General features: G+C 41.3%; 394 protein-coding genes, 7 tRNA genes, 6 rRNA genes, 4 pseudogenes and 2 riboswitches (2 of these 413 cut by a window edge). Of the genes and pseudogenes, 253 read left to right on the top strand and 158 right to left on the bottom strand.

Features of this window, described 5'->3' with window-relative positions:
- The 3 genes from FH971_RS20185 to rrf (FH971_RS20175) all read left to right on the top strand — a co-directional run.
- A 16S ribosomal RNA gene (locus tag FH971_RS20185) occupies positions 1 to 1326 on the top strand; it begins 217 nt to the left of the window's first position.
- Positions 1327 to 1709: 383 nt separating this feature from the next.
- Positions 1710 to 4614 (top strand): 23S ribosomal RNA (locus tag FH971_RS20180).
- Between the two features lie 151 nt (positions 4615 to 4765).
- A 5S ribosomal RNA gene (rrf, locus tag FH971_RS20175) occupies positions 4766 to 4881 on the top strand.
- Together the 16S, 23S and 5S rRNA genes form the textbook arrangement of a ribosomal RNA operon.
- A 173-nt stretch (positions 4882 to 5054) precedes the next feature.
- Here the strand turns inward: rrf (FH971_RS20175) and gorA are convergent.
- From gorA to FH971_RS20160, 3 genes are all read right to left on the bottom strand, one after another.
- Positions 5055 to 6410, bottom strand: a complete 1356-nt coding sequence (gene gorA, locus FH971_RS20170) for a glutathione-disulfide reductase (RefSeq protein ID WP_140235464.1) — start codon at positions 6408 to 6410, stop codon at positions 5055 to 5057.
- Positions 6411 to 6497: 87 nt separating this feature from the next.
- Entirely contained in the window at positions 6498 to 7004 is a 507-nt protein-coding gene (locus FH971_RS20165; protein ID WP_140235463.1) for a hypothetical protein, read from the bottom strand.
- A gap of 80 nt (positions 7005 to 7084) precedes the next feature.
- Positions 7085 to 7849, bottom strand: a complete 765-nt coding sequence (locus FH971_RS20160; RefSeq protein WP_206194437.1) for a hypothetical protein — start codon at positions 7847 to 7849, stop codon at positions 7085 to 7087.
- Between the two features lie 424 nt (positions 7850 to 8273).
- On the opposite strand from FH971_RS20160, the gene prlC reads away from it, so the two are divergent.
- Together prlC and FH971_RS20150 are read left to right on the top strand one after the other, a co-directional pair.
- A complete protein-coding gene (prlC, locus tag FH971_RS20155; RefSeq protein ID WP_140235462.1) occupies positions 8274 to 10319 on the top strand; it encodes an oligopeptidase A in 2046 nt (681 codons plus the stop codon).
- 216 nt (positions 10320 to 10535) lie between these two features.
- Positions 10536 to 11207: a flagellar brake protein gene (locus tag FH971_RS20150; RefSeq protein WP_140235461.1), complete on the top strand. Its 672-nt coding sequence runs from the start codon at positions 10536 to 10538 to the stop codon at positions 11205 to 11207.
- Between the two features lie 163 nt (positions 11208 to 11370).
- On the opposite strand, the gene FH971_RS20145 is transcribed toward FH971_RS20150, so the two are convergent.
- Both FH971_RS20145 and FH971_RS20140 read right to left on the bottom strand, forming a co-directional pair.
- A complete protein-coding gene (locus FH971_RS20145; RefSeq protein ID WP_140235460.1) occupies positions 11371 to 11748 on the bottom strand; it encodes a carboxymuconolactone decarboxylase family protein in 378 nt (125 codons plus the stop codon).
- 58 nt (positions 11749 to 11806) lie between these two features.
- Positions 11807 to 12163 (bottom strand): MerR family transcriptional regulator, encoded by a 357-nt coding sequence (locus FH971_RS20140; protein ID WP_140235459.1) that lies wholly within the window; start codon positions 12161 to 12163, stop codon positions 11807 to 11809.
- A gap of 338 nt (positions 12164 to 12501) precedes the next feature.
- Here FH971_RS20140 and FH971_RS20135 point away from each other — a divergent pair, with 338 nt between their 5' ends.
- The 3 genes from FH971_RS20135 to FH971_RS20125 are packed head-to-tail and all read left to right on the top strand — an operon-like array spanning position 12502 to position 14165.
- Entirely contained in the window at positions 12502 to 13077 is a 576-nt protein-coding gene (locus FH971_RS20135) for a DUF2975 domain-containing protein (protein WP_240778415.1), read from the top strand.
- Positions 13077 to 13286, top strand: coding sequence for a helix-turn-helix domain-containing protein (locus FH971_RS20130; RefSeq protein ID WP_137224187.1), 210 nt, complete (start codon positions 13077 to 13079; stop codon positions 13284 to 13286). The genes FH971_RS20135 and FH971_RS20130 overlap by 1 nt, the downstream gene beginning before the upstream one ends.
- Before the next feature lie 15 nt (positions 13287 to 13301).
- Positions 13302 to 14165 (top strand): alpha/beta hydrolase, encoded by an 864-nt coding sequence (locus FH971_RS20125; protein WP_140235457.1) that lies wholly within the window; start codon positions 13302 to 13304, stop codon positions 14163 to 14165.
- 63 nt (positions 14166 to 14228) lie between these two features.
- Here FH971_RS20125 and FH971_RS20120 read toward each other — a convergent pair whose 3' ends face one another.
- Positions 14229 to 14615, bottom strand: coding sequence for a VOC family protein (locus tag FH971_RS20120; RefSeq protein ID WP_140235456.1), 387 nt, complete (start codon positions 14613 to 14615; stop codon positions 14229 to 14231).
- Positions 14616 to 14835: 220 nt separating this feature from the next.
- Positions 14836 to 15492, bottom strand: a complete 657-nt coding sequence (ribB, locus tag FH971_RS20115; RefSeq protein ID WP_140235455.1) for a 3,4-dihydroxy-2-butanone-4-phosphate synthase — start codon at positions 15490 to 15492, stop codon at positions 14836 to 14838.
- 96 nt (positions 15493 to 15588) lie between these two features.
- A riboswitch (FMN riboswitch) is annotated at positions 15589 to 15763 on the bottom strand.
- 274 nt (positions 15764 to 16037) lie between these two features.
- On the opposite strand from ribB, the gene FH971_RS20110 reads away from it, so the two are divergent.
- A complete protein-coding gene (locus tag FH971_RS20110; RefSeq protein ID WP_137224199.1) occupies positions 16038 to 16568 on the top strand; it encodes a thioesterase family protein in 531 nt (176 codons plus the stop codon).
- Between the two features lie 115 nt (positions 16569 to 16683).
- A complete protein-coding gene (locus FH971_RS20105; protein ID WP_137224201.1) occupies positions 16684 to 17373 on the top strand; it encodes a DNA-3-methyladenine glycosylase I in 690 nt (229 codons plus the stop codon).
- A gap of 10 nt (positions 17374 to 17383) precedes the next feature.
- On the opposite strand, the gene FH971_RS20100 is transcribed toward FH971_RS20105, so the two are convergent.
- A complete protein-coding gene (locus tag FH971_RS20100; RefSeq protein ID WP_240778414.1) occupies positions 17384 to 17992 on the bottom strand; it encodes a TetR/AcrR family transcriptional regulator in 609 nt (202 codons plus the stop codon).
- Positions 17993 to 18097: 105 nt separating this feature from the next.
- Here FH971_RS20100 and FH971_RS20095 point away from each other — a divergent pair, with 105 nt between their 5' ends.
- The 6 genes from FH971_RS20095 to FH971_RS20070 all read left to right on the top strand — a co-directional run bounded on the left by FH971_RS20095 (position 18098) and on the right by FH971_RS20070 (position 27249).
- Positions 18098 to 19201: an MBL fold metallo-hydrolase gene (locus tag FH971_RS20095; protein ID WP_137224205.1), complete on the top strand. Its 1104-nt coding sequence runs from the start codon at positions 18098 to 18100 to the stop codon at positions 19199 to 19201.
- Positions 19202 to 19526: 325 nt separating this feature from the next.
- Positions 19527 to 20675 (top strand): efflux RND transporter periplasmic adaptor subunit, encoded by a 1149-nt coding sequence (locus FH971_RS20090; RefSeq protein ID WP_137224207.1) that lies wholly within the window; start codon positions 19527 to 19529, stop codon positions 20673 to 20675.
- A 9-nt stretch (positions 20676 to 20684) separates the two neighbouring features.
- Positions 20685 to 23840, top strand: a complete 3156-nt coding sequence (locus FH971_RS20085) for an efflux RND transporter permease subunit (protein ID WP_140235453.1) — start codon at positions 20685 to 20687, stop codon at positions 23838 to 23840.
- A 416-nt stretch (positions 23841 to 24256) separates the two neighbouring features.
- Complete coding sequence (locus FH971_RS20080; protein WP_140235452.1) at positions 24257 to 24796, top strand: hypothetical protein; 540 nt, start codon at positions 24257 to 24259, stop codon at positions 24794 to 24796.
- Positions 24797 to 25115: 319 nt separating this feature from the next.
- On the top strand, positions 25116 to 25796 hold the full coding sequence (locus tag FH971_RS20075) for a lytic transglycosylase domain-containing protein (RefSeq protein ID WP_420853486.1): 681 nt from the start codon (positions 25116 to 25118) through the stop codon (positions 25794 to 25796).
- Between the two features lie 91 nt (positions 25797 to 25887).
- A complete protein-coding gene (locus tag FH971_RS20070) occupies positions 25888 to 27249 on the top strand; it encodes a M28 family peptidase (RefSeq protein ID WP_420853485.1) in 1362 nt (453 codons plus the stop codon).
- A 355-nt stretch (positions 27250 to 27604) separates the two neighbouring features.
- On the opposite strand, the gene FH971_RS20065 is transcribed toward FH971_RS20070, so the two are convergent.
- Positions 27605 to 28450, bottom strand: a complete 846-nt coding sequence (locus FH971_RS20065; protein WP_140235450.1) for a 23S rRNA (adenine(2030)-N(6))-methyltransferase RlmJ — start codon at positions 28448 to 28450, stop codon at positions 27605 to 27607.
- A gap of 128 nt (positions 28451 to 28578) precedes the next feature.
- Between FH971_RS20065 and FH971_RS20060 the strand changes: the two genes are divergently transcribed.
- Entirely contained in the window at positions 28579 to 29355 is a 777-nt protein-coding gene (locus tag FH971_RS20060; RefSeq protein ID WP_167496132.1) for a class I SAM-dependent methyltransferase, read from the top strand.
- Positions 29356 to 30045: 690 nt separating this feature from the next.
- A complete protein-coding gene (locus FH971_RS20055) occupies positions 30046 to 31992 on the top strand; it encodes an alpha/beta hydrolase family protein (protein ID WP_240778413.1) in 1947 nt (648 codons plus the stop codon).
- Positions 31993 to 32824: 832 nt separating this feature from the next.
- Here FH971_RS20055 and FH971_RS20675 read toward each other — a convergent pair.
- Positions 32825 to 33100, bottom strand: coding sequence for a type II secretion system protein (locus FH971_RS20675; protein ID WP_140235449.1), 276 nt, complete (start codon positions 33098 to 33100; stop codon positions 32825 to 32827).
- Between the two features lie 335 nt (positions 33101 to 33435).
- On the opposite strand from FH971_RS20675, the gene mog reads away from it, so the two are divergent.
- Positions 33436 to 33969, top strand: coding sequence for a molybdopterin adenylyltransferase (gene mog, locus FH971_RS20045; protein WP_137224238.1), 534 nt, complete (start codon positions 33436 to 33438; stop codon positions 33967 to 33969).
- Between the two features lie 80 nt (positions 33970 to 34049).
- Here mog and FH971_RS20040 read toward each other — a convergent pair whose 3' ends face one another.
- From FH971_RS20040 to FH971_RS20025, 4 genes are all read right to left on the bottom strand, one after another.
- Positions 34050 to 34274: a hypothetical protein gene (locus tag FH971_RS20040; RefSeq protein WP_140235448.1), complete on the bottom strand. Its 225-nt coding sequence runs from the start codon at positions 34272 to 34274 to the stop codon at positions 34050 to 34052.
- 108 nt (positions 34275 to 34382) lie between these two features.
- On the bottom strand, positions 34383 to 35516 hold the full coding sequence (locus FH971_RS20035; protein ID WP_140235447.1) for an ABC transporter permease: 1134 nt from the start codon (positions 35514 to 35516) through the stop codon (positions 34383 to 34385).
- Positions 35516 to 36250: an ABC transporter ATP-binding protein gene (locus FH971_RS20030; RefSeq protein ID WP_137224244.1), complete on the bottom strand. Its 735-nt coding sequence runs from the start codon at positions 36248 to 36250 to the stop codon at positions 35516 to 35518. Before FH971_RS20030 ends, FH971_RS20035 begins: the two co-directional genes overlap by 1 nt.
- 2 nt (positions 36251 to 36252) lie before the next feature.
- The gene (locus FH971_RS20025) at positions 36253 to 37851 is read right to left on the bottom strand and encodes an alpha/beta hydrolase (RefSeq protein ID WP_140235446.1); all 1599 of its coding nucleotides are present in this window, start codon (positions 37849 to 37851) and stop codon (positions 36253 to 36255) included.
- A 94-nt stretch (positions 37852 to 37945) separates the two neighbouring features.
- Here FH971_RS20025 and FH971_RS20020 point away from each other — a divergent pair, with 94 nt between their 5' ends.
- From FH971_RS20020 to FH971_RS19995, 6 genes are all read left to right on the top strand, one after another.
- Complete coding sequence (locus FH971_RS20020; protein WP_140235445.1) at positions 37946 to 38323, top strand: GntR family transcriptional regulator; 378 nt, start codon at positions 37946 to 37948, stop codon at positions 38321 to 38323.
- 44 nt (positions 38324 to 38367) lie between these two features.
- Positions 38368 to 39237 (top strand): ABC transporter ATP-binding protein, encoded by an 870-nt coding sequence (locus FH971_RS20015; protein WP_137224250.1) that lies wholly within the window; start codon positions 38368 to 38370, stop codon positions 39235 to 39237.
- Positions 39234 to 40526, top strand: coding sequence for an ABC transporter permease (locus FH971_RS20010; protein WP_140235444.1), 1293 nt, complete (start codon positions 39234 to 39236; stop codon positions 40524 to 40526). The genes FH971_RS20015 and FH971_RS20010 overlap by 4 nt, the downstream gene beginning before the upstream one ends.
- Before the next feature lie 163 nt (positions 40527 to 40689).
- On the top strand, positions 40690 to 42483 hold the full coding sequence (locus FH971_RS20005) for an AMP-dependent synthetase/ligase (protein WP_140235443.1): 1794 nt from the start codon (positions 40690 to 40692) through the stop codon (positions 42481 to 42483).
- A gap of 131 nt (positions 42484 to 42614) precedes the next feature.
- On the top strand, positions 42615 to 43403 hold the full coding sequence (locus FH971_RS20000; RefSeq protein ID WP_137224256.1) for a lipase family protein: 789 nt from the start codon (positions 42615 to 42617) through the stop codon (positions 43401 to 43403).
- A 121-nt stretch (positions 43404 to 43524) separates the two neighbouring features.
- On the top strand, positions 43525 to 43911 hold the full coding sequence (locus tag FH971_RS19995) for an acyl-CoA thioesterase (RefSeq protein WP_371833654.1): 387 nt from the start codon (positions 43525 to 43527) through the stop codon (positions 43909 to 43911).
- Positions 43912 to 43914: 3 nt separating this feature from the next.
- Here FH971_RS19995 and FH971_RS19990 read toward each other — a convergent pair whose 3' ends face one another.
- Both FH971_RS19990 and FH971_RS19985 read right to left on the bottom strand, forming a co-directional pair.
- On the bottom strand, positions 43915 to 44172 hold the full coding sequence (locus FH971_RS19990) for a GNAT family N-acetyltransferase (protein ID WP_140235442.1): 258 nt from the start codon (positions 44170 to 44172) through the stop codon (positions 43915 to 43917).
- Positions 44173 to 44224: 52 nt separating this feature from the next.
- Positions 44225 to 44647, bottom strand: coding sequence for an acyl-CoA thioesterase (locus FH971_RS19985; protein ID WP_140235441.1), 423 nt, complete (start codon positions 44645 to 44647; stop codon positions 44225 to 44227).
- Positions 44648 to 44786: 139 nt separating this feature from the next.
- On the opposite strand from FH971_RS19985, the gene FH971_RS19980 reads away from it, so the two are divergent.
- Entirely contained in the window at positions 44787 to 45833 is a 1047-nt protein-coding gene (locus FH971_RS19980; protein ID WP_140235440.1) for a hypothetical protein, read from the top strand.
- 64 nt (positions 45834 to 45897) lie between these two features.
- On the opposite strand, the gene mtnC is transcribed toward FH971_RS19980, so the two are convergent.
- Positions 45898 to 46578, bottom strand: a complete 681-nt coding sequence (mtnC, locus tag FH971_RS19975; protein WP_137224266.1) for an acireductone synthase — start codon at positions 46576 to 46578, stop codon at positions 45898 to 45900.
- 213 nt (positions 46579 to 46791) lie between these two features.
- On the opposite strand from mtnC, the gene FH971_RS19970 reads away from it, so the two are divergent.
- Positions 46792 to 47991 carry an alpha/beta hydrolase-fold protein gene (locus FH971_RS19970; RefSeq protein ID WP_140235439.1) on the top strand — a complete coding sequence of 400 codons (1200 nt, stop codon included), beginning with the start codon at positions 46792 to 46794 and terminating at the stop codon, positions 47989 to 47991.
- 162 nt (positions 47992 to 48153) lie between these two features.
- Here the strand turns inward: FH971_RS19970 and FH971_RS19965 are convergent, their stop codons facing one another.
- Positions 48154 to 50031, bottom strand: a complete 1878-nt coding sequence (locus FH971_RS19965; protein WP_140235438.1) for a DUF885 domain-containing protein — start codon at positions 50029 to 50031, stop codon at positions 48154 to 48156.
- Positions 50032 to 50209: 178 nt separating this feature from the next.
- Between FH971_RS19965 and FH971_RS19960 the strand changes: the two genes are divergently transcribed.
- Both FH971_RS19960 and FH971_RS19955 read left to right on the top strand, forming a co-directional pair.
- Positions 50210 to 50449, top strand: coding sequence for an HP1242/YdcH family protein (locus FH971_RS19960; protein ID WP_137224272.1), 240 nt, complete (start codon positions 50210 to 50212; stop codon positions 50447 to 50449).
- 513 nt (positions 50450 to 50962) lie between these two features.
- Entirely contained in the window at positions 50963 to 51769 is an 807-nt protein-coding gene (locus FH971_RS19955) for a TIR domain-containing protein (protein ID WP_140235437.1), read from the top strand.
- Between the two features lie 255 nt (positions 51770 to 52024).
- On the opposite strand, the gene FH971_RS19950 is transcribed toward FH971_RS19955, so the two are convergent.
- From FH971_RS19950 to hutI, 5 genes are all read right to left on the bottom strand, one after another.
- A complete protein-coding gene (locus tag FH971_RS19950) occupies positions 52025 to 52522 on the bottom strand; it encodes a GNAT family N-acetyltransferase (RefSeq protein ID WP_140235436.1) in 498 nt (165 codons plus the stop codon).
- Positions 52519 to 52791 carry a type II toxin-antitoxin system TacA family antitoxin gene (locus FH971_RS19945; protein ID WP_140235435.1) on the bottom strand — a complete coding sequence of 91 codons (273 nt, stop codon included), beginning with the start codon at positions 52789 to 52791 and terminating at the stop codon, positions 52519 to 52521. Before FH971_RS19945 ends, FH971_RS19950 begins: the two co-directional genes overlap by 4 nt.
- Positions 52792 to 52945: 154 nt before the next feature.
- A complete protein-coding gene (locus tag FH971_RS19940; protein ID WP_140235434.1) occupies positions 52946 to 54607 on the bottom strand; it encodes an amidohydrolase in 1662 nt (553 codons plus the stop codon).
- A gap of 185 nt (positions 54608 to 54792) precedes the next feature.
- Positions 54793 to 55566, bottom strand: coding sequence for a haloacid dehalogenase type II (locus tag FH971_RS19935; protein WP_420853484.1), 774 nt, complete (start codon positions 55564 to 55566; stop codon positions 54793 to 54795).
- A gap of 297 nt (positions 55567 to 55863) precedes the next feature.
- Positions 55864 to 57096 (bottom strand): imidazolonepropionase, encoded by a 1233-nt coding sequence (hutI, locus tag FH971_RS19930; RefSeq protein WP_140235432.1) that lies wholly within the window; start codon positions 57094 to 57096, stop codon positions 55864 to 55866.
- Between the two features lie 416 nt (positions 57097 to 57512).
- Here hutI and FH971_RS19925 point away from each other — a divergent pair, with 416 nt between their 5' ends.
- Entirely contained in the window at positions 57513 to 58796 is a 1284-nt protein-coding gene (locus tag FH971_RS19925) for a mechanosensitive ion channel family protein (protein WP_137224283.1), read from the top strand.
- Positions 58797 to 58946: 150 nt separating this feature from the next.
- On the opposite strand, the gene FH971_RS19920 is transcribed toward FH971_RS19925, so the two are convergent.
- The 5 genes from FH971_RS19920 to FH971_RS19900 form a co-directional block, all read right to left on the bottom strand.
- A complete protein-coding gene (locus tag FH971_RS19920; protein ID WP_140235431.1) occupies positions 58947 to 59519 on the bottom strand; it encodes a lysophospholipid acyltransferase family protein in 573 nt (190 codons plus the stop codon).
- Positions 59520 to 59709: 190 nt separating this feature from the next.
- Positions 59710 to 60177: a DUF2489 domain-containing protein gene (locus FH971_RS19915; RefSeq protein WP_140235430.1), complete on the bottom strand. Its 468-nt coding sequence runs from the start codon at positions 60175 to 60177 to the stop codon at positions 59710 to 59712.
- A gap of 94 nt (positions 60178 to 60271) precedes the next feature.
- Positions 60272 to 60820: a Der GTPase-activating protein YihI gene (gene yihI / locus FH971_RS19910; RefSeq protein ID WP_140235429.1), complete on the bottom strand. Its 549-nt coding sequence runs from the start codon at positions 60818 to 60820 to the stop codon at positions 60272 to 60274.
- Between the two features lie 55 nt (positions 60821 to 60875).
- Positions 60876 to 61538 carry a class I SAM-dependent methyltransferase gene (locus tag FH971_RS19905; protein WP_140235657.1) on the bottom strand — a complete coding sequence of 221 codons (663 nt, stop codon included), beginning with the start codon at positions 61536 to 61538 and terminating at the stop codon, positions 60876 to 60878.
- An 832-nt stretch (positions 61539 to 62370) separates the two neighbouring features.
- A complete protein-coding gene (locus FH971_RS19900; protein ID WP_137224295.1) occupies positions 62371 to 62994 on the bottom strand; it encodes a c-type cytochrome in 624 nt (207 codons plus the stop codon).
- A 263-nt stretch (positions 62995 to 63257) separates the two neighbouring features.
- On the opposite strand from FH971_RS19900, the gene yihA reads away from it, so the two are divergent.
- Positions 63258 to 63920, top strand: coding sequence for a ribosome biogenesis GTP-binding protein YihA/YsxC (gene yihA / locus FH971_RS19895; protein WP_140235428.1), 663 nt, complete (start codon positions 63258 to 63260; stop codon positions 63918 to 63920).
- Between the two features lie 975 nt (positions 63921 to 64895).
- Here the strand turns inward: yihA and polA are convergent.
- Positions 64896 to 67652 carry a DNA polymerase I gene (polA, locus tag FH971_RS19890; RefSeq protein ID WP_140235427.1) on the bottom strand — a complete coding sequence of 919 codons (2757 nt, stop codon included), beginning with the start codon at positions 67650 to 67652 and terminating at the stop codon, positions 64896 to 64898.
- Between the two features lie 531 nt (positions 67653 to 68183).
- On the opposite strand from polA, the gene elbB reads away from it, so the two are divergent.
- Positions 68184 to 68837: an isoprenoid biosynthesis glyoxalase ElbB gene (elbB, locus tag FH971_RS19885; RefSeq protein ID WP_140235426.1), complete on the top strand. Its 654-nt coding sequence runs from the start codon at positions 68184 to 68186 to the stop codon at positions 68835 to 68837.
- A gap of 113 nt (positions 68838 to 68950) precedes the next feature.
- On the opposite strand, the gene glpG is transcribed toward elbB, so the two are convergent.
- The 5 genes from glpG to FH971_RS19860 all read right to left on the bottom strand — a co-directional run bounded on the left by glpG (position 68951) and on the right by FH971_RS19860 (position 73520).
- Positions 68951 to 69802, bottom strand: a complete 852-nt coding sequence (glpG, locus tag FH971_RS19880; protein ID WP_140235425.1) for a rhomboid family intramembrane serine protease GlpG — start codon at positions 69800 to 69802, stop codon at positions 68951 to 68953.
- Positions 69799 to 70107, bottom strand: a complete 309-nt coding sequence (gene glpE / locus FH971_RS19875; protein WP_137224309.1) for a thiosulfate sulfurtransferase GlpE — start codon at positions 70105 to 70107, stop codon at positions 69799 to 69801. The genes glpG and glpE overlap by 4 nt, the downstream gene beginning before the upstream one ends.
- 109 nt (positions 70108 to 70216) lie before the next feature.
- Positions 70217 to 71242 carry an L-threonine 3-dehydrogenase gene (gene tdh / locus FH971_RS19870; RefSeq protein ID WP_140235424.1) on the bottom strand — a complete coding sequence of 342 codons (1026 nt, stop codon included), beginning with the start codon at positions 71240 to 71242 and terminating at the stop codon, positions 70217 to 70219.
- 93 nt (positions 71243 to 71335) lie between these two features.
- Positions 71336 to 72529 (bottom strand): glycine C-acetyltransferase, encoded by a 1194-nt coding sequence (locus FH971_RS19865; RefSeq protein ID WP_140235423.1) that lies wholly within the window; start codon positions 72527 to 72529, stop codon positions 71336 to 71338.
- A 334-nt stretch (positions 72530 to 72863) separates the two neighbouring features.
- Entirely contained in the window at positions 72864 to 73520 is a 657-nt protein-coding gene (locus FH971_RS19860; protein WP_137224315.1) for a TetR/AcrR family transcriptional regulator, read from the bottom strand.
- A gap of 117 nt (positions 73521 to 73637) precedes the next feature.
- Here FH971_RS19860 and waaA point away from each other — a divergent pair, with 117 nt between their 5' ends.
- Complete coding sequence (gene waaA, locus FH971_RS19855; protein WP_140235422.1) at positions 73638 to 74900, top strand: lipid IV(A) 3-deoxy-D-manno-octulosonic acid transferase; 1263 nt, start codon at positions 73638 to 73640, stop codon at positions 74898 to 74900.
- 76 nt (positions 74901 to 74976) lie between these two features.
- Here waaA and FH971_RS19850 read toward each other — a convergent pair whose 3' ends face one another.
- Positions 74977 to 75705, bottom strand: coding sequence for a 3-deoxy-D-manno-octulosonic acid kinase (locus FH971_RS19850; protein WP_140235421.1), 729 nt, complete (start codon positions 75703 to 75705; stop codon positions 74977 to 74979).
- 109 nt (positions 75706 to 75814) lie between these two features.
- Here FH971_RS19850 and FH971_RS19845 point away from each other — a divergent pair, with 109 nt between their 5' ends.
- Positions 75815 to 76849 (top strand): glycosyltransferase family 9 protein, encoded by a 1035-nt coding sequence (locus FH971_RS19845; protein ID WP_140235420.1) that lies wholly within the window; start codon positions 75815 to 75817, stop codon positions 76847 to 76849.
- 77 nt (positions 76850 to 76926) lie between these two features.
- Complete coding sequence (locus tag FH971_RS19840) at positions 76927 to 77919, top strand: glycosyltransferase family 4 protein (RefSeq protein ID WP_140235419.1); 993 nt, start codon at positions 76927 to 76929, stop codon at positions 77917 to 77919.
- A 64-nt stretch (positions 77920 to 77983) separates the two neighbouring features.
- On the opposite strand, the gene FH971_RS19835 is transcribed toward FH971_RS19840, so the two are convergent.
- From FH971_RS19835 to FH971_RS19815, 6 genes are all read right to left on the bottom strand, one after another.
- A complete protein-coding gene (locus tag FH971_RS19835) occupies positions 77984 to 79123 on the bottom strand; it encodes a glycosyltransferase family 9 protein (protein WP_140235418.1) in 1140 nt (379 codons plus the stop codon).
- Between the two features lies 1 nt (position 79124).
- Positions 79125 to 79907 (bottom strand): glycosyltransferase family 25 protein, encoded by a 783-nt coding sequence (locus FH971_RS19830; RefSeq protein WP_140235417.1) that lies wholly within the window; start codon positions 79905 to 79907, stop codon positions 79125 to 79127.
- 91 nt (positions 79908 to 79998) lie between these two features.
- A complete protein-coding gene (locus tag FH971_RS20610; RefSeq protein ID WP_240778412.1) occupies positions 79999 to 80250 on the bottom strand; it encodes a hypothetical protein in 252 nt (83 codons plus the stop codon).
- A gap of 19 nt (positions 80251 to 80269) precedes the next feature.
- The gene (locus FH971_RS19825; protein ID WP_240778411.1) at positions 80270 to 80848 is read right to left on the bottom strand and encodes a glycosyltransferase; all 579 of its coding nucleotides are present in this window, start codon (positions 80846 to 80848) and stop codon (positions 80270 to 80272) included.
- Positions 80849 to 80890: 42 nt separating this feature from the next.
- Complete coding sequence (gene rfaD, locus FH971_RS19820; RefSeq protein WP_140235416.1) at positions 80891 to 81844, bottom strand: ADP-glyceromanno-heptose 6-epimerase; 954 nt, start codon at positions 81842 to 81844, stop codon at positions 80891 to 80893.
- A 52-nt stretch (positions 81845 to 81896) separates the two neighbouring features.
- Positions 81897 to 82898: a glycosyltransferase family 9 protein gene (locus FH971_RS19815; RefSeq protein ID WP_140235415.1), complete on the bottom strand. Its 1002-nt coding sequence runs from the start codon at positions 82896 to 82898 to the stop codon at positions 81897 to 81899.
- Between the two features lie 508 nt (positions 82899 to 83406).
- Here FH971_RS19815 and FH971_RS19810 point away from each other — a divergent pair.
- The 3 genes from FH971_RS19810 to FH971_RS19800 all read left to right on the top strand — a co-directional run bounded on the left by FH971_RS19810 (position 83407) and on the right by FH971_RS19800 (position 86281).
- Positions 83407 to 84159, top strand: coding sequence for a glycosyltransferase family 25 protein (locus tag FH971_RS19810; RefSeq protein ID WP_140235414.1), 753 nt, complete (start codon positions 83407 to 83409; stop codon positions 84157 to 84159).
- A gap of 108 nt (positions 84160 to 84267) precedes the next feature.
- Positions 84268 to 84774, top strand: coding sequence for a pantetheine-phosphate adenylyltransferase (gene coaD, locus FH971_RS19805; RefSeq protein ID WP_140235413.1), 507 nt, complete (start codon positions 84268 to 84270; stop codon positions 84772 to 84774).
- 61 nt (positions 84775 to 84835) lie between these two features.
- Complete coding sequence (locus FH971_RS19800; RefSeq protein WP_371833652.1) at positions 84836 to 86281, top strand: capsule assembly Wzi family protein; 1446 nt, start codon at positions 84836 to 84838, stop codon at positions 86279 to 86281.
- 104 nt (positions 86282 to 86385) lie between these two features.
- Here FH971_RS19800 and mutM read toward each other — a convergent pair whose 3' ends face one another.
- The 8 genes from mutM to FH971_RS19760 all read right to left on the bottom strand — a co-directional run bounded on the left by mutM (position 86386) and on the right by FH971_RS19760 (position 93442).
- On the bottom strand, positions 86386 to 87204 hold the full coding sequence (gene mutM, locus FH971_RS19795) for a bifunctional DNA-formamidopyrimidine glycosylase/DNA-(apurinic or apyrimidinic site) lyase (protein WP_140235411.1): 819 nt from the start codon (positions 87202 to 87204) through the stop codon (positions 86386 to 86388).
- Between the two features lie 8 nt (positions 87205 to 87212).
- Positions 87213 to 87671 carry a hypothetical protein gene (locus tag FH971_RS19790; protein ID WP_140235410.1) on the bottom strand — a complete coding sequence of 153 codons (459 nt, stop codon included), beginning with the start codon at positions 87669 to 87671 and terminating at the stop codon, positions 87213 to 87215.
- A 150-nt stretch (positions 87672 to 87821) separates the two neighbouring features.
- A complete protein-coding gene (moaA, locus tag FH971_RS19785) occupies positions 87822 to 88808 on the bottom strand; it encodes a GTP 3',8-cyclase MoaA (RefSeq protein ID WP_140235409.1) in 987 nt (328 codons plus the stop codon).
- Positions 88809 to 88816: 8 nt separating this feature from the next.
- Positions 88817 to 90631, bottom strand: a complete 1815-nt coding sequence (locus FH971_RS19780) for a bifunctional molybdopterin-guanine dinucleotide biosynthesis adaptor protein MobB/molybdopterin molybdotransferase MoeA (RefSeq protein ID WP_140235408.1) — start codon at positions 90629 to 90631, stop codon at positions 88817 to 88819.
- Positions 90632 to 90648: 17 nt separating this feature from the next.
- On the bottom strand, positions 90649 to 91239 hold the full coding sequence (gene mobA / locus FH971_RS19775; protein WP_137224358.1) for a molybdenum cofactor guanylyltransferase MobA: 591 nt from the start codon (positions 91237 to 91239) through the stop codon (positions 90649 to 90651).
- Complete coding sequence (locus FH971_RS19770; protein ID WP_140235407.1) at positions 91223 to 91972, bottom strand: ABC transporter ATP-binding protein; 750 nt, start codon at positions 91970 to 91972, stop codon at positions 91223 to 91225. Before FH971_RS19770 ends, mobA begins: the two co-directional genes overlap by 17 nt.
- A 1-nt stretch (position 91973) precedes the next feature.
- The gene (locus tag FH971_RS19765) at positions 91974 to 92681 is read right to left on the bottom strand and encodes an ABC transporter permease (protein WP_137224364.1); all 708 of its coding nucleotides are present in this window, start codon (positions 92679 to 92681) and stop codon (positions 91974 to 91976) included.
- A complete protein-coding gene (locus FH971_RS19760) occupies positions 92678 to 93442 on the bottom strand; it encodes an ABC transporter substrate-binding protein (RefSeq protein ID WP_371833651.1) in 765 nt (254 codons plus the stop codon). The genes FH971_RS19765 and FH971_RS19760 overlap by 4 nt, the downstream gene beginning before the upstream one ends.
- Positions 93443 to 93796: 354 nt before the next feature.
- Here FH971_RS19760 and FH971_RS19755 point away from each other — a divergent pair, with 354 nt between their 5' ends.
- Together FH971_RS19755 and FH971_RS19750 are read left to right on the top strand one after the other, a co-directional pair.
- The gene (locus tag FH971_RS19755) at positions 93797 to 95185 is read left to right on the top strand and encodes a sigma-54-dependent transcriptional regulator (RefSeq protein WP_137224369.1); all 1389 of its coding nucleotides are present in this window, start codon (positions 93797 to 93799) and stop codon (positions 95183 to 95185) included.
- A 56-nt stretch (positions 95186 to 95241) separates the two neighbouring features.
- Positions 95242 to 97332 carry a sensor histidine kinase gene (locus FH971_RS19750; protein WP_137227381.1) on the top strand — a complete coding sequence of 697 codons (2091 nt, stop codon included), beginning with the start codon at positions 95242 to 95244 and terminating at the stop codon, positions 97330 to 97332.
- Positions 97333 to 97846: 514 nt separating this feature from the next.
- On the opposite strand, the gene FH971_RS19745 is transcribed toward FH971_RS19750, so the two are convergent.
- Positions 97847 to 98527 carry a 7-cyano-7-deazaguanine/7-aminomethyl-7-deazaguanine transporter gene (locus tag FH971_RS19745; protein WP_137224372.1) on the bottom strand — a complete coding sequence of 227 codons (681 nt, stop codon included), beginning with the start codon at positions 98525 to 98527 and terminating at the stop codon, positions 97847 to 97849.
- Positions 98528 to 98851: 324 nt separating this feature from the next.
- The gene (locus tag FH971_RS19740; protein WP_140235406.1) at positions 98852 to 100210 is read right to left on the bottom strand and encodes an isochorismate synthase; all 1359 of its coding nucleotides are present in this window, start codon (positions 100208 to 100210) and stop codon (positions 98852 to 98854) included.
- A 350-nt stretch (positions 100211 to 100560) separates the two neighbouring features.
- On the opposite strand from FH971_RS19740, the gene FH971_RS19735 reads away from it, so the two are divergent.
- Positions 100561 to 101754: a cyclic di-GMP phosphodiesterase gene (locus tag FH971_RS19735; protein ID WP_140235405.1), complete on the top strand. Its 1194-nt coding sequence runs from the start codon at positions 100561 to 100563 to the stop codon at positions 101752 to 101754.
- 261 nt (positions 101755 to 102015) lie between these two features.
- On the top strand, positions 102016 to 102198 hold the full coding sequence (locus FH971_RS19730) for a hypothetical protein (RefSeq protein WP_140235404.1): 183 nt from the start codon (positions 102016 to 102018) through the stop codon (positions 102196 to 102198).
- A gap of 70 nt (positions 102199 to 102268) precedes the next feature.
- Here the strand turns inward: FH971_RS19730 and FH971_RS19725 are convergent, their stop codons facing one another.
- Together FH971_RS19725 and FH971_RS19720 are read right to left on the bottom strand one after the other, a co-directional pair.
- A complete protein-coding gene (locus FH971_RS19725) occupies positions 102269 to 103207 on the bottom strand; it encodes a YeiH family protein (RefSeq protein WP_140235403.1) in 939 nt (312 codons plus the stop codon).
- A gap of 446 nt (positions 103208 to 103653) precedes the next feature.
- Positions 103654 to 104172, bottom strand: coding sequence for an aldolase/citrate lyase/malate synthase family protein (locus FH971_RS19720; protein WP_240778410.1), 519 nt, complete (start codon positions 104170 to 104172; stop codon positions 103654 to 103656).
- A gap of 147 nt (positions 104173 to 104319) precedes the next feature.
- Here FH971_RS19720 and FH971_RS19715 point away from each other — a divergent pair, with 147 nt between their 5' ends.
- The 4 genes from FH971_RS19715 to FH971_RS19700 all read left to right on the top strand — a co-directional run bounded on the left by FH971_RS19715 (position 104320) and on the right by FH971_RS19700 (position 109842).
- A complete protein-coding gene (locus FH971_RS19715; protein ID WP_140235402.1) occupies positions 104320 to 105849 on the top strand; it encodes a DUF3612 domain-containing protein in 1530 nt (509 codons plus the stop codon).
- Between the two features lie 487 nt (positions 105850 to 106336).
- Positions 106337 to 107857: an acrylate reductase flavoprotein subunit ArdA gene (gene ardA / locus FH971_RS19710; RefSeq protein ID WP_137224390.1), complete on the top strand. Its 1521-nt coding sequence runs from the start codon at positions 106337 to 106339 to the stop codon at positions 107855 to 107857.
- Between the two features lie 28 nt (positions 107858 to 107885).
- Positions 107886 to 108245, top strand: a complete 360-nt coding sequence (locus tag FH971_RS19705; protein ID WP_137224393.1) for a cytochrome c3 family protein — start codon at positions 107886 to 107888, stop codon at positions 108243 to 108245.
- A gap of 295 nt (positions 108246 to 108540) precedes the next feature.
- Positions 108541 to 109842, top strand: coding sequence for an anaerobic C4-dicarboxylate transporter (locus tag FH971_RS19700; protein WP_140235401.1), 1302 nt, complete (start codon positions 108541 to 108543; stop codon positions 109840 to 109842).
- A 33-nt stretch (positions 109843 to 109875) separates the two neighbouring features.
- Here FH971_RS19700 and FH971_RS19695 read toward each other — a convergent pair whose 3' ends face one another.
- Positions 109876 to 110742 carry a LysR family transcriptional regulator gene (locus tag FH971_RS19695; protein WP_137224398.1) on the bottom strand — a complete coding sequence of 289 codons (867 nt, stop codon included), beginning with the start codon at positions 110740 to 110742 and terminating at the stop codon, positions 109876 to 109878.
- 119 nt (positions 110743 to 110861) lie between these two features.
- Here FH971_RS19695 and FH971_RS19690 point away from each other — a divergent pair, with 119 nt between their 5' ends.
- Positions 110862 to 111503: a TetR/AcrR family transcriptional regulator gene (locus tag FH971_RS19690; protein WP_140235400.1), complete on the top strand. Its 642-nt coding sequence runs from the start codon at positions 110862 to 110864 to the stop codon at positions 111501 to 111503.
- Between the two features lie 346 nt (positions 111504 to 111849).
- Here FH971_RS19690 and FH971_RS19685 read toward each other — a convergent pair whose 3' ends face one another.
- The 10 genes from FH971_RS19685 to FH971_RS19640 all read right to left on the bottom strand — a co-directional run bounded on the left by FH971_RS19685 (position 111850) and on the right by FH971_RS19640 (position 125822).
- On the bottom strand, positions 111850 to 113934 hold the full coding sequence (locus tag FH971_RS19685; protein WP_140235399.1) for a two-component system response regulator: 2085 nt from the start codon (positions 113932 to 113934) through the stop codon (positions 111850 to 111852).
- Positions 113934 to 116279: an ATP-binding protein gene (locus tag FH971_RS19680; protein ID WP_140235398.1), complete on the bottom strand. Its 2346-nt coding sequence runs from the start codon at positions 116277 to 116279 to the stop codon at positions 113934 to 113936. The genes FH971_RS19685 and FH971_RS19680 overlap by 1 nt, the downstream gene beginning before the upstream one ends.
- Entirely contained in the window at positions 116276 to 116809 is a 534-nt protein-coding gene (locus tag FH971_RS19675) for a YfiR family protein (protein WP_140235397.1), read from the bottom strand. The genes FH971_RS19680 and FH971_RS19675 overlap by 4 nt, the downstream gene beginning before the upstream one ends.
- A 10-nt stretch (positions 116810 to 116819) precedes the next feature.
- Positions 116820 to 118862 carry a TonB-dependent receptor plug domain-containing protein gene (locus tag FH971_RS19670; protein WP_140235396.1) on the bottom strand — a complete coding sequence of 681 codons (2043 nt, stop codon included), beginning with the start codon at positions 118860 to 118862 and terminating at the stop codon, positions 116820 to 116822.
- 371 nt (positions 118863 to 119233) lie between these two features.
- Positions 119234 to 119770: a YfiR family protein gene (locus FH971_RS19665; protein WP_140235395.1), complete on the bottom strand. Its 537-nt coding sequence runs from the start codon at positions 119768 to 119770 to the stop codon at positions 119234 to 119236.
- A 10-nt stretch (positions 119771 to 119780) separates the two neighbouring features.
- A complete protein-coding gene (locus FH971_RS19660) occupies positions 119781 to 121817 on the bottom strand; it encodes a TonB-dependent receptor plug domain-containing protein (protein ID WP_140235394.1) in 2037 nt (678 codons plus the stop codon).
- 563 nt (positions 121818 to 122380) lie between these two features.
- Positions 122381 to 123562 carry a BaiN/RdsA family NAD(P)/FAD-dependent oxidoreductase gene (locus FH971_RS19655; protein ID WP_140235393.1) on the bottom strand — a complete coding sequence of 394 codons (1182 nt, stop codon included), beginning with the start codon at positions 123560 to 123562 and terminating at the stop codon, positions 122381 to 122383.
- A gap of 125 nt (positions 123563 to 123687) precedes the next feature.
- Positions 123688 to 124704, bottom strand: a complete 1017-nt coding sequence (gene gpsA / locus FH971_RS19650) for an NAD(P)H-dependent glycerol-3-phosphate dehydrogenase (protein WP_137224433.1) — start codon at positions 124702 to 124704, stop codon at positions 123688 to 123690.
- Positions 124705 to 124707: 3 nt separating this feature from the next.
- A complete protein-coding gene (gene secB / locus FH971_RS19645) occupies positions 124708 to 125181 on the bottom strand; it encodes a protein-export chaperone SecB (RefSeq protein ID WP_140235392.1) in 474 nt (157 codons plus the stop codon).
- Between the two features lie 206 nt (positions 125182 to 125387).
- Positions 125388 to 125822 carry a rhodanese-like domain-containing protein gene (locus FH971_RS19640; RefSeq protein ID WP_137224439.1) on the bottom strand — a complete coding sequence of 145 codons (435 nt, stop codon included), beginning with the start codon at positions 125820 to 125822 and terminating at the stop codon, positions 125388 to 125390.
- A gap of 253 nt (positions 125823 to 126075) precedes the next feature.
- On the opposite strand from FH971_RS19640, the gene gpmM reads away from it, so the two are divergent.
- The 3 genes from gpmM (at position 126076) to FH971_RS19625 (ending at position 129695) form a co-directional block, all read left to right on the top strand.
- Positions 126076 to 127617: a 2,3-bisphosphoglycerate-independent phosphoglycerate mutase gene (gpmM, locus tag FH971_RS19635; protein ID WP_137224442.1), complete on the top strand. Its 1542-nt coding sequence runs from the start codon at positions 126076 to 126078 to the stop codon at positions 127615 to 127617.
- Positions 127618 to 127627: 10 nt separating this feature from the next.
- Positions 127628 to 128761: a murein hydrolase activator EnvC family protein gene (locus FH971_RS19630; RefSeq protein WP_140235391.1), complete on the top strand. Its 1134-nt coding sequence runs from the start codon at positions 127628 to 127630 to the stop codon at positions 128759 to 128761.
- Between the two features lie 217 nt (positions 128762 to 128978).
- Positions 128979 to 129695, top strand: coding sequence for a divergent polysaccharide deacetylase family protein (locus FH971_RS19625; protein WP_140235656.1), 717 nt, complete (start codon positions 128979 to 128981; stop codon positions 129693 to 129695).
- Here the strand turns inward: FH971_RS19625 and FH971_RS19620 are convergent.
- The gene (locus tag FH971_RS19620; protein WP_137224448.1) at positions 129670 to 130125 is read right to left on the bottom strand and encodes an Rrf2 family transcriptional regulator; all 456 of its coding nucleotides are present in this window, start codon (positions 130123 to 130125) and stop codon (positions 129670 to 129672) included. The two genes, FH971_RS19625 and FH971_RS19620, sit on opposite strands and share 26 nt — an antisense overlap.
- Positions 130126 to 130160: 35 nt before the next feature.
- Positions 130161 to 130412, bottom strand: coding sequence for a YkgJ family cysteine cluster protein (locus FH971_RS19615; RefSeq protein WP_140235390.1), 252 nt, complete (start codon positions 130410 to 130412; stop codon positions 130161 to 130163).
- A gap of 317 nt (positions 130413 to 130729) precedes the next feature.
- Between FH971_RS19615 and rihA the strand changes: the two genes are divergently transcribed.
- From rihA to FH971_RS19560, 11 genes are all read left to right on the top strand, one after another.
- Complete coding sequence (gene rihA / locus FH971_RS19610; protein ID WP_137224453.1) at positions 130730 to 131671, top strand: pyrimidine-specific ribonucleoside hydrolase RihA; 942 nt, start codon at positions 130730 to 130732, stop codon at positions 131669 to 131671.
- A gap of 327 nt (positions 131672 to 131998) precedes the next feature.
- Positions 131999 to 132907, top strand: a complete 909-nt coding sequence (gene rbsK / locus FH971_RS19605; protein ID WP_140235389.1) for a ribokinase — start codon at positions 131999 to 132001, stop codon at positions 132905 to 132907.
- Between the two features lie 186 nt (positions 132908 to 133093).
- Complete coding sequence (locus FH971_RS19600; protein ID WP_140235388.1) at positions 133094 to 133957, top strand: alpha/beta hydrolase family protein; 864 nt, start codon at positions 133094 to 133096, stop codon at positions 133955 to 133957.
- Between the two features lie 121 nt (positions 133958 to 134078).
- Positions 134079 to 134915: a metalloregulator ArsR/SmtB family transcription factor gene (locus FH971_RS19595; RefSeq protein ID WP_206194436.1), complete on the top strand. Its 837-nt coding sequence runs from the start codon at positions 134079 to 134081 to the stop codon at positions 134913 to 134915.
- 64 nt (positions 134916 to 134979) lie between these two features.
- Complete coding sequence (arsB, locus tag FH971_RS19590) at positions 134980 to 135999, top strand: ACR3 family arsenite efflux transporter (RefSeq protein WP_140235387.1); 1020 nt, start codon at positions 134980 to 134982, stop codon at positions 135997 to 135999.
- Between the two features lie 75 nt (positions 136000 to 136074).
- Positions 136075 to 136569, top strand: coding sequence for a phosphatase domain-containing putative toxin (locus FH971_RS19585; RefSeq protein ID WP_137224482.1), 495 nt, complete (start codon positions 136075 to 136077; stop codon positions 136567 to 136569).
- A gap of 61 nt (positions 136570 to 136630) precedes the next feature.
- Positions 136631 to 137641, top strand: coding sequence for an ArsJ-associated glyceraldehyde-3-phosphate dehydrogenase (locus FH971_RS19580; RefSeq protein WP_137224485.1), 1011 nt, complete (start codon positions 136631 to 136633; stop codon positions 137639 to 137641).
- 5 nt (positions 137642 to 137646) lie between these two features.
- Entirely contained in the window at positions 137647 to 138864 is a 1218-nt protein-coding gene (arsJ, locus tag FH971_RS19575; protein ID WP_140235386.1) for an organoarsenical effux MFS transporter ArsJ, read from the top strand.
- A 327-nt stretch (positions 138865 to 139191) separates the two neighbouring features.
- On the top strand, positions 139192 to 139368 hold the full coding sequence (locus FH971_RS19570) for a DUF1328 family protein (RefSeq protein WP_011639407.1): 177 nt from the start codon (positions 139192 to 139194) through the stop codon (positions 139366 to 139368).
- A 79-nt stretch (positions 139369 to 139447) separates the two neighbouring features.
- Positions 139448 to 139642 (top strand): hypothetical protein, encoded by a 195-nt coding sequence (locus FH971_RS19565; RefSeq protein ID WP_101033394.1) that lies wholly within the window; start codon positions 139448 to 139450, stop codon positions 139640 to 139642.
- A 215-nt stretch (positions 139643 to 139857) separates the two neighbouring features.
- Positions 139858 to 141516, top strand: coding sequence for a diacylglycerol kinase family protein (locus tag FH971_RS19560; protein WP_140235385.1), 1659 nt, complete (start codon positions 139858 to 139860; stop codon positions 141514 to 141516).
- 30 nt (positions 141517 to 141546) lie between these two features.
- On the opposite strand, the gene FH971_RS19555 is transcribed toward FH971_RS19560, so the two are convergent.
- A complete protein-coding gene (locus FH971_RS19555) occupies positions 141547 to 142914 on the bottom strand; it encodes a sigma-54 interaction domain-containing protein (protein WP_140235384.1) in 1368 nt (455 codons plus the stop codon).
- Between the two features lie 270 nt (positions 142915 to 143184).
- On the opposite strand from FH971_RS19555, the gene FH971_RS19550 reads away from it, so the two are divergent.
- The 5 genes from FH971_RS19550 (at position 143185) to FH971_RS19530 (ending at position 146324) form a co-directional block, all read left to right on the top strand.
- Complete coding sequence (locus tag FH971_RS19550; protein WP_167496061.1) at positions 143185 to 143661, top strand: glutamyl-tRNA reductase; 477 nt, start codon at positions 143185 to 143187, stop codon at positions 143659 to 143661.
- Between the two features lie 389 nt (positions 143662 to 144050).
- Complete coding sequence (locus FH971_RS19545) at positions 144051 to 144602, top strand: BON domain-containing protein (protein ID WP_140235382.1); 552 nt, start codon at positions 144051 to 144053, stop codon at positions 144600 to 144602.
- Between the two features lie 72 nt (positions 144603 to 144674).
- On the top strand, positions 144675 to 144929 hold the full coding sequence (locus tag FH971_RS19540) for a hypothetical protein (protein WP_140235381.1): 255 nt from the start codon (positions 144675 to 144677) through the stop codon (positions 144927 to 144929).
- A 129-nt stretch (positions 144930 to 145058) separates the two neighbouring features.
- Positions 145059 to 145643, top strand: a complete 585-nt coding sequence (locus tag FH971_RS19535; RefSeq protein ID WP_167496060.1) for a TetR/AcrR family transcriptional regulator — start codon at positions 145059 to 145061, stop codon at positions 145641 to 145643.
- A gap of 150 nt (positions 145644 to 145793) precedes the next feature.
- Complete coding sequence (locus FH971_RS19530; RefSeq protein ID WP_140235654.1) at positions 145794 to 146324, top strand: C40 family peptidase; 531 nt, start codon at positions 145794 to 145796, stop codon at positions 146322 to 146324.
- A 221-nt stretch (positions 146325 to 146545) separates the two neighbouring features.
- Here the strand turns inward: FH971_RS19530 and FH971_RS19525 are convergent, their stop codons facing one another.
- Both FH971_RS19525 and FH971_RS19520 read right to left on the bottom strand, forming a co-directional pair.
- Positions 146546 to 149707 carry an efflux RND transporter permease subunit gene (locus FH971_RS19525; protein ID WP_140235379.1) on the bottom strand — a complete coding sequence of 1054 codons (3162 nt, stop codon included), beginning with the start codon at positions 149705 to 149707 and terminating at the stop codon, positions 146546 to 146548.
- 12 nt (positions 149708 to 149719) lie between these two features.
- Complete coding sequence (locus tag FH971_RS19520) at positions 149720 to 150955, bottom strand: efflux RND transporter periplasmic adaptor subunit (protein ID WP_137224510.1); 1236 nt, start codon at positions 150953 to 150955, stop codon at positions 149720 to 149722.
- A 410-nt stretch (positions 150956 to 151365) separates the two neighbouring features.
- Here FH971_RS19520 and FH971_RS19515 point away from each other — a divergent pair, with 410 nt between their 5' ends.
- The 3 genes from FH971_RS19515 to birA all read left to right on the top strand — a co-directional run bounded on the left by FH971_RS19515 (position 151366) and on the right by birA (position 154218).
- Entirely contained in the window at positions 151366 to 151986 is a 621-nt protein-coding gene (locus tag FH971_RS19515) for a TetR/AcrR family transcriptional regulator (RefSeq protein WP_137224513.1), read from the top strand.
- A gap of 256 nt (positions 151987 to 152242) precedes the next feature.
- The gene (gene murB, locus FH971_RS19510; RefSeq protein ID WP_140235378.1) at positions 152243 to 153259 is read left to right on the top strand and encodes a UDP-N-acetylmuramate dehydrogenase; all 1017 of its coding nucleotides are present in this window, start codon (positions 152243 to 152245) and stop codon (positions 153257 to 153259) included.
- The gene (birA, locus tag FH971_RS19505; protein ID WP_137224519.1) at positions 153256 to 154218 is read left to right on the top strand and encodes a bifunctional biotin--[acetyl-CoA-carboxylase] ligase/biotin operon repressor BirA; all 963 of its coding nucleotides are present in this window, start codon (positions 153256 to 153258) and stop codon (positions 154216 to 154218) included. The genes murB and birA overlap by 4 nt, the downstream gene beginning before the upstream one ends.
- A 37-nt stretch (positions 154219 to 154255) precedes the next feature.
- Here the strand turns inward: birA and coaA are convergent, their stop codons facing one another.
- Entirely contained in the window at positions 154256 to 155206 is a 951-nt protein-coding gene (coaA, locus tag FH971_RS19500) for a type I pantothenate kinase (protein WP_140235377.1), read from the bottom strand.
- 222 nt (positions 155207 to 155428) lie between these two features.
- Here coaA and FH971_RS19495 point away from each other — a divergent pair.
- The 45 genes and pseudogenes from FH971_RS19495 (at position 155429) to rplQ (ending at position 187834) form a co-directional block, all read left to right on the top strand.
- Positions 155429 to 155504: transfer RNA gene (locus FH971_RS19495), tRNA-Thr, on the top strand.
- 6 nt (positions 155505 to 155510) lie between these two features.
- Positions 155511 to 155595: transfer RNA gene (locus FH971_RS19490), tRNA-Tyr, on the top strand.
- A 34-nt stretch (positions 155596 to 155629) separates the two neighbouring features.
- A tRNA-Gly gene (locus tag FH971_RS19485) sits at positions 155630 to 155703 on the top strand.
- Positions 155704 to 155712: 9 nt separating this feature from the next.
- A tRNA-Thr gene (locus FH971_RS19480) sits at positions 155713 to 155785 on the top strand.
- A gap of 116 nt (positions 155786 to 155901) precedes the next feature.
- Positions 155902 to 157086: an elongation factor Tu gene (gene tuf / locus FH971_RS19475; protein ID WP_137224523.1), complete on the top strand. Its 1185-nt coding sequence runs from the start codon at positions 155902 to 155904 to the stop codon at positions 157084 to 157086.
- Positions 157087 to 157354: 268 nt separating this feature from the next.
- Positions 157355 to 157726 (top strand): preprotein translocase subunit SecE, encoded by a 372-nt coding sequence (secE, locus tag FH971_RS19470; protein WP_137224526.1) that lies wholly within the window; start codon positions 157355 to 157357, stop codon positions 157724 to 157726.
- 10 nt (positions 157727 to 157736) lie between these two features.
- Positions 157737 to 158288: a transcription termination/antitermination protein NusG gene (nusG, locus tag FH971_RS19465; protein WP_137224529.1), complete on the top strand. Its 552-nt coding sequence runs from the start codon at positions 157737 to 157739 to the stop codon at positions 158286 to 158288.
- 128 nt (positions 158289 to 158416) lie between these two features.
- Entirely contained in the window at positions 158417 to 158845 is a 429-nt protein-coding gene (gene rplK, locus FH971_RS19460) for a 50S ribosomal protein L11 (RefSeq protein WP_137224532.1), read from the top strand.
- Between the two features lie 4 nt (positions 158846 to 158849).
- Positions 158850 to 159551 carry a 50S ribosomal protein L1 gene (gene rplA, locus FH971_RS19455; protein ID WP_137224534.1) on the top strand — a complete coding sequence of 234 codons (702 nt, stop codon included), beginning with the start codon at positions 158850 to 158852 and terminating at the stop codon, positions 159549 to 159551.
- A gap of 274 nt (positions 159552 to 159825) precedes the next feature.
- Positions 159826 to 160326 (top strand): 50S ribosomal protein L10, encoded by a 501-nt coding sequence (gene rplJ / locus FH971_RS19450; protein ID WP_137224537.1) that lies wholly within the window; start codon positions 159826 to 159828, stop codon positions 160324 to 160326.
- Positions 160327 to 160380: 54 nt separating this feature from the next.
- The gene (gene rplL / locus FH971_RS19445; protein WP_137224540.1) at positions 160381 to 160746 is read left to right on the top strand and encodes a 50S ribosomal protein L7/L12; all 366 of its coding nucleotides are present in this window, start codon (positions 160381 to 160383) and stop codon (positions 160744 to 160746) included.
- A 234-nt stretch (positions 160747 to 160980) separates the two neighbouring features.
- A complete protein-coding gene (gene rpoB / locus FH971_RS19440) occupies positions 160981 to 165012 on the top strand; it encodes a DNA-directed RNA polymerase subunit beta (protein ID WP_140235376.1) in 4032 nt (1343 codons plus the stop codon).
- A gap of 82 nt (positions 165013 to 165094) precedes the next feature.
- Positions 165095 to 169321 (top strand): DNA-directed RNA polymerase subunit beta', encoded by a 4227-nt coding sequence (rpoC, locus tag FH971_RS19435; RefSeq protein WP_137224545.1) that lies wholly within the window; start codon positions 165095 to 165097, stop codon positions 169319 to 169321.
- 177 nt (positions 169322 to 169498) lie between these two features.
- The gene (rpsL, locus tag FH971_RS19430) at positions 169499 to 169873 is read left to right on the top strand and encodes a 30S ribosomal protein S12 (RefSeq protein ID WP_137224548.1); all 375 of its coding nucleotides are present in this window, start codon (positions 169499 to 169501) and stop codon (positions 169871 to 169873) included.
- An 82-nt stretch (positions 169874 to 169955) separates the two neighbouring features.
- Positions 169956 to 170426: a 30S ribosomal protein S7 gene (gene rpsG, locus FH971_RS19425; RefSeq protein ID WP_124729270.1), complete on the top strand. Its 471-nt coding sequence runs from the start codon at positions 169956 to 169958 to the stop codon at positions 170424 to 170426.
- A 79-nt stretch (positions 170427 to 170505) separates the two neighbouring features.
- The gene (gene fusA / locus FH971_RS19420) at positions 170506 to 172602 is read left to right on the top strand and encodes an elongation factor G (RefSeq protein WP_137224551.1); all 2097 of its coding nucleotides are present in this window, start codon (positions 170506 to 170508) and stop codon (positions 172600 to 172602) included.
- Between the two features lie 69 nt (positions 172603 to 172671).
- Positions 172672 to 173856: an elongation factor Tu gene (tuf, locus tag FH971_RS19415; protein WP_137224523.1), complete on the top strand. Its 1185-nt coding sequence runs from the start codon at positions 172672 to 172674 to the stop codon at positions 173854 to 173856.
- Between the two features lie 354 nt (positions 173857 to 174210).
- Positions 174211 to 174522, top strand: coding sequence for a 30S ribosomal protein S10 (gene rpsJ / locus FH971_RS19410; protein WP_124729273.1), 312 nt, complete (start codon positions 174211 to 174213; stop codon positions 174520 to 174522).
- Positions 174523 to 174549: 27 nt separating this feature from the next.
- Complete coding sequence (gene rplC / locus FH971_RS19405; protein WP_137224555.1) at positions 174550 to 175188, top strand: 50S ribosomal protein L3; 639 nt, start codon at positions 174550 to 174552, stop codon at positions 175186 to 175188.
- Positions 175189 to 175205: 17 nt separating this feature from the next.
- Positions 175206 to 175813 (top strand): annotated as a pseudogene (gene rplD / locus FH971_RS19400) (50S ribosomal protein L4).
- Entirely contained in the window at positions 175810 to 176112 is a 303-nt protein-coding gene (gene rplW / locus FH971_RS19395; protein WP_124729276.1) for a 50S ribosomal protein L23, read from the top strand. The pseudogene rplD and the gene rplW overlap by 4 nt, the downstream one beginning before the upstream one ends.
- Positions 176113 to 176128: 16 nt before the next feature.
- Entirely contained in the window at positions 176129 to 176953 is an 825-nt protein-coding gene (gene rplB / locus FH971_RS19390) for a 50S ribosomal protein L2 (protein ID WP_137224560.1), read from the top strand.
- Positions 176954 to 176967: 14 nt separating this feature from the next.
- Positions 176968 to 177246 (top strand): 30S ribosomal protein S19, encoded by a 279-nt coding sequence (gene rpsS / locus FH971_RS19385; RefSeq protein WP_006083596.1) that lies wholly within the window; start codon positions 176968 to 176970, stop codon positions 177244 to 177246.
- A 15-nt stretch (positions 177247 to 177261) separates the two neighbouring features.
- Positions 177262 to 177594 (top strand): 50S ribosomal protein L22, encoded by a 333-nt coding sequence (rplV, locus tag FH971_RS19380; protein WP_011635644.1) that lies wholly within the window; start codon positions 177262 to 177264, stop codon positions 177592 to 177594.
- Positions 177595 to 177606: 12 nt separating this feature from the next.
- Positions 177607 to 178296, top strand: a complete 690-nt coding sequence (rpsC, locus tag FH971_RS19375) for a 30S ribosomal protein S3 (protein WP_011635645.1) — start codon at positions 177607 to 177609, stop codon at positions 178294 to 178296.
- 11 nt (positions 178297 to 178307) lie between these two features.
- Positions 178308 to 178718: a 50S ribosomal protein L16 gene (gene rplP / locus FH971_RS19370; protein ID WP_137224563.1), complete on the top strand. Its 411-nt coding sequence runs from the start codon at positions 178308 to 178310 to the stop codon at positions 178716 to 178718.
- Positions 178718 to 178909: a 50S ribosomal protein L29 gene (gene rpmC / locus FH971_RS19365; RefSeq protein WP_137224566.1), complete on the top strand. Its 192-nt coding sequence runs from the start codon at positions 178718 to 178720 to the stop codon at positions 178907 to 178909. Before rplP ends, rpmC begins: the two co-directional genes overlap by 1 nt.
- On the top strand, positions 178909 to 179157 hold the full coding sequence (gene rpsQ, locus FH971_RS19360; protein WP_137224568.1) for a 30S ribosomal protein S17: 249 nt from the start codon (positions 178909 to 178911) through the stop codon (positions 179155 to 179157). The genes rpmC and rpsQ overlap by 1 nt, the downstream gene beginning before the upstream one ends.
- A 177-nt stretch (positions 179158 to 179334) precedes the next feature.
- A complete protein-coding gene (rplN, locus tag FH971_RS19355; protein WP_011635649.1) occupies positions 179335 to 179703 on the top strand; it encodes a 50S ribosomal protein L14 in 369 nt (122 codons plus the stop codon).
- 10 nt (positions 179704 to 179713) lie between these two features.
- On the top strand, positions 179714 to 180028 hold the full coding sequence (rplX, locus tag FH971_RS19350; RefSeq protein WP_124729279.1) for a 50S ribosomal protein L24: 315 nt from the start codon (positions 179714 to 179716) through the stop codon (positions 180026 to 180028).
- A 13-nt stretch (positions 180029 to 180041) separates the two neighbouring features.
- Positions 180042 to 180581, top strand: coding sequence for a 50S ribosomal protein L5 (gene rplE / locus FH971_RS19345; RefSeq protein ID WP_137224571.1), 540 nt, complete (start codon positions 180042 to 180044; stop codon positions 180579 to 180581).
- A 10-nt stretch (positions 180582 to 180591) separates the two neighbouring features.
- A complete protein-coding gene (rpsN, locus tag FH971_RS19340; protein WP_137224574.1) occupies positions 180592 to 180897 on the top strand; it encodes a 30S ribosomal protein S14 in 306 nt (101 codons plus the stop codon).
- A 24-nt stretch (positions 180898 to 180921) separates the two neighbouring features.
- A complete protein-coding gene (gene rpsH, locus FH971_RS19335) occupies positions 180922 to 181314 on the top strand; it encodes a 30S ribosomal protein S8 (protein ID WP_137224577.1) in 393 nt (130 codons plus the stop codon).
- 10 nt (positions 181315 to 181324) lie between these two features.
- Positions 181325 to 181858 (top strand): 50S ribosomal protein L6, encoded by a 534-nt coding sequence (rplF, locus tag FH971_RS19330; protein ID WP_137224580.1) that lies wholly within the window; start codon positions 181325 to 181327, stop codon positions 181856 to 181858.
- Positions 181859 to 181868: 10 nt separating this feature from the next.
- Positions 181869 to 182219 carry a 50S ribosomal protein L18 gene (gene rplR, locus FH971_RS19325; RefSeq protein ID WP_011635655.1) on the top strand — a complete coding sequence of 117 codons (351 nt, stop codon included), beginning with the start codon at positions 181869 to 181871 and terminating at the stop codon, positions 182217 to 182219.
- 12 nt (positions 182220 to 182231) lie between these two features.
- Complete coding sequence (rpsE, locus tag FH971_RS19320) at positions 182232 to 182735, top strand: 30S ribosomal protein S5 (protein ID WP_137224583.1); 504 nt, start codon at positions 182232 to 182234, stop codon at positions 182733 to 182735.
- Between the two features lie 6 nt (positions 182736 to 182741).
- Complete coding sequence (rpmD, locus tag FH971_RS19315; RefSeq protein ID WP_137224586.1) at positions 182742 to 182924, top strand: 50S ribosomal protein L30; 183 nt, start codon at positions 182742 to 182744, stop codon at positions 182922 to 182924.
- 4 nt (positions 182925 to 182928) lie between these two features.
- Positions 182929 to 183363: a 50S ribosomal protein L15 gene (gene rplO / locus FH971_RS19310; protein WP_137224589.1), complete on the top strand. Its 435-nt coding sequence runs from the start codon at positions 182929 to 182931 to the stop codon at positions 183361 to 183363.
- A 7-nt stretch (positions 183364 to 183370) separates the two neighbouring features.
- Positions 183371 to 184711 (top strand): preprotein translocase subunit SecY, encoded by a 1341-nt coding sequence (secY, locus tag FH971_RS19305; protein WP_137224592.1) that lies wholly within the window; start codon positions 183371 to 183373, stop codon positions 184709 to 184711.
- Positions 184712 to 184734: 23 nt separating this feature from the next.
- Positions 184735 to 184848 (top strand): 50S ribosomal protein L36, encoded by a 114-nt coding sequence (gene rpmJ, locus FH971_RS19300; RefSeq protein ID WP_011635659.1) that lies wholly within the window; start codon positions 184735 to 184737, stop codon positions 184846 to 184848.
- A 116-nt stretch (positions 184849 to 184964) separates the two neighbouring features.
- Positions 184965 to 185321, top strand: coding sequence for a 30S ribosomal protein S13 (gene rpsM, locus FH971_RS19295; protein WP_011635660.1), 357 nt, complete (start codon positions 184965 to 184967; stop codon positions 185319 to 185321).
- A 17-nt stretch (positions 185322 to 185338) separates the two neighbouring features.
- A complete protein-coding gene (gene rpsK, locus FH971_RS19290) occupies positions 185339 to 185731 on the top strand; it encodes a 30S ribosomal protein S11 (RefSeq protein WP_011635661.1) in 393 nt (130 codons plus the stop codon).
- Positions 185732 to 185763: 32 nt separating this feature from the next.
- On the top strand, positions 185764 to 186384 hold the full coding sequence (gene rpsD, locus FH971_RS19285; protein ID WP_137224595.1) for a 30S ribosomal protein S4: 621 nt from the start codon (positions 185764 to 185766) through the stop codon (positions 186382 to 186384).
- Positions 186385 to 186408: 24 nt separating this feature from the next.
- Complete coding sequence (locus tag FH971_RS19280) at positions 186409 to 187398, top strand: DNA-directed RNA polymerase subunit alpha (RefSeq protein ID WP_101033750.1); 990 nt, start codon at positions 186409 to 186411, stop codon at positions 187396 to 187398.
- 40 nt (positions 187399 to 187438) lie between these two features.
- A complete protein-coding gene (rplQ, locus tag FH971_RS19275) occupies positions 187439 to 187834 on the top strand; it encodes a 50S ribosomal protein L17 (protein ID WP_011635664.1) in 396 nt (131 codons plus the stop codon).
- 728 nt (positions 187835 to 188562) lie between these two features.
- Here rplQ and FH971_RS19270 read toward each other — a convergent pair.
- On the bottom strand, positions 188563 to 190476 hold the full coding sequence (locus tag FH971_RS19270) for a methyl-accepting chemotaxis protein (RefSeq protein ID WP_140235375.1): 1914 nt from the start codon (positions 190474 to 190476) through the stop codon (positions 188563 to 188565).
- 231 nt (positions 190477 to 190707) lie between these two features.
- The gene (locus tag FH971_RS19265) at positions 190708 to 192357 is read right to left on the bottom strand and encodes an electron transfer flavoprotein-ubiquinone oxidoreductase (protein ID WP_140235374.1); all 1650 of its coding nucleotides are present in this window, start codon (positions 192355 to 192357) and stop codon (positions 190708 to 190710) included.
- Positions 192358 to 192589: 232 nt separating this feature from the next.
- Positions 192590 to 192722, top strand: a riboswitch (molybdenum cofactor riboswitch).
- Between FH971_RS19265 and moaA (FH971_RS19260) the strand changes: the two genes are divergently transcribed.
- The 13 genes from moaA (FH971_RS19260) (at position 192710) to FH971_RS19200 (ending at position 201944) form a co-directional block, all read left to right on the top strand.
- Positions 192710 to 193690 (top strand): GTP 3',8-cyclase MoaA, encoded by a 981-nt coding sequence (gene moaA, locus FH971_RS19260; RefSeq protein WP_140235373.1) that lies wholly within the window; start codon positions 192710 to 192712, stop codon positions 193688 to 193690. (Overlaps the previous riboswitch by 13 nt.)
- Positions 193691 to 193781: 91 nt before the next feature.
- Positions 193782 to 194258, top strand: coding sequence for a cyclic pyranopterin monophosphate synthase MoaC (gene moaC, locus FH971_RS19255; RefSeq protein WP_137224605.1), 477 nt, complete (start codon positions 193782 to 193784; stop codon positions 194256 to 194258).
- Between the two features lie 64 nt (positions 194259 to 194322).
- Positions 194323 to 194571, top strand: coding sequence for a molybdopterin synthase sulfur carrier subunit (moaD, locus tag FH971_RS19250; RefSeq protein WP_137224607.1), 249 nt, complete (start codon positions 194323 to 194325; stop codon positions 194569 to 194571).
- Between the two features lies 1 nt (position 194572).
- On the top strand, positions 194573 to 195043 hold the full coding sequence (gene moaE, locus FH971_RS19245; RefSeq protein WP_140235372.1) for a molybdopterin synthase catalytic subunit MoaE: 471 nt from the start codon (positions 194573 to 194575) through the stop codon (positions 195041 to 195043).
- A gap of 39 nt (positions 195044 to 195082) precedes the next feature.
- Complete coding sequence (gene modA, locus FH971_RS19240) at positions 195083 to 195931, top strand: molybdate ABC transporter substrate-binding protein (RefSeq protein WP_240778409.1); 849 nt, start codon at positions 195083 to 195085, stop codon at positions 195929 to 195931.
- Positions 195931 to 196611 (top strand): molybdate ABC transporter permease subunit, encoded by a 681-nt coding sequence (modB, locus tag FH971_RS19235; protein WP_140235371.1) that lies wholly within the window; start codon positions 195931 to 195933, stop codon positions 196609 to 196611. The genes modA and modB overlap by 1 nt, the downstream gene beginning before the upstream one ends.
- Positions 196592 to 197698 (top strand): ABC transporter ATP-binding protein, encoded by a 1107-nt coding sequence (locus FH971_RS19230; protein ID WP_140235370.1) that lies wholly within the window; start codon positions 196592 to 196594, stop codon positions 197696 to 197698. The genes modB and FH971_RS19230 overlap by 20 nt, the downstream gene beginning before the upstream one ends.
- Positions 197699 to 197823: 125 nt before the next feature.
- Positions 197824 to 198345 carry a hypothetical protein gene (locus FH971_RS19225; protein ID WP_137224617.1) on the top strand — a complete coding sequence of 174 codons (522 nt, stop codon included), beginning with the start codon at positions 197824 to 197826 and terminating at the stop codon, positions 198343 to 198345.
- A gap of 13 nt (positions 198346 to 198358) precedes the next feature.
- Positions 198359 to 199036: a response regulator transcription factor gene (locus tag FH971_RS19220; protein ID WP_140235651.1), complete on the top strand. Its 678-nt coding sequence runs from the start codon at positions 198359 to 198361 to the stop codon at positions 199034 to 199036.
- A gap of 67 nt (positions 199037 to 199103) precedes the next feature.
- Positions 199104 to 200345 carry a sensor histidine kinase gene (locus FH971_RS19215; protein ID WP_140235652.1) on the top strand — a complete coding sequence of 414 codons (1242 nt, stop codon included), beginning with the start codon at positions 199104 to 199106 and terminating at the stop codon, positions 200343 to 200345.
- Between the two features lie 38 nt (positions 200346 to 200383).
- Positions 200384 to 201061: a TIGR01621 family pseudouridine synthase gene (locus FH971_RS19210; RefSeq protein WP_140235369.1), complete on the top strand. Its 678-nt coding sequence runs from the start codon at positions 200384 to 200386 to the stop codon at positions 201059 to 201061.
- 452 nt (positions 201062 to 201513) lie between these two features.
- A complete protein-coding gene (locus tag FH971_RS19205) occupies positions 201514 to 201681 on the top strand; it encodes a YqaE/Pmp3 family membrane protein (RefSeq protein ID WP_137224622.1) in 168 nt (55 codons plus the stop codon).
- Positions 201682 to 201788: 107 nt separating this feature from the next.
- Positions 201789 to 201944: a DUF2986 domain-containing protein gene (locus FH971_RS19200; protein ID WP_140235368.1), complete on the top strand. Its 156-nt coding sequence runs from the start codon at positions 201789 to 201791 to the stop codon at positions 201942 to 201944.
- Between the two features lie 85 nt (positions 201945 to 202029).
- Here FH971_RS19200 and moeB read toward each other — a convergent pair whose 3' ends face one another.
- Together moeB and moeA are read right to left on the bottom strand one after the other, a co-directional pair.
- Positions 202030 to 202800, bottom strand: coding sequence for a molybdopterin-synthase adenylyltransferase MoeB (gene moeB, locus FH971_RS19195; protein ID WP_167496059.1), 771 nt, complete (start codon positions 202798 to 202800; stop codon positions 202030 to 202032).
- A 7-nt stretch (positions 202801 to 202807) separates the two neighbouring features.
- On the bottom strand, positions 202808 to 204064 hold the full coding sequence (moeA, locus tag FH971_RS19190) for a molybdopterin molybdotransferase MoeA (RefSeq protein ID WP_140235366.1): 1257 nt from the start codon (positions 204062 to 204064) through the stop codon (positions 202808 to 202810).
- 133 nt (positions 204065 to 204197) lie between these two features.
- Between moeA and FH971_RS19185 the strand changes: the two genes are divergently transcribed.
- On the top strand, positions 204198 to 204494 hold the full coding sequence (locus FH971_RS19185; RefSeq protein WP_140235365.1) for a GIY-YIG nuclease family protein: 297 nt from the start codon (positions 204198 to 204200) through the stop codon (positions 204492 to 204494).
- Positions 204495 to 204591: 97 nt separating this feature from the next.
- On the top strand, positions 204592 to 205482 hold the full coding sequence (locus FH971_RS19180) for an amino acid ABC transporter substrate-binding protein (protein WP_140235364.1): 891 nt from the start codon (positions 204592 to 204594) through the stop codon (positions 205480 to 205482).
- Positions 205483 to 205520: 38 nt separating this feature from the next.
- On the opposite strand, the gene FH971_RS19175 is transcribed toward FH971_RS19180, so the two are convergent.
- From FH971_RS19175 to hslR, 4 genes are all read right to left on the bottom strand, one after another.
- A complete protein-coding gene (locus FH971_RS19175) occupies positions 205521 to 207374 on the bottom strand; it encodes a M14 family metallopeptidase (protein ID WP_140235363.1) in 1854 nt (617 codons plus the stop codon).
- Positions 207375 to 207570: 196 nt separating this feature from the next.
- Positions 207571 to 209112 carry a phosphoenolpyruvate carboxykinase gene (locus FH971_RS19170; RefSeq protein WP_140235362.1) on the bottom strand — a complete coding sequence of 514 codons (1542 nt, stop codon included), beginning with the start codon at positions 209110 to 209112 and terminating at the stop codon, positions 207571 to 207573.
- A gap of 268 nt (positions 209113 to 209380) precedes the next feature.
- Entirely contained in the window at positions 209381 to 210241 is an 861-nt protein-coding gene (gene hslO / locus FH971_RS19165) for an Hsp33 family molecular chaperone HslO (protein ID WP_137224641.1), read from the bottom strand.
- Positions 210242 to 210266: 25 nt separating this feature from the next.
- A complete protein-coding gene (gene hslR / locus FH971_RS19160; RefSeq protein WP_137224643.1) occupies positions 210267 to 210665 on the bottom strand; it encodes a ribosome-associated heat shock protein Hsp15 in 399 nt (132 codons plus the stop codon).
- Positions 210666 to 210927: 262 nt separating this feature from the next.
- On the opposite strand from hslR, the gene gspC reads away from it, so the two are divergent.
- The 12 genes from gspC (at position 210928) to FH971_RS19100 (ending at position 222548) form a co-directional block, all read left to right on the top strand.
- Positions 210928 to 211842, top strand: a complete 915-nt coding sequence (gene gspC / locus FH971_RS19155; protein ID WP_137224645.1) for a type II secretion system protein GspC — start codon at positions 210928 to 210930, stop codon at positions 211840 to 211842.
- 24 nt (positions 211843 to 211866) lie between these two features.
- The gene (gspD, locus tag FH971_RS19150) at positions 211867 to 213999 is read left to right on the top strand and encodes a type II secretion system secretin GspD (protein ID WP_140235361.1); all 2133 of its coding nucleotides are present in this window, start codon (positions 211867 to 211869) and stop codon (positions 213997 to 213999) included.
- 7 nt (positions 214000 to 214006) lie between these two features.
- Positions 214007 to 215551: a type II secretion system ATPase GspE gene (gene gspE / locus FH971_RS19145; protein WP_371833650.1), complete on the top strand. Its 1545-nt coding sequence runs from the start codon at positions 214007 to 214009 to the stop codon at positions 215549 to 215551.
- A 3-nt stretch (positions 215552 to 215554) separates the two neighbouring features.
- Complete coding sequence (gene gspF / locus FH971_RS19140; protein WP_137224651.1) at positions 215555 to 216787, top strand: type II secretion system inner membrane protein GspF; 1233 nt, start codon at positions 215555 to 215557, stop codon at positions 216785 to 216787.
- Between the two features lie 101 nt (positions 216788 to 216888).
- Positions 216889 to 217323 (top strand): type II secretion system major pseudopilin GspG, encoded by a 435-nt coding sequence (gene gspG / locus FH971_RS19135; RefSeq protein WP_137224653.1) that lies wholly within the window; start codon positions 216889 to 216891, stop codon positions 217321 to 217323.
- Position 217324: 1 nt separating this feature from the next.
- Positions 217325 to 217906 (top strand): type II secretion system minor pseudopilin GspH, encoded by a 582-nt coding sequence (gene gspH, locus FH971_RS19130; protein ID WP_140235359.1) that lies wholly within the window; start codon positions 217325 to 217327, stop codon positions 217904 to 217906.
- Positions 217899 to 218351: a type II secretion system minor pseudopilin GspI gene (gene gspI, locus FH971_RS19125; RefSeq protein WP_140235358.1), complete on the top strand. Its 453-nt coding sequence runs from the start codon at positions 217899 to 217901 to the stop codon at positions 218349 to 218351. The genes gspH and gspI overlap by 8 nt, the downstream gene beginning before the upstream one ends.
- Positions 218332 to 219057, top strand: coding sequence for a type II secretion system minor pseudopilin GspJ (gspJ, locus tag FH971_RS19120; protein ID WP_140235357.1), 726 nt, complete (start codon positions 218332 to 218334; stop codon positions 219055 to 219057). Before gspI ends, gspJ begins: the two co-directional genes overlap by 20 nt.
- The gene (gene gspK / locus FH971_RS19115; protein ID WP_137224659.1) at positions 219057 to 220043 is read left to right on the top strand and encodes a type II secretion system minor pseudopilin GspK; all 987 of its coding nucleotides are present in this window, start codon (positions 219057 to 219059) and stop codon (positions 220041 to 220043) included. The genes gspJ and gspK overlap by 1 nt, the downstream gene beginning before the upstream one ends.
- A 50-nt stretch (positions 220044 to 220093) precedes the next feature.
- Positions 220094 to 221299, top strand: coding sequence for a type II secretion system protein GspL (gene gspL, locus FH971_RS19110; protein WP_140235356.1), 1206 nt, complete (start codon positions 220094 to 220096; stop codon positions 221297 to 221299).
- A gap of 1 nt (position 221300) precedes the next feature.
- A complete protein-coding gene (locus FH971_RS19105) occupies positions 221301 to 221777 on the top strand; it encodes a type II secretion system protein M (RefSeq protein ID WP_137224663.1) in 477 nt (158 codons plus the stop codon).
- A 9-nt stretch (positions 221778 to 221786) separates the two neighbouring features.
- Entirely contained in the window at positions 221787 to 222548 is a 762-nt protein-coding gene (locus FH971_RS19100; protein WP_140235355.1) for a type II secretion system protein N, read from the top strand.
- Positions 222549 to 222706: 158 nt separating this feature from the next.
- On the opposite strand, the gene yrfG is transcribed toward FH971_RS19100, so the two are convergent.
- A complete protein-coding gene (yrfG, locus tag FH971_RS19095; protein WP_140235354.1) occupies positions 222707 to 223372 on the bottom strand; it encodes a GMP/IMP nucleotidase in 666 nt (221 codons plus the stop codon).
- Between the two features lie 392 nt (positions 223373 to 223764).
- Here yrfG and FH971_RS19090 point away from each other — a divergent pair, with 392 nt between their 5' ends.
- From FH971_RS19090 to cysQ, 5 genes are all read left to right on the top strand, one after another.
- The gene (locus FH971_RS19090) at positions 223765 to 224115 is read left to right on the top strand and encodes a GNAT family N-acetyltransferase (protein ID WP_140235353.1); all 351 of its coding nucleotides are present in this window, start codon (positions 223765 to 223767) and stop codon (positions 224113 to 224115) included.
- 280 nt (positions 224116 to 224395) lie between these two features.
- Positions 224396 to 225034, top strand: coding sequence for a phage tail protein (locus FH971_RS19085; protein WP_140235352.1), 639 nt, complete (start codon positions 224396 to 224398; stop codon positions 225032 to 225034).
- Positions 225035 to 225165: 131 nt separating this feature from the next.
- Positions 225166 to 231978, top strand: a complete 6813-nt coding sequence (locus FH971_RS19080; protein WP_140235351.1) for an Ig-like domain-containing protein — start codon at positions 225166 to 225168, stop codon at positions 231976 to 231978.
- 229 nt (positions 231979 to 232207) lie between these two features.
- Positions 232208 to 232783 carry an ADP compounds hydrolase NudE gene (gene nudE / locus FH971_RS19075; RefSeq protein ID WP_140235650.1) on the top strand — a complete coding sequence of 192 codons (576 nt, stop codon included), beginning with the start codon at positions 232208 to 232210 and terminating at the stop codon, positions 232781 to 232783.
- Positions 232784 to 232923: 140 nt separating this feature from the next.
- Complete coding sequence (gene cysQ / locus FH971_RS19070; protein WP_137224672.1) at positions 232924 to 233733, top strand: 3'(2'),5'-bisphosphate nucleotidase CysQ; 810 nt, start codon at positions 232924 to 232926, stop codon at positions 233731 to 233733.
- Positions 233734 to 233916: 183 nt separating this feature from the next.
- Here cysQ and mnmH read toward each other — a convergent pair whose 3' ends face one another.
- The 3 genes from mnmH to FH971_RS19055 all read right to left on the bottom strand — a co-directional run bounded on the left by mnmH (position 233917) and on the right by FH971_RS19055 (position 237628).
- Complete coding sequence (mnmH, locus tag FH971_RS19065; RefSeq protein WP_140235350.1) at positions 233917 to 235017, bottom strand: tRNA 2-selenouridine(34) synthase MnmH; 1101 nt, start codon at positions 235015 to 235017, stop codon at positions 233917 to 233919.
- Positions 235017 to 236072 carry a selenide, water dikinase SelD gene (gene selD / locus FH971_RS19060; RefSeq protein WP_137224676.1) on the bottom strand — a complete coding sequence of 352 codons (1056 nt, stop codon included), beginning with the start codon at positions 236070 to 236072 and terminating at the stop codon, positions 235017 to 235019. The genes mnmH and selD overlap by 1 nt, the downstream gene beginning before the upstream one ends.
- Positions 236073 to 236518: 446 nt before the next feature.
- Positions 236519 to 237628, bottom strand: coding sequence for a fatty acid desaturase (locus tag FH971_RS19055; RefSeq protein WP_137224678.1), 1110 nt, complete (start codon positions 237626 to 237628; stop codon positions 236519 to 236521).
- Between the two features lie 158 nt (positions 237629 to 237786).
- Between FH971_RS19055 and fabR the strand changes: the two genes are divergently transcribed.
- Positions 237787 to 238404, top strand: coding sequence for an HTH-type transcriptional repressor FabR (gene fabR / locus FH971_RS19050; protein ID WP_137224680.1), 618 nt, complete (start codon positions 237787 to 237789; stop codon positions 238402 to 238404).
- Positions 238405 to 238469: 65 nt separating this feature from the next.
- Here fabR and trmA read toward each other — a convergent pair whose 3' ends face one another.
- Positions 238470 to 239567 carry a tRNA (uridine(54)-C5)-methyltransferase TrmA gene (gene trmA, locus FH971_RS19045; RefSeq protein WP_140235349.1) on the bottom strand — a complete coding sequence of 366 codons (1098 nt, stop codon included), beginning with the start codon at positions 239565 to 239567 and terminating at the stop codon, positions 238470 to 238472.
- Positions 239568 to 239695: 128 nt separating this feature from the next.
- On the opposite strand from trmA, the gene murI reads away from it, so the two are divergent.
- Positions 239696 to 240475, top strand: coding sequence for a glutamate racemase (murI, locus tag FH971_RS19040; RefSeq protein ID WP_137224684.1), 780 nt, complete (start codon positions 239696 to 239698; stop codon positions 240473 to 240475).
- Positions 240476 to 240523: 48 nt separating this feature from the next.
- Here the strand turns inward: murI and FH971_RS19035 are convergent, their stop codons facing one another.
- On the bottom strand, positions 240524 to 240967 hold the full coding sequence (locus FH971_RS19035) for an RNA recognition motif domain-containing protein (protein WP_140235348.1): 444 nt from the start codon (positions 240965 to 240967) through the stop codon (positions 240524 to 240526).
- A gap of 692 nt (positions 240968 to 241659) precedes the next feature.
- Between FH971_RS19035 and FH971_RS19030 the strand changes: the two genes are divergently transcribed.
- The 5 genes from FH971_RS19030 (at position 241660) to rrf (FH971_RS19010) (ending at position 247355) form a co-directional block, all read left to right on the top strand.
- Positions 241660 to 243202, top strand: a 16S ribosomal RNA gene (locus FH971_RS19030).
- Positions 243203 to 243422: 220 nt separating this feature from the next.
- Positions 243423 to 243499 (top strand) — tRNA-Ile (locus tag FH971_RS19025).
- 117 nt (positions 243500 to 243616) lie between these two features.
- Positions 243617 to 243692 (top strand) — tRNA-Ala (locus tag FH971_RS19020).
- Positions 243693 to 244185: 493 nt separating this feature from the next.
- Positions 244186 to 247088: ribosomal RNA gene (locus tag FH971_RS19015) — 23S ribosomal RNA — on the top strand.
- Between the two features lie 151 nt (positions 247089 to 247239).
- A 5S ribosomal RNA gene (gene rrf, locus FH971_RS19010) occupies positions 247240 to 247355 on the top strand.
- Between the two features lie 285 nt (positions 247356 to 247640).
- Here the strand turns inward: rrf (FH971_RS19010) and mutT are convergent.
- From mutT to nadC, 9 genes are all read right to left on the bottom strand, one after another.
- Positions 247641 to 248039 carry an 8-oxo-dGTP diphosphatase MutT gene (gene mutT, locus FH971_RS19005; protein WP_140235347.1) on the bottom strand — a complete coding sequence of 133 codons (399 nt, stop codon included), beginning with the start codon at positions 248037 to 248039 and terminating at the stop codon, positions 247641 to 247643.
- Between the two features lie 10 nt (positions 248040 to 248049).
- Positions 248050 to 248262, bottom strand: coding sequence for a DNA gyrase inhibitor YacG (gene yacG, locus FH971_RS19000; protein ID WP_140235346.1), 213 nt, complete (start codon positions 248260 to 248262; stop codon positions 248050 to 248052).
- A 42-nt stretch (positions 248263 to 248304) separates the two neighbouring features.
- Positions 248305 to 249039 (bottom strand): cell division protein ZapD, encoded by a 735-nt coding sequence (gene zapD / locus FH971_RS18995; protein ID WP_140235345.1) that lies wholly within the window; start codon positions 249037 to 249039, stop codon positions 248305 to 248307.
- Positions 249032 to 249661: a dephospho-CoA kinase gene (gene coaE / locus FH971_RS18990; RefSeq protein WP_140235344.1), complete on the bottom strand. Its 630-nt coding sequence runs from the start codon at positions 249659 to 249661 to the stop codon at positions 249032 to 249034. Before coaE ends, zapD begins: the two co-directional genes overlap by 8 nt.
- On the bottom strand, positions 249658 to 250584 hold the full coding sequence (locus tag FH971_RS18985; RefSeq protein ID WP_140235343.1) for a prepilin peptidase: 927 nt from the start codon (positions 250582 to 250584) through the stop codon (positions 249658 to 249660). The genes coaE and FH971_RS18985 overlap by 4 nt, the downstream gene beginning before the upstream one ends.
- A gap of 42 nt (positions 250585 to 250626) precedes the next feature.
- On the bottom strand, positions 250627 to 251898 hold the full coding sequence (locus FH971_RS18980) for a type II secretion system F family protein (protein ID WP_140235342.1): 1272 nt from the start codon (positions 251896 to 251898) through the stop codon (positions 250627 to 250629).
- A gap of 107 nt (positions 251899 to 252005) precedes the next feature.
- The gene (gene pilB, locus FH971_RS18975) at positions 252006 to 253712 is read right to left on the bottom strand and encodes a type IV-A pilus assembly ATPase PilB (protein ID WP_140235341.1); all 1707 of its coding nucleotides are present in this window, start codon (positions 253710 to 253712) and stop codon (positions 252006 to 252008) included.
- 560 nt (positions 253713 to 254272) lie between these two features.
- Positions 254273 to 254638: a prepilin-type N-terminal cleavage/methylation domain-containing protein gene (locus tag FH971_RS18970; protein ID WP_140235340.1), complete on the bottom strand. Its 366-nt coding sequence runs from the start codon at positions 254636 to 254638 to the stop codon at positions 254273 to 254275.
- A gap of 780 nt (positions 254639 to 255418) precedes the next feature.
- A complete protein-coding gene (gene nadC / locus FH971_RS18965; protein ID WP_140235339.1) occupies positions 255419 to 256297 on the bottom strand; it encodes a carboxylating nicotinate-nucleotide diphosphorylase in 879 nt (292 codons plus the stop codon).
- 208 nt (positions 256298 to 256505) lie between these two features.
- On the opposite strand from nadC, the gene ampD reads away from it, so the two are divergent.
- The 8 genes from ampD (at position 256506) to FH971_RS18925 (ending at position 272684) form a co-directional block, all read left to right on the top strand.
- A complete protein-coding gene (ampD, locus tag FH971_RS18960) occupies positions 256506 to 257060 on the top strand; it encodes a 1,6-anhydro-N-acetylmuramyl-L-alanine amidase AmpD (RefSeq protein WP_140235338.1) in 555 nt (184 codons plus the stop codon).
- 158 nt (positions 257061 to 257218) lie between these two features.
- Positions 257219 to 258070 (top strand): beta-lactamase regulator AmpE, encoded by an 852-nt coding sequence (ampE, locus tag FH971_RS18955; RefSeq protein ID WP_140235337.1) that lies wholly within the window; start codon positions 257219 to 257221, stop codon positions 258068 to 258070.
- 310 nt (positions 258071 to 258380) lie between these two features.
- Entirely contained in the window at positions 258381 to 259133 is a 753-nt protein-coding gene (pdhR, locus tag FH971_RS18950; protein ID WP_137224710.1) for a pyruvate dehydrogenase complex transcriptional repressor PdhR, read from the top strand.
- A gap of 94 nt (positions 259134 to 259227) precedes the next feature.
- Positions 259228 to 261894: a pyruvate dehydrogenase (acetyl-transferring), homodimeric type gene (gene aceE / locus FH971_RS18945; protein WP_140235336.1), complete on the top strand. Its 2667-nt coding sequence runs from the start codon at positions 259228 to 259230 to the stop codon at positions 261892 to 261894.
- Positions 261895 to 261905: 11 nt separating this feature from the next.
- Positions 261906 to 263915 carry a pyruvate dehydrogenase complex dihydrolipoyllysine-residue acetyltransferase gene (aceF, locus tag FH971_RS18940; protein WP_140235335.1) on the top strand — a complete coding sequence of 670 codons (2010 nt, stop codon included), beginning with the start codon at positions 261906 to 261908 and terminating at the stop codon, positions 263913 to 263915.
- 172 nt (positions 263916 to 264087) lie between these two features.
- A complete protein-coding gene (gene lpdA, locus FH971_RS18935) occupies positions 264088 to 265518 on the top strand; it encodes a dihydrolipoyl dehydrogenase (protein ID WP_137224716.1) in 1431 nt (476 codons plus the stop codon).
- Positions 265519 to 265846: 328 nt separating this feature from the next.
- A complete protein-coding gene (locus FH971_RS18930) occupies positions 265847 to 270322 on the top strand; it encodes an EAL domain-containing protein (RefSeq protein ID WP_140235334.1) in 4476 nt (1491 codons plus the stop codon).
- A gap of 97 nt (positions 270323 to 270419) precedes the next feature.
- Complete coding sequence (locus tag FH971_RS18925) at positions 270420 to 272684, top strand: patatin-like phospholipase family protein (RefSeq protein ID WP_140235333.1); 2265 nt, start codon at positions 270420 to 270422, stop codon at positions 272682 to 272684.
- Positions 272685 to 272835: 151 nt separating this feature from the next.
- On the opposite strand, the gene hxpB is transcribed toward FH971_RS18925, so the two are convergent.
- The gene (gene hxpB, locus FH971_RS18920; RefSeq protein WP_140235649.1) at positions 272836 to 273507 is read right to left on the bottom strand and encodes a hexitol phosphatase HxpB; all 672 of its coding nucleotides are present in this window, start codon (positions 273505 to 273507) and stop codon (positions 272836 to 272838) included.
- Between the two features lie 403 nt (positions 273508 to 273910).
- Between hxpB and acnB the strand changes: the two genes are divergently transcribed.
- Both acnB and FH971_RS18910 read left to right on the top strand, forming a co-directional pair.
- The gene (gene acnB / locus FH971_RS18915; protein ID WP_140235332.1) at positions 273911 to 276508 is read left to right on the top strand and encodes a bifunctional aconitate hydratase 2/2-methylisocitrate dehydratase; all 2598 of its coding nucleotides are present in this window, start codon (positions 273911 to 273913) and stop codon (positions 276506 to 276508) included.
- A gap of 865 nt (positions 276509 to 277373) precedes the next feature.
- Complete coding sequence (locus tag FH971_RS18910) at positions 277374 to 278381, top strand: DUF4238 domain-containing protein (protein WP_140235331.1); 1008 nt, start codon at positions 277374 to 277376, stop codon at positions 278379 to 278381.
- Between the two features lie 565 nt (positions 278382 to 278946).
- On the opposite strand, the gene FH971_RS18905 is transcribed toward FH971_RS18910, so the two are convergent.
- The 7 genes from FH971_RS18905 to priA all read right to left on the bottom strand — a co-directional run bounded on the left by FH971_RS18905 (position 278947) and on the right by priA (position 286569).
- Positions 278947 to 279141 (bottom strand): hypothetical protein, encoded by a 195-nt coding sequence (locus FH971_RS18905; protein WP_140235330.1) that lies wholly within the window; start codon positions 279139 to 279141, stop codon positions 278947 to 278949.
- 126 nt (positions 279142 to 279267) lie between these two features.
- Positions 279268 to 279654 carry a gamma-butyrobetaine hydroxylase family protein gene (locus FH971_RS18900; protein ID WP_137224730.1) on the bottom strand — a complete coding sequence of 129 codons (387 nt, stop codon included), beginning with the start codon at positions 279652 to 279654 and terminating at the stop codon, positions 279268 to 279270.
- 144 nt (positions 279655 to 279798) lie between these two features.
- Entirely contained in the window at positions 279799 to 281124 is a 1326-nt protein-coding gene (gene hslU, locus FH971_RS18895) for an HslU--HslV peptidase ATPase subunit (RefSeq protein ID WP_140235329.1), read from the bottom strand.
- Positions 281125 to 281149: 25 nt separating this feature from the next.
- Positions 281150 to 281674, bottom strand: coding sequence for an ATP-dependent protease subunit HslV (hslV, locus tag FH971_RS18890; protein WP_140235328.1), 525 nt, complete (start codon positions 281672 to 281674; stop codon positions 281150 to 281152).
- A 170-nt stretch (positions 281675 to 281844) separates the two neighbouring features.
- The gene (locus FH971_RS18885) at positions 281845 to 282444 is read right to left on the bottom strand and encodes an SPOR domain-containing protein (RefSeq protein ID WP_140235327.1); all 600 of its coding nucleotides are present in this window, start codon (positions 282442 to 282444) and stop codon (positions 281845 to 281847) included.
- 2 nt (positions 282445 to 282446) lie between these two features.
- Entirely contained in the window at positions 282447 to 284192 is a 1746-nt protein-coding gene (gene argS, locus FH971_RS18880) for an arginine--tRNA ligase (protein ID WP_140235326.1), read from the bottom strand.
- Positions 284193 to 284373: 181 nt separating this feature from the next.
- Complete coding sequence (priA, locus tag FH971_RS18875; protein WP_140235325.1) at positions 284374 to 286569, bottom strand: primosomal protein N'; 2196 nt, start codon at positions 286567 to 286569, stop codon at positions 284374 to 284376.
- 81 nt (positions 286570 to 286650) lie between these two features.
- On the opposite strand from priA, the gene FH971_RS18870 reads away from it, so the two are divergent.
- The 34 genes from FH971_RS18870 (at position 286651) to FH971_RS18700 (ending at position 328118) form a co-directional block, all read left to right on the top strand.
- Positions 286651 to 287460 (top strand): FimV/HubP family polar landmark protein, encoded by an 810-nt coding sequence (locus FH971_RS18870; RefSeq protein WP_140235324.1) that lies wholly within the window; start codon positions 286651 to 286653, stop codon positions 287458 to 287460.
- Positions 287461 to 287747: 287 nt separating this feature from the next.
- On the top strand, positions 287748 to 288974 hold the full coding sequence (locus FH971_RS18865; protein WP_140235323.1) for a FimV/HubP family polar landmark protein: 1227 nt from the start codon (positions 287748 to 287750) through the stop codon (positions 288972 to 288974).
- A gap of 139 nt (positions 288975 to 289113) precedes the next feature.
- The gene (gene rpmE, locus FH971_RS18860; protein WP_137224746.1) at positions 289114 to 289326 is read left to right on the top strand and encodes a 50S ribosomal protein L31; all 213 of its coding nucleotides are present in this window, start codon (positions 289114 to 289116) and stop codon (positions 289324 to 289326) included.
- 577 nt (positions 289327 to 289903) lie between these two features.
- Complete coding sequence (locus tag FH971_RS18855; RefSeq protein WP_140235322.1) at positions 289904 to 291151, top strand: malic enzyme-like NAD(P)-binding protein; 1248 nt, start codon at positions 289904 to 289906, stop codon at positions 291149 to 291151.
- Positions 291152 to 291624: 473 nt separating this feature from the next.
- A complete protein-coding gene (csrD, locus tag FH971_RS18845; protein WP_140235321.1) occupies positions 291625 to 293535 on the top strand; it encodes an RNase E specificity factor CsrD in 1911 nt (636 codons plus the stop codon).
- Positions 293536 to 293824: 289 nt separating this feature from the next.
- Entirely contained in the window at positions 293825 to 294706 is an 882-nt protein-coding gene (locus tag FH971_RS18840; protein WP_167496128.1) for a biogenesis protein MshI, read from the top strand.
- A complete protein-coding gene (locus FH971_RS18835) occupies positions 294703 to 295323 on the top strand; it encodes a fimbrial assembly protein (protein ID WP_140235319.1) in 621 nt (206 codons plus the stop codon). Before FH971_RS18840 ends, FH971_RS18835 begins: the two co-directional genes overlap by 4 nt.
- Positions 295320 to 295976, top strand: a complete 657-nt coding sequence (locus FH971_RS18830; RefSeq protein ID WP_140235318.1) for an MSHA biogenesis protein MshJ — start codon at positions 295320 to 295322, stop codon at positions 295974 to 295976. The genes FH971_RS18835 and FH971_RS18830 overlap by 4 nt, the downstream gene beginning before the upstream one ends.
- Positions 295957 to 296280, top strand: a complete 324-nt coding sequence (locus FH971_RS18825) for an MSHA biogenesis protein MshK (RefSeq protein WP_240778407.1) — start codon at positions 295957 to 295959, stop codon at positions 296278 to 296280. The genes FH971_RS18830 and FH971_RS18825 overlap by 20 nt, the downstream gene beginning before the upstream one ends.
- 17 nt (positions 296281 to 296297) lie before the next feature.
- Entirely contained in the window at positions 296298 to 297968 is a 1671-nt protein-coding gene (gene mshL / locus FH971_RS18820; RefSeq protein WP_140235317.1) for a pilus (MSHA type) biogenesis protein MshL, read from the top strand.
- A gap of 69 nt (positions 297969 to 298037) precedes the next feature.
- Positions 298038 to 298982 carry an ExeA family protein gene (locus FH971_RS18815; RefSeq protein WP_140235316.1) on the top strand — a complete coding sequence of 315 codons (945 nt, stop codon included), beginning with the start codon at positions 298038 to 298040 and terminating at the stop codon, positions 298980 to 298982.
- The gene (locus tag FH971_RS18810) at positions 298979 to 300376 is read left to right on the top strand and encodes a tetratricopeptide repeat protein (protein ID WP_140235315.1); all 1398 of its coding nucleotides are present in this window, start codon (positions 298979 to 298981) and stop codon (positions 300374 to 300376) included. The genes FH971_RS18815 and FH971_RS18810 overlap by 4 nt, the downstream gene beginning before the upstream one ends.
- A complete protein-coding gene (locus FH971_RS18805) occupies positions 300373 to 302133 on the top strand; it encodes a GspE/PulE family protein (protein ID WP_140235314.1) in 1761 nt (586 codons plus the stop codon). Before FH971_RS18810 ends, FH971_RS18805 begins: the two co-directional genes overlap by 4 nt.
- Positions 302134 to 302135: 2 nt before the next feature.
- Complete coding sequence (locus tag FH971_RS18800) at positions 302136 to 303350, top strand: type II secretion system F family protein (protein ID WP_140235313.1); 1215 nt, start codon at positions 302136 to 302138, stop codon at positions 303348 to 303350.
- A 32-nt stretch (positions 303351 to 303382) separates the two neighbouring features.
- The gene (locus FH971_RS18795; protein ID WP_140235312.1) at positions 303383 to 303961 is read left to right on the top strand and encodes a hypothetical protein; all 579 of its coding nucleotides are present in this window, start codon (positions 303383 to 303385) and stop codon (positions 303959 to 303961) included.
- Between the two features lie 111 nt (positions 303962 to 304072).
- Positions 304073 to 304678: a pilin gene (locus FH971_RS18790; RefSeq protein WP_140235311.1), complete on the top strand. Its 606-nt coding sequence runs from the start codon at positions 304073 to 304075 to the stop codon at positions 304676 to 304678.
- A 66-nt stretch (positions 304679 to 304744) separates the two neighbouring features.
- Positions 304745 to 305251 carry a prepilin-type N-terminal cleavage/methylation domain-containing protein gene (locus FH971_RS18785; protein ID WP_140235310.1) on the top strand — a complete coding sequence of 169 codons (507 nt, stop codon included), beginning with the start codon at positions 304745 to 304747 and terminating at the stop codon, positions 305249 to 305251.
- A gap of 311 nt (positions 305252 to 305562) precedes the next feature.
- Complete coding sequence (locus tag FH971_RS18780; protein ID WP_140235309.1) at positions 305563 to 306042, top strand: pilus assembly FimT family protein; 480 nt, start codon at positions 305563 to 305565, stop codon at positions 306040 to 306042.
- On the top strand, positions 306032 to 306571 hold the full coding sequence (locus FH971_RS18775; RefSeq protein WP_140235308.1) for a type IV pilus modification PilV family protein: 540 nt from the start codon (positions 306032 to 306034) through the stop codon (positions 306569 to 306571). Before FH971_RS18780 ends, FH971_RS18775 begins: the two co-directional genes overlap by 11 nt.
- The gene (locus tag FH971_RS18770; protein ID WP_140235307.1) at positions 306571 to 307398 is read left to right on the top strand and encodes a PilW family protein; all 828 of its coding nucleotides are present in this window, start codon (positions 306571 to 306573) and stop codon (positions 307396 to 307398) included. Before FH971_RS18775 ends, FH971_RS18770 begins: the two co-directional genes overlap by 1 nt.
- Positions 307388 to 307849 (top strand): MSHA biogenesis protein MshP, encoded by a 462-nt coding sequence (locus FH971_RS18765; RefSeq protein WP_140235306.1) that lies wholly within the window; start codon positions 307388 to 307390, stop codon positions 307847 to 307849. The genes FH971_RS18770 and FH971_RS18765 overlap by 11 nt, the downstream gene beginning before the upstream one ends.
- 73 nt (positions 307850 to 307922) lie before the next feature.
- A complete protein-coding gene (locus FH971_RS18760) occupies positions 307923 to 311561 on the top strand; it encodes a DUF6701 domain-containing protein (protein ID WP_240778405.1) in 3639 nt (1212 codons plus the stop codon).
- A gap of 192 nt (positions 311562 to 311753) precedes the next feature.
- Entirely contained in the window at positions 311754 to 312803 is a 1050-nt protein-coding gene (locus FH971_RS18755) for a rod shape-determining protein (RefSeq protein WP_137224785.1), read from the top strand.
- Between the two features lie 62 nt (positions 312804 to 312865).
- Positions 312866 to 313783: a rod shape-determining protein MreC gene (gene mreC / locus FH971_RS18750; protein ID WP_140235304.1), complete on the top strand. Its 918-nt coding sequence runs from the start codon at positions 312866 to 312868 to the stop codon at positions 313781 to 313783.
- On the top strand, positions 313780 to 314271 hold the full coding sequence (gene mreD / locus FH971_RS18745) for a rod shape-determining protein MreD (RefSeq protein WP_140235303.1): 492 nt from the start codon (positions 313780 to 313782) through the stop codon (positions 314269 to 314271). Before mreC ends, mreD begins: the two co-directional genes overlap by 4 nt.
- 56 nt (positions 314272 to 314327) lie before the next feature.
- On the top strand, positions 314328 to 314918 hold the full coding sequence (locus FH971_RS18740; RefSeq protein WP_140235302.1) for a Maf family protein: 591 nt from the start codon (positions 314328 to 314330) through the stop codon (positions 314916 to 314918).
- A 72-nt stretch (positions 314919 to 314990) separates the two neighbouring features.
- Complete coding sequence (gene rng, locus FH971_RS18735) at positions 314991 to 316481, top strand: ribonuclease G (RefSeq protein ID WP_137224793.1); 1491 nt, start codon at positions 314991 to 314993, stop codon at positions 316479 to 316481.
- Positions 316481 to 320806, top strand: coding sequence for a YhdP family protein (locus FH971_RS18730; protein WP_140235301.1), 4326 nt, complete (start codon positions 316481 to 316483; stop codon positions 320804 to 320806). Before rng ends, FH971_RS18730 begins: the two co-directional genes overlap by 1 nt.
- Positions 320730 to 321560, top strand: a complete 831-nt coding sequence (locus tag FH971_RS18725; protein WP_137224797.1) for a carbon-nitrogen hydrolase family protein — start codon at positions 320730 to 320732, stop codon at positions 321558 to 321560. The genes FH971_RS18730 and FH971_RS18725 overlap by 77 nt, the downstream gene beginning before the upstream one ends.
- 66 nt (positions 321561 to 321626) lie before the next feature.
- Entirely contained in the window at positions 321627 to 323075 is a 1449-nt protein-coding gene (gene tldD, locus FH971_RS18720; protein ID WP_140235300.1) for a metalloprotease TldD, read from the top strand.
- A gap of 303 nt (positions 323076 to 323378) precedes the next feature.
- Complete coding sequence (locus tag FH971_RS18715) at positions 323379 to 324812, top strand: TolC family protein (RefSeq protein ID WP_140235299.1); 1434 nt, start codon at positions 323379 to 323381, stop codon at positions 324810 to 324812.
- The gene (locus FH971_RS18710) at positions 324802 to 325791 is read left to right on the top strand and encodes an HlyD family secretion protein (protein ID WP_140235298.1); all 990 of its coding nucleotides are present in this window, start codon (positions 324802 to 324804) and stop codon (positions 325789 to 325791) included. Before FH971_RS18715 ends, FH971_RS18710 begins: the two co-directional genes overlap by 11 nt.
- A 12-nt stretch (positions 325792 to 325803) precedes the next feature.
- Entirely contained in the window at positions 325804 to 326976 is a 1173-nt protein-coding gene (locus tag FH971_RS18705) for an ABC transporter permease (protein ID WP_140235297.1), read from the top strand.
- The gene (locus FH971_RS18700; RefSeq protein WP_140235296.1) at positions 326973 to 328118 is read left to right on the top strand and encodes an ABC transporter permease; all 1146 of its coding nucleotides are present in this window, start codon (positions 326973 to 326975) and stop codon (positions 328116 to 328118) included. Before FH971_RS18705 ends, FH971_RS18700 begins: the two co-directional genes overlap by 4 nt.
- A 187-nt stretch (positions 328119 to 328305) precedes the next feature.
- Here FH971_RS18700 and FH971_RS18695 read toward each other — a convergent pair whose 3' ends face one another.
- From FH971_RS18695 to FH971_RS18680, 4 genes are all read right to left on the bottom strand, one after another.
- Positions 328306 to 328818 (bottom strand): tetratricopeptide repeat protein, encoded by a 513-nt coding sequence (locus FH971_RS18695; protein ID WP_137224809.1) that lies wholly within the window; start codon positions 328816 to 328818, stop codon positions 328306 to 328308.
- Positions 328819 to 328947: 129 nt separating this feature from the next.
- Positions 328948 to 332010, bottom strand: a complete 3063-nt coding sequence (locus FH971_RS18690) for an efflux RND transporter permease subunit (protein ID WP_140235295.1) — start codon at positions 332008 to 332010, stop codon at positions 328948 to 328950.
- 11 nt (positions 332011 to 332021) lie between these two features.
- On the bottom strand, positions 332022 to 333116 hold the full coding sequence (locus tag FH971_RS18685; RefSeq protein WP_140235294.1) for an efflux RND transporter periplasmic adaptor subunit: 1095 nt from the start codon (positions 333114 to 333116) through the stop codon (positions 332022 to 332024).
- A 570-nt stretch (positions 333117 to 333686) separates the two neighbouring features.
- Positions 333687 to 334028 carry an ArsR/SmtB family transcription factor gene (locus FH971_RS18680; RefSeq protein WP_137224815.1) on the bottom strand — a complete coding sequence of 114 codons (342 nt, stop codon included), beginning with the start codon at positions 334026 to 334028 and terminating at the stop codon, positions 333687 to 333689.
- Between the two features lie 151 nt (positions 334029 to 334179).
- Between FH971_RS18680 and FH971_RS18675 the strand changes: the two genes are divergently transcribed.
- Positions 334180 to 335163, top strand: coding sequence for an SLAC1 anion channel family protein (locus tag FH971_RS18675; RefSeq protein WP_137224817.1), 984 nt, complete (start codon positions 334180 to 334182; stop codon positions 335161 to 335163).
- A 10-nt stretch (positions 335164 to 335173) separates the two neighbouring features.
- On the opposite strand, the gene FH971_RS18670 is transcribed toward FH971_RS18675, so the two are convergent.
- From FH971_RS18670 to yjgA, 4 genes are all read right to left on the bottom strand, one after another.
- Positions 335174 to 336064, bottom strand: a complete 891-nt coding sequence (locus FH971_RS18670; protein ID WP_206194435.1) for a LysR substrate-binding domain-containing protein — start codon at positions 336062 to 336064, stop codon at positions 335174 to 335176.
- Positions 336065 to 336363: 299 nt separating this feature from the next.
- Positions 336364 to 336765 (bottom strand): YajG family lipoprotein, encoded by a 402-nt coding sequence (locus FH971_RS18665; protein ID WP_137224819.1) that lies wholly within the window; start codon positions 336763 to 336765, stop codon positions 336364 to 336366.
- 286 nt (positions 336766 to 337051) lie between these two features.
- Entirely contained in the window at positions 337052 to 339532 is a 2481-nt protein-coding gene (locus FH971_RS18660; protein WP_140235292.1) for an Ig-like domain-containing protein, read from the bottom strand.
- A 30-nt stretch (positions 339533 to 339562) separates the two neighbouring features.
- Positions 339563 to 340096, bottom strand: a complete 534-nt coding sequence (yjgA, locus tag FH971_RS18655; RefSeq protein ID WP_140235291.1) for a ribosome biogenesis factor YjgA — start codon at positions 340094 to 340096, stop codon at positions 339563 to 339565.
- A 159-nt stretch (positions 340097 to 340255) separates the two neighbouring features.
- Here yjgA and pmbA point away from each other — a divergent pair, with 159 nt between their 5' ends.
- Together pmbA and FH971_RS18645 are read left to right on the top strand one after the other, a co-directional pair.
- Positions 340256 to 341635 carry a metalloprotease PmbA gene (gene pmbA, locus FH971_RS18650; RefSeq protein WP_140235290.1) on the top strand — a complete coding sequence of 460 codons (1380 nt, stop codon included), beginning with the start codon at positions 340256 to 340258 and terminating at the stop codon, positions 341633 to 341635.
- A gap of 206 nt (positions 341636 to 341841) precedes the next feature.
- A complete protein-coding gene (locus tag FH971_RS18645) occupies positions 341842 to 343212 on the top strand; it encodes a hypothetical protein (protein ID WP_140235289.1) in 1371 nt (456 codons plus the stop codon).
- A 192-nt stretch (positions 343213 to 343404) separates the two neighbouring features.
- On the opposite strand, the gene FH971_RS18640 is transcribed toward FH971_RS18645, so the two are convergent.
- Complete coding sequence (locus tag FH971_RS18640) at positions 343405 to 344844, bottom strand: methyl-accepting chemotaxis protein (RefSeq protein WP_140235288.1); 1440 nt, start codon at positions 344842 to 344844, stop codon at positions 343405 to 343407.
- 589 nt (positions 344845 to 345433) lie between these two features.
- Here FH971_RS18640 and exeM point away from each other — a divergent pair.
- Positions 345434 to 347533, top strand: a pseudogene (gene exeM, locus FH971_RS18635) (extracellular exonuclease ExeM); the annotation flags it as partial.
- Positions 347534 to 347665: 132 nt separating this feature from the next.
- Here exeM and FH971_RS18630 read toward each other — a convergent pair.
- A complete protein-coding gene (locus FH971_RS18630) occupies positions 347666 to 349810 on the bottom strand; it encodes a TonB-dependent siderophore receptor (RefSeq protein ID WP_240778403.1) in 2145 nt (714 codons plus the stop codon).
- Positions 349811 to 350158: 348 nt separating this feature from the next.
- Complete coding sequence (locus FH971_RS18625) at positions 350159 to 351262, bottom strand: phosphoribosylaminoimidazolesuccinocarboxamide synthase (RefSeq protein WP_140235285.1); 1104 nt, start codon at positions 351260 to 351262, stop codon at positions 350159 to 350161.
- A 241-nt stretch (positions 351263 to 351503) separates the two neighbouring features.
- Here FH971_RS18625 and FH971_RS18620 point away from each other — a divergent pair, with 241 nt between their 5' ends.
- Positions 351504 to 352439, top strand: coding sequence for a DMT family transporter (locus tag FH971_RS18620; protein ID WP_167496124.1), 936 nt, complete (start codon positions 351504 to 351506; stop codon positions 352437 to 352439).
- 404 nt (positions 352440 to 352843) lie between these two features.
- Here FH971_RS18620 and FH971_RS18615 read toward each other — a convergent pair whose 3' ends face one another.
- The 3 genes from FH971_RS18615 to uvrA all read right to left on the bottom strand — a co-directional run bounded on the left by FH971_RS18615 (position 352844) and on the right by uvrA (position 358833).
- Positions 352844 to 354694, bottom strand: a complete 1851-nt coding sequence (locus tag FH971_RS18615) for a DEAD/DEAH box helicase (protein WP_140235283.1) — start codon at positions 354692 to 354694, stop codon at positions 352844 to 352846.
- Positions 354695 to 354944: 250 nt separating this feature from the next.
- On the bottom strand, positions 354945 to 355883 hold the full coding sequence (locus FH971_RS18610; RefSeq protein ID WP_240778401.1) for a M20/M25/M40 family metallo-hydrolase: 939 nt from the start codon (positions 355881 to 355883) through the stop codon (positions 354945 to 354947).
- Between the two features lie 88 nt (positions 355884 to 355971).
- The gene (gene uvrA, locus FH971_RS18605; RefSeq protein WP_137224845.1) at positions 355972 to 358833 is read right to left on the bottom strand and encodes an excinuclease ABC subunit UvrA; all 2862 of its coding nucleotides are present in this window, start codon (positions 358831 to 358833) and stop codon (positions 355972 to 355974) included.
- A gap of 287 nt (positions 358834 to 359120) precedes the next feature.
- Between uvrA and FH971_RS18600 the strand changes: the two genes are divergently transcribed.
- From FH971_RS18600 to FH971_RS18550, 11 genes are all read left to right on the top strand, one after another.
- Positions 359121 to 360488 carry an MFS transporter gene (locus FH971_RS18600; protein ID WP_137224847.1) on the top strand — a complete coding sequence of 456 codons (1368 nt, stop codon included), beginning with the start codon at positions 359121 to 359123 and terminating at the stop codon, positions 360486 to 360488.
- A 62-nt stretch (positions 360489 to 360550) separates the two neighbouring features.
- On the top strand, positions 360551 to 361246 hold the full coding sequence (locus FH971_RS18595) for a single-stranded DNA-binding protein (protein WP_140235282.1): 696 nt from the start codon (positions 360551 to 360553) through the stop codon (positions 361244 to 361246).
- Between the two features lie 138 nt (positions 361247 to 361384).
- Complete coding sequence (locus tag FH971_RS18590) at positions 361385 to 361603, top strand: DUF6500 family protein (protein ID WP_140235281.1); 219 nt, start codon at positions 361385 to 361387, stop codon at positions 361601 to 361603.
- A gap of 332 nt (positions 361604 to 361935) precedes the next feature.
- Positions 361936 to 362811, top strand: coding sequence for an MlaA family lipoprotein (locus tag FH971_RS18585; RefSeq protein ID WP_140235280.1), 876 nt, complete (start codon positions 361936 to 361938; stop codon positions 362809 to 362811).
- Positions 362812 to 362814: 3 nt separating this feature from the next.
- A complete protein-coding gene (locus FH971_RS18580; RefSeq protein ID WP_137224855.1) occupies positions 362815 to 363216 on the top strand; it encodes an ATP-binding protein in 402 nt (133 codons plus the stop codon).
- 6 nt (positions 363217 to 363222) lie between these two features.
- Positions 363223 to 363552 carry an STAS domain-containing protein gene (locus tag FH971_RS18575; RefSeq protein ID WP_137224857.1) on the top strand — a complete coding sequence of 110 codons (330 nt, stop codon included), beginning with the start codon at positions 363223 to 363225 and terminating at the stop codon, positions 363550 to 363552.
- The gene (locus FH971_RS18570) at positions 363545 to 364342 is read left to right on the top strand and encodes an ABC transporter ATP-binding protein (RefSeq protein WP_137224859.1); all 798 of its coding nucleotides are present in this window, start codon (positions 363545 to 363547) and stop codon (positions 364340 to 364342) included. The genes FH971_RS18575 and FH971_RS18570 overlap by 8 nt, the downstream gene beginning before the upstream one ends.
- A complete protein-coding gene (locus FH971_RS18565; protein ID WP_140235279.1) occupies positions 364342 to 365136 on the top strand; it encodes an MlaE family ABC transporter permease in 795 nt (264 codons plus the stop codon). The genes FH971_RS18570 and FH971_RS18565 overlap by 1 nt, the downstream gene beginning before the upstream one ends.
- Before the next feature lie 12 nt (positions 365137 to 365148).
- Entirely contained in the window at positions 365149 to 365598 is a 450-nt protein-coding gene (mlaD, locus tag FH971_RS18560; protein WP_137224863.1) for an outer membrane lipid asymmetry maintenance protein MlaD, read from the top strand.
- A complete protein-coding gene (locus FH971_RS18555) occupies positions 365598 to 366173 on the top strand; it encodes an MlaC/ttg2D family ABC transporter substrate-binding protein (protein WP_140235278.1) in 576 nt (191 codons plus the stop codon). The genes mlaD and FH971_RS18555 overlap by 1 nt, the downstream gene beginning before the upstream one ends.
- 8 nt (positions 366174 to 366181) lie before the next feature.
- Positions 366182 to 367339: a PP2C family protein-serine/threonine phosphatase gene (locus FH971_RS18550; RefSeq protein ID WP_140235277.1), complete on the top strand. Its 1158-nt coding sequence runs from the start codon at positions 366182 to 366184 to the stop codon at positions 367337 to 367339.
- Between the two features lie 167 nt (positions 367340 to 367506).
- On the opposite strand, the gene hmpA is transcribed toward FH971_RS18550, so the two are convergent.
- Positions 367507 to 368688 (bottom strand): NO-inducible flavohemoprotein, encoded by a 1182-nt coding sequence (hmpA, locus tag FH971_RS18545; protein WP_140235276.1) that lies wholly within the window; start codon positions 368686 to 368688, stop codon positions 367507 to 367509.
- A gap of 187 nt (positions 368689 to 368875) precedes the next feature.
- Between hmpA and norR the strand changes: the two genes are divergently transcribed.
- Both norR and FH971_RS18535 read left to right on the top strand, forming a co-directional pair.
- Positions 368876 to 370456, top strand: a complete 1581-nt coding sequence (gene norR, locus FH971_RS18540) for a nitric oxide reductase transcriptional regulator NorR (protein ID WP_140235275.1) — start codon at positions 368876 to 368878, stop codon at positions 370454 to 370456.
- Between the two features lie 175 nt (positions 370457 to 370631).
- Positions 370632 to 371366, top strand: a complete 735-nt coding sequence (locus FH971_RS18535) for a DUF1499 domain-containing protein (RefSeq protein WP_240778400.1) — start codon at positions 370632 to 370634, stop codon at positions 371364 to 371366.
- 169 nt (positions 371367 to 371535) lie between these two features.
- Here FH971_RS18535 and FH971_RS18530 read toward each other — a convergent pair whose 3' ends face one another.
- The 3 genes from FH971_RS18530 to FH971_RS18520 all read right to left on the bottom strand — a co-directional run bounded on the left by FH971_RS18530 (position 371536) and on the right by FH971_RS18520 (position 376514).
- Entirely contained in the window at positions 371536 to 372936 is a 1401-nt protein-coding gene (locus FH971_RS18530; protein ID WP_140235273.1) for an AcvB/VirJ family lysyl-phosphatidylglycerol hydrolase, read from the bottom strand.
- The gene (gene mprF, locus FH971_RS18525) at positions 372933 to 375488 is read right to left on the bottom strand and encodes a bifunctional lysylphosphatidylglycerol flippase/synthetase MprF (RefSeq protein ID WP_140235272.1); all 2556 of its coding nucleotides are present in this window, start codon (positions 375486 to 375488) and stop codon (positions 372933 to 372935) included. The genes FH971_RS18530 and mprF overlap by 4 nt, the downstream gene beginning before the upstream one ends.
- Positions 375489 to 376106: 618 nt before the next feature.
- The gene (locus FH971_RS18520; RefSeq protein WP_140235271.1) at positions 376107 to 376514 is read right to left on the bottom strand and encodes a VOC family protein; all 408 of its coding nucleotides are present in this window, start codon (positions 376512 to 376514) and stop codon (positions 376107 to 376109) included.
- A 307-nt stretch (positions 376515 to 376821) separates the two neighbouring features.
- Between FH971_RS18520 and FH971_RS18515 the strand changes: the two genes are divergently transcribed.
- The 3 genes and pseudogenes from FH971_RS18515 (at position 376822) to FH971_RS18505 (ending at position 380126) form a co-directional block, all read left to right on the top strand.
- A complete protein-coding gene (locus tag FH971_RS18515) occupies positions 376822 to 377070 on the top strand; it encodes a hypothetical protein (RefSeq protein ID WP_140235270.1) in 249 nt (82 codons plus the stop codon).
- A 59-nt stretch (positions 377071 to 377129) separates the two neighbouring features.
- Positions 377130 to 378596, top strand: a complete 1467-nt coding sequence (locus tag FH971_RS18510) for a DASS family sodium-coupled anion symporter (RefSeq protein ID WP_137224882.1) — start codon at positions 377130 to 377132, stop codon at positions 378594 to 378596.
- A gap of 302 nt (positions 378597 to 378898) precedes the next feature.
- Positions 378899 to 380126 (top strand): annotated as a pseudogene (locus FH971_RS18505) (IS3 family transposase).
- Between the two features lie 113 nt (positions 380127 to 380239).
- Here the strand turns inward: FH971_RS18505 and FH971_RS18500 are convergent.
- Positions 380240 to 382030 carry a flavocytochrome c gene (locus tag FH971_RS18500; RefSeq protein ID WP_140235269.1) on the bottom strand — a complete coding sequence of 597 codons (1791 nt, stop codon included), beginning with the start codon at positions 382028 to 382030 and terminating at the stop codon, positions 380240 to 380242.
- Between the two features lie 405 nt (positions 382031 to 382435).
- Between FH971_RS18500 and FH971_RS18495 the strand changes: the two genes are divergently transcribed.
- The 8 genes from FH971_RS18495 to dauA all read left to right on the top strand — a co-directional run bounded on the left by FH971_RS18495 (position 382436) and on the right by dauA (position 395748).
- Complete coding sequence (locus tag FH971_RS18495; RefSeq protein WP_140235268.1) at positions 382436 to 384397, top strand: ATP-binding protein; 1962 nt, start codon at positions 382436 to 382438, stop codon at positions 384395 to 384397.
- A gap of 8 nt (positions 384398 to 384405) precedes the next feature.
- Positions 384406 to 385785: a sigma-54-dependent transcriptional regulator gene (locus FH971_RS18490; RefSeq protein ID WP_137224888.1), complete on the top strand. Its 1380-nt coding sequence runs from the start codon at positions 384406 to 384408 to the stop codon at positions 385783 to 385785.
- Between the two features lie 257 nt (positions 385786 to 386042).
- The gene (locus FH971_RS18485) at positions 386043 to 387446 is read left to right on the top strand and encodes a TolC family protein (protein WP_140235267.1); all 1404 of its coding nucleotides are present in this window, start codon (positions 386043 to 386045) and stop codon (positions 387444 to 387446) included.
- Positions 387436 to 388644, top strand: coding sequence for an efflux RND transporter periplasmic adaptor subunit (locus FH971_RS18480; protein WP_140235266.1), 1209 nt, complete (start codon positions 387436 to 387438; stop codon positions 388642 to 388644). Before FH971_RS18485 ends, FH971_RS18480 begins: the two co-directional genes overlap by 11 nt.
- A gap of 3 nt (positions 388645 to 388647) precedes the next feature.
- Entirely contained in the window at positions 388648 to 391845 is a 3198-nt protein-coding gene (locus FH971_RS18475; RefSeq protein WP_140235265.1) for an efflux RND transporter permease subunit, read from the top strand.
- A 17-nt stretch (positions 391846 to 391862) separates the two neighbouring features.
- Positions 391863 to 392549, top strand: coding sequence for a response regulator transcription factor (locus FH971_RS18470; protein WP_140235264.1), 687 nt, complete (start codon positions 391863 to 391865; stop codon positions 392547 to 392549).
- The gene (locus FH971_RS18465; RefSeq protein WP_140235263.1) at positions 392549 to 393802 is read left to right on the top strand and encodes a sensor histidine kinase; all 1254 of its coding nucleotides are present in this window, start codon (positions 392549 to 392551) and stop codon (positions 393800 to 393802) included. The genes FH971_RS18470 and FH971_RS18465 overlap by 1 nt, the downstream gene beginning before the upstream one ends.
- Positions 393803 to 394014: 212 nt before the next feature.
- Complete coding sequence (gene dauA, locus FH971_RS18460; RefSeq protein ID WP_140235262.1) at positions 394015 to 395748, top strand: C4-dicarboxylic acid transporter DauA; 1734 nt, start codon at positions 394015 to 394017, stop codon at positions 395746 to 395748.
- Positions 395749 to 395918: 170 nt separating this feature from the next.
- On the opposite strand, the gene FH971_RS18455 is transcribed toward dauA, so the two are convergent.
- The 3 genes from FH971_RS18455 to FH971_RS18445 all read right to left on the bottom strand — a co-directional run bounded on the left by FH971_RS18455 (position 395919) and on the right by FH971_RS18445 (position 399837).
- Positions 395919 to 396425: a DUF6702 family protein gene (locus FH971_RS18455; RefSeq protein ID WP_140235261.1), complete on the bottom strand. Its 507-nt coding sequence runs from the start codon at positions 396423 to 396425 to the stop codon at positions 395919 to 395921.
- The gene (locus FH971_RS18450; RefSeq protein ID WP_140235260.1) at positions 396425 to 398878 is read right to left on the bottom strand and encodes a M1 family metallopeptidase; all 2454 of its coding nucleotides are present in this window, start codon (positions 398876 to 398878) and stop codon (positions 396425 to 396427) included. Before FH971_RS18450 ends, FH971_RS18455 begins: the two co-directional genes overlap by 1 nt.
- Before the next feature lie 167 nt (positions 398879 to 399045).
- The gene (locus tag FH971_RS18445) at positions 399046 to 399837 is read right to left on the bottom strand and encodes a substrate-binding periplasmic protein (RefSeq protein WP_167496058.1); all 792 of its coding nucleotides are present in this window, start codon (positions 399835 to 399837) and stop codon (positions 399046 to 399048) included.
- A 194-nt stretch (positions 399838 to 400031) separates the two neighbouring features.
- On the opposite strand from FH971_RS18445, the gene FH971_RS18440 reads away from it, so the two are divergent.
- Complete coding sequence (locus FH971_RS18440) at positions 400032 to 401036, top strand: NAD(P)H-quinone oxidoreductase (protein WP_140235259.1); 1005 nt, start codon at positions 400032 to 400034, stop codon at positions 401034 to 401036.
- Positions 401037 to 401450: 414 nt separating this feature from the next.
- Positions 401451 to 401888 (top strand): hypothetical protein, encoded by a 438-nt coding sequence (locus FH971_RS18435; RefSeq protein WP_137224908.1) that lies wholly within the window; start codon positions 401451 to 401453, stop codon positions 401886 to 401888.
- A 139-nt stretch (positions 401889 to 402027) separates the two neighbouring features.
- On the opposite strand, the gene FH971_RS18430 is transcribed toward FH971_RS18435, so the two are convergent.
- From FH971_RS18430 to cutA, 6 genes are all read right to left on the bottom strand, one after another.
- The gene (locus FH971_RS18430) at positions 402028 to 402441 is read right to left on the bottom strand and encodes a DUF2391 family protein (protein WP_140235258.1); all 414 of its coding nucleotides are present in this window, start codon (positions 402439 to 402441) and stop codon (positions 402028 to 402030) included.
- Positions 402431 to 403465 carry an aldose epimerase family protein gene (locus FH971_RS18425; RefSeq protein WP_140235257.1) on the bottom strand — a complete coding sequence of 345 codons (1035 nt, stop codon included), beginning with the start codon at positions 403463 to 403465 and terminating at the stop codon, positions 402431 to 402433. Before FH971_RS18425 ends, FH971_RS18430 begins: the two co-directional genes overlap by 11 nt.
- Before the next feature lie 25 nt (positions 403466 to 403490).
- Positions 403491 to 404633, bottom strand: a complete 1143-nt coding sequence (galK, locus tag FH971_RS18420; RefSeq protein WP_137224914.1) for a galactokinase — start codon at positions 404631 to 404633, stop codon at positions 403491 to 403493.
- Between the two features lie 171 nt (positions 404634 to 404804).
- Entirely contained in the window at positions 404805 to 406469 is a 1665-nt protein-coding gene (locus FH971_RS18415) for a cation:proton antiporter family protein (protein WP_240778398.1), read from the bottom strand.
- A 186-nt stretch (positions 406470 to 406655) separates the two neighbouring features.
- Positions 406656 to 408506, bottom strand: coding sequence for a protein-disulfide reductase DsbD (locus FH971_RS18410; protein WP_140235256.1), 1851 nt, complete (start codon positions 408504 to 408506; stop codon positions 406656 to 406658).
- Positions 408503 to 408829 carry a divalent-cation tolerance protein CutA gene (cutA, locus tag FH971_RS18405; RefSeq protein ID WP_137224918.1) on the bottom strand — a complete coding sequence of 109 codons (327 nt, stop codon included), beginning with the start codon at positions 408827 to 408829 and terminating at the stop codon, positions 408503 to 408505. The genes FH971_RS18410 and cutA overlap by 4 nt, the downstream gene beginning before the upstream one ends.
- Before the next feature lie 220 nt (positions 408830 to 409049).
- Here cutA and FH971_RS18400 point away from each other — a divergent pair, with 220 nt between their 5' ends.
- Positions 409050 to 409670, top strand: a complete 621-nt coding sequence (locus tag FH971_RS18400; protein WP_140235255.1) for an FxsA family protein — start codon at positions 409050 to 409052, stop codon at positions 409668 to 409670.
- 101 nt (positions 409671 to 409771) lie between these two features.
- Here FH971_RS18400 and FH971_RS18395 read toward each other — a convergent pair whose 3' ends face one another.
- On the bottom strand, positions 409772 to 410152 hold the full coding sequence (locus FH971_RS18395) for a hypothetical protein (RefSeq protein WP_140235254.1): 381 nt from the start codon (positions 410150 to 410152) through the stop codon (positions 409772 to 409774).
- Positions 410153 to 410242: 90 nt separating this feature from the next.
- Positions 410243 to 411679 carry an MATE family efflux transporter gene (locus FH971_RS18390; protein ID WP_240778396.1) on the bottom strand — a complete coding sequence of 479 codons (1437 nt, stop codon included), beginning with the start codon at positions 411677 to 411679 and terminating at the stop codon, positions 410243 to 410245.
- A 211-nt stretch (positions 411680 to 411890) separates the two neighbouring features.
- Here FH971_RS18390 and FH971_RS18385 point away from each other — a divergent pair, with 211 nt between their 5' ends.
- The 4 genes from FH971_RS18385 to FH971_RS18375 all read left to right on the top strand — a co-directional run bounded on the left by FH971_RS18385 (position 411891) and on the right by FH971_RS18375 (position 415401).
- On the top strand, positions 411891 to 412181 hold the full coding sequence (locus FH971_RS18385; RefSeq protein WP_124015245.1) for a co-chaperone GroES: 291 nt from the start codon (positions 411891 to 411893) through the stop codon (positions 412179 to 412181).
- Positions 412182 to 412238: 57 nt separating this feature from the next.
- Positions 412239 to 413879: a chaperonin GroEL gene (groL, locus tag FH971_RS18380; protein ID WP_140235253.1), complete on the top strand. Its 1641-nt coding sequence runs from the start codon at positions 412239 to 412241 to the stop codon at positions 413877 to 413879.
- A gap of 396 nt (positions 413880 to 414275) precedes the next feature.
- A complete protein-coding gene (locus FH971_RS20445; RefSeq protein ID WP_167496057.1) occupies positions 414276 to 414431 on the top strand; it encodes a hypothetical protein in 156 nt (51 codons plus the stop codon).
- Positions 414432 to 414498: 67 nt separating this feature from the next.
- Positions 414499 to 415401 carry a hypothetical protein gene (locus FH971_RS18375; protein ID WP_137224926.1) on the top strand — a complete coding sequence of 301 codons (903 nt, stop codon included), beginning with the start codon at positions 414499 to 414501 and terminating at the stop codon, positions 415399 to 415401.
- 48 nt (positions 415402 to 415449) lie between these two features.
- On the opposite strand, the gene FH971_RS18370 is transcribed toward FH971_RS18375, so the two are convergent.
- Positions 415450 to 416475 (bottom strand): nuclease-related domain-containing protein, encoded by a 1026-nt coding sequence (locus FH971_RS18370; protein ID WP_140235252.1) that lies wholly within the window; start codon positions 416473 to 416475, stop codon positions 415450 to 415452.
- Positions 416476 to 416694: 219 nt separating this feature from the next.
- Between FH971_RS18370 and FH971_RS18365 the strand changes: the two genes are divergently transcribed.
- On the top strand, positions 416695 to 416931 hold the full coding sequence (locus FH971_RS18365; RefSeq protein WP_140235251.1) for a helix-turn-helix domain-containing protein: 237 nt from the start codon (positions 416695 to 416697) through the stop codon (positions 416929 to 416931).
- A 63-nt stretch (positions 416932 to 416994) separates the two neighbouring features.
- Here FH971_RS18365 and FH971_RS18360 read toward each other — a convergent pair whose 3' ends face one another.
- A complete protein-coding gene (locus FH971_RS18360; RefSeq protein WP_137224934.1) occupies positions 416995 to 417483 on the bottom strand; it encodes a TIGR00645 family protein in 489 nt (162 codons plus the stop codon).
- Between the two features lie 283 nt (positions 417484 to 417766).
- Here FH971_RS18360 and FH971_RS18355 point away from each other — a divergent pair, with 283 nt between their 5' ends.
- Both FH971_RS18355 and FH971_RS18350 read left to right on the top strand, forming a co-directional pair.
- Positions 417767 to 418171 carry a hypothetical protein gene (locus tag FH971_RS18355; protein ID WP_140235250.1) on the top strand — a complete coding sequence of 135 codons (405 nt, stop codon included), beginning with the start codon at positions 417767 to 417769 and terminating at the stop codon, positions 418169 to 418171.
- A 331-nt stretch (positions 418172 to 418502) separates the two neighbouring features.
- A complete protein-coding gene (locus tag FH971_RS18350; RefSeq protein ID WP_140235249.1) occupies positions 418503 to 419255 on the top strand; it encodes a class I SAM-dependent DNA methyltransferase in 753 nt (250 codons plus the stop codon).
- Positions 419256 to 419349: 94 nt separating this feature from the next.
- Here the strand turns inward: FH971_RS18350 and FH971_RS18345 are convergent, their stop codons facing one another.
- The 4 genes from FH971_RS18345 to FH971_RS18330 form a co-directional block, all read right to left on the bottom strand.
- A complete protein-coding gene (locus FH971_RS18345) occupies positions 419350 to 419628 on the bottom strand; it encodes a DNA polymerase III subunit epsilon (RefSeq protein WP_140235248.1) in 279 nt (92 codons plus the stop codon).
- Positions 419629 to 419827: 199 nt separating this feature from the next.
- Positions 419828 to 420898: an alpha/beta hydrolase gene (locus tag FH971_RS18340; RefSeq protein ID WP_140235247.1), complete on the bottom strand. Its 1071-nt coding sequence runs from the start codon at positions 420896 to 420898 to the stop codon at positions 419828 to 419830.
- A 40-nt stretch (positions 420899 to 420938) separates the two neighbouring features.
- Positions 420939 to 421712, bottom strand: a complete 774-nt coding sequence (locus FH971_RS18335; RefSeq protein ID WP_240778394.1) for an SDR family oxidoreductase — start codon at positions 421710 to 421712, stop codon at positions 420939 to 420941.
- Between the two features lie 58 nt (positions 421713 to 421770).
- Entirely contained in the window at positions 421771 to 423237 is a 1467-nt protein-coding gene (locus tag FH971_RS18330) for a flavin-containing monooxygenase (protein ID WP_137224944.1), read from the bottom strand.
- Between the two features lie 118 nt (positions 423238 to 423355).
- On the opposite strand from FH971_RS18330, the gene FH971_RS18325 reads away from it, so the two are divergent.
- Entirely contained in the window at positions 423356 to 424363 is a 1008-nt protein-coding gene (locus tag FH971_RS18325) for an AraC family transcriptional regulator (RefSeq protein ID WP_140235246.1), read from the top strand.
- 133 nt (positions 424364 to 424496) lie between these two features.
- Here the strand turns inward: FH971_RS18325 and FH971_RS18320 are convergent, their stop codons facing one another.
- Positions 424497 to 425084: an excalibur calcium-binding domain-containing protein gene (locus FH971_RS18320; protein ID WP_206194434.1), complete on the bottom strand. Its 588-nt coding sequence runs from the start codon at positions 425082 to 425084 to the stop codon at positions 424497 to 424499.
- A 347-nt stretch (positions 425085 to 425431) separates the two neighbouring features.
- Here FH971_RS18320 and FH971_RS18315 point away from each other — a divergent pair, with 347 nt between their 5' ends.
- Positions 425432 to 425947, top strand: coding sequence for a hypothetical protein (locus FH971_RS18315; protein ID WP_140235245.1), 516 nt, complete (start codon positions 425432 to 425434; stop codon positions 425945 to 425947).
- A 572-nt stretch (positions 425948 to 426519) separates the two neighbouring features.
- Positions 426520 to 427041, top strand: a complete 522-nt coding sequence (locus FH971_RS18305) for a DUF1993 domain-containing protein (protein WP_137224950.1) — start codon at positions 426520 to 426522, stop codon at positions 427039 to 427041.
- A 175-nt stretch (positions 427042 to 427216) separates the two neighbouring features.
- Here FH971_RS18305 and FH971_RS18300 read toward each other — a convergent pair whose 3' ends face one another.
- The gene (locus tag FH971_RS18300; RefSeq protein WP_140235244.1) at positions 427217 to 428116 is read right to left on the bottom strand and encodes a DMT family transporter; all 900 of its coding nucleotides are present in this window, start codon (positions 428114 to 428116) and stop codon (positions 427217 to 427219) included.
- A gap of 209 nt (positions 428117 to 428325) precedes the next feature.
- Positions 428326 to 428577, bottom strand: coding sequence for a DUF2999 family protein (locus FH971_RS18295; protein WP_137224954.1), 252 nt, complete (start codon positions 428575 to 428577; stop codon positions 428326 to 428328).
- Between the two features lie 169 nt (positions 428578 to 428746).
- Here FH971_RS18295 and FH971_RS18290 point away from each other — a divergent pair, with 169 nt between their 5' ends.
- Positions 428747 to 429475, top strand: coding sequence for a hypothetical protein (locus tag FH971_RS18290; protein WP_140235243.1), 729 nt, complete (start codon positions 428747 to 428749; stop codon positions 429473 to 429475).
- A 92-nt stretch (positions 429476 to 429567) separates the two neighbouring features.
- On the opposite strand, the gene FH971_RS18285 is transcribed toward FH971_RS18290, so the two are convergent.
- Both FH971_RS18285 and FH971_RS18280 read right to left on the bottom strand, forming a co-directional pair.
- The gene (locus tag FH971_RS18285; protein WP_140235242.1) at positions 429568 to 429954 is read right to left on the bottom strand and encodes a hypothetical protein; all 387 of its coding nucleotides are present in this window, start codon (positions 429952 to 429954) and stop codon (positions 429568 to 429570) included.
- Positions 429954 to 431531, bottom strand: a complete 1578-nt coding sequence (locus tag FH971_RS18280; RefSeq protein WP_140235241.1) for a S41 family peptidase — start codon at positions 431529 to 431531, stop codon at positions 429954 to 429956. Before FH971_RS18280 ends, FH971_RS18285 begins: the two co-directional genes overlap by 1 nt.
- A gap of 246 nt (positions 431532 to 431777) precedes the next feature.
- On the opposite strand from FH971_RS18280, the gene FH971_RS18275 reads away from it, so the two are divergent.
- Positions 431778 to 432509: an arginine N-succinyltransferase gene (locus FH971_RS18275; protein ID WP_137224962.1), complete on the top strand. Its 732-nt coding sequence runs from the start codon at positions 431778 to 431780 to the stop codon at positions 432507 to 432509.
- Between the two features lie 181 nt (positions 432510 to 432690).
- On the opposite strand, the gene FH971_RS18270 is transcribed toward FH971_RS18275, so the two are convergent.
- The gene (locus tag FH971_RS18270; protein ID WP_140235240.1) at positions 432691 to 432969 is read right to left on the bottom strand and encodes a peptidylprolyl isomerase; all 279 of its coding nucleotides are present in this window, start codon (positions 432967 to 432969) and stop codon (positions 432691 to 432693) included.
- Between the two features lie 76 nt (positions 432970 to 433045).
- Entirely contained in the window at positions 433046 to 434551 is a 1506-nt protein-coding gene (locus tag FH971_RS18265; protein WP_140235239.1) for a BCCT family transporter, read from the bottom strand.
- Between the two features lie 286 nt (positions 434552 to 434837).
- Here FH971_RS18265 and FH971_RS18260 point away from each other — a divergent pair, with 286 nt between their 5' ends.
- Complete coding sequence (locus FH971_RS18260; protein WP_140235238.1) at positions 434838 to 436931, top strand: prolyl oligopeptidase family serine peptidase; 2094 nt, start codon at positions 434838 to 434840, stop codon at positions 436929 to 436931.
- Positions 436932 to 437129: 198 nt separating this feature from the next.
- Here FH971_RS18260 and FH971_RS18255 read toward each other — a convergent pair whose 3' ends face one another.
- Together FH971_RS18255 and FH971_RS18250 are read right to left on the bottom strand one after the other, a co-directional pair.
- On the bottom strand, positions 437130 to 437696 hold the full coding sequence (locus FH971_RS18255; RefSeq protein ID WP_140235237.1) for a hypothetical protein: 567 nt from the start codon (positions 437694 to 437696) through the stop codon (positions 437130 to 437132).
- A gap of 10 nt (positions 437697 to 437706) precedes the next feature.
- Positions 437707 to 438528 carry a cytochrome c3 family protein gene (locus FH971_RS18250; RefSeq protein ID WP_137224969.1) on the bottom strand — a complete coding sequence of 274 codons (822 nt, stop codon included), beginning with the start codon at positions 438526 to 438528 and terminating at the stop codon, positions 437707 to 437709.
- Positions 438529 to 438993: 465 nt separating this feature from the next.
- Here FH971_RS18250 and FH971_RS18245 point away from each other — a divergent pair, with 465 nt between their 5' ends.
- Positions 438994 to 439782 carry a winged helix-turn-helix domain-containing protein gene (locus FH971_RS18245; RefSeq protein WP_140235236.1) on the top strand — a complete coding sequence of 263 codons (789 nt, stop codon included), beginning with the start codon at positions 438994 to 438996 and terminating at the stop codon, positions 439780 to 439782.
- Between the two features lie 7 nt (positions 439783 to 439789).
- Positions 439790 to 440308, top strand: coding sequence for a hypothetical protein (locus FH971_RS18240; protein ID WP_137224973.1), 519 nt, complete (start codon positions 439790 to 439792; stop codon positions 440306 to 440308).
- A 175-nt stretch (positions 440309 to 440483) separates the two neighbouring features.
- Here the strand turns inward: FH971_RS18240 and FH971_RS18235 are convergent, their stop codons facing one another.
- The 5 genes from FH971_RS18235 to FH971_RS18215 all read right to left on the bottom strand — a co-directional run bounded on the left by FH971_RS18235 (position 440484) and on the right by FH971_RS18215 (position 446239).
- Complete coding sequence (locus tag FH971_RS18235) at positions 440484 to 441467, bottom strand: aminoglycoside phosphotransferase family protein (protein ID WP_140235235.1); 984 nt, start codon at positions 441465 to 441467, stop codon at positions 440484 to 440486.
- A gap of 180 nt (positions 441468 to 441647) precedes the next feature.
- Positions 441648 to 442277 (bottom strand): flavin reductase family protein, encoded by a 630-nt coding sequence (locus tag FH971_RS18230; protein ID WP_140235234.1) that lies wholly within the window; start codon positions 442275 to 442277, stop codon positions 441648 to 441650.
- 26 nt (positions 442278 to 442303) lie between these two features.
- Positions 442304 to 443050: a sulfite exporter TauE/SafE family protein gene (locus FH971_RS18225; RefSeq protein WP_140235233.1), complete on the bottom strand. Its 747-nt coding sequence runs from the start codon at positions 443048 to 443050 to the stop codon at positions 442304 to 442306.
- Between the two features lie 195 nt (positions 443051 to 443245).
- A complete protein-coding gene (locus FH971_RS18220) occupies positions 443246 to 445207 on the bottom strand; it encodes a putative bifunctional diguanylate cyclase/phosphodiesterase (RefSeq protein ID WP_167496056.1) in 1962 nt (653 codons plus the stop codon).
- 120 nt (positions 445208 to 445327) lie between these two features.
- Positions 445328 to 446239 (bottom strand): permease, encoded by a 912-nt coding sequence (locus FH971_RS18215; RefSeq protein WP_140235231.1) that lies wholly within the window; start codon positions 446237 to 446239, stop codon positions 445328 to 445330.
- Between the two features lie 105 nt (positions 446240 to 446344).
- Between FH971_RS18215 and FH971_RS18210 the strand changes: the two genes are divergently transcribed.
- From FH971_RS18210 to FH971_RS18195, 4 genes and pseudogenes are all read left to right on the top strand, one after another.
- Positions 446345 to 446647, top strand: coding sequence for an ArsR/SmtB family transcription factor (locus FH971_RS18210; RefSeq protein ID WP_140235230.1), 303 nt, complete (start codon positions 446345 to 446347; stop codon positions 446645 to 446647).
- Positions 446648 to 446679: 32 nt separating this feature from the next.
- Positions 446680 to 447551: pseudogene (locus tag FH971_RS18205) on the top strand (alpha/beta fold hydrolase).
- Between the two features lie 88 nt (positions 447552 to 447639).
- Complete coding sequence (locus FH971_RS18200; RefSeq protein WP_140235229.1) at positions 447640 to 448884, top strand: alkaline phosphatase family protein; 1245 nt, start codon at positions 447640 to 447642, stop codon at positions 448882 to 448884.
- A 293-nt stretch (positions 448885 to 449177) separates the two neighbouring features.
- Entirely contained in the window at positions 449178 to 449774 is a 597-nt protein-coding gene (locus FH971_RS18195; RefSeq protein ID WP_140235228.1) for a 2-hydroxychromene-2-carboxylate isomerase, read from the top strand.
- A gap of 228 nt (positions 449775 to 450002) precedes the next feature.
- On the opposite strand, the gene FH971_RS18190 is transcribed toward FH971_RS18195, so the two are convergent.
- From FH971_RS18190 to FH971_RS18180, 3 genes are all read right to left on the bottom strand, one after another.
- Positions 450003 to 450194, bottom strand: a complete 192-nt coding sequence (locus FH971_RS18190; protein ID WP_137224992.1) for a DUF3185 family protein — start codon at positions 450192 to 450194, stop codon at positions 450003 to 450005.
- A 211-nt stretch (positions 450195 to 450405) separates the two neighbouring features.
- The gene (locus FH971_RS18185; protein ID WP_140235227.1) at positions 450406 to 450864 is read right to left on the bottom strand and encodes a DUF1499 domain-containing protein; all 459 of its coding nucleotides are present in this window, start codon (positions 450862 to 450864) and stop codon (positions 450406 to 450408) included.
- Positions 450865 to 450877: 13 nt separating this feature from the next.
- Positions 450878 to 451336: a nuclear transport factor 2 family protein gene (locus FH971_RS18180; RefSeq protein WP_140235226.1), complete on the bottom strand. Its 459-nt coding sequence runs from the start codon at positions 451334 to 451336 to the stop codon at positions 450878 to 450880.
- A 148-nt stretch (positions 451337 to 451484) separates the two neighbouring features.
- Here FH971_RS18180 and FH971_RS18175 point away from each other — a divergent pair, with 148 nt between their 5' ends.
- Positions 451485 to 452840, top strand: coding sequence for a glycoside hydrolase family 5 protein (locus tag FH971_RS18175; protein WP_140235225.1), 1356 nt, complete (start codon positions 451485 to 451487; stop codon positions 452838 to 452840).
- A gap of 299 nt (positions 452841 to 453139) precedes the next feature.
- Here the strand turns inward: FH971_RS18175 and FH971_RS18170 are convergent.
- Both FH971_RS18170 and FH971_RS18165 read right to left on the bottom strand, forming a co-directional pair.
- A tRNA-Ser gene (locus tag FH971_RS18170) sits at positions 453140 to 453229 on the bottom strand.
- A 212-nt stretch (positions 453230 to 453441) separates the two neighbouring features.
- A complete protein-coding gene (locus FH971_RS18165; RefSeq protein WP_137225002.1) occupies positions 453442 to 455598 on the bottom strand; it encodes a M3 family metallopeptidase in 2157 nt (718 codons plus the stop codon).
- Positions 455599 to 455891: 293 nt separating this feature from the next.
- Between FH971_RS18165 and FH971_RS18160 the strand changes: the two genes are divergently transcribed.
- A complete protein-coding gene (locus tag FH971_RS18160; RefSeq protein WP_137225004.1) occupies positions 455892 to 456152 on the top strand; it encodes a DUF5062 family protein in 261 nt (86 codons plus the stop codon).
- 102 nt (positions 456153 to 456254) lie between these two features.
- On the opposite strand, the gene FH971_RS18155 is transcribed toward FH971_RS18160, so the two are convergent.
- On the bottom strand, positions 456255 to 456941 hold the full coding sequence (locus tag FH971_RS18155; RefSeq protein ID WP_140235224.1) for a DUF3157 family protein: 687 nt from the start codon (positions 456939 to 456941) through the stop codon (positions 456255 to 456257).
- 300 nt (positions 456942 to 457241) lie between these two features.
- Between FH971_RS18155 and hcp the strand changes: the two genes are divergently transcribed.
- Both hcp and FH971_RS18145 read left to right on the top strand, forming a co-directional pair.
- Complete coding sequence (gene hcp, locus FH971_RS18150) at positions 457242 to 458900, top strand: hydroxylamine reductase (protein ID WP_140235223.1); 1659 nt, start codon at positions 457242 to 457244, stop codon at positions 458898 to 458900.
- A gap of 114 nt (positions 458901 to 459014) precedes the next feature.
- Positions 459015 to 460211 (top strand): FAD-binding oxidoreductase, encoded by a 1197-nt coding sequence (locus tag FH971_RS18145; RefSeq protein WP_140235222.1) that lies wholly within the window; start codon positions 459015 to 459017, stop codon positions 460209 to 460211.
- A gap of 110 nt (positions 460212 to 460321) precedes the next feature.
- On the opposite strand, the gene FH971_RS18140 is transcribed toward FH971_RS18145, so the two are convergent.
- On the bottom strand, positions 460322 to 460840 hold the full coding sequence (locus tag FH971_RS18140; protein ID WP_140235221.1) for a GNAT family N-acetyltransferase: 519 nt from the start codon (positions 460838 to 460840) through the stop codon (positions 460322 to 460324).
- A gap of 148 nt (positions 460841 to 460988) precedes the next feature.
- On the opposite strand from FH971_RS18140, the gene FH971_RS18135 reads away from it, so the two are divergent.
- Positions 460989 to 461373 carry the 5' end (the start) of a M20 metallopeptidase family protein gene (locus FH971_RS18135; protein WP_140235220.1) on the top strand. 962 nt of this gene lie beyond the right edge of the window, so only the first 385 of its 1347 coding nucleotides appear in the window; the start codon lies at positions 460989 to 460991; its stop codon lies off the right edge, out of view.

The raw sequence follows: 461373 nt of genomic DNA, 5'->3' as shown, positions 1-461373 counted from the left end.
TCGCGATTGGATGAACCTAGGTGGGATTAGCTAGTTGGTGAGGTAATGGCTCACCAAGGCGACGATCCCTAGCTGTTCTGAGAGGATGATCAGCCACACTGGGACTGAGACACGGCCCAGACTCCTACGGGAGGCAGCAGTGGGGAATATTGCACAATGGGGGAAACCCTGATGCAGCCATGCCGCGTGTGTGAAGAAGGCCTTCGGGTTGTAAAGCACTTTCAGTAGGGAGGAAAGGTAGCGTGTTAATAGCACGCTGCTGTGACGTTACCTACAGAAGAAGGACCGGCTAACTTCGTGCCAGCAGCCGCGGTAATACGAGGGGTCCGAGCGTTAATCGGAATTACTGGGCGTAAAGCGTACGCAGGCGGTTCATTAAGCTAGATGTGAAATCCCCGGGCTCAACCTGGGAATTGCATTTAGAACTGGTGAACTAGAGTCTTGTAGAGGGGGGTAGAATTTCAGGTGTAGCGGTGAAATGCGTAGAGATCTGAAGGAATACCGGTGGCGAAGGCGGCCCCCTGGACAAAGACTGACGCTCATGTACGAAAGCGTGGGGAGCAAACAGGATTAGATACCCTGGTAGTCCACGCCGTAAACGATGTCTACTCGGAGTTTGGTGACTTAGTCACTGGGCTCCCAAGCTAACGCATTAAGTAGACCGCCTGGGGAGTACGGCCGCAAGGTTAAAACTCAAATGAATTGACGGGGGCCCGCACAAGCGGTGGAGCATGTGGTTTAATTCGATGCAACGCGAAGAACCTTACCTACTCTTGACATCCACAGAAGCCGGAAGAGATTCTGGTGTGCCTTCGGGAACTGTGAGACAGGTGCTGCATGGCTGTCGTCAGCTCGTGTTGTGAAATGTTGGGTTAAGTCCCGCAACGAGCGCAACCCCTATCCTTATTTGCCAGCACGTAATGGTGGGAACTCTAGGGAGACTGCCGGTGATAAACCGGAGGAAGGTGGGGACGACGTCAAGTCATCATGGCCCTTACGAGTAGGGCTACACACGTGCTACAATGGCGTATACAGAGGGTTGCAAAGCCGCGAGGTGGAGCTAATCTCACAAAGTACGTCGTAGTCCGGATTGGAGTCTGCAACTCGACTCCATGAAGTCGGAATCGCTAGTAATCGTAGATCAGAATGCTACGGTGAATACGTTCCCGGGCCTTGTACACACCGCCCGTCACACCATGGGAGTGGGCTGCAAAAGAAGTGGGTAGTTTAACCTTCGGGAGAACGCTCACCACTTTGTGGTTCATGACTGGGGTGAAGTCGTAACAAGGTAGCCCTAGGGGAACCTGGGGCTGGATCACCTCCTTACCTATACGACTAACTCAATACCTAAAGTGCAGCAATGCATGTGAGTGTTCACACAGATTACTTGTTAACTTCTTCGGAAGGTAAGTAAAACACACCGCGAGCCGGTTAAGTGTTGTTCTTTAACAATTTGGAAAGCTGATAGTACTAACTAAAGGCGCATAGATGATAATTCGTTGTCGTTTGTGTGATTACGTTAGTGCGAAAAATAATACTGATACGAAAAATATCAGTATCTTGAGTTCTCAAAACACTGTTTAAGTGTCTTGAATATTCTAAAAACTAAGGCGAGTCCACTTCCTACCCTGGAGGTGAGACAAGTAAAAACCAGCTAGTTGCGATATAACGCAGGTGGTTCACGAAAGTGAAACTCATTTGGGTTGTATGGTTAAGTGACTAAGCGTATACGGTGGATGCCTTGGCAGTCAGAGGCGATGAAGGACGTAATAACTTGCGAAAAGCGTTGGCGAGCTAGTAATAAGCATTTGAGCTAACGATATCCGAATGGGGAAACCCAGCAGCATAAGCTGTTATCACTACATGAATACATAGTGTAGTGAGGCAAACCCGGGGAACTGAAACATCTAAGTACCCGGAGGAAAAGAAATCAACCGAGATTCCCCTAGTAGCGGCGAGCGAACGGGGATTAGCCCTTAAGTCTATGGGGTGTTAGTGGAATGTGTTGGAAAGCACAGCGGCACAGGGTGATAGCCCCGTACATGAAAACTAACCATAGATGAAAACGAGTAAGGCGGGACACGTGACATCCTGTTTGAATATGGGGGGACCATCCTCCAAGGCTAAATACTCCTGACTGACCGATAGTGAACCAGTACCGTGAGGGAAAGGCGAAAAGAACCCCTGTGAGGGGAGTGAAATAGAACCTGAAACCGTGTACGTACAAGCAGTGGGAGCGGTTCTTGAGACCGTGACTGCGTACCTTTTGTATAATGGGTCAGCGACTTACGTTTTGTAGCGAGGTTAAGCGAATAGCGGAGCCGTAGGGAAACCGAGTGTTAACTGCGCGTTTAGTTGCAAGGCGTAGACCCGAAACCGAGTGATCTAGCCATGGGCAGGTTGAAGGTTGAGTAACATCAACTGGAGGACCGAACCGACTTATGTTGAAAAATGAGCGGATGACTTGTGGCTGGGGGTGAAAGGCCAATCAAACTCGGAGATATCTGGTTCTCCTCGAAAGCTATTTAGGTAGCGCCTCGAGCGAATACCATTGGGGGTAGAGCACTGTTAAGGCTAGGGGGTCATCCCGACTTACCAACCCTTTGCAAACTCCGAATACCAATGAGTACTACTCGGGAGACAGACAGCGGGTGCTAACGTCCGTTGTCAAAAGGGAAACAACCCAGACCGTCAGCTAAGGTCCCAAAGTGTATGTTAAGTGGGAAACGATGTGGGAAGGCTTAGACAGCTAGGATGTTGGCTTAGAAGCAGCCATCATTTAAAGAAAGCGTAATAGCTCACTAGTCGAGTCGGCCTGCGCGGAAGATTTAACGGGGCTAAACATACCACCGAAGCTACGGGTGCATGCCATTAGGTGTGCGCGGTAGAGGAGCGTTCTGTAAGCGGTTGAAGGTGAAGGGGTAACCCACACTGGACGTATCAGAAGTGCGAATGCTGACATGAGTAACGATAAAGGGAGTGAAAAACTCCCTCGCCGAAAGACCAAGGGTTCCTGTCCAACGTTAATCGGGGCAGGGTGAGTCGACCCCTAAGGTGAGGCCGAAAGGCGTAATCGATGGGAAACAGATTAATATTTCTGTACTTTTGCTAACTGCGATGGAGAGACGGAGAAGGCTAGGCTAGCGCGGCGTTGGTAGTCCGCGTTTAAGGTAGTAGGCTGTATTCTTAGGCAAATCCGGGAATACGTACTTAAATGTACAGGTTGAGAGCTGATGACGAGTCACTAAGGTGATGAAGTAGTTGATGCCATGCTTCCAGGAAAATCTTCTAAGCTTCAGGTTAGTAGAAATCGTACCCCAAACCGACACAGGTGGTCGGGTAGAGAATACCAAGGCGCTTGAGAGAACTCGGCTGAAGGAACTAGGCAAAATGGTACCGTAACTTCGGGAGAAGGTACGCTGCTGTCGGTGATGGGACTTGCTCCCTAAGCTGACGGCAGTCGCAGATACCAGGTGGCTGCAACTGTTTATCAAAAACACAGTACTGTGCAAAATCGCAAGATGACGTATACGGTATGACGCCTGCCCGGTGCCGGAAGGTTAATTGATTGGGTTATCTTCGGAGAAGCTCATGATCGAAGCCCCGGTAAACGGCGGCCGTAACTATAACGGTCCTAAGGTAGCGAAATTCCTTGTCGGGTAAGTTCCGACCTGCACGAATGGCGTAATGATGGCCACGCTGTCTCCAGCCGAGACTCAGTGAAGTTGAAATTGCGGTGAAGATGCCGTATACCCGCGGCTAGACGGAAAGACCCCGTGAACCTTTACTATAGCTTGGCACTGAACATTGAACCTACATGTGTAGGATAGGTGGGAGACTTTGAAGCTTGGACGCTAGTCTGAGTGGAGTCAATCTTGAAATACCACCCTTGTAGTTTTGATGTTCTAACCGCGGCCCCTTATCGGGGTTCGGGACAGTGCCTGGTGGGTAGTTTGACTGGGGCGGTCTCCTCCCAAAGAGTAACGGAGGAGCACGAAGGTTGGCTAAGTACGGTCGGACATCGTACGGTTAGTGCAATGGCATAAGCCAGCTTAACTGCGAGACATACACGTCGAGCAGGTACGAAAGTAGGTCATAGTGATCCGGTGGTTCTGAATGGAAGGGCCATCGCTCAACGGATAAAAGGTACTCCGGGGATAACAGGCTGATACCGCCCAAGAGTTCATATCGACGGCGGTGTTTGGCACCTCGATGTCGGCTCATCACATCCTGGGGCTGAAGTCGGTCCCAAGGGTATGGCTGTTCGCCATTTAAAGTGGTACGCGAGCTGGGTTCAGAACGTCGTGAGACAGTTCGGTCCCTATCTGCCGTGGGCGTTGGATGATTGAAGGAAGCTGCTCCTAGTACGAGAGGACCGGAGTGGACGAACCGCTGGTGTTCGGGTTGTTATGCCAATAGCATTGCCCGGTAGCTACGTTCGGAATCGATAACCGCTGAAAGCATCTAAGCGGGAAGCGAGTCCTAAGATGAGTCATCCCTAGAGCTTTAAGCTCTCTAAAGGGCCGTAGGAGACTACTACGTTGATAGGCAAGGTGTGTAAGCGTTGTGAGGCGTTGAGCTAACTTGTACTAATGACCCGTGAGGCTTAACCATACAACCCAGATGGGTTTTACTGACCTTAGTGTTAGAATAGAGCGCTTAGACAGTGTGAGAGACTCAATACTCTTAATAAGAGTAAAAGCAATCAGCTTTCCGAATTATTATTTAATGCATCAAGAATAATGCGTTAGATAAGCAAAATTTGTCTGGAAACCATAGAGCTGTGGCACCACCTGATCCCATTCCGAACTCAGAAGTGAAACACAGTATCGCCGATGGTAGTGTGGGGTCTCCCCATGTGAGAGTAGGTCATTTCCAGGCGCCTAATTGACTTGAAAGAGTCGTAAAAAAGCCCGCTATTATATAGCGGGCTTTTTTACATCTGTAATTTGTTGTGAAATGGTTAGCGGATAAACAGGAATAAAAAACCGAGAACAACAGTTATAGTCATTCTCGGTTAGTAATATGAGAGTTAATAATTTTAAATATTCACTTTACCTCATGGTAACAAACTCTTCCGCGCCAGTTGGATGTATCGCAACAACTGAGTCAAAGTCAGCTTTGGTTGCGCCCATTTTCATCGCTACGCCAAAACCTTGGAGTATTTCATCCATTCCAAAGCCTATACCGTGTATGCCGACTACAACCTCATTGTCACCTGCACAAACTAGTTTCATTTTACAGGCTTGACGATGCGAGGTTATCGCAGAGTACATAGAGGTGAATGTTGAGGTATACACTTTAATGTTTTCTTTACCGTGTTTTTCAGTAGCTTCTGGCTCTGTTAAACCCATAGTGCCGATAGGAGGATGGCTAAATACTACGGTTGGAATTAAGCTGTAATCCATTTTGGCATCTGGCATGTTACCAAATAACCGCTCAGACAATAACCGACCAGCTTTAACTGCTACAGGGGTTAATTCAACTCCTCCAGCCATAATGTCACCAACACAGTAAATACCTTTAGCCGTAGTATTTTGCTGTTCGTCTGTAATGACGTAGCCTTTTGCATCTAGCTTCACATCAGTATGTTCTAAGCCGATGTTGCCAGTTGATGGTGAACGGCCAATGGCCCAAATTAGACAATCAACAGTTAATATTTCTCCATTTTCAAGAGCTAAAGTTAGGCTGCCATCGTTATTTTTACTGACCGATTTGGGCACACTATTAGTGTGCAGTGTTGGGCCGTCAGTTGCCATTGCTTCAACTAAAGCGTCAGTTAAAATAGGGTCAAAGTTACGTAATGGAGCGTGCTTACGTACTAATAGATGAGTTTCGCTACCTAGCGCATGTAATACGCCAGCAACTTCTACTGCAATATAACCAGCACCTATAACGGCAACACGTTTAGGTTGTTCGCGTAAGGCGAAAAAACCGTCAGAATCGATACCATATTCAGCACCAGGAATATTTGGAATGCTTGGTGCTCCACCTGTTGCAACAACGATATGATCCGCTGTGTAATGTTCGCCATCGACTTCAATGGTGTTGTTATTGATGAAGCGACCATATCCATTTAATAAGGTGACTTTATTACTTGCAAACCCACGACCGTAAGCATCATGAATACGGCTAATATAAGCTTCACGATTGTCGACTAGAGTATTCCAATTGAATTTATTGACGGTAACATCAAAGCCATAGTCTTTAGCGTACAAATTCAGTGCTTCGGCGACGTGAGCACCATACCACATGACTTTTTTAGGTACACAGCCAACGTTAACGCAAGTTCCGCCAACTTGTTTTGCTTCAATAATTAATACTTTCGCGCCACGCATTGCTGCACGGTTTGCTGAGGCTATGCCGCCACTGCCTGCGCCAAGCGCGATATAGTCAAAATGTTGAGCCATGATGATCTCCATTACGGTTAATACCACCATTGTAAGGGGGTTTGTGTTTGCAATCTAGTCGTTAAGTTATTGCAAACATGGCAAAGCTTAGCGTTTGGGCTGGCAAATGCTGCGATCAACATCCGTGGGACCAGTGCTGGCGCACTTAAGGCAAGTGAATTCTCTTTTTCTAATATCAATTTCATCTTGATAATGACTAAATTGATTGTTTTTTGTCTGGCGTAGTTTCTTTTGCAGGTGTTTAAGGCGATTATCGAGCCAGCGACAACTTGGGTCATTGGCTATTGTGGACCTTGATGAGCGATTATTTGTTTGTTTTGTTATTTGGTTTTTAAGACTAGGTTTAAGGTAAATATCATCTGATTTATATTCTAACCCAGAGCGTGGTTTTTCGGGGACAATGATAACCTTACCCAGATGATCACTAGCATGTTGCGGAGGTAGTGAACTAGCATTATCATTGGTCAGTTGTGTATGTTGATTAGGCTCTTTTGTAATGAGATCAGTTAGCTCGCCAGCTATTAATAGCTTACTTGGGAATGTTAATAACACAATAAATAAGCTAGTTGAAATACGGGTGATTGGCGTTAACATAAGCTTCCTTGCTTGAGTAAATTGGGCTTTCTTATACCCTTAAGTTTAGCCTTCAAACACTCAAATACCAGTGAACCATGTTAAAAAGTTAAGTTTAAATACACTCCTGCATAAGTTTGATCTAAGCTGCCCTGAATACCATCAGTACTAGCTTGCTGTTTAATGTCTTCTTGAGCAATACTGTGGCTAATATGTGCAGATAATGACATTGAATCACTAATTTGATGTTCAGCTTCTAACCCAAATTGAAAATGATTAGCACCATCGTGTTGTTCGCTGCTATATTGAAAGTCAACACCTTGTACTACATAGGGTGTTAACGTGAGTTGTTCATTAATTTCCCATGGGCTATGCAAACTCAGTTCAACAAAATAACCGCCAGCCTCGGTAGCAAATGTGTAATTAATAGCAGGAATAAGCCAGCTAAAACCGTTATAAGTTAATGAACTGAAAAACTCATTGTCGGATGCGCGCTCATCACCATAAAACTCTAAACGTTGATAGCCAATAGTGGCGTCGACGTCATCATGTAAATGTAAGGTATATTCTAAACCTGCATTCCATTCAATATAGTGCACTTGGTCTGCTCGGCCTACTACAGCATAAACCGCTAGATCCTCTTGTTCGAAACTGGCAACACCCCAAACAATACCGCCTTTATCTAAATTATTGCGACCTTCTGATATGTAATGGTTATCCCAAGCTATATTAAATCCAATTGTTGGTTGGTTATCTGTTGTGGCGAGTGCTGGAATTGAAACCATTAAACTTACCCAAGTCATTACAACGAGAAAAAAAGAGTTAACACTATTTTTACGGTTAATGGTTGAGGTATAAAAGGTCATATTTGTTCTGCTCGCGGTTAAAATGTAAATAGATATGTCTTAATAAAGCGTATGGTAGTCTATTTAAAGTAAATTTAAATGATAATCAATTTTATTTGGGATCTATCTGTCAATATTAGTTTTGTAAATTAAATGTAAACTGAATTTGAGGTGTTGATCACTTTATTTGTCTAGTAATTGAGCTAGGAAGAGTTAGCTTTGTATTTAGTTAAAATGATACAGTCAAAAATGGTGATAAAAGACGTATGTATCATTTAGAAAGGCCCGTTATGTTTGTAGGGGTAAATTGTTTCAACGCTTGAAAATGACATCAGGTAACCCAATATAAGGTAGATACTCTCGGCCCGGGATCTGAATAATAAAATCCCATCTTTTAACCCAAGTTGAGGTTAAATACTCACGCGACATAATTCGAGGAATCTTTATGAGCAATCCATTGCTAAGTAGCGCAGAATTACCAGAATTTTCAAAAATTAAACCTGAACACATTCAGCCTGCGGTTGAGCAAGGCATTGCTAAATGTCGTGAGACCATTGATGCACTGTTAGCTAAAAATAGCCAATACACTTGGGATAACTTGATTGCACCTCTAGAAGAGGTTGATGATGAATTAAGTAAAATCTGGTCGCCTGTGTCACACATGAATTCGGTGATCAGTAGCGATGAATTACGTGATGCCCATGATGCTTGTTTACCACTACTGTCAGATTACGGCACTTATGTTGGACAGCATCAAGGTTTGTACGAAGCGTATAAATCGATCCACGAATCGGCAGACTTTGCACAACTAACTCAAGCACAAAAAATGGTGGTTGAACAAAGTTTACGCGACTTTGAATTGTCGGGTATTGGTTTAGATGACAGCCAGAAAGCACGCTATGGTGAAATGGTTAAGCGTTTATCTGAGCTAACCAGTAACTTTTCTAACCAATTATTAGATGCAACTCAAGCATGGAGCAAACTGATTACTGACGAAGCCGATTTAGCTGGTTTACCAGAGTCAGCCATCGCAGCTGCAAAAGCCATGGCAGACGCCAAAGAGCAAAAGGGTTGGCTATTCACCCTCGATTTTCCATCTTATTTACCTGTGATGACTTATAGTGAAAACCGTCAACTACGCGAAGAATGCTACCGTGCATTTGTAACCCGCGCGTCTGATCAAGGCCCTAATGCTGGTGAATTTGATAACACCGACAATATGAACGAAATTATTGCGCTGCGTCATGAGTTAGCAAATCTACTCGGTTTTGCCAACTATGCTGAAAAATCGTTAGCGACCAAAATGGCCGAGAATCCAGCACAAGTATTGGGATTTTTAAATGAGTTAGGTGAACGCTCTGAAGAACAGGCAGCAACTGAGTTAGTCGAGCTACGCACATTTGCTAAAGAGCACTATAACGTCACTGAAATGGCGTCGTGGGACTTAAGCTTTTATGCTGAAAAACTACAACAACACAAGTATGAAGTATCGCAAGAAATATTGCGTCCGTATTTTCCTGAAGACAAAGTATTGTCAGGTTTATTTTACACCGTAAATCGTTTATTTGGCTTAACCATTAGTGAACAAAAAGGTGTAGATACTTGGCATAAAGATGTTCGTTTTTTCAATATTCATGATGCCGATAAAGTGCATCGTGGCAGTTTTTATCTCGATTTATATGCTCGTAGCGGTAAGCGTGGTGGCGCGTGGATGGACGATTGTCGCGGTCGCCGTGTAACCTCTACCGGGCTGCAAAAACCAGTAGCATATTTAACGTGTAACTTTAATGGCCCGGTGGATGGCAAACCTGCGCTATTTACCCATGATGAAGTGACTACATTGTTTCATGAATTTGGCCACGGCATTCACCACATGTTAACCAAGGTTGATGTGGGCGGTGTATCGGGTATTAATGGAGTACCTTGGGATGCGGTAGAGCTACCAAGTCAGTTTATGGAAAATTGGTGCTGGCAAGAAGAAGCGCTAGCGGAAATATCTGGCCACTATGAAACGGGTGAGCCATTACCAAAAGAGTTGCTTGATAAAATGTTAGCAGCCAAAAATTTCCAGTCGGGCATGATGATGTTACGCCAACTTGAGTTTTCATTATTTGACTTTAGAATGCACCATGAATTTGACCCTAAAAAGGGTGTCGATATTCAGGGGATTTTAGATGAAGTTCGTAGTCAAATAGCGGTATTAACACCGCCAAGCTTTAATCGCTTTCAACACGGGTTTGCCCATATTTTTGCGGGTGGTTATGCTGCAGGTTATTACAGTTATAAGTGGGCCGAGGTTTTATCTGCAGATGCATTTTCACGTTTTGAAATTGAAGGCATCTTTAACTCGGAAACGGGTAAAAGCTTCTTAAACAACATTCTCGAAATGGGCGGTAGTGAAGAGCCTATGGAATTATTTAAACGCTTTATGGGACGTGAACCAAACACTGATGCTTTATTACGTCACAGTGGTATTGCTGCGGTGAAATAGGATTTATTGAAAAAGAGGAGACGCTAAATAAGTGCCTCCTCTTTTTCAAATTAACTGCATATTTAGTGTTTATTTAATCGCTAGTGTTTAATAAATATACGTTAATTTAATTTTACTGCACATTTTTACATTTGAAAGTGATATAACTATTGCCTTAGTTAAATTATCGCCATACATTTATGCTTGTAAACTTATCATCACTCTAATGGATTCTAGATGTTGACCGCGATTCCTACTCCTAACCCTATTTTTTTCGAACTTACTCCAGGTAAAATTGTTGATTTACAGATCGACTATCCGGTAAAAGTACGCATGAAAGCTGCTTTGGTTGGATATGAATTAGGGCAATATATTATCTTAAAGCATCCCGCACCTCAGAAGATGAGTAATTACAGTGATGTACTTGTCGAGGGTAATGGTGTTGTTGTGCGTTACTTATTAGAAGGGCAGCAAGGTGAATGCTATGCCTTTAGATCGACAATTAAAAATATTACTAAAATTCCTGAAAAATTTATATTTTTACGCTATCCAGATAAAATTGAAAATCGTCAACTTCGAACTCATCAACGTTTTATTACTCATTTACCAGCGTCAATAGTTACAAGAGAAGATCAAAATGATAAAAAGGTCGCCCAATTAAAAGGCATTATTTCGGATATTTCAGCCAAAGGATGTGGTTTTGTATTTAAAACTGATAATGCCCAAATTAAAGTGAATCCGAAAGATATTTTCATTATTATGCGTTCACCTAACGATAAAGAAATATTGATTCCTGCCAAGGTATGTAATAGCCGATTTGAGAATGGGAAAGTCAATGTTGGTATTCAATTTGAAGAGGATGATGAACAAGTTAAAACCTTATTGAATCAGCTATTTATTGATTTGTAACTATGTTGAAACTGTTATTTACCCCCATTGTCGCGTTGTTTTGGATTGGCTTACAATAGATAAACGCTATTATGCCAATCCATCTTATGAACACCATAAATGAAAAATTTTAAATAGACTTATTGCTATCATTCCATTTCTCGCAACGTGTCATATTTTTCTGTTATTCCTTCCGTTCTTGAAGTACTTCTTTAAACGCGAACATACCATTTAACGCTGCTGGAAAACCGGCATAAATTGACATTTGTAACAATATTTCTTTTACTTCATCTTCGCTGCAACCAACATTCAAAGCTGCATTCAAATGAACTTTGAGCTGAGGCCTACAATTGCCCAAAGCGGTTAGTGCCGCAACAGTGGCTATTTCTCGCGACTTTACATCTAAGGCGGGTCGGGTATAGATATCGCCAAACGGATATTCAATGGTAAATCGGGCTAAGTCAGGGCAGATATCTTGCAGGCTTTCGATAACATTATGACCTGCTTCGCCGTCAATTTTTGACAACTGTTCCAGACCTAAAGTGAATCTTGAGTTTGGCATTGATGTACTCCTATCGATAAGTAGAAGCCAAACCTTACAAGTTAGAGTTAACTCTAAGTCAACGGACTTTATTGGCTTTATACAAATTAATTTTGTTTTCAAGCGCCAATAAATGATTTTTCTGTTGCTCAATGTGAGCTTGTAATTGTTCTTTGTGGTACTCGAGTAACTGCTGGCGATTCAATACCGTACTTGCACCTAATGCTCGCAATTTAGCGTATTCCTGAATTTTGACTAAAGGCATCCCCGTGTCTTTTAGGCGTTTGACAAAATTAACCCATTCTAAATCTTTGGCTGTATAGACTCGATGGCCGCTACTATTTCGTTGAATCTTGCTGAGTAAACCGACTTTTTCATAATAACGCAGCGTATATGAAGATAATCCGGCTAACGTCGAAAATGCTTTCATATTCATCACGTTACTCCTGAGTTAATGGTTTTTTCTGTAAAATCCATATAATACAATCAGTTATTAACAATACTCTCATGTGTTATAGATGTGAAACAAAGCTATCGAGTAAAAGTTGTTGAGCATTATCAACAAAATTATGTCATCTATCTCGAGTTAATAGCATAGGCACTTTAATCATTTATTTCGATAGTCATTTATTGTGATTCAAACGGGTGATTTGGCATTCTGACTAATAGGTACATTAGCTTTAATACATTTAAAGTATCGTTTATCGATAATTTATTGCTGATAAAAGGTTTGTGTGTTAACTTCAGTTTAACATTAACCAGCTTAGAATGATCATGGATAGAATTGTCTCGTTAAGTAAATGGATTAAATTGCTGATTGTATTTTTAGCTTTATTACAAGTCACTAGTTATAGCGGCACTATGGTGTTCGGAGAATTCCAAGCGGGTGAATATGTGTTAACCATTGATTGGTGGGGTTGGTTTAGTAGTTATCTAGCTGTCGACTTTGGTACACCTTGGCAAGCTCTCGCTCAAAGCCTTTATTATGCGGGATTTCATCCTGGGATCATTCTGGGCAGTGTTGAAATTCTACCTTACCTGTTTATTTACTATTTTCTCTACCAACTTTTTGGTCTGTATCAGCAAGGTCATGTGTTTACTCCAAGTAACTTCCGCTGCTTGAGCCGTATAGCCTTAGTATTTTTAGTCTGGATTTTACTTAGCCTTTTCTACCCGATGATCATCGCATTTACATTGCACTTTAGTGGTACATCTAGTGCGGTACCTGTTTATTTTAGCCTTGGCAGTCAAGAATTAAAGTATGCACTTTTCGGAATGATTTTTTACTGTGTAGCATGGGTAATGAAGCATGCAACTGAGCTTCAAGAAGAGGCGGAGTTGACAATTTAATGGCCATAATTATTGAGCTGGATGTGATGTTGGCAAGGCGAAAAATGAAGTCCACTGAACTGGCTGAATTGATAGGTATAACCCCTCAAAATTTGTCGGTGCTTAGAAGTGGCCGCGCAAAAGCGATTCGATTTTCGACACTAGACGCTATTTGCGAGCATTTACAATGCTCGCCAGGTGACATTTTAGTCCACAAGGACGATGAATAAATTAAGGACAATAATATGCAAAATTTGCTTAAAAAAATAACCACAGTTGCAATGTTAGGCACCACAATGCTGGTTACTTCAGGGTGTACTATGCGCCTAAGTGAAAGCACCTTTATTGCCAGCGATGAAGTCCCCACAGCCTTTACCGCTGAGTTTACTCAACAATTACAGCAGGCGATGCCTAATCATTTGATTACCCCAGTCAGCTTAGAGTCAATTGATCACGTTAAGTTAAATGGTTTTTATATCGATAACCCCAATAGCCTTACAACCTTGGTCTTTTATCAAGGCAACGGCATGAAAATCGAACCACATGGCCTGTCGGTACTGACCACATTATCAACGCTCAATACCGATATTTTAGTAATGGATCGTCGTGGATTAGGGGCAAGTGAAGGCCAACCAAGCATTAACAATATTATTGCAGATGCACAGCAACAACTGGATTATTTACATCAGCAATATCAGCCTGAAAAAGTGATATTGCACGGTTACTCACTAGGCAGTTTTATTGCCGCTGATTTAGCAAAAAATAATAAAATAGATGCGCTGGTTTTACACGGTTCAGCAACTAATGCCGACGACTGGGTTGATGAAAAAACACCGTGGTATATGGCACCGTTTATGACTTTGGAAATGTCAGAAGATTTTCGTAAAACAGATAATAAGCAAGTGGTAGCGCAATATTATCAAGGGCCATTATTGGTGATTGCGGCAGAAGATGATGAAGAAGTCCCGCCTGAACTGTCTGAAAAACTGTTTGTAGCTAGTCAGTCAGCCAATAAGCAGTTAATTATGGTGCCCAACGTTGGCCATCAAGGCATGTTAGACGATGCCAATACCATGAGTCTGTATCAAACGTTTATTACTGCATTGTGATTTAGTTTGTCTCCAAGTTAATTTCACATGGATGTGAACAGATTCATTAAGCCACAATAGTTGCTATTGACCTAAAGGCGGCTGCCATAACTCCACTTTATTACCTTCAGGATCGATGACCCACGCAAACTTGCCGTATTCAGATTCATCTATTTTATCGAGGACATTACAGCCTTCTGCTTTGAGGGCTGCGACGACAGCGTGAAGGTCTTCAACGCGGTAGTTGATCATAAATGGGGCTTGGCTTGGGGAAAATTGGTCGCTTTTATCTGAACTTACCGCCCAGATAGTGGTTCCACCAGTGGGCTTGTCATTTGAGTCGCTCCAAGAAAAAGCCGCGCCGCCCCATTCCTGAACATCAATGCCGAGATGACGCTTGTACCAGGCTTGCAATGCAGGAGCATCTTTTGCTTTAAAAAATATGCCGCCGATACCAGTGACTCGTTTCATGTGAACCTCCGATGTTATCTTTTTAAAATTGATTTACTTATATTAAGATGTTGTTTTTTTATTTGCATTAGTTAATTTCAAATCAAGTCTTTCGTTATTTTTTATAACAGCAACAATTTTAAACATAAAAAAAGAGGTGCTTTGCACCTCTTTTTTGTGTCATTCCATTTTCATTCGCAGCCGATAAATATCTCGCGATGAATGACGCCTTGGTAACACATTACGCCAATTTTAAATCGTACTGATTGCGGTACATCACCATGTCTTCTATGGTCAATACGGGCATATTATGTTTGCGACCAAAAGCGATAATTTCTGGCGCTTTGGCCATAGTGCCATCTTCGTTGGTTAATTCGCATAAAACACCAGCTGGCATTAATCCTGCCATTTGCATTAAATCAACCGTGCCTTCCGTATGGCCACGGCGAGTCATTACGCCGCCAGCGCGAGCTCGTAATGGGAATACATGCCCTGGATGAGCTAAGTCAGAAGCTTTAGCGTCGCGGTTTGCCGCTGTTTTAATCGTGGTAACACGATCTTGAGCTGAAACACCTGTTGTTACACCAAGCTTTGCTTCTATAGAGATGGTAAAGGCGGTTTGATTGGCACTGTTATTATTAACAACCATCGGTGGTAATTGCAGTTTATTCGCGTGCTCGTCGGTTAAACATAAACACACAATGCCGCTGCATTCGCGGATCATTAATGCCATTTGGACGTTGGTTAAATGCTCTACTGAATAAATAACGTCGCCTTCATTTTCGCGGTCTTCATCGTCTAGTAATAATACGCCTCGACCTTCTCTTAATGCGGCTAATGCGTTTTCTACACGAGTGATGGGTTCGCCAAATTCGGCAAGTAGTGATAGCTGATTCATGGTTGTACTCCTAAAATGACCAGAATCAGGGCTTTAGTAAAGAGGGATATAAATCCAAAACAAATTGCACCTAAAAGCCGAAGCTTATCGATGTATCTCTATTCTCTCTCATCCGGACTATAACCGTCGGCTCTGGACTGTTAGGCTTTACCCGTTTAAGAGTTATAGCCTATGTCACCAGATCTGCTGACCTCGACGAATCGAGCGCTCGCGGGCTCACTTTTTCAAGTATACCGCCGGTGGGGAATTGCGCCCCGCCCTGAGAATTATAAACAATAAGTTTGTGTTAAATAATGGGAGCTTAAAGTGTGACTCCCCAAAATACACGCAACTATGGTAATCAGTTCAGATTAAGATGAAAAGGGGGATCGGTCGCATTAATGTAATAAAGCATTGCTAATGACTGTTTTATGAGAGGAACAATACTATTTCTCACTCACTTCAAGTATGACCTTGGCATATTATGTGTCGAATGAAGTGAACGTGCTTGCTCGCTGGTATGACCTTTGTTAGCCTGTTGCGCTTACATTAGGAGTAAATTGTTCATGAACCTGTATTTTCGTTTTATTTGGTTGTTTTTATGGCGAATAGGTCATTGTAAAAAAGTAAGTTTTTTAGGTACTAGCCGCATTGATTATCGTGTGTTGCCGTTAGATTGTGATATCAATTTGCATTTAACCAACTCTCGTTATCCTGCTTTTTTTGATTTAGCACGAACCTATTTGATTGCCGAATTAGGCTTGATGAAACAGTTTTTAAAAAATAAATGGTTACCCATAGTCAATGCTGCAGAATTTACTTATATCCGCGATATCAAACCGTTTGAAAAATTTACCATCGAAACTAAAATGGTCGGGTGGGATGAAAAGTACTTTTATATTGAACACCGTATTCTTACTAAGCGTGGTCTGCATTGTATTGCCCACGTTCGCGGGGTATTTATGTGTCGAGGCAAGCAAGTTCCTGTTGAAACCTTAATTGCAGCAGCAGGATACACTGATGACATGCCTGAAATGCCACCAGAAGTCGTTAAGTGGAAACAGTTTTTACAACTTAAAAAAGAGCGTAATATTTAATCTCCGAAAGTTGAAATATATTCCAAAGTAAACTGAATTGCTGGCTGTAACGTATCTGTGGCTCAGTGTTGATATATTATTTTGCCGTGTCGTTGATTTATTGTGAGGATATTGTGTGGCGAAGCTAGAAAAGTTTAATGATATATGGTCGCGCGCTTGTGAACGTAAAGGTGGTCCAGAAGCGGTAACGTCATTATTGCCAAAAACCTTAATGGCTGATGATATTCGCGAATATTCAGATGCCATTTTATTGTCAGCGCTCAGTAAGCAAGTCTTTCAAAGTGGCTTTGTTTGGCGGGTTGTTGTCAACAAATGGGCTGCTTATGAAAAAGCCTTTTTTGACTTTGAGCCGATGAAGGTTCTAATGTTATCACCTGATCAAATTCAACAACGTGCTAGCGATCCTGGATTAATTAGACATCAAAAGAAAACCCAAGCCATTGTTGATAATGCCTACATGATCCAACGTATTAGTGAAGAGTATGGTAGTTTTGCGGAGTTTATTGCTCAATGGCCAACGGATGATATTACCGGTTTATGGCAATCACTTAAAAAGCGTGGCACTCGTTTAGGCGGTAATACCGGGCCTTATTTTTTACGTACTGTAGGCAAAGATACTTTTTTACTTACCCAAGATGTACAGGCATATTTAACAGGGCATAAAGTGGTAGACGCGGGTTTTACATCGCAAACAGCTTTGCGTCAGTCCCAAGCGGCGTTTAATCAATGGCAACAAGAATCGGGCATGAGCTTGGCGCATATTAGCCGAGTTATTTCGCTTGGTGTTGGTGATAATCGGGTATAGCTTAATGTACTTATGCTTGATATCGAGATAGGAACATAACAACGATGGACGAAGCTACCTCATCTTTTTGTTGGTCATTTAATGGTTTTTCTATTTGAAATATTAAAGGCCAAAAACATTGACCCTTAATCAAGCTTTGTAATTCTGCTTGGGCTTGTTCAACATTAGTTACATTTAATCGAGCATCTTGAATTGCCGCTTTTATCCAACGAAAAGTGGCCGTTTCTTCCTTGATTATTTTTTGTATTTCTTCTTGTATTTCAGTCGTATAAAATAAATGTCCAATCACCATTCGTGATACTTCAATGTGTTCTTCTGATTGAATGTAATCAATATCTATTCGCACCAACTGTTGCAGTTGATCCGCCAAAGATTGATGTGAATTGTATACTAAAGAAGGTTGAGCTAATGCTTGCTTCCATAGGTCGGTCATTAAGCTTATGACCAAAGATTCTTTTGTCGCAAAATGATTGTATACCGTACGTTTAGATACCCCAGCCACTTCGGCTAATTTATCCATACTAGTAGCTGTAACCCCTAATTCTTTAAAGGTTGTTCTGGCTGCTTCAATAATCGCGGCACGTTTAATTTGGCTACGAGTTTGTTTTTCTGTATTCATGATAATCACGACAAAGGATTTATTTGATATATTTTACACTGAGCAGTTTACTTTTCAATGGGAGATTATTAAACTACACCGTGTAGTATACTTGTTGGTGCCAAAATGAAGGTTTTATCAGGTGTTATCATTGTTTTTATGGTGCTCGCAGCCATTATTTGGTTAACAAAAATTGGGACGGCAAACAAAAAAAATAAACCATTTACCAATAGCGAAAAAGCATACCAAGCTGGTTTAAGTAGTATATGGCCGATTGCCAAAGCTTATTGGAAAACGCAACGTCAGGCACCAGCCCCTAAAGATGCCGTTCCTTTGATAGCATTAACAGCAGATATATTGGCACAATCGACAGAAGATGCAGTATATCGCTTAGGCCATTCAACATTATTGATGCGTATAGACGGCGAATACTTATTAATTGATCCGGTATTCAGCGAACGAGCATCACCCGTACAGTGGGCTGGTCCAAAACGATTTCATCAATCACCCATTAGCATTGCTGATTTACCGGCGATAAAAACCGTTATTATCAGCCATGACCATTACGACCATCTTGATAAAGCTGCAATTGAACAATTGGCTGCTAACGTTCAGCATTTTGTGACGCCACTTAACGTCGGTGAATACTTAACCGCTTGGGGAGTTGACCCTATTCAAGTGACCGAACTGGAATGGTGGCAATCTGTTGAATTAAATGGCCTAAGTATTACTGCAACCCCGGCACAACACTTTTCTGGCCGCGGCCTATTCGATCGTAACCAAACGTTATGGGCGAGTTGGGTGATCCAAGGGTTAAAACACAAAGTATTTTATAGTGGTGACAGTGGCTATTTTAACGGTTTTAAACAAATAGGTGAGCGTTTTGGCCCCTTTGATCTGAGCATGATTGAAACGGGGGCTTATAATGAATTATGGAGCGATATTCATATGTTGCCAGAGCAGAGCTTACAAGCGCATATTGATGTTAAAGCCAAAGCAATGATGCCCGTTCACAATGGCACGTTCGATTTAGCATTACATGATTGGTTTGAACCATTTGAGCGCATTAATCTGCTAGCCAAGCAGTATAATGTCACCTTACTAACACCAAAATTTGGTCAAGCAGTCATGTTGGCCGACCCACAAGCTAATGAGCTGTGGTGGCATGCCATTATGGTTGATCCTAAAAAGATGGATGAATTAAATGAGGTTGTCACGAGTAACCACTAAATTATTATATTCATAGTGCATACAATTAAGTTGTGTGAGTCAAAAACGATTTTACCAACATGTTATTAAACAGTGAATTTAATGAGGTGTTCGGTCTGGTTTGTTTGATTATTTATTCAGATATCACAATCAATTAACAAATTAACTATAGATAACGTAAACTTATTATTTATTTACAATTTAATATCTATTGTTAAGTTGTTTGAATTTTATACCTATGCGATAAAGAACCCAGAAATTTTTATAGATTAATAATTAGCTATTATCAAATAAGCAGCTCAAAATTAAGCATGCCATATTGATATAAATCGGAGTAGGAGCAACCATGCATAAAGCATTGAAAGTCGCTGCAGTAATATCTGCAGCATTATGGATTACCGCTTGTGGTCAAGGGGATGAAAATGCCCAGGCGCAACAACAACGTCCACCTACTCCAGTTGGTGTGATGACTGTTGAAGCAGTTTCACAAGCTATTAAGGTTGAATTACCTGGCCGTAGCCGCGCTTTTTTGGAAGCCGAGGTGCGCCCACAAGTATCAGGAATTATTACTAAACGTGCCTTTGTTGAAGGTACCGAAGTAACACAAGGTCAGTCACTTTATCAAATTGATTCTGCCACTTATAAAGCTGCATTAATCAGTGCCGAAGCCGATTTAGCCAGTGCCAAAGCTTCGTTAGCATCAGCTAAAGCTAAAGCTGCTCGTTATGCACAATTGATTAAAACTAATGCAGTGAGTAAGCAAGATTTTGACGAAACAGAAGCGGCTTACAAAGAAGCACAAGCAGCAGTGACTGTGGCTAAAGCAGCCATTAATACAGCAAAAATTAATCTTGAATATACAGAGGTAAAAGCACCGATTTCTGGTCATATTGGTAAGTCGTCTGTGACTGCTGGTGCGCTAGTTACCGCAAATCAAAGTACAACACTCGCGACCATTCAACAGCTTGATCCGATTAATATCGATATTGTTCAGTCAAGTGCGCAACTATTACGTTTAAAAGCCAATTTGCGTTCAGGCCAGTTATTGAAAAGTGACAATGCTAAAGTGACCTTAATGCTTGAAGATGGCAGTACTTATGAGCATGAAGGTATATTGCAGTTTGCCGAAGTTAATGTTGATGAAACCACTGGTTCAGTCACATTACGTGCCGAGTTCCCTAATCCAGACGGCACATTGTTACCTGGTATGTACGTTCGTGCGATATTAAATGCTGGCCAAGACCCTCAAGCTATTTTAGTACCACAGCGCGCTATTACGCGTAATAGTAAAGGTCAAGCCGTCGCGATGCTCGTTGATAAAGACAATAACGTTGAAATGCGCGTGGTAAAAACCGCCGAAGTAATTGGCAATCAATGGCGTATTGTTGATGGCTTAGCTGCGGGAGATAAATTAATTGTCGAAGGGTTACAAAAAATTCGCGCAGGCGCACCCGTTTCACCACAAACATTAACGGCTGACCAACCACAAAAGTAGGGATAAATTATGGCTCGCTTTTTTATTGATCGCCCTATCTTTGCTTGGGTGATTGCATTATTAATTATGCTCGCAGGTGTACTAGCCATTAAAGGCTTACCCATTGCACAGTATCCGAGTATTGCACCGCCAACCGTGGTGATCAGTGCTTACTATCCAGGTGCTTCGGCTAAAACCATGGAAGATACGGTCACTCAGGTGATTGAACAGCAAATGACTGGCTTGGATCACTTACGTTATATCTCCTCCACCAGTGATAGTTTTGGTAATACCAAGATTACCTTAACGTTTAATGCAGAGGCCGATCCTGATATTGCCCAAGTTCAAGTTCAGAACAAGCTACAAGCTGCTACACCATTGTTACCGACTGAAGTTCAACAACAAGGCGTAAAAGTTAACAAGTCCAGTTCTGGGTTTTTAATGGTATTAGGTTTTGTGTCTCAAGATGGTTCAATGGGAAAAAGTGACATTGCTGATTATGTTGCTGCCAACATTCAAGACCCAATGAGTCGCGTACCTGGAGTGGGTGAACTCACGCTTTTTGGTGCGCAATATGCTATGCGAATTTGGTTGGACCCGCTTAAATTAACCCAATACAACTTAACCAGTATTGATGTTACTACGGCGATTGGTGAGCAAAATGCGCAAATTTCAGCGGGTCAGTTAGGTGGTGCGCCATCGCTTGCTGGTCAAGAACTTAACGCGACAGTGACAGCTCAAAGTCGTTTACAAACACCTGAGCAATTTAAACGTATTATTCTTAAATCTGATTCGTCAGGGGCAAATGTTTATCTTGAAGATGTCGCTAAAGTTGAACTCGGTGCAGAAAGTTACGCTGTCACTTCTTATTATAATGGTAAACCCGCGTCAGGTTTAGCTGTTAAATTAGCTACCGGTGCCAATGCACTGGACACAGCTACAGGCGTTAAAACCAAAATTAATGAGATGAAAGCATTTTTCCCGCAAGGGCTAGAAGTCGTTTATCCCTATGATACTACCCCATTCGTAGAGCAATCAATTGAAGGTGTTGTGCATACATTGATAGAAGCCGTTATATTGGTATTCTTGATTATGTATCTGTTCTTGCAAAACTTTAGAGCAACGCTTATTCCTACTATTGCTGTACCTGTGGTATTGCTAGGTACGTTTGCTGTGTTATCAGCAGCAGGTTTTACCATTAACACGCTCACCATGTTTGCGATGGTATTAGCTATTGGCTTGCTGGTGGACGATGCCATTGTTGTCGTAGAAAACGTTGAACGAGTCATGTCTGAAGAGGGCTTAAGTCCTGTAGAGGCCACTCGGAAATCAATGGATCAAATTACCAGTGCCTTGGTTGGTATCGGATTAACCTTATCGGCGGTATTTGTTCCTATGGCATTTATGTCGGGGTCCACAGGGGTAATTTATCGTCAGTTCTCCATTACTATTGTGGCCGCGATGGCTTTATCAGTATTTGTGGCAATTGTACTGACACCAGCATTATGTGCCACGATGTTGAAACCCGTTAAAAAAGGTCATACCTACGCTGAAACAGGCTTTTTTGGCTGGTTTAACCGTAAGTTTGATGCTCTTACTGTACGTTATGGGAATACTGTAGGCGGTATTATTAAGCGTTCATTCCGTGCCATGATGGTTTACGTTCTGTTGGTTATCGCAGTGGCTTGGATTTTCTTACGTATGCCAACCGCTTTCTTACCCGATGAAGACCAAGGTATCTTGTTTACCCAAGCTATTTTACCCACTAACTCGACCCAAGAAAGTACTGAAAAAGTGTTGCGAAAGGTGTCTGACTATTACCTAAATGACGAGAAAGACATTGTTAGATCAGTGTTTACCGTATCCGGCTTTAGTTTTGCGGGTTCAGGTCAAAACATGGGTATTGCGTTTGTTGGCTTAAAAGATTGGTCTACCCGTGAAGCGCCTGGTGAAGATGTGAAATCGTTGGCAGGTCGAGCAATGGGACGCTTTATGCAAATTAAAGAAGCCCTAGTATTTGCTTTTGTACCGCCATCAGTTATTGAGCTGGGTACCGCAAATGGTTTTGACTTGTATTTAAAAGACTTGAGTGGCCAAGGTCATGAAAAGTTAATTGAAGCTCGTAATCAACTGTTTGGCTTAGCAGCGCAAAACCCGAACTTAGTTGGGGTAAGGCCTAACGGTCAAGAAGATGCGCCTATGTATCAAATTCATTTAGATCATGCCAAATTACGTGCATTAGATATTGATATTAGTAATGCAAACACAGTGTTGGCAACTGCGTGGGGTGGCTCTTACGTCAATGACTTTATTGATCGCGGCCGCGTGAAAAAAGTCTATGTGCAAGGCGAAGCCAAATACCGCATGCAGCCAAGTGACTTAGACTCTTGGTATGTGCGCAATAGTAATGACGAAATGGTACCATTTTCGGCTTTTGCTACTGGCTCATGGGAGTATGGTTCACCACAGCTACAACGTTTTAACGGTGTTCCAGCGGTTAACATTCAAGGCGCAACGGCACCCGGTTACAGTACTGGTGATGCTATGGATTCACTTGAAGAAATGGCTAAACAACTTCCGCCTGGATATGCTTTAGAGTGGAATGGTTTATCCTATGAGGAACGTTTATCGGGTAACCAAGCGCCAAGTTTATATGCTTTATCGGTATTAATCGTGTTCTTGGTGTTAGCGGCACTGTATGAAAGCTGGGCAATACCATTATCCGTTATTTTAGTGGTTCCTGTTGGGGTTATCGGTGCGCTAGTGGCCATGAGTAGTCGCGGCTTATCTAACGATGTATTTTTCCAAGTGGGCTTGTTAACGACAGTGGGACTGGCAACTAAAAATGCTATCTTGATTGTTGAGTTTGCGAAGGAATACTACGAGAAAGGGTCTGGCTTATTTGAGGCAACCTTACATGCAGTTAGAGTGCGTTTACGTCCTATTTTAATGACCTCACTGGCATTTGGTTTAGGAGTTCTGCCGTTAGCGCTTAGTACGGGCGTCGGTTCTGGTAGCCAAAATGCCATTGGTACTGCTGTAGTGGGCGGTATGCTATCGTCGACATTCTTAGGTATTTTCTTTATTCCGGTGTTCTTTGTGGTCGTTGAAAGTATTTTCAGCAAGCGTAAAAAACCGACCGAGGAAGAAGAGGAAATTGTTGATAACGATAGAAAGTCGGTTTAATTTGTAAATTCGATTAAGAAAAGGCCCAGTTTTGCTGGGCTTTTTTGTGCCAGTAATAACAATATTAACCTAAGCATTAATAAACTTATTAACAAGCATTAAGTGATCATTTCAAAAGAGTATTTTGTTCATTTATAGTAACGAAACTTAAATAGTGTTTAAAAAACACTCATGAAAAATTAGCATTAGGCATTTGAAAAAATTGACTATTAAAATTTTAACTGTGTATTTAACACCCTAATACTCATTATTATTTATGTTATGCTTAAAATCTTAATTAAAACAGGTTTTTAACATCTTTTTGAACATGGTAAGTACTTTTGTGGTTACTTTTTAGCGAAGATATCGCTGATAAAGATGAACTTTTAATTAAATTATGATTATTATAGTGAATAACAAGAATAAAGGATGACACCATGCCGGCGCTGTTTATTAGCCTTATTTTAGCCGCTATTCTGGCTTATCTTTGGTATGCCAGTTTACTTAAAAAACGCACTTCAGCCATTGAAGCGCTAAAAGTGATCGACTCAAAAATTGATAAAAGACTGACATTGTTTACCGAGCTATGTCAGGAAAAACCTTCTTATCCACGTCCTTTGACAGATGACCAACAAGCCCAATTACAGCACCTGAAACAGCTACAACCTCAGTATGATTGGGATCAGCCTATTGAAGAATCAAATGTGGCTGGTGGCTCCTTGTCTGTATCGATAGCAGCTTGGCAACAAATTGACCAAGGTTTAGAGGCATTGTTAACCACTGTGAACAAAGACAAATTGTGTGCCGACCAGCTTGCCGAGTATATCCAGTTAGAGCTCGACTTTGTGCATGCGGAAGACTTTTATCGCAAAGCTGTAGAGGAGCTAAACAGTGGTGTAAAAATTTTCCCTGGTTCGGCAGTTGCTAAATTTGCTCATATCGCGCCGATGCCGATATTTGATCAAGTGAAGGAATAACCTCATGAAATGGCGTAATCGACAGACGCTATGGGGTATCGCTACGTTGCTGGCTTGCGTTTGTGTACCGATGCATGTACGAGCCAAGCAAGTGATTTACCCTGCCGTGGAAGACGTTGAAAAGCCGCAAATCAAAGCTAAGTATATTCCTGAGCAAGCTGCAGTAAAGAAACAGTTGTCGTTACAGCAATCTCAAACTTCCACCGCTGAAAATCGCCTCGTGCCAACTATTGATACATATAACGTGTTGAGTCGCCGCAACACTGAGCCAATCGATGAGCAATCAATTAATGATCAGCTGTCGTTGAATGCTGGTTATGTGGGCGATAAACAGAAACCGCGTACCTTAACCAACAATTATTCGTTAATGAAAACAGGCACAGTATCGAGTAAGCCTCGTGTTAAGGCCAATTATTCTGAAAATGGTATTGTCAGTGATTTAGGCGTTGAAAAGCGTAAAGTGTTTCAATACAAACAAACCAATGGGGTGATGGTGTTTAGCGATCAGCAACCGCTGGATGCAGACTATCAAGTGTTATTGTATGAATGTTTTGCTTGTCGAGTCGATTCTGTTATCGATTGGTATAAGATCCCACTATTTACCTCACATTTTGCTACCGACGTGGCTTTAGCTGCGCGGCAGTATCAGCTTGACCCTGCGCTCATTCGAGCTGTAATTCATGCAGAATCAGCATTTAAAATCGGCGCTTTATCCAAAGCTGGTGCCCAAGGGTTAATGCAATTAATGCCTGGTACTGCTAGTGATATGGACGTCGATGATCCTTTTAATGCTCAACAGAATATTCGTGGTGGCAGTCGTTATCTTGCGCAGTTATTAAGCCAATTTAACGGCGACATTGACCTTACTTGTGCGGCATACAATGCCGGCCCAACGACGGTTATGCAATACCGCGGTATACCTCCCTATCCTGAAACACAAGCTTATGTGAAGCGGGTGAAAATATTATTAAAACGCTACCAAAAAGCATTAGCCAGTTAATTTAAGGTATTTATTAATGAACCATTTAATTCATAAAGTACAACCTAAACGCGTTAAACTCAGTCGTAATAACGGTTATTGTTTAGCTGGTATGGCTGGGTTGCTGATATTGGGCGCTGTAACCGTGCCAGCATTTGCTGCAGACAAATCATCGTTTGTTGCCCCATCACAAGAAGATGTGCGTTTATACGACATTGCTACCGCACCACAAGCTAAGCGTATTGAACAAGATATTCGTACTTTAGTCGGTTTTGGTACTCGGCATACCTTGTCTGATACAAAATCTGACACCCAAGGTATTGGCGCCGCTAGACGTTGGATTGAAGCTGAGTTTAATCGTATATCCAAAGAGTGTGGTGGTTGTTTAGAAGTGGTGACGGTTGGTGACACCGTTCAAGGCAAGCGAATCGCGAACCCAACAGAAGTGGTTAACGTTATCGCTATTCAGCGCGGTAAAACGGATCCTAACCGTGTAGTGATGATGAGCGGCGACATTGATTCGCGTGTTAGTGATGTGCTGGATGCCACCTCAATTTCTCCTGGTGCTAACGACAATGCATCGGGTGTAGCTGGGGCATTAGAAGCTGCACGAATATTATCAAAATACCAATTTAACGGCACTATTGTTTATGCTGCATTGTCGGGTGAAGAACAAGGTTTGTATGGCGGCAATATTTTAGCTGACTATGCCAAAGCACAAAATTGGCAGGTTCAAGCAGTATTAAATAATGACATGATTGGCAATATATCTGGCATTAATGGCGTGATGAATAACAGTAGTGTACGGGTGTTTTCTGAAGGTGTACGTTTTGCCGAAACGGCAGATGAAGCCAAAGAAAGGTATTTTAGTGGCGGCGAAAATGATTCTGCTTCACGTAATTTAGCTCGTAAAATTAAGTCGCTAGCCGACCAGTACATGACTAATTTAGAGGTGATGCTCGTGTATCGACTCGATCGTTTTGGTCGTGGTGGACATCATTTACCGTTTAATCAGGCTGGTTTACCTGCTGTGCGTATTATGGAAACCAACGAAAACTATAATCGTCAGCATCAAGATATTCGTGTCGAAAACGGCATTGCTTATGGCGATGTGATTGAAGGGGTGGATTTTGATTTTACTGCCAAATTGACCTCGCTTAATGCGATTAGTTTAGCGTCACAAGCATGGGCACCAGCACCACCAACTAAAGTAACTGTTGCAGGGCAAGTATCACCAAGTACCAAGTTAAGTTGGGCTGATAGTGACGATAAAACGGTCGTTGGTTATCGCGTATATTGGCGATTAACTACTGTACCGGAATGGACTCATAGTCGTTATGTCGGCAAGGTTAATCAGTTCACGCTAGATAATATGGTAATCGATAATTATTTGTATGGTGTCGCGAGTGTCGCCGCCAATGGCAATGTTAGCCCTGTGGTATTCCCTGGTGCGGCAGGCGCGTTTTTTAAGTAATGCTCAGTCATACGTCAATAAATAACATCAAGGTCGTGGTGCTTCGCCCACACCCGACCAAGAAGGGGAAAACTGCTTCCCCCTCTTGGATCTCCCCCGCAGCTCCGACAAAGTGTTGATCCTCATAGCATAATAAAAATCGCCTAACGGCTCAGATGGTACATCCATGTACCCCTGAGCCTGTGCCATCATCCATGATGTCACTACGGCATTTTCATCACGCTATTTCGGACACTTCGGACGGAGAACCATTGAGCCTGCAGGTTAATTCCATTTGAAATTTGTGTGTTATTTCAATAAAGATAGTTAGGATCTGATACGACAATAAACTCACATCTTTTGCGGGTAGAAAGTCTTACTCGCCGACTTCCCACTTTACGCTAATGCTTCCGTCGGCACCGCCTAGTAAAGGCGCTAAATAATCCAATGTTTCTTTGGCGAGTTCATCCAATTGCCAAGGCGGATTAATTACCCATAAACCTGCTGCTGTCATACCAAACTCGTCACTGTCGGCGCTAATGCCTTGCTCAATACGCAGTTGTTTCTTAATGCCACTATTTTTAAGCAGGGTTAACATTGCTTCTGTTTGCTCACGTTTAACAACGGGATACCATAAAATAAATGTGCCTGTTGCAAAGCGTTTGTGGGCTTTTATGATAGCTTTAGCCACATCTTGATAGTCAGTTTTCATTTCATAGCTAGGGTCAATTAATATTACACCACGGCGCTCTAATGGCGGTACCGCGGCAATTAATCCCTGTAAACCATCACCTTTAATCACTTTGACTTGTTTGTCTTCAGCAAAATAGTCTGCTAACAACTCATGGTCAGTACCATGCAGTTCGTGTAACACCATACGATCTTGTGGACGAAGCTCAACATCTACAATAGCCGGTGAGCCAGGGTACACGGTTAACTCGCCATCAAACTCAGCGTTAAAGTGTTGCACTGTTTCAACATAGTTGGCCAATGCAGTGGGTAAATTAGTGTGGTCCCATAATTTGGCAACACCCTCTAAATACTCGCCAGTTTTTTGCGCAAACTCATCGGTTAATGAGTAGGCACCTGCACCTGCATGAGTATCGATATACACATAAGGTTTATCTTTTTTCTGCATCGCTTTTAATACTTGAATAAGCATTGAGTGCTTAAGCACATCGGCATAATTGCCTGCATGATAACCGTGACGATAACTGAGCATGGGTATTTCCATTAACTAATGAGACAGCAAAACTGTGTAATCGCCACATTATAAGTGGTCTAGCGCGCGAGGTATAGGTGTTCACTGGTGATGGCTTTTGGCATAATGGCGTAGTTTCTTATATTGGCATGGTAATCATCTTGTTGCAGACACCTATCTTCTTTAATCAGCAGTATCCTTCATTAGTCGACATCGCCCAGCGTTGGCAGCTTGTGTGGGACAAAGACGCCGCGTTTGAATTGCGTTTTGAGCAAAACTGTTTAAGTTTGCATAAGCGAGATGAACCTAAGCTCGACGGTATTAGTGTTGACTTTGTGTTTGGAGCTGTGGCGCATCGTCGCAAATTTGGTGGTGGTCGAGGTCAGTCTATTGCCAAAGCGGTTGGGCTAAAGCAAGGTGTCACACCTACTGTAGTTGATGGCACAGCAGGGCTTGGTCGAGATGCTTTTGTATTGGCCAGTTTAGGTTGTAAGGTCATTATGGTTGAACGTCATCCCGTTGTGGCTGCATTGCTTGAAGATGGTTTACGCCGAGCTTACGAAGACGCCGAAATAGGCCATTGGATGCGCGATCTTATGAGCTTATTTCATGGCTCAAGTATTAGTGCATTAGCCGACGCTGCTCAGTCATCTGGCACCGAGATCGATGTCGTTTACCTCGACCCTATGTACCCGCACCGCGAAAAATCGGCCCTGGTTAAAAAAGAAATGCGCGTGTTTCAAACCTTAGTCGGAGCCGATCTTGATGCCGATGGGCTGTTAGCACCCGCTATGGCACTCGCCACTAAGCGCGTGGTGGTAAAACGCCCTGATTATGCTGAAGACTTAGACGGTGTTAAACCTAGTATGGTTATCGCAACCAAGAAAAACCGTTTTGATGTATATGTAAAATCCGCAATGAAATAGCTCCTTTTAAAGTGGACTCGTTTTTATTCGTTATTACAGATTAAATTCAGATTTGTAGTAGCCGAGGCCGACCAACATACTTTGTTCCATTCTGAATTTGTGCTGTTTCTGCGGATAAACTTTGATGCCTTTGACCAATATTACCTAATGGGCGCATGTCCCATCATGCTGAAAAATAAACATTACTCGGCATAGCCGTTTCTAATCAATGTTTATCATTTTTTATGTTGTGAGTACTTTAGCTCTATAACAATGTCTATGGTGTTCTGTTAAATGACAATGTTGTCATATAGGTTGCGGGTGCGACACCTCAGATTAGATGCTTTTAAGCGTTTACCGCAAGAATAAAACTCAATGGAAGTGCTGCTTGTTGAAGATGAACAAAAAATTGCGGATTTTAGCTGTGAAGAACTGTGCACAAAAAATTCCTTATTTCTTCATTGTTTTAAATGTTATAAAATAGATGCGATTATGATGCGGTATTGATTCCTTGATAACCTATCTTGTTGTTAATATTAATATAACTCTATGGATGTATGATTATTGTAGTTATATGTAAAGGGTGTAGTGTTGACCTTAATTTTTCAGGTTATATCGTTATAAATATAAGTAATGGCTCAAAGTCATAAATTCAATACAAATTTATCTTGATCTTGCTACTTCGCTTTTAAGAATATAAATGGAGGTTTAATGATGTTTTGGAATAAAAATAATGGATTAATTTTGCGGAGTAACTTTAAAGATTTTCTTTTATATTTTGTCTTGTTGTTTGCATTTAGTTCAAGCAACGTTTTTGCGGTAAGTGTTAATGACTTTTCTCGTGCCCCTGAGTTTTATAATGTCAAAATATCGCCCGACGGTAAACACCTTGCTATTTTGGTTAACACTGAAGGACGTAAGACATTAGCTTTTTTAGATACTAAAACCTTTAACGTAACCTTTGCACTTAGTAGTGAAAAGCATGATCAAGTTGCTGATTATTATTGGGTGAACAATGAGCGAGTTGTGATCCAAGTTGAGCAGGTTCGTGGGGCGCTCGAAAAGCCACTTAATTATGGCGAAATTTATTCTGTAAATTTTGATGGTTCAAAAGGGTTAATGGTATTTGGCTACCGCAGTAAAAACCCAACCGCTCAAGGGGGGTTTCTGATTGATCTTCTTGAAGGTGATGATAAGCATGTATTGATTTCTAAACGCGCATTAAGTCGTAGAACCGACGTTTTTTCAGAAGTCACTAAGTTGAACATCTATAGTGGTAAAGCGCGTAAAGTGAAGCGTGCTCCCATCGTTTATAGTGAGTTTTTAATAGACCATGAAGGATATCCTCGTTTTGTATCTGGATTAGACAAAAATTACCGAACTCATCTTTATTACTCATCAGGTAAGGGAGATTCATGGAGCCAGTTTGGTGAAGACTTTGATGGAGAATTCCAGCCAATTGCATTTTCGTCTGATAATAATAGTATTTATGCGCTAAAAAGTGACGATGGTGGCCCGAAAGGACTTTATCACTATGACTTATTAACAAATAAGGAGACTGAGCTTTATCGCAGCACCATGGTCGATCCAACTTATGTCATAAGCTCCCAACTGAATGAAGTTTTTGGTCTGCGTTTGGATGAGGATTACCCTAATTATCTGTATCTGCAACCAAGCTCTGTTGAAGCTAAATTACATCAGTCACTTGTACAAGCTTTTAATGGTGACACTGTATTAGTGACCAGTGTCACGGCTGATGACAAACAAGCCATAGTACATGTGAGTAGTGATCGTAATCCTGGTGTGTTTTACCTTTTTGACACCGATACAATGAAAGCACGTCATTTACTAAATGCTCGAGGTTGGATAAAACCGAGTGAGATGGCGATGACAGAGCCTTTTAGAATTAAGACTAAAGACGGTTTAATTTTGAATGGGTTGATGACTTTACCAAAAGGGAAAGATAAAAATTTACCAACAGTTATCTTACCTCATGGTGGTCCACATGCTCGTGACTATTGGGGTTTTGACCCAATTGTACAGATGCTTGCAAGTAGAGGCTACGCAGTGGTACAAGTGAATTTTCGTGGCTCTACAGGGTATGGCAAATCTTTTGAAAAGGCTGGTTATGGTAATTGGGGAACAAAAATTCAAGATGACATAATGCTAGCAACCCAATATGCAATTCAACAAGGCGTGGCAGATGAGAAACGAATGTGTATTTTTGGCATTAGTTTTGGTGGTTACAGCGCTTTGCAGAGTGGAGTTCGCTTTCCTGACACGTTTAAGTGTGTAATTGGTTATGCAGGTGTTTATGATTTGGAGATGCTTTATAACGAAGGTGATGTTACATCGATGACTTGGGGTGATGCTTTTTTAGATGAAACTCTGGGTAGCGATAAAGCCGTTCAGCGAGCACAATCACCGGTTTACTCTGTCAATAAACTTAAAGCTCCAGTGTTAATTATTCATGGTGAAGATGATGAACGAGCACCAATCGAACATGCAGAAGCGTTAAAAGCAGCGCTGGATAAAGCTAATCAACCATACGAGTGGCTGGTTAAGGATAATGAAGGGCACGGTTTTTACAAAGAGGAGAATATCCAGGAAGTCTATGAGACGATACTTGCTTTTGTAGATAAGTACATTGGCCATTAGTGCCTATTATATTTAAACATGAGGCATCATTTTAACGAAGTTGATTCGGTGCCTCTGTATAAAATATCCAGGCTAATAAACATTGTTAACTTCTATTTTCAAATGATGTCATAACGAATATAAGTTTCTTATCTCTATTTAAATTTATCTGATTTTATTGTTAATTTTAAATTACGATTCTTTCGTGATTTCTAGAACCTAGTTTTTGGGATCTAACATGTCTATGCGAAGTCATATAAAGTGCGATCTTCATCGTAAATAGGCGAGTGTTTTTTACTCTTGTTTGTAAGTAAAATCCGAATGTAACAAACCTTGAACCGATATTGAGTGCTACATAGTCGTGGCCCGATAAACTCACGCCAATTCGTTTGGATTAAATCAATAAAAGCTTCAGGTGATAAAGAGCCTGTTTACAACCTCTCTGAATGACACTTGTACAATATCTTTCTAACAAGGTGGTGTGCAAATAGATATCTCGCTAGTGAGGTATCTATTTTTTCTCTTTATGGTAAATCAAATGGCACAGATAATATTTGTCGCATAAATGGCAATGAGAATGGCTTTTTCACCGTTTACTATTGCCTCAATTACCTTATTTGATGAACTCTAACAACCGGTAGTGGTAAGACTATAAAATGTTGGTTCAGCCGGATCCGATGAACTTGCCAAATAACGCAAGCTACAGTCAGCAAAAGATGTAAATCCCTTAGGATAAATAGATACAGATGGATTCGTTCCTGAATTATAATACATAGCCCAATCGGCAGTAATATCAGTCTTCGATGGGTCTACTACCACCTCAAACGAACCATCAAGCGCTTTTGCAACATTATCAGCTAAAGGTGAAATTATAACCCAAGGTGGTACTAATCGTTTCCCCATTCAATGTCACCGAACCCGGATCGAGCTTTTCTTGACCAGACAACACGGCTTTTGAATACACTAAGGTATTGGCCGACTTCAATACGCCTTGTAAGCCATTCAAATTGGCAATAAGAGCATCGCTTTTCAGGTTAATAAACTTGGGCGCTGCCACTACAGCCAAAATCCCTAAAATAATAATCACTACCACTAATTCAATAAGGGTAAAACCGCGCTGTTTATTCATGCGTATGTTCTCTCATGTTATGCTAAAACCTAGCCAGTGAAAAATATTGTCGAATCAAGCGCAAATTTATGTGGCTCACCCTCTGGTGGGGCTAAGAGGTTAATAAAGTCCGTCGAACCCAGCTAATGAATTAAGTGACTGTTTGATAACCGCTTACTATCCTGAACAGAAAATACATTGTAATGCATAATCAGGCGTCATCGCTGTGCTAGAAAGCAATTTTTTGAACAGTTACCGATATATCAGTATACGATTTTGTGAACGTCGATTTTTTTGTTAGATTGTGCGCATATAATTGCATTACTGCATTTACCCCACATAAGGGAAAGTTAACCATGAGCAAAGCTAAAATCGGCATCGTAACGGTTAGTGATCGTGCTAGCGCTGGTATATATGAAGATCTGTCTGGTAAGGCGATCATTGATGTATTAACTGAATATCTAACCTCGGAATGGGAACCTGTTTATAAAGTCATCCCTGATGAAGGCGATGTTATTGAAGCCACATTGATCGACTTAGCTGATAACCAAGATTGCTGCTTAATTGTGACGACTGGCGGAACCGGTCCAGCAAAACGCGATGTGACCCCAGAAGCGACCGAAGCGGTGTGCGATAGAATGATGCCTGGCTTTGGTGAGTTAATGCGTGCTGAGTCATTAAAATTTGTGCCTACGGCTATTTTGTCACGTCAAACAGCCGGACTACGTGGTGATTCATTGATTGTAAATTTACCCGGCAAGCCTAAGTCTATCCGCGAATGTTTAGATGCAGTATTTCCTGCAATTCCTTACTGCATTGACTTAATGGATGGTCCATTTCTAGTCTGTGACGAAGCGGTGATAAAACCGTTTAGACCTAAAGCGAAGTAATAACAGACTTGATTAACAAATGCCGTCTAAATTTGACGGCATTTTTATTTGACCTGATTGATGATACTTCAGCATCAATACTACAGCTGTTTAAACTGCTGCTTTAAATCAAAATCACTGTCGGTAACCAATTTCTCTAACACTTGCACTCGTTCAATCAACGCTTGGTTTTGTGCTTGTAAATCACTGACACTGCCCATGTCAGCTTGCTGCTTGTGCTTCATATAATACTTAAACATTTCAGATGCCGTGGTGCCAACCACAATAATGAAGACCAGTGCGATGATGGCTAAATCGTTGTCCATAATGACTCCTTATTTATGCGTTTTGTTAATCTATTTATGATTTGTTTATTTAATGCTTGTGTTACTGACCCAACCTTATTTCAATGCGATAAGGTTGGGATTCTATCGTTACAATCCAAATACCACTTTTTCACTTTTAAGCGACTTTTCTAAGCCGGCAGCTAATGCAATCGCAATGATCAGTGTGGTCACAGATGAAATAATTAACTGCATCATTGGAATTTCACGACCTTTAATAAAGTCCATTAATGCTTGCTGCTGGCCAGATACTGGTAACCACTGCAATACGTCTGGGGCAATGTTGTAACTGGCTGCCATTGACAATGCCAGTGGCACAAATAACACCATGGTTAAGTATGATTGCGCCTCTTTAAAGGTTTTGGCCATAAACGACACATACAATTGTAAAGTGGCGGCCATCAATGCGACTGGAATACCTACGAGGAACATTAAGCCCATAAAGTCTTGGCTAATGTTGATGGTAAAGCCGATTTCTTGCCACGGTACAAAGGGATAAGCCACTTTTGATACCAGCAAAATCAAGATTAATCCGAGCAGAGCAAAACACGTAACAGCAATGATTTTACCGATGACTAATTCGCGGGTGCTCATTGGGTGGCTTAACAATAACGCTAGTGAATTACGCTCACGTTCACCGGCACTGGTGTCGATAGCGAGGTTCATGCCGGAAATAAATACCGAGTACATCATGGTGAAAATGGCGATGCCTAAAATCATTCCACCTTTAGAGTCTGGTGTGGCTTTATCTTCGATATTAACCTTCAACGGCTGGGTGATACGTGGATTAATACCGCGTGCAATTAAGCGAATACTGCCCATTTCTGCGCTATAGGCTTGCAGTTGACGCTCTAGTCGACGAATTGATTTTTGCAGCTTCTCATCTGAATTGTCGGCTATTAATATCACTTCAGCTTGTTTAGCTTTGGCCATGTTGGCGGCGTAATCGTCACTAATCGTTAAGATTATTTTATTCGCTTGTTCATCTTCACCATGGTTGATGCCGTTATTACTTAAGTAGCGCACTAAATCTGGAGCGTTATCGGCATTGTTAATATTGATATTTAAATCTTCTGGGCTAGACAGTTGGCCAATTAATACCATAAACATGCCGCACATGATCAGCGGCGTACCAATGGCATAATATAAACCAGCCATAACCGATCGTTTATCTCGTGCGGCGTCGATGAGTTCTTTGCGCACCATTGCGAGTATCATTTTCATTATGCTGCAATCCCTTCGTCAGTACCGATAAGTTCGATAAATGCATCTTCTAGCGAGTCTTTACCTGTTTGCTGACACAATTCGTCAGGGCTACCAATAGCAACAACTTTGCCATTAGCCATTACGATTACTCTGTCACATAAGGCGGCGACTTCTTGCATCACGTGGCTTGAAAACAACACACAATGACCTTCAGCTTTGAGTTGCAATAAAATGTCACGCAATAAACGGGTACTCATGACATCAAGTCCACGAGTGGGCTCGTCTAATATGATGTTACTTGGCTTGTGTACTATCGCTTGTGCTAATGCCGTTTTCATTCGTTGGCCTTGGGAAAAACCTTTGCAGCGACGGTCGCTAATGTCTTCAAGCTTGAGCTGTGCAATCACATCGGCAGTGGCTTCTTTAGCTTGTTTACGCGACATGCCGCTGAGTTCAGCAAAAAAGGTAATATATTCACGTGGGGTAAGGCGCTCGTACAAACCAAAAGGGTCTGGGAATAAACCTAATTGCTTTTTGGCTCCTATTGGATCGACAGCCACATCAATATGATTGACGGTGGCAGTGCCAGAGTCTGGTTTAAGTAAGCCAAACAAGGTACGTAAACAGGTCGTTTTACCGGCACCATTGGGGCCGAGTAAACCCGTAATTTGACCATTTTCAGCGCTAAAGCTTAAATCATCTAGAGCCTGCACATCGCCAATTTTTTTAGTTAAGTTTGCAACAGTAATCATGACTATTCCTTATCCGCAGCGGTATTCGCTGGTGCTGTTGTTTCTATGTCTGTGGCCGTGTCGACAACCGGCAGCACTTCTACGGTGTTAGCGTTGAGATAAAAGCTACGACGCACATCTTTTTGTAAGCATTCTGCATCGATATCTTTTACTGAACCTTGTTCGACTAACTGGGCCACTAAATCATTGCCACAGCTTTGTCCCGCTACACCGTGGGTTGCGTAAGGTGCGATGAAGTGTTTTGAGTTGGTGAGTTTCTCTTGTGCTAAAGCGCCCCAATTGGGTGGAGTAGCTGGGTCTAACTCGCCAGATAACAATAAAGTGGGTAGATCACTGTGAATGGGTTCACTAAAGTTGTCATCAACAGGCTGTATTGGCCAAACCTGGCAGGTTTTTTCTAACCCTTCTAACATGTTGCCACTGATGTACGATTCTTTCGCATCTTTACGCATTTGATCTGTAATGCGGTGAATGTCTTCGCCACACACCACGGATGCATGCATGCCCATAGCAATACCTGTGCTGTCAGCTGTTAAAGCGTAAATACCTAATATTGGTTGGTAATTACCTTGTGACGCTTGATGAATAGCATGGGGGATCAGTGCACGGATGTTTGCCATGTACATCGCCATTCTAATTGCGCCGCTAAACTTACCGCGGGTGAGTAGAAAGTCGCTGAGTTCATCTGTTTGGGGGTCACGTACTTGTTGGTTTATCGGTGCGGTGGCGAGCAGTTGGTCGACTTTATTGTATTCGTCAGCTAAATCAGGAAACTGTTGCTGGCAAGCGGGTGTGCTTTTACAGTCGCGCCATAACACATTTAAACCACGCTCTATTGAATCACCAATGGCTACAACACTTTGTTGCATCGGTACCACGCCATCTAATGTCACGGTTAGTAAGGCTTCTGGGTAATGACGCATATAAAGCTGTGCCATACGTGTTCCGTAGGAAATACCGTATAAATGTAGTTTTTGATAACCTAAATATTCGCGTACTGCTTCGAAATCTTTTAACGCGGTATTACTACCGTATTGACTTACATCTGCATCAATTTGACCTAGGCATTTCTCTGTCATGGCGATGATATCGAGGTCGTCATCATTAATGCTAAGCATCAAAGAGGTATCATCGTCGCAAGATAAAATGTTCGACTGACCTGTACCGCGTTGGTCAATCAATAAAATATCACGCTGCTGGCGAACTTTGGTCAACATGCGATTAAAGCCAGCGGCATTTTCAATAGCAGATTGACCTGGACCACCAGCAATGGCGAGTAAAGCTTCATCTGGATGAGTATTTTTAATCGCAGGTAAAATAGCAAAATGAATATCAATTTGCTTACCGTCTGGTAGCTTAGGGTTTTCTGCTACCGTTATTTTACCGCATTGTAATTGCTCATCTAAACCGTCTAAGTAACAAGCGCTGGTTTTAGCCGGTTCGACCACATTGGCTTCCGATGTATCAGCAAAGCTATTGTTGGCAAGTAAAATAGCAATAGCAACCGCGAGCCATCGACTAGTACGCGTTGCCGATTGGCATAAATCTGGACGAACAATCCGCTTGGCTAAGTCGGTGTTGATAAACTTCCTGTTGATCATCGGAACGTTTCCTTTTTGCATTTCATGACGATTATGATACCTTAGCATCTAGTGTATGAGTGTATCAATGAATTAATACAGTTGTTAAAGGCTAATGTTAGAATTAATAAATGTCAACCCCAGCAGCGGCGAACCCATTTACCGACAGTTGCACGATCAAATCGTGCGCTTAATTGTCGGCGGGCAATTGCACCCCGAAGATGTTTTGCCATCAGTGCGCCAACTTGCCGAACATTTAGCGGTAAACCCAATGACGGTATCACGAGCCATGCAGCAACTTGTCGACCAAGGTTGGGTTGAGCGTCGTCGTGGTCAGCCGTCACGTGTGGCTGCTAGAACCGCAGCTAATAATGATTCTGGCAGCAGTTTACTGGCTCCACAATTAACTGCATTGGTTGAGCAAGCACTACAATTAGGGGTCGATTATGACCAGTTACAAGCATTGTTGGAACAATTTTGGAATAAAGAATAGCGATTGCAGAGCTAATTTTTAAAGACATCATTTAGGAAGTCGATATGGAAGCCGAAGATAAGCCCGTTTTATGTTTTAATCATGTGAGCAAAACCTTTGCCAGCAAAGATAAATCTGCAGCAGGCCAAACTGTGTTGGCTGAACTGTCGATGACACTTTATCCTGGCATGGTAGTCGGATTATTAGGTCAAAATGGTGCGGGTAAATCAACGTTAATGCGTTGTGCGTTAGGTATTCTCGATATCGACAGCGGAGACATTACAACATTAGGAGAAACACCTGCAACCTTGTCAATACCAGCCAAAGAATGCATCGGTTATGTGCCACAACAGCCTTTTGGTTATGAAGGCTTCACTATAGATAAAGCGTTAGAATTGCACCGCAGCTTCTATCCAAACTGGGATATGGCACTCGAACAAGATTGGCTTAACCGTTTTGATTTGGATGTCACTCAAGCGGTGCAAAAATTATCAGTGGGTCAGCGTCAGTCGCTGGCATTGATTATGGCCATGGCGTATCGACCAACCTTATTATTACTCGACGAACCCGTTGCTAGCCTTGACCCTATTGCCCGGCGTCAGTTTATGAGTGACTTGTTCGATCTCGCACTCGATTCGGGTTCTGCTGTGTTATTTTCATCGCATATCACCTCAGATTTAGAACGTGTTGCCAGCCATGTTGCCCTGATTAAAAAAGGCCAACTGGTACTGTTTAAAGAAATCGACGCCCTGCGTGAAGAGGTTAAATTACTCAACTTAACCGACAACGCCCAGTTACCGTCACATTATAAAATATTGAGCCAAACCGGACAAAGTGTGCTGGTGGATACTCAAGGCAACCCATCAAATATTACGGGTGTGCAGAGTGAAAAATCACTCAACCTAGAACAGTTATTTATGGAGCTGCATCGATGAATCAATCGCTGCAAAATAGCCAGCTTTCATCATGGCGTAAACCTTACCGTGGCATGTTGCGTTTATGGTTATATGACTTAGGCTGTGTCAGCTTTATTGCCACAGCAGGGCTTGGCCTTGCGCTGGGAATTCTGTGTTTAGTCATAGGTAAAACTGATATTGTCAGTTTAGTTTTTTCAATGGCCACAGTCTCTACAGCGGCAGCAATAGCGTGGCAATTAAATCGTTTAGCAGCATCCGAGCTGACCGGTCTAATACCTAATTATCAACAGCTCGTACTCGTTCAGGCGGTTACCATCGCAGTGGGTATGTTATTGATACAGCTATTGGTCTGTATTGCTTTTGCTGCTTATGATGTCATCCCCAGATTGCTGCTAGGGATAGTTGTTAGTTTACTGTTTATATGGGCTTGTTTATGGCGCAGTAACAGTTTTCATTTATCGTTTTTACTCTTCGTTTCCGTGCCGTTTATCGATAATCTCGCGTTTCATATTCCAACCTGGCTAATGTTGGCAACGATTGCAGCTCTGTTGTTTAGGGTGATTCCCTTATGCCGCCAACTCAGCTGGAATAATGAGGCGCGCGTGGTGCACCTCAATGCAGTGCAAATGGGCTGGATGTGGCTGCCAAGTATAAAAGGATTCACTTGGATTACTCGTGTGGAGAGGCTGTTTCACCCAATGAACTTTTTTATCGGCCCAGTGTTAACGGTTATGTTGTTGTGTTTGCCATTAATCACCCTCGGATTAATGTTGCTGTCGTGGCTGTTTGATATTGATGTACCGTCATTATTTCTATTGGCGCAATTTAGCGTGATCAGTTGTGCCATTGTACATTGGAGCCGAATTCAACGTTGGCGAGCCGCTGAAACACTGTTTTTATTGCCTAGTTATAGTGGTCTGAGTGGATTGCGCAATGCATTTTATCGTAGCCAATATCGTTTTATTGCTGTTTTAATGGTGATGGTAAGCGTGCTCTGTTTTATAAACAGCTTAATTGATCCTCAATATGATGGGTTATTTATACTGCATTTAGGGCTAAGTACTTTTTGGGGCTGTGCGATTATGTTGGGCATAGGTTCGGCAAGTCGTAATAGCCTGCAAGCCACAGCGGCAATGCTAATAGTGTTAGTTCATTCTGTTGTGGTGTCGCTGAGCTTTGCCGCTTTAAGAGATGGTAACAGTATTTTTGTGTGGCTAGTTATTGATGCGGCACTGGTACTTATTGGTATTGGCGTATTAGCTTGGGGCAAAAAACGTTTGTGGATAAATGGTATTACTACACCTTAATTCTGTTGGTTAATTTAGCGGTTTATGGATCTAGCAGCTTATCAGTTTAGTATATGAACGTGACCTTTAGCTCAAAAATAGAGCAAAAGCTCTTATGATTTGTCGCTGCTTAATGTAGAATACAAAAAGCGGAACACTTGTAAGCTAAAAAGGTCACTGTTATATGTCACTAAATCAATATCACGTCGTTAGACTTCTACAACAACAAAGCCAATCTTTAGGTGGTAATATTGCCCTTGAAGGCTTTGATATGCCTGCTCCTTGGCATATGGTGACGTGGGGTGCATTTAATACGATTACAGACTCTGTCGCACAGTTGTTAATTGAATTTGGTTTACAAGTGCAAGATAAAGTAGTCATTTTAGCCCAAAACTGCCCGCAATGGACTTGTGCCGATATCGGTGCCCTTAAGGCGCGTAACGTGGTGGTGCCTGTGTATCCCACTAGCACGATTGATCAAGCCGTATTTATTGTTAACGATGCTCAGGCAAAATTAATTTTTGCTGATAACCAACAACAATATGACATGGCATGTGCCATTGCCGCACAAGCTGAATGTGTGCAACACATTGTTGTGTTTGACGCTAATGTGACCCTGAATGCCGATAATCATGTGTATTTTGATCACGTATTAACCGCGCAATTTAATCCCCTTATTACGGATGAACTCAATACCAGATTAGCGAATACCAGCTTAGATGATTTATTCACGCTGATTTACACCTCTGGTACCACAGGTAATCCCAAAGGTGTGATGCTCGACTACCGTAATTTTGCCTCCATGATTAACCAACATGACAGCGAGTTACCTTTCACTCCGGGTGATGTGTCATTAGCCTTTTTACCGCTAAGCCATGTATTTGAGCGCGGTTGGAGCATGTATGTGTTATGCCGTGGTGGCCATAATGTGTATTTAAATGATACTCATCGCATTAAAGAAGCTCTAATTGCGGTTAGACCACATAACTTATGTGCCGTGCCGCGATTCTTAGAAAAGATATACAGCGCCGTACACGATAAAGTCAGTAAAGCCTCTAAACCAAGGCAAGCACTTTTTGCTTGGGCGATGGCAGTAGGTAAACGTCAGTTCGAAGTTAACCAAGGCCGTGCCTCTGGAAGTTTATGGTTAAGTGCACAGTGGAAGTTGGCTAACAAGTTGGTTTTTAGCAAGCTACAGCAAGTATTGGGTGGCCGTTTAAAGTTTATGCCTGTCGGTGGTGCTGCACTCGATGTTAATGTGGGCAGCTTTTTTCACAGTATTGGTGTTCCAGTATTGTGTGGTTATGGCATGACAGAAACCTGCGCTACGGTAACCTGTAATACTTTAGATAATCGTGTGCCAGGATCAAACGGTAAACCGTTAGATGCTATGCAAATTAAACTAGGCAAAGACGACGAAATTTTGGTGCGTGGCGAAACAGTGATGCGTGGTTATTACAATCGCCCTGAAGATACCGCTGAAGCCTTTGAAGACGGCTGGTTAAAAACCGGTGATGCTGGTCGTATTGATGAGCAAGGTAACTTATATATTACCGATCGTATTAAAGAATTAATGAAAACCTCTAACGGTAAATATATTGCTCCGCAACGGGTTGAAGGTAAGGTGGCATGTTGTCCGTTTATTGAACAAGTTGCTATTGTTGCTGATGCGCGTAACTATGTATCAGCGCTAATTGTACCCGCTTTTGAAGCTTTAGAAGCCTGGGCTCAGGCCCAAGGTATTCATGTTGAAAACCCAATTGAGTTATTACGTCACTCACAAGTGGTAGCGCATTTTGAGCAGCGCTTAAAAGAGTTGCAGTTTGAATTAGCCAGTTTTGAACAAATCAAAAAATTCACCTTATTACATGAAGCATTTTCGATGGAAGCGGGTTTAATTACTCCCACATTAAAGTTGCGCCGTAAAATGATTTACAGTAAATATCATACTGAAATTAACGCCATGTATGGTCATTGATATCGAGTGATTTAATCATAAAGGGATGCCACATGGCGTCCCTTTTGTTATTGAGAGATCGCTAGGATTCACAGAAATGTCATCTGTTTGTCTTATGCTCCAATCAGTCTTACCTGACCGATAACATCAATGTGAAAAAGCTCAAACGCTACCAATATGAACGTTATGCGGTGTTGTGCAAGGTAACGTATCAAACCGACTTTGATCCGCAATATTTAGGGTTCTCACGCGACAATTATGTCGAAATAGCCAATCGTTGGGGACATATCTGCGCGCGAGTGTTGTGGCGTGATGATCATCCTGAAGTGCTGGTGGTATTTCGTGGTTCGCAGACTGTACATGAATGGTTAATCAATCTGCTCTGCCTGCCTAAAGTGAAACAGTTTGACGACTGCTATTATCACGTCCATTACGGTTACGATTATTTATTGGAACAGCTTAGCAATCCTATATCACCAGAGTATCTGGATGATAAAAGTATTTTTCAGCAACTCTATACCATTGTTAATCCACTTATTTCATTGGGTAAACGCATTACATTGACTGGACATTCGTCTGGCGGCGCAATGGCTATTTTGGCGGCTGATAGATTAGAACGACAGTTTCCAAAATCGATTAAACGGGTCGTGACCTTTGGTCAACCGGCACCAGGATTTCGGAATTTCCAACGTCAATATTTATTACATCGGCGAACCTACCGTATTTGCTGCGGGGTAGATATTGTCACGTTTTTACCACCATTCCCGGGGCTTTTCTGCCATGTTGGGCGAATGCTGTGGCTGCATAATGAACGTATATACGACAATATTTCCCCACTAAAACGTTTTTTGCTCAGCTTTACTAGTTGGTTGTTGTCACCATTTGTATCGCACTACATGCATAAATATATCCGCGATAAAGATTTTTTTGATGACCTATAACAACTTGAGTCGTTAGAATGGGACAAAGGTGTTTTATCCATCAAGACTAACGTCAATGGACTTATAGTCATCATATTAAAATAATAATAAAGGAACTTTTGTGGCAGATACTCAATTTAGCATGAACTTGAAACCACGTTTTTGTGAAACCGATGCGTTAGGACACATTAATAACACAGTGATCCCTGTGTGGTTTGAAGCCGCTCGTGAGCCGATTTTTGAAATCGTTAACCCCGGGCAAGACCTAACCAAGTGGAACATGATTATTGCCGGTTTTACCATCGCCTTTACTGCGCCAACGTATTATGGCGAGGAGGTAATTGTAAAAACGCACATTAGCCGTTTAGGTAACAGCAGTTTTGATATATTACAAAGCTGTTGGCAGCACGGTAACAAAACCGCCGAAGCGACTACCACCATGGTGCATTACAATTATCAAACCGAAAAAAGTGAACCACTTGCTGACGATGTACGTCAACAATTGGCTGCATTAACAGGCACAGTTTAAGCGTTAACGTAAAAACTTGACCACATAACTGCAGCTTGCACTAACGTTAAGCTTTTGTGCTTTAGCCCAAGCCAATCCTGTTCGCACCAACTTTTCGGCAATGCCTTGGCCGCGTAACGTAGGTGGTACAAAGGTGCGGTGAAAATCGATATTTTGACCGTCTAAGCGATATTCAAGCATGGCTTCGACGCCTTGAGTGACAACCACAAAACGATGTTGGCTAGCTTGGTGTTGCACTGTCACGGTATTCTGGTCACTCATAGACGTGTCCTGCTATTTTCGCATGATTAATGTATGTATCGTATGTGCAGCGCTATTCATGTTGTTTTAAGGCTTCAAGTAATGCTGGGGTTAATTTGGCTTTTTGACCCGTTTTAAAATTAAACATCACCACTTTTGCCCAACCGATAGTGGTAACCGCTTGCTGTGCTTTGCTGAAAACGGTGTAATGCATAACAAAGCGGTCTTCACTGATATCGCTGATCTTAACACCAACAATGATGGCGTCCGGAAACGTTAGTGGACGCTTAAAGCGGGCATTGGTTTCGCTAAGTACTGGACCTACGCCAGTAGATTTAAGATCGCCAAGTAAGTTAATTTGATTAAAGAAATCGAGACGAGCGGTTTCAAAGTACTTAAAATATACAGAATTATTAACATGTTGCAGTGCATCCATTTCACCCCATGCAACTTGTATATCTGTGCTGATAGAATGTTGAGCTAAAAAGTCATTCATGGCGGTTCTCTGTTATGAATTAATAAATTAAACGCTTGTTTAAATCTTATCTGTTAATTTAACAGTCTGGCTGATGAACAGCAAGGGACAGTGGCTATTTGCAGTCGGTGTAGCCAGTAACCTCATAAGGATTTTCACCTTGGGAAAAGAGACTTTTTTAACAACATCAAGTTTATGGATATCGTCATGTTGGATGGTGTTTTGTTCACGGTTTACCGAATTACAAACCAAACTGAGTTTTCCACAAAAGTTGTATTTGGTGGCAATCATATTACTGTTCACTACTGACTCTGTTGTGTGGGTCGCGATGATAAGCGTGATGGCGATGTCGATTGAGTTTTGGCATTTGTTTGAGCGTATGTGGCACAGTTTGGCAGGCAAAGCAGTGTTATTACTGTTTTATGCAATTGTGGCCAATTTTGCCTTGGCTAGCTCAAGCTCAGTGGTTAACGATGTGGTTGGCGTAGCAGCCAGTAGTTTTAATTACACCCATAACTTCGCCATTTTGCTCTACATTCCTGCATGGAGTGTGGTAATGAGCTGTATTGTACTGTTATTACTACAGCTTGTTTTTCCGTTAATGTTTGGCATTTCTTTTATACTCCGTCCTTTTGGTGTGAAAAACTTTCGTCTGATTAATCACGTACATTTTCATCGTACGACTTTTTGGGTGCGAGTTATTCTTGCGGCGGTGGTGTTGTATCACCTTGCTATGCTGATGGACCTTTATGGCCAAGTTGAAAAAGCGTTGGCTGATCCGCAAGTTGTACAATTAGTTGAAGCAGAAACCGAAGAGGAAATACTTGCAGATGATGGTTCTACCTTAGCGGTTAAAGGTCAAGACAAGGACAAAGATGAATCCATCGACAAAAAAGCTGAAGAACCACCAGTCATTAAAACGGCTGACGAGCTAGTTCGCGAGCAAGAACTTGAGGCAATTGATGAGATAGCAAAACAGCCTTATAACCATTTACGCAGCCAGTATTTTACCAGTGTACGTAAAGCTATTGCGTTGTTCGCCTTTCAATTAGAGGCTAATACCAAATCACGGTGTAAAAAATTACCTTTGTCGCATGTGGTTGAGCTTAATGATTATGAAATCCTGGAGATAACTCCCGATATCAATGCTGAATACGGTTATCATTTTAAAGTAAAAAAATGTATCTCACCTGCATTCCCCAGTTAATAGATTTGCTACAGACATAAAAAACGACCTGAAAAGGTCGTTTTTTATGTTGAGTAGAAAAGTATTAATCGAAAGTTAATTCGCTAAAACTGCTGATTTTTCTACACTTAGCTTGGCGCTGATCTGCAAATCTGACCATTTGGCAAGTCGTCATTCCTGCGGCTTCTGCGGCTTTTAGCTCTTCAGCGACATCTGACACAAATAAAATTTGCTTTGGCTTCAAACTAATCGTATTACAAATATTACAATAGGCTTGTTTGTCTAATTTATTACCCGTGCGGGTATCAAAGTGGCCATTGAAAGACAGGGTTAAATCACCTGACTCGGTATGGCTAAAAAGCAGTTTTTGCGCTTCAACTGAGGCAGATGAAAAACTATAAATGCGGATGCCTTTTTCTTTGATTCGTTCAATGCTGTCAATAAAGTCAGGATAAATGTGGCCAGTAAACTCTGCGCGGTTATAACCCTGTTTCCAGATGAGTCCTTGCAGTGTTTTTAAAGGAGTAATTTTACGATCTTCATCGATCCATTGTTGCAGAATCTCAGTCACACGCTCGAGTGTGGCATCTGGCTCTAGGGCAATATCTTTAATATCGCTAATACAATAATCAACTATTACGTTATGTTGATTTTGTTCAAGAAAGTTAGCCATCTCTTTTCGTGAGTAAGGAAATAACACATCTTGAATAAAGTTAAGATCGGTAGTGGTACCGGCGGTATCAACGATAATAGCTCTAATACTCATATGATTTGTTACTCCGAAAACAATTAATTAGCTTATTGATGATCCTAAGCTTTATTGACGGCTAAGGCTAGTGCTATTCGTGATATAGCATCGATACAAGGTGACTTTTAGTGCAAGGTGTGAACTATATTAGATAATGTTAAATTGCCTTGTTTAGGAAGGTCTGTTAGGTTCGAATATTGCTCAACGCTTAAGTCTGACAAGGAAGCTAGTATGCTAAACATCGGGACGGGTCGTTTTTTAAAATGGCCGAAAGTATCACGCCAAAGTATATCTATATACACGTTATTACTGAGTTTTTTTCACGTTAGTCTAGTGTTTGCTACAGATGTATTGCCGCAGCAGACTACCGAAACCCTGAGCGTGAAATCCATTTTATTTAGCGAGAAAGTCGATTTTTTGGTGACCTTGCCGAACGATTATTTAAAACAAACCGATAAGCACTATGTGGTGTTATTTGACTTACATCCGCGCAGCCATTTGTATTTAGCAGGCATGCACGATTGGATGAGCCATAACGGCGGCTGGCCGTGGTTAGAAACCATTATTGTTACCGCGCCCGACGGCCACCAAGGCTTGGGAAAGTTAAAACAGGGTGCGATAGAGCAGCAAGGCGATCAAGCACTATTGGACTTTTTTGAACAAGATTTATTGCCCGCAATTGATAAACGTTATCGCACCAATGGCTTTCGTATTTTTAACGGCTTTACTGGCAATGCAGGTTTAGTGCTCTACAGCTTAATCAATCGTCCTAGTTTATTTAATGCCTATATTGCTGCCAGCCCGGTGTTATCAACAGACTTTGCCTATGTGCTCAATGATGCGTCTAAAAAGCTCAAAAACATGCAAGGCAAACCAAGATTTCTATTTATTAGCACCAGTGATAGCGGCTTTGAGCAAAGGCAGCTGGATTCGTTTGCTAAGCTTGAAGATATTATTCAAACCCATGCCAATCATAAATTGAACTATCAAATCAAACGTTTTGACGGCAGCTATTATATGACCCAACCTATTTTGGCGACGGCGTTGGGCATCGAGATGATATTTAACGATGTTCACACTGTTTTAGCGGCTGATTCAGAAGTATCTCAACAAGGAACGAAAGCAATTCTAGCCTACTATAAACGTTTGTCTGATGAGGTTTATGGCTTTGATGTGCCAGCAATTGATTCGCTGTTAGCCTTAGGTAATAGTTTAGTTAAAGCTGCACCACAGCAAGCGATTGGGGTTTATCAAGATACGCTGAAAGCCTATCCTAAAGCGCATTCGGCCTACCATGAGTTAGCCAGTGTTTATGCTGCTACAGGTAAAATGACTCAGGCTATCGAAGCTGAACAACAAGCGTTAGCGAGTACCGACCATCCGTTTTATCAAAACAAATACACTAAGCAATTAGCTGAGTTTCAAAAATAAGTATTTCAAAACTAAGCGTGTCAAAATCAAGCTAAACCAAACGATAAAAATGATAAATGACAATAAAGCCACAGTACGAGTGTTCGCCCTGTGGCTTTATTGTGTAACCTGCTCAAACACTATTATTCTGAGCTGAGGTTTAGTATTCCTAGTCGAGATTGATTACGCAGCAGTTTCGCTGGCTAACCACTGATTAATTTTTTGCTCCATTAAATCTAATGGCAAGGCGCCATTTTCTAATAAGCGATCGTGGAACACTTTAATATCAAACTTATCACCTAAAACTTGTTTGGCTTTTGCGCGTAGTTCGATAATTTTCAGCTCACCTAACTTATAGCCGAGTGCTTGGCCCGGCCAAACGGCATAGCGTTCAATTTCGCCTGTGGCTTCCGACAAATGAATACCTTCGGTAGCAACAGAATAATCAATGGCTTGTTCACGGCTCCAGCCTCTGGCATGTATGCCGGTATCAACCACAAGGCGAACCGCACGATGTAGCTCTGACTGCAAACGGCCAATGTTGTCGATAGGATCATTTGCATAAATGCCCATTTCGGCGGCTAAACGCTCGGCATATAAGGCCCAACCTTCGCCTGCAGCATTGGAATAAAATACTGTACTTAGTAGCGGCAGTTCATCAGATAAGCCAATAATGGTTTGTAAATGATGGCCTGGATTAGTCTCGTGGTAGGTCAAGGTTTGTAATGAATAAGATGGCAGTGATGCTGTGTCATACAAGCTGATCCAGAAGGTGCCTTTGCGTGAACCGTCTTGTGATGGTGCGTCATAAAATGCGCCACTAGTCGAAGCGGCGCGACTTTCTGGTACCGCTTCAATGGCCACATCTTGATTAGGTAAACGCCCAAACCAGTCTGGTAATTTTGCATCAACTAAGGCTAAGTCGGCTTGAATATCGGCCATTAGCTGTTGCTTGCCTTCTGGAGTATTAGGGTAAAGATATTGTGGGTCGTTGAGTAACACTTGCATGCGCTCACCGACGGTACCGTCAACATAACCGACTTTTTTGAGTAACCCGTCCATTTCGGTAGTAATACGTGCCACTTCCGTTAATCCGAGTTGATGAATTTCATCGGCAGTTTTGGTCGAATTGCCTAAATGTTGGATCAGCGATTGATATAACTTCGCCCCTTGGGGTAAACGACCAATACCAGCTTCATGAGTTGCTTTTGGGCGCACCGCTTCTAACGCTGCAATCAGTTGGCGGGTGGCGGCATAGTATTTAGTGTCAACTAACTCGGCAGCAGACTTTACCAACGTATCGCTATTATCTACTTTGGCTGCGTTAAGTTTAGCGTTAAAGCTGGTCACTAAAGGATGGCTGTTTGCTGGGCCACTGATTTGAGCTTGTAACCCGCGTAGGGTTTTATCAATGACAAAGTCTGGTGGAATGACGCCCATCGATACATCGTGATTGAGTTTATCGACCAATGTGCCCATAGCGGCAGGGTACATGCTTAAGCGAGTTAAATAAGCCTCGGCTTCGGCAGTATTGGTGACGGCAAATTTGTCTTCCATATAACCGGGGAATTCAATTTGTAAACCAGATAAGTGGTTAACAGCATAAGGTAAAAACCATACGCCGTATTCACCTAACACGTTGCCATAATTAACCACTTGAGCTGGTAATAAAGCGCCTTTCACTTCAGACTTTATCGCGTTTAAGCTGATTGTTTCAGAGGGCGTTAAGCTTGCTTCATCAATATCGTTGAGTTGGCTCAGTATTGATTTAAGTCCTTTGCGACGGTGGGTTTCACCAGATGGACTGTAGTCGGTGAGTTTAGACATCACATTGGCGTTGATACTGGCATCACTCACGCCGTAGTAAGTGGCAACTTCGGGTCTGAGTACAAAATAGTCTTTAGTGATTGATGCGACTTGTTGTTTTAGACTGAGCTTGGTGGCTGTTTTGCTTGCAGTGCTGTCAGTGGCTGTAGAGTTTGAATTATTGTCAGCGGTGGTGGAGTCTGTGCAAGCGCTAACGAGCAGGCTCAACATAATGACATGGATAATTTTTTTCATTAATTACTCATTAGGTTTACGTGGCATTCAGGTTGGAATATGGTTATATCCTAACAGTTCTTAAGATTAAGCTCTTACAGTTTTTATGAGCATGTATTGTGAAGTAGTAGTGTCAGTTTGACGATAGGGTTCAAATATGGTCTAACGGGCTTAAGTTTAGTATGAAAAGGAGAGGGTTATGTTAGGTGAAAACCATGCGTTATTAGTAGATTTTCCTGAGTATCAAGACAAAATTAAATCATTAACTGCTAGTGATGCTGAGTTCGCAACTGATGCGAAGCGGTATCATGATTTAGATACTGAAATACGTAAGCTGGAGTTACAGAATACGCCAACAAGTGATGAGTTTATTGAAAAAGCAAAGCTTGACCGTTTGGTATTAAAAGACAAACTGTATGAGCAGTTTACTCAAGCTTAATTCGTTTATTTAGTCTTTTTTGGCCATGTGATCATCTAGGTGGTGACATGGTCAATTTTTACTGTTGTCTCAACTATATTCTTATTTGGTTGTGTTTTATGGCCAGCGGCCACTAACGTCGTGGCGCTTCGCCCACACCAGACCAAGAGGAAACCAACGGCTGTTCCCTCTTGGAACTCCCAGCCGCCACATCAAAATTATCTGAAAAGCGATAATTTCGCGACGTGGTTGAATCCAGCTTTTGACTTCGTTTTGGTGTTCTTCGGCCTTATTCAAAAATGCTAACGCTTCCGATGGGGCGTCCCTTCCCCTCGAAAGCTAGCTGGCCGTCCATGGCCAGCTCACGCTATTTTCTTCAACGGCTTCAATGCAGTTGTAACACGAATAGATTTAACCGCTTTACATCAAAGATGTAGCAAATGTAGGATGATATTAATGACTTAAACTGCGGATTTATTTGTACATTATTAAGTCCAAATTAAGATTACTAAAATTTATAGGGAATTTAAAAAGTTGAGCATAGAATTCTTAGAAACTGATTTTGATAAAGTAAGTTATCTAGCTAATGTTCTAACAGCTAGAGCAACTGGCATGGCTTCAGATTCTGGAGAATATAAAGCATTACGCCAGGAACTACTTAAAAACCCAGCTATAGCATCAAAATTACCTCATTGGATAAGACAACATAGAAGCTTAGATTCTTTTTGGGGGTTTATTCAGCCTAAATTTTCTTCATACGCTGAACGGAGGACATATATTTCAGAACAATTCACGCAGTTACTTGATGAATTAGAATTTGGCAATGCACTTCAATTAGAACAGACGGCACCAATTCCAAAAAAAATTCTATCTCAATCAACTCAAGTTGCTAGAAATAAAAGGAAGGTTTTTATTGTTCATGGTCGAGATAATGAAGCTAAACAAGAGATCAGCAGGTTTATCGAGCAGTTAGGTCTAGAAGTGATTATCTTGCATGAGCAAGCTAACGCTGGAATGACAATTATTGAAAAAATAGAGAAATATTCCAATGATGCTGATTTCGCTCTAGTTTTATATACCGCTTGTGATAAAGGGCGAGGAGCGCATGAAACGAAAATTCCTGCTAGAGATAGGGCACGTCAAAACGTGGTGTTTGAACATGGTTATTTAATGGCAAAGCTCGGAAGAGAAAATGTTTGTTCATTAGTTAAAGGTCAAATTGAGACCCCAAATGATATTAGCGGCGTCGTTTACGTCCCGCTCGATGATTTCGGTGCTTGGAAAATTGGTGTAGCCAATGAACTTAAAGTTTGTGGCTACTTGATTAATCCGTTGTTCTAAATGTTATAAAATGGGTTTATAACAAGTAAATTCTCCCGCACCGGCAAATTATTGAAAACAGCACTAGTCTTTTATAGCTAACAGTTACCGAAAATGCTTAAAAGGTTGGTCATGGTAATTTGCGAGTCGACCGTCCGCCCCATGGACGGGGCGGCCGAGCTACAGGGATGAACTTGTGCGTGTCGGAGAGTGAATGCCATGATGAACCCGTTAAATGGTTTTCCCGTGGTAAATTCTTGGGTTTAAGTTTTCAAGTTAACTTAAGCTTGCTCTTACATCTGCAATGGTGATGAACAGTTTGTTTTCTGCGTCTTGAAAGGCCTGAAATCCATAATGTTCGTAGAAGTGTGTTGCGCCATCTTTTGCGTCAACAATGACGACTGGGAATGCTACGCTATCACTTGCCGCTAACAGTTTTCGTAGTGCATCAATAAGTAACCATTCGCCAAAGCCTTGGCCTTTATAACGGTCATCGATGGCTAAGCGGGCTATTAGGCCGCCAGAGGTTGATGATTGATACTTTTTCTGTAGCTTATCCGGCAGAGCATTTAGGTCAATTGGTGTCATTGTTAAGGTATAAAAGCCGATGATATGCGAGTTATCGTTATCATCTTCTAAAACAAACGTTCTGCAGTTGTCTTTCTTTGCTTGCTGACTCGCCATGATTTTTAAGTAATTATTAAGAGCATCAATACCACAGTTGAATCGGTTTCTATCGTGTTTAGCTTTATCTAAAAGTACCGTATTCATTATTGGGTTTTGCTTTCGTAACGTTCCGAAGCCGTTTTGAGTTTTGAGTTTGGTGTTGCTGGACTGTCTAACGCTTCCATAAGCAACATTGCATCTGTTTGGTTAAGTTTTAGTGTTTGTTCACGTTCTATTACTTGTTTGGCTTTTTCGATTGCTGCACTGAGTACAAATGAGTTAATGCTCGACATACCCGCTATAGCTGCAGCCTTTGTCAGTAAATCTTGGGTGTCGACATCAACTCTAGCGGTGATGCGAGGTAAAGTAGTCGCCATAATATAATCCCCATACGTGCCAAAATGTCACATAGCCATTATGGTGTTAAAACGTACAATAAGCAATACCGGTGTCATTTTGGCACACAGGCTGAAACGTTATTAAAACCAATTCTACTTATCTTACTTATCAACAAACGATTCTCAATGCATCTTACTCTTTTGCAAATACCTTGCGGCCGTTTACCCAGGTGGCGATGACTTTGTTTTGCCAGATCTGTTGTGGGTCGATTGTAAAATAGTCATCTTCAACTAGGATAAAGTCTGCTTTTTTGCCGGGTTCTAATGAGCCTAATAACTGCTCTTGATGGCCTGCGAAGGCGGCGTCGATGGTGAAGCTTTTGAGCGCTTCGATGCGCGAGAGTTTTTCAGTGGCGAGCCAGCCGTCTAGTGGTTGGTTTACATGATCTTGGCGAGTGACTGAAGCGTGCAATCCAAAAAATGGGTTGGGCGATTCAATAGGAAAGTCTGAACCATTGGCGATGACAGCATTGGCGTTTAACAGTTTGCGCCACGCATAAGCACCAGCTAGACGGGCTTTACCTAAACGGTTTTCGGCCATATTTTTGTCGCTGGTGGCGTGGGTTGCTTGAATCGATGCGATAACCCCAAGTTTGGAAAAACGCGGTATGTCGGCTAAATCGAGAATTTGTGCATGTTCAATACGATGGCGTAATGCTTTTGAGTCTGTTGCTGCAATGGCAGTTTGGTATTTATCGAGTACCACTTGATTAGCATTGTCGCCAATGGCGTGGGTGTTGACCTGAAATCCCGCTTTCATCGACAGTAAAATCAGTTTGCCGAGTTGATCGTCTGAATACAGCATTAATCCTTTATGGCCGGGTTGATCTGAATATTCTTTGATTAACGCTGCGCCGCGGCTGCCAAGCGCGCCATCTGCCGATATTTTTACACTGTCGACTTTAAACATGTTATCGGCAGTGGTGATGTGGCCTTGTTTTAAAATGGCTGTAAAGCGAGGGTCTTCAACAGACAGCATGCCATTTACGCGTACGCTCATGGCATTGTTAGCTGCTAATTGTTGGTATGCTTTGATGTTGTCGATGCTGATACCAGCATCGTGCACACTGGTGAGTCCGTATGACGCTAGGCTGTCCATTGCGAGGGTTAAAGTGGATTGTAGTTGCTGCTGGTTAAGATCGGGGATGATGTTAAACACTAAGTTCATGGCATTGTCGATTAACACGCCAGTTGGATTACCTTGTTCGTCTTTAACAATTTCACCGCCTTCAGGTGCCACAGTTGTTGAGGAAATTCCCGCGAGTGCTAACGCCTTGCTGTTAACCCAAATGGCATGACCGTCAACTCGGCCAAATGACACTGGGTTAGCACTAAAGGCTTTATCTAGGCTTTCTTTCGTTGGGAATTGTTTGCTGTTCCATAACTCTTGGTTCCAGCCACGGCCCATTAGCCAACCGTCAGTCGGGTTGTTTTTACTAAATATTTGTGCTCGTTCTACGGCTTGTTGTTCGCTACTGGTGTTGGTTAAGTCTGCGGTTAACAAACTCAAACCATAACTCAGCACATGGCCATGAGCATCGATTAATCCGGGCAGCAGGGTTTTACCTTTGCCATCAATTGAGGTGATATCAGTTGCATTAGGTAAGGCTTGGTTTAAGGTAAATAGTCGATCAATTTTGTCGTCAGTAAATTGGATAGCATTAAAGGTTTGCAGTTTCCCGTCAACGAGCGTGTAACCATTAACGTGATGCACCAGTGTGGTTTGTGCCATGGTGTTTGCGCTTACACTAGCAAAACATAATGCCACTGATAGCGCTAAATATGCCTTTCTCATTTGTTTTCCCTTTTAATGCGATGATTAATCTACATTCATTAAATGTTAATTGATCGTTAATGGCAAGGGGCAGTGCAAGTGGTCTTGAGGGGGGAATATTGATACAGCAGTGGAGGAGGCCATATACAGGCTCTAATTCTGTTTACATTTATCGCCCAGCATTGGCTGGGCGATAATCGTTAAGACTACTTAAATTTAGCTAAAGTGCTGGCGAGTTCATTCACATCCAATACGTTGTAGTCTGGTTGTGCTGCTAGCGGAAACAACACCTTGCCTGGGCGACGAATAAAAGCGGTTTGTAAGCCTGCTTTATTAGCACCATCAATATCCCAACCGTGTGCGGCAACCATTAATGCTTCATTTGCATTAACGCCTAAATCTTTAATGGCCCACTGGTATGTTTTTAAATGCGGCTTAAATACCCCAACAGATTCTATGCTTAAGTTGGCATCGAAATACTGGCTTAAATTAGCATTTTTAAGCTGTAAGGTTACGCCCTCTAATGATGAGTTAGTTAAGGTCACTAGTTTGTAGCCTTGAGCTTTTAATTTAGCTAAACCTTGTGCTACATCTGGGTGAGCTGGTAATGAACGAAGTGGTGTTAAAATGGCGGTTTTAGCTTGTTCTGGTGTGATGGCAATACCGTTGATTTCGGCAACCATTTGCAGTGAGGCAACGCCAATGCTGCCAAATGTTTGGTAATCGCCAGTGGCTGATACAACTAACGAGTGGTGTAACATGGTTGAGAACCATAAAGGCAGTAAATCTTCACGGCCATTAAGCGCTGCGCCAACTGATTTGCGCATATTTTCAAGATCTAACAAGGTTTCATTTACATCAAAAATGATCACTTTAGGCTTAGTTAGCTGTGGTGTTTCGGAGTTAACAGATTCATTAGCGAACACAGTGCTGCTATGGAGCAGAACAAATGCAGTAGCAAGCGACATTAAAGTGCGGATTTTCATAATACCTCTGACAATTTGGGTTAGGTCGAAATGGAGAAGATAAACTTGAGCAATACGACTACTCAAACAATAATCAATAACAAAAATATTTTGAACGTTCGTTCATAATATGTATAGCCTAAATGAAATTGATCTTAAAATCACCATATTATTGATTAATTTATTATTGAAGAGGACTTAGTATATGAATTCGGCGGATTTAACAGGGCTGTTGAGTGGAAATGTTATGACTACAATTTCGTTGTTAGCATATATATAGCGCTAACAACGAGTAGCAGTTAATCGGGCTGATTAACGAGGTAATGCAACTACTTGACCATTTTTTACTACCGTTTGACACGGGTTAACCCCGTAAGCATAGGCCAGTTGCGCCGGTGTTGTGATGTCCCATAAACAAAAATCTGCTTGCATGCCTGTGGCAAGATGACCCACATGATTATTAATACCTAAGGCCTTGGCGGCATTTATGGTCACACCTTGTAAGGCTTCTTCTGGGGTTAATCTAAATAAAGTGCAGGCCATATTGAGCATTAATAAGGTGGAGCAAATAGGGGATGAAACAGGATTAAAATCGCTGGCAATTACCATTGGTACCTTGTATTGACGCAATAAATCAATTGGCGGTAATTGGGTTTCTCGTAAAAAGTAATACGTACCAGGTAACAAGGTTGCGCAGGTACCACTTTTGCTAATGGCTTTAACTCCTGCTTCGTCTAGACATTCAGTATTATCGACCGATTTAGCCCCAAGCTTGGGAGCTAATGTGCTGCCGTCCATATTGGTTAATTGCTCTGCATGCAGTTTAATTTGCAGACCAGCCCGTTTAGTCGCCGTTAATACTTGATCCATTTGCTCAAGATTAAAGGCGATATTGTCACTAAATACATCAATCGCATCCGCAAGGTTGTCGGCGATTACCGCGGGGAGCATGTCGTTGATGACCAAGTCGATATAGGCGTCAGCATTGTCTTTATATTCTGGCGGAATAACATGTGCGCCCATAAAGGTGGTGCAGACATCAATATGATGATGCTCACCTAATTCGCGTGCGACCCGCAGTAGCTTAAGCTCGGTTTCAGTGTTTAATCCGTAGCCGGATTTAATTTCAACCGTGGTGACGCCTTCTCTGGCTAAGGCGTTTAAGCGTTGCCGTCCCAGTTCAAATAATTCGACATCGTCTGCATCGCGACAAGCGTTAACTATCGAGGTAATGTCGCCACCAGCACAAGCTATTTCGGCATCAGTCGCGCCTTGTAAATGCTGTTCAAATTCGTTGGCACAATTACCGGCAAAAACCAAGTGAGTTTGTGCATCGATAAGCCCTGGCGTTATCCAGCCGCCTTTTCCTCTGTAAACTGGGGTTGCCAGTACATCAAATTCGGGCAGATCACTGCGTGGGCCAATCCAAGCAATTTTTCCGTCTTTGATTGCTATGGCCGCTTGATATATTTCGCCATAAGCTCCTTGTATATTGGCATCCATGGTCGCCACGTTTATATCAATCCACACTTGATCCCACGACATAACATTCCTTACAAATCGGTTAATGTAAAACAATACTGGTATATTCAAGCTAGGATGAATGATGTGTTTTTAAACAGCAATGTCTTTGTTATTTAAAAAATGAGAGTGGTTGATAAGTTGATGATAAATTCGATAATGGACTATAAGATTGTTTTTATTATCTTGTCTCATCCATGAGTAAAATGAAGGTTTGTATTATCTGTTATGGGTATCATCCCACAGCGCCTAACAGTTAACATCATAGTGAAAATAGAGGCTTGGATTTATATTTAGCCTATCGGCGGATAGTGTTGAGGTTTAGTTAACGTTCTCTATCAACACAGGGCATAATGAGCTACGAGTGTTTGATTATTTTTATGCGGTTTAATTTAAGTCTCTTGATTGTGTAAGAGGCAAAAGTGGCTAAGGATTTGTTTGTGAATACAGAAGTGCGGATTGAAATTGCAGCTTGGTTAACCCGATTAGGTGTTAATAGCCAGCCAACAGATGGATTGGCGACCTCAATATTGATTTTTGCCTGTTTACTGGTTGCGGGTATTAGTTATTTCATTGCACATCGATTTGTGGCACATGGGATTAATATGATGATCCGTCGGTCCTCGGTGAAGTGGGACGATATCTTTATGCACTTTAATGTGTTTGAACGAGTCGCCTTACTTGTGCCTATTGGGATTCTTGATTTACTGCTACCTATCGTACTTACCTCACATGATGTTGCCAGTATGGTTATTGATCGCTTGCTGAGCTCATTATTGGTGTTGTTTATTTTACGAGCGATTTATAGCGCACTCAATGCTGCTGATAAAATCGCTGATATGAATCATATTAATCGACGTTTACCGGTAACTAGCTTTGTTCAATTAATTAAGTTATTTCTATTTTTTATCGGCTTAATTATTGTATTTTCAATTCTAGCCGACCGGTCACCCATATATTTCTTTAGTGGCTTAGGTGTGGCTACTGGTTTGGTCATGTTGGTGTTTCGTGACACTATTTTGGGCTTTGTCGCTGGAATTCAACTTGCCGCCAACCGCATGGTGAGCAAGGGGGACTGGATCCAAATGGATAAATATGAAGCAGATGGAACAGTGGAAGATGTTACTTTAACGACGGTCAAAGTTCGTAATTGGGACAATACGCTTACCATGATCCCCGCTTACGCCTTAGTGTCGGATGCCTTTAAAAACTGGCGTGGTATGTCTGAATCAGGTGGTCGACGGATAAAGCGTTCTATAAATATTGATGTAAATAGCATCCAGTTTTTAAATGATGCTGAACGTATTCGCTTAGGTAAAGTGAATTATTTAAAAGAATATTTACCACAAATATTTAGTGAGATCAGCGCTGCTAATGCCAATATTAGCGATATTGATATGAAGGTAAATGGTCGTCATTTGACTAATATCGGAACATTCAGGGCGTATTTACAAGAGTACCTACGTCGCCATGATAAAATACACAAAGACATGACATTGATGGTGAGGCAACTAGCCCCCACTACGGAAGGTCTACCGATTGAATTGTATATTTTTACTAATGATATTCGTTGGACTTTTTACGAAGCAATTCAAGCAGATATTTTTGATCATATTTTTGCAATATTACCTGAGTTTGGTTTACGGGCATTTCAAATTCCGACAGGCACAGATATTCGCAGCATTAAACACTGCGAAGAGCAACACGCTGAAGAGCAACATTGATAAGAGGCTAGATAAACCATTGGCGCTGGTGTCGTTGTTTTGGGCGATACCAGCGCAAGCTAATTGGTAACGCCTATGCACACTAACCTTGGGTGATGGCAATTTGTTAGCTGAGAATAGCTTGGGGAATATACTTAACGTATTAAATCCTCAGTTGCGTTCTGGTGTGGACCTTAACAGATATATAGGAATAGCTTTTGGATGGCAGCCTTTAATCGTTCGATAAAAGTCCATTAATTGATTTATGTCGATTTCGATATTGCCCGTGGGTGCCATAGGCAGTGCCAGCACTATGGTTTTTCGACCAAAGTCTAAACCAACAGGCACAATATTCACTTCTGATTTCACTGCAATATGATAAAAACCGCTTTTCCAACGATTGACCTGGCTGCGGGTTCCTTCGGGTGCTAACGCTAATTTGTAATTCTGATTTTGTTGAAAAAGTTGAGCCGCGGCATCGACCAAATTGTTGTGTTTTCGTCGATCAACAGGGCTTCCACCCATGGCTCGAAACAACCATCCCCAAGGGGCGATAAATAATTGGTGTTTACCTAAAAAATGGATTTTAGTGTTTAAAGCACTGCGGGCAAGGATCCCAATGACAAAATCCCAGTTGCTCGTGTGTGGCCCAACAATCATTACGCAGGGTTGAGTGGTATCGAGTTGGCCTTCAAATTTCCAACCCATAACGCGAAGTAATCCTGAACAAAGTGTATAGAACATATTTTGCTCCCAATCATTGAGCGTTAACGCTTGTTATTATTTTTATTCATTTGATACAGAAAAAGGCAGAAGATAATCTAGCCATTATTTAACCGCATTAGCAAACGGTCAGGAGATGATTTGGTTTAGACCTTTTACAGTATAACGTGCCATGTTGCTCTTTGCTTATGACTTGTGGATAACGTCAGCGTTAATGAGTCATTGGTTTATCAAATTCAGCAATGTGTTTTGTCTCGTCTAAAATAAGTTGTTCTAATGCTGCTTCTGATTTCATACGTTCTAAATCAAACTTCATCCGTTGTTGCTTAGGCAAGTCTGTACGCGCTTCCATGATGGGGTGATTTCGAATCAATTTATAATGGGTAAACAGATTAGGGAAGTCTCCCATAACTTGTTCCGACATAGATAATACGTCAAATAACTTCCCTATGCGCATAACGCCTTCTGACAGCTCACAGCGCTCTTCTAACATCGCAGCGGCAATGTAACGGATATCTGTCAGTATTTGTTGTCTACGCTCGTCGGCTTTAGCCTTACGCTCTGCCAGTGCTTGTTGATTAGCTTGTGTTTGACGTTTAAGTGTTAACAGCAAGTGTGTTGCATAGCTTGCAAGGGCAATAATAATAACTAGAGCAATAATGATGACCGTTGTAGACACAATTTATCCTTTTTTGAATACAAAACTGGCGCCATATGCGCCAGTTTTTAAACATCAAACCAAGAAATAGCTTGGTATTACTTTATCGAGAAGATTAATCTTTCTGCTGATAATCTTTGAGCAAATCTGCTCCTGATTCAAAACGATTTAATAGCTCATCATCAGTCTGTTGCTTTTTAGGGCTTTGAGTTGGCGTGTCATCACCTTCACTAAGGCCTAAATTCAGCATCAGTTGTTCAATCTTGTCTAATTGAGTATTTAACCATTTTTGGTCGGTATCAGACAAGTCACGACCTTCTTCAAGTTGGTCAAGTAATTGATTCAACCTTGGGTCTTCTTCAAGTTTTAATAACTTTTGTTCGTCAGTCAATTTAGGCTGTTTAGGCTTAACTACCAATGGTTTGGTAATAGATGTCGGTAATGTTAATGCTACAGGCTTTTTACTGCCATGACGTGCATCTTTACTCTTAACCGATGTAGTACCTGAAGCTTGTTTAAGCAAAGCTTCATTATGACGGCTGCCAGATTTATGGCCAGCGTCTGATTTTTTACCATCAACCGCGTTACGATCAACTTTTTTTACTCTTGGGGCAAACTTAGCGCCGTTTTCGCCGCCTTTGCGAGTTTTTTTACTGCGAGCCATGATGTTCTCATTAGGTTTTCTAAACACGTCCTTGCAGAGTAATTTCTACAAGGCACTAAATAAGGATGCGCTTTATATCAGATTTTGATGCTTTTTGCATCAAAACTAGATCTTTCGATGCAAATAATAGCTCAAAATCACTATTAAATGCTAAATATTCGAATGTTGCCTGCTGATAAAAGCTGACATGAGTTGGATTATTTTTGTAATGCCATTTAGCAAAGTGGTCTTTATCGGTTAATAAGGGAGTACTTATGGCTAACCAACCGCCGGGTTTAATCAGTTGATTGAGTAACATCCATTCTCGGTGAGGATGACGAAAATGTTCAAAAACACGGTAACAACAGACAAAGTCATAATGTTGCTTTAGTACCGACTGATCTGCTGCAAAAAAAGGATCGTACTGATTAACTAAGTTACCAGTGTTTAGAATAGTTTGTTGGCTTTGCTCATCGAGCACTCGGCCAAAGTTCAAGCCCTTTAGCGTGCCTGTTTGTTGCTGAGAGATTTGATCGAGTAAAGGCAAAATAAATTGTGTTAATTGTTTTTGTTTGGATTTTTTTTGTGCTCGACCATAATGTTGACGCTCTAGGTTAGGCATAAGATATGATTTGGAGTCAGCAAAAATTAAGCCGCATTGCGGGCAGGCATAGAAGGCTCTTTTTTTGTCTTGAACAAAAAAATCAGCACAATGATTACAAAGCGGGCATACGTTCATCAAATACAGCGGTACCTAGGTATTGACTTGATTAACGATTATATAGCGAATGCGGTTAAATAATACCAAGTATTTGAAAAATACCAATATTGGTATGATTTAGACATAAAAAAAGGCGGCAGTATAAACTGCCACCTTGTAAAACAGTGCTTAACGCACCTTATTCTGATTCCAAGTATCCGTACTTGCTATGTGACTATCCCGGTCAGATCGTTATTTTTTTGCTATCCGTGCCGTTTTTAGTTGTTATTGGTCATCAATGACGCTTTTTTATATTCTGTTGCCGTCCTGACTACAGCTTCCGTAGATGGTCTTCAATGACTCATCAATATCTTAATTGTCTTCAATGACAATAGTTAACCATCCTTGTTACATTGTACCTTCGAGTGGTAAAAACTTCCTGTGGATGCATCCTCAACAATGTGTTGGTTTTGCTGTTATTTGAATCATTCAAATAACACCTAAGGGTCACTCTATTGTGTAAGGTAGTGCTAAATAGCATGTCGACCAATCGGTCTATTCCTTACAAATTTTACGACCAGTATTTCAAACTGAAATATCGACTCATTTTGTTATTATTAGTGAGCGGTCTCAAATTATTATTGTTATTAATTCGCTTTATTCTTATATCTTAAATGTATTCGTCCGAAATCTGCTTGATGTTGTTAGATTTATGTTCCAAACAGTTGGGTTCATCTCGGTACGGGGTGTATTTAACGATAAAAGTGTGAACCTTGTCAAGTAAAACCTAAGAAGTTGACGTAAACGTCAACTTGGTAAGTAAAGAAATGGGCTCGGAAGCCCACTCTTTAATAAATAATATTCAGTACTATTATTTATTAAGACTTGAAATATATTTAGATAATACTTCTATATCAGCATCAGATAGCTTTTTCGCTACATCTTGCATCATGCCATTTAAATCATTGTGACGACTAGCATCACGGAATTTGTTTAGCTGAATTTTGATATAGTTAGCGTGTTGACCTGCGACAGCTGGGAAACCTGCAGCAGCTGCGCCATGACCTTCAGGTCCGTGACACGCAACACATGCGGTAATACCACGAGCGGCATCACCGCCTTTATACAAACTTTCACCAGCAGCGGGTACGTCAGCAACATCGGCGACAACTTTGACTTGGCTAGCAAAGAATGCAGATATGTCAGCGATGTCTTCATCACTTAGACCCATAGACATACCGATCATGATTGGGTCCATACGACCCTCTTTGCCGCCGGTTTTAGCGGCTAATCTGAATTCTGTTAATTGCTTTTCAAGATATTCAGGGTGCTGGCCTGCTAATTTAGGATACATATCAATCATGCTATTGCCGTCAACACCGTGACAGGCAGAACATACGATTGCTTTAGTTTTGCCTACTTCAGCATTACCTTCAGCCATAACTGATGATGACATTAAGGCGACTACAGACAGCGCAAGAGCTAACTTTTTCATGGCGTTCCAACTTCTAGTTAATTTATTGTCCTGAGCTTACTAGGAAGACCCGCAAGCGTGGTAAAATGTTTTTCCAAGCGCTTTAATGCTGTTTGTCATGCTCGAATAGAGCAAAATCATTTATAACGACATCACACATATCAGCGTTGCTTGGGTATATAATGTGATCAAGCTAATATTTTACACGAAAATGTGCAAAAGTAAGCAATTGTTAAAAATTTATGGTAATGCGTTGTCTAGAAGTAATTTAATTGGAGTGTAGAGTGACTGAATCTCGTATCGATTTCCGTAGGGCTAAGTTTTTAATTAGTGCGCCAGATATTGCGCATTTAGATCAGTATCTTCCTGGGGATATCGGGATTGAGATTGCGTTCGCAGGGCGTTCTAATGCCGGTAAGTCTAGTGCATTAAATGCGCTTACAGAACAAAAAAGTTTAGCCAGAACTAGTAAAACACCAGGTCGAACCCAATTGATCAACGTTTTTGAATTAGATGATGATCGTCGTCTAGTCGATTTGCCGGGTTATGGTTTTGCACAAGTGCCATTAGCGTTAAAAAATAAATGGCAAGAAGCGCTTGGTGAATACTTACAAAAGCGTGCTTGTTTAAGTGGCGTCGTAGTATTAATGGATATTCGTCATCCATTGAAAGATCTCGATATGCAGATGATTGAATGGGCTGTATTAAGCAATATTCCTGTCTTAGCGTTATTAACGAAATCTGATAAATTGACTCAAAGCGTCAAAATGAAGACGGTTAATGATGTGCGTGCAGCCTTATCGAATTTTGGTGATAAAGTGCAAGTAGAGACGTTGTCGTCGCTAAAAGGCACTGGTAAGCCAAAAGTGCTGAGCATTTTAAATGACTGGTGCCATCCTGAGTGGTTAGCAGAACAGAAGGCTGAGCAAGCTTTAGACTCAGAATAACCGTTAGGGAGATATAGCAGATTACTAATAAGCACTAATAGCCGACATTTATGTCGGTTTTTTTCGTCTGTGATAAGCAGTGGTGATTTTTAAACAAAAAAAAACCGATAACCAAACGGCCATCGGTACAAATAAATTAGCTCTTTTGGGGAGAAGCTAAATTCAACAAGACTCAAGCGTCATCAACTCAATTTGATGACTCTCAATAACCCTATAATAACCGTTTTTTTTTAAACATTAAAGTATTTACTCTAAATATTTTTAATGGTCAAAAAAAACCAAAAAAAAGCCCCAGCAACCTAAGTTGCTGGGGCGCCGAATTTGGCTAGTCACTATCGCTAGTGAAATAAAGGTTTGAAAGATTGAACATCTTAACCTCTGTACCCTACGAAAATTATAATAGCTCATACGCCTTAAAATGAAAAACTGTTTTTCATATAAAGATATAATAACTGTGATATTTGAAACAAATTGGTACTTATTTGTTAACTCGATCGATAAATATGTTGTGGTATTTGAGTCGTATTGTTTATCGATTGCTATGTTTAATACCAATCCGCATTAGAATTTGCTCTTTTAGCGAAAATTATCAGTGAGGTATTCGAGGCAGCCTTTTGAAGACATAGTCGTTCTCGGCAACTGCTCCTGCGTTGCTCTACCTCCTGCATCCATGCAGTCGTACGTTAAGAAAGGCTAACAAAGAAGAACACGCTGATAAATTCGCCCTTCGGGGCTATGTCACAACCCCCATTACTGCTTCAAATGACTTTGATGTAGAAGACTACACCTACAGTCATTTTCATTGTACTGGGCCTAGTGACGCAGCCTAAAATAGATCATATTCTAATAAGGATTGGTATAAGGGGCTCTCGCGGTAAAAAAATACCCGCAAAAAAACACCGTATTCCAATGAATACGGTGTTTTGTGATTTCGTGACTGACACTAAGTCAATTCAACGTAGCATAAACCAATGATTAGTGGGCTTGATCCCAATTGTCGCCAATTCCAGCCTCTGCCAATAGGGTTACGTCTAATGATGCCGCTTGTGCCATTAAATCGCACACTTTGATTTTGAGCGCTTCAGCTTGAGCTTCATCCACTTCAAACACTAATTCATCGTGTACCTGCATTATCATTGTAATTTCACCTTGAGTCTCTTGGGTGATCCACTGATGAATGAGTATCATAGCTTTTTTAATGATGTCAGCCGCCGTACCTTGCATTGGTGCGTTAATTGCCGCTCGTTCGGCCGCTTGGCGACGCATTGCATTACGATCGCGGATTTCTGGTAAGTATAAACGTCGTCCGAATAATGTAGAGACATAACCTAACTCAGCTGCGATGGCTCGAGTTTCTTCCATGTATTTTAGGACACCGGGATAGCGTGCAAAATAAGTATCTATGTAGGTTTGCGCTTCGTTACGTGGAATATCCAATTGCTTAGCTAAACCAAACGCAGACATACCATAAATTAAACCAAAGTTAACTGCTTTGGCGCGACGACGTTGTTCTGTAGTCACTTCTTCAAAATGTACCCCAAAGACTTCAGCTGCAGTAGCTTTATGAATGTCTTTACCTTCAGCAAAGGCTTTAAGTAAACCTGCATCTTGAGACAAATGAGCCATGATCCGCAGTTCAATTTGTGAGTAATCGGCTGCTAAAATCTTACGTCCTGCCGGAGCGATAAAGGCTTGGCGAATACGGCGACCTTCTTCAGTACGGATTGGAATATTTTGTAAGTTTGGATCGCTTGATGATAAACGCCCGGTGGCAGCATTAGCTTGGTGGTAACTGGTATGAACTCGACCCGTCGTAGCATTGACCATAAGCGGTAGCTTATCGGTATAAGTGCTTTTTAGTTTGGCTAAACTACGGTGTTGTAGGATGATTTTAGGTAAAGGGTAATCTAGTGCTAGTTCAACTAACACTTCTTCTGATGTTGATGGTGCCCCTTTTGGGGTTTTCTTCTTTACTGGATAACCTAGTTTTTCAAAAAATAGGGTTTGCAACTGTTTAGGTGAAGCTAAATTAAACTTCTCTTCCGCTATTTCATAGGCTTTGTTTTCAAGATCATCCAGCTTTTTGGCTAATTCAACACTTTGTTGGCTCAGTAACATTGAGTCGATTAATACACCTTGGCGCTCAACGTCGGATAATATTTGAATTAATGGTAGTTCTAACTCATTAAATACACTGGCTAACTCTGGTTCTTTTTCAAGCCTTGGCCATAGATGTTGATGTAAACGCAGAGTGATATCGGCATCTTCAGCAGCATAAGGTCCGGCGACATCAAGGTGAACTTGGTTGAAAGTGAGTTGTTTTGCGCCTTTGCCAGCAACATCTTCGAAGCTAATGTTTTTGTGTCCAAGGTATTTGAGGGCTAAACCATCCATATCGTGACGTGATGCCACTGAATTAAACACATAGGATTCGAGCATGGTATCAAAACGGACGCCTTTTAGGGTGATACCTGCGTTGGCTAAAATACTGATATCGTATTTTAAGTTTTGTCCCACTTTTTGTGGAGTATCGCTTTCAAGGATCGGGCGCAGTTTTTCAAGAGCAATGGCTTTATCAATTTGCTTTGGTGCATCTAGGTAATCATGCGCTAACGGTAAATAGGCCGCTTTGCCAACTTCGGTTGTAAATGATATGCCGACAAGTTCAGCTTCCATGTAATTGAGACTGGTGGTTTCAGTATCAACAGAAATAAGTTCGGCGCTACTGAGTTTTTCAATCCATTTATCGAGTGCTTCTACAGTCAGGATTGTTTCGTATTCAGCTTCAATGATAGGTGATACTGTGATCTCTTCATCGCTATCTGTACTGATGGTGCCGTGAGGTTGTTTATTATCTAATACTTCAGCTAACCAACGTTTGAACTCCATTTCAGAATAACATTTAATCAGTTCATCTCGATCTTGGGGCTTAACGTTAAGCTCATGCCAATCTTGTTCTAATTCAACATCGGTTTTGATGGTGGCGAGTTTGTAAGACAGTTTTAGCATGTCGGCGTTGTCGATAATTTTAGCCGGCATGGTTTTTGAGCCTCTAAAGCCGACATCAATGACGCTTTGCGGATCCGCTAAGATATTTTCTACACTTCCCATGCCGGTGAGCATGGCTAATGCGGTTTTTTCACCGACGCCAGGTAACCCTGGAATATTGTCTGATTTATCACCCATTAGTGCTAAAAAGTCGATTATTCTATCTGGGCTGACACCGTACTTCGTTTTGACCTCTTCAGGGCCCATAATGGTGTCAGTCATAGTATTGATTAATGTGACATGCTCATTCACTAGTTGAGCCATGTCTTTATCGCCAGTACTGATTAGTGTCGCACGGCCTTCTTTACTCGCTTGAAGGGCGATGGTGCCGATCACATCATCCGCTTCAACACCCGAAATGCAGATCAAAGGCAAACCCATTGCGTGAATGATTCTGTGTAATGGTTCTATTTGAGTACGCAAATCATCAGGCATCGGTGGGCGCTGGGCTTTGTACTCACCATACATATCGTTGCGAAAGGTTTTGCCTTTCGCATCAAAAACGACAGCAATATGACTAGGACTATAACGGCTTAATAAGCTACGAAGCATATTAACAACACCATAAACCGCGCCTGTTGCTTCACCTTTTGAATTAGTTAAATGAGGCGGCGCATAATAAGCGCGATAAAGATAAGATGAGCCATCAACAAGGATGAGCGGGTTATTAGGAATAATTGGCATAATTAATATTCGTATTCAGTATTTTGCGAGACTAATAGAATGACATTATACCCACAGCACCTCAAGATGCTTGTGAGATTGCCAATTATTTACTCAAGATAGTGTTTAATTACTGTAAATTCTGACTAGTGATGGATTGAGTGAGGTTTAGTGGGTGTTTTTATAGAGAAAAGCCAACAATCAGCCACAGTAATATGCTCTCAGCCTGTGGATAAGTCTGTGAGTTAATTAATCAACGTTGCGGGATAGATTTTCTTACGACTGGAAACGAAAATTATAACCTGTTGAATTATATGTTTTATTTTTATTTTTGTGAGCTGAATATTAATTCTAATAAATATTACTAATTTGTGGACTTTTTTATTGATGTCAGTTAAGCCACAATGGAATTTAGTGATGATTTATGGAGAAAAAACATGCAACTCCTAAATTCGACGTTCTAAGTTAGCACGATTTTTAATCAGATCAACCGTTTTGTTGGTTTTTTGTTGTAAATTTTACATTAGTAATTAAAAGTTAAGGGTGGATGTCATGAAAAAGATTGCTGTTTTATTAAGTGGCTGTGGAGTTTTTGATGGAACTGAGATTCATGAAGCTGTATTAACCTTGTTGGCGATAACGCGGGCGGGTGCACAATATCAATGCTTTGCTCCGGATATTGCCCAAATGCATGTGGTGAATCACTTAACTGGAGAGGTCAATACGGACGAAACTCGTAATGTATTAGTTGAGTCTGCTCGGATAGCTCGAGGTGAAGTCCTTAATGCCAGTATGTTAGATGTTAGTCAATTTGATGGTTTAGTGATCCCTGGCGGTTTTGGTGCCGCTAAAAATTTATCTAACTTCGCTACCACGGGTAGCAATTGCGACATTCAGCCTATTGTAGAGAGCTTTATTCGTGATTTTGCGTTAGCCCATAAACCTGTCGGTTTTGTGTGTATTTCACCTGTGATGATCCCTAATATTTATGGCAAAGGAGCCATTGGTACCATTGGGACTGATGCTGAAACTGCTCATGCATTTAATGAAATGGGCGGTAAGCATAAAAATGCCCAAGTAGAAGATATCGTTGTTGATGAAGTGAATAAAATCGTGAGCACGCCAGCTTATATGTTAGCGACATCGATTTTAGAGGCACATATTGGTATTGAAAAACTAGTCAATAAAGTACTTGAAATGGCTTAAGTTCAGTTTATAAGCATCATAAATATAAGTCGGTCAGTGTTCAAAACGAGGGTGAATAATGGTGCCAAATAGAGTGGCACCATTATCGGATGTCGGCTAAGTGGAATATGTTATTAGTGGTTTTTAACCCGTTGTGACTTTCTGCTATCAAACAACGCTTGAGCTAGACCGATACAAAGCCCGCCAATATGGGCTCCATTTGCAATAGGCATTCCCAGCACATCGGTAAAACCAAGTACTAGCCAAATGAGCATAAATCCCATGTAAGATTGCGGTAAATTAATACCACAACTGGGTTTTCGAATACCCATTAACCAAGTGTAACCAACCACAGCATAAACGACACCTGATAGCCCGCCAAAATTAGGCCCGCTTATGTAAAATTGCACGATATTAGGTATCGTGCCAGCGACGAGTAATAAGAATAGCAAGGGGCGAGTGCCTAAATTGGTCTCAATTTTACCGCCTAAATACCACCACCACAGTAAATTAAAGATGATATGCATTGCTGAAAAGTGCATTAGGCTTGGCGTGAACACCCGCCATACTTGGTTTAAATCGCTGTCTGTAACCGCACTAAAAAAAGATAATTTACTGTAGATGGCATCGGCAAAACCTAGGTTCATACCTGCGAAAACGGCAACACAAGCAAAAAAGCACATCAATGTAAGTGGGCCTGCTCCTGTCATAAATTGTTGAAATAACCCCTTGGTTCCAGGACCATAGTCAAACTTAGCATCTGTCGCACCGTTATCCCAAGATGCCTGTAAATACTTATGATGATATGGGTCTTTAGCAAACTCAATTAACTCGGCTCTAGCTTGGCTTTCATCGGTTGGGTTAACAATGACTAGGCTAACACCTTGAGCATGAGTCACGGCATGACATTGAATATTTAATCCTTTGAGGTAATCAATAAATGCTTGTGCAGCGCGTGCATTAGGTAGTTGGCCAATTTCTATCATGAGTTAGCTAAGCTCCAGGCACTATAACCACCATCGAGACTGTAGATGTCATCAAAGCCTTGTTCATTTAAGTAGCTAGCTGCACTTTGACTGCTCATGCCGTGATAACACACCACAACAAGCGGTTTATCCATATCGGCATCAGCAATAAAGTGGGCTAAGTTTTCATTATTCAAGTTAACAGCGTGCTCAATATGACCTGCAGCAAAACTGGCGGCATCACGAATATCGACAATTTGTATATCGCTTGATTCGCTGGACATATGGATAAGCTCATTAATAGACAGATGTTTAAAACCAGACATGATATTACCTATAAAAGTGTTCTAATAGCGATTGGCTAAACGCCAGTTTGCAACAAGGGGTTGTATAAATACAACCCCTTGTTGGTGTGCATAAGCTAGATCTTAATGATTAATCCCAGTTTAAGATGACCTTTCCAGATTGACCTGAGCGCATAGCATCAAAACCTTGCTGGAATTCATCAATACTAAAATGATGAGTAATGATAGGAGACAAATCTAGACCCGATTGGATTAAGCTCGCCATTTTATACCAGGTTTCGAACATCTCACGGCCATAAATACCTTTGATGATTAAACCTTTAAAAATGATTTTACTCCAGTCAATGGCCATTTCACCGCCAGGAATACCTAACATCGCAATTTTACCGCCGTGGTTCATGGTATCTAACATGGCGTGGAATGCCGAAGGCACGCCTGACATTTCTAAACCTACGTCGAAGCCTTCTGTCATGCCAAGCTCTTTCATGACATCTTTCAGGTTTTCTGTTGCGACATTAACAGCGCGGGTTGCCCCCATTTTACGGGCAAGATCAAGTCTATACTCATTAACATCAGTAATGACAACATGACGAGCACCGACATGTTTACATACTGCTGCAGCCATAATACCAATTGGACCTGCGCCGGTAATCAATACATCTTCGCCGACTAAATCAAACGATAATGCGGTATGTACAGCGTTACCGAATGGATCAAATATTGCTGCTAGGTCATCTGGAATATCAGCAGGGATCTTGAAAGCGTTAAAAGCGGGTATTACTAGGTATTCTGCAAAAGCACCATCACGGTTTACACCAACACCAGAAGTGTTACGGCACAAGTGAGTTCGGCCTGCACGACAGTTACGACAATGACCGCAGGTGATATGACCTTCACCTGAAACGCGATCTCCAACGCTGAAACCACGAACTTCTTGGCCAAGGTCGACGACTTCGCCGACATATTCATGACCCGCAATCATAGGAACAGGAATGGTTTTTTGTGACCATTCATCCCAGTTATAAATATGGACGTCAGTACCACAAATAGCTGTTTTACGAATTTTAATTAACAGATCGTTATGACCCATTTCTGGTTTTGGTGCATCGACCATCCAGATGCCTTCTTCGGGCTTTAACTTACTTAATGCTTTCATGTTGATGACCTATTTTTAGTCTGAGCTAGCTTTAACTTGAGCTATAGCTACGCGATGCTTAATTTATTTATGGTTCAATGAACCTAAGATAGATTAGATAATGCCCATTTCTTTACCAATACGAGTAAAGGCATCAATAGCATGATCAAGTTGTTCGCGAGTATGTGCCGCCGACATTTGGGTACGAATACGCGCTTGGCCTTTAGGTACTACTGGGAAAGAAAAACCAACAACATATATATGTTCTTGCAATAAACGGTTGGCAAAATCGCCAGCCAATTTAGCATCACCAATCATGACGGGAATAATGGCATGGTCTGCACCGCCTAAGGTAAAACCTACAGCAGACATTTGTTCACGGAAATAACGGCTGTTTTCCCAAACAGCTTCACGTAAGTCTTGACCAGTTTTTAGCATTTCAAGCACACGGATAGAGGCGCTAACAATCGAAGGTGCTAATGAGTTTGAAAATAGGTAAGGGCGAGAGCGTTGTCGTAACCATTCAACAACTTCTTTTTTTGCCGCGGTAAATCCGCCTGATGCACCGCCTAAAGCTTTACCTAGGGTACCAGTAATGATATCGACTCTGTCCATCACGTCACAATATTCGTGGGTTCCACGACCATTTTTCCCGATAAAACCTACAGCATGAGAGTCATCGACCATCACCAATGCACCGTATTTATCCGCTAAGTCACATACGCCTTTAAGGTTGGCTATTACGCCGTCCATTGAAAATACACCGTCAGTGGCGATTAAAATATTACGTGCACCAGCAGCTTGAGCAGCAATAAGCTGAGTTTCTAAGTCGGCCATGTTGTTATTGGCGTAACGGAAACGCTTAGCTTTACATAAACGCACGCCATCAATGATTGATGCATGGTTAAGGGCGTCGGACACAATAGCATCTTCAGCATCTAATAGGGTTTCAAATAAACCAGCATTAGCATCGAAGCAAGACGAGTACAAAATGGTGTCTTCCATGCCTAAAAATTCACTTAGGTTGGCTTCTAATTGCTTATGAATGTCTTGAGTACCACAGATGAATCGTACTGATGCCATACCAAAACCGTGACTATCTAAACCGGCTTTTGCTGCTTTAATAAGTTCAGGATGATTGGCTAAACCTAAGTAGTTATTAGCACAAAAGTTAATCACTTCTTCACTGTTAACCTGAATGGCAGTTTGTTGAGCTGAAGCTATGACTCGCTCACTTTTGTATAAGCCATCGGCTTTTACATCGGTAATTTGCTGGTTAATTCTGTCGTAAAAAGAGGTAGATGCCACCGGTGTTCTCCTAAATATGGTTATTATGCTTATCCAAATCACGCAGTAAAACACCGCTATAAGTGACAGGGTGCTTTGGAGTTGTTGGCATTCTAACCTTTATTTTTGCTGCTCTACAGCGTTTTTTTAAGTCGTCAGACCAACATGAATTAGTTTAGGGCTATTGGCTTATTCACATAATAAAAACTAATCGTTAACATAGTCGGTAGCTGGATTTGAGCTGTGAGAGGAAACCCTAAAAAAATCCGCTAATAACCGATTCAATAGTAGTGGGTTATTAGCGAGTTTAAAAATGTGTTACTTGAGCGCAATTAACAGTATTGGCAGCATTTACTTACTCAGCTAGATGACGTTCTTTACTGGCTATGTCTAAATAATGTTGTTCTAAACGGGAGAATGTTTCGCTTGACGTAGGAGTCTCATAAGCCTGAAAAATCATTAATATTCTTAATAAACCATCATATAAGGTGGCTTTAGTAATCGTTGATGTGCTTGATTGAGTTAATTGATAGCTAATCCAAAAGCTGACCATCATTTTAATAGTGTCAGCAAGCGCAGTGACTTTATTGTCATTTACATCAAGAAAACCGTCTTTTTTTAGTTTGCGTAAAATATTGCTTGAACGGTTAAGAACTTGTTGTTGAGCATGTAAGTAGCGAGTTTTTAGCGCATCATCACGGCTTAAAATATCTGCTAGATTGGAATACATAAATCTAAACTGCCATAAGGTATAGAACATGGCATCAAAGTAACCCATTAATAATTCAATGGTGATCGGGACATCATCATAAGGATTAAAGCCTGATTCTAAATGACTTTCATATAGGCTGAAAATGGAGTTGATTATGTCTTCTTTATTACGAAAGTGATAATACAAATTACCCGGACTAATGCCTAAATGTGCTGCAATATGGTTAGTGGTAATATTTCGTTCACCACGTTCATTGAATAGCTCTAAGCTGGCAAAAATGATTTTATCTCGGGTTTTCATGTGATTTCCATATTCATTATTGACTTATTGTCGCTCAAATAATTCCTTAAGCTGACTTAATACGAGTATGTTAACATTGTGCTTATCTGACAAGCAAAAATCGATGACTCTTCTTACATGAACCGTATTGTTTATTCTTTCTTTCTATATTTAATGTTTCCGCTGGTTATCCTCTATCTAGCATTTCGGGCGATAAAAAGTGTCGACTATCGTCATCGTTGGTCTGAACGCTTTGGTTTTACCAAGTTAATGCCAACAGATGTGTTGATACACTGTGTTTCTATGGGAGAAACGCTAGCGGCTATTCCGTTGATTAAGCAACTTATGACTGCACACCCTGATGATACATTTACGGTTACAACAACCAGCCCAACAGGGTCTGCTGAAGTGCTTAAAGCATTTGGCGATACGGTGCAACATTGCTATCTACCATTTGATTTCTCTTATGCGATCAAAGGCTTTTTACGTCAAATACAGCCTAAAGTGTGCATTATTATGGAGACTGAATTGTGGCCAAATTTAGTCTACTTTGCCGCGCGACAACAAGTGACATTGATTTTGGCTAATGCGCGCTTGTCACAAAAGTCAGCAAATAAATACGCTAAAAAACGTCGTTTGGCTGTGCCAATGCTAAACAAGCTCAACTTGATTACTGTACAAACTCAGCGTGAAGCAGAACGGTTTATTGATTTAGGTGTGGAAGCTCAACGTATACATGTGTGTGGTAGTGTAAAGTTCGATCTTACTATTGACCCTATAAAGAAACAGCACGCAATAGCACTTCGTGCAGAGTGGCATCGCGTTAACTCTCCTATTTGGGTTGCGGGTAGTGTTCATCCCGGTGAGTTTGAGGCGATTTTGACCGCCCATAAGCAACTATTAAGTCTTTTTCCTGATGCATTATTAATTATGGCACCACGACACCCAGAGCAATTTAATTTAGCCGCTATTACCGTCACCCAGTCAGGGTTGACGTTAGCTAGGCGCAGTATGAATGATGAGGTGACTGCGAATACTCAAGTATTGCTTGGCGATACTATGGGAGAGCTAGTGATGTTATATGGCGCTGCAGATCAGGCATTTATTGGCGGCACATTAATTAATAATGGTGGTCATAATCCACTTGAACCTGCCGCGATGGGGCTGCCTGTGTATGTTGGTCCCAATCATTGGGACTTTGCTGAAATCACACAATTACTTGCTGATGCGGGTGCATTAACCTGTATTAGTTCTGCAGATGAATTAGCGCAAGAATTACAGAATAAGTTTACCGATAACAATATGTACCAATCAGCATCTACAGCGGCTCTGGCTGTGGTTGAACAAAATCGTGGTGCATTATTAAAGCAATTCACACTGATTAATAAGCTTATTGTTTAACATTTTGCTGCCAGCTATCTAAAAATAGACGCAGATTAGCGTCTATTTTTATAACCCCTCAATACAAAAGTTCGCCTTAGATTGGGTTTACGCTTTGGTAACCGGCAAGTAATTGCTGCCAATGCTGTTGACTAAATTGCAGCGTAGTCAGTTTAGCGTGTTCCTTTTTAAGCGAACGTAGCAAACGATCTAAATTGGCTTGCTGCCATGTAGGGTGTGGCGTACGTAACTCACCTCTATCAAAGTCAATTAAATAGAATTGTCCGTGCGCAAGTAAGATGTTTTTTGCATTTAAATCGGCGTGATATACCCCACGTTGATGGAATTTGGCAATGGTTTCGCCTAATAAATACCATTGTGACTCAGTCATTGAGTTATGGCTTAAGTAAGCTACTAAATCATTTGCACCTGCAACATGTTCAATAATAATGTCGGCACGATACCATAAACCAAATCGTTCAACGTTAGCTGCTATGGGACGAGGAACGGCAAACCCTTCTTGATACAAGGTTTCGAGTATCGTTAATTCAGCCACCGCGCGAGTTCGTTTTAGGCCTGTATAGAGATAGGCATCTCGGCTGAATTTTTCCATCATCCCACCTCGCCAATAATGACGTAACACCCATGTTTGCGATGAGTCCGAGTTAGCAGTTTTGACAAACCATGTGGTGTAACGGCCCTTAGACTGACCCACAACGGCATTGTTGTCCCGCCAACCATCGACCGCAAAATCTTGTGGTGCTAATTGCTGGGCAGTGGTTTCACACCATGCGACATGGCCAAGTTGAGTGGTTTTTATTTGCATCTAATTATCAATAGCATTGGTTAGATTGTGGATCGAAATAACATTATACCTTAAGATCACTAACTTGCCTTAATCGCCTTATTCTTCACTCAAACATATTGGATTATCAATGAAAGCTGACTTTAGTTCGATAGGTTCATTATGTTTACTGCGTTTGTCTGCCATTGGTGATGTTTGCCATGCGGTGGCGATGGTGCAGGCTATTCAAAAACAATATCCAAACCTTAATATTACTTGGGTGATTGGTAAGGTTGAATATCAATTACTCAAGCATTTACCTGGCATTCAATTTGTTATTTTCGATAAGTCTAAAGGCTGGCGTAGCTATGTTCAGTTGCGCCGTGATTTACAAGGTCAACATTTTGATGTGTTGCTGCATATGCAAGTAGCACTTCGTGCAACCATAGCCTCATTAATGATTAACGCACGAGTGCGAGTAGGATTTGATAAGGCTAGAGCCAAAGAGGGTCAGTGGCTGGTGACAAATAATGCTGTAGAACCCTTGGCGACGCCCCATGTATTAGATGGCTTTATGGGCTTTGCTAAAGCCATTGGTGTAGAAGATTTAACGCCAAGCTGGAACATTCCCGTACCACAAGCCGATACTGACTTTGCCAAACAATTAGTGGGTGATGATAAGGTATTAGTGATTTGTGCTGCGGCCAGTAAAGCTGAACGCAATTGGCTACCAGAGCGTTACGCTGCAGTGGCTGATTATGCTGTTGATCAAGGTTATCGGGTAATGTTGTGCGGCGGTCCAACCGTGTTAGAAAAAACCTTAGCCGATGTGATTCAATCCCATAGCCAGCAACCATTAGATAATCAAGTAGGCAAGACATCTTTGACTCAGCTACTTGCAGTGTTAAAACAAGCCAAGCTAGTGCTCGCACCTGACACCGGGCCTTTGCATATGGCCGTCACTCAAGGAACACCGGTTATTGGCTTGTATGCTCATTCAAATCCAGGACGAACGGGGCCTTATTTTTATCGAGATTATACCGTGTCGGTTTATGACCAAGTCATAAAGCAACAGGTTGAAGGTGATGTAAAATGGGGAACGCGAGCCAAAGGTGAGCATTTAATGGCGATGATAGAGGTTGATGAGGTTATTTCGGCGTTTAAATTACTTTGCACAGATCAATAAATATTTTCAGTTGCTAATTTATGGTGAAATATTATCAATTATTTTGTTCAGTGGCACATTCAATACGGAAAGGTTAAATGAAAATCTTACATGTACTACTTTGCCGAGGACCGTTTCCGGCGTTTAAGTTTGGCGGTACTGAACGGGTGGTATGGTCTCTGGCCACTGCACAAAAGCAGCAAGGGCACGAAGTAAAGTTTTTGATGCGTCCCCATGATGTTAGGCCTGAAGGAACGCTGTTTTACGATAAACGAAAGACATTTAATCAACAGATTACCGATTGGCCTGATGTGGTGCATTTTCATTGTGCTTTTACTGGCGAATTAGATAAGCCGTTTGTGTGTACCGAACATGCTAATGCTGATGAAGCCAAACAATACGCTCGTAACACCATATTTATTTCCCAGCGTCATGCCAATAATCATCACAGCGACTGCTATGTTTACAATGGTCTTGACTGGTCTGAGTATGGTCAGCCTAGTCTTGAATCCAACAGTAATTATGTGCACTTTTTGGGTAAAGCGACGGTTCGTCATAAAAATCTAACTGGCGCTGCTAAAATTGCTAAAAAAGCAGGTGAAAAATTAGCTGTCTTAGGCGGCAAACGATTTGAGCTTGGTAAAAAAGGCTACCTTAACTTTGATATAAATATCGACTTTAAAGGCATGGTTGGTGGCAATGAGAAGTTTACGATTATCAGACAATCAAAGGCGCTACTATTTCCAGTTAGATGGCATGAACCCTTTGGTTTAGCGATTACCGAAAGTTTATTTTTAGGTACTCCGGTTATTGGTACACCATTTGGCTCATTACCAGAGATTATCACCCAACCTGAAATGGGGCTGCTGACAACAGATTATAATGAAATGGTTGATGCGTTGAAGCACCTTGATCGTTTTGACCGTAAAGTGTGTCATCAAGTGGCAAGAGATGTGTTTAATGCTGATGTGATGGCCCAGCAGTATCAAGGTATGTATGAAAAGGTACTCAACGGTGAGTATTTAAATAAGGTTGCACCTTATTCAACCGAAAGTTTATTGGATTTGCTGCCAGTAACTGAATTGACGTAGCTAATCGTCGTGTTTGTCAGTACCCATAAAAAAGGCCTTATTGGCCTTTTTTATTATCTTCTGTTTATGGGCGCTTATCTAATTTGCTTGTTCCACTAAAATGTTGATTCAGTTGTTGGGTAAATGCATCTACGATTTGCTGAGGCGTAATCGATTTAGCTTGACCGCTACCCGTTAAAATAATGCAGTCGCCTTTAGGCTGCCACAGGGTTAAATCATTCGACATTATGGTCACTTGTGGTTTACCCATGCATACTGCAAGGTGAGCCGTTGCCGTTTCGGCACTTATAACAATATCGCTTTCAGCAATTAAGGCTGGTAATTGGAAGAAGTTTTGCTTGGCAGTAAAGGTGGTTACGGCTAAGCAGTTTAAGTCGCTATCTTCAGCAACTTGGGTGGTTACTTCATTCAATTTATCGGGCGGACAGTTGAAAATGTATACCAGGTTTTGGTATTTCTTTTCTAACGTTAAAATTACCTTTTTAAGTTGAGCAAAAGGATAATCACGCTTATCGGCTGTGGATAAATGATTGACAAAAACTATGAGCTTATTGTTATCATTAGTGGTTAATTTTTCGATAAGTGTGCGGGCTTGTTGTTGATAAATCGCATCAACATTAAAGGCCAATTGTTTTTTACCATCGACTAAATCATCACAAGTAAGACCCAATGCTCGCTCAAAACATTGTGAGTATAAATCGGTAATATGCTCACTGTGCTTGGCTATGTCATCGTAACTGAAGTGTGCATCTATATTCTTGAAATATAGCCATTTTGCAATCGGGTTATTCAATGGTTTACTTTTTGAGGCTACTATATAAGCTGAAGATGATATTTTTCGGGCTATTTTTGCAAATTGCTCACTGCGATTTTTACCAATAAATACGATTAAATCATAATTGAGCTCTTTGGCCTGACTGATATAGCCTTGTCTTTGGGCAAGGTTGCCAACAATTGGATAAGTATTGTCGATAATGCCGAGTGCATCTATCCATTCGTTGAGCACTTTATTGCGACCTGTTGCCCACGATTGCGGACGACTGCGACAATCATCAAACCACACATCAATAACCAAATGCGGATATTTTGCTTTAAGTGCTTTTAACCAAACACTTTGGTAAACAAAATCACCAATGGCTAAGTGTGTCATATACAAAATACGCTGTGCACTCTGTAATTGTGTGTGGCTTATTAATGAAGACACATTAATCCTTTTTTAACGCTTGAGTGAATTGACGAAATTGTTTTTCCAGCTGAGGCGTTGCGATAAAACGCATCAAAGCTCGGCTCCAGTTTAGCATTAACTTAGTGACACGACGTTGAGGTGCTCGTTCTAAATTCCCGTCTGGATTAATATCTGACGGACCTTCTATGTCGACAGAAATACAGTAAGGGAGCAAGCCAAAAGGCGTTATTCCTAGACTCCACCAAGACTTTAAATGACCATCAACTGGCTGGACAATATAAGGCATATGGCTAATCAACGACTCTGCACCTCGGCGACTAATGGCTTGGGCCATTGCCCCTAGTGGAAATTTTTTATAGGTTACAAATTCAAACTCGCCATATTGCATCGACGACTGAATATTCTTGCGGCTTTTTCGAGTCAATGGATACAGTTTGATAAAGTCCCAATTCATGGTGGGTAGATTGAGGATCATATTAATTGTGTCGGCAAAGTTAGCTTCAAGATGAATATCGTCTTCAAATACAAAGGCTAAGTCTAAATCGTCATCGATAATTTTTTGCCAAGCTCTTTTATGGCTTAAGCTGCAGCCGATTTCACCCTTGCTGAGATCTCGATAATAATGCTGTTTGGCTAAACGTGCAGGTGATACCGCTTCAATCTCATCTGCTGATAGCTGCTTTCCTTCAACAGCATCAATGCGTTCGAATGGAATATTGACCTCAGCGAGTTGTGCTGCAATTTGTGCTAGCCTTTCTTGCGAGCGGGCCAAATTAATAACAAACACTTTGTATTTCAACATGAATAATTAAGCCTTTTCACTAAATGCTTTGCTGCTAAATACGTTAAATCTTAATACTTATTTAGCTAGATATACGGTAAATAACGTTTGGTTAAATCGTCACGAAGCGCTTGGCTATCGCATTGATTATAGGCTTAGGCAATTTGTAGCGTTGCTGGACCTTGTTGATAAAGAGGTCCCAGCCACTTTGTTTTATATCAGCTAATACCTTGTCATCAATATGACCTTTGAACAGTTCGCAAAAGTCATTTACAAATCTCACTTCACGCTTAAGTGATGAATTACTGTAGCCTCGCCCCGCATAGTGAATAAAACTGGCATCGCGATAATTTTCTGGCCCCATAAAATCCATGCGATTAAATTTAGGCGAAAATATTCTGATGTGCTAAGCCGTCACGGTGCAGCAAGTAGTTTACATATGTTTGTTCATAATACTTGATGTGGTTGCATAGTAGCTGAAGGTCTTCAAGTTTAGCGATATCAAACAATTGGCTTTGCTTTGAAATAAGCATGCAACCAAGGTTGTAGTAAACTGGACGATTGTTGACGACAGGCCAATTATCGAGAGGCCCCATAATCGCGGTTATTTTATCAATCACATTTTGACGTTCTAAGTGTTCGCCCTCATTAAATAAATAAACCGTGTTGACATCATCATAAACCTCAAAGATATTCTCCGCATCTGGCTGGATGATAATGTCAGCATCGACATATAACACCCGGTCATATTGTTTAAGGAGCTCTTTAATGTACAGTTTTTCTGTCCATGCTGGGCTGGCAGTATGTTGAGGATCTTTAATGGTGATCGGGTAATGAAATTCTTTAGATACAATAAGATCCGCTCCGACTTTCTGTGCATATTGCTCAAAGCTGAGTAATGCAGCGCGGTACATCGGATTTTCATCACCAATTGCAAGAGTGAAAATAGCTTTCTTCATCATTGTATCCAAGTAAAGTAAAATTGGGCTGATCGTTTTGGGTCATTATTGACCAATAAAGTGTTGGTTTTTAATCCAATCTAAATATTCTGGTACAGCTTGTTCAACCGTTTTAAACTCAGCTTGATAACCAGCAGTTCTTAATTGGGTCAAGTCTGCTTGAGTATAACTCTGATAAGCACCTTTAAGCTTCTCAGGGAAAGGAATGTACTCAATGTGCCCTTTACCATGATACGCAATGACAGCATTGGCAACATCATTGAAGCTTTGTGCTTGACCAGTACCGCAGTTATATATTCCCGATACGGATGGGTTCTGCCATAGCCATAAATTGACTTTAACCACATCTTCAACAAACACAAAGTCACGAAGTTGCTGACCATTTTCATAACCATCAACACCTTCAAACAAACGACACACACCATTGGCGTTCATTTGGTTATTAAAGTGGAAAGCCACACTGGCCATGCCGCCTTTATGTTGTTCGCGTGGACCATAGACGTTGAAATACCGTAACCCAGCCACTTGGCCGGTGAGTTTTTGCTGTCTTACATATTGATCAAATAAGAACTTAGAATAAGCGTAGACATTCAGTGGCTTTTCAAGTTCACGTTGCTCAATAAATTTTTCGCTGCCACCGTAAACAGATGCAGAAGAAGCATAAATAAATTGGCAGTTATTGGCTTGGCTGAAATGCAATAATGTTTTTGAATACTCATAGTTATTGGCCATCATAAACTTGCCATCCCACTCGGTAGTCGATGAGCAAGCGCCTTGATGGAAAATCACTTCAAGTTTGTTATCAAAATCGCCCGCTTGGATTTGCCTGATGAAATCATCTTTATCGAGATAATCGGCAATTTCACAGTCGGCCAAATTGAACATCTGGGTGCCGTCAGTTAAATCGTCTACGGCGATAATGTCATTTCGCCCCATGGCATTAAGTTGTTTAACTAAATTACTACCAATAAACCCTGCTGCGCCTGTAACCACTATCATAATATTACTTCCAATAATTGTGCTCTAGATGAGCTGGCTGAATCCATTGCACTTAAGATGACTTATTTAAAAAGTCTGCAATTTCTTGGGACACTTGATCAAAATCGATTAGAGACATATTACGGCCCGTTTTCTTGCCAATGGGTGGCGTATAAGTGAGCCGCTTACTCGATTCGGTTAACGTTTGCCATCTTATATGTGGTGCTGAGCGTCTACCGGCATAAAAACCTACCGTCGGAACATTGTGTAAACCAGCAATGTGCAATGGGCCTGTTGAACCGGCAATAAACATGTCTGCTGCCACTAACGATTCTGCAAAATCGCGTAAACTGTCTAATGGTTTCGCTAATGAAACACGAATAGGCTGGTCTGCCAGTAATGCTTGAATATTTTTGGCTAAAATCAGTTCATCACCATTATATGTTAATACAAAATGACAATCGCTCTTTGTAAGACGATTGATATGACTAATCATCTTGGCCAGATCCGCTTCAGCAACACTGCCAGATGAACCTCCTGTACCGGGATGAATAAAAATCAGTTTTTCATCTGCTTGTTGGCCATAATATTGTTGCCACTTAGGCTTGTGCTCACTCATATCCCAATATTGCTTAGGTAAACTCGGGATCGGATAACCATGGTGCGATAAAAAATACTCAATCAACATACAACTGCCACGCCAGCAACCTTCACCTTTCTTATAATCGGTGCTTGCACGGTGCTTGTAAAGATATTGATACCAATTATGTTTGGGCACTAGCTTATATGGAATGTCGATATTTTTTAAGATCTTATACATTCTCATTTCAGAATGAGCCACAATCACCGCATCGTAATGTTGTTGGGCAATATGCTCTGCGATGGCGGTGTCATCACCAGAATCTGCAATGGCATTATCAATATAGGGACATGCTTCAGCAAAAGGTGTAATCACCTTGGCAACAAATACGTCAATGATTGCATCTGGCATGGCTTTTTTTAATAGATAGAATGCAGGCCATGTCAGCACAAAATCACCAATTTTATCGTGTTTAATGACTAAGATTTTTTTCATATGATTGTCTGAAAGATAAAATATTAACTCAATTCCATCGGATGATGGGGCTCATTGTATTGTGACGTTTAACTATTTTTCAACTAGCATGATAATTGGCGTAAGAGTTGCCACTGAGTATATCAACTCAAGACTGTTTGTTCACCGTTTTGCATTAGGAATTGTATCAAGGGTCAACAAATGAAGATTATTCTTGTTTAGCCACCTGGTGATTAATAAGAACTTTTTTGACAACAAGCTAAAGCGAGATTATTAGTGATATACTCTTGAACCTCTCGCTGTTAAAAGTGGTGAAACGGATGTTCGTCGTGATGTGTGAAGCAGTGATTGTGATAATTATAAGCTGTTTTTGATTTATTCAATGGATTAAATAAAATGTCACTAACAAAAGTAACCTAACTATAGCTTCGAGCATTTTATTCGGTAGATTATTAATAGAGCTGAATATTCTAAGATTAAGTCTCAATAGTTACACATGACTGGAAATAGGTGTTTAGGTTAGTAATATATGAATTTTAAAGTTTTTCTCATTAATTTAGATAGTAGCACTGAACGATTTACGTTCATGGATGAGCAGCTAAAACAGTTAGGTATTGAATACCAGCGTATCTCTGCCGTTTATGGTAAAGAGTTATGCGATGCCGATATTGCTAAAGTGTATGATCCACAAAAAAACCTCCAAAAGTATGATAAAAAGCTCAATCTTGGCGAAATTGGCTGTTACCTCAGCCATGTCCAATGTTGGCAAATGATTGTTGAACAACAGTTAGATTACGCCTTAATTCTTGAAGATGATTCCGTTTTAGATCCCACACTAATAAATGTGCTACAACATATCAATAATCTTTCTGCTGATTGGGATTACATCAAGCTGTGTCATGGGCGTAAGCAAAAAGGTATTGTTAAATCGATAATGCTTGATGATCGCTTTAGCTTATCGACGTGTTTAAAATTGCCGGCTTCTACTCGTGGCCAATGTGTGTCATTGGCTGGAGCACAAAAATTATTGGCGACGGCATATCCTATTACTCGTCCAGTGGATATTGATATTCAGTACTGGTACGAAAAACAGTTGCGGTGTTTTGTAGTCAGGCCTTTTCCAGTCATTGGAACCGATTTAGACAGTGATATTAATCGACAAGGTAGACGTAATAACGCTGAGCGTCATCATTTACTGCGTATTTGGCAAAAAGTGAAATTCGAGTTTGATTTATTGAAATATAAACAACAACTGCCACCACTTCCGAAAATACAAAAATAGTAATGTAGGCATGTAACATTACCCAATGTTTAAACCAGATGATGATTTATTCTGGTGATAGAAGTAGCTAAACTAACGACTATAAAGATGATGTAAAGGCGATATATTATGCACAGAAGAGCAATTTATCCAGGTACCTTTGACCCTGTGACAAACGGTCATGCCGATTTAATCGAACGTGCAGCACGCTTATTCAAACACGTGATTATTGGCATCGCATCAAACCCTTCTAAGCAACCTCTGTTCTCTCTTGAAGAGCGAGTCGCTCAAGTTAATTTGGTGACTGCACATTTAGACAATGTTGAAGTCGTCGGTTTTACTGGCCTGCTGGTTGATTTCGCCAAAGAACAGCATGCGAGTGTACTCGTGCGCGGATTGCGGGCAGTATCCGATTTTGAATATGAATTTCAGCTGGCAAACATGAATCGGCGTTTAAGTCCTGATCTTGAGAGTGTTTTTTTGACACCTGCGGAAGAGAATTCATTTATTTCTTCTACACTGGTGAAAGAAGTTGCTTTACATGGAGGAGATGTAAGTCAATTTGTTCACCCACAGGTAGCCGCTGCATTAAAGAAAAAAGTAGCGCAAAATCAAGCTAATAAAAAGGTAAAGTAATTTCATGACAAATGGATTTAGTTGGTTAACTAAGGTAGCCACGGCACTAGGTTTTAGTGCAATGATGATCTGTAGCAGTGTTCAAGCCGCGCCATGGGTTGACACTTCAGATATTTATTTACGAGCAGATATTCAAGCTTTAGCGGATGCGGGAGTGATTAGCGGCCCTATTAATACTTTTCCATTGATGTGGTCAGGTATTGGAGCTGATTTAGCTCAAGCTGAGCCTGCATTACTCACACCTGATTTAGTGGATGCTTTTGCACGAGTTAATTTTTACTACCAAAATGCCGTTGGTAATCGTGGTAACACCAGTATAAAGGTGGCAGCGGCAACAGATGCGGCACGTTTCCAGCATTTTGGTTCAGACTATCGTGAAAAAGGTGAGCTACAAGGTTCACATGAATACACAGGTGAGCGTTTTTCTTATAAAATTTCAGCCTCAGCAAACTATGATCCATCTGACGACAAAGAAATTCGCTTAGATGATTCATATGTCGCAATGGTACTTGGGAATTGGGTTGTGACAGCCGGGAGTGTGGGGCAATGGTGGGGACCAGGGTTTGACTCTTCTCTGCATAAATCAAACAATGCCCGACCAATGCCATCTTTAATGATCAGCCGCAATAATTCACAAGCGTTTGAAACGCCTTGGTTGTCATGGGTTGGTGATTGGAGTTTAACAGGTGGCATTAGTATGACAGAAGAAGAGCGTTATGCTCCTCATACACTGTTATGGAACCTTCGTGGTGCTATTAAACCATTCAAGCAGTTAGAGATAGGGTTGTCTTGGACAACGCAGTTTTGTGGTGAAGGGCAAGAATGTAGCTTTAATACCGCAATTAAATCAATTACTGGTCAGCGAGACTGTAGAGCAGATAATGTTGATGAAGTAGGCTGTTCAAACTATGGCAATCAGATGGCGGGCTTCGATGTTAGATATGCTGATACATGGTTTAATGTGCCTGTGGGCTTGTATCTAGAACGTACCTGCGAAGATTCAAAAGGCGATCCATGGCAAATTGTTGATTGCGGTAAAATGGTAGGTGCAGATACCCGTTTTAGTATTGCCAAACAACAATATAAGTTATTTATCGAGTACACCGATACTATGGTGTATTGCGGTGAAGACAAAGATCAATTTAACTGTTTTTACGAGCATTCAACATACCAAAGCGGCTCACGTTACTATGGTCGTGCTTTTGGCAGTACCTATGATAGTGATGCCAATGTTTATGCACTTGGTTTAATTGGTCAATTCGATAATAGTCATGGTTTTACTTCTATTATTCGCTATGCTCAACTGAATAAAGATGGTGCTAATACTAATAATGAATGGGCACCGCAACCTTTAAAAGAAGATCTCATGATGCTTGAGCTGTCATATCGTTTGCCAATGTTTAATGGCATGTTAACGTTAGGTGGCAGTGTATCTAATTCTGAATTCGAAGTGCTAGACGATGATACTCAAGGTACTGCTTTCTCTACTTATGAATATCGATTTTAAGGGTTATAGTTGATTAACCCGAGTTGAGGTTGATGATATGAGGGAGCCAAATGGCTCCCTTTTTATGGGTAAATTGAAATGCGGTTTAGGCGTTATTTATCCGACTAACGCTGTTGGCACACACCACAAAATACCGTAGTGCGTTGGCCCAACTTTATCTCACTTAATAAATTGCCGCAGGCGGTACAGGTTTCGCCACCACGGCCGTAAACATGCAGCTTTTGGGCAAAATAACCTGGTTTACCATCGGCATTAGTAAAATCTTTTAAGGTAGTACCACCTTGCTTAATAGCGAGAGCCAAAATTTGTTTTACTTCACTGACGAGAATTGTTAACCGTTCTATATCAATACTACCAGCTGCTGCCTGTGGGTGTATTCCTGCAGCAAAAAGCGCTTCATTAGCATAAATATTACCGACACCCACCACAATGTGATTATCCATTAAGCACTGCTTGATGGTCTTTTTTTTGCCAGTCAGTGTTGCTTGTAATTGTAATGGCGTGAAATGAGGGCTTAATGGCTCCGGGCCGAGCTTTGACAATAACGGATGGGCTTCTTCTTCTGGTAATTCGTACCATAACCAAGCACCAAAGCGTCGAGGGTCGTTAAAACGCAACATACGACCATTTTCGAGTACTAAATCAATATGGTCATGTTTTTCAATTGGGGTATTACACGGTAAAATACGTAAGCTGCCTGACATGCCTAGATGCACTATTGTCATTCCGGCATCAGTATCAATTAATAAGTACTTAGCTCGCCTGCGGACATTGGTAATACGCTGACCAACAATATTTTGAGCAATAGCTGGTACAGGCCAACGGAGTGAGCCATTACGGACAATTAATTCACTAACAGTTTGGTCAATGAGATAAGGACTGATCCCTTGTCGGGTCACTTCAACTTCTGGTAATTCAGGCATAAAAACTCTTATTTTGATTGAGAAGGTACAGCAAGAATAGGTTGTAACTCGGCGCGTAAACTTGGTGGTACTTGGTACCAATTGTTATTAGATGATTGCAAGAGGCCTTCGTTTGGAAAGTAACGCCATTTTTGTGCCGTTTGCATATTGTTGATAGCAATGGTTAGTGTTTGCACCTTATTATCGTGTGAAGGTTCTGTGCTTAGCGGTGAGACCTTAATGGTTTGCCATGCTTGGGCCCATTTCTGGCAATTGAGGACTTGTGGCTGGCACTGCCATTGGTCATTGTGCAGCGTTAACCAATGACCATCAAGTAGTAATTGCTTCAACGGTAATTGCTGATCAAATAAGGGGACGGCGTCACTGGGTACCTTGGCGGTTTTGTCATTAATTAAAGACAGCACCGCAATCATAAATAGGCTGGCACCCATAATGATGTAGTTCCATTTTTTACGTGATAGGGCCATAAACCACCTTAACTTGAATAATTATATCGCCTCAACTATTGAGGAACGCGAGCAAACATTGACTGACAAGACGAATAATTAATACGTTATGTTGTCAGTCAGCATCTGTAAATTATGATTCAAGTGTATCATTGACGATACCAAAAAGATTTAGCCGCCAGTGGCATTCATAAAGCGCAGAATTTGTGTGCCATTGTCGATGTTAAAATCATGAGATTGAGGTTTGTGTTGCATTCCATCAGTAATGGCTCGTTTTAGGCGTTCTATGTCGGCGGGGAATTCACGAACAATTGCTTTTAAATCAATGGAATTTTCGTTGCCTAAACACAAGAGTAATTGACCTTCTACCGTCACTCTAACGCGATTACATTCATGACAGAAATCGTGGCTGTGTGGCGATATAAATCCGATGCGAATAGAGCTATCGGCCATTTTTACATATCGAGATGGTCCGCCAGTACGCTTAGTCGACGCGATTAAAGGATAGCGCGTTTCGATAATGCGACGGACTTCATCACTTGAACAATGACGCTTGCGTTGACGTTCATCCATATAACCGATAGGCATTTCTTCAATGAAAGCGATATCGAGATGACGTTGACGGCAGAACTCCACTAAATCTAATACTTCATGGTCGTTTTGACCGCGTAAAATCACCGCATTAATTTTGATGTTATGAAAGCCAGCCGCTATTGCTGCATCGATCCCAGCAATGACACGATCTAATTTTCCATTACGTGTTAGCTGTGCAAAAACGTCTGGGTTTAACGTATCTAGGCTGATATTCAATCGATTAAGGCCATTTTCAAACAATGGCTGAGCCAGCTTAGATAGTCGTGACCCATTAGTGGTCATTGATAGCTCTTCAAGACCAGGTAATTGCTTTAACAATTTGACCAGTTTGTCACAATCGGTGCGCACTAATGGTTCACCGCCAGTTAAGCGTATTTTCTTTACTCCAAGCTCAGTAAACGCTTGGGCAATCCACGACAGCTCTTCCAAACTCAGAACATGTGATTTCGGTAAAAAAGTAGGATTTTCACTCATACAATACACACAGCGAAAATCGCAACGATCGGTGACCGATAAGCGTAAGTAATCTATTTTTCGTTGAAAGCCGTCGATAAGTTGGGTCATATTAGCCTTTACAGTAAACTAGCAAATGGCTGAATAAAAACAGATTCGCCTGCTGGTATCGTGGCAGTATCATCACCAATGACAATAAGGCAATTTGCATTGACCATAGAACTCAGCATTCCAGAGCCTTGTGCGCCTGTGGTACTAACGTGTATTTTGCCATCAGACCTAATCGTATAAATACCGCGTAAAAACTCAGTGCGACCTGTTTTACTGCGTAATGCATGTTGTGCAATTGCAGGCATAAACTGTGGTTGCCAATGAGATTCGCCAGCCAGTTTACGAATAGCAGGTTGCACAAACTGTAAAAATGCCACCATGACCGCGACAGGATTACCTGGTAATCCAAAAAATAAGCTTTGATCAATTTTTCCGACAGCGAGTGGGCGACCGGGACGCATATTAATGCGCCAAAAATGAGTGTCGCCGACATTGGCTAAGGCCGTTTTAATGTAATCTGCGTTGCCCACAGATACGCCACCAGAGCTAATCACCACATCTGCTTGTTTTGCAGCACTGCGCAATGTGTCTGTGAGCGTTTGTTCATTGTCTTCAATAATGCCTAAATCAATAACCTGACAACCAAGTTTCTTTGCCATTGATAATATGGTGTAACGATTGGAGTCATAAATGCAGTTTGGTTTCAGTGGTTGCCCTGGTTGGCTTACTTCATCACCCGTTGAGAATACCGCAACGACAGGACGTTCTATAAGGGGCAATTGGTTAAACCCAAGAGAGGCCAACAAACCGAGTTCAGCGGCGCCCAAGCGTGAACCAGCAGCGAGTGCAACGTCACCTTCAGCAATGTCTTCTCCAGCCAAACGAACGTGTTGACCTTCTACAACTTGTCCAGGTTCAAGTATGGTAATAATACTATCTTGTTCAGTGACCAATTCTCGCGCTTGAATGGTATCGGCACCTTGAGGAACCGTTGCCCCAGTCATAATGCGAACGGCTTCTCCTGCTTGTAATGTGGCAGAATAATGATGACCCGCAAGGACTTCACCTACAACTTTAAAAGATTGTGATTTTTTGAGATCTTGGAAAATAAAAGCATAACCGTCCATTGCCGAATTAGTTTGTTGTGGCACATTTACGGTAGAAATAATGTCATGCGCCAATACTCGGTTATCAACATCAATTAGGTTAAGTGACTCATTGCGGTTAATCGGAACAACTTGAGCTAATACGTTGGTAATACCTTGTGAAACAGAAAGACCATGTTGATCGTTAGGTGTTGCAGCTTGTTGTTCGCTACTGTTTATCGGTAACTGCACCGCAGCTGGCTGCCATGTCTGTTGGTAATTTTGTACAAAATCGGCAATCTGCGCCACGTTGTTCAAATCAAGGCGAGTTAATGAACTTGGCACTTTGGTCTCATCACAACACGCGATAGCGACAATGTTGTCATCGTGAATGTGGATTAGCGGTTTATTATGTGCAGCGCGATGTAATTCTATTTTAGGTAATGCCAGTTTTTTAAAACCTTCTACCAGTACAATATCTACTTTATCGGCTTCAATTTGACGCAGTAAGTGTTGCAATTGCGGGTCATCTTCAACGAGATCTTCAGTCATTAACGCCCAACGTACATGGGAGGCGACTAATACTTGTCTTGCTCCAGCTTTACGCATTTCAAAGCTGTCTTTACCGGGAATATCCACATCAAAATTATGGTGGGCATGTTTAATGACCGCCAAGCGTAAACCACGTTGGTTCAATAACGGGATCAATTGTTTCAGTAAGGTAGTTTTGCCGGTGCCACTGTATGCACAAAAGCCTAAAACCGGGATCGGCAATGGATTGGTAAATAATGTTGTCATGAAGTACCTCTACTGAATTACTTAGCGATTTTTTCTGCTATCCGGTGTTTCTGTTCTAACGTATTGATATTCACGAATGCATTGGGTTGATCGGCAAAACTCTCTACCACCACTTTATGTTGGCTATACCATAAAAATACTTTGCGATCGCCTCCATCCAAGAAAGCTTGCATCGATGGCGCTAGATGGGGTTTTAACAGTAATACAACCGGTTGTTCATATTCACCATCACTTGCAATAGCAAGGTCGGCCTGCTCTCGCTCTAAAGCCGCTAATAATCTTGCTACTAAGTCATCCGGTAACATAGGACAATCACAAGGTACAACAAGAAGATAATCTGCTTTAGTTTGCTTTAAAGCTGTAACCATTCCAGCTAAGGGTCCTAAATAACCACTATCTAGATCGCTAAGAACAGTATATCCCCATTGTTCATACTGTTCTTGGTTACGGTTGGCATTTATCATAATTCCATCGACTTGGCTTGTTAGCTTATCGATAGTGTGACAAATCATCGCTTGGCCATTAAGATCCACTAACCCTTTGTCATTGCCGCCCATTCGCCTTGCCATGCCGCCAGCTAAAATTACTGCATCAATTTGTGGTGCCATAATGAAATTCCGTTGTATTAGTCTGATGCACTGCCTCTACTCTAGGAACATGCATGCTGGTGTGAATGGTATTTTGTTGAATGTGCCAGCGTTGTTGGCATAACGCTGTTAAGCCACAGGTTTGATGGCTACTGATCAATAATCCTGTGCCGTCTTGCTTTAATTGATTAATCATCGCAACAACTAAACTCTGTGATTGTTTATCCATATTCGAAATTGGTTCATCAAGCATTAAGAGTTTTGGTTGCGCAATCCAAGCCCTTGCAATAGCAAGCCTTTGTCGCTCTCCGCCAGACAAATCACTGGCGTGGTGGCTAAGTAAGTCTGTTAATTGGGCCATATTAATCGCTTGGTCAATACGTTTTTTTCGTTGTTCTGGCAATAACGACCGTTGATCTAAAGCATAAGTTAAGTTGTACTTTACCGAACCTTCAAAAAGATAAGGGTGCTGATGCAAATAAACAGCCTTACCAAGAAGTGATTGAGTTCGCCACCAAGGGGCCTGCTTAAAACCATGACTATGAATTTGGCCCTTGCTTGGTGAAAGCAACCCTGCAAGGAGTTTCATTAAGGTGGATTTACCTGAGCCGTTGTCACCCTGTAGATAAATAACATCACCCTGACTAAAGCTAAGTTCATCAGCGTGAAATAAAATATTTTGATTAAACTGCATCAGGATATTCTTAGCCTGAATACTGACTGGCGATTTAACTGAATGATTAGCTAATTGCATCTTAATGACTCCTTGGGAGGGCCTTGCCTCGCAATGAACCCAAGATGAAGTTTAACACTAAGGCTAATATTAGTAACACTAGTCCTAAGGCAATTGCTTGAGCAAAATCACCTTTACTGGTTTCAAGTGCTATTGCAGTAGGGATATTACGAGTGACATTCATAATATTGCCACCTACCATCATAGAGCAACCCACTTCAGTCAAAATTCGACTAAACCCAGCAACAATTGCTAATAAAAGTGGTACTCGTAATTCACGGCATAATGTCCAAACCGCGTGTATCCATGAGGCGCCTAAGGTTCGTGATGTTTCCCAGGCTCGGCGATCGACACTGGAAAAAGCAGCTTGTGATAATGCTATCAATACTGGAGCACATATTAACATTTGGCCTAAAATCATTCCTTTTTGGGTAAATAGCCATTTTAAATCACCCAACACACCATTACGAGTCAGCAATAAATATACTAATAAACCGATCACTACAGTAGGAATAGATTGTAACGTTTGTACTAAGTTTGTGACTACCCAACGGCCTCGAAAATGGCTAAAGGCAAGGATGAAACCTAAGATAATCGACGGAATAATAGTGATCAATAACGCGACAAAAGACACCGAAAATGAGATGTTAATAATCGCCCATACATGAGGGTCAAAAGAGAGCAGCAAGCTAAATGCTTGCTGCAATAGGACTAACCAACCGTCACTCATTTTTTATAAGTTGCCTTAAACAATTGTTCTCCTTGTACTTTGTAATTATTAATCATAGTTTGTGTAGCTGGACTGATAAACCAATCGCTTAATGCTCTTGCACCTTTATGATTTAATTCTGGGTATTTTGCTGGGTTGATCAACATTATTTGGTAAGGGTTGGCTAATTTAGCGCCGCCTTCAAAATCAATATTCAGGTCTAGTTTAGCTTTATAGGCAATATATGTTCCGCGATCCGTTAATGTATAAGCTTGTAATTCATTTGCCATTAACAAGGTTTTACCCATGCCTTGGCCTACTGAAGTATAGCCTGCAAAATCAGGTGTAATTCCTGCCGCTTTCCAAATGATCAACTCTTTCATGTTGGTGCCAGAGTTATCACCACGAGAAACAAATTTACTTGGCTTATTAGCTATTTTACTGAATGCTTCTGTCACGTTTTTGCTAGACTTTATTGCTGCAGGATCATTTTTTGGTCCTAATACAACAAAATCATTTTCCATAATACCACGAGGTTCAATGCCGAAACCGTCAGCGATGAACTTTGCTTCTGCGTCTGGAGCATGAGTCATGACTACATCAACATCTCCCTGACTTGCCAGCTTTAATGCTTTACCAGTACCAGTAGCGATTACCTGTACAGTATAGCCTGATTCGGCTTCAAATTTAGGTAAAAGTGCACCGAGTAATCCTGAGTTTTCAGTACTGGTTGTCGTTGCTAATTTGATGACTTCATTTGCGAGTGTAACAGGGCTAAACATTGCTCCACTAAGTACTGAGGCCGCTAGCAGAATACTGACGCTTGTTTTTAGTTTTAACATTACCGCTCCTTGAGATATTAATAATCATGATGTTCATATTTAATCAATGTATAAAACTTAAGCTTGCTTTGCTTAATTGTTAATGCAATAAGCAAGTTAAATGCCAAACCGTTTTATTGCAAATACTGTTCACGCATAAAATCGAAACTGTGAACTTGCTCCCAAGCTGTGATAATTTATTCGAGACAAATTGTCCCACGATCACTTTTCTATGGTTCATAGTGACCTAGTCATAGATATTCGGTGATAGAGTGTTAACAAAGTACGTCAAAATGTCCAAATAAGAGTCCCGTTATGAGTCAAGATGAACATATTAACCCAGTAACTAAAACCACAATGTCAGTGCTTATTGTTGATGATGAACCTGGTATGCGGAGTTTTTTGATGAAAGCCTTGGCAAAGAAATTTGCACTGGTTGAAACCGCCTCCACAATTGCTCAGGCCGAAGAGTTACGCAGCCATGGTCATTTTGATTTATTGATTGTGGATATTCGTCTGCCAGATCGCTCTGGTATCGAATGGCATGAAGCACTTAATGAGCCGGACAGACAGTCTGATATTATTTTTATGACCGGCTACGCGGATATGGATGTGGCAATCAGAGCATTACGTGCTGGTGCATCTGATTTTATTATGAAACCGTTTCATTTAGAGCAAATGATAACCGCAGTTGATCGTTGTATTGAAAAACGTTTGCTTAAGCGCGAAAACTTTATGTTGAGGCGTGAATTATTACATGGACAATCATCCACTATTATCGGCAACAGCGAAGCCATTCGTGATGTCAAAGAAGTTATCGAGCGTATAGCACCCACAAACGCTGTCGTATTAATTGAAGGCGAATCTGGTACAGGCAAAGAGCTGGTGGCCAGACAATTACATCAGTTAAGTGGTCGAAGTGGTGCTTTTGTACCAGTGAACTGTGGCGCTATTGCCCCAGAATTACTGGCCAGTGAGCTGTTTGGTCATACCGCGGGTGCATTTACTGGCGCAAAAGGTAATCGTGAGGGATTATTTAGTTATGCCTCTGGCGGCACTATCTTTTTGGATGAAATTGGCGAAATGCCGATGAATATGCAAACTGCCTTATTAAGGGTGCTTGAACAACGGGCTATTCGCCCTGTGGGAAGTGAAAAAGAAATCGATATTAATGTGCGAGTTGTAGCAGCAACCAATCGATTATTAATTGATGAAGTAGAAGCTGGCCGCTTTAGGCGTGATTTATTTTACCGACTGAATGTGTTGAATATTGTTATACCTTCATTGCGATCGCGTCCAGAAGATGTCGTTGAGCTTACTCATTTTTTTACATTGCAATTGTCGCAAGAGCTGGGTATTAAAGATGTTATTTGGAGCCACGAAGACCTACAAGTACTGCAACAGTATGATTGGCCAGGTAATATTCGTGAACTACGCAATATGATTGAACGTTGTATTTTATTGGGAAAACCTCCTGCAGAATATTGGAAAAAGCCCGCATCCGTTGCTGTAAGCGATATTATGGGATACCCGTTAGATTGGCCGTTAAAAAAAGTAGAGAAGCAACATGTGACCCAAGTTGTTGATGGTCATAATGGTAATAAATCTGCCGCAGCACGTGATTTAGGCGTGTCTCGAAAAACGTTAGATCGTAAATATAAAGATTGGTTTAATACTGTAGAAGAACACTACGAGGATCAATAAACGTGGTGAATTCTACCAGTCTTTTTACACGCGTTTTTGGTATTAGTTGGCAGCAAATGCAAGCCAAAGTGCGCTATCGAATTTTATTCTTAACCTTGTTGCCGATATTATTAACCTTAGTGAGTCTAGTGTTTATTACTATTTATTGGAATGTAATATACACAGGTAACCAACTGTTTATGAAAGTAAAGGCAGATTTGGTTGTGGCTAACAGTTCTTTGTTGCAAGTGCAAAAACAGCAACAATATCAATTAGCGTCAATAAGTGAGTCATGGGATTTTCAACATGCATTTCGGATATTAAAAAACAGCGAGCAGCAACCAAATCCTGATGCGGTTAATACGATAAATATTCTATTATTACAACAGCAACAAGCGTTAGGATTAGATTTTTTACGCTTAATTAGTGTTGCAGATGCCGCAGGCGATCCAGACTTACGAGGAATGCTACATCAAAGCCAAAAGAAGGCATTTTCAGGGCTAATGGTATTGCCTGCAAAACGCCTTGAACGGATCAATGCCAATTTAGTTAAACAAGCCCAAATTACAATCATCCCAACACCGCATGCGCAACAGCCAAGCCAAAAGCTTGAAACGCGTGGTTTGCTCAGCCGAACCTTAGTACCAATAGCTGACCTGTCTGGAAATGTGTTTTGGTATTTAGATGGTGGAATATTATTTAATCATAATACTGTCATCGTCGACCATATTCGTGACTTAGTGTACGGAAAAGGCACATTACCTGAACGTTCAATCGGAACAGTGACAGTGTTTTTGGATAAAATCCGCATCAGTACTAATGTGCTGATGGAGCCATTTCCTAAGAATACTCAAAAACCTAACAGGGCGCTTGGTACATTAGTATCCGATAACGTTTATCAGCAAGTGCTCGTTGAAGGCCAAACGTGGATAAATCGTGCTTTCGTACTTAATGATTGGTATATATCCGGATATCTGCCTTTACTCGATGTACATGGAAAAAGGATTGGGATGGTTTATGCGGGTTTTTCAGAGTCTCCTTTTTTGCATAATTATTTACTCAATATTATCGAGCTAGGTACCATTTTAGTTTTCGTGTTGCTAATTTCAGGTTTACTGGTTTATCGTGGCGCCAATAGTTTACTCCAACCTATTGAATATATTCACCAAGTTGTTACCGCAGTACAATCTGGGCGTAATATCAGAATTGGTAAGTTAGGCTTAAATAGAGATAACGAACTGACCAAATTAGCAGAGCAATTTGACAGTATGCTTGATCAGTTACAACGACGTAATGCCCAAATTCAAGCGGCAGCAGAGCAACTTGAAATTAAAGTCGAACAGCGAACCCGCAGCTTACAAGATAAAACCGAAGAACTCGAACGCAATGTGGCCTTGTTACACGCGACAAGACAGCAACTGGTTACGAATGAGAAATTGACTGCGTTGGGAGAGCTTATAGCGGGTATTGCTCATGAAATAAATAATCCTACCGCCGTTATTCTGGGAAATATGGAACTACTTAAATATGAACTTGGTGACAATGTTGCAGTAGTTGAAGAAGAAATTGAATTGGTTATCCAACAAGTGGGCAGGATCACCACTATTATTCGTAGTTTGCTGCAGTACAGTCGCCCTGGTGAATTTAATGCACCTATAACATCACAACCCGTGACGCCGATTGTAGAAGAAATGCTGTTGTTAGCACGCCACTCTATTGAACAACAAGAAGTTAAGTTGATTAAGGAATTTACCGCAACAGGCTCTGTTGAAGTCAATCGACCTCAATTATTACAAGTACTGATTAACCTAATGGTTAACGCTGCCCATGCGATTGAAAATAAAGGTCGAATTTGGTTACGAACTTACGACTGGCTGGAAGATGGCAAAACTATTGGGGTAAAAATTGAAGTTGAAGATGAAGGTATGGGGATTACTAAAGACGATTTGAGCCGTATCTTTGATCCATTTTATACCACACGTAAAGATGGTACTGGCTTAGGCCTGTCTTTGAGTTATGGAATTATTAAACGACTTGGTGGCACAATTGAAGTGAACTCTACCGTCGGAAAAGGCACCATATTTACTATCGGACTTTATTCTAAAGCTAAAGATGATCAGCAGCTTGGGCCTTATGAAGGGCTACATTTTGGTGATAAACAGTCATAACTAAAAAATAGGCAAAAAAAAGCCGGGTGATTAACCCGGCCACAAAGAGTGTGTGAGCAATGTCGTGCTTGCGAACTCTGAAAACCAATTAAAGGTGATGAAGTCTTTAATTACTAAACCGAGTTTTGGAACGCCAGATAATAGTAATCATTCTCATTTGTATTTGCAAGTGTTTATCAACATTAATCTAATCTTTACATTAAACAGGCTGTAAAAAATTTTTACTATCTGATTTTAATGGGAAATATAGAGTATCGTGTGATGTATTTTGTGAGGTGTTGACTTAATAATGTAGGATGTCAGTTTTTTAAGGTCATCATAACGATGTCAAATCTTGAATTGTAACGGGCAACAAGGCACATCATTCCAGTGGTTAATACGTTCAAGCTATAGAGCTAAGTTGTCAATCGAGTTCTAGTTCTCATGTTATAAACATCGAATGAGCAAAACACTGCGACAACATACTTATTGGAGCTAGCAGTTGCTTTGCTCATCCACAAATCATCAAACCGTATTATTTAGATACTTGAATGACAACGTTGTCATTATCAGTGGTGGCACTCAATAAAATTTTGTCTTGCAGAACTTTCAATAGCACACCATACGCAGGTAAAAAAAGTCCCAGACTAACCAAAAGCTTAAAGGTGTAATCAACGCTGGCTATTTCTGGCCAGTGAGTCGCCATAAACGCATCATTTGAGGCATAAAATGCCACACTGAAAAACACTAAGGTATCGACCAAGTTGCCTATTAACGTAGATGCGGCCGGTGCAACCCACCATGCTTTTGCCTGACGCAATTTTGCAAATACCGTGATATCCATTAATTGGCCAATTAAGTAAGCGACAAAGCTGGCAAATGCGATACGAAATACAAAGCTGTTCCAGTCAGTTAAGGTTGATAAAGATTGTAATTGGCCTTGATGAAATAGCACGCCCACTAAATATGATACGACTAGTGCTGGCACCATAGCTTTGAGGATAATGCCTCTAGCGGCTTGTTGACCAAAAATTCTAACGGTTAAATCAGTAGCTAAATAGACAAACGGGAAGCTAAATGCACCCCAAGTTGTATGGAAGCTAAAAATCTGGAAGGGAAGTTGAACAAGGTAGTTACTTGCGCAAATAATTAATATATGAAAACTGACTAGTAACATCAGTGCACGGCGATATTTCGCCTGAGTTAACATCAACATATTGTGGCCTTTTTAATTGGGTTAGCACGGGGTGAGGGAACCCGCTATTGATTGATAGAGCAGTATTAGATGTTATTAAGCAAACGGCTTAGTGTGCTAATAAACATGCTAGGGACTGCCATAGAGAATATTATTTTTATTTTAGTCGAGCTAGTTTATCAATAGCGCTTACCTAAAATGCACCTTTTAAGGGTTATTTTAGCCAGTAATCTTTGGCTGGAGTAAACGCGGGGCAGGATGATAACACTTGTGTTACCCAAGCGAAAGCAGTACTCGATGTTTTGATATGACCTTAAAGGGCAACGCCTATAAGCTAGGATGATGTTAAAAATCGATTAAAATAGACAATACTGTCGCGAGTTTATTTTCCAGCTCTTGCCATTCTTCTTCAGGGTTTGAACCTGCAACAATTCCGGCACCGGCAAATAAATTGATTCTTCTTGGTTCGATTAGTGCACTTCTAATAGCAACTGAGAATTCAGATTCATGGTGATTTAAATAACCGCACGCTCCTGCATACCAACCTCTAGCATAACCTTCGCGTTGACGGATAAAGTTCAGTGCTGCATGACGTGGTAATCCCCCTACAGCAGGCGTCGGATGCAGTGCACGTAATAATTCAAAGTCACTTACGCCAGGGTTTAACTGCGCTCGGATAGAACGATGTAAATGTTGAATATGGTTTAATTTAAAGATTTTTGGTTGCTCATCAGCACCCACGTACTGACTTAGTGGGGTAAGCGCATCGACAATGTGTTTTCTGACAAGTTGGTTTTCATGGCTGTTTTTGCAATCGTCCAACAATGCTTGTGCCAGTATATTGTCCTCATCCGGATTTAACCCACGGACAGTCGTTCCTGCTAATGCTTCAGTAAATAGCTCTTGTTGACGGCGTAAATATAATCGTTCTGGAGAGCAGGAAATAAATGCGCGCTCAGGGCTAAACTGAAAGCCAAATTGAAAACTATTTGGATTACGGCCTTGCCAACATGCTAGAACAGCCCAAGGATCAATATTATCATCGACATCAATTTGGCTGTGGCGCGACAATACGACTTTAGGTGTTGATTGTATAAAATTGGCCTGAGTGACCTGTTCTACTAATTCTTTCCAACGTGAATAATTGGGTAAATCACTCCGGCTGATTAACGAGAGTTTGTTAAGCGGAGATAAAGGCTGTGGCTTTTGTATTGTTGCGATGGCATTTAACGCCGCTTGAATTTCATCTTCAAGATCATTATTTTCAAAGTTAAGATTCACTAATATCCTAACCTTGTTTCCATTACGGCGTAATTCAATTCTTGGCAGTATGAAATGTGCACGACCAAATTCTGGCCAGCACTCAACGCTGCGGTCAAACGCTAAGCCACCATAATAACGAATGTCTTGATGGTTAGTTTTATTACGTTGTTGTTGATAAATATTTGCCAGAGCATTGTCGTCAACTTGATCGGCAAAATAAAATGATTTGCATGAGCCTATGGCGGCAATATCTTCATCTCTATCACGTCCGTGCCAATAGATTTTTGGGTATAAGGTTTGGGCGCTTAACCAAGATATTAAGGGCAGTGCAGGCCCCTCAACAGAGAGTTGCACTATGGGATCACAGATCGGTACTAGGCGAAGTTGCTCAAGCTTAGCAATTAGCTCGCTAAATTGTGATGAAAAAAAGTGACCTGTCAATCTGAACCTCTCGTATAACAGCTGAGGGCTAACGTTAATAAACCAGTGAAATTGTGTCAATTGGTAAGATTAAAGCGTGTGATCTTAATTGCTAATATAGCTTACTCTTTACTGACATGGATGCACGACAAAGAATGTGACAGTAAATCATTCCATTTAATCAATAAAAGAGAAATAATAATAGTGATTATTTATGTTTAAAGTTTCGTCAGACATATTGAGTAAAAATGTGATTATAAGGCCGTATTCAAGTAAAAAACATAGATGATTTACTTAAAATAGTACAAAGTATAACAAGTCGTACATGACAAATATCTTATTCCTGATTTTAACGTAGAGTAATTTATACAATGAGTGATTCTGTAGAATCAAGCCATTTAATTAAAGTCCCCACAGATAAACTTGCGTTAGGCATGTTTGTGACAGCGATAGATCATCAACAAAGTAAAGTCGCTATTCGCAATCCAGGACAAATCAAACATCGTGATGCCATTTTAAAACTGAAAAAAAACAATATTCTGTCTGTGTGGGTTGATATTGATCGCTCTTCAGATACATGTGGATTAAAAAATACAGCGAAATCTAGTTCTGCGAGTAGCCTACTTGTTCGTAAACCGACGGTTACTCGGGATAGTCGACAAAGTCAGGCCAAAAATCTACTTGCTGAAGCCAAAGGGTTAATCAAAAAAGTGATGTCTGAAACTTTCGGCGGAAAAGCTATCGAAGTGAGTCAGTTTGAAGATATTGCAGATAAAATGATTGAATCAGTTATGGATGATCCTGATGCATTTAAGTGTATTTCTGCATTACGTACCAAAGATGCGTATTTACTTGAACATTCTATTAATGTGGCCTTCTTGTTGGTTACTTTTGGCAAGCACCTTCATCTTGAGCGAGAACTACTAAAGCAAATGGCTGTTGGTGGTATTTTGCATGATATCGGTAAAATTCAAGTCGACAACGAAATATTACACAAGCCAGGTAAGTTAACCCCAGAAGAATTTGAACACATGAAATTGCATCAGTTCTATGCAATTGAAATCATGAAAGAGACAAAAGGCTTATCACAAGTAAGTAAAGATGTGTGCCTAATGCATCATGAAAAACTTGATGGCCGCGGTTATCCTAACGGCTTAAAAGACGAAGAAATTCCACAACATGGACGTATGAGCTGTATTGTCGACATTTTTGATGCATTAACTGCAGCCCGTTGTTACAAAGAAGCCATGAGCCCAGCGGCAGCATTTAAAATTTTAATAAGCCTAACCCCATTTCATTTAGATCAGAAGCTTGTATATGAATTTATTCGTTGTGTGGGCATTTATCCTGTTGGTTCCATTGTACAGTTATCGGATCAACGAGTAGGGATTGTCTGGGACTCAAAAGGGCGTGATGCACTTAATCCTATTGTAAAATGTTTTTATTCTATTAAACATAAGCGCTATACCGAAGTTACAATGGTTGATTTGCTTAAATCTGAATTACATATTGAGAGAGGCGTATCGCCAGGCTCGCTCGATGTCGATCCTAGCCCATTTTACTAAGCAATCTATTTGATCATATTAAGATGTGCCGAATGGGTAAAGTCAGACGGCTTGCTCAATCCCATTTACCATTACGACTCCATCATATTTTTATGTATCAGTGTAAATGTCGGTAGCACAGGCGTGGGCTAACGCTAACTATAGTACTGTGAGCGCGCGTATTTTATCGTTCTGTTATTTCATAGTTAAATTTAATATTGGCGTAAGAGATCACTTTTCTTGAATAATATAATAGATTTTTATGATTATATTGGAGGGAAAATGACAGAGCATTTATTGTTACGTCGACTTAAAATAGCGGTTATGATCACTTTATGTATCATAGCAGTGATCGCATCGACTCAAACCGTCGGACTCACACGAGCATTGATTGAGTTGCTCGCATTTGGTGGGCTCATTTGGCTGGCGTTAACCAAACCCGATATGCCGCAAAATGACGCTTAAGCATTTTTCTAATCCAAGCACCTGCAATGCTTATAGTAAATAACCCCTCCGTAGTCTGTCTCTCTTCATATTAGCTAAAATTGACGATATAAGTTAACGAGGCCCCACCAATAGCAAGCCAAAGCAACACACCTAACAATAGTGGCTTAGGTCCATTAGCGCGTATTTTTTTTACTGTGATTGCCGCACCAATTAAGAATAAACACAACACTAACATTTGTTTAGACACAGTAAATAGAAGGCTATAAATCGGCTGACCTTGTGGTACAAAATAAGCGATGAGAATTGCGATGCAATAAAACACGATAAACAATGGAATGGTAATTTTTCTTTTATCACCACCAAAGGCAATGGCACTGATTAATGCAACAGGAATTATCCATAACGCTCTTGCCAACTTGATCGTTGTGGCGGTTTTAAGCGCTTCATCCCCATAAGAGGCCGCAGCCCCAACAACAGATGAAGTATCATGGATGGCAATTGCACTCCAAACACCAAAATCATATTGTGAAAGCTGCAATGCATGCCCGATGGTAGGGAATACAAATAACGCGATTGAATTAAGAATAAACACACAAGCTAAAGAGACTGCTATTTGGTCGTTTCTCGCATTAATAGCTGGCGCTACCGCAGCGATGGCACTACCACCACATATCGCAGTACCACAACTGATTAAATGACCTGTTTTGATTTCTAAGCCCACTAAGCGTGTTAATACAAAGCCTAAGGTTAACGTGAAAAAGATTGATCCGATAATAAGTCCGAGATTATGGCTACTGGCTGCAATGGCTTCAGGTAAATTGATACCAAATCCCAAACCGACAATAGAATAAGCTAATAGCTTTTTAGTCCATTTACTTAAATCGATACTCTCAGGAACCAATCCTACACTCGCTAAGGTAAAGCCAATAAGCAAAGCTACGGGAGAGGAGATTAATGGTGTGAGACAAACTAAGCCGATGGCGACAAATAACCATAATTTTACTGCTGTAGTTGATGGATTTGGCATGAGAGAGCACATCTAAAAAACAATGCAGTATTGTATCAAGTACGGTCCTTTCAAACGATCTTTACAACGGAGGTTTTTCTTCAATATCATCCAATGATCACAAGTTTTTACCTTGATTACGATAAAACAGGCAAACCAACTGCACTATTCGTTGATGGTTAATAGCCTCAGAAGTGAGCGAACTAGCATCATTAGCCATCAAACACTGCAATTGTGGGTGATGAAACTTCAAAAATTCAATCCTTGTAGAATCTATTAATTAGAGATTGCAACACTCACGAGTCTTTTGGCCATAATCTTCAAAGCTTAACACTCATTACAAACACTTTGTTGCAACAGCTTATTGTAATAATGAATGCACGACGAAAAACGAAAAGGCTTCTCACATATTAAATGGGAGAAGCCTTTCGATAATTATTAATAGCGAAGGTTATTGTTATAAGCTATTAACGTAAATGCAATGCATAGTCGCTACCATCTTTAGCGGTAAACACTTTACAGTTGCCTTCGATTGGCTGACAACCTGTATGGATTAAGCTAATCCACTGCTTGTATGGTGTTGGTAAATTCTTAATTGGAATCGCAACCTGAATGTCTTCAATATTGGCCTGGTCTGTGCTGCCCATTTCTCCTTGACGGTCGAAGCAAATCTCAACATGGGTATCATTATTCTTTAATACAACAGATGTCGGTTCACTTTTATGACCAGTCAATGCCACAAATTGACATGGATTTTGTAAGCCACACTGAGTGCCATCTTTTAAAAATGCGAGTAAGTGGGTGTAGTAAACCACATAACTACCTACATCTTGGTGTGAGCCATTCGTTAATGGAAATTGTGCATCCAAAAAGTCTTTTGCATTTGCAGTGCGATCCTGTTGATTGGTCGTTGCCACAAATTGCTCACCAATGAAGCGGTTAAGGTTTTGGGTTGCTGTATTGCTTGTTTGAGTAGACATATTCATAGCCTTATTCCTCTTCGTATTGTCGTAGGTCAGAAAACATTTTTAATTATTGTTTATCATTAAGTCTTGTTCGCAGCTTGATTTTTAGTCTATGCTATTTTTACAAACAATTTCACAATAAAAATTTTACAGTGTGAATTATACAAAATGAGAAATGAAAAAAGCTTAATGCGAAAGACCCATTTTTTGGGCACAAAGATAAGAAACTTGCGTAAACGCAATAACTTAACAATGGAAGACTTGTCTGCCCGCTGTGTACGTGTCGACTCAGGAAATGCACCGTCTGTGTCATACCTGTCGATGATCGAACGCGGAAAGCGAGTACCAAGCGCCTCTATGTTGGCGGTAATCGCGGCCGTTTTTCAAAAAGAAGTGGACTGGTTTCTGGATGATGTGCCAGACGATGAAGCAATTACACCCGAAAAAGGCAACAAAGGTGGCATTAGTGGTATGCCGCTTGAGCCAAGTTTTTTGTTTTCTAATGACATTCTTCAAATTGCCATTCCTGAAATGTTGTCGCAAACTGGCACCAGTGGGCGTCAATTTGCCCATTTGCTTATTCGCGCACACCAAGAGCATCATCAAAATCATTTTCCTGATTTAGAGCGCGCCGCCGAAGAAGTTGGCTTAAAACGCATGCCACTTGCTACCGAAGATATTTTAGATATTGCCAAAGGCGTGGGCTTAAAAATTAAATGGATCGATCGTGTTCCGCAAGAAGTTATCAACGAAATGGGCATAAACTCTAAGCAATTAGTGACCTCATTTTTTGAACCGCCGGGTACCATCTATATCAGTAATGTCTTGAAAAAGAGACCCAGCAGGTTGAAATACGATTTAGCTGTGCATATTGGCCATTGTGTTTTACATAATAAAGATGGCTTAAAAAGTGTGATGATGTCGGGCCGACGTGATGACTTTGATGATGCGCTCATTCCTCAATCTAACACCCTGAACGCGCAAGATATTTTGCATGCGTGGCGCGATTTCGAATCAAGCTTTTTTGCGGGTGCCTTATTGTGCCCTAAAGTACCATTTCGACAATTACTCGACCGTCATGGTTATGAAATTAGCGTGCATAAACAATTGCAAGTGTCGGCATCGGTTGCAATGCGCCGTATGACTGTGGTGTCACCTTACCCTCATTGGCATTATTTTGATGCCTATGCACCGGGCAAGTTAAAAGCTGTTTATCGTGGGAATGGCATTCCTTTGCCTTGGGGCAACATGCGGTTAGTGGAGGACCCGTGTCAGCATTGGGCTGTATTTAGAATGATCAGCGAACCTGTCGAAGGCACCTCTGCGCAAATATCGATTTTAAATGTGGGTAATGAACCGCGGATTTATTGCTGCGAATCAATAAAGGTCGATGACTCAGCGGGTAATCCGCATGTGTTATGTGCCGGCATAGATTTAAATCCAGCCATTGAGGCGCAAGGAAAGGATGCCCAATCGATTGCTAATGATCTTAAACAGGCCTGTGTCACTGGCGGCGGGGCTGTCGCTATTCCTAAGCATATTCAAAAAGATCTTAACAGCGTAGCTAAAATTCTTAATATTAACTGGATTGAGCGTGGCATTAAAAAAGATGCGCAGTTAATTTGCTCGCGTGGGGCTGTGTGTCCGCGTCAACCAAGCTGTTATGCCGCAGGGCGTAATTTATGCGAAGACAAATAGTTTTTGGGGTTCAATAGTGACTTGTTTAAGCCGCATCAACACTAGTTGATGTGGCTTAAAATAAGTATTTTTAATCGAATTTAATATTTTAAATTAGTAGGTTGCACTATATTACCTGCTTTAATTAACCTACTCAGTTAATGGTAAATTAATACCATTGCGCATTAACGCACAACACTGCCAACGATAACTCTCCCCACGTAATAATATGCGGATTATACCCATTTTGATTTAGATTAATGTTAAAGGTGTTCCGTGTCTGAAAAATTCTAGGTTAACAATCTAAGTCACTAATAATTGCCTTAATTAACATTTTGGACAGCAGTCCAAAATCCGTACCTCACAACAAATCTCTCTAATATTATACCTATAATTGATTACTTAACATCGGTTCGTTTTTTCATCAAACATTAACAATAGTTCCCATTTTGGAATTGATTCCAAGGATATGATGAATCGTCAATTATATAAAAAGGGGTGATAACCTATGAGCAATATAGATCTATTAGGGCGCCGTAAGTTTATTGCAGGTCTAGGTATTGCTGCTGGGGCAGCGGTAGTAGCACCAGCAATGGCAATGTCTGAAAAGGCTGACGGTGTTAAATGGGATAAAGAAGTCGAAATACTCATTATTGGTTCTGGTTTTGCAGGTTTAGCGGCCGCAATCGAAGCCACTAAACTGGGTGCAAAAGACGTTCATATTTTTGAGAAAATGTCATATTTCGGCGGAAACTCAGCGATTAATGGTGGGCTTTTTGCTGCGCCAGGAACACCGATGCAAAAGAAAGAAGGCGTTGAAGATTCTGTAGACAGAATGGTTGCTGACCAGATGTTATCTGGTCGTGGTGTCGCTGATGAGGTTTTATTGCGTCATATTGCATCTCACGCAGTTGAAGCATTGCAAATGACCTTAGACGCTGGTGCAGAATATCATCCATACCTACAACAGTTGGGCGGGCACTCGGTTGCACGTACCTATCAAACCGCAGTCAGTTGTGGTGCTGGTATTACCCAGCCAATGTATAAAGAGTGTAAGCGTATTGGCGTTAATACCCATAACCGTTCAAAATTCGAAGGGTTCCTCCTTGGCGATAAAGGCGAAGTTGTGGGCGTTAAAATGCGTAGCAATTACCACTTTGAAGAAGACCAGCCTGGTAAAGTGATGAACATTCGCGCTAAGCGCGGTGTGATTATGGCTACTGGTGGCTTTGCACAAAATGTTGATTTACGTATGGCTGAAGATCCGACCTTAACTGCTGAAGTGGGTTGTACCAACGCGCCAGGCGCAACTGGTGAAGGTATGCTTGAAATGTTCCGTTTAGGGGCTATTCCTGTGCATTTGGCATATATTCAGTCAGGCCCTTGGGCATCACCTGATGAAGGTGGCTTTGGTTACGTGTCTAACTATTCTATTTTCAACTTCCCACATTCAATTGCGGTTAACCGTTTAACCGGTAAGCGTTTTATGAATGAAATTGCCGACCGTAAAACTCGTGCAGATGCTGAGTTAAGTTGTCGTGATGAAAAAGGTAATGCATTACCGCCGATTTTAATCACCAGTTATAAAGATTCAAAAGTGCATCCCAATACCGAAAAAGTTATTAAGTACAATGTCGGTTGGAAATTTGATTCTGTGGAAGCATTGGCGAAACACTTTGATGTACCTTTAGAAGCATTAAAAGCACAAATTGCAGAATACAATGGTTTTGTTAAAACCGGCGAAGACAAGCAGTTTGCTAAAGATATGACTATGGCTAAAAACAAAATGATCGAAGCGCCATTTACTGTCGTTCGCTTATGGCCAAAAGTACATTACTGCCAAGGTGGTGTAAAAATTAACACTAAAGCCGAAGTGAAAGATAGTTTAACTGGTCAGTCGATTCCAGGCCTTTATGCCGCAGGTGAAGTCAGTGGTGGTATTCATGGTGTGAGTCGTTTGGGCAGTTGTTCTATCCCAGAATGTATGGTGATGGGCATGACCGCCGCTAGAAGTCTTATGAAAGTATAACTAGACCAGTGAACAAGAGGAATCATTAATGAAAAACTTTAATATCATACTTGGACTGGTACTACTTGGATTAACCAGTTTATCAGCGCAGTCAGTTGAAATCCGTGACTATCATAAAGACGTTATCGGTAACGACTGTAAAACTTGCCATGATAATGGCATCAAGCAGTTCCCATCAGACGAAGCCTGTTTGCAGTGCCATAATGTCGATGACTTAGCGAAACAAACTATGCCTGCTAATGAAGAAGACAAGTGGCAAAATCCACATAACAATCTTCATTACGGTAAAGATGTACCTTGCCAAGAATGTCATGGTGAACATACACCGAAAAAACAACCGTTATGCAATACTTGCCATACGTTTAAGTTTAAGGGTTATAAGGGATAAATTAGGTTATTTTGCTTAATTTTTATCACAAAATGCCAATCCTTGATTGGCATTTTTCATGTGAAATATATTGGTATAAACTTAAATTATTGTTTCGTGTTTTCTTTTCTTTGTCATCATGTTTCTTCTTTATAAAGTCTGCCTGTAATAATCAATTAATCTGTGCATCATTCAGTAAATTGATCCATGTCTATATTCCCTAAAGCTTAACAAGCTAGTATTCCGCTCTGGCACTCTGCTGGTCTATGTTCTGCAATTTAAAGCAGCAAATAACGTTTAATATTGAGTTTATTTTATGATGATTTTAGAAATAATCATTGTACTAGGAGTTATTTACTTCGGTGCAAGAATGGGCAGCATGGGGATTGGTTTCGCTGGTGGTGTTGGGGTATTAATTCTCACTGTAGGATTAGGGTTAACGCCTGGGGCGATCCCTATCGACGTTATGTTGATTATTATGTCCGTTATTACCGCCATTGCAGCAATGCAAGAAGCGGGGGGGATGGAATATTTAGTGTCGATAGCGGAAAAGTTTCTCCGTAAACATCCAAAACACATTACCTTTTTAGCCCCTGTGGTCACTTATTTAATGACCTTATTTGCCGGTACAGGCCATACGGCTTTTTCTACCTTACCTGTAATTGCCGAAGTAGCCAAAGAACAGGGCATACGTCCTTCTAGACCATTGTCTATTGCTGTTGTTGCCTCACAAGTTGCCATAACCGCTTCACCTATTTCGGCGGCAGTGGTGTTTTTATCAGGGATATTAGAACCTTTCGGGGTGGATTATTTAGTGCTGTTAGCCGTGTGTATTCCATCGACGTTTATTGCTTGTTTAATTGGCGCTGCTGTGGCGTCAATGTTCGGTAAACCGCTGGCACAAGATCCTATTTATCAACAACGTTTAGCCAGTGGATTAGTCAAAATACGGGGCAAAACTCAAGTTACACTTCAGCCTAGAGCCAAACAGTCGGTAGTGATTTTTTTAGTGGCGATTATGGCTGTGATGTCTTATGCCACCGCGATATCTGACAAAGTGGGGTTAATCGTCAATCCTGTATTGTCACGAGATGTGGCCATTATGCTGTTTATGTTGTCAGCCGCAGCGGCAATAACGTGGTTCTGTCGTATCGACGCCAGCAAGATTTCTAATGCGTCGACATTTAAGTCGGGTATGTCTGCATGTATTTGTGTGTTGGGTGTGGCATGGCTAGGCGACACTTTTGTGTCTAACCACATTGATGAAATTAAAGACGTTGCAGGAACGTTACTTCAAAGTCAGCCTTGGTTGTTATCTGTGGCGTTATTTTTTGCTTCAATGTTGTTGTATTCGCAAGGTGCAACCACCAAAGCGTTAATGCCTGCGGCGTTAGCCATTGGAGTGAGTCCATTAACTGCGGTTGCCTCATTTGCGGCGGTGAGTGCATTATTTGTATTACCGACTTACCCAACTTTATTAGCAGCAGTCGAAATGGACGACACGGGTTCAACTCGCATAGGTAAGGCAGTATTTAATCACCCATTTTTAATACCAGGTGTAGTGACCATTGCTTCAAGTGTGTTGCTGGCATTTTTGTTTGGCAGCTTCATGCTGTAAGGCATTATTGAACGTATAGGTTTTGAGGTTGGGCTAGTAGAGCTTATAGCCTTTGCGTTCGACATTGGCTTTAATTAAGTTAATTAATTGTATGGTTGCAGGTGTTTGAGTGTCTGGATTGAGGTAAAGCGACTCGTTAAATACAGGCAGTGGCGGTAAGCCGTACTCAATAGGATCTAAAATCTGCATCTGGTCACTAATTCTAAATTCGGCTACAGGTGCAACCACTAAATCATTCTCGACCGCCATGCATAAAGCCTCTGGTGATGGCGTGGACAGCAATACTTTAATAGGACGCATAGACAATTGATGATTAGCAAATACTTGGGCTCGAATAGGACAGTTTTCTGGGTATAGTCCTACCGGAATGGTTTTTCTCTGGTGGGCTTTCCCGTCAGATGCCGCAACCCAATGAAAGCGACGGGTAAATAGCAGTTCGCCGTTTGTTGGTAATTGCCAGTGAGTCGCCACAATGACGTCAAATTCACCTTGATGCAGTCGTTTGAATAAATTGCCACTCACGTCGGTATCGATAACTAATTCTATACTTGTAAACTCACGTATAAACTCTAATAAAAAACTATTTAGATAGCACTTTATAAAATCGGTAGGAACACCAAAGCGGATCACCTCATGATTTTGACCATCTTTTAACTCATCGAGCGCTTGCGAGCTAAGTTGCATCATTTTATAAGCATAGTTAAGCAGCGTTTCACCTGACTCTGTCAAGGTGACACCTTTGTTGTCTCTTATTAGTAAAGACTGGCCGACACTTTCTTCAAGTTTTTTAACTTGTAGACTGAGTGCTGATTGGGTTCGGCAAATTTTATCGGCTGCTTTGGACAAGTTGCCACATTCAGCGATAGCGATAAAACTTTCAAGTAATTCAATTTTTAACATGGGCTATTGAATAAGTTCATAGTGGTATCAGTATTACTCAATTTGCGCTATCCACAAAGCTTGCTATGGTGTAAATGTGAAGTTGAAAAGATTTCATCTAAAGCTTAATGGAGTCGAGTATGAGTAGCTGGGAAAAACGTGGTAATTACTTAATTGAAGTGTCGCAACGTTGCCTTAAAGGCCACAAAACCTTTGATTTGTGTCGCTCGCATTTAGTCCAAGCCAGTCAAATATCTAAAGGCACTATTTATAATCATTTTACCTCAGAGGCCGACTTAATTGTGGCCGTTGCTTGTGCCGATTACCGCCGCTGGTTAACTCAAGCAGAACTCGATACACAGCAGTATAAAGATCCCTATTTACGCTATATTTTTCATCATTGCCAACGTTTGTATCACATCTTACTTGAGCAATCTTTTGTTATTGCCAGAGTTATTCCTAATGAGTCAATATTAATCCAAGCTGGCGATTATTACCGTGATCGTTTTGATCGGGTGCTTAAGCAGTATCAACAATGGAATGCACAAACCCTGACAGAAATTGGTGTGGTGGATGGATTTAATCGTAACGAGTTGCTTTGTGACTATTTGCGTGGTGCGATGATTAACAGTGACGATGCACAAAAACATTACAACGATGCCGAAATGTATTATCAATTTAGCTACGCCATGACCCAACTAATGGGTCACTCTCACAAACGTATGCCCACAATTAAAGTATTTGTCCAGTGGCTTGCTGATAAACAAGAATCGAAAGGTTGAGATCAAAGGTTATTCTCAAATAGAAATATGAGTTCTAATTATTAAATCTCAACGTTTATTGATATTTAATAATTAACATCGTTAAATCAAGTTTTTGTCATTGATACCATTTTCTAAATTAGAACGAAGATAACGTGGGATGATACCCCAATCGGTCGTTGTTACTTTTGACGCTTTAGTTACATGATTCTATCTTGTGTAGACGCAATATATTCCCGAGTCTGATAAATCAAAACCACCATTAACATTGCGATAGGTATTGACTCGGGCATTGTAAACTTGCTGCTTTACTGCCATTAATCTGCATTAATAAGCAATTAGGTTGCCTGTCACACACCAAACTATGCTATTCCTGAGGTAAGGGTTTACCAAATAAGTAACCTTGGAAGTTACTACATCCCATAGCCTTAAGCAGTTCATGTTGCTCTATATACTCAACACCTTCAGCGATAGTACTGAGGCCTAAATTAAGAGCGAGTTGAATGATTGTACGAGCGATAGCGGCATCTTTTTGATTATTGACGATTCCATCTACAAACGATTTATCAATCTTCAAGGTATCTATGGGAAAATTCTTCAAGTAGCTTAATGAAGAGTAACCCGTTCCAAAATCATCAATCGCTAATTTTAAGCCTAATTCTTTGAGTTTAAACAGCAAAGGGATAGCTTCCTCAATATTACTGATGATGGCTGATTCAGTAATTTCAAGCTCAAGTATATTGGGTGCTAAATCTGTCTCAAGCAGTGCGTTTGTGACATGCTCTAAAATATTTGCATGATTGAATTGTAAGGCAGATAGGTTGACAGCCATACGCTCAAAGTGCACATCTGTAGCGTGTATTTTTTTTGCTTTTTTACACGCTTCAAGTAAAGCCCACTTCCCGATGGGAATGATTAAGCCACTACTTTCTGCAATACCAATGAAATCAATAGGTGTTAACAAGCCTCTTGTGGGGTGGTTCCAACGTAATAATGCTTCGTATCCAACAATTTTTCCATCAACTGAATTCACTTGTGGCTGATAATAAAGTACCAGCTGATTACCTAAGGTTACGGCTTCTCGAAGTTCGGCTTCAAGTTTAAGTCGATCCATTAATGTCTTATGCATCTCATGTGAGAACAGTTGGTAACTATTTTTTCCGTTATTTTTGACTTGATACATAGCTGTATCTGCATGTTGCAATAATACATCGCCAGTAGCACCGTCATCTGGATAAAAGGAGATACCTATGCTTGCCGAAATAAACGTTTTCTGCCCCTGAATAAAGAAGGGCTTGGAGAGTGAATCAAGAATTCGCTGAGCAATAATAGCAACGTTTTCCAGCTGCTCTAATTGACATAAAAGCAGCGTGAACTCATCACCACCCAAACGCGCAAGATGATCATTTTCGTATTCTAGGTGACTTCCCACACTGATTTGATCAGAAATACGTACAGAATCTTTAATACGTTGGGCTGCTTCACATAATAATTGATCGCCAGCTTGATGCCCCAAAGTATCATTGATTCTTTTGAAGTGATCTAAATCGATAAACAGTAATGACAATTTGGTTGTTTGCCGTTTGGCTAAAGCAATAGCGGAGTCCAATTGCATAAGAAACTTACGTCTATTGGGCAGATCCGTTAACGTATCATAAAATGCATAATAGGCTATTTCTTGTTCTGATTTTTTTCTATTAGAGATATCATGTAATGTGCCGTTAAGACGTGGTTCACCAAAATGATAAGTGATATCTGTTCGATCATGCAGAGTAATGACTTCGCCACTGCTATGAAAAATACGATACTCTATATCATACGGTTTTTTGGCCTTTAAGGCTCCCATGACGGTGGTCTTTAAAAAAACCCGATCATCAGGGTGAACAATTTCTAGCAAATAAGGCAGTGTAATTTTTACTTCTTGAGGCTTTAAACCAACCATACGATAAACTTCATCAGAACAGTCTAATGCATCGGATTTAAAATCCCATTCCCATGAGCCCAAGTGAGCAATGCTTTGTGCTTTGGCTAGCTTGTTTTTACTCTTAGTTAATTCCTTTATGGTCTTATTTGCTTTAAGAACATAATGGATTCGATGACTAAGCAGCGGCCACTGAACCGGTTTTGTCATAAAGTCTGTAGCACCAACATCGAAGGCTTTTTTAATGTCTTGAGGCTGATCTAAGGCGGTAATCATAATAATGGCGACATTATCCCCTCCGGGTAATGAGCGAATGACTGAACAGCATTCAAAACCATCCATCATATCCATCGATACATCGAGTAGTATTAGATCAGGCACATGTTTGGAAAACTGCTCTATGGCTTCCTCTCCACTGCAGGCTTCAATAATATTACCCACAGACTGACTCAGTGCTCGACGCATTAGCAGTCGAATGACGGGATCATCGTCGACGATTAACACCACATCTTGAAGAGTATTTAATTCCATTAGGCATACCCCTCTAATTTTAACAGCAATGCTTCTGTAGTTTGTTCAAATGCCGGTAACAAGGAATCTGAGAGATTATTAGCATCACTCAATTGGTCATTACGTGCAAATAACTCTATTTTACTCGCTAATGCCTGAATCTTTATCGCCCCTAAATTGGCCGAACTAGACTTTAGTGAGTGTGCAGATTTAAATACCTGATCTGCATTATTATCTGCTAACCCTTTAATAATATTATTGATTAACTCTGGAGTATGTTGCAAATACATATCTACAATACTCTTCACCAGATCTGTTGAGTCATCTGGAGAGATTTGATAAATGTCATTAAGAGGACCATCAATTAACACCAAGACTTCCTCGTCATCAATAGCATCGACATTTTCGGGGAGACTTGCCGGTTCAAATACCCATTTATTCAAGCATTCTGATAAATTTTGGCGGGTAAAAGGTTTTAAAAGTACATCTTTGGCACCAGCTTGACGAAATAACCTTTTAACATTGGGTTGAATATCTGCTGTAAGGGCTATGATAGGTGTTTGATGGTTAATACAGCTGTTACCTAGCTTAGTAATCGCTTCCGTGGCAGCGATTCCGTCAACGACTGGCATATGATAATCCATAAAGATTAAATCAAATTTTTGCTCTTTCGCTCGAGCGATAGCTTCTTGGCCATTATTGACAATTTCACACTGATGTCCCAGAGACTCTAATAAGCTTTTTACTACCAGTTGGTTGACCGCATTATCCTCTGCAACAAGCACTGTTGATTTTCGATATACCCCTTCTACGCTATGATTAGGTCTAAGCACTTCTTTAGAATGGTGTGAATTATCTACAGGCACAAGCGGGATGCTAAACCAGAAATTACTGCCTTCATTTAGGGTACTTTCGACGCCATAACGCCCATTCATTAATATAACTAACTGCTGGCAAATAGCTAAACCAAGGCCCGTACCGCCAAACTCACGCGTTATAGAGTTATCCGCCTGCATAAAGGGAGTAAAAATAGTCTTTAATTTGGATGTTGCTATGCCAATCCCAGTATCTTTAATCGTAAACGTAATAAAAGTATCTGAAGCTTCAAGGTGTTCGCTCACCTGCATAATAATAGAACCTTGACGAGTAAATTTTATTGCATTTGAGATAAGGTTATTAATAATTTGTCGTATTCTGAGTGAGTCGCCTAAGTAATTTATGTGGTTTAGTGGCGATATGACAACATCGAAATCAAGACTCTTTTTCTGTGCTGTAACTTTATGAGATTGGCATGTAAAGGTGACAAAATCAGTTAAATTAAACTCTCTGATGTCTAAATCTATTTTATTGGCATCAATCTTAGAAAAATCCAGTACCTCATTTAATAACACCAGTAATGTTTGGGCTGAATCGTTGATCATTTGAACTGTATTAGAAACCTCTTTATTCAATTCAAAAGACGTAAGTAGATCTGAAAATCCAATAATGCCATTTAGCGGTGTTCTGATCTCATGACTCATTACGGCTAAAAATTCAGATTTTGCATGATTCGCTTTTTTGGCAAGCTCGAGTGTCTGTTGTAATTCAAAGGTGCGCTCTGAAACACGATTTTCTAAATCATGATTGATGGCTTCCAGTTGTCTACCTCGAGCATCCACTTCGGCGATCATTACGTTAAAACTTTGCGCCAGTTGAGCGAACTCATCATGAGACTTGATGCTCACGCGCTGGCTATAGTCTTTTTTATTTGAGATTTGCTCGATGACATGTAAAAGCGTATTGAGCGGTTTGGTGAATAAAGACTGTAACCAAAACATAACCAATAAACTTGCAAAAAAAGCAAATACACTTGTGGAAACAACCAGAATTAAATAATCATCCAGTTGCTGGGATTGTGATTTCATATTATCGGTGATTTGTAACACGCCCACGATCTCGCCTTCAGAGATCAAAGGGGTATAAGAATAAGCACTATCACGGTTAAATTTAATCAACTTTTTCTTAGAAGATACAATGTTGATTAATTCCTGCCGATCCGTTTCTACTTGGTAAGCATCACTACCTTGATATAAAGCAAATTCGTTACCTGTAATATCATAGATAGCCGCATGGACGATATCGGGTTGTGCAATGAGTGCCGATAAGGTTTTTTCAGCTGAAACTGGATCGTTAAAAATAACCGCTGAGAGGCTATTACTCGCGACAATATCACTCAACACCGCCAAGCTTTGTTCTGCCTTCTCTTTAGTGATGACATATTGCTTAGTGATTAAAGATGTAGAGATGATGATGATGACAATAATAGCGATCGCTAGCATTGAAAAAATCAACTTTGTTCGTATTGATGCAAAATTCATTATTTTCATTGCTTAACCTCAAGTGCTAATTTCAATACCTGTGAGCTAATGTTTAAGCCTGATGCCTCTAACACCTTACTATTAATATTGAAATATAATCGCTTATCTTGCTCAACGATTTCAATCATGCCTCCTTGCACAGCAAAACCGGAAATATCCGACACCGTTAAAATAGGTTTATTATCGACAGCCAAAAACAAACGACGAATTAAATCTCTAGAGTTTGCGTCAATAAATACCACATCACACAGTTCTATTTGGCTTGTTTCTAATAACGAAATAGCCGTGATTGGCTTATTAGCCAAAGTTTTATTTGACAGCTCCATAAAACTGTCGCGATATTGATTGCCAAAGAAACAAATTTTCCATGGCGATTTTTCATTGAGACGCGATTCTGGCCACTGAGTAAATTTAGCGAAGTTATAGGTAAACGCCGCTTTTAAATCAAACGAGTCCTGGGCTATAGATGTATGCGGAAGCAGCACAAATATAACTAATAATGAATACAGTAACTGTCGACTTAAATTAGCTTTTTTCATGGTTTCGACCTTAAAAAATTAAGGTCGCTTTGAGGTAGTAACTTGGACCTACCCGATAAGGAAACTGCAAACTTTCTCCTTCATACTCCAGGTGGGCTGGGTGAAGTAAGTTTTTTCCGTAAGCTGATAGTGTAACATCAGGCGTGATGTCCCAACTCACTCCAATATCCACACTGTTGTAACGTTCGATTGTCTTTTCGCTTGTGTTGTTTTCGCTTATAACAATAGTGTCATCGATAAAACGCCATACAAAGTTAACATCAATATCATCGATAATATTCCAATCGATTATGGTCGATAACATATGCTCAGGCGCATCAGTATTCTGCCCTAAGTTGTCACCAAATTCGCTTTTAATGAAGCTATAGTTAACCCTTAACTGAAGTGTATCGGAGGCAACCCACAATGAAGATAACTCGACCCCATAATTATACCCATCATCACCATTCTCAAATACAGTATATTGAGAAATGTAATTAGGATATGTGCTGAAATCTGTTGCGCCAATTGAGGTTCTGCGCAGTTGGTCATAATTGTTGTAAAACACTGAAGTATCAAAAGACCATTGGCTTACCGGCATAAAACGATAACCCACTTCATATGAGATAATTTCTTCTGATTCAAAATTGTCGCTACCTGATACCCACACTTTTACCAATGGAGATACATCCGAAGGCGGTATATTCAGCGCATTTACTGAAATATTATCTTCTAATCTTGAGGGGGTTCTTATTGCGCGGGCGATAGAGGTCCATACATTATTTTTTGCGTCTAACTGCCACATAAGACGAATATTGGGCTGAACTTCAAGCCCAGTGTAATCGTTGTGCTCAAAGCGCGAAGCCAGAGTCAGCCATAATTCGTCTTTAATAAGCATTATTTCATCGCTGATAAATGCACTCCATAAATCAGTATTCGTTTGTGTTGACTCGCTACTGGTTAAAAAAGTGCGCAAACGAGAGTCAACTTCATCTTGTATATAACGGTATCCTAATCCCCAAACAATATTATGATTCTGCCCAATAATTAATTGATGTTGAAAATCAATATCAAAGGTATCACTGCGTAAATCATACAAATCTTCATCTCTGCTTGTGTAATCATAATAAGCTTGCACACTATATTCAGAGGTTGCTGAGAGCGCTTTAGTGTATTTTGATAACAGGTTAAAGCCATCGTTGGTAACTTCGTCAGTATAAAACTCGCGGTATAACGGCGCCTCTGTAGATGCAATATTCGGTGCTTGTTGCATTTTTGACGTGTAAAAGTCACTGCTTACTGTGAGGCTTGTGTCTGTCTCAAGCTGAATATCAATGCGCCCACCTAATTGCAAATACTTCCAACTATTATCTTTGCCAGCATCAGCAAATGGTGCCAGTAAATCATTTTCAAGATCGTTTGGGTCAAGCTCAAACGAGTCTCTTTCATGGCCTTTTAAATAGACTCTCGACGTAACCTTGTCAGACATTGTTGAACCATAACGAAACCCAGCAAAGCCTTGTTCATAATCACCAGCACCTAACTCAGCATAACCACCTAGTGTATCTGCACTGTGTTTGGTAATAATGTTAATCACGCCATTTACCGCATTGGCGCCCCACATCGCAGCGCTTGGCCCCCGAATAACTTCGATGCGTTCAATATCGGCCATGAGTGTGTCTTGTACCTCCCAGTAGACACCTGAAAATGCTGGAGAATACAAGGTTCTGCCATCCATCAACACCAATAATTTGTTGTTGTAACGACCATTAAAACCTCGACTACCAATGGCCCACTTTTGTGAGTCAATTTGCGCTACATGAAGTCCTGGTACATCGCGAAGAGCCTGGGGGATTGAGGTTGCCCCAGAGCGACGAATACTCTCGCTTGTGACGACATAGATTGCAGCAGGCGAGTTAGACAAGGGCTGCTTTTGTTTTGATACTGAGGTAACTTCAACATTCATCAACTCTTGCAGACTGAGATCCAGAGAGTTTGACTCGGTTGCGATGGCAGTGAAACTGACTATAAAAACAAATAGTGTAGCCAAAAAAGTAACTTTCAACTTTAACATTTCTTAATGGTTCCTTCACAAATCTAAGGGGATACATGTCAATTGATTAACGTATCAAAAGTTACACAATGAATTTTTGTTTTAAAGTTAAAAGGGTATGCCATATGGTAAGATTATGTACTATTTTTAGGTGATTCAACATTAAAACAATCACCAAATTGATCCGTTTGTAAACTTATATTCATTTTTGAGAACATGAGCATGAATATTGGCACCATTGAGCTGTGTACGTTCTCATCATTTAAGCCTAAAGGTTAGCTACTTCCGTGAGTATTGTTCTTTTGGGTATAAAATTGTAACGTTATTGAGGGAGATTTAGATGGCTAGAATGAGCGGATAAATAATAATGTTATTAGTAAAATAACGTTCCATCATCGTTTAACTTCGAGTGCTAATTTTAATACTTGTGAACTGATTTTTAATCCTGATGCCTCTAACACTTGCATATTAACCTTGAAATATAACCGCTTATCTTGTTCGACAATTTCAATCATCCCGCCCTGCATTTCAAAGCCCGAGATATCTGAAACCGTTAAAATCGCTTTGTTCTCTACTGCTAATAACAAACGATGTGTTAATCCTCTAGAATTAGCATCAATAAATACCACATCACACTGTTCTATTTTACTGATGTCTGATAATTGAATAACAGTGACCGGCTGAGTGGCCAATTTTTTATTAGAAAGCCCCATAAAACTGTCGTGATATTGATTCCCGAAGTAACAGATTTCCCACGCAGATGTTTCATTGAGTCGGGATTCAGGCCACTGGGTAAACTTAGCAAAGTTATAAGTTAATGCCGCTTTTAACTCGAACGCATCCTGCGCCATAGAGGTACACGGAAGCAGAATGACTCCCATCACCCATAATGAATACAACAACTTTCGGCTAAAGCTCGTTTTTTTCATGATTGCAAGCTTAAAAGGTTAAGCTTGCTTTAACGTAATAACTAGGCCCAACTCTATAAGGGAATTGATAGTTCTCTCCTTCATACTCAAGATGGGCAGGATGAAGTAAATTTTTTCCGAACGCCGATAGCAAGACATCAGGAGTCACAGCCCAGTGCAACCCAATATCTAAACCATGGTAGCTATCAATGGTCTTAGTGCTAAGGTCATTGGTATTGATGACATAAGCATCACCCATAAATCGCCACACTAGATTAAGATCGATATCATCAGTAATACTCCAGTCCATCATTGTCGACAACATATGCTCTGGTGCATCAGTATTTTGACTTTGATTTTCACCAAACTCATTTTGAATAAAGCTATAATTCAGTTTAAATTGGAGATCATCGGTTGCTGCCCACATAGAAGAGAACTCGAATCCATAATTATGTCCTTTAAGATCATTCTCAAATGTTAAGTATTGTGAAATGTAATTGGGAAACGTGCTGAAATCTGTTGTGCTGTTGAGAGCGCTGCGCAGTTGGTCATAGTCGTTATAAAATATTGTTGAATCAAATGACCATTTTTTTGCAGGAGTAACACGGTAACCTAATTCATAGGAAATGATTTCTTCAGATTGATAATTCTCGTTACCAGCCACCCATATACTGACTAACGGAGATTCAACCGAAGGCGGTATGTTTTGTGCGTTAACAGAGAGATTATTTTCTACTCGCGATGGTGTTCTGATTGCACGTGCAACCGAGGCCCATAAATTATTTTTTTTATTTAATTGCCACATTAATCGAATATTGGGTTGGATCTCAAAGCCTGTGTAGTCAAAGTGTTCAACTCGCGTTGCTAAAGTAAGCCATAATTCATCGTCTATTAACGTCATCTCATCACGAACAAATGTGCTCCACAAATTAGTTCGAGTTGATGCTGACTCACTACTTACAATAATAGTGCTTGGGTCGAAATCATCCTTTATAAAGCGGTAACCTAGTCCCCAGACAATATTATGATTTTGGCCTAAAAGCAGTTGATGCTGGAAATCAATATCAAGGGTTTCACTACTAAAACCATACCAATCATCGTCTCTTTTTGCATAATCGTAGTAAGTTTGCAGACTATATTGAGAGGTTGGCGATAGCGCTTTGGTGAACTTTGATAACAGATTAAAGCCATCACTGTTTACTTCGTCACTATTATATTCAAGATATGACGGACCAACTAATGTTGGATAATAGGAAGTTTGCTGCATTTGAGTGCGATACCAATCACTGCTCAACATAAGGCTGGTACCTGTCTCAAGCTCTATATCAACGCGGCCGCCGACTTGTAGGTGCGTCCAGTCGTTATCCTTATCAACACTTGTAGAAGGCCCCACAAGATAGTCGCCGAGATCCTGTTGATCATGTTCAAGAGAGTCTTTATTATGGCCTTTTACGTACATTCTCGATGTTGCATTATCTGATAATGTCGAACCATAACGAAAACCTGCAAATCCTTGCTCATAATCACCGGCGCCTAGTTCTGCATAACCTCCAGAGGTGTCCGCACTGTGTTTGGTGATAATATTAATGACGCCATTTACAGCATTAGCCCCCCACATGGCAGCACTTGGGCCCCGTATAACTTCGATACGTTCAATATCGGCCATCAGTGTATCTTGCACTTCCCAATAGACGCCTGAAAATACCGGAGAATAGAGGGTTCGACCATCCATCAATACTAATAATTTGTTGTTGTAGCGACCGTTAAAACCACGGCTACTGATCGCCCATTTTTGTGAGTCAATCTGGGCTACATGCAGCCCAGGCACATCGCGAAGTGCTTGTGGAATTGAGGTTGCCCCAGAATTATGAATATTTTCGCTTGTGACAACATAGATTGCAGCAGGTGAGTTTGACAAGGGCTGCTTTTGTTTTGATACCGAGGTCACTTCAACATTCAGTAACTCTTGTAGACTCAGATCGAGAGAGTTTGATTCGGCTGCGATGCTATTGGTACTCGCAAACACCCCTAATAATGCAGTATAAAAAGTAATATTCAACTTTAACATTTTCAACAATTCCTTCACTGTTCTAATAGCAGGCGTGTCAATCTAATGATTAAAGCATCAAAAATTACACTATGAATTTACACTATATAGTTAAAATAGTATGGCGTAGGGTAAGATTATGAACTATTTTGAGGGAATTCAACATCAAAGGAATCAACAAATCGATCCGTTTGTAAACTTATGCTCATTTTTGAGATCATAAGCATGGATATCGACACTATTCAGCAACAGATAAGTTCATCACCACAGCACAAAATTTATGGGTTATTCTTATTTTGCACACTATTGTTGGATATCGATGCAGGACAGATATTCTCGAGTATATTTTTGATTATCATGGTCGATTTATCAAGCCGAACCACGTCAAAATGGCGACTCTGTCGATGACCTAATAGCCAGCATTTTTCGTGGGTGATTTACAGGCTGAAGGCGGGCGATAAATCACTTCATTGAAGGTTAATTAATTGCTGTATTGTAAGCGTGGAACGTAATCACTCATTTTTAGATAATTTTTTAGTTTAATTGCATCATTCTTATTAAAAAACAACTAAACAACTAAACAACTAAACTGCCAATCCCGCCGCGACACCAGATGACCACGCCCACTGAAAATTAAACCCTCCTAACCAACCACTTACGTCCATAACTTCACCAATAAAGTATAATCCAGAGACCTTGTTCGCTTGCATGGTTTTTGATGACAATTCATTAGTATCGACGCCACCTAAAGTCACTTCGGCAGTGCGATAGCCTTCTGTACCGTTCATAACAATAGACCAGTCGTTTAAATCATTAGCCAGCTTTTCACGCTCGCCGTGCCCTAGTTGATTTAGGGCTTTATCCAGTTGAGACTCTTCAAATAGGGCTTCAACCAAGCGTTTTGGTAACCACTGGCTTAGGGTGTTGCGTAGGCTTTGTTTTGGATGATGTTTCAGTGCAAATTCAATTTTATCTAGTGCTTTTTCAGCGGGTAGTAAATTGATTGAAATAGCTTCACCTGGATGCCAGTAATTTGAAATTTGTAACACAGCAGGGCCAGATAGACCACGATGAGTAAACAATAAGGCTTCGCTAAACTGGGTGCCATCTTGTGCCGTGATAGTGGTTGGCACTGCAATGCCTGATAATGGCTCAAACCGGATTTTTTGATCGCTATGCCAAGTAAAAGGCACTAAGCCAGCGCTGGTAGGTAATACTTTTAAGCCGAATTGTTCGGCAAGCTTGTAACCATAAGGCGTAGCACCTAATTTCGGCATGGATAAACCGCCAGTAGCAATCACTAATGATTCACAACTAAAGTCGCCATTTGACGTGCTTAAATTAAAGCCTGCTTCGGTCTTGCTAACAGAGAGCATTTCAGTACGCAGCTTTACCTTAACACCGGCCCATTCGCATTCGGTCATTAACATGGTAACGATTTCTTTGGCAGTGTCATTACAAAACAACTGTCCATGTTCGCGCTCATGGTATTCAATGCCATGACGTTCAACCAGCTCAATAAAATCGCTTGAGCGATAGCGCGCCAATGCCGATTTTACAAAGTGTGGATTACCGCAAATAAACTGATGAGGTTCGACTTTTTGGTTGGTGAAGTTACAACGACCACCACCACTGATAAGAATTTTCTTACCCGCTTGTTTGGCGTTATCTAATACCAACACATCACGACCTCGGTAGCCCGCTGTAGCAGCACACATTAATCCTGCCGCACCGGCGCCAATAATGATTACGTCATGATGTTCCACGTTTTACTCCACACGTTGAAATTGGTTGTTTTGTGTTTAATGGATAAACATTAAATGCAAAAAAGGATGCTATTTTAGCATCCTTTTTGGTATCTACTCACGGTTAAGTTAACCGATCTGTTGCACTATTTCTTGAGTGTTTCAGACTTTTTGTCTCGGCTGAGTAACTCTTTTGCTGCTTCAACGGGTGCTTTGCCTTGATACAACACTTGATAGATTTGCTCTGTAATCGGCATTTCTACTCCGAGGCGTTTAGCTAGGGTAAACACTTCTTTAGTGTTGCGGTAACCTTCGACTACTTGACCAATTTCTTCTTGCGCGGTTATGACATCTTTACCTTGGCCCAATGCCAGGCCAAAACGACGATTACGCGATTGATTATCGGTACAAGTTAATACCAAATCACCTAAACCAGCCATACCGATAAAGGTTGAGGCATCGGCGCCGAGGGCGACACCTAAACGGCTAAGTTCGACTAGACCTCGGGTAATTAATGCTGTACGTGCATTAGCACCAAAGCCAATGCCGTCGGACATACCGGCACCAATCGCAATCACGTTTTTAACCGCGCCACCGAGTTGAAGGCCGGTAAAATCGTCATTAGCATAAACGCGCAATCGTTTTGGGCTGTGGAGTAACTCAACCAAATCATTGGTAAACTGCGGGCAAGTCCCTGCAATAGAAATGGCGGTAGGCAAACCGGCAGCTAACTCTTTAGCAAACGTAGGGCCAGACAATACCGCTAACGGATATTGTTCTCCAAGTTGCTCGCGTGCAACATCTTGTAATAAACGACCTGTTTCAGGCTCTAACCCTTTGGTCGCCCACACAATCCGGGCATCTTTGCGTAATAATGGCTTAGCTTGTTTGAGTACATCACCAAATACATGGCTTGGCACGACCACTAGGATATTTTGGCTTGCTGCGAGCGCTTTACCTAAATCCGGTTCGATTGCTAAACAATCAGGAAACTGAATGCCGGGTAAAAAACGCTCGTTACAGCGACTATCTGCTAAAACTTTCATGCTTTTAGGATCGTGACCCCAAAGCAACGTTTTATGGCCGTTACTGGCTAAAGAAATAGCAAGGGCGGTGCCATAAGACCCCGCCCCTAATACCGTAATTTCGGCAGCGTTATTCATAAATTACGCAGTAGCTTCTTCAGTTGCTGCAGTTTGACGCTGTTGAACGTACTGAGCAAATAGAGCATCAAAGTTAACTGGAGCAAGGTTTAGTTGTGGGAAAGTACCACGACCAACTAAGTTACCCACTAATTCACGTGCGTATGGGAACAATACGTTAGGGCAATATGCGCCTAAAGAATGTGCAAGTTGTTGTTCAGTTAAACCAACAATTGAGAAAATACCCGCTTGCTGAACTTCACATAAAAAAGCGGTATCTTCGCCATTTTTAGCCGTAACCGTTAACGATAAGATGACTTCATATGTGTCGTCAGACAGCTTGTTGCTGCGAGTATCTAAATCTAATTTTACTTCTGGGTTCCATTCTTTCTGGAAAACAGCAGGGCTGTTTGGTGTTTCAAAAGACAAATCCTTTGTATAAATACGCTGAATGTTGAACTGTGGTGCTTGTGCTTCGTTGTTTGCTACTTCAGCCATAATTTCCTACCTATCAATGTTATTTAGCTTTTCTGTGAAGCTAATTGTGTTGGGCTGTTACGCCTAATGAAAAGAGTTAATCTAACATTAGTGCAATCCCGTAAAGTTGATCCAGCTCGATAAATGATAACGAACAAAATCTTGATAATAAGCCGTGTTAACGGATATCTACATTCATTAACACCGCATACCATTAAGTCATAATATTAACGTTTGCTTTTAACTACGGGTAAATTTGCACTCTGCCATTCAGCCATGCCGCCTTTAAGGTTAAACATGTTTTCAAACCCTTGTTTAGTAAGAAGTTGAGCTGCTTGTGACGATGTCATACCTGAGTTACATACTAATATAATGGGGCTAGTTTTGAACTTTTCAAGGCTAGTGACTTGATTATTTTTGATTTCTGTTAGGGTCACATTGAGCGCATCAACAATATGGCCTTTTTTAAATTCTTCTTTACTACGCACATCAACAACTTTGGCATCTTGCTTATTTACCATGAGTGTTAACTCTTGATGACTGACGTTTTTCACTTTTGATGTGCTAGATTTTATGACACTAACAACAAGTGCTACAAACAAGCCGACCCACGCTAAGCTTAACATTGGGTTTGCTTTAAAAAATTCCATATATTCTTGCATAATTATTGATTTCTCTGACGATGACTAAGATGAGATGGCCCCGAGTATATCGGTTTGCTCGGCAGTTTTCATTAAAGAAACACCTAAAATAAACGGTTTAAGTCGAGTTATTTGCAACTGACCTATTGTTATCCGTTGCTTTAGTTATATCTTCAAACCTATATGCCTTTTGCACACTATCGATAAGTAGTAATATTAATTCAATTGAAATTTTCTAACACTTCTATTTTTAACTTAAAAAGGTATTTGCAAAATGACAAAGAAACGTCCACTCGCATTACTTATTCTTGATGGCTGGGGTTACAGTGAAGATACGCAATATAACGCGGTTTTTAGTGCCAATACTCCTGTTTTAGATAAGCTTAATGCACAATATCCTCATAGTCTTATTTCTGGTTCTGGCATGGACGTCGGATTACCCGATGGTCAAATGGGTAACTCTGAAGTAGGTCATATCAATATTGGCTCTGGCCGAATTGTGTATCAAGAGCTTACTCGTATCAGTAAAGCAATTGCTGACCATGAGTTTGAAAAAAATCCTGTGCTTTGTGATGCAGTAGATAAAGCTATCGCAGCAAAGGGTGCTGTTCACATTATGGGGTTATTGTCCCCTGGTGGTGTACATAGTCATGAAGATCACATCGAAGCTATGTGCCGTATGGCCGTTGAGCGTGGTGCAACCAAAGTGTATTTACACGCTTTTCTAGATGGCCGAGATACACCTCCTCGTAGTGCTAAAAAAAGCTTAGAACATTTTGATAAGCTATTTGCCTCATTAGGTCATGGCCGTATTGCATCTATGATTGGCCGCTACTTTGCGATGGACCGTGACAATCGTTGGGATCGCGTATCGCAAGCCTACGAATTAATTACCGAAGGCAAAAGTCAATACACTTACACATCGGCGCCAGAAGCATTGGACGCCGCTTATGCTCGCGATGAAAATGATGAGTTTGTTAAAGCTTCTGCAATTGTTGATGCTCAAGGTGACGCTGCGGTATTAAACGATAACGATTCGCTGATTTTTATGAATTTCCGCGCTGATCGTGCTCGTCAACTTACTCGTAGTTTTGTTAATCCTGATTTTGACGGTTTTGTACGTAATAAAACACCAAAAATCAACTTTGTGATGCTAACAGACTATGCTGCAGACATTAACGCTCCGGTAGCCTATCCATCGAGTGATTTAGTCAATACCTTAGGTGAAACCCTGCAAAACCTGCATAAGACTCAGCTGCGCATTTCAGAAACAGAAAAATATGCCCATGTGACCTTCTTTTTCAATGGCGGCAAAGAAGAGCCATTTGAAGGTGAAGATCGTATTTTAATTCAGTCGCCTAAGGTCGCTACATATGATCTGCAACCTGAAATGAGCTCAGCAGAATTAACCGATAAATTGGTCGCCGCAATAGAGTCTACAAAATATGATGTGATCATTTGCAACTATCCAAATGGTGATATGGTAGGCCATAGTGGGAACTTTGATGCCGCAGTTAAAGCCTGTGAAGCGGTTGATGCATGTATTGGCCGGGTCGTCGAAGCGTTAGCGAAAGTTGATGGTGAATGCTTGATTACAGCCGATCATGGTAATGCAGAGAAAATGAAAGATCCTTCTAACGGACAACCATTTACAGCTCATACCAGTAACTTAGTGCCCTTTATTTATGTCGGTCGTGACGCCACTATAAAAGATGGTGGACGTTTGAGTGATATCGCGCCAACTATGTTAACCTTAATGGGCCAAAGTATCCCGAAAGAAATGACTGGACGCTGTATCATTGACCTTAAAGAGTAAACATTAACTCGTGATAAATCGTTTATTTGTAAAAGCCAGCATTATAGCTGGCTTTCTAATCTTTTCACTTACAGCGAATAGCGCTGATTTGTCTTCACGCCAATCGGCTTTGAAGTCTATTCAAGTGCAGATAAACCAGCAGCAAAATTCACTGAAAGACACTGCTAAGCAACGAGAGAAGCTGATTGCGTTACTTAAAAGTGATGAGCAAGCGATTGCCAAAGCAGCTCAAAAAGTGAATCAATCACAAACATCTCTCGCGACCGTTAATACCAAACTTCGCGAACTCGACAAGCAACAAATCGAACTCGCCAGCCTCAAAACTAGCCAACAAGAAACTTTATCAAATCAGTTGTCGAGTGCTTATTTAGCCGGTAATCATGATTACACCAAAATGATGCTTAACCAGCAAAAACCTGCCGCCGTTGAACGTATGCTAGCTTATTATCAATTTTTGAATAATGCCCGAATTAAGGCCATTAAGCAGCTCAAGCAAACCAGTATCGATTTAGATACCGTTAAGCAACAGCAAGTCACGGCTCAACAAAAACTCAATGCGTTAGTCATAGACCAAAAACAACAAGCACTGCAATTAACTAAAGAGCAAGGTCAACGCCAACAAACATTGACTCAATTACAACGAACCTTATCCAGTAAAGGTGCGGAATTAGAACAACTGCAAATAGAAGAGGCGAGTTTAAAACGTATTGTGCAGCAAGCCATGCTGGCCGCAAAGGCCAACCCAACAATGGACGGAATAGCAAGCCAGAAAGGCAAATTGAAATGGCCAACTAACGGCAGAATAAGTAAACGCTTTGGTAGTAGCCGCTCTGGACAAATTGTTTGGAAAGGTGCGGTACTTGCTGCACCAGAAGGACAAAATATCAATGCTGTGGCATCAGGGAAAGTGATTTATGCAGACTGGTTACGTGGTTTTGGTATGGTATTAGTGATTGACCACGGCAAAGGCTATATGAGCCTCTACGGTCACGCCCAAACGCTATTAAAGCAACCTGGTGATATGGTAAAAAGCGGTGAGTCTATTGCACTTGTTGGTCGTTCAGGCGGGCAACGTGAGCCTGGTTTATATTTTGAAATTCGTAATAAGGGTAAAGCGGTTGATCCCGCATATTATTGCCGTTAAACATGAGAACCCAACAGTTAATTCGCTCATTATTTGTCACTTTTTAGTCCCTTACCGCGCCAGTTAATAAGTAAGACTGCCAATTAGCACTATATCACTGGCTATAACTGTGCTTATAATTATGCAGAGATCAAAAAAATAACAATTACTCACTTAACCAAAATAAGTTAAATTTGTGCTAAAGCTATTATTAATCCTATTCTTACTCAGTAGCATCATGCCTGCTACCGCCGCTAAACTTGCCATCATCATTGACGATATTGGTTATCGCCTAACTGACGAAGCGGCATTGTCATTACCACAGAATATTACTTTATCGGTGCTTCCTCATACTCCCTTGGGTCAGAAACTGGCCACAGATGGTCACAAAAAAGGCCATGAAATTATGTTGCACCTACCAATGCAAGCCTTAAATGGTAAAGCGTTAGGACCTGGCGGATTAACTAATGATATGAGTGAGGCACAAATTAAACAGCAATTACAAAGTGCATTTTCTAGCATTCCGTTTGCTAAAGGGGCAAACAATCACATGGGTAGCTTATTGACTCAGATGGATGAACCGATGTTATGGGTAATGCAGAGTTTAAAGCAACAACAATTGTTTTTTGTCGACAGTGTTACCACTAAATACACCCGAGCCAGCAACCAAGCGATAAAACTAGGCGTGCCATTACTCAGAAGGCAGGTGTTTCTAGACAACGATATTAATGAAGAGGCATTAGAGAAACAATTTCAACAGATAATAACGCGATCGAAACAGCAAGGCAGTCTTGTTGCTATTGCTCATCCTTATCCTGAAACCATTCGATTTTTAAATGCTAACTTAGCTCGATTAAAAGAAAATGGCATCATATTAGTGCCTACATCTCAATTATTCGATGAAGTTGGTATCGCAACCGCTGGTCAGCCTAATCCAACTGCAACACTGAAATAGACAAATCCGGTAAAGTAGACAATATATCGGTTCTATTAGCGACAATATCAGTTAGAGTATATTGGTCTAGTACTGCCAAGTAAGCCGCAACCGCTTGACCTAAAATACCTTTTAATCGACAGACTGTCGTAAAACGGCAATAAGGCGACTCACAATCGATTGGCGCTAATGAGTGTTCTAAATCGCGAACTAGTTGTCCAAGCAGTACATCATCAGCCGCTTTTGCTAATCTAAAACCACCGCTTTTACCTCTAACTGTGTGTAAATACCCCAGCTTCCCTAATTGGTGGATAATTTTGGCCACATGATTTGAAGAAAGATCAAATACACTGGTCACTTCTGCAATTCGAAACAAGCTTTCTCGTTCGGGTTGCACCGCAAGATACATTAAAATGCGGATACCAAAATCTGTATATCGGGTTAGTTGCATGAGCTAAAAGATCCAAGGTAAATTAAGTTAGCACGTTAGCACGTTGAAGATTCTAAATCAGTGATCAACCATAAAGCTTGCTGATTTGTTGTGCCACATACATCAATGCTTGCACTAAAATCAGCGCAAACATCGGGACGATCAGAATGACCAAATATCATACACAAATTATCATTATCTAGCTGAATACAGCGTACTCCAGCAGGTTTACCATTTGGCATACCTGGAATGGCGCTCGTAATAGAAGGTGCGATACAACAAGCACCACAACCTAAACGACAATCCATACTCTTCTCCACGCTTTCAAACAGAAAACACCCATTATATATGAGTCCGATAAGCGCTATTGGAAAAAGCTGCAATTAAGTCGCACTGTAAATGTTATGTCACTGATAATATGTGTTTTGTTTACATAATTATTTTTTATAACATTTGAAACACGTATCAGACTTCAATTGCCTTAAGTGAGTTTATATTAACTGCATCCAATAGCGATGAGTTGTTTACTTAATCTTGATTTTAGATCACATTTTTATCGTTTAAGCATGAATGCTCTGACAAGCAAGTGATACATTAACTGTACATTCGAATAAGGCAATTACCTATGAAACGTCCCGTTATTCTCGATTGCGATCCCGGTCATGATGATGCTATTTCACTTATTTTAGCACTCAGTTCTGCTAAGCTCGATGTGCTAGCCGTAACAACCAGTGCAGGCAATCAAACTCCGGAAAAAACCCTCAATAATGCACTGCGGGTATTAACATTACTCGGTCGTCATGATATTCCTGTTGCGGGTGGTGCACCTAAGCCTTTAGCGCGAGAATTGATCATTGCAGACAACGTACATGGCGAAAGTGGCCTTGATGGTCCAAAACTGCCAGATCCTGCATTCGCTCCAGTGGCACAAAGTGCCATTGAATTAATGGCCGATAAAGTTAGAAACAGCCAGCAAGCTGTCACACTGGTTCCTACTGGCCCATTAACGAATATTGCACTGTTTCTTGCTGCACATCCTGAGCTTCATAGTAACATAGACAGTATTGTCTTAATGGGTGGTGCAGCTGGCGTTGGCAATTGGACTCCTGCTGCGGAGTTTAATATTTTTGTCGATCCAGAAGCTGCTGATATGGTGTTTAAATCAGGTATTCCCATTGTCATGTGTGGCCTAGATGTTACTCATGAAGCACAAATTATGGATGAGGATATTGAGCGAATTAGAGCGATTAACAACCCGATAGCTAAATGCGTTGCCGAGCTACTCGACTTTTTCATGATTTACCATCGCGATCCCAAATGGGGTTTCACTGGGGCGCCATTACATGATCCTTGTACTATTGCGTGGCTGCTCAATCCGTCGCTATTTACTGCCATCGATTGCTGGGTAGGTATCGAAACCAAAGGTGAGCATACCCAAGGTATGACTGTGGTTGATCGTTATCAATTAACCGGAAAACCGCACAATGCCAAAGTATTGTTTAATATTGATCGCTCTGGTTTTGTTGATTTCATCGTTGAGCGTTTAAACGATTACTCGGGTCTGTAGATCTTTGCCGGTTAAATTTTGTTTGAGATAAAAGCGTTTTAATCGAGGCGAGTGGATTGCTGCCTAGTCATCTAAGCACCACTCGCTAATCAAAGAATCGCTCAACAAAGAGTAAACCGCTTTTGCTGAACCCTTCGGGCAGCATTTGTTGATCGTTTTTACTGTGTTGTCAGCTTTTTTTGTAGAATAACGACACCATAAAGCCTCAGCCTTGTAACTCATAATTTTAATTATGGGCCAACAATTCGCTGCAAAAACAACCTTGAATGATCAGCAGCCCTGGTTAACTCATGCCATGCAGTTCTTGCATGGCAACTAAGGATATCCATGAGTACTTTATTAGTTGTTGGTAGTGCCAATGCCGACCATGTTTTAACATTTGATGAATTACCCCAAGCAGGGCAAACCTTAATCAGTCAGCAATATCGACTAGAATTGGGCGGAAAAGGCGCAAACCAAGCGGTTGCAGCGGCACGATTACGTAATGCTGACCAAAATATCTATTTTATCAGTGCTCTTGGTGACGATAGCAATGCAGCAACAATGCGAAAAACTTGGGCCGCTGATGGTATCGATTTAAGCGGCTGTTATGAGATTGCCAATCAAAGCACTGGCACTGCGGTGATTTTTGTTAACCAACATGGCGAAAACAGTATTGGGGTGGTTCCTGGCGCTAATGCCTATTTGTCTGCTCAACATATTCAGCAACAACAAGCATTATTTGCTCAAGCTGATTACATGTTGATTCAACTAGAAACGCCTATTGATAGTGTGCAGCAGGCATTAACACTGGCCAAACAATATCATTGCACAACCATTCTAAACCCCGCCCCCGCAGCGAAACTTAGTCATGATGTATTGAGCTTAATCGATATTATCACCCCTAACGAAACAGAAGCTTTGGCATTAAGCGGAATTGAGGTTATCGATCAACAAAGCGCATCAAAAGCAGCAGAGTATCTTCATCAGCAAGGTATCAATATCGTCATCATTACGCTTGGCAGCAAAGGGGCTTACCTAAGCGAACAAGGCCAAGGGCAAATTATTCCAGCTCCCACTGTTTGCGCAGTTGATACTGTAGCCGCTGGAGACACTTTTAATGGCGCATTAATGGTGGCATTAGATGAAGGCAAAAGCATAAAAGACGCTGTCGAATTTGCCAATAAAGCATCATCTATTGCCGTCACCCGCCATGGGGCACAAAGTAGTATTCCATATAGAAAAGAATTAATTTAATGACTATTTGTGGATTGACGACAACACACTTGTTGCTATGTTTTATGGTCTTAAATCAAACATAGCATTTCCGTTTAATATTTCAGTTTGACATGAATAGACGGTTTTATTGCCTGTATGACAATATCTGTTACTTTGGCATATAGGTAATATTGATTAACCCCAAATAGGTGTGATGACAACACGATGAGTCTGCAAAATGTAAAGCAAATAACAATAACATGCAGCGACGGTGAATCACTTGCTGCCTCCGTTTATCAGCCCACTAGCACAGTGAAAGGTGCGGTGATGATGGCGCCTGCTACAGGGATTAAAAGACTGTTTTACGCTAGTTTTGCTAACTACCTTGCTAATAATGATTATGGCGTTATTACGTTTGATAACCGAGGTATTGGTGGCTCATCAACCGGGCCAATTGCTCAAAATGCTGCATCGTTGCAGTGTTGGGGCGAAAAAGACATGCCAGCGGTGCTGGAATGTTTACAACAGATATTTCCGCAAACTAAATACCATTTGATGGGCCACAGTGCTGGTGGCCAACTAATAGGATTAATGCATAATGCAATGGACATTAGTTCAATGTTCAATTTTGCATGTTCTTCTGGTCAGCTAACAAATATGAAGTTGGCCTATTTAGTTCAAGCGCATTTTTTTATGAACTTTTTTATTCCGTTAAGTAATGCGATGTTTGGTCATACTAAGTCTCAGTGGCTGGGTATGGGAGAGCCACTGCCAAAGAGCGTAGCCAAACAATGGCAGCAATGGTGTAACGGCCAAGGTTATGTCAAAACGGCTTTTGGTAAAACGGTGCATCAACATTGTTATAACGAACTGACTTTACCGTCATTGTGGGTGAATGCGGTGGATGATGATATTGCCAATAATGCCAACGTAGCAGACATGATGTCGGTGTTTCCTAAACTTAATGGTCAAACCTTAACCCTAACGCCAAGTGAACATGGGTTATCAGAAATCGGTCATATGAAGTTTTTTAGCAGTAAATCTCAAGCCTTGTGGCCATTAGCGTTGGATTGGCTAGATAAGCACTAAAGTCGCTTAAATCGTTCCTGTTTATATTTAATAATATAAACAGGTTTTTTCCTTTCTTTGCTTGTATATGTAAATAATCATATATATAGTTGTTGGCATATTCTTGCTAGGTGTGCCATCAATGAAAAAGAAAAGTGTGTTGTTCTTATGTACGGGTAACTCTGCGCGATCTCAAATGGCAGAAGCCTTGTTAAGAAATAAAGCCGCAGATCAATTTGATGCGTTTAGCGCAGGAACTCACCCTGAAGAAGTCGATAGCCGAGCCATTGATGCTATAGCGCGTTTTGGTGCTGATACCCGAGGTTTAGTGTCTAAAAGCGTGCAAACGTTTAACGGTAGACAGTTTGATTATGTGATTACCCTTTGTGAAAAAGCTAATACTGAATGTCGAAGTTACCCTGGTGCTGGTAAACAATTGGCGTGGGATTTCCCCGATCCTAAAACCCGTAAAGGCAATCATCCATTTTCAAGCACCATGACCGAGCTTAACAATCGTTTGTCGATGTTTTTGCTGGTGGAAAATAAAGTCACTTCCAAGGCCTCTAATGAGATTGCCATCGAGACAAAAATCGAAGATCACAATCAATCTGTCCCAGAACGATTAACCGATTTCGATCCTGTTACATTTTATAAATGCCTTACCGATGACATTCGCTTAAAAAGCATCATGTTAGCCCATTACCACGGTGAACTGTGTGTGTGCGAGCTGATGGAAGCGTTGAATGAAGAGAGCCAACCTAAAGTGTCGCGCAATTTAGCCTTGTTAAAAAAGGCGGCAATTATTAGCGACAGAAAACACGGCCAATGGGTGTTTTATCGTATCAATCCTAACTTACCTCTATGGGCCAAATCAGTAATAGCAGAAACCACTGAAAACAATCTTGGGTTGATTATGTCGCCATTAGAGCGGTTAGACATTATGCAAAATAGACCGAACAAGGTGAGTTTTTGTCGTTAATGCTGTGTTGTAAAAAACATGATTAATATTTTTGTGTTGTACCCTCATTGTTTGGAGTCTTGCTATGGGAATGTTTGAACGGTTTTTATCGGTATGGGTTGGCTTAAGTATGTTGGCTGGGGTGTTGTTAGGTTTATGGCAGCCCGATATCTTTCAAGTTATAGCTAACCTTGAAATCGCCCACGTTAACTTGGTGGTAGCGGTGTTTATTTGGGTGATGATTTACCCAATGATGGTGCAAATTGATTTTTCTTCCATAAAAGATGTTGGTCGAAATCCCAAGGGACTATTACTGACCGTGGTTATTAATTGGTTAATTAAACCCTTTACCATGGCGGCATTAGGATGGTTGTTTTTTAAAGTGTTGTTTGCTGACATGGTTGACCCTGCATCTGCCCAAGAATATATCGCAGGGATGATTTTATTAGGTGTTGCGCCATGTACTGCGATGGTGTTTGTGTGGTCACAACTAACCAAAGGAGATGCGAATTACACCTTGGTACAAGTGTCGGTTAATGATGTAATTATGATTTTTGCCTTTGCACCAATCACTGCATTATTACTTGGCGTGAGCGATATTCAGGTGCCTTGGGAAACCTTGCTGATCTCTGTGGTGTTGTATGTGCTATTGCCTCTGATTGCTGGTGTGACAACACGTTACTTGCTTAATCGCCGCCATGGATTAGCCGCAGTTAACTCATTTTTGGCCACCTTAAAACCATGGTCGATTATCGGTTTACTTGCCACAGTGGTGTTGCTGTTTGGTTTTCAGGCCAAGGTCATTGTGTCAGATCCTAAAACCATTGGCTTAATAGCTGTGCCTTTGATTATTCAAACTTATGGCATTTTTATTATTGCGTATATAGCAGCTAAATGGCTTAAATTAAAACATAACATTGCTGCTCCAGCCTGTTTGATTGGTACCTCTAACTTTTTCGAACTGGCTGTGGCCGTGGCGATATCACTTTTCGGGCTGCATTCAGGAGCCGCGTTGGCTACAGTGGTTGGGGTATTAGTTGAAGTGCCAGTGATGTTGTCGCTAGTGGCCATTATTAATCGAACTCAACATTGGTTTAACCACTGATTTAGTCGTTTTACGAGTTCAGTTTTATTAATCAATTTATTGAAAATTTTTTAAAGTTACTTTTCGGAGTTAACCATGCAACCTCATCCTTATGATGTTTTAACGTTAGAAAATGGTGCTAAGCTAATTTTTACTCCGTGTCCAGGCACTAAAGATGAAGCCGTCGAGGCATCAATTGCCACATTGAAGGCGGCTGGTACAAAAATGCTAATCACTTTGATGTTCGATGATGAAATAGTGCGCAATGAAGCGGAGGATTTACCCACAGAATGTACCATACAGAACATTATCTGGGCTCAACTGCCCATTGCTGACGATGCAGCGCCAGGACAAGAGTTTGAAATTCAGTGGTTAGCTCATAAAACCCAGATTATTAAATTGTTAAATGACCAAGGCACTATAGCAGTGCATTGCAAAGGTGGTTCGGGCCGCACGGGGTTGGTGATTGGTCTGATATTAGCAAGCTTAGGCTGGCCTAAAAATAAAGTCATTAATGCAGTGCAAGCTCTACGACCCAAGGCGTTGGCTCATCCAGTTCAACGTGAATATTTTGATGCATTTAATGGTTAGTATTTAGTGACTAGCCTTTGATATTACGACTTAAAAATGAGAGTAAGCTTAGGACAATATTATGACGATAAAAATAGGCATTAACGGTTTTGGCCGTATGGGACGTTTATCAATGCGCGCGGCGTATGATTGGGACGATGTAGAAATTGTGCATATTAACGATCCTGCTGGTGATGCAGCCACGCTGGCACATTTAATGACTTTTGATTCAGTCCATGGTCGTTGGCACCATGAGGCGACACATGATGGTGATGCCATTGTGATTAAGGGTAAAGCTATTCCTTGCAGCCGTAACATGGCCACCCAAGACACCGATTGGTCAAAATGTGATGTGGTGATTGAAGCCTCTGGCAAGATAAAAACTAAAGCCTTGCTACAAGCTTATTTAGATCAAGGTGTAAAACGGGTTGTGGTAACTGCGCCAGTAAAAGAAGACGGTGTACTCAATATTGTGATGGGCGTAAACGATGATTTATACGACAAAGCCATTCATCCAATCGTGACCGCAGCGTCGTGTACCACCAACTGTTTGGCGCCAGTGGTAAAAGTGATTCATGAAAAGATAGGTATTAAGCATGGCTCAATGACCACGATCCACGATATTACCAATACTCAAACTATTCTAGATGCTCCCCACAAAGACTTACGTCGCGCCCGTGCGTGTGGCATTAGTTTAATACCAACCACCACTGGTTCGGCTACCGCGATTACCCATATTTTCCCAGAGCTAAAAGGCAAGTTAAACGGCCATGCGATACGGGTGCCGTTAGCCAATGCGTCACTGACCGATTGCGTATTTGAAGTGGCTCGTGGAACAACGGTTGAAGAAGTAAACCAACTATTGAAGCAAGCTGCTGATACTGAACTGCAGGGCATTATGGGTTATGAAGAACGACCATTAGTGTCGGTAGATTATAAAACCGACCCGCGTTCAAGCATTATTGATGCCTTATCAACCATGGTGGTGAATGACACCCAAGTGAAACTGTATGTGTGGTATGACAACGAGTGGGGATACGCTAATCGTACCGCTGAGCTTGCCCGCAAAGTCGGCTTAGCAGATAAGGAATAATGCTTATGGGGTTGGATTCATTGCGTTCCTTATCACCATCGATAAAACAGTACTTACTGATCACCGGTAATTACTGGGCATTTACCTTAACCGATGGTGCTTTGCGTATGCTGGTGGTGTTGTATTTCCATCAATTGGGTTACAGCCCGTTAAATATTGCGATGTTGTTTTTGTTTTATGAGATTTTTGGTGTCGTCACTAATCTTGTTGGTGGTTGGTTAGGCGCAAAGCTTGGCCTAAATAACACTATGAATATTGGCTTAGGTCTGCAAATAGTGGCGTTAACTATGCTTACCGTACCCGCAGACATGTTGACTGTCGTTTATGTTATGGCAGCGCAAGCCTTGTCGGGAATTGCCAAAGATTTAAATAAAATGAGTGCCAAAAGTGCCATTAAAACGCTGGTGCCGGCAGATGCCGAGGGTAAGCTTTACCAATGGGTGGCGTTGTTAACGGGCTCTAAAAATGCCTTAAAAGGGATTGGTTTCTTTTTAGGTGGCGTATTGCTCACAAGCTTAGGATTTAGAGGCGCCATTATCTTAATGGCTTCACTATTAGGCATTGTATGGTTATGTAGTTTAGTGACCTTAAAAGATGACTTAGGCAAAGCGAAAAATAAACCAAAATTCAAAGATATTTTTTCTAAAAGCCGGGCTATTAACTTATTGTCGGCGGCGCGAATGTTTTTGTTTGGCGCCAGAGATGTATGGTTTGTGGTGGCATTACCGGTATTTTTAGCCACAACCTTTGGCTGGGATCATTGGTGGGTCGGCAGCTTTATGGCTAGCTGGGTGATTGGTTATGGTGTGGTGCAATCTGTTGCACCTTATTTCACCGGTAAACGACAGGGCAAAGTACCGAGCGGCCGAGCTGCATTTGCATGGGCAACTTACTTATTGCTCATTCCCGCCGCGATTGCAGTGGCGCTACATGCAGATTTTTATGTGCTGGAAAGTGTCGTTATCGGCTTATTAGTGTTTGGTGTGGTATTTGCGATTAACTCATCACTGCATAGCTACCTAATTGTTAGCTATGCCGGCAGTGATGGCGTGTCGCTGGATGTGGGCTTTTACTATATGGCTAATGCCATGGGGCGGCTTATTGGAACTGTACTGTCTGGTTGGGTGTATCAAGCCTATGGATTAGAAGCCTGCTTGTGGATATCCAGTGGCTTTGTAGCACTGGCAGCTTTAATTTCACTTAAGTTGCCTCATAAAGGGTAAACCATTACAGCCACTAGATGCATTTTTGTTTACTTATCGATATTTCGCTACGGTGGTGTGGTAGCCTGAAACTCTTACCGTATCATCGGTAAAAATTGCCTGCTCGTCTATGGCTTCCTCATTACTGATTTTCTTACCTTAAATTTAAAATATCTAAAAATCATGGTCTTATAACGTTTTGTTAAAGTTGGCACGATGTTGGCTTTAACTAATACATAGTCGTGGTGTGAATCGTTCGTTTTTACGATAGAGATAAGATATTTGTATAAATCTTCAGCGTAAATTCAATACACATCACAATGTAAACCGTACACCAAGGAGGTTTTTATGTTGGGCTGGACATTAATGTTTTTAGTTATAGCCGTTATAGCGGGTCTATTTGGTTTTACCGGTATTGCAGGTGCAGCAGCAGGCATCGCGAAAATTATTTTCTTTATTTTTATTGTGTTGCTAGTGATTTCGTTAGTAGCCAATGCAATTCGAGGAAAAGCTCCCCGAGCATAGTATTTACCTCATCTCTTAATCAGAGTTGAGGCTACTTAAACAAGTTTATTCGATTACAACCATCATCCTGGAGATGAATATGAAATTATTAAAATTACTAACAATGGCAAGTTTAATGGTGTTTTTAACGGCTGGTTTATCAGCATGTTCAGATAACAAAGCTGAAAATGCAGGCGAGAAAGTGGATGAAATGATCCAAGATGCTGGTAATGCAGTTGAAGATGCATGTGAAGATGTTAAAGAAGGTATGAAAGCAGAAGATCCTGACTGTTAAGCATTATACCAATCAAATTAACTATTTTATTCGTTGAAAGTCGTTAAGTTCTCTATTGAAAATGCATTAATATCGTTAGGGTAATGCCTATATAAATCAATGCAATTCGAAGTGAAAAGTTTGACTGATTGCTGCGGAGTAACCAGATAGTTATTAGGATATGTATTAACCTAAGCAGCACGCATGTGCTGCTTTTTTTCAACAGGAGGACCACCATGCTAACCCGTATTCATATTAAATATTACTATACTGTTGGCGCGTTATTGGCTTTGTGCTTTTTTGTGGCGCTTCCTTATATATTACTTAAGGTTATTTTTGCTTGGATTGCATTATCCTTGGGGCTGGTGAGTTCAGCTTATTGGTTTAATAGCGCAGGCATTTTCCGAAAAAGCCAAGATGGCAGTATTCCTTGGTATATCAGTTGGAGTTTTATTCCATTTTTAATGGGTTCCCAGCTGTATAACGCTTGGGCGAGAAAACACGACAAAGTACCCGCAATCCAAAAAATAGATAAGCAGTTGTATTTAGCATGCCGATTGTTTCCCAGCGATATTGATCAACTTAAGCATGAAAACATTGACGCAATTTTGGATGTTACTGCTGAATTTGATGCACTTGAGTGGACCTTGATGGATGAAAATATTGCCTATTTAAATATTCCTATTTTAGATCACAGCGTGCCGACCGTCGCGCAGTTAAATCAAGCCATTAATTGGTTACACAGCCAAGTCAGTAGCGGTAAAAATGTAGTGGTGCATTGTGCGTTAGGAAGAGGGCGTTCGGTGTTGGTGTTAGCGGCTTATTTAGTGTGTCGTGAGAAAAATCGGGATGTTAATGATGTGCTTAAATCCATCAATAGTATTCGCCAAACGGCACGATTAAATAAATGGCAATTGGCCGCTATAGAAAAAATGCATAGTCAGCAAAAAATTAATATTCACAAACGTGCTTGGTTAATTGTTAATCCAGTATCGGGTGGTGGTAAATGGCATGATGAAGCTGACCACATAATCCAAACGTTGTCGGACTACTTTCAGCTTGAAGTCTTGTATACCACTAAAGATAAGTCTGCGGTGCAATTAGCCGAACAAGCCAAGCAAAAAGGCGCAGATATTATAGTGGCCTGTGGCGGTGATGGTACGGTAAATGAAGTGGCATCAGTGATTGTCGATACTGATATTTACTTAGGTATTATTCCAATGGGAACCACCAATGCATTGAGTCATACCTTGTTTGGCATAACCAGTAAATTTGTACCTGTTGCACAAGCGCTCGATATTTTAATTCAAGGTCATCATCAACGTATTGATACGGCAACCTGCAATAATAACTTAATGTTATTGCTGGCGGGATTAGGTTTTGAGCAGAAGATGATTCAAAAAGCAGACCGTGAACAAAAAAATAATTTAGGACAATTAGCCTACCTTAATGGTTTGTGGGAGGCTATAGACGAAAATCAGCCATTATCGATGAGAGTACAGATCGATGGTGGTGATATTCAGGTGATTAACACTACAAGTCTGGTGATTGCTAATGCAGCACCTTTTACCAGTGTGTTAGCGCTAGGTAATGGTGAACCCAATATTAGCGATGGTTTGTTAGATATTACCTGGATTGAATCGAGCGAGACATCGCCACAACAGTTATTAAGTATGACCGAGTTATTATTTGCAGGATTAACTGGCGATCGTGAAGGTAAAGACAGTCAAGCGAGTCGAATTCATCATAAGCAAGCGAAAACAATCTATTTAAACACGGATTCGACATGCCAGTATGTGATTGATGGTGAGTTATTTGAGTCGGAAGATCTGTGTATTAAAGTCAAACCCACTTCATTAAATGTGCTTGTTCCAGAAGCGAACAAACACGTTTAATGAATGGGTATTTAATGGATAGGTATAGGGCTATGGCTCGTCTGAGTCAGTTTGGTCTTCGTATTTACTGAGTTTGTTATAAAGGGTTTTAACGCTAATGCCTAGCTGTTTGGCTGTATCATTTTTATTGCCCATTGAGTTATCTAGCGCTTGATAAATAGCTACTTTTTCAAGCTCATCTAAGCGCATTCCGGCTGGAATTTGCACATCGTCAGCTAAAGGTTCTGTTGATGGTTCTAAAGGTGTCACAGTGATATGGCTAGGTAGAATGATATCTTCTGCCAAAATATATGCACGTTCTATTGTGTGTTTTAATTCGCGGACATTTCCGGACCATTTCTGTTGTTGGATAAGTTTAAGAGCATCATCCGAAAAGGTTTTAGTGAGTTTTTCAGCGGTATTTCGATAAGCTAAAAAGTGTTGGGCTAAACCCGTTATGTCATCGTTACGATCGCGTAATGGTGGCACGCGGATAGGAAAATGCGCTAAACGAAAGTATAAATCTTCACGAAAACGGCCTGCATCAATAGCGTCAGCAGGATCGCGATTAGTCGCAGCAACAATGCGAACGTTGGCTTTTTTAAGGTGTTGTGAGCCAACAGAACGATATTCATTGTTTTCGAGTACACGTAGCAATTTGACTTGATGTTCTAACGGCATTTCGGTGACTTCATCAAGAAATAAAGTACCACCTTCAGCTTGCTCGAACACACCGCGGTGATCACGATGAGCACCGGTAAAAGCGCCTTTTACATGGCCAAATAGTTCGCTGTCGACCAATTCAGGGCTCAATGCACCACAGTTGATGGCGATAAACGGCTGATTGACTCGGTTACTAGCCAAATGAATCGTATTGGCTACAAGCTCTTTACCAACACCGCTTTCACCGACAATAAGTACGTTGCTTTCGGTGACGGCAACTTTACGAATAGTGCGATACAACTTGTGCATTGACCGCGATGAACCAACCAATAAGCCGTATTGGTCTAGTTCACTCGAAAGGGGCTGTTTTAACTTAGTCGATTGCGACTGCAAGTCTTGGGCAAAGTCTTCTAAGGTATCGTTGATTACATCGGCATCGTAAGGCTGGCGAAAATGGTAACCAGCACTTTTTGACATTAAATGATCTAAGTTAGGATTCGGTTTACCTTCGCTTAAGAAGATGAACTCAATATCCGACATTAACGCACTGTCAGTTAACTCTGCGTATTCTTGTTGGCTTAATTGTGATAATTCAATGATCGCAACATCTATCGAATTACTGTGTAGTTGGTCTAACCAAGGCTGGTCAACTGAACTAGCAATCTTATTAAAGTGCTGACAACTCGGCAAGGCAAGGAGTCGTGCTTCACCTTCTTGACGACGGTGTAAATGATAAAAAAGTGTTGGACGTGGCATACCGATTCACTCCCTGCGGTGTTAAGTCTAATGTTTACCAGTGATGCCATGTTGACAATCACAAGTGATCATTCCGTGTAATTAGGTAATTAAATCAGACCCGGACAAATTATAATAACTTTAACAATTAGAAGGTTAATTAATTTTTGCCCATGTACATGGGGTGTTCATGGTTTAGTTTTTGCTTAATAAGGTGTGCTGTACCCATATATGTTACACAATCCATCTAACAAAGTGCCAGTAAAATTATCAAATGCAGGAGGATTTACATTGAAATCATTTACTCGAGACGAACAGGCTGAGTCCGATGTATGGCTATTGCATGAGGCTATTGATTTATGCCAAGAAGGACAACAATTTTATGTCCAAGCCACATTAGGGGCCGACGATTACAACATCAAACGGATTTTTATCCACATGGCCGACATTCGAAAATGCATGCTGGATCGTTTAACACCATTGTTTAGTGTGGTGCGTTCAAGCCAAGCAAGGCCAATAGATAGCCAAACTTATCATCAACAATCCTCACGTCGCCACTATGCTAAGGCTGAACAAGTTATACAGCAGCAACCGTTACCACAAGTGATAGCGGTATTGGTTGAAACCGAACAACAAGTCTTGGTTTATTTAAAGCAAGCGGCTAAAAAAACTAAAAACCAGCGTGTTGCTAGCCAACTTGCCGAAGGTATTGCTTGGTTACAAATGAGCTGTGACACCATGAAGAACCTCTCCGTTGCTCATATCTAGCCATATGAACAATATAAAAAGCGCATGATAATCAATATTGTCATGCGCTTTTTTAGCGTTCGAGGTGCTGTTAATTTGTGGCTAGCGAGTGTTTTCCTGGCTGAAAATATAATGTTTTTTTGCCAATTGAATTAGCTATCGCGTCAATGGCTAGAGAGTTTATTGAATGTGAGGTCCAGTTGATTTTGCGAATATACATTGAGATCCATTAATATTCATTGTGACGATGAAAAATTTACCTAGTGTCGGTAAAAAAGTCCGATATTGTTGTCCATAAAGTCTATTAAAATAAATGAAAAATGCGTTATTATCATTTTTAACAGTAACTTATAAAAGCTGGCATGGTTCGCGCATTATAATCCTTGAGATTAACAATGGAGGATATCTTTATGAAAAAGACTACATTATCAGTATTAATGAGCGTTGTTCTTGGTTCAATGGCATTCAGTGCAAATGCAGCACAGGATTGGCAGGATGACGCAAAAGATGCATGGATTGATGGTAAAGCTGAAACCACGTTACTGTTAAACACTAACCTGAACTCATTTGATATTAATACCGACGTAACAGACGGTAATGTCACGCTAACTGGTAAGGTCGACAGCAGTGTCGATAAAGCGTTGGCTGCAGAGTTGGTTAAAAGCCTAGACGGCGTTAACGATGTGAATAATGAACTGACAGTGATGAAGCATGAAGGTGACCAGGACAGTGATGATTTAGCTGAATCGTTAACAGACTCTAAAGTCGCTACCGTAGTTAAAACCCGCTTACTCTTTTCGACAGATGTATCGGGTACCGATATTAATGTTGACGTAGAAAACGGTGTCGTGACCTTAGAAGGTACAGTGTCGAGCGATGCAGAGCGTGATTTGGCTGTGACCATTGCCAAAAACACCGACGACGTGAAAGATGTCGTGAGTGAGATCCGTGTAGCCGGGTAATTTATTCGGTTATACTACTAACCAGCCTTCGGGCTGGTTTTTTTATGTTCAAACCACGGGATAACGCTAACTATGCTGAACTTTCTATTACAAAAACGAGTGTGTTTGTCGATGGTGTTGGCTGCTATTTGTGGGCTTTTTTTCGGTGGTTGCAGTAGCATGTTATGCCAAGCCCAAACAGATAAAGCCACGGATCCGTTAATGAAATATGAGCAACAAAAGCAGTGTGAAGAGTTAGTTGATCAGCATATTGATAATGAAATAATCAAGAAACGCGCTGAAAATCAGCAATTGCTCGATGAGTCAATTAAGCAAAATACTCATTAACTTTCCAACCAGTAATCGTCATTTAATGTTGTTTTATCATTAAAATCAGCCGTTGCAGGCGTAATCGACTAGAAATATATAGGCGACTGGTCTAATTTTGTTTATGGTAGCGCCAAAATGGGAGAACCTATGAACAAAAATACTACTAGTAAGCAGTCGATTTGTGCTGTCGGTGAAAAGCTATTTGCTCTGCATGGTTACAGCGCAGTTGGGATTAAACTGATTTTGGATGAAGTGGGTATTCCAAAAGGATCGTTCTATCATTATTTTGCCAGTAAAGAAGCCTTTGCTGCAGAAGTGGCGGAATATTATTTTCAGCAACGTATTGCGCCGATTTCAATGGATCCGAATGCCAATTTTAAAGCTAATGTCACCTCGATGTTAGCTGGGTATCATCAACTGATCGACTTTTTGTTTAGCGATGATAAGCCGCGGGGCTGCTTAATGGGTAACCTAATGGTTGAAGTCAGTCCGCAAACGAGTTTGTTACATCAAACACTTAACGGACTTTATGAGCAATGGTTGGGCTTGTTTTGTGGATTAATCGAGCAAGGTCAGCAACAAGGTTTTATTCGTAAGGACTTAACCTCATCGGTATTATCGAACATTTTTTGGTCAAATTGGCAGGGCACTATGCTACGCTGTCAAATTAAAGCTGACAAAATGGCTGCAAAACGATCAATCGTACAGTGCATGCAGCTTATTACGCGTTAATTCTTTAGGTATTAATAAATTTACAATAAATTACAGCATATTTTAATAGCGTATTGCGATAGTTAGCTTGTATAAACGTATTTATATTTTTGTGATGTATCGGATCTGGAGTGGGTCGAATTGGTTAAAGGATTATTATTTGCTTGTTTAATGGTGCTGTTGTCTGCGTGCGCGTCTAATCCGCCAGTCGTTGTCGCCCATAAGCCCGTGGTGGTTCCTCCCATGCTTAAGTCTGCGTCACCCACATGGAGTGAGTCAAACTTATTAAGTTTTCACGATCAATGGAAAGGAACTCCGTATCGTTTGGGCGGTTTAAGTCGAAAAGGCATTGATTGTTCTGGTTTTGTGTATTTAGCTTATCTCGATATTGTCGGTGGAAAATTACCTCGTACTGTAAATGCACAGCGCGTTTTGGGTAAAGAAGTTCCCCGTAATCAGCTTATCATCGGTGATTTGGTATTTTTCAAAACAGGCCGAACCACACGTCATGTAGGCATTTACATGGGCAGTGATCGTTTTTTACATGCCTCGACTAAAAAAGGGGTCAAAATTTCAAGTTTGAATAATATCTATTGGAAGCCACGTTTTTGGTTTGCCAAACGCTTAAATCATTCTTCATCACAACAAAATATGTCAATAACAAGCGTAGTTGACTACGTTCAACAACAAGATAATTTATAATTGTTTCAGCCTAATCCGTGACCAACTTTATAGGCTGGTGCCGTTTACTTTTAAATACTAACTATGTGATATCAAATACCTAGAACATACTGTAGCTCTAGAGCCTCATCAATACATTTTCTGCATTACCTAGTAAAGTAAAACAAAACCACGTTTAGGCATAAAAAAAAGGTCACCCTAGGGGTGACCTCTTTTTTGTTGTCATTGAATCAATAACGTAGTTAATCGTGTGCTATGGCCGGTTCGGCTAACTCGACTTTATGGTTACCGCGCTTAGCAAGGGCATAGTAAAACAGTGGTGTGAGTAACAAACCAAATATCGTTACCCCAATCATACCAGCAAATACCGCCACACCAATCGCTTGGCGCATTTCTGCCCCTGGCCCGCTGGAGAACACCATAGGTACAACACCCATAATAAACGCGATAGAGGTCATTAGAATGGGGCGTAGACGTAAACGACCCGCTTCAAGAATTGCCTCTAATGGTGTTAGCCCAGAGTCTTGTAAATCTTTAGCAAATTCAACAATCAAGATGGCGTTTTTGGTCGCCAGCCCCACCAGAACAATCAGTCCTATTTGGGTAAAGATGTTGTTGTCGCCACCGAAAAGTAATACCCCGCTTAATGCCGACAATAAGGTCATCGGAATAATTAAGATAATCGCCAATGGTAAACTTAAGCTTTCATACTGAGCCGCCAACACCATAAAGACTAATAGGATGATCAGTGGGAAAATATATGCACCTGCATTACCTGCCAAAATCTGTTGATAAGTAATATCAGTCCACTCGTAACTCATGCCATTAGGCAAGGTTTCAGACAAAATCTTCTCAATTGCAGCTTGCGCTTCACCACTGCTAAAGCCTGGGGCTGCACCGCCATTTATCTCTGCTGTTGTGAAACCGTTATAGTGCATAACGCGATCTGGACCTGCAACATTGGCAACGTTAATAAATGAACCAATAGGTACCATTTCACCATTATTGTTACGTACTTTTAATTGAGATATTTGTTCAGGTGTTTGTCTAAACTGCTCATCTGCTTGCACTTTTACTTGATAAGTACGACCAAATTGATTGAAGTCGTTAGCGTACACAGAACCTAAATAGCCCTCTAATGTTGAAAATAGTTCGTCCAATGACACCGATTGCTGTTTAGCTTTAGTACGGTCTATGTCAACTTCAAGTTGCGGTACATTGACTTGATATCCAGAGAAAATCCCCGCAAGCTCAGGTGTTGCTCTGGCTTTTTGTACCACTTGCATGGTGACTTTATACAATTCTTCATAGCCATAGTTTGCTCTATCTTGAATTTGTAATTTAAAGCCGCCAATAGTACCTAAACCGCGTACAGGTGGTGGTGGGAAAATGGCAATAAATGCGCCATCAATAGCGGCAAACTTTTGGTTTAATGCCGCTGCAATGGCTCCTGCTGATAACGATGGATCTTTACGGTCAGCAAAGCTTTCTAATGGAGTAAACAAAATCGCACTGTTGGTGCTGTTGGTTAACCCATTAATGCTGAGGCCTGGGAAGGCAACTGCATGAGCCACACCGGGTTGATCTAAAGCGATACGTGACATTTCCTTCACGATAGCGTCAGTACGATCCAACGATGCTGCGTCTGGCAGTTGGGCAAAAGCGATTAAGTATTGTTTGTCTTGCCCTGGTACGTAACCAGTTGGGGTATTGGCAAATTGTAAGCCCGTTAAGCCAACTAAGCCGATATACAACACGCCGGCAACCACACCAAAACGAATGACTTTTTTTACTACCCAACCATAACCGTCTGATAAGCGCGCAAAGAAACGGTTAAAAGGAGTAAATAACCAACCGCCAAGCATTTTATCCATGCCGCGGGTAAGGAAGTCTTGTTTATCGTCATGGCTTTTAAGCAATAATGCCGATAATGCAGGGCTTAAGGTTAGTGAGTTTATTGCTGAAATAAAGGTAGATATGGTAATGGTTAAGGCAAACTGTTTATAGAATTGACCTGTTAAGCCTGACATAAATGCCGTAGGAATAAATACTGCTGCTAGCACTAATGTTGTGGCGATAATCGGACCGGTGACCTCTTTCATTGCCTTTTGGGTCGCAGCAACAGGAGATAAACCGTCAGAAATATTTCGCTCAACGTTTTCGACTACAACAATGGCATCATCGACCACAATACCGATGGCAAGCACTAAACCAAACAGCGATAAAGCATTAAGTGAAAAGCCCATTAAGTGCATAAAGGCAAAAGTACCCACAAGTGATACTGGTACTGCAACTAAAGGAATGATGGATGCGCGCCATGTTTGTAAAAACAGCACTACAACTAATACCACCAATAAAATAGCTTCAATTAAGGTTTTAACTACAGCTTCAATTGAGCCTCGTACGAACACGGTAGGGTCGTATACGATGTCATAAGTTAGGCCTTCAGGAAAAGCAGCTGATAGCTCTTTCATTTTGGCGCGTACATCATCAGAAATTTGAATCGCATTCGAACCAGATGCTTGGAACACTGGTAGTGCTGCTGCATCTTTATTGTCCAGCATGGAACGTAATGCATAACTTGATGCGCCTAATTCAACACGGGCGACATCTTTTAAACGGGTAATTTGTCCCTGTTCACCCACGTTAATGATTATTTGTTCAAATTCTTCAACTTCAGTTAAACGACCTTTAATATTGATAAGTAATTGAAAGTCACTAGTGCCACTCGGTTGGGCACCTAAACTGCCAGCTGCCGCTTGTTGGTTTTGTTCGCGAATAGCTGCCACAACATTATTAGGAGACATTCCAAGTGTTGCCAATTTATTTGGGTCTAACCACACTCGCATGCTGTAGTCACCAGCGCCAAATACGCGCACAGCACCAACACCATTAATTCGCGCAAGTTCATCTTTGACTTTTAACACCGCATAGTTGGACAAATACAACATGTCATAACGGTTATCTGGTGAGGTTAAATGCACTACCATCGTTAAGTCTGGAGACGATTTCTCGGTGACAATCCCCAAGCGCTGTACTTCTTCAGGTAAGCGGGGTTTTGCTCGTTCAACACGGCTTTGTACTTGGGTTTGTGCTAAATCAACATTTGAGCCAATAGCGAAAGTGATGGTTAATGTCATGCGGCCATCTGAAGTGGCTTGAGATGACATGTAAAGCATGTTTTCAACGCCGTTAATTTCTTGTTCCAGCGGTGATGCAACCGTTTCGGCAATGACTTTCGGATTTGCGCCAGGGTAGTTAGCGGTAACAACAATCGTTGGCGGCACAACTTCAGGGTATTCGGTGATCGGTAATTGCCAAACTGCTATAGCGCCACATATAAAAAATAATAACGACAAAACCGCAGCAAAAATCGGTCTTTTAATAAAAAATTGAGACAACATTGTGTGTATTCCTTAGCCTTGACTAGCGTCATCAGTAACTTGTGCTGTAAGTGGCTGGTTTTCGAATAGAAGTTGCGCTTGTTGTATCGCTTCTATTTGACTGCGTTCAGCCATTTCGATCAATTTAGGGGAGATAGTTACGCTAGGGCGTACTTTTTGTAAGCTGTTAACCACAATGGTTTCGTTTGGTTGTAAACCCGCAGTAATAATACGCAAACCTTGAATTTTCTCGCCTAAGGTTACGCCGCGATATTCAAGGGTGTTTTGAGCGTTGACTATTAATACATACTTGTTGTTTAGGTCAGTAAAAATGGCTTTGTCATCAATTAAAATGCCTTGATATGAGGCACTACCGGCAATGCTGACACGGGCAAATAGACCAGGTATTAATAGATTGTCAGGGTTAGAAAATGTGGCGCGTACCCGGATAGTACCTGTTTGCTGATTGACTGTATTATCAACAAAATCGATCACACCTTGATGAGTAAATTCCGTTTCATTTGCTAAGGCCATCAATACGGTGTTGTTACCTGAACGTGGGTCTTGGCGTTTTGTTTCACCTGATAGCGTTGCATATTTAAGGTAAGTTTGTTCATCAATATCAAAATACGCATGCATATTTTCTGTCGATACTAATTTCGTTAATTGAGTTTGACCTGCTGTAACATAATTGCCCGCAGTTTCATTAGCAAAAGATACCCGTCCAGTAATCGGCGCGGTAACTTGGGTGTATTCGAGATTAAGTTTAGCGCTGGTTAACGCCGCTTTTACTGAGGCCACTGCCGCTGCGGTTTGATGCATGTTGCTTCGACGAGTATCAATTAACTCTTCTGATACTGCTTGTTGATTAAACAACTTGTTAGCACGCTCAAAGTCATTTCTCGCTAATTGATTAGCCGACATCGCACTGGTTAATTCTGCTTCAAGACGTTCCGCTTCAGCTGCAAATACCTTTGAGTCAATAGTGAATAACACATCTCCTTTATTCACTAAAGCACCTTCTTTAAAGTTAACAGACTCAATATATCCAGATACGCGCGGAACTAAGGTCACTTTTTCAGGTGCTTGTAGGCGTCCAGTAAATTGATCCCATTCGGTAATGCGTTCATTGATTACGGTAGCAACACTCACTTCAGGGGCAGCAGGCGCACTTGCTTGTTGCTGTGGGGATTGTTGCCCACAAGCGACGAGTAGTAATGCCGTTAGGCTTACTAACAAAGTGGATTGAATTGATTTATACGTATTCATGTTGCTGTCCTCTAATCAATAGCTTTTATATTATTTAACCGGCTATTGGGTGCGTTATTCTTGTCTTTGGCTACATTTCTATACCGATTGGTATAAATTGTTCTGTACCAAACGGTAATATATAGATTAAAATAACCCTGTCAATGGATATTGTACCGTTAGGTATGAAATTATTTTGACCAGACGTTCAATTAGCGGGTTGATAAATTAATATCACAGTGAAATAGGGTGATTAATTACAATTAAATAGCGTTAATTAATGCTTGAACATTAGTCTAAGTTACGACTAATCTGCATGTTCTTAACCCTATATGGCTTAATAATATGCTAAAATATGCGGATTATTCATCATGAAACTTATATTTAAGATTATGATAAATAAAGGTTCGTTAATATAAGAGGTACTATTTATGACAATAACAAAAGCAGCTTGTGTTGGTCGCCCTCGAGGGTTCGATATCGACTTAGCATTAGAGCAAGCGCTTAATGTATTTTGGCGTAATGGATATGAAGGTACTTCGATAAACGAATTAACTGAGGTCATGGGAATTAAAAAACCCAGCTTATACGCCGCATTTGGTAATAAAGAGCAACTATTTTTAAAAGCCATTGAGCTTTATGAAAACCGCCCAGATTCTTTATTTAATACTGCTTTTAAACATGAACATATCGCTGATGTTTTCCGCGGCTTATTATTCGGTGCGGCAGCCAAGTTTACTGATTGTAGCCACCCGCAAGGTTGTGCATTAATCAACAGTACCCTTTCTTGCACTGAAGCAAGTGAGTCTATTAAACAAGCTGTTATGGTGCGAAAAGGGTTGCACAGACAACAATTGATTGCTCGATTTGAACAAGCCAAAGATCAAGATGAGCTAAATACAAATTGTCAGCCTGAAGTCTTAGCCCGATTCATTAGTATTTTACTTCAGGGCATGTCGATACAAGCATCGGAAGGGGCAAGCATTGAAGAGTTGCAACAAGTTGCCAGTATGGCGGTTGACGGTATGTTAGCTTTATACGTTAATCACTAAGTCGCCCGTTAAGCCGATCACTATGTAAATTAATTGATATGGTATTTTACAGTATCAATTTTGTTTGAATTGCTACTATTTCTTGGTCATGCGCTTCTACCTGCTCTAATAACGGTGTCTAGTGATACCGTAATAAACATCCACAGTATCGGAATTGAATGCTTGTACTTTGTTTAAGGATTTAAACCGATACGATCTAATTTAATGCTATTTTCCCTGTTACAATAGCGTCATTATTTTCAAATGTAACCTTCTTATGTCTATCTCTCTGGCTGTATTTAATACCCTTGGTCTTCAGCAGTCTTGTAGCTCGTTTGTTGAAGTCACTCATAAAGCAGAATTAGTAGAAACTTGTAAGGATCTATATAAGCAACAGTTACCCATGTTAATTTTGGGCGGTGGAAGTAACGTCGTATTTACTGATGACTTCGATGGCACTGTGGTAAAAGTTGCAACAAAAGGCATACAGGTTACTGAAGACACAGATTATTATTATCTCAGTGTTCAAGCGGGTGAAAATTGGCATAACCTTGTCGAATTCTGTTTGAATAAGCAGATTTATGGTCTAGAGAATCTTGCGCTTATACCGGGTACGGTAGGCGCAGCTCCGATACAGAATATTGGTGCATATGGCGTTGAGTTTAATCGCTTTTGTTATCAAGTTGAATTTTTGCAGCTCGACACTGGAACATTGAATCATTTTGATAAAGATCAGTGTCATTTTGGTTATCGAGATTCTATATTTAAACAACAGCTTAAAAATTTAGTGGTCATTACTGAAGTGACTCTACGACTAAATAAACAGTGGCAACCAATAATTAATTATGGGCCATTACAGCATTTTGATCCGGCACAGGTCACCGCAAAACAGATATTTGATAGTGTGTGTAAAGTTCGCCAAGCAAAATTACCCGATCCAAAAGTATTAGGTAATGTGGGCAGTTTTTTTAAGAACCCTATCGTGAGTTCAACTTGTTATGAGTTACTGAAGAGTCGTTATGCGGAATTGGTCGGCTATCAACAAATTGATGGACGTTTTAAAATTGCTGCAGGTTGGTTGATAGATACAGCGGGTTTAAAAGGTTTTAATATTGGCAATGCTGGCGTGCATAAGGATCAAGCATTGGTATTAGTCAATCTAGGGAATGCGACTGGTGCAGAAATATGTCAATTAGCGCGACATATTATCCAAGAGGTCTATGACACATTTGCTGTCATATTAGAACCCGAGCCTAGGATTATGGGCTCAGTTGAGGAGATAGAAATACAATGAATGGACATTGGCTACGCAAGCGACAAATTTTAGCGTGTTTAAGTCATCAACACTTTGTTTCTGGCGAAGTTATAGCTCAACAGTTATCTCTTACTCGTGCAGCAATTAATCAGCATATTGATGCGTTGAAAGACTATGGTATTGAAATATACAGTGTAAAAGGCAGAGGTTATAAGTTAGCAAATCCCATTTCCTTAGTTAATGAATCTGACCTTCTTAACGGTATTGATGGACGCTGCTTTTATTTTGATGAAACGGCCAGCACTAATGCATTTATGCTGGGTCATGCCACGGAACTGAAGTCGGGTGATATTTGTATTGCCGAATATCAATCTGCGGGTCGGGGGAGAAGAGGAAGGCAGTGGCTCTCACCATATGGACATCATATTTATGCCTCAATGTTTTGGCGCTTAAATAACGATATTAGCCATGCAAGTGGATTAAGTTTAGTTATTGGCTGCTCTATTGTTAAAACATTAGCAGATTTTGGTGTCGAGGGATTGGGACTAAAATGGCCAAATGACATTTACCTCGACCATAGTAAATTAGCTGGAATTTTAGTTGAAATATCGCAGTCCTCTGCGAACCAAACTGAGCTGGTTATTGGTTTTGGTATTAATATGAGTATGTCTGTGGAACAAGGTGAGTTAATCGATCAACCTTGGAGTGATCTCTCTAGCTTAAAAGAAATACCCGATAAAACGGAACTATTGATTAAACTGCATAAAACGCTTAAGGCTGATTTACAACTATTCGAACTGAAAGGTTTGGGGGCTTTTTTAGAACGCTGGAATGAGTATGATTTATTTGTAAATCGTGAAGTTTCACTCCTAATGGCACCGAATTCTGTTAGTGGCATTTGTCGTGGAATTGATCAGCAAGGGGCTTTACTGCTTGAAACTGAGCAAGGTATTAAGCCCTATATCGGTGGTGAGATTAGTCTTAGAGCGGCAATCTAGGAAGTAACAATGAGCCTAGCAATAGGCTCATATAATGTTATTTTCTAAGTAAAACTCGGTCCATTAAGTGGTTTGGACCCTTTTGTAAAATGAGGTTTGCCCGCTCACGAGTGGGTTGAATATTAAGTGATAAATTGGGGCCATTAATCGTATCCCAAATATTTGCTGCAATAGTATTAGCCTCATCATCAGTTAGACATGAATAATGATGAAAGAATGATTTCGGGTCACTAAATGCACCTTTCCTAAATTGTAAAAACCGCTTTTTATACCAATCTTTTAATAATGACTCATCAGCATCAACATAAATCGAGAAATCAACGAAATCGGATACAAACGGTCTTCTAGTATCGATAGGTGAATCTAAACCTGTTTGAAGTACATTTAAGCCTTCTAAAATTAAAATATCGGGTTGATGTATGACTTGATGTTCATCGTGACATCTATCATAGGTAACATGGGAATAAATTGGTGCAAGAATTTCTTTATTACCTGCTTTAACAGCTGAGATAAATTCGACCAACATTTTCATATCATAACTTTCAGGAAAACCTTTACGTTGCAGTAACCCTTTGCGCTTAAGGTCAGCTAGTGGAAATAAAAAACCATCAGTGGTGACCAAATCTACTTTAGGGTGCTCAGGCCAGCGCTGTAGTAATGTTTGCAATATACGTGCAGTGGTGCTTTTACCCACGGCGACGCTTCCTGCTATACTAATAATGTAGGGACTAGGGGAAGGTTTTTGTTCGAGAAAATTGTCTAGAACGAGCCCACGTTGTTGTTTTGAGCCGACAAATAAATTCAGTAAACGACTGAGAGGAAGGTAAATGTCGGTGACTTCGTCTAAAGACAGCTTCTCATTCATACCACGCAGGTTTTCTAATTCTGCCTGACTCAATGTAAGTGGCACTGATTTTCGTAATTCAGCCCAATGCTCGCGCTGAAAAGCAAAGTAGAGTGCATCTTGTATTGAGTTAATTGGATTCATAACCATTCCTCTAAGTTGGTCAGGCACATTACACTATCGAATAAATGGCGACAATAGTTTGGTCTTCATTTGTCTGCATCGCAATTACATTCGTCTAGAAATCACACTTTCCGGCTAAAATGAGTGCAAAAAAGCGTCATTTGAGACTTTTTTTAGGTTTTTTATCATTTGCCTATTGCACTCGGCTCCACATTTACCTAATATCCGAACCCGAAATGACACGCCGGCATAGCTCAGTTGGTAGAGCAACTGACTTGTAATCAGTAGGTCCCGAGTTCGACTCTTGGTGCCGGCACCATTTTCTGGAGGGGTTCCCGAGTGGCCAAAGGGATCAGACTGTAAATCTGACGGCTCAGCCTTCGAAGGTTCGAATCCTTCTCCCTCCACCATTTTCTAGGTAGTTAGGTAGCCTAAATAGGTTGCGCGGATGTCGTATAATGGTATTACTCCAGCCTTCCAAGCTGATAACGCGGGTTCGATTCCCGCCATCCGCTCCAAATTTGTTCGCTGATATGGCTCAGTTTGTAGAGCACATCCCTCGTAAGGGTGAGGTCGGCAGTTCGAATCTGCCTACCATCAACAGCACTTCATGAATGAATTACCTAACCCTAAATAATCTATTCGATGTCATTTTATGCATCGGATTTTTACTATATGTGTTTTCATCACCAAGATACTTGGACTGAGGCTATACCATGGCAAAAGCTAAATTTGAACGTAACAAGCCCCATGTAAACGTGGGCACCATCGGTCACGTTGACCATGGCAAAACAACCTTAACAGCAGCAATTTCAGCTGTTTTGTCTAAGACATATGGTGGTGAAGCTCGTAACTTCGCTCAAATCGATAATGCTCCAGAAGAGCGTGAGCGCGGTATTACAATTAATACTTCTCACATCGAATATGACACACCAATTCGTCACTATGCGCACGTAGACTGTCCAGGTCACGCGGATTATGTTAAAAACATGATTACTGGTGCTGCACAGATGGACGGCGCAATCTTAGTTGTTGCTGCAACAGATGGCCCAATGCCACAGACACGTGAGCACATCTTGCTTTCACGTCAAGTAGGCGTACCTTTCATCATCGTATTCATGAACAAGTGTGACATGGTAGATGACGAAGAATTACTAGAATTAGTAGAAATGGAAGTGCGCGAGCTTCTTTCAGAATACGACTTCCCAGGTGATGATTTACCAGTAATTCAAGGTTCAGCTCTTAAAGCCCTAGAAGGCCAGCCAGAGTGGGAAGCTAAAATTCTAGAGCTTGCAGAAGCACTAGATACTTATATTCCTGAGCCAGAGCGTGACATCGATAAGCCATTCCTACTTCCAATTGAAGATGTATTCTCAATTTCAGGTCGTGGTACAGTGGTAACAGGTCGTGTTGAACGTGGTATCGTTCGCGTATCAGACGAAGTTGAAATTGTTGGTGTTCGTCCAACAACTAAAACAACTTGTACTGGTGTAGAAATGTTCCGCAAGCTACTTGACGAAGGTCGTGCTGGCGAAAACTGTGGTGTGTTATTACGTGGTACTAAGCGTGATGATGTTGAACGTGGCCAAGTACTAGCTAAGCCTGGTTCAATTAACCCACACACAACTTTCGAATCAGAAGTTTACGTGTTGTCAAAAGAAGAAGGCGGACGTCATACTCCATTCTTCAAAGGCTACCGTCCACAATTCTTCTTCCGTACAACAGACGTAACAGGCACAATTGAGTTACCAGAAGGTGTAGAAATGGTTATGCCTGGTGATAACATCAAGATGGTCGTTACTCTGATTTACCCAATCGCGATGGACGACGGTTTACGTTTCGCTATCCGTGAAGGTGGCCGTACAGTTGGTGCAGGTGTTGTAGCTAAAATTATCGCGTAATAGCGAGTTTAGTGAACACTAAAAAAGGAAGCCTAGGCTTCCTTTTTTATTTTTAAAGCAAAATTGGTACTAAAAATTGATTTTTTAGTTAATTTGTTAACCTTACTTTACCTGTATTGTTGCGAACAAAGCTGAATAAGAATACAATCTATGGCCGATTTTTGACCCTGTGCTTATGCATTTTCTGGGAATGTTCGGAAATGCGGATTTGGTAAATATGTTGTTTACCAAGCTAAGCCCAGGTCGTAGTGAGTAACGGAATTAACCGATGACAACAAATACTGAAAACCAGAGTAATTCTTTGGATATCGTTAAGTGGGGCGTAGCAGCAGTGCTAGTTGCTGCCGCTGTTATAGCCAATCAATTTTATGCAGATGCTAATGTAGTCGCTCGTGTTGCTGGGGTAATTATTGCCTTCGCTATAGCTGGTATCATTGCGCTGCAGACAAGCAAGGGTAAGCTAGCGCAATCTTTTGCTAGAGAAGCACATATTGAAGTGCGTAAAGTCGTTTGGCCAACTCGCCAAGAGGCGTTAAATACGACCTTTATTGTACTTGCAGCTACTGCAGTTATGGCATTAATCCTTTGGGGATTTGATGCTGTATTGTTAAGAGTTGTCAATTTAATTACTGGCGTATAGGCATCTGAAAATGACTGAAGTTACAGAAGCGAAAAAAAAATGGTATGTTATCCAAGCCTTTTCGGGCTATGAAGGCCGTGTTCTTAAAACACTGCTTGAACATATCAAAATGCACAATATGGAAGAATACTTCGGTGAGATCTTAGTTCCTACCGAAGAAGTTGTTGAAATGCGTGCAGGTCAACGTCGCAAAAGCGAACGTAAGTTTTTCCCTGGTTATGTATTAGTCCAGATGGAAATGAATGACGATAGCTGGCATTTAGTCAAAAGTATCCCACGTGTAATGGGCTTTATTGGTGGTACATCAGATCGTCCAGCACCTATTTCTGACAAAGAAGCTAATGCTATTCTTCAGCGTCTTCAAGATACTGTCGAGTCTCCAACTCATCGTGTCATGTATGAACCAGGTGAAGTTGTTCGTGTGTGTGACGGTCCATTTGCTGACTTTAATGGCACCATCGAAGAAGTTGATTACGAAAAAGATCGCATCAAAGTATCAGTGATGATATTTGGTCGTTCTACACCAGTAGAATTAGATTTTAATCAAGTTGAAAAGAGCTGATTAAAATAACTACAAATAAACATTGTTTGCGGGTGCGGATTTTTATATAATTCGCACCCGTTGTTTTCAGGGGAGCGTATTGGCATGTCGCCAACATGCGTTTGAACCCAAATTGAGGAAATGTCGACATGGCAAAGAAAATTGAAGCTTATATTAAGCTACAAGTAGCAGCCGGTGCTGCAAACCCGTCTCCACCAGTTGGTCCTGCTTTAGGTCAAAAGGGTGTGAACATCATGGAATTCTGTAAAGCATTCAATGCTCGTACTGAAAAGTTCGAAAAAGGCATGCCAATTCCTGTTGTTATCACGGTATTTAACGACCGTTCTTTCACTTTCGAAACTAAGACTCCACCTGCATCTTTCCTACTGCTTAAAGCAGCAGGTCTGAAATCAGGTTCTGGACGTCCTAATACTGAAAAAGTAGGAACAATAAAGCGTAGCGCTGTTCAGGAAATTGCTGAAACTAAAGCCGCTGATATGACTGGTGCTGATATTGAAGCGATGACTCGTTCAATTGAAGGTACTGCACGTTCAATGGGTTTGGTAGTAGAGGATTAATATAATGGCAAAGCTAACTAAGCGTGCTCGCGTTATCCGCGAAAAAGTTGATGTAACAAAAATGTATGACATCAACGAAGCTGTAACACTTTTACAAGAATTAGCGACAGCTAAATTTGTAGAGAGTGTTGACGTTGCTGTTAATCTAGGTATCGATCCTCGTAAATCAGATCAAAACGTGCGTGGTGCAACTGTACTGCCACATGGTACTGGTCGTGACGTTCGTGTTGCTGTATTCACTCAAGGTGCAAACGCTGAAGCTGCTAAAGCTGCTGGCGCTGAACTTGTGGGTATGGAAGATTTAGCTGCACAAGTTAAAGCTGGTGAAATGAACTTTGACGTTGTTATCGCATCTCCTGATGCTATGCGCGTTGTTGGTATGTTAGGTCAAATTTTAGGCCCTCGTGGTTTAATGCCTAACCCTAAAACTGGTACAGTAACGCCTAACGTTGCTGAAGCAGTTAAAAATGCCAAAGCGGGTCAAGTTCGTTACAGAAATGACAAGAATGGTATTATTCATACAACTATTGGCAAAGTAACTTTCACTGCTGAACAGTTAAAAGAAAACTTAGAATCGTTGATATCTGCACTGAAAAAGGCTAAGCCTGCAGTTGCAAAAGGTATTTACATTAAGAAAGTCAGCATCTCTACCACTATGGGTGCAGGTGTTGCTATCGACCAGAGTTCTCTGGAAGAAGCTAAGTAATATACAAAGCGCGCGTATTAGTCTATAATGCGCGCACTTTGTGGGTTGAAGCCGCTTTTATGTAATCGTTTTCGAACTTTTACATATTAGAGTCGGTTTCCGTCCAAGACCGCAGGTGTTAATCGCGAGATTAACTTAATTTCCAGCGTAGACGGTGTCAGGCCCCAGCTAAATTTTTTTACTGGAAAATCTGCACCGTAAGTAATTAAACACATAAGTGTTTAATTTGGTAAATACTAGGGAATTCCCTAGGTAGAATCCAGGAGTAAAGCCAATGGCATTAAGACTCGAAGACAAACAGGCAATTGTTGCTGAAGTCAACGAAGCTGCCAAAGGTGCACTTTCTGCAGTTGTTGCCGATTCACGTGGCGTAACTGTAGGTGCTATGACCGGTCTGCGTAAAGCTGCTCGCGAAAATGGTGTGTTTGTACGTGTAGTACGTAACACTCTTGCTCGTCGTGCAGTTCAAGGTACAGCTTTTGAGTGCCTAGCAGAAACGTTCACTGGCCCAACTTTAATTGCTTTCTCTAACGAGCACCCAGGTGCTGCAGCGCGTCTATTAAAAGACTTCGCTAAGGGACAAGATAAATTTGAAGTTAAAGGTGCAGCTTTCGAAGGGATGTTTATCCCTGCAGCTGACATTGATCGTTTAGCGAAACTACCAACATACGAAGAAGCACTAGCTCAGTTGATGATGACTATGAAAGAAGCATCTGCTGGCAAGTTCGTTCGTACATTGGCCGCCCTTCGCGATCAAAAACAAGATGCCGCTTAATTTTAAGCAGGCAGCTTAATAAAATTGAATTCAGAACAATAGGAAAAATTTCTAATGTCTATCACTAAAGACCAAATGTTAGAAGCTTTCGCAGCAATGTCTGTAATGGAAGTTGTTGAACTAATCGAAGCTATGGAAGAAAAATTCGGCGTTTCTGCTGCTGCTGCAGTAGTTTCTGGCGGTGGCGATGCTGTTGCTGCTGAAGAGCAAACAGAATTTGACGTAGTACTTACTTCATTCGGCGAAAACAAAGTTGCCGTGATTAAAGCACTACGTAGCGCTACTGGTCTTGGCTTGAAAGAAGCTAAGACTATGGCTGAATCTTCGCCAATCGCTGTTAAAGAAGGCGTAAGCAAAGAAGAAGCTGCTACTCTTAAAACTGATTTAGAAGCTGCAGGTGCTTCTGTTGAAGTTAAGTAAGCTGTAATTTAGCTTGCATCACCCAAGTAATTGGGTGAAGGCTGGCGGTTTTTTAACCGTCGGCCTTTTTTGCGCTCTATGCGCAGGCGATTTTTTTTCACCGTTTGTCGCCAGTTTTAGCAGTCCCTAGCAGAGATTACTGGTTAGGTTCTTGCCATCAACGGTGATAGGCAAACGTGCTGATTTAATTATATTATTTCAGTCTTGGTCACATCTCGTAAGCAGAGGAAACCCATGGTTTACTCCTATTCTGAAAAGAAGCGTATTCGCAAAGACTTTGGTAAGCGTCCAAAAGTTTTGGATATCCCTTATTTATTGTCTATCCAGTTAGACTCTTTTAAGAAGTTCACCGATCAAGACCCTACGGGTGAGCGTGGCTTAGAAGCCGCATTCCGTAGCGTTTTTCCTATCAAGAGCTTTTCTGGCTACTCTGAGCTGCAATATGTCAGCTACAAGCTAGGTGAGCCAGTTTTTGATGTGAAAGAATGTCAGATCCGCGGTGTAACTTATTCTGCACCACTTCGCGTTAAATTACGCATGGTGTTGTTTGACCGTGAAGCTGCTGCTGGCACTGTTAAAGACATTAAAGAGCAAGAAGTCTACATGGGTGATATACCTATGATGACGAATAACGGTACTTTCGTTATTAACGGTACTGAGCGTGTAATCGTGTCTCAGTTACACCGTTCTCCAGGTGTGTTCTTTGATCATGACCGTGGTAAAACCCACTCTTCTGGTAAGGTGCTGTATAACGCACGTATTATTCCTTACCGTGGTTCATGGCTTGACTTTGAATTCGATCCTAAAGATGCTTTATTCGTACGTATTGACCGTCGTCGTAAATTACCGGCAACGATTATTTTACGTGCACTTGAATACTCTACTCAGGACATCTTAGATTTATTCTTTGAGCGTATTCAATTTAAGATCAAGAAAGATTCGTTAGTTATGGCACTTGTGCCTGATCGTTTACGTGGTGAAACTGCAGGCTATGACATTAAAGATGCTGAAGGCACTTTATTAGTCGAAGCTGGCCGTCGCATTACGGCGCGTCATATTAAGCAACTTGAAAAAACCAACACTACTGAGCTTGAAGTACCAGTAGATTATATTGTTGGTAAGTATGCTGCTCAAGACTACATCGATGAAGATACCGGTGAAGTTTTAGTGACAGCAAACAGTGAGATTACCTTAGAAGATTTAGCTAAGTTATCACTTGCTGGTATTAAGGATATTGATACGTTATTTATCAATGACCTTGATCATGGTGCTTATATTGCGGATACATTACGTATTGATTCAACAACTAATCGCTTAGAAGCGTTAGTTGAAATCTACCGTATGATGCGTCCTGGCGAGCCACCAACCAAAGATGCTGCTGAAGGTTTATTCCAAAACCTATTCTTCAGTGAAGAACGTTATGACTTATCTAAAGTAGGTCGTATGAAGTTCAACCGTCGTCTTGAGATTGCTGAAGATGAAGGTCGCGGCGTGTTGTCTAAAGATGACATCGTTTGCGTTATGAAGAAAATCATTGAAATCCGTAACGGTTATGATGAAGTCGATGATATTGACCACTTAGGCAACCGTCGTATTCGTAGTGTCGGTGAGATGGCTGAAAACCAGTTCCGTGTTGGTTTAGTCCGTGTTGAGCGTGCTGTTCGTGAACGTCTATCTTTAGGCGATTTAAACGAGCTTATGCCACAAGACTTAATTAATGCGAAGCCAATTTCAGCAGCAGTGAAAGAATTCTTTGGTTCTTCACAGTTGTCACAGTTTATGGATCAAAACAACCCGCTATCAGAAGTGACGCATAAGCGTCGTATTTCTGCGCTTGGCCCTGGTGGTTTGACTCGTGAACGTGCAGGCTTCGAAGTCCGTGACGTACATCCAACTCACTACGGTCGTTTATGTCCAATTGAAACCCCTGAGGGTCCAAACATTGGTCTAATCAACTCATTAGCAAGTTTTGCACGTACTAACTCGTATGGTTTCTTAGAAACACCTTACCGCAAAGTGGTTGATGGTGTGATTACTGATGAAGTTGAATACTTATCAGCTATCGAAGAAGGCCGTTATGTTATTGCACAGGCAAACATCGAAGTTGATGCTAATGGCCGCATGGTTGAAGAACAAATTGCTTGTCGTCATAAAGGTGAATCTACCTTTATGCGTGCTGCTGATGTTCAATATATGGATGTATCACCACAGCAGATTATTTCTGTTGCGGCATCATTAATTCCGTTCTTAGAACACGATGATGCTAACCGCGCATTGATGGGTGCAAACATGCAACGTCAAGCAGTACCTACTTTACGTGCTGATAAGCCGTTAGTCGGAACGGGTATTGAACGTACTCTTGCTGTTGACTCTGGTGTGGTTGTAGCTGCAAAACGTGGCGGTGTGGTTGATTATGTTGACGCTAGCCGTATCGTAGTTAAAGTAAATGAAGATGAGCTACACGCAGGTGAAGCTGGTATCGACATTTATAACTTAACTAAATATACCCGTTCAAACCAAAACACTTGTATTAACCAACGTCCTTGTTGTTCTGTTGGTGAGCCAGTGGTTCGTGGTGACGTATTGGCAGATGGTCCATCAACCGATTTAGGTGATTTGGCTCTTGGTCAAAACATGCGTATCGCGTTCATGCCTTGGAACGGTTATAACTTCGAAGATTCGATCTTGATTTCTGAGCGCGTAGCGCAAGAAGATCGTTTCACGACTATCCATATTCAAGAGCTTTCTTGTATTGCTCGTGATACTAAATTGGGTAGTGAAGAAATCACTGCTGACATTCCAAACGTAGGTGAGTCTGCTTTATCTAAATTAGATGAGTCAGGTATCGTTTACATTGGTGCAGAAGTGAAGGGTGGCGACATTCTTGTGGGTAAAGTGACACCTAAGGGTGAAACACAGTTAACTCCAGAAGAGAAACTACTCCGAGCAATTTTTGGTGAAAAAGCTTCTGATGTTAAGGACAGCTCGTTACGTGTTCCTAACTCAGTGAAAGGCACCATCATCGACGTCCAGGTATTTACCCGTGACGGCGTTGAGAAAGACAAGCGCGCGCTTGAAATCGAAGAATTGCATGTTCGCCAAGCTCGTAAAGACTTAGGTGAAGAGTTCAAGATCCTTGAAGAAGGTGTATTGGGCCGTGCACGTAACTTGTTACTGTCTGTTGGTTTCTCAGAAGCTAAGTTAGCTGAGATCCCACGTAAAGATGTGTTAATACAAGTTATCGATGACGAAGCAAAACAAACTGAATTAGAACAGTTGGCTGAACAGCACGAAGAGCTAAAAGCTGATTTTGATAAGACGTTTGAAATCAAGCGACGTAAGATCACCCAAGGTGATGACTTGGCACCTGGTGTATTGAAGATTGTTAAGGTTTACCTTGCAGTTAAACGTACTATCCAGCCTGGTGACAAGATGGCGGGTCGTCATGGTAACAAAGGTGTTATCTCGAAGATTTGTCCAGTTGAAGACATGCCATACGATGAAGAAGGTAATCCTGTAGACATCGTACTTAACCCATTGGGCGTACCATCGCGTATGAACATCGGTCAGGTACTTGAAGTCCACATGGGCGCAGCGGCGAAGGGTATCGGTAATAAGATTACCGCTATGCTTGAAGAGCAGCGTGAAATTGCCGAACTTCGTGGTTACATCAAACAGGTTTATGAATTAGGTGATGACGTGCTTCAGCGCGTTGATATCGATTCATTCACTGATGATGAAGTTGTACGATTGGCAACTAACCTTAAAGGTGGTATTCCAATTGCAACACCAGCATTCGATGGTGCTAAAGAGAAAGAGATCAAGCAAATGCTTGCTCTTGCAGGCTTGCCTGAGTCTGGTCAGTTGACATTATGTGACGGCCGTACCGGTAACGAATTTGAGCGTAAAGTAACTGTTGGTTACATGTATATGCTTAAATTGAACCACTTAGTTGATGACAAGATGCATGCCCGTTCTACAGGTTCATACAGCTTAGTTACACAACAACCATTGGGCGGTAAAGCTCAGTTTGGTGGTCAACGTTTCGGTGAGATGGAAGTGTGGGCACTTGAAGCATACGGTGCAGCTTATACTCTACAAGAAATGCTAACAGTTAAGTCAGATGACGTTAACGGTCGTACTCAGATGTATAAGAGTATTGTAGACGGTAACTATCAGATGCAACCTGGCATGCCTGAGTCTTTCAACGTATTGTTGAAGGAAATTCGTTCACTCGGTATTAATATCGAGTTGGATCAAGAGTAAGCATCGCACTTAAGCAATGTTTGGTAACCAAGGGTGCTTTGCATCAGCAAAGCACCTGGTTTAACTCCTTCAGGAGAGAAACGTGAAAGACTTATTAAAGTTTCTTAAGCAGCAAAGTAAGACTGAAGAATTTAACGGTATAAAAATTGGTTTGGCCTCGCCAGATCTAATCCGTTCTTGGTCTTTTGGTGAAGTAAAGAAGCCAGAAACCATTAACTACCGTACATTCAAGCCTGAACGTGAAGGTTTGTTCTGTGCGCGTATCTTCGGTCCGGTTAAAGATTACGAATGTTTGTGTGGTAAATACAAGCGTTTGAAGCACCGTGGTGTTATTTGTGAAAAGTGTGGCGTAGAAGTTACCCAGACTAAAGTGCGTCGTGAACGCATGGGTCACATTGATTTGGCAAGCCCAGTCGCCCACATTTGGTTCTTAAAATCACTTCCGTCTCGTATTGGCTTAATGCTGGACATGACGTTACGTGATATTGAACGCGTACTGTATTTCGAATCATTTGTTGTTATCGAGCCTGGCATGACCACGCTTGAGCGCGGCCAAATGCTAACCGAAGAAACGTATCTCGATGCGTTAGAAGAATACGGTGATGAGTTTGAAGCTAAGATGGGTGCAGAAGCAGTTCTTGAATTGCTACGTGCTATCAACTTAGAAGAACAGATCGAGCAAATGCGTGAAGAGTTGCCATCAATTAACTCTGAAACCCGTCGTAAGAAGGTCACTAAGCGCCTTAAGCTGATGGAAGCATTTTTCACTTCTGGCAACAAGCCAGAGTGGATGATCTTAAAAGTATTACCGGTTCTTCCACCTGATCTACGTCCATTAGTGCCGTTAGATGGTGGTCGTTTCGCGACATCAGATCTTAACGATCTTTATCGTCGTGTTATTAACCGTAACAACCGCTTAAAGCGTCTGTTAGATTTAGCTGCGCCTGACATTATCGTACGTAACGAAAAGCGTATGTTGCAAGAGTCAGTTGATGCGCTATTAGATAACGGTCGTCGCGGTCGTGCTATTACCGGTTCTAACAAGCGTCCGCTTAAATCTCTTGCTGATATGATCAAGGGTAAGCAAGGTCGTTTCCGTCAGAACTTACTTGGTAAGCGTGTTGACTATTCAGGCCGTTCGGTAATTACCGTAGGACCTACTTTACGTCTGCATCAGTGTGGTCTTCCTAAGAAGATGGCACTTGAGTTATTCAAGCCATTCATTTACGGCAAGTTAGAAGGTCGTGGTTTAGCGACTACTATTAAAGCTGCTAAGAAAATGGTTGAACGCGAACAGGCTGAAGTATGGGATGTGTTAGACGAAGTGATTCGTGAACATCCAGTAATGCTTAACCGTGCACCAACACTTCACAGACTAGGTATTCAAGCATTTGAACCTGTTTTGATTGAAGGTAAAGCAATTCAATTGCACCCGTTAGTTTGTGCGGCATATAACGCCGACTTCGACGGTGACCAAATGGCGGTTCACGTACCATTAACGCTTGAAGCTCAGTTAGAAGCTCGTGCGCTGATGATGTCAACCAACAACATTTTGTCACCAGCTAACGGTGAGCCTGTTATTACACCGTCTCAAGACGTTGTATTAGGTTTGTATTACACTAGCCGTGAATGTATTAATGGTCTCGGTGAAGGCATGGCTTTCTCTGATGTATCAGAAGTAGAGAAAGCATACGCCACAGGTGTTGCTGAATTACATGCTCGCGTTAAAGTGCGTATTACTGAGACTCATATAGCTGAAGATGGCGAAAGAACGAAAGCAACTCGTATCATTGATACTACAGTTGGTCGTGCTCTTTTATCATTAATTCTGCCTGAAGGCTTATCGTATGATTTGGTTAACCAAAACATGGGTAAGAAGCAGATTTCTAAGTTGTTGAACACCTGTTACCGTCAACTAGGTCTTAAAGATACTGTTATCTTTGCTGACCAATTGATGTATACCGGTTTCCGTTTTGCAACCATTTCTGGTGCCTCTGTTGGTATCGATGACATGGTTATTCCAGACGAGAAATACACCTTAGTTGCAGAAGCTGAAGCTGAAGTGCTTGAAATTCAAGAGCAGTTCCAATCAGGTCTTGTTACTGCCGGTGAGCGTTACAACAAAGTCATCGATATTTGGGCAAGTGCTAACGAAAAAGTCTCTAAGGCTATGATGGAAAACCTGTCTACTGAGACAGTGATTAACCGTGATGGTGTACCAGAGCAACAAGCATCGTTTAACAGCATCTATATGATGGCTGACTCGGGCGCTCGTGGTAGTGCAGCTCAGATCCGTCAGTTAGCGGGTATGCGTGGTTTGATGGCTAAGCCTGATGGCTCAATCATCGAAACCCCAATTACAGCAAACTTCCGTGAAGGTCTAAACGTACTACAGTACTTTATTTCTACTCACGGTGCGCGTAAAGGTCTTGCCGATACCGCATTGAAGACAGCTAACTCGGGTTACTTAACTCGTCGTTTAGTAGACGTTGCACAAGACTTAGTCGTTATTGAAGATGACTGTGGTGTTGAACATGGTCTAACAATGAAACCACTTATTGAAGGTGGAGATGTTGTTGAGCCATTACGTGAACGTGTTCTAGGTCGTGTTGTTGCTCTTGACGTTATGAAGCCTGGTACAAATGAAGTGCTTGCTCCACGCAACACACTTCTTGATGAAGCCTGGTGTAATACGTTAGAAGACCACAGTATTGATGAAGTGATAGTACGTTCTGTAATTACCTGTGAAACAGACTTCGGTGTGTGTGCAGCGTGTTACGGTCGTGACTTGGCTCGTGGTCATATTATCAACCACGGTGAAGCTATTGGTGTTGTTGCGGCGCAGTCAATTGGTGAACCAGGTACACAGTTAACCATGCGTACGTTCCACATTGGTGGTGCGGCATCTCGAGCTTCTGCAGAAAACAACGTTCAAGTTAAGAACGCGGGTTCTCTGAAGTTACATAATGCTAAGCATGTTTCAAACATCGACGGTAAACTTGTTATCGTATCTCGTTCTTCTGAATTAGCCGTCATCGATGAGCTAGGTCGTGAGAAAGAACGTTATAAAGTACCTTACGGTACTGTATTAGAGGTATTGGAAGATTGTGACGTTGCAGCTGGGCAAATTATTGCTAACTGGGATCCACATACTCACCCAATTATTTCTGAAGTTGCAGGTAGTGTTAAATTCGTTGATATGATTGACGGTGTCACCATGACACGTCAAACAGATGAATTAACAGGTTTATCTTCAGTCGTTGTACTTGAGGTTGGTGCGCGTACTTCAGCAGGTAAAGAACTACGGCCTGCAATACGCTTAGTTGATGCTGATGGTAATGACTTAAAGATCCCTGGTACAGAAGTACCAGCTCAATATTTCTTACCTGGTCACGCGATTGTGTCAAAAGACGATAACGCGAAAATCAACGTTGGTGACGCATTAGCACGTATTCCACAAGAATCGTCTAAAACACGCGACATCACCGGTGGTCTTCCACGTGTTGCTGACTTATTTGAAGCGCGTAAGCCAAAAGAGCCTGCAATTCTTGCAGAAATCTCTGGTACTATCTCGTTCGGTAAGGAAACTAAAGGTAAGCGTCGTCTAGTGATCACTCCAGCTGATGGCAGTGAACACTATGAAGAGATGATCCCTAAGTGGCGTAACTTGAACGTGTTCGAAGGTGAAAAAGTCGAACGTGGTGAAGTTATTGCAGACGGCCCAGAAGCGGCTCATGACATTCTTCGTCTTCGTGGTATACACAACGTAGCAAACTACATTGTGAACGAAGTACAAGATGTTTACCGTCTACAGGGCGTTAAGATCAACGACAAACACATCGAAGTTATCATTCGTCAAATGCTACGTAAGTGTTTAATCACTTCAACAGGCGACACTGATTTCTTAGAAGGTGAGCAAGCAGAAGTTGCACGCGTGAAGATTGCTAACCGTGAGTTAATCGCTCAAGGTAAGACTCCTGCAACGTTTGAGCGTGAATTACTTGGTATTACCAAAGCATCTTTGGCTACTGAATCATTCATCTCAGCAGCATCGTTCCAGGAAACCACTCGTGTGTTAACTGAAGCGGCCGTTGGTGGTAAGAGCGATCCATTACGTGGTCTTAAAGAAAACGTAATCGTAGGTCGTTTGATCCCTGCTGGTACAGGTTATGCTTATCACATTGCCCGTAACGAAGAACGCGCCAAAGCGGCAAGTTCTCGTGGCAAAGTGGCAACGACAACTGTGACTGCAAGCGAAGCTGAACAGAACCTAGCAGATCTCTTAAACTTGGCTGGTAGCCAAGATTAAGTTAATGTTATGTTAACAAAAGGCGCCATTGGCGCCTTTTTTATTGGAATTTGCATGAAAAGTTGGCTATTTCTTGACAGATAGCGATTACCTTTCTAAAATTCCGCGTCCCACCATTGTGGGATATAGATTTTTCACACCTAATTGTTGAGTTTAAATCAACTGTCGGAGCTATACATGGCAACTGTTAACCAGTTGGTACGTAAGCCACGCGCGCCAAAAGTCGAAAAGACTAATGTGCCTGCGTTGAACGCGTGCCCACAAAAACGTGGTGTTTGTACTCGTGTGTACACTACAACACCTAAAAAACCTAACTCTGCACTACGTAAAGTAGCTCGTGTGCGCCTAACTAACGGTTTCGAAGTAACTTCGTATATCGGTGGTGAAGGCCATAACTTGCAAGAACACAGTGTAATCCTAATCCGTGGTGGTCGTGTTAAAGACTTACCTGGTGTGCGTTACCACACTATTCGTGGCGCATTAGACTGTGCTGGTGTGACTTCACGTCGCCAAGGCCGTTCTAAGTACGGTGCTAAGCGTCCTAAGTCTTAACGTATCCCGTTTAAGTAAGGCCAAGCTAGTATTTATTTGACATTCCAGTTTTGGAAATACCTGAAGCATACGGAGAATTAATATGCCAAGACGTCGCGTTGTAGGACAACGTAAAATCCTACCAGATCCAAAGTTTCACAGTGAGTTGTTGGCTAAGTTCATCAACGTCATCATGCAGGACGGCAAAAAGTCGACTGCAGAAAAAATTATTTACAAGGCACTAGATGTTGTCGCTGAAAAGAAAAGCGAAAATCATTTAAGTATCCTTGAAGCAGCTCTTGATAACGTTCGCCCATCAGTCGAAGTTAAATCTCGTCGTGTTGGTGGTTCTACTTATCAAGTACCATGTGAAGTTCGTCCTGTGCGTCGTAACGCACTAGCGATGCGCTGGTTAGTTGAAGCTGCTCGCAAACGTGGTGAAAAATCTATGGCTTTACGTCTAGCAGGTGAAATGCTAGATGCGTCTGACAACAAAGGTACTGCGGTTAAGAAGCGTGAAGACGTGCATCGCATGGCTGAAGCTAACAAAGCCTTCGCCCATTACCGTTGGTAATATGATGGAGTGGGCTTCGGCCCGCTCCATATTGTTGATATTGCTAAAACTAATCGTTTTAGTTGAGAGGGTATAAATAGTGGCTCGTACAACCCCAATTGAGCATTATCGAAATATCGGTATCGTTGCTCATGTGGATGCAGGTAAAACTACCACAACAGAACGTGTTCTGTTCTATACCGGTATGTCTCATAAAATCGGTGAGGTGCATGACGGCGCCGCCACGACAGATTGGATGGTACAAGAGCAAGAGCGTGGTATTACTATCACATCTGCTGCAGTAACAGCATTCTGGCGCGGAATGGATGCCCAATTCGCTCTACACCGAATTAATATCATCGATACTCCTGGTCACGTAGACTTTACTATTGAAGTCGAGCGTTCATTACGCGTTCTCGATGGAGCTGTAGTTGTATTCTGCGGTTCGTCAGGCGTTGAACCACAATCTGAAACAGTATGGCGTCAAGCAGACAAATACCACGTTCCGCGTATCGTGTTTGTTAACAAGATGGACCGTGCTGGGGCAGATTTCGACCGCGTTATAAAACAAATTCGTAACCGCCTTGGTGCAACTTGTGTCCCTATTCACTTGAATATTGGCGCAGAAGAAAGTTTCAAGGGTGTTATTGATTTAATTAAGATGAAAGCCATTAACTGGTCTGAAAACGATCAGGGAATGACGTTCTCTTATGAAGACATTCCTGCACATCTGGCAGCAAAAGCTGCAGAAATGCATGAGTATCTCGTGGAAGCAGCAGCTGAAGCCTCTGATGAACTGATGAATAAATACCTTGAAGAAGGTGAGTTATCTGAAGCAGAGATTAAAACAGCGTTGCGTCAGCGCACAATTAACAATGAGATCGTGCTCGCTACCTGTGGTTCTGCTTTTAAGAACAAAGGTGTGCAAGCGGTTCTTGATGCGGTAATCGATTTTTTACCCGCGCCTATTGATGTCCCTGCAATTAAGGGTCTTGATGAAAACGATAAAGAAGTTGAACGCCCATCAGATGATAAAGCCCCTTTTGCGGCTCTAGCATTTAAAATTGCGACTGATCCATTTGTTGGTACATTGACCTTTATCCGTGTGTATTCAGGTGTACTAGAATCAGGTGCTGCTGTTTATAATTCTGTTAAGCAGAAACGTGAACGAGTTGGTCGAATTGTGCAAATGCACGCAAATGACCGAACAGAACTGAAAGAAGTACGTGCTGGTGATATAGCGGCTGCTATTGGTCTTAAAGATGTAACTACTGGTGATACTCTTTGCGATAACGATCACAGAGTGATTCTTGAGCGCATGGAGTTCCCGGAACCCGTAATTACCATTGCCGTTGAGCCTCGTTCAAAAGCTGACCAAGATAAAATGGGTATTGCGCTGCAAAAATTAGCAGCAGAAGATCCATCTTTCAAAGTCGAAACTGATGAAGAGTCGGCACAAACACTCATATCTGGTATGGGCGAATTACATTTAGACATTATCGTTGACCGTATGCGTCGCGAGTTTGGTGTAGAGTGTAACGTAGGTAAACCACAAGTTGCCTATCGTGAAACAATTCGTTCTAAAGTGGAAGTGGAAGGTAAGTTCGTACGTCAATCTGGCGGACGTGGTCAATTTGGCCATGTTTGGTTAAGGATTGAGCCACTCGAAGAGGGTGCGGGCTACGAATTTGTTAACGAAATTGTGGGTGGTGCGGTTCCTCGTGAATTCATTCCTGCCGTTGACAAAGGTATTCAAGAACAGATGAAGAATGGTGTATTAGCCGGCTATCCTGTTCTTGACGTGAAAGTCAGTTTGTTTGACGGTTCATATCATGATGTGGACTCAAACGAAATGGCCTTCAAAATTGCAGGTTCTATGGGCTTCAAAACGGGTGCGCTTGAAGCAACCCCGGTGTTGCTCGAACCTTGTATGAAAGTAGAAGTAACTACGCCTGAAAATTATATGGGCGACGTTGTTGGTGATTTAAACCGACGTCGTGGCATAATTGAAGGTATGGATGATGGCATCGCAGGTGTTAAACTTGTCCACGCAGTAGTACCTCTATCTGAAATGTTTGGTTATGCGACTGATTTGCGCTCTGCATCTCAGGGTCGTGCTTCATACTCTATGGAGTTTTTGAAGTATGCAGATGCACCGCAAAACATTGCAAAAGCGATTATAGACTCTCGTAACTAATATTGGTTACGGCATCAATGTTATATTGCTCGAACTAATCGAGCACTTCTGAAAAGAAAGGAATATATCGTGGCAAAAGCTAAATTTGAACGTAACAAGCCCCATGTAAACGTGGGCACCATCGGTCACGTTGACCATGGCAAAACAACCTTAACAGCAGCAATTTCAGCTGTTTTGTCTAAGACATATGGTGGTGAAGCTCGTAACTTCGCTCAAATCGATAATGCTCCAGAAGAGCGTGAGCGCGGTATTACAATTAATACTTCTCACATCGAATATGACACACCAATTCGTCACTATGCGCACGTAGACTGTCCAGGTCACGCGGATTATGTTAAAAACATGATTACTGGTGCTGCACAGATGGACGGCGCAATCTTAGTAGTTGCTGCAACAGACGGCCCAATGCCACAGACACGTGAGCACATCTTGCTTTCACGTCAAGTAGGTGTACCTTTCATCATCGTATTCATGAACAAGTGTGACATGGTAGATGACGAAGAATTACTAGAATTAGTAGAAATGGAAGTGCGCGAGCTTCTTTCAGAATACGACTTCCCAGGTGATGATTTACCAGTAATTCAAGGTTCAGCTCTTAAAGCCCTAGAAGGCCAGCCAGAGTGGGAAGCTAAAATTCTAGAGCTTGCAGAAGCACTAGATACTTATATTCCTGAGCCAGAGCGTGACATCGATAAGCCATTCCTACTTCCAATTGAAGATGTATTCTCAATTTCAGGTCGTGGTACAGTGGTAACAGGTCGTGTTGAACGTGGTATCGTTCGCGTATCAGACGAAGTTGAAATTGTTGGTGTTCGTCCAACAACTAAAACAACTTGTACTGGTGTAGAAATGTTCCGCAAGCTACTTGACGAAGGTCGTGCTGGCGAAAACTGTGGTGTGTTATTACGTGGTACTAAGCGTGATGATGTTGAACGTGGCCAAGTACTAGCTAAGCCTGGTTCAATTAACCCACACACAACTTTCGAATCAGAAGTTTACGTGTTGTCAAAAGAAGAAGGCGGACGTCATACTCCATTCTTCAAAGGCTACCGTCCACAATTCTTCTTCCGTACAACAGACGTAACAGGCACAATTGAGTTACCAGAAGGTGTAGAAATGGTTATGCCTGGTGATAACATCAAGATGGTCGTTACTCTGATTTACCCAATCGCGATGGACGACGGTTTACGTTTCGCTATCCGTGAAGGTGGCCGTACAGTTGGTGCAGGTGTTGTAGCTAAAATTATCGCGTAATAGCGAGTTTAGTGAACACTAAAAAAGGAAGCCTAGGCTTCCTTTTTTATTGTCTGAAAACTGACAATCTATACAGGAATGAACATCTGCATGCTGAGAAATAAACAGCAATTGATTGTAGAAAGACTTTATCAAGACTATTTACACAATAGGCTTGATCTACGAAAGAAGATCTGTATAATTGCCCTCTCGCTGACTAGTGCAGCGTAAATTATAATGTTTAGCCTGTTAGGTTACTCATTTACATAGCGACTCCGATTGGGAGTCGAACGGTTAAATCATCTCGCTCTGCGTTCCTATAAGGAAGATGCTAGAGGGTGATTTTTTATATGTCCATTTTAGGAGCTCTGGTCAATGCAGAACCAAAGAATCCGTATCCGCTTGAAAGGCTTTGATCATCGTTTGATTGATCAGTCTACAGCGGAAATCGTTGAAACTGCTAAGCGTACTGGCGCGCAGGTACGTGGTCCTATTCCACTACCAACTCGCAAAGAGCGTTTTACCATTTTGATCTCTCCGCACGTTAATAAAGATGCACGTGACCAGTACGAAATTCGTACCCACAAGCGTTTAGTTGACATCGTAGAGCCAACAGAAAAGACAGTAGACGCATTAATGCGTTTAGATCTTGCGGCTGGTGTCGACGTTCAGATTAGCTTAGGTTAATTGAGATCCTTAGAAGAGGTTTGAGAGATGGCTATCGGTCTTATCGGTCGTAAAGTGGGTATGACCCGCATCTTCACTGAAGATGGTGTGTCAATCCCAGTAACAGTAATTGAAGTTGCTGGCAACCGTGTTACTCAAGTGAAAACTTTAGAAACTGACGGTTACCGTGCACTTCAAGTGACTACTGGTACCAAAAAAGCCAATCGCATCACTAAAGCTGAAGCAGGTCACTTTGCCAAGGGCGGCGTAGAAGCTGGTCGTGGTTTGTGGGAAATGCGTTTAGCAGATGGCGAAGGCGAAGGCATTGTAGTTGGTGCCGAACTTAATGTTGATATTTTCGCAGAAACTGTGAAAGTAGACGTTACCGGTCAATCAAAAGGTAAGGGCTTCCAAGGCGGTGTTAAGCGTTGGAATTTCCGTACTCAAGATATGACTCATGGTAACTCTTTGTCACACCGTTCGAATGGTTCTATCGGTCAGAACCAAACGCCTGGTCGTGTATTCAAAGGCAAGAAGATGTCAGGCCATATGGGTGCTGTACAAGTAACAACTCAAAATCTACACGTTGTACGTGTTGATGCAGAGCGTAACTTGTTATTAGTACGCGGCGCTGTTCCAGGCGCTACCAATGGTGACTTGATTATCAAGCCAGCAGTTAAAGCTTAAGGTCTGAGGAGATAGTAATGGAATTGGTATTGAAAGACGCGCAGAGCGCTCTTGAAGTTTCCGAAACTACCTTCGGCCGTGACTTTAACGAGGCATTGGTTCATCAGGTAGTTGTAGCTTACGCTGCAAACGCACGTCAAGGCACTCGTGCCCAAAAGACGCGCGCGGAAGTAATTGGCTCAGGCAAAAAGCCTTGGCGCCAAAAAGGCACAGGCCGTGCTCGTGCCGGTAGTGTTAAAGGCCCGATCTGGCGTGGCGGTGGCGTAACATTCGCTGCTAAACCACAAGATCACAGCCAAAAAGTTAACAAGAAGATGTACCGTGGTGCTCTTAAGAGCATTCTTTCTGAATTGGTACGTCAAGAACGTTTAGTTGTCGTCGAATCTTTTGGTGTTGAAGCTCCTAAAAACTAAAGAGCTGAAAAGCTAAATTGAAAGAAATGCAACTAGAAGACGTTCTAATTGTTACTGCAGAAGTTGATGAGAATTTATTCTTAGCAGCTCGCAACTTATACAAGGTTGATGTACGTGACGTAGCGGGTCTTGACCCAGTAAGTCTAATTGCATTCAACACTGTTCTTGTTACTGCTGATGCAGTGAAGCAAATCGAGGAGATGCTAGCATGATCCGCGAAGAACGTTTGCTAAAAGTGATTCTTGCTCCACATATCTCTGAAAAGAGTACTGTGGTTGCTGAGAAAAACAACACTGTAGTTTTCCGCGTAGCTATCGATGCGACTAAAGCAGAGATTAAAGCTGCAGTAGCGAAGCTATTTGAAGTTGAAGTCGATTCAGTTCGCACTTTAGTTAACAAAGGCAAAACCAAACGTACCGGTGGCCGTGTAGGTCGTCGTAGCGATTGGAAAAAAGCTTATGTTACTTTAGCGGCTGGTGCTGATATTGATTTCGTCGGCGGCGCTGAATAAGCAAAGGAGAATTATCATGGCAGTTATTAAGTGTAAGCCAACCTCTCCAGGTCGTCGCCACGTAGTTAAAGTGGTGAATACGGACCTGCATAAGGGTAAACCTTTTGCTGGCCTGTTGGCGAAAAAATCTAAAAGTGGTGGCCGTAATAATACTGGCCGTATCACTGTACGCCACATTGGTGGTGGACATAAGCAGCACTATCGTATTGTTGACTTTAAACGCAACAAAGATGGTATCCCTGCGAAAGTTGAACGTCTTGAATATGATCCAAACCGTACAGCGCACATTGCGTTAGTACTGTATGCCGATGGTGAACGTCGTTACATTCTTGCTGCAAAAGGCATGAAAGCTGGCGACCCAATCCAATCTGGCTTGGATGCAGAAATCAAGACTGGTAACGCTATGCCGTTACGCAACATTCCAGTAGGTAGTGTTGTACACGCTGTTGAGATGAAGCCTGGTAAAGGCGCTCAGATCGCACGTTCAGCTGGTGCTTATGTACAAGTTGTTGCTCGTGATGGTGCTTATGCAACTCTACGTCTTCGCTCTGGCGAAATGCGTAAAGTTCCAGTAGATTGCCGCGCGACATTTGGTGAAGTTGGTAACGCCGAGCATATGCTACGCCAGTTAGGCAAAGCAGGTGCTAAGCGCTGGAGAGGCGTACGCCCTACAGTTCGTGGTGTTGCAATGAACCCAGTAGACCATCCACATGGTGGTGGTGAAGGCCGTACTTCTGGTGGACGTCATCCAGTGAGTCCATGGGGTGTGCCGACTAAGGGTTATAAAACTCGTAGCAACAAGCGCACTGACAAGTACATCGTACGTCGTCGTAATAAATAGTAAGAGGATTCGCCATGCCACGTTCTCTCAAGAAAGGTCCCTTCATTGACCTGCACTTGCTGAAGAAGGTAGAGAAAGCGATGGAAGCGGGAGACAAAAAGCCTATTAAGACTTGGTCTCGTCGCTCAATGATCATCCCTAATATGATTGGGTTGACCATCGCTGTCCATAATGGTCGTCAGCACGTACCTGTGTTCGTAACTGACGAAATGATCGGTCATAAGCTTGGTGAATTTTCACCAACTCGCACTTATCGCGGCCATGCTGCAGATAAGAAAGCGAAGAAGCGTTAATACGGGAGGAATAAGATGGAAGTTTTAGCTAAACATCGTTTTGCTCGTACGTCTGCGCAGAAGGCCCGTCTAGTTGCTGATCAAATTCGTGGGTTGCCTGTTTCTAAGGCACTCGAGATTTTGACATTCAGCCCCAAGAAAGCCGCCGTACTAGTTAAAAAAGTACTTGACTCAGCTATCGCAAACGCCGAACACAACGAAGGTGCTGACATTGATGAGCTTAAAGTTGGAGCCGTCTTCGTAGATGAAGGCCCAACAATGAAGCGTATCATGCCACGTGCTAAAGGCCGCGCTGATCGTATCATGAAGCGTACCAGCCACATTACTGTGGTTGTAGCAGATCGCTAGGAGAAGAGAGCAATGGGACAGAAAGTACATCCTAATGGTATCCGTCTGGGTATCACTAAGCCTTGGATCTCTACCTGGTACGCAGATAAGTCAGACTATGCAAATAATCTGAACAGCGACTGGGAAGTGCGTCAATATTTAACTGAAAAGTTAAAAGCCGCATCAGTATCTAAGATTGTCATTGAACGCCCAGCGAAAAGCATCCGCGTTACTATTCACACTGCCCGTCCAGGTATTGTGATTGGTAAGAAAGGTGAAGACGTTGAAGTATTACGTGCATATGTGTCTAAAATCACTGGCACTACTGCTCAAATCAACATCGCTGAGATCCGTAAACCTGAATTAGACGCTAAGCTCGTCGCTGACTCTATTGCTCAGCAATTAGAGCGCCGTGTTATGTTCCGTCGTGCTATGAAGCGCGCAGTTCAAAACGCAATGCGAATTGGTGCTCAAGGTATCAAAGTTCAAGTCAGCGGCCGTTTAGGTGGCGCAGAAATCGCACGTGCAGAATGGTATCGTGAAGGTCGTGTACCTTTGCATACTTTGCGTGCTGATATCGACTATTCAACTGCAGAAAGTCACACTCAATATGGTGTGATTGGTATTAAAGTTTGGATCTTCAAAGGCGAAGTTCTAGACGGTTTAGTACCTGCTATTGAAGAGCCTAAGCAGCAACCTAAGCGTAAGCCTCGTGGTAAATAGGAGAAACTTTTATGCTGCAACCTAAACGTATGAAGTTTCGCAAGATGTTCAAGGGCCGCAACCGTGGTCTAGCGAACGGTACTGAAGTTAGCTTTGGTACTTTCGGTTTGAAAGCAGTCGGCCGTGGCCGTTTAACTGCTCGTCAAATCGAATCTGCACGTCGTGCCATGACACGTCATGTTAAACGTCAAGGACAAATTTGGATTCGAGTTTTCCCTGACAAGCCAATTACCTCTAAGCCTCTTGAAGTGCGTATGGGTAAAGGTAAAGGTAACGTTGAATACTGGGTATGTCAGATTCAACCTGGTAAGGTTCTTTATGAGATGGGTGGTGTTCCTGAAGCGTTGGCTCGTGAAGCCTTTGCTTTGGCAGCTGCCAAGCTACCTCTGAAGACTACCTTCGTAACTAAGACGGTGATGTAATGAAAGCGAGCGAACTAAGAGAAAAGAGCGTTGAAGATCTTAACGCTGAATTACTTGGTCTGCTGCGTGAGCAGTTTAACTTGCGTATGCAACACGCTACTGGTCAGTTGAGCCAAACACATCAATTGAAACTAGTGCGTCGTAACATTGCACGTGTTAAGACCATTATTACTTCTAAGGCAGGTGCCTAATGTCTGATAAAGCCCGTACTTTGCAAGGTAAAGTGATTAGCAATAAAATGGACAAGTCTATTACTGTTGCTATTGAGCGCCAAGTGAAACATCCTATTTATGGGAAGTACATTAAGCGTACAACTAAGATCCATGCACATGACGAAACTAATCAGTGTAATGAAGGGGATTATGTGGCTATTAGCCAGTGTCGTCCTCTATCTAAGACTAAGTCTTGGACACTAGCTGAAGTAGTGACAAAAGCCTAATTTTTATTAGGTTAACGTAAACGGCTCCAGTAATTGGGGCCGTTTGTTTTTTTTGCTATGCATTCTAAATATGTGGTGTTATACTTGCGCGCCAATTTTAGGTAAAGTATTACTTAAATTTGGTTCAAATATAGTCCCATAGTGGGATTGTGTAGTAACGATAGCGGAGCACTTGAAATGATCCAAATGCAATCGACTCTAGACGTCGCATGTAACAGCGGCGCACGCAGAGTTCAGTGTATTAAGGTCTTGGGTGGCTCTCATCGTCGTTATGCCGGTATCGGCGACATCATCAAAGTTTCTGTTAAAGAAGCAATTCCTCGCGCTAAAGCGAAGAAAGGTGATGTATATAACGCGGTGGTAGTCCGTACTAAGAAAGGCGTACGTCGTCCAGACGGTTCTGTCATTCGCTTCGATCGGAATGCTGCGGTTTTGCTTAACGCAAACCTTGCACCGATTGGTACTCGTATCTTTGGCCCAGTGACACGTGAATTGCGTAATGATAAATTCATGAAAATTGTCTCGCTGGCACCAGAAGTACTGTAAGGAGCTTCAAATGGCAGCTAAAATCCGTCGTGAAGACGAAGTAATTATATTAGCAGGTAAAGACAAGGGTAGCCGCGGTAAGGTTTCTCAAGTTCTACCTACTGGTAAGTTAATTGTTGAAGGCCTAAACCTTGTTAAAAAGCACCAGAAACCAAACCCTCAATTGGGCGTGACTGGCGGCGTTATCGAGAAAGAAGCACCGATACAAACATCAAACGTTGCGATCTTTAACCAAGCCACAGGCAAGGCAGATCGTGTTGGTTTCCGATTTGAAGACGGAAAAAAAGTCCGTTTCTTTAAATCGAACAGCGAACTCGTTAAGTAATTTGGAGTAAACGATGGCGAAACTGCATGATAAATATCAAGAGACTGTAATCGCTGAACTAGCTAAAAAGTTCGGTTATAGCAGTGTCATGCAAGTCCCTCGGATTGAAAAAATCACCCTAAACATGGGTGTGGGCGAAGCTGTTGCAGATAAGAAAGTTATGGAGCATGCGCTCCGTGACATGACTGCAATCGCTGGCCAGAAGCCAATTGTAACTGTTGCTCGTAAATCAGTTGCTGGTTTTAAAATCCGTGAAGGCTACCCTATTGGCTGTAAAGTGACCCTACGCGGTGAGCGTATGTGGGAATTTTTAGAGCGTTTAGTTGACATTGCAATACCACGTATTCGTGATTTTCGTGGCTTAAGCGCTAAAGCGTTTGACGGCCGTGGTAATTACGCAATGGGCGTGCGTGAGCAGATCATCTTCCCAGAAATCGATTATGATAAAATCGATAAAATTCGTGGTATGGATATTGTTATCACTACTACTGCGAAGAATGATGAAGAAGGTCGTGCTTTGTTAGACGCTTTTAACTTCCCATTCAAGAAATAAGGGTAGCATAATGGCAAAAACATCTATGAAAGCACGTGAAGCAAAGCGTGCACAGCTCGTAGCTAAATATGCTGAAAAGCGTTTAGCACTTAAGGCTATTATCAGCAGTCCTGCAACTTCGGAAGAAGATCGCTGGGAAGCTGTACTTAAGTTACAAGCTCTACCACGTGATTCTAGCGCTGCGCGTCAACGCAACCGCTGTAATCAAACTGGTCGCCCACATGGTTTTCTACGTAAATTCGGCTTAAGCCGTATTAAATTACGTGAAGCTACCATGCGTGGTGAAGTTCCTGGTCTGCGTAAGGCCAGCTGGTAAGCACTTGTCACGGAGTAAGCTAATATGAGCATGCAAGATCCTATTGCGGATATGTTAACCCGTATTCGTAACGGCCAAGCTGCTAACCACGTATCTGTAAAGATGCCTTCAGCTAAGTTAAAAGTAGCAATAGCGAAATTACTTAAAGATGAAGGTTTCATTACCGACTACGCCGTAGCAGATGAAGCTAAGCCTGAATTAGAAATTACGTTAAAGTATTTTCAAGGCAAACCAGTCGTTGAGACTATCCAGCGTGTAAGTCGCCCTGGTCTTCGTATTTACAAAGGTAAAGACGAACTTCCAAAGGTGATGGGCGGGTTGGGTATCGCAATTGTGTCCACTTCTAAAGGCTTGATGACTGATCGTGCTGCCCGCCAAAATGGCTCGGGTGGCGAGGTTATCTGCTACGTAGCGTAAGGAGCTATAAATGTCTCGTGTTGCAAAAGCACCAGTCACTGTTCCTGCTGGCGTAGAGGTGACTTTAAACGAACAGACTCTTACTGTGAAAGGCAGTAAGGGAAGTCTGACTCGAGTAATCAACAATGCGGTAAATGTTGTTATTGAAGATGCGCAAGTTAAGTTTCTTCCTGTCGAAGGCGTTGCTAACGCTTGGGCACAGGCTGGTACTGCACGTGCATTAGTAAACAACATGGTTGTTGGTGTATCTCAAGGTTTTGTGAAAAAACTTAAATTAGTTGGTGTAGGTTACCGTGCAAAAATTGCTGGTAGTGACTTAGATTTAACGTTGGGTTTCTCACATCCATTAGTACACAAACTGCCCGCAGGCGTTACTGCAGAGTGTCCTAGCCAAACTGAAATCGTGCTTTCGGGCGTTGATAAACAAGTTGTTGGCCAGGTTGCTGCTGAAATTCGCGGATATCGTCCACCAGAGCCTTATAAAGGCAAGGGTGTTCGCTATGACGACGAAGTAGTACGCCGTAAAGAGGCTAAGAAGAAGTAGGTAACGCGATATGGATAAGAAAACATCTCGCTTACGTCGCGCGTTACGTGCACGTAAGAAGATCCAAGAGCTGGGCGTGAATCGTCTGGTTGTACATCGTACACCGCGTCACATTTATGCTCAGGTAATCAATCCTGAAGCTCAGGTGTTGGCAGTTGCTTCAACCGTTGAAAAAGCGGTTAAAGAACTACTAAAGAGTACCGGTAACGTTGACGCGGCTAAAGCAGTAGGTAAAATTGTTGCTGAGCGTGCGATCGAGAAGGGCGTAGCAACAGTTGCGTTCGACCGTTCTGGATTCAAGTATCATGGTCGTGTTGCTGCATTAGCAGATGCCGCTCGTGAAGCTGGCCTGAAGTTCTAAGGGGTTATAAAAATGGCTAAATTAGAAGCTCAGCAAAAAGACGATCTGCAAGAGAAATTAATTGCAGTTAATCGTGTTTCTAAAGTAGTTAAGGGCGGTCGTATCTTTAGCTTCACAGCACTAACAGTAGTGGGTGACGGTAATGGTAAGATCGGCTATGGCTATGGTAAAGCGCGTGAAGTTCCAGCTGCTATTCAAAAAGCAATGGAAAAAGCCCGTCGTAATATGGTAACCGTGGAGTTGAATGCAGGTACTTTGCATCACCCAGTTAAAGGTCGCCATACTGGTTCTAAAGTTTATATGCAACCAGCATCAGAGGGTACCGGTATTATTGCCGGTGGCGCAATGCGTGCCGTATTGGAAGTAGCAGGCGTTCATAACGTTCTGTCAAAAGCATACGGTTCTACTAACCCGATCAACATCGTTCGCGCAACTGTCGATGCGTTGGTGCACATGAAGTCACCAGCTCAAATCGCAGCAAAACGTGGCCTGAATGTTGACGAAATTCGGGGGTAATGCACCATGGCTACTAAAACTTTAAAAGTCACACAGACTAAAAGCAGCATTGGTCGTTTACCAAAACACCGTGCAACCTTAACCGGTTTAGGCTTACGCCGCATTGGTCACACTGTTGAAGTTGAAGATACACCTTCAGTTCGCGGTATGATTAATAAAGTGTACTACATGGTTTCGGTGGAGGAATAAGATAATGCGTCTAAATACTCTATCTCCAGCAGCAGGTTCTAAATCTGCTCCTAAGCGTGTAGGCCGTGGTATTGGTTCAGGTTTAGGTAAGACAGCGGGTCGTGGCCATAAAGGTCAGAAGTCTCGTTCAGGCGGCGGCGTTCGCGTCGGTTTCGAAGGTGGTCAAATGCCACTTAAGATCCGTCTACCTAAGTTTGGCTTTACCTCGCGTCGCGCTTTGGTAACAGCTGAAGTTCGTTTACTCGAACTAGCAAAAGTTAACGGTGATGTTGTCGATTTGAATGCACTGAGAGATGCGAACGTTATTACTCGCAACATCCAGTTTGCGAAAATCGTTCTTTCAGGTACCATTGACCGCCCAGTGACTGTAAAAGGTCTCAAGGTAACCAAAGGTGCTCGTGCAGCTATTGAAGCTGCCGGTGGCAAGATCGAGGAATAATACGTCGATGGCAAAACCAGGACTTGATTTAAAAAGCGCGAAAGGCGGTTTATCAGAATTGAAAACACGCCTTCTGTTCGTGATTGGTGCGATTATCGTCTTTAGAGCCGGTTCGTTTGTGCCAATTCCTGGTATTGACGCAGCTGTATTGGCAGATTTGTTTGCCCAGCAAAAAGATACCATCCTTGGCATGTTTAACATGTTCTCGGGTGGTGCCTTAGAGCGTGCTTCTATCTTCGCATTAGGTATCATGCCGTATATTTCGGCATCGATCATAATGCAGTTATTGACTGTTGTGCATCCTGCACTCGCTGAATTGAAAAAGGAAGGCGAATCAGGACGTAAGAAAATCAGTCAATACACTAGATATGGTACACTCGTGTTGGGGACGCTTCAATCTGTCGGTATTGCAACCGGTTTACCAAATCTTATGCCTGGCCTTGTGGCCAATCCAGGATTTGGTTTCTACTTCGTTGCAGTTGTGAGCTTAGTGACAGGAACTATGTTCCTTATGTGGCTAGGTGAACAAATTACCGAACGTGGTATTGGTAATGGTATCTCGATTTTGATTTTCGCAGGTATTGTTGCTGGTTTACCATCGGCCATCGGCTCAACAGCCGAGCAGGCGCGCCAAGGTGACATGAATGTATTAGTACTACTGTTGCTCGCAGTTATCGTATTTGCCGTAACTTATTTAGTGGTATTTGTGGAACGTGGTCAACGTCGTATCGTCGTTAACTACGCTAAGCGCCAACAAGGCCGTAAGGTTTTTGCAGCGCAAAGCACCCATTTACCTCTAAAAATTAATATGGCAGGTGTGATTCCACCAATTTTTGCATCCAGCATAATTTTGTTCCCAGGCACACTGGCTCAGTGGTTTGGTCAAAATGAGTCTATGTCATGGTTAAGCGATTTCGCTTTAGCTGTGTCTCCAGGACAACCGCTGTATTCATTATTGTACGCGACAGCAATTATCTTTTTCTGTTTCTTCTATACTGCGTTGGTATTTAACCCTCGCGAAACAGCAGACAACTTGAAAAAGAGTGGTGCATTCATTCCTGGGATCCGTCCCGGAGAACAGACTTCGCGTTACATTGATAAAGTCATGACACGTTTAACCTTAGCGGGTGCGTTGTACATTACCTTTATCTGCTTAATTCCGGAGTTCATGTTAATTGCGTGGAAAGTACAGTTCTATTTTGGCGGTACTTCACTACTTATTATAGTAGTCGTAATCATGGACTTCATGGCTCAGGTTCAGACCCATATGATGTCTCATCAGTATGAGTCTGTGATGAAGAAAGCCAATCTTGTTAACAAAGCGAATTTAGATCGTTTTGGTAAATAAGATTTGTTTTACGGAGTGATGAAATGAAAGTTCGAGCTTCCGTTAAGAAGATCTGCCGTAATTGCAAGATCGTCAAGCGTAGTGGTGTTGTTCGTGTTATTTGTATTGAACCTAAACACAAACAGCGTCAAGGCTAGAAAGAAGTTTGGTCAGCTCAATAATGGGCTGACCAAAATATTGTTTGCAAATTTGTTGTCTGTCGAGTATCCTTTCGGGCTTTTCGCAGATAGCCTTTAACTTTAAGGAGTGCATAGTGGCCCGTATCGCTGGCATTAACATTCCTGATCAAAAGCATACAGTCATTGCTTTGACTGCTATTTTTGGTATTGGACGTACACGCGCTAGAGCAATCTGCGCATCTACTTCAATTGCTGAAGATGCTAAGATCAAGGAATTGAGCGAAGCTCAAATAGATATCCTACGCGAAGAAGTCGCCAAATACACCGTAGAAGGTGACTTGCGTCGTGAGATTTCAATGAACATCAAGCGTCTTATGGATCTTGGTTGTTATCGTGGTCTCCGCCATCGTCGTAGCCTGCCCCTTCGTGGGCAACGTACTAAGACCAATGCGCGCACGCGTAAAGGTCCACGTAAGCCAATCAGAAAGTAACGGGAAGGTAAACCAAAATGGCTAAAGTTCCGTCACGTTCTCCGCGTAAGCGCGTACGTAAACAGGTTGCAGATGGCATGGCTCATATCCATGCGTCTTTCAACAACACAATTGTCACCATTACAGATCGTCAAGGTAATGCGTTGTCATGGGCTACCTCAGGTGGTTCTGGTTTCCGTGGTTCACGTAAATCAACACCATTCGCTGCGCAGGTTGCTGCTGAGCGTGCAGGTATTGCTGCTCAAGACTACGGTGTTAAAAACCTTGAAGTTTTCGTGAAGGGTCCTGGTCCAGGTCGTGAATCAGCCATTCGTGCGCTGAACGCTGTTGGTTATAAAATTACCAACATTACCGATGTGACACCTATCCCTCATAATGGCTGTCGTCCACCTAAAAAGCGTCGTGTATAACACTGCGTATATAGGATAGTTGGAGAAAGATCATGGCAAGATACTTGGGTCCCAAGCTCAAGCTCAGTCGCAGAGAAGGTACAGACCTTTTCTTAAAAAGCGGTGTGAGAGCAATCGATTCGAAGTGTAAGCTAGAAACTGCACCTGGACAACATGGCGCACGTAAGCCACGTTTGTCTGAGTACGGTGTACAGCTACGCGAGAAACAAAAAGTTCGTCGTATTTATGGAGTGCTTGAAAAGCAATTCCGTAATTATTACAAAGAAGCTGCACGTCTTAAGGGCAATACCGGTGAAAACCTATTGCAACTTTTAGAAGTCCGCCTAGATAACGTTGTTTATCGTATGGGTTTCGGTTCTACTCGTGCAGAATCACGTCAGCTAGTAAGCCATAAAACTGTTATGGTTAACGGTCGTGTTGTTAACATTCCGTCATTCAAAGTGTCTGCGAATGATGTTGTAAGCATCCGTGAAAAGTCACGCACTCAAGCTCGTATTAAAGCGGCTTTAGAAGTGTCTGGCCAACGCGAAAAGCCTACATGGGTAGAAGTCGACAATGCGAAAATGGAAGGTGCTTTTAAGCGTATTCCAGAACGTAGCGATTTGTCTGCGGATATTAACGAACAGCTGATCGTCGAGCTTTACTCTAAGTAAAGCTAACAAACAAGAGAGGACACAATGCAGGGTTCTGTTACAGAATTTCTTAAACCGCGTCTCGTTGATATTGAGCAGGTTAATTCAACTCGCGCCAAAGTTACACTAGAGCCACTAGAACGTGGTTTTGGCCATACCTTAGGTAACGCGTTGCGTCGCATCCTATTGTCGTCTATGCCCGGCTGCGCAGTTACTGAAGTCGAAATTGACGGCGTACTGCATGAATACAGCAGTAAGGAAGGCGTACAAGAAGATATCCTTGAGATATTGCTCAATCTTAAAGGATTAGCAGTGACCATCGAGGGTAAAGACGAGGCTTTGCTTACATTAAGCAAGTCCGGCACAGGCCCTGTTACAGCAGCAGATATCACGCATGATGGTGATGTTACCATCGTGAATCCTGATCATGTTATCTGTCACTTGACAGGTAATAATGATATCAGTATGCGTATCCGCGTTGAGCGTGGTCGTGGTTATGTGCCAGCTTCGGCTCGTGCACAGACTGAAGACGATGACCGCCCAATCGGCCGTTTATTGATTGATGCTTCATTCTCACCTGTAGCTCGCATTGCTTATAATGTTGAAGCTGCTCGTGTTGAACAGCGCACTGACTTAGATAAACTTGTGATTGATATGACCACAAACGGTACTATCGATCCTGAGGAAGCAATTCGTCGTTCTGCAACAATTTTAGCTGAACAGCTAGATGCGTTTGTTGAATTACGTGATGTGACTGAGCAGGCTGTTGTAGAAGAGAAACCGGAGTTTGATCCGATTTTGCTGCGTCCTGTCGACGATTTAGAGCTAACTGTACGTTCGGCTAACTGTTTAAAAGCCGAAGCGATTCATTACATCGGAGATCTGGTACAACGCACTGAAGTTGAGTTGCTTAAGACCCCTAACTTAGGTAAGAAATCTCTTACTGAAATTAAGGATGTTTTAGCATCACGCGGACTGTCGTTAGGTATGCGTCTAGAAAACTGGCCACCAGCTAGTTTGGCAGACGACCTATAAGTCTCAGGTTAGTACAGATTTAGGTTATAAGGATTAGGTCATGCGCCATCGTAAGAGTGGTCGTCAACTAAACCGCAACAGCAGTCATCGCCAAGCTATGTTCCGTAACATGGCTTGCTCAATAGTTCGTCATGAGATTATCAAGACAACTGTAGCTAAAGCGAAAGAACTGCGTCGCGTTGTTGAACCTCTAATAACACTTGCTAAAGTTGACAGCGTTGCAAATCGCCGTTTAGCTTTCGCTCGTACCCGCGACGCTGAAGTTGTAGGTAAGTTATTTACTGAATTGGGTCCACGCTTCCAGGAACGTCCTGGTGGTTACACTCGTATTCTTAAGTGCGGTCTACGTACCGGTGATAAAGCCCCAATGGCTTACATCGAGTTAGTAGGTCGTCCTGAAGCTGCTGAAGCTGTTGAAGTAGAAGCTGCTGAGTAATTAATTACTCACCGAAAAACCGAGCCTAGGCTCGGTTTTTTTTTAACTTTAATATTCGCATTTTCAATATGATCCTATACTTTTGAGCTTTCACCTATGTAATATTAAGTCGTTGCCATTGATTTCATATTGCTTTTTTCCCTATAGTTTAAAACATCTTATATCCCTCTTTTGGAAACCTTATCTATCTAACACTCTTTACTCCCCATAACCATGAAACTATCAATCACATAATAATTATTCTTTGCAGTTTATTTAAGGTTCTCTTGCTTGAAGCAAACTGTGTATTAAATAACAACAGTGGCCTAATGGATAAATGGCACAGGTTTAAAGTCTCTTTCGAGTACATAAACTTGATTGTATTCCTGTATCAAAGGCATTGGTCAAAGTGCAGACAACCGTCGCACGTTCGTCATATGAGCAAATACCTACGTACAACCTAACGTTATAACCCTCAAGTGATCAATCTGGCTCTCATGCACGTCATGGCAGATAGTATCTGGCATTCTAATTATAAAAACCTACAGCCATGAAAACATCAAGATGGGTAATTACCATGTAAGGTACTGTAATTCGTCACCGATATTGTCCTGTTCTCATATTCATTATGTTTAAGTATGTATGTTTTATTTTATTATTCGGATTTATCGGTAAGTTAAAAAATAATTATAGCCAAATAAAAAACCACTCAAAGGAGTGGTTTTTTAATTATGCTGAATATTAACTCTTTACACTTTAAAGCGGGCGACAAGCGTATCAAGTCGAGTTGCTAACTCATTCAATGATTTACTTGCATTGGCTGCCGCATGTGCGGTATTTGCTGTACGCTGAGTAATATCGTTGATGTCGGTTACATTGCGGTTAATGTCTTCGACTACTGTTGACTGCTCTTCTGTAGCCGTTGCTATTTGAATGTTCATGTCGCTAATCTCAGCAATTCGTTCGCTAATACCACTCAACGAATGGCTGGCTTCATCTACTGCTGTAACCCCCTCATGTGAGCGACTACGAGATTGTTCCATTGCACTCACTGCACGAGTGGTTTCTGACTGAAGCTTATCTATCATAGTTTGTACTTCGTTGGTAGAAACTGCCGTACGAGATGCTAAGTTACGTACTTCATCAGCAACAACCGCAAATCCTCGTCCCGCTTCACCTGCTCTAGCCGCTTCAATTGCCGCGTTAAGTGCTAAAAGGTTAGTTTGTTCTGAAATAGCACGAATTACATCTAAAATACTACCAATTGATTTAGTGTGCGTAGCGAGTGATTCAATCACTTCTCCAACCTGTTCGACGTCTTTAGACAATAGGTTAATGGTTGAACGTGCGCGCGTAACGACTTTCTGACCTTCCATTGATTCGGTATCAGCATCACGGGCTGTGACAGCGGCTTGAGCTGCATTGGAGGCAATCTCATTAACCGTAGCACCCATTTCGTTAATCGCGGTCACAACCTGGATTGTGCGATCTTTTTGTAACTGGCTATCACTTAACGTTTGATTAGCTTGGTTTGAAACATCAACGGCTGATAGACCTAGTTGTTCGCTGGTGTTGGCAACTTCGACGACCGTATCTTGAATTTTGCTAATGAAACTATTAAAACCACGAGCAAGCTGAGCTATTTCGTCATTACCATTAACGGGTAGTCTTTGACGTAAATCGCCTTCGCCTTCACCAATATTACGAAATAACTCTGCAATATGGGCAATAGGACGACTGACCGACCCTGCAACAGCAATCGAAATGGCAATAAATACCACAGCAATGAGTATTGTCCACATTAATATTTGATAAGCGGATTCTTGTAATAGGGCAAATACCTCTGCTTCAGGAACTTGCGCAATCAAGTACCAATCCATCGACTTGATGTAGCTACTGGCTATCAACATTTTCTGGCCATCTACTTCTGCTTTAACTAAGTTAAAATCGCTTTTATTCAGTAATTGGTTGGTCTTTGCATTAGGATATAAAGTGCTGAGCTTGGCTTTACCCACCTTTGTAGTGTCTTGATGCAGTTTGACATCACCGTTAGTATCAACTAAATAGACAAATCCAGTGTCTTCTATTTTAAATGAAGCCAGTAAATTAACCATATCATCTAACGATTTAGCTAGCCCGACCAAGCCTCTGCCATCAGGTTGTTGATAATTGATATAAAGCTTAACATCCCCATTACTAGGCTCTGTGAACACATTTAGCATTTGCTCTTGCTTGCTATTGCGATAGTCAAAAAACCAAGCGTCTTGTTCCGGGGTTAATATTCGTAAAAAACCATCCTGGTTATAGTAGGCTGCGGTTTCACGGTCGGCGTATGATGCTTGAGCTAAGTCATATTGATTTTTTATGTCATTGAGTTCTGCTATAACTAGACTTTCTTGGTTCGCAGGACGGTCATTTTGAAGCCATTCAAGCAACATTCTACTGTCAGCTAGTTGTTTTGCTGCATTCAGTAAACTACTAATTTCAAGGTCGATTTCATTACGGATTTGCATCACTAAGCTCGGCATTTCCGAATTTAACATCCGTTGTTCGACGATTTGCTTGGCACTTCGTTGACTCAATAATCCGACTAAGATCGTTGATAGCAGTACTGCAATGGTCACGGTCAGTAATATTTTTTGTTTAATGGTAAGAGTATTCATCTACAACAGCCTCTTGAAAGTATCTTTAAGATATATCGGAAATAATGGTAATAAATTGATAATTATTTTGTACTTAAGTTGATTTAAGATAGGAAAATAGTTTTGGGCGTAGGTTGTTTTGATTTTATGTGGGTAATGATAGACGATAAAACAAAAAAAACGCACCATTATTTTATGTGCGTTTTTTAAGGTTAGCTAATAAATCAACTATTTAGTGACTATGTGGTTAGCTTACATATTAGGGTAGTTTGGTCCACCGCCACCTTCTGGTGTTACCCAGGTAATATTCTGGCTTGGGTCTTTGATGTCACAAGTTTTACAGTGAATACAATTTTGACCATTAATCACAAATTTTTTGTCACCCGCGTCTTCAACTACTTCATAAACACCCGCTGGACAATAACGTTGTGCTGGTTCATCAAATTTAACTAAATTGACCGAAATGGGAATGCTTTGGTCTTTTAAACGCAAATGACAAAGCTGATCTTCTTCGTGGAAAGTATTCGATAGATATACTGAAGATAACTTATCAAAACTTAATTTACCGTCAGGTTTAGGATAATCAATTTTATTATAGTCGCTGGCTAATCCCATTGTGGCGTAATCAGGTGTGTTATCTCTGAACGTTACCGGAAATTTACCACCGAACCAATTTTGATCTATAAAGTTGAATGCACCACCTAATAATGTGCCAAATTTGTGCAATGCAGAACCAAAATTGCGCGAGCTATGAAGTTCTTCATGTAACCAGCTTTCTTCGAAACGCTCTTGGAAGCAATCAAGGTCTTTGCCACCTTCCAAGCCTGCAATTAAGCCTTCGCCTAAGGTTTTGGCAGCAATAATGCCGCTTTTTATTGCAGTATGAGTGCCCTTAATTTTAGCAAAATTAAGGGTGCCGGCATTGCAACCAATAATTAAACCACCAGGGAAACTCATTTTAGGTAATGAATTTAAACCGCCTTTAGCGATGGCTCTAGCACCGTAAACTAAGCGTTCTCCGCCTGCTAATGTGTTGGCTATAACGGTATGAGTTTTATAGCGTTGAAACTCATCAAATGGGCTGAGGTGAGGGTTTTTATAATTTAAATCGATAATTAATCCAACAGCGACTTGGTTGTCTTCCATGTGGTATAGGAAACCACCACCAGATGAGCCATTGACAAGTGGCCAACCGCCAGTGTGAACAACTTTACCTTCTTGATGTTGTTCTGCAGGTATTTTCCAAATTTCTTTAAAACCTAAGCCGTAGTGTTGTGGCGTTTTACCATTATCTAAATGGTATTTTTGGATCAGTTGTTTACCTAGGTGACCTCGACAACCTTCTGAAAAAACAGTGTATTTGGCATGTAATTCCATACCTGGCATATAACTATCTTTGTGTTGACCATTTTCGCTAACACCCATGTCACCGATTAAAATGCCTTTAACACTGTTGTCTTCATTAAACAGTAATTCACTGGCAGCAAAACCAGGGAAAATTTCTACTCCCATCGCTTCTGCTCTGTTGGCTAACCAGCGTGATAAATTGCCGACACTAATAATATAATTACCATCATTGTGCATTGTTTTTGGTACTAAACTGTTTGGCATTAAGCGAGATTTTGTCTCTGAATTTAATAAATAGATTTCGTCATGAGTGACTTTAGTATTCAGAGGAATATCGGAGTCACGCCAATCATTAAATAATTCGTCCAGAACATCAGGTTCAAATACCGCCCCCGATAATATATGCGCACCAACCTCAGAGCCTTTTTCTACCACACAAACAGTGATTTCTTTATCTGCATCTTTAGATATTTGCATTAAACGACAAGCCGTTGCTAAGCCTGCAGGGCCTGCACCGACAATTACAACGTCGAACTCCATTGACTCGCGTTCCATGTTCTCACCTTTCAAAGTATCCCGTTCATCGCGGGTTTATTGTTTTTTTATAACGATATGTAAACGATCGTTTATCCTTTTACTTACCTTACCGCAAAATTTGCTTTTGTCACAGTAGCAAACACAATCTTGTCAGCGTGAGTCGAGTCACAAATAGTAAACGATATAATCTTTTTAGCTAAGATATTAACCTAAAGGGGTATTTGTATAATGGTATTTAGGCCTATAATTAGATCTGACGGTTCTCCGAGCTTTTTGTCCTACGTCGATGATATGGACAGTTAGCCGTGGTAATTTTGCCACCGGGGTGAGTAAAGAAATGCACTTACCTCCCACACTTGGAAAGGTTAACATGTCCCAATTACAAGATAGTTTTGGTCGACGTTTTCATTATTTACGAATGTCAGTGACTGACGTTTGTAACTTCAAATGTACCTATTGCTTGCCCGACGGCTATCGCCCAGACGGTAAACCTACGTTTTTAACTCTCAACGAGATTGAAAATTTAGTTGCTGGTTTTGGTGAAGTAGGCACGCAAAAAATTCGTATCACAGGTGGCGAACCCACACTTCGTAAAGACTTTACCGACATAGTGCGGATTGTTGCCGATAACCCTAATATTAGCACTGTAGCCATGACAACTAATGGCTATCGCTTACAGCAACATGCCAAAGAATGGTATGACGCCGGATTGCGACGCATTAATGTGTCAGTTGATAGCTTAGATCCTAAAATGTTTTACCAAATTACCGGTGAGAATAAATTCGACCAAGTGATGCGTGGTATTGATGCCGCACTTGAGGCTGGGTTTGAGCGAGTCAAGATTAATGCCGTGTTGTTAAAAGGTCTTAATGATAAAGATTTACCGCGTTTTTTACATTGGATTAAAAACACACCCATTGATTTACGTTTTATTGAGTTGATGGAGACGGGTTTAGGTCGCGATTATTTTAATGCACACCATTTAGCTGGAGTGGACATTAAAAAACAACTTGAACGAGAAGGCTGGTTATATGATCTGCCTGATGTTGATGATGGTCCAGCACAAAACTTCAGTCATACAGATTACAAAGGCCGTATTGGGTTAATCATGCCTTATGCAAAAAACTTTTGTGCCAGTTGCAACCGTTTACGTGTCTCTGCAAAAGGTAAGTTACACCTATGTTTGTTTACTGAAAATGGTGTGGACTTACGTGATTTACTCCAAGATGCTTCTCAACGAGATGAATTAATTAGCCGTTTACACGGTCAATTAGCTCAGAAAAAAGAAACCCATTTTTTACACCAAGGTATTACTGGCGTGACTCAACATCTTGCCTCAATTGGTGGTTAAGCTATTTTAAGACTAATCAAACTGATACGACACCCACAATGTCAGTGACGCTCAGTCGATAGACATTGAATTTTAATAAGGCTGTAAAAGTATGAGCAATCGTTTTACCCATATTAACGCCGATGGCAATGCCCATATGGTCGATGTTACTGAAAAAGCGGTCACCGAGCGTGAAGCTCGTGCTGAAGCCTTTATTGATATGGCACCAGATACCTTAACCATGATCATGAGTGGTAGCCATCACAAAGGTGATGTGTTCGCTACAGCACGTATCGCGGGTATTCAAGCCGCAAAAAAAACCTCAGATTTAATTCCTTTATGTCATCCACTAATGCTAACTAAAGTAGAAGTAGATCTAGAGGCTCAACCTGAAAATAATCGTGTTCGCATTACCAGTTTGTGTAAGCTGTCTGGTAAAACCGGTGTCGAAATGGAAGCCTTAACCGCAGCGTCAGTGGCGGCATTAACGATATACGATATGTGTAAGGCTGTGCAAAAGGACATGATTATTTCTCAAGTCCGCTTGCTTGAAAAACGCGGTGGTAAGTCTGGGCATTTTAAAGCCTAATCAGTTAATTATCACTAGCGTAAATTTAAATACGTTTTATGAATAAATACGTTGAGAGACTACTATGATCCAAGTGTTATTTTTTGCCCAAATCCGTGAACTATTAGGTACCGCTAAAGTTGAACATTGTGCCGACAATATAGATACCGCCGAAACGTTACGCGTAGCGCTTGCTGCCACAGATGATAAGTGGGCAAAAGTGTTGGCATCGGATAAATTATTGGTCGCGATTAATCAAACTATGAGCCAGTGGGATTCGCCTGTAAACGATGGTGATGAAGTCGCCTTTTTCCCTCCAGTTACGGGAGGTTAATATGCAGCAACAGATCAATAAAATTATCATACGAGTTCACACTGAAGACTTTAGTGTCGCCGATGAATATGCATTACTGGCTTGCGATAATCAGGATGGTGCAGTAGTCAATTTTGTCGGTAAAGTACGAGACTTCAATGATGGCAGTGCAGTAACTGATTTAACCCTAGAGCATTATCCTGGGATGACAGAATCAGTATTAATGCAGATTAGCCAACAAGCTTGTGAACGCTGGCCATTAAACAAAGTGACCATTATTCACCGTTTTGGTACATTGGCACTTGGCGAACAAATTGTATTTATTGGCGTGACCAGTGCCCATCGTAAAGCCGCTTTTGCTGCCTGTGAATTTTTAATCGACTTTTTAAAAACTAAAGCGCCTTTCTGGAAGCTTGAAGCAGGTGACGCTGGTGCTAAATGGGTTGAAGCGCGTGATAGCGATCAACAAGCAGCTAAAATGTGGCAAAAGTAATTTTCCATATTGCTCGTAAATAGCGAGGATAAATCTTCAATGTATTTCATCAATACCATGATTCATTTTTTTAATCGGCTTTCGTTGAAGTTTTATACTGGCGGTATCTCGGCGTTACTTGCGATTATTAGTTTAATTGGATTTAGTTCAGCAAGCATAGCCAGTGACACACCAGCTATTGCCGCCGCTGCAAATATTCAGTTTGCTGTGGCTGAAATTGCCACACGCTTTCAGCAGCAAACGGGGCTATCTGTAAGACTCAGTTATGGTTCATCAGGCAATTTTGTCACTCAGATTAAGCATGGTGCTCCTTTTGAATTAATGCTCAGTGCTGATGAAGATTATATTGATATTCTGCATCAAGCTGGCTTGACTCAGAATAAAGGCATTATTTATGCCATTGGGCGATTAGCATTGGCTGCGCCTAAATCATCACCACTCATTTTGGACCCTGAATTAGTTGGATTAACGCAATTAATCAACGATGGTAAATTGTCGCGGTTTGCGATTGCCAATCCTGATCATGCTCCTTATGGTGAGCGTGCCCGAGAAGTCCTTAAAGCGAAAGGTTTATGGGATGCGGTGCAGCCTAAATTAATTTTAGGCGAAAATGCCTCACAAGCCGCCCAGTTTACCATCAGTGGATCAACCCAAGGAGGAATCGTACCATTATCATTGGCGCTAACGCCTGAGTTTATCAAGCGTGGTAACTATGTCGTGATCCCCGATGCTCTGTATCAACCGATCAATCAACGTATGGCATTAATGCCCAATGCTTCTGAAACGGCAGAACGTTTTTATCAATATATGCAATCACCTGATGCACAGGAAGTTCTCTCTCAATTTGGGTTTAATTTACCCGTACATGTTGTTAGTAAGGTGGATTAATGGATTGGCAAGCTCTGTGGTTGTCGGTCAAATTGAGCTGTTTTACGGTGATTTTACTCATTCCACTGTCCATTTTTGTCGGCCGCGAATTAGCTTATCGCCAGTTTAAAGGTAAATCATGGCTCGAAGCCTTAATCATGGTGCCATTAGTGTTGCCACCTACGGTCATAGGTTATTACTTATTGGTAGGTTTAGGTAACCAGAGCATTATCGGTCAATGGGTTGAGCAGTTAACTGGGCAACAACTGGTATTTCATTTTTCTGGCTTAGTGATAGCCTCTATTATCGTCAATATTCCCTTTGCCGTTCAGCCGATTCAGCGTGCGTTTGAAACCATTCCTATCGATATTCGCGATGCAGCTGCGTGTTGCGGCATGAGCCGATTGCGTATCTTTTTCCGAGTAGAACTACCCATGGTTTGGCCTGGTGTATTAACGGCCGTGGTGCTATGTTTTTCCCATGTTTTGGGTGAATTTGGTGTAGTGTTAATGTTGGGTGGAAACATTGCAGGTGAAACCAAAACCATCTCAATATCGATTTATGATAGTGTGCAGGCATTCGATTTTGATTCGGCTGGAATGATGTCTCTGGTTTTATTAGTGTTTGCAGTGAGTGCGTTGGCACTGACCACCAGTATGTCGAGGCGTTTAGGAGGGCATCATGGCGCCTCACAACGCTGATCTTACATGTGATATTTCACAAACATTTCCCATCCCACTTGAAGCGCACTTCAGTTGTCGGGCTGGTGAAGTGTTAGCTGTCGTTGGCCCTTCTGGTGGAGGTAAAACGACCTTGCTTAGAATGATTGCCGGTTTAACCTTACCTCAGCATGGTCAGATTCATTGTGGTGATGCGGTGTGGTTTGATGAACAACAATCTATTTCTTTGACCCCTCAGCAAAGGCATATTGGCTATTTGCCGCAGCACTTTGGTTTGTTCCCGCATTTATCAGCGTTAGATAATGTCATTTCTGGGCTTGACCATATACCCAAAGCATTGCGTAAACCGCGTGCGCTAGATTGGTTAGATCGTGTCAACTTACATGGTTTTCCTAATCGTTTACCTGCTCAATTGTCTGGTGGACAACGCCAACGTGTAGCACTCGCTCGCGCCCTAGCTCGAGAGCCTGCTATCTTGCTGCTTGATGAACCTTTTTCAGCAGTAGATAAAGAAACTCGTGAGCGCTTATATATTGAGCTCGCTCGCTTAAAACAACAATTATCTATTCCCGTAGTTATGGTCACGCACGACACCCATGAGGCCTTGTTATTGGCCGATAAGATGATATTGATTAGTCAGGGAAAAATGCTCCAGCACGGCGAGCCGTTTGAGGTGATCTCTCATCCAAATGACGAAGCGGTGGCAAGGCAAATGGGCTTGAGAAATATTTTTGACGGTCAAGTGATCGAGCAAGATTTTGAACGTAACATGACTACGTTTACACTGGGTCATGAATTGATTGTTAGCGACAGTGCCCCAAAATTAACTATTGGGCAAACTATTCGCTGGGTTATTCCAAATCAAGGCATCCGCTTTAATACCATTAGCAGTGGCCGTTTATGTAAAAGCATAAATAAGTTAGAAGTGCTGATTGAGTCGGTGCTGATAATGGGTGAGTCTTCGAGAGTAATGGCGTCGGTGATCGATGTCGGATCAATCATCAATGCCGATGTGCCTACACATCTAGTCCGTAAGTTAGCGCTCGAGGCCGGAGTGAAAACGACTATTGCACTAAAGTCCGATCAAATTCATATTCTGAACCCGTAATATCGAACGATCACATCATAAAATGGTATTTATGATCAATTATTAATCTTAGATTTCTTGGGACTTTGGCTGCTCTTAGGTAGAGTAGGCGTGTGATAACGTTTTCAATTATATAGAGGCTTGTGATGGTTCGGTTGCTGCTAGCAATATGCTTTCTTCCTTGTGCCGTGATGGCCACACCATCTATGCGCACTTTATTGACCAATGGCGACTTTTTGAAGCCAATAACGGTCATGGAACAATTAGAACAACAAGACGAAGGCACAATAAGTGACTTTGATGTTGACGTTGAAGAAGGTTTGTTAGTATATAAAATTTCAATGGTTAACGTAGATAAACATCAGATCAGTAAATACCAATATCGCGCTTTAGACGGTGCTTTGTTAGCTGAAAAGTCGTCTGCTTATGTCTCTGATGACATTGGCCAAGTGAATGCAGCAAAATTGCTCCAAGCTAAGCATATGAAGTTTTCTGAACTTGTGACTCTGGCGATTAAAAATCAACAAGGATATTTAACGCAGGCGGAATTGGATCACGATTTATCAATTAGTTATCTCGAACTAAAATTACTCAATCAAGATAGTAAAAATACCATTGCTTTCGATATTGAAACTCTCCGTCCACTACCACTGCTCAAATGGGATTAAAGACTCTATGACTATGCGTATTTTATTGGTTGAAGATGATGCTACTACATTAAAGTATGTAGCCGATGGATTTACTGCTCAGAATTATCAAGTTGATAGCGCGACGGATGGCCAAGAAGGTCTCACGTTAGCGAAACATAACCAGTATGATTTACTGATCCTTGATCGCATGTTGCCAAAACTTGATGGTTTAACATTGTTGTCAGCGCTGCGAACCAGCGGTAATAAAACACCTGTGTTAATTTTGTCGGCGTTAAGCCACGTTGATGAACGTGTAAAAGGTTTGCGCGCTGGTGGTGATGACTATATGACTAAGCCATTTGCCTTTACTGAATTATTAGTGCGTGCGGAGAAGCTTGCACAACGTAATGTCGTTGAACCTGCAGCCACTGATATTGAAGTGGGCAGTTTAAAGATGGAGTTATTAACCCGTAAAGTCACCCTTGATGATAGCGAGTTAATGCTACAACCTAAAGAATTTCAATTGCTTAAATATTTAATGGAACATCCTAATCAAGTGGTTAGCCGGACATTATTATTTGAAGCGGTATGGGACTATCATTTTGATCCTCGTACCAACGTCATTGATGTACATATTGCCAAGTTACGTCGCAAGTTTGAAGAACTTGGCCATGGTGAATTAATTGAAACGGTTAGAGGGGCAGGATATCGCCTTTGTAAAAGGCATTAAGCCTTACCAAAGTAGTGCGTGGCGTATCACGCTGATCTTCTCGACATTAGTAACAATACTGATTGTTATGTTGGTGCTTAGTCTCTATCGACAGTTAGTTATTGAGCAACAAAATCAAGTAGACAAACACCTTGCTGCAGAAATGCAGCGCTATCAACAGTTAGCATTAACGGTAAACCGTCGCAGCTTTGCGGCTCAAATTCGTGCGGCCGATCCAAAAACGGCATTGATTGCTTGGCGCAACAGTGTAGATATGGTGGGCGCGCTGACATTTTTACCCGAAAACATGCCACAACTGCCTGAAACCAAAGATTTCCCTATTTTTACGGGCGGCCCAGATAAGCTGCATATCCTGACCGGCGGTCTGGTTATTACCCGTTATGGCCCTGTGCTCATCGCCACCCGAACCGATCAGCTTGCAACCTTAATTGAGAAATTTATTAATGCGGCATTTTGGGCGGTGGCATTTACCTTAGGGCTTACACTCGCGTTGGGTTATATTTTCTCAAAAGCAATTCTTAGACGATTGGTCGAATATAACCGCTTAAGTGAACAAATTGAAGCAGGACATTATGAAACGCGTTTACCTGTCAGTGAAAGCCAAGACGAATTTGATATGCTTGCACGGCAATTTAATTTGGTACTGGACACTTTAGAGCTAAACCTTCGTGCTGTTCGTGGTGTGACCGATAACATTGCTCATGACTTACGTACGCCATTATCGCATTTACGTATTGGTATTGAGCTATTGTCGCAAAAGCCAGCCTCTGAGCTTGCTGACGCCACAGCTGAGTTACTCGAAGAGTTAGATCATTGTCTTGGGACTTTTGATGCCATGTTATCGTTAACACGCATTGAAGAAGGCCAGCAAACACTTGATTTGCAGCCTGTGAGCTTACAACAGATTTGCCAAGATTTATTTGAAATGGCTGAGGTGATTGCAGAGAGTCGCGATCAAATGTTGAATATTAGTCTAGAAGATGATGTTTACGTGAATGGCGATAAATATTTGCTATTCCAAGCACTGTTCAATCTAGTGGATAACGCGATTAAATATTCCCCTGACGGTGCAACAATAAGTATTAAACAGCAGGGTAAGCATATTCAAATTAGTGATAACGGGCCAGGTATTATTGACGAAGATAAAGAGCGGGTATTCGATCGTTTAGTCCGCTTAGATCCTAGCCGTCATTATAAAGGAACCGGTTTAGGGTTATCTATGGTTAAAGCTATTTTATCTCGTCATAAAGCGACCATTTCATTACACGATAATCACCCCGGTTTGTTGGTGAGTATTCACTTTAAATAATCTTGAGAAGCTCCCCTATACTCTTTGCCGGATAAGCTATGTATCAAGTGATCAGCGATCAACCCGATTTTATTATCATTAGCAAGTCAGCTTATGTTCATTTTCATAGTCAAGATGGCAGTGCGGGCGTGATAGCGCAAGCTGAAGCTGATTTAGGTTATAAGCTTTACCCGGTCCATCGGCTTGATACCCCTACATCTGGTTTGTTGATTGTGGCAAAATCTTCTCAAGCAGCAAATGTGTTTACCAAAATGTTTACTGAGCATAAAGTACAAAAATATTATTTGGCGATTGCTTGCGGTAAACCTAAAAAGAAACAGGGCTGGATTATTGGCGACATGGCTAAGTCGCGTCGCAGTATGTATAAATTATTGCGAACCACTGAAAACCCAGCAGTAACTCTGTTTTTTAGTCACACTATCAGCCAAGGTATGCGGATGTATTTACTTAAACCGCTCAGTGGCAAAACTCATCAACTCAGAGTGGCTTTGGCCAGTATCGGCGTGCCTATTTTAGGCGATCAACTTTATGGCGGTGAGTTGAGTGATAGGTGTTATTTACATGCTTACAGTTTGCATTTTACTTACTTAGAACAAGACTATATTTTCCAGACTCCGTCGTTATTTGGACGCCAGTTTATGTTGCCAGAATGCCAACAATTGCTCGTTAATCAATGGCAATTACCCGATGATTTACCATGGCCTAGTAAACGCTAACTGACTATTTGGCTGCCATCCTATCGCACCAGCGATAAACCCAACAAGATAGTCATCCCGGCAATAAAAATGTGCGAATAGCTAAATCTCAGCACGTTGAGTGTGAGTTGATATGCTGTGAGAAATGTTGGTTTAAGAAAGTATCACCTTAAGTTTTCAGCACTATGGATTAAGAGAATCAATGATTGCGAAGCTCCACACCATTTAGCTAAAAAATGGTGCGGTAATAATACCTATTCCAATAATTATCTGATCAGTTCAGAGGCGCTCTGGCTTGGCACGATTTGGCTCACTTTATGGTTGATGGGTATCGTGCTCGGAGAAACCGTTTCGTGTATGGTATTAAAAATCACAACAGAATCACAATGTGTTTATTATGTTAACAAATTGTATAGTATACTGTTTGTATAATAACGCGGGCTAAATTAATCAACTTATAGAAGGTAACTAAAATGGATTCTAATAAATTATTACTAGTGATTCTTGCAATTTTACTTCCACCAGTGGCAGTGTTGCTCAAAAAAGGTATGGGTAAAGACTTATTAATTAACATCCTATTATGTATTTTCTTTTTTATACCAGGGCTTATCCATGCTTTGTGGGTAGTATTACAAGAATAACGCTATACGCGATTGATGTTATTTGGTCACAGAGAGGCTGGAATTAATAGGGTTTTAGCCACTTTGATATTATAATTATTGGGTATAAATAATTTCAAGTGACCAATATGAATCGCAAAAAGAAAATTAACCAAACCCTTAAAGCAAAAGCAAAAAAAGCCAACGCTAAGCTCCATGCTGCCAATAAATCACCTTATATTGCTAAAGCGGAACGAGAAAAGCTTGCTCAAGCGGCTTTGGTTGTTGCGCCAACAGCTGATTGAGCTGTCAGTGCATTAAGCGACTCTGGCGCTACACACTCGCCAGCACATTAGCACCATAACTATGACATTAGGGATGTGGTTTTATCTACGGATTAACACTGCAAATTTTGCAGTGAGGTTGTTTAGGTAAATACATTTGCCTAAACTCCATTGTCATCGCATCAATCATTAACAATTTACCCGTTAAAGCTTGACCAATACCAGTGATGACTTTTATTGCTTCAGTAGCCTGAATACAACCAATCATGCCGACCACTGGTGCAAGAATACCCGCTTCGACACACGTTAATTGTTGCTCACCAAATAAAGCACTAAAACATTGATAGCAAGGGCTGTCTTGTAAGTAGTCAAATACTGTTACAGTGCCTTCCATTCGAATTGCCGCTGCCGACACTAAGGGCACTTTGTGTTCAAAACAACTCTTGTTAAGTTGTTCTCGCACTATCATGTTATCTGTGCAATCAAGAATTAAACTATGTTGGCTCACCAGCTCATTAATCTCATCATCATCTAACAGAGCGTTAATGGTATTGATGGTGACTAAGGGATTAAGCTGTATAAGCGACTGTTTAGCTGATTCTACTTTTGGATGGCCAATATTGACATCATAGTGCAATACTTGACGCTGTAAATTAGACAGTTCTACAGTATCAAAATCAACTAAGGTAATTTCACCCACTCCCGCAACAGTAAGGTATTGGCTTGCTGCACAGCCTAACCCGCCAGCACCGATAATTAATACTTTGGCAAGTTTAAGCTTTTCTTGGCCATCAATATCGATAGCTTTAATGGAGATCTGACGGCTATAACGCAGCATTTCATTGTCAGTGAGTATCTCTTGATCGAGTGAGTCCATAATATTCCTAACACAATACGTTGTTAAATGGCTCTACGGTGACTTGAGTGCCCTTGGGGGTGTTGCCTTGGGCTTGGTCTAATATCACAAAGCAATTCGCTAAACTCATTGATGTGAGCATGCCTGAACCTTGGCTGCCTGTAATGGCAACTTCAAGTTCGCCGGCCTCATTACGACTGAGTATGCCGCGTTGATATTCGACTCTACCAGGATATTTGTGTATGTCGCTCAGTAACCTTGCTTGGCAACTTAATGGTGTGACAGGTTTGAGTCCCTGCATTTTATTTAAAATAGGTAACACCAGCTTATAAAATGTCACCATCGAAGAGACTGGATTTCCTGGTAGGCCGCAAAAAATAGCATTCCCTATTTTGCCAAAGGCGAAAGGTTTACCTGGTTTAATTGCAAGTTTCCAAAAGGTAATCTGGCCTTCTTCAGATAAAATCTGTTTGGTGTAATCAGCATCACCAACCGATACTCCGCCAGATGTTAGCACCATATCAGCTTGATCCGCAGCTTCTCTAAACGCGCCGCGAATGGCTTCCTTATCGTCTGCTATGACACCTAAATCAATCCATTCAACGTGGCTTTTACTGAGTAACCCTTGAATTGAATAACGATTTGAATCATAAATCTGCCCTAAAGCCAGTTCACTTCCTACTGGGCGTAATTCATCACCAGTGGAAAAGAAAGCCACTTTCAATTTACGTGTCACTTTCACTTGGCTGATGCCGATGGTGGCGAGTACGCCCATTTCCGCTGCGCGAATAATGATGCCACTATGCAATACTTTGGTGCCAGCAAGGAGTTCTTCACCACGCTTGCGTACATTTGCACCTAACCGATGTGGGTGTTCAATGCTAATGTGGTTTTCATCTATTACTTGGGCTTTTTCTTGCATTTGCACAGTGTCAAAACCACTAGGCAATGGGGCACCCGTCATAATACGAATACAACTATTGGGTACCGCTTGGCCATTAAAAGTGTGCCCCGCAAAAGAGCTACCCACTAAGTTGAAGGTTGTTTTATCCTGTGAAGTCGCTAAATCAGCAAAACGGAATGCGTAACCGTCCATTGATGAGTTATCAAATGGGGGTAAATCAATACTCGATGCGAGATCTTCTGCGAGTACTCTATCGATAGCTTGGGTTAATGCTACTATATCGGTATCTTGGGTTGCTTCAACTTGAGCTAACAGTTGCTCGATCGCTTGATCGGGATGAAGCAATGCTGGTTGAGCGCAATGGTCTTGAGTATTGGACATCAGAACTTCCTTAATGAATAACGAAAATACATTAGCAGTATTTTAGCTGAAATAGGTTTTCACTTTTTAATGGTGCTTAGTATGCCATGATGGCACGAAAAATTTATGATCACATTTAAGGTTTTTATATTTTATGTCGCAAAAAAACACATGTTCCGCTTGGTATTTGTACATTATTCGCTGCGCTAATTCACATTTATACACTGGTATCACTACGGATATTTCTCGCCGTTTTGCTGAGCATCAAGCTGGTGGTGCCAAATCGGCTAAATATTTAAAAGGTAAAGGTCCACTCACCTTGGTTTATACAGAACAATTAACTGATAGAAGTGCGGCGTTAAAGCGCGAAATAGTTATAAAGAAACATTCTCGTCAGCAAAAGTTATTGTTAATCGAACAATATCAATTAAATTGTTATTCGGAACGATAAGTTGCCTATTTTTATAAACTTTTTTCTATTTAGTATTTGGTCTATCTGCCTTTTGCAAATAAACTGAATTAATAAAGTTTTAATGGTGGTTGTTAAGATGGTTAAGTCGTTAATTTCTGTTGTGCTAATTATTTCTTGCTCTATATTCCCTTTGGCAGCGCAGCAAGTACGCATTCAACCAGCTCAATCCTTAGAAAATGCAAGTTACCAATATTACTACGATTTATTACAGTTGTTATTAACCCAAACCGCTGACGATTATGGTGAGGCTAATATAGTTGTAATTGATTCACCTATGTCACAGTTACGTGGTTTTAGTATGTTAAAAGCTGACATATTAGATGTATTTTGGGCAGGGACTTCCATTGAGCGAGAGCAAGAGTTTCACGCAATTCGTATCCCATTAGTAGGCGGCTTATTAGGCTCGAGAGTACCGGTTATTTCTCGTGACCGATTAGCTGAATTTGAAATGATAAATACCGCTAAGCAGTTGCAACAATTGGTTGCTTGCCAAGGATCGCAATGGCCTGATTCGGATATTTTACAATATAACGGTTATCGGACTGAGCGGGTCATTACTTTCCAATTGATTTATAGTATGTTGAAGCAACAACGTTGTGACTATTTTCCTCGTGGTTTATATGAAGCCTATGCGGAGGTAAGCAGCAGAGGTAATGAGAGTTTGATGGTGTACGATAAATTAATTTTGCGTTACCCACTACCAATGTATTTTTTTGTCAGTAATAACAACCCTCGTTTAGCGCAACGTATAACTCAAGGTTTAGAGAGGCTAATTGCTACAAACAAGTTGCATGAGTTTATTCAGCAACATGACATAACTCGCCAGATGTTCCCATTGAGTCGATATCGTAATAGTCGTATCTTTGATTTAACCAATCCACAGTTACCGCCGCAAACACCGTTGCAACGTCAAGAATTATGGATAGATTTACCGCAACACTCTACAAGCGCTGATGCTGTAGAGTGATGTCATTATTTAACCTCATGGCTTATTCAGCGTTGAGGTTATTTCGCTGCGCGTAATACCGGATACTTCATGTATTCGTTATCGTAATATGGACTGCGTTGATAAAACCAACGTAGTCGTGCTTTGCTATCATTTGCAAAAGCCTGATCCTTCAACGCTAGATCAAATTCAGCTTGTAGGGCTGGATTTTCGAGTAACATTTTTGCTGCTAAAGGTTCTACTGCGTAGTTCTCAATATATTCTGTGCGGGTAAAAATAGTATTGAACATTCCCCAGTAAAATAAAGAGTCCTCTGCTTGAGGTTCAAGCAACAGCATGGCTAAATCCCCCAGAGGCTGGTCGGTTTGAATACGTACAGTACCTGCTGGAAGTGTGGTGTTTATTCTATGGATGGAGGTTGCCGCTGTTACGGTTTGATGACCTTCATAATCTGCACTTGAGAATAATGGGTCACTGAATTGATATTGCTGCGCAGTTATCGTCCTTGGCTTTTTCAGTCGCGTCATTCTAATACCATGTAAAGATAAGCGTTCAATAACGTCAGACCATTGTGGTGGAATATAATAGGCTACAGGTCGTGTGACCGTGATATCTGCTTTTGTGTTAGCCACAATGGGTAAGTTTTTATATAACCTAGGTTCACCTGTCCAGCGGACTACTTTGCCACCACTAATTGGGCTTTGCTCAATATGGTAATCAATACCTTTAAAGTCTCTACCTTCTGCTAAGGTTTCACTTTGCCAGCTAATAGTTAACTTACTTGGGTTACGGTATTTGTCTTCATTAATCGCAGACTTTAGCTTAGTGCTATTTTTTGCCACCGTTTTAAGGGTTTGTTCAAGCATCACATAAGTGCCAAGTACTCGTTGTTTATAGGGTTTAAGGCTGTGGTTTTCAATTAAAATAGTCGGTAAATGACGAGCATCGCCGTAGCCATTGGAAAACCGTGGGCTAGGGTTCCAAAGAGACAAGCCTTTGGTCATATCGGTATTATCGTTAGCAAATACCAACTGACCCGGAATATGGCCTTGCTCGGTTAATGCATGTTCAACCGCGGGACGGTAAATAGACTCTAACCATGTAAAAATACTTGGGCTATAGCCTTGTGCAACGTTGTAGCCAAAGGTCACGTCATATTGGTAGTCAATACCGTCGGTTACATGGATATCAATGTATAAATCTGGCTGCCAAATATTAATCGCACGGATAAGGTGCTGCATTTCTAATGCATCTGCCTTAGCATAGTCACGGTTTAAATTAAGGTTGTTGGCCGTGGTGCGCCACCCCATATTGACCGGTCCTCGCTGATTGACTCGGTTAAATTGGCTGCTGCGTTCGTGGGCGTCGACACTGAAAATAGGGATAAACAGTAAGTTAACATTTTCAAGTAATTCGCGTTTGCTGCTATGACTGATGTCACGCAGCAGCATCATGCCTGCATCTTTGCCGTCTATTTCACCAGAATGAATACCCGCTTGCACAAGTACTGTCGCCTTACCATTATCACTCAATGCTTGTGCCGTAGATTCTCCGTCTTGTGATGCAATAATCATCCATATATCGCGTCCTTGGGGACTTTTACCAATACTGATTTTTTGTAACACGTCGCTGCTGTCGACAAGTTTGTCTAACCATTCCATGGTGTCGTGATAGTTTGGGCTTGAAACATAGCCTTGTTGCTCAAATGGGGTTGCCCAAGGCTGCTCCGCACTTAACAGTAATGCTTCACTTGCGCCAGACCAGGGATGAATTGGAGGCAATATGCTGTCGTTTTCAAATAGTGCTATTTGTTCTGTTGCGACGATGAGCGGCGAAGGTTCAGTTGCGTGAGCGAAAGTGGAATTGATGAGCAACGTACTAGCCATTAAACCTGTGAGCAAAAAGCGGCGCATGAATACCTCTAGAATGATTTGGAAACGATAACAGTAATAACATCATAGCATTGCCTCGCAACAGTTTCAGAGGCTTTTATATGATAAATATTGACACGAAGACGAGCGGAATACCCAACAATGAAAAATCCCAACCGAAGTTGGGATTTTAGAGGCGACATCATATTAAGTGAATAGCCAAGAGTTGCTAGATTATTTATACGTTAGGGCCGGCACTTTTAATAGCGTCAGACACTTGGTATTTTGCAAAATTATCACTAAATTCTTGTGCTAGCTGTTGAGCATATTTGTCATACTCTGCTTTATCAGCCCAGGTGTTGACTGGGTTTAATAACGCGGTGTCTACACCAGAGACACTAACGGGGACATTTAAGTTCAGTTTGTCGATATAAACCGTTTCAACATCTCTTAGTTCACCACTTACAATCGCATCAACAATGGCGCGAGTAGTTGGGATATCAAAACGTTTACCCACACCATGTGGACCACCAGTCCAGCCTGTATTAACAAGATAAACTTGGCTACCAAATGACTCAATGCGTTTCATCAACAGTTCTGCATACACGCCAGCAGGACGTGGGAAGAATGGCGCACCAAAACAAGTAGAAAAGGTTGACTGGATTGCAGACGTCGAGCCCATTTCAGTTGAGCCCACCTTAGCGGTGTAACCCGATAAGAAGTGATATGCTGCTTGTTCTTTACTCAGTACCGATACCGGTGGTAACACACCTGATACGTCGCAAGTTAAAAACACTACGGCATGAGGTTCTGCACCGCGATTATCTTCTTTACGTTGAGCGATATGCTCTAAAGGATAAGCCGCACGACTGTTTTCAGTCAAACTGGTATCGTTATAATTCGGAACTAGGCGTTCATCAAGTACGACATTCTCTAATACTGTACCAAAACGAATGGCATCCCAAATAACTGGTTCATTTTTTTGGCTTAGGTCGATACATTTAGCATAGCAACCGCCTTCAATATTAAATACACCACCGGGTGCCCAACCATGTTCATCATCACCAATTAACAAACGCTTTGGATCGGCAGAAAGTGTGGTTTTACCGGTACCCGATAAGCCAAAGAATAACGTAGTATCACCATCGTGGCCGACATTAGCCGAACAATGCATTGGTAACACACCTTTAGCAGGCAATAAAAAGTTCTGTACTGAGAACATCGACTTCTTCATTTCACCTGCGTACTTCATGCCAGCAAGCAGTACTTTTCGTTCGGCAAAGTTAATAATAACGGCCGCTTCAGAATTAGTACCATCGCGTTGTGGTTCACACACAAATCCAGGTGCATTGATAATTTGCCATGTTTGTTTGTCACCGCGATTAAAGGTTTCTGGATTGATAAATAAATTACGTGCAAAAATTTGATGCCAAGCATATTCAGTCGTGACTTTCACTGGAATGTAATGTTCGTCATCAGCGCCAACTTCTAGTTCAGATATAAATAATTCTTTGTCAGCAAGATAAGCTTCTACACGGCCCCATAGCGCATCAAATTGACCCGCATCAAATGGTCGATTTACTTTACCCCATTCAATATCGGCTTCTGTATTTTTCTCTTTGACGATAAACCGGTCATTGGGTGAACGACCCGTTCTTTCTCCTGTTTTGGCCACTAAGGCACCATTTGCAGTGAGTTGACCTTCTCCACGAAATAGTGCAATTTCTACAAGCTTTGCGGTTGTGGGGTTAAGGTGAACTGGGTGTGATAAATCCGCCATAGTGTTGATCTCCGTCTCTTTTAGGTCGTATTTTGCTATGAACTGCTATTGGGTTTATTTATTAAAAATTAGCTTGATATTATTGTTGCGCGATGGCTATAAACTAATGTAGGCGATTGTAACGTAAGTTGGCACGAGGGTAACGAACAGTTTGGTAATTTTTGTGAAAGTTTGTAATGGTGTGGAGTTTGTTGTGATGGTAAAGGTACAAAAAAAGCGCCTTATGCGCTTATTTTTGTAACTGTGTTCGTAATTATTACATTTTTGGTTACTGTTTTGATTGGCTGCTGTGGCTTCCTGAATATAGCGCTGCAATATCTATTGCGTCAAAAGGGTATTTTGCGGTGCAGTATTCACAATCCATTTCAATCTTTCCTTCCTCAGCTAAAATGGCTTCAACTTCAGCTTGTGGTAAGGTTTTGATCGCTGCCGCACTGCGTTCACGTGAGCAGCTACATTTGAATGTAACATCCACAGGATCAAATAATCGCACTTCTTCTTGGTGATACAATCGATGTAATACTTGTTCAGCATCAAGGGTGAATAACTCTTCTGCTTTAATGGTCGCTGTGAGTGTTGATAAATGTTCAAAATCATCATTTTGTTCAGACTTTGATGGCAACACTTGTAGCAGCATACCTGCAGCTTGTTTACCGTTAGCAAATAACTGAATTTGAGTCGGTAACTGTTCTGATTGATTAAAGTATTCTTCTAAACAGGCGGCTAGGTTCATATGATCTAATGACACAACACCTTGATATCGCTCGCCCTCATCAGGTGTTAACGTGATCACCATGTAACCTTTACCCAGCATTTCTTGCAAGCTTGCATCAGCCGTAATATCGCCATTCCAACGAGCAACGCCACGTAATACTTGTTTATTGTTGCCATTAATGACGGCTAAAGAAACTGGGCCATCGCCCTGCAACTGTACGCTAATGTCGCCCGTAAACTTGATGGTTGCCGTTAACAGTGATGTTGCGGCCATTAACTCACCGATTAAGTTCTGTAATGCAATCGGGTAAGCATGTGCAGAAAGCACTTCTTGGTAACAATTTTCTAATTGAACTAGCTCTCCACGCACATCGGCATTATCAAAAATGTAGCGATGTAAAATATCATTTTTCATTTGTATTCTCTTACTATCTGGGCGCCTAGTAATCTTTTAAGCGCATAATCTGTCGTCTTTGTTTTTTATCCGGTTTATGATCGGGTGACGGGTTATTCAAAATATTTAGCCGTCGTGCTTCAACGTTAATAATCCGTTTGTTAATACTCTCAGGTGTTTCTTGGTATAGGGTTTGTGCTACATTTGCGCTTTGTCTATGACCTGATAATTGAAGGACAATAATTTCTTTATCATCATTGCCTTGGCGAAGACGGATAGTTGCACCGACTTCTGCATTCTTACTGGATTTAGTTCGTTGGCCGTTGTAATGTACTTTGCCGCCATTGATCATGTCTTTTGCGATAGCGCGAGTTTTATAAAATCGTGCTGCCCATAACCATTTGTCAAGCCGGATAACGCTTTTTTCGGACTGAGTTTGAGACAAAAGACCTCCAAAACAGGGATGATTTCACAGACTGGGTAACTTAACTGCCATACAATACGAGTATTATTGCGGTAAAGGGCAACATTATGACTGTTTTTAGGGTGCAAATTTAGCATATTCGGTGAAGATTCGCCAATCAATATACTCTGGGGTTGTTGCTTTATCCTCAGTGGGTTAGCATGATGCTTACGCATATTTTAACGTATTTATTCACAACTAGAACAGAGACCTGTACCAAGACGTATAGAGGGTCCAATATTATATGGTTTTATTAGATAAATTGATCATCAGTTCAACAAAAATACCACACAAGCTATTGAGTGCTATTGTATTTTGGCTTGGGTTGATTATTGTGCTGCTATTAGCTGCGCAGATTACATGGAAGTTAATGCCTGTATCATCGCAATCTGCTGTGTGGCAGCCAACCCCAATCTCAGCAAGCACTGCCAAGCGTATCGAGCTTGCTGGTGTTCGTAACCTATTGCTTTTTGGCAGGTTAGATAATAATAACAATAAGCCCAAAGCTGAAGTCGTAGAGCAAATCACTGATGCGCCCAAAACAAACTTGTCTATTCAATTAACCGGTGTAGTTGCGTCAACTGACGAAGCTCAAGGTCTAGCTATTATTGAGTCTAGCGGTGAACAAGCAACCTATAGCTTAGGCGATAAAATTAAAGGCACTTCTGCTTCTTTAAAAGAGGTTTATGCCGACCGAATTATTATCAGTAACAGTGGTCGTTATGAAACCCTAATGCTTGATGGGCTTAAATACAGCACCCAAAGTGAAGTTAACTCGCAACTACAACAAGCAAAAGTAGACCGACAGGTCACTCGAGTTGATCGCCGTGAGAATGAACGTTTTTCTGAAGAGTTGTCTGATTCTCGAGATGAGATGTTAGCTGACCCAAGCAAAATCACTGATTATTTAGCTATTTCACCAGTACGCAATGATGATGAATTAGCCGGTTACCGTTTAAATCCGGGTAAAGATGCTGCATTGTTTAAACAAGCAGGTTTTCAAGCTAATGATTTAGCTAAATCAATAAATGGATATGATCTGACCGATATGGGTCAGGCATTAGAAGTGATGGCACAACTGCCTGAGCTCACTGAAATGGCTGTCATGGTTGAGCGTGAAGGACAGTTGGTCGAAATCATGTTTAGTTTGCCAGAATAATTTGGCGTTAGAGGATTGAGTATAATGAAAAATAAAGGGATCCGACATAAGATTATTGCTGGGATGCTGGTGGGGGCTGCGATGATAGCGGCGCCGAGTGCGTGGTCGGAACAATATGCCGCCAATTTTAAAGGCACAGACATTCAAGAGTTTATTAATATTGTCGGTAAAAACCTCAATAAAACCATTATTGTAGATCCAACGGTACGTGGCAAAATTAATGTCCGTAGTTATGATTTGCTAAATGATGATCAATATTACCAATTCTTTCTTAACGTACTCCAAGTCTATGGCTATGCCGTAGTTGAAATGGAAAACCACGTTATTAAAGTGATTAAAGACAAAGATGCCAAAACCTCAGCTATTCGTGTTGCGGATGATAAATCTCCTGGTTTAGGCGATGAAATGGTGACCAGAGTGGTGCCATTATATAATTCTGAAGCTAAACAGCTCGCGCCGCTATTACGCCAGTTAAATGATAATGCTGGTGGCGGTAACGTGGTTAACTATGACCAAGCTAACGTATTAATGATTTCTGGCCGTGCGGCGGTAGTGAACAAACTGGTAGAAATTGTTCGCCGAGTTGATAAACAAGGTGATACCGCAATACAGGTAGTGTCCTTAAACTATGCCTCTGCAGGTGAAATAGTACGTATTGTTGACACGTTATATCGTTCAAGTGCCAACCAATCGCAGTTGCCAGGACAATCACCGAAAGTCGTAGCCGATGAGCGTATGAATTCGGTTATTGTCAGTGGCGATGAAAAAAGCCGTCAACGGGTGGTTGAGCTAATTAAACGTCTTGATGCGGAACAAGCAAGTACTGGCAACACGAAAGTGCGCTATTTGCGTTATGCCAAAGCAGAAGACTTAGTTGAAGTGTTAACTGGGTTCGCAAAAAACTTAGAAGACAGTAAAGACGGTACTAGCACCAAGCAAAGCGGCTCAACTCAACGTCGCAGTGATATCAATATTATGGCTCACAACGATACCAACTCGCTGGTAATTAGTGCTGAACCTGATCAACTTAGAACCATTGAAAGCGTTATTAATCAACTGGATATTCGTCGAGCTCAAGTATTAGTTGAAGCTATTATTGTTGAGATTTCCGAAGGCGATGACGTTGGCTTTGGTGTGCAATGGGGTAGCACCGATGGTGGCTTAACTCAGTTTAACAACATCGGCCCGTCGATCAGTGAAGTTGGCGCAGGTGTACTTGCTGCACAGGAAGAAGAGGGTACTACCGTTACCGTGACTAACTCTGATGGTGGATATACTACAACCACTAATCCAACATCAGATGGTGATTACACCTTAATTGCTGAAGCATTAGGTAAAGTCAATGGTATGGCATGGGGTGTTACGACAGGTAACTTTGCCGCGTTAATTCAAGCTGTATCAAGTGATACTAATTCAAATATTTTAGCCACACCGTCAATCACCACCTTAGATAATCAAGAAGCATCATTTATTGTCGGTGATGAGGTTCCTATCCTTACCGGTTCAACTTCCAGTTCAAGCAATGACAATCCTTTTCAGACTGTTGAACGTAAAGAGGTGGGTGTTAAGTTAAAAGTTGTGCCACAAATTAACGAAGGTTCTTCGGTTAAATTAACTATCGAACAAGAAGTCTCAGGAGTTAATGGCAATACTGGTGTAGACATCAGTTTCTCAACACGCCGTTTAACCACAACTGTGATGGCCGACTCTGGTCAAATAGTCGTATTAGGCGGGTTAATTAGCGAAGATGTACAGGAAAGTGTGCAAAAGGTCCCTATCTTGGGTGACATTCCTTATTTAGGTTGGTTATTTAAATCTTCTTCAAGCAGTACGACCAAGAAAAATCTGATGATTTTCATTAAGCCAACCATCATCCGAGACGGAATGACAATGGAAGGTATTGCGGGTCGTAAATATAATTACTTCAGAGCATTACAGCTTGAACAACAAGACCGTGGTATTAACTTAATGCCCAATACTGAAGTTCCTGTGCTTGAAGAATGGGATCAAGAAGCTTACTTGCCAGATGAAGTGAATGACATGCTTGACCGCTATAAAAGTCGCAAACGCTTGAGTACTGATGTGCGTGATTCTGATGCGGCTTTAAGCATCATTAATGAAAGTATGCAAAAGGACAAGGCTGAAAACAATGACTGATAGCGTTATGGCAGAGCCATTAGCCCAAGTTTCTAGTGATGTCGCTATGGAAGTTGTCGAAGGAGATGAAGTTTTCCACTCGAACAGTAAAGAGCGCCTGCCATTTGCGTTTTCACATCGTTTTGAATTGGTGTTGGCCAAGGAGAATGAGCAACTGTGTTTATTCTATACTGATAACACCCCGCTAGATGCCATGCTTGAAGTAAGGCGTTATGCAGGTGTCGAGTTGGCCGTTATCAAGCTTGACGTGACTAAGTTTGAAGCTAAATTAACTCAAGCCTATCAAGCTAACTCTTCAGAAGCACAGCAGCTAATGGAAGACATTGGTAATGAAATGGACTTGTTTACCCTTGCTGAAGAATTACCACAGACAGAAGACTTACTTGAAGGCGATGATGATGCACCAATCATTAAATTAATTAATGCATTGTTATCAGAAGCCATTAAAGAAGAAGCATCAGATATCCATATCGAAACCTATGAGAAACAGTTAATTGTTCGTTTCCGTATTGATGGGGTATTAAAAGAAGTATTGAAGCCAAATCGTAAATTATCGTCATTATTAGTATCGCGTATTAAAGTGATGGCGCGTTTAGATATTGCCGAAAAACGTCTACCACAAGATGGTCGTATTTCGTTACGTATTGCGGGTCGTGCTGTCGATGTGCGGGTTTCAACCATGCCATCAAGTCATGGCGAACGTGTAGTAATGCGTTTATTGGACAAAAATACCGGTAACTTAGACTTGCAACAACTGGGTATGACACCTGGTATTCGTGAAAAATTTGATGAGTTAATTCGTAAACCTCATGGGATTATTTTGGTGACTGGTCCTACAGGGTCAGGTAAAAGTACCACCTTATATGCTGGTCTAACTGAAATTAATTCTAAAGATACCAATATTTTAACGGTAGAAGATCCAATTGAATATGAGTTAGAAGGCATTGGCCAAACTCAGGTTAATACTAAAGTCGACATGACCTTCGCGCGTGGATTACGCGCAATTTTACGTCAAGATCCCGATGTGGTGATGATTGGTGAAATTCGCGATTTAGAAACCGCACATATTGCTGTCCAAGCTTCATTAACGGGTCACTTAGTCATTTCAACGTTACATACCAACACAGCCTCTGGTGCGATTACTCGTTTACAAGATATGGGTGTTGAGCCATTTTTAGTCTCTTCAAGTTTACTTGGAGTACTGGCTCAGCGTCTTATTCGGACATTATGCCCAAGCTGTAAAGAAGCGCATGAACCCGATGAGCGCGAACGTGAATTGCTGGGCATTACCGCAAACGACCCCCGTATTATTTATCGTGCCAAAGGATGTAAAGCATGCGGTCAGAATGGCTATCGTGGTCGAACCGGCATACACGAATTACTGATTGTTGATGACAATGTTCGTGAACTTATTCATGGCGGTAGAGGCGAATTGGCCATTGAAAAATATGTGCGAAAATGGATCCCCAGTATTCGCCATGACGGTATGAGTAAAGTGCTTGCTGGTGTGACAACGCTAGAAGAAGTATTACGCGTTACACGCGAGGAGTAATCAATGGCGGCGTTTGAATACAAAGCCCTTGATAGCAAAGGCAAACAACAAAAAGGTGTGATTGAAGCCGATACCGCTCGTCACGCTCGAAGTCAACTGCGAGAACAGCGTCTTATGCCGCTGGAACTTCAACCCGTCAATGAAAAGGAAGCTCGTTCACAACGAGGTGGATTTAATCTAGCTAATTTGTTTAAGGGACATATCTCTGTCGCTGAACTGGCATTGATTACTCGCCAAATCGCGACTCTGGTAGCGGCGGGATTACCCATTGAAGAAGCGCTAAAAGCGGTAGGGCAACAATCAGAAAAAGACCGCTTAGGCAGTATGATTATGGCTGTGCGTTCTCGGGTTGTGGAAGGTTATAGTTTGGCAGATTCGATGGCCGAATTCCCGCATGTGTTTGATGATTTATACCGTTCAATGGTGGCTTCTGGTGAGAAGTCGGGCCATTTAGAAGTGGTGCTTAATCGACTAGCCGATTACACAGAGCGTCGCCAACAACTCAAGTCAAAGCTAACTCAAGCGATGATTTATCCAATTGTTTTAACCGTAGTGGCCATTGGCGTTATTGCCGTGTTGCTTGCTGCTGTGGTGCCAAAAGTGGTCGGGCAATTTGAACACATGGGCCAAGAATTGCCAGGCACAACCCAGTTTTTGATTCTTGCTTCTGATTTTGTACAGCATTGGGGCATTGTGGTCGTTATGCTTATTTTTGCTGGAATAGTGATGTTTCAGCGTATGTTAAAGAATCCTGCTACGCGGATGAAATATGATACTGCTTTATTGAAAATGCCTGTGATTGGTAAAGTGAGTAAAGGCCTCAATACCGCAAGATTTGCACGAACCTTGAGTATTTTATCTGCCAGTGCTGTGCCATTACTTGATGGTATGCGTATTGCGAGCGAAGTGTTACAAAATGTCAAAGTGCGTGCCGCTGTAGATGAAGCAACTGCCCGAGTCCGTGAAGGAACTAGTTTAGGCACTGCGTTGACTAATACTAAGTTATTCCCAGCGATGATGTTGTATATGATTGCATCGGGTGAAAAAAGTGGTCAGTTAGAAAATATGCTTGAACGTGCGGCAGATAACCAAGACCGAGAGTTTGAATCGAATGTCAATATTGCCTTGGGGGTATTTGAGCCCATGTTAGTTGTGAGTATGGCATCGATTGTATTGTTTATCGTGATGGCAATTTTACAGCCTATATTAGAGTTAAATAATTTGATCAGCGGTTAAGTTTACACTTACGCTTATATAAACTTGAAAGACCAAAAGTATTAATCAAGAATGACACCTGTTTTGTGTGATTCTATAAGATTTTTTAGAGGAAATAATCAATGCAACATAATAATAAACAACGTGGTTTCACCTTACTCGAAGTAATGGTGGTGATTGTTATTTTAGGTATTTTAGCGTCAATGGTAGTACCCAATCTTATGGGTAATAAAGACAAAGCTGACCAACAAAAAGCCATATCAGATATTGTAGCCTTAGAAAATGCATTGGATATGTATAAATTAGATAACAGTATTTATCCCACTACAGAGCAAGGTCTCGATGCGTTAGTGCAAAAGCCTAATTCGTCTCCAGAACCAAGAAATTACCGTGAAGGCGGTTATGTAAAGCGTTTACCGCAGGACCCATGGCGCAGCGATTATTTACTACTCAGCCCTGGTGAAAATGGAAAACTTGATATTTTCAGTGCAGGTCCTGACGGCCAAGCTGGTTCAGAAGATGATATCGGTAACTGGAATTTACAAGATTACCAGTAATATGACCCAACATCGCCAAGCCGGTTTCACCTTACTTGAGGTGTTAATTGTAGCATTGCTAATGGGATTGGTTGCCTCAGCGGTAACCTTATCCGTTAGTGTTGCGGGGCCAGAACAAGAGCTCAAGAAGCAGGCACAACGCTTTATTACTGCCACCGAAATGGTGCTGGATGAAAGTGTATTAAGTGGCCAGTTTATTGGCATTGTGATTGACGAAGATCAATATCAGTTTGTGTTTTATAAAGAAGGCAAATGGCTGCCTGTAGATCACGACCGGTTATTATCGGCAAAAAAAATGGACGAGGGCATAACCTTAGATATTGTGATCGATGTGATCGATGGCATGCCATTGGTGCAAGAAGACGAGCAAGATGAGTCTTGGTTTGACGAGCCTTTTATTGACGAACAAACTGAAGAAGACAAAAAGAAACACCCCGAGCCACAAATATTGTTGTTTCCCAGCGGGGAAATGACACCATTTGAACTGAACTTTAATACGATTAATGACGACAGTCAGCCAGTCAATGTGCTGGTTGTTGGTAATGCATTAGGTCGCTTAACAATAGGGCGTGTAGATGAATAAACAGACATCATTTAAACGCCCTAATGACTTAAGCGTTAAAAGTTCCACGTTTAACCGCTTAGGTATAAAAAGCTTTCGCGGTAAAAACGCTGGCATGACCTTACTAGAGGTGATGGTTGCTTTGATGGTATTTTCAATTGCTGCGGTATCGGTTACCAAAAGTTTGGGTGAGCAAATGGCGAATATGCCCATTTTAGAAGAGCGAACCTTAGCCCAATGGGTAGCAAGTAACCAAATGGTCGATGTGCGTCTACCTGATGCGTTTCCTGATATAGGCCAAAAAACCGGTCAGGAAGAACTCGCGGGTCGTGAATGGTATTGGCGTCAAGATGTTATTAAGACCACAGATGATAAATTTAGAATGATCCGTATTAGCGTCAGCGATGATGATAAATTTAAACGTATTGTTGCTCAGGTAAGTAGTTATGTGCATAACAAAGCCTAAATATTTTAGCGGCTTTACGTTACTGGAAATGCTTATCGCGATTGCGATTTTTGCCATGTTGGGGATAGCGGCTAACTCGGTATTATCGACGGTGATGAAAAATGATGAAGTGACTAAAGAGTTTTCCGATCGGCTTAAATCATTGCAACAAGGTTTTGGTGCCTTAGAACGCGATTTAGGTCAAATGGTTGCGCGGACTCCTCGGTTGTTTGACGGAAGTCGCAGTAGTCAATTTTTTCAAGTGGGCGATAATATTCTCGATTCAGAAACCGAAGCATTGATGTTTTACCGTTTAGGTTGGCTAAACCCAGATGGTATGCTGCCTCGGGGCAGTTTACAGTCGGTTGCTTATGTTGTCCAAAATGGCCGCTTAGAACGCTGGTATTACCCTTATCCTGAGCCAATATCGGGTGCTGAACCACTAAAAAGTATGGTTATAGACCATGTGCTATCAATTGAATATTCGTTTTACATTGACGGAAAATGGCAAAAAGAAGCAGATGGAACCGTGATGCCTAGAGGGATTGCGATGGAGATAGAATTAGAAGGTTTGGGTAAAATTCAACGTCGTTTTTTGTTGCCTAAAGGTGCTCCGGCAACTAAGTCTAGCTCAGACAGCTCAGACAGCTCAGACAGCTCAGATAGTTCAGATAGTTCAGATAGTTCAGATAGTTCAGACAGTTCAGACGATGATGGGAAGTCATAATGGGTGGCCAAAAGCAGCGTGGTGTAGCACTTATTGTGGTGATGTTGATTGTTGCCATGGTAGTGGTTATTGCGACCAATATTAGCAGTCGTAATCAGCTTTCCATGAGGCGAACGCTTAATTTAGCCCAATATGATCAAGCCTATTGGTATGCGCTTTCTGCAGAAGAGCTTGCAATGAAAGTCCTCAAGCAAGACTTTGAAGATTCAGACGGGACGGTACATTTACAGCAATACTGGGCTTTAGCTGATGTCGTTTTCCCAGCTGAATATGGTCAGATTGTTGGTGAAATACAAGATATGCGGGCATGTTTTAATGTTAATGCTGTTGGCCAAGAATCAACAAAAACTGAAAATGGCCAACCTAAATTGACCGTTGCAGCACAACAGTTTCAATCGTTACTTATCAGTTTAGGTGTTGATGAGTTTGGCGCAGAGCAGTTTACCTATATGCTTAAAGATTATATTGACGAAGATACCTTGGCTGGTTCTTATGGTGCTGAAGATGCCGAATATGAATCGCGTAATGTGCCGTATCGTGCCGCTAATACCTTGATGCAGCATCGCAGTGAATTACGGGCCGTACTAGGGTTTAGCCAAGATGTATATTTAAATCTATCACCTTATGTGTGTGCCATACCCGGTGAAAATAGCCAGTTATTAAATGTGAATACCATTAAGGTTGAGCAAGCGGCTTTACTTGCTGGAATGCTAGAAAATAAGATTTCGGTCAGCGAAGCTGAAAGTATTATTAACAGTCGGCCTGGTGATGGATACGAAAAGATTGAAGAGTTTTGGGAAAGTTCGTCGCTCAGTGGTGTGACACTGGACGCGGATGTAAAGTCGAGTTTTGTAGTAGACAGTCAGTATTTCTCATTAAAGGCTGGCGCCAAAGTCGATAATGCAATATTTCGAATGGAAAGTGTACTTAAGCGCAATGGTAACAATTTAGATGTACTCACCCGTCAGTATGGTGGTCAACAATAATAACAAATTCATTACGTAACAATACGTATTGAGATTGGTGGAGAATAACAGTGTCTGAACGGCTATTTATCCGGTTAGGAAAAACATCAGAACACCCATGTTCGTGGCTAGTATGGTCAGAACAAGAGCAAGAAATCATCGCTTCTGGTGAGTTATCTGATGCCGCGAGTCTCAGCAGTTTAACTGAGCGGGCGGGTAATCGTCCTGTTGATGTACTTGTGCCAGCGGCCAATATGACATTGACACAAATTATGTTACCCGAAAAAGGTCAACGCCAAGCATTAATGGCATTGCCATACATGTTAGAAGAATCACTAGCAACCGATGTAGATAAAATGCATTTTGTTGTTGGGCCTCGTGAAGGTGAGCAGCTCAATGTGGCAGCTGTGGCGCATGAACAAATGCAAATATGGCTAGAATGGCTGCATAATGCTGGCTTAAAAGTGAAACGTATCGTACCTGATTGTTTAGCCTTGCCTCTAGAACAATGCCGTTGGGCGGCAATGAGTGTTGGCAGCGAATATTTAATTAGAACCTCAGAAGGTGGCGGCGTTAGTTTACCTAAAGCATGGTCTGCATTTGCACTACCGCAGTTACTCTCGGCGGCACAACTCAGTGACAATGAGTCTATTAGCATAGCAAGTTATAGTGACGATATTGCATTTGAAGGTGTGGAGATTAATAACAAGCCGCTAGATTTACCTATGATGGTATTAGCAAAAGGCATTTTGAATGCCCCAATCAATTTGCTCAGTGGCATTTATAAACCTAAGCATGAATACAGTAAACAGTTATTCATCTGGAAAAACACTGCTATTGTCTTGGTGATTGCGATTGTTTTAGCCTTGGCGAATAAAGGCTTATCCATTCATCAACTTAATAACCACACCGCAGAGCTGCAAGCTCAAAGTGAATTGATTTTTAAGCAAGCCGTTCCGGGTGTAAACCGCATTGTTAATATGCGCTCACAGATGGGCAGTCAATTGCGCAGCATGCAAGGTCAAGGTGGTGGCGCGGTATTTTTTGAAATGTTAGACGGTTTAAAGCCAGCGTTTAGTAAAGTACCAGAACTCAAACCGAACTCATTGCGTTATGAAGCAAATCGTAATGAATTACGTATGCAAGTGACAGCAAAAACCTATGGTCAAATCGATAAGTTTAAAGAACTTGTTAGCAAAGACTACCAGCTCGACGGTGGTGCCATGAACAGTAACGAAGAAAGTGTTACCAGCACACTGACGTTAAGGATTAAATAACATGGAAAACATGCGTAGTTGGTGGCAAAGTCTAGCCATTAGAGAGCAACAACTTGTTGGATTTTGTGCTGCAATATTGGTTATTGGTATTGTTTATTGGGGCATTTGGACACCGATTTCGAATGCTCAAGAAACTGCAGAGCGTGATAACAGTGCAGCGCAGCAAACGTTAAATTATGTTAAACAAACCGCCAATAAAATCGCCGGTCTTAAACAGGCGGGTGCGCAAGCTAAAGTTCGTGGAAGTTTAAGTTCTGTGGTAAATCAAACGGCTGGTCAATATAAATTAGAGATCACTCGTATGCAGCCGCAAGGCGATAAAATACAACTATGGATGGATGACGTGCCATTTGATGCGTTATTAGGTTACTTACATGACTTAGTAGAGCAAAAAGGCTTAACGTTGGACAGTGTAGATCTAACCGAATCAGACGTTGCTGGTTTTGTAAAAGTAAGACGTATTCAGCTTTCTCAGTAAGGATTTTTTGTGAGCTTATTTTCAAAAATAGTCATTGGCGTCATTATTTACCTAGTGTTTTTATTGGTTTATTTACCGGCAAACTGGTTAGTCAGTATTGCTCCATTGCCGAGTAATGTGGCTATCAGCGGTGCTGAGGGTACGCTTTGGCAAGGAAAAGCGGCATTAATCACCATTGATAAAAAACAGATTGAACAGGTTAGCTGGAAATTAAGCCCGTGGGGACTATTAGCTGGTAAAGCTAATATCGATATTAACGTAGGCAGTCGTGCTACACCTGTAAATGGTAAAGGCAGTATTAGTTGGTCATTATCAGGGCTGAGTGCGAAAAATATCCGTATTGATCTACCCGACAGCTTTTTATTAGCGGATGCTCGCTTACCTTTTAAAACTAAAATTGATGGTGACGTGAGCTTAATGGTTGAAGCCTTAAAGCAAGGCGAGCCATGGTGTGAGCAATTAAACGGTAAATTATTTTTAAATAATACAAATGTTAAAAATCAATATGGTGTTTACCCATTGGGCAATATCGCATTGGGGCTCAGTTGTCTTGATGGCCAATTACAAATCGCCACTGATGAAACCCAAAACGTATTAGGCTTAACGGGGACCGTTATTCTAGGCGAGTCAAACTTGGTTAAGGTCAGTGCTAAAATTAAACCGACCGATGCTCAGCCTAAAGATTTACGAGACTCGTTATCATTCTTAGGTCGACAAGACAGCCAAGGGTATTACCCTATCAACTATCAAGGTGTTGTGCCTGGACTGTAATCAATAAAGTATCCTTGAATAACTAACGCCTTGATATCACTATCAAGGCGTTTTTATATTCGTGACCATGTATTTGTATTCTTGGTATTAGTTAAGATAATGTCCCTTGTTTACCGTAGTTTCAAATACCCTAGTCGTTTCTATTGCTTCAATAATGGCTATACAGATTGAAGTGCCAGTGATAGTGGCTGGTAATCGGTAATTGCTGGGAAGTCGGCAAATTCAATATGAGGTTTTTGGCTGTCTGGGTTTTTAATTCCGAGCTGATAACCTACGCCTGCCTTTTTTGATGCCGCTAAAATCACTTCGCTGTCGTCAATAAATAAACACCGCGATGGATCTAACTTAAATTTATCAAATGCATACTGCCAAAATTGCGGATGTTCTTTAGGGTAACCGCTCTCATGACTCGATAACATATCGTCTAATCCATGGGCTAAATTGGTATGAGTTAGCTTAAGCGCTAAACTTTGGGGGTGAGCATTAGTAAACAAAATACGTTGCTTACTTGCTCCAGCCAATGCCTGTAAAAAAGGCATGCTGTCTTGGCGAAGTTTAATTCTGTCTGCGGATGTATGATGTAAAGCCAAAATGTCGAGTTGTAAGTAGCTTTGCCAGTAATCAAGGCAATACCAATCTAAGGTGCCGATCACTTCATAGTAAGCTTGTTTGACGAGTGTATTGGCTTCATCCAAGCTTATTTGGCGTTGTATGCTTAATTGTTGTGGCACGAGATGTAACCAAAAGTGGTTATCAAAGTGTAAATCTAACAGCGTACCATCCATATCGAGCAGCACTGTGTCTATAGCATTCCAGTCAAACATCAATTAATCCTTTGCAGAAAAAAGCATTGCAATCACTTGTGGTTATCTCTACTTGTACTAGCCTTGAAGTTAGTTTTTAACATTTATGGCACCACTTTGATACTGCAAAGATCAGGGCCTAAATGTATAACTCTTGTTAACCATGGTTATTAAAATATTTGCTTGTGGCTAAATTCAAACGAGTAGCATCGTGGCATTATCAGCCAGCTACAATCAATTGCTAACCTTGTCTTCTGTTGGTAGGTATTAATGTTAAGTCAGCTAAACCCATGATTGAACCTCAGTGTACGCCCCGCTAGTGACGATGACGTATTTATCATGGCAGAGCTTTTTATGCTACCCGCAGCGATTTCTATCAGCTTGATTTACCCCAAGCTGCAGTGGATTTGATATTGCAACAGCAATATCAACTGCAAAAAATGTCCTATAAAAGCCAGTTTCCTAGTTCAAGGGATTATATCCTATGCTGCCAAGCTCAAGTGATTGGCAAGCTGACCTTAGCGATTAATCCAGAATGTTTGCACCTTGTTGATGTGGTGCTCGCTCCAGAGGCGCACAGTAAAGGCTTTGGTTCAGCTGTGTTAGATGCCCTTAAACATGATGCCAAGGTGCTGAATGTGCCTATTCGTTTGGCTGTCGCGCGGGACAATCCAAGGGCGAAAGCGCTTTACCTTCAGCAAGGTTTTACGCTTCAAGATATTACGGAAACCCATGAAAGTATGCAGTGGCAATGCGGCATTTAAATGAAATTATTGTAAGAGTGACAAATAGAAGATTAAAAGAAGGTTTTTGATCTAGATCAACTTTATTGTAAGCATAATCTAATGTATATTCATGTTTCTTGAAGGTTGCAATATTGTTTTGAGATGTTAATTGTATTTCCAGGTGGTAGGCAATAAACCGCAAGGGACTCGTTATTGATAACTCTAGCTAACTATTTTCGCTTGAAGCATCAGAAATACTCATGTTTGAAACAAGCAAAGTTAACTAGACTTAATCATAAATAATCTAAGGAGAGACGCAATGTCAGAACCATTTATTGGTGAAATCCGTATGTTTGCGGGTAATTTTGCTCCCCGTGGTTGGGCTTTTTGTGATGGACACCTGATGTCTATTACGGACAATACAGCGTTGTTTGCAATATTAGGCACTATTTATGGTGGTAATGGTTCCACTACCTTTGGAGTTCCAGATTTGCGCGGTCGTAGCCCTGTAGGTGTGGGGCATGGTCCTGGCTTATCACTTATTGATCGAGCGGAGGGGGGGGGCTCTGAAGCTATTAATATGACTCAAGCTCACTTGCCAAGCCATTCACATACCTCCACTTTTACAGGTACACCCGCTCCAGTCAGTATTACTGCAGATGTTGCCACTTCAACAGCTAATGCAATGGTGCCACCTACATCTGGCAGTACTGCTTATTTGTCGGCAACAATGGCAACTGCTGGCCCTTCTAATGTAGTTTTTAATGGCTTGTTTACTGAGACGCCTCCTGGAACAACAAAAGCACAGCTTGGTGGCTTTAACGGTGGGCCGGTGACTTCTGCGGGCACTGTAAATATTGAACCTACTGGCATTGGTAATCCTATCCCCGTAAGAAACCCTTACCTAGGAATTAATTTTATTATTGCTTTAGAGGGAGAGTACCCTGCGCATAATTAATATTTATTGGCAGTATAAATATTAATTTTTTCATATAAATTATATAGTTAAATTAAATGTGTTAAATATAAGTCTAAATCTGTTCTATTCGAATTTATGTAAAAGACTCAAGTGCTTGTTAAGGAAATATCATGTCACGGTGTAAAAATGATTTTCAGATTATTTATTTAAATACTTGCCTGTTAGGAATGCTGAAAGCACTCAAAAAATATTGGCTATTTTTGTGTGCTGTGATAGTGACAACGATAAACTCCTCTGGTTATGCAGCCTCTATTCCAAGCGATATTACAATAGATTTCGAAGGTTTAGGTTTTGTTGAAGTTGATAATGGTTCCCCATGGTTTACTGATGGGGATATTGTCATTATATACAGTGGTGGTAATTGGTGGAAAGATCCTGATAATGGTGAAAGTGGCTCTGCTGCCTTGGCTGCATTATCTTCTAGCGGAGTAGAAACTGTTACTTTAGAAACCTCATCTGGTAACGAATTTGATTTTGTGAGCTTCTACTATGGCCAATATAGCTCGTCAATAGTAAATATTGAGGGGTTCCGTGATGGACTGTCTTTAGGCAGCCTTTCGCCGAGTGTAGGCAGTGGCACTAAAATCATGGACAGCAACTTTGATGCTGTTGATCAGATTGTTATTACTTCTGATGCTATTGGCTTTAACGATACCTTTGATAGTTTTGTGTTACATACAGCTACAGCTATTACTAGCGCAACTTATAACGCTTCTACAGGTGACTTAACCGTCATAGGTACTAATTTCAATGCCACAACTGGTGCGCTTAATGATGTTATAGCCAGTAAATTCACTTTTACAGGGGAAGGTGGCAACACTTATACATTGACAGATACCGCCGATGTTGAAATATCTTCAGCAACGGGTTTTACCTTGTCACTTAGCACCACAGATAGCGCTGCCATTAATGTTATTAGTAATAAAAATGGTAACAGTTCAACAGATGCAACGACTTATAACCTTGCGGGGGCGGCAGGTTTCATTGCTGATTCCTCCTCAACAGACGATATTACGGCTAATGGTATTACGGTTTTAGGTGTGCCAGTACCCACCATTAGCAGTGCAACTTATGATGCGAGTAGCGGTGTGCTCACAGCGATAGGGTCTGGATTCACTAAGCGTGCAGGCGCCTCCAATGACATAATAGCCAATAAATTTACCTTATACGGTGAAGGTGGAGCCAGCTACACCTTAACTGATACCAGTAATGTAGAAATAACATCCAACACTAGCATTTCACTCACCTTAAGTGCTACAGATAAAGCGGCTTATAATTTAATTGCCAATCAGAATGGTCAACAATCTACTGATCTATCAGCTTATTATCTTGATGCGGCAGAAGATTGGGCTGCAGGTGCAGATCCAGCCTTGAATGTAGAAGACTCTTCAGAAAATAAAATAACAGTCAGTAATGTGGCTGTACCTACTTTAACCAGCGCAACCTATGACTATACCAGTGGCGTGCTGGTGGTGACTGGCAGTGGTTATTTAAGTCAACAAGGTGCGACTAATGACGTAGTCGCCAATAAATTCACTTTTACTGGTGAGGGCGGTGGGACTTACAGCCTTACGGATACCGCCAATGTGGAAGTGACTTCCGGTACCGCTTTTACTCTGACATTGAGTACAACTGATAAAAGCGGAGTCAACGTACTATTAAATAAAAATGGTTCCAGCGCAAATGATGTAACAACCTATAATCTTGCCGCTGCTGATGATTGGGCCGCAGGTGCCGATGCGGCAATTAATGTGGCCGACTTAACTGGTAATGGTATTATTGCCAGCAATGTACTGACGATATCTAGCGCGCCAATAATAGGTACGGCAACAGCAGGAAACGGCCAGGTATCAGTTACTTTTAGTGCACCGGCTAGTAATGGCGGCTCTGCGATTAGCGCTTATACTGTGACCTCAAGTCCTGGCGGTAATACTGCCAGTGGTACTGGCTCGCCATTAATGATAATGGGTCTAACCAATGGTGTTGCTTATACCTTTAAGGTTACGGCAATCAACTCGACAGGCACTAGCTCAGCATCAAGTGCTTCCAACAGTGTGACTCCCCAAGCATCACAAGCCATAACATTTGCTAACCCTGGGGCGCAAAACTTTGGCACTACCCCTATACTATCAGCAAGCTCAACTTCTGGGCTTACACCTACTTTTACCTCATCCACTACTGGCGTATGTACTATCACCAGTGGCGGCGCGTTAACGTTTGTGACAACTGGTACGTGTACCATTGATGCAGATCAGCCTGGTAATAGTAGTTATTCGGCAGCGGCAACCGTCAGTCGTTCGTTCAGTGTTAATGCGGTAGTACCAGGAGCGCTTACAGCGGCGAGTGCAAGTGCGGGTGATACTCAGGCATCCGTTAGTTTTACTGCTCCAGCTTTCACTGGTGGCTCTGCAATTACAAGTTATACCGTGACTTCTAGCCCTGGTGGTCTCACGGGTTCTGGTATGGGTTCGCCTATCACTGTGGCTGGATTAACCAATGGTGTGGATTATTCTTTTACCATTACGGCTACTAACTCTACGGGCACTAGTGTGGCTTCTAGCGCATCCAACAGCGTCACGCCCAAGGCGTCGCAAACCATCACGTTTAGCAATCCTGGTGCACAAAGTTTTGGTTCCAGCCCAACATTAACGGCGACTGCCAGTTCAGGGTTAACACCGGTGTTTACGTCATCAACCACCGGTGTGTGTACAGTGAGCAGTGGCGGAGCCTTGGCTTTAGTTACCACTGGTACTTGTATTATTAATGCAGATCAGACGGGGAGTACAGCTTACTCTCCAGCGACTCAAGTGAGTCAGAGCTTCTCTGTTAATGCCGTGGTTGCGGGCGCGCCGAGTATTGGAACCGCTACTGCGGGCGATACCCAAGTGAGTGTTAGCTTCAGCGCCCCAGCGAGTAATGGCGGCGCGGCGATAACGGCTTATACGGTAACATCAAGCCCGAGTGGAATAACGTCTTCAGGCGTTGGGTCACCATTGACTGTGACGGGACTCTCTAATGGCACAGCGTATACTTTTAGTGTCACTGCCACAAACTCCGCAGGTATCAGTGCAGCATCAAGTAGCTCCAACAGCGTGACGCCTAAATCGGCACAAACTATTACGTTTACGGATCCCGGCGCACAAAGCATTGGTTCTACGCCAACGTTAACCGCAAGTGCAAGCTCAGGCTTAACCCCTGTATTTACATCATCGACTTCGAGTGTCTGTACCGTTACCTCTGGCGGTAGCCTTACCTTTATTACCGCGGGAAACTGTACCATTAATGCTAATCAAGCGGGTAACGGCGCATATTTACCAGCAGCCCAAGTGAGCCAGACTTTTACTGTGAATGCCTTAGTGGCAGATGCACCTAGTATCGGTATAGCAACGGCGGGCGATACCCAAGCAACCGTAAGCTTCAGTGCCCCTGCTAATAACGGTGGGGCAGCGATAACGGCTTATACCGTGACATCAAGTCCCAGTGGAATCACATCTTCAGGCGCTGGGTCACCATTAACTGTTATTGGGCTCACCAATGGAACTCCCTACACATTTAGTGTTACCGCCACAAACTCTGCAGGTACCAGTGCTGCATCAAGTGCGTCTAACAGTGTAACGCCAATAAATGCTAATAGTGCTCCAGTAGCAACAAATACTAATGTCAGTTTGGATGAAGATGGCTCGGTATCGTTTAGTTTTACTGCAACAGATGCAGAAAATGATGTTCTGAATTTTGAGGTATTAACTCAACCAACATCAGGAAAATTAGATAAACATGGCTCAGTTTGGCTATATACCCCAGATGCAGACTTTAATGGAGAAGACAGCGTTAGCTTTATTGCTAAAGATGCCGAGCTAAGTTCACAACCTGGTTTGGTGAGCATCAACGTTAACCCAGTGAATGATGAACCTCAGGCTATGGATGATAGTTATAGTAAAAGCCTGTCGGTAGACAATAGCTATACCATTGCTGTACTTGATAATGATACCGACGTTGATGACGATACTTTGACCATTGACGGTGCAGCGGCCGATGTGGGCAGCATACAAGTTGAGGCGTCGCAGCTTAAATATCAAGCGCCTACTGATTTTGTCGGCCCTGTAACCTTACGCTATACCATTTCCGATGGTCAAAAAGGTCGCAGTAATGCCAAGGTACAATTACTTATCACAGGTGAAAATTCAGAAGATGCGCCTGTAATTACCGCACCTGACGATATTACGGCTAACGCAACGGGGCTGTTCACTAAGCTTAAGCTAGGTGTCGCAACGGCTGTTGATAAGGCGGGTAATAAACTCGCGGTCTCTTTAGTGAATACTCAACAATTATTTGCACCAGGCGAACATTTAGCCTACTGGCAAGCGACTGATAGTGAAGGCCTCAGCTCAATTAAATCCCAGAAAGTGACTGTGAATCCTTTGATTTCGATTAGTCGAAACCAAGTGGTTGCAGAAGGGAGTGAAGTGCAATTTAGCGTCTTCTTAAACGGCCCTTCACCGCAATATCCAGTGAGTATTCCTTATACTGTTTCTGGTAGTAGTGATGCTAATGATCATGACTTAGTCGACGGTGTGTTTGAGATCACTTCAGGCTTGAGCGAAAGCTTTAGCGTCAATGTATTCGATGACGGGGTAACAGAAGTGGATGAAGAGCTGATTATCAGTTTGGACCCTAGCCTGAATCTCAGCGGACAAGATGAAACACAGTTATTAATTACTGAAGCCAATATTGCCCCACAAGCCAGTATTCAAGTGATGCAATCTAATGAACTGCGCAGTCAAGTGAGTAAGGTTGGCGGTAAGGTGTACATTAGCGCGAAAAGCCGTGATATGAACCTGCAGGACAGCCTCACTGAAGTCTGGTCGACAGGTGTTTTAGTGTTAGAAAGTGATGCCGATGGCAGTTACTTTGACCCTAGCACCCTAGATTCGGGAAATTACCCTATTAGTGTGGTGGTTACAGATGATGGTGTTCCTGAATTATCGACAACAGTGAAATTAACCTTGTTGGTAAAAGAGAGCTTACCAATACTTACAGGTGCAGATAGCGATGGTGATTTAATTCCTGATGATCAAGAAGGTTTTACTGACGCTGATAACGATGGCATTGCCGATTATCTTGATGCCATTCTCGAGTGTAATGTGTTGCAAGAAAAAAGCATTGAACAAGTAAGCTTTCTTGCAGAAAGTCAGTCTGGCGTGTGTTTGCGCTTAGGTAACACGGCGCAACTCAATGGAAATAATGGTATTGAAATTCAAGAAGCTGATTTAAGCGACGATCTACAAGCGAGTAATTTGGGTGGCCTGTTTGACTTTGAACTCACTGATTTACCTAAGCTAGGTGACAGTGTGAGCATCGTTATTCCTCAAACATTACCAGTGCCGACCAATGCAGTGTATCGCAAGTTTGTCAGCGGCAGTTGGCAAGACTTTGTGTCCAACGATAATAATTCGGTTATGTCGACAGCAGGTAATTCAGGTTATTGCCCTCCACCAAGTGCCGTTGAATGGCAAACTGGATTAAATGAAGGTCACTGGTGTGTACAGCTAACCATAGAAGATGGTGGCCCGAACGATGACGATGGTCTAGCCAACGGTACCATCGTTGACCCAGGTGGGGTCGCAGTGATGCTCACTGGTAATACTCTGCCCCTAGCTGTGGCCGATGCGGTTACAGTGTCAGTTAATCAGGAGATTGATATTGACGTACTGGCAAACGACAGTGACGCCGATGGAGATGCCTTGACGGTTAAGCAAGTCATCAGTCAGTTTGGTACAGCAGAGGTGTTAGATAACCAACAAGTAAGTTACTTGCCAGCGGACGATTTCATTGGGACAGATGTATTGGTGTATAGCATAAGTGATGGTAACGGTGGCACAGGTAGCAGCAAGTTAACCGTAACTGTTGTGGCGAACAGAGCCCCAATTGCAGTGGATGATATCGCCAATACAGATGATAAAACAACCTTGATATTAGATGTGTTGAGTAATGATACCGATGCAGATAACCAAACATTAAGCGTGATAGCGGTGAGCGCACAGCAAGGTAGCGTCATGATTGAAAATAACAAAATCCGTTATACCCCAATAACTGGTTTTGAAGGTATTGATACTGTGAGTTATACCATTAGTGACGGTGAAGGTGGTGAGGCTAGTGCGAATGTAATGGTTACCGTTACGGCTTTTAAAACTCAAGTAGTCAACAATGAGTCAAGTGGCGGCAGTATGCATTGGTTTTGGAGTGGTCTGCTATTGTTGGTGATAATGCTGCGTATCAAGCCGGAGAATGGTTTTAGATATTATAAGGTTTTATCATTGGGTTTGGTGGTGTTATTGGCAAGCTCGAGCCATGTTCAAGCACAAGAGTCATCAGCGATATCACCTTGGTATTTGGATGCTGTTGTTGGTTTTAGCGAATCGGTTAACACTCAAGCAGAATTGCAGCAGGAAATAACATCCGGTCAGATAGAGGCGTTTGATAAATCAAACACTAGCTTTGGTTTTAGTATCGGCTATCAAGTTAATTCAGTACTTGCTTTTGAACTTGGATATATAGATTTTGGTGAAGGCTCTACGCAGATAAGCGGCGAGAGTTTAAATACTGACCAATATCATGAGTTACTCAAATCCGTGTCGCCAATATTACCTACAGGATTCAGTGTGGGTGTCGAATTGAGTTTAGTAGAGCATGATGGATGGCGATTTTCGGTGCCAGTAGGGGTGTTAATTTGGGAGTCGGAAGTCAAAAGCTACTCCCAAGGGCAAACGTTAACGACTCAGTTTGATGGTACGGATTGGTATACAGGCATGCATTTAGATTATCAATTTACTCGCAATTGGTCTGCAGGTTTAGGGATGGATTATATTGCTTTGGCACCCAACGATATCTTAAGTTACCAATTAAACCTCCGTTATCATTTTTAATTTTTTCTCGGTAAGCTGATGCCTCCTTTTAGTATGTGAAATATCATGCTCAAAGGGGGCATTTTGTTTTATGGTTAAGTTCAACGGTGTTGAGTTGTTATCCACTTCTTATACCGCTAAGATATTTGTTGTCGACCTAGATTTTATTGCAATAAAAACAGGTCACATATTATTTTTGTTTGGTATAAGATTGATGTTTGTGAAAATGACATTATTTGATGAGGCTTCAATGACACAGCGGCATAAAAAGCCGGAGACCCTGCATAGCGAAATTGTTGCCAAAAGCAGACTGTTTCAAATTGAGCAGGTACACCTTAAGTTTTCTAATGGCGTAGAGCGTCAATATGAACGCATGAAAGGGAGTAACAGAGGTGCAGTGATGATTGTCCCCATTCATCAGGGTAATTTGTTACTCGCCAGCGAATACGCTGGAGGTACTGATAATTATGAGCTAGGCTTTCCTAAAGGATTGATTGACCCAGGTGAAACGGCGATAGAAGCTGCCAATAGAGAGCTCCAGGAAGAGATCGGTTTTGGTAGTTATCAATTGACCCATTTAAAAGAGCTATCTCTTGCGCCAAGTTATTTTTCCAGCAAAATGCACATTTTTGTAGCAGAAAAACTGTATCCTAGTCGTTTAGAAGGTGACGAGCCTGAGCCAATTGACGTGATACCTTGGCCATTATCTGATTGGCAGTTATTAATCGATAATGTTGATTTCTCCGAGTCTCGCAGTGTAAGTGCCCTTTTTTTAACTCAACAATATTTGGCTGGATCAACTCATCAGCTTGCTGATGGAAAATAGCTGAAGTTGAAAAACGCTAAATAGGTAACTTATTTTGGCGTATTGAATTCATCATGCAATCACACATAGAATAGGCAATAGCCGTATTTATTGGTGTCCTTGTCAGGTCATCTTTCTCGAATCCAGTAATTGGAGTAGTAATGAAGCCAGAAGATGTAATTGAGCAAGTCATAGACATTGCGACAGAAGCTGGACAAAAAATTCGTGATATTTACCTAAAAGGTAACTTTAAACGCGAAATTAAGTCAGATAACACCCCAGTGACGTCTGCTGATTTAGCTGCCAATGATATTATTTGCAGTAAGTTAGCAGAGCTAACACCCGATATTCCTATTTTAAGTGAAGAAGCCGCGGATATTCCATTAAGTGTACGTGAAACATGGAAGCGTTATTGGTTAGTTGATCCACTTGATGGTACTGGCGAGTTCATTGCTGGAAGTGGTGACTTCTCTGTCATTATCGCCTTGATTGAACATAATCGTCCAATTATGGGGGTGGTTTATGTGCCGATGACTAAGGTGTGTTATTACGCAATAGCTGGACTAGGTGCCTATAAGCGTGATGGTAAGAACGAAATACGTATTACCAGTAAACAATTAACCGGTGATGAACCAGAACATTTACGTTTAGCGGTAAGTCGTCGTCAAGATCCTCAATCGGTATTAAAGTTACTTAATAAACCGAACCATTGCGAATTAGTGGTGATGGGCGGAGCAGCATTAAAAAGTTGTTTAGTCGCAGAGGGCAGAGCAGACTGCTATGTTCGCTTAGGACCAACTGGTGAGTGGGATACGGGAGCTGCACAAATTATTATTGAAGAAGCTGGTGGTGCGCTAATTGATATAAATTTACAGCCTATGACCTACAATGAGCGTGAAACGTTAGAAAACCCCAATTTTATTGTAGTCGGTAGTGCCAATTTACCGTGGGATTCACTTTTAACTAAATGATTTACATATAGTTAATTCGATTTAATAAATATTTTGCAGTGTATTTTTTTGACCGATGGTGAATCATTCATTGAAAGTGTTAATCATCCGTTTAGGTTAGATGAGTTAAATATAGTTAACTTATATGCTGAAGATACCAGACATTATAAAGCCCTCATCATGAGGGCTTTATAATGAAGTGCTTTATGACTTATGGTTATCTAACCATTGGTGTATGGCTTGTCTATTACCTTGAAATATGACTCTATCTTTTTTCTGTTCAAGTTGATACTGGTACATTGGGTCATAATAAATAGTGAGTAACTGGCTTATCCAGTCTAGATGTTTACTGGTATCATTTTGATTCTGTTGCGCATTAAGTGCTTTATCTACTAAGTCTTGCAGTTCTTGATGTAATTTACCGCCTAAGCGTTTACGGATCCCCAGTAAACTTTGGGTCAAATATGCAGTAAAAGCATCGAAACCAGCTTGTTCACCCAAGTGTGACTCATAATCAGCGAGCTTTCCCTCTACATAGTCATGCAATAAGCGCGGTAAACGTGCGTCTAATGGTTCATCGAGCACGATAATTTCAGCTTGTTGCATGGCGTGGTAAAAGCTGTGTGGCAGGGCAGAGCGACCAATCAGAATACTTTCATCTTCTAACAGTAAGTGATTATGTTGCTGTTGTTGATGTTTAAGTAATGAAACGGCTAAGTTATTTTCGAAGTTAATTTGACTGGGCTGCGGGTCAATATTTTTGCCAAAGCTCGATCCGCGATGATTTGCTATGCCTTCAAGATCGACAGACTCATCTCGCTGATTGATAACTTCTGTCTTACCGCTACCCGTTATGCCACTTAAAATAAGCATTTTTGTTTGGTTAGGGGTTTGTTCGATAGCATTAATTAAAAAAGTCCGCATGGCTTTGTAGCCCCCTTGAATATAAGGGATGTTTAAGCCTGACTCTTTAATCCATTGCTGTGATAATTGCGAACGTAAACCGCCACGGAAACAATATAAGTAACTGTCTGGGTGTTGAGACAATTGAGCTTGCCAAGCATCTATACGCTGTTGTTTAACTTTTCCGGTTACCAGCTCATGGCCTAATGCGATAGCAGCGTCTTGACCATGTTGTTTATAGCATGTTCCTACCTTCTCGCGTTCACCGTCTTGCATTAACGGTAAATTAATTGAATGGCTAAATGCACCTTTGATAAATTCGACAGGTGCACGCACATCAATTAATGGACGACCTTCTAATAGTATTCTGCCATATTCAGAGCTGGGAATAACCTCGCTCATTAGCTTAATTCCACAAGAACATCATGGCCATCAGAACTCGGTTTATAGGTATTGAGTCTCCCGATACAAATAGCTTCAATTCCATTGGTTTCTAATAATGCTTTAAGTTCATTTTCCGCTTCAGCACTCACTGCAACTAATAATCCTCCACTGGTTTGAGGATCGCAGAGAATGGCTTTTTGATCATCAGTTAAAGGGGGTAAATATTCGCCATAGCTGTCAAAGTTACGATGAGTGCCGCCAGGAATACAGCCAAGAGCCAAGTAATCACTTACTTTTGGTAATAAAGGCACTTGGGATAACACTAAGTTAGCTTTAAGTTTTGCGCCTTGGCAGACTTCAATTAAGTGGCCGGCCAGTCCAAACCCCGTTACGTCTGTTAATGCATTAACACCAACAATTTTAGCAATATCGATACCAATCTTGTTGAGCTGACACATCGCATCAGGCGCAATTAGACTATCTTCATCACGGAGTTTTTTCTGTTTCTGTGCTGTTGTCAGAATACCAATACCAATCGGTTTGGTGAGGTATAAACGATCGCCTGCTTTGGCGGTATCGTTTTGTTTTACTTGTTCAAGCGGAATTTGCCCTGTTACGGCTAATCCAAAAATAGGTTCAGGAGCATCGATACTGTGACCTCCAGCCAACATAATACCGGCATCGGCACAGGCTTGACGTCCACCATCTACTACTTGTTGTGCTACTTCTGCGGGTAATTTATTAATTGGCCAGCCTAAAATGGCAATCGCCATTATGGGAGTACCACCCATAGCGTATATATCACTGATGGCATTGGTGGCTGCAATTCGGCCAAAGGTAAATGGGTCATCTACAATGGGCATAAAAAAGTCTGTGGTACTGATAATGCCAGTTTGTTCATTTAGCTTATAGACAGCGGCATCGTCACGGGTTTGATTACCCACTAATAAGTTCGGATCAGTAAATACGGGGAGTTGTGATGCAAGAATGGTGCTTAATACTTTAGGGGAGATCTTACAGCCGCAGCCTGCGCCATGGCTATATTCGGTTAGTTTGATTGCTTGCTGAGACATATTAGTTGATCTTTCGATGGCGAATTGAGCAGCAATTATAATCATTATTAGGCAGAATATCTTGTGTTTTAGTCGTTTATCAAACTTAGTCGATCTTTTTTAAAGCTATAAAAATATTATTATGAACATTAGCTTATTTTATTTTTAGGTCAATTCAATGTATCGCTAATGTTATGCGGTAGTTAGGTGAGCATGGTGGTAAGGAGTAAAGGTAATATACGCGAACACATGTTCAGTGAGTGTTGCACTTAATTGATTGTCGTGTGAGCCAATACACATAGTTGCTACAGCAACGAACGACTGACCTCTATTTTGGGCTCGTAGAAAGAATGAATTGTAAAACGGGGTATATCTTAAGTTGAAGATAACAGTGGCATTATTTGGGATTGCTCAAAATAAAAAAGGTCACGTATGTACGTGACCTTTTAAATAGTTAAGCATTAGCTTTACTGTGCATAGGCAGCTGTTAAGCTTTTCCAATTACGTTGTTGCTCAAGAAATTGATTACGTAATAATTGTACCTGCTGTTTGAGGTTATGGTCAGTTAGTTGCTTACGTTTTGCTTCTAACAAGCTTTTTTGAGCTTGATAATATTCAACTAAGTGTTGCTTCATTAGCTCATACTCTGTTTGAAATTTTTCAATTATTTCATCACAGTTAGGTAAGTGAGCAACCTGATTTTGAGCCTCTAAAAGCTGCATTTGCAAACGGGCACTTTCAATACGTTCTTGTGGAACTTGACGTAAATTACTGGTTAAGCCAAACCAACTCATTAGCTTGATTAACCATTTGGTTGGATCGTAATCCCACCATTTAATACCGTTACGGTAATCATTTTCGAAAATATGATGAAAGTTGTGATAACCCTCTCCATACGTAAACAATGCTAAAATGGCATTATCTTTAGCTGTATTTTTATCTGTGTACGGTTGTTTACCCCAGATATGAGCCAATGAATTGATAAAGAAAGTACAGTGATGTACTACCACTAGACGCAATAAGCCTGCCATTAATACCATAGATAGAATATCGCCATTTAACCAACCGATAAATGCTGGCAAACCAATATTCATTAGTATCACTAAAGCTAAATAGTGTTTGTGTTGCCACATAACGATACGATCATTTTGTAAATCACGTACATTGTTATAATCACTATAACGACTTGCCTGATACTCGCGCAGCATCCAACCGATATGACTATACCAAAATCCCATTTTTGCGGAATATGGATCTTTATCATTATTATCAACATGTTTGTGATGAACGCGGTGATCACTACACCAGTGTAATGCACTGTTTTGAAGTGCGAGCGCCCCACCTAGTGCGTATAAAAAGCGTACCGAAGAGTGAGCTTTATAAGCTTTATGAGACCATAATCTGTGGTAACCCGCAGTGATCGATAGACCACTTGCGTAAGCAAAAATAACAAACGAAATCCATTCAATGCCATCAAAGCCATGGGTAATACCACGCCAAGGGACTAATACTAGAGCGCCAATAAAAGTAATGGCAAATAACAGTGTATTAAGCCAAATGATTGGAGGTTTTTTCATTTAATAGGGTTCCAATAAATAGGTTTAAAAGAAGGTTGAGCGTACAATTGTACGCTAATTTAACTTAATGAGCTAGCCATGGTCAAGTTTAACAGGGCTGTGTTTCTGTTTTAAAAACGGTATTATCTGTGAATTAATAGTGATTGAATGGATTAGTAATGGGTGTTAGAGCACAACAAAAAGAAAAAACTCGTCGAGCATTAGTTGATGCTGCATTTAATCAGCTTAATGCTGAGCGAAGTTTTTCTAGCTTAAGCTTACGTGAAGTGGCTCGCGAAGCGGGTATCGCACCTACATCTTTCTATCGTCATTTTAAAGATATGAACGAACTGGGTTTGACCATGGTTGATGAAGGTGGATTAACCCTACGTCAAATGATGCGTAAAGGGCGTCAACGTGCTGAAGCGGGTGGCAGTGTGATCCGTATTTCTGTCGACACTTTTATGGAAGTCTTGGAGTCAAATCCGAACGTATTTAGAATACTGTTACATGAACGTTCTGGTACCTCTGCAGCATTTAGAGCTGCCGTTGAGCGTGAAATTGAGCACTTTATTTCTGAACTTGCTCATTATACTGAAGCACAGACAAATCGCACACCTGTGTTAGCGCGTGCTCAAGCTGAAGCTCTCGTTATTTTAGTCTTCAATGCGGGCGCATCAGCGTTGGATTCAAAACGTAGTGAACGAAGATTATTAGCCGATCAATTAGTACTACATTTGCGTATGGTTGCTACTGGCGCTGAAGCGTTACAACATAAAATAGACAATCGAGCCTAATCGATTGCCTTTTTTATCAAACGAGGCATGACTTATTAGCTCTCTGTTTGATTAGCATATTTTAATTACAGACGCTCTAGCAAAACGCCAGATTCCATATGGTCGGTATAAGGGAATTGGTCAAATAGCGCGAAGCGAGTGATTTTGTGGGTTTGACTTAACGTGAGTAAATTATCATTGAGGGTTTCTGGGTTACAAGATATATATAAAATCCGTTCATAACCTTGGATAAGCTTCAATGTTTCAGGATCAATACCAGCGCGTGGCGGATCAACAAAGATAGTATTGCAATCGTAACTGTCTAAATCGATACCCTCTAAACGTCTAAATTGACGTTTTTTAGCCATCGCATCGCTAAAATCTTCTGCCGACATACGAATAATTTGGACGTTAGTGACATTGTTGATATCAATATTGTACTGCGCAGCGTCAACAGAAGGTTTAGCCAACTCTGTGGCTAATACTCGATTGAAATTTTGAGCGAGGGCAATCGTAAAATTACCATTACCGCAGTACAACTCAAGTAAATCACCTTGGCTATTTTTAGTAGCATCAATAGCCCACTCCAACATTTTTACTGATACTTTAGCGTTGGGCTGGGTAAAACTGTTCTCAATTTGTTTGTAATGCAATACCTGTTCATTAACCGTTAAGGTCTCAACCACAAAATCTTTATCTAAATCGATTTTCTGCTTACGCGCACGGCCAATAATATTGACATTGAATTGGGTACATAATTTTGCTTTTAATTGAGTTGCTTGTTCACGCCACTCTTCATCAAGCTGGCGGTGGTAAAGTAAAGAAACCAGTATTTCACCACTTAATGTCGACAAAAAATCAATTTGAAATAGTCTGTGGCGTAACGCCGGATTGGGTCTTAATTCTTCAATCAAAGTCGCCATCATTTGATTAATCAATTTACCAGCAGGTAAATATTGATCGCAACGTACTTTTGCATTCAGTGCTTTATCAAACATGTAGTAATATAGGTCATCGCCTTCGTGCCACATTCTAAATTCTGCACGCATACGGTAATTAGCTACTTCTGAAGCGAATACCTCTAGTGCGGGTGGGTTGAAGCTGGCAAAGGTCTGCTCTAGCTTGATGCGCTTTTGTTGTAATTGTGCATCGTAGTTTTTAGGGTCCATTGCAGCTAAATTCATATCGTCCACCTAAGGCTGTAAAAATGGGCGCAAATATTATACTAAATGACGCTCATGTCTAGTATTACGCGCCTAAGTATAAAGTTACATGATATTAATGCTGAGCATATACATATTTGGAGCCCATATTGTCTGGACCTATTTTAGTGTTTGATTCTGGTATCGGCGGATTGTCGGTTATGAACGAAATTAGAAAACTACTGCCACAGCATGATTATTGCTACTTATTTGATAATGCACGTTTACCCTATGGAAACTTATCAGAGCAAGAATTAATCGTGGGCTGTGTTGCATTGATAACCTTTCATGCACGACGTCTTAATGCCAGTATTGTTGTTGTCGCATGCAATACCGCCAGTACTCTAGTGTTACCCGAATTACGTAAGCAATTATCGATCCCTATCGTCGGTGTGGTTCCGGCAATTAAACCTGCTGCGATGCTATCAAAGAAAAAACACATTGGTTTGCTGGCAACTCCAGGTACAGTAAAGCGAGATTATACTCAGGCATTAATTAGCCAATTTGCAGAAGGTTGTAAGGTTGAATTGTTTGGTACGTCGGAGTTAGTCCTACTCGCAGAGCAACATGTTGCGCAGATACCGATAGACTTAATCGTATTAAAACAACTGCTATTGCCTATTATAGAATCAGATATCGATGTGCTAGTGCTTGGTTGTACACATTTCCCCATAATCGCGGCGGAAATTAGTCAATGCTTAGGAAGTGATGTGGCATTACTGGATTCAGGAGAGGCAGTTGCAAAGCGAGTGAGATTTCTATTAAGTAAAGAACAGCAAGGGAATAAGCACTTACAAGCTTGTTACACGAAAGGTATTAGCGAGGGATTAAAAGGAACATTAGTCGATTATGGTTTTGGTGATTTTTCGCTGGTAACCATAACCGACTAACAACACTGCTTAAATTGAACAGTGATAAGAATCTACTTTAAATAGCAATTAGCTATTATCTGAATCAGATTCTTGTGATTTAGCTTCTCTTACCTTTAACGTGCGTTCTTGAAAGCTGTAGTCGTTTAATTTCGACATTGCTTTCTGTGCGCCCGCTTCAGACATCTCAACAAAACCAAATCCTTTACGACGTCCTGTTTTACGGTCTCGCACTAAACGAACTGAGTTAACCGGTCCGTATTCGCCAAACAATGCCTTTACTTCTCCTTCATGAACACGGTAAGGCAAATTGCCTACATATAGTGTCATGGTAGGGCCAACATAAGGTTCATCAGAAGAACTTGAACCGCTAGATGGCATAAAGGTGAAAATTAACGTCGCAACGACTACACCAGCAATAAACGCTACCGAAGATGGTGTACCGCCAAACTGAGAAAAAACAAAAGCGCCAAGAAGCGCCGCAATCAAAACAATCACGAATGATTTCTGCATAAAATAATCTCTAATGATGAATATAAAAATGATAAATAACTGTTAAAATACTATTACATACTAATTAAAAATTACCAGATAAACCAGACCGCTGTTGAAAAATTGAGCTTAAAAGTCACTTAAATATCAAAAACAAGCATTTCCCATTTCATTGAAGATGGTTCTTTAAGCAAAAAAGCTAAAAAAGAATCGATCTGCATAAAAGTTCGACGTTCAATACGTTTCATCAATAAAAGCGCTTGCACTAAATCTTGTGTTGCCTATAATGCGCATCCACTGACACGGCAGACAGCGCAAGCAGTCACCGGGTTAGGTTGAATTAAGTGCTTCAAAACACTGAGTTCAGCAGCGAAAAGAAAGTTTGAAAAAACACTTGACGCCATAAAGGGAATGCGTAAAATACGCAGCCCAAGCCAACGACCTAGCGTCTTACGGCGATGCATGAAAGATAGCATCAACGCTCTTTAACAATTTATCAAGTAATCTGTGTGGACATTCACAGGTATTGAGTTATTCGACAATTACTTAAATCAGTTTAACTGCTTTAGGTAATCAAAAAATTTCAACTCAATGCAACGATGAATGTTCATAGCAATATGTAACAAGCATTTTATAGATTCTTCCGAGTTTATAAGGTGTAAATCAGAATTCATTGAGCCGAAATATTCCTAACAGAGTATTTCAAAAAACTTTAATTGAAGAGTTTGATCATGGCTCAGATTGAACGCTGGCGGCAGGCCTAACACATGCAAGTCGAGCGGTAACAGAAAGTAGCTTGCTACTTTGCTGACGAGCGGCGGACGGGTGAGTAATGCCTAGGGATCTGCCCAGTCGAGGGGGATAACAGTTGGAAACGACTGCTAATACCGCATACGCCCTACGGGGGAAAGGAGGGGACCTTCGGGCCTTTCGCGATTGGATGAACCTAGGTGGGATTAGCTAGTTGGTGAGGTAATGGCTCACCAAGGCGACGATCCCTAGCTGTTCTGAGAGGATGATCAGCCACACTGGGACTGAGACACGGCCCAGACTCCTACGGGAGGCAGCAGTGGGGAATATTGCACAATGGGGGAAACCCTGATGCAGCCATGCCGCGTGTGTGAAGAAGGCCTTCGGGTTGTAAAGCACTTTCAGTAGGGAGGAAAGGTAGCGTGTTAATAGCACGCTGCTGTGACGTTACCTACAGAAGAAGGACCGGCTAACTTCGTGCCAGCAGCCGCGGTAATACGAGGGGTCCGAGCGTTAATCGGAATTACTGGGCGTAAAGCGTACGCAGGCGGTTCATTAAGCTAGATGTGAAATCCCCGGGCTCAACCTGGGAATTGCATTTAGAACTGGTGAACTAGAGTCTTGTAGAGGGGGGTAGAATTTCAGGTGTAGCGGTGAAATGCGTAGAGATCTGAAGGAATACCGGTGGCGAAGGCGGCCCCCTGGACAAAGACTGACGCTCATGTACGAAAGCGTGGGGAGCAAACAGGATTAGATACCCTGGTAGTCCACGCCGTAAACGATGTCTACTCGGAGTTTGGTGACTTAGTCACTGGGCTCCCAAGCTAACGCATTAAGTAGACCGCCTGGGGAGTACGGCCGCAAGGTTAAAACTCAAATGAATTGACGGGGGCCCGCACAAGCGGTGGAGCATGTGGTTTAATTCGATGCAACGCGAAGAACCTTACCTACTCTTGACATCCACAGAAGCCGGAAGAGATTCTGGTGTGCCTTCGGGAACTGTGAGACAGGTGCTGCATGGCTGTCGTCAGCTCGTGTTGTGAAATGTTGGGTTAAGTCCCGCAACGAGCGCAACCCCTATCCTTATTTGCCAGCACGTAATGGTGGGAACTCTAGGGAGACTGCCGGTGATAAACCGGAGGAAGGTGGGGACGACGTCAAGTCATCATGGCCCTTACGAGTAGGGCTACACACGTGCTACAATGGCGTATACAGAGGGTTGCAAAGCCGCGAGGTGGAGCTAATCTCACAAAGTACGTCGTAGTCCGGATTGGAGTCTGCAACTCGACTCCATGAAGTCGGAATCGCTAGTAATCGTAGATCAGAATGCTACGGTGAATACGTTCCCGGGCCTTGTACACACCGCCCGTCACACCATGGGAGTGGGCTGCAAAAGAAGTGGGTAGTTTAACCTTCGGGAGAACGCTCACCACTTTGTGGTTCATGACTGGGGTGAAGTCGTAACAAGGTAGCCCTAGGGGAACCTGGGGCTGGATCACCTCCTTACCTATACGACTAACTCAATACCTAAAGTGCAGCAATGCATGTGAGTGTTCACACAGATTACTTGATAGAAAGAAAGAGAAAGATATACGTCTCTATTTAGACGACGTTAATTTGCTCTAGCACAAGGCGCTTGAAGCGTGAGGAAGGAAGTGTAGTACACTACACGACGACTGAACGATGAAAAGCAACGAAGTGATTGAGTGAAGAAACAAGTATAAATGGGTCTGTAGCTCAGCTGGTTAGAGCGCACCCCTGATAAGGGTGAGGTCGGTGGTTCAAGTCCACTCTGACCCACCAAAATCTTCGTGTTGCTGTGTTATGTAATTCGTCGTTTAGCAAGCTAAACGTCCTCATTACATGCCTTGCCTCACTCGATTTGGTACACTACGTATATTAATCTCACTGCATGTAAATGGGGCTATAGCTCAGCTGGGAGAGCGCCTGCCTTGCACGCAGGAGGTCTGCGGTTCGATCCCGCATAGCTCCACCATTTACACTTATCATGATGATAAGCATATGCATAGGTTAGAGATGCCAAAGATAAATGAAATTTTATCTTTGGCTTTTTTAAGCCCGCTCTTTAACAATTTGGAAAGCTGATAGTACTAACTAAAGGCGCATTGATAACGATCCGTTGTTATTGATGTGATTACGTTAGTGCGAAAAATAATACTGATGCGAAAGCATCAGTATCTTGAGTTCTCAAAACACTGTTTAAGTGTCTTGAATATTCTAAAAACTAAGGCGAGTCCACTTCCTACCCTGGAGGTGAGACAAGTAAAAACCAGCTGGTCATAATACGACCCTGTTTTTCTTATCATTTGTTCATTCAAAAGGTAAGCGCAGTTAATCGAAACGGTGTCTAAGCCGTGAAGCGAATGAGGAAGGAGTGTAGCAGCGCTACATGACTGACGAATGAGATTCACAATAACGACAGCGTGATGAGTAACAAGCGAAAAAAGAAAGACTCATTTGGGTTGTATGGTTAAGTGACTAAGCGTATACGGTGGATGCCTTGGCAGTCAGAGGCGATGAAGGACGTAATAACTTGCGAAAAGCGTTGGCGAGCTAGTAATAAGCATTTGAGCTAACGATATCCGAATGGGGAAACCCAGCAGCATAAGCTGTTATCACTACATGAATACATAGTGTAGTGAGGCAAACCCGGGGAACTGAAACATCTAAGTACCCGGAGGAAAAGAAATCAACCGAGATTCCCCTAGTAGCGGCGAGCGAACGGGGATTAGCCCTTAAGTCTATGGGGTGTTAGTGGAATGTGTTGGAAAGCACAGCGGCACAGGGTGATAGCCCCGTACATGAAAACTAACCATAGATGAAAACGAGTAAGGCGGGACACGTGACATCCTGTTTGAATATGGGGGGACCATCCTCCAAGGCTAAATACTCCTGACTGACCGATAGTGAACCAGTACCGTGAGGGAAAGGCGAAAAGAACCCCTGTGAGGGGAGTGAAATAGAACCTGAAACCGTGTACGTACAAGCAGTGGGAGCGGTTCTTGAGACCGTGACTGCGTACCTTTTGTATAATGGGTCAGCGACTTACGTTTTGTAGCGAGGTTAAGCGAATAGCGGAGCCGTAGGGAAACCGAGTGTTAACTGCGCGTTTAGTTGCAAGGCGTAGACCCGAAACCGAGTGATCTAGCCATGGGCAGGTTGAAGGTTGAGTAACATCAACTGGAGGACCGAACCGACTTATGTTGAAAAATGAGCGGATGACTTGTGGCTGGGGGTGAAAGGCCAATCAAACTCGGAGATATCTGGTTCTCCTCGAAAGCTATTTAGGTACGCCTCGAGCGAATACCATTGGGGGTAGAGCACTGTTAAGGCTAGGGGTCATCCCGACTTACCAACCCTTTGCAAACTCCGAATACCAATGAGTACTACTCGGGAGACAGACAGCGGGTGCTAACGTCCGTTGTCAAAAGGGAAACAACCCAGACCGTCAGCTAAGGTCCCAAAGTGTATGTTAAGTGGGAAACGATGTGGGAAGGCTTAGACAGCTAGGATGTTGGCTTAGAAGCAGCCATCATTTAAAGAAAGCGTAATAGCTCACTAGTCGAGTCGGCCTGCGCGGAAGATTTAACGGGGCTAAACATACCACCGAAGCTACGGGTGCATGCCATTAGGTGTGCGCGGTAGAGGAGCGTTCTGTAAGCGGTTGAAGGTGAAGGGGTAACCCACACTGGACGTATCAGAAGTGCGAATGCTGACATGAGTAACGATAAAGGGAGTGAAAAACTCCCTCGCCGAAAGACCAAGGGTTCCTGTCCAACGTTAATCGGGGCAGGGTGAGTCGACCCCTAAGGTGAGGCCGAAAGGCGTAATCGATGGGAAACAGATTAATATTTCTGTACTTTTGCTAACTGCGATGGAGAGACGGAGAAGGCTAGGCTAGCGCGGCGTTGGTAGTCCGCGTTTAAGGTAGTAGGCTGTATTCTTAGGCAAATCCGGGAATACGTACTTAAATGTACAGGTTGAGAGCTGATGACGAGTCACTAAGGTGATGAAGTAGTTGATGCCATGCTTCCAGGAAAATCTTCTAAGCTTCAGGTTAGTAGAAATCGTACCCCAAACCGACACAGGTGGTCGGGTAGAGAATACCAAGGCGCTTGAGAGAACTCGGCTGAAGGAACTAGGCAAAATGGTACCGTAACTTCGGGAGAAGGTACGCTGCTGTCGGTGATGGGACTTGCTCCCTAAGCTGACGGCAGTCGCAGATACCAGGTGGCTGCAACTGTTTATCAAAAACACAGTACTGTGCAAAATCGCAAGATGACGTATACGGTATGACGCCTGCCCGGTGCCGGAAGGTTAATTGATTGGGTTATCTTCGGAGAAGCTCATGATCGAAGCCCCGGTAAACGGCGGCCGTAACTATAACGGTCCTAAGGTAGCGAAATTCCTTGTCGGGTAAGTTCCGACCTGCACGAATGGCGTAATGATGGCCACGCTGTCTCCAGCCGAGACTCAGTGAAGTTGAAATTGCGGTGAAGATGCCGTATACCCGCGGCTAGACGGAAAGACCCCGTGAACCTTTACTATAGCTTGGCACTGAACATTGAACCTACATGTGTAGGATAGGTGGGAGACTTTGAAACTTTGACGCTAGTCAGAGTGGAGTCAATCTTGAAATACCACCCTTGTAGTTTTGATGTTCTAACCGCGGCCCCTTATCGGGGTTCGGGACAGTGCCTGGTGGGTAGTTTGACTGGGGCGGTCTCCTCCCAAAGAGTAACGGAGGAGCACGAAGGTTGGCTAAGTACGGTCGGACATCGTACGGTTAGTGCAATGGCATAAGCCAGCTTAACTGCGAGACATACACGTCGAGCAGGTACGAAAGTAGGTCATAGTGATCCGGTGGTTCTGAATGGAAGGGCCATCGCTCAACGGATAAAAGGTACTCCGGGGATAACAGGCTGATACCGCCCAAGAGTTCATATCGACGGCGGTGTTTGGCACCTCGATGTCGGCTCATCACATCCTGGGGCTGAAGTCGGTCCCAAGGGTATGGCTGTTCGCCATTTAAAGTGGTACGCGAGCTGGGTTCAGAACGTCGTGAGACAGTTCGGTCCCTATCTGCCGTGGGCGTTGGATGATTGAAGGAAGCTGCTCCTAGTACGAGAGGACCGGAGTGGACGAACCGCTGGTGTTCGGGTTGTTATGCCAATAGCATTGCCCGGTAGCTACGTTCGGAATCGATAACCGCTGAAAGCATCTAAGCGGGAAGCGAGTCCTAAGATGAGTCATCCCTAGAGCTTTAAGCTCTCTAAAGGGCCGTAGGAGACTACTACGTTGATAGGCAAGGTGTGTAAGCGTTGTGAGGCGTTGAGCTAACTTGTACTAATGACCCGTGAGGCTTAACCATACAACCCAGATGGGTTTTACTGACCTTAGTGTTAGAATAGAGCGCTTAGACAGTGTGAGAGACTCAATACTCTTAATAAGAGTAAAAGCAATCAGCTTTCCGAATTATTATTTAATGCATCAAGAATAATGCGTTAGATAAGCAAAATTTGTCTGGAAACCATAGAGCTGTGGCACCACCTGATCCCATTCCGAACTCAGAAGTGAAACACAGTATCGCCGATGGTAGTGTGGGGTCTCCCCATGTGAGAGTAGGTCATTTCCAGGCGCCTAATTGACTTGAAAGAGTCGTGAAACAGCCCGCTATTATATAGCGGGCTTTTTTACATCTGTCATTTGTTGATATTATGGCTTGGTTTATCTGAACATAATGCTTGTGTGGCCGATATGCCCATGTGTCCCCTTCGGGGATAAAAGAGTAGGTCGTTTCCAGGCGCCTAATTGACTTGAAAGTGTCGTGAGACAGCCCGCTATTATATAGCGGGCTTTTTTACGTCTGTCATTTGTTGAGAGGGTAAAAATTATTGCAGCAGAATCTGGTGGCTTAGTGTTTTTATAAATTTAACGTTAAAAGCTTATCTACAATGGGTTTATTGGCTTCTGGGAATTCATATTTAGAGATGGTTTGTAGTTCAACCCATGCTATTTGTTGCCCTTCAACACCAGCGGCTTGGCCATTGAAATCTGTCACTAAGTGAATATCAAGCCTAACCTGCTTATCTGGGTAGTCATGACTAATATCCATAAACTCTGTGGTGCTGTTTACATCAAGATTAACTTCTTCTTTCAATTCGCGAATTAGCGCTGCGGTTACCGTTTCATTTTGTTCTACTTTACCGCCTGGGAATTCCCATTTTCCGCCTTGGTGCAAATGGTCATGACGCTTAGCTAATAAAATTTGCTTATGTTGATTTATGATAACGCCGACGGCAACATGTACCCTTTTTTGCATGTTATGCCCCTTAGTCTTTAAAGAAGTCGCCTTCATCAAAACCAATATCATCAAGCATATCAGGATCGATACTATTCTTAACCGGAATTGCGTGTTTCTCGCTAGCCCAGTCACCAAGGTCGATAAGTTTACAACGCTCACTACAAAAAGGTTTAAATAGAGATTCGTCTTTCCATTCAACTTTGGTGCTACAAATAGGGCAGTTTACTACTGTTAAAGGCATAATCGTTCTTAGTCATTAATGTTGTTACTGATGGTAAAGTGTTTAAGTGCAGGTTGCTAGTGAGAATTCAACAGATTCATTAGTATGACGTTGTAAATTAAAATCTACGAAATGGATAGCGTAACGATTTCGATGGCCACTAATGGTGGGATAATAATTTTGGTTGGAATTTATTTTAACTCGGATTAACGACAGTGGTTGCGAAGAATCACCTTGAAAAAAACCTGCTTGTGCATGGCATAGATTAAAGTCTGCAGTAGATCTGATTAATTCTAATAATAGGGATATCGGTGCCAGAAGTGGTTGATATTGTACTAACCAGTTTTGAATATCTAGTTGCCTATGTTGCCAATCCTGGCCTAACCAAAAATGCAGCTGAGGCAAATCAAAGTTACAGTACGCTCCTGTCATATTTGATCGTTGTCGTAATGCGGTAATAAATTTATCTTGTTTGAGTCTACAACCAATTCTTTCTTGTATTTGTAACGGTGACTTAAATGCGTTAAGTCTTTCTGTGAGTCGATCGACTTGAACACTATCGACATTTGAGTTTTTTCGCCAATTGGAAATTAGCTGAATTTGCTTTTCAATATCTTTTAATATGTCGGTGCGATAATCACAACGTTCAGTGAGCTCTGCAAGAGAGAAAAGCGAGGGGAAACATTGATGTTGATGATCTTGTGTGGCATATAATTGCAACTGTTGGCCAAGATTATCTATGCGTAAATAACTACGTATTTTTTCATTTAATGGTTGTTCGTAGATTAAATCAGTCATTGAGGTCAGTTTCTAAATCAGCAGCCTGTTGTAAGTATTGTTGGTGCAGACGTAATACTTGACTGCGCAACAGTTCATTTTCTCCTTGATTATCAATAATATTATCAGCTTGAGCGACACGTCGTTCTCGGATCATTTGACTCGCAAGAATATGTTCGACTTGTTGTTTACTGACACCATCACGTTGTATCGTCCTTGAAATTTGTAACTCGGGTGCAATGTCTACAACCAAAGTGGTATTCACTAAACTATCTAAATGGTTCTCAAATAGCAAGGGTGCCACCATTATCACATAGGCTGACGTTGATGCTTGTACTTGAGTTAGCATTTGGTGACGGATCATAGGATGGAGCAAATTATTAAGCCACAAACGTTGTTGAGGGTTATTAAATACTTGGGCTCGTAAAGCCGCTCTATCAAGGCTGCCATCGACTAATAAAATAGCCTTACCGAAATGCTCTGTTATTGCTTTTAGTCCATCAGAACCTATTGAGACAACCTCTCGAGCGATAACATCAGCGTCGACTAAGTCTATGCCGTATTCAGCAAATAAGTTCGCTACAGTGGTTTTGCCACTTCCAATACCACCGGTAAGACCGACAACAAACTTGTTTTTAATCATAATGTGCTTAGATACCAGTTAAGAATATCTTGCCCCCAAACTAACGCTATCCAACCCGCGGCAGCGATATAAGGGCCAAAAGGAATTGGATTACCTTTATTGAGCTTTTTAGCGATAATCATCGTTATACCTACTACAGCACCAACCAGTGAAGATAATAGAATAATTAATGGCAGCATTTGCCAACCTAACCAAGCACCGAATACGGCTAACAGTTTAAAGTCACCGTAGCCCATACCTTCTTTGCCAGTAACCAGTTTAAATAACCAAAATACCGACCATAAACTTAAATAACCTGCAGCAGCACCAATAATGGCATCTTCAGGGCTAGCATAAATACCTTTAAGGTTAATAATTAACCCTAACCACAATATTGGTAATGTCAGTTGGTCCGGTAATAGCATTTCATCTAAATCGATGCCTGTTAACGCAACTAACACAAACGTTAAAATACTGGCATACACAAACTGCCATGTTGGGCCAAAATGCCAAGCTAAAGTGGCAATTAATGCCCCTGTTAATAATTCGATAATCGGATAGCGTATTGAAATACCCGTCTTACAATCGGCGCATTTCCCCTTAAGCATTATCCAACCGAGCACGGGAATATTATGCCAAGGTTTAATGTTGGCTTTGCATTTTGGGCATGCAGAGCCGGGTACTACAATATTGTATTTTGCTGGGAATTGATCGATAGGTTTATTTAAGCGCTCATTACCCACCTGTTTAACAATATCTGGATGGTATTCGTTTAAATAATAATTACATTCACTTTGCCATTCTCGTTTCATCATCACTGGCAAGCGGTGAATCACCACATTGAGAAAGCTGCCAATGGTAGCAGCAAAAATAAAGCTAATTACGATAAATACCCAAGGGTACTGGTACATTGTTGTTACAAAAGTTGAAATAAATTCAGTCATTCTTTGTTCTTATTTTTAATTCTTATGTTCAGTATAATTCAATTAGCCGCCAACAATATTACCCATCTGGAAAATGGGTAAATACATAGCGACAATTAATCCGCCGACAACAGTTCCAATAACAACCATCATAATAGGTTCTATTAAGCTTGATAGACCATCAACTGCGTCATCCACTTGCATTTCATAAATGTTTGCCACTTTATTAAGCATATCATCTAAGCCACCGGACTCTTCACCAATCATTACCATTTGAACCAGCATGTCGGGGAATAAACCCGTGGTGCGCATGGCGACATTCATTTGCATGCCAGACATCACTTCCTGACGGACCTTCAATAATGCTTTGCGATAAACATAATTACCTGATGCGCCAGCAGCTGATTCTAAACCATCTATTAAGGGTACGCCTGCTGCGAAGGTCGTCGATAAAGTGCGGGCAAAACGAGCCATTGCGGCCTTATGGAGGATTTCGCCAAGGATAGGGATTTTTAAAATAATTTCGTCAATTCTGTTTCTAAAAGTTTGAGAGGTTCTATGGGCTCTTTTAAATAGCCAAATACTAACTACGATAGCTATTGCAAAGTAATACCATGAGGCTTGTAACCCTCTAGAAAGACCTACAACAATCTGGGTAAACGCAGGCAGTTCTGCACCAAAGCCTTTAAAAATATCTTCAAATTGTGGTACTACAAACAGTAACAGCAGAACGGTAACGGCAATAGCCACTATGACCACGGCAGCTGGGTAAAACATCGCTTTTTTAATTTTGGATTTTAATTGTTCAGCTTTTTCTCTGTAGGTAGCGACTCGATCGAATACCGCATCTAAGGAACCTGAATGTTCACCTGCAGCCACTAAGTCAACATATAAATCGTCGAAATATAATCTATGTGGTCTGAGTGAATCAGATAATGGTATACCCGATTGAACATCTGACAGGATAGTTCCTAATAGTTCTCTTACTTTGGCTTTTTCATGGCCGCGGCCAAGTAATTCGATCGTTGTTACTAATGGCACACCTGCAGCCAGCATGGTTGCTATTTGGCGAGTGATCATTGCAATGTCCATTGCGGTGATCTTTTTTTCAGATTTAAATAGCGGTGCGGATTTTTTGCGAACGCCTTTTGGTGTAACACCTTGCGCTTTTAACACGCTGCGAATTTCAGCTATAGTTGATCCTTTCAATTCACCCGAAGTGCGTTGACCATCGCGGTTAATGCCTTTCCATTGGTAGGTAAATACCTTAGGTTGGTGTTTAGTTGTTTTTTTTACCTTTGCCTTCGGTTTTCTTTTAGCTGTTGTTGTGGCCATTTAGCCAATCCTTTTATTTTCCGCTGCACCACGTTAAGGCATTATTGTTAATAGAGAATAATCAATTAACGAGTTGATTTATTATAGCTGATTTGACTATAGCTGAATTAAAAGCTAGTGACACGGTTAATTTCCGCGATGCTAGTTACGCCGTGGATAACTTTGAGCAACCCAGATTGACGTAAATCTCGCATACCTTGCTGCTTAGCGAGGGTTGCTATTTGCAGCGAGTTACCACCTTCCATAATAGTGCGTGCAATTTCATCACTCATTTTCATTACTTCGTAAATGCCGACTCGGCCCTTATAACCGCCAGAGCAAAGCTCACAGCCTACAGGTTTGAATACGGTAAAGCCTTTGGCTATGTCTGCTTCAGCAAAGCCTAAACGTTGTAGTTCTGCAACTGGGATTATTTCTTCATGTTTACATGCTGGGCATAAGCGTCTGGCAAGTCGTTGAGCAATGATTAAGTTAACGGAACTGGCAATGTTATAACCAGGAACCCCCATGTTGATTAAACGCGTGAGAGTTTCTGCTGCCGAGTTGGTGTGCAGCGTTGATAACACTAAATGACCTGTTTGCGCCGCTTTAATGGCGATTTCAGCGGTTTCTAAATCACGGATTTCACCTACCATTACTACATCAGGATCTTGACGCAAAAATGAGCGTAATGCAGATGCGAATGTTAAACCGGCTTTTAAATTAATATGAACCTGATTAACCCCTTCAAGGTTAATTTCAACCGGATCTTCTGCAGTAGAGATATTACGCTCTTCGGTATTAAGAATATTCAGCCCAGTGTACAAGGAAACTGTTTTTCCTGAGCCTGTGGGGCCAGTGACTAATATCATGCCTTGAGGTTTGGCGAGCATTTCTTCATATAGTAAACGTTGATCATCTTCATACCCGAGCTTTTCAATACCCAGTTGTGCGGATGATGAGTCTAAAATACGCATTACGATTTTCTCGCCCCAAATAGTGGGCAAGCTACTGACTCGAAAATCGATAGATTTGGTGCGCGACAGTTTCATTTTAATTCGACCATCTTGTGGCACTCTGCGCTCAGCAATATCGAGTTTTGACATTACCTTTAAACGTGCCGAAATTCGGTTGGATAGGTTCACCGGTGGCTCTGAAACTTCGTGTAATATACCGTCAATACGGAAACGGATCCGGTAGCGTTTTTCATAGGGTTCGAAATGTAAGTCAGAGGCCCCTTTACGAATGGCATCGGTAAGGATTTTATTAATATAGATAACAATGGGGGCATCATCACTACTGTCACCAGTTGGTTCATCCCGCCTTTCATTATCGGTAACTTCCATATTGGCGAGCGCTTCTTCGTCCACACCGGCTAAGTCTAACCCTGAAATGTCATCTTCAATGATTTTTTCTAGTGCTTTTAAGAGCTTATCATCCTCAACGAGAATAGCTTCCGCATGTAAACCTAAACTAAATTGAAAATCTTCAAGAGCGGCAATATTGGTTGGATCTGAGGTTGCAATATAAAGACGATTACCCCTTTTAAAAAGTGGTAAACATTTGTGCTTTTCAATCAGCTTTTTGTTAAGTAAGTCTTCAGGAATACTCGATATTTCAAATTCATTTAAATCGAGTAGAGGAGTACCATATTCTTCATAACACAATTCTGCAATTTCGCGTGATGATAAAACTTTAGATAGAACTAAGGTGCTTACTAAAGAATGTCTCGACTTTCTCGATTCCGAAATAGCATTAGATAATTGCTCTTCGCTAAGCAGTCCTTTGCGAATAAACAGTGTCGATAATCCTAAATGTAGTCCAGTAGAAGACATGGGGGCTCCAGTTATACCCAAGAGCTAAAATAATAACGTCTTTTTATAAGGTTGTCATTTTAGACGATTTAATAAATTATCATTTGCAGCATTAAATAGATATGTGTCAGAGTTGTTTTTTTAGCTGGAATACCCATAAAATACGCTAAATATTAGTAACATAACTTTTAGCAACATCTCTCAGTCATCTGTTTCTGTGTATAGTTTCATCTTAACTCACGACTATTATTTATGTACCGAACAGATATAAGCCAAATGTGTTTATTTCTACTTCTTATAAGTATTGTATGGAAAGAGCTCTTTGAGGTGTAATTGTTAAAAAGTGAACACTAAATTAGATAATATCAAAAGAAGTATGTGCAATTGAAAATTGAATCTATAGGATTACCTACTAGTATGTGGATATTTTTAATTTATTGTATTTGGTTTTTTAGTAGGGTTGTTTTTGCAGAATAGATTGATTACTAACTTAAGTAAAAAGTATTGATTTTTCATCTTAGACATACGGTGTTTATTATTAAAATAAGCACTCTTACACAGAGTGCTTATTTAGTAATTAACTATGCAGCTGTACAGTTTACGGTTGTAAAGTTACATGTAACCGTCCCAGCACCATCTTTCGCTGGAAATTCAACTGCTACTGCAGCATCTAACTTTGTCAAATCGTCAGGTAAATCCGTATCGGCTGGGCCAGTACAAGCCGAAGGTGTATATGTAGGCATTGCAATCTCTGCAACAATTGAAGCTGCTCTTGCCTTAGTTTGAGCTGTTGCTTCAGCTAAACATGAGTTAAGCTTACCTTTGTTAACATAATCTTTATATGCAGGCAATGCGATTGCTGCAAGAATACCGATGATCGCGACTACGATCATTAATTCGATAAGAGTGAAACCCTTAGCATTTTTGATTTGGTTGATACCTTTCATTATTTCTCTCCGTAAAATAGGCCGGGTAGTTTCAATCCTCGATAACTGCGAGCTTAGTCTAGTCATAGAGCCTAGTCACTAAGTCGCCTGGCATTCCATTTGCCTAAAACCTTAAAGCACAATTATGTGGTGTTCGATGACCACGATTTTTATAGTGCCAACATTCCTTGTGTTGCCCATCGTTATTTATAAGCACAATGCACATATAAAAAACAATGTTAACTGCAAATAATGTTAGCTAATTATTTACTTAATGACATTTCGGCTGAGCGGTAAACATAGAGTAAATACGTTAATATTAACAAAATAAAAAATAACATTTGCCCATGTTTTAAAAGATAAATGTTAATTAGTTGATAACAATTGACGTAATTTACAATCTTATGATTATAGTCCATGGCCTAAAAGCCAACTCGCCTAGGACAAAGTTAGTATAAATTGTTACACAATGGAATAGTCTTAACGTACAAATAAGAAATAAATGTCTAAAAATGCACTAATTTCACGTTATCCGCACTTGGTACGATAAATTATTTTTTGACATTAGCGATTAATGAATGTTTTTTTGACAAAAATGCAACAAAATTGATTTTTTGGCGCTTTTTTGATGACTGATTTGAATTAGCACAAAGCCTAGAGGCTAGAGCGCTACGCTGCTAGATGCGATAAAAGCTCAACAGCAAAGTTGCCCTAGTATCTCAATCTCAGCAGCGAAGCTGTCCTAGAAGCGCAGCGACCTCGCAGGACGCAGTCCGCCCTAGCACCTAGGATCTAGAAGCATTACGCTTTTAATCGTAACGACAAGTCTAGCGCTTTAATGTGTTTGGTCAGTGCGCCCACAGATATATAGTCAACACCGGTTTGTGCAAAACTGGCTAGGGTGTCTAACGTGACATTGCCTGACACTTCTAATTTGGCACCTTTACCTTGGTCTTTATAACGATTATTTAGGCTAACGGCATCAACCATCATAGTGACATCAAAATTGTCTAACATGATGATGTCTGCGCCGCCGTCGAGAGCTTGGGTTAATTCGTTAAGTGACTCTACTTCAACTTCTACTGGTTTTTGGCTGTCTAATTGACGTGCTGCGTTAATGGCTTTTGAAATGCCACCACAAGCCATGATGTGATTTTCTTTAATCAAAAAAGCATCGAACAAGCCAATGCGATGATTATGTCCACCGCCACAGGTGACAGCGTATTTTTGTGCAGTTCGAAGGCCCGGAATAGTTTTGCGGGTGTCGAGTAATTGAGTATGAGTGCCAGCAAGCTTGTTGACGTACAGTTTGGTTAAGCTGGCAACGCCTGACAACATCTGAATAAAGTTCATTGCTGTGCGCTCGCCTGTTAAAATGGCTCGAGCAGGACCAGACAGTTCACACAAGACTTGGTTAGGGACCACTAAATCACCGTCGTCAACGTGCCAATGGAGTGCGACTTCACTACCCAGTTGATTAAATACTTGTTCAGCCCATTCTTTGCCACAGAAAACCCCTTCTTCGCGAGTGATGAGTACCCCAGACATGTGTTTATCTTCAGGAATCAGTTGTGCGGTGATGTCAGCAGTAAGCATCCCATGAATGGTATTGTGGGGTGTGTATCCTAAGTCTTCATCTAAGGCAGTTTTTACAGCGTGACGAATGTCATTTTCTAACATAAGCAAAGTCCTTGCTAACATAGCGTGATAGGGCAAAACGGTATCCGCATTCAGTAGAGTGTTTATTGCCGAAAGCAGCTATTAAAGATTAACATAATTTATCGCTATACTGACACAAGCAAATAGGTAATTTTTAGGATTGGTATTGCTGTTTAATACTGTTAAATTTGAACTCATAATGGTTTAGTTGTGATGTTTAAGGATGGATATGCCACAAGGCTTAATGGAACAAGGTTGGTTAACCCAGGCTCGAAAGTGTATATCGCCACATTTTAACGCTCGCCCCAATGGCGAGGTGAGTTTGTTGGTGATACATAATATTAGCTTACCCGCGGGGTGTTTTGGCTTACCGCACATTGATGAACTATTCCAAGGTTGCCTAAATGTAGATGCTGACGACAGTTTTACTGAGTTAGCAAGCTTGCAAGTTTCGGCGCATTTTCTTATTCGCCGTGATGGTGAAGTGGTTCAATATGTGGGTTGTGATGACAGAGCTTGGCATGCTGGCGTCTCTGAATTCAATGGGCGTGAGGGTTGTAACGATTTTGCCATAGGTATAGAACTAGAAGGGACAGATAACAGTGGGTATACCGATGAGCAATATGATCAATTAATCCTGTTAACATTGGAGTTAATGGCGCAGTATCCTATGATTAATGTAAATAATATTGTCGGCCATTGTGATATTGCGCCAGGACGTAAAACAGATCCCGGTAGTGGTTTTGATTGGTCTCGATATAAGCAAGCCATTCCAGTTGTTTAGGTTAGCACTTAGAGATTACGAACTTGAAACACAACACTTAGCGCTTAAAATAGCACTTACAGACTTTGCTGATGTTAGATGGTACTTATCAATATAGCCCGCAAAAGAGCTGCTTATTAATGCTGGCAATAACTGAATAGAAGTAAAAAAGGATTTTCATGGCGTTATTTTCATTGTTAATGGCAATTTTAGTAGAGCGTTTGAAACTTCTGCCCAGTGGTTGGCAGTTTGATAGCGTTATAGCGCGTTACCAAAAATTATTTTGGGATAACCAATCGCTTAAATCCGAATTTGGTGTTGCGATGGCAATTGTGTTGCCTGCTTTATTGGTTTTGCTGATTAGTTTTCTGCTCGATGGTATTTTTTATGATTTATTGAGTTTGTTGTTTTGGGTGCTGATATCCATTATTTGTTTTTGCCACCAGTCATTACGACGGGTGTTTAAACAGTATATTCAAGCGGCATGTCGGGGCGACATACAAGCTTGTTATAGATTGGCCGGAGAGTTGGACTGTACTGAACACTTGCATGTGGTTGATGAGCAAGATTTAGGTCGTAAAGTGGGGCAAATAACCGCTTGGATTAATTATCGCTATTACGGCGCAGTGGCATTGTATTTAATATTTTTAGAACCCGTTGGCGCTGTTTTGTATTGTACAGTGCGTTTTTTTAGTGATTACAATAATAAAAATACGCTTGAGATGCCATTAGTTGATCGTTTGCTGATGCTATTGGATTGGCTGCCAAGCCGTATCTTTAGTTTTGGCTATGTATTAAGTGGTCAATTTAGCACTGGTTTGAGTGCTTGGCGACAATATGGTTTAAGTGGCAAAACCGATGCGAAAACAATCGTAACTTACACTGCTGTCGCGGCAGAATCTTTACCTGAAGCAGGTGATGCGCCGCTGAGTATACGGTCGACATTGGCATTACTGGCATTGAGTAAGCGTAATTTTGTGTTATTGCTGACAATGGTTTCGGTATTAACCATTTTTGGTGTTGTTAGTTAGACTCTAGGGTGGACTACGTCCTACTAGGACAGCTTTGCTGCTGAGATTTTATAGCCTCTAGCAACGAAGCGCTCTAGTTCCTAGGGCGGCTTTATTGTATCCAGCGTTGAGGTTAATTCGAGTAAATGGTCTGACCCCTTGAGTGTTAATATCAGTTATGCTCTTGGCTTGAGCGTTTTAAACGAATACGGTGTTCTATTGTCGATATGCCGATAACTAGACATGGCTTGTATGATTTGATAAAGTGCGCTATCTCATATTAATTGGTCAGACCAATTGACAATTGCTTGTTTAGGGAGCAGGGCGCCAGATGGCTTATATTAAAATTAACCAGCCAAAAATTTCTGATGTGATCATGGAGCAATTAGAGCGAATGATCCTTGAAGGCAGTTTACAGCCGGGTCAGAAACTACCTCCTGAACGCGAACTCGCGGTACAATTTGAAGTGTCTCGTCCTTCTTTACGTGAAGCGATTCAAAAATTAGAAGCTAAAGGGTTGCTGATGCGTCGTCAAGGCGGTGGCACCTATGTAAAAGAACAACTTTGGCAAAGTCTTGCCGATCCTATCGTTGAATTAATGCATAACGATTCAGAAAGTCAGTATGACTTACTTGAATTTCGTCACGCTACTGAAGGCATGATGGCGTATTTTGCTGCATTGCGCGGTACTGATGCGGATATGCAAAATATTAAAAACCGAATTAATGAAGTAGAAGCCGCAAGCGGTATTGAAGAGCAGGCTGATGCAATTGTACATTTTTATCGTGCAGTGGCAGAGGCGTCACACAATGTTGCAATGCTTCATCTAGTATTAAGTTTAACCCCTGTACTACATAAAAATGTAGAACAAAACTTGGAACTTTTAAGCCGACGCGAAGAAGCTTCCACCATGGCAAATGATCACAGACGAGCTTTACTCGCTGCGATTGTACGTCGGGACCCAGACGCTGCGCGTGAAGCTTCGAATGAACATTTAAGCTATATCGAAGAAGTCATGTTGGCAGTAAGAGAAGAAGACAGTCGGTTGCAACGTAGTTTGCGCCGTTTAAAGAGCGGTGTGTAGTACTTGTCACTTTGAATAAGAATACATTTTTGCTGTGTCAACAAGCAGCAACTAAAAGCCGAAATATAACCCGTATATAAAGAAGGACTGCGAGATGTCTGAAGATATGCTTCAAGATTTAGACCCACTAGAAACCCATGAATGGGTTGATGCTTTGCAAGCTGTGTTAGAGCATGAAGGGCCTGAACGTGCACATTTTTTACTCGAAAAATTAATTGATAAAGCACGTCGTAATGGTACTCACTTACCTTACAATGCCACTACTGCCTATTTAAATACTATTCCAGCAGGCCAAGAGCCTAATATGCCTGGTAACCAAGAAATGGAACGTCGTATTCGTGCGATTATCCGTTGGAATGCCTTGGCAATGGTATTACGTGGTTCTAAGAAAGATTTAGAGCTTGGTGGTCATATATCCAGTTTTGCTTCTAGCGCGACAATTTATGATGTGTGTTTTAACCACTTCTTCCGTGCACCAAATGAGCAAGATGGTGGTGACTTGGTGTATTTTCAAGGTCATATCGCACCGGGTATTTATGCGCGTTCTTTCCTTGAAGGGCGTATTACTGAAGAACAAATGGCTAACTTCCGTCAAGAAGTCGATGGCAAAGGCTTGTCTTCTTACCCGCATCCTAAATTAATGCCAAGCTATTGGCAGTTCCCGACGGTATCGATGGGTCTAGGTCCTATTCAAGCCATTTACCAAGCACGTTATTTAAAGTATTTAACTGACCGTGGTTTAAAAGATTGTTCTAAGCAAACTGTTTACTGTTTCTTAGGTGACGGTGAGTGTGATGAGCCAGAAGCTTTGGGGGCAATTGGCTTAGCTGCGCGCGAAGAATTAGATAATTTAGTGTTTATCGTTAACTGTAACTTACAGCGCTTAGATGGTCCTGTTCGTGGTAACGGTAAGATTATCCAAGAGCTTGAAGGCGAATTCCGCGGCGCAGGTTGGGAAGTGGTTAAAGTCATTTGGGGTCGTTATTGGGATCCATTATTGGCGCGTGATACCAGCGGTAAGTTATTACAGTTAATGGAAGAAACCGTAGACGGTGAATACCAAAACTGTAAAGCTAAAGGCGGTGCATGGACTCGTGAGCATTTCTTTGGTAAATATCCTGAAACCGCAGAAATGGTGGCTAATATGTCAGATGATGACATTTGGCGTTTAAACCGTGGTGGCCATGATCCTGTAAAAGTTTACGCTGCACTTGAACATGCACAGAAAACCAAAGGTCGTCCAACGGTTATTCTTGCTAAAACCGTTAAAGGTTATGGTTTAGGTGATGCGGGTGAAGGTAAAAACATTGCTCATAACGTGAAAAAAATGGGCATTGAGGCTATCCAACACTTCCGTAACCGTTTCAATATTCCGATCCCTGATGACAAGTTAGAAGATTTGCCTTTCTATCATCCCGGTCCTGACTCTGAAGAAGTTAAATACCTGAAGAGCCGCCGTGAAGCGTTATTAGGTTATTTACCGCAGCGTCGTGAAAAGTTCACTGAAGAGTTAGATATTCCTTCATTGAAAATTTTCGATTCGATTTTGAAAGGTTCTAATGGCCGTGAAATTTCGTCAACAATGGCGTTTGTGCGCGTATTAACCGCATTGTTAAAAGACAAAGGCATTGGCAAACGCATTGTGCCAATTATTCCTGATGAAGCGCGTACTTTTGGTATGGAAGGCTTATTCCGTCAAGTAGGTATTTACGCTCACGAAGGCCAAAAATACGTACCACAAGATTCTGATCAAGTGGCGTACTACCGTGAAGCTAAAACTGGTCAGGTTTTACAAGAAGGTATTAACGAATTAGGCGCAATGTCATCTTGGGTGTCAGCGGCAACCAGTTACTCAGTCAACGACATGCCAACGATTCCGTTTTACATCTACTATTCTATGTTCGGTTTCCAACGTATCGGCGATATGGCATGGGCTGCTGGCGACATGCGCGCACGTGGTTTCTTGGTGGGCGGTACTTCTGGCCGTACAACATTGAACGGCGAAGGTTTACAGCATCAAGATGGTCACAGCCACGTATTGGCTAACACTATTCCAAACTGTATTTCTTATGACCCTACTTACGGTTATGAAATTGCGGTAGTTGTACAAGACGGTATTCGTCGTATGTATGGCGAAAACCAAGAAGATATCTTCTACTACTTAACCACAATGAACGAAAACTACGTTCAGCCAGAAATGCCAGCCGGTGCTGAAGAAGGTATTGTAAAAGGTATTTACAAGCTTGAATCAGTTGCTGGTAGCGGTAAAGGCAAAGTGCAATTAATGGGTTGCGGTACGATTCTTGAAGAAGTTCGTAAAGCCGCGCAAGCATTAGCCAAAGACTTTGGCGTAACTGCAGACGTATTCAGTGTGACCAGTTTTAATGAGCTAACTCGTGATGGTCAAGCTGCTGAGCGTTGGAACATGTTGCATCCTACAGCAAAACCTAAGCAAGCATATATTAGCCAAGTATTATCTGCAGATGCGCCAGCGATTGTGGCGACTGACTACATGAAGATATACGGTGAGCAATTACGTGCATTCGTGCCAACTGACTATAAAGTGCTAGGTACAGATGGTTTTGGTCGTAGCGATAGCCGCGCAAACTTACGTCATCATTTTGAAGTTGATGCCAAGTTTATTGTCATTGCGGCGTTGAAGTCACTTGTTGACCGTAATGAAATGCCAGTGGATGTGTTGACTAAAACCATCGCTGAATATGGCATTGATGCTGACAAGATCAACCCACAGCTCGCGTAAGGGGATACAAAATGGCTGAATTAAAAGAAGTTTTGGTTCCTAATATCGATACTGATGCTGTACAAGTTATTGAAATTTGTGCTGCAGTGGGTGATTTTCTTGAGAAAGAAGCGTCAATCATTACAGTTGAAAGTGATAAGGCAACCATGGACATTCCAGCACCTTTTGCTGGTACCTTGGCAGAATTAAAAATTGCTGTGGGTGATACAGTGTCAGAAGGCACGTTAATTGCGATGATGAGTGTTGCTGTTGCCGCGCCTGCCAAAGCAGACGTTGCAGCACCAGCGCCTAAAGCTGAAGCGCCAGTCGCACAAGCTGCGGCTCCTGCACCAGTGACGCCTGTTGCCGCACCAAGTGCTGGTGCCTCTGAAGTGATTGAAGTGAAAGTGCCAGATATTGGCGGTGATACAGATGTGTCTGTCATCGAAGTGTTGGTTGCTGTAGGTGATAGCATTGATGTTGATACAGGTTTAATTACCTTAGAAACAGACAAAGCCACCATGGACGTACCGTCACCTAAAGCGGGTGTGGTTAAATCAGTGAAAGTGGCCGTTGGCGACAAAGTATCTGAAGGTTCATTAGTTATTACGCTAGAAGTTGCTGGTTCTGAACCAGTAGCACCAGCAGTGTCAGCGCCACAAGCAACAGCACCGGAAGCTCAAGCCGCTGCACCTCAGGCTGCGGCTCCTGTTTCTCAAGCAATGGCAGCCGTAACAACAAGCCAAGTACAAGAAATTCATGTACCTGATATTGGCGACGCTAATGATGTCGATGTTATTGAAGTGCTGGTTGCTGTTGGTGATGAAATCACCGCAGATCAAGGTTTAATTACCCTTGAAACTGACAAAGCGACCATGGAAGTACCAGCACCATTTGCTGGTAAGTTAGTGTCGTTAACGGTTAACGTGGGCGATAAAGTGTCTCAAGGTAGCTTAATTGCGACTATTGAAACGACTAGTGCCGCACCTGCTCAAGCTGCTCCTGTTCAAACTGAGTCTGCTCCAGTAGCGCCTGCACCAACAATAGCTGCCAGTCGTCCATCGACTCCGCCGGTACCGTATCACCCTAGTGCTGCGGCACCTAAGTCTACCGGAGTTGCTTACGCATCGCCTTCTGTGCGCCGTTTAGCGCGTGAATTTGGCGTGGATTTAACCAAGGTTACTGGTACTGGACGTAAAGCGCGGATTTTGAAAGAAGACGTGCAAGCATTTGTGAAATATGAGTTGTCACGCCCTAAAGCGACAGCTGCTACGGCGGTTGCTGGTGGTGCAGGTGGCTTAAGTGTGATTGCTGCTCCTAAAGTTGATTTCAGTAAGTTTGGTGAAGTGGAAGAAGTACCACTAAGTCGTATCCAGAAAATTTCTGGACCTAACTTACATCGTAACTGGGTAACGATTCCGCATGTTACCCAGTTCGACGAAGCTGATATTACTGAGATGGAAGCCTTCCGTAAGCAGCAAAATGAGCTTGCAGCGAAGAAGAAAGCAGATTACAAAATCACGCCTCTGGTGTTTATGATGAAAGCTGTCGCGAAAGCATTGGCTGAGTTCCCTGTGTTTAACTCAAGCTTAAGCAGTGATGGTGAGTCGCTGATTCAGAAGAAGTACTTCCACATTGGTGTGGCTGTTGATACGCCTAATGGCCTAATGGTTCCGGTTGTACGTGACGTTGATAAAAAAGGCATTGTTGAATTGTCGCGTGAATTAACTGACATTTCGATCCGTGCTCGTGACGGCAAGTTAAAGTCGGCTGATATGCAAGGCAGCTGTTTTACGATTTCAAGTTTAGGTGGCATTGGCGGTACGGCATTTACGCCGATTGTTAATTACCCTGATGTGGCGATTTTAGGTGTGTCTAAATCTGAAATTAAGCCTAAGTGGAATGGCAAAGAGTTTGAGCCTAAATTAATGTTGCCATTGTCATTATCATACGACCATCGTGTGATTGATGGTGCAATGGCCGCACGCTTTAGTGTGACATTGTCAGCCATCTTATCTGACATTCGTACCATGATATTGTAAACAAATATGGCCGCTCTAATAGAGTGGCCTTTTTTATGTCGATGATTATCACTAATGTTTGATTGTGATCGTTATCAAACAAAGGGTAAAATGCGGTCAGCTATCACAATCTGACCACATTGATTGTTGAATCGGTTTTGTTCGCCAACATATGCAAAGAATAGAGGAAAACATGAGTAACGAAATTAAAACTCAGGTAGTTGTATTAGGATCAGGCCCTGCAGGCTATTCAGCAGCATTCCGTGCAGCTGATTTAGGTTTAGATGCCATTATCGTTGAACGTTTTAGCACCCTAGGTGGTGTATGTTTGAACGTAGGTTGTATCCCATCTAAAGCATTACTACACATTGCTAAAGTGATTGAAGAAGCTAAATCAGCTGCGAGTCACGGTGTAGTATTTGGTGAGCCAACAATCGATTTAGAAAAATTACGCGGTTTTAAAGACAAAGTTGTTGGTCAGTTAACGGGCGGATTAGGCGGAATGTCTAAAATGCGTAAAGTTAACGTGGTTAACGGTTTTGGTAAGTTCACTGGCCCTAATAGCCTAGAAGTGACTGCTGAAGACGGTACTGTTACCGTGGTTCAGTTTGAGCAAGCTATTATCGCGGCAGGATCTCGTCCAATTAAACTGCCATTTATTCCGCATGACGATCCACGTATTTGGGATTCGACTGACGCACTTGAATTGAAAGAAGTACCAGGCAAGTTATTGGTAATGGGCGGCGGTATTATTGGCCTAGAAATGGGTACTGTGTATTCATCTTTAGGCAGTGAAATTGACGTGGTTGAAATGTTCGACCAAGTTATCCCTGCTGCAGATAAAGACGTTGTTCGCGTATTCACTAAACAAATTAAGAAGAAGTTTAACCTTATTCTTGAAACTAAAGTGACAGCTGTTGAAGCTAAAGAAGACGGTATCTATGTCACAATGGAAGGCAAGAAAGCACCTGCTGAACCCGTTCGTTACGATGCCGTATTAGTGGCAATTGGTCGCTCACCTAATGGTAAGTTAATTGCTGCTGAAAAAGCCGGTGTAAATGTTGATGAGCGTGGCTTTATCAATGTAGACAAACAATTACGTACCAATGTGCCACACATTTACGCAATTGGTGACATCGTTGGTCAACCAATGTTAGCTCACAAAGGTGTGCATGAAGGTCACGTAGCGGCTGAAGTGATTGCAGGTATGAAGCATTACTTTGACCCTAAAGTGATTCCATCGATTGCTTATACTGATCCAGAAGTAGCATGGGTTGGTCTAACTGAGAAAGAAGCCAAAGAGCAAGGTATTGCTTTTGAAACGTCTACTTTCCCTTGGGCTGCTAGCGGCCGTGCAATTGCATCAGATTGCAGTGAAGGTATGACCAAGTTAATATTCGACAAAGAGACTCATCGTATTATCGGTGGTGCGGTTGTTGGTGTTAACGGTGGTGAATTATTAGGTGAAATTGGCCTAGCGATTGAAATGGGTTGTGATGCTGAAGACTTAGCATTAACGATTCATGCTCACCCAACCTTACATGAATCAGTTGGTTTAGCAGCTGAAATGTATGAAGGTTCAATTACTGATTTACCTAACCCTAAAGCGGTTAAGAAGAAGTAATTTACGCGGTCGATATAGCGATAAACAAGCACTCCATTTTGGGGTGCTTTTTTTTTGTCTGTAGTTTGATTTATAGACTAGTGTTATAGATGAGTATTACTTTCACTAGCGAATAATGTTAAAACATTAATAATGTTTATAAAATTACTCGAGAATACCCTAAAAATGATTTGTTAATTGTTATTTTTTTGTGTGTGAATGATTATACTGTGACTTCTCTTTACTGGGGTATGAAACCACTGTATTGGTTAGTGTCGGTGTTATTGTGTTTATCAGTAAGTCATGGCAATTAGTAAACATATTATCTTTTGAGGTCTAGGCTTAATTTATGAATAGAGCGGTAATCTATTGGTTCATCTGTATGGGGTTTTATCTGCTCGCTGCTATACCTGCTAATGCAGGGGATGTAGTACAGCGGGTATTTACTGCGCGAGATGGATTAGCCAATGCCAGTATTCAAGATATTAGCTTTGATCATTATGGTTTTGTTTGGCTCGCTACTCAACAAGGTCTGTATCGGGTTAGCAATAGCAAAGTAAGACGTATTGATAAAGTCGGTTTTGATTCGGTTCTTGATGATGAATTTATTACTACAGTGGTTAATTCGGGCCAAGATCATTTGCTTGTTGGCAGCAATACCTCGCTATATTTATACAGTATTTTAGATAATCACTTTAGTTTATTGCTTAAGCCTAAAGATAATGACGTCACTAATATCAACACCAGTATTCGTGTAGTGGCAACTCAGCGTCAGCTCGATGGGCGATTACTTATATTAGCCTATTCGGGACAAGTCTATTATTTTGATGATGTTTCTCAACAATTGTCTTTATCTGCAAGCCACTCATTAGATCATCAATTGCCTTGGCGCAACGCGTTAGAATTACACTCATCTCAATATCTATTTTCAACCGATCATTTATTGGAACTTCATCAGGCCGATGGGGCGTTTATTGGCGCATTTCCATGGACAGATAAAAATGGTTCGATTAGGGAATTGTTCCAAGATAAACAGCATCGAATATGGATGTTGACTTCTAAAGGATTATTTAGCGTTGATGTAGAGAATTTACGTTTACAACCCGTGACGAATATCCCTTATTACGTCGATCAGATGGAACAAGACCTTGATGGCAACTTGTGGATATCGAGTCGGACAGGGCTTATTTTTTGGAATCCATCTACTGATAAATTTACGATTTATCATGATGAACTTAAACAAGGTGCCAATATTGATTATATTCACGATATGGCGGTTGATGCCGATGGTCTGTTGTGGGTTGGTGGCTCTGGTGATGGTCTTGCGGTCATTGCTGGTAAACCTAAGTTTTTAGTTGAAGATTACTCTAAAGCACCACCTTATCAACTGGATAATGAAATGGTGTGGTCAATATACAGTGAAGGGGATCAGCTGTGGATGGGTACCGATGGTGGTTTGTCTGTGGTCGATACTCAACACCAAACGTCAACAATGATCACTCCACCAGGGTTTGAGCTTAATGACAGTATTTACCGAATTGAATCCCTAGATAAAGAGAATATCGTACTAGCCTCATCAAGCGGGCTTTATGTGGTGAATAAAATCACCAATGCCAGTTCTAATTTTGCTGACTGGAGTGGTGGTAAGGAGTCACTGAAAGATAAAGTGGTCATTGGTATTTATCATGATGACTTTTATCGCGATGTGATTTGGTTTGGAACTAATCAGGGATTGTATTATTGGAAAGAGGGTAATTCAGAACTACAGCTACAAGAATTATCCAATGGCGAACAGTCACTCACAAATACATTGTATAAAGCCATATTGAGAGACGATGCCGATCGTTTATGGCTCAGTGGCAGTAAACATTTTGGCTATTTAACCGCGGCGGGTGAATACGTTTCAAAATTGGAGGTGTTTTCTGACTTTACTAACCTCCCTACGATGAATAGTTTTATGCAAGTGGCACCAGACATTATGTGGTTGGGCACTTCCCAGCATGGTATTTATCAATTCAATACTAAAACCGATGACATTATTTCACTTGATCAACAATGGAAGATCGATTGTAAAGTGGTGTTCTTCCTTCAAGATACAGCTACTGACCACATTGTAGGCTGTGCTAATGCCATCATTAAAGTAAATAAAAAGTCCGGTGAAGTCAGTTCATTTAGCCATCAAGATGGATTAATTTCCGACGAATTTAATGAATCGGCAAAGTTTTATGATCCTAACAAAGGCTTTTTCATTGGCACGCCAGATGGGGCAATGTTAATCAATCTCGATGAATTAGCGTCTCGCACAATCAGTGACAAAGTCATACTCGAATCAGTGTCGGTGTTTTACGAAAATAATACCGCAGTTTATTTAATTCCAAGCCAGCTCACTCAAGTCGAGCCGGGCGCTAGCTTAATTAGTTTTCAAATCGCATTACTCGATTATCTTGATGATAAACCGATGGCCATACAGTACCGACTCGCTAAGGATGATAATGCGGCAGGAAACTACGTGTTATTAGAAGGCCAGTCGCAAATTAATATTACAGGGTTAAGTGCGGGAGCGTATGTACTTGAACTCTTGTATAAAAGAAATGGTGTTTGGTCGAGTGAACCATTCCAATATCAATTTGCCGTAAAGCAGCTTTGGTGGCGCACTCAGCAATTTGAAGTAGCCTTCATTTTTAGTATTTTGTTAATTGTTTCTATTATGTTGTTGTTTAGGCAGCGACAAGTGCATCGCTTTAAACAAATTAACCATGCATTAGTTGAAAGTGATGAGCGCTTACATCAAGCCTTAAAAGGCAGCGATTCTGATTTATGGGAGTGGTATGATTCTACTCAAATGTTGTCGCTAGATAACCAGAGTGGTGTGTTAGGACCAGAGCATAATATTAGTGTCAAACTAGACGATATACCCATACACGTAGACGATGTTGATCGGATGCAATCTGTCTGGAAAGACCTTATAACAGGTCAAGAAGAAATGATTGATGCCGAGTACCGATATCGCAATCAGTATGATCATCAATGGCATTGGCTACGGATTAAAGGCAGAGCGATTAAATTTGATCCCAGTAGTGGTCGCGTGACCCATGCGGCAGGTATGTATACTGATATATCGCAACAACGTGAGCTGGAAAGCGAAGTCAATTTGTTAGCTCAGGCTTTTGAAAATACCTCCGAAGGTATGTTGATATTAGATGCTAATAAAAATATTAAAATTAGTAATGCTGCGGCAAATTTAATTTTAGCTTCTAAAAGGAGTGATTTAGCAGGTAAACATTTTGCCGATTTGGTGTATGCAACCCCAGAGCCGTTCGATATGGAGGACGTGTTCGATAAAGAGCATTTTTGGACCGGAGAATGCGAGTTTAACTGTATTGATGGTAGCCGTTGTCCTGTTTGGGTAAACGTATCGACAATGCTCAATGCTAATGGTGCTGCATTACATTATGTGGTGGTTTTTTCTGATATCACCGAACGTAAGCACAATGAGTTGCACTTACGTCGTTTGGCTAACAGCGATACGTTAACTGGTTTAGCTAATAGGGCGATGTTTTCTCGTCGACTGGGCGAAGCAATTGAAACCGCTAAAAAGCACAAAGAAACCTTAGCACTACTTTTTCTAGATCTTGATCGCTTTAAACATGTTAATGATTCATACGGCCATAGTATGGGCGATGCATTATTAGTTGAAGCTGCTAATCGGCTTCAGTCTTGCTTGTCAGAAAAGCATTTATTATGCCGTTTTGGTGGTGATGAATTTGTGCTTTTGCTGCGTGACGCAAACGATGTCGACAGCATTAATCACATAGCGACACAATTACTAAAACAAATCGAAATGCCATTCAAACTGTATGGTAGAGAGTTTTTTATCTCGACCAGTATCGGGATTAGCATTTGGTCTGACGATGATCAAACCCCTGAAACCCTAATTAAAAATGCTGATTTAGCCATGTATCATGCTAAAGAAGAAGGCCGTGGTAATTTTCAATATTACTCCGCTGAGCGTAACGCAGAAGCCTTATATCATTTGCGCTTAGAAGCTGATTTGCACCGAGCAGTACAATGCAACGAATTTGAATTGTACTATCAACCTCAAATTGATGTTCAGCAACAAAATCGCTTAGTCGGCGTAGAAGCATTAATTCGTTGGCAACATCCAAAAGATGGCATGGTTAACCCCGATGTATTTATTGGCATTGCAGAATCGTGCGGCCTAATTGTTGAGATCGATCGCTGGGTGTTAACTCAAGCTTGTATCGATGGCGCTTACTGGCATCAACAGTATCAAAGTGAGATAAAAGTATCAGTTAATGTATCTGCTATGCACTTTAGACAGACTGATTTTATCGACTTTTTGACTGCGACATTGCATCAAACTGGCATGCCCGCTCATTGCTTGTCGATGGAAATTACTGAAGGTGTATTGATGAAAGAGATTGATATTGCCAGTCAGCATTTGCTCGCTTTGAAGCAGTTAGGTATTGATGTTGCCATAGATGATTTTGGGACTGGTTACTCCTCTCTTGCTTATTTACGCTCATTCCAAGTTAATGTCCTAAAAGTTGATCGCTGCTTTTTAATCCATATTGATACTAACAAAGCAGATCAAGCTATCTTGAGCAGTATTATTGAATTAGCACGAAATTTATCCCTTGAAGTGATTGCAGAAGGGGTTGAGTCGGAACAGCAATTGAATCAAGTTGTTCAGCGAGGATGTCATATTATTCAGGGTTATTATTTCGCTAAGCCTATGCCCAAAAACGAGATTGAACATAAAATAAAACAACAAATGTTGATTGATATGTCACGCGATGTTTAACGATACTGATTGTAATATTGTTGGTGCCATTCACTAGTATAGGTATTGGTTAAATTTTGTTAGAATGAGTCGTTTTTACTTACTTTCGGAATGATTTATGCAACAAATTTTGCGCCTTAACTTGTTTACTTGGTTTTTGGCTAGCTGTATTTGCTTTAGCTTGGTAGTACAACCTGTACATGCGGCTAAAAAAACGGCTAAAGAAAGACCTACCATTGGCTTAGTGCTCAGTGGTGGTGGTGCAAAAGGTGCTGCACATATCGGTGTGTTGAAAGTATTGGAAAAGTATCATATCCCAGTAGATTATATCGCTGGAACCAGTATTGGTGCATACGTCGCCGGTATGTATGCGCTGGGCTATAACGCGGATCAAATTGAAGAATTAATGCTTAATGGCCAATGGTCAAAAGGTTATTCCGATACCATTCCTCGTGACAAATTAAGTTACCGAGACAAGCAACAGCGAGACCAATTTAATATCCCTCTTACGGTTGGCTACAACGATAATCGCTTAACGTCGCCAAGCGGATTGTTGCGTGGCCAAAGCATGTCGCAGTTACTACGTCATTCAACGGGATTAGTTGAACAGTTTGGCGACTTTGATGAGTTGGCTATTCCTTATCGGGCTGTAGCAACTGACTTAGCAACCAGCGAAGCTGTGGTATTATCAAGCGGCAGTATAGTACAAGCAATGCAAGCCTCAGCCACTGTACCAGGAGCATTGCAACCAGCATTGATTAATGGTCGTTTACTCGTTGATGGCGGGATTGCTAACAATATGCCTATTGATGTAGTGAAAGCCATGGGCGCAGATATTATTATTGCAGTTGATATTGGTTCTGCATTGACTAAACAAGAAAACTTAGACAGTACCATTGCTGTGCTAGAACAACTTTCTACTATTTTGACTCAAGCCAGTACCGCCCGCCAAAAAACCTTACTGACGTCTGGCGATATTTTAATTCGTCCAGCCATTGATAGCTTAAGTACTACCGATTTTTCAATCATGCCATTAGCACTTAAATTAGGTGAAGATGCCGCCATATTAGAGTTGGTGAAGTTAGAGCCGCTTGGGATTAGTGAACACGATTATTTGGCTTACCAAGCGAGTAAATTACAACAAAGTTTATTGTGGGTAGATCCTCTTAAAAAACCCATTTATAAAATCGCCTTCGATAACCAGTCAAAAGTCAGTGAGAAATTATTGCGAGATCGCTTAGGGATTGTCGAAGGGGTTGCACTCAGTAAAGATGAATTAGATTCCGCCCTTAATCGAGTGTATTCGCTGAATAAATTTGAACGTGTCGATGCCGAATTTGAAGATGTTGAACAAGGCCGAATTTTAACGATTACCACCAAAGCAAAATCATGGGGTCCGAATTATTTCCAAGCAGGTTTTAACTGGGAAGATGACTTCACTCTCGATTCCGCGATTACATTAAGTCTAGCGTATACCATGACCGACTTAACTGAAAATGGCGGAGAGTGGCGTAACGAATTAGAACTAGGGTTTAAAAAATTAGTCGCGACGGAATTTTATCAACCATTAGATCGTGATCAAACATTTTATAGCCTAGCGAGATTCCAATATGAAATGAAAGATTGGGATTTGTTTAATCAAGATGGCAGTTATGTTGAGCTCGAACATAATGTGGCTCAAATTGTTTTAGGCACGGGTTATAATTTTAATTCAGATGGCATTATCGAACTAGGCTTTATTGCTGAAGATGGGCGAGTCAGCAGTGAGTTTGGTTCGGTTGATTCACTTAGTTATCATTCTACGGGTGGTTATTTTAAAATTGCCTATGACAATTTAAACAGTATTAGTTTCCCAACAGAAGGAAATCGAATTACCTTTGTCAGTTATTTTCGAGATGAATCATATAGCGGGTTAAGTAATCTTGATACAACCTTTAGTGACGATCTCGCTTGGCAATTTGAGGCGGATTGGAAGGGGGCATTAAAACTCGGCAACCATGCCATTGTGGGCAAAATGGAGTTGGCTACTGTTGAAAATGATGGTGACTTTACCTTACACGTTGCCGATTTAGGTGGGTTCTTAAACTTGTCTGGTTATCGTAAAGATACCCTAGCAGGCGCCCATAAAGTATTTGGCGCAGTGATTTATCAATATGATCTTGGCCGTGACGTATTGATCACCGATTTACCTTTGTATTTAGGCACAAGCCTTGAAGCTGGTAATGTGTGGTTTGATCGTGATGATGTGGATTTAGATGATTTGATTTTTGCCAGCAGTTTGTATTTAGGTACTGATACTGACTGGGGCCCTGCGGCATTAGGGTTTGGTTTTACTGACAGCGGTGAAACAGCATTCTATTTATTTGTTGGTAAAAACTTTTAGGCAGTCTATCTAAGCCAAAAGCCCAGAGGCTTACAAGCTAAAAAGCCTAGTGGCTAGAGCGCTTCGCTTCTAGAAGCTATACAAGCTAAAAACTAGGACGCTGCAGAGGTTATTAAATCTTAGCAGCGAAACTGTCCCAGCGATCTAGAACCTAGCAGGACGCAGTCCGCTCTAGCAGCGCGGGTAGTAATCCTGCATGAGCAAGTTGATTATGCGCAATAATCCATTTGGGCTGATTAACGGTATGAGGTGCAGGAATCGCCACGGTTTGCATACTGGCTGCTCGTGCGGCAATTAAACCATTAAAGGAGTCTTCAATAGCGATGCATTGACTCGGTGGCACGCCAAGCCCTTTAGCACAATTCAAATATACCTCTGGATGTGGTTTGCCATACTCTAGATTTTCAGCAGATTCAATCGCATCAAAATAATGGCCTATGGCCAGTTTATGCAGCACAGCTTCAATAATTAATGACGACGAAGATGTTGCTAACCCTATTTTAAGCCCTAAACGTTTACAGGCGTCTAGCGACTCAATGACACCTCGCATCGGTTCACCATTGGCATTGATTTGGGCGATAACTTCATTAACAATTTTATTTGCCGTGACTGTGTTGTCGTAATTCGGCCAAGGAAAACGTTGGTACCAATAGCTAACTACATGATCAATGCGCAAGCCAGTAGTTTGTTCTATTTCTTCGAGGCTAAGATTTAACCCAAAACTATTTAGTACAGTTTGCTCGGCTAACTGCCAAGCGGGTTCGGAATCAATTAATACTCCATCCATATCAAAAATAACGGCTTTTATTTGGGTCGACACAATACTGGCTCCATAAACGGTATAACCTTTAGCGTTAATTATTACTTTGTTGCTGATGAGACACAATCAAAACACACTTTTTTAAAAAATATTTCATTTAAAAAAGTGGATATTTCATTGTGTATAGTTTAATCAGTGGGTGTTGCGTAAGTTAATGTATTTAAGTGTTTTTTAGGCTGTTTCAAACTATTGTCTAATTTTAATTTATTTAACTTCCCGCTAAATTGATTGTTAGGTTGATAAATCGCGTTGATTTCATACCGCTAATAGTGTGAGCTGATTCATACTTTTATAAAGCTGTAGTATACTGGTGGTCGGATTTCAAGCCCGAACCAGTGGAATTATCAGCGTAATCATAATGACGTTGAGTTTCGCCGTTAGGCGTCAAACAAAGAGGAATGTTGCCGTGCTAAAAGCATATCGTAAACACGTCGCAGAACGTGCTGCAGAGGGTGTAGTCCCTAAGCCATTAAATGCACAACAAGTGGCTGAACTGGTTAAGTTATTTGAAACACCACCAGCAGGTGAAGAGGCATTCATCCTCGACTTGCTCGAAAATCGTATTCCACCAGGAGTAGATGAAGCTGCCTATGTAAAAGCCGCTTTCCTTGATGCTGTAGCTAAAGGCACAGTGTCATCTCCAATATTAAGCACAGAACACGCTGTTAAACTGCTTGGCACTATGCAAGGCGGTTACAACATTGAGCCGTTAATTGACCAACTAGACAATGCTAAATTGGCACCTTTAGCCGTTACAGCACTGTCTAATACCTTGTTGATGTTTGATTCATACCACGATGTTGTTGAAAAAATGCAAGCGGGTAATGATTTTGCTAAGCAAGTGGTTGATGCTTGGGCCAATGCAGATTGGTTCTTAAATCGTCCAAAATTGACTGACAAAGTTACATTAACTGTTTTCAAAGTGTCTGGTGAAACCAACACTGATGATTTGTCTCCTGCGCCAGATGCATGGTCTCGTCCAGATATTCCACTACACGCATTAGCAATGTTAAAAAATGCGCGTGACGGTATTGTGCCTGATGAATCAGGTGTTGTGGGTCCAATCAAAGAAATCGAAGCGTTAAAAGGTAAAGGTCATCCTTTAGTTTACGTCGGTGATGTTGTCGGTACGGGTTCTTCACGTAAATCTGCCACTAACTCAGTGTTATGGTTTATGGGTGATGACATTCCTTTTGTTCCTAACAAGCGTGCTGGTGGCTTCTGTCTAGGTAACAAAATTGCGCCTATTTTCTTCAACACCATGGAAGATGCAGGTGCATTACCGATCGAACTAAACGTTGATAAAATGGATACCGGTGATGTTATCGATATCTACCCTTATGAAGGTGTTGTTAAACGTGGTGGCACTGATGAAGTCATCTCTACGTTCGAATTAAAAACTGAAGTATTGTTAGATGAAGTTCGTGCTGGTGGTCGTATTCCGTTGATCATTGGTCGTGGCCTTACTGACCGTGCGCGTGAAACCTTAGGTCTTGAAGCATCGAAAGTATTCGTTCGTCCACAAGATATCGCCGCTTCTGATAAAGGTTTTACTTTAGCTCAGAAAATGGTTGGTAAAGCATGTGGCGTATCTGGTGTTCGTCCTGGTCAATACTGCGAACCTAAGATGACTTCTGTTGGTTCACAAGACACTACCGGCCCTATGACACGTGATGAGTTAAAAGACTTAGCATGTTTAGGCTTTAGTGCTGATTTAACCATGCAGTCATTCTGTCACACCGCGGCTTATCCAAAGCCTGTTGATGTTACGACTCACCACACACTACCGGATTTCATTATGAATCGTGGTGGTGTTGCTTTACGTCCAGGTGACGGGGTTATTCACTCGTGGTTAAACCGTATGTTATTACCAGATACCGTAGGTACTGGTGGTGATTCACATACTCGTTTCCCTATTGGTATTTCATTTCCAGCCGGTTCTGGTTTAGTGGCATTTGCTGCTGCAACAGGTGTTATGCCTCTTGATATGCCTGAGTCAGTGCTAGTGCGCTTTAAAGGCGAAATGCAACCTGGTATTACCTTACGTGATTTAGTCCATGCTATCCCATTAAAAGCAATTGAAATGGGTCTGCTAACGGTTGAGAAAAAAGGCAAAATCAACGCTTTCTCTGGCCGCGTATTAGAAATCGAAGGTCTTGAAAAACTTAAAGTTGAACAAGCATTTGAATTATCTGATGCATCTGCTGAGCGTTCAGCGGCAGGTTGTAGCATTAAGCTAGACAAAGAGCCTATCATCGAATATCTAACCTCTAACATCGTGATGTTAAAGTGGATGATTGCAGAAGGTTATGGCGATCGTCGTACGATTGAACGTCGTATTAAAGCGATGGAAGAATGGATTGCTAACCCAGAGTTGATGAAAGCTGATAAAGATGCAGAATATGCTGAAATTATCGAAATCGACTTAAACGACATCAAAGAGCCAATCCTTTGTGCACCAAACGATCCTGATGATGCAGTATTATTATCAAGCGTTGCACAAACTAAGATTGACGAAGTGTTTGTTGGTTCTTGTATGACAAACATCGGTCACTTCCGTGCGACCGGTAAGATGTTAGAAAAGTTTGCTACAACATTACCGACTCGTTTATGGATTGCACCACCAACTAAGATGGACCGCGATCAATTAACGGAAGAAGGTTACTACGCTATCTTCGGTCGTGTTGGTGCTCGTATTGAGATCCCTGGTTGTTCTCTATGTATGGGTAACCAAGCACGTGTTGCAGAAGGTGCTACTGTAGTATCAACTTCTACACGTAACTTCCCTAACCGTTTAGGTACTGGTGCAAACGTCTACTTAGCATCAGCTGAGTTAGCAGCAGTAGCAGCGCTATTGGGTCGTTTACCTTCAGTTGAAGAGTATCAAAACTACGCTAAAGAATTAGATGCAACTGCAGCTGATACTTACCGTTACTTGAACTTCGACCAAATCGATTCTTACACTAAGAAAGCCGACAGCGTGATTTTCCAAGCCGCGCTTTAAGCTTAAATGAGTTAACAATTGATCAAAAATGCCAGCAGAAATGCTGGCATTTTTATTTGGTTAAATTATGTAGTTGGTAACTTATTTTTAGACAAAAGTGTATTTAAGATATGGCCTGCGGCCACTAACGTCGTGGCGCTTCACCCACACCAGACCAAGAGGAAACCAACGGCTGTTCCCTCTTTACTCTTTATAAAATAATTGGCCCAGCCGCCCCGCAACATTTTCCCGATTGACTTAAACAACAGCGCGAAAACGTCGCCATGGGGATTGATCCAGCTTTTAACTTCGTTTGTAATCGACTTCGGCCCATCTTGATGTAAAGAGTGAAAATGCTAACGCTTCCGATGGTACATCCTGTACCGCGAAAGCTAGCGGGCTCTGATAGGCAGGATGCCTGAATGCCTTGAAGCACATGGATGTGCGAGAAAGGCCATGGCCAGCTCACGCTATTCTTTTATAGAGAGTCTTCAACGGCCTCAAGTTCAGAGTTGAATTTAGGCTTTTTAAAGCAGTGACTAGCTCGTTTTTGGACACTCCTGTGTTATAAATTTTACTAATTTAGAACAATATAAATTAATTGAGGTGCGGTAAAACGCAGAAGTATCTAGTGCTCTATGGAAAGCCCAAGCGCTTAAACTTTCATGTTAATTGGCTATAGAGTGTCTTTGGGTGAGTTTTAGTGATAGTTAAATAAGTGGATTTCTTCCAACAATTCATGTCAGATAAATACTTGTGATTTCAAATACCTCGAAATCAACCAAAACGTTATAATGCTCCGCATTTATCAAAACCTCATCTCTACTAAGTCGGAGCTTTTCTGTATCTATAATGATTTTTGTTACACTAGTGCAACGGAGGGCGTATGGCTGAAACCGACAAAAAATGTTTAGAAGCAAAGAAAAACCATCATCATGTATGGGCTAACTATATGAAGCGATGGTCGCCTGATAACAAACAGGTTTATTACACGACTAAGAAGAATAACGATATTCGCTTCGATAGTGTCAAAAACATTGCTGTTGAACGTGATTTTTATCAAGTAAAACCACTTACGCCTGAACATGTGCAAATAATCAAAAGATGGTCGTCAAAAAGCCATAAAGACCTACACGAACTGCACATGTCTTATCTAAGTGATTACCTAGCAATGCAATGCTTGGAATCGCTGTATAAACAAGGCGGTAAAAAAGATGAAATCGCTGATAAGATGATTGAAGCCTGGAAGTGCAACGGTGTTGAAAACTATCACACAGCTCACGAAAATGAAGTTCAAGAAACTCTAGAGGCGCTTGCAAATCGAAATTTATCGGTACTTGATAAAGACGATAATATGATTAAGTTCATGCAATTCTATGGTCAACAAATTGCGAGAACTAAAAACTTCAAAGATACGATAAGCAACACAGCAGCCAATCATATTAAGACGTTAACGTTAGAGTGTTGGTGGTTCATTAGTTACATGTTCGGTATGAACTTAGGTCGATCACTTTACTTAGACAGAAAAGACGACATTCATTGCCTGCTGCTCAATGACACAGATACACCGTTCATTACTTCTGACCAGCCCATTGTTAATGTTCATCAAGCATTAACCAACGAGATTAAACCACCAAAAGATCATGAATGTGATTTCTACTATCCGATATCACCAAATGTTGCTTACATGATAAACAAATCAAATCGTTTTCCACGCGGCAAGGTTCAAGTGTCAGTTGATGTTGTAGAAGAAATGAATATCAAGATAGCCAAACGTGCGAATTTTCATATCATTGGCAACCGTGAGGAGTCGCTTAAGCCTTATAAGAAGTTTGTTGGTTCAAATCTCAAGGCTGTTAAAACAGTCCATACAACACCGTACTTGCATGAGTAAAAGTAAGTCAAATAATGAAACAGGAAATTCGGCGCTCTCAAAGGCTAACAAGGAACGGGGCATAAATGAGTTAAAGACTTTACTTTCAAAGGGTGTGATTCAACTCTGGACTTGAGGCCGTTGAAGAAAATAGCGTGAGCCTGACAGGACGTCAGGCTAGCTTTCGCGGTACAGGTCGTTCTTTGGCATCCTGCCATCACGACATTCGTGAATCCATTCACATCAGATGTACCATCGGAAGCGTTAGCATTTTCACTCTTTACATCAAGATGGGCCGAAGCCGATTACAAACGACGTTAAAAGCTAGATAAATCCCCATGGCGACCTTTTCGCTGTTTGAAAATGTTGCGGGGCGGCTGGGAGTTCTAAGAGGGAACAGCCGTTGGTTTCCTCTTAGTCTGGTGTGGGCGAAGCGCCACGACGTTAGTGGCCGTAGGCCATTGTTAAAAAAGAATGAATATTAAATATTCATCGATAATTAACCATACCCATCATTCAAAAATGCCAGCAACATAGCTGGCATTTATAGTAGAGTCATTTAACGCTTTCAAATAATGACCATATCCTATTTAAGAACGTTATCAACATTAACGACGCGATATACATCTGGTTTAACAACGATCACTTTAGTTACTGCAGTCTTATTCGTCAGAGCTTTTGCATGTCCTTGGTGAAATAGTGGAGCGCAAGCACTCAAGCTTATCATTGCGAATCCCACCAATAGCATTTTGATCACCGGAAGTTGAATTGACTTTTTCATACACACCTCGGTACAAGTGAAGGTTACTACTTAATATAATCTTCTCAATGTCAATTGCCGATCGTGATGCGTAAAGTTATGCAAATATGGTGTTGAAATGAACGTCTATCGTTAAAAAGTAACGAATTATGAATACTTAATATTCATATCAATCAACGCTTCTCTTGAACCCTTTTCCGCACGCAATCTTGCTAAATACTGTTGCCATAATTCAGCCTGATTACTGCACAAGTTATAAAGCACTTGCCAAGAATACAAGCCTGTATCATGGCCATCATCAAAGGTGATTTTTACCGCGTAGTGGCCGACAGGTTCGAGTGCTTTAATATTAACGGCTTTCTTATGAGTCACTAATATTGGGTCGCCATGACGCTGTACTTCTGCAGAGGGCGAGAACACCCGCAGCATTTCACAACTAATGTTGTAAGTCTGGTCGTTGTCGAAAGTCACTTCGAGTAACTTAGATTGGCGTTTAAGTTTAACGCCAGTCACGTTAGGTGTTGCTTGTGTCATTGGATCACCTATAAAAAAAGGATTAACGCTAAATCGCAGATTATCATCATACGCGCGTTAATCCCATTTTTGTTATACCAGTTCGTGATATCCGCTGGCGATTTCTAATGGTCATTTATCTGACATAAATGGCCATTGAATCGATTATAAAATAAAGCGACTTAGATCTTCATCTTGTACCAAGGTATCTAGATGGTCGTTGACATAATCTGCGTCAATTATATAAGTTGAACCTGATTTTTCAGAAGCATCATAGGAAATATCTTCCATTAATTTTTCCATCACGGTATGCAACCGGCGAGCACCAATATTTTCAGTACGCTCGTTCACTTGCCATGCGGCTTCTGCAATGCGATCAATACCCGACTCAGTAAACTCTATAGTCACACCTTCAGTGTTCATTAGTGCAATACTCTGCTCAGTGAGTGAGGCAAATGGCTCTGTGAGAATACGTTTAAAATCAGCAGCGGTAAGAGCGTCTAATTCCACTCGAATAGGTAAACGACCTTGTAGCTCTGGAATTAAATCAGACGGTTTAGACATCTGGAATGCACCAGAAGCAATAAATAGAATATGGTCGGTTTTCACCATGCCGTGTTTAGTGGTTACGGTACAGCCTTCCACTAATGGCAGTAAGTCACGTTGTACTCCTTCGCGAGATACATCGGGGCCTGAGCTTTCACCGCGTTTACAAATTTTGTCTATTTCATCTAAAAACACAATGCCATTTTGCTCAACGAGTTCGATAGCTTGTTCTTTTAAGTCTTCTTGATTGACTAATTTTGCCGCTTCATCTTCAACTAACTGCTTATAAGCATCTTTAATTTTAAGCTTTTTACGCTTAGACGTGCTCTGACCTAGATTTTGAAATAAACCTTGTAGCTGATTGGTCATTTCTTCCATGCCTGGAGGCGACATAATTTCTACGCCAATCTGAGGCGCCGCAACGTCGATTTCGATTTCTTTATCGTCTAACTGGCCTTCACGCAATTTTTTACGGAAAACCTGACGGGTGGTTGAGTCGTCTTTTTTGTCGGTTTCCCAGTCATCTTTTGGTTTTGGCAATAAGGCATCTAAAATGCGTTCTTCTGCCATTTCTTCGGCACGATGACGGCACTTTTTCATTTGCTGTTCGCGGGTCATTTTTACCGCTGACTCGGTCAAATCTCGGATGATTTGTTCAACTTCTTTGCCCACATAACCGACTTCAGTAAATTTGGTGGCTTCGACTTTAATAAAGGGGGCGTTAGCTAATTTTGCTAAACGACGCGCTATTTCAGTTTTACCTACACCAGTAGGACCAATCATGAGAATGTTTTTTGGGGTGACTTCATGACGAAGCTCGGGCGCTAATTGCATCCGACGCCAGCGATTTCGAAGCGCGACGGCAACTGAGCGTTTGGCATTTTGTTGGCCGATGATATGAGAATCTAGTTCGTGAACAATTTCACGAGGTGTCATTTCAGACATAACGGTTCCTTTCTTTACGCTCGAATTAGTAGTCTAACTTTTCGATAGTTTTAAATTGGTTGGTAAACACACAAATATCGCCAGCAATCGTTAATGATTTTTCGGCAATCTCTTCTGCGCTTAATTCTGTATTTTGCAGTAATGCTAAAGCTGATGCATGGGCATAGTTTCCGCCAGAACCAATCGCAATTAAGTCATGTTCTGGTTCAACCACGTCACCATTACCGGTAACAATTAATGATGTTTCAGGGTCAGCAACGACCAGCATAGCTTCGAGCTTACGTAGCATTTTGTCGGTACGCCAATCTTTGGCAAGTTCTACGGCAGATTTTAATAGATGGCCTTGATGCATTTCGAGCTTGGCTTCAAAAAGCTCAAAAAGAGTAAATGCATCGGCGGTACCGCCAGCAAAACCAGCTAATACTTTGTTGTGGTAAAGGCGACGCACTTTACGCGCATTACCTTTCATTACGGTATTGCCTAAAGACACTTGGCCATCACCAGCGATGACAACTTGATTATTACGACGTACAGATACGATAGTAGTCACGGTAAATCCTCTTAACTAATACATCAACGGGGTCATTAGGGTGAATGCAATTGTTGATTGTTAAAAAGGATATGGGGTCAAAATGGCAGATATCAAGCGATGCTTAATAAAAAGCCCTGTTCAAAAGAACAGGGCGATGTGATTTATGCATTACGACTATAATAGGTTGTTTATTCCCATAACCAAATGAGACAACCATTTAAACCTGCGCTCTGCATTTTATGACGATTGGTTTCGGCTTCACGCTTGTTTGGGTATGGCCCCAACACCACGCGATACCATACGCCATTGGTTCCTTCACTGCGACGCACTTGCGCCTCTGCACCTTGGAAGGCAATTCTGGCTTTCATTTCATTTGCTTGTGATTCTTGCCTAAATGAGCCACATTGCATTTGATAGATGCCGCTAGACACTACGCCAGACTGAGGCACGTCGACTTCAACTTGCATATTTTCAAGTTCTTTTAAATAAGTCCATTCTTCCTGCGGTTTCGGTGGTAATGCATTTGGATCTTTCTTTACGGTTTTTTTCGGTGCTTCAGCGACCACAGCTTGTGTTGTTTTCTTCTTTGGTTGTTGAACTGGTTCCGTTGTGGCTGATGAGTCTGAGCTGCCATTAATGGACCATAAAAAATAGCCGAAACCGATGATCAATGTGAGTACCCCAAAAACAGCCAAATATGGAAAAGAGCGCTTAGGTGCTTTTTTCCGTTGTGGCGCGCGGGCTTTAGTACCCGAACGAGGTTTGCGATTTGCGTAGTCACGACTCATGATTACATCCGCTCTAGGGTTTCAATGCCGAGTAGCGACAAACCCGTTTTCAACGTTTTAGCTGTAAGTTGCGATAGCAACAAACGGCTTTGCTTTTGCGCTTCGGTTTCGGCAGCAAGCACGGGGCATGCTTCATAGAAGCTTGAAAATTCACTAGCAAGTTCATAAAGGTAACCACACAACACATGAGGCAAGCCTTTATCTGTCATACGGGTTAATACTTCACCAAATTGTGCCAGCTTTGTGCCTAAGTCTTTTTCTTTTTCATGTTCGAGCACTATCTTAGCTTGGCTAAGATCAATATCTGCTGCGCGTTTGAAAATACCTGCCACGCGGGTGTAGGCGTAAAGTAAGTAAGGTGCAGTATTACCTTCAAAACTCAACATCTGTTCAAAACTGAAAATATAATCACTGGTTCGGTTTTTAGATAGATCGGCATACTTAACAGAGCTGATGCCGACTACGCGAGCGATTTCAGTGAGTGTTTCTTGGTCCATATCTGGGTTTTTACTGCGAACCAGTTCAAGTGCGCGAACATCGGCTTCGTCAAGTAAATCAACTAATTTAACCACACCGCCTGAACGGGTTTTAAATGGACGACCATCTTCACCATTCATGGTGCCAAAGCCAGTGTGCTCCAGCAACATTTCAGGGCGAACAAATTTAGCCAATTTGGCAAGGCTAAACACTTGTTGGAAGTGTAAGGCTTGACGTAAATCGACAAAGTACATGGCGCGATCGGCTTTTAATACGTTTGAGCGGTAACGCATGGCGGCAAGATCTGACGTTGCATATAAGTAGCCACCATCCGCTTTTTGAATGATAACCGGTAGAGGCTCACCTTCTTTGGTGCGATATGCTTCTTGGAATACCACTTTAGCGCCATTGCTTTCACTTAACAGACCTTGGGCGTCTAAATCTTTAACCACTTGAGCTAGGTCGGCATTGTAGGCGCTTTCTCCGTGAACATCTGCGCGGGTTAAGCTAACCCCTAAACGCTTATATACATCATGACAATGGCTTAAGGAGATGTCGTTAAATTCACGCCATAATTTATTACAGTATTCATCACCTGATTGAAGCGCGACGACTAACTGACGGGCACGCGTGGCGAATTCGGCCGATTCGTCAAAACGTACTTTAGCCGCACGATAAAAACTCTCTAGGTCAGACAATTCCATCTTGGCTTGTTCGCCATTGGCAGCACGTAACTCTTCCATTAACGCCAATAGCATACCAAATTGAGTACCCCAGTCGCCTACGTGGTTTTGACGAATGACGTTATGGCCTAAAAACTCAAGTGCGCGCACTACGCTGTCACCAATAATGGTTGAGCGTAAATGGCCTACGTGCATTTCTTTGGCTAAGTTTGGCGAAGAATAATCGACAACGATGGTTTGCTTAGTGGGTAATACCACACCTAAATGGTCATCGTTAAGCGCTTGTTGTAGCTGGTTAGCTAGCGCATTGTCATCGATAAAGAAGTTAATAAAACCTGGACCGGCAATTTCAACTTTGGCCACATAAGATGATGCAGGTAAGGTGTCGATGATCAGTTGTGCTAATTCGCGCGGGTTCTTTTTCGCTACTTTGGTCAGCATCATTGCAAGGTTAGTCGCTAAGTCACCATGACTTTTATCTTTAGTGCGATCGACCTGAATGCGAGCTTGAAAATCAGCCGGCACAATTCCTTGTTGTTTGAAGGATTCGATGGTTTGTTCTAGTAAAGATTCAATATGTGATTTCATGGGCGTTTGCTTGCACTAATTCGTTAAATGAATGACATGACGGAACCGCATATTTTAGCCGTTTATGGGGGGTAATTGCTATCTGCTTTAACGGAAATATTGGTTTTTTATGCTGAATATTAATCTAAGTGAAGTTTATGGCAGCTTTAAGGTCGACTGCCTTCTCCGTAATGCGGCTTAATTACATTAAATCCTGCGGGTCACGATCTATATTCCAACGGCATTTTTTACCTTCCGGTATTTGCTCTATTTGGCCTAATACTCGTTCAAATTCGGTTTGGAGACGTTGGCGGCTTTTAGCTTGGAGTATTAATTGACGTCGGTATTTTCCTGCTTTTCGATCAAGTGGCGCTGGAATTGGGCCAATTATTTCAAAGTCTTTATCTTGTGGCAATAGCTCACTGGCGCGTGCTAGAAAAGCATCGGCATCTTCAGCTAAATGTGCTTCTGCACGAATTAATACCATGTGCCATGCGGGCGGTAATAATGCTTGCTGACGCTCTTTTAGCTGACTACGAGCAAACTCACCGTAACCGCGTTTCAATAAATCACGTAAAATGGGGTTATCACTTTGATGGGTTTGTAATAGCACTTTGCCGGGTTTGTCTGCACGGCCAGCACGGCCTGATACTTGGGTGTATAGCTGCCCAAAACGTTCAGGGGCACGAAAATCTGCACTGAACAATGCGCCATCTACATCAAGTAAGCCGACTAAGGTGACATCTGGGAAGTGGTGGCCTTTGGCTAACATTTGGGTTCCAACCAGAATTTTATATTTCCCCATATGAATACCTTGCAATTGCTGCTCGAGTGAACCTTTGCGACGAGTTGTATCGCGGTCAATACGGACAACAGGATAATTGGGAAACAACTTTATTAATTCAAGTTCCAGCTGTTCGGTACCTAAACCATGACCCATTAACATGGTGCTGCCGCATTCGTGGCATTGGCGTGGGATAGCGTATTGATTGCCGCAATGATGGCAACAAATTTCATTTAATCCTTGATGTACGGTGAAAAATGCATCGCAACGGTCGCATTCATGTAAATGGCCACATTCGTGGCAAAGCAAAGCAGGGGCAAATCCACGACGGTTTAAAAACAGCAGCACCTGATTACCCGCGTCAAGATGCATGCGCATTTCGTTAATCAATGATGTCGACAAGCCTGCTTTGAGTGGCTGCGAAGTAATATCGATAATACCTTGCTTAACTTTTTGGGCTGCCCCTGCTCGTTCACTGAGTTCAAGGTGGTGATAACGTCCAGATAGTGCATTTTGTAAGGTTTCTAAAGATGGAGTCGCTGAACCTAATACCACTTGAATATCTTCAAGATGACCGCGCATAACTGCTAGGTCTCTTGCGTGATAACGCACCCCTTCTTGTTGTTTAAAGCTACTGTCATGCTCTTCGTCGAGAATAATTAATCCAGGAAAGGCCATAGGAGTAAAAAGTGCCGAACGAGTGCCAATGATAATGGCCGCTTCACCCACACGAGCTTGGCGCCAAGCCTCAAGTCGTTGATTGTCGGTGAGTCCTGAATGGATCACGGCAACATTAACTTCGAAGCGACGTTTGAAACGATTAATGGTTTGTGGTGTTAAGCCTATTTCAGGCACGAGGATCAGTGCTTGCTTACCTTGTTTTAAAATAGTCTCAAGCAAGGTTAAGTAGACTTCGGTTTTGCCCGAGCCAGTAATGCCTTCTAATAAGGTGCAATGGAATCCTTGCTGTTGAGTGAGCACAGCAACAGCGACAGCTTGCTGTTTGTTGAGCTTATGAGGTGACTCATTCATGACCAACTGTTGACGCCAACTTAAATCATGGCTGAGTGGTTTTTGTTGCCGCTCAATCCATTGTTTTTGCTCTAAAGCTTTTAGCGCCGGTTTGCTTAATGCTTGAGTGGTGAAGTTATCTTGGGTAATGGGGCCATCAAGTAATAACTCGTAAAGTTTTTTCTGTGCCGGAGCTCGTTTGAGTACGCTTGAGTCTGCACTGCGTCCTTGCTGGCTTAAATGGTATTCAATCACTGCTTGCGGCGCTGCTTCAAGGCCTTTTCTTAATGCAACAGGTAGCGCTTGGCTGAGCATTTGTCCTTGAGAGGTAAAGTAGTATCTGGCTGCCCATAATGTTAATTTATATAGCGAATCAGGTAACAATGGGGCATCATCTAATACAGCGGTAACAGATTTAATTTGTTGTGGCGCTAAGTCACAGCTATCGGTGATAGCAGTAATTAAGCCGATAAGTTGTTGTGGTCCAAAAGGGACTTTAACTCGAAGACCAATTTGTAATCCCGTTTGCTGTTCGTCTTTTACGCGATAACTAAAGTTTCTGCGTAATGGAACGGGTAAGGCAACTTCAACAAACACGGGCATAAGGCTTCATCGTTTTCAATTTTATAGTGGATTGTGGATTAGTTTACCTCTAAGTGTCATCAAAGAGATAGGGCAACATATATGCGTAAAGGACTTATTGAGGTCATCATCTTAGTCTTTGGATTATTGGGTTCTGTGACTGCGGCAATGGCTCAAGTGAATCATGTCAGTATCAATAGTCGTCAGTTTGAATTGAATAGTGTACCGCAATTAAAGGTTAATGTTGTGGCCCAAAATGATGATGTGTCACGGTTAGGATTTTATATTCGCCAGTTAGATGATGATCAATTTCTGCAGCAAAAGTTGATTGTACAGGGTATTAACCGATTTTTGCTGCAACTTCATGGCACCAATGTCATTAGTGATAAAAATGCACAGCTGATTATTACCGAAGCCACTGCCACTGGAGCCATTACGTTAGCCGTACTGGCGGTTTTTGATGCGCCTTATTCTTTTAAAAGTGCCACTTTAGCCGCTCATGCAAATAACCAACAATCATCAGCAGTTGCAGAAAATCCTGTAAAGAAATTGTCTGTTATATCTCAAAAAAATAAGCAAACATCACAATCATCGTCAACAACAGTAACACAAGCAATAGCATCGGTAGACGGAGCAACGCAGCAAGTAGATTGTTTAATTGAGCGAGATAATAGTGACACATTATGGCGTATAGCTAACCGTTACAAAGAGCAATGGCATACCAGCGTTTATGGTGCGATGTTAGCTATTTTTGAGGCTAATTTATCGGCTTTTTCCAAGCAAAGAATTCACTTATTATTAAAAGATGTTCCGTTACATTGCCCATCAACTGCTATTTTGTCTGAATACAATAATAAAGGAGTAGATAGAAAAGTATTTGAGGTCATTGAAGCAAAGCATGCGGCTAAATAAGTGTTATAACCATAATGAGTGATAAACAGTGCTGCTTAATCGGATATTTGCTTTTGTTTATCAGTAATTAGTTGCAGCTAGTTATGTTAGTTTATATAGTTGCGGTTGTTAATACTTATAATTCGCGCGATGAAAAGCTTAAAAAAGTAAACAATAATAATAAATTACCACCTGATGAGCTTAGGATGAGCATTTTATTTGCCAGTGTATAAGTGCATTTAACATCATTATTTTTCAGCGTGTTTTACGCTGTGCTGAAGCAGTTTATAATCGAAAGGATTGATTTAATGAAAAGCTTTAAGGTGCTAGCAATATTAGCATTATTGGCAGTTGATAGTATTTCAATTGTCATTGCACAAATTAGCAATATCAGTATTGATACTATTCCATTTGAAAGCGGACAATCTCCTAAGTTAACAGTGAATATCATCACTGATCAGGATGATTTATCGCGGCTGACCTTTTATTTACGCCAAATTTATCAAGATAACATTGTGTTAGAAAAGCTTGATGTTGAACAGCGAGATGGTGATGTATTTGTCTTAAGTGGTACTGAAAAAATACGTGATCGAGATGCTGCACTCATTGTTTCTGAATATCGCAATGCTAAATGGTTACAATATTCACCTGTACCTTTATTTCCCCAAACCGTGACTCAAAGCCGACATCAACCTGTTGCGATAAAAACCATGAAGTCACCCTCTGTGGCATTATCGGCATCGAAACTTGATCCAACAAGTCGAAACACTACAGCATTGCCAACGCAACAAAGATTAAATAATTGTAAGATTAGTCCGTTGCAAGATGATACGTTATGGAATATTGCTGTACGCTATCGTAAGCAATGGGGGTCCAATATTTATGGTGCAATGCTTGCTCTTTATCACACTAATCCATCAGCATTTTATCACGGCAAAATTCGGCTACTAAAACGAGGACGTTCATTAGATTGTCCTTCTGTAGAAATGCTTTCAAATTATCAAAATGTAGCAGCCGACAAAACCACATTTGATAACTTAGTGGCTAGTCAACAAAGTCAGTCCCAAGCTGGGTCAACATCATTGATTAATCAATCTGTGTTACCAAAAGCTGCCATAACACATAAAGTAATCGATCCAATTGGCAATAAAGCGTCTGATAGTGATAAATTATTAGCGGCTAGTCATGAAACGAAAATATCACCTCAGCGAATCCAAGCCAATAATATCATCACAAAAACGGTAGACATACAGCGCGATAACAAAGACAAGATTTGTACTATTGATAAATCTCCCCAAGATACGTTATGGCGAATTGCTGAGCGTTATGCAGAGCAATGGCACAGCAATGTTTTTGGTGCAATGCTCGCGATTTATGATACAAATCCGAATGCATTTGCAAGCCATAAAATTTACTTACTGATGTCTGATCGCAGTTTGAAATGCCCATCTAAACCAATATTAATGCAATACCAAAGCCCTTCTAAAGCCCAAGCAACTTATGAAGCGTTAGAGCGTTTACATCGGAAATTGTAGTATCGTTTAGAAATTCTACTTGTTTGTCTATATGAGACCTTGTACTATATCGCGCCTATAACGTACCGTTATTAACTACATGTGGTGCTCAGCTTCGGGTTGGGAGAGCGACATGGCCTTCAATTTAAGGTAACTCCAAATGAAAAAAGATATACACCCAAATTACGCTGAAATTACTGCAACTTGTACTTGTGGTAACATCATCAAAGTAAACTCAACTGCAGGCAAAAACCTACACTTGGACGTATGTGGTGCATGTCACCCATTCTACACTGGTACTCAGAAAGTTGTTGATACTGGTGGTCGTATTGACAAGTTTAACAAGCGTTTTGGTATGGTTGGTAAAAAGTAATTGTAATTCAATTACTCTAGAAAGGCGCCTTTGGCGCCTTTTTTGTGTTCTAAATTTGAATAACTTCAGCTAGAGGTTGTTAACAGTATTGAGCCGTTGTTTATTATGCTAGCTAACTGCGCTGAGTTGACTTAAAAACGTGAGCTATTTTGATTTTAGTTTATTTGCCCCATCTCTAATCCCGCTCCAAAGGTTAATAACCGTCAACGAGTATTGTGCTGAGAAGAAAACTAATTTTTTAGTAATAAACAATACCAAAAACCATAAAAGCCACTTTATTGTAATTTAGACAAAATAAACTGCAAATAACGACTCCTACATCCGATTGCTAACCTAAATCTTGTTATATTCCTACATTTTTAACTTATTGATTTATATATATTCATGTTGGATTAGTTAGTTTTATAAAACGTAGCCTATGTTTTGGCTTGCAATGGGTTCTATTATTAAGTTTTTGATTTATATCGTCTCAGTATTAGCGTATTGTTATTGAAATTTCTATGGTGATCAAGTTCACAACTAATGTGTACTGTTGACCATATCTTTCTTCAATATAGCGCATTTCAGGATGTATAAAATGTCAGATATTCGTCAACAAGCTCTCGACTATCATGAATTTCCAGTACCAGGGAAAACGGCTGTTTGTCTAACAAAACCCGCTCAATCAAGCCATGACCTTGCTTTAGCATATAGTCCAGGCGTTGCGGAGCCCGTTAGAGAAATTGCATTGAATCCTGAAAATGCATATCGATATACCAATAAAGGTAATACCGTTGCGGTGATTACCAACGGCACGGCTATTTTGGGCTTGGGTAATTTAGGTCCATTAGCATCTAAGCCTGTTATGGAAGGAAAATCACTGCTATTCAAGCGTTTTGCTAATATCGATTCAATTGATATTGAAGTAAAACACCGCACAACTGAAGACTTTATTAATACCGTTGAATCTATTGCTGATACCTTTGGCGGAATTAACTTAGAAGACATCAAGGCGCCTGAATGTTTTGAGATAGAACAAGAGCTCATTAAGCGATGTAATATACCCGTATTTCATGACGATCAACATGGTACTGCTATTGTGACTGCAGCAGGGATGTTAAACGCGCTCGAAATTCAGGGTAAAAAAATTGGTGATGCAGTATTTGTTTGTTTAGGTGCTGGTGCAGCTGCCATTGCGTGTATGACGATGATTGTTAAATGTGGTGCATTACGTGAAAATGTTTATATGCTCGACAGACAAGGTGTTATCCATACTCGTCGTGAAGATATCAATGAGTACAAAGCATTATTTGCCAATAATACTGACAAACGTACGTTGCAAGACGTGATTAAAGATGCCGATGTATTTTTAGGCTTGTCGGGAGCGAACTTATTAACCGCTGATGATATTGCGTTAATGGCGCCTAATCCTGTTATTTTTGCTTGTTCTAATCCAGATCCTGAAATTAGACCCGAATTAGCCCACAATATCCGCAAAGATTTAATTATGGGTACCGGTCGTAGTGATTATCCCAATCAAGTCAATAATGTATTGTGCTTTCCGTTTATTTTTAGAGGTGCACTAGATGTTCGTGCATCGGTGATTAATGACGAGATGAAGTTGGCTGCTGTATATGCAATCGCTAATCTTGCCAAGGAGCCGGTTCCTACTGAAGTGCTTGCTGCTTATCCTAACGTTTCATCTTTAAGCTTTGGTCCACAATATGTGTTGCCAAAACCAATGGATCCAAGATTGTTATCGATTGTTGCTCGCGCGGTGTCACAAGCGGCAATAGACTCCGGAGTGGCAAAAATAACCACATTGCCGGCTGAATATCAGGTATAGAATATCGGACATAAATAAATCGATTCGCTAATTCAAATAAAGATGGGTTAGCGAGATTGCATTTAGACAAAAGGGGCATTTGCCCCTTTTTTTATGGTGCCAGATAGTAGGGTCTGTTGATCTTTGCAGGTTAAATTTTGTTCGAGATAAAAACGTTTTAATCGAGGCGAGCGGGTTGCTGCCTAGTAATCTAAGCTAAATTCGCTCAACAAAGAGTAAAACGTTTTTAGCCGAACCCTTCGGGCAGCGTTTGTTGGTCATTTTTACTGCGTTATCGACTTTTTATGTAAAATAACTACATCACAAAGTCTCTGCCTTGTACAAATGACCAACAATTCGCTGCAAAAACAACCTTGAAAGATCAACAGGCCCTAGTAAATAAAACGCTTAGTGAAGTTGTGGAGTACAATCGTTATACTAAATTACATTGGAGACATTAATAAAATAAATAAATCCAGCAGGATAGCGGATACATGAAACACACCAAGATCCTTACTAAAAAAATGACCAGCTTTTGGTTGCTTTCATTGGCCGCTGTTGCCTTTGTGTTTTTGTTGTGTGCGGTGATGGGTTTTACTCAATTAACCTATAATTTTCAGCAACAAAAAGTCGCTGAATTAGAGACCATGTTAGTCGAGGATTACCAACAACATGGCAGCAATCAATTTTCAAGTTGGTTACCCCCATTATTGACGGCTTATAAAGCGGTCGATTTTTCCCTGTCTCATGAACACCAAGTCGTTTACCAATTTCATCGCGATCAAATCGATACCACTAAGAGCAACTTGACGGTATATCAAACCCAGTTGAACCCTGGTCAATTATCCATGAAGTTGGTTATGCCACCGCCTTTTTCCTTGTATGATTTGGGCTGGCATGAGCTGATTATTCTTTTAATCGGTTTCATTAGTATCGGGATTTTTGTTCGCTTTGGCTATGGTTGGTATTCCAGAGAATTAGATGGCGTAGAGCAACTTGCACTGCGGAGCAAACTTATTTTAGATGGTAAATTAAAGCAAGCCGCCGAAGTGCCTACCAATGGTAAACCACGCATGATCAATCGTGCGCTCAGTAAATTACTCGCCGATCTGGATGATGCTCATAAAGAACGTGGTCGCTTAGATCAGTTTATTCGGAAAGATACTTTTTTAGATAAACAAACTCAAATTGGTAATCCTATATTTTTTCAAAACCGTCTAGATGCGCTAAGCCATGATCAAAAAATGATGGCTCATGGTGTATTGATGTTTATTGAGTTTGATGATGTTGATTTAGTTGAGAATGAATTCGGTGAAGGTGGCATGAAGGCGATGCTATCACTAACAACCGAAGCAATTACTGCAGCGTTAACTCAATATGAAGACAGTATTTTTGCCCGACGTAGCTATTCTCAATTAGCTATTGTCGTCCCACAATTATCGCTCATAGAAGCCGATCAGTTAGCCCAACGAATACTAAAAACTTGTCTCGCATTACCTTTTTATGGCATCGGTGATCCTGATAATTTTTTCCACTTAGGCTGTGCATTTTTTAAAACTGGCGATTTACAAATTCAACTTGTTGAAGAGGCTGAAATGGCACTTCGTGCTGCACAGCTGCAACGGGTTAATAACTGGTTTATGTATGATAAAGGTGCATTAGATGAAGAAATTGCCAAAGGTTCTGTCCGTTGGCGCAGCTTCCTAGAAAATACGCTAGTATCAAAACGTTTTTTTACCTTACAACAAGCGATTGTCGACAGTGATGATCAGGTACTACATTATGAAATATTTAGTCGTGCTAGAGATATACGCGGTAACGATATACGCGCAACCTTGTTTATTCCAATGGCTAACAAATGTGGCTTGATGCCACAGATTGAACGGCAAATATTGGAGCAAGTGCTCTTCAGGCTAATGAATGATAATACACTTACTTATAGCATCAATTTAAGCCTCGATAGTTTAATCAGTAGAGCGTTTGTTCGTTGGATACAATCAACATTACTTGAGCATCGCCCTTTAGCTTCGCGGCTTATTTTCGAGGTGTCGGAAGACATCATTGTTAAAAACCAAAAGAATACCTTATTGCTTAAAACCTTAGATATGCTCAGGAAAATGGGGGCGAAATTGGCTGTTGATAATGTCGGTCAGTATGTTGTCGGGAGCCATTATATTCAAGAATATCATTTTGATTTAGTCAAACTACACCGCTCTATCGTACGAAGAGTGCATCAACGACCGGAGAATCAACTATTTATTCGCAGCTTAATTGGTGGTCTTTATAGAGCGGAAGTAAAAGTGATTGCAGAAGGGGTTGAATGTTTCGAGGAGTGGCAAACGTTAAAAATTCTCGGTGTGAGTGCTGCACAGGGCGATTTCTTAGGGCAAAGATCTGAAGTTTAACGATTTTAGTGCTATGTTTGTTTTAATACACTAATGTTAAAGCTTATTTATCAATATATTAACTTTTATCTTAAATAAATATTCGGTATTTTATTGATTAGTTATAGAATCAACGCATTAGTGCTATGTTTAATTGCGACATATTTTCCCAAAAATAACTATGGATTCCTAATTGAATCTCCTTGATGTGTAGTGATGATGTGTTGAATTAATGATCCTGTTGATTTGATAATGTACCATTAGCCAGGAATCTAAAATAATTAATATGTTAGCGAATACGGGTCAAGCAATGGACAATGGTTTTTTGAGTAAACTAGCCTTTTGGCAGACTTCCAAATCTATGGGGGATTTAGGCGTATTTGTCGCTGATAATTGCCTGTGGGCGTACAAGCCAAAGCAAGACCATTCGGCAGCTGTTATTAGTCAGTTTTCAGTAAAGAAAAACGATTGGTATCAAGCTTTTGAAGCACTAAAGCATCAGTTTGGTCGAGTTAGAGTACAATTAGTGCTGTCTCATCAATATTATCAGCTAGTACAAGCTGAAAAACCTAATGTTGAACCTACTGAAGTGACTCAAGCATTAATTTGGTCTGTTAAGGACATGGTGTCAGAGCCTGTCGCTAATATTCATCTAGATTATTTTGAGTCTAGCCTTATTCCCAGTTCAAAAGTGAATGTAGTGGTAAGCAGTCGTCAATTTTTAATGCAGTTAGCGGGTGCTTGTAATGCTAGCGGATTGGAGGTTGCAGGGATAAGCATTGAAGAATTAGCGTTAAGCCATTTATTAGCTCACGATAACATGGCACATATGTTGGTTGCTCACCTACCACAACAAGAATTATTGTTACTGGTCGTTAAAGCGGGCGAAGTGTTAATGCAACGTCGAGTCAGAGGATTTAATCAACTGAATCAAGCGACGTTAGAAGAATTAAAGCTAGGTTTAGCCGATAATCTCAGCTTAGAGATTCAGCGGTCTATGGACTATTTTGAAAGCCAGTTACGTCAAGCTCCGGTGGCATCGATTAGTATTTTGGTTGAAGGCGATAGTGCATCATTGGCCAATCTTGTAGCGGCCAACTTTAATCAAAAAGTGACGGCGATTACTCATGATGGTGTATCGAGTTTACTCGCTCAGTTGGCACTGCAAGAATTAACGCGAGGTGAAGTGTGATAAAAACCGGCGTTAATTTATATACAGCAGATTTGTTGCCTAAAAAACAAAGGCTGACGTTTTCTAGAATGATAATCGCATTAGCCTTATTTATAGGGTGCAGTGCGCTACTTTATGGCGTAGGACTTTGGAATACCGATGAATTGCAGGTGCTCAACCAGCAGGAAAACAGCAAAAAGAATAGCTTAACTGAACAAAAAAATCAGTTAGAGCAACAGATTGCTGAACGTAAACCCGATGCTAAATTGGTAGCAAAGGTTGAGCTTGAGCGGCAACGTTTAGACCTTAATAAATTATTAAAAGATAAACTTAGTCAAATGGATATGCTAATTAGCCAAGGTTACTCGCCAATGTTGACCGATTTAGCTGCTGTTGCCGACAATAGTTTGTGGTTGAGCCATATAACAATAGAACAACAAAGCAATGACGTTCAGCGCATTGAATTTGAAGGCTATGGACGTAACCCACAAAGTATCCCCCTTTGGATAGATAAACTTAAAAACACAGCTACATTAAAAGGGTACGCGTTTTCGGCTATGACGATGGACCGCGGCGAAGCGCAACCGTTAGCATTTAAATTAATAAGCCAACCTAGTGCTAAGGAGTTAGCACAATGAAACAACAATGGTTGATATGGTCTGAAAAATTTAATGAATTAAGCCAGCGCGAACGAGTATTGATTGCTGTTGCTTTATTCGTAGTAGCGGGAATGTTGTTGTTTATGCCTTTTGAATCACTTTGGAAACAACAGCAAAGTGTGAAAAATCAATTAAAAGGGCTACAGCAAGAAAATTCGATTTCCATGCAACAAGTGGCACTCTATGAAGAGCGATTGCAGCTAGATCCTAATCAGGATTACCAACAGCGATTACAATTAATTACTGAGCAGATGCAATTGATCGATGCCGATTTAACCGACCAAATGGTTGATATGGTGCCAGCTGATTATATGCCAACGTTATTAGCCAATTTGTTAGGTAATGTGAAAGGAGTGTCGCTCATTTCATTTGCCTCAATTGCTCCTCAAGCCTTATTGCAAGTTGGAGATGCTGATAAAATTAATCTCTATCGTCACGGTATTAAGTTAACCTTACAAGGTGATTACTTTTCTATTTTAGCGTTTATTAAGGCCGTCGAAAGTATGCCTGATAAATTGTATTGGAAGCGGCTGGACTATCGTGTAGACGTTCATCCTGATGCCTTAGTTGAATTAGAACTTTACACACTGAGTGTGAATAAGGACTTTATCAGTGTTGCAAAACAAAATTAACACAGTGGCATTTGCAGTGAGCCTAATGATGCTGCTAATGTCCGCGACTAATGCACAAACTTTACGTGATCCTACCTTACCTAGCCAGGGGTTTCTTGCTGTAAAGGCCCTCGATGATAATCAAGCTTTAGTGCTAAACAGTATTGTTAACGGTCAACATTCCTATGCAATTATCAATAATATCATTCTGTCGGTGGGTGATGCAGTTAACGGTAGTGGCTTGCGAGTATCAAAAATTAGTAAAGATTATGTTACCTTGTCAGATGGAAGAAAACTTCAACTATTTCAGTCGATAACAGAGTGATAGGATAAGAATAAAAAATGAATGTGATTAAATATGTTACTCCTCTGATGTCGCTGTGCTTAGTTGCTTGCCAAACAACAGATAGACCCGATCCACAAGCTGCAAAAACGGCTTTGAATGAGTCAAGACAACAAGTTGATATCCCTCAAGCTATTACGCCCCCTCTAGCGGCGATGCCGGAAGATGTTCAGCGTGAGCTCAATGGTAGTAATATATTGGGCCCATCAGCAAGAGCCATACCTGCGGAGCGTCGTTTTGATGTGTCTGCAAATGAAGTGGATGCCAGAGTCTTTTTCCCCAGTTTAGTGAAAGATACCCCATTAAGTATTGCGGTACATCCTGATGTTCAAGGTAAAATATCGTTATCTTTAAAAGCAGTCACTCTGTCAGAAGCTATACAAGTAGTGGAAGATATTTATGGTTACGAAGTTAATCGTGAAGGACGTATTTTACGGGTATTCCCATCGGGTATGAGAACCGAAACATTTCCGTTGAATTATATCTACATGCAACGCGAAGGCTTGTCATTAACGTCAGTTAGCTCTGGACGAATTTCAGATCAAAACAGTAATTCAAGTAGTGGAAATAGTAATAGTAATAGCAATAACAACAATAGCTCTAGCAATAATAGTAGTAGCGACAGTAATTCGAACAGTAGTGACAATACCAATGGTACATTTATTCGTTCAACGACTAAAACAGATTTTTGGGGTGAATTACAAGCAACATTAACATCCATTATGGGTGAAACGGGTGGTGGTCGACAAGTTGTGGTGACGCCTCAAGCGGGTTTAGTCACTGTTAGGGCTTTCCCTGATGAGTTACGTCAAATTCGTAGTTTTTTACAAATAGCAGAAAGTCATTTACAACGCCAAGTGATTTTAGAAGCGAAAATTATAGAGGTCACCTTATCTGACGGTTACCAGCAAGGGATCCAGTGGGAAAATGTTTTAGGTCATGCTGGCAGTACCAATATTAATTTCAGTACCTCAGCAGGACAAGGATTAAGCAATGCCATTACAACCGCTATTGGCGGCGTAACCTCAATCAACTTCAGCGGAACTGATTTTAGTAGCATTATCAATTTGCTAGATACTCAAGGCGATGTCGATGTACTTTCAAGCCCGCGAGTGACGGCTTCTAATAACCAAAAAGCGGTGATTAAAGTCGGTAATGATGAGTATTTCGTGACCGATGTGTCTTCAACGACAGTGTCTGGCACAACGACAGTTACCACTCCACAAGTTGAGTTAACCCCATTTTTCTCCGGTATTGCATTAGATGTAACCCCTCAGATCGACGAACATGGCAATGTGATATTGCACGTCCATCCTTCAGTCATCGATGTGACCTCGCAAACCAAAGAAATTACCATCAGTGACTCAACGTTGGAATTACCTTTAGCACAAAGCGAGATCCGTGAATCTGATACTGTGATCCGAGCCGCATCTGGTGATGTCGTCGTTATTGGCGGATTAATGAAAAGCGAGAATATTGAAACGGTTTCCAAGGTTCCATTATTGGGTGATATTCCATTTTTGGGCGAAGCCTTTACTAGTCGTACTAAATCTAAGCAGAAAACCGAACTGATTATTATGTTAAAACCAACGGTTGTCGGTGGTGATACATGGAAGGATGAATTAAAACGTTCACAGGATTTAATTGAACGTTGGTATCCTTCTAAGTAGTGGCAGTTGATAACGACAGTTGGCATAGGATAACGGCGGTTGATACTTGAAAAGGGATAGCCAGTAATTATGTATTTGGAGCATTTTGGCTTAAGTCAGTTGCCTTTTACGCTTACCCCAAATACAGGTTTCTTTTTTGGGTTGTCGCCGCATGTGGAAGCACTGCAAGTACTACAAACCGCATTACAAACAGGCGAAGGTTTTATTAAGGTCACGGGTGAAGTGGGCACAGGTAAAACTTTGGTTTGTCGTAAGCTGTTGAATGACTTACCGACTCAATACCATTGTGCTTATTTACCTAACCCCTATTTAAGCCCTAATGAATTACGTTGGGCTGTTGCAGGTGAACTAGGGTTGGATTTACCTGATAAATTAGATCAGCAGCAATTGACCCGATTGATCCATGAGCGTTTACTGGCGCTTAATCATCGAGGATTTCAGGTGGTGCTCGTCTTAGATGAAGCACAAGCATTACCAGATGACAGTATTGAAGCATTACGATTGTTTACCAATTTAGAGACCGAAAGCCGTAAGCTATTGCAAGTGGTGTTATTTGGCCAGCCAGAATTAGATCAACGCCTAGCACAACCAAAGTTCAGACAGTTAAGGCAACGTATCACCTTTAGTTATAATTTACGTCCGTTAACCTGGGATGAGATACAGGCTTATATTCATTACCGCCTCATGGTAGCCGGTTATAAAGGGTCTGAATTGTTTAGTACATCAGATATCAAACTCATCGCTAAAGCCGCTCGAGGTATTCCGCGCTTAGTGAATATATTGGCACATAAGAGTTTATTATTATGTTACGGCCAAAACGGAAAAAAGGTGTCTACTCGTGATTGTCTTGCTGCAATATTGGACACTGAAGATGTTAGTTTGCAGCATAAAGTGAGGTTCTCTCGTATTCGTATATTGATTATTGTGCTGCTTGCCGCATTGATGTTGTTTGTTGGATTCAATGGCGAAAGCTGTTGTGGTGAATGGATGACACAAATAGGCGAGATAAAATGAGCGTGATTATCAAAATGCTGAAAGATTTAGAGCTGCGCCAACAGTCTGAAACCGGAATCCCTCCGACGCAACCAGCGGGTGAGTTTGTACGTCCTCAAATTCAATACCAATCAACCGCTAAATCACGATTGCCGCTCATTAGCCTTATTGTCGTAGCTATACTCTTAATACCTACATTATGGTTTGGGGTATCAATATACCGCCAAGCTAATAATGAAATTGTCAGTGAACTAGCCTCTATCAGTTCAATAGTGGCCAGAGAAACTGAATCGTTAGATGTTAATCTGCCGCAAAAGAATGACGGTCTTGATGTTGAACAGTCTAAATTAGTGTTAAACCCAACATCGACACCTATGCAAACATCGGCATTGGTGAGTACAGCGGTAATAACTCAAAATGCTGCCCGGATAAGGGATCAAATATCTATGCCAGGTTCACCTTCAGTGGATACGGCACCAGTGCTTGATGACGATACAATGAGTTTATCTCCAGCATCGCAACGACAAGATAGCGTTAATGTACCTGAAACGGTTGAAACACCAACGCTATTAACTACAACCGAAGATTCTGATAAGTCGAGTTTTACAGACGCCAATAAGGCCGTTCCTAGTAAAACAGTAAACAATAACACCATATCTAATAATGTGGTGCCTGATAGTATTGAATCGGCTAAGGTGTCACCGAATAAGAACGCCTCGAATAATATTGAAGCGACTCAAGGCTTAACCACAGAGCAAGCGTCTGCTTCATCTATACAAGAATCGGTTACCAGACAAATGCCTGCAGGGATGACGGTGAAAGAAGTGGTGCTGACTAAAGCGCAAATGGCGCAATTGCAATATCGCAAAGCGATGAATGCAGAGCAAGAGCAGCGACTTGATGATGCCACGGGTTACTATTTAGAGGCAATAGTATTGCAACCTAGCTTACATAAAGCCCGTAAACAATTACTAGCGATTTATTATGCCCAGCATAATCTTATCGCGGTGATGCGATTACTTGAGAGTGGTATTAGTCTGTTTCCGCAACAATGGGAGTTTTATGTGATTTTGTCGCAAATTCAAACCGAAATGAAAGCCTATGATAAAGCATTGTCAACCTTGGATATGATCCCTGACAACTCTACTTGGGCTCGAGATAAATGGGTTGCTCAAACCGAATTGGCGCAAAGCTCAAAAAACTTCTTTTTAGCAGAATCTGCTTACCGTAATTTACTGGTATCCGAGTCGACCAACTCTCGCTGGTGGATGGGTTTAGGATATGCATTAGATTCTCAGAAAAAATATTCCCAAGCAGCTCAAGCTTACCGATCTGCTTTAAGTTATGAAGGCTTATCGACTTCAGCCATGACATTTATTGAAACCCGTTTAGATCAATTAGGAGAAAACCGATGAAGCCTAAGTTAAAGATGCGGTTAGGGGATCTTCTTGTTCAAGAGCTGATTATTACCGACGAGCAATTAAAGCAAGCCTTAACGGAACAGCGCAATTCTGGTAGAAAGCTCGGTCGTACGCTAATTGATTTAAACTGTATTACTGAAGATCAGTTACTTAAGTTTTTGTCTCAACAGCTAAATTTACCCTATCTTGATATTAGTCGCCGTCCAATAGCCGATGAAGTGGTTAATATTCTCCCCGAAGTACAGGCGAGACGTTTTCGTGCCTTAGTGGTAGAGAGTCATCCAGACCATGTAGTCGTTGCAATGAGCGATCCTGCAGACTTGCAGGCCATTGATAATATTGAAGCATTAGTAGCCCCTAAGCAGTTAATGCTCGCGGTAGCACCAGAACAACAGTTACTCGATGCATTTGATAACCTTTATCGTCGTACTGGTCAAATCGCGGAAATCGCCGGTAAACTCGACGAAGAATATGCCTCTGATGACATGTTCGATTTGGCTAATATAACCCAAAGTGACAGTGATAACGAAACCACAGTCGTGAAGTTATTGCAGTCTATTTTTGAAGATGCAGTGCAAATGCGAGCGTCAGATATTCATATTGAACCCGGCGAGAAAGTGCTGCGGATCCGCCAGCGTATTGATGGTCAATTACATGAAAATATCTTAAGTGAAGTCAATATTGCTTCGGCATTGGTATTGCGGCTTAAATTGATGGCGGGATTGGATATTTCAGAGAAACGTATGCCACAAGATGGCCGTTTTCATATGGAAATAAAAGGTCATCAAATTGACGTGCGGATGTCGACCATGCCCATTTATCATGGCGAATCTGTGGTAATGCGTTTGTTAGATCAAACCACAGGCCTGCGAACCTTAGATGAAACCGGCATGCCACCCAATATCGTGGCGCGAATTCGTAAACAAATTAAGCGCCCTCACGGTATGTTGTTAGTGACAGGGCCAACTGGTAGCGGTAAAACGACAACGTTATACGGGATTTTAAATGAGCTTAATACTGCAGACCGAAAGATTATTACCGTAGAAGATCCAGTAGAATATCAGTTACCGCGAATTAACCAAGTTCAGGTTAATCACAAAATTGGTTTGGACTTTTCTAACGTACTGCGTACCACGCTCCGTCAAGATCCAGACATTATCATGGTGGGGGAGATGCGTGACCAAGAAACCGTTGAAATTGGTTTACGGGGTGCGTTAACAGGTCACTTTGTATTATCGACTTTGCATACCAATGATGCCGTTACCAGTGCGTTACGATTACTCGATATGGGCGCGGCGAGTTATTTGGTTGCCAGTGCATTGCGAGTCATTATCGCTCAACGTCTTGTGAGGCGTGTTTGTCATAATTGCGCAGTGGATTATCAGCCAACCGCGGCTGAACGTAGCTGGCTTACGAGTGTGACTAAAAGAGATATTAACAGCGCTACGTTTAAAGTGGGTAGTGGTTGTCAAACCTGTAATGGATCTGGTTATCGTGGTCGAATAGGTATTTTTGAAATACTCGAACTAGACGAAAACATGATAGATGCCATGCGTACAGGTAATCCGCAAGACTTTGCCCGAGCAGCGCTACGTAGTCCTCATTTTATTCCACTCGCGCATTCGGCCATGGAGTATTTATTCCTTGGTACCACAACGCTAGAAGAAGTGTCCAAGCTGGTGGAAGATGTCAGTGAATCAACTGTTGCCTTGTCTGAAGATCTTGTTAGTCAACAAGATACTGGGTTGTAATCATGCCTACATATCAATATCGAGGTCGTAATTCACAAGGGCAGGCTGTCAGTGCACAGCTTGAGTCTGCCAATGAAAGCTCCGCGGCCGATACATTGTTATCTCGGGGCATTATCCCGTTAGAATTACGAGAAGTGAAAACCAAGCAATCGTTTTCGGTGAGCTTATTTAAAAGCAAAGTGTCGCTCGAAGAACTGCAAATTTTTAGCCGACAAATGTATTCATTGACGCGTTCAGGCATTCCCATTTTAAGAGCTATTGCTGGGTTATCAGAAACCACTCATTCAGACCGAATGAAGAAAGCTTTAGATGATATATCTGAACAGCTTACTTCTGGGCGACCATTATCTTCGGCAATGAATCAACATCCAGATGTATTTGATTCATTGTTTATATCGATGGTTCATGTTGGTGAAAATACCGGTAAATTGGAAGATGCTTTTATCCAGTTGTCGGGGTATATCGAACGTGAACAAGAAACTCGTCGGCGAATTAAAGCCGCAATGCGTTATCCAATGTTCGTCTTGTTTGCCATTACCATTGCGATGGTTATTTTGAACATTATGGTGATCCCTAAATTTGCCGACATGTTTTCTCGTTTTGGTGCTGAATTGCCATGGGCTACAAAAATATTAATTGGTACCTCGAATCTGTTTGTTAATTTCTGGCCGCATATGATAGTGGTATTAATTGGCGTTGTAGTCGGTATTCGCTATTGGCATCATACAGAAAAGGGTGAGAAGCAATGGGACTTATGGAAACTGCATATTCCTGTGGTTGGCTCTATTATTGAACGCTCAACTTTGTCACGTTATTGTCGTTGTTTTTCGATGATGCTTAGCGCGGGTGTGCCTATGACACAAGCATTAAGTTTGGTAGCCGATGCGGTAGATAATGCCTATATGCATGACAAGATTGTGGGGATGCGACGTGGCATCGAATCGGGTGAATCAATGCTGCGGGTATCCAATAGTAGCCAGCTGTTCACTCCGTTAGTATTGCAAATGGTTGCCGTGGGTGAAGAGACCGGTCAAATCGATCAGTTATTAAATGATGCCGCTGACTTTTATGAGGGCGAGGTGGATTACGATTTAAAAAATCTTACCGCTAAACTTGAACCTATTTTAATCGCATTTGTTGCGGGTATTGTATTGATATTGGCTTTGGGTATTTATCTCCCTATGTGGGATATGCTTAGTGTGGTTAAAGGGGGTTAGCGCAGAATGAGCATTATTTATCAGGAATTTGGATGCTGAGCCAACAAAAAGCAGATGATGATTTGCTTAAAATTTATGGGCGAGTTATTGCAATGGTCGTTTTATTAGTCTTGCTCACCATTTTTGGTATACGTTATTTGAATAATACCCAAAGTTTAGGCGAGCGCGGCTTAGAGTTTGAGCATAATCGTTTATTGAATGTTTTAGCTATGGTGCATAGCCAATGGTTAGCTTCTGGTCGACCCGACAGGATGTTATTGTCTTGGCATAACGTGGTGTCAGATGTGTCTTCTAATAAAGTAGATAGTGGCAACAATGATGCCGTATTAAAAGATACTCAATTGAAAATGGACACTATTTATGACGATGTTGATATAGTGGGAACCGATAATTGGATTTCTATGTCAGCTGAAGGATGGCCAATCATTAATACTCATGACACCCAAGGTTGCGTACATCTATGGGGGCAATTATTGGCAAGTGATGTTCATGAGTTAAATATTACGGTAGATTATCAGTCTGAGCAGAATATTTGCCGTTACTTTTCAAATAAAGCCAGTTTACGTTATCAACTGCAAACGGGTAGAGTGATTTTTTTAATGGGTGACTGATATATTGTGTATCGCTAGTGTTAAAGATTTAATAACCTGCTAATATTAGTGAAGTTATAGCTTAATCAGTTTTATGTTCTGTTATGGTGCTATAGAGAAGAGTTAAATATAATGAAATTTAAACAACAAGGTTTTTCATTAGTCGAATTGGTGATAGTCATTGTCATCCTCGGTTTATTAGCTGCTACGGCATTACCACGCTTTTTAAATGTGACTGATGATGCCCAAGATGCCAGTGTAGATGGGGTTGCAGGTGGTTTAGCTACCGCAGTGAGTTTTGTACGTGCTCAATGGGAAGTTGATGGACGTCGTAATACCAATGTGCTTTTAGACGGTACCAGTGTGTCACTTGATACTCGGTTTGGTTTTCCTACCGGAACCACCAATACCGATGCTACGACAATGACCGATGATACTTGTCAGGAAGTATTTGATTCTGTTTTACAAAATGCACCTAGAAATGTTATTTATAACCTAGATGCTAGCCAGCAGCGTTATACGGTTAGAATGTTAGATGGTGTGGGTGGAACATCTACCAGTATTGATGGTCAATCTGTCAGTAACCTTGATGTGTGTGTATATCATCAAATCGCTACATTAACATTAAATCAGACCACAGGGGTCGCAGATCCTGCTCCAGATTTAGATACCGCGGGCGCTAACGGTGTAACATATAATGCCGGAACGGGTCAGGTGGTATCATTTACTAACGACTAATTTGGTTTATCACTTCTCATAATGATGTCGATTTACCCATATTCTTTTTTATAGAGGTTATTTAATATGCAAAAGCAACAAGGTTTTACATTAATCGAATTAGTGGTTGTGATCATTATTCTTGGTATTTTAGCGGTAACGGCAGCGCCTAAATTTATTAACCTGCAAGGTGATGCTCGTGCATCATCTTTAGCTGGAATGCGTGGTGCTATCCAAGGTGCAAATACCCTAGTTTATTCAAAGGCGGCTTTAGCTGGGAAAGAAAGTGATGCAACAGAAACACTTGATATTGGTTCTGGCACTGAAGATGTAGATATTGCTTATGGTTACGTACAAGCCACGAAGGATTCTTTAGAAGAAGCTCTAGATGTTACTTTTGATTTAGGTGCAGATGGTGAGGCTACAGCAGCTACAATATCTGATCCAGCCTCTGATTGGATTATTGAAGAAGGTACTGGCAGTGTCGAAATTTGGCAAGCAGGCGCACCTGCTGAATGTTCATTTACTTATACTCAAGCAAATGCAACAACGACTCCTGTATTATCTCAAGTTCCTGATGCTGATGATTGTTAATGTTTGATTGTTAGCCATAAGAAAAACCTGCCATGTGCAGGTTTTTTTTTACTACTTTCTTTCTAAGGTGAAATTGAATTTTCAATACATTTGATTTGCTAATACTGGGGGAGATGGTTGTTATAATGTACATCAGTGATTTTTTGACTAACTGAATAAATAGACTGATATTTTATGTTATTTTAGCCATACTGATTAAGCGTAATGATTATTTGAATTTGTTACCTTTACGCATGTGATAGTCATTTTTCATTTGTAAAAAGAGAGAGATCGAAAATATTTCTGCTCATTAAGTTAAGGACATCATTACAGTGAGTCAACAACGCAATATTCAACTTGGGTTTACTTTAGTTGAATTAGTTACCACCATGATTTTGATTGGTATTCTTGCCGTGGCGGTATTACCGCGTTTAATGTCTGACTCTTCTTACAGCGCTTATACCTTACGTAATGAGTTTATTAGCGAGTTGCGTCAAGTCCAACTTAAAGCAATGCAAAATACTGATCAGTGCTATCAACTTGATGTTAACGCCAGTGGCTATACATTACGTTATTTTAGCAGCCGTATCGGTAATAGCTGTAGTAGCCCATTTCGCGCAGAACAACCACAAAATTTTGGTGGTGGCGCTAATATCACCTTAGCCAGTAGTGCTAGCCAAGTATTTTCGATTACCTTTGACAGCTTAGGTCGGATGTTATCTCCGGCTTGTTCTGGCCATTGTTTTAATGCAGTGGCAGATGAAACCTTAGCCATTGCGGTTGAATCTGAGGGGTATATTTATGCTCTATAACATTCAGCATAAACCACTACCTCATCCCCATGGAGGCTTTACCTTAATCGAACTTGTTGTGGGTATGATGGTGATCGGTATTGCGATTGTAATGCTCACCAGCATGTTATTTCCCCAAGCAGACAGAGCGGCAGCCACGCTACACAGAGTTCGTTCTGCTGAGTTGGCTCATTCGGTAATGAATGAAATTTGGGGCAAACGATATGATCAAAATACCAATCCTAATGGTGGCGTTCCTGCGTGTAATGCTTCTGGCGGTATTGCTTGTACTTCATCAGGTTTACTCGGTATTGATAGCGGTGAAAGCCGTGACTCGTTCAACGATGTTGATGATTACAATGGCTTAAATGAAACCGCAAACATGCTCGATTCAAGCCAAACCTATGCTCAGGCCTATCCTCGTTATAAATTGCAGGTTTCAGTGGCATATATTGATCCAGCTACTCAAGCTGAAAAACTAATTACTGTTGCCGTGACGACACCTGCCGGTGAAGTAATTACTTACCAAGCGGTAAGGAGTAATTACTAATGCCACTTAGCAACCAAGTTAAATCCGCTGGTTTTACCTTAATTGAAATGGTTACGGTCATTTTAATTTTAGGCATTGTCGTTGTTGGGTTGAGTAGTTTTGTGATTTTCGGCACTCGAATTTTTGTTGAATCTAGCGCGGTTGATCAAGTGCTCAGTCAAAGCCGTTTTGGCATTGAGCGGATGACCCGGGATATTCGTGCTGCTGTGCCTAATAGTATGCGCGTGTTAACGGCAATAGACGGTAGTTATCAATGTCTTGAATTATTGCCGATTAGCGCAAGCACATCGTATCTTGATGCACCTTTTTTTCCACAAGCTACGCAAAATAGTCTAACAGCGATTAAAAGTGTTCGTAGTATTAATGCTGCTCAATCAGTATTGATTTATCCACTAACAAGCGCGGATATTTATAATCCTCAAGGGACAACCGCTAAACGATTTATCATACAAAGTGTCACTGAATCAGGCGACCAACTTACGATTACATTAACTCAAAGTGTTCGCTTTACAGAGGCATCGCCATTAAAACGCTTATATGTTGCCGATAGTCCTTTGAGCTACTGTTTTGTTAACAATGTCAGCAGCGTTGAGTTGCGCCTATACCAAAACTATGGCTATAAGGTGAACCAGCCCGTACCCGCTGTGATGGGCAATGGTGTGTTGATGGCACAAAATGTTGTTAATGCGTTAGCGGTTAATCCCGCGGTTATTCTTACTCCATCGACACTGGTGACCAATGCGATAGTGCATTTACAACCAGTATTTTCCGTCAATGGTGAAACATTTCAATATAACCATCAAGTACAGGTGATGAATGTTCCCTAAGCTGAAATTAAGCCAACACTCGCAACAAGGCAGCGCACTGATTATCGGTGTTTTTGTGCTAACGGTAATGTTTCTTATCGCTGCGAGCTTAATTCGTATTGTTGGCGATGCCGATGAGTCGGTGAACATGGAAGTGTGGGGCACTCGAGCTTTATTTAATGCAAATAGTGGTGCAGATGCGGCATTGGCTCAGTTGTTTCCTGTTGATGATTCTGTCGCAGATTGTACCTATGTCAGTGCAACATGGACGCCACCAACTGGGCTTGATGTAAAAGGTTTTCATAACTGCAACACCACAGTGAGCTGTAATTCTGCCTCCGTGGGTGGTGTCGTTCAATATAGAATTAACAGCTCTGCGGTATGTGAAACCGGTAATTGTACTGGTAACTCGAGCAGTTCAACGTGTTTGCGAGTCAGTCGCCAAGTGGAGGTAGAAGCGCGTGGGAATTAGCATTGGGTTATCGAGGAAATCTAATATCTTTAGAACACTATTGATTTTTACATGGATATTAATGGCTTTTTTTATGTCGGTAACAACAGCATCGGCTGATTGGCGCGACACTTTTAAAGAGGGTGTTAATAACTTTGATACCAATGGCACAATTAATTTGAATTCAGCCACGATCATCAACGCACCGAGTAACGGTAAACTGCCAACAGATAATTATTATCAAGGTGGAGACAGTAACTTTGGTTCTTGTATTAGCTCCAATGGTACTTCCAGAGTTTGCCGTGACGGTGGTAGTCTTGCAGAATTACCCTCTGGACGTATTGACTTTGCCCAGTGTCAATCAAGCAGCACTGTTGATTTAGGTCCTCCATCTTATGGTAATGAAACGGTTAATATCGCCGAAGGTGAATATCGTAATGTGTCAGTCGCTAATGGTAGTGATAAAAAGATTGTTTTTACTACTAGTAATGGTAAATACAAAATCAAAAATTTGTCTGCTACCTCTGGCAAGATTGAATTTTCCTCAGGACAGTATTGGATAGAAACAATGAGCATCAATAATGGTGTTCAATTGATATTCCCAACGACAGGGCGAGTGACTTTTTTTATCAAAAATGATTATATTCAGAAAAATTTAACGCTAGCCAGTTCTCCAGAAAATTTACTATTTTATCATTATGGCAAATTTGAAATTGAAGGCGGCGCAAGTTTGAATGCTTATGTGGTATCTGAAAGTACAGTTACCATTAATGGTTCAGCAAAAATTAAAGGCGCTGTTACTGGGAAAGATATCGTATTGGGGGGGAGTTCATCAGTAACGTTTGTTGATAGTGCAGATCTAATCGATGTTGTTCCAGATTGTACTATTGAGGTTGAGACTCCTTTGACGTGTTTTACTGATGATTTCCAACGAACTGACCTTGGGGATGATTGGGTTGTTTCAAAAAGTCGAGGTAGCTTTACGCCTTCTATCGTTAGTAATCGTTTGCGAGTAACACAAACATCAACAAATCAAGCAACATCTTCTACTTACCAAAGACTATTTCCTGCTGAAGATAATTTCGTGTCAATTGAGTTTGATCATTTTGCTTACGACGGTAATGGAGCCGATGGTATAGCCTTAGTATTATCAGATGGTTCGATTACACCTCAAGCTGGAGCCTATGGTGGACCACTAGGCTATGGTGCTCGTTCAAATGAGAATGGTTTTGCAGGTGGCTGGTTAGGTTTTGGTATCGATGAATATGGTAACTTTTCAAGAGAGGGAGGCCCTAGTGGACCCGGGCGTCGTCGGCAATCTGTTGCAATTCGGGGATCGGGTACTGGTACGGCTGGTTATCCTTATTTACGTGGTACATGTAGTAATGGCACCACCAATACTAATGGTAGTTGTTTATCTCCGACCGTTGATAACAATAATGTATCTCCGGCACACCGTTACCGTATTACCATTGATTCACAAATTACTAACCAATCAATAGTGAAAGTAGAACGTAATACCGGTAGTGGTTTTGTTGAGATTATTTCCGCATTTGATGCTGCAGCCATCATCACTCAAGCTGCAATACCGGATAACTTTTTATTATCGTTAACAGGTTCGACGGGGGGATCAACCAATAAGCATGAAATTGATAATGTAGAAATTTGTGCACTAAAATCAAATCCAGTTGGAATACAAATAGATCACTTTGAGTATTCATACTCTGGACAAGGTATTACCTGTGCACCAAAAATACTGTCGATTAAAGCTTGTGCTAATACAGATTGCACCCAAACCGTGACGGAAACTGTTACGGCAACACTGAGCCCTGTAACAATCACTGGTGGTGGTTGGGTTGGGGGAAATGTGGTGACCTTCACTGGTGGAGAAAAGTCAGATCTACAATTAAGACGTAATACTCCTGGCATCGTTACTTTAGGTGTTACAGGGTCAACGCCAAGTACTAAAGCATTCAGTGAAACCTTGTGCCGTATTAATGGCGAAGCGGCTAGCGTAGCAAGTTGTAATTTGGTGTTTGCTGACAGTGGCTTTATTTTTGATGTGCCAGATAAGCTAGCAAACAAACCTACGGGTAACATTTCAATCAGTGCGGTGAAGAAATCAGATGAGACGTTGCAATGTGTACCTACCTTTGCTGATACCACAAAAGATGTCAGTTTTTGGAGTAGTTATATTGATCCAAGTTTGCCTATAAATGGTCAGTCAGTCACGGTGAATAGTAAGGTGATGAGTAAACTAGAGAGTGCCGCTACAACGCTTGCGTTGGCATTCGATAACGATGGTAAAGCTGAGCTTATTGTTAACTACCCCGATGCAGGGAAAATACAGCTAGATGCAAAGTATACCGGCACAGGTGATGAGGAAGGCTTGGTCATGACGGGCTCTGATGAGTTTGTCAGCTTCCCGGTGGGCTTGTGTGTTACGCCAGAAGATAGTAGTGCAAAGTGCGCTGCAGGTAATAGTACTTGTGATGTTTACAAAAAAGCTGGCGAGTCATTTAAATTAGTTATTCAAGGGAAAGCTTGGGAGTTTGACGGTGATACCAATTTCTGCGATAACATCAATACGCCAAATTATGCTCATGAAAACATAACATTAGCACATGAGCTAGTTGCCCCGTCTGATGGTGTGTTAGGTGCTGTTGGCACTACACAATATAATCATGTAGCCCAAACAACTAACACTAATACTGTGCCACAGTCAGTAACAGAAGTCGGTGTATTTCAATTTACAGCTAAGCCTCTAAGTAATTATTTAGGTTCGAGTTTCTATGATATTCCAATGGCTGAATCTCCTAGCATAGGTCGTTTTGTGCCAGACCGTTTTGTTGTCAGTAACATTAGTGTAGTGCCATCTTGCGGTAGTTTTAATTATATGGATCAGCCTTTTAAACTAGCGCTAACCTTAAATACCGTAAATACAGGAACTTATGTGACCCAAAATTATCAAGGTGTCTTTGCTAAAGCTAATGCAATCTTAGTAGGGGAAAATGCTAATAATGGTGTGGATTTAAGTGCCAGATTAAGTGATTTGCCCATTGATGCAAGCTCATGGGCTTTAGGTGAAGCAAGCGTCGACATCACTAACCTAGCTAGCTTCAACCGAATGACGGCTCCGGGTGTTGACGGACCTTTTTCTTTGTTGGATATTGGTGTGCAAGTATTTGATAATGATGGAGACTTCGCATTAGTTGCATCTGCAGATATGCTCCCGGGTAGCAGCAGTATTTGTGCCGACAATAATACTTGCACAGCAAAGCTACTCTCGACTCAAGATTTTCGTCATGGCAGAGTGGTGATGGATAATACCTATGGCCCTGAAAATGAAATACTGCGTATGACAACTTATGCCCAATACTGGAATGGTAGTGATTGGATAACAAACATCGATGATAGTTGCACTCAAGTTATTGATCCTCTAGATGGCACAGAAGTATATGCGCCATCATTAACTGCTGGACAGAGTGTTACTCGTAGCGATGCTGGCAGTGAAGTGAACTCTGGAAAGCTGACATTGTTATGGGAAAGTAGCGGTTTAGTACCTTATCGAGGCCAAGTTACCGCTCCATTAACTGTTGACGATTGGCTCAAATGGTATTGGAATTGGGACGATGCAAGTTCGACTTTATTATATAACCCAAAAGCGAGTGCTTATTTTGGCCGCTACCGAGGACATGATAGGATCATTTATTGGCGAGAAGTGAACCAATAAACTGAATAAAAAAACATCGTTTTTATGATTTTTAGGATTAAATTTGAACGATTGACATTTTTTTAGGCATTTTTAGAAAAAAAAATGCCAGATTAGCGATTGTTGACCTGTTCGGTATTGTAGAATGGGGGTGTCATTGATAGAGTTAGCTGATTTTTATTCTTCTGACTTCACAGAATACAGGCCTGATACATGTTCAAAAAGTTGCGTGGCATTTTTTCTAACGACCTATCCATAGATTTAGGTACGGCAAACACTCTTATTTATGTTCGCGATGAAGGCATCGTACTGAACGAACCCTCTGTGGTTGCCATTCGCGGCGAACGCAATAGTAATGGTCCAAAATCAGTTGCTGCTGTGGGGACTGATGCTAAACAAATGCTAGGTCGAACACCTGGTAATATTCAAGCTATTCGTCCGATGAAAGACGGCGTTATTGCCGATTTCTATGTGACCGAGAAAATGCTTCAACACTTTATCAAGCAAGTGCACAACAACAGTTTCTTTCGCCCAAGTCCGCGAGTATTAGTCTGCGTACCTGTAGGCGCGACTCAAGTTGAACGTCGTGCTATTCGTGAATCAGCTATGGGTGCTGGTGCACGTGAAGTGTATCTTATTGAAGAGCCTATGGCTGCTGCTATTGGTGCTGGTTTACCGGTATCAGAAGCAACGGGCTCTATGGTTGTTGATATTGGTGGTGGTACCACTGAAGTCGCGATTATTTCGTTAAATGGTGTGGTGTATTCTTCATCAGTACGTATCGGTGGCGATAAGTTTGACGATGCGATTATTAATTATGTTCGCCGTAATTACGGTAGCTTAATTGGTGAGGCAACTGCTGAACGTATTAAACATACTATTGGTACTGCATATCCTGGTGACGAAGTGCTTGAAATTGAAGTGCGCGGTCGTAATCTTGCGGAAGGTGTACCAAGAAGTTTTACGTTAAACAGCAATGAAATCTTAGAAGCATTACAAGAACCGTTATCGGGTATTGTGAGTGCGGTAATGGTTGCCCTTGAACAGTCGCCACCAGAGCTAGCTTCAGACATTTCTGAGCGTGGCATGGTATTAACAGGCGGTGGTGCTTTACTTCGTGATTTAGACCGTTTGTTAATGCAAGAGACTGGGATTCCGGTGATGGTTGCTGACGACCCTCTGACTTGTGTTGCTCGTGGCGGTGGTAAAGCGCTTGAAATGATTGATATGCACGGTGGTGATTTGTTCTCTGAAGAGAACTAATTATTACTAGCTGAGCAACTTTGTTAACGTCGTAACTGGGTTAACAAAGTTGCGAACAATTTATGAAACCAATTTTCGTTCGTGGCGTTTCCATCCAATTTAGATTAACACTGGCAATTATTTTGTCGGTGGCATTACTTATCACTAATCAACGCCTAGATCCCATTCGCCAATCTTTATCCTCAGTATTAAGTCCTCTGCAGTATTTAGCCAATGTCCCAGGTGTGATGCTTGACTGGTCCGCAGAAGCATTTGCGACTCGCAATATGCTCGAATTGCAAAATAAAGAACTACTACGCCAACAACTGGTGATGTCTGAGCGTTTACAACGTTTCGAGTATGTTCGCCAAGAGAATGAACGTTTACGTGCATTGCTCGGTTCGCCTGTGCACATGGATTCTCGTAAAATGGTGGCCGAAGTTATGGAAGTTGCCAGCGATCCTTTTCGGCAGTTTGTGGTGTTAAACCATGGCTTACAAACGGGTGTCTATGTTGGTCAACCTGTCGTTGATGCTAAAGGTGTTGTGGGACAAGTTGTTGAAGTGAGTGAATTAACCAGCAGGGTGTTAATGGTGTCAGATACGACCCACGGTATTCCTGTTCGAGTGACACGCAACGACGTGCGCGCTATTGCTAACGGTACCGGTGATATTGATCAAATTGAATTACGTCATGTGGCTAAAAGTACCGATATTATCGTGGGTGATTTATTAGTGACTTCAGGATTAGGTAATCGTTTTCCTGAAGGCTATCCCGTTGCTCGTGTGATCAGCGTATCGCGTGATGACGGTCAGAGCTACGCGGTGATAAATGCTCAGCCTTTAGCTGCGCTTGACCGTATTCGTTATGTATTACTTATTTGGCCAGATGAAACCAAGCCTTTTACGCTTCCTGCTGATGTACAAGGGTTGATTAAAAATACTGCTGATAAGGCTACAGCTTCGGCAACGAAACCCGCTACCAGCGAGGTAAATCAATGAGTACGCACATAGCTAATGGGCGCTTAGTGGTCTGGCTGACATTATTTATCGGGATGATGTTTCAGATTATGCCGCTGCCAAAAATGGTTGAAGCGTGGCGACCTGACTGGCTATTAATGGTGATGATGTATTGGGCGATGGCACTACCGCATCGTTACAACATTCTTACCGCATGGATTTTGGGGGTAATGCTTGATGTGCTACTAGGAGCCCATTTAGGGATCCGATCATTAGCATTGTCGCTGGTTATCTATATTGTGGTGTTGTTATGTCAGCGATTGCGAAATTATCCACGCTGGCAACAATCAATCTTAGTGGCTTGTTTTATCTGTATTTATCATGTGGTTATATTTGTGACCCAGTTTGTTGTGGTCGAGTCTACGCCATTTGATGTTGAAATGTTTTTGCCTGCTATTTCAAGTTTATTTATTTGGTGGTGGGTCTTTTGGGTGTTACGTAATATGCGCCGTCATTATAAAGTTCGCTAATCCAACGTAAAAACCTAAGTATGGTTTTAATGTACACTAACTAGAGTAAATATCAGATGACATGGGTACTGGCTTCTACCTCACCAAGAAGAAAAGAATTATTACTTCAAGCAGGCTTTAGTCATCCGGGTTTTTCGTTCGAGTTAGTTGCGCCTGATATAGATGAAACACCTCTGTCGACCGAAACTGCCACTCAATATGTATCCCGTTTAGCGCTCGAAAAAGCCCAAGCGGGGTTAGCACTTAGTGAACATTTTTTCGCACCTAAAGTATTGGGTTCGGATACGATAGTAGTACTGAATGACCAGATATTAGGAAAACCAGTCGACCAAGATGATGCCAAACGCATGTTGAGATTGCTGTCTGGTCAAACTCACGAGGTGATGACTGCAGTAGCATTAACAGATGGCGAGCAAACTTTTAGCCGATTGTGTCGTACTCAAGTGACATTCTGTGAGTTATCCGTAGCTGATATAGAGGCTTATGTTGCTTCTGGTGAGCCTATGGATAAAGCGGGTGCTTACGGTATACAAGCTCTGGGTGGCTGCTTTGTTAAATCAATTATAGGCAGTTACTCTGCCGTTGTCGGTTTGCCCTTAGTTGATACTCGTGAATTATTAGCCTGCATGATGCAGCACTCTCAATAAGATATTGCTTCGACGGTTATCTACAGTGCTGTCACTATTACGATTGAAGCATGACCTGAATACTGGTGGCTTATGAATATAAAAGCACAACGTAAAAAAGGCACAGAATTACTTATCAATGTCACGCCAACAGAAGCGCGTGTTGCATTAGTCGAGCATGGTGTGTTGCAAGAGGTGCATATTGAACGTCGTATGAAACGAGGTTTAGTCGGCAATATCTATAAAGGTAAAATCAGCCGTGTACTTCCTGGTATGCAGGCTGCTTTTGTTGATATTGGCTTAGATAAAGCCGCTTTCTTACATGCTTCCGATATTGTTCCTCATACCGAATGTGTTGCCGATGTCGAGAAAGGCAACTTTGTGGTGCGTGATATTGCGGAGCTGGTGCGCCAAGGCCAAGACATTATGGTGCAAGTGGTTAAAGATCCACTCGGTACTAAAGGCGCCCGTCTAACAACCGACATTACCTTACCTTCACGATATTTAGTCTTTATGCCTGGTTCTAGCCATGTGGGCGTATCACAACGCATTGAGCTCGAAGAAGAACGTCAACGTCTTAAAAATATTACCTTGCCTTATGTTGATGATGACGGCGGTTTTATTATACGCACTGCGGCTGAAAATGTAGGTGAAGGCGAACTCGCCCAAGATGCGGCTTTTTTACGGCGAGTGTGGTCCAAGGTTAGCGAACGTCGTAAGCGCAAAGGCGTTATTTTACTGTATCAAGACTTGGCATTGCCGGTGCGGATTATTCGTGATTTTGTGGGGGAAGAACTTGATCATATTCAAGTTGATTCACGTCGTACCTATGCAGAATTACAACAGTTTGCTCAAGAGTTCATGCCTGAAATTGCGGATAAAATTGAGCATTATGCAGGCCCCGCACCCATCTTTGAATTGTATGATGTCGAAAACGAAATTCAGCGGGCTTTAGGCCGCAAAGTGGAACTTAAATCTGGCGGTTATTTGATTATTGATCAAACCGAAGCCATGACCACAGTTGACATTAATACCGGAGCGTTTGTTGGCCATCGTAATTTAGAAGAAACCATTTTCAATACTAATCTTGAAGCCACACAAGCGATTGCGAGACAACTGCGGTTGCGTAATTTGGGCGGAATTATTATTATCGACTTTATCGATATGCTCAATAATGAACACCAAAAGCGAGTGCTCGAAAGCTTAAATGCCGCATTAGCGTTAGACCGCGTTAAAACCAGTGTTAGTGGTTTTTCCGGTCTAGGTTTAGTCGAAATGACTCGTAAACGTACCCGCGAAAGTTTAGAGCACGTGGTGTGTGGTGAGTGTCCGTCTTGTAAAGGCACAGGCACCATGAAAACTATTGAAACCGTGTCATATGAAATTTTTCGCGAGATTATTCGTTTAAATCGTGCTTATAAAGCCGATGAATTTTTACTGTATTGCTCGCCAGCTGTGTATATGAGCTTTAGCGGTGATGAATCGCATTTGTTGGCAGAGTTAGAAGTCTATATAGGTAAGCGTATACGTTTGCAAAATGAACCGTTATACATTCAAAGTAAATATGATGTGGTGATGATGTAGTGTCTATAAACCGGGCAGCAACTATTAATAGATTATCTTGGCAAATTTTGGCTATCACGCTAGTGTTATTTGCATTGGTTGTTAGCCTTATTCGCGGGTTATTGCCTCATATTCCTGAAATACGTACCGAATTAGTTAACTACCTCGAAAGCGAATATCACCTCAATGTACAAATGGATGAACTCAATGCCGAATGGCAAGCATTTGGCCCAGCACTAACCGTTAAAAATTTGGTTTTACCGCCGCAAGATGACCTACCTATTACTGTTATTAGCGAAAATGTACACATTAAACTCGATTTTTGGCAGTCGCTTATTTCCTTACGTCCACAGATTGAAACCGTGGTATTTGATGGGGTTAAAGTAGCGTTAAATCTCGATCAATTATCCACCACAGATGAACATGCTGAAACGAATAACAATGTAAATCTAGATTGGTTGTATGGGCTATTATTAGAACAGTTGGGACATTTTTTAATCACAGATGCATCACTCCAGCTGATTAGTTCACAACATGATTATCGACCGATTTTTATCGATAACCTGTTGTGGCTAAACACTGAAAATCATCACCAAGCACAAGGCATGATCCATGTTGATCAGCTTGAGTCGCAGCAAGAACAACTAACTTTACGCATTGATCTTAAAGGCGATGGCTATCAACCCGATACTGTAGAAGGCCAACTTTATGTTACTGCTGATTCATTGGATTTGGGCGAATGGGCTTCCAGACAACATACTGCGCAGCAAGATACTGATAATATTGAATTCCAAGGCGTGATAAATCTCGATGCATGGATGACATTCAAGCATCGCGAAATTAGTGATGGCATCTTAGTTTTTAAACCTAGCTGGTTACAGTGGAGCGATGGTGACACCCAACAAAAGTTCGCGATTAATTCAGGTGCATTGCGGTGGACCCCACAATCCAGTGGTTGGAAAATTGAGAGTCAGGATCTAGATTTATCAACTAACGATCAAACTTGGCCATCGTTGAAGATAGCGGTTGGCACTCATGCAGGTGATTTTTTTGGTTACGTTAATCAAATCATTCCGTCATACCTCAAGCCTATGTTGCCGTTAGTTCCTGGATTAGGTAAGCAACAAGTAAGCAATTGGCAGCATCTCAATCCTCAAGGGGACATCGGCCCAATTAGGCTCTATAAGCCCGCAGATAAATCGATGATAGCCAAAGTCGACATTCAACAATTACAGTGGCAACCCTATCAGTCGATACCAGGAATAAGCCCTATTGATGCCAACTTAACGTGGGCCAATAATCAGCTTGAATTTAGCTTGCCAGAGCAGGAATACAAACTCGACTTCAGTGATGATTTTAGCCAACCATTAACACTTAATGGCAGTGCTATTATGGGCCGTTATGATGTTGTTCAGCATCGGCTAGCCATCCCTAATATTGAATTGGTCAATGATGATATTACACTGCAAGCGGGCTTGAATTTAGCATTGTCTGAGCAGCCTTTTATGGCGTTGGCGGCGAATCTAACTATTAATGACGTTGCCCATGTGGGACATTATTTTCCTCTAATGGCCATGAGCCCCCATTTAGTCGATTATCTTAATGATGGTTTGGTTGCTGGGAAAATCAATAATGCACAGCTTGTGTGGCAGGGTGAATTAAGCGGATATCCTTATCAAGATCATAGCGGAATATTCCAAGCGGGTTTTACTCTTGATAGCGGCATCTTTAAGTTTCAACCGAATTGGCCAGCTGTGAGTGATTTAACCCTTTCTGCACTGTTCGAAAATGACATGATGGATTTGCTTATTGAGCAGGGGAAACTCGACAAAGTGGCGGTTAACGGGGCCCGAGTGTCTATTGCGCATTTAGGTAAAGACTCTTTATTAAAAGTGGTAGCGGATATCACCACAGATGCACAAGCCGCCACTAAAGTGATTAATGCCTCTTCGTTGCAAGACTCCGTTGGTGCAACGTTAGATGTGGTGCAAATTCAACAGCAAATTAATACTACCTTGGATCTTGCTATCCCTTTATATCAAGGCGGTGAACAACTAATAAAGGGCCAAGTTAATTTAACTAACAATCCGATTTTTATTACGACTCCAGGACTCGATTTACAAAAAGTGACTGGCCAAGTGACTTTTAATAATCAATTGATTAATGCTAAAAATATCAAGGCACAGCTGTTTAATCAGCCGTTAACATTTAGTGTGGCGACGGCTGATAAAAAAGGTAATTTAGCCTTAAATGTCGACATGGCTGGACGCTGGGATCTCGCTAGCTTGCCGAGTCAATTAACTAATCCGATGACCGGTACCTATAACGGAGAACTTAATTGGGACGGTGGATTGACCATGATATTTGACCCCAGTGGTTACAGTTTACAAGTCTCGGTAAAATCTGATTTAGTTGGAACCTCTCTCGACTTGCCTTCGCCCTATAAAAAATCAGCTGTCGAGCCTCAAATACTCCGAGCCGATCTCATTGGTGATAACAAACAATCATCTCTAAGCATCAAGCTAGGTAATAATGTTGAATTTTGGGGCGGGTTTAATGCCGAAAATGGCAGCCAACTTGCTTTTTATGACATTATGATTGGCCGTCATTTTAGGCTTGGCGATACATTAAATAAGCAACAGGGTCACTTGCATCTGGATTTGCCAAAAATAGAGTTAGCGCAATGGCTACCACTCATTAATCGATTTAGTACGGCTACGGAACCTCAAGTTGTCACATCGTCAGTACGCGATCGTATTTTATCCGCACACGAGTTGCCTGATGCCGTTATACCTGCAAATACTATCGCTTCGACTGAATCGACAGTCGTGGCATCGGAATTCCCCAAATTATTGGGCATTCATGCCGACATTGCCCAATTAAATGTATTGGGTCAGTCATTTGATAAATTGCACTTTGATGCTCAACCTACAGAACATTTATGGCGGGTTGAAGCTGAGTCACAACAGTTTGATGGTCGTATCGATTTTTATCCAAACTGGCGCGATCAAGGGATTAAAGTTGTTGCCAAAAAACTGCATTTACTCCCATCACTGAGTAGCATTGAAAGTGTTGAATTGAGCTCGACATCGATGCAACAACACCTGCCGACATTAGCGGTAGATGTTGATGATTTTAGCGTAAATAATTTATCATTCGGGCACTTAGTACTGCAAGGCTTGCCCAATGATCAAGGTTATAAATTTCAAACGATTTCACTCACCAAACCAACTGTAACATTACAAGCTAATGGATTATGGTCTGTTGACCGTGGGATTGATAAAACCTTATTTGATGTCAATTTACATGCAGACAAGTTTGATGATTTATCGACGATATTAGATATAAACCCAGGATTGAAAGATGCTCCGCTTGATCTTACTGGCCAACTATCTTGGCTAGGCGCGCCTTATCATTTCGCGCTTGAGACTCTAAACGGTCAGTTAAAGTTTGACTTAGGTAAAGGCCATTTATCGGAGATAAGTGATAAAGGTGCACGGGTATTTTCGTTATTTAGTTTAGATTCATTATTACGTAAATTATCGTTAGATTTTTCAGATGTATTCGGCAAAGGTCTGTATTTCAATACCTTTAATGGCAATCTTACAATTGATAATGGGGTGGTTAAAACCACCGATACCGAAATGGATGCTATTGCTGGCGATATGCGTGTTAGAGGTTACACCGACTTAACTACCCAAAGCTTAAATTACGACATTCGTTTTGTGCCACAACTTGCGTCCAGTGTTCCAACCGTAGTGTTACTCAGTACCAGTGCGTGGACTCTGGGTTTAGGGGCATTTGCACTGACTAAAGTATTAGAGCCTGTTATTGAAGTTATCTCAGAAATTCGTTTTCGACTCACAGGTACTATGGAAAATCCACAACTAGAAGAGCTTGAACGTAAGAGTAAAGAAATCGAAATCCCTAAGGCCATTTTACCTCAGGACGCTGAAACTGATGTAGGAACCGATTCTGATGCTAAAGTAAAACTAGATACTAAAGCTGATACAGATGCTAAAGTAAAAACAGATGATAGTAGTAATGAAACTGATATTGAGAGCAAGGATCTCGCAACCGACGCTCAAGACAGTGCTGCGCTTAATACTACAAAATACATTGGTACAACGCCATCAAGCATAATTATTCCTAGCATCAATAATCTTTTTCAAACCGCACAAATACAATCCACAGATACACGAGAACGTTTAATTAAACGATCAACTTTTGAGCCATCAACTAATGTCGTTATGCTACAAGGAGTGAGAAATGCAAATCAGCTTATTGCAATGCCAAAGCAGTCGCGATGTCAAAGCCAATCTCGCATTTGTCGACTCGCAGCTTAAAGACTTACCTCGAGATGCTAATGAACCACAATTAGTGGTGTTACCTGAGTGTTGTTTATTGTTTGGTGGCCATGAGAGTCAACAACTTGAATTCGCTGGCAGTCAGCATCAAAGCGATCTTAAAAATGCGTTAGCGGCAATGGCAAAACAATACCAAGTGTATTTTATTGCCGGCACTATTCCCATGCGTGCCGATGATGGTAGAGTCTTCAGTCGTTGTTATTTTTTTGATGATCATGGCATCACCCTAGGGCATTACGATAAACTGCATTTATTCGATGTCGAAGTGAGCGATGGCACCAAAACCTACCGCGAAAGTGATACCTTTCATCCAGGAGATCACATTACTATCGTCGATACCCCCTTTGGCAAAGTGGGTTTAGCCATTTGTTATGATATTCGCTTTGGCGATATGTTTCGGGCTTTGCGTTTAGCGGGAGCAGATTATATTGCCCTACCTTCAGCATTTACCAAGGTGACTGGTGAAGCGCATTGGCAAGTGTTATTACAAGCTCGAGCAATAGAAACCCAATGTTACTTGTTAGGTGCTGGCCAATGGGGGCAACATAATCAAGGTAGTAGAGAAACATGGGGGCACAGTATGATAGTTGATCCATGGGGTCGAGTGATTGCTGAGCGAGCCACTGAATGTGGCTGGGTACAAGCTAAAGTTGATTTAACGGAACTACGCCGTATTCGTCAACAAATGCCGGTGATCGGCCATAATCGATTTATAGCGCCACAGTTGAAATAACACTGAATGAGCCCTGACTAACACTGAGTTCACAGTAAGCGTTACCAATTAAAAAAGAGAGTTTTAATGCCATTTTTAGCCCAAGTAGAGCAGAGTTTATTACAAGATGGATTAACCTTAGATGGACTGCAAGGTTACTTAAATACTATTCATCAGCACAATATCGATTTTTCAGACCTGTATTTCCAAGGTAGCCGCCATGAGTCTTGGGTATTAGAAGATGGCATTGTTAAAGAAGGTAGTTTCCACATTGAACGTGGGGTAGGCGTACGAGCCATTAGTGGTGAAAAAACCGGTTTTGCTTATTCTGACGAAATTAGCCCTGTAGCCCTTGATGCAGCAGCAAAAGCGGCCCGTGGTATTGCCAGTGTAGGTGAGCAACAAAAGGTACAAGCTTTTAAACGTCAAATTGCACATAAACTGTATGACAGTGCTGATCCGATTGCTGCTATGGATGAAATTAAAAAAATTGATCTTCTGAAACAAGCCGATGCTTATATTCGTAGCCTAGACAGTCGCATTATTCAGGTGGTTGTTAGCCTCTCTGGGGTGCATGAAGAGATATTAATCGTCGCGAGTGATGGCACATTAGCCGCCGATATCCGTCCTTTAGTGCGTTTTAACTGTAGTGTTATTTTAGAAGATAACGGTAAGCGCGAACGTGGTAGTGCTGGTGGCGGTGGTCGTCATGATTATAGCATCTTTTTAGCTACCGATGACGCAGGCTTACCACTAAGCTTTGAATTTGCCCGTGAAGCGGTGCGCCAAGCACAAGTCAATGTTAACGCTATTGATGCTCCAGCAGGTGAAATGCCAGTAGTATTAGGTAATGGCTGGCCAGGCGTATTACTGCATGAAGCCGTTGGCCATGGCTTAGAAGGTGACTTTAACCGTAAAGGCAGCAGTGCTTTTAGCGGTAAAATAGGTCAACAAGTGGCGTCGACATTAGTGACAGTGGTAGATGATGGCACCATGGAAAACCGCCGTGGCTCATTAAGTATTGATGACGAAGGTGTACCAAGCCAAAAAACGACCTTAATTGAAAACGGTATTCTAAAAGGTTATATGCAAGACAAGTTAAATGCTCGCTTAATGGGACAAGCTCCAACGGGTAACGGTCGTCGTGAGTCTTATGCGCATTTACCTATGCCTCGAATGACCAATACTTATATGAATGCCGGTGAGTCAATCCCTGCAGACATTATTAAGTCGGTTAAAAAGGGCGTTTATGCACCGAACTTTGGTGGTGGACAAGTCGACATTACCTCGGGTAAGTTTGTATTCTCAGCTTCTGAAGCCTATTTAATTGAAGATGGTGAAGTCACACATGCCATTAAAGGTGCGACATTAATTGGCAATGGTCCTGAAGCGATGGGATTAATTTCAATGGTCGGTAATGATTTAGCCTTAGATAAAGGCGTCGGTGTATGTGGTAAAGACGGCCAAAGTGTACCTGTCGGCGTCGGCCAACCTACATTGAAAATTGACCGGCTGACCGTAGGCGGTACGGCTTAACATTAACCCGCAATGGTAATAACCATTACTACATAGCGACGCCTTAATCAAAAACCGCTGGACGCATTCTGAGTGGTCACTTATTAATGCGGATTGGTATATAACGGCTTGCTGAGTATTTATGCTTAGTGAGCCGTTTGCTATGGGGTGATGGCCTAACATTGAATATTCAATGTGTTGTAGTTGGCAATAGAGGGCATTAATTAACTGAAAGGGTTATTTTTATAAGATATGTCGCTGTGATAATAACCATTTTGGGTTATTATCCACCAAGAAATTAGGGTGTTAACTCTTGAGGTTTTTATGGTTCCACAACGTAATATCAATACGCATAGTTGGAGGCGCTATCGTCTTGGCCTGTGTTTGAGTATTTCTTTATTAAATTTGAGTGTCTTAGCTGAGCCTATTACATTCAGTCATGCTTGGCAGCAATTAGAGCAAGTGAGTGATCAGCTTCAAGCTAAATCCCAGCTTGTTAATCGTGCACAAGCGGAAGAAGATGCTGGAGATGCGTTAAATTACCCCTCTATCAATATTGCTGGTAGTTATACTCGCCTCGAAAAGCCTATTGAACTTGATCTACGTGACTTAAATCCATTAGCTACCCTCGACACCAGTACATTACCAGCCGCTCTTACTAGTGCATTAGCGGAAATTCCGGGATCACTATTTGTCACCCCTTTTACCGAACAAGATGTGTTTCGTGCCAGCTTACAAGCTATGTGGCCTATTTATACTGGCGGTAAAATTACGGCTGCTCAAGGGATACATGCTGCACAAGTTTCCGAGACCGAACAAGAGTTAGCACTGGCTCGGCGTGAGTTGTTTCTCCAGTTAGTTGATCGTTATTATGCGGTATCGGTAACAAAAACCTTAGTTGATACCCAAAAGCAGCTGGTGGATTCATTAACTGTACATGTGACTCATGCAAAAAAATTAGAACAACAGGGACAAATCGCCAAGGTTGAACGCTTAAATGCCCAAGTTGCATTAGAAAATGCCAAAGTTAATTGGGGTAAAAGTAAGCGCCAATATGAAATGGCCGAAATTGCCTTAGCGCGAATGCTACATATACCCAGTGTTGATCCTATCTCGGCACTTTTTTTACTAGAACAACAGCCATCTTTACCACGCCTTAGTCAGCTGACGCTAACGCAACACCCCGCGTTAAAACTACTAGAAGCGAAAGAAGCACAAGCCAATGGTTTGGTGGATCTAGAAAAAGGCAGTTATTACCCTACAGTGTATTTATACGGTAATTATACCTTGTACGAAGATGACAGTTTATTTGCTCAAGTAGAGCCCGATTGGATGGTCGGTGTCGGCATGAGCATACCACTAATTAGTCGCGATGGCCGCAGTGGTAAAGTACAAGCGGCGAAAAGTGCTTTATTGCAAGCTCGTTATACCAAGGCACAAACCAAGCAAGATTTAAGTTTACTTATTGATCAGAGTTATCGGCAAATGTTGCAAGCCAAAGAAGAAGCGGATGCGCTAGATGTTTCATTAGCGCTAGCGACAGAGAATCTACGTTTACGAGAATTATCTTTTAACCAAGGTTTATCTACCTCAATTGATAGGGTAGATGCAGAGTTAAGTCTCACCGCGGTTAAAACCCAGCAATTAGGCGCTAAATATCGTTATATTCAAGCCTATGCCAAAGTGATGGCCGTTAGTGGTCAAGTGGATGAATTCATTAACCGAACACAAATTCAGGGAACAGCTTATGCGGGCTAATAAGATTATTGCGGTTGTGGTGTTCGTGCTACTTATATTGCTACTAGGCTATGGCGTAAAGCTGGCTTTTGTACCTAAGCCTGTGGTGTTGCAAGGACAAATAGAAGCACGTGAATATAATATTTCGTCAAAAGTATCTGGGCGGATTGAACAAGTCTTAGTCAGAAAAGGCGATCGGGTTGATGTTGGCGATATTTTGTTTGCCATTAGCAGCCCTGAATTAGATGCCAAGTTAATGCAAGCCCAAGGAAATCTAGATGCCGCAACGGCTATGCAACAACAAGCCAATAATGGTGAAAGACAGCAAGATATCATGGCAGTTAAAGATCAATGGTTAAAAGCTAAGGCCGCGACAGAACTGAGTGACAAAACCTATCAACGTATCGAAAACCTTTTTGATGAAGGCGTTGTCGCACGACAAAAACGTGATGAAGCTTATACTCATTGGCAAGCTGCCAAATATACCGAACAAGCAGCTTATGCTAAGTATCAAATGATCCAAGAAGGCGCTCGAGTTGAAACCAAAGCCGCCGCTGCTGGTAAAACGCGTATGGCCGAAGGTGCAGTTAATGAGGTTAATGCGATTTTAACAGACAGCCAAATGCGCTCACCTAAAAAAGCAGAAGTGAGTGAAGTGCTATTGCATGCTGGTGAGTTGGCACCAAGTGGTTTTCCGGTAGTGAGCATTATTGATATGAGTGACTCGTGGGCTGTGCTACAAGTCCGAGAAGATCAATTGCTGCAATTTAAGCAAGATCAATCCGTAATGTTAGAGATTCCAGCATTGCAGCAGCAAGTTGAGTTTACTGTTACTCACATTAGCGTGATGGGTGATTTTGCCACTTGGCGTTCAACTGAAAGCGGTCACGACTTTGACATGCGTACCTTTGAGGTGGAGTTAACCTCAAAGCAGAAGATTGCCGATTTACGCGTAGGAATGTCGGTATTGTTTCAAGCAGATCAGCATGAAGAACGTTAATAAGGCTTACTGATGAGGCATTTATTCAGACGTGAGTTTACAGCCTTATGGCATTCACCATGGCAATTAGCCTTGATAAGCTATATTCCTATCATTGGAATATTGGGCTTATGGTGGTTATTCAGTGCCGGAATACCAAGGCAGTTACCTGTCGCTGTGGTTGATTTAGACAATAGTCAAATCAGTCGGATGCTAGCGCGAGAATTGTCAGCTAACCCATCAGTTACACTACATTCATATGCCAATGAAGTGGCGGCGATCAATGCCATGCGTCAATCACAAGTGTATGCGTTGGTTATTTTTCCCTATCAACTCAAAAAAGACTTATTAACATCTAAACGCCCGATAATTGATATTCGCTATAACAGCCAATATTTATTAGTGGGAAGATTATTGTCTAGCCAGCTACAGCGAAGTCTCGCACAAGGATTGACTCATTTCGGTGAAGTTAATCTATTGCTTAAAGGTGCCAATAAAGCCACTGTCGATGTGAGTTTATCGCCTATCAGTAATCAAACCACGGCTTTATTTAATCAAAACGTTAATTATGTCAGCTTTTTAGTTCCGCCAATATTAATTGCCTTATGGCAATTGCTAGCCATGCTGGTTTTTGTTAATAGTGTTAATCGTGAGCTTATCCCACATGGTAAACGTAACTATTTAGCTCACGATATTTGGTCTAAAGTGTGGGTGAAAATGGTAATTTACAGCCCTATCATGCTTATCCATGGTGGTTTTATTCTATTGTGGTTATATCAATATTTAGCGTTACCCGCTTCAGGCTCTTTATTGCTGTTGGTCTTAGCACAAGCGGTTATGCTCATTGTATTGTGGTTATTAGTGTTGGTTATTTTTATGCTTGTGCGTGATCGTGCGCGAATCGTTAGTTTTTGTACCGGATTATTTGCCCCAGCATTTGCATTTATGGGGATCACTTTTCCGGTAAACGACATGTTCATTGTCGCTAAATGGTGGCGGTTACTCATACCTTCTAGTCATTATATTGATTCGCATATTAGTGTGATTAGTTATGGTGTTGGTTTGCGACAAGTGTTGACCCAAATGGGATCTTATTGGGGCTTTTTACTGTTACTGCCTTTGCTTTATGTGTTAGGGCGCTATGCACAAAAAATCCCTGAACAGGCTCAAGTCGATGTTCTAATGGATCCAGAGGTGAATAGATGAACTTCTGGCAGTTAATCGTTGCAGAATGCAAAGCCATATTGACCGATAAAGCGATTATGACGACATTGTTTGGCGGGGTATTGTTTTACTCAATACTTTATCCATCACCGTATTTATACGAAGTGCCAACAGAACAACCTGTTGTGGTGGTTGACCAAGATAATTCTTCACTCAGTCGACTATTGATCCGTCATGCCGATGCCAGTGCTAAGATAAAAATACTCACTAATGTAAGTAGTATTGCTCAAGCTCAAACGTGGATTGAAGAGGGTAAAGCGCACGGTTTATTGGTTATTCCGCCTAATTTTAGGCGGGATTTAATGTTAGGCAAAGGCGCAACATTAAGCTACGGCGGTGATGCAAGTTACTTTTTAATCTATGCTGCCGTTGTTGAGGGATTACTTAATGCGGGTATTGATGCCAGCAAACAAGTGCAATTAATCGGTTTACTGGCCCGAGGGCAAAACCCCGAGCTTGCCCAGCAGGCTATTAACTCTATTAGTCTTAACTCTGTACCCGCTTTTAACCCAAGTTTGGGTTACACCCCCTATGTAGTACCGGGTTTATTTTTATTAATTCTGCATCAAACATTACTCATTGGTACGGGTATTTTGGGTGCCAGTCAATGGCGTAAACCTGGATATTGGCAACAAGTGCGCCCAGTGACTTTGGTTCTGGCAAGGCTGAGTGTTTTTATGATGATTTACGCGCTATTTAGTAGCTACTACTTAGGTTATTGCTTCTATTGGTACAAAGTCAACGTGGTTGCCACTGTGCTTGAAGTAGGTCTTTTTATGTTGCCTTTTTTACTTGCAACAGCGGCGTTAGGTATTTATCTCAGCAGTTATTTTTACCGTCGAGAATTACCCACTCAATTGTATTTGCTGGTGTCGATGCCGATTTTATTTGTGTCTGGATTTGTGTGGCCAGTTGAATTAATACCGCAACCATTAGTGTTAGCTTCTCAGGCTATTCCCGCTATTCCCGCTATTATGGGCATGATTGAACTCGGTCAATTAGGTTCAGGATGGTTGGCTGTAATGCCTAAATGGTTACAATTATGGGGATTATTTGCGGTATTTGTCACTATGGCTATTATGGCTATTTCAGATAAACAAAAAGACTTTAAGATTAAATCATAACATTTCAGTAAGAGTGTCTAATGGGCTATATCATAACGAAATAAGTATGAGTAAAGTTACCTTATAAATAACAATAGACAGGTGTGGTATTCATTTACCTGTCTATTGTTCGCACTGACTCGAGTGCTCTGGGGGATTTTGTTGGTTGATTAGCGTTAACCATAATGGTTTTTTTGTCTAATTCCAATTACATCATTCCGTTTTGATCGCTATTTAAAGCGGCTTCTAAACGTTCTACATTATGTTGATATATACCGTTGTTATCGACTTCTGCGGCATGTTTAAAGTCTGCTAAAGCCCCTAAGCTGTCATGACTCATTAACTTCATCACACCACGATTGTTATAAGCATAAGCGCGAACTGTCATAGATGGGATTGCTGGTTGAGTACGCGCACTTTTCACTGCTGCACTACAGGCTTTTTCAGCTTTTTCCATATCTGCTAATTTTATATATCCTGCGCATAAGTTCACATTGCGAGAATACTCATCCACAGCAAATTTACTGGCCGATAGTGTTGCTGTTAGTCCTTCTTTAACATCACCAAATTGTAATGCATCAACGCCAGGCACATCTTCAATTAATACCATTTTGTAGGCATTACTAGTGGTTTTCGAAGTTTGTTCGTCAGCCATAACACTTGTTGATGCTGTCAGTACTAATGTGGCACAAATTAGGCCATTAACGATGCTCTTTTTCATGATGTCGATCCTTAAGTGATTGAGGTAGCGCCGCGCTACAGGTGAACTTTAGTGAAAAGGGCGACAACCGACAAACGATATAAAACGCATTAATGGGTTAAAAAAATTCACTTATGAAATATGAGGTGGTTATTTATCCCTATCGAATCCGTATGCAAACATTGGTACATACACTAGGGTGAGTAAGGTACCTACTATAAGCCCGCCGATGGCGACATCTGCCAGTGGTGATAAACGTTCTAGGCCAACGGCTTGTTCTAGTGCAATAGGGATCATACCGGCTATGGTGCCAAAAGCGGTCATCATTACCGGACGGAATCGGACACGGACACTTTCAACGGCACTTTCAAATGGCGATTCTTTTTTCCTAAAGTCTTGATAGAAATCGACCAGTAATACTGCGTTTTTAATGATGATCCCAAACAGCAGTAAGATACCGATTAAGCTTGGCATACAGCTGGGTTTGTCAAACAATAACATGCCCCATGAGGCGCCGATGAGGGATAGTGGCAAGACCACTATCATGATTAGGCCGAGCCCAACTGAGCGATAAATGACGATAAGTGTGATGGCTAAAATAACGATACCTGTTGCGATAGCTTTGATCATACGGGTAAAGCTGTCATTTAAGGATATAATGTCGCCTTGCTGGGTAACATTGTAACCAGCTGTATTCACAGTTTTTAGTGCTTCGATGGCATCGCTAGTAATATGAGTTACCGGGCGGGTTGTGCGGAATCCATTAACATCGATGCTGTATAACATCTGGTCACGTTCTATTTTTGCCTGGGTCAGATTATTACTGATTGTCGCTAATGCTGTTAGCGGTAATTCATCACCAGCGGGTGTTTGGATCAACATCGATTTTAGACTTTGGATATCCTCACTAAAACTTCCTTTAAGGTACAAGCGAACGTACTGAGTTGACATTGATGATAAGCTGCCGCTCATAGATAATATCCGACCGTTGATGGGTATTTGTTCGGCAATGGCTGCCGGTGTTAGCCCATAACTCAGTGCTTTATTGGTATCTATATCGACTTTTAATTCATTAAAATCACTTGCCCAGCTTTGGGTAATACTGGTTAATCCTTTTATAGGCGCCAGTGCTTGTGCAACTTTCTCGGCCATTTCGGGTAAGTTTTCAAAATCACTGGATGTGATACGAACGTCCAGTGGCGCTTTAATCGAACTCATAGGTGTTGCACCAAAATCATAAACTTCGACGGTTTTAATGCCTAATAAGGTGTGTAATTGATCGCGGATTTCATCTTCGATGGTCCATAGGGATTTTTTGCGTTGGAACCGATTGACGCAGTTAATGGTGATGATGGCTTCACTTGGTAAATTACCACTGCCTAATGATAATACCCCTGTTTCAGAACCGAAGGCGACTGAACTCATGGTGACTTCTGGTTGCTGATGTAACCAAGTTAAAAAGGGTTTCATTTTGGCTTCTGAGTCTTCTACGCGGTCATTGGCGCTGAAGACAATGTGGGCTTTGATAATCCCAGTGTCCATCGGCGGCATAGTGTCTTTGCCGATAATGGGCATAATGTTTGACACACTAATAATCAGTAAGGCCAGTACACCGACGGTTAACAATAGTTTGCGCCACACCGCGTAACGGCCATTGGTAAAATGCAGAATACTGATATAAGGGGCGACTAAGCGTCCGAAAGAGGCTTGGTAAAGTCGTTCAAAAAATTTTTCGATACGATTTTTTTGAGTACCATTTTTATAGAGGTATAACGATAATTTTGGAATAAAGGTTATTGATAGAAAATACGAAACGAGCAGTGCGATGATCAGTGTTGATATTAAGGGTCTAAAGATATGCTGCGGGAAATCACCGACAAACATCAGCGGAAACATGATTACGATGGTCGCGACGGTGCCGGAAAATATCGGAGACAGAACTTCTTTGGTACCTTCTTCAATCGCGGTGTTTAAATCCTCTTTGACCTCGCTTATATGCCGTTCGATATTTTCAAGAACCACAACTGCATCATCAACCAACATGCCGAGTGCTAAGATGATGGCGGTATAGACCACAATATTCAGCTCTCCACCGAATAAGTAAATAATTGCTATGGTGCCAAAAAAGACCAGTGGGATCGATAAGCCTGCAGCAATAATTGCACGGAAGTTACCGAGAAAAAACATCATTACAATCAGGGTATAAATAACGGCATCACGTAATGCTTCCAGCATATTATCGTTTGCGGTTTCGATGAGGTCGCGTTGAGTATCACTAATTTGAAATTCGATATTGGGGTATTGTACTTTTAGTTTTTCAAGTTCGGTCCGTGTCGCCTTGCTAACATCGAGTACACTGCCACCGGGAGCTCGTTGCACTGCCATGGCGATACCTTCTTTGCCGTTACCCATATAACCACTAAAGCGTTTTTGGTAACCCCATTTGACTTTGGCAATATCTTTTAAATGAACATTAGGCGCAACAAATATGTTTTTTACACTATCAATATCGGCATGATCGCCGTAATAGGTCAGAGTGAAAAAGCCATTTTTACCTTTAAGAAACCCTAGCGGCATATCTTTGTTTGTGGCAGTAATAACATTGGCGACTTTGTTAAAATCTAAACCATATTTTTTAGCTTTAAGTGGGTCAAGTTCGATATTAATCGCACTTTGATAGCCACCAAAAACTTCTACATTACCAATATCAGGTTTACTTAGAAGATAAGGCTTTATAAAGCTGTCGGCTATTTTACGTAAATCGGGTAAGGTCAAATTACTGTTTTTTGAAGATAATGTAATCACTTCGACAGGCCGAGTAAAAGCACCAGAAGTATAAATTGCTGGGTTTGCGCCAGCGGGTAATTTACTGCTTGCTATCGATAGTGCATTGTTAACATCAACCGCAGCAGCATCTAATCCTTTTTCATATTCAAACTCACCTTTAACAATAGAAAAGTTTGCCACATTAACCGAGCTAACTTCGCGGATCATTGCAAGCCGAGATATCTCCTCTTCGATGGGTTTGGAGACCGTTGATGCCGCAACCTTTGCTGTGGCGCCTGAGATTTGTGTGATGACGATAATGGTAGGACGATCTGAATCTGGGAATAGGTTTTTCGGCATGGAAATTAATCCCATTACGCCGATAATAAACAAAGCGATAATCAGTGCAAAAGTCAGGTAAGAACGGTGATAAAAATAATTAAACATTTTATAACCCTTTACGAATTAGCTCGGATAATAGAGATGCCCGTGAGCAGCTTAAGTAGAATGTCGGGTTTAGCAACGACATATTCATCGCCCGCTTTTATGCCGTCTACCAATAATCCTTCACTGCCTTCTGCGATAATGGTTACCTGGTGAGCCACCGCTTTATCGCCTTCGACAAGAAGAACATATTGTTTACCATTTTTTTGCAATACGGCATTTGTGGGTAATAGAATATTTTCACCGCGATACACAATCAGTTTTACTTCAACTCGGTTACCGGCCGATACGGTTGTTTGCAACTGGCAACTGTATTCGTTTAAGCCGTTATCAGTGCTGTTAAGTGAATGTACTGGGCAGTTTTGTTGTTGGTAAATAACGGCACTAGGAATGACTTTATCGGAAACGCGCACCAGTAATCTTTTTGTGTTGCCACCGGATAAACTTAAGAGTGATTTGCCACCAGTGGCAATGCCTCCCTCGGCGATAAAGGTTTTACTTACCACGCCATCTATTGGTGATTTTATGCTGGTATAACTGAGGTTGTCATCGATTTCACGAATATTTTGTTTTAATGCGGCCACGTTGTTTTTCATGCCTGCGATTGTTGATTCCATGCTCTCGATATTGGCATTATCAGTATCAATTTTGTCTTGTGAAACCGCTTGAATATCGAGCAGTTTCGTATTGCGTTTATAGCTAATTTGTAAACTTTTAAGATCGGCTTGTTTAGCTTTAATCTGATTGCCCATTTCTGCTATTTTAAATTCAAGACTTTTCTTTTGCGCCAATAGATCTCCCGCATCAAGTTCTGCCAGTAGATCACCTCGTTTAACATTGGTGCCACTGGTTACGATCATTTTTACACGTGACGTGACCTTTGAAGCTAAATCAACATTGCTATCACTTTGTACCTCGGCTAAATAAGGCAAGGTTAGCACCACGGTTGAAATGCTGGCTGTGTTTACCGGCACCACCAAGCCATAAGTTTTAGCAGGAGGAATGGATTGCATAGCTGTTTTCTTATGACTGATAATGGTTACACCCGCAATAATCAAAGCAATGACAATGAGCAAGGAGACAATTGTTTTTATTGATATGATTTTCATAAGTCTATTGTTCTTTATTAATTTTGTTGCCGATAAGTTAGTCACATTCGTATATGGCGAGCATCTTATATAACGAGTCAGTGAAAACTGAAATGAAGCGAATTTAAAAAATTAACAATTATTGAGTGTTAATTAAGTTAAAAAACAAATAGTAACGCATGTAATTTTGATTTCATCACGCATGTTAAGCTCCTAATATTTAGCTTGTTCTGCACTTTGCTTTTGACTCGCGTCGACTTTGGCATGAAATACCAAGTGACTGACAAGAAATTTGTTACGATCAAGTTTCAATCCGACTTCAAATAATTTTGTAAGTTTTGCATTATTATTCCTGATGACGTTTCTTATCGTAAGTTAAGGCGTAAAAAACATAAAAAGGATGCAAATTTTTAGTTTTTAGTATCGGATCAACTGAATAATTTTATCCTGTTAGGAAATGTATATTATGTTTGGAGTTCTCATTCTTGAAAAGAAAAGACGATTCTCTTGGTATTGTTCTGATTTTATATCAGGTAGAAGTAATGAATCGGCATTAATAGGGAGTTCGGGCGGGGGGAGTTTATTTGTGGGTTATAAATAATCTTCAGTTAACAGAATACTAAATGCTTTTAATTTTTCTTTATTAATGAAATAACACACTTTAGGTGGTGTCGATTCGGCACGAATAAGGCCTGATTTTTTTAACACGCGAAGATGTTCTGAAACGGTTGACTGAGCCAATCCGATATGGGGAACCAGTGCGCCATTTAAACAACCTCCCTCCCTGTCATCTAATTTTATTAGAATTTTTAAAATACGTAATCTAGCTGGATGCGATAATGCTTTAGCAATGAGGGCGAATTGTTGTTCTCTTGCCCGCTCATCCTCTGTGGTACTAAACATATCATTGGATAAATTTTGTTTAGACAGCATTTCGTTTTCCTCCGTAATTAGATGACATCATCGTTAAAGTACATTGAACATTATAAAAGTATGGTTTACAACTTACTATTAGACTTGACAAAAATAATGCTCAGGCGCTTAATAATCGTAAAATAACGATTAATAAAAGGGGTTGGGTTTGATGAAGTCTCAAGAGGTCGTTCAACAAAAACCTTCTAAGTTAAGAAATTTTGCAGTGATGTTATTTTCTTCGGTAATGGGGCTTTCTGGATTAACGCTGATGTATTTACGTGCCACGACCGTATTACATTATCCTCAGATTATTGGAGAAATTTTAGCAGGTGTAACGATACTTGTTTTTGCGTTGGTATCTATTACTTTTTTAATTAAATGTATTGTGCATAGAGATGCTGTGTTGGAAGAGTTACGACATCAAGTTAAATCAGTATTTTTTGGCGCTATTGCAGTTTCATTTCTGTTGATTGCCACTATTTTGGGTAACTTAGACCTCCCTGGGGCGTCAGTTATCTGGTGGATAGGAGCGATATTAGAGCTTTTTGTGACTTGTTATTGCTTTTCTTTTTGGATGAATAACGATATGCAATTACAACATGCAACACCCGCGTGGATGATCCCTATAGTGGGTAATTTGATTGCTCCCTTTGGCGGTGTCGGCATTGTACCTATTCCCGTATTGATGTTTTTCTTTAGTGTAGGGATATTTTTTTGGATTATTTTGCTGCCTATACTGATTAATCGTATTATTTTTCACGGTCCTATTGCAGAGCAATTTATTCCAACACTGTTCATTTTAATCGCACCGCCAGCGGCGAGCTTGATTGCATATTTAAATATAAATGGTAATCAGTTGGATTTTTTTGGGACCATGCTTTTTAATATCGCACTCATTTTTACCATCCTGATTTTCAGTATGTGTAGAAGCTTCTTGGGTAAAAAGTTTTATATTTCTGCTTGGGCCTATACTTTCCCTTTAACGGCAATGGCAGTAGCAACACTGGTTATGTTTGCTCAAACTGGTTTTGTTTTTTATGCATATTTAGCACAAGTGATGATTGTTGTTTCTACAATCATCATTGTTTGGGTTTTTTACCAAACATTAATACGTGTTTTTAATGGCAAATTATTTAGCCTGCCCCAGGGTTAAGAGGCGATAATTAATGGCTTTCATCATGAAAGCTTTTAAGGATCCAATCTATTAGCAATTGCACTTCTGGTCGCTGCTGTTCATTGGTGTGACGGGTGAGGTAATAGCGGTCATGGCTATAAAGTGGATGGGGAAATAATGACTGAAGGGTGTTGTTATCAAACCATGCCTGGCTAATGGGAAGCGGGATTAATGCCACTCCAAGTCCTTGTTCTGCCGCGCGCGCGACACTAAACATACTGTCTAATTGGATAATTTGTTTCGGCTGAAAACCATCAAATCCGACACTTTCAGCCCATTGATGCCATGCGTGTGGCCTAGCTTTATGCAATATTAATGGCACTTGAGTTAATGCTTTAAAGCCTTGCAATGATAACTCTGCATGGACTGATGCATTGCACGCCGGAATATAGGTGATTGGAAATAAGTCATACACATCTGCACTAGGCTGTTGTTTACCAGAGAGCATAATTGAGACGTCAGTATGCTTGATGGTGTCGATACGTGACTTGATGGTTTCTAATTTAAGATTGATGTTGGGGTATTTGGATGACCAACCAATGAGTTTGGGCATAAATAACTCACTGGCAAAAAATTCTGGCATCGAAATACTGACTTCTAACATGCGTTCTGATTGGCTAAATTCACTTACCGTATTCACCAGTTGCTGCATGATAGGTTCAACTTCTTGATAAAAGCGGATGCCGACTTCAGTTAATATTACTGCACGAGTTTGGCGAATAAATAGGGCTTGGTTTAATGAGCCTTCCAACTGCTTAATTTGATGGCTTACCGCTGAGGGAGTGAGGTAGAGTTTTTTAGCGGTTTCTTTAAAGCTCAAGCATTCTGCTGCAACACAAAAACAACGTAGGCCGCGCATAGATGTGTGTAAAGGGATCATTCAATTCTCAACAAGGGCTATTCATCAAGTCACTCTAGTAACGTTTACATAAAAGTGATGACACCAGTAATACACTCGATTAAGTGCTGACGAGCGGTAAGGTTATAATACTTGTAACAGCAAAGATTAGACCATACTGTAAACTATAGTTAAAACAGTCTATTAACTCATTCGTTATTTGAGCATTGAATTAATTTAGTGCCTTATTAAATAAGAGGTGCACTATAATAGTGCGAAGTTATTTGTCTTATAGTTTAGCAAGGAAGTAAGCAGGGCTAGCGCTTAATTAATGTGTCTAACTAGAAGTACAGTGTTTCTTGCTTGGTGCCATCGATAAAGATGTCGCATTTGTCTGCAGTGCTCGATTTTGCCGATTGAACAATGCTAGCAACAATACCAAAGCTTCCACCTTGATCTCCGAGTACCGAACCAAAGTAACAATCACCTTTAAACTTCATATCTTTAAAGTTGGCATTAAGGTTTTGAGTAGGAGTCATTGGCGGGAATCGACCCTGCATGATCGGATCACCATTGGCGGTCAGTTGCAGTTTATTTTTTTCTTTATCATAGGATCCACCAAGCACGATAGTTTGGTCATTAACGACAACCGTTTTGTTTTGAGCCACGATGGGTGGTTTAGCTGCACAAGCGGTGAGTAGTACGCCTGCTGATAAGATAGAAAGTAGAGAAATTTTGCGCATTATTATTCCTTAGTATGCGTCGAGAGTCATAAATCGGTCCCTCGAAATAGTAAACTAGCCCTGTTTACAGATGCTATTGATGGTATCGAAACGAAGGATGTTGTGCACTATTTACTAGTTGAACAATTTGTAAACTGAACATAAGGTCAGTTAGGGAAATAGCTCTTTATTTCAACAAAGTATCGATTTAATACCGTATAACATGTCTTATTGTATCAACATATTTGTTAATGCCAAGTATAAAAAAAGCCTGCTTAAATAGCAGGCTTTAAGAACAATTTTTTGTTTATGATAAGGTCACATAAAACTTCAATTCAGTGACCACACCTTTAGGCGTAGTGGTTGTCAGTGTGACTTGGCTGATACCAGCAGTTCCAACATTTTCCAAGGTAAAGGACGTTGATGTCCCACCAGCAGCGCTCTTGTTTGGCACGGTATAGCCAGAGAATTGTAAATCACCTTCGGTGCTAGCAACGGTTAAGGTTGTACCAAAAGGTAATATTTGATTAGCGCTATCTGTGAGTACTACATCAAACTGAGCAGTTTCATCTAGTGCGATAGGCTGAATATCAGTGTCGTAATCATTAATGACAGTGCCATTTTGACTCACTACAAAATTGGCGTTAGAGCCTGACATTGTTAATACCAACGCTTTACGGATATAAGTGGTCATGGCATCGCTGTCACACAAGCTACCTTGGCACTGTGGGCCGTTAAATTTACTATCAGCCGCTTGGTATGTGTCACTGGCTTGAATATTAAAGTAAGGTTCACCTGATTGATGTGTGCCTGATTCATTATCATCTCTAAAGGCATCGGGTAAATCAACGAAGCCGCCGTCATGGTAGGTTTCTACATCCATACCATTGCCACTACACTCTACAGACGTTGTACCGCTTAAGCAGCCATTAACCACGCCACCATCGTCATCATCAAATACATTATTGCCATTGGTATCAAAAAAGGTTTCGTGTCCTAAGGCATAAGCTAAAATGGTGATGCGGTGATCGCTCACCCGAGGTGATGCAGAGGTCCAAGTGACTGAACATGTTCCGTTTACTATGGTACACGATGGCTCAATTTGGCCACCTTCTGCGGTAAAATTGATGGTGGTATCATCTGGTGCTGGGTTAGCAAAGCTGTCAGAGGCATAAGCTGTAATGGTGACTTCTTCACCATTGTTATCGCCAGCTTCTGGGTTACCGATTGATCTTGAAAGACTAAAACCTAACTGTTGCGGTAAACCGGTATTGACCGTTAGCTGCTCTGATTGACTGGTAATTGTTTTATTAGTGTCTACATCAGTGGTTGATACCATTACACGTACAGGTGTAGGGATCGTACCGGCTTGCACTCTGACACTCACTAAACCTTCAGAGTTTGTAATACTGCTGTCCGATACTTCACCATTAGCAAATTGTAAACCACCAACACTGGTATCTAAGCTGAAATTAACCGTTTGTTGTGCTGCAGGTTGGCCATTAGCACTGCTCACTAAGAAGGTCACTAAAGAAGACTCGGTGGTATCAGTACCGCCAGAACCTTTGATACGAATTTGGCTTGGTTCAGCAGAAACAAAACTGATATTAGACAAGGTTTGACGCGCTAACGTAAAAGGTATGCTTGCGCTTAAGCTAGTGTCGTTAACCGTTGCTGTTGCGATTATGGTATCACTGCGCTCACTATTACCGCTGCAACTAATATCTGAAAATGTGGAGTTTGCTGAGCCAGACAAGCTAGTAACTGGTGAGTCTAAGGTCGCATCGTCGCCGCTGGTACAGTCTGAACTAAAACTAATACTGGTTGGACTTTGCAAGCGTGTAACTGCGCCATCGGAGCTCTCCGTTATCAGAGTAGCTGTAACTCCAAATGTGCCACCTGCGCTAATGGTATAATTACCATCGCTATCAGCAACAAGTGTTGTCGCTAATTCCCCCTCAACAAACTCGTCATTTTCATCATACGCTCCTATCTTCACTATGCCATCAATAGCAATGTCGTCACTTGCTAATACTTCATAAGCACTGGAGCTCGTGAGGGTTGTGTCTTCGTATTCGGTTGTGACCGTGAGTAAACTTGCACCCAGATCTGAATCTGACGGCGTAAAGTTAAGGGTGGCAATACCAGAGGTTTTTGTTAGCGCTGTTGCTGGGGTTAACGTCGCGCTACCTGCATTAAATGTCACAATTTGGTTGGCAATACCTTGATTATTACTGTCAGTAATCAAAGCGTTGAGTTGAACGGTATGATCAACATTAAAGCGTGTAATAGGGCCCGTTGCATCGCTAATTGATGCGGTTATGTTAAGTGCTTCAACTGGGGCTGTGGTGTTATATTCTTTAAATTGGTAATTACGACTGTCGCTAACAGAGTCATCATCATCTGATGTGTAGCTCGCTGTTAAGGTATCAGCTTCTGTGCTAGTGGAGCTAACTATCGTCGTCGCAATGCCAGAGGATGAAGTTAATACAGAAGATTGGCTTAAGCTGGCATTGGTGGTGCTAAAGGTAATGAGGGCTCCACTGACATTAATATTGCCTTGCTTAAGCTGAGCCACAGCACAAAAACTCTTATTAATATCAAAAATGAGTGAACTAGTACTAGCATCACATTGGCCATTAATGACATCTTGGTAGCTAACCGTAATGCTAAAACTACCATTTAATTCAGGGGTATCGGTACCATCTGCGGCACCGTTACAACCTGTAAAAAACACCATTGAAACTAATGATAACAACAGTGTGCGAATTACCATTTTAAGCCGCATTAGCAACATCCTTATTCTCTTTAAGCCGTATTAGTCTTTAATTTCAGATCGTAAATATTTGAACAATTCTTTTGATGATTTTGATTCCGTTCCTTTAGACAGTTCTTTATTAGCTTGGCGGATCAGCTGACGCAATTTTTGACGTTCAAATTGTGGATGTAGATCCAGTAATGTTTGAATTTCATCATCACCATTAGTTAATAAACGCTCACGCATTTTTTCGAAAATCTGTATTTGCGCGGCTTCATTATTGTTTTTGTTTAACACTTTATCGAGTGCTGCTTCAATAGGTTCATGCTCAAATCCGCGCATCAATTTACCAATGTATTGCATATGGCGGCGATAGGCTTCGGTTTTTTGTTTAATCAGTTTTGTTTTTAGAATCGCATCATATAGAAACTCATCTAAACCCATTTTGTCTAATTGAGTTTTGCTCAGGGCAATCAAACGCATACCAAGTGCTTGAGCATCCTCACTTTCTTTTTTTACACCTGTTCTGCTGACATAGTTGTCATCATTATCATAGGGTTGTTGAAATAGCTCTGAATCGCCAACAATTTTCATAGTCATAAACCTCAAGTCAATATGTGCTAATGATAACATTTATTTGGCCCAGAATATGCAGAATTTATTGGTGAAAGGTTGCGATATAAATGCCCTGTTATCAATCGCCAATTGAATTTGATATGCTAGCGTCAATTAGACTAATCAAAGAGTAAATTTGTGGCTTCTCATCCTTCTTCAGCGCCAGGCGCAAGTGAACCAACACCTAGAATTGATTCTGAATTAACGGCATTAAAAGACGCTGTATCTGTCGCACTAGAATACGCGAAAGAGTTGGGTACGACAGCCGCTGAGGTGGCCATTAGTAAGCAGCAAGGTTTATCGGTTTCGACCCGTGACAAAGAAGTTGAAACGGTTGAGTTTAATAAAGATGGTGCCTTAGGCATTACTATTTTTAGAGATGGCCGGAAAGGAAATTCGTCCACATCAGATTTAAGCCCTGAGGCTATTTGCCAAGCCGTTAAGGCGGCTGATGGTATTGCAAAATATACTTCAGAAGATCCTTTTAGTGGCTTAGCCGATCCGGCCTTGATGGCACAAGATATTCGAGACTTACAGCTATACCATCCGCAAGATATTGATGCTGAAGAGTTAGCTCAGTTAGCGATACGTGCTGAGGAAGCGAGTTTATCAGTTGATAGCCGTATCCGTAACTCTGACGGTGCAAGTGCTAATGCGCATACCGCCGCCAGAGTTTATGGTAATAGTCATGGATTTTTGAATGGTTATTGTAGCTCGCGATACAGTTTAAGTTGTGTTGTTATTGGCGAAGAGTCTGATGGCAATATGCAACGCGATTACGACTATACCGTTGCTCGTAAATATCAAGATTTACTGTCACCTGAAGCGGTAGGATTACAAGCAGCCAACAAAACCTTGAGCCGTTTGGATGCGCGCAAAATTGCTACAGCGAAAATGCCGGTATTATTTGCCCCAGAAATTGCTACTGGCCTAATGGGGCATTTAATTGGTGCAATTAGTGGTAGCAGTATTTACCGTAAGTCGAGCTTCTTGATGGAAGCACTGAACAGCCAAATATTTCCAGACTGGTTTAGCATTGAAGAACAACCACATTTAATTGGTGCATTAGCGAGTGCCAATTACGACAGTGAAGGTGTAGCGACTCAAGACCGTCGTATTATTGATCGCGGCCAGCTAGAGACTTACTTGTTAACCAGCTATTCCGCTCGTAAATTAGGTATGACCAACACAGGGCATGCAGGCGGTATTTATAACTGGACCTTGAGCCACACCAATCAAACCTTTGATGACTTAGTGAAGATGATGAATACCGGCTTAATTGTTACAGAAGTGATGGGCCAAGGTGTTAATGGCGTCACCGGTGATTATTCTCGCGGCGCGGCAGGTTTTTATGTTGAAAACGGCGAAGTGTTATATCCCGTAGAAGAAATTACCATTGCTGGCAATTTAAAAGACATGTTTATGGGTATCCAAGGTGTCGGTAAGGATCGCGATTTACGTTCATCAATCCGTACTGGTGGTATTTTACTGAACGAAATGAAAATTGCTGGTAACTAAATAGGCTAAAAAACCTAGCTTAAAAACAGTTAACTTAAGCCAGACTTCCAAATGATTAACCTCTTATCAGCAGATAAGAGGTTTTTTTATAACCAAAATAGTCAATCTTGACGATCTATATATTTACTTTACCTTTCTTGACAGTCGTTTACGCATACAAAGAGTCATAATACTGCAAATGTAACTAGGTGGTTAATGGAGTAATTATGTTCAACAAGAAAGTAAGTCGATTGATAATGATATCAACAGTTGGAGCCTTATTATTTGGCTGTGGATCGGATGATAGTAGCGATAGCAGTTCTGACTACGCTTATGTGCAATATTATAATGGATCGCCTAATAGTACTTCTACATCGCTAGTACTTGACGACTACTCATATACTTCAATCGATTTTGCTGACGCTATGCCGCGTTATGGCTACAGCACGGGCGATGCAGATTTAGAAATTTATGGTCAAGATGAAGATGGTGAAACAGTATCTATTTACAGTGATACTGTTGACATGGATAACGATGATAACCATTTATTTGTGTTATATGGTGATTATTTAGATCCACAATTACTGGATATTAATTACAATCGTGAAGATATGGATGATCTTAACGCAGATGATGATTATGAGTACAGTAAAATGCAGGTGCTTATTGCCAACGTAGCAACTGATGAAGGCACATTTGATGCGTATATTTCACTTGATACTCAAACCATTGATGACGCGGTAATGTTAGGCAGTGTAGGGTACGGTAGCTACAGTGATTCAACCATTCTAGATACCGAAGATTACATTGTCTATCTGACCGACACAGGTACTAAAGATGTAATTTATACCACTGGCAGCATGGATCTAACCACGGAAACCGTTTATAAATTGGTTATCCGCAATAGCTTTGGTGCTGGTGATATTAAAGTGAACATCGACAGTGTTGACTCGACCACTACGGTAGATAATTATGCTGCGTTGGAAGCAACTGCAGACTATCGAGTATTTAATGGCCTTGAATCTCAAAGCATTGATGTTGATATTGCTAGTCAGCAAGAAACTCAGTATTTATATGATATTTCGCCGTTTACAGTATCTGATTACCAATCAACTTCGTTTAACGATTACGGGATCACAGCAAAAGATGCTACAACCAAAACGCAATTATTTAATAACTTGTTAGTGACGTTTGAACAAGATGATGTGAAATCTTTGCTTGTATATCAAAACGAAGACGGTTCAGTGGAAGGAATGGAAATTACTCAAGACCTGCGTCCCCGTGCTTATGAATACAAAGTTGACGTAGTCAATTTATCTTATGACTATGATGATCTGAGCGTGTATTTTGTGCGTGCTTCAGAAACCATTGAAACCGCAGAATATACCTTGACTGACTTAGACTTTGTTGAAGAACAGAGTACAACCTTACCTGAAGATTTTTATGAAATTAACATAGTGTATGAGGCTGATAATGGCACTCAAACACTCATTTATCAGTCTGATTCTTTAGATATAAGTGGCGACAGTAATTTTACCTTTGTACTGACGCCTGACAGCACAAGTGCATTAGGTCATAGACTGACGTCGTTAGAATAGTATTGAGTACATAAGCAGTGAATTAATCCACTGTTGATACAACAAAAAAACCGATATCAATGATATCGGTTTTTTATTGATTGGCGGTTAACCCGTTAAGCTATTTTGCCAAGTTTACTTAACGCACATATTACTTTCATATGAATATGTTCATTTAGCAATTATATGCAGCTAAACATATCCATTGATAAGTTAATTGGTGCGGTATTGGCTTAATATTTTACCTAAATCAACAGATGCTTTTGATAATGCTTTCACACCATTTGAAGATTGTTGAGATAAGCTTCTAATAATATTAGATTTCTGTCTTATGTCTGCCAGCTCTTTAGCTATATCATTGGCCACAGCACTTTGTTCTTCTGATGAGGTTGAAATTTGGAAACTCATGTCCATAATTGAACGTGATGATTCAGAAATCGCATTAACATCGGTACCAATATTAGTAATTAAATCGCTGCTACTTTGTGCTTGTTTAACAGTATCTTGAGTAATAGTGTCAATATTAAGTGTTTCACTTTGCAGTAATTCAATCATTTTATGGATTTGAACCGTTGCAGCTTGAGTACGTCCTGCAAGGGTTCTGACTTCGTCAGCAACCACTGCAAAGCCACGACCCATTTCACCCGCTCGTGCCGCTTCAATGGCAGCGTTTAATGCCAGTAAGTTGGTTTGATCTGAAATGCCATTAATGGTGGTGATGACTTCATTAATGTTAGTTGCGTTGATTTTTAATGTGTTAACCGAGCTCGATGTTTGTTCAATGTAGGTCGATAGCTGCTTAATTTCACTAATCGCACGCTTAGCTCTATCATAGCTTTGACGCGTGTATTCTGAATCTTGTTCAACACGTTGAGTTGAATTTCGGGCAATATTCGATACTTCAGCTGCTGATGCCGTCATTTCTTCCATTGCAGTGGCTACCGAGTCAAGAGAAGCATACTGTAAATCAATTTGTTCTGCACTTTGTAAAGCTTCATTGGCAAATGAGCTGGACGTTGTTTGCAATGTCTCTGCACTTTTTTTCACCGCCACAACAAGCTCAGTTAATGTATCCATTGCTCTATCTAGTGCACAACCAATGGTGCCAAACTCATCGCGACCAGGGTGGAAACCTAAACGAGAAGTTAAATCACCTTTGGCAATTTTTTCCGTGGTATTCCATAACACCCACAAGGCACCGCCAATGAAGGTAGCATTCCAGTAAAGTACGAGACTAAAAGGCAATATCCATAGGAATGATAGCAACAACGATGTTAATGCCGCTTGTTTAGCATTGGCTTCTTGATCATAGACGGATGCAGTCAATGTATAAAATTTACCGTCTAGTCCATAAACTGCAGTAATGGTATCTTGTTGCCGTGAACTGTTTTGAGAACGTGTAGATACTTGTAAGCCTAAGTTTGCAGCTTGATCTAATTGATTAGTCGTATCAAGAGCCTTTACGGTAGCGGCGGCTTTTTGCTCTAAAACATGCAGTGATTGCTGTTCAATATTGTCAATTTTATTAAGGTAACCACTAATCGATACACTTGATAAAATGATGAGGAACAGTCCGAAAATAACCAAAAATTTATCATTAATGGACATTTTGATGAAAATTTTATCGATATTTCTGAAATCAACTTCTTTCATGGTTGTGTACCTAAACCTGTGAATACAATAAATGGCAAATAACTAGATGAGCTTTTAGTCTTTTGGTACTAAATAGTTAGCTGAATAGTCTTTTGCAGTGACCAAAATGATATTGATGTAGGATCAATATCGACAATAAACCTAATGTCTTAAGTGTTTTATTGTTTTTTATGGGTGGCTTATTTAGCATGCTATACAGCAGCCATACTAGCCTAATCATTTGATAAAATCCCTAATATTTTTTAACGACATGATGGGGGAATAATCATATTAAACAGTACGTTGTTCTTTTGTTGAGATTTTATATAGGCTTGTTTTCATCTTAATGCTTGTTTCTTAAAAGTTATTTTAACATTTGTTTTTCACTGTTCAGCCAAGTGTATTATTTTATTATGTTAATCAATTAGATAGCTATTTTTCTTGCCTCATTTATGTGATCAATATGCTGTATTATGTAAACGAATTTTGGGACAATCTTGCCGCATATTACAAAAAAATAGCATTTTTATTACAAATATGGGGTTTATAAATGAAAGGACTAACTAAACTAACGGTGGTTTCACTCGCCGTTGCCGCAGCATTGCCAATGATGGCTAATGCTGATGCATTGATTTCGTCGGACACAGCAGCATTTACTTGTGATGGTGCCACACTGACCAGTATTTACGATGTTCAAGGCGCTGGTGAGTCAAGCCCGTTGATTGCTGATGGCAGTTTTGCATCGGTTAACGAAGTGACAGTAAAAGGAATCGTTACTGCTAGAAGTGACAGCTTATACAAAGGTTTCTTTATTCAAGATGTTGAAGGCGATAACTCGCCTTATACTTCAGACGGTATTTTTGTCTACCTAAACCAAGCTGCGCCAGATACGATTCAACCAGGTACTGAAGTGTGTGTACAAGGTAAGGTAAATGAGTATTACGGCTCAACTCAGATTGACCTAAAAGCAGATCAAAAGTTTGAAGTAGGTGCATTAGGAGATGTTCCCGCAGGTGTTGAGTTTTATGTAGCAGATGGCGAAACCTTAGCACAAGCATTAGAGCGTGTAGAAGGCATGAAAGTGAAGCTGGATGCCGGTAGCGAGATGAAAGTCACTCGTACTTTTAGTTTCGATTATGATTCATACCGAAACAATATGGTGTTGTCACATAAAACACCATTAATGAAGCCAACCCAAGTGTTTGAACCCAATTCAGCAGAGGCTATTACCTTGGGTGAAGCTAATGCGGTAAACCATTTATTAGTCGAATCTGATTACAAGGCTAACAACGGCGAAGTACCTTACTTCCCAGATTTTAATGCCGAAACGGGGTACATCCGTGTCGGCGACCAGCTAACAAACCTTGAAGGTGTGATTGGCTATAGTTACAACGCATACCGTCTTTTAGCGACTAACACGATTACCGCAGGTGATTTTATTCGTGAAAATGATCGTACTGATGCGCCTACCGTGGCTGACATGGGCGATATTCGAGTCGCTAGCTTTAACGTATTGAACTTTTTTAATGACGTGGTTGGTGGCGATGCAAATCCTACTGACAGCAATCGTGGTGCGACAACAGAAGATGAGATGGTATTGCAGCGTACTAAGATTGTGACAGCGCTAGTTGCCATGAATGCTGATGTTGTTGGCCTGATGGAAATTGCTAACAATGGTTTTGGTGAGCTCAGTGCTATTCAAAACTTGGTTGATGCTCTTAATGCAGAGCTAACTGATGAACAAGCGTATCGTTTTGTTGAAGTTGAAGATGCCGACAAGTATGAAGGCAAATATATAGGTAGTGATGCTATTACAGTCGGTATGTTATATCGCCCTGATCGCATTACCTTAGAGGGTGCAGCAAAAGTGATTGCTACGCCAGAGCAACATGCCGCAGAAGGTGCTGAGACTCGTGAGCAAGATGGCGTGGTTGAGCAAAGCCCTAGTTATGATAAGTACCAACGTCACAGTCTATTACAAACTTTTACCATTAATGATGAAAAACTGACTGTTGTGGTTAATCACCTGAAATCGAAAGGTTCAGGTTGTATTGAAGAGTGGGCTGATTTTAACGAAGATTCAGAACCTGCTGACATGCAAGGTAAGTGTAATGCGTTCCGCGTATCTGCTGCCAAAGTATTGGGTGATTCACTCAAAGATGTTGATGGTGATTTACTGGTTATTGGTGACTTAAATGCATACGGTAAAGAAGATCCTGTCGCAGTATTAACTGACTATGATGCGTCAACTACTGACCATGTTATCCGCACCGCGTCTTGGACAACTTTAAACGGTAAAGTATACGAACGTGAAGGCAGTGTGATTGATAAAGGTTATGGGTTAATTAACTTAAATACTCAAGCACATGGTGCAACAACATACTCATATAGCTACAGCGGTGAATTAGGTAACTTAGATCATGCCTTAGCCAATGCTAGCTTAGCAGCTAAGTTAGTTGATATTGACGATTGGCACATCAACTCGGTTGAATCTAATTTATTTGAATATGGCAGCAAGTACACTGGTGACTTGGTTAAATCTGAGAATGCATTTTCTGCCTCAGATCACGACCCTGTGATTATTGCATTAAGCTATCCTGCGCCCGTAACACCAGAGCCAACTCCTGAGCCTGTTCAAGACAGTGATGGTGGTAGTTTAGGTTACTTTGCGTTGATGTTATTAGGTGCATTAGGTTTACGCCGTCGTTAATGTTTGCCTGTAATTAAAGCACTAACAAAAAAGATGACTGCAAGGTCATCTTTTTTATTGAATCAGTGATAAGTGTCATAAACAGGTAAAATTACCCATTAAATAATGTTTATTAATTCGTGACGCAGTGGCTTACATTTTCCATGTTAGCGTCGCGCTATAATTGGCTGGCGCACCGTAATAACCTTGGGCCCAATATAAACTGTTGATGTATTTCTCATCGCCGACGTTATTGGCATTAACTGCTAGGCCTAAATTTTCGCTGATTTGATACTTCGCCATTAAATCGATAACTGCATATGCATCTTGTTCAGTAATGATTTCAGCACCTGCATTATCAAAACCGACAGCTACCACGCCTTGATCGCGTGAGATATCGTCTTGCCAACGCATGTTCATACCAACAGAGAATCCTTCAATGGTTTCAAAGTCATAGGTAGCTGCAAATTTGAATAACTTACTCGGAGTATAAGCCGTAACCGTATCATCACCTTCGATATCAAAATCGGTATAACCAATGCTGACATTGAGTCCTGAGTATATTTCACCCGCAATATCGATTTCATAACCTTTGCTGCTAATACCTTCTGAACCATAATAACGCTTCAATTGTATTGGCAGATCCGCAGTGGCAGGATCAGGCAGGGCAATATTGTTTTGAATCACGTCAAAATACGCGAGGCTAGCAATTAGGCGACCATTGAATAGCTCACCTTTAATACCTATTTCGCGGCTTTCACCCGTAATAGGGTCAAGAAACACACCGCTAGTGTCTGGATCTGTTTGTTGAACAAAGGTTTCGGTATAGCTGGTGTAGGCAACTAATTCAGGCGTAAAACGATATACCGCACCTAAATATGGAATAAATTTTTGGTAGTCGGCATCTTGATCAACTTCATAAGAAATCCCTTCGGCTTGCCAGTCGTTGTAGCGACCGCCAACAATGACGTGTAAATCGTCAACAATGCTAAAGCGACCAGTAAAATAAGCAGCTTGTTGTTTGCGTTCTACATCACTACCACGTAAACCGTCGGTAAAAGTTGGCTTAGGAGTATTACCATCCCAGGTATTGAGATCGGGCATCGCAGGGAAGCCATTACCTGTGGTGTAGTCGTAAAGTGAGCTGTCGGTATAGCTCATTTTTGAGTAATTTACTCCAGCAACAAGCTGATGTTCACGACCAAATAAACTGAAGTTACCATCAATATAAATATCAACTAAGTCGCTTTTGTCATCAAAGTCGTATTCGCTGCCATAACCTGTTAAGCCAAGCTCAGTGTCTTTATCTGGTGTGCCATATACATAAAACAACTCGGTGTCTTCATCGGTGCTTTTATGAGAATAAGTGGCACGTAAACGCCAGTCATCATTAAAGTGATGGCTAAGCTCTAAAACAGTATTGTTTTTGACGACTTGCCAATTTGACCAATCTGCCGAAGTGTTGGTTGAACGATCATAATTGGTCGCACTGCCGTCTGAGTAAAATAACGGTAACGCACCCCAGTTATTACCCGTAGCGTCATTATTCATGTAACTGTGGCTTAATGACAAGCTGGTATCGTCAGAAAGGTTTGCTTCTAAAAACACATAGAAAATATTTTTTTCAGTTTCGTAGCGGTCTAAATACGAATCTTTACTTTGAGTGACCGCAACCGCGCGTGCTGCAAAGGTGTCATTAAGTTGAACTGAACCATCTGCTTCTAAGCGGGTATTATTAAAACTACCATAAGTAGCGTTAACTGACAGTTGGTTGTCTGCGGTTGGGCGTTTACGAATAAAGTTGATTGTCGCAGAAGGATTACCTACACCAGTCATTAAGCCGTTTGCACCACGGATCACTTCAATACGGTCATAGATAGCGGTATCTTCGTCGGCATGATTATTACCCGATGTTAACGGTAAACCAATACCATCAATTTGGAAGTTGGTGATGTCAAAACCACGAGCAGTGTAATAGGTGCGGTCAGTCTCAATACGCTCAACGTTAACGCCTGTTGCGCTGTCGAGTGCTGAGTTAATGTCATGCAGTTGGAAGTCTTGTAGTTGTGCATCGGTAATAACTGAAACCGATTGAGGAATATCAATAATATCCAAGTCTAATCGTGATGCTCCACTGGCTGAATGAGCGTTATAACCCGCGATATAACTGCCAGTGACTTCGATTGTTTCGATGTTTTCTTTTTTGCTGCTTTCATCAGTAACTGTGTCGGCCGCAACAGCCTGTTGACTGAGACTAATAGCGCATAATACTGCTAAACTAATTTTATTTAATTTCATGGTGTTATCATCTTTAACTGCTATGAACGAATCCATGTTCTGTGTGTTATGAGTGTTGGTTTTTGAGTATCAATTATTTAACAGTCAGGATAGTACAATTAATTCAAATGAAAATCATTATCATTTACAATTGTAAGTTTTGTAAATTATCTCAATCGCAGGGAATTTTTTGCTAGGTGATACAGTCGCCAGTGATTAATGCGACAAAAAAGATTGTTAAGTTGTGCTGAGGCTATTTTATGGGGAAAGGGATTTTTCTCTGCGTTCATGCGCATAGCATGTCATTGATCTTGATTAATGAACATAAAATAAGGCGCCTAAGCGCCTTATTATTAAATCTAATCAGTCTTATACTATTAAATCATACTGTTCACGTAATACGTTAATAATGTCTGTTTTTGGGTTGGCAGGTAATGGAATGCTTGCACCGGTCACTTTTTCTGCAACACCTGTATAAGTCCGCGATACATTCATCATGGCTTCTAATGGTAAGTCGTTATCACGGGCAAGGGCTTCTCGCTCTGGCATTCTGTCTTTGTTTAATAAAATGTCCGCATCGTCGAAATGGTTGAGTAAGAATTGACGGAAACCTTCTTTTGAATTTTCAACAATTTTACCTTCGCGATAAGCCGCACCGTCCCAAATACGTGATGAATCGGGGGTACCCACTTCATCCATGTAAATCAGTTTTGACTGGCCGTTTTTATCATTTACATAACCAAACTCAAACTTAGTATCGACAAACACTTGATCAAGCTTTGCTAGTGCATCTGAAATTACCTTGAAACCTTGTTTGAGCAGCGTTTCATATAGGTCGATATCCTGCGGTTTTTCAAAGCCGAAAGCTTGGTAGTTGGCTTCAATGTCACTGCGACTAATGTTAACGTCATCTTGTGCTGGTACGCCAGGGATACCGGTTAAAATACCTTTAGTTGACGGAGTAATTAACAACTCAGGCAGTTTTTGATCTTTTTGTAAGCCTTCAGGCAGTGTGATACCGCAAAAAACTCGCTCGCCTTTTGAATAAGCGCGCCACATAGAACCAGTAATATACTGACGGCAAATGGCTTCTACTTTTATGGGGCGGGCTTTTTGGACTATCCATACAAATGGATGTGGAATATCTAAAATATGGCTGTCAGCTAAACCATTTTCAGCAAATAAACCAAACCAATGATTTGAAATAGCATTCAGTGCAGCGCCTTTACCAGGAATACCTTGCAAATTACCTTCGCCATGGAAAATACAATCAAAAGCGGAAATTCTGTCGCTGATCACCATAATTGCCAGCGGCGTATTTTCAGGCACATCGTAACCTTTATCACGGATGAGTCGACGGCTATCTGCATCTGTTAACCAATACACACTGCGCACTTTGCCACTGTGGACAGGTTTGTCGGTACGAATAGGTAAATCATTGTTCACGGCAAGAACGGAATCGGCAAGACTCATGCGAGTGTTCCTTAGGTTATATGGCATATAGGTTTTTTATGGCCGCTATTTTACCTGCATTAACGGGATTTGCCACGTAAAAAGGAGGTGCTGAAATAGGCTTTTTTGTTCTGCGAACAATCATTGGTTAGTTGAGTAAAATCTTGGTCAAGACTTTGCTCGGTTAATCAGGCAAAATTCAGCCTTAAATAATTATGGACCGAAAAAAGTGAATAGTGAACAACAGAGTGCCAATACCCGCATGGGTCTTATCTTTGTATCAATAGCAGTGTTTTTCTGGGGTATTTTGCCTATTGCGCTAAAATTATCTGGCGGTTTTATTACTCCAGTTACATTAACTTGGTTCCGGTTTGTAATGGCGTTAGGGGTGACGTTATTGATCCAATGGCAACTAGGTGCATTACGTCAATTTGTTGGGCTTCCGGCATTAATATGGTTGAAATTACTGTTAGCGGGCGTGTTGCTGATGTGTAACTACGTATCGTTTGTTTATTCGCTGGGGTATTTAGCGCCAGGCACTGCGCAACTCAATTTTCAAACCGCACCATTTTTCTTGGCATTTGGCGGAGTATTGTTTTTTAAAGAGCGCTTTAATGGGTTTCAATTAAGTTGTTTTGCCACCCTTGCATTAGGGATGCTGATGTTTTTCCATCCGCAGCTCGATTTAAACCAAGCAAGTGATCATCAAGTATTGCTTGGTATTATGATTGTGCAGTTTTCGGTGATGTCGTGGACCAGTTATGCTTTATTGCAAAAATCGGTAAGTCAGCGTTTATCGCCCAGTAATGTGTTGTTATTTATTTATGGATTAGGGATTGTGGTCATGGCGCCATTTAGCCACTTTAGTCAGTTTGAAACGATGACATTAGATCAATGGTGGATTGTGCTTTTTTGTGGTGCTAATACTTTGATTGCTTATGGCTGCTTTGCTCAAGCTTTGCATTATTGGCCAACAGCGCAGGTGAGCGCGATGTTATCGTTAACTCCAGTATTGAGTTTTAGTGTGACTGAGCTAGTGGTCTGTTTAGGCTGGTGGAGCGGGGTATTTACCAGCGTTAATATTGATGCGCTGTCATTTATGGGAATAGTGCTGATTGTGTGTGCGGTGTTTGTAGTGCAAATTGTGCCCATGTACCAAAAGCGCAAACAGAAAAAAGCATTCCGAACTGTGTTGTAGTTATTTGAATTGAATGTAAGTTAGTGCAGTGACCGTATGAGTGTTATTGATGCGATTAACTGTGCTGTGCGAGGTAATAAAGCGTTAATCCAAATGTGCCAAAAAATGTGCAGCCAATTATCATCATCCACAGTAATGTTTTATCTTGTTTAGCGGATTGAGCTAGATCCAAAGGTGACGAGCCACCAACTATCTGTAAAATGAACACTAAAAAATCCATTTAGGTTGCCTATTGGGTGAGTTAATCCATTAATGGTCAGTGTCGCCAATATTTCCGTAGTAATCAAATTAATTAGTGTTATTTGATTTTATCATTCTTAGCTTATAAATAATGGGTTTAATCAAAAGCGGAAAACAAAAATGGAGCCATTAGGCTCCATTTTTTGTGTCATTCAATTGAATGATTAGCCGTTGTCACGTGGCTTACGTGGACGATCACCTGCAGGGCGATCACCACGAGGACGGTCACTGCGAGCACGATCGCTACGTGGGCGACGTGGAGCACCTGCGCCACGAGTCGTATCAGCAAATACTTCATCACCAGCTTCACGAATGTTTAAAGGACGACCACATACACGCACTTTTCTTAGGTGCGAAAGGATGTCTTTAGGCATTCCGTCTGGTAAATCAACCGTTGTCACTTGATCGAATAATTGAATTTGACCAATGAAACGGCTATCAATGTTTGCTTCGTTAGCAATTGCGCCAACGATGTTACCTACACCAACACCATTTTCACGACCTACATCGATAACATAACGATTCATTTTCACGTCTGGGTTATCTTTTAAGCCTTCCGCGTCACCAAAACTAGTTGGTGCTGGACGGTTACTACGCTCACTACGTTCACGACGTGGACGGTCGCTATTACGATCACCTCGGTCACCTCGGTCACCACGGTCGTTACTACGATCGTCACGAGAATCACGTTGACGCTCGGTAATTGTTGGTAACTGAAGCGGACGCTCTTGTTGTACTTGTTGTAATAATGCAGCAGCCAGTAAGTCAGTATCAACTTCAAGTTGTTGACATAATTCAGCAACGGCATTCTTCATGAAATCTAGATCACCGTTAATGGTTTCTTGGATTTGCTCACCTAAACGAGATAAACGACGCTCTGCAACTGTTTCAGGGCTAGGTACTTTCATTGGCGAAATACGGCTGTTAGTAGCACGTTCGATAGTGCGCAACATACGCATTTCACGATTGGTCACAAACAAGATTGCCATACCAGTACGACCAGCACGACCTGTACGACCTATACGGTGTACATAGGCTTCTGAATCATAAGGAATATCATAGTTTATTACGTGTCCAATACGTTCAACGTCTAGACCACGTGCCGCAACATCAGTTGCGATTAAAATGTCTAACTTACCGCGTTTAAGCTGCTCAACTGCACGCTCACGTGCTTGTTGATTCATGTCACCATGTAATGGTGATGAAGCATAACCACGGGCTTCTAATTTTTCTGCTAATTCAACACAGCTGTTACGAGTACGAACGAAGATGATAATACCTTCAGTATTTTCAACTTCTAAAACACGTACTAACGCTTCTAGTTTATTGTGTTGTGATACTTGCACATAACGTTGGTCGATAGACTCAACAGTTGTCTGGCTAGACGCTATGCTGATATTCACTGGGTTAGTTAAGTGCTTAGCTGCAACGCGCTTAATTTGCTCAGGCATAGTGGCAGAGAATAATGCAAGTTGGCTATCAGAAGGCTTGTGTTCTAATACCCATTCGATATCATCGATAAAGCCCATTTTTAACATTTCATCGGCTTCATCTAATACTAAGGCTTTTAGATTATCTAGCTTTAACGTGCCACGACGCATGTGATCCATTACACGACCTGGAGTACCAACAATCACTTGTGGTCCACGCTTAAGGGCGTTTAATTGTTGTTGCATGCTTTGACCACCGTAAATCGGTAGTACGTGGAAGCCTTTTATGAATTTGGCATAACTGCCAAATGCTTCGGCAACTTGAACCGCTAATTCGCGGGTTGGTGCTAACACTAAAATCTGTGGAGCATTGATTTTCATGTCGATTTTGTTTAGTAAAGGCAGGGCAAACGCGCCTGTTTTACCGGTACCGGTTTGTGCTTGACCGATAATATCTTTACCAGCCATAAGCGGGTCGATACTAGCAGCTTGAATTGGAGTTGGTTTTTCATAACCTAACTCGTCAAGCGAACGCAACAAAGACTCAGACAGGCCGAGTTCGCGGAAAGTTCTTTCAGATGACATTGATTTGTAGCCTTGTGGATGCGCACGAAGTTCGGAAGCTCGTGCTAAAGTTTCACAGACAGAAAATCAACCCCGTGTCGATTTCCCGCGCCGATAAGGGGGCGTATTATAGCAGCAACTCTGTGAGTTGACCACGTAAAAACTGAAAATAAACCTTAATTGGTCTATTCTAGGTTAATATTGGCCTGATTCTTGATTTTTAACATATCTCAATTGATTGAAAAGTGAACATTTGTTGGTGTGGGAAAGGCTATTTAGGAAGCTTGGTCAATTTATCGATACTGAGCATTTGATACACGGTTTCTGCTACTGCGACTATAAAGTCAATATCTAGGGTGTTTATTGTGTCGTCTGGCGTGTGGTATTGCGCATGTGGTGGCACGCCAAAATACACCCAAGCGTAACCCGCTTTATGGAATGGATAATGGTCTGATGCTCTAAGCCAGTCGCTTTTTCTCATTCGTCCACTTAATAAGTTTGTATGATGAGTCTTAATGCATAATTGAGTCTGTTGCATTAATAGAGGCTCAATCGACTCAAAATTTTCAAGATTGTCTTGCCCCTCTAGGTAGATAGCCCTGCGGCGATCAGGATGACCTATCATGTCTAAGTTAACGCTGAGTTCTATGTCCATTTGCGGCTGTTGCTGTAATGCTGTCACCAATGCATAGCTACCATATAAACCAGGTTCTTCGGCATCAGTGGCAACAATCATTAAATTAACATCATCTAGTGGCGGAGACTGTTTCCAGCGTTCAGCAATGGCTAGCATGCCAGCAATGCCTGAAGCATTATCATCTGCACCTGGATATATTTTGCTAGCTGTCTGGCCTAAGTGATCATAGTGCGCGGTAATCACTCTCCAGCGATTTGAGTTGTTTTTTGCCGCAATGGTCGCAATGATATTGACCCCAGAAACGGTCGAAAATTGATGTTGAAAACTGAACGGAACTGCAAACGTTGGCTGCCAGGGTTGTAATCCCATCTCTGTAAATCGTTTGATTAAATACTCTCGACTAAGGCGGGCGCCTTCGGTGCCTGTCTTGCGGCCTTGAAATTCAGCGGAACTCAGTGTGGTGATATCTTGAGTGATTTGCTGATGTGCGCGAGACCAATTGGTTATAATATCTGACGAGCATTGGCGAGGTATTTGGCTGCAAGCACTGAGTAAGCCGCATACAAAAAACATAACTAACACCTTAAGGTGAGTTTGAGTCGTAAACATAGTGTGTTATCTCCTCTCATTCACCTAAGGTTTGGTATGTGATCTCTGCTTGTTATTTGACTTTTTTCGCCTTTACCCGTTTGTTGTGTAACGCCAACATCGGCTTTAAGAATCTAGCGGTATGAGACTCTGGGTGCTCTGCTACTTCTTCTGGAGTGCCGGCAGCTAAAATCATCCCGCCACCTGCGCCGCCTTCTGGGCCTAAATCGATAATCCAGTCTGCCGTTTTAATGACATCTAAATTATGCTCAATCACTACCACAGTGTTGCCGTGAGATTTTAAGCGATGTAATACTTCTAACAATAATTGAATGTCAGCAAAGTGAAGCCCAGTTGTTGGTTCATCTAATATATACAAGGTTTTACCTGTGTCACGTTTAGACAACTCTTTAGCTAATTTCACCCGCTGTGCTTCACCGCCTGATAACGTCGTCGCACTTTGACCTAAACGAATGTACGACAAGCCCACATCCATTAAGGTTTGCAGTTTACGGGAAATTGATGGAATAGCATCAAAGTAGCCTCGGGCATCTTCAACTGTCATTTGCAGCACTTCGTGAATGTTTTTACCTTTGTATTTCACTTCTAAGGTTTCGCGGTTATAGCGCTTACCTTTACACGAGTCACAAGGCACGTAAACATCTGGCAAAAAGTGCATTTCAACTTTAATTAAGCCATCGCCTTGGCAGGCTTCACAACGACCGCCTTTCACGTTAAATGAGAAACGCCCCACTTGGTAACCACGGGTACGTGATTCTTGGGTGCCAGCAAAAAGCTCACGAATAGGGGTGAATATACCCGTATAAGTGGCAGGGTTAGAGCGTGGCGTACGGCCAATAGGACTTTGATCAATATCGACCACTTTGTCACAATGATCCATACCTTCAATGCTTTTGTAAGCCGCGGGTTCATCAATTGTGGCGCCATTGAGCATCCGATGGGCTATTTTAAAGAAGGTATCATTAATTAGCGTCGACTTGCCCGAACCAGACACACCAGTCACACAGGTAAACAGTCCCACTGGAATGGTTAAATCAACATCCCTTAAGTTATTGCCTGATGCGCCAAATAATTCAATGACTTTCTTTGGATTAATCGGGGTGCGTTCATCATTAATGTGGATTTGCTTTTTACCCGAAATATATTGGCCAGTGACTGATTCTTCACAGTTAAGAATATCTTCTAGCGTACCGTCGCAAATCACTTCACCACCATGTACACCAGCACCAGGGCCAATATCAATAATGTGGTCAGCAAGGCGGATAGCGTCTTCATCGTGTTCAACCACAATAACGGTATTACCTAAATCACGCAGGTGGATTAGAGTTTGTAATAAGCGTTCATTATCGCGTTGATGCAAGCCAATTGATGGCTCATCCAGCACATACATCACGCCCACTAAACCAGCACCAATTTGGCTGGCTAAGCGAATACGTTGCGCCTCGCCACCGGATAAGGTTTCGGCTGAACGCGATAAACTTAAATAGTTGAGCCCCACATTGACCAAGAAACCAAGACGTTGGCTGATTTCCTTTAATATTTTGTCAGCAATCTGGGCTCGCTGGCCTTCAAAAACGACCGTGTCGAAGTATTCTTTGGCTTCGCCAATCGACCACATTGTTAGCTGCGGTAAATTGAGATCGCCAATAAACACGTTACGGGCTTCTTCACGTAGACGTGAACCACCACAACTATTACAAGGCTGCATATTGATAAATTTAGACAGTTCGTCGCGTACCGAATTACTTTCTGTTTCGCGGTAGCGGCGATCCATATTATTTAAAATGCCTTCAAACGGATGGTTACGCACCACCACATCGCCTCGGTCATTAATGTATTTAAAGGCAATGCTTTGCTTACCCGAACCATACATCACAATCTTTTTGATTTTATCGCTAAGCTCGGCAAACGGCTTTTCAACGTCAAACTTATAATGTTCAGCAAGTGAACAGAGCATTTGGAAATAATAAAAGTTACGTCTATCCCAACCTCTAATGGCACCACCGGCTAATGACAATTCATCATTAGTCACCACTCTGTCTTGGTCAAAAAACTGCTGTACGCCTAAACCGTCACAGGTTTGGCAAGCCCCGGCCGGATTGTTAAACGAAAAAATACGCGGTTCAAGTTCGGCCATTGAATAGCCACAATGCGGACAAGCGAAATTTGCCGAGAATATCAGCTCTTCAATACTGTTATCTTCCATGCTGGCAATTTTTGCGATACCACCAGATAGTTCTAATGCGGTTTCAAACGACTCAGCTAAGCGCTGTTTCATGTCTTCGCGAACTTTGAAGCGATCGACAACCACTTCAATAGTATGTTTGATGTGTAAATCTAATGTTGGTGGATCGGTTAAGTCACATACTTCGCCGTCAATTCGAGCGCGGATGTAACCTTGTGCCGATAACCCTTCAAGCAGTTTAACGTGTTCACCTTTACGGTCATTAACCACTGGCGCAAGCAGCATTTGACGACTGTCTGCCGGTAATGCTAATACTTTATCAACCATTTGGCTGACAGTTTGCGCCGACAACGGCTGATGATGTGTCGGGCAGCGAGGCTCACCCACACGGGCAAACAATAAGCGTAAATAGTCATAAATTTCGGTAATGGTCCCAACCGTAGAACGAGGGTTGTGGGAGGTCGATTTTTGTTCAATAGAAATGGCGGGGCTTAAGCCTTCAATATGATCAACATCGGGTTTTTCCATTAAGCTCAAGAATTGACGCGCATATGCCGACAAGGATTCGACATAGCGACGTTGCCCTTCTGCATACAAGGTATCGAAGGCTAATGATGATTTTCCTGAACCAGATAACCCGGTAATGACAATAAGTTTGTTTCGGGGGATGGTGAGATTGATGTTCTTCAGATTGTGGGTTCGGGCACCGCGTATTTCAATTTTATCCATCTCTTCACTCTATGACTTATGTAAAACAAAACAACAATTAGTATCGCATAGTTTGTTGGGCGACTTCATATCAATTTTGACTATCTTGGCTTTATCCCCAAACTACTTGAACTAAGCATATTCAGCTAGCTTAGGTTTATGATACGCCCAGAACAGGATAAAAGTTTAACATGTGCAGATAAAACATCTTATACCAAAACTGTGATTTCCTTTTGAGCTAATTAATGACGGTGTGGTAATATGCGCAACTTATAATATTGTTGAATAACTTATCAAAGGGCAACAGCATGGCCAGTAATGGACTGTCAGGTATGGAAAAAAAGGTCGCATTTTCGTTAGCCGGTGTGTTTGGTTTACGAATGATGGGACTGTTTATGATAATGCCTGTCTTCGCGCTGTATGGTCAGCATTTAGAAGGCTTTTCACCGTTGTGGGTAGGTATTGCCATTGGTGCTTATGGATTAACCCAAGCTTTTTTACAAATCCCTATGGGCATTTTGTCTGACAAATACGGACGTAAACCGATTATTCTCGGTGGCTTAGTCTTATTTGCGATTGGTAGTTTAATTGCCGCATCATCTGATCATATTTACGGCGTAGTATTTGGTCGTGCAGTTCAGGGTATGGGGGCCATTGCCGCGGCTGTATTAGCGCTTGCTGCCGATTTAACCCGAGACGAGCAACGCACTAAAGTTATGGCGATTATCGGCATGTGTATTGGTTTTTCATTTGCATTGTCATTATTGGTCGGGCCGATAGTGGCACAGTATCTGGGGTTAACAGGACTCTTTTTGCTAACCGCAGTATTGGCGGTATTAGGCATGTTGATTGTGCAGTTTTTTGTCCCCAACCCAATTAGCCAAGCGCCTAAAGGCGATACGGTAGCCACACCAACAAAACTAAAACGTATGTTGTTAGACCCACAATTATTTCGCTTAGATGCTGGCATTTTTATTCTACATTTGGTGTTAACTGCGGTGTTTGTTGCATTGCCGCTAGATTTGGTTGATGCCGGTTTAGCAAAAGAAGAACATTGGATGTTGTATTTCCCAGCTTTTGTAGGCGCGTTTTTCTTAATGGTGCCGCTAATTATCATTGGGGTTAAACGTAACAACACTAAAACCATGTTCCAAATATCATTGATGATAATGATGCTATCGCTTGGGATGATGGGGTTTTATGCTAATAACATTTGGGTACTCAGTGCTGCCGTAGTGTTATTTTTCACTGGGTTTAACTATCTTGAAGCATCATTGCCGAGTTTGATTGCTAAGTTTTGTCCTGTCGGTGATAAAGGTTCGGCTATGGGTGTGTATTCAACTAGTCAGTTTTTAGGCGCATTCTGTGGCGGCATGTTAGGCGGCGGAGCTTATCAACTCGTCGGCGCATCTGGCGTGTTTTTTGTTGCTCTTGGATTAATGTGTGTGTGGTTACTTTTGACCATCGGCATGCAAAAACCTGTGTTATTAAAAAGCTATACCCTTGAAGCAACTATAAAAGATAAATCCGAAGCACAAAATATGGCCAGCAAACTTTCACAGTTAATTGGTGTCGTTGAAGCCATTGTGGTGCTCGAAGAGAAAGTGGCTTATTTAAAGGTCGATGATAAATTCAATTTAAGCGAAGCGCGAGCTGTGTTAGGCTCTGTGAATTAGATCGTTTTGATCACGCTTAGTATTCAGATAAAGTAAATAGACAAAAATTTCAGGAGATTTCGATGGCCAGTCGTGGTGTGAACAAAGTAATTTTGGTAGGTAATTTAGGTAAAGATCCTGAAGTTCGTTATATGCCAAATGGCAATGCTGTCGCTAACTTTACCGTAGCGACAAGTGAATCGTGGAAAGACCAGCAAGGTCAAACACAAGAGCGTACCGAGTGGCACAATATTGTGATGTATCGTCGCCTTGCAGAAATTGCTGGCGAGTACTTAAAGAAAGGCTCTAAAGTTTATTTAGAAGGCAAATTGCAAACCAGTAAGTGGCAAGATCAGACTACCGGTCAAGACCGTTATAAGACTGAAATCAATGCTATGGAAATGCAAATGTTAGATAGCCGCAATTCAGGTGATAATGCCGGTGGTGGTCAATATCAAGGACAAAATGCAGGGCAACAACAGTCTCGTCCTGCACCAGCTGCTCAAGCTCGTCCGCCGCAAGCGCAATATAATCAAACTGCGCCAGCCGCAGGTAATGCTGCTTACCAAGCACAGCCAAATGCTGGCCAACAAGGTGGTTATCAGCAACAAGCTGCGCCTGCGCAACAAGCTGCACCAGCATATGCACCAAAGCCTGCCGCTGCACCACAGGGTAATTTTCAACCACAAAATGCCCCAGCACAGCGTCCAGCACCACAGCCACAACAAAACTTCACTCCAGATTTAGATGAAGGCTGGGATGACGATATTCCGTTCTAATTCACAGTAAAAGTACAAATGTTAATTTTGATGATTTAAATCAATAATAACAATCACTAAAGCCCTAATTTATTAGGGCTTTTTGTTTTCAAAACGCTAACGAATTATTGCTAGCGGCGTCATATGTTTGGATAGATAATGAGAGCTGAACTAAAATCGAAAATTATTGAAGTATGTGATAGAAAAATCGCGCTGAAAGGCGATAACGTTGGTTTATCTTTTTATGCCTTCTTTGCCAATAAAAATGACACTCCAGAACTATTGATGGAAGTGGCGACATGGTGGATTCAAACTCATCAGTTAGATCATTTTGTTAAGGCACATAAAATAAAACAAATGATGATTGATGGTGTGTAATTAACGCTAATATTCCTTGGGCGGCGAATGAGCTGCGACCAAGCGAGTATTTTAAAATAGATTTAATCTATTTTTGACGCCACTTCGTATCTACACGTTATTAGTCATATCACCTGGAAATCTGTGACGTCGTATTGAGATCATTTTATGTAAAAATTTAGTTGATTTTATTATGGTATACGTTATTTTTGAACGTTCAATCAAAATTGTGTTAAGGCTTTTCATTGCTTTAATGATATATTTTGACCCTTGGGCACTGTTAAAATAGTAAATGCTAGGTTGAATACCGATATGGCGAGTACAAATTTTTCAAATAGAAGCTGGAGGAAAGGGTGAACATAACTGGTCGACTATTAATTATTGTGGCCACTCTGCTATGTTTTAGTGGATGTGCGAGTACTTCCACGCCAGGTGACCCATTCGAATCTGCTAATCGAAAAAGCTGGGATTTTAATTACAAGATCATGGATAAGCATGTAGTAAAACCCGCAGCAAAAGGTTATGAAAAAATCCCTCAGCCTGTTCGAAAAGGTGTGTCTAATCTGCTATCGAATTTAAGCGAGCCTCTTTACGCGGTAAATAACCTCCTACAGTGGAAAGTCACCGACAGTGGCAGCAGTATTTTACGTTTTGTGGTCAACTCAACAATTGGTCTAGTGGGTATTTTTGATCCTGCTACCGATATGGGATTACTACAGAAACAAGAGACCTTTGCACAAACCTTTGGTGCTTGGGGTGTCGGTAATGGGCCTTTTGTTATGTGGCCAGTTTATGGAGCCAGTACTGCGCGTAATACGGTGGGGGATTTTGTCGATGTTTTTGTCTATCCTTTGTCACTGCTTACGTTTGAACAAAGGTTAGGTAAATTTACGCTTGAAGGTTTAGATAGCCGGATTGAATTTCAGCAATATGAGCCCATGTTAAATGGTTCGTTAGATCCATATGGTTATGTAAAAGATGTCTATCTGCAAAGAGATGCATACTTGGTCAGTGACGGTAAAGTAAAGAAAACTGAAGCAGATACCTTTGATGAAGAGTTCGATAATGAACTACTAGATGATGAACTCTTAGATGACGAACTCATAGACGCTGAGCCGCTAGACGCTGAGCCGCTAGACGATCAAACTTTAGACGTTAAACCATTAAGTGATAAAAAAAGTGACAACAAAAAAATAGATAATAAAACTGATATCAAGAGAACGGACTAGCCAATGTCAAACATCAAAACGTTTTCATCTTGTACGAGTGAATTAAAAAATATTCGCGGATTTGTAGTAGATGCATGCCGCGATTTTCCTTTTAGCGAAGATAAAGTCAATGAAATCGTATTAGCGGTCGATGAAGCTTGTGCCAATGTTATTCGTCATGGTTATCACATGTCGAACAAAGGCTGTTTAGAAGTAGAGATCAGCAGTGGTGATGATCATGCGCTATTTGTGATAAAAGATGTGTGTTCGCAGATTACAGGCAAGCAATTAACACCTCCTGAAAACGATTTATGTGAGCCCGGTGGACTAGGTCTTTGCCTCATTTATCATGTGGCAGAAACGGTAAGGTTAATACCCCATAATGGCAAAGGTAATTGGCTAGAACTGATGATAAAATTTGGGTGACATAAAATGAATATTGAAATTGAAAAATATAATAATTACCAAGTGATTAAACTTTATGGCGAAGTTGATTTGAGCAACTCGCGTAGCATTAAACTCGACATTATAAAATTAATCAAAAGTAAAAATAACATTATCGTTGATTTTACTCATCTGCAATATATCGACAGCTCTGGTATGGCGTCATTGGTAGAGGCGTTTAACGAAGCCAAAGAAAACGATACTGAATTTCATATTGTGGGAGCCAATGGTTCACCGCTTCAAGTGCTGCAATTAACCCGTTTAAACACAGTGTTTAATCTAGCTGATTCAGTTGAAGTTGTGGGTAACAATGGTTAAACCTATCATTACAGTAGAGCATTTATTTGCCCAATATGGCGATACCCAAGTACTCAAAGATGTCAATTTAGAGGTCAACACCGGAGAGATCCTGGTGGTGATGGGCGGATCTGGCTCAGGTAAAAGTACCTTACTCAACCATATGCTGGGGCTTAAAACGCCAACATCAGGCACCATCATGATTGATGATGTGAATATTTTTAAGGCTAAAAATAAGCAATTACGCAACTTGCGTAAAAAAATGGGTGTGGCTTTCCAAGGTGGCGCGCTGTTAAGTTCGTTGAATGTGGCAGACAATGTCAGGCTACCTTTAGAGCACAATACGTCGTTGGACACCCAAACCATTGATATTATGGTGCGGATGAAGCTTGAATTAATGAATATGGCTGACACGGGTCATCTCATGCCCTCTGAACTATCAGGCGGTATGCTAAAGCGAGCTGGTTTAGCTCGAGCTGTGATTATGGACCCTAAGCTACTGTTTTTTGATGAGCCTTCGGCAGGGCTCGATCCTACTACCGCAGTAGAATTGGATGAGCTTATTTTAACCCTTAGAGATGCCATGAACATGACTATAGTCGTGGTGACTCATGAGCTTGAAAGTGTGTTTAAAATTGCCGATAGAGTTGTGGTTTTATTTGGCGGTGAAGTGGTAGCCAACGGCACTGTTGATGATATTAAAAATTCACCAGATGAACGAATTCAAAACATGATTAATCGTCAACCTAACACCCACAGAGATGATGGTGAGGTTTACTTTAATCGTTTATTAAATAAGGACAAAAATTAATGGAAACCTTATTTAATTCGATCAGTAAATTAGGTGCAGCGACTCGAAAAAATATTGATGGTTTAGGCTTAGCGACATTATTTTTATTACGAATTGTTAGTAGCCTATTCACTGGACTAGTGTCATTTAAGCAAGTGATTAAGCAAATATACTTTATTGGTAATCGGTCTTTAATTGTCATTGTTGTGGCTGCATTATTTACCGGTATGGTAGTGGCTTTGCAGTTTTACGATACCTTAGTGCGATTCGGCTCGGTAGATTTATTAGGTTCGGCGGTTGCCTTGAGCCTGATTAAAGAATTAGGTCCGGTGATGACCGCATTAATGGTGATTGCACGAGTAGGCTCTGCCACCTGTTCCGAAATTGGCATTATGCGCAACGAACAACAATTTGATGCGCTGGATTGCATGGCTATTAATAGTTACCGCTATGTCATGTTGCCACGACTACTAGCGGCATTGATTTGTGTGCCTATTTTAACGGCTTTGTTTGACTTGGTGGGTATTGGCGGTGGTTATATTGTTGGTATCCATATCCAAGGCGAAAGTCCTGGTGCATATATTCAAGGGGTATTAGATACGATTAGCTTTAAAGATGTGCTGGTCGGTCAAATAAAGTCGATAGTATTTGGGTTGTTTATTATGTGGATACCTTTATATTACGGCTATTATTTACACCTAAACCAAAAAAATATGGGCGCAGAAGGCGTCAGTAATGGCACCACTCAGGCAGTGGTAATGAGTGCAATTATAATGTTGTTTAGTGACTACATCGTTAGCTCATTAGCGCTATAACTAGAGGTAACAATGAAAAATAATTACGTCAATTTTCTCGTCGGCCTGTTTGTGTTATTCGGGATTGGGGCCTTGGTATTTATGTCTGTTACCATTGGCGGGGCATCGGTTACCAATAGTGGTAAATATACCTTAGTGGCAAAATTTGAAAATTCTTCAGGTTTAAAAGAAGGTGCCTTTGTTGAAATGTCTGGGGTACGCGTTGGATTAATTCAATCAATTAATTACGACCCTAAAGCGTATGAGTCTGTGGTGAAAGTGTCATTAGATAATACGATTACTGTGCCTGATGACTCGGTCGCCTCTATTCGGACATCTGGCATTATCGGTGACAGATTTCTTAAAATATCTAGCGGTGGTTCAGATATTAATATGGAAGATGGTGATGAGTTTATTGATACTGAATCATCTATCAGCATAGAAGAGTTAATTAGCAAATATATGTTTAGTCAGGATAAATAATGAAATCGATAATTTTTTTACTTATGATGTTAGTGATGCCGTCTTTAGCTTTAGCGGCACAAGAACCGACCGAACGCGTTAAATTGGGTGTGGCAGATATCATTGGTATTGCATCAGATAGTGCATTGTCAGTTGAACAGAAAAAACAATCACTCAGTGATGTGATTGAAAAGCATGTAGATATACAAGCCTCGGCACAACGCGTGTTAGGTAAGTACTGGAGACAAGCTAGCGATACTGAAAAACGTCAATTTATGGTGTTATTGAAAGGGGTGTTAGTCGATACTTATATTGTATTGTTAGAACAATATGATCATCAAACGGTTGATTACACCAGCGAAACCATTAAGAAAAAGGTTTATGCATCGGTAGATACTGAAATTCATACCAAAGAAAATATCATTCCGGTTTCTTATCAGCTTTATCAACGTAATAACGAATGGAAAATTTACGATTTTGTTGCTGAAGGTTTATCAATGATCCGTACCTTTAGCAATGATTACCAAAGCACCTTGAAAAAAAGTGGTGTCAGTGGCTTAAACGAAGCCCTTACAGCTAAATTAGCCCAAGGATAAGGTTGCCCTTGAAGATTGATAGAGCGTTAGCTAACAGCATCATTGATGAAACGTTATGGTTTAAAACGAATTTAGCCATCACGTTAAGTGACTATAATTATTACTTAATTAAAAAAAATGGCCAAATAAGCTGTAACTTTTCATCCTTATGCGATGAGCATTACAGCAAGCTCTATAAGCAGTTTCAAACCTTGAGATTACAGCACAACATTGCTGAAATTTTGCCATTAAATGATGATGGCAAGATGTGTTGGGGGCTGCCTTTTGGCACAGAATCGACCTTATATGAGTGTATTATCCTGCTTGATTCACCCTCAGGCCATGAGTCACACCATATTAGCTCACTGTATTTCAAGCTAATGTATCAGTTAAAAAGCTTCCAGTTTTCTGAAGTGTCTTCACAACTCAATGCGGCCCAAGTATGGATCCGCGAAGAGATAGAAGAGATTTCACGCTTGCAACAGTTGATGTTACCAGACAAAGGTATTGAGCTTAGTTCTGTCAGAATGGCTTATACCTATAAAGCAATGAAAGGTGCGGGTGGTGATTACTTAGACATTGTTGATATTGGCAAAAATCGTCCAGAAGCCCAAGGCGATATAGGAATGATTATTGCCGACGTATCGGGTCATGGCCCTGCTGCTGCAGTAGAAACTGCGATGATTGATGCTATTTTACGTACTTTTGAACCGAAAAATTTAAACAGTAGTTCTTCAGAGGTGCTTAATTATATCAATCAACACTTCTTCACTAAAAAGCCGCGTGGCAGTTTTTTAACCGCCACAGTAATGCGTTATAATTTCAAAGAAAAAGAACTTATTTATGCTAATGCCGGCCATCCTCATGCCTATTTGAAAAAAGCCAACAGGCTGGTAGCCCTTGATCAAGGAGGGATTCCGATTGGGGTGCTGCGTGAGCAAAATTGGGATACTTACCGGGTTAGCGTTGATGTGGGTGATATCTTGTTTGTGTATACAGACGTGGTCATCGAAACACAAAATGCCCACAAAGAATTATTTGGTTTCGATCGCTTAGAAAAAGCAATCAGCGCAGCACCTGATGAACCCGAGGCGATGCTGGAGTTTCTAGAGCAGCAAATGAAACAGTTTTGTGGTTTTTCTGAATTTCAGGATGATTTGACCATGTGCGCTATTCAGTTTATTTAAGATCATTCACTCAATATTTTTTAACGAGTTGAATAGCTAGTGGAATAACGAGTTGGATGATGATATTTCGTTCTGACGAATACGTAATTAAAATGATTGAATAAGATTAATTCTACAGGTTAATAAAAAGCCCTGACCTAATGTTCAGGGCTTTTTTTCTTGAACTATTAAGCGGTTAATGCTTCAGATGGGCCAAAGAATTCATAATGAATTTGGTTTTCTGGTACACCTAAGCTGGTTGCGATGGCCAATGCTGCTTTCATAAAACCAGTAGGACCAAGCAGGTAAAATTCTACATCGCGGTCAGCAGGTAATTGTTCTGCAATGAGTGATGCATCAATAAACCCTGTTGCATGGGGTTGGCAATCTGGTTCTGGTTGGCTGTATATGTACAGCGGCTTAATGTGGTTGTGGGCTGTAGCAAGTTGATCGACATGCTGTTTAAACGCATGGACATCGCTATTAATGGCCGCATGAATAAAGCGAATATCGCGGCCTGAACCTGCTTCAGTATTCAGCATGCTTATCGCAGGAGTAATCCCTACACCGCCAGTGAGTAAAATTAACGGTTTGGTGTTTTTACGTAAGGTGAAATCGCCACTTGGGGCACGTAATTTTACTTTATCGCCTAACTGAATGTTGTCATGTAAGTGATTAGATACCACACCATTTGGCTCACGTTTAACGCTAATTCTTAAGTAATCTTTACCGGCAGCGTCAGACAAGCTGTAGTTACGACGCATCGATACACCGTCAATATCGTCAAATACTAGGGTTAAAAATTGTCCGGCTTCAAAGCTGGGTAAACCGTTATTATCAGCTGGTTGAAAGTAAAAAGAGGTGATAACCGAGCTTTCATCTACACGTTTCACTAATGTGAAGTCACGCTCACCACGCCAGCCACCGGCTTTCTGTTCATTCTCGGTGTAAATTGATTCTTCAGCGTTAATCAATATGTTGGCTAATTGGCCGTAAGCTTTGGCCCAAGCGTCAATGACTTCGTCTGTTGCTGCATCACCGAGTACGGTTTTAATTGCCTGCAATAAACAGCTGCCAACAGCGTCATATTGTTCAGGTAAAATACCTAATGCCACATGTTTTTGAACGATTTTACTGACGGCTTCACTCAAATTACCCAATTCATCAATATTGGCGCCGTAAGCGATAACGGCATTTGCCAGCGCTTTAGGCTGAGTGCCTTTGCCTTGGTTAGTTTGATTGAAATAAGGCAATACTTCTGGATGCTGTACAAACAGTAATGGATAAAAATGACTGGTGATATCATTAGCGTAAATTTGCAGTGCTGGCACGGTAGCCTTAATAATTTGAACAGTTGCAGTGTCTAACATTCATGATTTCCTTTTTGAATATAAAATAGCGATAAGCTTCAATCAATTACCTTGTATCTCTAGACATTACACATAACGTGCCAATGTTTATCAACCTGATTTATAAAGGATAAAATCTCTAAAGGTTAATTTGACCTAGATCAATAAGTATGTCAAATTAACCTAAATTAGGTTGATTTGACTTGTTATGAATATTGTTCCCTTTATAGACATTGTAGAAGACTTAAATCGTGACCTGATAAAATCGGAACGATACTTACGGCTGATTTTAGCGATTCAGCGCGCTATCCCATGTGATGTGGTGGCCTTGTTGAAACTTAAATATGACCACTTAGTGCCAGTAGCCGTTGTAGGGTTAAAGCAACAAGCTCTCGCCAGACAGTTTTCGATTAACCACCATCCACGTTTACAGCAGATTTTGGCCAACCCACACATTACCCGCTTTGATGCTGAATCGACACTGCCCGATCCCTACGACGGTTTAGTCGATGATGGTAGTGAACAATTGCACGTGCATGACTGCATGGGCAGTACCATTTTTATTGATGGTAAAGCTTGGGGCGTTTTAACCCTAGACGCGATGAAAGCGGGTAGCTTTGATTCGCTTAACCCAACAGAAACCCGCGCTTATATTGCTGCTGTGGCTGCTGCTATTAAAACCAGTGAACATATTGAAGCGTTAGAGGTTCAAGTTGAGCGCAACCATCAAGTGGCTCAACACATGTTAGCCACAACGGGACCGTCGACTATTATTGGTAATAGTGCCGTCATTACGAATTTATTGTCAGAGATAAATACCGTTGCCGCCAGCGATCTATCGGTATTAATTACTGGTGAAACTGGTGTGGGTAAAGAGCTGGTTGCCAAAAGTATTCATCAGCAATCACGTCGCAGTGAGCAACTGCTAGTGCAAATTAACTGTGCAGCATTGCCAGAAAGCATTGTTGAAAGTGAACTATTTGGCCATGTAAAAGGCGCATATTCTGGTGCGGTAAGCGATCGTCGTGGCCGTTTTGAATTGGCTGATGGTGGTACGTTATTTTTAGATGAGGTGGGTGAGTTACCACTTGCGGTACAGGCTAAGTTATTACGTGCATTGCAAAATGGTGAAATTCAACGTGTCGGTAGCGACAATATTATTGTGGTGGATGTCAGAATTGTGGCCGCAACCAACCGTAATTTACAGCTTGAAGTCAAAGAAGGTCGCTTTAGGGCAGACTTATATCATCGCTTGAGTGTATACCCTCTTCCAGTGCCGCCATTACGTGAACGTGGTAAAGACGTTATTTTGCTGGCGGGCTATTTTTTAGAAAAAAGCCAACATCAGCTTGGGGTCGCTAAACTAAGATTACAACAAACAGCAATTGATCAGTTAACGCAATATCATTGGCCTGGTAATGTGCGCGAGTTAGAGCATGTGTTAAGCCGTGCAGCACTTCGTGCCACTAGTGAGCAAGGGCGTCATGCCAGTATTATTAGTATCAGTCGTGTTCATCTCGGGTCAGAGTTCGTTGTGAGCCATTCTGTAGCACCAGCAATAGCCGAGATTGATAATACCAGCAACGCTAATGCCGCTGCCGCATTATCGCAGGTATTAACCCTTGGACTACGAGATTCAACCGATGAGTACCAACGACAAATCATACAAACAGTGTTAGCGAACGAACGAGGTAATTTAGCCGCCGTTGCCAGGAGTTTAAAGCTAGACAGAAGTAATTTAATCCGCACCATGCGCCGCTTAGGACTTGACCCCAATACGGCATATTAAGAGTGAAGTATCCAAAACAGTGGCGTGAGCGGTTAATCACCTCATCTGAAGTCATCTCGTTCAGAAGTCATGACGATTTGAGGTTAATTAGAATATTTTTTATTCAGAAATTAGTTCCAGTAAATCCAGGTCAATATACACTGGGTTAATTAGAGTTACATAAAGGATTGATGTGATGCAAAAAAGTAATATAGGCAATATCGCGCTGATTGTTGCCATAGTCGCTGTATTGGTTGCTGCTTTAATGGTGTTTGGCTCTTCACTGGGATTGTGGGAGCCGATAGTCGGCTTTATAGCCAGTCGTAATTACAATAACCTGTTGGGGTATGTGGTAGTGGTTGTCGCACTGGTAGCATTGGTTATCACTCTTGTTACCAACAGTGGTACTAAGGGAAAGGTTAAGTCGATTGTGGCATTATTACTTGGCATGGGCATATTGTCGCCAAGCATTATCGCAATGGTGGGCAACCCTGTTAAATACCCACCTATTCACGATATTACTACCAATATTCAATCGCCACCGCAATTTGAGTTTTTAACTGACAGCCGGATTGGAGCGAGAAATACTTTGGTTTATGGTGGAGAAGATATCGCCGCGCAGCAACGACAAGCTTTCCCTAATATTCAACCTATTACGTCAGATTTATCGGTTGAAGCGGCTTATCAAAAGGCATTAACTGTCGCGAAAACCATGGGTTGGACGATTGTCCATCAAGACCCAAAAGCACTGCGCTTTGAAAGTACGGCAACAACGCCTTTTTTCAATTTTGCTGACGATGTTGTGGTTGTTGTGTCTACATTAGAACGGGGCAGTCGCATTGATTTACGCAGCGTGTCGCGGATTGGCAAAGGCGATGCGGGTGTTAACGCAAAACGCATTCAAGAATTTAGTCAACGTTTCAGCCAATGATTTAGCGTCTGTGTTTCGCGCTAGAATATACAGATTGTTATCTATAAAGGGAGCGTGAACGCTCCCTTTTGCTTTAATCTGTTGAGGTTTATTAAATCTATTTTGCAGACTGAATGAAGTATACAACATTATGATTTATCGAGACTAAATGACAAGGCTAAATCATTATTTATTGAATATGTTCCAAAATAATGTGGACTAACTTTTCGTAATCACCCGAAAAATGGTGTCCGCCTGACATTTCGACAATATGAAAGTTTTCAGGGTTTAATTGGCTACATGTGGTGAGTGGTTTCTCATCGATACCGTACACACAAAGAATATTTTGGTCGGTGAGTTTCTGCATTTCTGGTATCACGGCTAACTCAGAATCATGATTATTTGCCATTAGCCAGTCGCTAACATGAAATTGAAAATCGACAGTTTTCGACTGGCCAAGTACCACCATTTCTTTTACCAAGTTTTTCTCGCTTATGGTTAATCCATTTCTCATAAAAGGTAATACATCCGCTCCCCTAGAGTAGCCAATAAGTATCACTTGTTTTCGACTCCATAGGTTTGTGTAGTATTTAATAACATTGCCAAGATCTAAGGCTGCTTGTTCGGGTGATTTGCGATTCCAAAAATACTGTAATGAATTGAAACCAACAACCGGGATCCCTTGTTTATTGAGGCTTTCACCAATTGACTTATCTATACCAGCCCAACCGCCATCACCGGTTAATATAATCGCAAGTGGCTGGTTTTTATTGCTGGTGGTCGGTAATTCAATGAGGGGTAAATCATTTAAGCTGTCTGGCTTAATAGTGGCATCAGTTTTCAATTCTTTAGCCGCTAATTGATTAAATGCTTGCTGAAATTGGGAAAACCAATTTTCTGTAACCGCAAATCCATGGCCAACTTTGGGTAACATCACTATGTTTCCATTACCGACTTTTTCAACGTAATCTTTGGTGATTTGAGCATTACAAACTTGATCATTCTCTCCTTGTAACGCAAACCAAGCACTCGGTAGCTGCTTATTGATATCGAATAAGTAGTTATTCTTAAGTTTAGGGTCCTTGCGCCATGAAAGACTTCCATTGCCTTGACATAGCGGTTTATCCAGCAGTAAGTCAGGGCAGAATCCTAAACTAATTCCGCCTTGAAATGTGTTTGGAGGTGACTGAGCCAGTACGGTATAAACTAATGTTGCACCAGAAGAGTACCCAACTAAAACGGGGAGGGAGTATTGTCTAAACTGATATTTTTGCTGTAAATATTGGCTAAGTGATTCAAAGTCTGCAGCGGGATAAGAGCATTTTCCTTTTTCATTACCAATGACTTTTAAGTAATGGGTAATATCAATCGCTGCAACCATTGCCCCAGTTGTGGCTAACTGTTTTACCATATCGATAAAACCGATATCCCAGCCACCATCGCCAGACACAAATAACACTAACTGGGTTGGTTTTTGATTATGATTGTAAATATGGATGTCGCCAAACCCGCCGTAATTAACGATTTCCTGTTGTTCTGCTTGCACCGCACTAGAGATTATTAATATCAGTATGAAAATCAGTTTACTCATTTCTTCAACGCTCCCATGAATGTTCCACCAGAGATTAAGCTTGTTATGCTGAGCATTACCGGCAGTAAACTTAAGCTGTTTGGTAATGCTAAATAGCGAGATTCCCAAGTAGGGTCAAATTTTTCTTTATAACGACGTAATCCTTCAAAGTTATATAATTCACCGCCGCTTTCGAAGATAATATGGCCAACTTTGTGCCATAGCGGTGCTAATTCATGGGTGTCTAATCCAGATAAAGGTGCCATGCCCATATTAAAGTGTTGATAGCCTTGCTCCTTGCCCCATAGCATCAATTTTATGGTTAACCACTCCATCACGCCTGTAGGTGCCTCATCTGTGAAACGCATTAAATCGATGGATAACTCATTTTTATTGTCTGTTTGCCATAAGTTAGCAAAGGCCACAATGAGGTCATCTTTTTTTACAACGGCGCAAGGAGTTTTTACAATGTAACTTTCATTGAAAAATCCCAGCGAAAATTGTTTTTCGTGGGTTGATTTATTTTCTAACCATTGATCAGAAACGTTTTTTAACTCCACTAAATGTTCAGAAACCTGCGAGCAATTTAACACTTCAAAACTGATATTTGACAGTTTTTTCATCTTATTATCGGCTTGGCGTAAACGACTACGGGAAGAGCCTTCTAAGCTAAATTCAGTAAGATTTACCTTACCTTCTTCTCCTAGTTTGATGATCACTAATCCCATGTCTAAATAAAAAGGTAGGTTAACTTTAGATATTTGATAGCACGCCAACTTAGCCGATTTTTTATCCGCCATATCTCGTAACTGCCATAACAGATCTTGTTGTTGTATTGGGCAACCGACTGGATCACCCATGACTATCCAATATTTAGCCGTCACGCCATACATTAGAAACGATTGGTTATCCTTACCGATTAAAATGAGTTTATCGCCAAGTAAGGCTAAGTGAGGGTTAGTGTCATTGGCGCCTTTTATTAGAGGCAACAATGTTTGAAGCAATTCTGGACGAGGGGCTACATATCTAGCTTTGGGGCTACGCAATAATTTTAGGGCTATATAAGCGATTAAAATAGCAATAATAATAATGCTTGAGCGCAAAAAGCGTGATACGTCGTTACTAAATGCAAACTGCCACCATAATCTATTATGATATTCGACGTGTTTAAATGAAAAAAAACCGATCCAAATTGTTGATACAGCTATCAGTATTATAAGAATAAACCACGAGTTAGAAAAGGCGGAGTCGATAAGTGTAGACTCTCGATAAAAATGTGATCGCGTGGGTAACATCAACAATAACATGGTGCCAATAATGAGTGCTTCTTGCCAATCGCCTCCTTTAGTTAATGACAATATAACGCCGGCGCAAAGTAGTGTAATAGATGCATAGTAAGAGGCATTTACGCGCCGTCTTACAGCCCCAGCCAGCAGTAACAACAACATCCCCACAATACTGTTTAATATGTATGATATTTCAACCACAGAAAGTGGAATAATTTTTCGCAATCCATTCATCACTTGGCTATCACTTGGCGTCGCACCTGAAAATAGCATTATTCCACCAGCAAGCAGCATCAATAACCCAAAGACTTGTGGAGTATTTTGGGTGATTAGGCGTGATGCATTTCCGACAGCACTATTGATGTTTTTCAAGCGGACAGAAAACTCAAAACAAAGAATGGCAATGCCAGATAATAACAGTGGTATGAAATAATAAGTAATACGATACAAGATCATCGCTGATATTAATTCTTGGGCAGGGAATGCGTGGCCTAATAAAGAGATAAATACCGCTTCAAAAACGCCCAAACCTCCGGGTACTTGGCTATACAAACCTACAGCCTGAGCGATTAGAAAAACCAATAAAAAAGTAATGAAAGAAATATCAATGTGTTGGTGTAGAAAAATAAACAGCACGCTAGAAGCTAAAATCAAATCTACAGCAGCAATAGCTGTTTGAGCGAGTGTCATGTTGATGCTTGGTAAGGTAATTTCAAAACCTTTAAAAGAGAAAGGTGTTTTTTTTGTGAGTATCAGCACCCAATATGCAATGAGACTTACCGCCGCAAGATAAATCACCCAGTTAACCGCATCATTGGTGGTTATTGTAACAATATCCTGATTAATCAGTATTATATAAGCAAGCACTGCGAGTGTTAATGTGCCTAAAAAAAACATGATACTAATAAAAATGGATAGTTTTATGAGTTCAATGCCAGTAATGCCTAATATGCTATAAAAACGATAACGGACTGACGGGCCTGAAATAAGGGCGTGACCAATATTATTACTAATTGAAAAACCAATCATCGACGCTAAAACCACTTTGCCTTTAGGGAGTTGTTTACCTAAGTACTTTAACCCTAAAAAATCGTAACAAGTCAGGGTTAAATAATCGATTAAAGTGATGAAGAGGGCCAATAAAAATGTACTGAGATAGGTGAGGTTAATCGTTGAAACTATGGTGGCATAGCTCACGTTATCAAGCTCATAATGGACAACAAGTATCGCTACAATAAATAAAAACACACCTAAAAATGGCATGATTTTTTTAACCAGTTGTAACATTTTGAGCACCTGTAATAAGTAGTTTGCTACTGCCCTCAAAAGACTTTACCAATTGGCGTATTAGTATCTATTCATACCCAACGGTTGGTATTTTGCTAGCTTATTTAAGCTAGATTCTGTTATTTTGTTAACACTAAATTTTGTTCAAAACTGGTTTCATTTTTTGCATGATATAAGCCAATTTTTACTTCTGCATTTTACGTTACGCCTTAAGTTATTTTTGTGCTAATTAATTTTAATTCAGCAATTATTCTCGTTCAGTACAGGCAAAAATAATGCTAATTAACTTAATGCCATTCGCTTAATAGTGAATGACATTTTATCGTCTGTTTGAGTACCGCCTTCGGATAAAATTTTCTTTTCCTTTGTTCAAGTAAAATTAGCCATTTACCATTTCATCTCATTATCTTGAGATTTTTAGGGATTGTTCCTAGGCTTGGGCCATCACTGAAAAATAAACTCATCTGGAATTAAGTACAATGCATTGATAAAGTATATTCGCAACGGTTCGACTTTAAGTTCTGTTGCAATGGTTGCCATTTCTAAACGTATTGTGTTGTAGGAAATCAGTATCAATACTAGCAATCTCATTATTGGAATACTGTAGCTTTCAATTATCTATATGGGATGTTTATCGTTTAACTGCAGTAAGTCCCAAAGATTGCCATACAAATCTTCAAATACAGCTACTGTGCCATAGTCTTGTTCTTGAGGCGGGCGCACAAACTTAATCCCTTCAAGTTGCATGCGGTTATAGTCGCGCCAAAAATTGTCAGTATTCAAAAAAAGAAATACCCGTCCGCCAGTTTGGTTACCAATAAAATTATGTTGCTTTGGTGTAGATGCCCGAGCTAACAACAGAGACACCCCGTTTGATCCTGGAGGTGACACCACGACCCATCGCTTGTCTTGTTCTGCTTGATAGGTGTCTTCAATCAAATCAAACTTCAATTTATTGACATAAAAATCGATGGCTTCATCGTAATCATTCACCACTAGCGCGATATGAACTATAGACTGTTTCATTATTATCCTTTGAAATCGAAACAAGTTAACCAGAACGTTTATTCGAAAACTCACTCTGCCATCGATGGTTAATTAATGCGATAGACATGAGGACATTTATGAATAAAAAAGCCACCACGCTTGGTTGTGGCTTTTGGTTATGTGATTAATCGTACCTTTAATTATCTCCACTTAATCATGTGGTTAGCCAGTAAGAATATTTATTAGCAGTATTTTACTGTTTCTTTATTGGCTATTTGCGATGCCTAACGATATTACGCAGCAAGTTTTATAAGTCACTTAACAGCATGGCACTGATGGTATATAGATGCTGCTTGCTGGCGGAGTTCAGTGCAGCACCAACAATGGAGTAAAGCAGCCAGCTGAATATCCAGTTCAAAGAAAAAATAGCAATTGGGATTATGACCATATTGAACAAGATGTAGCGGTATCCGTTGCTAGTACAATTGTTTTTACTTATAACATTTTGTCTAAAAAATATTCAGCTATCAGAAAGGCTTATATCAGTAATGCTAATAATATTCACTACGGCCTCTTTCATTGTGAGTTAGTATGAGGCTAATATCCCTGCGCTGTTTCGCAGTAGTGTGTTTTCTCAAATTTAAGGATGTAGAAATGAAAGGCGCTGATACTCGAGTGGTTCCTGGGCTGATCTCAATTGCAATTATCTTATTGCTTTGGTTTATTGTGCCTCCCCCTGAAGGGGTGACAGCAAATGCATGGCATTTACTGGCGTTATTTATTGGTACGGTTGTGGCCATTATTGGCAAGGCTATGCCAATTGGTGCTATTGCCATTTTGGCGATCACTTTAGTTGCATTAACAGGGGTAACAAATGATAACCCTTCTGATGCGATTAAAGATGCGTTAAGTGGCTTTTCTAATTCATTAATTTGGTTGATTGGTATTGCGATTATTATCTCTCGTGGTTTGGTTAAAACCGGTTTAGGAAATCGCATCGGTTATTACTTTATTTCACTATTTGGTCGAAAAACCATTGGTATTGGATATGCATTGGCGCTGTCGGAACTCGTCATTGCGCCGGTAACACCCAGTAACACCGCTCGAGGTGGCGGGATTATTCATCCCATTATGAAGTCTATCGCCACCAGTTTTGGTTCATCTCCAGAAGAAGGCACATCGCGTAAAATTGGTCATTATCTTGCTTTGGTTAACTACCATATAAATCCTATTACCTCGGCGATGTTTATTACTGCGACAGCGCCCAATCCATTAATCGTTAAGCTTATTGCAGATGCTACTGGATCTGATATCAGTATTACTTGGGGAACATGGGCGCTTGCAGCACTTTTACCTGGTTTGGTTTGTATTGGGCTAGTGCCGTTGATTGTATATGCCGTCTACCCGCCAGAAATCAAAAGCACCCCAAACGCAAGAGACTTTGCTAAGTCTAAATTAACTGAAATGGGGCCTATGTCCTACGGTGAAAAAGTCATGATTAGTGTTTTTTCACTTCTGTTGATTTTGTGGGCGGGTGTGCCAGCAATGATATTGGGCGCTGATTATGCGGTTAATACTACCGCGGTGGCTTTTTTAGGCTTATCTATTTTATTAATCAGTGGTGTTTTAAATTGGCAAGATGTGCTTAAAGAAAAGTCAGCTTGGGATACCGTTGTTTGGTTCTCAGCATTGGTAATGATGGCGACCTTTTTGAGTAAGTTAGGCTTAGTGGCATGGTTTTCTGGGGTTGTTGAGAGCAATATTGATCAACTTGGTGTTGGCTGGATGGTGTCTGCGATTATATTAGTGGTGGTTTACTTTTACGCGCATTACTTCTTTGCTAGTACAACGGCTCATATTACTGCAATGTTTGCTGCCTTTTATGCTGCCGGTTTAGCGCTAGGCGCGCCGCCATTATATCTTGGTTTACTATTAGCGGGTGCCTCATCGTTAATGATGTCATTAACCCATTATGCTACAGGTACTTCACCGATTATTTTTGGCTCTGGTTATGTGTCGATGGAAAATTGGTGGGTAATGGGCTTCATTATGAGTATTGTTAACTTAACCGTTTGGGGTGTGGTTGGCGGGCTTTGGTGGAAGGTGTTGGGATACTGGTAATTTACCTATCAATTTATAGCATTATATAAACAGTTAAAAATGAAAAGGTCACCATAGCGTGACCTTTTTTATATTCCATTTCCGCATGGTATTAACGAAAAGGAGAGTAACCTTTCTCGTATGTTAATACGCTTTGAATTGTAAAACCTCAGATGTTCTGAGCTGCTCAAATCAGTAATGTGATAGCGACAAGACTTATTTATAAATTATGAAGTATAAAAAAGCCACAGCGCTTGGCTGTGGCTTTTAGTGGTGTTAGTGTGTCCCGTCCTGAGATAAGTTGACACATTGGAGACTTATCTATGAAACCTTCAGTATCAATCAATATAAAACGTACTCAACGAGATTACACATTAGGCTTTAAATTAGCGGTTGTTAGTCAAGTAGAAAAAGGCGAGCTAACGTATAAGCAAGCTCAAAACCACTATGGCATTCAAGGGAGAAGTACCGTCCTAACATGGTTACGAAAACATGGTAGATTAGATTGGTCCCAGCCGATTGAGCATTCACCTATGTCCAAATCTACAGAAACACCCGCCCAGAAAATCAAACGATTAGAGAAACAAGTCTCCAATCTCGAAATGAAAAATATGATTTATGGCGATATGGTCGAGTTACTTAAAAATGAGTACGGTATTGATTTAGAAAAAAAGTACTTAGCCGAACGCTCTGGCTTGCCAAAGAAAAAGGCACTGTAAAGCTAGCGACAGCGAGTCGGCAGTTTAACCTATCAAGACAAGCTGTTTATCAATGGAAGCAGCGCTTAGCAGCAAGAGCTGACATGTTAAAACCGGTGATGACTATGGTTATGTATTGGCGTCAGTTCATGCCCAGAGTGGGTACGCGTAAGCTTTATCAACTCATCAAGCCACAGTTACTTGAACAAGGCATAAAGCTAGGTAGGGACGGCCTATTTCAGTATTTAAAACAACACAATATGTTAGTAAAGCCTAGGAAGAATTACACCAAGACAACCCATAGCCACCATTGGTTGAGAAAACACCCAAACTTACTCAAAGACAGAGTGGTGAAGAGCGTTGAAGAGGTATTTGTCAGTGACATAACCTACGTAAAATCAGACGAAGGAACTCACTATTTATCATTAGTCACAGATGCATATTCAAGAAAAATAATGGGTTATGAATTAAGTGATGAAATGAAAGCCAGTGATGTTGTTAAAGCATTGAGATGACGATAAAGAATCGTCAGACAACCAGTGATGTCATTCATCATTCAGATAGAGGGATACAGTACTGCTCAGCAGAATATCAACATAAATTGGCTGCGAATGCGATAAGGCCATCGATGACAGATGGGTATGATTGTTATCAGAATGCGTTAGCTGAGCGAGTGAATGGTATTTTGAAGCAAGAGTTTTTACTTTACCGCTGTCGTACGATGAAGGAGCTGGCAATACTCATCAAAGAATCTATTAGGATTTATAACGAGTTAAGACCGCACCTTAGTTTAGGAATGAAAACCCCAAACGAAGTGCATGAAAAAGCCAGTCGGGAGTTCCAACTGGCTTAATAAAAACCGTCAACCTATTTTAGGACTAGACAGTGATAACACCTTTGAGGAACTTATTTACACTACTTTACACATAATATGTTACTAGTCAGTAAGTTAGTCTCTAAAGAAGATTAGTTCTTTTTAGAGTATTTAGCTGCTTCTTCACCCGCTAAGCGACCAAAGGTGATGATATCTGAAATGGCATTACCACCTAAGCGGTTAGCACCATGAACACCACCAGTAACTTCACCAGCACCATATAAACCAGGTATAACCTGCTTCTTAGCATTCATCACTTCTGCTTTAGTGTCGATCATCACGCCACCCATAGTGTGGTGAACACCAGGAGTCACTTCGATAGCATAGTAGTTACCTTCGTTTAGTGCACGAGGTAGGTTAGGACGCTCAAAATCAGTGTCTTTACCACTAGCAACTAAGGTGTTGTAACGCGCAACTGTTTCAGTCAATGCTTTACCGTCAATGCCTTCCATTTTGCCTAATTTAACTAAACTATCAGCAGTTGGTGCAACACCTAAACCAATATACTTATCAATTTTAGACAATGATTTACGGACAGAATCATCGAAGATTAAGAACGCTGATTTACCAGTTTGTCCTAAGATTGCTGCAGATGCTTTATCGCGAGTAGTGATTTCGTTAACGAAACGCTTACCTTCACGGTTAACCAAAATGGCACCATTACCACGTACCGCTTCAGTGACCATTACGCCACCTTTAACAGATAGTGTTGGGTGAGCTTGGATATACTGCATGTCTTTCAATGCGCCACCGGCATTTTCAGCAACATCTAGACCATCACCTACCGCACCAGGTTGGTTAGTAGAGATAAAGCCTTTCAATTTAGGATCAAGCTTAGATACCCGTTCGTTATTTTTAGCGAAACCACCTGTTGCTAATACAACAGCATCGGCTTTCACCCAGTAATAACCTTTGTACATACCTTTAACGAGGAGACCTTTAACTTTACCGTTATCATCTTTAAGGACTTCAATACCACGAGTGTTCATGCGTAAGTCGATATTGCGTTTAACAGCATTATCATAAAGCACTTGAACAAGATGAGCACCAACGCCAGCACCACCAGTTGGACGGTGTGCACGGTTAACTGATGCGCCACCCATACGGCCAACATCATTTAAATCGGCGCCCATTCCAGTCATCCAATCAACAGACGCTTTAGAATGTGAACTTAAAATTTCAACCAATGCTGGATCGTTTAAGTCGCGACCACCTTTCATGGTGTCTTTGTACATTAACTCTGGGCTATCTTTAATGTCTTTCGCTTTTTGTTGGTCAGTCCAAGCCGCGTTCATACCGCCAGCGGCCAATTTAGCATTACCACCAATAACTGGCTCTTTCTCAATAAGAATAACTTTAGCGCCATTATCAGTTGCAGATATTGCAGCAGAGAAACCTGCGCCGCCAGAACCGACAATCACTACGTCAACAGTATCGTGAGGTGCGCTAGCAAGAGCAGCCTGACGTTCTGATTTATCTTTGGCCAATTCAGCAATTGTAGGTTCGTTACGTTCCCACTTCTTAGCATATGGCATGTTGAAATCGAAGCTATGGCAAGAATCACAGTAAACCATAGATTTTTCGTGAGCGCTGTGGCATGTAGTACATGCTGGCTCGGCAGGAAAATGGGATGCATGAGCATTATAATGTTCATGTTTGGTAGACTCTGCTACTTCAGCCAATGTGCCATGACAAGAAACACACTGTGCATTCTCATAGGTTAAGCTATCATTTGATAATTCACCATCTGGCTGGTGACAGCTATCACACTCTTGGTTTTGTTCATGGAATTCGGCTAAATTATCAGCCGCAACAGCATTGCCCATTAGGCCTGCTGTGCCCATTAATGTGGCAAGACAGACTGCAAGTTTCATCTTTTTCATTTTTGCTCCCCCTTCTATAGTTAGTGACGCTTAGTGCATTAACTATAGAAGCACTCTCGTTGTTATACCAAGGTGAAATGACAATCACTTCACTTTAAATAAGGTGCTGTCCAAATTAAGTATCGATTTGATCAGCTATTACTTTTGCTCACAAGCAGTTTTACCTATGGTGTTCATACCCGCAATAAGATAACCACAAAGAGGTGCGGAAATGGCGTCTCAATCACAAGCATATAAACAGTCCATGCAAAGATGCATAACTCTAAGGGGGTATATGCAATTTTGCATAGCGTAGGTAGAGCTAGATCACATTAAGTTAGTGTTATAGGCAAAACGTACTTAACGATTTGCTAATTCGAGCAATGCAGCACAGTTTCACCTGAGGCTGGTGTGTATCATCTCTCCATGAGATTTTTATTCCTTTTACTTATCACGATATCCTTACCGGTGCTGGCTCAAGAAAGCATCGTATTTGGCGTGCATTCAAATACCGCACCATTAGAGTGGCGCAACAACGGCGTGGACCAAGGCTTTAACGTTGAGTTGATGAATAGAATTGGTCAACTTACTGATAAGCGGATCATTGTTCGGCGCAAAAGTTTTCAGCAGTTAGTAAAAGATGTTCATAATCCTAATAGTGATATTGACGTTATTGCCGTTGTTAGCCCTGTCAATATAGACCGCCAATTAGCGCAGTCAGATCCCATTTATGCCACCCATGCTAAAGCGTATACCTTACAAGGTAAGGCACTCATTAATAATTGGGCAGATCTGGTGGGTAAGCGGGTTGCCATTAAAAAAGGGGCTTTTGTTGAGGTTTTTTTATCAGATCATCTGCAAAATTTTGATCGTGTAGATGTAGACTTATATGAAACGGGCTTTAAATTACTCACTAAAAACCAAGTCGATGTGGTTATTGCCGAAAGCTTTGTTGCACGACGTTTACTTCCGCTTTATCCGTCAGTTCGTAGTTCAAGTGATGCATTAATTTATGGTGCATTTAACTTTGTCGCTAATGGTACAAAAGCCAAACAGATGTACCAAATTAATGAAGCGCTTAGACAACTAAAAATATCAGGTGAATACGACCAATTGGTTAACAAATGGTTTGGCACTGGGCGTGAAAAAGTGGATTTAACATCTACCGATAATCGCTTGTTTGCTTTCGTGATATTGGTTGCCATTATTTCGGCTGTAGGCTTGGTATACACAGGATTTATTAGCGCCAGTTTACGTCGCCATACAAAAGCGCTCGATGCTGAATTAATTCAACGTAAGCGTATTGAAGCTGAGATATCCGAATTGTCGAAGCAGTTCCAATCTGTGCTTGATGGTATCCCCGACGGAGTAACCATAGTCAATAAAGAGCTCCAGCATTTGTGGAGTAATGATAACAATATCCATTTGTTAGTTTCTGATGAATTTTACTATATCGATCATGATGTTTTTATACTTAGAATGGCAGTGCTTGATGTGTTAACTAGCCAAAAATCACTTACTGCTGATATGGTGTATCAACAACAATTTTGGCAATTACAAATTCACCCTATTGCTCAAGAGCAGGTAGTTATTCTACTTGCCGAGTCAACAGAGCAGCATCGATTGCGACAAGCCAATGAAGAAGCCAGCCGTTTAGCCTCGTTAGGTGAGTTGTCTGCGGGTATTGCCCACGAAATCAATAATCCAACCGGCTTAATTGTACACGCGGTATCTCTTTTTACCGCCGCAATAAAAGATTTAACCCCAGCCGCATCTCATTACCAGAAACAAAATCCTTTCTGGCTTATTGCAGGCTTACCCCCAGATGTCGCTATAGATGAGCTGCAACATAGTTGCGGTACTATCGAAGAGGGCTCTAAACGCATCAGCCGAATAGTTAATGATTTAAAGCGTTATGCCATGCCTCATATTGCTGATGAATATACTCAAGTTTGTCTTAATGATGTGGTTCAAGTCGCCCAGCGTCTTACCGCTAATCAAACCAAATATCATCAAATCACCTTAAAGCTAAGTGAATCCAGCCCTATGATTAAAGGCGACGCTCAACAATTACATCAGGTGTTAATTAATCTTATTCAAAATGCCTGTAATGCCTGTCTTGCAGAGCAAGGCGCGATAGTAATCGAGACAAGTATAGAAGACGATATTGCCATATTGAGTATTAAAGATAATGGTTGCGGGATGAACAGTGCAACGTTAAAACGTATAACTGAACCCTTCTTTACCACTCGGCGAAACGAAGGTGGCAGTGGCTTAGGTTTATCGGTATGCAGTAAAATAATTAAAGAACACCATGGAGAAATGCAGATACAGTCGAGTATTGGCAAAGGTACACAAATTCGCCTGACTTTCGCATTGGCACAATAGGATAATAAATGAAACTCGCTAGAAATATTCTCTTAGTCGACGATGAAGCCCCTTGGTTACGCACGCTAGCGGTGACCCTTAATCGTTTGGTTCCCGAAGCCGAGATTGACACCTGTGTTGATAGTCGCCAGGTAGAAAGTCGCTTACAAGTGGGTGATTATGCGCTAGTGCTAGTTGATCTCACTATGCCATTTCACTCTGGTGAAGAGTTATTAGGCATGATCCGCAGTAATTTCCCCAATACTCGCGTCATAATTGTCACGGGTGTTAATGAGGTTGATACAGCAGTACGTTGCATTAAAAATGGTGCCTACGACTACTTTATCAAAACAGATAATGTCGATGACCTTGCACGCACAGTACGCCGAGCACTTGAAGTTGTCGGACTTGAAAGAAACTACCTTTATATCAAAGAGAAGTTTTTAAGTCGCACTTTAGATAACCCACAAGCATTCAATAATATTCTTACTTGCGAGCCACAGTTATTAGATCAATTCCGTTATCTTGAAGCAGTATCATTTAGTTCTGAACCGTTATTAATTTATGGTGCTAGCGGCACAGGTAAAAGCGAATTTGCTCGATCTTGCCATGCACTTTACAGCCCGAATGAACCCTTTATTAGTATTAATTTAGCGGGCATTAGTAGCGAGGTGTTTGAACAAAAAATGTGTGGCCAACTGTATCACCATAATAATGGTGAATTAGAAGCCGTTGCGGGGTTATTACATCAAGTGGGTAGAGGAGTGCTTTATCTTAACGAAATTGGCGCCTTGTCACTTGATGCCCAAGTTAAGCTTTTAGATGTGTTTGAAACTAGAAAATATTATCCTCTAGGTAGCGACACTGCTTACCCAGTAAAATGTAAGTTTGTCGTATCGACTCAAGATGATTTACTAAAACTTCATCAAGCAGGTGAGTTTAGAAGCGATTTACTCTACCGTTTACGCGCCCATAAAATTAAATTACCGCCATTAGCTGAGCGCAAGTTAGATATCTCTATGTTGATCAATCATTTTATCGCTTTAGCAGCAGCTGAAATGAATCTACCTGCGCCAATTCAACCGGCAGATTTAGCCTCTAAATTAGCTAACTATGACTTCCCCGGCAATCTACACGAGCTAAAAGGAATGGTATTTGATGCCGTCAGTCGCAGCGATGGCATAGCACTTAATACCTCAGCTTTTATGGAAGCCATCAACGAACACAAGTCATTGACTGAACCCCCACAAGACAGAATTATCTTTCCTAAATCCTTACCCACAATTGCACAAATGAATCAGGCTTTAATGGACGAGGCAATGAGTCGAACAGCCAATAACCAAACCGCAGCAGCGCAGATACTCGGTATCAGTCAAAGTGCATTGAGTCGGCGGTTGAAGGGGCATTAGAGCAAAAATGCCCTTTATTAAGAATTAACGCCGTTTTTTGTGGTTCTTTAGTGTATTCAATAGAGAACTGCTCAGTGATCTTTGCTGAGTTGTTCTAAGGTGATCCGTTCGAGTTGATGAACATACCACTAGAAAGTGGTCCATGTTGCAAACGCTTATTCAAGAGAAAGCCTATCCCCACCTTAACCTCGTCTTAACCCACTCATCTGTATGCTGTAGCCATTATTGTGCAAGACACAAGTTTGGAGAGGTATTTGATGAAAGCAAAACCCGCTGTACAACAAGCAATGCTTGCACTATTCGTGGCGGGCCTATTGGGCTGCAGCGCTGTCGATAATGTCAATTACGCCGACCAAGCCAGTCAAAATCAAACCGATATTAGTCAACGCTTAATTGAACAATTATTGGCGACATCAAATGCTAACGAGGTACCTGAGCAATCGGTAGCACGACTAACAGACTTGGTTAACGTACCTCAATTACAACAATTTATGACTGCCGCGCTAGAGAATAATCCCAGCCTACAACAAAGTGTGGTGGCGCTAAATATGGCCTATGCTCAGCACGGTATTACCTCTGCAAGCCGCTTACCAACAGTGGATGCTAGCTTTAGTGGATCGTCAACAGAAGACAGTGATGACAGTTACACTACTGATATTACCGTGAGCTGGGAGCTGGATTTATGGCAAAAAATAGCTGACAGCAGCAACGCTGCATTAAAAGACATTGCCAGTACGCAAGCTAGTCTACAAAGTGCGCAAGACTTAGTGGCTGCCAACGTGATGCGCAGCTGGTTAGACATTAGCCTTAAGCAACAACTTGTGGCGATTGAAACCCAGCGTTTAGCGGTATTAGAAAACAACCAAGCACTGATTTTGTCGCGTTACCGTGTTGGCTTAGGCAGTTTAGAAGACCTTGATAATGCCAATACCAGTGCTGCCAGCACAAAAGCAACGTTAGCTGACTATCAAGAACAACTCGCTCAAAGTAAGCGTGATTTAACTTTGCTTACAGGACAATGGACCGGTAACGATTTAGCCGTAAATATTGTCGCAGCATTTCCTACTGTATTAAATCCTCTTAGCTCGCTGGGGCAACAAAACTTGAGTCAACGTCCTGACCTTAAAACCGCCTTTTACAATATTGAAGCAGAAGCATTGCGTACCGATGCCGCCTATAAAGCCATGTTGCCGTCGATCAGTCTATCCGCCAGTTTAACTGACATGGCCGAGTCACCAAGTGATGCTTTATTAACGGGACCATTATGGAGTGTGCTTGGGCAGTTATCTGCACCTTTGTTTCAAGGGGGAAAGTTAACATCACAAGCGGAGTTAGCGCAGTTAACTACTGAGCAGCGTTATTGGGTATACCAAGAAACCTTATTAAATGCGGTTAACGAAGTTGAAAACACCGTTGGCCAAGAGTACTCCCTTGCTAAACAACAACAGCATTTAACCGACGCTCGACTCAGTGCTCAACGTAGCTTTGTGAGTTATGAGCAAAAGTATCGCCAAGGCTTAGTTGATATTTTTGATTTACTTACGGTACAGCAACAAACCTTTGATGTTGAAGCACAGCTTGCCAACACTATTTATAACCGTCTTATAAACCGAATTGATTTAGGCCTAGCGTTGGGCTTAGGGGTATCGCATGAAGCTTAATCGTCTAAACGTTATTGTCACTGTATTATCATTGGGCAGTATTTTTGTTGCAGTAGGGTATACCGCATCGCACTTACCGCCGTCGCCTAATCAAAAAGCGCCAGAGGTAGAGAAAATTGAAAAGCCAGTAGCCACAACTACAGCGGTATCATTATTACCACAAGTGGGTGTAGTGGCTGTAAGTGGACAAGAATATCAAGCTGAAGTGATTGGTTTTGGTGAAGCAACACCGCGCTATGAGCTAACCTTGAGTGCCGAAATAAGTGGCAAGATTGACAGTGTTTCACGTCAGTTTGAATCCGGTCAGGTTATTAAAAAAGGCACTGTATTAGGCCAGATTAATGACATCAGTTACCAACAAGCTTTAACCCAAGCACAAACCGATGTTGCTCAAGCTGAACTTGATTTATTAGAAGAACAACGTGAAGGGGAGCAAGCTAAATCAGAATGGTTACGTTCAGGTTTGTCTGGCGAGCCAGCCTCTCCACTAGTACTAAGAACTCCGCAACTGGCTCAAGCCACCGCAGCATTAGAAAATGCCAAGTTAGCGCTTAAAAAAGCCAAGCAAGACGTGGCGTACACCAAGATTACCGCACCGTTTGATGCGCTGGTGGTGAGCCGTGATATTCAACCTGGCAGTTATGTGCAGACAGGCACTCAACTTGGCACCTTATACAGTATTGCAGAAGTGGAAATTAATGTCCCATTATCTGATTTACAATGGCAAAACCTACCCGATTTTGATAATGCTGAACTGGCTAAAACCCCTTGGAATGTCACCTTGTACAGTGCTAATGGGCATAACCAGTGGCAAGGTTATATCGAGCGTGTAGAGCAACATTTAACCCAAACCAGTCGTCAACGGTCATTAATTGTGGTGGTTGATAATCCACTTGCACAACAAGCTGACTTATACCCTGGCACTTTTGTTAAAGCGCAAATTAACGGAAAAACATTAAGCAATTTATGGCAATTACCTTCATCGGCTATTTCGCAACAAGGTGATATTTGGTTTGTTGATGATAATGGACTTCTTGCTAAATCAGCGGCCGCCATTGCATTTGAGAAAGAGGGTTTTGTGTATGTGTCACCTATCGCTAACGAACAGCAAACCCAGTCTGGCTTAATGCAGATTATTAAGCGCCCTTTAAGCAGTTTTAAAGTGGGCATTAAGGTGCTTGCTAAGGTTGAGGTGTAAGTTATGTTGGACGAGCAATCAACACATACTGGGGCAATATCTTGGTTTGCTAGAAACTCAGTTGCGGCTAACTTGCTGTTAATAGGCATGATAATAGTAGGCTTGTTTTCGTTAACCAGCTTGCGCAAAGAAGCATTTCCTAGCTTAGAGCCCGACAGAGTTACCGTGTCAGTCACTTACGACAGTGGTGATCCTGTGCTGGCAGAAGAAGGCATTGCGATTAAAATTGAAGATGCATTAGAAACTGTCCCAGGTATTAAACGTATTACATCAACATCTAATGCCAGTGGCAGTAGTGTGATGATTGAGAAAACCAGTTCTTATGATTTAGACACCTTGCTAACCGACATTAAAACCAATGTCGACGCTATCTATAACTTTCCAACCGAAGCGGAAAATCCCGTTATCGATAAAATGCGCATGCAAGATCATGCCTTATGGATTGAAATATACGGTGATGCCGATCGTGCAACTTTGCAAGCGTTAGCCGAACAGCTTAAATCAGACTTATTAAGTCAGTCTGCTATTCATGATTTAGAAATTAAGGCCAAAGCTGAGCCAATGATTTCTATCGAAGTTGACGAAGCTAAGTTGCAAGCCTACGGACTCACATTAACCTCAGTGTCTGATGCTGTGAATGCCGAATCGTCAGCATCAATTTCGACCAGTTTATATAACGACGACAAAACCGTACGCTTAAAAGTATCAGAACAAGCCTATGAATTAGAAGATTTTATGGCTATTCCGATTATCAGCAACAGCCAAGGTTCGCTTATTACCCTGGGCGATATTGCCACCGTTAAAGACGAATTTGCCGACGACACCTTTGTATTGTCGCGATACAACAAAGCTAATTCCAGTGCGATTGAAATTGTTATGGATGAAAACGGCGATATTGTTGATATTGTCGATCAAGCAAAACAAGTTATCGAAAAATGGCGTAATTCAACAATGTTGCCCGCTAATGTGAGCATCGCTTCTTGGCATGACAAAAGTACTCTTATTACCGAACGGTTAAGCTTATTGGTTAAAAATGCCCTAAGCGGTATCGCGCTAGTGTTTATCATTTTAGCGTTATTCTTAAACTTACGAGTGGCATTTTGGGTTGCAGCAGGGCTACCGTTTGTATTTTTTGGCACCTTATTTTTTATGACCAACAACTTTGCCGGCTTAACCCTAAATGAAATGACCACCTTTGGCTTTATTATGGCGCTGGGTATTGTGGTCGACGATGCCGTGGTGGTGGGAGAGAGTGTTTACAGCACCAGACAAAAATACGGCGATAACATCAATAACACCATTAAAGGCACGTTAAAGGTGGCCACGCCGACTATATTTGGTGTGCTAACGACGGTAGTGGCTTTTGTGGCTTTGGCTAATGTTGAAGGTCGTTTAGGGCAAATTTATGCCCAGTTTGGTACTGTTGTTGCCATTTGTTTAATGTTGTCATTGATTGAGTCGAAATTTATTTTACCGTCGCATTTAGCCCATATTGATACCAAAAAACGGGTTGAAAAGTCATGGTTTAATCATATTCAACATGCTGCCGACAGTGGCTTAAAGTGGTTTAGTCGAGATATTTATCAACCATCAATTGAACTTGCACTGCGTTTCCGTTACGCAGTCGTCATGCTGTTTATTACGGTATTTATTGTCGTTGCCAGTATGCCGATTACGGGTGGTGTGCGGGTAGCGTTTTTCCCTGATATTGCTGGTGATACTGTGGTGGCAGATTTTTCGATGCAAAACGACGCCAGCTTTGGTCAAACCTATAAAAATTTAATGACCTTAGAAAATGCCGCTAAGCAAGTTGATGCTCAGCTTTCAGCACTATCATTGGCGCAATCATTAGCACAGCCATCGGCACAACAAAATGATGATGACAACAAAGACAGCTATTTAACCAGTTTACATGTGATGGCAAGTAGTAGTGACTCAGGCCAAGTTCAAGTTGAGCTTGCCAGTAATAGTCCGTATACCCTTAAAGAATTCACCACAAAATGGACCGAGCTAGTGGGTCAAATGGAAGGCATTAAAAAACTTAAAATCTTGTCGAAAAAAGAGATGCTCGATAACTTTAAAGTGGAAATTAAAGCGAGAGACAGTGAATCTGTTTTTGCTGCTGGAACCGAGTTAAAAGCTGTATTAGAAGCAATGGATGGTGTTAGCGGCATTGACGATAACTTAGATTTTGGCGAACCACAGTATCGTTTTGAATTAACTAAGCAGGGCCGCGCGTTAGGTTTTGATACTGAAACTTTATCTGCTCAAGTATTGCAATCATTTGGTGGCGGCGTTGTGCAACGTTTTCAACGCGGCAAAGATGAAGTGAAAGTTCGGGTGCGTTACCCAGATGCAGATCGTCAAACCATAGAAGATATTCTGCTTGCCAATGTAAGAACCAGCGACGGCACCATAGTGCCATTAAGTCACGTTGCGGACATTTTTAATGATTATCAACCGTCGAGTATTACGCGCATAGACAGCCAACGAGCTGTGTATATTAGTGCAGTATTAGACAAAGACAAAATTGCTTCAAACGAGCTTGTTAGTCAACTTCAGCGCACAGTAGTGTCACAGTTAGAGGTGCAATATCCTAGTGTGAGCTTTAACTTTGCTGGTGAAGCAGAGCAACAAGCGGAAACCACAAGCTCAATTGAATCAATGTTTGTGTTAGCGTTAATTGCCATATACGCCTTGTTGGCAATCCCGTTAAAGTCGTATGTGCAACCTATGATCATTATGACCGCCATTCCGTTTGGTATTGTTGGGGCTATTTTAGGCCATTGGTGGAATGACTTAACCATTAGTATTTTATCGTTAAACGGTATTTTGGCGTTAAGTGGTGTCGTGGTAAACGACAGCTTGTTGTTAGTATCGCGCTTTAACGAGTTAATTAAAGAAGAAGGATTATCTGTACACGATGCCATTGTAGAATCATGCACAGGGCGACTTAGAGCGGTATTGCTTACCTCGGTGACTACCTTTGCTGGCTTAGCTCCATTATTAGGTGAAACCTCACTACAAGCGCAGTTTTTAATTCCTGCCGCAGCGGCGCTGGGGTATGGTATTTTATTTGCCACAGTTATTACCTTGTTGCTAACACCGTCATTGTTATTGATTCAATGTGAAACAAAAGACTTTATGACTAAAGTTATGAATAAATTACGCCCAAATCACGACGCGACAGCGCCAGTATAAAATAAGGAGCCCGCTCGATGACAACCGATAAATTTCAGTTACTACTGGTTGAAGATGATCTCGATTTAGCGACGGCGGTGATTGAGTATTTAGAACTAGAAGATATTCTTTGCGATCACAGCGCCAATGGACTGGCAGGGCTTGGCTTAATTCAGAAAAATTATTACGACGTGGTCATTTTGGATTTAAATTTACCCAAGATGAATGGCTTGCAAGTGTGCAAATCTTTACGCGCCGACGGCATTGATGTGCCAGTATTAATGCTCACAGCCCGCGATACGCTAGATGATAAACTTAATGGTTTTGCCAATGGCACTGACGACTACTTAATTAAACCGTTTGCCATGGAAGAATTGATTGTGCGTATTAAAGTGTTGGCAAAGCGCCGTAGTGGCCAAGTGCAAAAGCTTACCGTCGCCGACTTATCAATCGACTTACAGCAAAAACAGGTTTATCGGGCCAATGTGGAGTTAAAATTGTCGCCAACAGCGTTGAAAATTTTAACCGTGTTAATGAATGCTAGCCCTAATCCAGTATCGCGCGAAAAATTAATGCAAACCGTGTGGGGCGACGAACAACCAGACAGTAACAGCTTAAAAGTGCATATTTTTAATTTACGTAAACAAATTGATGCCGAGCATGAACATAAATTGATGCACACTATTAGCGGTTATGGTTTTGCGATAAAGGAATCTGATCTGTAATGAAAATAATCCCCAGTATTCGGCTTTATATATTGTTGGCTATGTTGATCACCGGTATCAGCACTATTTTGATCCTGTCGATTTTAAGCCTACATTATTTTATATCTGGCATGGATTCGTCAATGCGGGTTGCTATGTATGCCCAAGGACAGCAACAGGTTACAGATGGTAAGCCTTATCAGTTTGAAGTCTTTACGGTGGCTTCTCGTTGGCAAGATCTACCCGAAAGCGTAAAGCAAATAATGGTTGAGCCGCCAAGCGAGTTAAATGTGCTGAATAAAAAAATTGTTGGCGGTAATTTTATAACACCACCAGACGCTGGTTATTTCGTTATGAAAATGAAAGTTGGAGATGAAATACGTTTTGTATCAACGGTATTCGATCGCAATAGCCACAGTATGTTTAAGGGTGATGGGCCGCCGTATTTTCTCGTCATATTGTTAACTGGCTTGCTAGGTATTTTGGCGTTTGCAGTGGTACTCATTTTAGTGATGCGCCGAGTGACGGTTCCGGTTGAGAGATTGAAGAACTGGGCTAAAGGACTCAATACTCAACAACTTGAGCAACCAATGCCAGACTTTCATTACAGTGAATTAAATATCTTAGGCAATATTATTAAAACCAGTTTACGTTCTGTCCAAGACAGTTTAGCCCGCGAGCAACAGTTTTTAAGTTATGCCAGCCATGAGCTGCGTACACCGATTGCGGTTATTCGAACGAATACAGAATTATTGCAAAAACTGATAAGCAAAGGGGCAAGTGCAGAAAAACAAGCTCAAGTTGTTCATCGCATTGAGCGTGCAGGCCTGACCATGACAGATCTTACTGAAACCTTACTATGGTTAACAAGACATGAAGATCAAAGCTTACCTATGGAAGAAGTCAATTTAGGCCAGCTTATCCGTCAATTGGTTCAAGAGTTGAGCTATTTAACCAAGGGAAAAGATATTGAATTAAGTATCGAAACAGATGACTCAATTCATCAATTACCAATAACGTTATGTCGAATTGTGTTGAATAATTTAATCCGTAATGCGTTGCAACACACCATTGAAGGTCGTGTCATTATTAAGCAATCGACAACATCTGTTAGCATGATTAATGAGTCTGATTCTGGTCATCACCACAGTGAAGAATTAGGGTTTGGTTTAGGGCTTGAGCTAACCACTCGTTTAATTAACCACTATGATTGGGATTACCAAAATATAGAAACTAATAGCGGCCGTAAAGTGACCATTAACTTTAGCCGTTAAATTAGGATAACGATAGTAGCCACCTATTATTAGGTGGCTTTTTTGTAGGTAGAGTTTGGTGCCAATATTGGGTTATTGAAATGCAGAAAAACATTATAATATGATGATAATTAAATTATCACTTAATGCTAATTTAATTTGATTGTACTGTGAGGCAATCGGCCTATAATGAGGGGTATCTTTTCGACCTACTTGGTTATGGGATCGCCTCAATGAAATACCGCTCACATTTATTTTCACTTCGTATTGGCAATGCGCTTAGAGAGTCTTTTAAAGACGCCCCTTACAAAGCCAGTACTTTTTCTAAAGATTTATTAGCTGGCTTAACGGTTGGCATTATTGCTATTCCCTTGTCGATGGCGTTGGCCATTGCCATTGGTGTTGCACCTCAATATGGGTTATATACCGCTATTATTGCCGGGTTTATTATTCCATTATCTGGTGGTTCTCGTTATAGCGTATCGGGTCCTACTGCCGCGTTTGTGGTGATTCTATATCCCATTGTTCACCAATATGGCCTGTCTGGTTTATTGCTTGCCAGTATTTTATCTGGAATTATCTTGATCATCATGGCGCTGTTTCGGCTAGGGCGATATATTCAATATATTCCAGAGCCAGTCACCTTAGGCTTTACCGGCGGTATTGGTGTGGTGATTGCGGTGTTGCAAGTAAAAGACTTTTTTGGACTAAGTATTGAGGAAATGCCCGAAAGCTTTGTGGGTAAAGTGGTGGCATTATCCCAAGCGTTACCTGAATTGTCGTTACCAACAGTGGTTGTGGGGGTAAGCACATTATTGGTGTTTATCATATGGCCTAAATTTAAGTTGCCCGTTCCAGCCCATCTTCCTGCCGTTATTGTTGCTAGTCTTGTCGCCTTGGTATTGAATCAGCAAGGCTTTAATGTGGCCACCATAGGTTCCACTTTTAGCTTTACCTTGGCCGATGGCACCACTGGGGCGGGTATTCCATCAATGATACCCGATTTTCAATGGCCTTGGTTACGTACTCAAGTCGACGACGTGCCATTGGTGTTCAGTTGGCAATTAGCCAGTGATTTATTGTCTGCAGCGTTTGCCATCGCCATGTTAGGCGCCATTGAATCATTATTATGTGCAGTAGTGCTAGATGGTATGTCGGGGCAGAAACACAGCGCTAATAGCGAATTGCTCGGCCAAGGTATTGGTAATATTATTGCACCGTTTTTTGGTGGTATTACCGCTACGGCGGCTATTGCTCGTTCGGCTGCTAACTATAAAGCCGGTGCGGTCACGCCATTTGCGGCAATGATCCATGCCATTGTGGTATTAGTGTCATTGTTATCTCTTACTACTATTTTGGCTTATATTCCCATGGCTGGTATGTCAGCATTGTTGCTTATGGTGGCATGGAACATGAGCGAAGCACCTAAAATTGTTCATTTAATTAAAAAAGCCCCTTCAAGTGAAATACTTGTTTTAATGGTGTGCTTGTTATTAACGATTTTCTTCGACATGGTCATCGCGATAAGCTTTGGGATTATTTTGGCGTCATTATTGTTTATGAAGCAAGTGGCCGATATGACTCAGGTGCGTGATATTAGCGAACATAAAAAGTTGGTTAATGTCACCTTACCGCCACGCTGGAAAGTCTTTAAAATTAATGGTCCATTATTTTTTGCCGCAGCAGATAGTGCTTTTGGCGAATTAGGCTATTTAAGTACCGACGAAGATGGGGTGATTTTATATCTTGATGGGGTGTCTATACTCGACTCTGGTGGCGTGTCTGCTTTATATAAATTTATCAATAAATGTCAGCACCATAACACTCGGGTATTGCTGGCCGACTTTCAATTTCAACCGCTTAAAACCTTAGCTAAAGCAGGCTTTAAGCCCGATGGTGTACAATGTGTGACTTATTCTACCTTGGCTGACGCCCTCGATGCTGTGGCGGTACCTGAGCCCAAATAGTTTACCCCATAAGGTTAGATAATCGGTGGATAACAGCAGGACATAAGTCTGTTTGATAGCCGTTTATTATCACTAGTGGAATTGGTATGAATGACTAACTTACAAACTCACACGCAGCCATGCGTGTGAGTTTAAATGGATAGAGTCTTTCAGCCATGCAACGTTAAGAGTTACTTTGCCACTTCAACGTAATGCCAACTTTCGCCAACATGTAACCTGACAGAATTCACTTTTTTGTCGCGCTCAACATTTATATGATTAACCTGCTTTGACCACAATTCTTGCAAGGTGGTCATTTTTAAATAAAACCCTTCCATGTCAGCCGTTATCGGTGTTTCTTGATAAACCCATAAATACTTACCTTGTAATTCCGTACCTACATAGGTCAAGGTTAATGGGTGTAGCTGTTGATCCTGCATCGAAAACGTTGAAATAGCATAGTAAGCAAAAGCTTCGCGGCTAACGGGATCGCTAATAATATCGGTATTTTTATCAATCACCTGTTGCGCCGCATGTTCAGCATCATGCAGATAAAATCGATGCTGAATTTCAAGCATTCCACTGTGCTGATTAAACACGATACTGGTATAAGCTTCTTTTTGCTGGTGGGCATTAGCCGCACCAGCGAAACATAATAAACCCACCAGACTGAGCCAAAATAATATTGAAATACGCATTATTTTTTCTTCACTTTAATGTCAGGGTCTTTTAACGCTTCTTTGTTATCGTGCATGATATCGCGATACTTATTCCCTTTACGCTCCTCTTCTTTAAAGGCTTCAATGCGCGATGGAATAATTTGTCTAGGATAATAGTTGTTTTCAATGTCTACATCGGCGGTTTCACCACGACGATCGACTACCGCAGACACCAATATCTTATCTTTGTCAGTCACAATCAGTTTGTTGACTTCAAACGGTGAACGACGCCAAATTTCAGCCGGAATCATCATTGACTCAGTATCACCATTTTCAAAAGTGAGATCGAGTAATATTGGCATCACCAAACCGCCAAGATTACTAAAGTTGAACACGTAATAATTTTTATCTTCTTTTAATGCTCGTGCCAGGGCTTGTTGCTCCCATGGATCGAGTTCCGCGTGCTTCTTGTTGTACTTATTACGTTGTTTATTGGTGACACTAAATTGATCATGCTGATCATGATAATCGGTATTGTCAGCATTTAATTCAACCCAAGTTTTTTGACCACTTTGCTGATTATGCTTAACAGACAATGGCATCGGTTTTTCTTGGTATGCCTGACGACGGCGTTCAAAATCAATATCAGGATTATTCGTGTCTAAACGTAATTTGTATATACGGTCGAGTGAAATATCCACATGATCTGTGGTGTAAAACCAGCCACGGAAAAACCAATCTAAGTCGACTCCTGAGGCTTCTTCCATGGTGCGGAAAAAGTCGCTTGGTGTTGGACGCTTATTCATCCAGCGGCGGCTGTATTCTTGAAAGGCAAAATCAAATAGCTCACGGCCTAAAACCACTTCGCGTAAAATGTTTAATGCCACCGCAGGCTTAATATAAGCATTTGGCCCAAGCTGTAATACACTGTCTGACTGGGTCATCACAGGCACTTGTACGTTAGACTTCATGTACTCAAGTACGTCACTAGGCTCACGTCCCCACGATAGGTTAGGGTCCCATTCGCGGGTTGCTATGCCGTCTAAAAAGCTGTTTAAGCCTTCGTCCATCCAGGTCCATTGGCGCTCGTCTGAGTTTACAATCATCGGGAAATAATTATGGCCCACTTCATGGATCACCACGCCGATTAAGAATTGTTTTTCAGACAAGGTATACGTGCGGCTTTCATCGTCATGCCAAATAGTGCGCGGACCATTAAAGCTAATCATTGGGTATTCCATGCCGCCTACTGGGCCATTGACGCTATTGGCCGTAGGGTAAGGATAGTCAAAGGTAAAGCGTGAATAGACCTTTAACGTGTGGATTATGGATGCGGTTGAATAACGTTGCCACAGTTCGCCGCCTTCTTTAGGGTAGAAGGACATCGCCATTACTTGCGGATTACTACCACCTTGCTGATAGCCTTGCGCGTCCCAAATAAATTTTCGTGATGATGCCCAAGCAAAGTCGCGCACATTTTCGGCTTTAAAATGCCACGTTTTAGTACCTTTTTCGGTACTGGATTCATTGGCTAGCGCTTCGTCTGCCGAGACAATAAATACTGGTTTGTCGGCTGTTTTAGCCTTATCTAAACGCTGTAGTTGTTGAGATGAAAGCACTTTTTTGCTGTTTTGCAAAACGCCAGTGGCGGTGACGATATGGTCACTGGGTACTGTCATGCTGACATCGTAATTACCAAACTCTAAGGTAAACTCACCACTGCCTAAAAACTCTTTGTTGTGCCAAGCTTCGTAGTCGGAATAACTAGCAACACGAGGAAACCACTGCGCCAATAAGAATATGTCATTGCCGTCTTCACGTTCGTCATCAGGGAAATGCTCATAACCTGAACGCGCGCCTACAGCATCTTCTTCTAAAATATTGTACGCGTAGCTAATTTTTAATTTAGTGGTGTTTTTGGCTTTTAGTGGTTGCGGTAAATCAACCCGCATTTGCGCACCCACTATGGTGTATTTTAATGGCTTGTTACTTGTGTCTGTCACGCCATTGATGCGATAGCCCATTTCATTATCGGCTAAAAATTGTTGACGACGTAGGGTGTGTAAATCTATTTTAGCAAAGGCGTTATCACCATATGTATTACTGGCATTAACACTATCATCTACACCTGTAAAGGTAGCGCTTCGTTCAGCTATTGAGTCTGACTTAAAGCGATTTTGTTCTAGTTGCAACCACAAATATTTAAGCGTGTAAGGTGAGTTATTGTGATAAGTAATCACTTGTTCGCCACTTATACTGCGTTGTTGTTCATCAAGAGTGACCTTGATTTGATAATCCACTTGTTGTTGCCAATAATCTTTACCCGGCTCGCCAGCGGCATTACGGTAATCATTTGGGGTGGGCAGACTTTCTTCAAGTTGACGAAACTTGTCGTCGAAATGGCCTTTACTTTGCACTATTTCTGAAGCCAAACTTGAAAAGATAACTGAACTGGTTAATACCAATAACAGCAGTTGACGATACGCGCGCATAAACACTCCTTTGACAGCAGAAAACCGATGCCAATAAACCCAAAATGATGATTGTTATCTTTTTTAGAGCAGTGTAACTAACTTGCTAAGGTTATGCAGTGAGAAGAGTGTTACGAAGTTTTACACCTTGCTGTCAATTCCGTATGGCATAACAACAGCAAGCAAGATTAATTAAAGATGGGCAGAAATTTTTGCAGATTACTGTGGCTAGCTTTGTCAGAGGTTGCATCGGGTAATACTTTGTATTTCGAGATTATTTTTTGATATTCACCATTGGCTTTTAGCATGTTGATGCCATTAGTAAAGGTGATTGAACCGGCCTTATTTTGCTGATTAAAACCAACATATAAGGGGACCTGTTTACCCATGGTGCCCGCATAGCGAAGTTGCTGACTTAAGTTTAATTGACTTGTGGTGTACTCAATGACATTTTTGTTGCCGACAATTACCGAATGGCGACCTTTTACTAGACGTATAATGTTCATTGCTAATGGATCGCGACCTGTAGCAAAATAAGTATTAGTATGAGCATTAAACCAAGCATCTAGTTCTACGCCATAACTATAACCGCTTACGACTGCAATTTGTTGAGATTGATTGAGGTCGGTAATTTTCCCGAATGTTTCATTACTACCAACAAGGGTATAAAAGTCGGTGCTTTTATAGCCCACAATCACATCAGCATTTATCAACTGATTTTCGGTAATGGTGTGGGGCGTCAATGCTAATACAGCATCAATGTTGTTTTTTTGTAGTTCAACTAGGGCGCGTTTATAAGGAATTGTTTGGAATTCAACTGATTGACCTTGAATTTCAAAGGCTCGACGAGTGAGCTCTACAACGTAGCCAGTTTGATTTTCGCAGATGTATGGACACCAAATATCTGAGGCGATACGGATAGGCGTAGCATGGGCTTGAATACTGAAAATAGACAGTAAAACCAACAGGTACTTTAGCAAGTATTTTGCTCCATGTTTTGAACGGGCGGGTATAGTAATTGTTTAAAATGTATAGGCAACCTTTTTAGGTTAAAAAATGCTCTACTTTAGGCTTTGCTAACAAACTGGTCAATATTGTGAATGAATATTGCGAAAAACCAACAGAACGTTAACGCTAGGATCTTACCTTTAACAATTAACCGAGATAATATTTTATGGCAACATTAAATAGACAATTTACCCATGTGGTTGTTGAGCAACCCGGTGAACCGAATGCTATGACCATGACACAATCAACCCTTGCGACACCAACCGCGGGTCAAGTGACGATTAAGGTCTATGCCGCAGGCGTTAATGGTCCAGATATTAAACAGCGTGCAGGGGCTTATCCACCGCCGGCAGACGCCAGTCCGATCCTTGGTTTAGAAGTAGCGGGTGAGATTGTTGATGTGGCAGATGATGTTACTCAATGGCAAGTTGGCGACAAAGTCTGCGCTTTAGTGCCAGGTGGCGGCTATGGCGAGTTAGTAAACACTTACGCAGCTCATTGCTTACCTATCCCTTCTGGCTACAGTTATGTTCAAGCTGCCGCTCTTCCTGAAACCTTTTTTACTGTCTGGGGTAACTTATTTATTCGTGGCGGACTTAAAGAAGGTGAGACTGTCCTTATTCATGGGGGGTCTGGTGGCATTGGCACTACCGCTATTCAAATGGCGAGTCGTTTAGGTGCAACGGTATTAGCAACCTCTGGCACTGCAGAGAAATGCCAATACTGTCTTGACCAAGGTGCTATCGTAGCGATTAACTATAATGAGCAGCACTTTGTTGAACCAATCTTAGCCGCGACAAATGGCTTAGGTGTTAACGTCATTATGGATATCGCAGGTGGCGACTTTATTAATGAAAACCTCAAAGCCATTGCCACAGATGGACGCATGGTGTCGGTTTCTACGGCTCGAGGTCCCCAAGCCACTGTGGATATTTTCCGAATTATGGCCAAACGGGTTATTTGGACTGGTTCAACCCTACGACCACAAAGTGTGGACAGTAAAGCCCAAATTGCTTATGGCTTAGCGGAGTATGTTTGGCCATTACTCAATAGTGGTGAAATGAGTATCCCTGTTGATAGCGTATTTGCTTTTTCGCAGGTGGTTGAAGCACATAAGCGAATGGAGTCGGGACAACATAAAGGCAAGATTGTATTGGATCTGCAAGCCTAAATGATGGATGGTTGTTTCTATCTTGGTTAACACCCAGATGCTAATCGCGATATATTTTGATAAAAAACTTGAAGCTTGTTTTTTTTAAGCTAGAGTCTTGATGACAGAGTCTTGAAGATAACGTCTTGATGAGATAGTCGTTATCACACAGTCATTGGTTAAAGATGGTCAATGACTGTTGTTAGGACATTATTTTGTAAAACAAATGACACGGAATCGTTAAAAAGTGCTCACAACAGACATTTTTATGCATTTTCGCAAAATTTCATCATTTTAGGCATTGATTCTCAGAAATATTCTGTTTAAATACTCACAGAAATACAGAACAGATATCGTGGTGCGGTATGAAGCTATTATCTTCAATAATCCTGCATTATTTTTAGAATATGTGTTGATTTAAGGGCGTTAGCATATATGTATAACACTGCAAAAAAACAACTTTGGTTTGGTGAATTAAGAACATCGAAAGGCAACACTATTGTTGTTCATGATAACCAGCTACCAGATGCGTCACCAGGACGCATCTTCTTGTATAACACCATCCGTAATACGATAGTGGAGTATGTAGAAGACATCGTTAAAGTTAACTTACACGACTTGGATGATGAGCAAACAAAAGCAGCAAAAGCTGAGTATAGCGGTGCTTGGGAGGCTGCACGTGCTGAGTTTATGTTAAAGCACCAATCACGTATCGATTTGTCAAAAGTACCTGACACAGCGCCACCACGTAAGGCGAAACCCGTGCCAGAACCAGATGACATAGTTGACACAGATGATGATGACATTCCAGAATTAGATGATTCAGATGATGATGAAAGCTTTGATGATATGGGTGAGAATGAAGATGATTAATGGTGTTAATAATATGAACTCACCAACTTAATATTCACTGTACACACTTATCTATTAACCTAGTTTGTCGAGCTTAATTAATCGTCTATCAGTATTGATGTTAATGACATAAAGAATCATTCGGAATTCTTTATGTCGTTTATTCTTTATCGAAACTGTCGACGATAATCGCACCCATAGACGCGGGCATCGCGATTAAAATAATCCGCTTTAATGCTAAAATGGGATCGTCCCATAACGGTAATTTATTTAACGCCAACAGCACAACTCCCACCACTAATAATGTCAATATGTATGCCGCAATTACCCGTAACAAAAACGCTTGTTTACGCTTAATGATATTTGCCTGAAATACACTTTGGTAAGCAAATAAGGTAATAAACGCCAACGACAATAACACTACAAGTACTAAGTTTAATGTCGGCAAACTGGCAGATAAACGCCATGCTTCTTCAGAAAACGCAATCGGCACCGACATGGCAAAAGCCCCGACGGCAATTTGACCAATATCTTCAGCATTAAAAGTGGTTTGTTCTGGCTTATTATTTAGCATCAAAATGGTATCGAGTTATGTGGTGATACAACTTACCAGGTGTTAGCCATACATCGCCGGGTAAATCCGGCTGATTAGGCGAGTCTGGTAACATTTGAGGTTCTATACATACAGCTTGATGGTCGTTTAATACTCGTTGCTTTTTGCCTATAGTGCCTTGTAAAAAGTTAGCGCCGTAAACTTGAACCCCAGGTTGATTGGTGTAAAGCGTCATACTGCGACCACTTTGTTCACTGGCTAAACAACCAAACCTCTGTAAATCAGCCCCCGGATTATCGAGCACATAGCAATGGTCAAAACCTTTGGTGGCAGCTAATGCCGCGCGTGAAGTTTGCACCGACATAGGTGTGGGCACTTTCATGTCTAAATCACTGCCAGCAGTGGGTTGCATTGCGGTTGGTATGCCAACATCATTCATGCAGAGGTAGGTTTTTGCATCGACTTGTAAGGTATGTTTAGCATTGGTGTCACTGCGATTACCGTCTAAATTAAAGTAGCTGTGTTGGGTTAAACTAATTGGGCAAGCTTTGTCTGTACTGGCGAGCATTTCAATATACAAATTGTTGCCCACTAAACGGTAGTCTAATTGCACGGTGCAATTACCTGGGAATCCCATGTCACCATCTGGACTTTTTAAGGTTAAGCGTACGCCGTCACTTAAGGTCCCTAGCTGCCATAATTTTCGATTAAAACCTTCTGTGCCACCATGTAAACAATTGGTCGCTTGGTTAACACTAAGTTGGTATTGCTCGCCATTATATTGCATTTTACCATTAGCAATTCGATTACTATAACGTCCGGCAATGGCACCTAAATGGGCTTTTTGGGCTAAATAATCTTCGGCGCTGTCGCAACCTAAGACAATGTTTTTGCGTTCACCATTACGATCTGGAGTCCATAACGAGCGAATAATTCCGCCTAAACTTAATACTTCAAGTGCGATGATGCCATTATCAATTCTAACCCGTTCAATCTCACCACCACGGGGATCTTGCCAAGGTTCCAACACACTAAAACGTACCATTTATGCCTCTCTAATCTGTAACGTATTAACCAATGCGGCCGGCACCGCCACTGGCTGCACACAAGTGAATAGCTGCTTCGATACCCGTTTGTTTAAAAAATTGATTTTCGACTAAATTGATCACTTTATCTGTGAGGTCATGGTTAACCAACGCCAACACACAACCATCACTCATGCGTACACCGCCTTGCTCACCGATAAGTGTCGAAATCATGGTGACTAAGATGTCTATTTCAGGCGTGATAATATCAAAGTCATCGCGCATAGATATTTGAGATTGCGCCATTAACTGGCTAAATCGAGGGATATTATTTTGTTGTAACGCTCGAGCTGTATTACTGGTGCGCTGATTTTCACTGATGATATGACGAGCACGGCGGAATTGTTCATCGCTGAGTAGTTCTTTATGTTGAGTTAATAAGCTTAATGACAAGTCACGTAACGAATCGAGTCCAAGCAACTTAGTGATTTGCCTGCATTCTTGTTTACGCTGTTCAAATTGTTGCATAAATCCGTGACGGTCTTGTTTCAAATCAATTACGATTAAGCTTAGTTCTTCTGGCAATAACACCGGTTCACTTTCTAACTCTAAAAAATCAATCAGTAAAGCATGATCAGGTACGGCCATAGCACTGATCATTTGGTCCATCATACCGCAATCTAATTGCATAAATTGGCTTTCGCCACGTTGAGCTAATTGGGCGATGGCCATAGGTGATAAGTTTAATTGACTGGCATAACTGATTGCTGTCCCAAAAGCGATTTCAAGCGCTGCTGATGAAGATAATCCTGCGCCGAGTGGCACGTCGCCAACAATAGCCAAGTCTAAGCCTTTTGCGCGTAAACCTGATTGGTTCATAGCCGCTGTCACACCTTTTAGGTAATTAACCCAATCATCATCTGCAGCGACTGCACCTTCTTCACCAAATTGCCATTGTTTGATTTGGCCAGGAAAAGCAGTGGTGACGGCACGAAATAAATGGTCATCGCGATGTTTAACGGCAATAACAGTATGAAAGTTAATTGCTGCGGGCAGTGCGAGACCTTCGTTATAGTCAGTATGTTCACCCATAATGTTTACTCGTCCGGGTGCTTGGTATAAGTCGTCAGCTTTAGTACCAAATGTTTGAACAAATAATTTAGTCGCGCGTTGAGCAGGGTTTGACATACTTCAAAAAATCCAAAAAAGGGTGACAAGAAAAGTCTTATTAATGAGTTATAGCATGACTTAACTGTGTCTGTAACTGAGATTTGTTTATCCGAAGTAAAATTGAAAATACTTTGTAGTAAACAAAAACGCCTAGAGTGTTATCTAGGCGTCTGTATATAACCATTAGTTTTATAATGGTGTTTGAGGTTGCTCAATATCTGATACATCAGATTCTGCCGTATTGGCAGAGACGAGTTCGGGGTTCAATTCTGGTGGCGAATCAAGTAACTCTTTAATGACATGATCAGCAAAACCAGCGCCTGCGGCTTCATATAGGTTGTATACAGTGTTCACGCCAGAATCTTTTAATGACTCGGCATCTTCTGAATATTGCACTATCGCACTGATTTTTCCTTCGTAATTAAGCTTTTTCAGTTGTTGCACCGCAAATAAATTACCGACGTGATTTGGCATCGCCAGCAACACTAATTCTAAATGTGGTGCTCGTTCAAGCTTTAACCAAAAGTCAGTATCGCCAGCGTCACCTTGTACGACATGACGGTCTTGGCTGCGGTGGAAATCAACTAACTCTTGTTTATGCTCAATTCCTAAAATTTCGCCAGTGTATTTTGAACGTAACTCATCATAGGCACCGGAGCCAATTCGCCCCATACCTAAAATTAAAAAGCGCGGATTACCAATAGGAATTTGCCTGTCTTCAGGGTGTAAAGGATGGCGCTCTAGCTTTTTTAGTTTGGCTTGGTAACGCAAATAAATCTTTGAGGCGCTTTTATTGAATGGTGCCGCAAATAAGAAACTAATGCTTAAGGCGACCGCGATAATGATTAGCCATTCTGGTGGTAACCAGCCTTTATGTGCAGCAACCGCCGCAACAATCAAACCAAACTCACTGTAGCTTCCTAAGTTAAATGAGGCGAGTAATGAAGTACGCGAACGAAGTTTAAAACGAGTCAATAGGTAAACAAACATCAAAATCTTAGCGGGTATTAGCACCACTAAAATAGCGGCTAAACCAATGTCAGCTAAAGTGGGCAGTCCGTTTAAGCCAATAGTTAAGAAAAAGGCGACTAAGAATAGCTCTTTAAAGTAATAAATTGACTTGGCCAGCTCAGACGATTTTGCATGCCCAGCCAATAAAATACCGATAATCAATGCACCTAAATCGGGTTTTAGCCCCACAGCTTCAAATAACCATGCCCCCACCACCAATGCCATGACTAAACCAAATAATACCAGCATTTCACCGTGACCAACGCGGTCGAATATCTTATAAATAAGTGGTCGGGCTAATGGTAGTAATAATAAGCCAAAGGCCCAAACGGAAGGAATATTACCTTTTGAAATAGTCAGGAACACCACCGCAAAGATATCTTGCATAATCAAGATACCAATCGCCACTCGGCCATAAAGTGACTGCATATCACCACTGTCTTCGAGGACTTTTACAGCAAATACGGTACTGGAAAAACTGAGTGCAAACGAAATTAACATCAGCTGGTTAAAGCTAAATCCGTCTAGCTGTTCGATACCTAAAAAGCCCAAAAGCTTAAGGATTGGAACAAAAAATAGAATCGAACCGATTAAGTGTAAACTTGAACCGGCCCATACTTCGGCTTTAAACAGACTTCTAAGGTCAAGTTTCAGGCCAATAGAAAACAACAGTAAGGTGACACCTAAGTCAGCAAGTTGCTGCAAAATAGGTAAGCTAGTGTCTTCAATGCCTAAGGTGAATAATACAAAACCAGCTGCAAGATAACCAATGAGTGGCGGTAAACCTACTCGGCTGACAAGCATTCCGCAAAGTAGGGTGATAATCAGGATAGCGGGTTCCATAAAGCGCCTTGAATGAGGGATATAAAATCATATTGTATAAGAAAAAAGTTAACTTTCGATGACTTTAATGCGTTAAATGCAAAAACAGCATCTTTAGTCGCTAAAGATGCTGTTTTACATAATGTTTATTTAGTGTTGTTTACATAGCGTTTTAGCCAATGAACCCGCTAAATATCGCTCGCTAACTTACTTTGCTAATAGCAAATCTAAATGAGCTGCAAAGTCTTTTGGCCCCATAAAACCGGTTACTCGTAGGTCTTCACGTTGTTTACCGTTTTGATCAAACATCAATAACGTCGGTAAACCCAGTACGCCATAGTGTTCAAGTAAGGCAATATCAATGTCGTCACTGGCGGTGACATCGGCTTGCAATAACACCATTTTGTTCATACGCTTGGCGACTTCATCATTTTTAAAAGTAATGGCTTCAAACTCTTTACAGGCCACACACCAGTCGGCGTATAAATCTAGCATCACGGTTTTACCGCTAACACTGGCTTTATCCAATTCAAGATCTAAGTCTTGTAGCGACTTAATGCGGATAAAGTGATTGGCTTCGGTATTGGCTTTGCCATCTATACTCGTTTGAGTCATGTTTGGGTTTTGGTGACCAAAACTTGTCATTAATGCTTGGAAGCCATATGAGAAACTTGCCATCAACGCCAGTAATAACAATACCCCACGAGTACTTTGTTTCCAGTTAAATTCTGACAACCGGTTTTGATGCATTAAGTAAGCGATTAAGCTTATTGCCCATACAGACCAAAGTAAATCGGACACTAAACCTGGCCAAATACGACCAATCATCACAATCGATACAGAAATCAACAAGAAGCCGAAGATGGTTTTAATAATATCCATCCAAGCCCCTGCGCGCGGTAATATTTTACCACCCGAAGTACCAATAATTAATAACGGTAAGCCCATGCCCATGCTTAATACATACAGGGCTAAAAAGCCTTGCAGTAAGTCACCAGACTGCGCCACGTAAATAAGCACGCCAGATAACGGTGCCGTGGTACAAGGTGAGGCCACTAAGCCAGAAATCACTCCCATCATAAACACGCCAATAAGGTTGCCACCTTTTTGGTTGTTCGACATCGAGTTCATTTTTTCTTGCCATTTTGATGGCAATTTCAAGTCATACATGCCGAACATCGACAAACTCAGCAGTACAAACATAACGGCCAAAAATATTAAAATGGCTGGGTGTTGTAAGGCCGCTTGAAACTTAAGTCCGGCAGAGGCAACTACTAATCCTAATAAGGAATAAGTAATTGCCATTCCTTGTACATAAGCCATTGATAGCGTGAAAGCTTTAGCAGTAGACAGCTTTTTGCCTTGGCCAACAATAATACCCGACAAAATAGGGTACATCGGAAACACACAAGGCGTTAATGCTAAGCCAATACCTAAACCAAAGAAAATCACTAAGGTCCATAATAGGCTATCGTTTTGTAGCATTTGGTTTAAGGTGTCTTGTTGAGTAATTGGAGCGGTTGCGGTATCTGTTGCTTCAGCTTGATCCGCAGCGCCAATCACTTCTTTATTGGTTAACGTGCCATCATTTGCTGCAATGGCGGTTAAAGTGACATCGTGTTTGGTGGGCGGATAACACAAGGTACCTTCCGCACAACCCATAAAGGTAACGTGAAACACGGCATCGGCTTGCGCTTCTTTAAAAGCAATCGGGATTTCTACAAACGAGTAAAATACCTCTTGGTCGCCAAAATACTCATCATGATGGTTTTTACCATGAGGTAATTCAATATCACCTATTACCGCACCATCAACAGAAAACTGCAATTTGTCGCGATATAGATAATAACCTTCGGCGATGACAAAATTGATTTTGAGCTGATTACCTTGTTGTTGATAATCAAACACAAAAGCATCGTTAACCTTCATTAACTCAGGTTCGCTGCTTAAAAAGCTGAATTTACTGCTCGACGAATTAGCACTGTGTGCCACTGGTGAGAGTATGATTGATGACATCAGTAAAAATGATGTCAGGCAAAGTGCGACGATTTTTTTCATGATGGTGAGTTGTCTTTTATCCATTGTAAATAAGGGCCAAAACCACCGATAATCGGAGTGGCAATGAATTCTGGTACTTCATAAGGATGCATTTGGATCACGAGTTGTTCAATGGCATGATAATCACTCGTCATACATTTTATTTGCATTGGTACTTCATACGACTGACAGATGTTATTGTCCCATCGATAAACTGATTCAACGACTTGGCCAATTTGCACACAAGCCGCTAATTTCGCCTCAACCAATGCAGCTGCAATGCGTGACGCTGTTTCTGCATCTGGGCAGGTGGTTAAAATGAGCAGCTGTTCAGGTTTATACATAAGTTGTCTTAAAGTTTACTTAAGTTAACGGTGTTAGAGTGAGCACAGTACGATGTTTTACGAACATTTTCATTAAACAGGGGCGATATTCGTGACGCGTCTTGAAAAGAGACCCGTTAACCCCCATTAAAGTTTCATCGGCAACAGTTATTTTATCGGTCGCCACTCTGTTATCTTAGTAAGTCGTCACTCTATCAAAAAGCGATCCTTAGAGGCCAATATGTTTTTTATTTTATTGTTAATATTTGTTTTAGTTCCCGTCATTGAGCTCAATGTACTGATAGAAGTTGCGGGTTCAATTGGCTCATGGGCAACTGTGGGCTTGGTACTTTTTACAGCCGTTGTTGGTGTGTCACTGGTGCGCAGCCAAGGATTAAGTACCTTAATGTCGGTGCAAGAGAAGTTAGCCCGTGGTGAAGCACCTGGACAAGAAATTGTTGAAGGCATGATGTTAGCAGCCGCAGGAGTATTATTACTTATTCCAGGTTTTGTTACTGACTTTATCGGTTTAGTGTTATTAACGCCGTTTACCCGAGCGCCCATTGCTGCATTTTTATATAAACGTATGCAACTTCGCGTTATCGCTAATGGTGGTTTTCCTCCAGGATTTGGCGCTGGCGGTGGGCAGAGTCCATTCGGACAATCAGGCCCATTTGCAGGTAAAGGCCCATTTGATCAACAGGGAAATACGTTCGACGGTGATTTTGAGAGTAAAGATGAACAACCGCGCAGCCATCAAATCGAGTATGACAATGCCGATGCCGATCGCGATATTGACAAGGATGACGACATTATTGATGTTGAACCGACCCAGTCTAAAGATGACAACAAACCATCGTAGTAATCTGAAGGTAATTCGATTTCCGAGCTAATGCCGCTATTAGGCTATTAGTCTATAGAGAACACAAAACAGCCGACTGATGCTGATGCACTACTTGATCATTACAATTCGGCTGTTTTTGATTCTGATTGGAGTTGAAGCTGCTTGTCTTGTTGAGCTCCGAGCCAAACTGCACTAATAATGCTGAGTCCCCAATTGGCTAAAAATATCCAAGTGAGTGTTGCCATGCTTGAGCTGCCAGTGTCGAGTGCGACATTAGAGACTGCCGCATAAATAGAGCCTAAATCATTGCCAATATTACCTGCCAAAATTTGCTCTGCAATCACTTGGGCGCGGCTAATAATTTGATTCATTAATACTAAAATACACACCACACTGACACTGATAAATCCCCAGCCGAGTAATTTTTTACCTAACCAGAGTTGACCACTGCCAGGGCAAATAATGCCAGAAAGCATGGCGGCATAAATGGATTTTTTCATCGTAAAGTCACTGTACTTGCCATTAAGGTGCTGCTATTAATCCCCCGACACTGCTTAAAAAGCAAGTGTGACGGGCATTATTAACACAGTTTAATATTCGCGGAGATGATGAGTCATGGAGTCTTTTTCATCGGCTTGTTGGTTAGGTTCATCAGTATCAGTCGCTTTGGGGTAAGGCACGGCATGATTCATGTTTTGTGGTTCGCTAATCTTGGTCGCTAAATAGTAACAAGCAATTCCCATTAAGGTATTGGTGATAGGCAATGCAAGTAAAATACCTTTTACACCGCCCACATAAGAACCCAGCAGCGCCAGCGGTAACATTAATAATAGTAAGCGACACAAGTTAATCACCAGAGAACTCAGCGGTCTGTGGTAAGCATTTAAGCTCGTCGCAAAAATAATTAAAATACCCAGCGGCCCATATGCGGCAGGCAACACCATAATATAAAAACTCAGCCACTCAATAACCAGCGGATCGTGAGTAAACCATCCGGCAATTATATCAGCGGAAAAATACAGTGGAATAAACAATAATGTTTGAAATACAAACGCAAATCGCAACGACATTAATAAGGCTTTTTTCGCTCGGTCATGTTGGCCAGCACCTAAGTTTTGCGCAATAAACGGCATTAAACTCGACGACAAGGCCATCACCACAATCAGTAACACTGACTCAAGGCGAATACCCGCACCAAAGGCGGCCACACCGCTATTATCAATACGGGCTAACATCGCCATAATAATGCCGTTAGCAATAGGGTTAATCACATTCATTAATGCTGCTGGGCGGGCGATATGAGATAACACTTTAAAATGCAAAATCAATCGACCAAAATCAAACTCAGCAAACTTCACCAATTTACGTTTAACTACAATCAAGTGACCCGCTAATGACATTGCCACCACCCAAGAGAGTGTTGTTGCAATGGCAGCGCCTTGGATTTCTAAACGTGGAAAAGGGCCAATGCCGAAGATAAGTAATGGGTCGAGGATCAAGTTTACAATGGCGGCTAGCATCATAATTTTAGCCGGGGAATGAGTGTCTCCCGTGGCACGTAATGCCTGATTACCCACCATTAATAATACCAATGCAGGGGCACCTAAATACCAGTACCACATGTAATCATTAATTAATGGCAAACTGGCACTGTTAGCGCCCAGTAAACTAAAAGTAGGTTCAATGAAGACACAACCGAGTATGGATAAGCCCCAAATAATCACCAAGGTTATCCATAAGGTGTCATATAAAAACACTCTTGATTCCGGCGCATGCCCAGAACCAATTAAGCGACCAAGATTGGTCGACACGCCTGCACCAATACCAATACCTATACTGGTAATCACTAAGGTGACAGGGAAAGTAAAGCTCACCGCAGCCAGAGCTTCAGTGCCTAACTTACTGATAAAAAAGATGTCTACCAGACTGCCACCAAGAATGGTCATAATGCCAATCAAGTTAGGCAATGTCATGTTTAGCAGCACACGACCAATAGGGGCGGTGAGCAACCCATGTCTGTCTTTCATCTATTCTCGGTTTAAGTATTTCAAAGGAATAGAATTCTATCAGGATTAGTGCGCCATTAATAAATCAGACTTAAAAAAAGTGGAGTTTTTTTTAAAATTCCCCTTGGATCTGTGATCAATCACCCCCATATCTCATGCACAAGGGAAAAGCCCTTTTATGTTAGTTAATAGCCTCGTTTTTTGGGCATCAAATCATTAGGAGAGTTCATAGATGAATATTCGTCCATTACATGACCGCGTTATCGTTAAACGTTTAGAAGTTGAATCTAAATCAGCAGGCGGTATCGTGCTTACAGGCAGCGCAGCTGAAAAATCAACTCGCGGTGAGATCCTTGCTGTAGGCAACGGTCGTATTTCAGAAAATGGCACAGTTACACCACTTGACGTTAAAGTGGGCGACGTGGTGATCTTCAACGAAGGTTACGGCGTGAAGAAAGAAAAAATTGACGGTGAAGAAGTCTTAATCCTGTCAGAAGCTGACCTGATGGCAGTAGTAGGCTAAGCCTCACACATCAACTCGACTTTCCAATTAATCATTAAATTTAAAGGAACATCAAAAATGGCAGCTAAAGAAGTCTTATTTGGTAATGACGCACGCGTAAAAATGCTTGCAGGCGTTAATATCCTAGCCAACGCAGTTAAAGTAACCTTAGGCCCTAAAGGTCGTAACGTTGTTTTAGATAAAAGCTTTGGTTCACCAATGATCACCAAAGATGGTGTGTCAGTGGCGAAAGAAATCGAACTAACAGACAAGTTCGAAAACATGGGCGCACAAATGGTGAAAGAAGTTGCTTCTAAAGCCAATGATGCAGCCGGTGACGGTACCACTACTGCAACAGTATTAGCTCAGTCTATTGTTGTTGAAGGCCTAAAAGCCGTTGCAGCGGGTATGAATCCAATGGATCTTAAGCGCGGTATCGACAAAGCGGTTATCGCAGCCGTTGCTGAACTTAAATTACTTTCTCAAGAATGTTCAGACTCTAAAGCCATTGCTCAAGTTGGTACTATCTCTGCAAACTCTGATGAGTCAATCGGCGAAATCATTGCTACAGCAATGCAAAAAGTCGGTAAAGAAGGCGTTATCACAGTTGAAGAAGGCCAAGCGCTTGAAAACGAATTAGACGTTGTTGAAGGTATGCAGTTTGACCGTGGTTACCTATCACCATACTTCATCAACAAGCCAGAAACTGGCAGCATTGAATTAGACAGCCCGTTCATTTTATTAGTAGACAAAAAAGTCTCTAATATTCGTGAATTGCTACCAATCCTTGAAGGTCTAGCTAAAACAGGTAAGCCATTGCTTATCGTTGCAGAAGACGTTGAAGGCGAAGCGTTAGCAACATTAGTTGTAAACAACATGCGTGGCATCGTTAAAGTGGCTGCTGTTAAGGCTCCTGGCTTTGGTGACCGTCGTAAAGCAATGCTTCAAGACGTTGCTATTTTAACTGGCGGTACTGTTATCGCTGAAGAAATCGGCCTAGAACTTGAAAAAGCAACGCTAGAAGATTTAGGTACTGCTAAGCGCGTTATCATCACTAAAGATAACACCACCATCATTGATGGTAGCGGCGACCAAGCACAGATTTCAGCACGTGTTTCGCAAATCAAACAACAAGTTGAAGAATCAACTTCAGACTACGACAAAGAAAAACTTCAAGAGCGTATGGCTAAGTTAGCTGGCGGTGTTGCAGTGATTAAAGTTGGCGCAGCAACAGAAGTTGAAATGAAAGAGAAAAAAGCGCGCGTAGAAGATGCATTACATGCAACTCGCGCAGCGGTAGAAGAAGGTGTGGTCGCCGGTGGTGGTGTAGCCCTTGTTCGCGTAGCAAGCAAAATTAAAAACGTTGAAGTGATTAACGAAGACCAAAAACACGGTGTGGTTATTGCCCTACGTGCTATGGAAGCGCCTTTACGTCAAATCGCAACTAACGCTGGTCAAGAAGCTTCAGTTGTCGCTAACACTGTTAAAAACGGTGAAGGTAACTTCGGTTACAACGCTGGCAACGACACTTACGGTGACATGTTAGAAATGGGTATCCTAGACCCAACTAAAGTGACTCGTAGCGCACTACAGTTCGCCGCATCTATTGCAGGCTTAATGATTACTACAGAAGCTATGATTGCTGAAGTACCTCAAGATGATTCTGCTCCAGATATGGGCGGAATGGGTGGTATGGGCGGAATGGGCGGCATGATGTAATCTAGCTAGTCTAAATCGGTGATAACTGCGTTGCTTCACCACTCGTTTATGAAAAACTAAACGTCGTGGTAAAGCGCCTTGTTCTAACCCGATTTATCCTGCGCTATATTGCTTGTCGTTTTAAAGCCTAGAAGCTTAGAGTTGAATTTCTTGTAAAAGAAAAGAGAAAGCCTCGATACCTAACGGTATCGGGGCTTTTTAGTTGTAGAGCTTCAGAATTAGTTTACTCTGAAGCCATTAATTAATCGACGCTTACCAAAGAACCTCACTTACAGTAATAATCACTCTATCAAGCTGATGGCGATACCGTCAGCAAAACCACAATATACCTAACGTACTTGCAATCCTTAAGTTGAAGCGTATAATTTAAGCACAAAAGAAAATAGGCAGTTAGATATGGAAAGTAACTTCAAAGATATTAAAGCTGTTAAAAGCCAACGCCAAGCTCGTTATGCGAGTAAGGTGAATTCTGGATCATATTCGCTTTCTAGTCGTATTTCTTTGGTTGGGTCGCGAAAAGCCAAAGTTAAGTTAGTTGTACCTATTTTCTAAGTAAACACAGATTTAAATGTTTTTTTCGATATAATAAGCCTCTTTTATAGAGGTTTTTTTGTGTCTTATGAAAAAATATTTACTACCTTTAGAGCAATTAGAAGCTCTCAACGCCGAGTTGCTAAGTATTGCAGATTCACTCGCTAATCCGGTTATTATTGTGGGTGGGCAGAGCGTATCGTACTGGTATTCATATTACCAAGAAAGTATTCCGCATTTTGACATGATCCCGCTTGCAAGCGTGGATATTGATTATATCGCACAAAAAGACGATATAAGTAAGATTGTAAAAGCATGGAATGTCGATGTGCAAATGGCCGGCATAGATGTTGGTCCACCCTCTATCGCTATTGCATATCTTAAAGATAAAGATACCCAACAGATCAAATCGATTGAGGGATGTAATTTTATTGATGTAGATGAAATGGAGCTTGGTTTTGATGAGCCAAATTTAGTTGATTTTATAGATGCCCCTGCTGGTTTTAATATTCAAGACGTGAAAGATGTTCAAAAACGAAAATTTCTCACATCTCTCTTTCAATTTTCAACAGCTTTCGATATTCAACCAAACGAAAAAATATTAATTTTAAATCCGATAGGTTGTTTTAAAAGCAGAGTAGGTAATTTGTTTCATAGCCCTAAGCAACAGGGTATAGAATTAATACGAATCGAAAGTCTTAAATATCCTCTAGTTTACTTTTTTCAAGACTTAGCAGCAGAGGAACCATTTCGAAAAGTAAGAAAACATATCACCGTTTTACACAAGTTATTACTAACAGAAGATTCAATACGATTGTTCACAGAATACGATGTTGATTATAGATCTGTTTTTGCTAATATTGTTCTGAAGACGCCAGGCGGCAGTGAAAAGTATTATGAATTTGATGGTCCCAATCTTATTCGTTCATTAAATAAGAAGTATGAGCAAAGGAAAAAAGTGAAGAAAGCTTTCTTGAATAGGAATCGTTAGGTTAATCATTTCTAAGATTTAGTTAGGTAAGAATTAACTTTTTATCCTTTAAATAATCTGCTTTTCAAACCCACAATCCACACAATTCAATGTGTAGGTTTCTTTGCGCTTAGTGACTTTGGTATTTTTACTCTGGCATTGTGGGCATGGTTGTTTCATCGATGTATTTTTGCTGCATTGGTTACAGTTGATGTAGTAACCGAATTTGCCATGCATCGGTGTATATAGTGTTGATTCACCGCAATATTTACAGCTTAGTATGGGGTGTTGGTCTGGTGCTAATGCGGCTACCGGTGCAAGTATTGTGGCATTAGATTGAGCTAGATGATTAGTCGGCGCTAACGCTGATTTAAGCTCTGGTCTTTTTGGTATCGGCTGGATTTGTTTTAGTTGTGCCGGTGCACCGTCAACTTGCTGAATATTTGAATCGATATGTTGGCTAATAAGAAATTGGCCGATTGAATCGAGTTCTTGTTGGTTAAAATCAGGACGGGTGTCGGCGACGTTCACCAAGCGGATTATTTTGTGTTTAAGGTTCATGATGCTTTTTAGTTCATCGACCAAAAATTCGGTTTTGAAAAGCTTGTCCGAAACGTCTTTGGGCATGGTTTTGCGGTCGATTACAGCATTACTGGATACCGCACATAAATAATGCCAGCAACGTCCACCGAAGCCTTGTTGTTTTATACCCAGTAACTTGCTTAATATTTCACTCTTATGATGCATGAGCATTTCTTTCAACAAGGCTTGTTGCAGCTCAACTTGTTTAATGGGCGAAGACATACCTGACCATTGGCTGTTATAGCTGCGTGTCCATTCGCCTTGGTTGTTTACTTTAACGTGACCTTTTATGCTTTTTGATTCAATTAACACAAAGCCATAGGTGTATACGATCAAGTGATCAATTTGTGCGGTTTCATCATTAAAGCTGAATTTGAAGTCGTTGATAACCAACACTTCGGGATGATCTTTAAATGCGCGACGTAAGAAGAAGGCCACATCCTGTTCTTGTTTTTGACCGGCAATAGTTTGCGGTGTTTTGGTCATTTGCAGTGTTTTAGTTTTAAGAATCATTTACCAACAGCATCCATTCATAACTTGATAATAATCAATCTCATAATATCTATGATGCTGATAAAAAAGCCAGTGTTATTTTAAAAGCAGGGTGCAATTTTACACCTTTACTTGTGACAATATGGTAAATCACAATAAAGTGTAGGTTGTTACACTTTTCTGTTGAGATATCAAGCATTCATAGCTAAAGTGTAGCAAAGTACACTTTGGACTGACGTTATGACATCTCCACTCAATCAACAATCCTTGGGTTTACTCATTAAAGAAACCAGAAACAACGCGGCATTGACTCAAGATGTGGCGGCGATGTTGTGTGGCGTGACCAAAAAGACGTTAATCCGTGTTGAGAAAGGTAATGATGTTTATATCTCGACAGTGTTCAAAATTCTTAATGGTCTGGGAATTAGTATTGATACAGCGCAGAATCATAACGCTGATCCTAATGTGTGGTACTAATCGATAGCAAAAGAAAAGCCCTGATGCAGTGATGTATCAGGGCTTTTATTTGGATATGGATGGTTACTTGCGGGTAATTTTATCCAGATATCCCATGGCGAAGGCCGATAACACGAAGGTGATGTGGATGAGTAGATACCACATGATTTTGTCATTTGAGACATTTTCGGCATTCATAAATATCTTAAGTAGGTGAATGGATGAAATCGCGACAATTGACGCTGCTACCTTGTTTTTAAGGGAGCCTGAATCCATCTTGCCCAGCCAGTTGAGTTTTTCACTATTTTCACCCACATCAAGCTGTGATACAAAGTTTTCATAACCTGAAAACATCACCATAATAAGCAGACCACCGACTAAAGTAATGTCGATGAGTGATAGTGTGATCAGCACTAAATCTACTTCACCTATCGTGAAGATATTCGGTAGCACATGAAAAATCTCTTGGAAGAACTTCACGGCTAAGGCGAATAAGATTAGGCTTAATCCTAAATAAATAGGCGCCATGATCCAGCGCGATGCATACATCAATCGTTCAAACACTTTTTCCATAAAAAATTTAACCCTTCAGATAAAATACGTTATAAATCAATTGATCTGCTTATTTTAACATAATAACAAAATGAACTTTAACTGCACTGAGATACTGTGGCAAGCTTGATGATGTGCCATCTGTATACTTTGTATGATGTATAGTGGTCAGAATAACTAAATTGCTATCAAAATAATATGTTGTCTATTTGTCTCGGCAATTTTTAATCTAGGCCTCAGGTTGGTTGACTACACTGTGTTGCTTGGTTATGTAATTAAACATTTAAAAGGAAGACCTATCATCATGGATAAACATAAATCAAACGCGCCTCGTAAAATGCCTTGGATTACGATAGGTGTCATTGCAGCCATAGTGTTGTTGTTTGGACTGCTGCTAACGATGATGCCCAAGGGGTTTCAGGCGACCCACGAACAAATCGGTACAGGTAAACCTGCGGTGGTATTTGTTTATGATCCTAACTTTGTTTCGAGTATCAGTCAGACTGAGCAGATGAATGAAGCTCGTGATCATCTTGGCGATAATGTGTTCTTTCTGCTTGCACGTGTAGCGACTCCTGAGGGAGATGCGTTCATTGCTAAACATCGTGCTGGTGCTGCAGAGCTATTATTGTTTGACTCAGCGGGAATCTTAATTAAAAGACAGCCTGCGGTGATAGATGCGAATGAGCTTATGCGATGGGTACGTTAGTCATTTTAGCGTGATTGCTATCAGTGATTAAGTAAGTGAGAACCCACTTTTATTGGGTCGAAATCGGTGATAATTGCGTTGTTTTGCCCCTCATTTAAGAAAGCCCCGATACTTAAAAGTATCGGGGCTTTTTAATACCTGCAGCAGAAAATAGTGTATGAAGTTACACTTCTACATAGTGATTTATACGACAGAACGTGCGGAGGCAGAATAAATTATTTTCTAATTTGTTTAAGTCCTTATTAGTTGCTAGCGATTTCTCATTCCGCAATCGTGCATTTTGATATATGATGCGCCACCCTAAATTTGCCTAAGCCTTCGATCAATTTTTATGTCTACTAATGCCCTTTATACCGACTTGTCCGGTTATTACGATTTAATGTGTCGCGATATTAACTACCAACAACAAAGCAATAGCGTAGCGCGCTTACACCAGTTTTTGGGAAACAATGGTAAACAGCATTTAGATTTAGCTTGTGGAACCGGGCCGCATGTTAGGCATTTTATCGATTTAGGTTTTCAAAGCAGTGGGCTCGATATTAATCAGCCTATGCTCGATATTGCTATGCGTCGTTGTCCGGAAGCGCAGTTTATTTTACAAAATATGACTGAGTTTTATGTTGAAGAAAAACTCGATTTGATTACCTGCTTTTTGTACTCAATTCACTACTCTGCGGGAACCGAGGCACTTAAAGCTTGTATTGCTAGTGTGCATAAAGCCTTAAATTCAGGCGGACTGTTTTGTTTTAACTCTGTTGATAAACATAAAATCAATAATAAGGCGTTGGTGAAACATAGTGCCGAATTTGATGGTAGTCAGTTTGTGTTTGAATCGGGTTGGCATTACAGCGGTGAAGGTGACATGCAATCGCTCAATTTAAGTATTGGTAAAACCCAGTTTGATGCAACGGAGTTATGGCAAGATTCTCATGCGATGGTTGCCACTAGCTTTACTGAACTTAACGCATTGTTAAGTCCGTATTTCGATATCCATATATTTGAACACGATTACGACAAAATCATCCCGTGGGATCTTGATTCTGGCAATGCTTTGTTTGTGTGTGTGAAACGCGAGATTGAGTGATTAGGTTTTTGCGATTAGCCGCATATATAGGGGCAGAGTACAGTGTAAACTCATTTGAATAGCCATCATTATTAACAATGGCTGTTGATGAGTTTTACTCTTCAGTAGCAGTAAACTCTGCTTCAACCTTTTCTAATTCTTGCTGGGCTTTAAGATCAAATTGTTGCTGTTTTTTCAGTTTTGCTTGTTCTTCAAGCTCTGCTTTTCTTTCTTTAAAGCTGTGTTTTTCTGTCTTGGTCAGAAACTTAAACGCTTTATCATTGGCAAGTGCATAGGCAACCACATCTTCGCCTTTTACTCTACGCTCATCAACACGTTGTGAAAAACGTTCGTTATCTCGAGCCTTACGCTCTTCGGCATTTAACTTACTCATTGTTGTATCCTCATTAGTTAATCACGGTAGGGTTCACTACGCTCAGTCAAACAAATGAGTGTTAATGCACATTTATAAAGCTGATCGGCGCATTTTAGCATAAGTTGGCTTGTTAGCCTGTAATACATGGCGTCGGAGTAAACTTTATCTTCTGTTGGCAATTTATAGAGCCGGTTGTGCTTCACGCTACTTGTTACGATTAATCATTAAAGCTGTTTAATGCCATAGCTATGTTATGACTGGCTTGTTTGGCGCGAGCGCTGAGTTTTGTGATTGAAATAAAGCCATGCATGCAATCATTAAAATGCTGGTGTTGTGTGTTGATGCCTGCCGCTTTTAGGCGCTGCGCATATGCAATGCCATCATCCCTTAATGGATCGTAACCTAGGGTTAGTATGTAGCTTTTTGGCGATTCGCTAATGTCTTTTGCTTGCAGTGGACTCACTAATGGCAGAGTGACTTGGTCGAGAGAATGTAAATAATGCAGCCTGAAATAATCCATTAAATCGCGGGTGAGTATTAACTGCTTATTGAAACGGCGATAAGACTCGGTTAAGCCTTGTAAATCTACCATTGGGTAGATTAAAAACTGAAATGCAGGTTTTACTTTTACCTGTACTGGCAGTGATGTTTGCAGTGAATGTAAACCGAGAATACACGCCAGATATCCACCTGCGCTGTCACCTCCTACGCCTATGTGTTGTGGATTAATATCAAGTTGTTGATGATTGGTATTGATATAGTTCCACGCTTCGATGGCATCACAAATCGGGATTGGGAATTTATGTTCGGGGGCCAGTCGGTAATCTACGGAGATAATGTTCATGTTGCCATGTTTAGCCAGATAGCGGCAAAAGTGGTCATGAGTGTTAATGCTGCCAATCACACCGCCGCCACCATGAAAGTATACTAAGGTTTTTTGCGGTTTGTTGGCGCTTGGGTGGTAGATGCGAAGCTTTATTCTGTTAGCGATGGTATGGCTGCTATCGCTGGCGCTATGTTCGTTCAAAGGAATAGTGCCCAAAAGAGGAGTGGCGGCGCTCACTGGAACCGTTAAATTAATCACCTTATCCATTTCAATTTTAGTCAGCCCAAGTGCTCGGTCCATCGTTAGAAATACATATCTGAATAATGTGACTGGCAACTGGTATAACGGCGCTAATGACAACAACTTGGCGGCCAGTAATTGTTTAGCTTCTAGCTTAGGCGCTTGTAGCTGTTCGCCTTGTAGTTGTTCATCTTGTGCTACTGGCTTGTTGGTGTTGTCCATTATCTATGGCCTTTTTAGTATCTGATTAGAACAATATGCTTTATCGACTTAATAATTTCATCGCTAGGCGATTAACATAAGCCGGTGACACATTGCTTAGGCGATGCAATAACCCATAGACCATACTGACCGTTCTATGGGTTTTAGGGCGTTTTACTTGCTTATCAATCACTGTCACCACATGTTCTGCGGTGATATTAACGCCGAGTCGTTGCATGACGTTGGAGGTGTTTTTTTGTGACTTAAGCATATTGGTTGCCACAAAGGGTGGCATAACATCACATACGCTTATGCCATACTTTTTCCACTCTAGTTCCAATGCTTCGGTTAGTGCTTTTACAGCAAATTTACTGGCGGAATAGCTGGCCAATTCTGGTACACCGTAATCGCTACTGGCTGATGACATGTTGATAATAGTACTGGTGTCATTATTTTTTAAATATGGCCATGCAGCATGACATAGATTCATCACACCGATGACATTGACACTTAACGTGCGCTGATGATGTTCGATAGAAATTTCTTCAAAGGGACCTATTTTCAATATGCCGGCATTATTAACTAATACTGCCAAGCAACCATTATGTTCAGCACAAAATTTAGCCATAGCGTGTTGTACTTGTGAAAAATCACTGACATCTAGCTGAAACAACCGTACTCGCGTTCTATCCCATATTTCGGTGGCTTGTTTTAATTGCACCAAATTGATGTCGGCCATGCCGACCCAGTAACCCTTTTTATGAAAGTGTTTTGCAGTCGCTAAGCCAATGCCGGAAGCTGCGCCGGTAATAAATATAGTGTTTTTATTCATCATAAACCTGGTTATTTCTAGTATGAGTTAATCAGTACGGGTGAAAAGGTGGATAAGCCAACTAAAATGAACGGGTAGTAAAGTGTTCCATTTGCGGTTGTTTCATTTCATCAACCCATTGCTGCCAGGTATAGGGCCATAAAATTGGGTCGCCATCGGCATCTAAATACCAACTTTGGCATCCACCAACCCAACTGGTGCCTTTTAACCCTTCCTTTACGTAGGCATTAAACTCGTCAATGGCTTGTTGCTTGGCTTCAAACTCATCAAATTCATGGTCTCGCCATTTATCAATCAATTTGATCACGTAGTCAGTTTGAACCTCGCTCATGGCGATAACGGAGAAGTTACCAATAGGTGTGTTGGGGCCGAGCATTAAAAAGAAATTGGGGTAATCGCTAAGTAACATAGACCGATAGGCTTTGATTTTATGGGCCCAAGCTTTATCAATATGCAGATTGTTGCGGCCAATGAGATTCATGGGGCGCATAAAATTAAATGCATTAAAACCTGTCGATAACACCAACACATCGAGGTCATGGTGTTTACCGTCTTTAGTGATAATGCCCGTTTCAGTAATGCGCTCTATACCTTCTGTTATTAACTCTGCATTGGGTTTTTGAATACCTTTATAAAAGGTGGTGTTGATAATCACTCGTTTGCAGCCCACTTGATAATGAGGTCGCAGTTTTTCTCGTAAGGTTTTGTCTTTAATACTTAATCGTAAGTTGGCTTTACATAAAAAATTTAACACATGCTTTTGGATAAAGTGTCCAGTGACGGCTTTGGTAAAAAAGTGTTCTAGAAAAAATTTGCCCGTATTACGATGAATTTTGGTAATGATAGGAAAGCGAGTCATCAGTTTTCGGCTGGTTTTTGAAAAGGTAAAATCGGGGAGGTGCATTAACCATTGTGGTGTGCGCTGAAAAACCGAGACCTTAGCACCAGTCTTAATCAATTCGGGTATAGCTTGTGCGGCCGTTGACCCAGTACCGATTACCCCAACCCGAGTTGAGGCCGATATGTCGACGTTATGGTTCCATTGGGCAGTATGAAATGTAGCGCCTTTAAAATCGGTTAATCCGGGAATGTCTGGAAATTGCGGATGATGCAAAATGCCGGTAGCGCACACAATAAAATCGGCGATGTAAGTTTGCTGTTGGCTGGTTTTTACCGTCCATTTGCCATTGGCATAGTGTGCATCGGTAACGGCTTCGTTAAAACGAATGTCTCGTTTTACATCATATTTATCTGCTACGTGCTCGAAGTATTGTTTAATCTCGGGTCCATGGGCAAAAAAGCGGCTCCAATTTGGGTTGGGTTCAAATGAATAGGTATACATGTGAGCAGGTACATCGCAGGCCGCCCCTGGATAGGTATTTTCGCGCCATGTGCCGCCCACGCAGTCTTTTTTCTCCAGCACGACAATGTCAGTAATACCGGCTTGACGCAGTTTGATGGTCATTAAGATACCCGTCATACCTGCACCAATGATGACAACTGAAGGGTTTCTTTTTATTTGGGTCATAAGGCCCTCAAGTATTGTTAACAAATTGTTTACCTATCCAGCATAGGAAATAAGGCTTGATTGATCTACGCGCTAAATAGACGTATATTTGTGATTTTAAGACATGGAAGCCGTAATAATGACATTTCGCAGTATTACCAGTGTGCAAATTATTGTTTCCTATGGCATTGAGCAAGGTATTGCCGAAGATGTTTTGCTGCAAGGGTCAGGATTGGCGAGTAGCCAATTAGCCGATCACGAGCAACAGGTTGAAGAGAAACAAGAATTACAGATATTAAATAACCTAATGCTGAATACTGCATGCCCATTCAAGGTCGGTATGGAATTAGGTTGCCGTTATCACCTGACCAGTTATGGCATAATGGGTTATGCCCTACTGGCGAGTAGCACAGTGAGAAAGGCGCTTGAGCTAGGACTTCGTTATTTAGATTTAACCTATATTTTTTCGCAAATAACACTCACTGAGCGTAAAGATGATTTATCCTTAAGGTTTGCATGCGACATTCCCGGAGAGTTAGGCGAACTGGTATTAGTCAGAGACATGTTGGGCGCCGCAATGATCCAACGAGAAGTTTTTGACAGTAACAACTTGCCGATAAAATTGCAGTTTACGTCGTCTCAGCCAGCAGGTTTGTCACTCGAGGATATAAAGCAAAGGCTTGGTGCTGAGATCCAATTTAATGCCAGCTATAACGGCTTTTCTGGATTAACCCCGCTATTAGATTTGCCATTATTAAAAGCCAATGAAGCCACCGCCAGACTGTGTGAAGCGCAATGCAACCAGCTACTGCAACAAAAGCAAAATTGGAAACCTATCGCCAAGTTAGTAAAAGACACCTTAGTTCATTTAGGTTTAACAGCATCAATGGAAGATATTGCCCACCATTTAGCACGCACGACTCGCACCTTGCATCGCCAGCTAAAACTAGAACAAACCAGTTGGCGCCAAGTGCGTGACGATGTACGTTTTGGTATTGCAGAAGCGCTATTATTAACGCCGATGCAACTTGATGAAATTGCGCAGCGCCTAGGTTTTAGTGATGGGGCTAATTTTAGCCATAGCTTTAAGCGCTGCAAAAATATAACCCCAAGCCAGTATCGTAAACAAGCAAAAAAACAGCGATAGCCACCGATGTAATATAGGTAAAGGCTAGCGAGATCTTCAAGGCCTAGACCGAAAACCAATGCTTCATAATCTTAGAGCCCAAAGCAAGCGGCTGTTAGCCAAAACTGCTTATAATGATTCCATTGTCTAATGTTTAATTACAGAACTGCCTTTCACATGGAACTCCATCGTTATTTCCGTCCATTTTTGTACCAGGACAATTGTTTATATAAAAAGTCGCTTCAGCACATGACGTCATCTGGCTGCAGTGTGTTTTACCTGCTTCACAACTAAAGCTAGGAGTCGGTTCAATCCACTGCATCTGCTCAACATCTTCATTGGTCAGCACTGGCGTTGCGGTCATTTTTTGATATTGTTTATAACCAAAAATACCAATACCAATTATGCTAACTAGTAGAATTAAGCGGCTAATTAATGAGCTTGAACGGTGGTTGTCGTACCGATGAGGTTGGCTATTTCTATGACGTTGATCTGTGTGAGAAGCAGAACGAGTTGTATTGGACACTACCGCCACACCTTCAATGCTGGCTTTTACGGCTTTGACTTTGCCATCGGGCTGGTTCTCGCGATGAAATAGTATCTCATCACCAACAATGGGCTTTCTTGCCATGTGTTTTAGGGTTGAAATATGAATAAACACATCTTGATTATTGCCGGTTTCTGGTTTGATAAAACCAAAACCTTTTTCATTGTTCCAGCGAACTAAGGTGCCTCTTTCCATGGCGATATTTTTTCCTTGATGGTAATTATGGTGAATAAAAATCATGCTTCATAAATCGGCTCTATAATAACTATTTTTGCAGTATTTAAGCTAGTTATTTGATTAAGTTAACCATAAGTAGGATGATAAAAATTGGCTAACGATTAACTCAATTAAGTAAGCCTAGCGAGTCTATATCGGCCAAACTCAAAGCCAGTTTTTAGGGTGATATAGGCGTACTTAATTAGGCCATTATGTCAGCTGTTTATTTGAACCTGAAAATAAAGCGATAAGTTATCGCTATAAAAAATCCTTTAGCAACTTGGCTACGTATAAAGAGATCGACTATTTATCAAAAGGACTTAACCATGCGTTTTTTAATAATGATTACCAGCTTATTGCTGCTGAGTGCTTGCAGTACCAGTTATCCTAATCAGGCTATTACGGGACAAGTTTTTCCGTCTGTGTCTGGCCAAACTCTTGAAAAAGAGTCTATGACCTTGCCTGATGACTTAAAAGGGGAAATGGCGCTATTATTGATTGGTTACAAACAAGATTCACAGTTTGATATTGATCGCTGGTTGATTGGTTTAGATATGACCCAAACTCAAGTAGCGGTTTATGAGGTGCCGACAATACAGGGATTGTTTCCTAGAATGTTTAGTACCTTGATTAATAATGGCATGCGTGCAGGCATACCTAAATCACTTTGGAAAGGCGTTGTTACTGTCTACCAAGATGGCGAACAAGTACAAGCTTTTACCGGCAATCAAAATCCCAATAATTCTCGAGTTGTGCTCATAAATACCCAAGGTAAAGTAATTTACTTTTATGACCAAGGCTTCTCTGTTGATGCATTAAATAAGTTAAGAGCCTTGCTTTAATCGCGAAAATGTTGAGTATAAATCGGTCGAGATATGAATTATGACAGCCTCTTTACTGTCATATTTGAGGCCAGTAAGTTACATCTTGAAAAAATATGACCTGATAAATATCAACAATATGATGGCCTGTAATTATTTGCTAAGTGTGTTGTTGAGTTTGCCCCGTTGGAGTTTTGTTGGCAAAAGTCTCTGGGCAGGGTTTAATGGTCTAACGAGGCTTAAATACTGCCAATTAAGTTGTCATTTTGTGCGTTATCACTAGGGCCTGTTGATCTTTGCTGGTTAAATTTTGTTCGAGTTAAAAACGTTTTAATCGAGGCGAATGGATTGATGCCTAGTCATCTAAGCAAAATCCATTCAACAAAGAGTAAAACGTTTTTAGCCGAACCCTTCGGGCAGCGTTTGTTGGCCATTTTTACGGCGTTATCGACTTTTTATGTAGAATAACTACACCTCAAAGTCTCTGCCTTGTACAAATGGCCAGCAATTCGCTGCAAAAACAACCTTGAAAGGTCAACAGGCCCTAACTATCTAAGCGCTGCTAATTTGCAGCTCTCATTGAGGACTTTGCCATGCTGTACGATTTAACTGTAGTGCAATTCAGCAAAATGCTGAATAATTTAAATAATATTCTTGATAAGGCCGAGGCATTTGCCGCTTTTAAAAAGGTCGACATGGCTGTATTGCTGAACTCTCGCTTAGCGGCAGATCAATTTAATCTTATTCGTCAGATCCAGATCGCCTGTGACACGGCTAAAGTCGGTGTTGCCAGATTAACAGGTCAGCTAGACACTATGCCTAAGCATGATGACACTGAAATGACGCTTGAAGAGTTGCGCCAACGCATTGCTTCAGTCATTGAGTATCTTAATGGTTTTAGCGAGGCCGACTTCGCTCATGCTGCCACTATCCATGTGTCACAACCTCGTTGGGCAGGTAAATACTTAACAGGTTATGAATTTGCTATTGAGCATGCCATTCCTAATCTCTATTTTCATATCACTACGGCCTACGCGATATTACGCCACAACGGTGTTGAAGTGGGCAAAAAAGACTACTTAGGCGCGATGCCTTATAAAGTCCCGGTGATTTAACAAAGATACCCATTGGCGGCTATTGAGGATAAATAAGCTTATATAGCGTTTTTATCCTTTTATATCTGTGCCCAGAAGCCACCGTTTAAGCAATATATTGACCTGCTTTTTACGTTAGTTTTTGGGCATTGTTGTTTTATTTCATTGTCTATGATTCTGCTGAATAACCACTTTTTTATTTAATCTTAACGGCATTCGATGTGATAATTCTTTGGCGTAACAACTGAATTAATGTTGGCGCGATAGAGGCTAAAATCATTCCGCTCATCAATAAATATTGATTTGGAGTATATGATTCCCCCATTAATACTAGGCCGCAGACTATGCCCGCTATCGGGTTGGCAATGCCGCCAAAAGTGAAGTCGACTACTGACATACGTTGCAGTAACCACACATACATACTGTAACCCAGTACAGTGTTGAGCAAGATTATCCAGCTAATGCCGAAACCATTAGTCAGACTAAATTGGCTGACAACATTGATATATTGTTCCGGTGAAAATAGTGCCTGAACTCCAGAAAAAACGAATAGTAATATGCCGCCGATAATCAATTGCCAAGTGAGTATCGTCCACCAATGAATGCGTGAACCTAACGCTTTAGTCATTGTGCTACCGATAATAATGCAACTGATTGCAGCAAGCATTGCGACTAATCCAATGGGATTTAAGCTGATGGATCTTGGGTCAAACAGCATCCAAGCTAAACCAATTAATATCACTCCAGAAAGTGCTTGTAGCAGGTTGGGGCGTTTTTTACTGACTATCCAATGAAATAACATCGCGAAAACTGGCACTGAAATCATCCCTATTCCAGAAATAGCAGACGGTAGCGTTAGTGCCATGATAAAAATTAAACTGAAAAATATGGCAATGTTAATGGTGCCGAGCTTAATCAAAATAGACCAGTCTGCTTTATTCGGTAGGCTAGGTTTAATTGCCAGTAAAATTAGCCCTGCAGGCAGTGCACGAATGGCACCGAGTAACAATGCTGGCCAGTCAGGCAAGGTTAGCTGAGTCATCGCATAAGTGGTACCCCAAAAAAATGCAGGGATCATGGCAAGTAAAATATTCATAAAAACCTTAGCGTTCTACCTATTACATTTATTGTCTTCATTTAAAGATAAATGCAATTTTTGAAAATAATCAATAACGATAGTTGGTAGATAGATTAAAACGGCCAGTGTCTTTTAAGACGCTGGCCGTTTTTGTGCGTGTATTATTCAATAATGTCGTCTTATTTTCGTAGTAACACTTTTTATCATAATTGTAATTATGGTTGTAACTATGGTTGTAACTGGGCTTTTGCTGCTTCAACTTTTGAAAAATCTAAGCCAAGTTCTACAACAGCTTCTTTGATTAAGGCTGGGTTTTGCATCGCCATGCCCATCAACTCTTGTAATTTATCCGCAGGAATGCCTAATTGACCAATCGTCGCCATTGCTGCAAATGGGTTTTCAGTTAACGTCTGGAACAGCTCATTAATTTGTACGTCACTGATATTGTGTTCTTTGAAGATGGCAAGAATAGGATTCATTACGTTACCTTGTATGGTTGAAGTGAGAAACGCAATATTTTATCACGTTTTGCACTCTATGGTGCAAGATGGCTGTCGTAGTTATTCTCTGAATTTAAGCCATTGATGTTTGTACGCATCTCGATATAGTGCATTGCTGTATGTTTGGTTAATTCACACGGATTTTTATATGGATATTGTCACCCTTTGCATTGTTCTTATTATTTTGCAGCCGATAATTGTGTATTTCGCTTTTTTCAAAAATATTGCTGCTACCACTAAATATAACGAATTTTATCAATCGTTTCTTGTACTTCCTCCTAGCTTGTCTTTATTTTACACAGACCAATATTGGTCTGCGTTAGGCTTGTTAATTGGGGTGACTGTCGTTGGTATTGTGTTGGCCAAAATGATTAACCATAAGGCTAATCCTCCCATTGCTCTTGGTGCTTTAACTTCATTAACGATATCATGGTTCATATTGGTTGGTTTTGGTCACCTTGTGGCTGACGCTTTTTCAAGTTCTACATTGGTTGTATCAATCTTTGACATAATCACATCGCCAAAAGGGATTTATTCTGCGTTGTTAATGTCATTTTATTATTTAGCCGCGATGTTAGTGTTGATATTCATCCGCGTATTAGAGAAAAAATTTACGCCAAAGGAAGAGCTTAGTGGGGTGTTGCTACTTATATTAAGCTTTATTGGTGGCGCACTTCCCGCCATGGCGGATTATTTTGTGTTAAGTACTTTTCTCAATGTGTTTATTTTATATCTCAGTAGTGGTGTGATAATTCGTTCTGATGATGATAGTTCTGCTGGTGCAATTGGTTTTATGTATGCCTATTTATTTACTATGGGTGTAGGGGTTTGTTTGTTGTATCAAGGTGGCATGTGGCTTTATCGTGTTGTGGGCTAAAGGTGCGTTGTAAACCATCATGTTAACGAAAAAGGCCAGAGCACATATTGTGATGTGTTCTGGCCTTTTTAATTGTGTTTATTCGCTGTTAACTATGGTTTTTCAACCTTACAGCGTGTTTGCAATAAGGTTGTGGTGTTGCCGCTTTGTACATGGCGCAACAGGCAGTTGTCGCCTTGTTTTAACATCTGTATTGCATCAGGCATCTCGGTACTGCGCCCCATGATCAATAAGCCATTAGCATCTTTGTGCGGTGCACGTTCAATGACCTCTTGGCTGTATTGAGTAAAAGCGTTGTCGGCAATGATGACACCGCTGGCACTGAGCAAGCTGGCTATTGCTTGTTGTAATTCAGCATGGGTTTGACTATTCGGGTTTGTTAGCGTTGCAGCTTGCAATGGAGCTTGTGCCTCACTTTCGGTGGCAACACAGCCCGCTATAGTCAATATGCTTATGACTCCCATTAACCGTTTAAGCATTATTGCTCCAAAGCCGATGGCGTTAGAATACGGTTGTTTTTTAACACATTTTGATTACGTATATCTTGTAACATAAAGCCTGGGTCAACAAAGGTGTTGCGTGCTGGTGCGCGCGCTACGGCGGTTGCCGTCGCCGGGCAGCTGTTATTGTCGCGATAAAATAATGCTGCACTTAATAATCTTTCGTTGGTATCGCCTAATGCGTGTTCAAAGTCGTCTGCTAGCACACAACCTGGAACCTCGCTGTCGACTGTTGGATTAGTCGAAGGCACAAATCCGTCAGAATATTCACCAAAGCCTTTGTCGTTTACGCCTTTAAACTGAATGGTAAAGTACGTAGTGTCGCAGTTATCTGTAGGATAAAAACCGTAAGGTTTACCGCAAGTCGTATCGCCAAGTTGAATGACCTCAATATCAATACCGCGAAGGGCATTCATTAAGGCTTCACTGGCAGAACAAGTACCTGGAGTGGTTAGCACAAATACGCGTTTAAGATTTAATGTAGGCAGTGATAACCCGCTGCGCAGTAATGAAGTATTAAATCCGATTGATTCAGGGTAAAACGGCATCGGCGTTAATGCCTCACCCGTAACCGGATTAATTGTCGAGTATTTGTCGTTAAAGCTGGTACGTTCAAATATGTGGTTATTTGTGGCTTCGTCACCAGCAATCATGTAACCCAATTGACTGGCAAGGGCTAATAAACCACCGCCGTTATAACGAATATCTAATACTAAATCGTCAACTTGTGCGTTGCTGAGTGTCGTGATGGCATCGTATAACCCTTTTTCCGCGGTAGCTATGTGTGAGTTAAATTGCAAATAACCTACTTTACCGTTAGCTGTGTCAATAGTTCTGGTATTTTGTACTGGCGTTGACACGACAGTGTCTGCTGTTAGCGTTACGGTACGGTCAGTTTGGCTATCCAAATCACGGACAATAAACTCGGTTTGCTTGCCACTGATACTTGGGAATAACCCCGCATTTAAGATTGCAATACTGTCAGTGTCATTGGCATCTTCTACGCTAACACCATCAACAGCAATAATAATGGCTCCACGACTAACATTAGCATCACTGGCTGGCGTATTTGGTTCGTTATATGCCACAGTCACTAGTCTTGTTACACCGCTAGAAGCATTTCGTAAACTTAAACTCATGCCATAGCCAACTGAGGCGCCTGAGCCATTAAGTGATTCCCATTCTTCTGTCGACATTGAGAAATGGAAGTTGTCTTTGAGGTTACCAGTGTCAGATAGCTCATCCGTTTTAAGTAATTCAAAATATTCTGCCACACTATATGGTGCAGGATCGCGATCAATAATTTCGTCGTACCAAAGGTAAGTATCATTGCTCCATGATCGTAACCATAGCTGTTGGGTTAATGGCACACTGCATTGTTCGGCTAAGGTCGAGTAGCTAGCAAATTGGCCGGCAACCCATTGAGGTGAGCTAGAGCTATCATCTGGATCTGATGAACTGGTGCTATCCGATGAACCACCGCCACTGCAGGCCGTTAACAATAGGCTAGCGCCGATAATGAATGGAGTTAAGATACTGCTTGAGAGTAACTGCATTAATAATCCTTTATTTTACTCTAAATAAACGGGTTGGTTTATGTACTTTTGATTGACAACTTTATTACAATTGACTCAATTTGTAACTCAATTTTTAACCAAATGTGAATATTTTCTCATGTTAATATTTAGAACTTCATTGCCATGAAATAGAACATCATCGGTTATGTCTTTACGTTTATATTTGCTGTTTTACCCATGAGGACATTACCATGATGAATAAACATAAAATAAAAAGGGCAGCCAATGCTAGCTTCATTAAATAATCTCTCCACGCCGCATCGTCTGCAGGGTGGTGCATCTGGGGTCAAACTGTTGTTGATTATTTTAGCAACCATGCTGGTAACTGTGGGATTAACTTTTTTTATTATCCGCACTTATATCTTCCCGTCACCGCTTACTCCGGTCAGCTTAAATGCTAAAGAAGAGCAAAAATTGGATCAAAAACTGTCTCAGTTGGGCTGGCAAGTTGAACCACGCTCTAGGATAGCAGCATCAAGTGGTCGTGATGGTTCTGGCAATGCTGATCATGCTAATGTCGCCGGTGATGATTTAACCCCAGAAGCGTATCGTGAATTTGATGCTGATCGGCAAGTGACCTTTAGTGAGAAAGAAGTGAATTCGATGATAGGTCGCAACCCTGATTTTGCTCAACGTGTCGCAATTGATTTTTCTAATAATTTAGCCAGCGCTAAAATGTTGATCCCTATACCAGAGGATTTCCCCTTCATGGCTGGGGAGATTTTACGAGTTAATACCGGGCTTGATATTCATTTAGACGCTAATCGTCGCCCCGTTGTCGCGCTAGTGGGGGTGAGTTTAATGGGCGTGCCGATCCCAAATGCATGGCTAGGAAACATGAAAAATGTCAATTTGGTCGGTGAGTTTGGCGATCGAGGCTTTTGGAATGCGTTTGCTGACGGTGTGGATGATATTCAAATTCGTGATGGCGAGCTGTCTATTAAATTACGAGAATAAATCTTTAAACAGTGGGCTTGATATTAAGCCCATCTTCAACTCACCACAGGGCTATTCTTGTGCTATTACGTCTAAGTTTGGCTCATCGTAACGACAACTGGTTTAGGTTCAACTTACTCCGAGCAACACTTAATTCAAACAATACGTATTCAAGCAAAACGTCTTCTACGTTCGATTGATGTTAAGTGCGGTAGAGCACTTTTACCACATGCCAGCCAAATTTGGTTTTGACTAAATGCGGGGTAATTAACTCGCCATTGAAACAGACTTTGTCGAATGGTGGCACCATTTGGCCTTTTTTGAATTCACCTAAATTACCACCACTTTTGGCAGACGGGCAACTAGAGTGCTTTTTAGCTAACACATCAAATTTTGCGCCGTTATTAAGCTGCTTGATGATGTCTTCAGCTTGAGTCTGGTGTTTCACTAATATGTGTAATGCTGCTGCGGTTTTGGGCATGATGTAAGTCTTTGTCTCACTGTGATTAGCCAATTATTATACCTGCTTCGCCAACAAAATTGGTAATAGTTGCTATTTAGTTATTATTAACTCTTTTAGGGGCTGGGTTTTGCAATAAATCCTTGATCCAAAAAATTAATTGAAGACAAAGCACTAGGGTAAAGGGGATTGCGCCAACAATAGCAATTTGTTTATTAAGATTTACATCGTTAATACTCACAAGTGCGATGGTGATGGCAATAAGAATAATGCTCCATAGCAGTTTTGAATTACGACTTTCGCTGCCCGTGAGTAAACCAGCAATGTAAATTGAAGAGTCGGCGCTGGTGATTAAAAAGGTGACTAATAGCAACAATGCTGCGCCAGATAGCCAACTGCCCATGGGTAATTGATCAAAGAAACTAAATAATCCCAAAGTATATTGCTGGTTCACCGCATCCATCACTCGTTGTGCATAAGGTTGAGTTAGCACGCTACCAGCAAAACCCGAAAACCAGATAATTGAGGTCAACGTTGGCAGCAAAATGGTGCAACTTAAAAATTGTCTAATGGTTCTACCTTTGCTGATCCTAGCAATAAAAGGCCCTACAAATGGCGCCCAAGCAATCCACCATACTAAGTAGATTACCGTCCAACCTTGGCTCCATTGTTCTGGTTTTCCCATACCAAATGACATTTTCGGTAATAGTTCAACGTAAGTCACGGTCGAGTCAAAGATTAACGTTAAGGTTTGAATAGGATCAACCAGTGCTATCACCGCGATGAGTAGTGCGATCATAAATAACGAATTAAATTGGCTTAAGTGTTTAATGCCACGATTCAATCCCGCTAAGGAAGAAAGTGTAAATAAGGCTGCGATAATTAAAATCATTCCTATGCGAAAATAAATCGAGCCAATGTCGAACCCAAGTGACTGCACCACACCAGTTTGGATTAAGGCGATTGTATTGGCAAAAGTGCCAGCAATACCAAATACAATTGCAATAACCGCCATTAAATCAAGAATATTAAGCCATTTAGGTTTATCTGCACTAAAACTGGCACTGACCCGTAAACTGCGTTGTTTGTTATAGGCAAACCATGCCATAACTAATCCGGCCATAGCATAAATGACCCAAGCATTTAGTCCCCAATGAAAATAAGTAATGGCTAACGAGCCCGATATTGAAGAAAAATCTTGTTTTAGAAATTCAGGAGGATTAACAAAATGATAAACAGGTTCAGCAACGCCCCAAAAAATCAATCCAGATCCCATGCCTGCCGTAAATAGCATTGCCATCCAACTGATAAAGCTAAACTCAGTTTTTGCTTGTTCACCGCCTAGGCGAATTCGCCCAAGAGGGCTGACACTAATGACGGTTGCCAGCACTAATAATAAACTTGAAAACTGAATAAACTGCGAACCAAAATGTTGCAAAAAGAATTGAGTAAACGTACTGAAAATCGCTAAGGTGTTATAGGGAAACATCAATAATAACGTCGCAATTATTACCACCGGAAAGTAAAAACCATATTGAGGTTTAATCCAGCGCTGCAACTTAGTTTTACGCATTGATAAAGTATTAGTCAGGGTATTTAGCATGGATATTTAGGCTACTGAATAGAAGCGTTTACTATGCCGCACTTTGGCGTTAGATAACAGTACTGAGATTTGTGTCTCGACAGTTTTTTGAAGGCAAAAATGCATAGAAGCTAGGGTCGCAATGACTATTATTTGGTTAAATAGTATGATTATCAATCGTATTGCTCACCTAAAAAAACTGAAGTGTTACTAAGTAACTCGATCATTAGTCAATTGGGCAGTAAATAGATTACAGTATTAGCAAGTTTATAAAATACCGCGAGCAAATAACGAAAAGGAAATTTTAATGCTTAAGCGAATCATACCTTTATGTATAGCGAGTGCGATGACTATGGCAGTACCTGTTCATGCAGAAGAAGATAAATTTATTTGGTTAGAAGATGTCGAAGGCGTCAAGCCTATGGAATGGGTTAAGCAGCAAAATGCATTGTCTGCGGCTCACATTAAGGCTTATCCAGGGTTTGATCATCTGGTGTCAAATAGTCTAGATATTCTAAACGATAAAGCACGTATTCCGTACGCCTCCCGTATTGGCGATTTTTTGTATAACTTCTGGAAGGACGAGACCCACGAACGTGGCATTTATCGTCGTACCACGTTAGCGGAATACGCTAAGGCCGAACCTGAATGGGAAACAGTGCTTGATATCGATGCCCTTGGCAAAGCCGAAGGCGTTAACTGGGTTTATAAAGGCATGAACTGCCAGTATCCACAAAATGAGCGTTGCTTTGTGTCTCTGTCTCGCGGTGGTGCTGATGCGGCTGAAGTACGCGAATTTGATTTAACGACTAAGACTTTTGTTGGCAACACTCAACAACCATTTCTGTTGGCTGAGGCTAAGTCAATGCTAAGCTGGATTGATAAAGATACTGTGTTTGTCGGCACTGATTTTGGTGATGCGCAAAGCATGACAGATTCAGGTTATCCGAGTGTGGTTAAATTGTGGAAACGTGGCACACCTTTGTCTGCAGCCAAATTAGTGTTTAGAGGCGATAAAGCGTCTGTTGCAGTGTCTGGCTACGTGATGTTTGATGATAAAACTCCGTTGAATATCGTTACAGAAAGTTTAACTTTTTACACGGCTAAACATTATGTTTATCAAGATAGTAAGTTAGTGTTGCTACCTATTCCCAAAGATGCCGAGTTAAAAGGTTATTTTAAAGGTCAGTTATATATTGAGCTAAAAAGCGATTTAGTCACCCCAAAAGGTACTTTTAAGCAAGGTGCCATAGTCTATACCCCAGTTGATAAACTGATTGCGCAAAAGCCAGAGTTTAGTGAGTTGGTATCGCCAACGACGCATGCCTCTATTTCGCAAGTTTCATTTAGCCAGAATGCTATTTTTGTGACCTGGCTTGATGATGTAAAAAGTAAACTTGTACGTTACATGCAAAACGACAAAGGTGAGTGGCAAAGTAAACCAGTACCATTTGAAGCCAATGGCAGTTTAAGTGTGTTTGATGTTGAGCGTGATAGTGATGATTTTTTTGTTAATTACACCAGTTTTTTAGAACCAGCCAGTTTATATCGTTTAAATGGCGCAAGTCTAAAAGCCGATAAAATTAAAGCGATGCCGCAGCAATTTTCAGCCGATAAATTTATTACTCAACAGTATTTTGTTAAATCCAAAGATGGCACTAAAGTGCCTTATTTTGTGGTAATGGCTAAAGATATCAAACTTGATAGCAGTAACCCTACATTACTCTACGGTTATGGCGGTTTTGAAATTTCTCTTTTGCCAGCCTATTCGGCCACTATTGGTAAAAACTGGTTAGAGCAGGGCGGTGTTTATGTACTTGCGAACATTCGTGGTGGTGGCGAATATGGCCCTGCTTGGCATCAAGCAGCGTTAAAGCAACATCGTCATAAAGCGTATGAAGACTTTGAAGCCATCGCAGAAGACTTAATTGCCCGTAAAATTACTTCAAGTAAGCATCTTGGTATTCAAGGTGGTAGTAACGGTGGTTTATTAATGGGCGCTGCATTTACTCGTCGGCCTGAGTTATATAACGCCGTAGTGTGCCAAGTGCCGTTGTTAGACATGAAGCGCTACAATAAGTTATTAGCCGGTGCCAGTTGGATGGGTGAATACGGTAATCCTGATATAGCAGAAGAATGGGCATACATTAAAACTTACTCTCCGTATCATAATTTAAAATCAGGGGTTAACTACCCTAGAGTGTTCTTTACTACCTCAACGCGTGATGACCGAGTTCACCCAGGGCACGCGCGTAAAATGGTCGCTAAAATGGAAGATATGGGTATTGATGTGTTGTATTACGAAAACATTGAAGGTGGTCATGCGGGTGCGGCAGATAATACCCAAGCAGCCGAGTTAAGTTCGATGGCGTACGCATATTTAATGCAGCAACTTCGTTAAACATTGTTTTGAGTGATGAATAAAAAGGGTTTCAGCAGTGCTGAAACCCTTTTATGTATTTCCACATAATCATTAACAAATACGTTGTGTTTTTAGTCTTAAAAAAGAGCCGCAGTATGAAACTGCGGCAAATCGTACTAAGTTAATGAGCACAAAGTATCTCTTGTCGTCATTAGCCGGGGGGAGGCTGGATGACAATTAATTTGCGTCAACTAACTCAATTTCATTACTCGCAAGCGTGCCATTAATTTGAACCGCGACTTTGTAAATCATATCAGCATCATCTGACGCTTTACTTTGTAAGTCGAGATCACTCACATTAAAAGTATATTTACCTTCAGTATCAGTGGCTGCTAATGTCCCAGTGCATTCATCAGTAGTTGCACTATCGCATCCATAGCTTTGAGTGACATGCCAGCGTTTCCAAGCCTTAGGTTTTACAGATGGTGAGGCAGGGTCGGGAAAGCCGAAATAGACAATACTGTAATTGGCAGCATCAGTGAGCGCTTTACCTTCAGTATTAGCTAGGGTGAATGACAACGCTCCTGTTACGGCATCAAATGAGTCTAGTGACACTACCACGCTGCTCGCTTCATCAATTTTAACCGTGTCAGTTACCACTACAGGGTCTGTAACAACAGGATCAGTAACAACAGGATCTGTAACAACTACTGGATCTGTGACAACGTCATCATCATCGTCACTACTACAGCCAAACATTAGCAATGAGCTGGCTAATATGGCGCTAAGATATTTAAGTTTCATCACGCGCTCCTTAATTGAAGTGTCCAGTATGGCAAGTGGTACATTCCATATCGCTTTTAACACTGGCTGCAGAACCCATAGTTGAGCTTACACCATGACATGATTGACATGCTTGTGCTTCAGCTGATGGTTTAGCTTCAGGTAATATAGAAATGTCTTCACCGGCATACGCGCGGTTTAACAATTCAACAATTTTAAGAGTAATACTGGCAGATAGGCGTTTACAACGTTCACCTTTAAGTGCAAATACTTTACCTGATGCCGCAGACCAATTACTAATTGAAGAGTGACATAATGGGCTGTTGGCAATTGAGGTTGCGCCTACTTCTAATGATTTCTCATCAGTGGAACCAATCCCTGCAACAAATTCAGCTGAAGACAAAGGTAAATCTGTGCTTTCATAGTAGCGGAATGAGGCACCAATAATGGCACTGTTTTGGCCATTAATATCATCAAGAATGTTAATTAACATACCTGCGGCATTAAGGTTGCCACATAAAGTCCCTTGTCCAACAACACCTGCCCAACCATAACCTGCTAATGCTGTTGGAATACTAGCAAACTTGCTGGCATCAGCACTGCTAGATGCTGCAAGCATTGTAATAATTGCATGGAACACTTGGTGCATACATCCGCCGCCTGTTTCATAAGCTAGCTTAGCGGTTGCCATTGCATCTAATGGCACATATTTGAGCGCTTCTCCTAACTCTAAACGATAGTTACCATCTGCATCTGTAGCAGCAAATGCTGATGTACCTAATAGTGTAGCCCCCGCCGCAGCGGTGCTTAATCCAATAATTTGTGTCAATGCTTGACGTCTATTCATGCTCATGGTCATTACCCTCTTTGTGTCATCATTATTTTAGTATTCAAGCGCTCATGCTCTTGTTGGCTAGGCTTGCTTTGGTATTCGCTGCTAGATAAAAGCACTAGCAACTCGATGACTTAACGATAATAAATGAGGAGATTAAAAGTGTGATTTACAACAGATAAAACTGTTCTTTAAAAATAGCTAAATTGGCTGGGTATATACGGCATAGGAATAGAGTCTATAAATACTAAAAACAGTTTTTGTGTGAGGTGGATCTTATGATTTATAAGATTTATACGTATTTATCAGTGTATTTATTAACATTATTATTACGAAATAGTGTGACTTAAGTCACAACTGCACTATTGTTAGTCATTACGCCTTACAAAATGTAAGGAATAAAAGCCTGAAGATATCAGGATCACAGATTTCATAAGATTTTCTGCATACACTTTAAACATGATGATGAGTATTGGGGCCGCTGACATGCAATTGGGGCATTGTAGGTTTGATATAGAGAAAGGGGATTTGATTAATCTCGACAATGGTGAAGTTTGGCACCTTCCTAAGGCTGAACTGCATGTACTGAGCTTATTAGTTGAGTATCAGGGGAAAGTTGTTGCTAAACCCTTATTAGAATCTGGCTATGGTGATAAATCACATTTAAGTGGCGCTTCGGTAGCGCGAGCAGTGTTTACATTACGGTCTTTTTTGGGCCCACAACACGAATCACTTATTGAAACGGTAAAAGGCCAAGGCTACTTATTAAGGCATCACCGCACTCGAAAAGTCACTGAGACCATATTACCATCAATTAACCGTCGGTATGCTGGCTTGATCATCATAACGATAATAGTGTTGATCATTGCAAGTGTAGTCGCTGTGAAAGCAATGCAACCTAATGTCGTGCCTACTCAACCGTTGAGTACCAGCACAGTTACATTGTCATCGGGAAAGACTGTAGAGATACTGCTATTTTCACCCTCAAAAACCAACAATGAATTACTTATTGAACAAGGGCTACAAATACAACAAAGTTTTGCCGATTGTGATGTGAGCAGTTGGCAGTCGGTATTTTTATCACTGTCTCACGACAAGCAAGTGTTGAATATTACTATGCAAGGGGAACTCTTAGGTCAGTCTCTTATCCGTAATTTGAAAATCAGTGACTTACGGCAACCTAAACAATTTGTTAATCGTGATTGGCTTAAACAGGTGAATATTTGTGACACCATAAGTGCAAAGTCAGGCCAAACAAATCAGCGGTTGGAGTAATTATCTTATGTCTAGAAGCAGATTGTGGGTCGTCAATATCATTATTTTAGTCTTACTACTCAGTAGTGTGGCAATTATTTATAGACTCACTATACGTGTACCAAGTTTTATGCTCAGTTGCAGTTCTGAGCTGTTTCACCACCAAACGGCAGAGCAAGATCGTCGTCATTATTTATTAGTTGATTTGGTATCTAATGATGGACAAGCGCAAATTAACTATCGATATTTTGATTATGAAGGTAATTTAGCTGGCACATTATCAATGACTGGAACAGTGGATGATATTGATACAGATAATCAAATATACGATATATCGGTGACCACTAAAGAAGAATATCTATCGAGTAATCCTCAAGATATACCAGAACATTTGTCCTATTTGTCTTATGTAAGCAGCTTGAATCTGAACGAAAAAGGCTTACATTCACTAAGACTTCAAGTGCTTAAGCGAGATGAAGCAAAAGATTATGCGGTGGTGTTATTTCAACCGAGCAATACCGTGTGTGGTTGTCGTCTAGTGCATTAATTTGGTGGGTTAAATGAGTGTCTTTGTTGCGTTACTAAGGTTGATGAATGGCATCGACCTTTTTATGTTAGATACTTACTAAGCTAAATTTGCTTAGGTAGGTATGACTTCTCATATTGTGTTGAATATGGCTTAGTGTGGTTCTAATGCAAGATTAAAGCGCGACTATTTATCCTCAACTAAGTTGTTCCAAGGCTTGTTGTGTTAGTTTTTCGGTGTAAGGATTTATCTTCCAATGTTCAGCACTCCATCCTTTTATAAAACGCTGAAAGTCGGCCCAGGCTACGCAATATAATGCACGCCATTGCTGTTCAACATCTTGGGGTGATATTTGTGGATGATACTCCGTCAATCCTTGCGTTAGAGTGATAAAATAATGATTGAGATAATCATTAATTAAGGTTTCTGGCTCGTTATATTCCAGCACACTGCTTAATAGCATTACGACATCTTTCATGCCACAGCCTCGGCCAATATATTGAAAATCAACCGCGGCAGCGTGATCGTTAGGGCTAAAACAAAAGTTAGCTAATTTTGCATCACCATGTACCAAGGTTTGGTAGTGGCATTGATTTAGTGTTTGGTCTATTAGGCTGGCTGCCAACTTGAGTGGGCCGTGGGGTAGAGCCGCAAATTCGTCTGGGCGTGTATCTAAGTGCCAGTAAGTACCAATTGGCCATAGCCCTTTTGGGGTGGTGTGCATGTATTGAGCGTGAAAATGCCCCAACCAGGTTAAACAAGCGTATACCGTGGCAGGTGTGGCGGTTTTTCTGACTTGGGTAAAACCTATGGTCTGCAAGTCTTGCAACACTAATAGTATTTCATTGGCTTGTTGCTCAACATGCAAACATCGCGGTAATGGGCTCATTGAGTGTTTACTATGATCGTTAGCATAGTGTTGATACCAATTGACTTCAACTTGGTACGACTGCAATTTACGTTGATGCGACAGTGGGGTGTTCCAACCTTTAGGATGTGATTCTGGTTGAGGTAGGCAGATGTATTTTACAATGACAGATGAATACGGTTTACCTGTTACATATGCTCGAAACAATTGTCCATAACCACCCCATAACGGTTGGATTAACTCAATATGAGTTAATGTAGTCGCCCCAATAGCTTGTTTTACGCGTTGTAAAATACTGCTTGGAATACTCAAAATGTTCTCATGATAATTATTTTATAATAATGATTTTGTCATCGAAAGCTTGTAATGGTACCAATAAGCCTTATTGAATAAATGATGTATGACAAACGTTTCTTTGAAGTGTAAACGAAATGTAAAATATACAAGATTGAAAATGACAACCTTGTAAAATGAGTACTATTATTGGTTGGATTACACCGTAGGACGATTTAAGTCAAAACGTAACTCGTCTGAAATACCATAATAAGCAGATGGACCGCCAGCTCGTAATACTGGTTCGGCTAATGCCGTTTGATAAATACCTTCATTGCTTAACAAATGCTTTTCAATGTGTACAGCTACAACTTCGCCGAGTACTAACCAAGTATCTATTTTGTCACCATTAGCAGTTGTCAGTTGAATACATTGAGATAGCTTACACTCGAAGTTGACAGGGCTTTGTGCAATTCGATCCGCTTTAACAATATTACCCGCTATTGGCGTTAAGCCAGCAAATTCAAATTCATCTGCACCTCGGGGTAATGCTGCCGAGGTTTGATTCATTTGTGCGGCTAAACTGCGGGTGGTTAGGTTCCACACAAACTCGCCAGTTTCAACAATATTGGCGACACTGTCTTTCCATCCTGTGCTGGCAAACCCTATGATCGGTGGGTCATAATTAAAGCAATTAAAAAAGCTGTAAGGTGCAAGATTTCGTTGACCTTGGGCATTACGTGATGAAATCCACCCGATAGGCCGCGGGCCAATAATAGCATTTAGCGGGTTATGCGGCAGACCGTGGCCTTTGTTTGGTTCATAAAAATAGCGATTATCTGTATTCATTGGATGATGATCCCTTTCTTAAAGTATTACGAAGATATAAAAGCGGTCCACAATAAACGTAAGCCAACCACTATCATTAAACTGAGGATGATCTTTTTAAATTGTTTGTCGTTAACTTTATCTTGGATCCGTAACCCTAACCTAACGCCTAACCAAGCAATAGGGGCGAGCATGGCTGATACGATTAAATTACTGAGGTTAATTTGCCCCAGCATAGCGTAAGGGATCAGTTTTACGGCATTAACAACTGCAAAAAACATCACCGCAGTACCAAGATATTTTGTTTTATCTAAACGCAATGGAATTAAATAAGCATTTAATGGTGGCCCGCCGGCATGTGCTACGAAGCTGGTAAAGCCAGCCATGGTGCCACAAATTCGGCCAATAAAAGGCGACGGTTTACGTTGTGACCATTCACCTAAAGTTAACCCGTATAAACCAAAGCCAAATGATATTATCCCCAAAATACCCCGTAAATATTGTTCATTAAGGTGATCAAATAACAGGTAAGCTATTATGATACCGACAATGGCCGAGGGTAATAAAATCAATAACTGGCTGTTACTTTGTTTATTCCACCAAGATTTTACGCTTAAAAAGTCCATGTAAACAAGCAAAGGTAACATAACTGCCGCGGCTGCAGCAGGGCTAATCGCCAATGCCAACAGCGGCACTGTTAATCCGCCAGCACCACCGGCAAAACCCGACTTAGACATACCAGTAATTAGCACAGCAGGAATGGCCACTAACCAAAATAACGGTTCTGTTAACACCGAGACTCCCTATTATGCTTATTCAGTTTACGATTAGCTGATAGCTTATTATTTATAGTAGATAGTGCATTGATGGTTGATCACAAGTAAATGGGCCTGTAATGACAGCACTGCCGAGACTAATCAGACTGTAAATTAACAGAACAGTTAAGTCACTATATTAGTGAAAAACTAAGTGCTGGTGGCGGGATGAAATTAAGAATTAGCTGAAGATAGCAACGCGGGTGAGTCTTGTTCATCTGGGCGGCTCAACAGTCTTTGTTTTAACACCTCAAACTCAAGTGGTTTATCAAATAAATATCCTTGTAAATAATGGATTCCTAACGTCGTTAAGGTTGTAGCTTGTTGTTGATTTTCAACACCTTCAGCGATTACTTGGTAGCCAAGGCCATGAGACATCACCATAACCGCTTTAACGATATCAATGCCATTAATTTGCAGGTTGGTGATGAATGAGCGATCAATTTTTACGAAATTTATATCTAAATCTTGGATTACCGATAATGACGAATAACCGGTACCAAAATCATCAATCGAAATCATAAAGCCTAAAGCTTGTAGCCCTTTGACCATGTTAATTAATTTAAGCTTATCTTTTGAAAAGAGTGATTCAGTTATTTCAATATGAACGTCTCTTGGATTTATATTATGTTGATTGACAATATTGTGTACCTTATTAACAAAATTGATGTCTTCAAATTGAATTATCGACACATTAATGGATATTTTTAATCCTTGATTTAGTTCATGTAATGCAGATAATTTACGCATTGACTCTTCTATTACCCAATAGCCAATTTCTTTAATAGCACCGTTTTTTTCTGCCAACGGAATGAACACCTCTGGTGAAATTAATGCGCCTTCAAAATCCCATCTTAGCAATGCTTCGACACAGGCTATGTTACCCGTGCTAGATTCAATAATCGGTTGAAAAACAAGATGTAACAGCTTATCGGATACTGCCTGGGCAATGCCTTTGCTTAAATGAATTTCATATTTTATTTTTTGTTTTAATTGGCTACTAAACATCACATAATCGCCGGAGCCACCTTCTTTACGACTGTACATAGACAGGTCTGCCAAACTGATTAAATCTGATATTGATTGACCGTGTTCAGGGTACATGGCTATTCCAATAGAGCAGTCCATATCAATGACATGTTGAGAGGTTAAAATCGGTATGTTGATGCATTTTTTTAAAATGATGGCTAATTCTTCAAAGCGATAATGTGAAGTTTGATGTGCCATGATAATAAATTCATCTCCCCCCCAACGGCAGATAATTTCATCATGCTGACAAGCTTGTTTAATTCGCTTTGCGACCTCAATAAGTACTTCATCACCTACATTATGGCCAAAGTTATCATTAGCCTGTTTAAAACCGTCTAAGTCGAGGAAGAAAATAGCATAGTTAATATCGTATTTTATTTGTGTAAACTGATGATTAGCATTCTCAATAAAGGCGCGCCTATTTAACAAATGGGTCAGGGGATCATGTTGGCTAAGCTCAATAATTTTTTGAGTTCTTTGTATGACCTGTTGCTCCATACTTTTTAATAATTGATTATGTTCATTCCGCAGCTTAATAGAATGTTCAGTAAAGTTAGCCGCAGTTTTAGCTATTGAGAACATAACAAAGGCATAGGCGAGGCCTAAATAGCCTAACATTTGATGGGCCGGATTGCCGCCAACGATCATTTGAATTGAAAAGGGGGCCAGCAACAATAAGGTGTATGTTTGTGATACGAGTTTGTTACCCGATAATATTGTGGCTGCACCGCCCGCCATGGCTGACACAATGACCAAAGTAGAAAATAATTCTTCGATACTTAATTTATTGTAAAAAAATAGGCAAAAGAACGCCCAAAAACAAGCAGTGAGTATTGCTCCTGCGCTATAACGGTATAGGTCGTTTTGACTTCCTAATATGCCTTTATTCGCTCGTTTCAGCCAAAAGAAAGTATCAAAACTACGTAATAAAATTAATCCAGATAAACACAACCACCACAATAATTTATCATTAGTTGCGGAATGATTTTCAAATCCAAATGCTAGACCAGCAGAAGCGACTATGGTAACGGCAATTCCAGGAATTGCGCTACGGTATAGTAACTTTAGATGGTCATTCAGTATTTGCGGATCTGCTTGTGCAGTCATTAACATGTATACCGTCAGCATGATTGAATAATGATCAGTATACTTCCCATGCTCAAAAATACTACGTTTATAGTATTTTTTAAGTGGTGGTCACTTTGTTTTGAGACACTACGCAATAATTTAAAATAAAAATTGATATAGGTAGCCTGCCAACATGGCCATGGACAAAATTACAATAAGAAATGTTGTGACTAAAGTATTTTTAAAAATAGATTTAAGTAAAATAATCTCGGTTAAACTGGCGCCCGCGCTGCCAATAATTAATGCCATCACAGCGCCAAGCCCCATGCCTTTAGACGCTAATGCTGCACTTAATGGAATAACCGCCTCTGCACGTATATATAGAGGAATACCAATAACAGCCGCAACCGGGATAGCAAATGGATTATCTTTATTGGCATATTGAATAACTAACTCAGTGGGCATAAAACCATAAATTAACGAGCCAATAGCAATACCGCCAATTAAATAAGGCAGCACTTTTTTAAAGTCTGTCCAAGTAGTTTGCCAAATTTGTTTCCACTTACTGACAGGCTCTGCTTTACTGCAACATGATGTTTTACAATATTTTGTTGCAGGAACGATGAAAGCTTCGGGTTTAATATATTTCTCAAAGCCGAGTTTTTCTAAACTGTAGCCTGCAATAATAGATACTCCCATTGCCAAGACAAAATAAAATACCGTTACACTAATACCAAAGGTCACCGCAAATAAGCCAATAATAATCGGGTTGAGTAAAGGGCTAGCAAATAAAAATACCATCATGGTGCCAAAGCCTGCTTTTGCTCTTAATAAGCCTTTTAAAAACGGGATTGTTGAACAAGAACAAAAAGGCGTGATCGCGCCTAAAAATCCGGCGATAATATAGCCTTTTCCATGTTTATCACTGAGTATTGATTGGATTCTCTCTGGCGGAATATACATTTGTAAAACACCGACTAAATAACTAATCAGCAGAAATAACGTAGTTAACTCTAACGTTAAAAAAACAAACATATTTAATGTTTCTTGTAGCATATTATTGGTTATCATTATATAAACCTATATTTCTAGAATTACCGAAATGTAAATGTGTTTGATGGCTTAATCAAGATATTTCTAGTAATATCGAAATATAGAGTTAATTGGGATGTTTTTATGGATATTGAAGCGATTGCTAAGGCATTGAAAGAACTAGGGCATCCGACTCGCTTGTTGATTTATAAGTCGGTAGTGCGTGCAGGGTATCAAGGTATTGCTGTGGGTGGGTTACAGCAAAAGCTGTCAATACCCGGTTCGACATTATCTCATCACATATCTAGTTTAGTGTCTGCGGGTTTAATTTCTCAGCGCCGCGAAGGGAGAACACTTTTTTGTATTGCCGAATATGATACTTTGCAAACCGTGATTGGCTTTTTACAAGATGAATGTTGTGCAGATGAGCAGACCCCGACAGCATGATTAGGATAGCGGATTAAAGGAATAACGTCACAATGATAACATTGAGTGAATGGCAGCAGCAGGGACAATTCGAGCAGATTAACGGTCAACAAATATTTACTCGTCAGGCGGGAAGTAAACAAGCGCCAGTGTTATTGCTAATTCATGGTTATCCTAGTGCTAGTTGGGATTGGGAAGGTATGTGGCATACGCTCACTCAGCACTATAACGTTATCACCCTTGATATGTTGGGCTTTGGTTTATCAGATAAGCCTAAAGATGCGCTTTACTTGATAAGTCAGCAAGCCGATATTTGTCAGGCATTTTTGCACAAGCTAGGTGTCAGTGAATATCATATTTTAGCCCACGATTACGGAGATACAGTCGCACAAGAGTTGCTAGCAAGACAAGTTGATGACAATAGTCATACGCACATAGCAAGCGTGTGTTTTTTAAATGGAGGCTTATTTCCTGAAGCCCATAAACCACTATTAATACAAAGCTTTTACTGTCACCATTAGGGCCTTTGGTGGAAAAATTGATTAACAAACAGAGGTTTGCCATTAGTTTACAGCGAATATTTGGGCCGTCGACACCACCAAAGCCTGAAGTTATCGATACGTTGTGGCAGTTGCTAAACTACAATAACGGATTGGCAATAATGCATAAACTGATTAGTTATATGACTCAACGACAACAACATCGTGAGCGTTGGGTGGGGGCAATGATTAACAGTTCTATCCCCATAAAGCTGATCGCAGGCGTGCAGGATCCTATCTCAGGGCAGCATATGATTAACCGTTATTGTCAATTGATACCTAATGCTAATATCTGTGAAATGGAAACGTTGGGCCACTATCCACAAATTGAAGATGCAGACGCCATTAGCACGGCTTATTTGCAGTTTAGACAGAGTATTGAGTAAGCTAACGTGACAGTAGAGATCAATAAAGTTGTCATACTTAATTGATATTATTATTTCCTAATTAATTTTTACTATTGAGACAAACATCATGCGCGCCTTTGCCATCATCTGTGTTTTTGCCAGCGGATTATTTTCTAGCATTAGTTGTTTATCTGCGGGGTCAATCCCTACAGTAGCTGAAAAACCTTATGTATTATTGGTTTCTATAGATGGTTACCGTTTTGATTATAACCGCCTACATAATCCTAAGCATCTAACGGAATTTGCTAAGCATGCTGCTCAGGTTCGTCAATTTATACCGTCGTTTCCCACCGTAACTTTTCCAAACCACATTACGCTTGTTACTGGATTGTATCCCGCTCATCATGGCATAGTTTCGAACCATTTTTATAACCATGCTCTACAACAGCCCTATAGTATGAAGATTAAACAAGCAGTGACCGACGGTCGTTTTTACAATGGGGTGCCATTGTGGTCATTAGCGGGTCAGCAAGGATTAAAAAGTGCGACTTATTTTTGGCCTGGATCGGAAGCGAAAATTGCAGGCCAACGACCTGATTATTGGCTGGCTTATAATAACGATGCACCGAATAATGAAAGAGTAGATCAGGTTTTACAATGGTTTAATTTACCCGAAGCTGAGCGCCCACAGTTTGTGACCTTGTATTTTTCCGATGTGGATACTGCAGGGCATCATTTTGGCCCAACATCGAACAATACCTATCAAGCAGTGCAAAACATTGATAAAGCTATTGGACAATTATTGGCTGGAATACAAGCGCTACCTTTTGAGGTCAATGTGATTATTACTTCCGACCATGGCATGGCGAATGTTTCGGGTTTTCCACGCTTATATACCGATAAACTATTTGCTGGTAATGAAGCTTTAAAAGCCAAATTTAGTTTTAATAATGACGCAGCATTTTCGTTAGTCACCGCCATTGGTGATAATAAACAACAAGATTTAGATGCCTTAGAAGTGCTCACTAAAAAAGTCCCTGGTTTGCAATTTTATCGTCAGAAAGATATTCCTGCTTACTTACATTTTAGTGACAATCAATCGATCGAGGATGCCGTGTTAATCAGTAATCAACATTATATTACTAACACTGATGCAGGTGCTGGAGTGACAGGTAAACACGGTTATGATGCCAGTGTAATAACCGACATGAACACAGTATTATATGCTCAAGGGCCTGCGTTTAATCACGGCAGCATTGAGCAGGCTGAAAATATTCATTTGTACCCTTTTATTGCCCATATTTTAGGTTTAACGATAACCGAACCTATTGATGGTCAGTTAACCGTGTTAGCGCCTTTATTAGCTCAATGATGGTAGATGATGATTGTGGTTTAATCGCAATATTTACTCACAAATGGTCAATAGATTATAAAAGTTGTGTAATATAAAGTGAATGGATTGGCATTTTTTGTTGGCCAGTATGCCTATGTATTTATGGTTGTAAATTTGATTTTTTCGAGGTGATTAACACCTTCAATACCGCCAGTACCTGGTGTTATAACGAACTATTTTTCTCTCAATGCAACGTCCAGTTTTAACGATAAATTTAAATGAAATGATAGGGTTAACTGAATAGTCCTATTAATATAAAGGTAATGTGAACCATGACTACAGCAATAGATTATTATTTTACCAGCCTTTCTCCTTATGTCTATTTAGGCCACAGCACTTTTACCTCGTTGGCTAACAAGCACAATACTACCATCCACTATAAGCCGATAAAATTAGCCAAACTGTTTGCCGAATTAGGGGTGTTACCCGTCAAGCAACGCCTACAAGCTCGACAAGACTATCGTTTAATTGAACTCTCTCGCTGGTCTAAAAAACGTCATTTACCCCTTAATCTACAGCCCGCTTTTTTCCCGGCAGATCCAAGTTTGGCCGACCGATGCGCTATTGCATTACAGCAAGCAGGGCAAGATGTCAGTGAGTTTGTTGGGCATGTACTGGCCGCATGTTGGGCACAAGATCAAAACATTGCTGATGAAACGGTTATTCGACAAATATTAACCTCGCTTAAGTTCAATACCGACAGTATTGTACAGCAAGCTTTATCAAGCGAAATTGATGAAATATATGAAGTAAATACAATAGAAGCAATCGAAAAAGGCTTGTTGGGCGTCCCAACTTACGTGTACCAAAATGAACCATTTTGGGGACAAGATAGATTGGACTTGCTCAATGATAAGTTGAGTGAGTAAGGTTATTAAGTGATGAGTTAACGCAAAGTAGTAGTGACCATTAATGGCATTTTTACAGCGTTCTTTAGATCATAGTGATAATAAGCGTGATCAGTTGTTTAAATTTGTCGGATTCGACTATTAATGAGCGGACTGCACACGTAGGTTATGTTGCAATAAAACTGAGTTTTGGCATAAAGGGAAATGATTATCCTTGAATGCTTTGCTCAGTATTTAATGACAACACATTTACTTTAACCTTGTAATACCAATTAACACGCAAATAATACCGCCGGCCATTCCAGCCCACGCTTCGATAGGGGTATCACCATTTAATGCCCTGGTTACTTGAGAACTGGCAGCATCATAAATATTGTAGCCCCACAACGCTAAAAAAATACCCGCAATAACAAGTACAATCCCAATAATTTTACTGTTCATTTTTACTCCAAACGTTGGTGAGACAACTGTTGATAAGACCATAATTGATGGACCTAAAATTAACGAGGTTAATCAAATTAATAATACCTCGTGATAAGAAATGCCTCGTTAGCATTACTGTTAACTGCCAAATTATTGATAGCTTTTATCGAGTCCATTTTAGCTAAAATGGCATTAAAAAAAGCTATCGTAATATTGTGATTATCAGTCTTTAAAGTGGTTTAAATGCGTTAAATTCGTGTCTAATTTTTTCTATTCGTTCACGATTAACCCCAAAATCTGAGCGTCCAATACGTGAAGCCGATCTAACATGTATGGTTATTTTATCGGATGCAGTTGCTGGAAAATAAAACTCCACATCATCAACAAAGCGCATTATCTGAGAGGTAAACTCCACGCGAATATAATTGTCCTCGACCACAACGATATTTGCTCGCTCTGCAGCTTTTAGTATGTGTAAAAGGCGCACTTGCGCTTGTTGCTGTGTTCCGGTGAAATCGATCGGTGCGATAAAATGCTCTTCATCTGCAGCTTGTTGACTATTAACACAGTTTGGCGATTCAGGACACGGTGTTAACTTGTCATTATTTACGCCCAATGTAGGCACAGTGCCAGAGCAACCCATTAATAGCATCATGCTAAGTGTTAATATTGAAATTTGTTTGTACATTATTCATATCCTTTTATTTATTTTCGCGGTGACCGTAACTTAATACGCGAGTAATTTTCCATTTGTCGTCTACTTTACGCCAAACCATGACAAAGTCAGCTTTACCTTCGCATTGGTTGGTTTTATTTTGACAAAAGATATGCACCCCTTCGGTAATAGCACCAAAATCTTTAATCGAGTGGACGTTAAAAGATCCTTCAACCAATTTTCGAGTGTACTGACCACAGGCATTGTTTTTAGTATTGGCAATCATGCTGTCACGGTCCCACGTTACACCACCATTATCGTGATAAAACTCAACGTCAGTCGCAAAAAAGCTCGCGTGCTTATCAAGTTCTTCAGGTTTTTGACAATGATTAAATGAGTCAAACACTGCAGTATCAAGAACTTTCATTGTGTCTGCCAAAGCAATATCATCAGCCAATGAAGGCATTGAGATCAAGGCCAATAAAACCAAGTAAAAATTTTTCATTAAGTGCAATTCCTAATGTGTCAGTGGCAGTGTTAGGTGGTCAAAATTAGTGCACCATTTCAGGATTAGGAGAAGATCTTTAAAGATTGTGGCAGGTTTTGAATTGCTGCTCTAGTCTTTAATTAACTTTTAATTGGTTTGGTGGTAAATGATGTTTAAACCAAGACGAATTATCGAGAATTTAGACAATACCGTCATTTTCCATTACATCTCATCTTTTATGTACAGAACTTCATCATGCAAGGTTGATGATATGACGGGAGATAACCTGTTATATCGACATAAGTGGTTTTTAAGCTATTTTCTGCTAGCTATTAACTTCACTTATCTAAAATCTATTTCAGCATGCTTGTTTATAGGGAGAAATTTACATCTAATCATATTTGTCACTATGACTTATATGTTACTAGTTTGTGGAAATTCTAATGCGAGTTCAACACAAGATCCCGTGGTATTACCAAACAGTTATTATAGCGACTTATATTCTTGGAATATAAGTGGTGGCCTAAAACAGACACAATTAGGTAGAGGGATTAACGTTGGTAATTACTTAGATGCTCCTTTTGAAGGTGATTGGACTGGTGGTAAGGTATTGGTTGAGGAAGATTTTAAAATAATTGCCAAAGCAGGCTTTAAAAATGTAAGAATTCCAATTCGCTGGACTGCTCATACAGAACAAACCTTTCCCTACACCATAAATCCTATATTTATGAATCGTGTTAAAGAGGTTGTAGGTTGGGCCAACAACTCGGGTCTTAAAGCCATTATCAATGTGCATCACTACACGGAGATGATGCGAGCTACAAAAAAACAAAAATTGTCACACATTTTACGTTTAGAAGGGATCTGGAAACAAATTAGTGTGCAATTCCCACTTTCTGAATATTCCCAAGCTGATTTAATTTTTGAATTATTGAACGAGCCGCATGGCAGCATTGACGTTAATGATTGGAATGGCATTATTGAACGTTTATTGGCTGTAATTTGGGGGAATATGGACACACCGCAAGCAAATGAAAATACACAACGGATTGTCATGATAGGCACTGCTAATTGGAATGTACCTGATACCTTACCTAAACTGTCATTGCCACACTATGCAAATAAATATAATACAATTATTACAGTGCACAATTACAAACCCTTTCATTTTACTCACCAAGGGGCTAAATGGGTTAATGGTTCAAACAAGTGGATCGGGACTAACTGGCTAGGCACTGAGAGCGAAACTACGTCTTTAATCACCTTATTCGATAACATGACTCGTTGGAATTCAAAAGCTAATCGTAATTTTGAAATCTATTTAGGTGAATTTGGCGTCTATTCGCGCTATGCAGATCCCCTGCAGCAAAAAGCATGGACAGCTTTTATTGCGCGTGAAGCAGAAAAACGGAATATCAGTTGGGCGTATTGGGAATACTCATCGAGCTTTGGTGCATATGATAATAATGCTAAGCAATGGCGCCCACATTTGTTAGAGGCATTAGTTCCAGTACAACAATAATCTTGATTCACTGAGAGCGTCTTAACTCAATGTCCGAACGCCAGAAACAAAGACGATCCGTTATATGTTTAGTCTTTTGCTTTTGATGTGCAGAAGGGATAGCTTGCTTGTAACAAAGAGGAACCCGTGGGTTCAAAGTCCTATCTTTCGCTCAAATAAAAAGGCCTTATTTTTCGATAAGGCCTTTTTATTGAATGTGGCGTAGGGATAGAGATCTTAAAAATAGGAACCCTTGATGTTCAAAATGTTACCAATACAAAAAAGCCTCATCATTTCTGATGAGGCTTTCTCGTTAAATGTGGCGGAGGGATAGGGATTTGAACCCTAGAACGGGATAAACCGTTGCCGGTTTTCAAGACCGGTGCATTCGGCCACTCTGCCATCCCTCCGAACGGGGTGAATAATAAGGGTATTGACGAAAATGTAAAGCCTTGATGTGTTCAATGGCGCAACAAATGCACAAAATCACCTAAAACAGCTCACGATCGCATAATATTTATACTTATCACACTATTCATTTATTTGAATGTCGTTTTAGATTGCCAATGGCCTCTTTCATTGACTAGCAGTTTAACGAGAGAGGCCATGACAAGAATAACGACTAGTTAACCAAACCACGACGCTTTAATAAGGCATCAGTCGATGGTTTTTTACCGGCAAAGTCGATGTAGTCTTGCATTAGGTCTTGGCTGTTACCTTTTGACAAAATAGTGTCGCGGTATTTTTGGCCATTCTCTAATGTTAATCCACCGTGTGACATCATGAAAGAGAATGCGTCAGCAGCAAACACTTCAGTCCATAAGTACGCGTAGTAACCCGCTGAGTAACCGCCACCAAAGCTATGGCTAAAGTAAGTGGTTTTGTAGCGAGGAGGTACTGGAGTGTAATCTAAACCGTGTTTTGCTAAGGCTTGTTTTTCAAAGGCTGCAACATCGGTAATTTCAGTACCCGCAGCTATTGAGTGCCATTCCATATCCAGTAATGCAGCCGCTAAGTATTCAACTGTGCCGAAACCTTGGTTAAAGGTGTGCGACTTTAATACTTTTGCAAGTAATTCGGCTGGAATAGGTTCGCCTGTTTTGTAGTGTTTAGCGTAGTTAGCTAGCACTTGTGGGTCGATGCTCCAGTCTTCGTTTGCTTGTGATGGAAACTCAACAAAGTCACGTGCGGTAGCAGTGCCCGCTAGGCTAGGGTAGTTAACTTGCGAAAATAGTCCGTGGATAGCATGGCCAAATTCATGGAACATGGTGCTCACTTCGTCGAATGTCATTAACGTTGGTTGACCTTCGGCTGGCTTAGGAATATTTAGCGCGTTATACACTACTGGCTTAGTGTTTTTCAAGAATGACTGGGTAACCAGTTCGTCCATCCATGCACCACCACGCTTACCTTGGCGAGCATATGGGTCTAGATAGAATAAACCAATGGCACTGCCATCTTTGTTAAAGACTTCATATGCCGATACGTCTTTGTGCCATACAGGTAAGTCTTTACGAGGTTTAATTGTGATGCCGTAAAGCTTGTTCATGGCGAAGAATAAGCCGTCGTTAAGTACGGTATTCATTTCGAAGTATGGCTTAACTTGGCTGTCATCTAAGTCATATTTGGCTTTACGTACTTTCTCTGCGTAGTAAGCCCAGTCCCATGGTTCAAGTTTGAAGTCTTTACCGTCTTTAACGATTTCAGCTTGAATGTCAGCGGCTTCAATTCTGGCTTTAACCAAGGCTTTTGGCGCTAGATCATCAAGTATGCCGTAAACTGCTTCTGGGGTTTTAGCCATTTGATCGCCTAGGCCATAAGCCGCCCATGTTGGGTAACCTAATAGATTGGCTTTAGCTGCACGTAGTTGGGCAATTTTGATGTTTAAAGGCGCGTTAGTGTCCATGGCGCGATAAGCAGAGGTTTCCCATAGTTGCTTACGAACATCACGATTTTTAAGGCTAGACAGCAATGGTTGGGTGGTGGTGTTCACTAATGTGATCATGTAACCCGTTTTACCAGCATCTTTTGCCGCTGCTGCCAATGATGCGATGTCGCTGTCAGATAAGCCGTCAAGTAGGGCTTTATCTTCAATAACAATCACGTCATCTTTAAATGATTTTAATACGTTCTGTGAAAAACTGGTTTCCAGCTTGGCTAATTCACCATTTAGTTCACGCATTTTTGTTTTGTCTGCAGCAGATAGCTCTGCACCCGCGCGCACGAAACGGTCGTAATACACTTCAACTAAACGTAAATCTTCGCCAGTTAATGCGGCTTTATTTTTATAAATAGCTTGAATGCGGGAAAATAGTTTCTGATTCAGGTAGATATTGTCTTGATGTGCGGTTAATTTTGGGACGATTTGTTCTTCAATACTGGTGTAGTTGTCGTCTGAAATAAGCCCTGAAAGATTGAAAAATGCACGTTGAGTACGGTCTAAGATAGCACCGGTTTTTTCTAACGCGACAATGGTATTTTCAAATGTAGCGGGTTCACTGTTGTTGGTAATCGTAGCGATTTGTGCTTTTTGTTCTTGCATGCCTTGTTCAAAGGCCGGTAAATAATCGCTGGTGTTAAGCTTATCAAACTGTGGCGCCATAAAAGGTAATGGACTGGCAGTTAATAATACATTGTCGACAGTGTCAGCTGCTTTAGTCATTGTTTTTGAAGCATCTTCAGTTGTTTTACTGGTCATTGCGGTATCTGCTGATTGCTCTGAACATGCACTGAGCATCAAGGCCGCACTGACGGCAGTGGTAATAAGAGTTTTGCGCATTGAAATATCCTTGGGTCTGGGCCCTTTTGGGGTGTTTTTATGCCTATTCAAAATGTTGTTGTTACGTAAAGTAGAATAGTGACAATAAAAATGTAATGTCATAACGCTAATACAATACCAAGCCTATGGCTTATCGCATAGGTTAATGCTATTAACTTAGATTAATTATTGTAACTAAAATTGCCAATAGTGATGTTTGTTAGATTTTAGAACCTTTTGGCTGCAATTGTAGTGGCAATTTGTGGATATTCGCGTAGCTTAATAGCCATAGATACGTACGATGAGGGTGATAGATGAAAGCGGGTAAACACGATACAAAACTGCTCAAGCTCGCGATGGAGATTGGTGTGGGATATGCACAAAAGCGTGGTTTTGATGATTTTGGTAAAGGCATTTCGCCAAAAGATAAAGTGGAATGTATTTATCGGTTATTAGTGCAAGACAATTTAATCCAACCGTTAGCCGAAGATAAAGATGATGGTCCCAATCGTAAACATAAATTGATTTTATGGATCAGTAAACAATTGCCTAAAGAGCATGAGTTACTGAACTAACGTTACTGACGTGAATAATGAATTAAGCCCAAATGAGATAGCATTTCACTTGGGCTTTTTTGTCTTTAGCGTCTGTCTGTACAGTCGCTAATATTGATTTTATTAGCGCGACTCTATTTCAATAATTTTTAAGCTGATTAACTGCTTTTGCCATTGTTGCTTATTAATACCTTCTACCCAAAATGGTGTTGTTTGACGGTGCTGACCTTTGCGTAAATAGGTTTCTGGCATACGGAAAATAGCTTCCCACGCTTCTATGGTTTCGGTTTTGATTAAACCGCCTTGATCGTCAAAAAAACTGGCTTCAACATTGACGACGGTAACGTGATCGTCATTCGTGCTGTCAAAATCAAACACAAGTCCGAGTTTGTCGCCTTTCCATTGCGTGTTAGCTAGAGTCACTTTTATGCCGTCTTTAGCTGTGCTGCCAAGTAAGCTGGGTTGTGCCATTGCTGCAGCGGTTAAGCGTGTTGTGGCGATAGCTGGGGCAATTGAAGGTTCAACTGGTGTTTTAGCGCTAACTGTTGGCGTGTTTGCTACTGCAATAGGTGCAACAGCGGTTGCCGTAGATGATACTGATTTTGCCATTACAGCGGGTGAGGCCGCTACTTGAGTCACTACAACAGGTTGCGTAACCGTTTCGGTGATGATGTATTCCCAGGTGAAGTCGTCTTTTAAGCGAACATTGGCGCCATTTTCCAACGTGATCACTGCAACATCAGCTGCCATTGCTGCAGGGGCAAATAATAACAATAAGGCTGATGCAATCGCATTAAATTTGGTTTTCATCTATTCATCCTGATTGAGAGTCTTTAATCGCTTAATTCTACGTGTTTTCATGAATTAAATGGAAAATATTTTGATGGCAAGCCTATCGACTCATGCTGGACGTTATGAAGTGCCTTTTAGGCGTATTCAGTTTTAGCGTTAATGTCGCCAATGGTCATTTATATTAGTGAATGCTGAAAGTGATATGGCTCATAAAATACAACATTGGCAGCAAAAACGGGTTTTGATTTACAGAGTAAAGAGTAAACTCACCCATAACATGTAAACTTTATACATGAATAGCATTTGAGGAGTAGAGTTATGTTTTGTGTGCAATGTGAGCAAACCATTAGAACACCAGCAGGTAACGGCTGTAGTTACTCGCAAGGTATGTGTGGCAAGTTAGCGTCGACGTCTGATATTCAAGACTTATTAATTTATATGCTGCAAGGTGTGTCTGCTTACGCAGTTAAAGCCCGTGAGTTTGGCATTGTAGACAGCGATATCGACGCATTTGTCCCTAAGGCCTTTTTTGCCACTCTGACTAACGTAAACTTTGATGATGAACGCTTAATTGATTATGCCTATCAGGCACAAACCTATCGTGACCAATTAAAAGCGGCGTATATCGCAGCGTGTAAAGAAAAAGGCGAAGAGCCTGAAATGGTTAGCGCACAAGGTGAGCTATTACTCGCTACTTCAAAACCTGAAATCTTAGCTCAAGCGCCAGTTGCATTGCTTAATCGCGGTGAGGTACATGAAGACATTCTAGGCTTACGTTTATTATGTTTATACGGTTTAAAAGGTGCTGCAGCTTATATGGAGCATGCTCGCGTATTAGATCAAACTGACGTTGATGTGGCGGCTGAGTTCCATAAAATCATGGCGTTTTTAGGTGAAGATTCTATTGATGCAGACAAATTGTTTGCGACAGCAATGGAAATTGGCCAATTAAATTATCGCATTATGGCGATGTTAGATTTAGGTGAAACAACTTCATTCGGTCACCCAGAACCCACTCAAGTGAACACCAAGTCTGTTAAAGGGAAGGCCATTTTAGTGTCTGGCCATGACATGAAAGACTTAGAACTTATCCTTGAGCAAACTGAAGGCAAGGGCATTAACGTCTTTACTCATGGCGAAATGTTACCTGCACTTGCTTACCCAGCATTTAAAAAATACCCACATTTAGTGGGTAACTACGGTGGCGCTTGGCAAAATCAGCAAAAAGAATTTGCCACTTTCCCTGGTGCAGTTGTGATGACATCAAACTGTATTATCGACCCTACGGTAGGCGAATACTCTGACCGTATTTATACTCGTAGCATTGTGGGTTGGCCTGGTGTGACTCATGTTGAAGGTGAAGACTTTAGCGAAGTGATTAACAAAGCACTTGAGCTTGAAGGCTTTATTTACGATGAAATCCCACACATGATCACTATCGGTTTTGCTCGTAATGCATTAATGGCAGCAGCACCAACAGTAGTTGAAAATGTTAAAAATGGTTCTATTAAGCACTTCTTCTTAATTGGTGGTTGTGATGGCGACAAATTAGAGCGCAATTACTTTACTGACTTAGCGAAATCAGTTCCTGATGATTCAATTATTTTGACCTTAGGTTGTGGTAAATACAAATTCAATAAATTGGATTTTGGCGACATTAATGGTGTGCCTCGCTTACTTGATGTAGGCCAATGTAATGATGCTTACTCTGCCATTCAGTTAGCGTTAGCGTTAAAAGACATTTTCGAATGTGATCTTAACGATTTACCACTGAGTTTAGTGTTGTCTTGGTTTGAGCAAAAAGCGATTGTAGTATTGTTAACCTTGTTATCTCTTGGGGTTAAAAACATTCGTACAGGGCCAACAGCTCCAGGGTTCTTGTCTGAAAACTTAATGAACATTTTAGAGCAACAGTTTGGTTTACGCAGCACTACAGATGTTGAAACAGACCTAAAAGCTATGATGAACGTGGCGTAGTTAGCCATAAAAAATCGTGTATCTAAGTCAAGCTTATTTGCACGATAACGATTAAAGACGGTATAGCATTATCTATACCGTCCCTCTCTTTTTTACTGTGTTAAAGGTATCAAAATGAGTAGCTCTCCCTCTGTTGGTTTTTCTTTTTCTCAAGCACTTTCTGCCCAAGCCGCTAAATCACCTACCCCTGTTAGTGAGGCACCGCCAAAGGTTGAACCCGTTGCTCTTACCACCCCAGAAGCCCTTTTGGCTGCCGATAGCTGGCAACGAGGAGAGGTGCAACTGCGCTGTGTTGAAAAATGGAATGAAACCCACAATGTGGTTAGTTTTCGATTTCAGGGACTAACACCGGTTAAGTTTCATTTTAAACCGGGACAGTTTCTTACCTTTAAGCTAGATATCAATGGTGAAAAGGTTTACCGAAGCTACACTATTTCATCTTCACCTTCGCGGCCTTTTTCGCTGGTTGTCACAGTGAAAAGAATCGCAGATGGTTTGGTGTCTAATTATTTGGCCGACACCTTAAATGTGGGTGATGACGTTACCGTCACAGGCCCCGATGGTATCTTTAATTTAGTCGACATTGTTGCCGACAAATATTTGTTTTTAAGTGCAGGTTGTGGTGTTACGCCTATGCATTCGATGTCGCGCTGGCTTTGCGATACCACTACCGATAGTGATATTGCCTTTGTACACAGCGCAAAAGGTGTCAATGACATTATGTTTGCAGATTCAATGGCATCAATGGCATCACGAAGCCAAAAATTCAATCTTAATTATATGCTTAAGTCAGATGAAAATAGCCAAGTACTCACTGATAAACATGAGGCTACAGGCTTTGGCATTGGTCGCTTAAACTTAGAAAGCTTAATCAAATTGGTACCAGATTATCAGCAGCGTACTGTATTTGTGTGTGGCCCTGAATCTTATATGGCCGATGTAAAATTACTGTTGGCAGCCGCTGAATTTGATATGAGTCAGTTCAATCAAGAAAGCTTTGGTGAAAGCAGTGCTATGGGTGTGAAAGCTGCGCTGGAAAGTAATCCATCAACCGAGCAGTTTATGTTGAGCATTGGCGATAAAGAGATTCCGTTAACGGGCGATCAAACGTTATTGGATGGCATCGAGTCTGCAAAGTTACCCATTATCGCTGCTTGTCGCTCTGGCGTTTGTGGCGCGTGCAAATGTCAGGTTGTGTCGGGAACAGTCAAATCAACTAGCCAAATGGCGTTAACACCTGACGAAATAGCAGCCGGTTTTGTGTTGGCTTGTTCAACTAAAATAACCTCAAATGTGCAGTTAAAAATGTAGTAGACGTTAGATTTTTGGATGCTAAACATTAAAAAATCCCTTAGTGGTTAGGCTACTAAGGGATTTTTTATTGGCAGGAGTCATCATAACGTTTATTTATCTTCTGGAGACTAGACAGTTTTTAGTGATATCTCGTAACGATTGAACGTAAATTCACCATGTTGATATTGTGAGTGGTAGGTCATACCAAGTTTGGTGGCCACGTTTATCGAGGCACTATTGGCATTTGCAACATCGGCATAGACTATGTCTAAATCCATATGCTGTTTGGCATAGTCAATACAGGCTTGGTTAGCTTCTGTAGTTAACCCTTTTCCCCAATAATCTGGATGGAGCCGATAACCAATATCGACGGCATTAATGCGGGTTTCATTTTTAAATCCACAAAAACCAATCACAGTATTGGTGTCTTTAAGCACCATCGCCCAACGGCCAAAACCGTATTGTTGATATTCCACCAACCAAATGTTGCCAATGATGTTTTCGGCATCGCTTAAGGTATTACATACGCCTGCATCGCCAGTGTAACGATTGACTTGCTCTGGTGTATTAAAATGCAATACTGCTGGTGCATCTTCAAGGGTAAATTCTCGGATAATCAACCTTGGTGTTTCAGTAATGATTTTCATTATTTTCCCTTGTTATTGTTTTTATATCCCTATTGATTTAATCACTTTATCCCTTAATTCGAATTGAGATTACCTAAAACGAATTACAAAGTAGCTTAAGCTTATGCTAGGTTAACATACTCAATTCCCGACAATTAAGAATAACAATATGATCTGCTCCCGTGCTGCGTACCCCTTATTGGCGTTAGTGTTTTCAGCTTCGTCTTTATCATTTAATGCTATTGCAACACAGAGCGATCTTGATCAATCTGTTACTCAAGCGTTACCTAAACTTGAAAAGTTATATCTACATTTGCATCAACACCCTGAGTTGTCTTACCAAGAAAAAGCCACCAGTCAGCGGATGGCGCAAGAGTTAGCACAATTGGGGTTTGAGGTGACAGACAATTTTGGCGGTTACGGTGTGGTTGGCATATTGCAAAATGGCAAGGGGCCAGTGGTGATGATCCGCGCTGACATAGATGGATTACCCATTATAGAACAAACTGGTAAATCTTATGCGTCCACAGTGACAACGCAAGATGCCAGCAACA

The organism is Shewanella polaris (genome assembly GCF_006385555.1).
Classification (GTDB): domain Bacteria; phylum Pseudomonadota; class Gammaproteobacteria; order Enterobacterales; family Shewanellaceae; genus Shewanella; species Shewanella polaris.
This window is presented reverse-complemented; position numbering and strand designations above follow the sequence as displayed.

What these genes read in the sequence shown, in the direction of transcription:
- FH971_RS18680 (WP_137224815.1), bottom strand. Translation starts at nt 334,028, where the DNA reads ATGCTGTCTAAACAAAATTTATCCAATGATATGTTTAGTACCACAGAG.
- FH971_RS18315 (WP_140235245.1), top strand. Translation starts at nt 425,432, where the DNA reads ATGCGTTTTTTAATAATGATTACCAGCTTATTGCTGCTGAGTGCTTGC.
- FH971_RS20145 (WP_140235460.1), bottom strand. Translation starts at nt 11,748, where the DNA reads ATGCCAAACTCAAGATTCACTTTAGGTCTGGAACAGTTGTCAAAAATT.
- rpsK (WP_011635661.1), top strand. Translation starts at nt 185,339, where the DNA reads ATGGCTAAAGTTCCGTCACGTTCTCCGCGTAAGCGCGTACGTAAACAG.
- aceE (WP_140235336.1), top strand. Translation starts at nt 259,228, where the DNA reads ATGTCTGAAGATATGCTTCAAGATTTAGACCCACTAGAAACCCATGAA.
- mutM (WP_140235411.1), bottom strand. Translation starts at nt 87,204, where the DNA reads ATGCCTGAATTACCAGAAGTTGAAGTGACCCGACAAGGGATCAGTCCT.
- FH971_RS19940 (WP_140235434.1), bottom strand. Translation starts at nt 54,607, where the DNA reads ATGAGAAAGGCATATTTAGCGCTATCAGTGGCATTATGTTTTGCTAGT.
- FH971_RS18230 (WP_140235234.1), bottom strand. Translation starts at nt 442,277, where the DNA reads ATGAATACAGATAATCGCTATTTTTATGAACCAAACAAAGGCCACGGT.
- FH971_RS19700 (WP_140235401.1), top strand. Translation starts at nt 108,541, where the DNA reads ATGATGATTTTAGAAATAATCATTGTACTAGGAGTTATTTACTTCGGT.
- gorA (WP_140235464.1), bottom strand. Translation starts at nt 6,410, where the DNA reads ATGGCTCAACATTTTGACTATATCGCGCTTGGCGCAGGCAGTGGCGGC.
- pdhR (WP_137224710.1), top strand. Translation starts at nt 258,381, where the DNA reads ATGGCTTATATTAAAATTAACCAGCCAAAAATTTCTGATGTGATCATG.
- tldD (WP_140235300.1), top strand. Translation starts at nt 321,627, where the DNA reads ATGCCATTTTTAGCCCAAGTAGAGCAGAGTTTATTACAAGATGGATTA.
- FH971_RS19660 (WP_140235394.1), bottom strand. Translation starts at nt 121,817, where the DNA reads ATGTTAAAGTTGAATATTACTTTTTATACTGCATTATTAGGGGTGTTT.
- FH971_RS20610 (WP_240778412.1), bottom strand. Translation starts at nt 80,250, where the DNA reads ATGGGGCCAGAAAATTATCGCGATGCCAGTTTTATTCACTATGCGGGG.
- mlaD (WP_137224863.1), top strand. Translation starts at nt 365,149, where the DNA reads ATGAAAAATAATTACGTCAATTTTCTCGTCGGCCTGTTTGTGTTATTC.
- gspE (WP_371833650.1), top strand. Translation starts at nt 214,007, where the DNA reads ATGGCAGAGCCATTAGCCCAAGTTTCTAGTGATGTCGCTATGGAAGTT.
- FH971_RS18500 (WP_140235269.1), bottom strand. Translation starts at nt 382,030, where the DNA reads ATGAAAAAGATGAAACTTGCAGTCTGTCTTGCCACATTAATGGGCACA.
- FH971_RS18980 (WP_140235342.1), bottom strand. Translation starts at nt 251,898, where the DNA reads ATGGCCACAACAACAGCTAAAAGAAAACCGAAGGCAAAGGTAAAAAAA.
- FH971_RS19280 (WP_101033750.1), top strand. Translation starts at nt 186,409, where the DNA reads ATGCAGGGTTCTGTTACAGAATTTCTTAAACCGCGTCTCGTTGATATT.
- FH971_RS18675 (WP_137224817.1), top strand. Translation starts at nt 334,180, where the DNA reads ATGAAGTCTCAAGAGGTCGTTCAACAAAAACCTTCTAAGTTAAGAAAT.
- mprF (WP_140235272.1), bottom strand. Translation starts at nt 375,488, where the DNA reads ATGTTACAACTGGTTAAAAAAATCATGCCATTTTTAGGTGTGTTTTTA.
- gpsA (WP_137224433.1), bottom strand. Translation starts at nt 124,704, where the DNA reads ATGAATAACGCTGCCGAAATTACGGTATTAGGGGCGGGGTCTTATGGC.
- mobA (WP_137224358.1), bottom strand. Translation starts at nt 91,239, where the DNA reads ATGGCACCACAAATTGATGCAGTAATTTTAGCTGGCGGCATGGCAAGG.
- galK (WP_137224914.1), bottom strand. Translation starts at nt 404,633, where the DNA reads ATGTCAAACCCTGCTCAACGCGCGACTAAATTATTTGTTCAAACATTT.
- FH971_RS18450 (WP_140235260.1), bottom strand. Translation starts at nt 398,878, where the DNA reads ATGCGCGCGTATCGTCAACTGCTGTTATTGGTATTAACCAGTTCAGTT.
- nadC (WP_140235339.1), bottom strand. Translation starts at nt 256,297, where the DNA reads ATGTTAGAAAATGACATTCGTCACGCTGTAAAAACTGCCTTAGATGAA.
- FH971_RS18305 (WP_137224950.1), top strand. Translation starts at nt 426,520, where the DNA reads ATGCTGTACGATTTAACTGTAGTGCAATTCAGCAAAATGCTGAATAAT.
- FH971_RS18535 (WP_240778400.1), top strand. Translation starts at nt 370,632, where the DNA reads ATGCAAAAAAGTAATATAGGCAATATCGCGCTGATTGTTGCCATAGTC.
- moeA (WP_140235366.1), bottom strand. Translation starts at nt 204,064, where the DNA reads ATGTCCAATACTCAAGACCATTGCGCTCAACCAGCATTGCTTCATCCC.
- FH971_RS18270 (WP_140235240.1), bottom strand. Translation starts at nt 432,969, where the DNA reads ATGCCCAAAACCGCAGCAGCATTACACATATTAGTGAAACACCAGACT.
- FH971_RS20100 (WP_240778414.1), bottom strand. Translation starts at nt 17,992, where the DNA reads ATGAATACAGAAAAACAAACTCGTAGCCAAATTAAACGTGCCGCGATT.
- FH971_RS19670 (WP_140235396.1), bottom strand. Translation starts at nt 118,862, where the DNA reads ATGTTAAAGTTGAAAGTTACTTTTTTGGCTACACTATTTGTTTTTATA.
- ampE (WP_140235337.1), top strand. Translation starts at nt 257,219, where the DNA reads ATGGCGTTATTTTCATTGTTAATGGCAATTTTAGTAGAGCGTTTGAAA.
- FH971_RS18355 (WP_140235250.1), top strand. Translation starts at nt 417,767, where the DNA reads ATGGATAAACATAAATCAAACGCGCCTCGTAAAATGCCTTGGATTACG.
- FH971_RS18625 (WP_140235285.1), bottom strand. Translation starts at nt 351,262, where the DNA reads ATGAGTCTTGCCGATTCCGTTCTTGCCGTGAACAATGATTTACCTATT.
- rihA (WP_137224453.1), top strand. Translation starts at nt 130,730, where the DNA reads ATGAAACGTCCCGTTATTCTCGATTGCGATCCCGGTCATGATGATGCT.
- FH971_RS19230 (WP_140235370.1), top strand. Translation starts at nt 196,592, where the DNA reads ATGGCGCCTCACAACGCTGATCTTACATGTGATATTTCACAAACATTT.
- FH971_RS18140 (WP_140235221.1), bottom strand. Translation starts at nt 460,840, where the DNA reads ATGAAAATCATTACTGAAACACCAAGGTTGATTATCCGAGAATTTACC.
- FH971_RS19600 (WP_140235388.1), top strand. Translation starts at nt 133,094, where the DNA reads ATGAGTCTGCAAAATGTAAAGCAAATAACAATAACATGCAGCGACGGT.
- rpsJ (WP_124729273.1), top strand. Translation starts at nt 174,211, where the DNA reads ATGCAGAACCAAAGAATCCGTATCCGCTTGAAAGGCTTTGATCATCGT.
- yjgA (WP_140235291.1), bottom strand. Translation starts at nt 340,096, where the DNA reads ATGAAAATTGTTGGCGATTCAGAGCTATTTCAACAACCCTATGATAAT.
- FH971_RS19850 (WP_140235421.1), bottom strand. Translation starts at nt 75,705, where the DNA reads ATGCAAATAAAAACCACTCAACTTGGCCATGTCGCATGGTGTGAAACC.
- coaE (WP_140235344.1), bottom strand. Translation starts at nt 249,661, where the DNA reads ATGATTAAAAACAAGTTTGTTGTCGGTCTTACCGGTGGTATTGGAAGT.
- FH971_RS19680 (WP_140235398.1), bottom strand. Translation starts at nt 116,279, where the DNA reads ATGAAAATAATGAATTTTGCATCAATACGAACAAAGTTGATTTTTTCA.
- FH971_RS18335 (WP_240778394.1), bottom strand. Translation starts at nt 421,712, where the DNA reads ATGATGAATAAAAACACTATATTTATTACCGGCGCAGCTTCCGGCATT.
- FH971_RS20060 (WP_167496132.1), top strand. Translation starts at nt 28,579, where the DNA reads ATGGTAATCATCTTGTTGCAGACACCTATCTTCTTTAATCAGCAGTAT.
- FH971_RS18470 (WP_140235264.1), top strand. Translation starts at nt 391,863, where the DNA reads ATGACAACCGATAAATTTCAGTTACTACTGGTTGAAGATGATCTCGAT.
- FH971_RS18665 (WP_137224819.1), bottom strand. Translation starts at nt 336,765, where the DNA reads ATGCGCAAAATTTCTCTACTTTCTATCTTATCAGCAGGCGTACTACTC.
- FH971_RS18800 (WP_140235313.1), top strand. Translation starts at nt 302,136, where the DNA reads ATGCCTACATATCAATATCGAGGTCGTAATTCACAAGGGCAGGCTGTC.
- hslU (WP_140235329.1), bottom strand. Translation starts at nt 281,124, where the DNA reads ATGTCTGAAATGACACCTCGTGAAATTGTTCACGAACTAGATTCTCAT.
- FH971_RS18695 (WP_137224809.1), bottom strand. Translation starts at nt 328,818, where the DNA reads ATGAAAAAGAGCATCGTTAATGGCCTAATTTGTGCCACATTAGTACTG.
- nudE (WP_140235650.1), top strand. Translation starts at nt 232,208, where the DNA reads ATGACACAGCGGCATAAAAAGCCGGAGACCCTGCATAGCGAAATTGTT.
- FH971_RS19270 (WP_140235375.1), bottom strand. Translation starts at nt 190,476, where the DNA reads ATGAATACTCTTACCATTAAACAAAAAATATTACTGACCGTGACCATT.
- FH971_RS18175 (WP_140235225.1), top strand. Translation starts at nt 451,485, where the DNA reads ATGATGTTTAAACCAAGACGAATTATCGAGAATTTAGACAATACCGTC.
- nusG (WP_137224529.1), top strand. Translation starts at nt 157,737, where the DNA reads ATGACTGAAGTTACAGAAGCGAAAAAAAAATGGTATGTTATCCAAGCC.
- FH971_RS20030 (WP_137224244.1), bottom strand. Translation starts at nt 36,250, where the DNA reads ATGATTACTGTTGCAAACTTAACTAAAAAAATTGGCGATGTGCAGGCT.
- moaA (WP_140235373.1), top strand. Translation starts at nt 192,710, where the DNA reads ATGTCCCAATTACAAGATAGTTTTGGTCGACGTTTTCATTATTTACGA.
- FH971_RS19715 (WP_140235402.1), top strand. Translation starts at nt 104,320, where the DNA reads ATGAGAAATGAAAAAAGCTTAATGCGAAAGACCCATTTTTTGGGCACA.
- FH971_RS18455 (WP_140235261.1), bottom strand. Translation starts at nt 396,425, where the DNA reads ATGCGTATTTCAATATTATTTTGGCTCAGTCTGGTGGGTTTATTATGT.
- mog (WP_137224238.1), top strand. Translation starts at nt 33,436, where the DNA reads ATGAGCAAAGCTAAAATCGGCATCGTAACGGTTAGTGATCGTGCTAGC.
- rplJ (WP_137224537.1), top strand. Translation starts at nt 159,826, where the DNA reads ATGGCATTAAGACTCGAAGACAAACAGGCAATTGTTGCTGAAGTCAAC.
- FH971_RS19525 (WP_140235379.1), bottom strand. Translation starts at nt 149,707, where the DNA reads ATGTTGTCTCAATTTTTTATTAAAAGACCGATTTTTGCTGCGGTTTTG.
- FH971_RS18645 (WP_140235289.1), top strand. Translation starts at nt 341,842, where the DNA reads ATGTTCAACAAGAAAGTAAGTCGATTGATAATGATATCAACAGTTGGA.
- FH971_RS19825 (WP_240778411.1), bottom strand. Translation starts at nt 80,848, where the DNA reads ATGATGAAGAAAGCTATTTTCACTCTTGCAATTGGTGATGAAAATCCG.
- lpdA (WP_137224716.1), top strand. Translation starts at nt 264,088, where the DNA reads ATGAGTAACGAAATTAAAACTCAGGTAGTTGTATTAGGATCAGGCCCT.
- rplR (WP_011635655.1), top strand. Translation starts at nt 181,869, where the DNA reads ATGGATAAGAAAACATCTCGCTTACGTCGCGCGTTACGTGCACGTAAG.
- FH971_RS18805 (WP_140235314.1), top strand. Translation starts at nt 300,373, where the DNA reads ATGAAGCCTAAGTTAAAGATGCGGTTAGGGGATCTTCTTGTTCAAGAG.
- yihI (WP_140235429.1), bottom strand. Translation starts at nt 60,820, where the DNA reads ATGGCTCGCAGTAAAAAAACTCGCAAAGGCGGCGAAAACGGCGCTAAG.
- FH971_RS19845 (WP_140235420.1), top strand. Translation starts at nt 75,815, where the DNA reads ATGAAAGCTGACTTTAGTTCGATAGGTTCATTATGTTTACTGCGTTTG.
- FH971_RS18510 (WP_137224882.1), top strand. Translation starts at nt 377,130, where the DNA reads ATGAAAGGCGCTGATACTCGAGTGGTTCCTGGGCTGATCTCAATTGCA.
- FH971_RS18885 (WP_140235327.1), bottom strand. Translation starts at nt 282,444, where the DNA reads ATGAGTCGTGACTACGCAAATCGCAAACCTCGTTCGGGTACTAAAGCC.
- groL (WP_140235253.1), top strand. Translation starts at nt 412,239, where the DNA reads ATGGCAGCTAAAGAAGTCTTATTTGGTAATGACGCACGCGTAAAAATG.
- FH971_RS18580 (WP_137224855.1), top strand. Translation starts at nt 362,815, where the DNA reads ATGTCAAACATCAAAACGTTTTCATCTTGTACGAGTGAATTAAAAAAT.
- mreC (WP_140235304.1), top strand. Translation starts at nt 312,866, where the DNA reads ATGAAACCAATTTTCGTTCGTGGCGTTTCCATCCAATTTAGATTAACA.
- FH971_RS19900 (WP_137224295.1), bottom strand. Translation starts at nt 62,994, where the DNA reads ATGAAAAAGTTAGCTCTTGCGCTGTCTGTAGTCGCCTTAATGTCATCA.
- moaE (WP_140235372.1), top strand. Translation starts at nt 194,573, where the DNA reads ATGCAGCAACAGATCAATAAAATTATCATACGAGTTCACACTGAAGAC.
- gspG (WP_137224653.1), top strand. Translation starts at nt 216,889, where the DNA reads ATGCAACATAATAATAAACAACGTGGTTTCACCTTACTCGAAGTAATG.
- FH971_RS20010 (WP_140235444.1), top strand. Translation starts at nt 39,234, where the DNA reads ATGAATCAATCGCTGCAAAATAGCCAGCTTTCATCATGGCGTAAACCT.
- FH971_RS18480 (WP_140235266.1), top strand. Translation starts at nt 387,436, where the DNA reads ATGAAGCTTAATCGTCTAAACGTTATTGTCACTGTATTATCATTGGGC.
- FH971_RS19205 (WP_137224622.1), top strand. Translation starts at nt 201,514, where the DNA reads ATGGATTCTAATAAATTATTACTAGTGATTCTTGCAATTTTACTTCCA.
- cutA (WP_137224918.1), bottom strand. Translation starts at nt 408,829, where the DNA reads ATGTATAAACCTGAACAGCTGCTCATTTTAACCACCTGCCCAGATGCA.
- FH971_RS18755 (WP_137224785.1), top strand. Translation starts at nt 311,754, where the DNA reads ATGTTCAAAAAGTTGCGTGGCATTTTTTCTAACGACCTATCCATAGAT.
- rplA (WP_137224534.1), top strand. Translation starts at nt 158,850, where the DNA reads ATGGCAAAGCTAACTAAGCGTGCTCGCGTTATCCGCGAAAAAGTTGAT.
- FH971_RS19265 (WP_140235374.1), bottom strand. Translation starts at nt 192,357, where the DNA reads ATGGAACGCGAGTCAATGGAGTTCGACGTTGTAATTGTCGGTGCAGGC.
- polA (WP_140235427.1), bottom strand. Translation starts at nt 67,652, where the DNA reads ATGCCAATTATTCCTAATAACCCGCTCATCCTTGTTGATGGCTCATCT.
- cysQ (WP_137224672.1), top strand. Translation starts at nt 232,924, where the DNA reads ATGAAGCCAGAAGATGTAATTGAGCAAGTCATAGACATTGCGACAGAA.
- FH971_RS18215 (WP_140235231.1), bottom strand. Translation starts at nt 446,239, where the DNA reads ATGATAACCAATAATATGCTACAAGAAACATTAAATATGTTTGTTTTT.
- FH971_RS18790 (WP_140235311.1), top strand. Translation starts at nt 304,073, where the DNA reads ATGAAATTTAAACAACAAGGTTTTTCATTAGTCGAATTGGTGATAGTC.
- rpmC (WP_137224566.1), top strand. Translation starts at nt 178,718, where the DNA reads ATGAAAGCGAGCGAACTAAGAGAAAAGAGCGTTGAAGATCTTAACGCT.
- FH971_RS20035 (WP_140235447.1), bottom strand. Translation starts at nt 35,516, where the DNA reads ATGAAAATGATACTCGCAATGGTGCGCAAAGAACTCATCGACGCCGCA.
- rbsK (WP_140235389.1), top strand. Translation starts at nt 131,999, where the DNA reads ATGAGTACTTTATTAGTTGTTGGTAGTGCCAATGCCGACCATGTTTTA.
- FH971_RS19965 (WP_140235438.1), bottom strand. Translation starts at nt 50,031, where the DNA reads ATGAAAAAAATTATCCATGTCATTATGTTGAGCCTGCTCGTTAGCGCT.
- rpmE (WP_137224746.1), top strand. Translation starts at nt 289,114, where the DNA reads ATGAAAAAAGATATACACCCAAATTACGCTGAAATTACTGCAACTTGT.
- FH971_RS18435 (WP_137224908.1), top strand. Translation starts at nt 401,451, where the DNA reads ATGTATAACACTGCAAAAAAACAACTTTGGTTTGGTGAATTAAGAACA.
- murB (WP_140235378.1), top strand. Translation starts at nt 152,243, where the DNA reads ATGTCTATCTCTCTGGCTGTATTTAATACCCTTGGTCTTCAGCAGTCT.
- FH971_RS19200 (WP_140235368.1), top strand. Translation starts at nt 201,789, where the DNA reads ATGAATCGCAAAAAGAAAATTAACCAAACCCTTAAAGCAAAAGCAAAA.
- FH971_RS18670 (WP_206194435.1), bottom strand. Translation starts at nt 336,064, where the DNA reads ATGATCCCTTTACACACATCTATGCGCGGCCTACGTTGTTTTTGTGTT.
- FH971_RS18685 (WP_140235294.1), bottom strand. Translation starts at nt 333,116, where the DNA reads ATGAAAATCATATCAATAAAAACAATTGTCTCCTTGCTCATTGTCATT.
- FH971_RS19780 (WP_140235408.1), bottom strand. Translation starts at nt 90,631, where the DNA reads ATGACAACATTATTTACCAATCCATTGCCGATCCCGGTTTTAGGCTTT.
- prlC (WP_140235462.1), top strand. Translation starts at nt 8,274, where the DNA reads ATGAGCAATCCATTGCTAAGTAGCGCAGAATTACCAGAATTTTCAAAA.
- FH971_RS19800 (WP_371833652.1), top strand. Translation starts at nt 84,836, where the DNA reads ATGATGATCTGTAGCAGTGTTCAAGCCGCGCCATGGGTTGACACTTCA.
- FH971_RS18925 (WP_140235333.1), top strand. Translation starts at nt 270,420, where the DNA reads ATGCAACAAATTTTGCGCCTTAACTTGTTTACTTGGTTTTTGGCTAGC.
- rpmD (WP_137224586.1), top strand. Translation starts at nt 182,742, where the DNA reads ATGGCTACTAAAACTTTAAAAGTCACACAGACTAAAAGCAGCATTGGT.
- FH971_RS19185 (WP_140235365.1), top strand. Translation starts at nt 204,198, where the DNA reads ATGTCGCAAAAAAACACATGTTCCGCTTGGTATTTGTACATTATTCGC.
- FH971_RS18390 (WP_240778396.1), bottom strand. Translation starts at nt 411,679, where the DNA reads ATGAAAGACAGACATGGGTTGCTCACCGCCCCTATTGGTCGTGTGCTG.
- FH971_RS18590 (WP_140235281.1), top strand. Translation starts at nt 361,385, where the DNA reads ATGAGAGCTGAACTAAAATCGAAAATTATTGAAGTATGTGATAGAAAA.
- rplW (WP_124729276.1), top strand. Translation starts at nt 175,810, where the DNA reads ATGATCCGCGAAGAACGTTTGCTAAAAGTGATTCTTGCTCCACATATC.
- gspJ (WP_140235357.1), top strand. Translation starts at nt 218,332, where the DNA reads ATGTGCATAACAAAGCCTAAATATTTTAGCGGCTTTACGTTACTGGAA.
- ampD (WP_140235338.1), top strand. Translation starts at nt 256,506, where the DNA reads ATGCCACAAGGCTTAATGGAACAAGGTTGGTTAACCCAGGCTCGAAAG.
- arsJ (WP_140235386.1), top strand. Translation starts at nt 137,647, where the DNA reads ATGGGGTTGGATTCATTGCGTTCCTTATCACCATCGATAAAACAGTAC.
- FH971_RS18970 (WP_140235340.1), bottom strand. Translation starts at nt 254,638, where the DNA reads ATGAAAGGTATCAACCAAATCAAAAATGCTAAGGGTTTCACTCTTATC.
- FH971_RS18520 (WP_140235271.1), bottom strand. Translation starts at nt 376,514, where the DNA reads ATGAAACAGTCTATAGTTCATATCGCGCTAGTGGTGAATGATTACGAT.
- rpsN (WP_137224574.1), top strand. Translation starts at nt 180,592, where the DNA reads ATGGCAAAAACATCTATGAAAGCACGTGAAGCAAAGCGTGCACAGCTC.
- FH971_RS20110 (WP_137224199.1), top strand. Translation starts at nt 16,038, where the DNA reads ATGAACCTGTATTTTCGTTTTATTTGGTTGTTTTTATGGCGAATAGGT.
- FH971_RS19750 (WP_137227381.1), top strand. Translation starts at nt 95,242, where the DNA reads ATGCAAGCCAAAGTGCGCTATCGAATTTTATTCTTAACCTTGTTGCCG.
- FH971_RS18385 (WP_124015245.1), top strand. Translation starts at nt 411,891, where the DNA reads ATGAATATTCGTCCATTACATGACCGCGTTATCGTTAAACGTTTAGAA.
- FH971_RS18865 (WP_140235323.1), top strand. Translation starts at nt 287,748, where the DNA reads ATGAAAAGCTTTAAGGTGCTAGCAATATTAGCATTATTGGCAGTTGAT.
- FH971_RS19730 (WP_140235404.1), top strand. Translation starts at nt 102,016, where the DNA reads ATGACAGAGCATTTATTGTTACGTCGACTTAAAATAGCGGTTATGATC.
- FH971_RS19225 (WP_137224617.1), top strand. Translation starts at nt 197,824, where the DNA reads ATGGTTCGGTTGCTGCTAGCAATATGCTTTCTTCCTTGTGCCGTGATG.
- FH971_RS19530 (WP_140235654.1), top strand. Translation starts at nt 145,794, where the DNA reads ATGGTGCTGTTGTCTGCGTGCGCGTCTAATCCGCCAGTCGTTGTCGCC.
- norR (WP_140235275.1), top strand. Translation starts at nt 368,876, where the DNA reads ATGAATATTGTTCCCTTTATAGACATTGTAGAAGACTTAAATCGTGAC.
- FH971_RS20165 (WP_140235463.1), bottom strand. Translation starts at nt 7,004, where the DNA reads ATGTTAACGCCAATCACCCGTATTTCAACTAGCTTATTTATTGTGTTA.
- FH971_RS18360 (WP_137224934.1), bottom strand. Translation starts at nt 417,483, where the DNA reads ATGGAAAAAGTGTTTGAACGATTGATGTATGCATCGCGCTGGATCATG.
- FH971_RS18440 (WP_140235259.1), top strand. Translation starts at nt 400,032, where the DNA reads ATGGCAACATTAAATAGACAATTTACCCATGTGGTTGTTGAGCAACCC.
- FH971_RS18290 (WP_140235243.1), top strand. Translation starts at nt 428,747, where the DNA reads ATGGATATTGTCACCCTTTGCATTGTTCTTATTATTTTGCAGCCGATA.
- FH971_RS19990 (WP_140235442.1), bottom strand. Translation starts at nt 44,172, where the DNA reads ATGAGTGACCAGAATACCGTGACAGTGCAACACCAAGCTAGCCAACAT.
- FH971_RS19540 (WP_140235381.1), top strand. Translation starts at nt 144,675, where the DNA reads ATGCTGAACTTTCTATTACAAAAACGAGTGTGTTTGTCGATGGTGTTG.
- FH971_RS18285 (WP_140235242.1), bottom strand. Translation starts at nt 429,954, where the DNA reads ATGCTTAAACGGTTAATGGGAGTCATAAGCATATTGACTATAGCGGGC.
- glpE (WP_137224309.1), bottom strand. Translation starts at nt 70,107, where the DNA reads ATGTCTGGTTTTAAACATCTGTCTATTAATGAGCTTATCCATATGTCC.
- glpG (WP_140235425.1), bottom strand. Translation starts at nt 69,802, where the DNA reads ATGATAGAAATTGGCCAACTACCTAATGCACGCGCTGCACAAGCATTT.
- FH971_RS18410 (WP_140235256.1), bottom strand. Translation starts at nt 408,506, where the DNA reads ATGAAAAAAATCGTCGCACTTTGCCTGACATCATTTTTACTGATGTCA.
- FH971_RS18530 (WP_140235273.1), bottom strand. Translation starts at nt 372,936, where the DNA reads ATGAGTAAACTGATTTTCATACTGATATTAATAATCTCTAGTGCGGTG.
- FH971_RS19970 (WP_140235439.1), top strand. Translation starts at nt 46,792, where the DNA reads ATGCTAAACATCGGGACGGGTCGTTTTTTAAAATGGCCGAAAGTATCA.
- rplK (WP_137224532.1), top strand. Translation starts at nt 158,417, where the DNA reads ATGGCAAAGAAAATTGAAGCTTATATTAAGCTACAAGTAGCAGCCGGT.
- FH971_RS20025 (WP_140235446.1), bottom strand. Translation starts at nt 37,851, where the DNA reads ATGATCAACAGGAAGTTTATCAACACCGACTTAGCCAAGCGGATTGTT.
- FH971_RS18370 (WP_140235252.1), bottom strand. Translation starts at nt 416,475, where the DNA reads ATGATTCTTAAAACTAAAACACTGCAAATGACCAAAACACCGCAAACT.
- FH971_RS18770 (WP_140235307.1), top strand. Translation starts at nt 306,571, where the DNA reads ATGCCACTTAGCAACCAAGTTAAATCCGCTGGTTTTACCTTAATTGAA.
- FH971_RS18425 (WP_140235257.1), bottom strand. Translation starts at nt 403,465, where the DNA reads ATGGTACGTTTTAGTGTGTTGGAACCTTGGCAAGATCCCCGTGGTGGT.
- FH971_RS18700 (WP_140235296.1), top strand. Translation starts at nt 326,973, where the DNA reads ATGAACTTCTGGCAGTTAATCGTTGCAGAATGCAAAGCCATATTGACC.
- rpmJ (WP_011635659.1), top strand. Translation starts at nt 184,735, where the DNA reads ATGAAAGTTCGAGCTTCCGTTAAGAAGATCTGCCGTAATTGCAAGATC.
- rplL (WP_137224540.1), top strand. Translation starts at nt 160,381, where the DNA reads ATGTCTATCACTAAAGACCAAATGTTAGAAGCTTTCGCAGCAATGTCT.
- FH971_RS18475 (WP_140235265.1), top strand. Translation starts at nt 388,648, where the DNA reads ATGTTGGACGAGCAATCAACACATACTGGGGCAATATCTTGGTTTGCT.
- FH971_RS19790 (WP_140235410.1), bottom strand. Translation starts at nt 87,671, where the DNA reads ATGGCCCTATCACGTAAAAAATGGAACTACATCATTATGGGTGCCAGC.
- moaA (WP_140235409.1), bottom strand. Translation starts at nt 88,808, where the DNA reads ATGACCCAACTTATCGACGGCTTTCAACGAAAAATAGATTACTTACGC.
- rplV (WP_011635644.1), top strand. Translation starts at nt 177,262, where the DNA reads ATGGAAGTTTTAGCTAAACATCGTTTTGCTCGTACGTCTGCGCAGAAG.
- FH971_RS18185 (WP_140235227.1), bottom strand. Translation starts at nt 450,864, where the DNA reads ATGTACAAACAAATTTCAATATTAACACTTAGCATGATGCTATTAATG.
- FH971_RS20040 (WP_140235448.1), bottom strand. Translation starts at nt 34,274, where the DNA reads ATGGACAACGATTTAGCCATCATCGCACTGGTCTTCATTATTGTGGTT.
- FH971_RS19555 (WP_140235384.1), bottom strand. Translation starts at nt 142,914, where the DNA reads ATGCCACGTCCAACACTTTTTTATCATTTACACCGTCGTCAAGAAGGT.
- ardA (WP_137224390.1), top strand. Translation starts at nt 106,337, where the DNA reads ATGAGCAATATAGATCTATTAGGGCGCCGTAAGTTTATTGCAGGTCTA.
- FH971_RS18515 (WP_140235270.1), top strand. Translation starts at nt 376,822, where the DNA reads ATGCTGCTTGCTGGCGGAGTTCAGTGCAGCACCAACAATGGAGTAAAG.
- FH971_RS20080 (WP_140235452.1), top strand. Translation starts at nt 24,257, where the DNA reads ATGCCGGCGCTGTTTATTAGCCTTATTTTAGCCGCTATTCTGGCTTAT.
- FH971_RS19035 (WP_140235348.1), bottom strand. Translation starts at nt 240,967, where the DNA reads ATGCAGAAATCATTCGTGATTGTTTTGATTGCGGCGCTTCTTGGCGCT.
- FH971_RS19085 (WP_140235352.1), top strand. Translation starts at nt 224,396, where the DNA reads ATGTCAGAACCATTTATTGGTGAAATCCGTATGTTTGCGGGTAATTTT.
- FH971_RS20125 (WP_140235457.1), top strand. Translation starts at nt 13,302, where the DNA reads ATGCAAAATTTGCTTAAAAAAATAACCACAGTTGCAATGTTAGGCACC.
- FH971_RS19690 (WP_140235400.1), top strand. Translation starts at nt 110,862, where the DNA reads ATGAGTAGCTGGGAAAAACGTGGTAATTACTTAATTGAAGTGTCGCAA.
- FH971_RS18375 (WP_137224926.1), top strand. Translation starts at nt 414,499, where the DNA reads ATGAAAAAATATTTACTACCTTTAGAGCAATTAGAAGCTCTCAACGCC.
- FH971_RS18570 (WP_137224859.1), top strand. Translation starts at nt 363,545, where the DNA reads ATGGTTAAACCTATCATTACAGTAGAGCATTTATTTGCCCAATATGGC.
- FH971_RS19695 (WP_137224398.1), bottom strand. Translation starts at nt 110,742, where the DNA reads ATGTTAAAAATTGAATTACTTGAAAGTTTTATCGCTATCGCTGAATGT.
- FH971_RS19905 (WP_140235657.1), bottom strand. Translation starts at nt 61,538, where the DNA reads ATGAACGTATGCCCGCTTTGTAATCATTGTGCTGATTTTTTTGTTCAA.
- FH971_RS18795 (WP_140235312.1), top strand. Translation starts at nt 303,383, where the DNA reads ATGCTGAGCCAACAAAAAGCAGATGATGATTTGCTTAAAATTTATGGG.
- FH971_RS20130 (WP_137224187.1), top strand. Translation starts at nt 13,077, where the DNA reads ATGGCCATAATTATTGAGCTGGATGTGATGTTGGCAAGGCGAAAAATG.
- FH971_RS19760 (WP_371833651.1), bottom strand. Translation starts at nt 93,442, where the DNA reads ATGTTTAGCCCTGTTACACTCGCAAATGAAGTCATCAAATTAGCAACG.
- FH971_RS19995 (WP_371833654.1), top strand. Translation starts at nt 43,525, where the DNA reads ATGAACTTGAAACCACGTTTTTGTGAAACCGATGCGTTAGGACACATT.
- FH971_RS18465 (WP_140235263.1), top strand. Translation starts at nt 392,549, where the DNA reads ATGAAAATAATCCCCAGTATTCGGCTTTATATATTGTTGGCTATGTTG.
- selD (WP_137224676.1), bottom strand. Translation starts at nt 236,072, where the DNA reads ATGTCTCAGCAAGCAATCAAACTAACCGAATATAGCCATGGCGCAGGC.
- waaA (WP_140235422.1), top strand. Translation starts at nt 73,638, where the DNA reads ATGAACCGTATTGTTTATTCTTTCTTTCTATATTTAATGTTTCCGCTG.
- gspC (WP_137224645.1), top strand. Translation starts at nt 210,928, where the DNA reads ATGGTTTTATTAGATAAATTGATCATCAGTTCAACAAAAATACCACAC.
- FH971_RS19840 (WP_140235419.1), top strand. Translation starts at nt 76,927, where the DNA reads ATGAAAATCTTACATGTACTACTTTGCCGAGGACCGTTTCCGGCGTTT.
- FH971_RS18900 (WP_137224730.1), bottom strand. Translation starts at nt 279,654, where the DNA reads ATGACACAAGCAACACCTAACGTGACTGGCGTTAAACTTAAACGCCAA.
- FH971_RS18930 (WP_140235334.1), top strand. Translation starts at nt 265,847, where the DNA reads ATGAATAGAGCGGTAATCTATTGGTTCATCTGTATGGGGTTTTATCTG.
- FH971_RS18555 (WP_140235278.1), top strand. Translation starts at nt 365,598, where the DNA reads ATGAAATCGATAATTTTTTTACTTATGATGTTAGTGATGCCGTCTTTA.
- FH971_RS19565 (WP_101033394.1), top strand. Translation starts at nt 139,448, where the DNA reads ATGAAATTATTAAAATTACTAACAATGGCAAGTTTAATGGTGTTTTTA.
- FH971_RS18300 (WP_140235244.1), bottom strand. Translation starts at nt 428,116, where the DNA reads ATGAATATTTTACTTGCCATGATCCCTGCATTTTTTTGGGGTACCACT.
- FH971_RS19055 (WP_137224678.1), bottom strand. Translation starts at nt 237,628, where the DNA reads ATGAAAAAACCTCCAATCATTTGGCTTAATACACTGTTATTTGCCATT.
- FH971_RS18810 (WP_140235315.1), top strand. Translation starts at nt 298,979, where the DNA reads ATGAGCGTGATTATCAAAATGCTGAAAGATTTAGAGCTGCGCCAACAG.
- FH971_RS18690 (WP_140235295.1), bottom strand. Translation starts at nt 332,010, where the DNA reads ATGTTTAATTATTTTTATCACCGTTCTTACCTGACTTTTGCACTGATT.
- FH971_RS18855 (WP_140235322.1), top strand. Translation starts at nt 289,904, where the DNA reads ATGTCAGATATTCGTCAACAAGCTCTCGACTATCATGAATTTCCAGTA.
- FH971_RS18180 (WP_140235226.1), bottom strand. Translation starts at nt 451,336, where the DNA reads ATGAAAAATTTTTACTTGGTTTTATTGGCCTTGATCTCAATGCCTTCA.
- FH971_RS20065 (WP_140235450.1), bottom strand. Translation starts at nt 28,450, where the DNA reads ATGCTCAGTTATCGTCACGGTTATCATGCAGGCAATTATGCCGATGTG.
- FH971_RS18260 (WP_140235238.1), top strand. Translation starts at nt 434,838, where the DNA reads ATGCTTAAGCGAATCATACCTTTATGTATAGCGAGTGCGATGACTATG.
- FH971_RS18830 (WP_140235318.1), top strand. Translation starts at nt 295,320, where the DNA reads ATGAAACAACAATGGTTGATATGGTCTGAAAAATTTAATGAATTAAGC.
- zapD (WP_140235345.1), bottom strand. Translation starts at nt 249,039, where the DNA reads ATGACTGATTTAATCTACGAACAACCATTAAATGAAAAAATACGTAGT.
- rpsQ (WP_137224568.1), top strand. Translation starts at nt 178,909, where the DNA reads ATGTCTGATAAAGCCCGTACTTTGCAAGGTAAAGTGATTAGCAATAAA.
- FH971_RS18490 (WP_137224888.1), top strand. Translation starts at nt 384,406, where the DNA reads ATGAAACTCGCTAGAAATATTCTCTTAGTCGACGATGAAGCCCCTTGG.
- FH971_RS19665 (WP_140235395.1), bottom strand. Translation starts at nt 119,770, where the DNA reads ATGAAAAAAACGAGCTTTAGCCGAAAGTTGTTGTATTCATTATGGGTG.
- FH971_RS18265 (WP_140235239.1), bottom strand. Translation starts at nt 434,551, where the DNA reads ATGCTAAATACCCTGACTAATACTTTATCAATGCGTAAAACTAAGTTG.
- secB (WP_140235392.1), bottom strand. Translation starts at nt 125,181, where the DNA reads ATGGCTGAAGTAGCAAACAACGAAGCACAAGCACCACAGTTCAACATT.
- FH971_RS18775 (WP_140235308.1), top strand. Translation starts at nt 306,032, where the DNA reads ATGCTCTATAACATTCAGCATAAACCACTACCTCATCCCCATGGAGGC.
- FH971_RS20055 (WP_240778413.1), top strand. Translation starts at nt 30,046, where the DNA reads ATGATGTTTTGGAATAAAAATAATGGATTAATTTTGCGGAGTAACTTT.
- FH971_RS20085 (WP_140235453.1), top strand. Translation starts at nt 20,685, where the DNA reads ATGGCTCGCTTTTTTATTGATCGCCCTATCTTTGCTTGGGTGATTGCA.
- rplF (WP_137224580.1), top strand. Translation starts at nt 181,325, where the DNA reads ATGTCTCGTGTTGCAAAAGCACCAGTCACTGTTCCTGCTGGCGTAGAG.
- hutI (WP_140235432.1), bottom strand. Translation starts at nt 57,096, where the DNA reads ATGTCGTGGGATCAAGTGTGGATTGATATAAACGTGGCGACCATGGAT.
- FH971_RS18345 (WP_140235248.1), bottom strand. Translation starts at nt 419,628, where the DNA reads ATGAGTAAGTTAAATGCCGAAGAGCGTAAGGCTCGAGATAACGAACGT.
- FH971_RS20015 (WP_137224250.1), top strand. Translation starts at nt 38,368, where the DNA reads ATGGAAGCCGAAGATAAGCCCGTTTTATGTTTTAATCATGTGAGCAAA.
- FH971_RS20090 (WP_137224207.1), top strand. Translation starts at nt 19,527, where the DNA reads ATGCATAAAGCATTGAAAGTCGCTGCAGTAATATCTGCAGCATTATGG.
- FH971_RS19735 (WP_140235405.1), top strand. Translation starts at nt 100,561, where the DNA reads ATGAGTGATTCTGTAGAATCAAGCCATTTAATTAAAGTCCCCACAGAT.
- argS (WP_140235326.1), bottom strand. Translation starts at nt 284,192, where the DNA reads ATGAAATCACATATTGAATCTTTACTAGAACAAACCATCGAATCCTTC.
- FH971_RS18615 (WP_140235283.1), bottom strand. Translation starts at nt 354,694, where the DNA reads ATGTCATCTGAAAGAACTTTCCGCGAACTCGGCCTGTCTGAGTCTTTG.
- rpoB (WP_140235376.1), top strand. Translation starts at nt 160,981, where the DNA reads ATGGTTTACTCCTATTCTGAAAAGAAGCGTATTCGCAAAGACTTTGGT.
- tuf (WP_137224523.1), top strand. Translation starts at nt 155,902, where the DNA reads ATGGCAAAAGCTAAATTTGAACGTAACAAGCCCCATGTAAACGTGGGC.
- FH971_RS19570 (WP_011639407.1), top strand. Translation starts at nt 139,192, where the DNA reads ATGTTGGGCTGGACATTAATGTTTTTAGTTATAGCCGTTATAGCGGGT.
- FH971_RS18200 (WP_140235229.1), top strand. Translation starts at nt 447,640, where the DNA reads ATGCGCGCCTTTGCCATCATCTGTGTTTTTGCCAGCGGATTATTTTCT.
- FH971_RS18145 (WP_140235222.1), top strand. Translation starts at nt 459,015, where the DNA reads ATGAGTAGCTCTCCCTCTGTTGGTTTTTCTTTTTCTCAAGCACTTTCT.
- FH971_RS18280 (WP_140235241.1), bottom strand. Translation starts at nt 431,531, where the DNA reads ATGCAGTTACTCTCAAGCAGTATCTTAACTCCATTCATTATCGGCGCT.
- arsB (WP_140235387.1), top strand. Translation starts at nt 134,980, where the DNA reads ATGGGAATGTTTGAACGGTTTTTATCGGTATGGGTTGGCTTAAGTATG.
- FH971_RS18415 (WP_240778398.1), bottom strand. Translation starts at nt 406,469, where the DNA reads ATGGAACCCGCTATCCTGATTATCACCCTACTTTGCGGAATGCTTGTC.
- coaA (WP_140235377.1), bottom strand. Translation starts at nt 155,206, where the DNA reads ATGAATCCAATTAACTCAATACAAGATGCACTCTACTTTGCTTTTCAG.
- rplE (WP_137224571.1), top strand. Translation starts at nt 180,042, where the DNA reads ATGGCGAAACTGCATGATAAATATCAAGAGACTGTAATCGCTGAACTA.
- FH971_RS19215 (WP_140235652.1), top strand. Translation starts at nt 199,104, where the DNA reads ATGTTGGTGCTTAGTCTCTATCGACAGTTAGTTATTGAGCAACAAAAT.
- dauA (WP_140235262.1), top strand. Translation starts at nt 394,015, where the DNA reads ATGAAATACCGCTCACATTTATTTTCACTTCGTATTGGCAATGCGCTT.
- FH971_RS19920 (WP_140235431.1), bottom strand. Translation starts at nt 59,519, where the DNA reads ATGTTCTATACACTTTGTTCAGGATTACTTCGCGTTATGGGTTGGAAA.
- FH971_RS18595 (WP_140235282.1), top strand. Translation starts at nt 360,551, where the DNA reads ATGGCCAGTCGTGGTGTGAACAAAGTAATTTTGGTAGGTAATTTAGGT.
- FH971_RS19620 (WP_137224448.1), bottom strand. Translation starts at nt 130,125, where the DNA reads ATGCAACTAACCCGATATACAGATTTTGGTATCCGCATTTTAATGTAT.
- fabR (WP_137224680.1), top strand. Translation starts at nt 237,787, where the DNA reads ATGGGTGTTAGAGCACAACAAAAAGAAAAAACTCGTCGAGCATTAGTT.
- FH971_RS19675 (WP_140235397.1), bottom strand. Translation starts at nt 116,809, where the DNA reads ATGAAAAAAGCTAATTTAAGTCGACAGTTACTGTATTCATTATTAGTT.
- FH971_RS18610 (WP_240778401.1), bottom strand. Translation starts at nt 355,883, where the DNA reads ATGTTTTTTGTATGCGGCTTACTCAGTGCTTGCAGCCAAATACCTCGC.
- rpsC (WP_011635645.1), top strand. Translation starts at nt 177,607, where the DNA reads ATGGGACAGAAAGTACATCCTAATGGTATCCGTCTGGGTATCACTAAG.
- FH971_RS18785 (WP_140235310.1), top strand. Translation starts at nt 304,745, where the DNA reads ATGCAAAAGCAACAAGGTTTTACATTAATCGAATTAGTGGTTGTGATC.
- FH971_RS18350 (WP_140235249.1), top strand. Translation starts at nt 418,503, where the DNA reads ATGTCTACTAATGCCCTTTATACCGACTTGTCCGGTTATTACGATTTA.
- FH971_RS20675 (WP_140235449.1), bottom strand. Translation starts at nt 33,100, where the DNA reads ATGAATAAACAGCGCGGTTTTACCCTTATTGAATTAGTGGTAGTGATT.
- aceF (WP_140235335.1), top strand. Translation starts at nt 261,906, where the DNA reads ATGGCTGAATTAAAAGAAGTTTTGGTTCCTAATATCGATACTGATGCT.
- FH971_RS19170 (WP_140235362.1), bottom strand. Translation starts at nt 209,112, where the DNA reads ATGGCGGATTTATCACACCCAGTTCACCTTAACCCCACAACCGCAAAG.
- FH971_RS18330 (WP_137224944.1), bottom strand. Translation starts at nt 423,237, where the DNA reads ATGACCCAAATAAAAAGAAACCCTTCAGTTGTCATCATTGGTGCAGGT.
- ribB (WP_140235455.1), bottom strand. Translation starts at nt 15,492, where the DNA reads ATGAATCAGCTATCACTACTTGCCGAATTTGGCGAACCCATCACTCGT.
- FH971_RS18240 (WP_137224973.1), top strand. Translation starts at nt 439,790, where the DNA reads ATGTCTAGAAGCAGATTGTGGGTCGTCAATATCATTATTTTAGTCTTA.
- yacG (WP_140235346.1), bottom strand. Translation starts at nt 248,262, where the DNA reads ATGCCTTTAACAGTAGTAAACTGCCCTATTTGTAGCACCAAAGTTGAA.
- FH971_RS20070 (WP_420853485.1), top strand. Translation starts at nt 25,888, where the DNA reads ATGGCTGGGTTGCTGATATTGGGCGCTGTAACCGTGCCAGCATTTGCT.
- moaD (WP_137224607.1), top strand. Translation starts at nt 194,323, where the DNA reads ATGATCCAAGTGTTATTTTTTGCCCAAATCCGTGAACTATTAGGTACC.
- FH971_RS18495 (WP_140235268.1), top strand. Translation starts at nt 382,436, where the DNA reads ATGAGATTTTTATTCCTTTTACTTATCACGATATCCTTACCGGTGCTG.
- FH971_RS18910 (WP_140235331.1), top strand. Translation starts at nt 277,374, where the DNA reads ATGGCTGAAACCGACAAAAAATGTTTAGAAGCAAAGAAAAACCATCAT.
- FH971_RS19580 (WP_137224485.1), top strand. Translation starts at nt 136,631, where the DNA reads ATGACGATAAAAATAGGCATTAACGGTTTTGGCCGTATGGGACGTTTA.
- FH971_RS19830 (WP_140235417.1), bottom strand. Translation starts at nt 79,907, where the DNA reads ATGTTGAAATACAAAGTGTTTGTTATTAATTTGGCCCGCTCGCAAGAA.
- modB (WP_140235371.1), top strand. Translation starts at nt 195,931, where the DNA reads ATGGATTGGCAAGCTCTGTGGTTGTCGGTCAAATTGAGCTGTTTTACG.
- FH971_RS19535 (WP_167496060.1), top strand. Translation starts at nt 145,059, where the DNA reads ATGAACAAAAATACTACTAGTAAGCAGTCGATTTGTGCTGTCGGTGAA.
- FH971_RS19080 (WP_140235351.1), top strand. Translation starts at nt 225,166, where the DNA reads ATGTCACGGTGTAAAAATGATTTTCAGATTATTTATTTAAATACTTGC.
- rng (WP_137224793.1), top strand. Translation starts at nt 314,991, where the DNA reads ATGAATATAAAAGCACAACGTAAAAAAGGCACAGAATTACTTATCAAT.
- FH971_RS18430 (WP_140235258.1), bottom strand. Translation starts at nt 402,441, where the DNA reads ATGCTAAATAATAAGCCAGAACAAACCACTTTTAATGCTGAAGATATT.
- rpsE (WP_137224583.1), top strand. Translation starts at nt 182,232, where the DNA reads ATGGCTAAATTAGAAGCTCAGCAAAAAGACGATCTGCAAGAGAAATTA.
- FH971_RS18740 (WP_140235302.1), top strand. Translation starts at nt 314,328, where the DNA reads ATGACATGGGTACTGGCTTCTACCTCACCAAGAAGAAAAGAATTATTA.
- FH971_RS19765 (WP_137224364.1), bottom strand. Translation starts at nt 92,681, where the DNA reads ATGAGTGACGGTTGGTTAGTCCTATTGCAGCAAGCATTTAGCTTGCTG.
- rplX (WP_124729279.1), top strand. Translation starts at nt 179,714, where the DNA reads ATGGCAGCTAAAATCCGTCGTGAAGACGAAGTAATTATATTAGCAGGT.
- FH971_RS19180 (WP_140235364.1), top strand. Translation starts at nt 204,592, where the DNA reads ATGGTTAAGTCGTTAATTTCTGTTGTGCTAATTATTTCTTGCTCTATA.
- FH971_RS19945 (WP_140235435.1), bottom strand. Translation starts at nt 52,791, where the DNA reads ATGGCGACTACTTTACCTCGCATCACCGCTAGAGTTGATGTCGACACC.
- FH971_RS20445 (WP_167496057.1), top strand. Translation starts at nt 414,276, where the DNA reads ATGGAAAGTAACTTCAAAGATATTAAAGCTGTTAAAAGCCAACGCCAA.
- FH971_RS19640 (WP_137224439.1), bottom strand. Translation starts at nt 125,822, where the DNA reads ATGCAAGAATATATGGAATTTTTTAAAGCAAACCCAATGTTAAGCTTA.
- mtnC (WP_137224266.1), bottom strand. Translation starts at nt 46,578, where the DNA reads ATGAGTATTAGAGCTATTATCGTTGATACCGCCGGTACCACTACCGAT.
- rplP (WP_137224563.1), top strand. Translation starts at nt 178,308, where the DNA reads ATGCTGCAACCTAAACGTATGAAGTTTCGCAAGATGTTCAAGGGCCGC.
- FH971_RS18815 (WP_140235316.1), top strand. Translation starts at nt 298,038, where the DNA reads ATGTATTTGGAGCATTTTGGCTTAAGTCAGTTGCCTTTTACGCTTACC.
- FH971_RS19810 (WP_140235414.1), top strand. Translation starts at nt 83,407, where the DNA reads ATGAATTTTAAAGTTTTTCTCATTAATTTAGATAGTAGCACTGAACGA.
- FH971_RS18620 (WP_167496124.1), top strand. Translation starts at nt 351,504, where the DNA reads ATGGGTCTTATCTTTGTATCAATAGCAGTGTTTTTCTGGGGTATTTTG.
- FH971_RS20135 (WP_240778415.1), top strand. Translation starts at nt 12,502, where the DNA reads ATGGATAGAATTGTCTCGTTAAGTAAATGGATTAAATTGCTGATTGTA.
- gspI (WP_140235358.1), top strand. Translation starts at nt 217,899, where the DNA reads ATGAATAAACAGACATCATTTAAACGCCCTAATGACTTAAGCGTTAAA.
- rplB (WP_137224560.1), top strand. Translation starts at nt 176,129, where the DNA reads ATGGCAGTTATTAAGTGTAAGCCAACCTCTCCAGGTCGTCGCCACGTA.
- FH971_RS19515 (WP_137224513.1), top strand. Translation starts at nt 151,366, where the DNA reads ATGACAATAACAAAAGCAGCTTGTGTTGGTCGCCCTCGAGGGTTCGAT.
- FH971_RS19770 (WP_140235407.1), bottom strand. Translation starts at nt 91,972, where the DNA reads ATGCAATTAGCTAATCATTCAGTTAAATCGCCAGTCAGTATTCAGGCT.
- FH971_RS18870 (WP_140235324.1), top strand. Translation starts at nt 286,651, where the DNA reads ATGCGTAAAGGACTTATTGAGGTCATCATCTTAGTCTTTGGATTATTG.
- elbB (WP_140235426.1), top strand. Translation starts at nt 68,184, where the DNA reads ATGAAAAAGATTGCTGTTTTATTAAGTGGCTGTGGAGTTTTTGATGGA.
- FH971_RS18365 (WP_140235251.1), top strand. Translation starts at nt 416,695, where the DNA reads ATGACATCTCCACTCAATCAACAATCCTTGGGTTTACTCATTAAAGAA.
- rfaD (WP_140235416.1), bottom strand. Translation starts at nt 81,844, where the DNA reads ATGATAGTGGTTACAGGCGCAGCAGGGTTTATTGGTAGTAATTTAGTT.
- FH971_RS19815 (WP_140235415.1), bottom strand. Translation starts at nt 82,898, where the DNA reads ATGAAAAAAATCTTAGTCATTAAACACGATAAAATTGGTGATTTTGTG.
- FH971_RS18245 (WP_140235236.1), top strand. Translation starts at nt 438,994, where the DNA reads ATGCAATTGGGGCATTGTAGGTTTGATATAGAGAAAGGGGATTTGATT.
- FH971_RS18715 (WP_140235299.1), top strand. Translation starts at nt 323,379, where the DNA reads ATGGTTCCACAACGTAATATCAATACGCATAGTTGGAGGCGCTATCGT.
- FH971_RS19705 (WP_137224393.1), top strand. Translation starts at nt 107,886, where the DNA reads ATGAAAAACTTTAATATCATACTTGGACTGGTACTACTTGGATTAACC.
- modA (WP_240778409.1), top strand. Translation starts at nt 195,083, where the DNA reads ATGTATTTCATCAATACCATGATTCATTTTTTTAATCGGCTTTCGTTG.
- FH971_RS19105 (WP_137224663.1), top strand. Translation starts at nt 221,301, where the DNA reads ATGGAAAACATGCGTAGTTGGTGGCAAAGTCTAGCCATTAGAGAGCAA.
- moaC (WP_137224605.1), top strand. Translation starts at nt 193,782, where the DNA reads ATGAGCAATCGTTTTACCCATATTAACGCCGATGGCAATGCCCATATG.
- rplC (WP_137224555.1), top strand. Translation starts at nt 174,550, where the DNA reads ATGGCTATCGGTCTTATCGGTCGTAAAGTGGGTATGACCCGCATCTTC.
- FH971_RS20020 (WP_140235445.1), top strand. Translation starts at nt 37,946, where the DNA reads ATGTTAGAATTAATAAATGTCAACCCCAGCAGCGGCGAACCCATTTAC.
- FH971_RS19585 (WP_137224482.1), top strand. Translation starts at nt 136,075, where the DNA reads ATGCAACCTCATCCTTATGATGTTTTAACGTTAGAAAATGGTGCTAAG.
- mnmH (WP_140235350.1), bottom strand. Translation starts at nt 235,017, where the DNA reads ATGAGCGAGGTTATTCCCAGCTCTGAATATGGCAGAATACTATTAGAA.
- FH971_RS19745 (WP_137224372.1), bottom strand. Translation starts at nt 98,527, where the DNA reads ATGTTGATGTTAACTCAGGCGAAATATCGCCGTGCACTGATGTTACTA.
- FH971_RS18485 (WP_140235267.1), top strand. Translation starts at nt 386,043, where the DNA reads ATGAAAGCAAAACCCGCTGTACAACAAGCAATGCTTGCACTATTCGTG.
- FH971_RS19595 (WP_206194436.1), top strand. Translation starts at nt 134,079, where the DNA reads ATGAAAAAGAAAAGTGTGTTGTTCTTATGTACGGGTAACTCTGCGCGA.
- FH971_RS19985 (WP_140235441.1), bottom strand. Translation starts at nt 44,647, where the DNA reads ATGAATGACTTTTTAGCTCAACATTCTATCAGCACAGATATACAAGTT.
- tdh (WP_140235424.1), bottom strand. Translation starts at nt 71,242, where the DNA reads ATGAAAGCATTAAGTAAGTTAAAGCCCGAAGAAGGCATCTGGATGGTC.
- FH971_RS19520 (WP_137224510.1), bottom strand. Translation starts at nt 150,955, where the DNA reads ATGAATACGTATAAATCAATTCAATCCACTTTGTTAGTAAGCCTAACG.
- FH971_RS18255 (WP_140235237.1), bottom strand. Translation starts at nt 437,696, where the DNA reads ATGAAACTTAAATATCTTAGCGCCATATTAGCCAGCTCATTGCTAATG.
- FH971_RS20160 (WP_206194437.1), bottom strand. Translation starts at nt 7,849, where the DNA reads ATGACCTTTTATACCTCAACCATTAACCGTAAAAATAGTGTTAACTCT.
- FH971_RS19615 (WP_140235390.1), bottom strand. Translation starts at nt 130,412, where the DNA reads ATGGATTGTCGTTTAGGTTGTGGTGCTTGTTGTATCGCACCTTCTATT.
- FH971_RS18565 (WP_140235279.1), top strand. Translation starts at nt 364,342, where the DNA reads ATGGAAACCTTATTTAATTCGATCAGTAAATTAGGTGCAGCGACTCGA.
- FH971_RS19860 (WP_137224315.1), bottom strand. Translation starts at nt 73,520, where the DNA reads ATGAAAACCCGAGATAAAATCATTTTTGCCAGCTTAGAGCTATTCAAT.
- FH971_RS20120 (WP_140235456.1), bottom strand. Translation starts at nt 14,615, where the DNA reads ATGAAACGAGTCACTGGTATCGGCGGCATATTTTTTAAAGCAAAAGAT.
- rplO (WP_137224589.1), top strand. Translation starts at nt 182,929, where the DNA reads ATGCGTCTAAATACTCTATCTCCAGCAGCAGGTTCTAAATCTGCTCCT.
- FH971_RS18275 (WP_137224962.1), top strand. Translation starts at nt 431,778, where the DNA reads ATGCTAGCTTCATTAAATAATCTCTCCACGCCGCATCGTCTGCAGGGT.
- hslO (WP_137224641.1), bottom strand. Translation starts at nt 210,241, where the DNA reads ATGAAAAATGATATTTTACATCGCTACATTTTTGATAATGCCGATGTG.
- pilB (WP_140235341.1), bottom strand. Translation starts at nt 253,712, where the DNA reads ATGTCTTCTACTGGACTACATTTAGGATTATCGACACTGTTTATTCGC.
- FH971_RS18840 (WP_167496128.1), top strand. Translation starts at nt 293,825, where the DNA reads ATGGACAATGGTTTTTTGAGTAAACTAGCCTTTTGGCAGACTTCCAAA.
- gspH (WP_140235359.1), top strand. Translation starts at nt 217,325, where the DNA reads ATGACCCAACATCGCCAAGCCGGTTTCACCTTACTTGAGGTGTTAATT.
- birA (WP_137224519.1), top strand. Translation starts at nt 153,256, where the DNA reads ATGAATGGACATTGGCTACGCAAGCGACAAATTTTAGCGTGTTTAAGT.
- FH971_RS19685 (WP_140235399.1), bottom strand. Translation starts at nt 113,934, where the DNA reads ATGGAATTAAATACTCTTCAAGATGTGGTGTTAATCGTCGACGATGAT.
- FH971_RS19560 (WP_140235385.1), top strand. Translation starts at nt 139,858, where the DNA reads ATGCTAACCCGTATTCATATTAAATATTACTATACTGTTGGCGCGTTA.
- hmpA (WP_140235276.1), bottom strand. Translation starts at nt 368,688, where the DNA reads ATGTTAGACACTGCAACTGTTCAAATTATTAAGGCTACCGTGCCAGCA.
- trmA (WP_140235349.1), bottom strand. Translation starts at nt 239,567, where the DNA reads ATGAATTTAGCTGCAATGGACCCTAAAAACTACGATGCACAATTACAA.
- csrD (WP_140235321.1), top strand. Translation starts at nt 291,625, where the DNA reads ATGAAACACACCAAGATCCTTACTAAAAAAATGACCAGCTTTTGGTTG.
- FH971_RS19210 (WP_140235369.1), top strand. Translation starts at nt 200,384, where the DNA reads ATGTATCAAGTGATCAGCGATCAACCCGATTTTATTATCATTAGCAAG.
- FH971_RS18190 (WP_137224992.1), bottom strand. Translation starts at nt 450,194, where the DNA reads ATGAACAGTAAAATTATTGGGATTGTACTTGTTATTGCGGGTATTTTT.
- FH971_RS19720 (WP_240778410.1), bottom strand. Translation starts at nt 104,172, where the DNA reads ATGAATATGTCTACTCAAACAAGCAATACAGCAACCCAAAACCTTAAC.
- FH971_RS18250 (WP_137224969.1), bottom strand. Translation starts at nt 438,528, where the DNA reads ATGAGCATGAATAGACGTCAAGCATTGACACAAATTATTGGATTAAGC.
- FH971_RS18295 (WP_137224954.1), bottom strand. Translation starts at nt 428,577, where the DNA reads ATGAATCCTATTCTTGCCATCTTCAAAGAACACAATATCAGTGACGTA.
- FH971_RS18320 (WP_206194434.1), bottom strand. Translation starts at nt 425,084, where the DNA reads ATGGAAAGAGGCACCTTAGTTCGCTGGAACAATGAAAAAGGTTTTGGT.
- rpsL (WP_137224548.1), top strand. Translation starts at nt 169,499, where the DNA reads ATGGCAACTGTTAACCAGTTGGTACGTAAGCCACGCGCGCCAAAAGTC.
- FH971_RS18905 (WP_140235330.1), bottom strand. Translation starts at nt 279,141, where the DNA reads ATGAAAAAGTCAATTCAACTTCCGGTGATCAAAATGCTATTGGTGGGA.
- FH971_RS18220 (WP_167496056.1), bottom strand. Translation starts at nt 445,207, where the DNA reads ATGACTGCACAAGCAGATCCGCAAATACTGAATGACCATCTAAAGTTA.
- coaD (WP_140235413.1), top strand. Translation starts at nt 84,268, where the DNA reads ATGCACAGAAGAGCAATTTATCCAGGTACCTTTGACCCTGTGACAAAC.
- FH971_RS19725 (WP_140235403.1), bottom strand. Translation starts at nt 103,207, where the DNA reads ATGCCAAATCCATCAACTACAGCAGTAAAATTATGGTTATTTGTCGCC.
- FH971_RS19755 (WP_137224369.1), top strand. Translation starts at nt 93,797, where the DNA reads ATGAGTCAAGATGAACATATTAACCCAGTAACTAAAACCACAATGTCA.
- FH971_RS18155 (WP_140235224.1), bottom strand. Translation starts at nt 456,941, where the DNA reads ATGAAAACCAAATTTAATGCGATTGCATCAGCCTTATTGTTATTATTT.
- FH971_RS18340 (WP_140235247.1), bottom strand. Translation starts at nt 420,898, where the DNA reads ATGGACAACACCAACAAGCCAGTAGCACAAGATGAACAACTACAAGGC.
- FH971_RS20150 (WP_140235461.1), top strand. Translation starts at nt 10,536, where the DNA reads ATGTTGACCGCGATTCCTACTCCTAACCCTATTTTTTTCGAACTTACT.
- FH971_RS18575 (WP_137224857.1), top strand. Translation starts at nt 363,223, where the DNA reads ATGAATATTGAAATTGAAAAATATAATAATTACCAAGTGATTAAACTT.
- FH971_RS18325 (WP_140235246.1), top strand. Translation starts at nt 423,356, where the DNA reads ATGACATTTCGCAGTATTACCAGTGTGCAAATTATTGTTTCCTATGGC.
- rpsH (WP_137224577.1), top strand. Translation starts at nt 180,922, where the DNA reads ATGAGCATGCAAGATCCTATTGCGGATATGTTAACCCGTATTCGTAAC.
- gpmM (WP_137224442.1), top strand. Translation starts at nt 126,076, where the DNA reads ATGACAAAGAAACGTCCACTCGCATTACTTATTCTTGATGGCTGGGGT.
- FH971_RS18660 (WP_140235292.1), bottom strand. Translation starts at nt 339,532, where the DNA reads ATGCGGCTTAAAATGGTAATTCGCACACTGTTGTTATCATTAGTTTCA.
- FH971_RS18640 (WP_140235288.1), bottom strand. Translation starts at nt 344,844, where the DNA reads ATGAAAGAAGTTGATTTCAGAAATATCGATAAAATTTTCATCAAAATG.
- FH971_RS18705 (WP_140235297.1), top strand. Translation starts at nt 325,804, where the DNA reads ATGAGGCATTTATTCAGACGTGAGTTTACAGCCTTATGGCATTCACCA.
- FH971_RS20140 (WP_140235459.1), bottom strand. Translation starts at nt 12,163, where the DNA reads ATGAATATGAAAGCATTTTCGACGTTAGCCGGATTATCTTCATATACG.
- rplN (WP_011635649.1), top strand. Translation starts at nt 179,335, where the DNA reads ATGATCCAAATGCAATCGACTCTAGACGTCGCATGTAACAGCGGCGCA.
- priA (WP_140235325.1), bottom strand. Translation starts at nt 286,569, where the DNA reads ATGCCCGTGTTTGTTGAAGTTGCCTTACCCGTTCCATTACGCAGAAAC.
- FH971_RS20005 (WP_140235443.1), top strand. Translation starts at nt 40,690, where the DNA reads ATGTCACTAAATCAATATCACGTCGTTAGACTTCTACAACAACAAAGC.
- hcp (WP_140235223.1), top strand. Translation starts at nt 457,242, where the DNA reads ATGTTTTGTGTGCAATGTGAGCAAACCATTAGAACACCAGCAGGTAAC.
- FH971_RS18395 (WP_140235254.1), bottom strand. Translation starts at nt 410,152, where the DNA reads ATGAAAAAATCCATTTATGCCGCCATGCTTTCTGGCATTATTTGCCCT.
- FH971_RS18630 (WP_240778403.1), bottom strand. Translation starts at nt 349,810, where the DNA reads ATGAAATTAAATAAAATTAGTTTAGCAGTATTATGCGCTATTAGTCTC.
- secE (WP_137224526.1), top strand. Translation starts at nt 157,355, where the DNA reads ATGACAACAAATACTGAAAACCAGAGTAATTCTTTGGATATCGTTAAG.
- FH971_RS19545 (WP_140235382.1), top strand. Translation starts at nt 144,051, where the DNA reads ATGAAAAAGACTACATTATCAGTATTAATGAGCGTTGTTCTTGGTTCA.
- FH971_RS19175 (WP_140235363.1), bottom strand. Translation starts at nt 207,374, where the DNA reads ATGCGCCGCTTTTTGCTCACAGGTTTAATGGCTAGTACGTTGCTCATC.
- yrfG (WP_140235354.1), bottom strand. Translation starts at nt 223,372, where the DNA reads ATGTTTGACTGGAATGCTATAGACACAGTGCTGCTCGATATGGATGGT.
- mreD (WP_140235303.1), top strand. Translation starts at nt 313,780, where the DNA reads ATGAGTACGCACATAGCTAATGGGCGCTTAGTGGTCTGGCTGACATTA.
- FH971_RS19220 (WP_140235651.1), top strand. Translation starts at nt 198,359, where the DNA reads ATGCGTATTTTATTGGTTGAAGATGATGCTACTACATTAAAGTATGTA.
- FH971_RS19960 (WP_137224272.1), top strand. Translation starts at nt 50,210, where the DNA reads ATGTTAGGTGAAAACCATGCGTTATTAGTAGATTTTCCTGAGTATCAA.
- FH971_RS18765 (WP_140235306.1), top strand. Translation starts at nt 307,388, where the DNA reads ATGTTCCCTAAGCTGAAATTAAGCCAACACTCGCAACAAGGCAGCGCA.
- FH971_RS18165 (WP_137225002.1), bottom strand. Translation starts at nt 455,598, where the DNA reads ATGCGCAAAACTCTTATTACCACTGCCGTCAGTGCGGCCTTGATGCTC.
- FH971_RS18760 (WP_240778405.1), top strand. Translation starts at nt 307,923, where the DNA reads ATGTCGGTAACAACAGCATCGGCTGATTGGCGCGACACTTTTAAAGAG.
- FH971_RS20095 (WP_137224205.1), top strand. Translation starts at nt 18,098, where the DNA reads ATGAAGGTTTTATCAGGTGTTATCATTGTTTTTATGGTGCTCGCAGCC.
- rplQ (WP_011635664.1), top strand. Translation starts at nt 187,439, where the DNA reads ATGCGCCATCGTAAGAGTGGTCGTCAACTAAACCGCAACAGCAGTCAT.
- uvrA (WP_137224845.1), bottom strand. Translation starts at nt 358,833, where the DNA reads ATGGATAAAATTGAAATACGCGGTGCCCGAACCCACAATCTGAAGAAC.
- moeB (WP_167496059.1), bottom strand. Translation starts at nt 202,800, where the DNA reads ATGGACTCACTCGATCAAGAGATACTCACTGACAATGAAATGCTGCGT.
- FH971_RS18400 (WP_140235255.1), top strand. Translation starts at nt 409,050, where the DNA reads ATGTTTTTTATTTTATTGTTAATATTTGTTTTAGTTCCCGTCATTGAG.
- gspK (WP_137224659.1), top strand. Translation starts at nt 219,057, where the DNA reads ATGGGTGGCCAAAAGCAGCGTGGTGTAGCACTTATTGTGGTGATGTTG.
- FH971_RS18160 (WP_137225004.1), top strand. Translation starts at nt 455,892, where the DNA reads ATGAAAGCGGGTAAACACGATACAAAACTGCTCAAGCTCGCGATGGAG.
- FH971_RS18985 (WP_140235343.1), bottom strand. Translation starts at nt 250,584, where the DNA reads ATGACTGAATTTATTTCAACTTTTGTAACAACAATGTACCAGTACCCT.
- gspD (WP_140235361.1), top strand. Translation starts at nt 211,867, where the DNA reads ATGAAAAATAAAGGGATCCGACATAAGATTATTGCTGGGATGCTGGTG.
- rpsD (WP_137224595.1), top strand. Translation starts at nt 185,764, where the DNA reads ATGGCAAGATACTTGGGTCCCAAGCTCAAGCTCAGTCGCAGAGAAGGT.
- FH971_RS18210 (WP_140235230.1), top strand. Translation starts at nt 446,345, where the DNA reads ATGGATATTGAAGCGATTGCTAAGGCATTGAAAGAACTAGGGCATCCG.
- FH971_RS18600 (WP_137224847.1), top strand. Translation starts at nt 359,121, where the DNA reads ATGGCCAGTAATGGACTGTCAGGTATGGAAAAAAAGGTCGCATTTTCG.
- FH971_RS19625 (WP_140235656.1), top strand. Translation starts at nt 128,979, where the DNA reads ATGCCTGCTACCGCCGCTAAACTTGCCATCATCATTGACGATATTGGT.
- mutT (WP_140235347.1), bottom strand. Translation starts at nt 248,039, where the DNA reads ATGCAAAAAAGGGTACATGTTGCCGTCGGCGTTATCATAAATCAACAT.
- FH971_RS18195 (WP_140235228.1), top strand. Translation starts at nt 449,178, where the DNA reads ATGACTACAGCAATAGATTATTATTTTACCAGCCTTTCTCCTTATGTC.
- gspF (WP_137224651.1), top strand. Translation starts at nt 215,555, where the DNA reads ATGGCGGCGTTTGAATACAAAGCCCTTGATAGCAAAGGCAAACAACAA.
- rpsG (WP_124729270.1), top strand. Translation starts at nt 169,956, where the DNA reads ATGCCAAGACGTCGCGTTGTAGGACAACGTAAAATCCTACCAGATCCA.
- secY (WP_137224592.1), top strand. Translation starts at nt 183,371, where the DNA reads ATGGCAAAACCAGGACTTGATTTAAAAAGCGCGAAAGGCGGTTTATCA.
- FH971_RS18725 (WP_137224797.1), top strand. Translation starts at nt 320,730, where the DNA reads ATGCAAATCAGCTTATTGCAATGCCAAAGCAGTCGCGATGTCAAAGCC.
- FH971_RS18710 (WP_140235298.1), top strand. Translation starts at nt 324,802, where the DNA reads ATGCGGGCTAATAAGATTATTGCGGTTGTGGTGTTCGTGCTACTTATA.
- rpsS (WP_006083596.1), top strand. Translation starts at nt 176,968, where the DNA reads ATGCCACGTTCTCTCAAGAAAGGTCCCTTCATTGACCTGCACTTGCTG.
- mshL (WP_140235317.1), top strand. Translation starts at nt 296,298, where the DNA reads ATGAATGTGATTAAATATGTTACTCCTCTGATGTCGCTGTGCTTAGTT.